The sequence below is a fragment of the Cytophagales bacterium genome (assembly GCA_033344775.1).
GTDB lineage: Bacteria > Bacteroidota > Bacteroidia > Cytophagales > Cyclobacteriaceae > JAWPMT01.
On record JAWPMT010000001.1, the window covers coordinates 346,029 to 807,401 of the forward strand.

358 protein-coding genes and 2 tRNA genes (2 of these 360 running past the window's edge) are annotated in these 461,373 nt (G+C 43.1%); 153 read left to right on the plus strand and 207 right to left on the minus strand.

The annotated features are described in order from the left end of the window. A protein-coding gene (locus tag R8G66_01520) for a Maf family nucleotide pyrophosphatase (protein MDW3191002.1) crosses the window boundary here: on the plus strand, nucleotides 1–441 show its 3' portion. 135 nt of this gene lie to the left of the window's left edge; the window shows 441 of its 576 coding nt (coding positions 136–576); the start codon falls outside the window, past its left edge; its stop codon occupies nucleotides 439–441. Between the two features lie 134 nt (nucleotides 442–575). Here the strand turns inward: R8G66_01520 and R8G66_01525 are convergent, their stop codons facing one another. The 11 genes from R8G66_01525 to sdaAB all read right to left on the minus strand — a co-directional run bounded on the left by R8G66_01525 (nucleotide 576) and on the right by sdaAB (nucleotide 12,578). After that, the gene (locus R8G66_01525) at nucleotides 576–1,517 is read right to left on the minus strand and encodes a hypothetical protein (GenBank protein ID MDW3191003.1); all 942 of its coding nucleotides are present in this window, start codon (nucleotides 1,515–1,517) and stop codon (nucleotides 576–578) included. A gap of 121 nt (nucleotides 1,518–1,638) precedes the next feature. Continuing rightward, nucleotides 1,639–2,424 carry a DJ-1/PfpI family protein gene (locus tag R8G66_01530; GenBank protein MDW3191004.1) on the minus strand — a complete coding sequence of 262 codons (786 nt, stop codon included), beginning with the start codon at nucleotides 2,422–2,424 and terminating at the stop codon, nucleotides 1,639–1,641. 10 nt (nucleotides 2,425–2,434) lie between these two features. Further along, on the minus strand, nucleotides 2,435–3,469 hold the full coding sequence (locus tag R8G66_01535; GenBank protein ID MDW3191005.1) for an alpha/beta hydrolase: 1,035 nt from the start codon (nucleotides 3,467–3,469) through the stop codon (nucleotides 2,435–2,437). Between the two features lie 67 nt (nucleotides 3,470–3,536). Beyond that, complete coding sequence (locus R8G66_01540) at nucleotides 3,537–4,391, minus strand: helix-turn-helix transcriptional regulator (protein ID MDW3191006.1); 855 nt, start codon at nucleotides 4,389–4,391, stop codon at nucleotides 3,537–3,539. A 230-nt stretch (nucleotides 4,392–4,621) separates the two neighbouring features. After that, nucleotides 4,622–5,242, minus strand: coding sequence for a carbonic anhydrase (locus R8G66_01545; GenBank protein ID MDW3191007.1), 621 nt, complete (start codon nucleotides 5,240–5,242; stop codon nucleotides 4,622–4,624). Between the two features lie 104 nt (nucleotides 5,243–5,346). Continuing rightward, nucleotides 5,347–6,222 (minus strand): RNA polymerase sigma factor, encoded by an 876-nt coding sequence (locus R8G66_01550; GenBank protein ID MDW3191008.1) that lies wholly within the window; start codon nucleotides 6,220–6,222, stop codon nucleotides 5,347–5,349. Then, nucleotides 6,219–6,950, minus strand: coding sequence for a hypothetical protein (locus R8G66_01555; GenBank protein MDW3191009.1), 732 nt, complete (start codon nucleotides 6,948–6,950; stop codon nucleotides 6,219–6,221). Before R8G66_01555 ends, R8G66_01550 begins: the two co-directional genes overlap by 4 nt. Nucleotides 6,951–7,126: 176 nt before the next feature. Further along, on the minus strand, nucleotides 7,127–8,752 hold the full coding sequence (locus R8G66_01560; protein MDW3191010.1) for a hypothetical protein: 1,626 nt from the start codon (nucleotides 8,750–8,752) through the stop codon (nucleotides 7,127–7,129). A 244-nt stretch (nucleotides 8,753–8,996) separates the two neighbouring features. Beyond that, nucleotides 8,997–10,367, minus strand: a complete 1,371-nt coding sequence (locus tag R8G66_01565; GenBank protein MDW3191011.1) for an efflux RND transporter periplasmic adaptor subunit — start codon at nucleotides 10,365–10,367, stop codon at nucleotides 8,997–8,999. Next, a complete protein-coding gene (locus R8G66_01570) occupies nucleotides 10,367–11,800 on the minus strand; it encodes a TolC family protein (protein ID MDW3191012.1) in 1,434 nt (477 codons plus the stop codon). The genes R8G66_01565 and R8G66_01570 overlap by 1 nt, the downstream gene beginning before the upstream one ends. 103 nt (nucleotides 11,801–11,903) lie before the next feature. Then, nucleotides 11,904–12,578, minus strand: coding sequence for an L-serine ammonia-lyase, iron-sulfur-dependent subunit beta (sdaAB, locus tag R8G66_01575; protein MDW3191013.1), 675 nt, complete (start codon nucleotides 12,576–12,578; stop codon nucleotides 11,904–11,906). A gap of 288 nt (nucleotides 12,579–12,866) precedes the next feature. Between sdaAB and R8G66_01580 the strand changes: the two genes are divergently transcribed. Continuing rightward, nucleotides 12,867–13,304 carry a hypothetical protein gene (locus tag R8G66_01580; GenBank protein MDW3191014.1) on the plus strand — a complete coding sequence of 146 codons (438 nt, stop codon included), beginning with the start codon at nucleotides 12,867–12,869 and terminating at the stop codon, nucleotides 13,302–13,304. Nucleotides 13,305–13,323: 19 nt separating this feature from the next. Here the strand turns inward: R8G66_01580 and R8G66_01585 are convergent, their stop codons facing one another. After that, a complete protein-coding gene (locus R8G66_01585; GenBank protein MDW3191015.1) occupies nucleotides 13,324–14,115 on the minus strand; it encodes a thymidylate synthase in 792 nt (263 codons plus the stop codon). A 594-nt stretch (nucleotides 14,116–14,709) separates the two neighbouring features. On the opposite strand from R8G66_01585, the gene R8G66_01590 reads away from it, so the two are divergent. From R8G66_01590 to R8G66_01600, 3 genes are all read left to right on the plus strand, one after another. Next, nucleotides 14,710–22,017 (plus strand): family 16 glycosylhydrolase, encoded by a 7,308-nt coding sequence (locus R8G66_01590; GenBank protein MDW3191016.1) that lies wholly within the window; start codon nucleotides 14,710–14,712, stop codon nucleotides 22,015–22,017. A 734-nt stretch (nucleotides 22,018–22,751) separates the two neighbouring features. Next, the gene (locus tag R8G66_01595; protein MDW3191017.1) at nucleotides 22,752–23,087 is read left to right on the plus strand and encodes a PadR family transcriptional regulator; all 336 of its coding nucleotides are present in this window, start codon (nucleotides 22,752–22,754) and stop codon (nucleotides 23,085–23,087) included. Nucleotides 23,088–23,302: 215 nt separating this feature from the next. Next, the gene (locus R8G66_01600) at nucleotides 23,303–25,702 is read left to right on the plus strand and encodes an FtsX-like permease family protein (protein MDW3191018.1); all 2,400 of its coding nucleotides are present in this window, start codon (nucleotides 23,303–23,305) and stop codon (nucleotides 25,700–25,702) included. Nucleotides 25,703–25,711: 9 nt separating this feature from the next. Here the strand turns inward: R8G66_01600 and R8G66_01605 are convergent, their stop codons facing one another. After that, complete coding sequence (locus tag R8G66_01605; protein MDW3191019.1) at nucleotides 25,712–26,464, minus strand: hypothetical protein; 753 nt, start codon at nucleotides 26,462–26,464, stop codon at nucleotides 25,712–25,714. 43 nt (nucleotides 26,465–26,507) lie between these two features. Between R8G66_01605 and R8G66_01610 the strand changes: the two genes are divergently transcribed. Both R8G66_01610 and R8G66_01615 read left to right on the plus strand, forming a co-directional pair. Then, on the plus strand, nucleotides 26,508–27,098 hold the full coding sequence (locus R8G66_01610; GenBank protein MDW3191020.1) for a Crp/Fnr family transcriptional regulator: 591 nt from the start codon (nucleotides 26,508–26,510) through the stop codon (nucleotides 27,096–27,098). A gap of 60 nt (nucleotides 27,099–27,158) precedes the next feature. Beyond that, nucleotides 27,159–27,482 carry a DUF2834 domain-containing protein gene (locus R8G66_01615; protein MDW3191021.1) on the plus strand — a complete coding sequence of 108 codons (324 nt, stop codon included), beginning with the start codon at nucleotides 27,159–27,161 and terminating at the stop codon, nucleotides 27,480–27,482. Between the two features lie 32 nt (nucleotides 27,483–27,514). Here the strand turns inward: R8G66_01615 and R8G66_01620 are convergent, their stop codons facing one another. Together R8G66_01620 and R8G66_01625 are read right to left on the minus strand one after the other, a co-directional pair. Further along, complete coding sequence (locus R8G66_01620) at nucleotides 27,515–30,103, minus strand: FtsX-like permease family protein (protein MDW3191022.1); 2,589 nt, start codon at nucleotides 30,101–30,103, stop codon at nucleotides 27,515–27,517. Beyond that, the gene (locus R8G66_01625; GenBank protein ID MDW3191023.1) at nucleotides 30,100–30,432 is read right to left on the minus strand and encodes a PadR family transcriptional regulator; all 333 of its coding nucleotides are present in this window, start codon (nucleotides 30,430–30,432) and stop codon (nucleotides 30,100–30,102) included. Before R8G66_01625 ends, R8G66_01620 begins: the two co-directional genes overlap by 4 nt. 188 nt (nucleotides 30,433–30,620) lie before the next feature. Between R8G66_01625 and R8G66_01630 the strand changes: the two genes are divergently transcribed. After that, entirely contained in the window at nucleotides 30,621–31,181 is a 561-nt protein-coding gene (locus tag R8G66_01630) for a hypothetical protein (GenBank protein ID MDW3191024.1), read from the plus strand. Between the two features lie 265 nt (nucleotides 31,182–31,446). Here R8G66_01630 and R8G66_01635 read toward each other — a convergent pair whose 3' ends face one another. Next, on the minus strand, nucleotides 31,447–31,806 hold the full coding sequence (locus R8G66_01635) for a DoxX family protein (protein ID MDW3191025.1): 360 nt from the start codon (nucleotides 31,804–31,806) through the stop codon (nucleotides 31,447–31,449). 120 nt (nucleotides 31,807–31,926) lie between these two features. On the opposite strand from R8G66_01635, the gene R8G66_01640 reads away from it, so the two are divergent. The 3 genes from R8G66_01640 (at nucleotide 31,927) to R8G66_01650 (ending at nucleotide 38,044) form a co-directional block, all read left to right on the plus strand. After that, entirely contained in the window at nucleotides 31,927–33,030 is a 1,104-nt protein-coding gene (locus tag R8G66_01640; GenBank protein MDW3191026.1) for an AraC family transcriptional regulator, read from the plus strand. A 22-nt stretch (nucleotides 33,031–33,052) separates the two neighbouring features. Continuing rightward, the gene (locus R8G66_01645; protein MDW3191027.1) at nucleotides 33,053–34,099 is read left to right on the plus strand and encodes a S8 family serine peptidase; all 1,047 of its coding nucleotides are present in this window, start codon (nucleotides 33,053–33,055) and stop codon (nucleotides 34,097–34,099) included. 75 nt (nucleotides 34,100–34,174) lie between these two features. Then, nucleotides 34,175–38,044 (plus strand): hypothetical protein, encoded by a 3,870-nt coding sequence (locus tag R8G66_01650; protein MDW3191028.1) that lies wholly within the window; start codon nucleotides 34,175–34,177, stop codon nucleotides 38,042–38,044. A 75-nt stretch (nucleotides 38,045–38,119) separates the two neighbouring features. Here R8G66_01650 and R8G66_01655 read toward each other — a convergent pair whose 3' ends face one another. Next, nucleotides 38,120–39,772: a M1 family aminopeptidase gene (locus R8G66_01655; protein ID MDW3191029.1), complete on the minus strand. Its 1,653-nt coding sequence runs from the start codon at nucleotides 39,770–39,772 to the stop codon at nucleotides 38,120–38,122. A gap of 68 nt (nucleotides 39,773–39,840) precedes the next feature. Here R8G66_01655 and R8G66_01660 point away from each other — a divergent pair, with 68 nt between their 5' ends. After that, entirely contained in the window at nucleotides 39,841–41,154 is a 1,314-nt protein-coding gene (locus tag R8G66_01660; protein MDW3191030.1) for a DUF885 domain-containing protein, read from the plus strand. 122 nt (nucleotides 41,155–41,276) lie between these two features. On the opposite strand, the gene R8G66_01665 is transcribed toward R8G66_01660, so the two are convergent. Continuing rightward, nucleotides 41,277–41,822 carry a DUF4377 domain-containing protein gene (locus R8G66_01665; protein MDW3191031.1) on the minus strand — a complete coding sequence of 182 codons (546 nt, stop codon included), beginning with the start codon at nucleotides 41,820–41,822 and terminating at the stop codon, nucleotides 41,277–41,279. A 287-nt stretch (nucleotides 41,823–42,109) separates the two neighbouring features. Further along, the gene (locus tag R8G66_01670) at nucleotides 42,110–44,371 is read right to left on the minus strand and encodes a DUF5916 domain-containing protein (GenBank protein MDW3191032.1); all 2,262 of its coding nucleotides are present in this window, start codon (nucleotides 44,369–44,371) and stop codon (nucleotides 42,110–42,112) included. Between the two features lie 133 nt (nucleotides 44,372–44,504). On the opposite strand from R8G66_01670, the gene R8G66_01675 reads away from it, so the two are divergent. Then, nucleotides 44,505–44,666: a hypothetical protein gene (locus R8G66_01675; protein ID MDW3191033.1), complete on the plus strand. Its 162-nt coding sequence runs from the start codon at nucleotides 44,505–44,507 to the stop codon at nucleotides 44,664–44,666. A gap of 26 nt (nucleotides 44,667–44,692) precedes the next feature. Here the strand turns inward: R8G66_01675 and R8G66_01680 are convergent, their stop codons facing one another. The 5 genes from R8G66_01680 to R8G66_01700 form a co-directional block, all read right to left on the minus strand. After that, on the minus strand, nucleotides 44,693–45,715 hold the full coding sequence (locus R8G66_01680) for an aldo/keto reductase (GenBank protein ID MDW3191034.1): 1,023 nt from the start codon (nucleotides 45,713–45,715) through the stop codon (nucleotides 44,693–44,695). 54 nt (nucleotides 45,716–45,769) lie between these two features. Beyond that, complete coding sequence (locus tag R8G66_01685; GenBank protein ID MDW3191035.1) at nucleotides 45,770–47,473, minus strand: DUF885 family protein; 1,704 nt, start codon at nucleotides 47,471–47,473, stop codon at nucleotides 45,770–45,772. A 105-nt stretch (nucleotides 47,474–47,578) separates the two neighbouring features. Then, nucleotides 47,579–47,923, minus strand: a complete 345-nt coding sequence (locus R8G66_01690; protein ID MDW3191036.1) for a YegP family protein — start codon at nucleotides 47,921–47,923, stop codon at nucleotides 47,579–47,581. Between the two features lie 92 nt (nucleotides 47,924–48,015). Then, on the minus strand, nucleotides 48,016–50,607 hold the full coding sequence (locus R8G66_01695) for an FtsX-like permease family protein (GenBank protein MDW3191037.1): 2,592 nt from the start codon (nucleotides 50,605–50,607) through the stop codon (nucleotides 48,016–48,018). A 2-nt stretch (nucleotides 50,608–50,609) separates the two neighbouring features. Beyond that, entirely contained in the window at nucleotides 50,610–50,930 is a 321-nt protein-coding gene (locus tag R8G66_01700; GenBank protein MDW3191038.1) for a helix-turn-helix transcriptional regulator, read from the minus strand. A gap of 285 nt (nucleotides 50,931–51,215) precedes the next feature. On the opposite strand from R8G66_01700, the gene R8G66_01705 reads away from it, so the two are divergent. The 3 genes from R8G66_01705 (at nucleotide 51,216) to R8G66_01715 (ending at nucleotide 53,819) form a co-directional block, all read left to right on the plus strand. After that, entirely contained in the window at nucleotides 51,216–53,210 is a 1,995-nt protein-coding gene (locus tag R8G66_01705; protein MDW3191039.1) for a tetratricopeptide repeat protein, read from the plus strand. Nucleotides 53,211–53,291: 81 nt separating this feature from the next. Continuing rightward, nucleotides 53,292–53,564 (plus strand): hypothetical protein, encoded by a 273-nt coding sequence (locus tag R8G66_01710; protein ID MDW3191040.1) that lies wholly within the window; start codon nucleotides 53,292–53,294, stop codon nucleotides 53,562–53,564. A gap of 39 nt (nucleotides 53,565–53,603) precedes the next feature. Next, nucleotides 53,604–53,819, plus strand: a complete 216-nt coding sequence (locus R8G66_01715; GenBank protein ID MDW3191041.1) for a hypothetical protein — start codon at nucleotides 53,604–53,606, stop codon at nucleotides 53,817–53,819. A 23-nt stretch (nucleotides 53,820–53,842) separates the two neighbouring features. On the opposite strand, the gene R8G66_01720 is transcribed toward R8G66_01715, so the two are convergent. The 3 genes from R8G66_01720 to R8G66_01730 all read right to left on the minus strand — a co-directional run bounded on the left by R8G66_01720 (nucleotide 53,843) and on the right by R8G66_01730 (nucleotide 57,674). Continuing rightward, nucleotides 53,843–55,513 carry a serine hydrolase domain-containing protein gene (locus R8G66_01720; GenBank protein MDW3191042.1) on the minus strand — a complete coding sequence of 557 codons (1,671 nt, stop codon included), beginning with the start codon at nucleotides 55,511–55,513 and terminating at the stop codon, nucleotides 53,843–53,845. A 152-nt stretch (nucleotides 55,514–55,665) separates the two neighbouring features. Further along, on the minus strand, nucleotides 55,666–56,661 hold the full coding sequence (locus R8G66_01725; protein ID MDW3191043.1) for a nucleoside hydrolase: 996 nt from the start codon (nucleotides 56,659–56,661) through the stop codon (nucleotides 55,666–55,668). Then, a complete protein-coding gene (locus R8G66_01730; GenBank protein MDW3191044.1) occupies nucleotides 56,658–57,674 on the minus strand; it encodes a LacI family DNA-binding transcriptional regulator in 1,017 nt (338 codons plus the stop codon). The genes R8G66_01725 and R8G66_01730 overlap by 4 nt, the downstream gene beginning before the upstream one ends. Nucleotides 57,675–57,756: 82 nt before the next feature. Between R8G66_01730 and rbsK the strand changes: the two genes are divergently transcribed. Next, complete coding sequence (gene rbsK, locus R8G66_01735) at nucleotides 57,757–58,680, plus strand: ribokinase (GenBank protein ID MDW3191045.1); 924 nt, start codon at nucleotides 57,757–57,759, stop codon at nucleotides 58,678–58,680. Between the two features lie 4 nt (nucleotides 58,681–58,684). Beyond that, a complete protein-coding gene (locus R8G66_01740) occupies nucleotides 58,685–59,689 on the plus strand; it encodes a multidrug DMT transporter permease (protein ID MDW3191046.1) in 1,005 nt (334 codons plus the stop codon). Between the two features lie 50 nt (nucleotides 59,690–59,739). Here R8G66_01740 and R8G66_01745 read toward each other — a convergent pair whose 3' ends face one another. From R8G66_01745 to R8G66_01780, 8 genes are all read right to left on the minus strand, one after another. Continuing rightward, the gene (locus tag R8G66_01745) at nucleotides 59,740–60,393 is read right to left on the minus strand and encodes a hypothetical protein (protein MDW3191047.1); all 654 of its coding nucleotides are present in this window, start codon (nucleotides 60,391–60,393) and stop codon (nucleotides 59,740–59,742) included. 104 nt (nucleotides 60,394–60,497) lie between these two features. Then, nucleotides 60,498–62,645 carry a hypothetical protein gene (locus R8G66_01750; protein MDW3191048.1) on the minus strand — a complete coding sequence of 716 codons (2,148 nt, stop codon included), beginning with the start codon at nucleotides 62,643–62,645 and terminating at the stop codon, nucleotides 60,498–60,500. Continuing rightward, nucleotides 62,642–63,712, minus strand: a complete 1,071-nt coding sequence (locus tag R8G66_01755) for a S8/S53 family peptidase (GenBank protein MDW3191049.1) — start codon at nucleotides 63,710–63,712, stop codon at nucleotides 62,642–62,644. The genes R8G66_01750 and R8G66_01755 overlap by 4 nt, the downstream gene beginning before the upstream one ends. Next, nucleotides 63,709–64,785: a hypothetical protein gene (locus R8G66_01760; protein ID MDW3191050.1), complete on the minus strand. Its 1,077-nt coding sequence runs from the start codon at nucleotides 64,783–64,785 to the stop codon at nucleotides 63,709–63,711. Before R8G66_01760 ends, R8G66_01755 begins: the two co-directional genes overlap by 4 nt. A gap of 190 nt (nucleotides 64,786–64,975) precedes the next feature. Then, nucleotides 64,976–65,641: a response regulator transcription factor gene (locus R8G66_01765; GenBank protein ID MDW3191051.1), complete on the minus strand. Its 666-nt coding sequence runs from the start codon at nucleotides 65,639–65,641 to the stop codon at nucleotides 64,976–64,978. 1 nt (nucleotide 65,642) lies between these two features. Continuing rightward, nucleotides 65,643–67,538 (minus strand): sensor histidine kinase, encoded by a 1,896-nt coding sequence (locus tag R8G66_01770; GenBank protein MDW3191052.1) that lies wholly within the window; start codon nucleotides 67,536–67,538, stop codon nucleotides 65,643–65,645. Beyond that, nucleotides 67,535–68,170, minus strand: coding sequence for a hypothetical protein (locus tag R8G66_01775; GenBank protein ID MDW3191053.1), 636 nt, complete (start codon nucleotides 68,168–68,170; stop codon nucleotides 67,535–67,537). The genes R8G66_01770 and R8G66_01775 overlap by 4 nt, the downstream gene beginning before the upstream one ends. 32 nt (nucleotides 68,171–68,202) lie before the next feature. Beyond that, nucleotides 68,203–69,678, minus strand: a complete 1,476-nt coding sequence (locus R8G66_01780) for a S8 family serine peptidase (GenBank protein ID MDW3191054.1) — start codon at nucleotides 69,676–69,678, stop codon at nucleotides 68,203–68,205. Nucleotides 69,679–70,121: 443 nt separating this feature from the next. Between R8G66_01780 and R8G66_01785 the strand changes: the two genes are divergently transcribed. From R8G66_01785 to R8G66_01805, 5 genes are all read left to right on the plus strand, one after another. Then, complete coding sequence (locus R8G66_01785; protein MDW3191055.1) at nucleotides 70,122–70,526, plus strand: nucleoside deaminase; 405 nt, start codon at nucleotides 70,122–70,124, stop codon at nucleotides 70,524–70,526. A gap of 246 nt (nucleotides 70,527–70,772) precedes the next feature. Continuing rightward, nucleotides 70,773–71,243, plus strand: a complete 471-nt coding sequence (locus R8G66_01790; GenBank protein ID MDW3191056.1) for a hypothetical protein — start codon at nucleotides 70,773–70,775, stop codon at nucleotides 71,241–71,243. A 91-nt stretch (nucleotides 71,244–71,334) separates the two neighbouring features. Continuing rightward, nucleotides 71,335–73,116 carry an ATP-binding protein gene (locus tag R8G66_01795; GenBank protein MDW3191057.1) on the plus strand — a complete coding sequence of 594 codons (1,782 nt, stop codon included), beginning with the start codon at nucleotides 71,335–71,337 and terminating at the stop codon, nucleotides 73,114–73,116. After that, nucleotides 73,113–73,745 carry a response regulator transcription factor gene (locus tag R8G66_01800; protein MDW3191058.1) on the plus strand — a complete coding sequence of 211 codons (633 nt, stop codon included), beginning with the start codon at nucleotides 73,113–73,115 and terminating at the stop codon, nucleotides 73,743–73,745. The genes R8G66_01795 and R8G66_01800 overlap by 4 nt, the downstream gene beginning before the upstream one ends. A 331-nt stretch (nucleotides 73,746–74,076) precedes the next feature. After that, nucleotides 74,077–75,111 (plus strand): LLM class flavin-dependent oxidoreductase, encoded by a 1,035-nt coding sequence (locus tag R8G66_01805; GenBank protein ID MDW3191059.1) that lies wholly within the window; start codon nucleotides 74,077–74,079, stop codon nucleotides 75,109–75,111. Nucleotides 75,112–75,273: 162 nt separating this feature from the next. Here the strand turns inward: R8G66_01805 and R8G66_01810 are convergent, their stop codons facing one another. After that, entirely contained in the window at nucleotides 75,274–75,801 is a 528-nt protein-coding gene (locus R8G66_01810; protein ID MDW3191060.1) for a CIA30 family protein, read from the minus strand. Nucleotides 75,802–75,912: 111 nt separating this feature from the next. On the opposite strand from R8G66_01810, the gene R8G66_01815 reads away from it, so the two are divergent. Then, a complete protein-coding gene (locus R8G66_01815; GenBank protein MDW3191061.1) occupies nucleotides 75,913–76,293 on the plus strand; it encodes a DUF2237 domain-containing protein in 381 nt (126 codons plus the stop codon). 53 nt (nucleotides 76,294–76,346) lie between these two features. On the opposite strand, the gene R8G66_01820 is transcribed toward R8G66_01815, so the two are convergent. The 4 genes from R8G66_01820 to R8G66_01835 form a co-directional block, all read right to left on the minus strand. After that, nucleotides 76,347–77,183, minus strand: a complete 837-nt coding sequence (locus R8G66_01820) for a DUF4249 family protein (protein MDW3191062.1) — start codon at nucleotides 77,181–77,183, stop codon at nucleotides 76,347–76,349. A gap of 5 nt (nucleotides 77,184–77,188) precedes the next feature. Continuing rightward, nucleotides 77,189–79,570, minus strand: coding sequence for a TonB-dependent receptor (locus R8G66_01825; protein ID MDW3191063.1), 2,382 nt, complete (start codon nucleotides 79,568–79,570; stop codon nucleotides 77,189–77,191). A gap of 130 nt (nucleotides 79,571–79,700) precedes the next feature. After that, nucleotides 79,701–80,078, minus strand: coding sequence for a hypothetical protein (locus R8G66_01830; protein ID MDW3191064.1), 378 nt, complete (start codon nucleotides 80,076–80,078; stop codon nucleotides 79,701–79,703). Further along, nucleotides 80,075–80,281: a hypothetical protein gene (locus R8G66_01835; GenBank protein ID MDW3191065.1), complete on the minus strand. Its 207-nt coding sequence runs from the start codon at nucleotides 80,279–80,281 to the stop codon at nucleotides 80,075–80,077. Before R8G66_01835 ends, R8G66_01830 begins: the two co-directional genes overlap by 4 nt. 41 nt (nucleotides 80,282–80,322) lie before the next feature. On the opposite strand from R8G66_01835, the gene R8G66_01840 reads away from it, so the two are divergent. The 3 genes from R8G66_01840 to R8G66_01850 all read left to right on the plus strand — a co-directional run bounded on the left by R8G66_01840 (nucleotide 80,323) and on the right by R8G66_01850 (nucleotide 82,411). Beyond that, on the plus strand, nucleotides 80,323–81,585 hold the full coding sequence (locus R8G66_01840) for an NAD(P)/FAD-dependent oxidoreductase (GenBank protein MDW3191066.1): 1,263 nt from the start codon (nucleotides 80,323–80,325) through the stop codon (nucleotides 81,583–81,585). Nucleotides 81,586–81,704: 119 nt separating this feature from the next. Beyond that, a complete protein-coding gene (locus R8G66_01845) occupies nucleotides 81,705–81,893 on the plus strand; it encodes a hypothetical protein (GenBank protein MDW3191067.1) in 189 nt (62 codons plus the stop codon). Nucleotides 81,894–81,895: 2 nt separating this feature from the next. Continuing rightward, nucleotides 81,896–82,411, plus strand: a complete 516-nt coding sequence (locus tag R8G66_01850; GenBank protein ID MDW3191068.1) for a hypothetical protein — start codon at nucleotides 81,896–81,898, stop codon at nucleotides 82,409–82,411. 98 nt (nucleotides 82,412–82,509) lie between these two features. Here the strand turns inward: R8G66_01850 and R8G66_01855 are convergent, their stop codons facing one another. Beyond that, a complete protein-coding gene (locus tag R8G66_01855; GenBank protein MDW3191069.1) occupies nucleotides 82,510–83,142 on the minus strand; it encodes a hypothetical protein in 633 nt (210 codons plus the stop codon). 64 nt (nucleotides 83,143–83,206) lie between these two features. Then, entirely contained in the window at nucleotides 83,207–83,770 is a 564-nt protein-coding gene (locus tag R8G66_01860) for a Crp/Fnr family transcriptional regulator (protein MDW3191070.1), read from the minus strand. A 144-nt stretch (nucleotides 83,771–83,914) separates the two neighbouring features. On the opposite strand from R8G66_01860, the gene R8G66_01865 reads away from it, so the two are divergent. The 4 genes from R8G66_01865 (at nucleotide 83,915) to R8G66_01880 (ending at nucleotide 89,545) form a co-directional block, all read left to right on the plus strand. Beyond that, nucleotides 83,915–85,924: a tetratricopeptide repeat protein gene (locus tag R8G66_01865; GenBank protein MDW3191071.1), complete on the plus strand. Its 2,010-nt coding sequence runs from the start codon at nucleotides 83,915–83,917 to the stop codon at nucleotides 85,922–85,924. 2 nt (nucleotides 85,925–85,926) lie between these two features. Further along, nucleotides 85,927–86,319: a response regulator gene (locus R8G66_01870; protein MDW3191072.1), complete on the plus strand. Its 393-nt coding sequence runs from the start codon at nucleotides 85,927–85,929 to the stop codon at nucleotides 86,317–86,319. Nucleotides 86,320–86,592: 273 nt separating this feature from the next. Then, on the plus strand, nucleotides 86,593–86,931 hold the full coding sequence (locus R8G66_01875) for a helix-turn-helix transcriptional regulator (GenBank protein ID MDW3191073.1): 339 nt from the start codon (nucleotides 86,593–86,595) through the stop codon (nucleotides 86,929–86,931). Beyond that, on the plus strand, nucleotides 86,924–89,545 hold the full coding sequence (locus R8G66_01880) for an ABC transporter permease (protein MDW3191074.1): 2,622 nt from the start codon (nucleotides 86,924–86,926) through the stop codon (nucleotides 89,543–89,545). Before R8G66_01875 ends, R8G66_01880 begins: the two co-directional genes overlap by 8 nt. A gap of 16 nt (nucleotides 89,546–89,561) precedes the next feature. On the opposite strand, the gene R8G66_01885 is transcribed toward R8G66_01880, so the two are convergent. The 4 genes from R8G66_01885 to R8G66_01900 all read right to left on the minus strand — a co-directional run bounded on the left by R8G66_01885 (nucleotide 89,562) and on the right by R8G66_01900 (nucleotide 104,700). Continuing rightward, a complete protein-coding gene (locus tag R8G66_01885; GenBank protein ID MDW3191075.1) occupies nucleotides 89,562–90,833 on the minus strand; it encodes a bile acid:sodium symporter family protein in 1,272 nt (423 codons plus the stop codon). Between the two features lie 175 nt (nucleotides 90,834–91,008). Further along, complete coding sequence (locus tag R8G66_01890) at nucleotides 91,009–102,282, minus strand: T9SS type A sorting domain-containing protein (GenBank protein MDW3191076.1); 11,274 nt, start codon at nucleotides 102,280–102,282, stop codon at nucleotides 91,009–91,011. A 119-nt stretch (nucleotides 102,283–102,401) separates the two neighbouring features. Then, nucleotides 102,402–103,676 carry a hypothetical protein gene (locus R8G66_01895; GenBank protein ID MDW3191077.1) on the minus strand — a complete coding sequence of 425 codons (1,275 nt, stop codon included), beginning with the start codon at nucleotides 103,674–103,676 and terminating at the stop codon, nucleotides 102,402–102,404. A gap of 121 nt (nucleotides 103,677–103,797) precedes the next feature. Then, the gene (locus R8G66_01900) at nucleotides 103,798–104,700 is read right to left on the minus strand and encodes a histone deacetylase (GenBank protein ID MDW3191078.1); all 903 of its coding nucleotides are present in this window, start codon (nucleotides 104,698–104,700) and stop codon (nucleotides 103,798–103,800) included. A gap of 124 nt (nucleotides 104,701–104,824) precedes the next feature. On the opposite strand from R8G66_01900, the gene R8G66_01905 reads away from it, so the two are divergent. Further along, nucleotides 104,825–105,721 carry a cation diffusion facilitator family transporter gene (locus R8G66_01905; GenBank protein MDW3191079.1) on the plus strand — a complete coding sequence of 299 codons (897 nt, stop codon included), beginning with the start codon at nucleotides 104,825–104,827 and terminating at the stop codon, nucleotides 105,719–105,721. Between the two features lie 144 nt (nucleotides 105,722–105,865). On the opposite strand, the gene R8G66_01910 is transcribed toward R8G66_01905, so the two are convergent. Further along, nucleotides 105,866–107,188, minus strand: a complete 1,323-nt coding sequence (locus R8G66_01910; GenBank protein ID MDW3191080.1) for a hypothetical protein — start codon at nucleotides 107,186–107,188, stop codon at nucleotides 105,866–105,868. Nucleotides 107,189–107,321: 133 nt separating this feature from the next. Then, entirely contained in the window at nucleotides 107,322–108,515 is a 1,194-nt protein-coding gene (locus tag R8G66_01915) for a hypothetical protein (GenBank protein MDW3191081.1), read from the minus strand. Nucleotides 108,516–108,715: 200 nt separating this feature from the next. On the opposite strand from R8G66_01915, the gene R8G66_01920 reads away from it, so the two are divergent. The 11 genes from R8G66_01920 to R8G66_01970 all read left to right on the plus strand — a co-directional run bounded on the left by R8G66_01920 (nucleotide 108,716) and on the right by R8G66_01970 (nucleotide 125,947). Then, complete coding sequence (locus R8G66_01920; protein MDW3191082.1) at nucleotides 108,716–109,207, plus strand: hypothetical protein; 492 nt, start codon at nucleotides 108,716–108,718, stop codon at nucleotides 109,205–109,207. Between the two features lie 136 nt (nucleotides 109,208–109,343). Beyond that, complete coding sequence (locus R8G66_01925; protein ID MDW3191083.1) at nucleotides 109,344–110,261, plus strand: zinc metalloprotease HtpX; 918 nt, start codon at nucleotides 109,344–109,346, stop codon at nucleotides 110,259–110,261. A 116-nt stretch (nucleotides 110,262–110,377) separates the two neighbouring features. Beyond that, nucleotides 110,378–110,752, plus strand: coding sequence for a hypothetical protein (locus R8G66_01930; GenBank protein MDW3191084.1), 375 nt, complete (start codon nucleotides 110,378–110,380; stop codon nucleotides 110,750–110,752). A 141-nt stretch (nucleotides 110,753–110,893) separates the two neighbouring features. Then, nucleotides 110,894–116,404 carry an MG2 domain-containing protein gene (locus R8G66_01935; protein MDW3191085.1) on the plus strand — a complete coding sequence of 1,837 codons (5,511 nt, stop codon included), beginning with the start codon at nucleotides 110,894–110,896 and terminating at the stop codon, nucleotides 116,402–116,404. 177 nt (nucleotides 116,405–116,581) lie between these two features. Next, nucleotides 116,582–118,894 (plus strand): penicillin-binding protein 1C, encoded by a 2,313-nt coding sequence (pbpC, locus tag R8G66_01940; GenBank protein ID MDW3191086.1) that lies wholly within the window; start codon nucleotides 116,582–116,584, stop codon nucleotides 118,892–118,894. A 126-nt stretch (nucleotides 118,895–119,020) separates the two neighbouring features. Further along, nucleotides 119,021–120,235, plus strand: coding sequence for a membrane dipeptidase (locus R8G66_01945; GenBank protein MDW3191087.1), 1,215 nt, complete (start codon nucleotides 119,021–119,023; stop codon nucleotides 120,233–120,235). Beyond that, the gene (locus R8G66_01950) at nucleotides 120,235–120,861 is read left to right on the plus strand and encodes a hypothetical protein (protein MDW3191088.1); all 627 of its coding nucleotides are present in this window, start codon (nucleotides 120,235–120,237) and stop codon (nucleotides 120,859–120,861) included. Before R8G66_01945 ends, R8G66_01950 begins: the two co-directional genes overlap by 1 nt. A 9-nt stretch (nucleotides 120,862–120,870) precedes the next feature. Continuing rightward, a complete protein-coding gene (locus R8G66_01955) occupies nucleotides 120,871–122,376 on the plus strand; it encodes a sodium/solute symporter (protein ID MDW3191089.1) in 1,506 nt (501 codons plus the stop codon). Continuing rightward, nucleotides 122,373–124,223: a prolyl oligopeptidase family serine peptidase gene (locus tag R8G66_01960; protein ID MDW3191090.1), complete on the plus strand. Its 1,851-nt coding sequence runs from the start codon at nucleotides 122,373–122,375 to the stop codon at nucleotides 124,221–124,223. The genes R8G66_01955 and R8G66_01960 overlap by 4 nt, the downstream gene beginning before the upstream one ends. 250 nt (nucleotides 124,224–124,473) lie before the next feature. Continuing rightward, entirely contained in the window at nucleotides 124,474–125,376 is a 903-nt protein-coding gene (locus R8G66_01965; GenBank protein MDW3191091.1) for a hypothetical protein, read from the plus strand. Nucleotides 125,377–125,686: 310 nt separating this feature from the next. Continuing rightward, nucleotides 125,687–125,947, plus strand: coding sequence for a hypothetical protein (locus tag R8G66_01970; GenBank protein MDW3191092.1), 261 nt, complete (start codon nucleotides 125,687–125,689; stop codon nucleotides 125,945–125,947). A gap of 37 nt (nucleotides 125,948–125,984) precedes the next feature. On the opposite strand, the gene R8G66_01975 is transcribed toward R8G66_01970, so the two are convergent. Together R8G66_01975 and R8G66_01980 are read right to left on the minus strand one after the other, a co-directional pair. After that, nucleotides 125,985–128,642 (minus strand): FtsX-like permease family protein, encoded by a 2,658-nt coding sequence (locus R8G66_01975; GenBank protein MDW3191093.1) that lies wholly within the window; start codon nucleotides 128,640–128,642, stop codon nucleotides 125,985–125,987. Further along, nucleotides 128,639–128,965, minus strand: coding sequence for a helix-turn-helix transcriptional regulator (locus tag R8G66_01980; protein MDW3191094.1), 327 nt, complete (start codon nucleotides 128,963–128,965; stop codon nucleotides 128,639–128,641). The genes R8G66_01975 and R8G66_01980 overlap by 4 nt, the downstream gene beginning before the upstream one ends. Before the next feature lie 238 nt (nucleotides 128,966–129,203). Between R8G66_01980 and R8G66_01985 the strand changes: the two genes are divergently transcribed. Both R8G66_01985 and greB read left to right on the plus strand, forming a co-directional pair. After that, complete coding sequence (locus tag R8G66_01985; GenBank protein MDW3191095.1) at nucleotides 129,204–130,424, plus strand: FAD-dependent oxidoreductase; 1,221 nt, start codon at nucleotides 129,204–129,206, stop codon at nucleotides 130,422–130,424. 189 nt (nucleotides 130,425–130,613) lie between these two features. Further along, complete coding sequence (gene greB / locus R8G66_01990) at nucleotides 130,614–131,093, plus strand: transcription elongation factor GreB (GenBank protein MDW3191096.1); 480 nt, start codon at nucleotides 130,614–130,616, stop codon at nucleotides 131,091–131,093. A gap of 92 nt (nucleotides 131,094–131,185) precedes the next feature. On the opposite strand, the gene R8G66_01995 is transcribed toward greB, so the two are convergent. The 6 genes from R8G66_01995 to R8G66_02020 all read right to left on the minus strand — a co-directional run bounded on the left by R8G66_01995 (nucleotide 131,186) and on the right by R8G66_02020 (nucleotide 139,470). After that, a complete protein-coding gene (locus R8G66_01995; GenBank protein MDW3191097.1) occupies nucleotides 131,186–131,791 on the minus strand; it encodes an OsmC family protein in 606 nt (201 codons plus the stop codon). A 119-nt stretch (nucleotides 131,792–131,910) separates the two neighbouring features. Next, nucleotides 131,911–134,661 carry a TonB-dependent receptor gene (locus tag R8G66_02000; GenBank protein MDW3191098.1) on the minus strand — a complete coding sequence of 917 codons (2,751 nt, stop codon included), beginning with the start codon at nucleotides 134,659–134,661 and terminating at the stop codon, nucleotides 131,911–131,913. Then, nucleotides 134,658–135,899, minus strand: a complete 1,242-nt coding sequence (locus R8G66_02005) for a caspase family protein (protein ID MDW3191099.1) — start codon at nucleotides 135,897–135,899, stop codon at nucleotides 134,658–134,660. The genes R8G66_02000 and R8G66_02005 overlap by 4 nt, the downstream gene beginning before the upstream one ends. A gap of 346 nt (nucleotides 135,900–136,245) precedes the next feature. Next, nucleotides 136,246–137,343 (minus strand): DUF2911 domain-containing protein, encoded by a 1,098-nt coding sequence (locus tag R8G66_02010; GenBank protein ID MDW3191100.1) that lies wholly within the window; start codon nucleotides 137,341–137,343, stop codon nucleotides 136,246–136,248. A gap of 371 nt (nucleotides 137,344–137,714) precedes the next feature. Next, the gene (locus tag R8G66_02015; GenBank protein ID MDW3191101.1) at nucleotides 137,715–138,233 is read right to left on the minus strand and encodes a hypothetical protein; all 519 of its coding nucleotides are present in this window, start codon (nucleotides 138,231–138,233) and stop codon (nucleotides 137,715–137,717) included. 10 nt (nucleotides 138,234–138,243) lie between these two features. Further along, nucleotides 138,244–139,470: a hypothetical protein gene (locus tag R8G66_02020; GenBank protein MDW3191102.1), complete on the minus strand. Its 1,227-nt coding sequence runs from the start codon at nucleotides 139,468–139,470 to the stop codon at nucleotides 138,244–138,246. Between the two features lie 109 nt (nucleotides 139,471–139,579). Here R8G66_02020 and R8G66_02025 point away from each other — a divergent pair, with 109 nt between their 5' ends. Beyond that, nucleotides 139,580–140,686, plus strand: a complete 1,107-nt coding sequence (locus R8G66_02025) for a hypothetical protein (GenBank protein MDW3191103.1) — start codon at nucleotides 139,580–139,582, stop codon at nucleotides 140,684–140,686. 175 nt (nucleotides 140,687–140,861) lie between these two features. Here the strand turns inward: R8G66_02025 and R8G66_02030 are convergent, their stop codons facing one another. After that, complete coding sequence (locus R8G66_02030) at nucleotides 140,862–141,179, minus strand: hypothetical protein (protein ID MDW3191104.1); 318 nt, start codon at nucleotides 141,177–141,179, stop codon at nucleotides 140,862–140,864. A 250-nt stretch (nucleotides 141,180–141,429) separates the two neighbouring features. Further along, nucleotides 141,430–142,023 (minus strand): hypothetical protein, encoded by a 594-nt coding sequence (locus R8G66_02035; protein ID MDW3191105.1) that lies wholly within the window; start codon nucleotides 142,021–142,023, stop codon nucleotides 141,430–141,432. Nucleotides 142,024–142,880: 857 nt separating this feature from the next. Between R8G66_02035 and R8G66_02040 the strand changes: the two genes are divergently transcribed. After that, nucleotides 142,881–143,837, plus strand: a complete 957-nt coding sequence (locus tag R8G66_02040) for an arginase (protein MDW3191106.1) — start codon at nucleotides 142,881–142,883, stop codon at nucleotides 143,835–143,837. A gap of 154 nt (nucleotides 143,838–143,991) precedes the next feature. Continuing rightward, complete coding sequence (locus tag R8G66_02045; GenBank protein ID MDW3191107.1) at nucleotides 143,992–148,749, plus strand: ATP-binding cassette domain-containing protein; 4,758 nt, start codon at nucleotides 143,992–143,994, stop codon at nucleotides 148,747–148,749. Between the two features lie 258 nt (nucleotides 148,750–149,007). On the opposite strand, the gene R8G66_02050 is transcribed toward R8G66_02045, so the two are convergent. Then, a complete protein-coding gene (locus R8G66_02050) occupies nucleotides 149,008–149,718 on the minus strand; it encodes a DNA-binding domain-containing protein (protein MDW3191108.1) in 711 nt (236 codons plus the stop codon). Nucleotides 149,719–150,632: 914 nt separating this feature from the next. Between R8G66_02050 and R8G66_02055 the strand changes: the two genes are divergently transcribed. From R8G66_02055 to R8G66_02090, 8 genes are all read left to right on the plus strand, one after another. After that, nucleotides 150,633–154,520 (plus strand): tail fiber domain-containing protein, encoded by a 3,888-nt coding sequence (locus R8G66_02055; GenBank protein ID MDW3191109.1) that lies wholly within the window; start codon nucleotides 150,633–150,635, stop codon nucleotides 154,518–154,520. Nucleotides 154,521–155,113: 593 nt separating this feature from the next. Further along, complete coding sequence (locus R8G66_02060) at nucleotides 155,114–158,650, plus strand: tail fiber domain-containing protein (protein MDW3191110.1); 3,537 nt, start codon at nucleotides 155,114–155,116, stop codon at nucleotides 158,648–158,650. Between the two features lie 40 nt (nucleotides 158,651–158,690). After that, the gene (locus tag R8G66_02065; protein ID MDW3191111.1) at nucleotides 158,691–162,398 is read left to right on the plus strand and encodes a hypothetical protein; all 3,708 of its coding nucleotides are present in this window, start codon (nucleotides 158,691–158,693) and stop codon (nucleotides 162,396–162,398) included. Further along, complete coding sequence (locus tag R8G66_02070; GenBank protein MDW3191112.1) at nucleotides 162,395–164,035, plus strand: hypothetical protein; 1,641 nt, start codon at nucleotides 162,395–162,397, stop codon at nucleotides 164,033–164,035. The genes R8G66_02065 and R8G66_02070 overlap by 4 nt, the downstream gene beginning before the upstream one ends. Before the next feature lie 120 nt (nucleotides 164,036–164,155). Next, nucleotides 164,156–165,007, plus strand: coding sequence for a hypothetical protein (locus R8G66_02075; protein MDW3191113.1), 852 nt, complete (start codon nucleotides 164,156–164,158; stop codon nucleotides 165,005–165,007). A gap of 52 nt (nucleotides 165,008–165,059) precedes the next feature. Next, on the plus strand, nucleotides 165,060–169,154 hold the full coding sequence (locus R8G66_02080; protein ID MDW3191114.1) for a DUF6603 domain-containing protein: 4,095 nt from the start codon (nucleotides 165,060–165,062) through the stop codon (nucleotides 169,152–169,154). 2 nt (nucleotides 169,155–169,156) lie between these two features. Further along, a complete protein-coding gene (locus R8G66_02085) occupies nucleotides 169,157–171,316 on the plus strand; it encodes a hypothetical protein (GenBank protein ID MDW3191115.1) in 2,160 nt (719 codons plus the stop codon). 272 nt (nucleotides 171,317–171,588) lie between these two features. Continuing rightward, a complete protein-coding gene (locus tag R8G66_02090; GenBank protein ID MDW3191116.1) occupies nucleotides 171,589–172,266 on the plus strand; it encodes a hypothetical protein in 678 nt (225 codons plus the stop codon). A gap of 95 nt (nucleotides 172,267–172,361) precedes the next feature. Here the strand turns inward: R8G66_02090 and R8G66_02095 are convergent, their stop codons facing one another. The 18 genes from R8G66_02095 to R8G66_02180 all read right to left on the minus strand — a co-directional run bounded on the left by R8G66_02095 (nucleotide 172,362) and on the right by R8G66_02180 (nucleotide 199,107). Continuing rightward, on the minus strand, nucleotides 172,362–174,263 hold the full coding sequence (locus R8G66_02095) for a tetratricopeptide repeat protein (protein MDW3191117.1): 1,902 nt from the start codon (nucleotides 174,261–174,263) through the stop codon (nucleotides 172,362–172,364). Nucleotides 174,264–174,286: 23 nt separating this feature from the next. Beyond that, nucleotides 174,287–176,293: a TonB-dependent receptor gene (locus R8G66_02100; protein MDW3191118.1), complete on the minus strand. Its 2,007-nt coding sequence runs from the start codon at nucleotides 176,291–176,293 to the stop codon at nucleotides 174,287–174,289. A gap of 19 nt (nucleotides 176,294–176,312) precedes the next feature. Then, nucleotides 176,313–178,490: a methyl-accepting chemotaxis protein gene (locus R8G66_02105; GenBank protein ID MDW3191119.1), complete on the minus strand. Its 2,178-nt coding sequence runs from the start codon at nucleotides 178,488–178,490 to the stop codon at nucleotides 176,313–176,315. A gap of 28 nt (nucleotides 178,491–178,518) precedes the next feature. Beyond that, the gene (locus R8G66_02110; GenBank protein ID MDW3191120.1) at nucleotides 178,519–179,013 is read right to left on the minus strand and encodes a YfiR family protein; all 495 of its coding nucleotides are present in this window, start codon (nucleotides 179,011–179,013) and stop codon (nucleotides 178,519–178,521) included. A 405-nt stretch (nucleotides 179,014–179,418) separates the two neighbouring features. Continuing rightward, on the minus strand, nucleotides 179,419–180,297 hold the full coding sequence (locus R8G66_02115) for a response regulator (GenBank protein ID MDW3191121.1): 879 nt from the start codon (nucleotides 180,295–180,297) through the stop codon (nucleotides 179,419–179,421). Between the two features lie 108 nt (nucleotides 180,298–180,405). Further along, nucleotides 180,406–182,781 (minus strand): ATP-binding protein, encoded by a 2,376-nt coding sequence (locus R8G66_02120; GenBank protein ID MDW3191122.1) that lies wholly within the window; start codon nucleotides 182,779–182,781, stop codon nucleotides 180,406–180,408. A gap of 167 nt (nucleotides 182,782–182,948) precedes the next feature. Beyond that, the gene (locus R8G66_02125) at nucleotides 182,949–185,333 is read right to left on the minus strand and encodes an FtsX-like permease family protein (protein ID MDW3191123.1); all 2,385 of its coding nucleotides are present in this window, start codon (nucleotides 185,331–185,333) and stop codon (nucleotides 182,949–182,951) included. A 95-nt stretch (nucleotides 185,334–185,428) separates the two neighbouring features. Further along, nucleotides 185,429–188,530, minus strand: coding sequence for a hypothetical protein (locus R8G66_02130; GenBank protein MDW3191124.1), 3,102 nt, complete (start codon nucleotides 188,528–188,530; stop codon nucleotides 185,429–185,431). A 208-nt stretch (nucleotides 188,531–188,738) separates the two neighbouring features. After that, nucleotides 188,739–190,196, minus strand: a complete 1,458-nt coding sequence (locus R8G66_02135; GenBank protein ID MDW3191125.1) for an aldo/keto reductase — start codon at nucleotides 190,194–190,196, stop codon at nucleotides 188,739–188,741. Beyond that, on the minus strand, nucleotides 190,193–191,665 hold the full coding sequence (locus R8G66_02140) for an APC family permease (protein MDW3191126.1): 1,473 nt from the start codon (nucleotides 191,663–191,665) through the stop codon (nucleotides 190,193–190,195). The genes R8G66_02135 and R8G66_02140 overlap by 4 nt, the downstream gene beginning before the upstream one ends. Nucleotides 191,666–191,789: 124 nt before the next feature. After that, a complete protein-coding gene (locus R8G66_02145) occupies nucleotides 191,790–192,572 on the minus strand; it encodes an ABC transporter permease (GenBank protein ID MDW3191127.1) in 783 nt (260 codons plus the stop codon). After that, the gene (locus R8G66_02150) at nucleotides 192,569–193,267 is read right to left on the minus strand and encodes an ABC transporter ATP-binding protein (protein MDW3191128.1); all 699 of its coding nucleotides are present in this window, start codon (nucleotides 193,265–193,267) and stop codon (nucleotides 192,569–192,571) included. Before R8G66_02150 ends, R8G66_02145 begins: the two co-directional genes overlap by 4 nt. Next, on the minus strand, nucleotides 193,264–194,445 hold the full coding sequence (nosD, locus tag R8G66_02155) for a nitrous oxide reductase family maturation protein NosD (GenBank protein ID MDW3191129.1): 1,182 nt from the start codon (nucleotides 194,443–194,445) through the stop codon (nucleotides 193,264–193,266). Before nosD ends, R8G66_02150 begins: the two co-directional genes overlap by 4 nt. Before the next feature lie 44 nt (nucleotides 194,446–194,489). Beyond that, on the minus strand, nucleotides 194,490–195,527 hold the full coding sequence (locus tag R8G66_02160) for a nitrous oxide reductase accessory protein NosL (GenBank protein ID MDW3191130.1): 1,038 nt from the start codon (nucleotides 195,525–195,527) through the stop codon (nucleotides 194,490–194,492). A gap of 60 nt (nucleotides 195,528–195,587) precedes the next feature. Then, entirely contained in the window at nucleotides 195,588–197,549 is a 1,962-nt protein-coding gene (gene nosZ, locus R8G66_02165; GenBank protein ID MDW3191131.1) for a Sec-dependent nitrous-oxide reductase, read from the minus strand. Nucleotides 197,550–197,562: 13 nt separating this feature from the next. After that, nucleotides 197,563–198,102, minus strand: coding sequence for a fasciclin domain-containing protein (locus R8G66_02170; protein ID MDW3191132.1), 540 nt, complete (start codon nucleotides 198,100–198,102; stop codon nucleotides 197,563–197,565). 43 nt (nucleotides 198,103–198,145) lie between these two features. Further along, a complete protein-coding gene (locus R8G66_02175; protein MDW3191133.1) occupies nucleotides 198,146–198,613 on the minus strand; it encodes a cytochrome c in 468 nt (155 codons plus the stop codon). An 80-nt stretch (nucleotides 198,614–198,693) separates the two neighbouring features. Beyond that, nucleotides 198,694–199,107 carry an Rrf2 family transcriptional regulator gene (locus R8G66_02180; GenBank protein MDW3191134.1) on the minus strand — a complete coding sequence of 138 codons (414 nt, stop codon included), beginning with the start codon at nucleotides 199,105–199,107 and terminating at the stop codon, nucleotides 198,694–198,696. Between the two features lie 178 nt (nucleotides 199,108–199,285). On the opposite strand from R8G66_02180, the gene R8G66_02185 reads away from it, so the two are divergent. Both R8G66_02185 and R8G66_02190 read left to right on the plus strand, forming a co-directional pair. After that, nucleotides 199,286–199,618, plus strand: coding sequence for a helix-turn-helix transcriptional regulator (locus R8G66_02185; GenBank protein MDW3191135.1), 333 nt, complete (start codon nucleotides 199,286–199,288; stop codon nucleotides 199,616–199,618). A 4-nt stretch (nucleotides 199,619–199,622) separates the two neighbouring features. Next, the gene (locus tag R8G66_02190) at nucleotides 199,623–202,253 is read left to right on the plus strand and encodes an ABC transporter permease (GenBank protein MDW3191136.1); all 2,631 of its coding nucleotides are present in this window, start codon (nucleotides 199,623–199,625) and stop codon (nucleotides 202,251–202,253) included. A gap of 22 nt (nucleotides 202,254–202,275) precedes the next feature. Here the strand turns inward: R8G66_02190 and R8G66_02195 are convergent, their stop codons facing one another. Continuing rightward, nucleotides 202,276–202,686, minus strand: a complete 411-nt coding sequence (locus R8G66_02195; protein ID MDW3191137.1) for a cytochrome c — start codon at nucleotides 202,684–202,686, stop codon at nucleotides 202,276–202,278. 120 nt (nucleotides 202,687–202,806) lie between these two features. Between R8G66_02195 and R8G66_02200 the strand changes: the two genes are divergently transcribed. Next, entirely contained in the window at nucleotides 202,807–203,820 is a 1,014-nt protein-coding gene (locus R8G66_02200; protein MDW3191138.1) for a helix-turn-helix domain-containing protein, read from the plus strand. 30 nt (nucleotides 203,821–203,850) lie between these two features. Here the strand turns inward: R8G66_02200 and R8G66_02205 are convergent, their stop codons facing one another. The 3 genes from R8G66_02205 to R8G66_02215 form a co-directional block, all read right to left on the minus strand. Next, nucleotides 203,851–204,573, minus strand: coding sequence for a hypothetical protein (locus R8G66_02205; protein ID MDW3191139.1), 723 nt, complete (start codon nucleotides 204,571–204,573; stop codon nucleotides 203,851–203,853). 101 nt (nucleotides 204,574–204,674) lie between these two features. Beyond that, nucleotides 204,675–205,037 carry a response regulator gene (locus tag R8G66_02210; protein ID MDW3191140.1) on the minus strand — a complete coding sequence of 121 codons (363 nt, stop codon included), beginning with the start codon at nucleotides 205,035–205,037 and terminating at the stop codon, nucleotides 204,675–204,677. Then, nucleotides 205,034–206,290, minus strand: coding sequence for an ATP-binding protein (locus tag R8G66_02215; GenBank protein ID MDW3191141.1), 1,257 nt, complete (start codon nucleotides 206,288–206,290; stop codon nucleotides 205,034–205,036). Before R8G66_02215 ends, R8G66_02210 begins: the two co-directional genes overlap by 4 nt. A 268-nt stretch (nucleotides 206,291–206,558) precedes the next feature. Here R8G66_02215 and R8G66_02220 point away from each other — a divergent pair, with 268 nt between their 5' ends. Then, complete coding sequence (locus R8G66_02220; protein ID MDW3191142.1) at nucleotides 206,559–207,320, plus strand: hypothetical protein; 762 nt, start codon at nucleotides 206,559–206,561, stop codon at nucleotides 207,318–207,320. Nucleotides 207,321–207,547: 227 nt separating this feature from the next. Here the strand turns inward: R8G66_02220 and R8G66_02225 are convergent, their stop codons facing one another. From R8G66_02225 to R8G66_02235, 3 genes are all read right to left on the minus strand, one after another. Next, on the minus strand, nucleotides 207,548–210,124 hold the full coding sequence (locus R8G66_02225; protein MDW3191143.1) for an FtsX-like permease family protein: 2,577 nt from the start codon (nucleotides 210,122–210,124) through the stop codon (nucleotides 207,548–207,550). Between the two features lie 3 nt (nucleotides 210,125–210,127). Further along, a complete protein-coding gene (locus tag R8G66_02230) occupies nucleotides 210,128–210,463 on the minus strand; it encodes a helix-turn-helix transcriptional regulator (protein ID MDW3191144.1) in 336 nt (111 codons plus the stop codon). Nucleotides 210,464–210,775: 312 nt separating this feature from the next. Then, the gene (locus R8G66_02235; GenBank protein MDW3191145.1) at nucleotides 210,776–211,249 is read right to left on the minus strand and encodes a hypothetical protein; all 474 of its coding nucleotides are present in this window, start codon (nucleotides 211,247–211,249) and stop codon (nucleotides 210,776–210,778) included. Nucleotides 211,250–211,510: 261 nt separating this feature from the next. On the opposite strand from R8G66_02235, the gene R8G66_02240 reads away from it, so the two are divergent. Further along, nucleotides 211,511–211,906 carry a cupin domain-containing protein gene (locus R8G66_02240; GenBank protein MDW3191146.1) on the plus strand — a complete coding sequence of 132 codons (396 nt, stop codon included), beginning with the start codon at nucleotides 211,511–211,513 and terminating at the stop codon, nucleotides 211,904–211,906. A 9-nt stretch (nucleotides 211,907–211,915) separates the two neighbouring features. Here the strand turns inward: R8G66_02240 and R8G66_02245 are convergent, their stop codons facing one another. Further along, nucleotides 211,916–214,408, minus strand: a complete 2,493-nt coding sequence (locus R8G66_02245; protein MDW3191147.1) for a response regulator — start codon at nucleotides 214,406–214,408, stop codon at nucleotides 211,916–211,918. A gap of 82 nt (nucleotides 214,409–214,490) precedes the next feature. Then, on the minus strand, nucleotides 214,491–217,253 hold the full coding sequence (locus tag R8G66_02250; GenBank protein ID MDW3191148.1) for a phosphoenolpyruvate carboxylase: 2,763 nt from the start codon (nucleotides 217,251–217,253) through the stop codon (nucleotides 214,491–214,493). Between the two features lie 353 nt (nucleotides 217,254–217,606). Between R8G66_02250 and R8G66_02255 the strand changes: the two genes are divergently transcribed. Further along, nucleotides 217,607–218,431 carry a prohibitin family protein gene (locus R8G66_02255; protein MDW3191149.1) on the plus strand — a complete coding sequence of 275 codons (825 nt, stop codon included), beginning with the start codon at nucleotides 217,607–217,609 and terminating at the stop codon, nucleotides 218,429–218,431. Between the two features lie 63 nt (nucleotides 218,432–218,494). Then, nucleotides 218,495–219,781, plus strand: a complete 1,287-nt coding sequence (locus R8G66_02260) for a citrate synthase (protein MDW3191150.1) — start codon at nucleotides 218,495–218,497, stop codon at nucleotides 219,779–219,781. A gap of 222 nt (nucleotides 219,782–220,003) precedes the next feature. Here the strand turns inward: R8G66_02260 and R8G66_02265 are convergent, their stop codons facing one another. The 5 genes from R8G66_02265 to R8G66_02285 form a co-directional block, all read right to left on the minus strand. Further along, nucleotides 220,004–220,129, minus strand: coding sequence for a hypothetical protein (locus R8G66_02265; GenBank protein MDW3191151.1), 126 nt, complete (start codon nucleotides 220,127–220,129; stop codon nucleotides 220,004–220,006). 293 nt (nucleotides 220,130–220,422) lie between these two features. Continuing rightward, the gene (locus tag R8G66_02270; GenBank protein MDW3191152.1) at nucleotides 220,423–223,635 is read right to left on the minus strand and encodes a glycosyl hydrolase; all 3,213 of its coding nucleotides are present in this window, start codon (nucleotides 223,633–223,635) and stop codon (nucleotides 220,423–220,425) included. Between the two features lie 123 nt (nucleotides 223,636–223,758). Next, a complete protein-coding gene (locus R8G66_02275; protein ID MDW3191153.1) occupies nucleotides 223,759–224,034 on the minus strand; it encodes a hypothetical protein in 276 nt (91 codons plus the stop codon). Between the two features lie 18 nt (nucleotides 224,035–224,052). Continuing rightward, on the minus strand, nucleotides 224,053–224,193 hold the full coding sequence (locus R8G66_02280; protein ID MDW3191154.1) for a hypothetical protein: 141 nt from the start codon (nucleotides 224,191–224,193) through the stop codon (nucleotides 224,053–224,055). A 394-nt stretch (nucleotides 224,194–224,587) separates the two neighbouring features. Further along, nucleotides 224,588–225,106, minus strand: coding sequence for a hypothetical protein (locus tag R8G66_02285; GenBank protein MDW3191155.1), 519 nt, complete (start codon nucleotides 225,104–225,106; stop codon nucleotides 224,588–224,590). Nucleotides 225,107–225,267: 161 nt separating this feature from the next. On the opposite strand from R8G66_02285, the gene smc reads away from it, so the two are divergent. Further along, nucleotides 225,268–228,801 carry a chromosome segregation protein SMC gene (smc, locus tag R8G66_02290; GenBank protein ID MDW3191156.1) on the plus strand — a complete coding sequence of 1,178 codons (3,534 nt, stop codon included), beginning with the start codon at nucleotides 225,268–225,270 and terminating at the stop codon, nucleotides 228,799–228,801. A 313-nt stretch (nucleotides 228,802–229,114) separates the two neighbouring features. Beyond that, nucleotides 229,115–230,179, plus strand: a complete 1,065-nt coding sequence (locus R8G66_02295) for a hypothetical protein (GenBank protein ID MDW3191157.1) — start codon at nucleotides 229,115–229,117, stop codon at nucleotides 230,177–230,179. Here the strand turns inward: R8G66_02295 and R8G66_02300 are convergent. Further along, nucleotides 230,147–230,578, minus strand: a complete 432-nt coding sequence (locus tag R8G66_02300) for a hypothetical protein (GenBank protein MDW3191158.1) — start codon at nucleotides 230,576–230,578, stop codon at nucleotides 230,147–230,149. The genes R8G66_02295 and R8G66_02300 overlap by 33 nt on opposite strands. 537 nt (nucleotides 230,579–231,115) lie before the next feature. Between R8G66_02300 and R8G66_02305 the strand changes: the two genes are divergently transcribed. Beyond that, the gene (locus tag R8G66_02305; protein MDW3191159.1) at nucleotides 231,116–232,504 is read left to right on the plus strand and encodes a sodium-dependent transporter; all 1,389 of its coding nucleotides are present in this window, start codon (nucleotides 231,116–231,118) and stop codon (nucleotides 232,502–232,504) included. Between the two features lie 399 nt (nucleotides 232,505–232,903). Here the strand turns inward: R8G66_02305 and R8G66_02310 are convergent, their stop codons facing one another. The 13 genes from R8G66_02310 to R8G66_02370 form a co-directional block, all read right to left on the minus strand. Beyond that, entirely contained in the window at nucleotides 232,904–233,980 is a 1,077-nt protein-coding gene (locus R8G66_02310) for a glycosyl hydrolase family 17 protein (GenBank protein MDW3191160.1), read from the minus strand. A 38-nt stretch (nucleotides 233,981–234,018) separates the two neighbouring features. Then, on the minus strand, nucleotides 234,019–234,939 hold the full coding sequence (locus R8G66_02315) for a glycosyl hydrolase family 17 protein (GenBank protein MDW3191161.1): 921 nt from the start codon (nucleotides 234,937–234,939) through the stop codon (nucleotides 234,019–234,021). Between the two features lie 197 nt (nucleotides 234,940–235,136). After that, nucleotides 235,137–236,027, minus strand: a complete 891-nt coding sequence (locus R8G66_02320) for a glycosyl hydrolase family 17 protein (protein MDW3191162.1) — start codon at nucleotides 236,025–236,027, stop codon at nucleotides 235,137–235,139. Between the two features lie 159 nt (nucleotides 236,028–236,186). After that, a complete protein-coding gene (locus R8G66_02325; GenBank protein ID MDW3191163.1) occupies nucleotides 236,187–237,095 on the minus strand; it encodes a hypothetical protein in 909 nt (302 codons plus the stop codon). Nucleotides 237,096–237,353: 258 nt separating this feature from the next. Then, nucleotides 237,354–238,025, minus strand: a complete 672-nt coding sequence (locus R8G66_02330) for a M15 family metallopeptidase (GenBank protein ID MDW3191164.1) — start codon at nucleotides 238,023–238,025, stop codon at nucleotides 237,354–237,356. Then, the gene (locus R8G66_02335) at nucleotides 238,022–239,032 is read right to left on the minus strand and encodes a dipeptide epimerase (protein MDW3191165.1); all 1,011 of its coding nucleotides are present in this window, start codon (nucleotides 239,030–239,032) and stop codon (nucleotides 238,022–238,024) included. The genes R8G66_02330 and R8G66_02335 overlap by 4 nt, the downstream gene beginning before the upstream one ends. A gap of 2 nt (nucleotides 239,033–239,034) precedes the next feature. Beyond that, nucleotides 239,035–240,495, minus strand: a complete 1,461-nt coding sequence (locus R8G66_02340) for a M14 family metallopeptidase (protein ID MDW3191166.1) — start codon at nucleotides 240,493–240,495, stop codon at nucleotides 239,035–239,037. Continuing rightward, nucleotides 240,492–241,181 carry a peptidoglycan recognition family protein gene (locus R8G66_02345; GenBank protein MDW3191167.1) on the minus strand — a complete coding sequence of 230 codons (690 nt, stop codon included), beginning with the start codon at nucleotides 241,179–241,181 and terminating at the stop codon, nucleotides 240,492–240,494. Before R8G66_02345 ends, R8G66_02340 begins: the two co-directional genes overlap by 4 nt. After that, complete coding sequence (locus tag R8G66_02350; GenBank protein MDW3191168.1) at nucleotides 241,178–242,425, minus strand: FAD-dependent oxidoreductase; 1,248 nt, start codon at nucleotides 242,423–242,425, stop codon at nucleotides 241,178–241,180. Before R8G66_02350 ends, R8G66_02345 begins: the two co-directional genes overlap by 4 nt. A 112-nt stretch (nucleotides 242,426–242,537) precedes the next feature. Next, nucleotides 242,538–242,747, minus strand: coding sequence for a hypothetical protein (locus R8G66_02355; protein MDW3191169.1), 210 nt, complete (start codon nucleotides 242,745–242,747; stop codon nucleotides 242,538–242,540). A gap of 65 nt (nucleotides 242,748–242,812) precedes the next feature. Continuing rightward, on the minus strand, nucleotides 242,813–244,696 hold the full coding sequence (locus R8G66_02360; protein ID MDW3191170.1) for a hypothetical protein: 1,884 nt from the start codon (nucleotides 244,694–244,696) through the stop codon (nucleotides 242,813–242,815). 194 nt (nucleotides 244,697–244,890) lie between these two features. Next, nucleotides 244,891–247,488 (minus strand): response regulator, encoded by a 2,598-nt coding sequence (locus R8G66_02365; protein MDW3191171.1) that lies wholly within the window; start codon nucleotides 247,486–247,488, stop codon nucleotides 244,891–244,893. A gap of 142 nt (nucleotides 247,489–247,630) precedes the next feature. After that, entirely contained in the window at nucleotides 247,631–248,314 is a 684-nt protein-coding gene (locus tag R8G66_02370; GenBank protein ID MDW3191172.1) for a hypothetical protein, read from the minus strand. A gap of 331 nt (nucleotides 248,315–248,645) precedes the next feature. Between R8G66_02370 and R8G66_02375 the strand changes: the two genes are divergently transcribed. From R8G66_02375 to R8G66_02390, 4 genes are all read left to right on the plus strand, one after another. Continuing rightward, nucleotides 248,646–249,839, plus strand: coding sequence for a hypothetical protein (locus tag R8G66_02375; GenBank protein MDW3191173.1), 1,194 nt, complete (start codon nucleotides 248,646–248,648; stop codon nucleotides 249,837–249,839). Nucleotides 249,840–249,982: 143 nt separating this feature from the next. Continuing rightward, nucleotides 249,983–251,644: a hypothetical protein gene (locus R8G66_02380; protein MDW3191174.1), complete on the plus strand. Its 1,662-nt coding sequence runs from the start codon at nucleotides 249,983–249,985 to the stop codon at nucleotides 251,642–251,644. Nucleotides 251,645–251,883: 239 nt separating this feature from the next. Next, nucleotides 251,884–252,948, plus strand: a complete 1,065-nt coding sequence (locus R8G66_02385; protein ID MDW3191175.1) for a glycoside hydrolase — start codon at nucleotides 251,884–251,886, stop codon at nucleotides 252,946–252,948. Between the two features lie 62 nt (nucleotides 252,949–253,010). Next, nucleotides 253,011–254,297 (plus strand): hypothetical protein, encoded by a 1,287-nt coding sequence (locus R8G66_02390; protein MDW3191176.1) that lies wholly within the window; start codon nucleotides 253,011–253,013, stop codon nucleotides 254,295–254,297. 158 nt (nucleotides 254,298–254,455) lie between these two features. Here the strand turns inward: R8G66_02390 and R8G66_02395 are convergent, their stop codons facing one another. Both R8G66_02395 and R8G66_02400 read right to left on the minus strand, forming a co-directional pair. Beyond that, nucleotides 254,456–255,961 (minus strand): PorP/SprF family type IX secretion system membrane protein, encoded by a 1,506-nt coding sequence (locus tag R8G66_02395; GenBank protein ID MDW3191177.1) that lies wholly within the window; start codon nucleotides 255,959–255,961, stop codon nucleotides 254,456–254,458. Beyond that, on the minus strand, nucleotides 255,958–258,681 hold the full coding sequence (locus R8G66_02400; protein MDW3191178.1) for a gliding motility-associated C-terminal domain-containing protein: 2,724 nt from the start codon (nucleotides 258,679–258,681) through the stop codon (nucleotides 255,958–255,960). Before R8G66_02400 ends, R8G66_02395 begins: the two co-directional genes overlap by 4 nt. Nucleotides 258,682–258,890: 209 nt before the next feature. On the opposite strand from R8G66_02400, the gene R8G66_02405 reads away from it, so the two are divergent. Further along, nucleotides 258,891–259,739: an ion transporter gene (locus R8G66_02405; protein MDW3191179.1), complete on the plus strand. Its 849-nt coding sequence runs from the start codon at nucleotides 258,891–258,893 to the stop codon at nucleotides 259,737–259,739. 254 nt (nucleotides 259,740–259,993) lie between these two features. On the opposite strand, the gene R8G66_02410 is transcribed toward R8G66_02405, so the two are convergent. The 5 genes from R8G66_02410 to R8G66_02430 all read right to left on the minus strand — a co-directional run bounded on the left by R8G66_02410 (nucleotide 259,994) and on the right by R8G66_02430 (nucleotide 265,632). Beyond that, the gene (locus R8G66_02410; GenBank protein MDW3191180.1) at nucleotides 259,994–260,350 is read right to left on the minus strand and encodes a hypothetical protein; all 357 of its coding nucleotides are present in this window, start codon (nucleotides 260,348–260,350) and stop codon (nucleotides 259,994–259,996) included. Between the two features lie 413 nt (nucleotides 260,351–260,763). After that, a complete protein-coding gene (locus R8G66_02415) occupies nucleotides 260,764–261,942 on the minus strand; it encodes a leucine-rich repeat domain-containing protein (protein MDW3191181.1) in 1,179 nt (392 codons plus the stop codon). Nucleotides 261,943–262,009: 67 nt separating this feature from the next. Continuing rightward, on the minus strand, nucleotides 262,010–263,173 hold the full coding sequence (locus R8G66_02420) for a helix-turn-helix domain-containing protein (protein MDW3191182.1): 1,164 nt from the start codon (nucleotides 263,171–263,173) through the stop codon (nucleotides 262,010–262,012). A gap of 259 nt (nucleotides 263,174–263,432) precedes the next feature. Continuing rightward, nucleotides 263,433–264,779 (minus strand): OmpA family protein, encoded by a 1,347-nt coding sequence (locus R8G66_02425; GenBank protein ID MDW3191183.1) that lies wholly within the window; start codon nucleotides 264,777–264,779, stop codon nucleotides 263,433–263,435. Nucleotides 264,780–265,167: 388 nt separating this feature from the next. Then, nucleotides 265,168–265,632, minus strand: a complete 465-nt coding sequence (locus tag R8G66_02430) for an HAD family hydrolase (protein ID MDW3191184.1) — start codon at nucleotides 265,630–265,632, stop codon at nucleotides 265,168–265,170. Between the two features lie 162 nt (nucleotides 265,633–265,794). Here R8G66_02430 and rpsF point away from each other — a divergent pair, with 162 nt between their 5' ends. The 12 genes from rpsF to R8G66_02490 all read left to right on the plus strand — a co-directional run bounded on the left by rpsF (nucleotide 265,795) and on the right by R8G66_02490 (nucleotide 281,933). Beyond that, a complete protein-coding gene (gene rpsF, locus R8G66_02435; GenBank protein ID MDW3191185.1) occupies nucleotides 265,795–266,160 on the plus strand; it encodes a 30S ribosomal protein S6 in 366 nt (121 codons plus the stop codon). Then, the gene (gene rpsR, locus R8G66_02440) at nucleotides 266,157–266,408 is read left to right on the plus strand and encodes a 30S ribosomal protein S18 (protein ID MDW3191186.1); all 252 of its coding nucleotides are present in this window, start codon (nucleotides 266,157–266,159) and stop codon (nucleotides 266,406–266,408) included. Before rpsF ends, rpsR begins: the two co-directional genes overlap by 4 nt. 7 nt (nucleotides 266,409–266,415) lie before the next feature. After that, complete coding sequence (rplI, locus tag R8G66_02445) at nucleotides 266,416–266,859, plus strand: 50S ribosomal protein L9 (protein ID MDW3191187.1); 444 nt, start codon at nucleotides 266,416–266,418, stop codon at nucleotides 266,857–266,859. Nucleotides 266,860–267,281: 422 nt separating this feature from the next. Next, on the plus strand, nucleotides 267,282–268,283 hold the full coding sequence (locus tag R8G66_02450; protein MDW3191188.1) for a hypothetical protein: 1,002 nt from the start codon (nucleotides 267,282–267,284) through the stop codon (nucleotides 268,281–268,283). 20 nt (nucleotides 268,284–268,303) lie between these two features. After that, on the plus strand, nucleotides 268,304–268,960 hold the full coding sequence (locus R8G66_02455) for a hypothetical protein (protein ID MDW3191189.1): 657 nt from the start codon (nucleotides 268,304–268,306) through the stop codon (nucleotides 268,958–268,960). 29 nt (nucleotides 268,961–268,989) lie between these two features. Beyond that, complete coding sequence (locus R8G66_02460; protein MDW3191190.1) at nucleotides 268,990–270,546, plus strand: hypothetical protein; 1,557 nt, start codon at nucleotides 268,990–268,992, stop codon at nucleotides 270,544–270,546. 55 nt (nucleotides 270,547–270,601) lie between these two features. Further along, the gene (locus R8G66_02465) at nucleotides 270,602–272,698 is read left to right on the plus strand and encodes a cytochrome P450 (GenBank protein ID MDW3191191.1); all 2,097 of its coding nucleotides are present in this window, start codon (nucleotides 270,602–270,604) and stop codon (nucleotides 272,696–272,698) included. A gap of 203 nt (nucleotides 272,699–272,901) precedes the next feature. Beyond that, entirely contained in the window at nucleotides 272,902–273,471 is a 570-nt protein-coding gene (locus R8G66_02470; GenBank protein ID MDW3191192.1) for a hypothetical protein, read from the plus strand. A 320-nt stretch (nucleotides 273,472–273,791) separates the two neighbouring features. After that, nucleotides 273,792–274,136 carry a helix-turn-helix transcriptional regulator gene (locus tag R8G66_02475; protein MDW3191193.1) on the plus strand — a complete coding sequence of 115 codons (345 nt, stop codon included), beginning with the start codon at nucleotides 273,792–273,794 and terminating at the stop codon, nucleotides 274,134–274,136. 1 nt (nucleotide 274,137) lies between these two features. Then, the gene (locus R8G66_02480) at nucleotides 274,138–276,744 is read left to right on the plus strand and encodes an FtsX-like permease family protein (protein ID MDW3191194.1); all 2,607 of its coding nucleotides are present in this window, start codon (nucleotides 274,138–274,140) and stop codon (nucleotides 276,742–276,744) included. Further along, entirely contained in the window at nucleotides 276,737–279,337 is a 2,601-nt protein-coding gene (locus R8G66_02485; protein ID MDW3191195.1) for an FtsX-like permease family protein, read from the plus strand. The genes R8G66_02480 and R8G66_02485 overlap by 8 nt, the downstream gene beginning before the upstream one ends. Continuing rightward, nucleotides 279,330–281,933: an ABC transporter permease gene (locus R8G66_02490; protein ID MDW3191196.1), complete on the plus strand. Its 2,604-nt coding sequence runs from the start codon at nucleotides 279,330–279,332 to the stop codon at nucleotides 281,931–281,933. Before R8G66_02485 ends, R8G66_02490 begins: the two co-directional genes overlap by 8 nt. Before the next feature lie 254 nt (nucleotides 281,934–282,187). Here R8G66_02490 and R8G66_02495 read toward each other — a convergent pair whose 3' ends face one another. The 7 genes from R8G66_02495 to R8G66_02525 all read right to left on the minus strand — a co-directional run bounded on the left by R8G66_02495 (nucleotide 282,188) and on the right by R8G66_02525 (nucleotide 285,834). Continuing rightward, a complete protein-coding gene (locus R8G66_02495; protein ID MDW3191197.1) occupies nucleotides 282,188–282,820 on the minus strand; it encodes a peptidoglycan-binding domain-containing protein in 633 nt (210 codons plus the stop codon). Between the two features lie 2 nt (nucleotides 282,821–282,822). Beyond that, the gene (locus R8G66_02500) at nucleotides 282,823–283,635 is read right to left on the minus strand and encodes a hypothetical protein (protein ID MDW3191198.1); all 813 of its coding nucleotides are present in this window, start codon (nucleotides 283,633–283,635) and stop codon (nucleotides 282,823–282,825) included. A gap of 10 nt (nucleotides 283,636–283,645) precedes the next feature. Then, the gene (locus R8G66_02505; protein ID MDW3191199.1) at nucleotides 283,646–283,990 is read right to left on the minus strand and encodes a hypothetical protein; all 345 of its coding nucleotides are present in this window, start codon (nucleotides 283,988–283,990) and stop codon (nucleotides 283,646–283,648) included. Nucleotides 283,991–284,037: 47 nt separating this feature from the next. Continuing rightward, a complete protein-coding gene (locus R8G66_02510) occupies nucleotides 284,038–284,367 on the minus strand; it encodes a LytTR family DNA-binding domain-containing protein (protein MDW3191200.1) in 330 nt (109 codons plus the stop codon). Beyond that, entirely contained in the window at nucleotides 284,331–284,804 is a 474-nt protein-coding gene (locus tag R8G66_02515) for a hypothetical protein (protein MDW3191201.1), read from the minus strand. Before R8G66_02515 ends, R8G66_02510 begins: the two co-directional genes overlap by 37 nt. After that, nucleotides 284,801–285,283 (minus strand): Rab family GTPase, encoded by a 483-nt coding sequence (locus R8G66_02520; protein ID MDW3191202.1) that lies wholly within the window; start codon nucleotides 285,281–285,283, stop codon nucleotides 284,801–284,803. The genes R8G66_02515 and R8G66_02520 overlap by 4 nt, the downstream gene beginning before the upstream one ends. A 164-nt stretch (nucleotides 285,284–285,447) precedes the next feature. Continuing rightward, entirely contained in the window at nucleotides 285,448–285,834 is a 387-nt protein-coding gene (locus tag R8G66_02525; protein MDW3191203.1) for a DUF1987 domain-containing protein, read from the minus strand. A gap of 189 nt (nucleotides 285,835–286,023) precedes the next feature. On the opposite strand from R8G66_02525, the gene R8G66_02530 reads away from it, so the two are divergent. The 7 genes from R8G66_02530 (at nucleotide 286,024) to R8G66_02560 (ending at nucleotide 294,563) form a co-directional block, all read left to right on the plus strand. Continuing rightward, nucleotides 286,024–288,015 (plus strand): hypothetical protein, encoded by a 1,992-nt coding sequence (locus R8G66_02530; GenBank protein ID MDW3191204.1) that lies wholly within the window; start codon nucleotides 286,024–286,026, stop codon nucleotides 288,013–288,015. A 148-nt stretch (nucleotides 288,016–288,163) separates the two neighbouring features. After that, nucleotides 288,164–289,132 carry a GSCFA domain-containing protein gene (locus tag R8G66_02535; protein ID MDW3191205.1) on the plus strand — a complete coding sequence of 323 codons (969 nt, stop codon included), beginning with the start codon at nucleotides 288,164–288,166 and terminating at the stop codon, nucleotides 289,130–289,132. Between the two features lie 68 nt (nucleotides 289,133–289,200). After that, nucleotides 289,201–291,234 carry a thioredoxin domain-containing protein gene (locus R8G66_02540; GenBank protein MDW3191206.1) on the plus strand — a complete coding sequence of 678 codons (2,034 nt, stop codon included), beginning with the start codon at nucleotides 289,201–289,203 and terminating at the stop codon, nucleotides 291,232–291,234. After that, complete coding sequence (locus R8G66_02545; protein ID MDW3191207.1) at nucleotides 291,197–292,051, plus strand: hypothetical protein; 855 nt, start codon at nucleotides 291,197–291,199, stop codon at nucleotides 292,049–292,051. The genes R8G66_02540 and R8G66_02545 overlap by 38 nt, the downstream gene beginning before the upstream one ends. Continuing rightward, nucleotides 292,041–292,550 carry a DUF350 domain-containing protein gene (locus R8G66_02550; protein MDW3191208.1) on the plus strand — a complete coding sequence of 170 codons (510 nt, stop codon included), beginning with the start codon at nucleotides 292,041–292,043 and terminating at the stop codon, nucleotides 292,548–292,550. Before R8G66_02545 ends, R8G66_02550 begins: the two co-directional genes overlap by 11 nt. Before the next feature lie 373 nt (nucleotides 292,551–292,923). Further along, the gene (locus R8G66_02555) at nucleotides 292,924–293,742 is read left to right on the plus strand and encodes a type II CAAX endopeptidase family protein (protein ID MDW3191209.1); all 819 of its coding nucleotides are present in this window, start codon (nucleotides 292,924–292,926) and stop codon (nucleotides 293,740–293,742) included. Further along, entirely contained in the window at nucleotides 293,739–294,563 is an 825-nt protein-coding gene (locus R8G66_02560; protein MDW3191210.1) for a helix-turn-helix transcriptional regulator, read from the plus strand. Before R8G66_02555 ends, R8G66_02560 begins: the two co-directional genes overlap by 4 nt. A gap of 206 nt (nucleotides 294,564–294,769) precedes the next feature. Here the strand turns inward: R8G66_02560 and R8G66_02565 are convergent, their stop codons facing one another. Next, nucleotides 294,770–295,018, minus strand: coding sequence for a hypothetical protein (locus R8G66_02565; GenBank protein MDW3191211.1), 249 nt, complete (start codon nucleotides 295,016–295,018; stop codon nucleotides 294,770–294,772). A gap of 93 nt (nucleotides 295,019–295,111) precedes the next feature. On the opposite strand from R8G66_02565, the gene R8G66_02570 reads away from it, so the two are divergent. Then, a complete protein-coding gene (locus R8G66_02570) occupies nucleotides 295,112–295,255 on the plus strand; it encodes a hypothetical protein (GenBank protein ID MDW3191212.1) in 144 nt (47 codons plus the stop codon). A gap of 39 nt (nucleotides 295,256–295,294) precedes the next feature. On the opposite strand, the gene R8G66_02575 is transcribed toward R8G66_02570, so the two are convergent. After that, nucleotides 295,295–295,864 carry a hypothetical protein gene (locus R8G66_02575; protein MDW3191213.1) on the minus strand — a complete coding sequence of 190 codons (570 nt, stop codon included), beginning with the start codon at nucleotides 295,862–295,864 and terminating at the stop codon, nucleotides 295,295–295,297. A 736-nt stretch (nucleotides 295,865–296,600) separates the two neighbouring features. Between R8G66_02575 and R8G66_02580 the strand changes: the two genes are divergently transcribed. Then, a complete protein-coding gene (locus R8G66_02580) occupies nucleotides 296,601–297,683 on the plus strand; it encodes a T9SS type A sorting domain-containing protein (GenBank protein MDW3191214.1) in 1,083 nt (360 codons plus the stop codon). 16 nt (nucleotides 297,684–297,699) lie between these two features. Here R8G66_02580 and R8G66_02585 read toward each other — a convergent pair whose 3' ends face one another. After that, nucleotides 297,700–298,071, minus strand: coding sequence for a DUF1801 domain-containing protein (locus tag R8G66_02585; GenBank protein MDW3191215.1), 372 nt, complete (start codon nucleotides 298,069–298,071; stop codon nucleotides 297,700–297,702). Between the two features lie 234 nt (nucleotides 298,072–298,305). Here R8G66_02585 and R8G66_02590 point away from each other — a divergent pair, with 234 nt between their 5' ends. From R8G66_02590 to R8G66_02600, 3 genes are all read left to right on the plus strand, one after another. Continuing rightward, a complete protein-coding gene (locus R8G66_02590; protein MDW3191216.1) occupies nucleotides 298,306–300,510 on the plus strand; it encodes a DUF5916 domain-containing protein in 2,205 nt (734 codons plus the stop codon). Nucleotides 300,511–300,550: 40 nt separating this feature from the next. Beyond that, the gene (locus R8G66_02595; GenBank protein ID MDW3191217.1) at nucleotides 300,551–300,988 is read left to right on the plus strand and encodes a peptidylprolyl isomerase; all 438 of its coding nucleotides are present in this window, start codon (nucleotides 300,551–300,553) and stop codon (nucleotides 300,986–300,988) included. Nucleotides 300,989–301,304: 316 nt separating this feature from the next. Further along, entirely contained in the window at nucleotides 301,305–301,865 is a 561-nt protein-coding gene (locus R8G66_02600) for a DUF2911 domain-containing protein (GenBank protein ID MDW3191218.1), read from the plus strand. A 437-nt stretch (nucleotides 301,866–302,302) separates the two neighbouring features. On the opposite strand, the gene R8G66_02605 is transcribed toward R8G66_02600, so the two are convergent. The 3 genes from R8G66_02605 to R8G66_02615 form a co-directional block, all read right to left on the minus strand. Further along, nucleotides 302,303–302,779, minus strand: coding sequence for a DUF6495 family protein (locus R8G66_02605; protein MDW3191219.1), 477 nt, complete (start codon nucleotides 302,777–302,779; stop codon nucleotides 302,303–302,305). Between the two features lie 141 nt (nucleotides 302,780–302,920). After that, on the minus strand, nucleotides 302,921–303,688 hold the full coding sequence (locus tag R8G66_02610; GenBank protein MDW3191220.1) for an acyl-CoA desaturase: 768 nt from the start codon (nucleotides 303,686–303,688) through the stop codon (nucleotides 302,921–302,923). A 102-nt stretch (nucleotides 303,689–303,790) separates the two neighbouring features. Beyond that, a complete protein-coding gene (locus R8G66_02615; protein MDW3191221.1) occupies nucleotides 303,791–304,405 on the minus strand; it encodes a sigma-70 family RNA polymerase sigma factor in 615 nt (204 codons plus the stop codon). A gap of 111 nt (nucleotides 304,406–304,516) precedes the next feature. Between R8G66_02615 and R8G66_02620 the strand changes: the two genes are divergently transcribed. The 3 genes from R8G66_02620 to R8G66_02630 are packed head-to-tail and all read left to right on the plus strand — an operon-like array spanning nucleotide 304,517 to nucleotide 306,754. Beyond that, a complete protein-coding gene (locus R8G66_02620) occupies nucleotides 304,517–305,263 on the plus strand; it encodes a 5-oxoprolinase subunit PxpA (GenBank protein ID MDW3191222.1) in 747 nt (248 codons plus the stop codon). Then, the gene (locus tag R8G66_02625) at nucleotides 305,260–305,898 is read left to right on the plus strand and encodes an allophanate hydrolase subunit 1 (GenBank protein MDW3191223.1); all 639 of its coding nucleotides are present in this window, start codon (nucleotides 305,260–305,262) and stop codon (nucleotides 305,896–305,898) included. The genes R8G66_02620 and R8G66_02625 overlap by 4 nt, the downstream gene beginning before the upstream one ends. Continuing rightward, nucleotides 305,891–306,754 (plus strand): biotin-dependent carboxyltransferase family protein, encoded by an 864-nt coding sequence (locus R8G66_02630; protein MDW3191224.1) that lies wholly within the window; start codon nucleotides 305,891–305,893, stop codon nucleotides 306,752–306,754. The genes R8G66_02625 and R8G66_02630 overlap by 8 nt, the downstream gene beginning before the upstream one ends. Here the strand turns inward: R8G66_02630 and R8G66_02635 are convergent. From R8G66_02635 to R8G66_02645, 3 genes are all read right to left on the minus strand, one after another. Continuing rightward, nucleotides 306,751–307,758 carry an alpha/beta hydrolase gene (locus R8G66_02635; GenBank protein MDW3191225.1) on the minus strand — a complete coding sequence of 336 codons (1,008 nt, stop codon included), beginning with the start codon at nucleotides 307,756–307,758 and terminating at the stop codon, nucleotides 306,751–306,753. The two genes, R8G66_02630 and R8G66_02635, sit on opposite strands and share 4 nt — an antisense overlap. 67 nt (nucleotides 307,759–307,825) lie before the next feature. After that, nucleotides 307,826–308,236, minus strand: a complete 411-nt coding sequence (locus tag R8G66_02640) for a Rieske (2Fe-2S) protein (protein MDW3191226.1) — start codon at nucleotides 308,234–308,236, stop codon at nucleotides 307,826–307,828. Nucleotides 308,237–308,291: 55 nt separating this feature from the next. Continuing rightward, nucleotides 308,292–309,257, minus strand: a complete 966-nt coding sequence (locus R8G66_02645) for a hypothetical protein (protein MDW3191227.1) — start codon at nucleotides 309,255–309,257, stop codon at nucleotides 308,292–308,294. Between the two features lie 353 nt (nucleotides 309,258–309,610). On the opposite strand from R8G66_02645, the gene R8G66_02650 reads away from it, so the two are divergent. Next, nucleotides 309,611–310,393 carry a tRNA pseudouridine(38-40) synthase TruA gene (locus tag R8G66_02650; GenBank protein MDW3191228.1) on the plus strand — a complete coding sequence of 261 codons (783 nt, stop codon included), beginning with the start codon at nucleotides 309,611–309,613 and terminating at the stop codon, nucleotides 310,391–310,393. 58 nt (nucleotides 310,394–310,451) lie between these two features. On the opposite strand, the gene R8G66_02655 is transcribed toward R8G66_02650, so the two are convergent. The 5 genes from R8G66_02655 to R8G66_02675 all read right to left on the minus strand — a co-directional run bounded on the left by R8G66_02655 (nucleotide 310,452) and on the right by R8G66_02675 (nucleotide 318,924). Next, nucleotides 310,452–312,710 carry a hypothetical protein gene (locus R8G66_02655; protein MDW3191229.1) on the minus strand — a complete coding sequence of 753 codons (2,259 nt, stop codon included), beginning with the start codon at nucleotides 312,708–312,710 and terminating at the stop codon, nucleotides 310,452–310,454. A gap of 108 nt (nucleotides 312,711–312,818) precedes the next feature. Continuing rightward, nucleotides 312,819–313,622 (minus strand): DUF3667 domain-containing protein, encoded by an 804-nt coding sequence (locus R8G66_02660; protein MDW3191230.1) that lies wholly within the window; start codon nucleotides 313,620–313,622, stop codon nucleotides 312,819–312,821. Nucleotide 313,623: 1 nt separating this feature from the next. Further along, the gene (locus R8G66_02665) at nucleotides 313,624–315,882 is read right to left on the minus strand and encodes a prolyl oligopeptidase family serine peptidase (GenBank protein MDW3191231.1); all 2,259 of its coding nucleotides are present in this window, start codon (nucleotides 315,880–315,882) and stop codon (nucleotides 313,624–313,626) included. A gap of 106 nt (nucleotides 315,883–315,988) precedes the next feature. Continuing rightward, nucleotides 315,989–318,604, minus strand: a complete 2,616-nt coding sequence (locus R8G66_02670; GenBank protein ID MDW3191232.1) for an FtsX-like permease family protein — start codon at nucleotides 318,602–318,604, stop codon at nucleotides 315,989–315,991. Then, the gene (locus tag R8G66_02675; protein MDW3191233.1) at nucleotides 318,601–318,924 is read right to left on the minus strand and encodes a PadR family transcriptional regulator; all 324 of its coding nucleotides are present in this window, start codon (nucleotides 318,922–318,924) and stop codon (nucleotides 318,601–318,603) included. The genes R8G66_02670 and R8G66_02675 overlap by 4 nt, the downstream gene beginning before the upstream one ends. Nucleotides 318,925–319,083: 159 nt before the next feature. On the opposite strand from R8G66_02675, the gene R8G66_02680 reads away from it, so the two are divergent. Continuing rightward, the gene (locus R8G66_02680; protein MDW3191234.1) at nucleotides 319,084–319,467 is read left to right on the plus strand and encodes a DoxX family protein; all 384 of its coding nucleotides are present in this window, start codon (nucleotides 319,084–319,086) and stop codon (nucleotides 319,465–319,467) included. 143 nt (nucleotides 319,468–319,610) lie between these two features. On the opposite strand, the gene R8G66_02685 is transcribed toward R8G66_02680, so the two are convergent. Then, nucleotides 319,611–320,201, minus strand: a complete 591-nt coding sequence (locus tag R8G66_02685) for a pseudouridine synthase (protein MDW3191235.1) — start codon at nucleotides 320,199–320,201, stop codon at nucleotides 319,611–319,613. Between R8G66_02685 and R8G66_02690 the strand changes: the two genes are divergently transcribed. Further along, nucleotides 320,201–320,872, plus strand: coding sequence for a DUF4918 family protein (locus tag R8G66_02690; protein ID MDW3191236.1), 672 nt, complete (start codon nucleotides 320,201–320,203; stop codon nucleotides 320,870–320,872). The two genes, R8G66_02685 and R8G66_02690, sit on opposite strands and share 1 nt — an antisense overlap. A 74-nt stretch (nucleotides 320,873–320,946) precedes the next feature. Here R8G66_02690 and R8G66_02695 read toward each other — a convergent pair whose 3' ends face one another. The 5 genes from R8G66_02695 to R8G66_02715 all read right to left on the minus strand — a co-directional run bounded on the left by R8G66_02695 (nucleotide 320,947) and on the right by R8G66_02715 (nucleotide 324,173). Then, nucleotides 320,947–321,549, minus strand: a complete 603-nt coding sequence (locus tag R8G66_02695) for a methyltransferase domain-containing protein (GenBank protein MDW3191237.1) — start codon at nucleotides 321,547–321,549, stop codon at nucleotides 320,947–320,949. Between the two features lie 44 nt (nucleotides 321,550–321,593). After that, on the minus strand, nucleotides 321,594–321,884 hold the full coding sequence (locus tag R8G66_02700; protein ID MDW3191238.1) for a DUF1272 domain-containing protein: 291 nt from the start codon (nucleotides 321,882–321,884) through the stop codon (nucleotides 321,594–321,596). Between the two features lie 42 nt (nucleotides 321,885–321,926). Next, nucleotides 321,927–322,784 (minus strand): alpha/beta hydrolase, encoded by an 858-nt coding sequence (locus R8G66_02705; protein ID MDW3191239.1) that lies wholly within the window; start codon nucleotides 322,782–322,784, stop codon nucleotides 321,927–321,929. A 284-nt stretch (nucleotides 322,785–323,068) separates the two neighbouring features. Beyond that, nucleotides 323,069–323,806: an MBL fold metallo-hydrolase gene (locus R8G66_02710; protein ID MDW3191240.1), complete on the minus strand. Its 738-nt coding sequence runs from the start codon at nucleotides 323,804–323,806 to the stop codon at nucleotides 323,069–323,071. Nucleotides 323,807–323,810: 4 nt separating this feature from the next. Then, on the minus strand, nucleotides 323,811–324,173 hold the full coding sequence (locus tag R8G66_02715; protein ID MDW3191241.1) for an ArsC/Spx/MgsR family protein: 363 nt from the start codon (nucleotides 324,171–324,173) through the stop codon (nucleotides 323,811–323,813). Nucleotides 324,174–324,499: 326 nt separating this feature from the next. On the opposite strand from R8G66_02715, the gene R8G66_02720 reads away from it, so the two are divergent. The 8 genes from R8G66_02720 to R8G66_02755 all read left to right on the plus strand — a co-directional run bounded on the left by R8G66_02720 (nucleotide 324,500) and on the right by R8G66_02755 (nucleotide 335,259). Further along, nucleotides 324,500–325,159, plus strand: coding sequence for an alpha/beta family hydrolase (locus R8G66_02720; protein MDW3191242.1), 660 nt, complete (start codon nucleotides 324,500–324,502; stop codon nucleotides 325,157–325,159). Nucleotides 325,160–325,352: 193 nt separating this feature from the next. Beyond that, nucleotides 325,353–327,083: a gamma-glutamyltransferase gene (gene ggt, locus R8G66_02725; GenBank protein ID MDW3191243.1), complete on the plus strand. Its 1,731-nt coding sequence runs from the start codon at nucleotides 325,353–325,355 to the stop codon at nucleotides 327,081–327,083. Between the two features lie 246 nt (nucleotides 327,084–327,329). Beyond that, nucleotides 327,330–327,962, plus strand: a complete 633-nt coding sequence (locus tag R8G66_02730; GenBank protein MDW3191244.1) for a hypothetical protein — start codon at nucleotides 327,330–327,332, stop codon at nucleotides 327,960–327,962. A 98-nt stretch (nucleotides 327,963–328,060) separates the two neighbouring features. Then, nucleotides 328,061–329,410, plus strand: a complete 1,350-nt coding sequence (locus R8G66_02735) for a DUF4062 domain-containing protein (GenBank protein MDW3191245.1) — start codon at nucleotides 328,061–328,063, stop codon at nucleotides 329,408–329,410. Nucleotides 329,411–329,601: 191 nt separating this feature from the next. Next, nucleotides 329,602–332,259 carry a D-alanine--D-alanine ligase gene (locus tag R8G66_02740; protein ID MDW3191246.1) on the plus strand — a complete coding sequence of 886 codons (2,658 nt, stop codon included), beginning with the start codon at nucleotides 329,602–329,604 and terminating at the stop codon, nucleotides 332,257–332,259. Nucleotides 332,260–332,289: 30 nt separating this feature from the next. Further along, entirely contained in the window at nucleotides 332,290–333,135 is an 846-nt protein-coding gene (locus tag R8G66_02745; GenBank protein ID MDW3191247.1) for a PASTA domain-containing protein, read from the plus strand. Further along, nucleotides 333,128–334,969, plus strand: coding sequence for a T9SS type A sorting domain-containing protein (locus tag R8G66_02750; protein ID MDW3191248.1), 1,842 nt, complete (start codon nucleotides 333,128–333,130; stop codon nucleotides 334,967–334,969). Before R8G66_02745 ends, R8G66_02750 begins: the two co-directional genes overlap by 8 nt. Further along, nucleotides 334,969–335,259 carry a rhodanese-like domain-containing protein gene (locus R8G66_02755; GenBank protein MDW3191249.1) on the plus strand — a complete coding sequence of 97 codons (291 nt, stop codon included), beginning with the start codon at nucleotides 334,969–334,971 and terminating at the stop codon, nucleotides 335,257–335,259. The genes R8G66_02750 and R8G66_02755 overlap by 1 nt, the downstream gene beginning before the upstream one ends. On the opposite strand, the gene R8G66_02760 is transcribed toward R8G66_02755, so the two are convergent. From R8G66_02760 to R8G66_02770, 3 genes are all read right to left on the minus strand, one after another. Beyond that, nucleotides 335,256–336,476: a site-2 protease family protein gene (locus R8G66_02760; protein MDW3191250.1), complete on the minus strand. Its 1,221-nt coding sequence runs from the start codon at nucleotides 336,474–336,476 to the stop codon at nucleotides 335,256–335,258. The genes R8G66_02755 and R8G66_02760 overlap by 4 nt on opposite strands. Further along, complete coding sequence (locus R8G66_02765; GenBank protein ID MDW3191251.1) at nucleotides 336,463–337,101, minus strand: HAD family phosphatase; 639 nt, start codon at nucleotides 337,099–337,101, stop codon at nucleotides 336,463–336,465. The genes R8G66_02760 and R8G66_02765 overlap by 14 nt, the downstream gene beginning before the upstream one ends. Nucleotides 337,102–337,242: 141 nt before the next feature. Beyond that, a tRNA-Ser gene (locus R8G66_02770) sits at nucleotides 337,243–337,320 on the minus strand. Between the two features lie 99 nt (nucleotides 337,321–337,419). Here R8G66_02770 and R8G66_02775 point away from each other — a divergent pair. Further along, nucleotides 337,420–338,760, plus strand: a complete 1,341-nt coding sequence (locus R8G66_02775; protein MDW3191252.1) for a tyrosine-type recombinase/integrase — start codon at nucleotides 337,420–337,422, stop codon at nucleotides 338,758–338,760. 32 nt (nucleotides 338,761–338,792) lie between these two features. Here the strand turns inward: R8G66_02775 and R8G66_02780 are convergent, their stop codons facing one another. The 10 genes from R8G66_02780 to R8G66_02825 form a co-directional block, all read right to left on the minus strand. Beyond that, nucleotides 338,793–340,337 carry a TraM recognition domain-containing protein gene (locus R8G66_02780; protein MDW3191253.1) on the minus strand — a complete coding sequence of 515 codons (1,545 nt, stop codon included), beginning with the start codon at nucleotides 340,335–340,337 and terminating at the stop codon, nucleotides 338,793–338,795. Nucleotides 340,338–340,353: 16 nt separating this feature from the next. Further along, a complete protein-coding gene (locus R8G66_02785) occupies nucleotides 340,354–340,632 on the minus strand; it encodes a hypothetical protein (GenBank protein ID MDW3191254.1) in 279 nt (92 codons plus the stop codon). A gap of 2 nt (nucleotides 340,633–340,634) precedes the next feature. Beyond that, the gene (locus R8G66_02790) at nucleotides 340,635–340,904 is read right to left on the minus strand and encodes a helix-turn-helix domain-containing protein (GenBank protein MDW3191255.1); all 270 of its coding nucleotides are present in this window, start codon (nucleotides 340,902–340,904) and stop codon (nucleotides 340,635–340,637) included. A 24-nt stretch (nucleotides 340,905–340,928) separates the two neighbouring features. After that, the gene (locus tag R8G66_02795; GenBank protein MDW3191256.1) at nucleotides 340,929–341,414 is read right to left on the minus strand and encodes a hypothetical protein; all 486 of its coding nucleotides are present in this window, start codon (nucleotides 341,412–341,414) and stop codon (nucleotides 340,929–340,931) included. 10 nt (nucleotides 341,415–341,424) lie between these two features. Further along, a complete protein-coding gene (locus tag R8G66_02800; GenBank protein MDW3191257.1) occupies nucleotides 341,425–341,718 on the minus strand; it encodes a hypothetical protein in 294 nt (97 codons plus the stop codon). A gap of 49 nt (nucleotides 341,719–341,767) precedes the next feature. After that, nucleotides 341,768–344,575 carry a MobF family relaxase gene (gene mobF / locus R8G66_02805; GenBank protein MDW3191258.1) on the minus strand — a complete coding sequence of 936 codons (2,808 nt, stop codon included), beginning with the start codon at nucleotides 344,573–344,575 and terminating at the stop codon, nucleotides 341,768–341,770. Between the two features lie 91 nt (nucleotides 344,576–344,666). Continuing rightward, nucleotides 344,667–345,395 (minus strand): hypothetical protein, encoded by a 729-nt coding sequence (locus R8G66_02810; GenBank protein ID MDW3191259.1) that lies wholly within the window; start codon nucleotides 345,393–345,395, stop codon nucleotides 344,667–344,669. Nucleotides 345,396–345,406: 11 nt separating this feature from the next. Continuing rightward, nucleotides 345,407–346,135 carry a hypothetical protein gene (locus R8G66_02815; GenBank protein MDW3191260.1) on the minus strand — a complete coding sequence of 243 codons (729 nt, stop codon included), beginning with the start codon at nucleotides 346,133–346,135 and terminating at the stop codon, nucleotides 345,407–345,409. 28 nt (nucleotides 346,136–346,163) lie between these two features. After that, on the minus strand, nucleotides 346,164–346,916 hold the full coding sequence (locus R8G66_02820) for a hypothetical protein (protein ID MDW3191261.1): 753 nt from the start codon (nucleotides 346,914–346,916) through the stop codon (nucleotides 346,164–346,166). A gap of 14 nt (nucleotides 346,917–346,930) precedes the next feature. Beyond that, nucleotides 346,931–347,332 carry a hypothetical protein gene (locus tag R8G66_02825; protein ID MDW3191262.1) on the minus strand — a complete coding sequence of 134 codons (402 nt, stop codon included), beginning with the start codon at nucleotides 347,330–347,332 and terminating at the stop codon, nucleotides 346,931–346,933. 141 nt (nucleotides 347,333–347,473) lie between these two features. Here R8G66_02825 and R8G66_02830 point away from each other — a divergent pair, with 141 nt between their 5' ends. Next, complete coding sequence (locus tag R8G66_02830; GenBank protein MDW3191263.1) at nucleotides 347,474–348,397, plus strand: hypothetical protein; 924 nt, start codon at nucleotides 347,474–347,476, stop codon at nucleotides 348,395–348,397. A gap of 78 nt (nucleotides 348,398–348,475) precedes the next feature. Further along, nucleotides 348,476–349,402 carry a hypothetical protein gene (locus R8G66_02835; GenBank protein MDW3191264.1) on the plus strand — a complete coding sequence of 309 codons (927 nt, stop codon included), beginning with the start codon at nucleotides 348,476–348,478 and terminating at the stop codon, nucleotides 349,400–349,402. Here R8G66_02835 and R8G66_02840 read toward each other — a convergent pair. Beyond that, nucleotides 349,399–352,659, minus strand: a complete 3,261-nt coding sequence (locus R8G66_02840) for an ankyrin repeat domain-containing protein (GenBank protein ID MDW3191265.1) — start codon at nucleotides 352,657–352,659, stop codon at nucleotides 349,399–349,401. The two genes, R8G66_02835 and R8G66_02840, sit on opposite strands and share 4 nt — an antisense overlap. A 288-nt stretch (nucleotides 352,660–352,947) precedes the next feature. On the opposite strand from R8G66_02840, the gene R8G66_02845 reads away from it, so the two are divergent. Continuing rightward, on the plus strand, nucleotides 352,948–353,286 hold the full coding sequence (locus tag R8G66_02845) for a hypothetical protein (protein MDW3191266.1): 339 nt from the start codon (nucleotides 352,948–352,950) through the stop codon (nucleotides 353,284–353,286). Nucleotides 353,287–353,929: 643 nt separating this feature from the next. Beyond that, a complete protein-coding gene (locus R8G66_02850) occupies nucleotides 353,930–354,964 on the plus strand; it encodes a tyrosine-type recombinase/integrase (GenBank protein ID MDW3191267.1) in 1,035 nt (344 codons plus the stop codon). On the opposite strand, the gene R8G66_02855 is transcribed toward R8G66_02850, so the two are convergent. Continuing rightward, nucleotides 354,961–355,212, minus strand: a complete 252-nt coding sequence (locus R8G66_02855; GenBank protein ID MDW3191268.1) for a pyocin activator PrtN family protein — start codon at nucleotides 355,210–355,212, stop codon at nucleotides 354,961–354,963. The two genes, R8G66_02850 and R8G66_02855, sit on opposite strands and share 4 nt — an antisense overlap. Nucleotides 355,213–355,795: 583 nt before the next feature. On the opposite strand from R8G66_02855, the gene R8G66_02860 reads away from it, so the two are divergent. Further along, nucleotides 355,796–356,125, plus strand: a complete 330-nt coding sequence (locus tag R8G66_02860) for a helix-turn-helix transcriptional regulator (protein MDW3191269.1) — start codon at nucleotides 355,796–355,798, stop codon at nucleotides 356,123–356,125. A gap of 12 nt (nucleotides 356,126–356,137) precedes the next feature. Here the strand turns inward: R8G66_02860 and R8G66_02865 are convergent, their stop codons facing one another. From R8G66_02865 to R8G66_02885, 5 genes are all read right to left on the minus strand, one after another. Continuing rightward, on the minus strand, nucleotides 356,138–356,575 hold the full coding sequence (locus R8G66_02865) for a JAB domain-containing protein (protein MDW3191270.1): 438 nt from the start codon (nucleotides 356,573–356,575) through the stop codon (nucleotides 356,138–356,140). Further along, nucleotides 356,562–357,482: a zincin-like metallopeptidase domain-containing protein gene (locus R8G66_02870; GenBank protein ID MDW3191271.1), complete on the minus strand. Its 921-nt coding sequence runs from the start codon at nucleotides 357,480–357,482 to the stop codon at nucleotides 356,562–356,564. Before R8G66_02870 ends, R8G66_02865 begins: the two co-directional genes overlap by 14 nt. A 71-nt stretch (nucleotides 357,483–357,553) precedes the next feature. Beyond that, entirely contained in the window at nucleotides 357,554–357,967 is a 414-nt protein-coding gene (locus tag R8G66_02875) for a single-stranded DNA-binding protein (protein MDW3191272.1), read from the minus strand. 223 nt (nucleotides 357,968–358,190) lie between these two features. Beyond that, on the minus strand, nucleotides 358,191–358,538 hold the full coding sequence (locus R8G66_02880) for a hypothetical protein (GenBank protein MDW3191273.1): 348 nt from the start codon (nucleotides 358,536–358,538) through the stop codon (nucleotides 358,191–358,193). Between the two features lie 324 nt (nucleotides 358,539–358,862). After that, nucleotides 358,863–359,432 (minus strand): site-specific integrase, encoded by a 570-nt coding sequence (locus R8G66_02885; protein ID MDW3191274.1) that lies wholly within the window; start codon nucleotides 359,430–359,432, stop codon nucleotides 358,863–358,865. Between the two features lie 344 nt (nucleotides 359,433–359,776). Here R8G66_02885 and R8G66_02890 point away from each other — a divergent pair, with 344 nt between their 5' ends. From R8G66_02890 to R8G66_02915, 6 genes are all read left to right on the plus strand, one after another. Then, the gene (locus R8G66_02890; GenBank protein ID MDW3191275.1) at nucleotides 359,777–359,989 is read left to right on the plus strand and encodes a helix-turn-helix transcriptional regulator; all 213 of its coding nucleotides are present in this window, start codon (nucleotides 359,777–359,779) and stop codon (nucleotides 359,987–359,989) included. After that, nucleotides 359,989–362,313 carry an ATP-binding protein gene (locus R8G66_02895; GenBank protein ID MDW3191276.1) on the plus strand — a complete coding sequence of 775 codons (2,325 nt, stop codon included), beginning with the start codon at nucleotides 359,989–359,991 and terminating at the stop codon, nucleotides 362,311–362,313. Before R8G66_02890 ends, R8G66_02895 begins: the two co-directional genes overlap by 1 nt. After that, complete coding sequence (locus R8G66_02900) at nucleotides 362,306–363,412, plus strand: hypothetical protein (GenBank protein MDW3191277.1); 1,107 nt, start codon at nucleotides 362,306–362,308, stop codon at nucleotides 363,410–363,412. The genes R8G66_02895 and R8G66_02900 overlap by 8 nt, the downstream gene beginning before the upstream one ends. Then, a complete protein-coding gene (locus R8G66_02905; GenBank protein ID MDW3191278.1) occupies nucleotides 363,409–364,164 on the plus strand; it encodes a hypothetical protein in 756 nt (251 codons plus the stop codon). The genes R8G66_02900 and R8G66_02905 overlap by 4 nt, the downstream gene beginning before the upstream one ends. Next, nucleotides 364,161–366,086 carry an N-6 DNA methylase gene (locus tag R8G66_02910; protein MDW3191279.1) on the plus strand — a complete coding sequence of 642 codons (1,926 nt, stop codon included), beginning with the start codon at nucleotides 364,161–364,163 and terminating at the stop codon, nucleotides 366,084–366,086. Before R8G66_02905 ends, R8G66_02910 begins: the two co-directional genes overlap by 4 nt. A 352-nt stretch (nucleotides 366,087–366,438) precedes the next feature. After that, on the plus strand, nucleotides 366,439–366,816 hold the full coding sequence (locus tag R8G66_02915; GenBank protein MDW3191280.1) for a hypothetical protein: 378 nt from the start codon (nucleotides 366,439–366,441) through the stop codon (nucleotides 366,814–366,816). Between the two features lie 65 nt (nucleotides 366,817–366,881). On the opposite strand, the gene R8G66_02920 is transcribed toward R8G66_02915, so the two are convergent. The 9 genes from R8G66_02920 to R8G66_02960 form a co-directional block, all read right to left on the minus strand. Then, nucleotides 366,882–367,130, minus strand: a complete 249-nt coding sequence (locus R8G66_02920; GenBank protein MDW3191281.1) for a hypothetical protein — start codon at nucleotides 367,128–367,130, stop codon at nucleotides 366,882–366,884. A gap of 31 nt (nucleotides 367,131–367,161) precedes the next feature. After that, nucleotides 367,162–367,980 carry a hypothetical protein gene (locus R8G66_02925; GenBank protein MDW3191282.1) on the minus strand — a complete coding sequence of 273 codons (819 nt, stop codon included), beginning with the start codon at nucleotides 367,978–367,980 and terminating at the stop codon, nucleotides 367,162–367,164. 456 nt (nucleotides 367,981–368,436) lie between these two features. Then, on the minus strand, nucleotides 368,437–369,318 hold the full coding sequence (locus tag R8G66_02930; GenBank protein MDW3191283.1) for a DUF4238 domain-containing protein: 882 nt from the start codon (nucleotides 369,316–369,318) through the stop codon (nucleotides 368,437–368,439). Nucleotides 369,319–369,573: 255 nt separating this feature from the next. Continuing rightward, nucleotides 369,574–369,647, minus strand: a tRNA-Ile gene (locus R8G66_02935). A gap of 128 nt (nucleotides 369,648–369,775) precedes the next feature. Further along, a complete protein-coding gene (locus tag R8G66_02940; protein MDW3191284.1) occupies nucleotides 369,776–370,483 on the minus strand; it encodes a sulfotransferase family protein in 708 nt (235 codons plus the stop codon). A 60-nt stretch (nucleotides 370,484–370,543) separates the two neighbouring features. Continuing rightward, nucleotides 370,544–371,827, minus strand: coding sequence for an outer membrane protein transport protein (locus R8G66_02945; GenBank protein MDW3191285.1), 1,284 nt, complete (start codon nucleotides 371,825–371,827; stop codon nucleotides 370,544–370,546). A gap of 172 nt (nucleotides 371,828–371,999) precedes the next feature. After that, nucleotides 372,000–374,003, minus strand: coding sequence for a HAMP domain-containing sensor histidine kinase (locus tag R8G66_02950; protein ID MDW3191286.1), 2,004 nt, complete (start codon nucleotides 374,001–374,003; stop codon nucleotides 372,000–372,002). Beyond that, nucleotides 373,996–374,388, minus strand: a complete 393-nt coding sequence (locus R8G66_02955) for a response regulator (GenBank protein MDW3191287.1) — start codon at nucleotides 374,386–374,388, stop codon at nucleotides 373,996–373,998. The genes R8G66_02950 and R8G66_02955 overlap by 8 nt, the downstream gene beginning before the upstream one ends. Nucleotides 374,389–374,764: 376 nt before the next feature. After that, nucleotides 374,765–374,911 carry a hypothetical protein gene (locus R8G66_02960; protein ID MDW3191288.1) on the minus strand — a complete coding sequence of 49 codons (147 nt, stop codon included), beginning with the start codon at nucleotides 374,909–374,911 and terminating at the stop codon, nucleotides 374,765–374,767. 437 nt (nucleotides 374,912–375,348) lie between these two features. On the opposite strand from R8G66_02960, the gene R8G66_02965 reads away from it, so the two are divergent. The 23 genes from R8G66_02965 (at nucleotide 375,349) to R8G66_03075 (ending at nucleotide 412,081) form a co-directional block, all read left to right on the plus strand. Beyond that, on the plus strand, nucleotides 375,349–376,425 hold the full coding sequence (locus R8G66_02965) for a glycosyltransferase family 4 protein (protein MDW3191289.1): 1,077 nt from the start codon (nucleotides 375,349–375,351) through the stop codon (nucleotides 376,423–376,425). Further along, nucleotides 376,415–377,524, plus strand: coding sequence for a glycosyltransferase family 1 protein (locus R8G66_02970; GenBank protein ID MDW3191290.1), 1,110 nt, complete (start codon nucleotides 376,415–376,417; stop codon nucleotides 377,522–377,524). The genes R8G66_02965 and R8G66_02970 overlap by 11 nt, the downstream gene beginning before the upstream one ends. Further along, nucleotides 377,521–379,059 carry a lipid II flippase MurJ gene (locus R8G66_02975; protein MDW3191291.1) on the plus strand — a complete coding sequence of 513 codons (1,539 nt, stop codon included), beginning with the start codon at nucleotides 377,521–377,523 and terminating at the stop codon, nucleotides 379,057–379,059. The genes R8G66_02970 and R8G66_02975 overlap by 4 nt, the downstream gene beginning before the upstream one ends. A gap of 8 nt (nucleotides 379,060–379,067) precedes the next feature. After that, a complete protein-coding gene (locus R8G66_02980) occupies nucleotides 379,068–380,240 on the plus strand; it encodes a glycosyltransferase family 4 protein (protein ID MDW3191292.1) in 1,173 nt (390 codons plus the stop codon). Further along, entirely contained in the window at nucleotides 380,237–381,376 is a 1,140-nt protein-coding gene (locus R8G66_02985) for a glycosyltransferase (protein ID MDW3191293.1), read from the plus strand. The genes R8G66_02980 and R8G66_02985 overlap by 4 nt, the downstream gene beginning before the upstream one ends. A gap of 159 nt (nucleotides 381,377–381,535) precedes the next feature. Beyond that, entirely contained in the window at nucleotides 381,536–382,864 is a 1,329-nt protein-coding gene (locus R8G66_02990; protein MDW3191294.1) for a hypothetical protein, read from the plus strand. A gap of 22 nt (nucleotides 382,865–382,886) precedes the next feature. Beyond that, nucleotides 382,887–384,068, plus strand: a complete 1,182-nt coding sequence (locus R8G66_02995; GenBank protein MDW3191295.1) for a radical SAM protein — start codon at nucleotides 382,887–382,889, stop codon at nucleotides 384,066–384,068. Between the two features lie 26 nt (nucleotides 384,069–384,094). Further along, nucleotides 384,095–384,364, plus strand: a complete 270-nt coding sequence (locus R8G66_03000; protein MDW3191296.1) for a phosphopantetheine-binding protein — start codon at nucleotides 384,095–384,097, stop codon at nucleotides 384,362–384,364. Between the two features lie 29 nt (nucleotides 384,365–384,393). After that, the gene (locus tag R8G66_03005) at nucleotides 384,394–385,482 is read left to right on the plus strand and encodes a hypothetical protein (GenBank protein MDW3191297.1); all 1,089 of its coding nucleotides are present in this window, start codon (nucleotides 384,394–384,396) and stop codon (nucleotides 385,480–385,482) included. Then, complete coding sequence (locus tag R8G66_03010) at nucleotides 385,479–386,456, plus strand: Gfo/Idh/MocA family oxidoreductase (protein MDW3191298.1); 978 nt, start codon at nucleotides 385,479–385,481, stop codon at nucleotides 386,454–386,456. The genes R8G66_03005 and R8G66_03010 overlap by 4 nt, the downstream gene beginning before the upstream one ends. An 18-nt stretch (nucleotides 386,457–386,474) precedes the next feature. Further along, a complete protein-coding gene (locus R8G66_03015) occupies nucleotides 386,475–392,153 on the plus strand; it encodes an SDR family NAD(P)-dependent oxidoreductase (GenBank protein MDW3191299.1) in 5,679 nt (1,892 codons plus the stop codon). Nucleotides 392,154–392,168: 15 nt separating this feature from the next. Beyond that, entirely contained in the window at nucleotides 392,169–395,369 is a 3,201-nt protein-coding gene (locus tag R8G66_03020) for an amino acid adenylation domain-containing protein (protein ID MDW3191300.1), read from the plus strand. A 1-nt stretch (nucleotide 395,370) separates the two neighbouring features. Next, entirely contained in the window at nucleotides 395,371–400,545 is a 5,175-nt protein-coding gene (locus R8G66_03025; GenBank protein ID MDW3191301.1) for a beta-ketoacyl synthase N-terminal-like domain-containing protein, read from the plus strand. Further along, a complete protein-coding gene (locus tag R8G66_03030; protein MDW3191302.1) occupies nucleotides 400,542–401,447 on the plus strand; it encodes an alpha/beta fold hydrolase in 906 nt (301 codons plus the stop codon). Before R8G66_03025 ends, R8G66_03030 begins: the two co-directional genes overlap by 4 nt. Before the next feature lie 5 nt (nucleotides 401,448–401,452). Beyond that, the gene (locus R8G66_03035) at nucleotides 401,453–403,879 is read left to right on the plus strand and encodes an ABC transporter permease (GenBank protein ID MDW3191303.1); all 2,427 of its coding nucleotides are present in this window, start codon (nucleotides 401,453–401,455) and stop codon (nucleotides 403,877–403,879) included. Between the two features lie 99 nt (nucleotides 403,880–403,978). After that, complete coding sequence (locus R8G66_03040; protein MDW3191304.1) at nucleotides 403,979–404,785, plus strand: ABC transporter ATP-binding protein; 807 nt, start codon at nucleotides 403,979–403,981, stop codon at nucleotides 404,783–404,785. Then, nucleotides 404,769–405,581: an ABC transporter permease gene (locus tag R8G66_03045; GenBank protein ID MDW3191305.1), complete on the plus strand. Its 813-nt coding sequence runs from the start codon at nucleotides 404,769–404,771 to the stop codon at nucleotides 405,579–405,581. Before R8G66_03040 ends, R8G66_03045 begins: the two co-directional genes overlap by 17 nt. Nucleotides 405,582–405,821: 240 nt before the next feature. After that, nucleotides 405,822–406,304, plus strand: a complete 483-nt coding sequence (locus R8G66_03050; GenBank protein ID MDW3191306.1) for a DoxX family protein — start codon at nucleotides 405,822–405,824, stop codon at nucleotides 406,302–406,304. A gap of 103 nt (nucleotides 406,305–406,407) precedes the next feature. Continuing rightward, complete coding sequence (locus R8G66_03055; protein ID MDW3191307.1) at nucleotides 406,408–407,256, plus strand: hypothetical protein; 849 nt, start codon at nucleotides 406,408–406,410, stop codon at nucleotides 407,254–407,256. A 199-nt stretch (nucleotides 407,257–407,455) separates the two neighbouring features. Continuing rightward, nucleotides 407,456–409,120 (plus strand): alpha-amylase family glycosyl hydrolase, encoded by a 1,665-nt coding sequence (locus tag R8G66_03060; protein ID MDW3191308.1) that lies wholly within the window; start codon nucleotides 407,456–407,458, stop codon nucleotides 409,118–409,120. 261 nt (nucleotides 409,121–409,381) lie between these two features. Next, nucleotides 409,382–410,365: a HAMP domain-containing sensor histidine kinase gene (locus R8G66_03065; GenBank protein MDW3191309.1), complete on the plus strand. Its 984-nt coding sequence runs from the start codon at nucleotides 409,382–409,384 to the stop codon at nucleotides 410,363–410,365. 174 nt (nucleotides 410,366–410,539) lie between these two features. Further along, nucleotides 410,540–410,719 (plus strand): hypothetical protein, encoded by a 180-nt coding sequence (locus R8G66_03070; GenBank protein ID MDW3191310.1) that lies wholly within the window; start codon nucleotides 410,540–410,542, stop codon nucleotides 410,717–410,719. A gap of 39 nt (nucleotides 410,720–410,758) precedes the next feature. Then, entirely contained in the window at nucleotides 410,759–412,081 is a 1,323-nt protein-coding gene (locus tag R8G66_03075; GenBank protein MDW3191311.1) for a tetratricopeptide repeat protein, read from the plus strand. A 160-nt stretch (nucleotides 412,082–412,241) separates the two neighbouring features. On the opposite strand, the gene R8G66_03080 is transcribed toward R8G66_03075, so the two are convergent. The 8 genes from R8G66_03080 to R8G66_03115 form a co-directional block, all read right to left on the minus strand. Further along, nucleotides 412,242–412,742, minus strand: coding sequence for a helix-turn-helix transcriptional regulator (locus R8G66_03080; GenBank protein MDW3191312.1), 501 nt, complete (start codon nucleotides 412,740–412,742; stop codon nucleotides 412,242–412,244). A 361-nt stretch (nucleotides 412,743–413,103) separates the two neighbouring features. After that, nucleotides 413,104–416,517, minus strand: coding sequence for a M60 family peptidase N-terminal accessory domain-containing protein (locus tag R8G66_03085; GenBank protein MDW3191313.1), 3,414 nt, complete (start codon nucleotides 416,515–416,517; stop codon nucleotides 413,104–413,106). Between the two features lie 473 nt (nucleotides 416,518–416,990). Continuing rightward, a complete protein-coding gene (locus R8G66_03090) occupies nucleotides 416,991–417,872 on the minus strand; it encodes an SDR family oxidoreductase (GenBank protein MDW3191314.1) in 882 nt (293 codons plus the stop codon). A 118-nt stretch (nucleotides 417,873–417,990) separates the two neighbouring features. Then, on the minus strand, nucleotides 417,991–418,563 hold the full coding sequence (locus tag R8G66_03095) for a TetR family transcriptional regulator C-terminal domain-containing protein (protein ID MDW3191315.1): 573 nt from the start codon (nucleotides 418,561–418,563) through the stop codon (nucleotides 417,991–417,993). Between the two features lie 292 nt (nucleotides 418,564–418,855). Next, a complete protein-coding gene (locus tag R8G66_03100) occupies nucleotides 418,856–420,871 on the minus strand; it encodes a tetratricopeptide repeat protein (GenBank protein ID MDW3191316.1) in 2,016 nt (671 codons plus the stop codon). Between the two features lie 244 nt (nucleotides 420,872–421,115). Then, nucleotides 421,116–421,307: a hypothetical protein gene (locus tag R8G66_03105; protein ID MDW3191317.1), complete on the minus strand. Its 192-nt coding sequence runs from the start codon at nucleotides 421,305–421,307 to the stop codon at nucleotides 421,116–421,118. Nucleotides 421,308–421,503: 196 nt separating this feature from the next. Beyond that, nucleotides 421,504–424,131, minus strand: a complete 2,628-nt coding sequence (locus R8G66_03110; protein ID MDW3191318.1) for an ABC transporter permease — start codon at nucleotides 424,129–424,131, stop codon at nucleotides 421,504–421,506. Between the two features lie 3 nt (nucleotides 424,132–424,134). Continuing rightward, nucleotides 424,135–424,473 carry a PadR family transcriptional regulator gene (locus R8G66_03115; GenBank protein ID MDW3191319.1) on the minus strand — a complete coding sequence of 113 codons (339 nt, stop codon included), beginning with the start codon at nucleotides 424,471–424,473 and terminating at the stop codon, nucleotides 424,135–424,137. A 170-nt stretch (nucleotides 424,474–424,643) separates the two neighbouring features. On the opposite strand from R8G66_03115, the gene R8G66_03120 reads away from it, so the two are divergent. The 5 genes from R8G66_03120 (at nucleotide 424,644) to R8G66_03140 (ending at nucleotide 427,964) form a co-directional block, all read left to right on the plus strand. After that, nucleotides 424,644–425,261: a hypothetical protein gene (locus R8G66_03120; protein ID MDW3191320.1), complete on the plus strand. Its 618-nt coding sequence runs from the start codon at nucleotides 424,644–424,646 to the stop codon at nucleotides 425,259–425,261. Continuing rightward, a complete protein-coding gene (locus R8G66_03125) occupies nucleotides 425,258–425,548 on the plus strand; it encodes a transcriptional regulator (GenBank protein ID MDW3191321.1) in 291 nt (96 codons plus the stop codon). Before R8G66_03120 ends, R8G66_03125 begins: the two co-directional genes overlap by 4 nt. A gap of 64 nt (nucleotides 425,549–425,612) precedes the next feature. After that, nucleotides 425,613–426,119: a hypothetical protein gene (locus tag R8G66_03130; GenBank protein MDW3191322.1), complete on the plus strand. Its 507-nt coding sequence runs from the start codon at nucleotides 425,613–425,615 to the stop codon at nucleotides 426,117–426,119. Between the two features lie 41 nt (nucleotides 426,120–426,160). Beyond that, nucleotides 426,161–427,504, plus strand: coding sequence for a cell envelope integrity protein CreD (gene creD, locus R8G66_03135; protein ID MDW3191323.1), 1,344 nt, complete (start codon nucleotides 426,161–426,163; stop codon nucleotides 427,502–427,504). A gap of 22 nt (nucleotides 427,505–427,526) precedes the next feature. Further along, nucleotides 427,527–427,964, plus strand: a complete 438-nt coding sequence (locus tag R8G66_03140; GenBank protein ID MDW3191324.1) for a VanZ family protein — start codon at nucleotides 427,527–427,529, stop codon at nucleotides 427,962–427,964. Nucleotides 427,965–428,048: 84 nt separating this feature from the next. Here the strand turns inward: R8G66_03140 and R8G66_03145 are convergent, their stop codons facing one another. The 7 genes from R8G66_03145 to R8G66_03175 all read right to left on the minus strand — a co-directional run bounded on the left by R8G66_03145 (nucleotide 428,049) and on the right by R8G66_03175 (nucleotide 432,844). Then, the gene (locus R8G66_03145; GenBank protein MDW3191325.1) at nucleotides 428,049–428,354 is read right to left on the minus strand and encodes a hypothetical protein; all 306 of its coding nucleotides are present in this window, start codon (nucleotides 428,352–428,354) and stop codon (nucleotides 428,049–428,051) included. A gap of 42 nt (nucleotides 428,355–428,396) precedes the next feature. After that, complete coding sequence (locus R8G66_03150) at nucleotides 428,397–428,612, minus strand: hypothetical protein (protein MDW3191326.1); 216 nt, start codon at nucleotides 428,610–428,612, stop codon at nucleotides 428,397–428,399. Nucleotides 428,613–428,662: 50 nt separating this feature from the next. Further along, nucleotides 428,663–429,295: a copper homeostasis protein CutC gene (locus R8G66_03155; protein MDW3191327.1), complete on the minus strand. Its 633-nt coding sequence runs from the start codon at nucleotides 429,293–429,295 to the stop codon at nucleotides 428,663–428,665. Continuing rightward, nucleotides 429,295–430,257, minus strand: a complete 963-nt coding sequence (locus tag R8G66_03160) for a N(4)-(beta-N-acetylglucosaminyl)-L-asparaginase (protein MDW3191328.1) — start codon at nucleotides 430,255–430,257, stop codon at nucleotides 429,295–429,297. The genes R8G66_03155 and R8G66_03160 overlap by 1 nt, the downstream gene beginning before the upstream one ends. Nucleotides 430,258–430,294: 37 nt before the next feature. Beyond that, nucleotides 430,295–430,939, minus strand: coding sequence for a hypothetical protein (locus tag R8G66_03165; GenBank protein MDW3191329.1), 645 nt, complete (start codon nucleotides 430,937–430,939; stop codon nucleotides 430,295–430,297). Between the two features lie 94 nt (nucleotides 430,940–431,033). After that, nucleotides 431,034–431,813 carry a LytTR family DNA-binding domain-containing protein gene (locus R8G66_03170; protein ID MDW3191330.1) on the minus strand — a complete coding sequence of 260 codons (780 nt, stop codon included), beginning with the start codon at nucleotides 431,811–431,813 and terminating at the stop codon, nucleotides 431,034–431,036. Continuing rightward, on the minus strand, nucleotides 431,810–432,844 hold the full coding sequence (locus R8G66_03175) for a sensor histidine kinase (protein ID MDW3191331.1): 1,035 nt from the start codon (nucleotides 432,842–432,844) through the stop codon (nucleotides 431,810–431,812). The genes R8G66_03170 and R8G66_03175 overlap by 4 nt, the downstream gene beginning before the upstream one ends. A 261-nt stretch (nucleotides 432,845–433,105) precedes the next feature. On the opposite strand from R8G66_03175, the gene R8G66_03180 reads away from it, so the two are divergent. The 3 genes from R8G66_03180 (at nucleotide 433,106) to R8G66_03190 (ending at nucleotide 437,364) form a co-directional block, all read left to right on the plus strand. Then, on the plus strand, nucleotides 433,106–434,920 hold the full coding sequence (locus tag R8G66_03180; protein MDW3191332.1) for an acyl-CoA dehydrogenase family protein: 1,815 nt from the start codon (nucleotides 433,106–433,108) through the stop codon (nucleotides 434,918–434,920). 146 nt (nucleotides 434,921–435,066) lie between these two features. Further along, the gene (locus R8G66_03185) at nucleotides 435,067–436,266 is read left to right on the plus strand and encodes an Nramp family divalent metal transporter (GenBank protein ID MDW3191333.1); all 1,200 of its coding nucleotides are present in this window, start codon (nucleotides 435,067–435,069) and stop codon (nucleotides 436,264–436,266) included. A gap of 177 nt (nucleotides 436,267–436,443) precedes the next feature. Beyond that, nucleotides 436,444–437,364 (plus strand): CFI-box-CTERM domain-containing protein, encoded by a 921-nt coding sequence (locus tag R8G66_03190; protein ID MDW3191334.1) that lies wholly within the window; start codon nucleotides 436,444–436,446, stop codon nucleotides 437,362–437,364. Between the two features lie 298 nt (nucleotides 437,365–437,662). Here the strand turns inward: R8G66_03190 and R8G66_03195 are convergent, their stop codons facing one another. Continuing rightward, nucleotides 437,663–438,229 (minus strand): carbonic anhydrase, encoded by a 567-nt coding sequence (locus R8G66_03195; GenBank protein MDW3191335.1) that lies wholly within the window; start codon nucleotides 438,227–438,229, stop codon nucleotides 437,663–437,665. Nucleotides 438,230–438,313: 84 nt separating this feature from the next. On the opposite strand from R8G66_03195, the gene R8G66_03200 reads away from it, so the two are divergent. Continuing rightward, a complete protein-coding gene (locus R8G66_03200) occupies nucleotides 438,314–438,835 on the plus strand; it encodes a 3'-5' exonuclease (GenBank protein ID MDW3191336.1) in 522 nt (173 codons plus the stop codon). Here R8G66_03200 and R8G66_03205 read toward each other — a convergent pair whose 3' ends face one another. From R8G66_03205 to R8G66_03315, 23 genes are all read right to left on the minus strand, one after another. Beyond that, entirely contained in the window at nucleotides 438,836–439,456 is a 621-nt protein-coding gene (locus R8G66_03205; GenBank protein MDW3191337.1) for a DUF2306 domain-containing protein, read from the minus strand. Nucleotides 439,457–439,471: 15 nt separating this feature from the next. Beyond that, nucleotides 439,472–440,086, minus strand: coding sequence for a hypothetical protein (locus R8G66_03210; GenBank protein ID MDW3191338.1), 615 nt, complete (start codon nucleotides 440,084–440,086; stop codon nucleotides 439,472–439,474). A gap of 24 nt (nucleotides 440,087–440,110) precedes the next feature. Then, nucleotides 440,111–441,634: a HAMP domain-containing sensor histidine kinase gene (locus R8G66_03215; protein ID MDW3191339.1), complete on the minus strand. Its 1,524-nt coding sequence runs from the start codon at nucleotides 441,632–441,634 to the stop codon at nucleotides 440,111–440,113. A 10-nt stretch (nucleotides 441,635–441,644) separates the two neighbouring features. Next, nucleotides 441,645–442,769 (minus strand): hypothetical protein, encoded by a 1,125-nt coding sequence (locus R8G66_03220; GenBank protein ID MDW3191340.1) that lies wholly within the window; start codon nucleotides 442,767–442,769, stop codon nucleotides 441,645–441,647. 121 nt (nucleotides 442,770–442,890) lie between these two features. Continuing rightward, nucleotides 442,891–443,679 carry a SpoIIE family protein phosphatase gene (locus R8G66_03225; protein MDW3191341.1) on the minus strand — a complete coding sequence of 263 codons (789 nt, stop codon included), beginning with the start codon at nucleotides 443,677–443,679 and terminating at the stop codon, nucleotides 442,891–442,893. A gap of 40 nt (nucleotides 443,680–443,719) precedes the next feature. After that, complete coding sequence (locus R8G66_03230) at nucleotides 443,720–444,187, minus strand: chemotaxis protein CheX (GenBank protein ID MDW3191342.1); 468 nt, start codon at nucleotides 444,185–444,187, stop codon at nucleotides 443,720–443,722. Further along, nucleotides 444,184–444,546, minus strand: a complete 363-nt coding sequence (locus tag R8G66_03235; GenBank protein ID MDW3191343.1) for a response regulator — start codon at nucleotides 444,544–444,546, stop codon at nucleotides 444,184–444,186. Before R8G66_03235 ends, R8G66_03230 begins: the two co-directional genes overlap by 4 nt. Further along, nucleotides 444,543–447,158, minus strand: a complete 2,616-nt coding sequence (locus tag R8G66_03240) for a nitrate- and nitrite sensing domain-containing protein (protein ID MDW3191344.1) — start codon at nucleotides 447,156–447,158, stop codon at nucleotides 444,543–444,545. Before R8G66_03240 ends, R8G66_03235 begins: the two co-directional genes overlap by 4 nt. 42 nt (nucleotides 447,159–447,200) lie before the next feature. Beyond that, nucleotides 447,201–447,560, minus strand: a complete 360-nt coding sequence (locus R8G66_03245) for a response regulator (protein MDW3191345.1) — start codon at nucleotides 447,558–447,560, stop codon at nucleotides 447,201–447,203. Nucleotides 447,561–447,617: 57 nt separating this feature from the next. Continuing rightward, nucleotides 447,618–448,217, minus strand: a complete 600-nt coding sequence (locus tag R8G66_03250) for a hypothetical protein (protein ID MDW3191346.1) — start codon at nucleotides 448,215–448,217, stop codon at nucleotides 447,618–447,620. 202 nt (nucleotides 448,218–448,419) lie between these two features. Beyond that, the gene (locus R8G66_03255; GenBank protein ID MDW3191347.1) at nucleotides 448,420–448,776 is read right to left on the minus strand and encodes a response regulator; all 357 of its coding nucleotides are present in this window, start codon (nucleotides 448,774–448,776) and stop codon (nucleotides 448,420–448,422) included. Then, on the minus strand, nucleotides 448,773–449,588 hold the full coding sequence (locus tag R8G66_03260) for a protein-glutamate O-methyltransferase CheR (GenBank protein ID MDW3191348.1): 816 nt from the start codon (nucleotides 449,586–449,588) through the stop codon (nucleotides 448,773–448,775). The genes R8G66_03255 and R8G66_03260 overlap by 4 nt, the downstream gene beginning before the upstream one ends. A 16-nt stretch (nucleotides 449,589–449,604) precedes the next feature. Continuing rightward, entirely contained in the window at nucleotides 449,605–451,323 is a 1,719-nt protein-coding gene (locus R8G66_03265; protein ID MDW3191349.1) for a chemotaxis protein CheA, read from the minus strand. A gap of 6 nt (nucleotides 451,324–451,329) precedes the next feature. Next, nucleotides 451,330–452,367, minus strand: a complete 1,038-nt coding sequence (gene cheB / locus R8G66_03270) for a chemotaxis-specific protein-glutamate methyltransferase CheB (GenBank protein ID MDW3191350.1) — start codon at nucleotides 452,365–452,367, stop codon at nucleotides 451,330–451,332. Nucleotides 452,368–452,371: 4 nt separating this feature from the next. After that, nucleotides 452,372–453,157 (minus strand): chemotaxis protein CheW, encoded by a 786-nt coding sequence (locus R8G66_03275; GenBank protein ID MDW3191351.1) that lies wholly within the window; start codon nucleotides 453,155–453,157, stop codon nucleotides 452,372–452,374. Next, nucleotides 453,157–453,909, minus strand: coding sequence for a ParA family protein (locus R8G66_03280; protein MDW3191352.1), 753 nt, complete (start codon nucleotides 453,907–453,909; stop codon nucleotides 453,157–453,159). Before R8G66_03280 ends, R8G66_03275 begins: the two co-directional genes overlap by 1 nt. Continuing rightward, nucleotides 453,906–456,434, minus strand: a complete 2,529-nt coding sequence (locus R8G66_03285) for a methyl-accepting chemotaxis protein (protein MDW3191353.1) — start codon at nucleotides 456,432–456,434, stop codon at nucleotides 453,906–453,908. The genes R8G66_03280 and R8G66_03285 overlap by 4 nt, the downstream gene beginning before the upstream one ends. Before the next feature lie 53 nt (nucleotides 456,435–456,487). Next, nucleotides 456,488–457,090 carry a chemotaxis protein CheW gene (locus R8G66_03290; GenBank protein ID MDW3191354.1) on the minus strand — a complete coding sequence of 201 codons (603 nt, stop codon included), beginning with the start codon at nucleotides 457,088–457,090 and terminating at the stop codon, nucleotides 456,488–456,490. Nucleotides 457,091–457,248: 158 nt separating this feature from the next. After that, on the minus strand, nucleotides 457,249–458,010 hold the full coding sequence (locus tag R8G66_03295) for a DUF3667 domain-containing protein (GenBank protein MDW3191355.1): 762 nt from the start codon (nucleotides 458,008–458,010) through the stop codon (nucleotides 457,249–457,251). Continuing rightward, the gene (locus R8G66_03300) at nucleotides 458,007–458,816 is read right to left on the minus strand and encodes a hypothetical protein (GenBank protein ID MDW3191356.1); all 810 of its coding nucleotides are present in this window, start codon (nucleotides 458,814–458,816) and stop codon (nucleotides 458,007–458,009) included. Before R8G66_03300 ends, R8G66_03295 begins: the two co-directional genes overlap by 4 nt. Continuing rightward, nucleotides 458,813–459,850 carry a ferric reductase-like transmembrane domain-containing protein gene (locus R8G66_03305; GenBank protein ID MDW3191357.1) on the minus strand — a complete coding sequence of 346 codons (1,038 nt, stop codon included), beginning with the start codon at nucleotides 459,848–459,850 and terminating at the stop codon, nucleotides 458,813–458,815. The genes R8G66_03300 and R8G66_03305 overlap by 4 nt, the downstream gene beginning before the upstream one ends. A 130-nt stretch (nucleotides 459,851–459,980) precedes the next feature. Next, on the minus strand, nucleotides 459,981–460,187 hold the full coding sequence (locus R8G66_03310; GenBank protein ID MDW3191358.1) for a hypothetical protein: 207 nt from the start codon (nucleotides 460,185–460,187) through the stop codon (nucleotides 459,981–459,983). A gap of 2 nt (nucleotides 460,188–460,189) precedes the next feature. After that, nucleotides 460,190–461,373, minus strand: partial view of a glutamate synthase-related protein gene (locus R8G66_03315; GenBank protein MDW3191359.1) — the 3' portion only. 451 nt of this gene lie beyond the right edge of the window; the window shows 1,184 of its 1,635 coding nt (coding positions 452–1,635); its start codon lies off the right edge, out of view — the gene reads right to left on this strand; it ends in the stop codon at nucleotides 460,190–460,192.

A 461,373-nucleotide genomic window follows, 5' to 3' on the forward strand; every position in this document is an offset into this window, starting at 1 on the left:
GAAGTTGCTGAATTTCTGGCCAGGAAGAAAAACAAAGCCAATCGAGCAATAGCCTCAGAAAATGAAGTGGCCATCACTGCAGATACTGTCGTAATCCGAGGGCAAGACATCCTGAACAAACCTGCCGATGCACAAGAAGCCTATGACATGATCAAAAGCCTGTCAGGCAGATCACACGAAGTAGTCACAGGTGTTTGTATTTCAGATAGCGAGCAATCAAAAAGCTTCTCAGTGAAGACCGTCGTTCACTTTGCTGAATTGACCGACGATGAAATTCACCACTACATCAATGTTGCCAGGCCCTTCGACAAAGCCGGGGCATACGGTATTCAGGAATGGATAGGGATGATCGGTGTTACACGGATCGAAGGCTCCTACTCCAATGTGGTAGGGTTGCCTACAAGGGAAGTCTATGAAGGGTTGAGAGATTTTATGCCGTAAGCATTGGATGTAGGGAGAAGGTTATTCCAACCTTTGAATAAATATCAACAGGAGTTGATTCTTTGACTTCCTTCAAATATGCTATTTAAGAGACAACAAGGCTGTGATACCTCCCAAATACCATCACAAAAAGCTTATTCCCTTTGAAGGTCATTTATCCTATCGGTACGCACCCAATGAACTTCTCCATCAGTTACTCCATTCCAGCCACTTCCCGGTGGATCACTGTGTCTTTTAGTAAAGAAAAAATACTTACCATCTGGTGACAGATACGGGCAGAAATAGATCCAATCCTCCATAAGCGCTGTTCCCAGATCAAAATGAACCGGTATTTGCCAGGTGCCATTTTCCTTGAATGATACGGCGAAACCAGGTTCTTTCGTATAGGTGTTTGAAGTAATCAAGAGGCTTTCATCAGCTGATACATACGTGCCTCGCTCACTAATTTCAGTATTCACCTTAGGACCAATATTAACAGGAGTATCAAACTGTCCGTCACCCAAATATTGTGCTCGGTAAATATCTCGTTTTCCTAAACCACCAGGCCGATCTGAGGTAAAGTACAAACTTCCGTCTGCAACTACTACGGGGTAAGATTCTGCGAATTCATCGGTGGATACTGGATATCCTACCTTGGAGGCCAGCTGCCATGTTCCATTAACCTTCTGGCTTTTATAGATGTCTGGTTTCGCCCCTTTAAGTTGATCTTCAGGACTAATGCCAAGAAAGTACATGGTTTTGCCGTCAATCGTGATCGATGGATCAATGGCCACCGAATGAGCATCCTGATTGGCAAACATCTGAATGGGTAGTGCATCAGTCCATTTTCCAGCTGATAATTCCGAATGATGAATGATAAAGCTTCCATTAACAATTCTGGTGAAAAACAATTCCGTATAAGAATGGTTAAAAACTGAATTGATCTCAATGCTGTCCGTATTTACAAGAGACGGAGCGAACAATTCAGGTGTTACTCCCGGAAGATTTTGAACGGAATAGAGATTATTGGCACTATTCGGTTTACAGTTTTGTAAGACCATAACCAGCGCCAATTTGAAATAAAATATGCTTTTCATGATGACTGACTATATACGTTCAAATGGATTCCTGGTATGATAAAATGCTCAGAATGTTTGATCATAGGTAAGAAAGCTCAAGCGCATGATCATAAAGTCCACTTTGCCACTGATGCTTATTTCAATTTGTAGAAGCAGGCACATAGTTGTATTCCAGGTTCCTCGCCACAGCTTCCGCCCACCCCACCCCCAGGATTTTCGAGATCAGGTGCAGTGATGCATCAATACCAGCGGAAACACCCGCCGAAGTAATCACTTTCCCATTATCCACAAAGCGGACCTTATCCTGGACATTAATCGTGGGGTATTTGCTCTGCAACAGGTCCAAACCCGCACGATGAGTAGTAGCCTCCAGACCATTGAGCATGTCTGCTTCAGCCAGGATAAAGGCACCCGTACAAACAGAAAAGACATGATCCGCAGGTTCGGAGTTCTGCATGATCCAATATTGCGTTTGTTCATTGATCGTGTTCCACATGCCCCCTGGGATAATAATGATATCTGGTGCAGGCGCGTTTGATATTTCATACTGTGGGATGACGGTTAGGTTTGGCATAGTAATGACCGGTTCCAATGTCTCAGCAACCGTATACACATTGAAATTTTCACCAGCCGAAGTGAATACATCGTACGGTCCTGCATAGTCCAGCACCTGCGCATGATAATACAGCAGAATAGCGACGTTCATGGGCTCCTTCAGGTTCCTGAGTGCCTTAGAGGGTTCGGTAACCGCTTCCAGCTTCATGCCACAGCTGGGACACTTCCCTGGTTGATCAAAGTGTTCATGATCTGAATCACAGCCACAAGGTGCGCACTGGTACACGGTAACAATGGCTATCTGCGCTACACTTTGAAGTGGGATAGTCAAGCATATTGCCGAAAGGATGATAAATAGGAATTTTCTCATGCCTTTTGCCTTAATAGTTTTCTGCACCTGATGCTCCAGGCCTAGCTTGTCGATTGATAACTTCAACAATGATGTCAGCAAGTTGTTGGGGCTGTTCCGAGGTAGTCATATGTCCTCCAGGCACTTTTCGAACAGAAAGCCCTTGAGCCGCCAATCGCTTTTTCGCTGCATCAATCTGTTTGTATTCAAATGGGTCTTGCTCACTTCCGACCACATAAAATTTCACCGCAAGACTAAGTGCATGATAAAGACGAGCCAGGTCCCATCGCTTTGCATTTTGCTTATGTTCGTCCACAAATCTCGCTGCGTTGCTCATGAATACTGCCCCATTGCGGCGACTGATAGCATCAAATACCTCTCCCAATTCTGCCTGACTCACTCCATATTCAGGGGACCAGAGTCCCTTCATCATTAAATCGAATACCTTCCTGTTTTTTCCTGCCATTCTTGCCCCCATTTTTCCTATAGCAGTCTTTAGTAATGGGGTAGTCATTAATGGGTGTGAATGAGCATCTGCGAATAAGCCACCGTTGATCATTAAGACCCCAGATATTTTTGTTTTAAGCTGGTTATTCAGCACTGATCGTTCTTCTTGTCTGCACAATAGTTCCATGGCTACCAATGACGAATAATCAAAGGTCACCAGGAAGGTTTCTTTGATCTCATTCGCCTTCCATTGTGCCTCCACCAGGTCGGCCCGTTCATAAGTACTGTACGCATAGTCCTCTGGTTTGTCAGAATCGCCCTGCCCGATGTATTCCACGAACAGCTGCGGGTTGCTAATTCCGATTTCGTGCAACTCTTGGTCTACGCGAGACCAGCCAAAAGAACCATCGGGAAATCCAGGTAAGAAAGATATCCAGTTAGTCTCGTTGCTTTCCTTATTGTTTACCTTGCTGAATACGTGAACGTGACCCAATTGGCCATACGATGGCTTTGATGGCTCGATAAGCTCCTTGTCTTTCAATGAATAAATGTTGCGCGTCCCACTGGCAAACCATTCTGCTGCGGTCGCGAGTTTTCCATTTGAGAGTTTTGTTTTCATGTCAATTTCATTTTGATATTACAATGAAACGACCCCTGAGACGGCTAAACTTTTAGGATAAGCTCGATTAATTGCGGGATTGGCCCAATCGGTAAGATTTTGGAGAAACGTTGAACCTGGACTTGAACGAGTTGGAGAAATGTGCCAAATCATTGAATTGACAATCCAGGGCAATGTGACTGATTTGCTCAGTGGTTTTGGCCAGCAACTCAGCCGCATGATCCAGTCTTCTATTTTTGATGTAATTCGCCGGACTATCGTCGAACACGTTTCTGAATGTCCTTTTGAAGGATGCCAAACTATGATTGGTCAGCTCCGCCAGGTCGTTTACGGTGAGTGGGCTGAAAATGTGAGTTTCAATCACCTGTCGAAAGTCGAACTCCTTTGGGGAAAACAGATTACTCATGATCTGATGGACCTGCCCTGAAGCTTTTGATTTTAGCAGTAAAACGATAATCTCTCTGAATCTCAGCATCAATAACTCCTCATTGACCAACTCCCGGTGAGCAAAGAGGAATTGCATGTCTTCCATGAACCGGTGAATCAGCTCGTCGGCATGAATGAGGGTCATATTTTTATCGGAGCCAGTATTATCCTCGTTTTGAAGAAAGGACGGCAGTTCTTTTTCGTAGATTTTCTTCAGTACATCAGGATGAAAATGAACCGCAATAAGCCCACTGGTCCCGGATTTGGAATTGGGTTTCAGGTCATAGAAATAATTGCCGCACTTCATCAGCACACCTTCATTTTGAGCTACACTGAAGCGATCGTCTTCCGAATATGAATCGTTCACTCCTTCGAAAATGTGCAAGTAGCAAGCTTCATTTGGCAATGGATTGAAATGCTTAAACGGCGGGGTAACCACCGCCAGTTCGAAAGCTTTCTTACCGTATAATTCAAATACTTTATGTTCAATGACCATCCTTAAAGGGGATTATCTGGTAGACGCCCTATCGCACCTTAACCCAAATGATACAATTGGCATAATTACCCAACGAGAAGACGAAAGCGAGACTCTGTCTCGGTTTAACAAAAATGATCATTTCCAAACAAGCGCCATCCGGTCCAGGAATAAAATTGCGAGTCAGTAGATGTCCAGGTCGCAATTACAAAAGTAAAACGCACTTTCTGAGAAAGTTTTTTTCCGCTGATCTACAGCTCGTTCAGCATACCTGTTTCTACATCGTACAGTAAGCCGTATATTTCTAATTCCGGTGAAATCCTTTCTGAATTTTTCAACTTCGAAATGTCATCTTTCATCGCTGAGGTATGATCGTGAATGGCCAATGCGTCGAGTGTTTCTTTATCAATACCCAGTTGGGCACTCAGGCCTTCCTGAATCTTCGGGTTGGCAAGTTTTTCATACCCACAGTCTGTATGATGGATAATCATAAAAGACAATCCGTCGAATTGATCACCAGCGATTTTTGATGCCAATGTCCAAAGTATGGCCAGGTCGCGTTCGACTTCATCGGTCACCCTCGCCCCCGGATTTCTCATCACGATCGCATCTCCCAACTCCAAACCAAGGAAGTGCGCCGGGACTATTCTGGCATCGATACAGGTGAGTATCACCGTATTAAATTTTGGGTTCATTGGTATCCCCGCTTGATAAGTTCGTACATAGGTTTCATTTCGTTCTTTGAGAATTGCTAAATCATTCATGGTTCTATTTTTTTTGTTTTCATGGGTATGACTGTCCTGACCCCATGCAATAAATGCGTTTACACATATCAGGGCAATCATGACTCCTTTCAAGATGTGATTACTCATAAATCAATCTTTAATTGGTACACACAAACTAACGCTTCGCATTCGTGGCGTTTTTGAAGGATTGGCTCTTACTGTTGTGATTTTAGCTCGAGGGCGGTGTTCATCTATAGATCGAAAGAACGTTTGAACGAAGAGTTGTCCAGCACCCTTAATAGCTTGTCTTTCAAGACCACATTGTCATTATAGGGAGTGTCTTGAAAAAGATAAGCATATTGTTTGTCCAGCTGATTTTCCATACTTGTTTCTGTTTCAGGGACCTGCTGGCGAATTTTTTCTTTGAAGTCGCTATAAAATAGAAAATTGGACGGATTGACAATGCCCTGATCAATGAATGCCCTTGCTTTCTTATTACACCGACAAGGATTCTGTTGGTTGATCAGCCCACATTTCTCGCTCATGAATTGCAGGAGCTGGTGCCTGGCCCGACTAAGTTTCTGACGAAAGTTTTCCTTCGATATGGAAAGGATTTCCGCTGCAATCAGGTGATCCAGCTCGAAGATCTCTCCAAGAACGTAAATTAAGCGCTGTTCTCTAGAAAGGCACATGAGCATCCCCGCCGTGCAACTGTATTTGACTTCTTTTAGTATGACTTGTTTTTCCGGGTTAATTTGTGTTCCGGAGTAATCACTATCAGGCATTCTGTCCAATGCTTTCCCATACTCCTCAAATGTCCCGATCAGGGCTTCACAATGCTTTTTGTTCATGTTGAGAATGTGGTTGGTGACAATTTTATATAGCCAGGTCCTAAAGGCAGCGTCACCTCGAAACTTCGCCAGGTTGGTGATGAGTTTAATGATGATTTCCTGGGTGATGTCCTCGGCATCCGCCTTCTCCATCACCATCTTGAAGGCCACGTTGTAAATGAACTGATAGTGCTTATTGATCAGTTTCTCCAACGCCTTTTTGTCTCCGGAAAGTGCAGAAGACCTTAAAGCAAGGTCTTCTGCATCATCGTGATTTTTACCAAAAGGTGATTTCATTCCTCTATTTTCTTGAAAAATTCCATCACCACTTCTTTCTCCATGTCAAAATTTACCACAAAGTCTGCGAAAAGTTGATGCGACTCAATTTCTTTCTGAGCGACGCCACACGATTCGTAGTTCCCCCAATGGGCCAAATCAATGATCAACTCTGGTTCTTTGATCGATCTGACCGTATGGACGTTTTTGAAATCATCATAGTTAGTGCCAATGTGATCCATCAACAAGTCTCTGCTATGGACATAAGATTCAAACGAACCTGATTGGATATAGAAAGAGGCAAATTCTAAAATATCTCCCTCCATTAATTCGTGGTATCGATCCTCGGAAATTGATTGAACATGATCGAAAAATTTCATATCCTCAATGGAGCTCAGGAAGATGCTGACCTCTGGATCAGATTCAAAACGAATTTGCGCTTTCTTCGCCTGTTCAAGTGACTCCCAGCTCACTATATCAAGATAGTATCGGTCTTTTAAGATGGATTTGTACCTGGAGGATCTAAGGTACCCATCAAATGTCTTAAGATAATCGTGTGCTTCAGCACTCACCTCTTGAAAGTTTTCATGACTGTTGTCCTTCACCTGGTAAAGGGCAACCTCTAATACCGGATTTGATTCCATTCCTTTCTGATCTTCATTATTTCCCAAAAACCGCTCAGCATGATCTGCTGACCATGATACCTCTGCTATAAGCAGCAAGGCCATCATCATTGTGATTGTTTTCATGATTTATTTATTTGCCACGTTAGACCATTGAGAAGTACAGGTGTGACAAAACTTTTTCAGAAAGAGGAATTTTTCCTGGCAGTCTCAAATCATGAAATAATGTAAGGAAAGATCATCGTCTCAAATCCACCAAAAGCGAAGAGCTCATCCGGAGCAATCGGCTAACACCCAAATTGCTATTTTACAACTTTCGTTTCACTACTCAGAACATCTCCATAGGCATTTACTACCTGCCAATAGTACTTTCCGGGTGTTAATGAATAGGTTGTATTTATGCCCCAATGGTTGTATAAAGGGATTGCAGCATACTTTGCAGACTGCCATTCGTCAAGCACATAAAGCATCGTTAGCATGGTATCTCCTTCTCTAATAGGGGTCGGAATAGCGCTTGGTTGCACTTCTATGTCAATGGATTTTGCATCCGGCCATGAATAATTCGTTGGGGTGGGTACTCCCATGTAAAAATCTGTGGTGATCGATCTATGAGGCTTCATATTGGAACTCGCCGATAAAATGGGTTGAAGTGGCTCATGCAGTGTCAGGTAAAACTGATCAATTGTCACCGGATCAATTCCAAAGTTCTCCTTTAGTTGGGCTGCCATTCGGTTGCCGTTCTCATCAATATGGCCAAGTCCTGCATAGACCAAAATTTTTGCCTCCGAATCTTTGGCGATGGTCGCTTGATAAAGATTACTTGCCTGGCCAAATTCTCGCTCCTGCGATGGAAGGGATTCGTAAGCAATTAGGTCGAAGCCAAGTTCCGACGCTTTCCTTATGACATGTCCCAATGAAGGTTCTTTCACATAAAAGCCGGAAGAATCAACGGGATAACCTCTGTCATTGAGCAATGAGTCTTTTTGCCAAATGGCCTCCATGGCCAGGTATTTGAAACCTTGTTCTTTGAATAGAGGTAACCACCTCATCAAGCTCATTCGATGACTTCTGTCCCAATGTAGCTCATTTAGCATGACAACCTGTGCTGTGTCAGCGATGACGGTGAGTGCTCCCTCAAGTTGATCAGCTTCCCACGGATCTTGATAAAACAGGCTATCTAGATTTGACCTCCAATGCTGTTCATAGCTATTCTCTAAGCTGTCATACCAGGGGTGGTCAATCACTAAACTGGTTGCCGTTAAGATACTTTGCAAATACAGCTGTTGCTGTCTGTTTGTCTGGTAATTGTCAGCCCGTGATGATAGGGTCGTTATGACATCCAGGTATTTTCCCGCACTGGCTTCATTTAACTTCTCGAATAGTAGTGTAAATGGGCTTTCAGGTACGTGAGGTTCGTAGTTTTCGTCAGTTTCTATGCTTTTAATGATCCCTTCAAAGTCAGCAGACATATTACTGAGTTTACTACGATCCGTAAAACCAATCAGTAAATAATCATGCAGTGGCGTCATTTTCATCATGGCCAATGCTCCATTGGTTTCAAAGCGTTGAAGAAAATAGTCAGAGACTTGTTCCCAATGCTCGTCACTAGGATCAATAGTCTCCTTGGGCAATTGTAGCATCACAAACTGGTAGTAAGGAGCAAAATCCGTGTGACCGTGAAGGAGGTACCATGCGGGTTCAAGACCTTTAAAAGAATGATTCTTTAGGGACCTTACCCTTTTGACATACTGAGACAAACTATCCTGACGTAATTCACAATCCCCAGGGAAAACTGCCGAAATCTGCAATGAATCATTGAGGTAGTAAGAATTGAATTCGTGAATGCTTCGATTGGCATTGATAGAAGGATAAAACTTCATAGAACAACCCACAACAAACAACATGGATGTCAACAATAAATTCCTCATTTGGCAAACATAATTATAAACTAAGCTTTTAGTTATAAGTATTACCTATTCAGTTTCGAGAGTTTATGAAATTAATAGAAGAGCTGATCAAATGTTGATTTTGTTTGATTATGTGGATATCAAAACAAAATCATGTCGGATGTCTATATGAACAACGTCATACCACCTGATTTTATTGAGTAACCAGTACTAACAAAAAAAGGCCACCCTCGCGGGCAGCCTTCCTATATTCGATTGAGTTGATCTACTCTTCGGAATCTTCTTCTTCGTCATCGTCTTCACCGGCATCCTGATCTTCAACGGCTTCTCCGTCCTTCAATCGCTTGGATACGGCAAGGAATGGACCGGAAATGACCTGATCACCATCTGAAATCCCATCGATGATCTCTATGCGGTCAAAATCGCTGATCCCCGTAGTAACCAGGGTGCGCCTTGCCTCACCATCCCGGAAAACGAATACTACTTCCTCGGCTTCCTTATTGTCAGCCAGTGTAGTCTCATCATCCTCTTCTTCACCATCTTCTCCGTACTCATTATCCTCTCCGATCACTCGTGTAGTTACGGCAGACAAAGGCACAGTAAGGATATCTTTCTTGGTTGTCGTGATGATATCGACACTAGCCGTCATCCCAGGTCGAAAAGGGTATTTATTTCCTTCAGTAACCAAATCTGCATACGATGAATTTAAGATCTTCATCCGCACCTCAAACTCCGTCACAGCATCTGCTGAAACCTTGTCGTTGGCTGTGTTTGCAATCTGAGTGACTGTCCCTTTGAATTCCTTGTCCTGATAAGAATAAGAATCCACATCAATCACCGTCTCATTGCCGATAGCAAGTTTAATGATGTCATTTTCATTGACATCTACCCGAACTTCCATATTCGAGAGATCAGCAATTCTAAGGATCTCAGTTCCCTGGAACTGGGAAGTACCCAATACGGTCTCGCCCTTTTCTACATTCAGTTTTGACACGATACCGGTCATAGGAGCAGTTATAGAAGTCCTACGTAAGTTTTCCTGGGCTTCATCCAACGTTGCTCTTGAACTGGCTACGATAAAGCCAGCTGCTTCAACACTGGTTTTTGCAGATTCCAGGTCTTGTACCGCAATCTCATAGTTGGCTTCCGCCAATTGATAATCTGCTTCGGAAATCACTTTCTCTCCAAAGAGTTTCTTCTGACGGTTGAATTCCTGCTCCGATCTGCGTTGGCTCGCTTTTGCCCGGGCCAGACGTGCTTTTGAATCGGCCTGATTGGCCAACTGCTGGTTCAGGTTAGCTCGTGCTCTTTCAACACCTGCAATAAAGTTATCAGGATTGATCTTGAGCAAGTCCTGACCTTCTCTGACCGAGTCACCTTCCTCAACATACAATTCAATGATCTCACCTGAAACTTCCGGTGTTATATTTACTTCGATCACCGGCTGAACAGTGCCTGATGCACTGACTTTCTCAATGATGGTCGCTTTTTCTGCTACAGCGATCTCCACCTTGGTGGAAGGCTCACCTCCTACCCATCCCTGGTTCTTTCCTACGGCTGCAAAAACCAGGAGAAGGGCGACTACACCAAGAAGGATATAAATGATTCGGTTGCTAGATTTTTTCTTCTTTGCCATTACTCAAACGATAGAGGTTTACCCTGATACAGGTCTAATACTTTCTTTTTAAATACAAAATCATACTTGGCCCGGACTAAGTCACTTTTGGCCTGGAAAAGGTTGTTGCTCGCTACTTGATAATCAGTAAAATTCGCGGCGCCCAGATTATACTGATTTTCTATGGAGCGAAATGTTTCTTCCAGTGCTTCAACCTGTCTCAGAGAGGCAGTATAAGTTTTGGAAGCGGCTACCGCGTTGGTATAAATGGTCTCTACTTGCTGACGCAATACATTTCTTGCCTGCAAAGAACCGATCTCAGCCTGTTGCAACTGAACTTTCGCTCTTTGTATGCTGCTATGGGTATTCAAGCCATTGAATATTGGAATAGATATGCCCACGCCCAGATTCCAGCTCAGGTTATCGTCGAATTGTTCAGTGTAACCCACTTTTTCGAATGTTCCACCAGGGTTCAAAGGAAAAATGGCTTCTCCTGAAGCGGTAACAGCACTGGTCGGATTGTCACTTACGCTAAATGTACCATCAGAAACAAATCGTTGATCTCTGGCATCAGAATAGTTCGTGGAAAAACCACCTCCGACACTCACCGTTGGTACGATGCCGCCCTGGGCTACTTTCACACCTAGTTGTGCAGATTCAACCAAAAGATCAGCACTTTTGATTTCGGGCATGACCTGCTCGGCTACTCCATAAGCCGTTTCCGAAGACATGCTCAAGTCTGGGTTTTCGATCTGTTGAAACTCCGGGATCTCTAATTCAATTTCATCGGAAGTCGGAATCAGCATGGCTTGTTTGAGGTTCAACATGGAGATATCCAGGTTGTTCTGTGCATTGACAAGGGCTACCTCATTACTCGCTACCTGACTGGCTAATTCTAACTGATTAGTAATCGGCAAAGCCCCAGATTCTACCAAGATTCTCGTTCGATCCAATTGCGTTCGACTATTATCCAGTTGATACTGGGCATTGGCCAACAATTCTTCGTTTAGGATTACTCCAAGAAATAAGTTGGCAATATTGATGATCAGATCATTCTGAGCCCTTGATAAGTCAGATTCGGAGGCTTCAATATTCACTCGGTTTTGTTTGACTGTATTGAATTGTCTAAGTCCATTATAGACCACCATGTTCGAATTTCCATTCAGACCTGATGATGTAATTCTTTGCGAAATGAACTGGTTGGAAGTCGGATCAATGGAACGTCCCCAGTTGAATCCATAACTCCAGTTGAGATTCGCATTGGGAAGCCGTGAATATTGGGATTGTTTAAGATTGATTTCGTTACTGGTTAGGTCCAGGTTCGCCCTTTTGATGTCCAGGTTGTTTTCCATCGCAATTTCCAGACACTTTTGCACGGTAAGTGTGCGAGGTGACTGGGCGTAAATTGAAAAACACAGCAGTACAGCAAACGCGGTAGTAAAAATTCCCTTCATTTTGTGAGTTGAGTTTTCTGATTTGAGGTTGCTATATAGGCATACCCATTTTTTCAAAAAAGGTTTTGTTTTTTATAAACAAGGGCGTCCCATTTGCCGAAATTCAGGATAATTGATTGATATAGCGGGTGTTTTTCACCCAGTTCAGATGATCAATGTATTGAATGGAAATCTCTTTTGGAGCGGAATCCATCTCCAGAATGAGGCAAGCTAGGTCATTTTTTCCTTTTCTTGATACAGTCATCGTGGCAATATTACAATCATCATGAGACAAGATATCCGTAATGAACGCGATACTTCCCTTTTTATCATCGGCCTCTATCACCATGGTGTGCAGACTCGAAGTAAAATTAGCATCAAATCCATTTACTTCTCTGATTCGAATGACACCCCCGCCTCTACTTTCACCGAGTAAAGAACTTTTTCGATCATCCAATGACATTTCCAACTGCACCGAATTAGGGTGATAGGTAGCTGCATTACCAATGGACTTGAACTCGTAGAGAAGTCCATTTTCCTGGGCCATTGCCAATGAAGTTCTGATACGGTCGTCATCTGTGGCTAGTCCCATCAATCCCGCCAATATTGCGCGATCACTACCATGGCCTTCATAGGTCCTGGCAAATGAATTGAAAAAGGTAATTTTTACCTGATCCGGCATTCCCCCTAGAAGCTTATTGGCAACATTCCCAATCTTGACCACACCCGCAGTATGTGAACTGGAGGGGCCGATCATAATCGGGCCGATCATATCGAAAACACTACTTTTTTCTGCCATGGGATTGATAAGGGTTAATGCCATACAAAAATAGATTGCTTTGAAGAAACTACTCGTTTACTAACGAATTAAATAAGACAAAGAACGGACATGAAATTTGTCCGGCACATACATATTACGTTACCTATGTTATTATTTCAAATTTCTTACTGACAATCAGATCGTTAAAGGATTACTGTAAAATTTAGCCTTCAGTGGAGTTAATTTCCCGCTCGGCGGATTTTATACACTTTTGGCGCACGTTTAACATACATTCACGAATCGCCAAACTTAGTTGCTAAATATTACATGCTTACCCTACTTAACAAAAAAGAAATCTATCAGATTCCGGGGAAAATGGTAGGACACTATCATCCTGATATTCACACCATCGTCGATACCTGGACATCCTCCCTATTTGTTTCCTTAGACGATTGGAAAGCTACAGTTTTTGATATAGGCATTACTGACTTTGCTCCTAAAAACGGTGTAAAAAACTGGATCATCGATACCAGCCAGGCCAGAAGTGTCTTCCCTCCGGCCATTCAAGAATTTAGAGAGAGTACGGCTAAAGCCGAATTGGAAAAAAATGGAGTCAAGCGTCTATTCGTCGTGTTACCGTCAAAAGGTATCGGGAAATTTTCGGCCGCTAAAACGGCGGAATTGTACGACGGAGACCGGGGACTACACGGTTATGATGTTGAAACGATAGAACAAGCCTTTGACATTATCCGCAAAGACCTTTGATAGAATATTGATCTTATGACTATACCGCTACAGCAGCCTTGATATGCGGATGTGGATCATATCCCTCCAACGTGATGTCCTCATACTTAAAACCGAAGATGTCATTCACTTCTGGATTCAGCTTCAGTGTGGGTAAAGGTCGTGATGCTCTGGAGAGCTGAAGTTTTGCTTGATCGAAATGGTTGCTATATAAATGTGCGTCACCAAATGTATGCACAAAATCTCCTGGCTCCAGATCACATACCTGAGCAATCATCATGGTAAGCAAAGCGTATGAGGCGATATTGAAAGGTACACCTAGAAAAACATCCGCGCTACGTTGATACAACTGGCAGCTCAATTTACCCTCAGCTACATAGAATTGAAACATGGTATGGCAAGGAGGCAACGCCATCTCATCGACATTGGCAACATTCCATGCACTCACGATATGTCTTCTTGAATCCGGATTATTCCTGATCTGATTTACAAGATTGGTGATTTGATCAATATTCTCACCTGCAGCAGGCCAGCTACGCCATTGCACACCATATACTGGCCCAAGGTCTCCATTTTCATCTGCCCATTCATCCCATATGGAGACACCATTATCTTTCAGGTACTTGATATTTTGTTCACCTTTCAAAAACCAAAGCAACTCGTGGAAAATAGAACGTGTGTGTACCTTTTTCGTCGTGACCAATGGAAAGCCCTCTGATAGATCAAACCGCATTTGATAACCAAACACACTACGGGTTCCGGTTCCGGTGCGGTCACTTTTATCCACACCATTGTCCAAAATGTGTTGCATCAAATCAAGGTACTGCTTCATGGCTTGCTTAAAATTTACACTCGCGAATTTAACAAACTCGAAGATGAAAAATGTTCCCACAATTTCACTTCTCTATAATTCAATAATTGCCTCTACAAATTTCGCAAACTCCAAGAGCATGAACGACTTATCAAGGACCTATTCAAAATAAAATATTGCCCTCCATAAGCTGACAAATAATCACCGAATGAATTGCTCTATTCCAATAGAATTAAGAATTATAGACAAAACATGATTGGATAAACATTCAACAACCTAATCCTTCCGTCTAGTACAAAGCTGATAATTCCGTGAAGTAGTAAAGGTCAAGTCCATTGACAATGAGACGCTAGGTCAGTATTGAATTTCCAACATATATATACTTGATTATCAATTTTTTAAAGAATTCATGTTGTACCTCTGATGTATTGTCAATTTGACAAGGATGTAGTTTTGATGTAGACTGATAATTGGAAAGTATAATTCTATAATGGAATTTGAAAAATCAAATTGACGTAACGGAACCGTGTACCTGTAATAATTGAACCAGTATCGGCAAGTTGCTGCGTCATTTTGAGATACTTTCTAATTCTATTAACCAAATCAAACCAAAAAATGAAAGAAGTGAGATTGTGGCAGATTAAGCTGGTCCCCTGGATGGCCATGCTTTTTTTCTGCCTTGGAGTCCAGAAGACTTTTGGTCAGTGTGTTCCGGGGGAGACCGGAAATGTACCGGGAGCAGATTATGTTCTCGTGTGGGCAGATGAATTTGATGTAGACGGAGCTGTATGTACGGATAATTGGTTCCATCAAACACAGATCCCAACCCCTGGAGGGTGGTTCAATGGCGAGGAACAACACTATACCGACAGAACGGATAATTCATTTGTCGCGGGTGGATTCCTCAACATTGTAGCGAAAAGAGAAACGTTTGTGGATCAGGGGCTAAGCAGGGATTATACCTCTGCCCGGCTCAATTCCAAGTTTGCGTTCACTTATGGACGTGTAGACGTAAGGGCCAGATTTGATGGCGGTTCAGGTACCTGGCCAGCCATCTGGATGCTCGGAAGGAACGTCAATGAGCCAGGAGGATTCTGGCATGATCAGTTCGGAAATGTGACCTGGCCGGCATGTGGCGAGATTGATATCATGGAGCATTTTGGTAGTCAGGATGCCGTAATCCATGGTTCCATTCATACCCCTTCCAGTTCTGGAGCAACGGTGAATACAGGGACCGTTAGTAACCCGGACTATGCTTCTGCATTCCATGATTATACGATCATATGGGATCAGGATCAGATCCAGTTTTTGGTGGACGATGTACCTTATTATACTTATAGCCCTGCCACGCAGAATAGCGATACGTGGGTTTTTGATGAGCCACAATACCTTCTATTGAATTTTGCCATGGGTGGCATCGGTGGCAGTATTCCAGCTGGATTCAATGAAGCTTCCATGGTTGTTGATTACGTGCGGGTTTATCAAAAAGAGTTCATTCCTCCTGCTGAACCCGAGGTAGCTGCCGAAGCACCTATTCAACCTGATGCGAATGTCATTTCACTATTTAGTGACAGCTACACCGATGTAGCAGTTGACACCTGGAGAACTGATTGGTCCGATGCTTCATTTGAAGATGTCAACTTCGCTGGTACGGCCATGAAAAAATACTCCAACCTCAATTTCGTAGGAATTGAAACCGTGAGTAATCAAATTGACGCCAGTAACATGACGAATTTCCACTTTGATATGTGGACACCTGACGCAACACAATTCAGGGTAAAACTTGTGGATTTTGGTGCGGATGGAGCCTTTGGTGGTGGTGATGATACCGAACATGAGCTAACTTATGAATCACCTTCTATCGCGCAATGGAATAGCTATGACATTCCTCTATCAGATTTTACCGGATTGACCTCAACTGGGAATATTGCACAATTGATCTTTGCAGGTATGCCAGCCGGGGCAGCTACCGCATTCATCGATAACATTTATTACTATCGTGATGTAATTGAACCCGAAACTGCAGCTCCCACCCCTACTCAGGCAGCGGGTGATGTGATCTCAATGTTCAGCGATGCCTACACCGACGTTCCAGTCGACACATGGCGTACCGTTTGGTCAGATGCAATATTCGAAGATGTGACACTGGCAGGGAGTGCCGTTAAGAAATACACGAACTTGAGCTTCGTAGGCATTGAAACAGTAGCAAACCCAATCGACGCCTCGGCAATGGAAAATTTCCATTTTGATTTATGGACACCTGATGCAGAAACATTCCGTGTCAAATGGGTAGATTTTGGAACAGATGGTGCATTTGGCGGCGGTGATGATACCGAACATGAAATAGCCTATGAAAATCCAGATCTGGGTCAATGGGTAAGTTTCGACATACCTATGTCCGCATTTTCGGGATTAGGTGGCCGATCTGCTTTAGGGCAATTGATTCTGTCGGGTAATCCTGCCGGAGCATTCTCTGCATTCATCGACAATGTATATTTCTATTCAGGCAGTGTGGTCACTCCTGAGCCTGTGGTGGCAGCTCCTGCTCCTACGCAGGATGCGGCAGATGTGATTTCTATGTTCAGCGACAATTATACCGATGTACCAGTAGACACGTGGAGAACCGACTGGTCTTCTGCAGCATTGGAAGATGTGGTAATCGATGGCAGTGCCATGAAAAAGTATACCAATCTGAGCTTTGTTGGCATTGAAACCGTATCTAATCAGATCGATGCTTCAGGCATGAGTCATTTCCATTTCGATCTTTGGACGCCTGAAGCAGAGACATTCCGCGTCAAGTGGGTGGACTTTGGAGCGGATGGTTCCTTCGGTGGTGGAGACGATACTGAACATGAACTCACCTATGAGAACCCTGCGCAAAGTCAATGGGTAAGCTTTGAAATTCCTATGTCAGATTTTGTCAACCTTGGATCAACATCCAATTTGGCACAATTGATCTTTTCAGGTGCTCCTGCGGGATTATTTACGGCATTTGTTGATAATGTGTATTTCTATAATGAATCCACAGGTCCAGAAGATGCACCTACCGTAGCGGCAGCGGCACCAACCCAGGATGCGGCGAATGTGATCTCCTTGTTCAGTGATAGCTACACCGATGTTCCAGTTGATACCTGGAGAACCAGCTGGTCAGCGGCAGATTTTGAGGATGTGGTGATCGATGGCAGTGCCATGAAGAAATACACCAACCTCACTTTCGTGGGAATTGAAACGGTGACTAACCAGATCGATGCTTCTGGTATGACCAACTTCCGATTCGATCTGTGGACGCCCAATGCGACGCAATTCCGGGTGAAACTGGTAGACTTTGGTCCTGATGGTGCCTTCGGTACCGGTGATGAAACCGAGTATGAAATCACGTATGAGAGCCCTACTCAAGGTGAATGGATCAGCTTCGACATTCCTTTGACCGATTTTGCAGGATTGACCAATACGACCAATATCGCGCAGCTGATCTTTGCAGGCATGCCTGACGGAGCAGCTACTGCTTTCATTGATAATGTGTATTTCTACAATGGATCTACAGGTTCCGGTGATGCGCCTACTGTGGCGGCAGCGGCACCAACCCAGGATGCGGCGAATGTGATCTCCTTGTTCAGCGACAGCTACACCGACGTACCTGTTGACACCTGGAGAACCAGCTGGTCAGCAGCGGATTTCGAGGATGTGGTGATCGATGGCAGCGCCATGAAGAAGTATACCAACCTCACCTTCGTGGGAATTGAAACGGTGACTAACCAGATCGATGCTTCCGGCATGACCAACTTTCGATTCGATCTGTGGACGCCCAATGCGACGCAATTCCGAGTGAAACTGGTGGACTTTGGTCCTGATGGTGCCTTCGGTACCGGAGATGAAACCGAGCATGAAATCACGTATGAAAGCCCTGCGCAAGGCGAATGGATCAGCTACGACATTCCTTTGACCGATTTTGCAGGGTTGACCAATACGACCAATATCGCGCAGTTGATCTTCGCTGGTATGCCTGACGGAGCAGCTACTGCTTTCATTGATAATGTATATTTCTACAATGGATCTACTGGTTCCGGTGATGCACCTACTGTAGCGGCAGCGGCACCAACCCAGGATGCGGCAAATGTGATCTCCTTATTCAGTGATAGCTACACTGATGTTCCAGTTGATACCTGGAGAACCAGCTGGTCAGCGGCAGATTTTGAGGATGTGGTGATCGATGGCAGTGCCATGAAGAAATACACCAACCTCACCTTTGTGGGAATCGAAACGGTGACTAACCAGATCAACGCTTCTGGCATGACCAACTTCCGATTCGATCTGTGGACGCCTAATGCGACGCAATTCCGGGTGAAACTGGTAGACTTTGGTCCTGATGGTGCCTTCGGTACCGGTGATGAAACCGAGCATGAAATCACGTATGAAAGCCCTGCTCAAGGCGAATGGATCAGCTACGACATTCCTTTGACCGATTTTGCAGGGTTGACCAATACGACCAATATCGCGCAGTTGATCTTCGCAGGTATGCCTGACGGAGCAGCTACTGCATTTATTGATAACGTATATTTCTACAACGATGTAGTAGTTCCTTGTGAGTCAGGATTGACTGGTAATGTACCTGTAGGTGACAATTACGTACTGGTATGGGCAGATGAGTTCGATGCATCCGGGGCGGTATGTAATGAAAATTGGCATCACCAGACTCAAATCCCTACGCCAGGTGGCTGGTTCAATGGTGAAGAGCAGCATTACACCGATCGTCTGGACAACTCATTTGTGGAAGATGGACTACTGAACATTACGGCTAAAAGAGAGAACTTCACTGATCAGGGATTGACCAGAAGTTATACCTCTGCCCGATTGAACTCTAAGTTTGCTTTTACCTACGGACGAGTAGACGTAAGAGCAAAGCTTCCTGCTGGATCAGGTACATGGCCTGCCATCTGGATGTTAGGACGTGAAGTAAATGAGCCCGGAGGATTCTGGTTCGATGAATTTGGCACGACTAATTGGCCTGCGGTAGGGGAAATTGACATCATGGAGCACTTTGGTAACCAAAATGCTGTTATTCATGGAACCATCCATACCCCTGCAAGTTTTGGTGCACCTACGACCACTGGAACGATCAATAACCCTACGTTCGATACGGAGTTTCACGACTATTCAATCATTTGGGATGAAAATGAGATCGTGTTCCTGATGGATGATGTACCCTATTACGTCTACAACCCTGCTAATAAGTCCGATGAAAACTGGCCCTTCTACAAACCTCAGTACCTATTGCTGAATGTGGCCATGGGTGGATTTTCCGGAACCATTCCTCCCGAATGGCAGGAAGGGACCATGCAAATTGATTACGTGCGGGTGTATCAGAAGGAGTTTGTGCCACCCACAGAACCTACTGTGGCCGCGGATGCACCAACGGAGGATCCGGCCAATGTGATCTCCATGTTTAGTGACGAGTACACGGATGTGCCTGTCGATACCTGGAAAACCGTATGGTCTGACGCCACCTTCGAGGACGTGACCATTGCTGGTAGTGCGATGAAGAAGTACACCAACCTAAATTTCGTGGGTATTGAAACGGTGGCCAATCAAATTGATGCGTCTGATATGACCAACTTCCGATTTGACCTTTGGACACCAGATGCTTCCCAATTCAGAGTGAAACTGGTTGATTTCGGGCCAGATGGTGCATTCGGAACCGGTGACGAAACGGAGCATGAGATCACTTTTGACAATCCGTTTCCTGGTCAGTGGAATAGTTTTGACATTCCTTTATCTGATTTCACTAGCCTGATCAACACAACGAACATTGCTCAATTGATCTTTGCGGCCGCTCCTGCTGGAGCAGCTACGGCGTTCATTGACAATGTGTACTTCTACAAAAAACTTACTGCGCCGGAAACCGCGGCTCCGACCCCAACGCAGGATCAGGCAGACGTCATTTCTATGTTCAGTGATGAATACACAGATGTACCTGTAGACACCTGGAGAACGAGTTGGTCCGTGGCCGACTTTGAAGATGTGACCATCGATGGCAGTGCGATGAAGAAGTATTCGAACCTAAGCTTTGTGGGTATCGAAACAGTAGCTAACCAAATCGATGCATCCGGCATGGACAACTTCCATTTTGACTACTGGTCTCCGGATGGAGAAACCTTCCGTGTAAAGTGGGTTGATTTTGGACCAGATGGCGCATTTGGTGGTGATGATGATACCGAACATGAGATCGTTTACGAAAATCCTGATCAAGGTCGATGGGTGAGTTTCGATATTCCTATGTCTGCCTTTGCCGGGTTGACCAATCGCTCGAACCTGGCTCAGTTGATTTTCTCAGGAAATCCTGCGGGCGAGTTCACCACGTTCATCGATAATATCTATTTCTACACCGGACCTCTGGCGACTCCTGAGCCAGCAACGGCCGCTCCCGACCCTACAGAAGCACCCGCTCAGGTGATCTCCATGTTCAGTGATGTGTATGATGATGTTCCGGTAGATACCTGGAGAACAAGCTGGTCGGTGGCAACACTGGAAGATGTGCTGATTGATGGAAGTGCCATGAAGAAATACACGACACTGAGCTTTGTCGGAATCGAAACGGTCTCCAATCAGATCGATGCGTCCAACATGACGAATTTCCGATTTGACCTGTGGTCTCCGAATGCGACAGTATTCAGGGTGAAGCTGGTAGATTTCGGACCCGATGGAGCCTTCGGTGGTGGAGATGACAATGAGTATGAACTGGCGTTTGATAATCCTGAACAGAACGAATGGGTATCCTTCGATATTCCTCTGTCAGAATTTATTGGCCTGGCTTCCAGAGAGAACATTGCTCAGCTGATCTTCTCCGGAGGTCCTGCTGGATTCCTTACGGCCTTTATTGACAATGTTTACTTCTACGATGGCACTGCTGATGTAGAAGCTCCAAGTATACCTGCTAACCTGACCGCTGCCAATGTAACGGATACATCATTTGATGTAAACTGGGCTGCATCTACCGATAACGTTGGTGTGGTCGGGTACAATGTCTATTTGGATGGTGTCTTACAGGACAAAGTCGCCACCACTTCATTCACTTTTGATGGTTTGACTGCTTCCACCACGTATGAGGTGCAGGTTGAAGCCTATGATGCAGCAGGCAATACAGCGGCCAGTGATGTTCTTAGCACAACTACAGCAGCTCCTCCATGTTCCGATACGTTAGTGGATCTCGCAGATTTCGAAGTGAATGATGGGGTTTGGAGATGGAACCGAAGAAGTGCGAACCTGGTGCGAAGCAAGTACCTGGCCAATTCAGGCAAGTTCTCTGTGAAAGTGAAACGAAGAATTCGTACCACGAATCTGGACTTGTCCTCATTCGAAGACCTGAGCATTTCATTCAATTTCTTGTCCTTCGGTGTGAAAGATGATGGCGGACTAATTCTGGAAATGTCTACCGATGGTGGAAATACATTCGTAGAAGTGGACCGATGGACAGTGAATACGGATTTTGTCAATAAACAACGAGCATTCGTATCCGTAGACCTGAGTGGTCCATTTTCCTCTGCAACTCGATTCAGACTCAAAAAACGTCCAGTGAGAAGAGGCGGAAACATTTTCGTGGACGACATAGAGATCTCTGGATGTAGCACGGGTGGCAGCGTCAATGTACTTACCCGAGAGGCTTCAGATCGTGTCGAAGAGATCAAAACCTTCGACATCAGTCAACTGGAAGAGGTCAGCATCTACCCTAACCCGGTTCTTGAAACGCTGAATATCAGAGGCGTCCAGGAAAATAGTCAGCTTGAACTAATTAACCTTTCTGGGCAAGTGATCCTGAAAGCCACTGGCGTCAATCAACTGGATGTACGGGATGTACCTGATGGCATCTATTTGCTACGCGTAACGAATGATGAAGAGGTGATCACACTTCGAATCAATAAACAGTAAACTTTTAACTCTAACTCTCATATTAATGGAAAGGCCGCTCAATCCCGATGGCTATCGGGAGAGCGGCTTTTTTTGTTTTGAATAGGCTCAAGGATTAAAAAGAATTATGCTTCTGTTGCGTCATGCTTCGGGAATGACTTTCATGCCTTCCAACAGCTGACCATGTCGATGGAGCTACCCTCCATGCTAATATTTACATGCCCATGCCTATATCATGTATGGTCATGCCGAAGTTTATTCCGTCATGCAAATAATTTAAGTATCATGCCAAATTTTATACCACCATGCTAGCACCCGGCAGCTCCATGGCTCCCATGAGCACACAAAAGAGAAGCATGCAGGGTAAGGTAGCTACTATGAAGGGTAAAAGGGCTTCCATGACGTGGTTCATAGCCACCATGAAGGGTTAACGGACTCCCATGACGGGCAATTTGCTACCATGAGGGGTTAAAAAACTTCCATGACACGTTCACTTGCATCATGGCCGAGCCAGTATAAGCCACATGGCACCATAAAATTTGCTGTGAAATCTCTTTTTTGTTTCATGGGACTGTTGAGATCACCAGGGCATTATTGGGTGCAGAAATGAGCCATCTTATATAAGCTACTTATTCATCACTTCAATATCGCTTAGAGCTTATGGGTAGTTTTTTATGATCGATTCAATATAATACTTACAATTGTGAAACTTTTCCCGGGCACATCCAGTATTATACTTACAATTGTGAAAGTTTATGCAAAACCTGAAACTTGGAAACTTTGAAGAATTGGTACTCCTACTCGTAGGTGTACTCTATGATCAGGCCTATTCTGTATCCATCGTAGATGAGTACAAAAAGCAAACAGGCAAGAACATCAACATCAGTGCGATTCATACGGTCCTGTACCGACTAGAAGAGAAAGGCTACCTAGAATCCCGATTAGGTGAGCCAGGAAGTGGTCGCGGCGGTAAACGAAAAAGGTTGTTTTTCCTGACTGCTTTTGGCGTGAAGACACTGGACGATATTCAGGCATTGCGTGATCAGCTGCGCTATCAAATCCCTAAACCTGCCTTGCAGAACCTGTCATGAGTGCTCCAACCTATCGGGAACCCCCAAAGCTGGCTCTCCAGTTTTTCCGGTGGTACTGTCGGAAAGATCGGCTGGAGGAACTGGAAGGCGATCTCGAAGAAATGCATGAACGCCGACAACTGCGGAATTTCTCCAACATGAGACTTGGTCTGTCTTTTTGGTGGGACGTCATCCGGTGCTTTAAAAAATATTCGGTCAAAAAATCAAAAACTCAAATGAACACTTCACTCTATCGATCCTACGTCAAGGTGGCCTTGCGAAACACACGTAAGAACCTTGGTCCGGTACTGATCAACATCATTGGCCTTGGTCTTTCTCTGGGCTTTTGTTTCACCGTGTACATGTTACACGCCTACAACCTCGAATTCGATTTTTTCCATAAAAACTCAGCGGATGTTCATCGCATGCACAGCATCCGTTGGTATAATGAGCAACCGCTGCGATATGAATATGTGCCAATTCCATTCATCGATAAAGTGGAAGAAGAGATTCCAGGCGTAGAAGAAGTGACTTATTTTGATATTCATCAGGCAACCCTGAAGGTAGCGAATACCAATTATCAGTCAAGTGGGGAATACTTCTCACAAGCCGTTGCTTCTGCCCGATCAAACTTCCTGGACATGTTCGATCTTCCGCTTAAAAGTGGTAGCAACGAAAGCCTACAAGATGAATCTGCCGTATTCATCACAGAAGAAACAGCCGAACAACTTTTTGATGACCTCTCTCCCATTGGAGAAACCATTACGATTTTCATCGGTCAGGAAAAAGGAATTGATCTACAGGTAGCGGGTGTCTTTGAAAAGATTCCATTAAACACAAGCTTTCATTTTGATGTTTTGGTCAATCACGAAGCTGTTCTCAAAGTGTTAGAATCTTCCGCATCCAGCTGGAAACGGAGCGATAATGTGGCCCTCTTATTTAGAAGTAAGGTACCTGATCAGGTAGCAGTTGCTGTTCAGGAATTTTTACCCGAACAAAATGAAAAACAGGAGAATTGGAAAATTTCTGAGATCGAAGTTCATCCTTTAATTGATCCTTTGCTTACAGATGGATATGTCTACTCCTCTCCCACTAACAATCGGGTCCGGGCTTCAGCATTGATCATTTTTAGTATCATGGCGCTGCTGATCTTATTAATTACTTGTTTCAATCTCGCCAATACATCTATCGCATTGATGACCAAACGTGTTCGTGAGATAGGCATTCGTAAAACCCTTGGTACCACTAACTTCAAATTGTTTGAGCAATTCATGATGGAAATGCTTGTGATCACTTTTTTCGCCTTCATCATTGCTCTGCTCATGGCCAATCCTATCTCAGAACAACTCTTTGGATTGTTTGGGGTCTCCTTCCTATTGCAGGATGTCAGCATTTTGCGATTCATCCCATTTGTTTTGACATTCCTCCTGATCTGTACTTTTTTGGCAGGCATTCTTCCGGCCATGTATGCGTGGAAATTCTCTCCTTCTATCATTCTCAGTGGCAAACAATCTCTAAAAGGTGTGGGCTGGTTTCAAAAATCGTTGACCATCGGTCAGTATGTGGTTTCTATATGTTTACTTATATGTGCCTGGACTTTTGGCCAAAACAATAAATACCTCGGAGAGATCGATCTGGGCTACAATTACAATCAGGTGGCCATGCTTCCATTGGATTCACCTCAAGATTTCGAACAAGTGAGGAACGATCTCAATCAACTTGCTTCGACCACTCATGTGATCGGTACGCAACATCATCATGGCGCCGCAGGTGTCTTGAGCACCTTAGCTTCCGATACCGCAGATTTGGAGATTACTACATTCAAAATTGGCGAAGGCTATCTGGAAACGATGGAAATCAATGTGACTCAGGGCAGAAAATTCATTACAGGTTCTGAATCGGATCGGGAACGATCCATCATTGTCAGCGAAGAATTTGCCTTCCGTTACCTGGACCAAAGTAATCCGTTAGGTCAGCAAGTTGAATTTGATGGCGTCAAAAGAATCGTGGTTGGTGTGGCTTCGGATATCATACATGAAGTTTTTGCTGATTACAAAAGAAGACCAGTCGCTTATCTGGCGGCTGACCCTACGAATTACGGCATGCTGATACTAAAAACAACGGCCTCCGACACAGAAGCATTGGAGAATGAATTGAAGGCTTATTGGTCTGATAACTTTGATACCCCTTACCGGGGACAAGGTCAACGGATGATATCTTCCTTCTATGCAACCAGAGATGCACGAAACCTGAAGTTGATCTTCATGAGCATTGCCATTCTAGGATCTCTATTGAGTACCATTGGAATTTTCTCCCTGGCGGTGATGAACATTGCTAAACGAACGAAGGAGATCAGTATCCGACGTGTATTAGGGGCTACTTCTCGCCAGGTATTGGTCATTATTTACCGGTCTTTTGGTTGGATCATCGGCTTATCAATTGTTCTGGGGATCGTGAGTGGCGTATTCCTTAGTAAAGCGGTGCTGTCATCGATCTACAAGTTTTATCTGTCAGCACCTATTCTTGACTCGACAATGATTGGTTTATCCATTATGATCATAGCGATATTGTTCATCACCGCAGCTGCATTCAGCCGTATCATAGCCAATCCCAGCGAAGGATTGCGGACGGAGTGATCTCTGCTACTAAAGCTTTGCTGCAATGTTTTGTATGATCTGTATTACTTGATCCAACGAATCAAAAATGTAGTATTTACCCTGAAAACTGTGACGGTCGTAAGACTCGCCGGAAGCCAAGGCATCCAAATTAAATTGGACCTGGTTTTCCGGCTTATAGGCTTCAAATACTTCAGAAGAGGAATAAAAAGTAGCGCCAAAAGCTTTGATTCCATGGGCTTCCCTGATCAGTCCTAATTCAATAAACATACCACCGATAAAATCCAGTGCGGGTAACAGATCGGTGCGTTTGTTGTCGTATGCGCTGATATAAGTATGTGCCAGTAACTGGTACATATCGGAATATTCTTGCTGGATCAGAAATGGCGCATGGCCCATGATGTCATGCCATATGTCTGGCTCATCGCAGTATTCGAGTTCTTGTGGTGTTCTGACAAAACAGGTCAATGGCATCTTGTATTCAGCAATCATGCCATACCATTCTCTTTGTTCCAGAATGAGGTGATCATTCGTCTGAATGAAGGTATATCTTGTGTAATTTTTGAAAACCATGTTCAGGTCTTCGGCAAGAGGTCGTTTACTATGATCCAGTCCTAATTTTGATAACCCTGAGATCCATAAAGTCGAAATCGCATTGAGTGATTGAAGGTTTTGGAAGTGTCTCTCGAACAAAACTTTCCAATGATCATCATCTACACTCGGATCAAAGTGCCTTTTGGGTTTGATGATGTTGACATCTCTTAGGTTTCCTGTGATATCCATAAGTAATCAGGTCACTAAAGATACGGACACTTATCTTTAATTCATGAAAGATCAAGCATTCGAAAAGTTCATCCGCCGATTGTCTTCGTTCATGGTCATCACTCCCGAAGAAGTGCATATGCTGCGTGATTTGGTACCCATTCATACCTACCAAAAAGGTGATTTTTTGATCCGAGCAGGAGACATCTCCAAGTCATTTTTCTATAATGCCTCAGGTTTCGTTCGATTGTTCTACCTATTAAATGGAGAAGAAAAGACCGCCTATTTTTATGACGAAGGCTCATTCATCAGTGCATATTCTTCCTTCCTCAGACAAGAACCTTGTTCCTTCTTTCTGCAGGCGGCTGAAGAAACACAAGTTGCCACCATTTCCATAGAAGCTTCTGAAAGCATCCTGGCCTATTCTACGAAGTTTGAGAAGTTAGCCAGAATAGCAATGGAAGAAGAAATGATCAGCCTGCAGGAAATCATCGCTTCTTTGATCACCTTGAGTCCCGAGAAGCGATACCTTGAATTACTAAAAAGAAATCCAACCGTATTTCAGAAAGTACCTCAAACACAGATTGCTTCTTTTCTAGGCGTAAAACCGGAATCTCTGAGTCGCATCAAAAAGCGAAGTATGGAACGATCTTAACCAAAGTCAATAATTGCCTCCTCACCAGGAGTTCTCTTTGCTCGTAAAAGAAAACTTCTCATGAAAAAAACTTACTTGACCCTCTGCATCATCGGATTCATCCTACCCAACATTTGGGTAACTATCGAATCCTATGAAACCGGTAACATCTTGTTGTACATGGATCCTGTCGCCACCTTTCAGCGCATGTTTGCCAATCGTATATCAATGATTTTCGCCATCGATCTGTTCTTTGCAGTGGCGGTGTTTTTCATCTGGAGCTACCACGAAGCCAAACAAAGTCGTATGAAACATCTTTGGGTTGTATGGGTGTTCACGATGCTGCTAGGTTTAGCCGGAGGCTTTCCTTTGTTTCTTTATCTCCGGAAGCGTCAGCAGCAGTAATCTGGTTACTCTCAGTAACCAGATTACTGCTGCTACTCCTTTCGCAACGCCATCCCAGGATTCTTTCTTAGCAAGGGAATAGACTGTGCAAATACAACTGCCAAAATGGTCAGGCAAACCAGCACCGTAGGGACCATAAAAACCGAAAACTTCAGTCCCACCTGAAGGTCAAAATTCGCTAACCAGTATTGTGCAAACCAGATGCTCGCTGGTAGTGCCACGATCAATGCAATGATGGTCATTATGGCAAATTGCTTGCTGAGTATTCCCATTACATGGACAGGAGAAGCACCTAATACTTTTCGAATACTGACTTCTTTGATTCGTCTGCGAATCTCTACGGAAGCCACACCCAGCAGCCCAACACATGAAATGATCAGCGCCAATGAAGTGAGTATACCTACCAACCCTAGCATATGTTGTTCACCCTTGTACAATCGTGCTACCCGAGCCTCTAAAAATTCTGAGATGAAAAACGAGTTTGGCGACGTAGCCTTGACCAAAGATTCCAGTTCTTGCAAATTATTCGGCACATTACTTTGCTCTATACGAACCAACCATTGTGAGGCCCACTCCGGTCGATAAGCGAGCACGGTAGGTTCAATGGCATTTTTTAAAGAGTAGTGATGGAAATCATTGATCACTCCGACAATAGGGCCTTGTTCATCTCTCCACCGGGCGAATTTTCCGACCACTTCTCCACCCAGTGCCTGGGCCATGGATTCGTTTACAAGAAAGGCAATCCCTGTATCTAATTTTCTGAAATTCTCACCTTCAATTAATGCAATACCCATCGTAGCAAGAAAGGACTCATCAGTCCATATCATATTGATCGTTCCTTCAAGTTCAGCAGGCTCCTCCGCAAAATTAAAAGTCTCATAACTCAACTGCTCACCTACAAGGTTGGAAGTGCGACCTACTCCTTTCACGCCAGGGATGCTTGATATCTGATGCTTGATCTGTTGATGTTGATCATGAAAGCGTTCTCTCAAGTCACCATATGTTTTGATAGCCAGTACACTTTCCTTGTCGTAACCCAGGTCTTGCGCTTCTATAAAGCGTAATTGCTCCCAAATAACCACTCCACCGATGAAAACAAACAGTGACAAGGAAAATTGCAATACGATCAGCGCTTTTCGGAAATAAGAAATGGTTGATTGAGGTGACTCATTTCTGGTAACTGTCTGAAGTGGATCTTGTGCCGTGACCAACAGCGCAGGATACAACCCCGATAGAAATCCTATCAAGATTGCAACACCAAAAAGCATCAAAAGATAGGACGGAGCCAGAAATATTGCTACTGTTACTTGCATCCCCATCGCTTGATTATACCAGGGGAGCAAAGCGATGGCCAAGCCTATTGCTGCTCCAGCAGCAATTAAACTCGATAACATGGATTCGATCTGTAACTGCATGATCAGATTAGACCTTGCTGCACCTACCAGCTTCCGGACACCCAGCTCGCGTACCCGGCGCAAGCCAATGGCTGTAAATATGTTGACAAAGTTTACGGCCGCAATTAATAGGATAAATAATGCCAGTGAGCCAAAAATGATCACATACGTCATATCACTGTTCTCTCCCATTTCCTGAATGCGATGAGACTTCAAATGAATTTCTGTCAATGGCATTACTTCAAAGTAGTTGTTGCCATACTCATCCCAATACTCTTCAGGAATATAGAATTTCTGAAAATCCAGCATGGCAGACCTTAGCTCATCATATGTTACTTCCGGTCGTGTTTTCACATAGGTATACATCACCATCCAGCCTGGATTATTCACCCAATCCGGAGGAGTATTGGCATAAAAAGTATCCATGGACAAGAGCACATCAATTTTCAGATGGCTGGTGGCTGGCAAATCCTTGAAAACCGCTACCACTTCCAATTCCTGGCCGTCATTGATCTCAATAATTTGTCCTATTGCAGATTCATCACCAAACAACCGTTGCACGAGGGATTCACTCAGCACAGCTGTATTAGGACGAGTCAATGGCTTATCTGAGCCGATCGTCAACTGAACATCAAATATCGAAAATACCGTACTATCCGCCTGAAAAATATCCATTGCAGTGGTTTGCGCTTGTTTCGTAGATACGATAGACATGCCTGACGAATATCTGGCAAACCTGGCGATTGAATTCATTTGAGGAAAGAACTCACTCAACTTCTCGGCAAGGATGACCGAAGACTTAGCCCACTCCTGATGAGTGGAGATGCGATAGATCTGCTCGTGTTCTGAAATGTGTTTTTCATAACCCAATTCTCGATCAACATGGACCAAAATCAACAGACTCACTCCAAGTCCAAACGCCATACCAATGATGTTTCCGGCATGGAAAACCTTGAATCGTTGCAGATTTCTCAAACTAAGTTTCAGGTAGTGCGAAATGTTGTAAAAGGGATTCATGACATTTGAGTTTTGACCAAACCTGGAATTGTACATTCGTATGAAAAGCAGTGCGTTCCAGGCATAGCGCCACCTGGCTTTTCTCGGGCCAGATTCCTGCACCCATAGTTCAAAAAGTTCTTCGAGATCTCCAGCGATCTCATTGGCATAGATCGGGTTGCAATACCAAAGCAGCAGTCGATTGATCCATCTTGGTGTCTGAGGTCTCATAGACTATCCCAGCTGATTTTAGTGATATCTCCCCAGATATTGTTGCGAATATCCCGGGCGGTCAGGATCGCTTTCTTGCCTTCTGCCGTAAGGGCAAATAGCCGTTTGGTTCGTCCACCTCGATTTTCGGTGGCCCCTCCCATCCTGCTCTCCAGAAACCCCTTCTTCTCTAGTCGGATCAAGGTTGAGTGAATCGTGCTTATGGTAATGTTTCTTTGCGTTCGATTGAGTAGTTCAGCCTGAATGGTGACCCCATACGCATCGTCATCCAACACTCCTACACACAATAAACAAAGCTCTTCGAACTCACCGATTGAACTTCTTTCCATATTTCATCAGGTTTTGCCGATGTAATATTACGACGGTTTTTGAGATTAGTTCAGGTTTTGCCGATATAATCTAAACAATAGCCGTTTAAAACAGTGTGAATGATAAAATACCGACCTTTTGACCGAATCAATTACTTTAGAATATTGCTTTACAGATTCCTTTATTGGTGTGGAGATAAACTGATGATATGAGAAAAAAGGATCCTAATCCTGTTGAGATCGCAAGTGGTTATTACGAAGAAGGTGGTTTGTTTTTCACTGACCTTGATGTTACCATTTTCCTTGAAAAACATCAACAGTCTGATTATCAATACTTAACGCCTGACTTTGGTCATTTATTGATTTCGAGAGAAAGTCAATCTCAACGCAATGTGATCCTGGACGTCTCCCTGATTAAGAAGGAAGCAAATGATTATTCCAAAACAATAAGTCGGCACTATCCATTTAAATACATCGAATCCTCATATGAGGGAATTACCTCTGCCGCCAAATGGGATATACCAATAAGAATGCATCAAAATGGTGATGTGATTAAAATTATCAATCAGGATAGTTACTATCAATTCAACCTGAAAACTGGAGAAGTCATTGATCTTATCAAGTTACTGGGTTACAATGATGGTTGGGGTTTGACCCGAATTGACAAGAACTTAAATCTGATAGAAATTGAAAGTCGGAAGCAATCCAGCTTACCTAGAATATTGGAATTGATCAGGCATATCTCCATTCTAAAGATTCTTTTTGCCTGATCTCCTGCGGTGAATTGGTACGGTATGACCTAAAAGCACCTTACGACCTGCTACGTTTTCCAATTGATAAAAATGATCAACAATGGGAGGCATTCCCAATGTTGGAAGCGGAATCCTTATGGTCAATTGAACCTACGGATCAAGTGCATGTATTTAGGGTTGTTCTTTGTGATTTTCCATATTTCGCGATCGTACTTGACGTGAATACAGGGAAGCATATCTTTGAAGAAGAAGACCCCAAGTCGAAGCAATGAAGCACGCTTTCTCAGGTGACCGAGGCCTTCCTCAACCAGAACAACACCCCACATAATCCCGCAAGAATTCCAGTGACTACTACCCTGTCCCATTCCATGTGAATGGCATGTGTTAGTAATGCTCCGATCATGATCACCGCAAGGCCTAACGCAGCCTTTGAGGCCATTTTTGGAATAAACACGAATACTGCTCCTACCAACTCCAGCCCTCCAACCAATAAGTAGATATGATCCGGATATCCCCAGTCCCTAAACATGGTTGCCCAGGAATCCATCCGTGTGAATTTTGCCTGCCCAGCCAGTATAAACTCCAATCCAAGCACGACCTGAAGTATCCAGGCAAATACATTTTTAACTTTTCTTTTATCCATTTTGTCTAGTTTTAGAATAATGCCCTTTTTAGACCTTTATGGCCGATAGGCAAATGACAAGAAAGTCTGAAATGGTGTATGAAGTGGCGCACTTTATAAATTGACCCAACAAATTGAACCGTGAATCAGATTGGTTTTGATATCCCTTCCATTGCCTTGATCGTCTCAATCATTGGCTTGACCTGGTCAGCTTTTTTGGCCCTGCATCGCAAGGGTAATCGCGCTGCAAATCTATACCTGGCCATGTTGATCGGGGTGTTGACTGTTTTTGTGTTGCGGCGAGGCGCACAACTTGAGTCTGATGGGCTATTGCTGTACTTATATTTCCTTTCTCATGGCCTTAGTTTTATCATCGGGCCTTCCATTTATTTACACATATCCATCATAGTTGGTAACAAAACGAAGAAACCATACTTACATTTTATTCCCTTTCTGACCATGAGCCTGATGCTTACAACAGCCTATTTCTATCGGGATCAAATCACCACGATGCAAGACACCTTTTTGTTGAAATGTATCGCATTATCAGAAATTGGAATACAGGTGATCCATTTGATCGGTTATCTGCTCATGACGCGGAATTTGATCCGAAGTTTTGAATTGGCTAGTCAAAACCGACTATCAACAATACCATCCATTAATCTAAAGTGGTCGCGGGGCCTTTTGGTCATCACCTCCATTTTGGGTGGGTTGATCCTTTTGCTTTCACTACTCATCATCACAGGTGGCTATTACGCCATTAACAATACGGCTGATGGACTATTCCTGATCACCATCTTGTTCATCATCGCCAGTCTAATTTTCAAATCCTGGAATAACCCGGAGATCATTTATCATTCAAATGAGGGCCATCAAAAATACAATCAATCTCCGCTTACCAATCCGGAAATCACAACATTGCGCAACTCCCTGGAAGCGAGCATTCAGCAAGAAATTTATCTCAAATCTGATCTTACTTTACAGGAACTATCGACAGTCATCGATACCAAACCATACATGCTTTCTCAACTCTTGAATGAAAGCTATCAGCAGAACTTTTTCAACTTCATTAATGAGCACAGAATTAACTATGCAAAACATCAGATCCAGCAAGGTTTTTTGGAAAAACAAACAGTGGAGGCATTGGCTTATGCAGCTGGATTCAATAGTAAAAGTACATTTAACCGTGCTTTCCGAAAATGGGAAGGTCAGTCGCCTAAGGAATACCTAAGCACCCTAACCTGACATCCCTTTATCTTCGCCGAATATGTCCACCACCCTTAACATCGGCCTCATCGACACACCACTTTCCAGGACTCCCTCATCCTCTCATATCCATCGATGGCCGGGTGGTCCTGAGCTTACATCCTCAAATTACCTTGCTCACGCGGACATCAATGTGGGGCTTTTACTAGGCAGTGAATCTGTGGAAAGCACTCCGATCCTACCGGAATGCAATATCTACCTAGCCGAAGCAGTGCAAGACTCCAACCTGACCTTGCGGTTACTGGAAGGTTTGGAATGGATGATTGAACAACCCGTAAATGTGGTTGCGATGCCCTTTGGAGAACATCACGGGTCTCCATTTATGATCCCACTGATACAGCAGCTACTAGATAGGGACATATTACCTGTTGCCGCCATCGGTAACAAGGGTGCCGGGCAATTCAGTGCACCAGGTTGTTATCAAGGTGTATTATCGGTGGGTGGAACAGATGAATCCGGTGAAGTTGCACCCTATTCCGGAAGTCTGAATTTGCCAGATGGGAAGTGCCTAAAACCGGAAGTATTGATGAATGGGGCAGTAATAACCGACCATCGAACCATGCAGGGAACGTCATTTGCCACGACAAAATTGGCAGGACATTTAGCCATTTTACGCGATAAATATCCAAACGTCAACTACCAACATTTCATAAACCTTACTTACGTATCCTGCAATCCTGTTTCAGCTGAATTTAAGCACCGATGTGTACATGGTGTTTTGAATACGGAACGGCTCAAGGGTCCTCTGAAAAACGTAGAAACCCTTGCTCCTCAAACGCTAACTATTCCTGGGAAGTTTACAGATCCTTTCTTGCTCAGGCAAATGCAGCAATCCCCGCCAGACAAAATCCTGGATGCCATTGTTTGTCCAAAAAACTCAGATTTAGCGGCCTATCCGGACATTGAGGTAGTCAAATCTTTTGCAAACGACCAGATCCTGGTGATCAAGGCTTTAGTCAGCACGCTCCTCATGATGCACACGCAACCGGACATTCTAGTACTGCAATCGCAGGAAATACCCCCTATCTCCATACTGCAACTGCGGTAAATTCATTACGCTATTAGGTGAATTGGTTCTTCATTCCATAGCTTGGCAAAACACAACCAATTTTTGAGTAACAACATGATCTACATTTTTGCAAATTCGGTCAATGGACAAATGTCCATTTATCTCGACGAGAAGCTTCGCCCAATTCCGAACCCACAAGTTTTAAAGGATTTATTTCCAGATCCAGTCACATATATCTCCTATGACAATGATCAAATACTTGCAGGTCACATTGGTATTAATTTACCAACAACTTGTCGCCTCGTTCGGCCAGAAGGCCAAGCGCCAGTCTACCTTGTTGACCAAGATGGAAGCGGAACACTATCATTAAGGCACATCGTAGATCAGGACACTTTTAATGCCTATCAATTTGATTGGAATAAGATTCAAGATCTTCCAGCGTCTGATCCTACCTGGAACATCGCAAAAGGAGCAGACATCAGCAACCTGGGATCCGCTTCCAATACCTGGATGCATCGATTACAAGTGGATTTCAGTGCTGAAAATGGACCAGCAGTACGCATCCCACACCTCAATGTTATTCACCGATTGGGCAAAGACAATGACCTCTTCTGCATCTGGAAAAATGGTACGGGAACCCATAAGACGGAAGTACATCAACTTACGGCATCCAGCAATTACGCCAAAGCCGGGATTCAAGTCGGCACCGCTTTTGATGAAACCGACGAATGGTGGGATTTTGTGATCGCTCCTGATAACAATGACCTGGTTGGGATCGAGAAGCAAAATACCGGCTCCGGAAAGACGGAAATTCATATCCTAAGTGCCAAAAGTAACTACCAGACTTTCACGACTCACGCGGTTTCTGGTCTCGACTATACAGATCACAACTGGCAATTCGCAATGGCTCCTAACAGAGATTTAGTTGGTATCTTTCAAAAAGGTGGAAGTAACAAGACCGAAGTTCACATATTGAGTGCCGCAAGTGATTATAAAGATTTTACCCTTCATTCGGCTACAGAGTGGCCTGTTTCCGGAGCTGAATGTGATTTCAGCATAGATGGAGACCGCAATCTGGTGATCTGTAAGAAATGGGATACAGGAACCAATTCTACAGAAGTGCATATTCTCACCGCCTCCAGTAACTATAAGGATTATGAAATACAAACTGGAACGGCACTGCCGGAAACAGATTGTTCGAGAACATTTTTGGCTGCTTCCAACCTCGATGTTTATGCTGTGTTTTCACAAGCTACAGGAAGCAAGAAAACGGAAGTTCACATGTTGTCTACCAGTTCTCACTACCGAAATTTCGGACTGCATGCTGCTATCCCCTTCCTATATTCAGATACGGCCAACTTCCAGATGAAGCAGGGTGAGTTCGCCTTGTACGAGGGACCCAATTATACCGGAAGATGCTGGCATTTCAATGGTGATTGTACTTCCCTGGCAGGAATTGACCAAAGACCTGGAACGATCGGATCGATCAAGATCGGTGCCGGAACTGGGGTGCTGTTATACGAGGGAGAAAATTATGGGGGCCCTGTGCATGAAATCATCCAAAGTAATGCCAAGCTACTTGGCGATATAGGATCTTTCAAAATCTACGACAGTGAAAATCCAGCTAAGGCACAAATTGGGTCCAGTGTGCTGTTAACCGAAGATTACCGCAAAAATTCGCAGGGCCAAATGGAGAGCTATAAAGCTTATCAATCCATTATTAATGTATCCCCAGGCACAGAAACCCTGCAAGTTTGGGCAGAAAAACAAATAACCATCCACGTGGATGATCAGAATTACACCATCGATCAGGTGCAATCAGCTAGCTTAAAGGTGAGCACCATGCAGAATGTGGTAATATCGACAGAAGCCACAGCCATAGGCACCTCCGCACTGAGGGTAAGAACAGATCAGATGGCAGCTAATGACTATGTGCTCATTTTCCCAGACCGACAAGTACACCAAAAAGTAGCGGCCATGCCAGATGGAACGCTTCATACCAATCGAGACGCGCTGGGTATTCACCCAAATGTTTCTCAAGAGGATTGTGATCACGTTCAAAAGTCTGTCCAGAACATGGCCAGAGCCGTGAAGTATCCTGCTGTGGACAGCCTCGCGCCACCTTCCATTTCCCATGAGGACATGGATGATAAACACTGGAAAATAGATTTCACAGAAAATGGTCCCAAATACGAAGCCATATCGGCTCAGGAATCACAACAAATACTCAATGGAGCCAGTGTTTCTTCTGCCGGAGCATTGAGCTGGTGGAATCCATGGGATGACATAAAGGCAGCTTATCATGCCACCAAGACCGTGGTTGAAGATACAGGTCATGTTATTAAAGAAGGGGCAGATGATGTAGCCCATGGTGTAGAAGATGCGGGAAAGGATATAGTAAAAATCGGATCAGTTGTGGTCCATAGCATCGACCATGTGGTAAAAGATGCCGTCTCTGAAGCTAGTAAGGGTCTACACGCGATCGAAGGGCCTATTCAAGGGGCGGTGATGGCCATAGGTGGTGGCGTCATTGATCTGGGAAAAGACATTGAACACGGGGTAATCAATGCGGCAGATGCTGTTGCAGGAGGCATTGAATCCGCTGTGGCTATGACCATTCAGTTTGCGGACAAAGCCGTTTCGTTTGTAGTCAGCCATGTCGAGCAAGTCGGAAGAGTGATCGGTATGGTCCTGGAACAAATTGGAGCTGAGATCGTGAAGATCGTGGATTTCCTCGCTTCCTTGTTTGATTGGCAAGAAATTGAAAGGATCAAGAATTATATCACGGGGACCATCAACCAGACATTCAATTACGTAGATGGTATCATCCCCCAAATGGAGAGTGTTATCAATAATGGACTCAATACTGCTGAAAGTGATATTAACGGCATGATTGATGAAGCCCGACAATACTTTGGTGTAAAAAGCGACATGGGTTCAGGTGAATCCTTTGGCGATGAAGTCATCCATAAAATCACGTGGTTCTTATCCAAAATAATGGGTCATAATAATCCACTTCCATCCCTGAGTGGAAACCAATCGGATGGACCTGTTCAAAAATTTGTTGAGAAGATCACGGAATTGGGCGCCGATGATGTAGCAAAGACAATAGAAGAGTTTGGAAGCAAACTTGAAAGCATGATCACCGATCCTAAAAATGCACCAAAAGAATTGATTGGTTTCTTTTTGGATACCCTACAAAGAGTGGTTGATAGCGGCGTAGAAGCCCTTAAATACGGAGTGGATGACATTTTAAATGCCCTTAGTGATTTCTTCAAAGATGTCCTTCACACGCTCAATTCACCGATTACCATCCCATTTATTAGTGATATTCTGAAGTTTGTGGGTTTACCTTCGATTACTTTCATGGATGTCCTGGGGTACTTCATAGCAATTCCAATGGAGATCATTGAAAAAATACGAGGAACCAAATTCTTTACGACTGACGTAGCTTTATCATCAGGGGAAAAGTTAGGGTTCTCGATAGCCAATGGTATTATTTCCATACTTGGTGGAATTCTTGGCGCGACTCAGGTTGCACTTTCTCAGCCTGTACCCATTATCGGACATCTTCAATTAGGATGTGGTGTACTCTATCAAATTTTCAGATGGCCCGGTGGCTATCCTCAGAAAATTGAAAATCAACCAGAGGGACTTACACTGGTTTGGATGTATCAGTGGTGTGCACTGGTGATCTTTATCTTGTTATCCGACCCGGGCAGCAAAGCTGAAAAGGGGGTTGCGGTTATTACTTCAGAAAATATCAGACTTGGTTTACTAGGATACATCACATTTGGTACTACTGAAGAAAAAACAGATCTGCAGAAAGCCTCCACGATGATGGTTCCACTACCTGCTTTGTTAGGGGTACTAGGTAGGGAAATTAAATCGGAAGAAGTCAGATTAGGAATAGGCGTCCTCATATTACTAATCAGTACCGCCTACTCAGATCTCGTAATCGCCGAAGGAGCCGGAGGTAAGTAATAGAATCACTACAAGTAGACTAAGGAAGCACACCCGAGATGGGTGTGCTTTTGAATTTTCAACAATAAGTATTAGTCAAGAGGAAACGTCATTTGATAAAAGGAGCAGATCCTGATTGGGATCTATCTGGAACGATGCAATGGCCTTGTCAAATTTGAGTATATGGCTAGCTGTACCGAATTGTACCATTTCTCTAGTAGAGGTACCGTCTTCAAACTCGATCAGAACCTCTAGGTCTAGACAATAGGGCTCTCCTTTTTGTATTTGTCGTATTCGAATGGTTTTATCATCCAATTGACGGCTTTTCAATTCAGGCGCTCCCTCCCATAACAACCACTGCTCAAAGAACTGATCCAGCGAAACATCCGCATGTTGCTGGAAAACGGATTTCCAATCTACCAGGCCCACCATTTTATGGCCGAATTGCCTGACAATTGTCTGTAAGGATGCAAAAAATGCCGCATCCCCTATTTTCTTGCGAAGCATATGATAGACCCATGCTCCTTTCGAATCTGCCAGATAATTGCTGATGGAATTGCCAGATGGCTTATCTCCGATTGGATGGTCTCTCCCTTCTTTCACAAATCGGCGAAAGGCCTTTGCATCATGATTCCTGCTAAATCCCCCTGTTCCTGACAACATGAATTCCTTTGCTGTTGCCGCACCGTATACTTCCTCGATGGCCATGATGGCGGAATACTGCGCCAAAGATTCAGTGATCCACAAGCCACCCTGCGCCTCATAATCCGCTCCAACCAGAATGGCCCACCAGGCGTGAGCGGCTTCATGTGCCAGTACGGCCAGACTGTTGAGGGGATCGTCAAAGGCTTGAGATTTGAGCAAAATGTACCCCTGTTCTGAAGCTCCATAAAATCCTGGAACCGAATAAGGGATTTCTACAATACTATGAAAGTCATAAGGTGCAGGACCAAACCATTTTTCAAACCGTTCTACACTTTCCAGAAAGGTCCGAACCCTGGCCTGTTGCCCCTCTATATTCGAAGTACCACCTACTAACTTCAGGGACTGTTCAGCCACCTGATAGTCAACTTCCTTAAATGGTCCTGCTGTGAATGAAATGGCTAATTCGGGATTAATTTCCCAAATTTCACCAGATTGACTTTTTTTCATTCTCTCTCCTCCTGCGACCGCTGACCATCCGGCAGGTAGTACCAATTCTAAATCCGCATCAACCTTCATCGTTGACCAAAAGGCTTCTTTTTGTCCTCCAAAAGGCGTTGGATACCAGGCATTGATCCATGAAGCTACAATGGATTCCTTCCCCCAATAATACAATACGCTTCTCCTGTTCAGGATTTCAACGGGAATTCGGATGTTCATTACTTCGCCGCGACGATAGAGCCTGGACCGTTCTACTTTGGCAAACCGCATGTTGGGCAAATCACCATTTCTCAGATTGATTTCAACATCATGATCAGGGTATTCAAAATGACCAAATTTCGAAGATTCCTGAATCGAATTAAGGAACAGCAACGGACCATAAGAGCTAGATACACCATCGAGCTGTAGTTGCAGTTCAGCTGAAATCTTCGGCGCATCAGGTATCGAAGCGTCTACTTTCAAGTGTAGGGTATTCAATTTCCATCCTAATCCGTTTTCGGGTGTAGGTGCATCAGAAGCAGCCACAGAAATGCGTTTTTCCGGCAAATCAATGCCACACAAAACGATCAATACTAGAGAACTGACAGAGAATAGGAGCTTTTTCATGAAACTCATTTACGAATCACCCTTTTAGCTCGACGAGTTTATGTGGTGAGTTGCAAAAAATGCTGTGAATGGAGGATAGATACTCAACGGGGCAAGTTTTTGTAACATCTCGCGATGAGACAAGTATTAATAAGGAAGTGAAAAAGCCCTTAACCATCCTTATCTTCTTAATCCAGGTATTATCAGGTACAGCACAAACCATTGATGATCTTCGAGACCAATGGGAGGAATCCTGGCCGGAACTAAAGATCCCGACACTCCAGCTGGCTTATCAGAACTTTCTAAATCAGCACCTGGAAGCTAAGACGCTGAAAGAACAGAATACCTTTTTTCAGTCCATGGCCTCACAACTCGATAAGATCGATTTGAATGTTATTGGTCGCAAGGATCGACTGGACTGGAAAATCATGAATTATGAGACCTCACTTAACCTACAGCGATTGCAATTGATCAAAGCAACTCAGGGACATTTTCAGGAAGGGGGCGTGTTCCATGGCCCAAACGGCAAAAGGTGGTACACTTACCTGATCAAACACTGGACTTCAACGGACATCACCCCCGAAGAAGTAACAGCTTATGGCTGGTCAGAGGTCAAACGGGTCAAATCCGCCATGAAAAAACTACAAGCAGAAAACGACATCAACAGGGCGTACACAGATGAAGAGCAAGACGTGGAACAAGCTTTTTCTGATTATGAGCAATTTCTTGAAAAACAAGTTTGGTCTATCGTTCCTCACTGGTTCATGCCAGATCTTAAAATTCGCAGAGGTAGCAACGCCAACCTTAAGCAGGTTCCTGGCTACTATGGTGGCAACGTACTCTCTTACAACCTGTTTGATGACCCATTCGACTTATCACAGATCGATTGGCTGTATTTACACGAAGGCATTCCCGGACATCATTTTCAAATCAATAGCGAGAGCCGTGCAGATATTCCCGGGTACCGTTCCAGGATAAGCTACAGTGGCTATCGTGAAGGCTGGGCGGCTTATGTTGAGGAATTAGCTCAAGAGCAAGGATGGTATACCGGACCGGCTCAACGATTCAGTCAAATGGAATGGGACTTGATCCGCTCCACGAGGTTGATCCTGGACGTTGGGTTGAATTATGAAGGATGGACCGATGAAAAGGCTATGGAGGTCTGGCAATCAATCATCTCGGATGCAGATCACATAGGAAAAAGAGAAATTGCCAGAATGCGTCGCTGGCCTGCTCAAGTATTGACCTACAAAATTGGCACCAAAACCATATTAGACACCCGAGCAAAAGCCTTGGGAGGCGATAACTCTAATAAGGCATTAAGGGCCTTCCACAGTAAACTACTCTCGAAAGGAAGCATACCTATGGCCTTGGTTCCGCAGTTGTTTGGGCTACCCCGTTGATGTTGGTTCTTTGTCAATCAGAGTCACTTGAAAAGGACTCTGATGACGTTGAGGGCATTCGTCAATAGCAGCAAAGGGGTGTGAATGAATTTACCATTTTAGAGGTATTGTGTCTGGAATACTCAATCGACTTGCAATTCCAATAAAGCGATGGTTGATCCATCTACGTGTTTGAAAAGGCCCACAATTTCGTCTTTAATCATGAACGCACTCGAGATTTCTTCACACAATGAACCACACAATATATTGACATCATAGGAAAAAAAGTAGGTAGAATCACTGGTCATCTGCTGTAAATCAGTTACACCATTCAGGGTAGATTTCAACAGAATTTGGAAGGTCTCTTCTTCACCTACCTGGGTTTTGGAAACCACTTCTCTCAACTTATAATCAACCGAAGAGGCATCTTGTGGCGGGTTTTCAATAGGTCGTTTCTCAATCTTCAATTCATAGACATTGCCCCATTCGAAATCAAATCCGGAAATCTCTGAAGAAAAGTTCTGCCAATCATCTGTTCCAAAGTTTTCGGGATATTGAACTTGAAAGATCAGATGATTAGGTATCCCAAAGCCCATAGGCTTGAAGTGATTGACACGTATGTTCACTACTTCTACTTCTTCTTTACAAGATAAGAGCATCAATGCGAATAGTAGATAGAAATATTTCATATTCTGTTCAGGCGTTTTGTAAGTTTTATATTTAGTTCTTAAGGTTTCATACCAAACCGCTCATTAGTAGCAAAGAAAGTACAGAAGTTCTTTCTTGCATTATTCGTTCAAATACAAATAGCAGATTATGAGAGCCAAGAAGGCAATGGAACGATTGCCAGGTATTATGAAGATCTTCCGTTCAAGCCACGGCAGGAGCTTTTGCTTGATATTATGCCAGAAATCAAGTAGTTGGAATAAAAAATATGCCTCAAGCTTTTTGGGACGTCCTTCCCTTTTTAGAACAATCAAAGGTTGAACCAGTAGGTCGCCTTAAAGGTAATGGCCCTTGCTCTGGGTGCACCAAACCGGATAAAGCCATCGTCTTGGGTGGCAAAATAATTGTCCGTATAGACCAGGAACAAATCAGAAACGGGCGCAAAACGCCACTGCAACCTTGCGTTGATATTCAGATTTTCAATCTGGCTGTTGTACTGGAAGAAAGTCGTCAGGAACAGGCTTTTAGTCAAGGTCAAATCAATTCTGGGGCCGATCAACAAAAGCGTCACTGTATTATAAGGCTCTGGCAATACGATCCGATTGATGTTGAAATCGATGGTGGTAAATCCTTTAGGCTGGTATCGATAACCAATTGAACCGCCCAGGTTCCAGCGTTCGCCATTGAAATATTGACCTGATCGGGTTCTCAATTCATAGAAGAATTTCTTTCTGGCATCAGAGTTGAAGCTCGCTATGAATTGAAAATTGTAGTATTCCGTATCGGCATTCAATTCGACTCCTCCTGATTGTGATGGATCAAATTCATTGAACAGGTAGGTATATTGTCGTCTTAACCGCATGCTGTAACGAGCAGTATTGCGGAAACGAATATCATAGAGCAGGTTAACATCCCAGTCCAGAAACCCGTAAGTATCATTACCAATCATGTCAAAATCAAATCCAGGTCCATGACTTTGGACCAATCCTCCTTCCGGAAATATGCTATAGCGCGTGGTAGAAGCCAACTGACGAATATCAGTCCGTCGCACAAAGCCCGCCTCCGGATCATATCCCCCTCCTACCATCTGTGAAAACACATCCACAGACAGGGTGTAATTGCTATAATTCAAGCTTAGTCCTGTGGCATAGGCATCATCTAATCGCTCTTCGGAAATAGATTGATGATAGAAGACTTTACCATTCCATCGATTGTTGGCAGAAGCTAAAATGAAATCGGTACCGAAGACCCGATTATAGGTTGAAAAGGATTCATTGTCAAATTCTTCATCTGACTGGAAAGTCTCTTTGTTCACCACCAGAAAGTTGATACTCGAGCGTGCGAATACCTTCTGTTGCGCTGTAAGGACAGTAAAATTGTAAGAGGGTAATCCATTGGTTTCATCTTCCGCTGCCTGCATGGACAAGGCCCCGATACGCAGGTTCTTGTTGGCTTTTCCACTTAACCTGAATCCAATTGGAATTCGGTTCTGAATGTTTTGTCCTGTGGCAGTATCTCGGGCGACTCCTATTCTTCTGGTGAAAAAGGGACGTGTTCCACGGTTACCGAAGTTGGAAAAGAGGTCCGCATTTTCAAGAAAGAACTGCCTGCGTTCAGGAAAGAAGATCTCAAACCGATCCAGGTTCGTGACCTGCTGGTCTACTTCCACTTGTGAGAAATCAGGATTCACTGTTACATCCAGGTTGAGTCCGGGCGTAACGGCATATTTCAGGTCAAAGCCCGCCTGCAATCCCTGGTCGCTCCCCACATTCACTTTATCAGGATTATCAGGCTCCGCAAATACCCTACCTGCATTGGCAGCGATAAACGGTATAACAGACGCATTAAGTCCTGGCTTCTTCGTAGGTTTATCCCAATACATGGTCCTGTGAGTGGCCATGTTCACAATGGGGAAGTTCCTTTGGATCGGGCTCCACGTAGATCGCTCAGCATATTCGCTATCAACGCGATAAAAATTAATGTACCAGCTTTCCTGGTCTTTGCCATACCTCAGTGTGCTGAATGGAATGGCCATTTCTGCCAGCCAATAGCCATCGTACTGTTTGGCCTGTCCGTTCCATTTGTTGTCCCAGTCCAGGCTAAATGAACCTCTTCCACTTCCTCCATTCACGATCAAGCCTTCTCTTCTGACACCAAAAGGATTGATCCCAAACAAAATACCGTTAGTGTGATCTTTGAACGGATCAAAAATCACCGTAAAACTATCATTGGCTTCACCCCGAAAGTCTCTGCGTAAGGAAGGCGTTACATACGCTCTCTCTCCAGGCTTGTTCTCCATGATGCCCATCACATAGATGAAATTGTCATCGTAAAGGATCCGTGCTACGGTTTGCGCTTCAGCAAGTGACGAATCGAAAGGAAAATATTGTTGGAAATCAAAGGCAGAATCCGCTTCGAACCAGATGTCCTCAGCAATGCCGTCAATTTTGATGGGTTTATCCGTATATCGGATCTCGATCGATTGACCAAATGTTATTCCTGCACAACTAAGTAGTATGGCCGCAGTTGCCACAATCATTCTTAACATGGCTGCAAAGAAAAATGGTCTCACTGCAAACAACTTATTGTTTTACACCAGTGGACAACCATACATATAATATCGATTTCGGTATGTGATTTCCATGTACTTATCCTACGAATGACCCTTAATTAATTCAATGGCTTTAGTTCTGGAATAGAAAAAGATGCAATCAGTTAGGAAAAACCTGTACGCAGGACCATCCTCTGCAGCGGCCATTTCATATGAAGTACAAGGTTATCCGACGAAGATCATCGTAGGACGCGACAAGGAAATTCAAGATTTCGAATTTGATAAGGCCATGGAGCTAGTAGGGCTTCTGGAATAATATCACTACCAGCTAATTGGATTGGCTCAATCTTTGTTCAGATTGTATTTCATGATTGCGCCGTGTTTTCCGGTCTTATCACGTTCCAAAGCATAAAATGGCCCCTTCGGCCCTGCGCCTTTGCCAATGATTGCTTGAATGGTTGCCATATCTGACTCATTCAATTGAAATGTATCAAGTTGTTTTAATCGTTGTAAATGCCTGGCATTTCTTGCCCCTACAATTACTCCGGCAACATTTGGAAGTTGTAAAATGTATTGGCAGGCTACTTCGCCAATACCCACTTCATATTGATCCGCAACACGACGCAATACCTTGAGAAGTTCCTGAAACAGCTCCCAGCTTCCGAACTCTTCAATGATCAATCGGTACTTTGTTAACGAGCGGTTTTCCAGGGGTTTATTCGGTTCAGGTTGATCCAAATACGCATCAGACAAAAAACCGCCGGCGACAGTCCCATAACACAGATATGGGATAGAAAGAGTCTCTGACAGCAAAGGTTGATCATGCGCTACCCGTTGATCAAGTACCGAATATTGTACCTGGTTACTTAATAGCCTGATTCCAGCATCATTGAGTGCTGCGACATGTGCTGTATCGAAATTAGTGATCCCAAGGAATCGGATCTTGCCCGCGTCCTGCAATTCCAGTAGATGTAAGGCGGTTTCCACGTATCCGGGAAATTGATAGTCCCACCAGGCAAATTGCACCAGGTCCAGTCGCTCCACTCCTAGCCGTTGCAGTGACCGGTCGATAATCTTTTCTGTGTCTTCTTTCTTTAAAGAAGCCAGGGCGTCATAATCAGGGACATATTTGGTATGTACTTGTACCTCTACTCCGTTGTGAGATTTCAAAAACTGCCCAATCAGTTCCTCTACTCCTGTGTATATATCTGCACAATCGAACGTAGTGATTCCTGCCTCTACAAATGCACGCATGTCAGCCAAAGCATCACGATGAAGGATGTTTCCGTGTCCGCCAGCGAGGTGCCAGCCACCTTTGATCACGCGAGAGATGGAGTAGTCGGAAGTAAGTTGGTAGCGCTGCATGTTAAAGTATTGTAAACCGGTTAGTTGAGTAATCTCGTTAGTAGACTAATCAGATTATTGGTACTCGGCAAAAATACCCTCAAACTCATCGATGGGGATCGGGCCTGTCCGCATGATCGTATCCATGAATAGCGTTAGGTCAAATTGATCGCCCAATCGTTCTTTTTCTGATTTCATCAGCTCCGAAAATTGAGCACCTCCATAGAAATATGAGGTGAGTTGCATGGGAGAACGCATCAGTCGATACCAAAGACTTTTTGCAAACTGAGGCGCGACCAAAGCAGTTCCTGTAGAAAACTTCATGACTTGTTCTTGTGTCCACCCTTCTGTGTGTACCATGACTGAGGTGTAGGCACGATTGGCATTTTCGATCCGCTTCCTCAAATGCGCCAGCATCGTCATGTCATTGCCTGCGTCCCATCCTTCATCAAGTGCAACCCGTTCACAAAAGGTCGCCCACCCTTCAACATAGGGCCCATAAGGAAACAGCAAGCGATGAGGATGTGGCGTTTCGCGGCTGATTTTAAGCTGCATGTAGTGACCAGGAAACAACTCATGAATGACAATGATGCGATTGAAAGGCTTGTTAAAAGAAGACCAAAAATCTACTTGCTCCTGCGCAGGTAGCGTATCCGGGATTGAAGGTAAATACAATGTAGTCCAGGGGTTTGGATCAAATGGAGGCGCAGCACCGACCCAGCCAATTCTTGCGGCTGGCCCTGCACTCTCAGGAGCGGACCGAATACTGAGTGTCTGGTTTTCCGGCAAGGTGCCCAATCCTTTTTCTTCCACAAACTTGATGGCCTTATCCGTAAGTTCTTGCCAGAATTGCTCATAATCTCTACTGTTCAAAGGAATGTCCTGCTCCATGTCTTCCAGTGCTTTTTCCAGACGGCCTTCAAAAGTCTCCGGAAGTGGAGATTGTCTGTAAGCTTTCTGCAAATAGCGAGAAGCCACTTCATCCATCAGTTGACGTACCAATTGGATCTCTTCTAAAGCCATATCAGCAAGGCGTTCAGGGATAAGATCACTGTCCGTATACAAAGACAATCGGCGCGCATATTCTGTTTTGCCCAGGATATCACTTCGATCTGAAATGGAATTACTCAATGTCTTGCTCACATGATCAGACAATTCTTTGATCACCGTTTTGGCGGATTGAAGCCGAGCCTCAAATCCATCACATGCGTTGGACTTGATCTGTGCTTTCAGACCATCGAGTGTTTTCAATAATTCATCAAAAATCCGCTGACTGTTATCATGATCTTGTTGAGCAACCTGCTTAAGGTTCTGACTTGCCGCATTCGCTAATTGAAGAATGGATGTAAGTCGCTTACAGACCAGGCCTCCTTTCTCTGAGTTAGTGAGGTACGTTTGCTCTAAAACAGGTGGTAGTGTATTGGCTAACAGTCGCATGTACAAACCCAGATCATTTTCCTGGACTTTTAGCACCTGCCACTGATCGATCTCAGATTGGGCCTGCACCCGTAACAACCTCCCATCAATAGGACTAATTTCAGTCTCAGGGCTCTTTTTACTTACCAGCTCAAGGACCTTAACATTAAAATCAATCCACTGCTGGATCGCTTGACTAGACCGATCCTCATAACTGAATATAGCGGGCCGTATACCGGCCCTTACGGCTTTTGACGGATAGAACTTTTTCCATTCGTTCATGTATTGATCTTCAAGCGCCTGACCAGACACATCTGCCATAGTAACAATAAGGAGGAATATCGCACCTATCGTTCCTTTCATAAGATCGATTGATTTTTCGAGTTCGGAAGTTAGAGATTATCAAATAAAGAGCCGGATCATCAATGACTCATTTGACAATCCTCAAAGACTATTGCTTCAACAAGCCTAAGCTTTCTTCGTCTGATCTATAATCTCTGCATTGGTCGCATTGTCATGTACAGAATGGATTCCTTTGTCCCTGGCGGACGATGTGGTGTACATCTGACTGTTGCCAATGATCTGCTTATTGGCTGCATGCAACACAAAATAGTGCCGACCGTCTTTGGCTTTCTTTTTCTCAAAATTCGCTTCATCTTTTGAGTTCACAGCAACAGAACTGACTCCATTTTGACAACTTGCCTTGGCGGTGTAGCCCTGACTAGCCAGGATCACTTCGCCATTTCCGGCTTTCAAGTGGAAGAAAAAATGATCGTCTTTGCCTTTAAATATTTCGAATTTAGGTTTTCCCATAGTACTGAGGGTTTAGGTTCATACAATACCTCTCAAGATAGTCATTTAATCTTTGATGCTTGCGTACTTTGAATGAACGTACGATTAAGCATCTATTCAGCCCCCAGTACATCTGAAGGATTTGTTCGCGCCACTTGCAAGCTTTTGATACTGATCGATGTGATCGCGGGTAGCAATACTGCAAAGATGGCCAATATGAAAACCGTAAGATGGATGTCGGTCCGATAAGCAAAATTGGATAACCAATAGTCCAGCAAATAATAAGTAAAGGGGGCTGCAATCAAAAAAGACAACAGGATCAGCCAAACAAACTCCAAGGTCAAGAGCGACCATAATTGCGTGAAGGTAGCTCCCAATACCTTACGAACACCTATCTCCTTCTGACGGTTTTGCATGACATAAGTTGCCAGCCCAAATAAACCCAAGCAAGCAATCCCTAATGCGAGTATTGTAAAACTTATCAGCAACTTCATCGTTGTTTGTTCCTTGATGTACTTCGTTTGAAAATAATCACTCAGGAAATAGCTTTCCATGGTTCGGTCCGGGTGAATGGAATTCCAGACCTCTTCCAAATAAGCCATCGTCTCAGTCAAATCCTCTGTATCCAATCTAATGACGAGCTTCCCTTTATTGCTGTATCCATGGCGGTTACGGATCACCAGAGGCTCAATCGCACTATGCAGTGACGCAAAGTGGAAATCTTCTACAACTCCAATTACTTTAAAGTTGCTCATCAGTGAAGGTGAGTAATCGAATATGGTAGCTGTGTCCAAGGATGTTATTCCAAGAGCAGCGGCAGCCGTTTCATTGATGATCACTGCTTTTGTGGTGTCGGTAGCAAAGCTTCTGGAATAATCACGCCCCTTGGCCATTTTGATGCCTAGTGTATTGATGAAATCAAAATCCGTATTGAACACCTTCACCCTCACTTTGTCTTCTTCAGCACCTTGTGATGGACGTACATTTCCTACCCACATTCTGATCATCTCACCCGGCAGACTTGACATCAGAGACATGTTTTTTACATGTGGGTTATTGAGTGCCTTGTTTCGAAAAAACTCATAATGTGAACTGAACTGATCATCGTAATCCAGCGGAATTACAAGTGCTTGTTCCGGTTGAATCCCCAGGTCTTTGGACTGGAAGTAACTCAACTGTTGATAGACCACCATCGATCCCGCAACCAAAGAAATTGACATAGCGAATTGAAAGACAGAAAGTCCCTTTCTTAAGATTTGTTTTTCTCTTGAGCGTGTTTTCGCAAAAATGTCCTGTGGTCTGAATGCTGAGAGATAAAAAGCAGGGTATGTTCCGGATAACACACCCATCATTAGGACAAAAATTAAAAGAAATCCTATTGAGTTAAATGACCATAAATTGCTTATATACAACACTTTACCAACGATTACTTCAACATATGGCAGTATCAGATAGGTCAGTATGCCTGCAAAGAAAACGGCCATCAATGCCAACAATGTACTTTCGGTCAGAATCTGCTGAATAAGGGACCTTCGCTCGGCTCCAAGGACTTTCTTCAAACCGATTTCTTTCATCCGTTTGACACCATAAGCAGTAGACAAATTGACGAAATTGATACCTGCAATTAAAAGAATGAAGCACCCGACGCCCATGAATAATTGTACAGTCAGATGATTGCCAACGGGCTCGAACTCATACATCAAATTGGATTCAAGATAAATCGACGTAAGGGGTTGTAATAGTAATCTTGGTAGAGGTGTATCTTGTGCGTGTTGTTCAACAATTGTTGATAATTTCTGTTGCAAGCTTACAGGATTGGCTTTATCTGAAATTACCAGATAACTATAGGTCCAGAATTCCGCTCGTTGTTCGGGTGTCGTACCTGTTAAAAAAGAAGCTATCATATGGGCATGAAAATGAGAAGCGGTTGGCATATCTCGATAGACTGCCGTAATCGTATAATTGGTCTCGTCATTCCTATTCAATGTCTGACCAATGGCATCATCAATCGACCTGAAATACTTATTGGCTATCGATTCACTGATCATCGCAGTATGGGGTGATCCTATCGGATTTTGTGTATCGCCAGACAATATTTCGAAATCAAAAACTGATGTAAGTGATCCGTCTGCCCACATGAACCCTTCCTCATAATGCCCCTTCCTATTATAAGCGGACCTGATCAATGACCTGCTACCCCAGGTGGTCGTGATCCTGGTATATGCTTCTACCTCCGGAAATTGTTCTGAAATCCTTTCTGCCCATCCTCCATTGATGATGGCCCAGGGCAGCTTTTCATTGCGATCCGTCAAATCATAATTGAGGCGATAAATCCGATCTGCTTTATCATGATACTGGTCATAGCTCAACTCCGTCCGAACAAAGAGATAGATCATAAAAAATGCCACCAGCCCAATGGTCAGCCCCGACAAACTGATGACCGTATAGGAACGGTGTTTAGATAACATACGCCACGACATTTTCATGTTAGCATACCAAAGGGATATGCTGGGGTCCGGCTGGCTGTTCAGGATGAGCTTCAAACATGTGATCCACTCCCACAGGAAGAAAAGTATCGCCTGAAAAGCAGTGGATTCTTCTAATTTTCGCTGGTACAATTCTTCCAGATCTCCTTTAACATTCTCGCCAATCTCGGGAGAGATCCGGGAAATGATTCGGTAGCATATTTGTCTGATCTTTTCCATGGTCAACTGGTTTTGGTCATCAAAGCGAACATCTGATTCCTGATCTCATGTGCAGACTCCAGTGATGCTCTTCCTGCAGCTGTCAATCGGTAAAATCGTTTCTTTCGTCCCCCTCTTGATTGTGTGGCGCCTCCCTCCCAGGACTCCACCACGCCCTTCTTTTCCAATCTTTGCAAGGCAGTATGCAGCGCCCCTATGCTGGGTTTTTTGCCCGTTTGCGCTTCCATTTCATCTTTGATACTCACACCATACGATTCATCTCCCAGCACACCAATGGTTAACATGATCAGTTCTTCAAATTCTCCCAGGTAATTTTTGTGCATCTGTTCAGTTTTATTTCTTTCCTTAACGTAGAGGATATTTATTTGTTTCCTTATCGTAGTAGAAATTGTAATACTCAACTTTTATTTAGGTTAATTGATACTTGTTAATCCAATTTATGATCCAATTGAATAGCGCATATATCGGACGTTATGTGTCGCTCAATCACAAAACTCGATCTACTTAACCTTCCGCTATTTGCCTAATTACTCGGTCCAAACGGGTCGTTTTCAGAATAAAATATTCTTTACTATCTTTTTGTGCTCAACCTGCCAAGGAAAGCAAGTATGCGATACCTAATCCATGTGATGATCATACTTGGGGTGACCCATGGCTGTCTGGGCCAGTTGACAGACAGCCTCAGAACTGTTCTATCTCAAAAAGAAGGAGCTGATAGAATCCCGGTTCTACACGAACTGATCATCAGTGAATGGCTGAATTATCCTGAAAAAGCCATGGAATGCGGTGAAGAAGCCCTGGCCCTTTCCCGCCAATATGGAGACTCCATCAATATTTCAAAATCAATCCGACTTATGGCCGGGGTTTATTATTATCAAGGTGATTACGATCAATCTTTGATGTACAATGACCAGGCTCTGGCTATCGCTCAACATTTGGGAAACCTTTCGTTGCTCAACAATGGCTACAATAACGTGGGACTGCTATATCTGGAGGTAGGTAGCTACCAGGTAGCCATGGAATACCTACAGAAAAGCATCGACATTAAAGAAAAACTCGGGGAACTTTATGGATTGTCCACCACCCTGAACAACATCGGCAGAATCTTCGATCGGATCGGGGACTATGAAACAGCTCGGGATTATTTTGAAAAGGCGCTTGAGGCTTCCGCCAAAACAGGTGATCGTGTCGAGATCTACTCACTGAACAATATAGGGTTTACCCATCTCAAAGAAGGACAAAATAGTATAGCAATGACTTATTTCCGGCAAGCATTGCAACTAGGATATGATTATGGTAACATCTTCTGGGGCACTGCTTCCATGCGTGGCATGGCTGAAATATTTCTAATCCAAAATAAGCTGGATTCTGCATGGTATTATACGCAAGCTTCCATGGAAGGTGCCAAAAGTATTGCAGACAAGAAAGGCATTTTGGAAACGCACCAAACCATGGCCAGGTATTACCTCACCCAAAAAGCATTCGATCAGACGCTCAAGAATATTGATGAGGCACAAATAATAGCATTACAGCTAGGCGCAAGACAGCAAATGAGTGATAACTACAAACTGTACATTCGAGTCTATCAGGAGATGAATGATCCGAACCTCCTTTCCTTCTATCAATCAAAATACATTGCGATGACTGATTCGTTATTTCGTGATGCAACGGCAAGAAACCTCTCCCTCGTACCCGTTAAACTAAAAGAAGAAGCGGACCGAATCACAATGGCCGAACAAGAGGCAGAGATTCAGCGCCAAAGTGATACCCTGAGGTTTTACATCATCATATTACTGATCAGTGTTCCCGGTGTTCTCATACTGATCTACTTATTGAAAAAGAACAAGAAGGCACATGAAGAAGTATTGAGTACGCAGAAACTACTCATCACGTCAGAAAAAATGGCCTCACTGGGTGTGATGGCCGCGGGCATTGCTCATGAGATCAATAATCCACTCAACTACATCAAACAGGGGGCAGCCGCATTATCCTTCGATACAAAAAATGACGCGACCCCTCAAGCCCGTGAAAATGAAAGGTTGTTAGAAGCCATAGATGAAGGTGTCACTCGAGCAGCCAAGATTGTCATGAGCCTGGGACACTTTAGCAGACAGACCACCAACATGAATGAAGTCTGCGATGTGAAAGACATCATTGAAAATTGCTTGTTGATCCTTCAAAATCGACTGTACGGAAAAGTAACTGTGACGCAACAGTTCTCTACACAAAACCTGGTTCTTGGTAATGAGGGCCGATTGCATCAGGCCATGATGAACATCCTTTCCAATGCAGAACAGGCCATCAAAGATTCAGGATCAATCTCAATTTCATCAAGCGTCAAAGATCAAGAACTCATTATCTCTATTCAAGATGATGGTGAAGGAATCCCTGATGATCAACTCTCCAAAATCGGAGATCCATTTTTCACGACCAAATCTCCGGGCGAAGGAACAGGATTAGGGCTATTCATTACTTATTCTATCATTCAAGAACACAACGGACAGATGGATGTCCAGTCCAATAAAGGAAAAGGCACCACCTTTACGATCACACTACCCTTGCACCAAAAAGAGATGCAGGCAAAGAAGTCTCATAAATTGTAGAAGTCTATATTCCAATTTGAATTCAACTCAAATGGTACTGTCAGAAACAATGATTGCTATACACGTTTTATACTTGCATTCATGAAATGGCTATCACTCATCATCGCACTTGTTTTTCAGGCATTGTGCGTTGCCCAAAGCAAGCAAACGCAACAGTCAAATGTGATCACCTTTTCGGCTAAATACATGAATAAAGCCCTGGTCAATGGTGAAGTAAGTATTTATGAAATATCTACGCCAGATGATGATTTTTCAGTGATCAAAAAGTTCTCGTCCCAATCGTCTTTCCGTAAACCAAACGGTGAGGAAATACCCAATTATAGCTTCGATTTTGATGGGATGACTATTGAGTAATATAATTATGGAAGTGGACTAAACCTGATGGGTTTTAGCGTGAAACAAGGAAATTTTATCGAATTCCCAAATGGTAACATAATTCGCCCCGGTTATACCAAAATTTCAGATTTCTTGTCTGGGCGTGATGCTGCAGACTACACGGACGGTAAATATCGAATTCAAATCCCCGAAATCGAAACAGAATGGGGGTATGAAGGCTATATCAAAGTCGAAGACGGACTGATCACCGAGTTCTATTATAATTACTTCTAAGAAATCGACCTGAAGGCATGGCGTTACTCCACCTTCTCCATCCTCAAGTGCTTCACCCTACCGCTGTAGAATTTAGCTTTAGTTACAACCCCTGATTGATCTCTTTCAAATTCAGCAATGAATTCACCGGTACTCAACACATCTTGTTTGATCCGTGACACTTTGCCATACCCTCTTCTTTGATGATACCAGGTCAGCTCACCATCATTCCATTCGAATGTGTAATAAACATCCAATTCTGGACTGTAGTACTTTCCTGTATAGCTCTTCAGCTCTGACTCAGTGCTTTCTGTTGGCAAAAACCGATCAGAATAAACGAGGGAGCCGTCTTCATTTTGGAAGATCATTTTAGTCTTTTCTCCCTGTCCCTCGAATAGCACCCGGTAGTTTCCATTACCTGCATCTAACATCTTGAAGGTAGTTTTTCCTACAGGAACCAGCTTACTCTCACTGTTCTCGTTTCTCCAGTACCTAAGGGTATCATTTTTCACATAAATGCGACGCACATACTTATCCTGAGGGTTCCAGAAGTAATTTTCAAACTTTTTTAAGGCATTGGTCGACAGCTTGATAGTTTTAGCTTCCTCTTGCTGCAAATCATCTTTTTCCTCAGATGATTTTGTATCCACCACCACATCAAATACCTGAAATGTTCTTCCGCCGGGATTAGTCCGATTATAGTTGGTCAAAATCGTTATGACAAGCTCTTCTTCAGGTACGGCAACAAAATTGCTCCTAAAACCACCTATAGATCCGCTGTGTGCAACAACTTTTTTACCTTTCACATTGTTCACACTTACTCCAAAAGCATACTCATTGGGTGATCCGTCATTGAAAGGATCAGTTGTTTCCAGTCTTTGAAACAAGTCCTCCCATCCTGTTTTTGGGTTATAGAAGTTCTCTCCCCAAACCAAAAGATCTGTAACGGTCGCATGGACATTTCCAGAACCCACATACGCCCAATAATCAATGGACCGCTGAAAAACGCCTTGAGATCGTCCGTAATATGAAGTAGCATTCCCTGGCACAACGTTAGATGGGTCAGCTTCTACATAAGTATCCCGCATGCCTAAAGGAAGAAACACATTTTGCTTCATCCAATCTGGGAAGGATTCTCCCGTGATCTTCTCGATGATATAGGCCATGTAGATGTAGCCTGTGTTACAGTACATGTATTGGTCACCCGGCTCGAAGTTCAGGTCTTCTTGATTTTCCATCAACCGGTAAATGTCCTCATTGGTCCGTAAGTCATTTCCACGCCACCCTGCATAAAACAACAACTCATGAAAACTTCTGATCCCACTGGTATGATGTAACATATGCCGTATGGTGATCTTGTCCCCAATGTCACTAAGATTTGGTATGTACTTACTGATCTTATCATCAACTGATAACTTTCCTTCTCGCTCCAGCAATAAAATACCCATTGCAGTAAACTGCTTTGAAACGGAGGCGATGTTGAAAATGGTGGAAGGCTGATTCGGGATCAGATAATCTAAACTTGCCAATCCGTAAGCTTTCAGAAATACATTTTCTCCGCCTTTCCGGACGCCAACTACTCCTCCGGGGTGGTTAGGTTGATTCCATTCTTTAAATAAATCATCAACTGCTTTGAACTGGTTATCAGATAGTTGCGCTGTAGCTGTTGTGAGCAAAACAACCGCCCAAAAAGTCCAGATTAGTCTTTTGTTCATATCTATTTCAATTAGAATTTAGAAGTGCACACAAGCTTAAAACTTATTTTTAAGTTATACTACTTATTATTACGTTTATTAACTTAAATATTAGTTATATAGATACTTGACTCAAGTTCACATCATACTAAGGAAAGGTAGATTATTTAATATTAGAACTCCCCCATCATAAATGTCTCAATCACTTGTGCCATTTCCTCATTTGATTTCAACAACTTCAAGTAGCTCTGATCAGAATTGGCAGCCTTTTCCCAGGAATTACCTCCTACACTATCCGGCACACAAATTCCTCCTGTTTCTAATTCCCAGTACTCGCCTATTCCAACTCTAACAGCATACAATACAGCTGTCTGATCATAGGTAGAATTGTCATAGATCTTTCCTTGCCACTGGTCATTCAACCACGGACTGTGTTCACTGAAATGTAAAAATCCTTTGTACAAAGGATGATCAGCGGGCAATTCATTAAAAACCTCGCCTGATTTGATGTCTACTCCTACTTCATAGCCAGAAAAAACAATCGGTACTTCGATGTTCTCAACGACATATTTGGTGACACCAGGCATGGCCCCATCGAAATTCCATTCCTTTTGTCCGGAAGGAAATTGCCCTCCCATGATCACAAATTCTTTGACCTTATTCTTGATCAACTCCTTGCCAGTCATTGAAGAGTAGTCGTCGGGGCCCGAATCAATAAGGTTCATGATATTGGCCAACGGGCCCACGGTCACGATCACCAATTCCGAATCATTCGCTTCCGACAACAGTTTTCGATATAGTGCTGTACTTTCCGGGGCGGTTTCTTTGTCGACTTTATATGGGAAATTATCCGCAATCACTTTGCTGTGATTCCATGGAATATGTTCTCCCGCCACTTTTCTGGCTCCAACCAGAATATCGGGATTACCATAAAATCCATTGACTGCACTTACCGCAGGAACAGAATACGTCTCAGTGTTCCAACACATCACAGCCAACAGTTCACACTCACCCCGGTTATGGAAATGATTCAACATGGCTAATGCTCCAAGGTCATCAGCATCTCCTCCGAAATCTGTATCAAAGATAATTTTTGGGATTTCAGGAACAGCAGGTGATTGGGTACAGGAAAAAATGAGAAAGGATAAAAACAGAAAAAAATACTTCATGATAAGTGGGAATTAAGGTCTTTAACAGATTGACGTTCAATAATTTCAGGAACGATCTTTTGGCTAGCCACCTCCTTGCCATCCAGGCGGCAGAGCAACATTTCGACTGCTTTCTTAGCAATTTGAGCAATGGGTTGCTTGATCGTGCTCACAGGTGGAGAAGTCAATTCGAAATACGGCTGTTCGTCGAATGACAACAAGGAAATATCTTTAGGCACATGCAATCCATGCTGCGTCAATGCACGAATGGCACCAATGGCAATGAGGTTGTTCAAGGTGAATAATGCAGTCGGACGATCTGAATTGGTTAAGAGTTGCCGGGCACTCTCAAAACCATTTTGAGTCGTAAAGCCTTGCCCTACCACTTGAATCTCATCTACCAGGCCCGCCTGTTGCATGGCTTCCTGATAGCCTGCTATCCGGTCCATGTTCGAAATGGCTTCCGGTAAACCCTGGATGACAGTGATTTTCCGGTGACCTCTTTTAATCAGGTATTGCGTCGCTGCGTATGCACCTGCCATATTATCCGAAGAGACGTGACGGATGTTCAGGTCTTCAAAGTAGCGGTCCATGAAGATAATGGGACGATCCTCAAATAACTTGAAGTGTTCAGCCTGAATACCTACAGGCACAACAATTAAGCCATCGGTCTGGCGTCTCGCAATCAATCCCAGCGTCTTCTCTTCCAATAGCGTATCGTCATTGGTACTCGACAGTAGCATCAGTTTCCCAACGGCACGGAGTTCTTGCTCCACCGCATGCGCCAGGTTAGCGAAAAAGGGATTCGACAAATCCGGAACCAGCAAACCGATTGTATCCGTCTTTTGCTTTCGGAGGTTAACCGCCATCTGATTCGGAGCAAGCCCATACTGTTCGGCAGCCTCTTGTACCTTCTTCACTGTCTTTTTGCTGATCCGGTATTTCTCCGCATGGCCAGACATCACCCTTGAAACGGTGGTTCTGGAAACTCCGATCTTCTCTGCCAACTCCTTAAGGGAAATTCCTGGACTCATCTAATTGAATTCAAATTGAAGCGAATAAACATAATTTATTATATTGCGCAATCGAGTGTGCAAAGTAATGCAAATTTTTTGAATGATGAAAAACAGTAACAAGGTGATCGTCATGGGAAGCTCCAATACGGACATGGTCATCCAGTCCGGTCACCTTCCTAAACCCGGAGAAACCATTCTTGGTGGGCGATTTGAGATGGTGAATGGTGGCAAAGGAGCCAATCAAGCCGTAGCTGCAGCAAGACTTGGTGCATCAACTACTTTCATTGGGAAAATGGGTAATGATGTGTTTGCCCAACAGGCCCTAAAAGGATTGCAGGAAGATGGCATTGACACGGAATTTACGTCTATCAAAGAAGGCAGTGCATCCGGTATCGCGTTGATCATGGTGGATGAGGCGGGAGAAAATTGCATTTCCGTTGCTTCGGGAGCTAATGCTGAAATTTCAAAAGAAGATATTGATGAAGCTTCAGCGAGTTTTGAAACTGGCAACATCCTGCTCACACAACTGGAAGTACCTGTCGATATCGTTCACTTTACCATTCAAAAAGCAAAAAAGGCTGGAATGAGTAACATTCTAAATCCGGCACCAGCAGCTGCCTTACCTGATGAGATGCTTTCGCAGGTCGATATTATTACACCAAATCAGTCCGAAGCTGAATTGCTCACTGGTGTTAACGTCACCGATCTTCTTTCTGCTAAAAAGGCGGCATCCTTCTTACGAGACAAAGGCATAAATACCATTATTCTGACCATGGGAAAACAAGGTGCTTATGTGCTTGGTGAGGGCATGGATGAAATCATTCCTGCCCTTGATGTAGTAGCTAAAGACACGACAGCCGCCGGTGACACGTTTAATGGCGCACTGGCCTGCTCCCTTGCTGCAAACAATGATCTCCGTTCTGCGGTGGAATTTGCCACGAAAGCTGCCGCCATTTCTGTCACACGATTTGGTGCGCAACCCTCCTGCCCTTCGCTGGATGATGTTTTAACTTTTAACTCCTAACCTCATGTTTATTCCTGCTTCCTATTCCGTAGCTGTCCTATTATGTATCATCACCATGTTCTGTTGGGGTTCTTGGGCCAACACACAAAAGCTGGCATCTAAATCCTGGCCGTTCCCCTTGTTTTATTGGGATTATAGTCTAGGCATCATTTTATGTACGTTGATTTTTGGTTTTACCCTCGGTTCTACCGGTGAGGAAGGGAGAAGTTTTGTTAACGACCTGATGCAAGCAGACACAAGCGCATATGGATCAGCGCTACTTGGAGGAATCATTTTCAATCTCGCGAACCTATTGATTGTAGCTGCTATTGATATCACCGGAATGGCAGTAGCCTTCCCCATCGGCATTGGCATTGCCCTGGTAATGGGTGTCGTGGTGAACTACCTGGCCAATCCTGTCGGTGATCCTTTCTTGCTTTTCCTTGGTGTGGGCCTGGTTACCATCGCCATTATCATCGATGCGATCGCTTATAAAAATCAAAGTCAGGGAGACAGCTCAAAAAGCTCATCGAAAGGAATGGTTTACGCGGTTTTAGGCGGTGTATTGATGGCCTTCTTCTTTCGTCTGGTGGCGGCATCCATGTCTACCAACTTCGTAACTCCGGATGTAGGCCTATTCACCCCATACAGCGCCGTATTCGTCTTTGGGATTGGGATCTTCTTATCCAACTTCGTATGGAACTCCTACTTCATGTTCAAACCCGTAAGCGGTGAGCCCATGGCTTACAGTGACTATTTCAAACTGGGAAGTCTAAAGACACATATTGTCGGTTTATTAGGAGGCATCATTTGGTGCATTGGCATGAGTTTTAGCCTAATTGCCGCGGAAAAAGCAGGCTTTGCTATCTCTTATGGTCTAGGTCAAGGAGCTACAATGGTCGCTGCAACCTGGGGCGTCTTCATATGGAAAGAATTCGCTGGTGCTTCCAAAAAAACTAACCAGCTGATCGCCTTGATGTTTGTTTTCTTCATCGCCGGATTGGTGACGATCGTGATGGCGCGGGGGTGAAAATAAAAAAGGGAGCCGATGATATAAGTCTATCGGCTCCAATAACTAATTCATTTGGTGCAATAGTCGAGCGTAGTATTGACTGATTCCACTAAAAGTGGAGTAACACCATCGGAGATGAATACAAACTCACTAAACCCCACCTCTGAATCACCTGGTCCCCAATCATAGGTATAGCCGAGACCAGTGAAGGGCACGGGGAATTCAACCTCCCCGTTTATGTTCTGACGCCACTTATAGTAGAGACGAGCTTGAGAATCACTTCCAGTTTCTGCAGCACACGGAGGACATGTGGTGAACCCAACATCAGGATTCATACATGGCCTTCGTAAATGACTCAAAGGAACGTAGACCTCCACAAAATGGCTATAAATTTTCTTATAATTCAGACCTAATTTTTGCTTTAAGCGTAGCTCCATATCCTTCTCACTTTGGAAAAAAGTGGATGAACAAAAATCCTGCATTTGAGGTACGATGGTGAGCCAGATTGGAACGCTGAAAGGTAGCGTATACTGCTTATCAGACTTTTTTAAAGCGTCTTTCCAATTTTGGAGATAAGTATTATCTATCCAGGTAACTGCTTTCACATAGTTTACGCCATCAAAAGTATAAACTCTGTCCTTGCTGATGTCATGGAGAGGCAGGATCTCATCTTCTTCCGGGACAAGCGCATCATCGAGGGCTTTTGACAACAACCTCTCCAAATACTGATTCGATTGAGACACTTGACATGTAGCTTCCATATTTTCCACATCACAACAAGATGATACAGCTAATGAGACCATAATTACATAAAATACCCTGTACGTCATTTGGAATTATTTATGATGGTGAAAATCGGTATATCAAACGCCATGAATATATTGAGCCTCCAGTCGGGCTTGCCGATTATCGCATTAGCATCATTAATTTCAGTCAACCCTGGACCATATTGGAAGCCAGCACCTAAAGTAAGTGGCACATTCAAACCAAACCCATAGACAATATAAAGGCCTGGTGAAAATATTTGTCCTAACTCGACCTTATAGTCTGTTTCAGATTGGATCGTTTCTGTTTCAACCATGATGGTTTGCATGTTTTCATCAGTGGTTGTAGTCATCGTTGTGGTAGTATCTCGTCTGATCTCATAATCTACAATGGCTCCAAGATCAAAAAACGAAGCCATTACACCGACAGAACCATACTTTCCTGCCCCCCAATTTAACGAAACACCAATCGGCGCAATGACCCCAAGCTCATTGTTCCAGGCATTGGAAATGCTGCGATCATGATTCGAGTTGTAATAGAGGCCTAGATAAGATTGCAGTGAGATATTAAATACCGAATTCTTCTTGATGGAAGACCCTCCGGCTGGCAAAGCAGCGGCTCTTAAAATATTTTTCACGTCATTGGGACCTTCTGCCTCAGCAACAGAAGCCATGAAAGTAGCGTATTTCAAGAATTTTGAATTTGAAATACCCACCCGGTTCTGTTTGTACTGTTTGTTGACCTGGGATACGGAAATACCTAAATCTTTTAAATACTCTTTTCGGTAAGTCTTTTTAAGTCCTTTTTTAAAAGATAACGCTCCCTTGAATTTTACGTTTTTCTTTGCAAGAAAGGTCTTCATTTGTTCCTTACTGTCACTGTACTCCAGCGTTCCGGTTCCAAATATTGCTTTATAGACGATAACAAAATTCAATACCGCAGAACTGTAATTTTTTTCACTGACGTTTTTATAGATCTGATTTCCTTTTCTCATCAATTGGAGGTAATCCTTTGTGCTTGATAGTCCTGCCACTTGATGGGGGTTGCCTCCTAAGTTTGTTATTACGGAATTAATATCTAGTAACTGCTCTATCACATTGATATTGGCTTCAAAGAAGTTGTAATACTCCATGTATTCGACTTTTTCATTCTTCTGCTTCTTGTCCTTTATCTCTTGTTGTAAGGCAAGGATGCCGTCCCATTTTTGCTTAATACTTCTGAAGTAGCCCAAAAGAATCCTAAAATCATCTCCATTTTGTCTGGCCTTATCCAATATATCCTGAACTTTTTGTTTGTCACTAAAAGCCAACCCTTGAACACGCTCATAAATCAATCCCATAAAAATCTGACGTGTATCATTATCTGCAATAATATCCCGATTGATGTCCGCAACCGCTACCCAGCCCTCACCTTCGACATTACTTCTCACGCTTTCCGAAAGAATCGACATCAACTTGATAGATGTATAAAGATCGGTAGCTTTTCCTGATGAAGAGGGGTTATCAAAGGCTCCCAGATGTTTAATTACATCGGGAAAAGAAGCTCCATTCGCCAATTTACTCACGGAAGCCGCTGCGGCTAACCCAGCATAAGCTTGAGGAAAATTCTCTCCAAAACCTTTGTATTTTTCTAATTCAAATAATCCATCCATGTTCGTTACCAGGTTAGCAATGTCTTCCTTGAATGCTTCTTTGAAACTTTGGATCAATATGGCGTACTGGAAAGGTTCCGTGTTCGTAATGAAGTTCGTACTTAGAGGAAACAATGTCGCTGCTTCTTGATTCTTCTCCAGAAACTTCTTGAACTTATTGAAAAAGAGAATGTTGACTTCCTCATTGGCTCTTTCAATCAAGAACCTCGAAACACCTGTCGCCACATTGGTTACATTGATTCCTGATACCCGACCCGCCAGGCTTTCAATTCCTGAGGGACCAGCGACAGATGAAGTAGTAGAAGCAGATGTCCAATTTGACAAAAAACCTTTCAAAAACGGATTGTTTTGCTTTATTCGGGACTTGATTGTTTCCCCGTTTTCCGTGTCAATGTAATTGTTCAAAATTGCCGTAACGGTAGCATCATCTTCCGGCCACTTGTTACTAGTAAGCTGCGCTTTCAGGACTGTCGCATCGTAGTACGTGATCTGTGCCGATAGCTCTACAGTCATCAAAAAAGCCATTAGCACCAATAAAGGTTTAATTAAGTTTTTCATGCCGATCTAATTGAATATTCAAAATGGTTATAGTTAAAATCAAATGGTAACTCCTCGAACCTTTTCAGTTTCTGAAGCACTTCTTGTTTGGTCAAATTCACTGGACTTTTGGCCCGACTCATTTCTACAGAAAGGATCAATGCAATCAGCGCACTTACCAAAGCCGTAGAGGTGCTACAACCTGTCATTTGAGCAAAAAAAGGGTAGGGTCTACTGCTTTTGAGAAAGGTAGAATAATGGGGTACTAAGGGACAAATGATGTCAACGGGTTTCAGAGGCACCCAATTCAATAAGTTCCTTTGGAGGGCTCCTACCGAAATGGAGAGTTCATTCATATCTGCGGGCAATACCTCCATCTCCAATTCTTTATTATCGCCTGCAGAAGCCACAACGAATACACCCTGACCTCTCAAAATCTTCATCGTATCCAGGATCTCATCACGCACTGCTTCATGTGAGTCCCAGGTTTCCTTATCCAACCCCTGACTAATACTGATGACCTGGATATGGTCCGCCTTTTCAACGACCCAATTAAAAGCGTTTAGTAATGCCTTCATCATGTCCAACACGCTTGATTGACCCGACTTAATTTTGCCAATGGTAATTTTCGCTTCAGGAAACATTCCATTTATTCCGGAAGATTTGGCCTTAGCAGCAATCAATCCTGCCATATGCGTTCCATGGCCGCTTTCATCAGGTGTATAATCAGAACCATCCAGGAAATTGATTCTTTCAGTGATGTGATTCAGATCAATATGATTGGTAATTCCTGTATCTAATATCAGGATGCCGGGTAATTCAGGACCCATTGGAAAATTACGCTTGAAAGGCTCATAGTAGTCGATGAAAAACGAAGGTCTTTGTTCGATAGGCAAATCAATTCCTTCGCCCCAAACAAATGTTCCATTGGACAGTTCAAACCACAGATTTGAATGCTTGTATTCTTCCCCCCAGACTTCTTTAACAATCTCTACTACATCTCCAGGCTCATAATAAACCTGGGTTGTTGCAGACAGTTTAGGCTGCTGGATCCGTTCGTTCAGATAAGTATTGACTATGCCTTTCATCCGTTTCGTCTTCTGGCTGGGATCACGTCGTTTCCGGTACTGGATGAACGCGGTGAGGAAGGGCTGCTGGTATTACCGCTCCCCTGTTGGTTGGATATTGGCTGAGGTATTGAACTGCGCAATCTCACCAATTTATTGAGCAGGTCAAACCAAAATGGTGCACCAAGAGAGATGGCCAGAGCAGTCAAAAAATATCCTAATCCTCTATTTGCCTTTTTGATGTGGCACCATTTACAAAAACTGTCCATATCCTCCGGCCACCCACTGCCAAGCATTTTATGCGCATTATTAATATCAGATGTTAGACTATCCTGAGCTGCTACGTAAGCTTTGTTGATCGCCGCTGTATCGGTGGAACCCGTTGCTCTTTTCAAGGCCATGGCCACCAGTTGGTCTCTGGCATCCGTATCTTTTGCCAGTCGGTTAGCCAGTTCAATGGAATCGAGATTGGCCCAATACGCGATAAACATCCCAATAAACAAAAGCATAAGCTGAACTTTTCGTTTGTACCAGCCGGATGCACGGTTATTCATTTGTTCAAACCATTCTTCAATCAGGGACCTGAATTTAGTTATGTCTTTGGAGGCTTCATTCCAGAGCATCGTTAATTGTACATGCGTGTCCTTGGCTTCTTCTTTCAATTTCAACAAGGCTGCTTCAATTTTGTCCTGATCCTGACTGGCAACACCGGCCTCGGCTTTTCCTTGATTCTTGAGGGCTTCAGTAAGTGATCTTGAAAACACCTCTTTTGAGAGGTAAGAAGGTTTATTGAAAAGCCCTCCTTCACTTGAATACTTGATTTCGGGTAACTCGTAAAACGCCTTGAGCAAACTTTCTCTATTTCGATAAAATAATCGTCCGATTCCGTTCAAGGTAAGCAGCAATTTATTGAGTATCGCATAGGGGTTGTAATTCTGATCGGATAGCATTCTTGCGATGGTCCATTCCAGGTTTCTGGCCCTTAAACCAAATACACTCGCTATGAACTCAACGATCACAGTAGCTAACAGACTGTAGAGTAAGTAGAGGAAAACCAACCCGATAAATACATCTAGAATCACTAAAGCACTCATAATGAAATGTTTTAGTAAAGTGAATGAATCAAGCCAAGAGGTTCAATACCGATGATTAGGTATTTTCATAAATGGCGGTGCCCAGTTTTAATGAATGATGACGATATTTACTCAGAACAACACTACAGCGCAAAGCGTAGTAACAGTTTATTGTCTAAACTCTTCCAAAAAAAATTGACGCTGTTGGATGCTATAAATCAAATCCCTTGATGATGCCGGTCTGCAAGGCAAATTTCATGATTCCTGCGGCGTTTTTTACGCCTAATTTTCCAAGGATGTTTTTTCGATGGGTATCCACGGTGTAGACACTAATGAATAGTTTATCTGCGATTTCGGCAGTGGTCATTTCGTTAGCAATGAGAGTAACAATCTCTTTCTCCCTTTCGGATAACTCTACATCAATTGGATTATCGAAGACCTTATTTTTTTGATAACTCTTCATGATGGTTTTGGTGATTTCTTCTCCGTAGTAAGGGTCACCTCCTACCAGTGTTTCCAGGGCTTTGATCAATTCTTTTTTACCCGCATTCTTCAGGATGTATCCGTCGATGCCCACATCCACGAGGTTCTTTACGAATTCCTTGCGATTGTACATCGATAAGATCAGCACCTTGACCTCTGGGAATGTAGCTTTGATTTCACGTGTTACTTGAATACCATCTTTCTTGGGCATGTTGATGTCCAAGACCACTATATCCAACTCTGGCACTGCCTTAATTTTTCGCAATAATTCCTCTCCATCGTATGCTTCACCTATTACTTCAAAGCGGGAATCCTGGTCCAGAATAAGCTTCAATCCATCCAGTATGAGTTCATGGTCATCTGCGAGTATAATCTTAATCGTTTCATGCTCCATCTTACGTGATTTTCCATAGTTCAATAATCATTTGCACTCCTTTCATCGGAGCGGTTGTCAGGCTTGAGTGGCCTTCCAATTTACCAATCCGGTTCTTAATGTTTTTGAGTCCCATACCCTCCGCTGCAGTTTCAGGGTCAAAACCTTTTCCATTATCCTTATAGGTGATGATCAATCCTTTGTCTGTAGTCCGTTTTAATTCCAGGTCAACTTGTGTTGCTTTCGCATGTTTGAGGGTATTACTGATCAGTTCCTGCACAATCCTGTAAATATGGATTTCAGTCTCCGAGTCCAACCTTTCGTCGAATTGAATACTCCGCAGGTTTACTTTGAATTGATTGGAAGACTCCAGGGACTCTTTCAGGTCTTGTAAAGCGGCCATTAATCCAAAATTGGTTAAGACGCCCGACAACATGTTATGCGCTATCTCTCGTGTATCGTTTACGGCCTTATCGACAATACGATTGATTTTATCGTACCTCGTGTCGTTCTCAGAGAGCACCTCCATGTGCATTTTGACCGCAGACAAAGTGCTCCCTAATCGGTCGTGCAGATCTTCGGCGATCCTTTTCCGTTCCTGCTCCTGCCCTTCGATCATTGAGTTCAGAGCAATGAGTTCCTGCTCTTTCAACAAGTTCGTCACCTTCTCCGACTGGATGTTTTTGTCCTGGATAGCAAGGAGGCGTTTTCTTTTGCTGTCACGATAGACTAATGCACTGATGATAAGACCCAGGATAAGCGTAATACCCAATACGATGGCAATGGCTCGCGATTGTGCCTTGCCTTCTCTTTCCAGTAAGATTTGCTTTTCCTTCTCTTCAGTCTCAAATTTTGAAGTTAGTTCCGAGATCAGCAAAGAATTGTCTAGTGCATCAAGATTTTTTTTAAATGAATCAGCCTTACTCAGCACGTAAAATGCACTATCCTTTTTTCCTACACCAAATAAGTTTGGTGCGACGTACCGGTGAAGCCAGAACTCTGCACGGAGCTTGTCATTATAGTAACTAAACTCCTTCGCCTTATTCACATAATCAATCGCCCTACCATAGTTTCTGCGGACACGCTCTACTTCTGACAATTGAATGTAGGTTCGGAATTGAAAAAATCGGAGAAACGGCTCATCATTCATCCTGGTCAAAGCGAGATGGAATAGATTCTCGGCTTCACTAGTAAGCGAATCATTCCTTTCAACACGACCTTTGTGTCGTAGGTATACCCCACGTATGATATAATAATCTGTCCAGAAATGATGTTCAGGTTCAAAAGACACCATTAAATCAGCAAAAGCATCCACAAATGGATCTTCTATCTCTACCTCATGGTTTAGCTTCCTCATTCCATGTTTGAATTCAAACATCCTCAAATGAAACTCATCAGATTGATCAATTTCAAGACCTCTGTATATTTCTAAATAAAGCAGCAAATCATCATTGGTTTGGTTAAGCTCCCAACTACGAAGTTTTAGAATTGAGTAAATAGAGAATTTCTTCTCCTCTTCAGTTCCTATTTGTTTGGCAAGCAGGTAAGCATCAGTGAAGTATTCCATGGGATACTTAGAATACGGGTAGGAGTATAAAAAATGATACCCCAGAAGTATCTTGATTACGACATGAGCCTCACTGTTATGCGGAAAAGACAACTCAAGATTTCTGATTTTGATCGAATCTTGTTTCCAATCGTAATCTGGAATTTGCCCTGCCTCATAAATGGTCTTATAAAGCAAAGATATGGCGGTGTTCCAGTTAGTATCTGTGACTTCTTCTACTTCCTTTTTGGCAGCTTCAAATCTGAAGTTCTTTAAATGTTTGAAAAAAGCCTGCCTGTTTGGTTCCCATTGGCAGCAGCCATAGTAACCAGTTAAAAGTAAAAGAAGCCACAGTACTAATTTTTTATTCAAATAACCCTGTTTTTAGATTCCGGGCATAACGGCCCACTATCAAAATTAAAGGTCGATGCAGAAGGCATTTCAAGCTCAGGAATAGGTTTTCTCTTTTCGATGGTATCCTTGGTACCTTCCCTGTACCAAAACTCATCATCAAAAAGACCATTCTCCTCCGGAGTACCATCAGAATGAAGCCTTTCGATTGTCCTTTTAAAATAAATCAGGTCATCCGAGGCTATTTCCAGATTTAATGGCTCTCGATCAGGACCAGGCCAGGAAACCTCCGTTCTGGGATTCGACCGGTCTGAATGTTTAGATCCACCCATTCCGCGCATCACCAGGTTAAACGCTTTAACGGTTCCCTTTTTATCGGCATTTAGCCTTTCATCTAATTGTGCCAGGAACTCCGTAGGTATTAACACTTCAACAATACCAATATTGATCAACCCTTTGTAATTTATTACTTCAAAGTCTATCGATTGGATTATATACTTCTTTTTTTCTCCTTCGGAAGTAGGTGGTCGACTCTCAGTCCAATTGAACCTGGCATAAACCGCAAAAAAGGTTCCATAAAGCTGGCTGGTGTAAACTAACTGGAAACTTTCATTATCTTCCAGGTTGATGTAATGTCGGAATTTTTTATCCATGATTATGCAGTATTAAAGTTGTCAAATTAATTCTAGAAATTTCCATTATCCACAGCTTCAAAGGCTTCAAAAGCATCTACCAAACCCGCCCCGGAAGCCCCAGGCTTATTCCTTCTGTTAGCTTTGATTACCTTGCCCTTATTACTTCGAGAATTGGAATGTCCTATTCTCACTTTTCTGGCATTGGAAATCAGTAATCTTTTTAAATCGGCAGGTGTAAGATGGGGATTCTTTTCTTTCAGCAGGGCACAAACTCCAGCTACCTGTGCAGTAGCTGTCGATGATCCTCCTATTATAGCCCATGAATCATCTGCTTTAGTGCTATCTCGGTCCCTATCAAGTTTTTCCAATTGTTGTACCGGCAACATAATGTACCCCCCTTCAGTCCGTGGCTTATTGGCTCGATTACTATGCCTGTGCATTCCAGAAAGGCCACATAGATCCGGCACATGCCGATTTGGATATATCTTACTTTCGAATGCACTCGTATAATCCGAAGCTTCCATCAACCCTTTCTCGTCAACATAGACCCCTCCTACCGAAATGACTTCCGGCATCATGGCGGGAAATCCAACTTCTCCATTTCCTGCAGCGCAAACCACCGTGATCCCCAGAGCTATCGCACGCTTGATATGGGTTACCAGACCACCAAGACTACCAGGAAGATCATTTAGATGCTCCCGGTCATCATCACTTATATCCACCAGATCAGAAGACAAGCTTAAAGAGATGATATTAGGTAATGGATCAAGTTTTAATGCTTCCTTAAAAGCAGTTTCCAGGCTTGTATCCAGTAAATCATCATTCTCATTCACCAACTTCATTCCGGTTAACGCTACTCCTGGTGCTACCGCGAGTAACGTTGCCGCCATGGCCGTTCCATGTCCTTCAGGGTCATTCTCAATATCAGAAGCTAATGGGCCTAGTATTCTACGAACATCATAACCGTACTCTTGAAAATGATGATGATCAAAATGGAAACCACTATCGAGCATCAATACCCTCACCCCCTTACCTACAATACCTTTTTGATGAATTCGAGAGGCATTCACAGTGGCAGCAACGTCCCCTGGAACCCGAAGGTGATGATAATCGACTAGTGGAGGAAAAAACAAATGATTCTTTCTGGGGAATCGATTATTCTGATAATAGAACGGCCATTGTATATAGGCTTCGTCGATTATTTCTTTTAAGGGGTGGTCGTAGTTCCACCCACCCTTATCGTCCGGAAACCAAACTGAAGGTCGAGAAGCATACTTTGCATTGCGCATTTTTTTTTCACAAAGCACCGTTCCAAATAAACGTTCATAATCACTTTTATCTCCTACAATAGTCATAGACCAAGGGCATTCGGAAACCACTTCCAATTTGTGCTTTTTAAAAATGTCCTTCGCACGTTTTTTATCCTGTTTCTTTGCCTTGTATTTTTCAAAGTCCATCCCTTCTTTGAGATAGGCCTTGTCTTTGGTCAAGTTATTAAATGTTACGCATGCTTGAATCTGTGTCATATATGCTTAGGTTTTGGTTGTAATTAGTTATTTGGCGTTTTCATCACAGGCACCAAATATTCGATAACAATAATCGCAATTATCAAAATACTTTTAATACCTAACAATCGGTATTTTCGGTCTTGAGATGTCGGTATATTAAAATTCATCATCTTTAGATGGCTAATAGGTCTTTAAATTATCCTCTATCCATTTGTACAAGCCTCAGATGAATGGTCAATGCGAACAACTCTACAAGGAATCCTTCCAAACCAACTAGCCCCTATCTTAGTCATCCTAAGGCTTGAGCTGAATGAACTTCTTCCAAATTGCGATGATCCCCGGAAGTCTGCAAGTGTTTCTTCTTAGCATTTTACAGTGAAGTATGGAGGACATTGTGATTGTATCATACTGACCGCTAACATTCAGTATAGATTTGTACCTATCTGAATAACATATTAGCCATGACTCATCAATACTATCTCTCCCTCTGCGAGCAATTAGCAGCAATTGCCCAACAAAATGGCAACAGCCCGGTAGGTTGTGTCATTGTGATCAATGGCGAGATCGTGGCGGAGGGAATCGAATCAGCCACTTCCGATCAGAACATCACCCACCATGCAGAGATGAATGCCTTACAAGCTGCTCGCGAGCAATTGGGAAAAGACCTGAGTCAGGCAACCCTTTACTCAACCCATGAGCCTTGCGTGATGTGTGCGTACAGTATCCGATATCATGGGGTGCATACAGTGGTCTTTAAAAACAAAGTCACTCAACTAGGCAGCTATTCCTCTGCTTTCAATTTGCTTACCTCGGACGAGGTTCCTGATTCCTGGCCTGCCAAACCAGCAGTGATCCACATACCTTAAAATCAACAAGTCCTATTTTCCAATCATCTATTCAGGTTTACAACTGGATACATTATCTTTCACCCAATAAGTAACCAGCTGTAAGTAAGTGATCTAACTACCCTATATCGTCATTTAACCCTTATTTAAGGTAATGTCAGTAATACCACATCCGTGGTATGCATCCTGATCTTTAGGCTTAATACTTTTGGCCTGACATAAGTCAAATAACACAACCAATTTTTAATAAATTTAGCTGACAAAATCATGAGTACCTTTCCAATTACATTCACGATCAACACAGACACCATCATTACTGCCTACAATACGCACAACGGCAAAATTAAAGGTAATGAAAAGCCTTACGGCCAAGACAATAGAATGCCGATCACTCCATCGTATTATACCTCCGATCCAGTCCCAAGCGGATCTCCATTGGCCATCGATATCGACGCCCATACCTGCATTGAAATTTCTTTTGTCGATTCTGCTCAGAACCCTAACAATTCAATTTATTTCCAGAAATTTGAAGATGTCCAAGGAGACCTGATTTCGGACACTACGAACCCGAATCATGATGCTTCACTGGCCATGCCGGTGACCTTACCGGTAACAGGTACAGCCTACGAAACATTCGATATTCTATTTCAGATAGAGGTGCAAGATTCATCAAATGTAAGCGAAATCTATTATTGTGAATTGGATCCTAAATTGAAAGCAAATCAAGGCCATAATTAATAAATATCAAGTTAATTCAATCTGGGTGGTCAGTATCCTGATTTCCTACCTTGCATTAACCCCACAAATCAGTTGCTCCCAAGACAAGCAAGTGGCTGATAGTTTAAAATCGCTGTTGGAAAACCGGGATACCAATCACTTAACCATCGAACAAAAGATAGATGTGTTGAGTCAATTGGCAGCCCTGGTTACTGCACCAAATGAAATATTGGATTATGGCAATCAACTAAAATCGATTATTTCTAACGGTGATCAAACCCATTTGATATTGGCGCATCAATTTATCGGCGTAGCTCATCGAATGAAAGGTGATTTGAAGCGATCACTGGAGAATCTGATCCTCAGTACTGAGAAAGCCATTGAACAAAATGAATATCACTATCAAATTCAAGGATATCTGGAAATAGCCAATACCTATACAGCAAATCAGGACCATAATAATGCATTGAGTTATGAGCTAAAAGCCATTGAAATAGGCCGAATATATGGAGATAGTATTGATTTAGGTATAAACTTGCTTAATACAGGCTTTAGCTATTATTCCCTGGAAAAACATGATTCAGCGATTCTACTTTACAACGAAGCAGAGCCAATTTTTACACAAGCAGGATTGCCCATTGGCAATGCATATGTGACCGGAAATCGTGCGTTGGTTTATTGGAAGCAAGGAAAAACGAAGGAAGCCATTCAGGACTTATTTGAGGCCATTGCCTTGCTGGAACCGCTGGGAGACGATTACGCCATTTCCGATTATCACATCCAATTAGGTAAGATCTTCCATGAGCAAAACGAGGTTCAGAAGGCCATTGATCATACAGAAAATGGAATCAACCTTGCTAAGGAATTAGACCTGAAAGAAAGCATCAGTGACGGGGCCTTGCTGCTCAGTGAGCTCTATCAAGAACTAAAGCAATTTGAAAAAGCGCTGCAATATCACCAGGAGTACCTCTCCTGTCGCGACAGTGTCGAAAACACTGAACAGACTAAAACCATGGCTAACATGCGTACCGAATTTGAAGTAAACCTTCGAGAAAAGGAGATCAGCCTGTTGGAACAACAGCAGGAGTTACAATGGACTTACATCATCATAGCGATCATCATGTTCGTCGCGGCGTTCATTTTCCTGCTTTACTTTCGTCAGCGATACCACAATTCCCGGTTGTTGCGAGAAGCAGAACAAAAGCTACATGATGATGACATCTACAAGTTGTTGGCGTCGCGAGAGACACAAGCGTTGCAATCCATGGTCAATGGCCGGGATCAGGAACGGATTCGTATTTCGCAGGAATTGCACAATCATTTTGGGAGTCTGTTTGCCTCGATCAAAATGAACCTGAATGGCATCAAACATAAATCTCCAAGAGAAGAAACCATCGTCCAATTGGTGGATCAGGCCTGCACGGATATCAGAAGTTTGTCGCATTCATTGAACATGGGCATTAGCGAAGGATTTGGACTTATTCCTGCCCTCAAAGATCTGGTAGTTCACTTGAGTAATTCAGGAGAAATGCAAGTGGAGTTCTCCGAAGCCATGAACGGTGTTCAACTAGACAGTGAAGGTGAGATCTTTGTCTATCGCATCATTCAGGAACTGGTCGGAAATGCATTGAAACATGCGAAAGCTTCAGAACTGTCCATTTCGGTCACTCATTTCGACGAGGAACAGTTGGTCAACGTACTCGTAGAAGACAATGGTGACGGGTTTGATCCCTCAACATTGGACCCGAATAAAACCGGAATGGGTTTAAGGACCCTGGAAGAAATGGTAGAAAACTATCAAGGTGAGATCAGCATTGACAGTAACGCCTTGAGAGGCACCACGATCTCCGTAGACCTGCCTCTTGACTCATTAAGAAAATCAACCGAGCTATGATAAAAGTATTGATTGTCGATGATCACGACCTGTTTGCCGAAGGAGTGAAATTCATGTTTCAACCGGAAGATGAAATCCAGGTGGTGAAACATACCAAAAATGGAAATGAAGCCCCGCATATTCTCGAAAATCATGAGATTGATGTCATTTTAATGGACATTGACATGCCGATTTTGGATGGCATTGCGACGATGGAGTTACTGCATCAAAAGGGGTATGATCATCCGATCCTGATGCTCACCATGCACCAATCCATGAAACAAATCCGTAGTGCGCTGGAAAAAGGAGCACAGGGCTACATTTTGAAAGATGCTTCCAGAGAAGACCTGGTAGATGCGATCAATAAAACCCATCAACGACAGAGTTATTTCCATCCCAAGATCAACGAACAGATCTTTGATTATTTCCGAGGCAAACGAACTTCTTCCAACGAAATGGCACAGTTATCCAGTCGGGAAAAAGAACTCGTAAAATTGATTGCTGATGGCATGAACAGTAAAGCCATCGCCAATAGTCTCCACCTCAGTGAACATACCGTCCGAACGCACCGACGTAACATCATGCAGAAATTGAAGGTTAAAACGGCTGGCGAATTGATCCGAATCGCGTTAGAGAAAGGAATCATTTAGTATTCAATGCAAGTTCACTACGAAACATTAAAATATTTCAGAATCGTTTTTCGTTTTTTATCAAACAAATAATACAATTATGAAAAAGTTAACAGTGAAACAACAAGCATCAATTAAAGGTGGTCCAAAGCTAAGAGTAAGCCAAGGTTAATGAACTCTTAAACGAACTTTAGGGTGTTTAAAGTACCACCCAAACATTTTTACCTTCCCACTTTCAACCAAAAGCTCAGTAATTCCAGTTCTTTCTTATCGTGCTCTTGCAAAAACATTAGGGAACCAAATTCTTCTAAAATTGATTTACCCTAACTGAATATACACTTAGGAGGTAATCATGGAAATTGGAATAGACAGCTTTGCAGCTGCTACTCTCGACCCTGTAACAGGGAATTTTACCGATACGGTAAGGGATATTGACAACTTGTTGGCTCGAATCAAATACTCCGACGAAATGGGTTTGGATAGCTTTGCGATTGGCGAACACTATCGCAAAGACTTCCTCGATTCTGCGAATACGGTCATTTTAGGAGCGGCTGCGGCTCAGACCAATCGCATCAAGTTAGGTAGTGCAGTAACGGTGTTAAGTTCTGCAGACCCTGTTCGGGTATTCCAAAATTTTGCAACGCTGGACCTGATCTCTCAAGGACGTGCGGAAATCGTCGTGGGCCGTGGTTCATTCATCGACTCCTTTCCTTTGTTTGGGTTTGAGACGTTGGATTATTCTGATCTATTTGAGGAAAAGCTTGCGTTGTTGCTACAGATCAGGGACCAGGAATTTGTGACCTGGAATGGAAAATTCAGGGCGCCGCTGAACAATCAACCAGTTTATCCCAGGCCTTTGCAGGAGAAAATCCCGATCATTCGGGGAGTTGGTGGAACGCCTGCTTCGTTCATTAGAGCCGGAGAGATGGGGCTTCCATTGACCGTGGCCATCATCGGTGGAGACACGGAACGATTTAAGCCCCTCGTGGATTTGTATCGCGAGACGTATTTGGCCAATAATCACCCTGAGTCGGAGATGATCGTCAATCTGCATTCGTTGGGTTTTGTAGGAACTGACAAACAATCAGCCCTGGATACCTATTATCCCGGTTATGCGAAAATGTTCAACAAGATCGGCAAGGAACGTGGCTGGCCTCCGGTCACCCGAGTAGGTTTCGAGGCACAGGCAGGTGACGAAGGAGCCTTAGTCGTTGGTGATCCTGATTATGTGGCAGAAAAGATCGTGAGGCATTCCGAAGTATTGGGTGGCATCAAGCGATTCACTTTTCAGATGGACAATCCATTATTGACGCATGACCAGTACATGGGTGCGATCCAGTTGATTGGTCAGGAGGTGATTCCGAAGGTGAGGGAAATGGTTGGGTAAACTGAAAATTTTCGAGAACACACTCAAATTCTTGATATAATCTTTATCCCGGCGGACGTGCCGGGATCTTCCTTTCATGAAGACCTTGGACTTGGCGCGGCTGGCTAGGTGTCTCCGAATAAATCCGGGGAAATGAATGTTGCTATTTTTAGAAGCTCTTTCTTACCTAAACTCCACATAAGCCACTTCAAATTCGAAATCGCCAGCTTTCTTTTCATCGGTGATGAAACCCATTCGAATGATCTCCGATTGGTCTTGTCGCTGCAACAAGTTGCCCGTCGCATACCCCATGCGGTACTGACGAACTTCGGATAATACATACGTTTTCGTCACCCACGCTTCGCTTTTTGGCAACTTGACTTTGAAATTGGGATAATAAAAACGCCGATCCTCTTCCATTTGCAGGGCCATACTGATTCCTTTGCTTCGGTATCTGATGGTGATTTGTTTGTATTCGCTAAGATTGTAATCAGAAAATGGTGAACGCAATGAGGTGAATCCGCCATTGTTCTCGAGTGACATGCTTCCATAAAACAAAAGCCCTTCGTCAGTGAATTGCGCCTGTCCTTTCGAAAGGCCACCCATCACTCCATCATTGATGATGTACCATCCTTTGAGCTCACTTTCGTTGAAATCAATCTTGAATGTAGCACTATATACGACCAGAAAAGATAATATCAGATGGAACATGGATTCTTTTTTCAAAGGATAACCATTGAAACATCAAACGGTTTTCGTAATTTCAATTGTATCAAAACCCGTAGCCCTCAAAACAGGTTACACTAGACAAATTGAACCGATATGGACGATGCGAAAAATATATTCGGAGAATTGTTGATCACCTGCAGCACTGATCCCATGACTGGGTTTTTCAGGGATGGATGTTGCAATACAGATGCGGAAGACACTGGCACACATACGGTATGTGCAGTCATGACAGAGGAATTTCTGGCCTACACCAAATCACAAGGAAATGATCTCACCACTCCTATTCCCAGTTATCAGTTTCCTGGATTGAAACCCGGTGACAAATGGTGTTTATGTGTCAATCGATGGAAGGAAGCCATGCTTGCCGGGGTTGCTCCCATGATTTTCCCCGAAGCCACACATGAACGATCGCTGGATTATGTATCAATGGAAGATCTGATCAAGCATGCTTATGTAAAAGAAAACAAAGGGTAATTACTCCCATAATTACCCTAAGCACCGCCATAAACTGAACAACGGAACATCGCCTAGTTCCGCTGTACTATAAATTCCAAACTGTCCACTGCAAAAGCAGTGAATATACCCAACGCATTGGTCACGTTGGATGGAGGTTCATTGAGGTCTCTGGAGTCCTGTGTCGCACTATTGAAGAGATCCACATATTCCTGATTCACCGTGTATACTTTCGCCACATGTCTTCCGTAGGTTTCTAATGCAATTCCAATTATGTCGAATGAAGCGATCTCCGATGGTGCAGAAATGAATCTAAAAGATCCTAATAATTCCAGGCTCTCTTCTGGAATCTCCTGGGGCAAAATGGGGTCTAAATCCTCTTCGAGATGTTCAATCACGACAAAGTAAGAGCGACCTGGAACTGCTGTCCAGGTCAATGTAATCACTTCCTCATTGAACAGGTCCTGAATTTGCTGTCGCAATCCAAAGTTCAAGGCAAGTGTCGGAATGGTCAATGTATTCTTCGATAATATCAGCCCTGTAGGCGCTTCTGGAACAGTGGTACTGGCGGTGGCCTGGGCCCCATTAGCCTCTATGACAATGGAATAACCGTCATTGGTGTTGATATTGAAATCCTCACCATCCAGAAAATACTTTCCAGTAGCTTCATCATAAGTCAACAGCACATCATCCGTTTCCGAAATGAGACGAATAGATGCGTCATCAATGGGCAAATCAGGAATCTCCTCGTCATTCAGGTCTCCTGCAGCTTTGATTTTAATGTCATTCACTTGTTGATCCGCAGTAATAAAAGCTTCTACCACAAATGGATTGGAAGTGGGTTGCTCCAGTTCATCACATGCGGAAATACCTGCAAGGCAAATCAATAGGTATAAGGTCTTGATTCTCATAGGTATTAAAAATCGATGGAAAACAATAAGTTGGGTGTAAACCCTAAATAGGTGATCTGGTTGATCAATGGTGGCGACTGCCCGAAATCATACTCGGTGTACCAAATATTTCTACGCCCCAGCACATTGAACAACGACAATCCCAGGCTTGCATCGGATTTCCCAATGTCAAAACTGTAGTTTGCAGATAAGTCCAGTCTGATGTAAGCCGGATTGAAGGATGCATTTTTAGGACCAACACCAACGTATGGTAAGGTTCTGCCATCCAACAACTCGATTTCGTAACGATTGGCAGGTTCGGAAAACGGACGCCCGGAACCATAGATGAAATTGGAAGAAAGGTTCCAGTCATCAATTTCATAGGTCTGGACCAATTTGAACTCATGGGCCTGATAGTGCAAGGGTCGAAAAGAGAACCCGTCGTTCAGATCTGGGAAGTTGTTCCGAATATCACTCCAGGTATAGGAGATCCATCCGGTGTAAGCACCTTGTTTCTTCTGAAGCAATACCTCTACTCCGGTTGCGGTGCCATCTCCTGATCGAAAAAGCTCGTCTACGCTATCATCTAACCCCCTACGAAACTGTAAGGAAAATTCATTGATCCCCTGTAAGTCTTTGTGATACGATTCTACGTCGAAAAGCCAGCCATCCAGTTCATAGGCAGCACCCAATACATAATGCGTGGCCTTTCCTAACTCAATTAAGTCTCCATCCGCCAACAACCAGAACTCACGTGAGCCTTCGGAAATATTTTGATTCACGATTTGATTAGCAAACTGGTAATGGATTCCAAACGCCGACTTCAGTTTGATCCTGTTCGTGAGATCATAAGACAAATTCAACCTCGGTTCTATCAATAGGTCGTCCTCCAGTTCATAGTCCGATACCCGTATTCCCGCTGATAGTTTCAGTTTATCACCTATAGTCGTTTCATTAGAAAGGTAAACTGAACCATATATGGCCTCCTGATCTCTATTCAAAAGCGTTACGGTATCGTCCCGAATATTGTCGTATTCAATGCGATTATCTGTGACAGAAAATCCAAATTCGGTTTTTGATCTTAGGCTCATCTGCCATTCAAAATCCGCTTTGAAGCTCAAATCAATCACACTATTGTCTTCCAGGGTTTTACGGGTTCGGTCAATCACCACTGAATCTTCATTCATGACCAGCACATCCTCTAACCGATTATAATTGCTGAAATACTCCGATCCTGCAATCAGAAAATTAGAAAACAGCTTTGGATTCCATTGACGTGACCATTTGCTCGATATGCCCCGATTCCCCCAGTCTGTTTGCTCATTTAGGTCATAATTAAGTCGTAGCTGATCAGTCAGATTATCGGTCACATTCTGAGACTCATCCAGAAAATCCTTGCCACTATAGGTACTGATAGTGATCATGTCCTTATCAGATGGACGATAAGACAATTTGCTGTTCCAATCGAAAAAGTAGATATCGGGTTCCGTGGAGATGTTGGTTGCATTTTCCAACTGTGTGCCGCTGAAATCATTGTCCACACTCAAGTTCCCGATCAGGTCCTTGTATAATCCGCCTTTCAACACCTCTGAATAAGACCGTCTGCCAGCAACAAACAGGGAAATTTTCTTACTCAAAGGCATTTCATAGTAGCCGCCCAGGCTTAACAAACTGGCACTGATTCCACCCTGAATCTTCTCAAAGCTTCCCGTCTTGCCGGTCAATTCAACCACGCCACTGGTTCGCCCACCATACCTTGCAGGAAAAGCCCCACGGAACAACCGTACATCTTTGACCGCATTGGAATTAAAGGCGCTGAAAAAGCCGAAGAAGTGATCCACTTTGTAGACGGTCATGCCATCCAGAAGTGTCAGATTTTGATCAGGGGTTCCGCCTCGAATGAAAAGGCCTGAAGAACTTTCATTGGTACTGCTGATCCCTGGAAGCATTTGCAAGGACCGGAAAATATCCGGTTCTCCAACGCTGGGCAAAAGCTTCAATTGCTTTGTAGAAAGCTGTGTCATGCTGATGCCAGCACTGGCATCAAATATTTTATGAGAAGAGGCTGAGATCACTATACTCTCAAGGGTTTCGCTCATAGGGTCCATCTCGATGGTCAATTGCCGCTGCCCGCCGGACAGATCGACTTCTTTGGGCACAAAACCCACATAACTTACTTCAATAATGGTAGAAGCAGGATCAATTCCTACCAGGCTAAAATAACCCTCCAGGTTAGTCGTCACACCAGTGGCAGTCCCTTTGATGATGATACTCGCAAAAGGAAGCGGTTCGCCCGTACCGACTTCAACAACCTTGCCGGAAACAGTCGTTTGAGCATGACCGACAAAAGGAATGACGACTTGTAGAATTATGATGAGTCGAAGGTTATCGATAAGGCGATGCTTCATGGATCACTTGTTGTGAATAATATCCGACGAAGCAAATCGATTAGCCCCTCAATTGACAGGACAATCCTGTTGAAGCTGTATTATTCAAACTGGAACCGGCTAATTCCTGTGTCGAAATAATTATGTGGGATTACAAATAAAAGGTGAACTGAACGCCCATTGGGCTTATTGCTAATTCGTCCACGAACTTTAATAGTTGCTTTCCGTGATTGTTTTGGACCAGATAAAAACCAATATCAAATACGAATAAGAAAGCCCCTTGCAGGACCAATGACTGCCCGAAGCCCTTCAGGCGATTCTGATTCGTGTTTTTTGCACGTTGCTGCAAGTAAAGTCCACCCGCCATGTATGCCAGGTCCAGTCCGGCATTGAACAACAGGATCTTTTCCATGGAATGTTGGGCCTGTATCGTCTCACTGAGCATCAAGCCCGATGGATCAGTTGTCGCTGCGCTATAATACCCTATTCCTGCAAGTGTAAGGTTTACCGTATTCCAAAAGCCATTCATTTGATGAAAGTACTTCCTTGAGCCTGCTGCCCTGGAGGCAAGGATCGGACTGGAAGCCAAATTGGCCAGTCCCAGGTACCAAGAACGATCATCCCCTTTTTATTCAGATCCAACCGATTCGTATTGAAGGATTCCAGCGATTGCGACCAACAAGCAACACTGATCAAAAAGGCGATTTGGAAGAGTAATAATCGTTTATTCATCAATTCATTAAACACATCACGCACGAATTAGTTATCTCCATATGAGTTCAACGAAAGAACAAAAGATCTACATCATTGGAGCGGGCATTAGCGGGCTGATTGCTGCCCTGAATCTTGAAAAAGCTGGCTTTCACCCCATCATGTTAGAGAAAGATAAGGCCGTCGGCGGCAGGGTTCAAACTGATCAGGTTGATGGCTTTTTACTTGATCGAGGATTTCAAGTGCTTTTGGAAGCTTACCCTAAAGCCCAGGAATACCTCGATTACGATAATCTGGAATTGCAGCCCTTAAGTAGTGGCGCCGTACTATTTTCAAACGGTAAAGGTGAATATTTTGGAGATCCGTTACGTGAATCAAAATTCCTGTTTCCAACCATCACTTCTTCGGCTGGCTCTCTCTCCGACAAATGGAAAATCTTCCGACTGAACCGCAGCTTACAAGGAAAAGACCTGGATGCGGTTTTTGAGCATAGAGAACAAACGACCCTTGACTACTTGAAGGATTATGGTTTTTCTGATAAGATCATACATTCCTTTTTCCGGCCCTTCTTTAGTGGCATCTATCTTGAACCAAATCTGGATACTTCCAGCCGCATGTTCGAATATGTCTATAAATTATTTGGGAAAGGTCGGGCCATGATCCCAAAAGGTGGCATTGGCGCTATTAGTGACCAACTGAAATCGAAGTTGTTAAATACAGAGATCCGACTTTCTTGTACGGTCGACAAGGTGGAATCAGGAATGATCACGCTGAGCAATGGTGAACAATTGAAAAGTGACTTCACCATCATTGCCAGCAACCCTGGCACATTACTGGCAAACTATGCCAGTACGCTCCTCTGGAAATCGTGTGACAATCTATACTTCAAAACTCCAACCCGAACGATCAAAGATCCGGTCATTGGATTGAGTAAACATGAAGACAGCTTTGTCAACAACATCTTCTACCCAACCAGTGTAGCTACCACTGAAAAAGGGAATGAGGAATTGCTGTCGGTTACCGTCGTAAAAAAACATGAACTTAGTCCAGAGGCACTTATAGAACAAGTTACCCAGGAGTTGCAATCGATCTTCGGCATCTCCGGAATAGAATTTTTGAAACACTACCCCATCAGTATGGCACTCCCCAACTTACAGGATTTGCAATACAATCGGGAGAGTCGGGAAAGCCTGTTGACCGAACATATAGCCATCGCTGGCGATCATCAATTGAATGGCTCGTTGAATGCCGCCATGATCTCTGGTGAAAATGCGGCAACAGCGGCCTTGACTGCCATCAACAAGGAACTGATCCCTATGTCATGAAGAAACGCAGACTTGGATTTGTGTTGATTGTATTGATGTTTATCCTCTGGTTTGGAAATCCATCAGAACAGTAATATCTGGATTCGGTAGCGAACGATTTCGGAAAGGTCCATCACGGCATGGCTCTGAACGCCGCGCAACTGGCTACTATGGGAGAAAGTAACTACCATGAATTTCTGATTGCCAGCACAAACGAATATGCGTCTGGCAATATTCAGGTCGCTTACTTCGGGATCGCTTTTACCACCTTTTATCTGGGCAGTTCCAGAAAATCAATTTCATCAGCTAAACCCCTTAAATCTACTTAGACATGCTACAACCTTTACCACCAGGATATCAAAAACACATTCATTATTTTGAATTTGAAATAGCTGCCTCTGAAGCCGCTGTTTGGGAATGGTTGAATGACACAAGGACATTTACAGATACGCAGGTTTGGCCTTACAAAGTTGAGTTCTATAGCCCGGATGAAAACACTCCCAATGGATTTTACGAAGGTGTGCTAACCACCCATACGGGACCTTTCGTCAACTTCCCTGGGGAGCTGGTAAAGATCGATGAAAAATACCGTGATCTTCAGTACTACTACGGCAGCTATGCCATCCATCCGCATTGGGTCCGACCTTTCCGATTAGAATTCTGGACTTATTCAATAGAATCAGGTACCCAAATCAAATGTGCTTTGAGTAGTTATGTCAAACCCTGGATCTTCAAATTTTGGGCATGGTCACAACGACTGTTCTGGGGCCGCTTTCAGCGTTGGTCAACTCGTCAGATCTTGAAAATCGAAAAAGGTGCTAAGCGAAAGTTACAGTCTGCTTCGTAACTCCTGGCCTTTAAACAAGTCTGATGGTAGAATCGATTTTTGGTAATACCAAAATTACGTCCAGGAATGTATCAGGGACGTAATTTTGTAACACTTCGCTAGGCCTCCCTAAACATCAACCATCCCATGGTCATGGTCCAGGCAGTCGTTCCGAAAATGAAGATCCTGAATCCGGCTACATCAGTCAAAATAAATCCCGTGACCAGGGTCAACAATGCTGCAATTACCAGTCCAATGCCGAAATAACCTATCCAAACAGGGAATTGTCTGGTTTTTACCGTAGCGATTGACCAAAACAAAGTGGAGACACCCACCCCAGTCATAAATATGTAATCATTCGCCAGATTGAAAAAGTGATTGTAACGAAAGATGGGCTTCAATGAGGCAATCACTTCAGGGCTGGCATCTGCATATGAAGCTACGAATTGCATCAATACCAGACCATTCAACGCCGCGGCCATCATCACAGCGAACAATCCAAATAACATGAATGAAAATCCAATCCGGGATAAAAAAACCGACGCTTGTAAACGCACCATAATGCCCCAGTATCCGTAAGCAACAAAGGGAATAGAGAACAAAGCAATGGAATGAGCAATGATCCCCATATTGACAATCATCAGTAAATGATCAAAGTCTCCACCCACTGGATGTAAGACCATGGTCACAATCATAAGGAAAGATCCGATCAGCAGAGAAAGCCCGGCACTTTTTAAGTTATTATTATTCATGCGTTAATAATTTGAGTTTGAAGCAAACCTAGAGGGAGCCTCAGGTTTTCACACTTGATCCAAATCAAGAAATGTCAGAGATGCGTTTTCTTACTCTACTCAGCGTTTCTGGGGTCATACCAAGATAAGAGGCAATGTACTTGAGGGGAAAGGTTTGAAGCAACTGAGGTTGATTGTTCAGTAACTGAAGATACCGCTCATCTGGCCCCCGTTCTTTGCGAAAAGCATCATGTTCAGGATTGCCCAGGATCTTGCCCAATTGAAAAAAGACCGGTGATCGACCAATCAGATCATGCAGGTCATGGATGTTCAAAATGAGAGTTTCTGTATCCTCAAAAGCTGCAATCTTGTATTTTGAAGGGGCTCTGGCCGTAAAACTAGCCTGGTCCACCAGCCAACTTCCCCGGACATACAAACCAGTAGTTTGCTGATCCAATGCTGCATTGAAAAAATAGGAATAGACGCTTCCTGTTTCCAGAAACCAGAAACAACTGCAAACTTCTCCCTGGTCAAGCAACAGTGTACCCTTCTTATAGAACTTCGGTGACAGAGCATTGCGAACCGTATCTATCTCATCTTCGGTGAAGGAACCAATGGATCGAATCGATTGCAAAAAAATATCTATCATGAGAAACACCAAAATAGCGCATAAAAGACAAGTTTTTTGAAACTCAAACAAATCTGTTTTGGTTGAAACGGGGCTTTTAGCTGTTCACACAAGTTCATGGCAGGTGAAAGTCGTTAATTTTTTATATTTCAACATCTGTTGCAAATGCCTAGGATCGTTAAATTAATCTTGTTCATCATATTTTTTGCGTGTCAGTACTGGCCATCGCACGGTCAGTCTTTGGATAGCCTAAAAACGTTACTTACCCAAAGTAGTGGAACGGCAAGGATTGAATTATTACATACCTTATCCAGAAATCTCCGGTGGAGTCAGCCCGATGAGTCGCTGAAATATGCTACTGAAGCCCTGAAATTAGCGGAACTTCAGCAAAACACGCCCTTGCAAGCCACTTCCTACCGGTTAATTGGTGGCGCTCATTATTACCTAGGAAATTATGAAAGCTCGCTGCTGTACAGCGAAAGATCATTGAATATCGCCGAGTCCATTGGGGATACTTCCCTTATGATCACCAACCTCAACAGCCTCGGCATTGATAATTACGATCTTGGCAATTACGAGGCTTCGATGCAATACTTTTTGGAGGCTGTGGATTTGATGAATGCCAATGGTGGTAAACTTCGCCGGGCCATCGTTCTCAATAATATCGGGTTATTATTTGAGCAAGTTGGTGATGCTGAGCAAGCCCGTAGTTTCTCTCTGATGGGGCTTGGTGTTGCCAAAGAAAACAACAATACCAACGTACAGGTATATTCCTACAATGGGATAGGTATTTCTTACATGATGGAAGACAACTACACCCTGGCACTTCAATACCTGGATAGTGCACAAAAAATTGCTAAACAAGTCAACAACCGGATATGGGGGTCTGTCGCGCATAATTATTCAGGAGAAATTTACCGTCTGCTCAAACGATACGATTCCGCTGAATATCATTTTGGAACAGCACTTCGATTGAGTGAAAGCGTTGGTGATCAAAAGCGAATTGCTGATGTATATACGAATCAGGCCAGGTTGTGTCTGGTGCTTGGCAATCTGGAAAAGTGTTTGTTCTATCTGGACAAGAGTCAGGAGCTTGCTGCAACCTACAACTGGCGCAAACTCTACCTGGACAATCTGAAGCTCTATGCAGATGTCTACAGTACTTTTCATATGCATCACAAAGCCATAGAAAGTCAGGCAGCTTACGTGGAGTATCGTGATTCGATCTATAATGATATCATGAACAGAAATCTGGAATTGATCCCACTGAAACTATCTGAACAAAAGGACCGCATCCGCCTGTCGCAACAACAGGCCGCGCTGGACGCACAAAGGGTCGCTAATTTAGTGTATCTAGCCATTATTGTCATTGCCATCCCTATCGCCATCCTGTTGTTCTATTTGTTGCGTAAAAACAAGAAGCAGAACAAGGTCCTGGAGGCCAAAAACGAAGAAATCAGGCAGACACAGGACCTGTTGGTCAAATCCGAAAAAATGGCCTCATTAGGTGTTCTGGCCGCTGGAATCGGTCATGAGATCAACAATCCATTGAACTACATTGAAAATGGCGTTCTGAATATCTCTAATATCCTTAAGGAAGACTTTCCGGATAAGCATTCCCCCACTCTCGACAAATTCATTGATATCGTTAATGAAGGAGTCAACCGGGCTTCTACAATTGTGAATAGCCTTGCCAATTTCAGTCGTAGCGGTCAGGAAAACAATGAGTTTTGTGACCTGGAAGCTATTGCTGAAAACTGCCTCGTTATCCTGTCCAGCAAGACCAAAGGTATCCAGTTCAATAAGGTCTATTCCAATGAAAAGCTCCTGGTCAAAGGCAATGAATCGAAATTGCATCAGGTATGCATGAACCTGCTGGCTAATGCCATTCATGCAGTGTCAAAACAACCCAATCCTACCATTGCAATCAGAACGGAAAAGGTAGGAGATGAATTGGTTTTGACCATCAAAGACAATGGCTATGGCATTGATGAAGAAAATTTATCAAAAATCAGTGACCCTTTTTTCACAACAAAAAGCCCCGGAGAAGGCACAGGACTAGGATTATTCATTGCTCATAGTTTTATCGATGAACATAATGGCCGTTTAGAAGTTAAATCTATTATAGGAAATGGTGCGACCTTTTTGTTACACTTGCCTTTTAACCGACCATGACTATGAGTAAGGAAGAAGAAATAACCATCTTGTACGTGGATGATGAACAAATGAACTTGTTCATTTTTGAAGCGGCCTTCAAGAAAAAATACCAGGTATTGACGGCTGCCTCAGGCAAGGAAGGGCTGGATAAACTTCAGGAAGCTTACAACGACATCATTGTGGTGATCAGCGACATGAACATGCCTGAAATGAATGGTGTGAATTTTATCAAAGAGGCGCGCAAAAGTTACGACAAGGTTGGATACTTCATTCTTACTGGCTACGGGTTCAATCATGAAATAGAGCAAGCATTACAAGAGGAAGTGGTACATAAGTTTTTCACCAAGCCTTTCAAGCCCGAGCAAATCCAGGATGCCATTGACGAATTCAGAGACGTCAAGTTGAGGTCGTAGGCGCAATGCTCCGTTAATTTCAAATGCTCCGCTCACTTTTTTATTCGATTTTAGAAGATCGCACTGTAATACAAGTCCGCTAAAAGCTTCTGATTTTATACTATTTGCCCCCAGCCTCCTTCGAAATGCTCATAAGCTAAGTCATATTTAGCGAGAAATACCACCTTATTTCATCATAGGATGTAACCATTCCAAAACGCCGAAGTATTCCTACAAATAGGAAAATACCTAAATATTTCCTACTTTAGTTTTCCTACAAATAGGAATTTACTTATGAAGAAGTATCCACTTGGTGAATTTGAAGAGATCGTTTTACTGACAGTAGCGGTACTGGATCAGGACGCATATGGATTCAGTATCAAGGAAGAAATTTCTGAAAGACTGGGGCGTAAAGTCAGTATTGGGGCACTACAAACTGCCTTGATCCGTATGCAGGATAAAGGCTACCTGACCAGCCGCAAAGGAGAAGGAAGTACTGCTCGTGGTGGTCGTCCGAAGATGTATTTTCAAATTACCTCCCATGGCATGCGTGCATTGGATTACAACAAAAGTGTCCGATTAGACCTTTGGAACGCCATACCCAACAAAACCCAGTTACTCAATTATGATTAAACGATTAGCAGATCGATTGCTACAATGGTTTTGCAGAGAAGACCTCTATCTATTCATCCGAGGCGACCTGCAAGAAAACTACGATAAGCACATCAAACAGAATTCTTCGTTGAAAGCCGACTGGCTATTTCTAATGGAGGTCCTGTTGCTGTTTCGACCTGCCATCATACAACTACATTTAATCCCGGTCAAATACTCAAACCCAATATCTATGTTCAACAATTATCTAAAAATCACATTGCGCAACCTGCGACGACAACACACCTATGCATTGGTCAATATCATTGGTCTATCAGTGGGAATTGTCAGTCTTTTTTATATCTGGATCTTCATTGAAAATGAATTGGCTTATGATCAACACCATGAGGAAGTAGAACGCATTTTCAGGGTTTCTACTGAAGGAACAGTCAATGGTGAATGGATCACCATGGCAACCTCCCCTCCTGGTCTGGCGAAACGCCTGGCGGCAGATCTCCCTGAAGTGCAGGAAGCGACACGCGTAAGTGGATTTCTGGGGATCAAAAAAAATATACTTAAAGTTGACAACCGCACATTCATGGAGGAAGGCGGCTACTTTGCCGAGCATAATTTCTTTAAGGTACTCACCTATCAACTGCTTAACGGCGACCCTGAAACCGCGTTGAACGAACCACAAAGCATCGTACTCTCTCATTCCCTGGCCAAAAAATTATTCAATGCAACAGATGTACTTGGTCAAACCATTTCCATCACCAATGACTATGGACAACATGATTACAACATTACGGGCGTATTTGAAGACGAAGGTGTCCTGTCACACCTGAATCCAACATTCATCTGCTCCATGAACAGCGGAGCAATTGGCCAATTCGTGATGGGAAGTGATCAAATGGTCGGTAATAATTTTCTATTCACGTATATCAGAACCAATCAGGAGCTTGATCCAACCACCTTACAAGAGAAAATTGCGGATTTTCTGGCCAAATATGTACAAGATGCAAAACACACCCACAGCTTTCTTCCTGTACGGGATATCTATTTGCATGCAGAGGGACGTGGAGACGACAGCCTCGGTGGTGACATCCGCTATCTTTACATTTTAGCAACCATTGCCTTGCTCATCCTGATCATTGCTTGTGTCAATTTTGCTAACCTCGCAACAGCTCAAGCCACCAAAAGAGCTAAAGAAATAGGCGTTCGTAAAACATTTGGAGCCTACCGTCAAATGATCATTAGTCAGTTTCTGGCAGAAGCCATGGTCATGAGCCTTTTAGCTACTTTAGTTTCAGTACTGATTATCGCTTTAACTGCACCCGGATACACCCACCTTACCGGAAAGCCTGTTACCATGGAGGCCATCATTGTCCATGCACCTGTGTTGGTCATCATTACCTTAATCACTGCTTTATTGGCTGGAAGCTATCCAGCATTTTATTTGTCCAGGCTAAAATTACAATCCGCACTACGAAGTGGGTATCGTGGAAGCTCAGGGTCCTTCCTGATCCGCAAGGGCCTGGTGGTTTTTCAGTTCATCATCGGAATCTTGTTCATCATTGGTTCGTTCACCACACTTAGCCAATTGCAATTCATCAAATCACAACCACTGGGATTTCAAGTCGAAAACCAGCTCGTGATTCCATTGCAATCGCAAGAGGCCATCCAGGATCTGGAAAAAGTGAAACAAGCCTTCTCAAGCATTCCAGCTGTGATCAAGGTAGCAGGAACAAGTTATACTCCTGCTGAATTTGTCCTTAGCGATAATCACTACAGAACTACCCCGACACAAGAAGGTGAAGGCATCATCATCCGCCAAAACGATGTAGACTTTGGCCTGATTGAAACCCTGGGCATAGAGCTTATTGCAGGTCGCACTTTTAATCCCGACTTTGCTCAGAATGACTCATCAATCTTGCTGAATGAAACAGCGGTCCGATCTCTTGGACTCACGAACGATGAGGTACTGAACAGAGACATTTATACTTCCGAAGGAGAAGGCATCATTGGCTATCGGGTCATCGGCATTGTAAAAGATTTCCATGCCAATTCGTTACACAAAGCCATCGAACCTTACCTATTTGCTATGCGACCGGGTCGGGCGGCCAGCTCGCTGATCGTCACTACTGCCAATACAAATCCCGTTGAAGTAATCCAGTCACTTGAACGATCGTGGGAGCAACTATTTCCTCAAGTACCATTTGAATTCAGCTTTCTGGACGAACAATTACAATCCAAGTATTCAAGAGATGAAAAATTTGGTCAAATCATCATGATCTTTACCGTGATTGCCCTGGTCTTATGTTTTATGGGAATTTTCGCACTCACTTCATTTAGCATACAGCAAAATATGAAAGCAATCAGCATCAAAAAAGTGCTAGGAGCGCAAGTGGGGACACTATACATTCAGATGGTATCTCGTTTTCTTTTGCTGGTGATCCTGGCCTCCATTATTGCATTACCTATTGGACTCTTCGTAATGAATAAGTGGTTAGCCTTGTTCGCATACCGTATCGAAACAGACCTGGCTTCTGGCCTTGTCCCCGTGATGCTCATTGTGATCAGCACCCTACTAGTGATCAGTCGGAAATTGCTTAAGGTCGCAAAGGTCAATCCTGCTACGATTCTGAGGAGCGAGTAAAGTATTGTTCAAATGATTATTTGCCTGTTGAAGATGCAACAGGCTTTCCTCGCCACCAGGTAGCAAGTGAGGAGCCAGTGATGTTCATCAACGGACCAAATACCGAAGGAGCCAGTCCGATGGTGGCTACTTTTCCCATTTGCAAGGCAATACCAGAGGCCAGTCCTGAATTCTGCATCCCTACTTCAAAGGCGATGGTCCGACAGGAAGCTTCATCTACGCCTAAAAGTTTACAGATGCCATACCCAAGTCCGTAACCCATAAGGTTGTGGATCACACAGGCAAGGATCAACAATAAACCAATGTCAAGCAGGTTGTCCCTCCCGGCAGCAGTAATAACGGTAATGATCAGACCAATGGCAATCATAGACACTAAACTTAGGATTTTCTCCATCAAGTCCCGGTTTTGACCAAACAACTTCAAGAAAACCATACCGCTAATCACAGGGATCACAACGAACCAAACAATATCAATCAATGTGTTGGTCAGTAGAACAGCAAAAGCCATATCCTGAGTAAGCAAGGTGATAAGACTTTTCGTAAGAATGACCAATGAAAAAGCAACCATCTGCACAAGTCGACCTTTAGTTCCTGTTTCACTAAAGGCAAAGAGATTGAAAATTAGCCCGGCAATGATCGGCAGGATCACCATGTTCATGATTCCCAACATCATGTTCCAAAAATCAACAGGCACCAGTTCACCAGCAATCAAGTGCATCAAAAAGGGAGTAAGTAAAGGCGCCAATACGGTGGCTACGGCTGTAAGTGTCACACTCAAAGCCACATTTGCTTTTGACAAAAAGGACATCACATTGGATGCAAGACCACTGGGACTTGTTCCGACCAGCACAATACCTGCTGCAATTTCCGGAGGAAAACGGAAGAAGGAAATCAATAACAACGCCACCAGAGGCATGATGGTGAATTGACATAATACCCCTATCAATACCGCTTTTGGTGCCATGATCACCCCTCTAAAGTCCTTTAAGCTCATCTGCGATCCCATCCCAAACATGATGATCTGTAACAAAGGAATGATCAGCCCTTTCAATTCGAAAGACCCCACACGAATAAAGAATTGTGGGTAGAACATAGCCATGCTGACAGACGCCAGGATCAGCACGGTGTAAGTAAATCCTTTCGCAAAATCACTGACTCGAATGCCAATGGCTAGCATCACAAAACCAAGGATTACAGCAATTCCTGTGAGTCCCTCCCACTGGTCAAGAATTCCAATCAGAAGTAATACGGCTCCTAAGATCAATAATGATTTTTGTAGATTCTTCATGTACCCATTAGCTCGATGATGTATTCAGCCAATAGGCATAGGCCTCGTTTTGATCCCAAATTTTGAAAAATATCACCCTCCATTAACTTTTGGCTGAATCTTTTGATCAACTAAGTTATTAGCGTCATCGACTTGCCAGCTAATATAAGCTACTTCAAGGTAGCAGCTAAATTCCTCATCGGGTCATTACTGCTCGCTTCAGTATGATCAACTGATCCCTTTGACGGATACGGATCAAATACGTTCCAGTCTGGAGGTCACTTACGTCAATAAGCATTTGATTATTTGAAGAACTGACCTCATACCTTTCACTTGTCACCAGGCGACCGGCCAGATCTAATATCTCTATCGATACAGGTGTAGTAAAGTCATTTGTTTGAAGTTCTACCGTCATTTCCTGCTCGATCATGGGGTTAGGAAACAACTTCGCCTTGAATTGACTTCCGTTTGGAGCATACTCCACTACTATAATATCAGAATATTCAAAAGCACCATCAAAATCAACTTGTCGCAATCGATAATACTGTACCCCCGGAATCGGGAATCGATCCTCGTAATGATAGACGTGGACTTCATCTGTCGATCCATTTCCGCTCACTTCAGCCAACACTTCGTAATTAATTCCATCTAATGATCGCTGTACTTCAAAAAAGTCATTGTTCAGCTCTGAAGCAGTACTCCATTCTAATGAAACACTATTTTGTTCGATTCCTGCCTCAAAATACAGCATTTCAACAGGCAGCGGATTCGTATCGTCTTTTGATGTAGCCAATGTTACTGGAGAAAAGGAAGTCATCGGGGATGCTGCTGTGACCGTACCCGAGGAGAAAGCTGCATTTCCTAAATCTTCCCACACCGATCCATTATAATGCGCTACCAAAAGTCGGGATGGTGCATTTACGCCACTCGACCCATCATAAAAGAGTGTTGGAATGACGTTGGTTGAGCCATTATCTCTGGTCAGGTCCCAATGCTCCAACCCACTCACACGTACAATGTCACCTGCCTTGGTAGCCGTCGCCGATGCACTGGCAGCAAAGCTGTATTGACCCGTATATTGATCTGCAACATCTCCTGATTGAGGTTGAATTCCTAACCTCGCATAGCGACTTCCTTCCCCTATAGGAAAGACAAAATCATCATCACCTATTTTCGAAACGGCACCGGCAACAAAACTATTGCCATCATTGGAACCTCCGGTTGGGGTGGTTTCTGCAACACCATCATATCTAACCGTGGCATTATCATTAAAAGTCAAGGTACCCGTCCCAGGCACAACGATTCCGTCTTGAAAATCCAGGTGACCTGAAATACTAACGTTCGCATTTAGGGTAACATCAGCGGTACCTGCATCAGTGTTATTTACTTCCAAATTTGTAAATCCTGTAGCAGATGAACCACTTATGGTCTGAGCACTGGCACCATCAAGCGTTACTGTTGCTGGAGGTGTAAAAGTGCCATTATTGATCAAATTTCCTGAAAGACTCATGGAAGTCAGTCCAGATAAGTTCAGAGTACTTCCAACCGTGAAATCGCCATTAAGGTCCATTGTACTTATTCCGGTTACATCTATTGCAGCTCCAGATGCGACACTGAAATTACCAGGGATATTGAGATCGGGACCATCATATTCTCCACTGGTTACAACCAGGTTTGTGAATGTCACCGTCTGCGGATCGTTATCGAAAGTATTAGTACTGGCGCCTTTGTCAATTTCTAACGTCGCAACCGTAATCGCATCTGCTTGTGTCTCAGGATCTGTCGTGCTGGTAAAAACTACGGTACCAGAAGCTCCACTGAATGTTCCCTGATCCACATCCAATGCCCCGTCGACACGCAAAGTATTGGTTCCTAAGGTCAATGAAGTACCTGTAGCCAATGTAATTGCTCCGGAAGTCTGTGTACCTGAACCAATGGTAACGGCCGTAGAGGAAGTACTAATATTAACGGCCGCAAAGGTATTATCCCCATCAATCTGTTGCGCATCCGCTCCATTGAAAGTTACCGTTCCTGGGTTACTCAATAAGTTAGAGCTGGCCTGATTATCCCAGTTCCCTGTTACCGTAATTGTATTTGAATTAGCATCGAATGTTCCAGAAGAAGAATTGATCGATAAGTTCTCAATCACCAATGCTCCCGTCAAATCCTTCTCGCCAAAATTATCAAGCGTAAGGCTACCCGCCGAACCGAAGGTCAGGTTACCCGGAAGGTTGGCCGTTGCAGTATTGGAGAAAACAAACGTTCCATCCGCCACATTGAAGTTACCACCACTAGAGGTAAAGCTTCCTCTCAATTCAAGGCTTAGGTCACTGGGATTCTCTAAATCGGTGTTACCTAAAGTGAGGTTTCCAAAAATAATCAGCCCAATCCCCAAGGATTTGTCATGGGAATCCTGTGTAGTACCTCCAATGGTAAGGTTGTTGTATTCCGTGAAAACGGTAGGAAGATTATAAGCCGCATCGCCAAGGTAAGATACAGTCCCGCCATTTTGGCCAAAGAAAGTTGAACCTGAACCTGTATCTACATATCCTTCCAACCCACTGGCATCAATTTCCAGTGTTCCTGTTCCTGTGATTTCACCCAAAGAATGGCCTGATGTTCCGGCAATATCCAGCGTACCGGTCAATGTGATCGATTGTGCCGAATTGGTATTATTGTCCATGGTCATGGTATGACCAGATGAGATGGTTACTGCATTATCGGCACCAGGTACCGATCCTGCAGAAGTAGTGCCTCCATCATCCAGCGTCCAGTTGGTTCCATCATTCCAATCGCAACCTAAAGAACAATCTACTCCGCCTCCTGCACGTGTAAAATAACGTGGGAATAGCAGGTCATTGTTCCCAGCAATCCACTCAGTATTGATCGCCGCGCTGAAGTCTATGGTCCCATTCAGGGTAGCTGAAGCACCAAACTGGTTATTTCCGGCATTTACATTGGTTACAGATGCCACCGGCTGATTCCATCCATCGTCAACACTACGCTCACTGTAGGCCGCATTATAGTCACTTTCAGAACCTTGTACATCGCTATCATCATATTGAAAGACCAAATCAAACGTCACAGCACCACCAATCCCGGTGATGTCCAGGTCAAAATGCCTATTGAGTGTCGTAGCTGAAGAACTAATACTTTGATCGGTCGATACGCCATTTACTGACCTTACCGACAGAGTACCAGTAGAAGCAATTTGATCCGTCGTACCTCCTACTGTAACTGGGGTATACTTATCAACTCCTCCATCTCGCACACCAACAGGAAACACAAGGTCCCAATCTACGTCACTGTCATCCCCATTTTTCACTACTGCAGGAGCAGTTCCAGAGCCGTCCGTTCGGATCATTCGGGTCGCGCCAAAGTCACTGGAAGTTGTTCCTCCGGCATTTCCAGTAATAGTTGCTCCGTCGGAAATGGTCAAATCACCGGAAGAAAGAATAATATTTCCTTCATTCGCAAGTGACAAAGTACCATCAATCGTTACAGCGTTGTTAAAGGTGACGTCCACTCCACTTGCCTTAGCAATGGTCAAATTGTTAAAAGTAGTTGCACCTGTGATGGATTGGGCCGTAGTAGTATTGTCCAATGTCAGGGTATTATTGCCCGAGGTATAGGTTCCAGTGTTATTGAAATTCCCTGCGAGGGTTACTGTGCTTGGAACGGTAAAGGTTCCCGCATTCGAGAAGTCGCCATTGAAATCAATGGTCGTGCTACTGGTTAGAGAAGCTCCAGATGAAATAGTAGTAGTTCCCTCAACGGTTAAAGGTAGTGACGACATGCCCAGAGAGCCGTTGGTAATAGTCAAAGCCCCAGAAACTGTAAAATCAGTAACTCCGGAAGCTGTAATGGAACCACCTGACTTGTCAATAATCAGGTTGTTAAATGTTTCACTTTCTGAGCCATTACTAAAGGTGATGGATTGGGCATTAGCTCCTCCAAAAGTGAAGGTCCCCGTTCCCGGATCAAAATTGGTATTGTTCCTGGTATCCAAAGTCAGGTTTCCTTGCAACTCGACATTAAATGAAGAGGAAGCCAATTCGGTTCGCCTTCCAATATCCAAATCTCCTACGATGACAATATTACCGTCGAGTGTTTTCGAAGCAGGATCTCCTGAGGTTCGTGAAAGGTCGAGGTTGCCATAAGTAACCCCACCCAAAATGGTTTGATTTCCTCCGCTGTAGTCTACGGTTGAGGTAGCATCAAATGTATAGGAACTAAACCCTGAAGGAGCACTTCCGCTACTGCTAACGGTCAATGTAGTACTAGCCGCCATGGTAAAAGTTCCAGTTCCGGATAAGTTAAATCCACCAGTTGTTAATGATCCTGCCGTCATATTAAAGGCTCCAGTCAGACTTACATCATTCGGGAGCGTCAATCCACCGGAATTGGTAAGTGTCAGATTATGATAATTAGTATTGGTTGGCAAAGTATAGGCCATGGTACCACCATAGTCAAGGGTACCTCCTGAAATAAATGCGGAAGCCAAGGTGCCAAAAGTAGGTGTCGTTGCAGTAGTGTGATCAAATGCAAGTGTACCATTTCCTGAAATATCATTTAGGGTAGAAATATCATCAATCTGGCTGTTCAATGTTCCATTGATCTCCACCCCGGATGAAGCCAACCCTGTCGCAGTAGTAATAGTTACTGTATTTCCTGAACAAATGACCACAGGGTCACCTGAACCCGGCTCTATGCCAGTCACTTCATTCCTAACTCCTGCTGCACATTCATCATTGGTCCAGGGTGTAGTAGTGGTCGCGGTATTGTTCCAATCTCCGTCTCTGATGGTATAAAATACTGTAACCGGATTGAAAGCGGCATCTACACCGGCGGTGAAATCACCGGCTATGTTGTCCGATCCCGGATCAGTAAACGTAATTACCTGCCCAGACACATTCGTGGTAGAACCTTCAGTCCAATTGAAGGTTGGAGAACCAGCATTAAGCGCATCCAGGAAATTGGTATCATCTCCACCTTCTACCACATCGGTACTAGTGGAACCATAAGTATAGGTATGCGTAGCTGTCTGTGAACCGTTGAAGCTTGAAGCAGTAACTGACCAATAGAGATTTAACGCGTTTTCTGCATCTGAAACCTGAGGATGTTGTGTGGTAATTAAGGTCACATTGGCTGTAGATCCTGCACCTCCACCAGCAGTCAGGTTAATTTGCGCTGGCAAATAGTAGTCAGTAGCATTGATTGTCGCCCCAATAGGGAATATAAAACCTGAAGTACTCGCATCTGGATAGGTGTAAGTCAATCCTACACCGGCATCCGTCCCACTAACCCGAATCATGTTCGTATTGTCCGCGCCTCCTGGCACGCTGATTCCAGCAAATGGTGTTGTTTGATTTTGGATGGAAAGCCCGTTCTCACCAAGATCATAGATCACATTGTCAGAGATGGTCAATACCCCACTGGAAGATAATGTAGTCGTGCCACTGGTTTGTGTCACCCCGCTCGTATTGCTCAAAGTCAACGCATCGAAGGTTGGATCACCCGTGATCGTGGAACCTTGTAAGCCTATGGGAGTAGTCATGGTAATCAGATTTCCACCTTGATTCAGGGTTCCTTGGGTGTGCGTCCAATCACCGTAGATCGTTAATGCATCAGCTAAAATCAGTGATCCACTGGCTTTATTCACGGTAATATCTCCAAATATTTCACCGTTAGTCGTCAAGGTCTGATCTCCGGTTCCGTTGAAAGTTACGGTTCCACCATCGCCACCGTCGGCTACCTGGATGTTTCCGGAGGTGACCGTCAAATTTCCTCCTACAACTACATTAGCTTCATCATTATTACCCGCGGCTGTCTGATCTACCCTAAAGAAATCAAACCGTCCATTATCAGCGGTATCGTCGTTAAGGTTAATTGTCAGGTTATTAGACACTTGCAAGTCCAGCACCGTCGCATCACTAGAATCTGGAGCGCCATAATCCCCTTCATAATCTCCATCTCCTACTGAGAAATTGTAGAAGGCAATGGATGAATAAGCCGATATATCGTTAGAGGTATTTGTTGTGTTGGTAATACCAGAAGTACCTACATCATGGGCATCTTGCAATACTTTGACTGTACCACCAGTTACCGTAGCATTGGTCACGGCAGAAGTAATACTGATGGCTTTTCCATCACTTGTTTCAGAACGTACAATTTCCAAAATGGTATTGGTACCACTCATCGTGAATGAAGAAGCAGCATTATCTAAGACAAAATCTGCCTCAGATCGGTTTGCTACAGAAGTTACTGAACGGTTATTTGTACTGGTATTTCTCGCAATCGAGACAATTCCATCGTTAGTCAATGAAAAGGCCAAAGCTGTCGATCCATCAATGACATTTGGCCTAATAGCCCCACCGACATTCAAAACAGAACTACTCCCATCTACAGAGATAGAACCAGCAGTACCTTCATATCTTATAGAATTATCGGTTGCATTGTCAGTAACATCTCCTACGTTCAAGCTTCCACTACTGATGGTAATACCTCCACTAAGGATCAAGGTACCTGCGCCAGAAGTACTAAGACTAAAATCAGCAGAACTGTTATTTAAAGTGAGTGCAGATGTGGCTGGAATGGATACATCACCATTATTGCTCAGCACAACAGTCGAGGCAGAACTCACAACCAGGGTGCCATTTTGAAATTCTATAGAAGACTCAGCTACTTCACTTCCCTGATCAGTGATGCTTAATGTGGTTACATCTGCTGTCAACGTAGTTGCCTGTGAACTGCCTACGTTCACGATCAAACGATCAAAGTCTGCAGATCCTGCTCCCGTAATGGATGTATTAGAAGCACTATTGAAGGTGGTGGCCACCGTACTTCCCCCAGTATTCATATCAAAGGTTCCTGTACTCGTCAATGATCCACTAATGGTAAGATTATGACTGGCTGTTCCTGAATTTGCTACATTGAACGTACCAGCTACGGACAGGTCACCAGAAAAGGCAACTGTTCGATTATTGGTTGATCCAAAGCTTAGTACATCACCAGATGCTATTGTGACATTGCCGGTCACTGAGAGGTTACCATTGTTATCGTCACTGATATTGACTGTAGTTCCGAATCCTCCCGAAACATCAAAGGTGCCTGTTATGGTCAAATCTTCATTAGGTAATGTCTTCGTGTTTGCTGAAGCACTCGTGCTGGAAATTACCAGATTATTGTAACTACCACCAGCCGTAGGGATCAAATATCCTCCATTACCACTGTACTCCACCGTACCACCGGAAGCGCCCAGAAAGGAGGACCAGTCCGCGCCGTTTTCACTTGGAAAAGTAGGCGCATCCGTATCTCCGGAAACAATTCGTAAAGTTCCTGTACCCGAAACAGTCCCGAAGGAATGACCTGTCGTAGGTGTTCCTCCATTTTCCCCAATGATCATTACACCATCAGATTCAATAGTAATTGAGCCTGCACTTTGTCCATCTGCATCTATGGTCACATCATCACCTTTGATAATTACTGGTGAATTCGTTCCCGGCGTACGATTGATAGGTGTCGACCCTCCATCCGTATTGGTCCAATGTGCGCCATTGTTCCAATCATGATCCGAAACGCCTGAGATCAGATAGAATGTGGTAATTACACCAGCAAATTCGTCTTCTTCTCCAGCAGTAAAATGGCCATCGGTGAACTCCACTCCTTTTAAGGTGGCTTCATTACTGGCTGCGTTCACTCCGTCAGTGCCATCGGTTGTTTCATCAGAAGTGGTCCACTCAGGATTACTCACATCATATCTGGCAGAAATGTAGCTACTCTCCACACCTCTGATGTCACTATCATCATAGTTGTATGTAAAGTCTGCATTGGTGTCACTAAAATTCCCACCATCATTCACCAACCAATAGAAATCTATATCCAGGGTATTGCTTCCATCAAGTGTAAACTGTGATCCGCCGGTCACCGGTACTACGGTTAGTGCGCCAAAAGAACTTCCCGAATTCAACGCCATTTGAAAGGGCTTATAGGCGGTACCGATCCCGATCGGATAGGTTTTGGAATCTGTACTGGACGTAAATGTCTGGACCATTCCTCCTGAGGAAGAAGCCCCATCAAAGGCCACAAAAGTTGTTGAACCGCCTCCGGTAATGGTAGCTCCTGAAGCTAGTGTAAATGTTCCCGATCCTACATTAAGAATACCTTCTGTCAGGGTCAATGATCCGGTGATATTAAAACTCAGATCTCCAGAAGCTCCATTGGCATCGTTCATGATCAAATTTGAAAGTGTAGCGGTGCCAGTTGATGTGATCGAGTGGCTTGATGCACCACCTGTTAATGCAATGGATCCTGTACCTGTATAACTGCCATTTGCCACCAAATTACCTGCCACTGTATGAGCAAGACTTGCATCCGTTAGGATTCCGGAGTTGATTGAAAGATCGTCGATAGCCAGGGCAGTATTACTAATGGTCAGCGTTTGTCCCCCATCCATATCCACTGCTAAACTCTTGGTTCCCGAACCACTCCATTCCGTATCTATGCCAGGATCGGTAGAACGACTTGTTCCTGTGTACCTCACGGTATAAGTATTGGCTCCCTGTAACGTACCTGTAAGCGTTCCAGCTGATTTAGAAATGACCGAATTGGCATTCATGGTCAGATTTGTACCTGCAGCCAGAGTGCCATTGGTCAAAAAGACCGTGTCCTGAGTCGCCCCAGCTCCTGCCAAATTGACCGTGCCACTACCAGAAACAGTCAGACTTCCGAATGCAGCGTTAGTAGGTACATGTCCATTGGAAATGGTTGCGCTGCCATTGTAATCGACATATGATCCCGAGGCCATTGAATAGGTACCGAATGCATCCGATGTATGACCTGGAAAGTCTGTATCTAGTTTTAAGACGCCACCTGAACCAATGGTGAACGTCCCATCAGTGCCATCATCGTCAAAATTATTGGTACCCATATTCAGGATACCTTGTGTGATGGTAACATCTCCAACCACATAAGAATTGCCCGAATTGATAAAGTTAACTTCCCTGTTACCAGGATCGTTGATCACCCAATTCCCGTAGTTGGTATGTCCTGTATTAATGCTTAAATCAAACCCATCAGCACTTGATGAGGTGGATGTACCATCGCCAAAACCCCAGGTGACATTGGAAAAGTCAATGGCATCGCTACCTAGGCCGTCAAAACTGGCTGTAATTCTCTCGTTTTGGGTATTTCCTGGCTGACTAATGGCCAGTATTTCCCCTGTACCGGTTGATTTTGCAGGATCAATAAAGTTGATATTTACCGGCCCAGTTATATTTACAATTCCGGCTTCTAAATACAGTTGATTCTGATCGGGATCTTGATCAGTCGCAGCCTGAGCATCAAAATTGATGGTGGCATTTCCTCCAAGAATTAATCTCGAATTGTAATCTCTTTGCCTTAGTCGGCCATTTATATTTACGGTTCCTCCAGTGATCTCAAACTCATGATAAGCTGTCGTACTTCCATACGCCGGATTATCATCCTCATCACCCAAAGTAATAACCATGGCACCGTCACCAACACTAAGCGTACCACCCGTCACCTGAAAAATCGTTGGTGCATTAGGGTCTCTTTCTCCAATAAAATCTATGTCATTGACCCCACCGCTGTTTTCTAAACCAATGTTGGTAGTCCCACTAGACATATGAAATCCGGTTCCTTGTCTGATATCCAGCGCACCAGCGATATTTAATATACCCCCAGCTACAACCAAAAGAAAATCATCTGGATCTGTATCATTCGAGTCATCATTAAGCAATACACTTCCGATATTCCCACCACCAATATTCAATTCTCCATCTGTATTTACAGTAACCAGCGAATTGTCCCCTATGACAGACAGAAGATCTTCTTCAGTAGGTGAACCTTGAGCAACTATGCTGGTACCAATATTTAATACCGCAGTACTTGCACTTCCTGTTCCATCTCCTACAGTTAATGTGGAGGTTGTTTCTCGTAATTCTAGGAAGTTGGCAGTATTCTGACTTCCATCGGTAGCAGCAGTCACCAAATTGAAGGTTCCATCGAGGATATTGATGGCACCACCATCCTGCACGATAACCAGATCTGTATCAAGCTGGGTTTGCGCGCTTCCACCAATGTTAACTGTTCCTCCTTCAACACTTAGTGTTCCTGAAACATCAAGCATACTGGACATGTCATCGACATCCTCTGTCTCAATGTTTAAGGTTGCACCCGATTCAACAGTAAGTGTATTTCCTGCTAAAATATCAATACCACCATCCGCGGTAAAAGAAAAGGCAGTGGTAATGTTCCAATTACCAAAATCAATATCAAAATTGGTTCCAAAGTCAGCATTTGTTCCGACTGAGAATACTGCACCGCCGCTTAAAGTGGGCAAAACATCCAAATTCAGGTTTTCTCCATATTCAAGGGTTCCACCAGTCATGGTCAATACTCCATTTAGTAGTTCACTGTTGCCTTCTGCACCAAGATCCTGCGTTCCAACGTACATCGCTCCTGAAGAGATATTAAGGTCCATATATGACGTAGCGTTCTGAAAATCAATGTTATCAGCAATGTTCACTGTACCACCAGCGATATTGAAATCAAAGTCGGTGGACTGATTGGTAATTCTAACAGTCCCCGCTCCCGTAGTAGTGAGGTCACCAATATTTAACGTTCCACCATTGACATTGAGAACCACTCCAGTACCATCTACCTGAAAGACTCGTTGACCATCTGTGGAATTATTAACGTCCACGTTAACCGTTCCGTCGGTCAGTGTGAACGTGGTATTATTTCCTTCAAATTCAAAAGCATTTCCTCCATCTGTGGTGGATGAGCCAAAATTGACAATCCCGGAACTGGTGTTGACGGTCATGGCACCATCGTTCTGCAAATCAAATTGACTCTCTACATTGAAGGTTCCTGTACCTGTATAAGTAAGTGTAATTGCAGCATCACGTACTTCTGCGTTGGCATAGGTACTCGTACCCGATCCTGAGTAGGCGATGTTATTCGTTTCGAAATCTATGGCTGGAGCATAACCATTTGTCGTTACACCAAGCCCAATAGTGCCATCATTAGTGATGTCACCTCGGAAATTGATTACATGTGACCTGGACGCAGATAAGCCTGCGAGCGTCACTCCACTATCTCCTTCTCGATTGGCCATGCTGGCAGTGGACGCGACAGTTACGGCTCCGGTGACCGTCAAAGTAAAACCCGCATCGAGTTCGGCATCATCCGAATAGGGAAAGATCAAAGATCCCGTACCCTGAATGTCCAGAGAACTAATGGTGACTGAATTAGCATTCCCATGATCAGCATTAAAAATCACTTCAACACCTGTTGAAATAATCACATCACCAGCAGTAGGAACTGGATTTCCGCCCCAGGTGGCCGTATTGTTCCAATTGCCACTGACGGTTGCAGTGGTTTGTGCAAAAGAGGTAGTGGTCGCCAACATGGCGACAAGGATGATTAACTTGTCTAAAACTTTCAAAGCGCAGGGTCTTAAATGGGTGACTGTAATTTACATATCCCCTACGCCAAAGGCAAGATGTAGGTAAAAAAATTAATATTTTACCTCAATAATATACAATTCATTATCAGACTAATAATTTATCGGGACATTAGTTCAAAAAGATTCAAATCATTTTCATCGTAGGTTAAGTATCCCTGCCAGACATCTTCTACTTCATCATACAGAGCATGAAGAATTTCAAGTTTAGAAGTCGCTTTTTGCAGTGCCGGAAGGTCGCTTTTCAAAACGTCAATAATCCTTGAAAAATGCTGCTGCGCCAAGCCTCTTAAACGATAGACCAATTGCCTTTTTTCTTGTGCATCAAGGTAGAATAGTTCTTCATAGACTTTTAAACAACATCGATCAAAGAGTGCGTCTATCTCAGCTCTCAAACTCTGAACCTCAGGGATTAACATCCTAAAATTCAACCAGTTGAAATAGTCTTTGACTTCTTGATGGATGATTTTTTCGACATGAACTACTTCCTCGTTCCGCTTTCTTTTTGCAGCAGCGACTGTTTCATTGAGTGTATTGAGGTCAAATAGTTGGACGGTCGCACTTTTATTTATTATGGGATCAAAGTTCCGAGGCATACCCAGATCGATTAACAGTTGGATAGCTGTATTGGATAAATCTTGTTCCATCAACAGATACTGATCGGTCCAGGTCGCTCCAATCACGACTTCCACCTGATCGAAGTATTGACTTGCTTCCGTCAACGGAACGGCCTCCATGTTACTTTCTGTGCAAACGCCCTCCGCTCTGGTCAATTCTTTACTTACCACTAAGATTTGGTTCACGCGCAAACCTCTTAACATTTGCAAGATCAACCGGGACAATTCACCCGTACCAAAAATCATCACACGTAGTTCGTTTGTTTTGGGATAACGCGCCTGTATGCGATCACGAGTAATTGAAGTCAGAGAGGTTGCATATCTTCCGATCCCTGTCTCAGTTCTGGCTCGTTTTCCCACATGAATGGCACGCTTCACCAACTCATTCAACTCCGGACCCAATTGTTCAGATTTCGTAAACGCATTCCTCACCTGTCCAAGCACTTCGTGTTCTCCAATCGTTCTGGAATTTAGTCCACAAATTGTAGCATACCAGTGACTTACCGCCTGTTCTCCATTGAGCAGTAACAGGTGTTTTCTTTTTAATTCAGGAACCAGGTCTTTCAAAGATTGGATCAATGATTCCTCAACAATATTTAAGGTCAGAAAGGTGAATCGATGACAGGTCGCCATGACAAATATCTTCCCTATTGGTTTGAAGCAGTTGACCACTTCCTCCTTTTTTGAAGACAAGCATTCTCGAATACGAATTGGTGTTACTTCGTAATTCAGTTCTACTAAAACAACCTGGTTACTCATGCACGTCATAAGGATTTGATTTACGAAATCGATTCCTCAAAAATCCGTTGAGCCTATGTCATGTGAGATGCAGGTTGTCAATACTTAAACTGATTTTTGTCAGCTCTATCACTTCAATCATCTAAAAATACATCTGTACGGCCGCCCTGTATGTATTGGCATGAGCATCCAGAATCACTTTGATGTCTTTGGAATACCCACCCCCCATGGCAGCTACGACCGGCAAGCCGTATTCATACATTTTCTCAAAGACCATCAAATCACGCTCGGCACATCCTTCCGGCGACACCCCAAGTCGACCCAGTTTGTCCGATGCAAGGATATCTACACCTGATTGATAGAAAATGAAGTCTGGCTTCACACGATCAATCAAGTCACCTAGTGTTTGGCGCAATAAAGACAGATACTCATCATCTTTGATTCCATCATTCAGCGGAATGTCCAGATCAGAAAGTTCTTTTTTCAAGGGATAATTATGAGCCCCGTGCATACTAAAGGTAAAAACCCTGGGATCATCCTGGAAAATACGGGCCGTCCCGTTTCCCTGATGTACGTCCAGATCAACTACCAACACTTGCTTAGCAAGCTGATTATCAATTAGATGTCTTGCCGCAATCGCAATGTCGTTGAGCAGGCAAAAACCTTCGGCGCGATCCGCATACGCATGATGGGTACCTCCTGCGATGTTCATCGCCACCCCCCATTCCAGGGCATATTCCGCACATTGCAGGGTCCCTCCGTTAATGGTAATTTCGCGCTCCACCAGCTGTTGAGAGATCGGGAACCCACTTCTGCGCTCTTCTTGACGGGTCAGGTCAAGGGTCAGAAGTTTTCGCCAATAGGTATATTCATGTACCTTCAGGATTTCGAACTCCTCTAGCTTTCTTGGTGAAAAGAAAGCTGATTCATCAACAACACCCTCATGAACTAATTGCCTGGGAAGCAATTCATACTTTTCCATCGGAAAGCGATGGCCTTCGGGAAGTGGATGGTTATAAATGGGAGCCCAGGCGATTTTCAGCACGAGATAAGAACCCAAAGAGACGCTAGATGGTTTCATCAATTTCTCATGAATTATTTCAATCATCAAACATTTTCAGGTGTAAGTGCCGTGTCGGTGTTCACGTGGCTCCTATATTAGCGGGCGAATGGGACATGGACATCATCATCACCACCATCATCATGAGACCGGGAATCTGAAAGTTGCCTTCTTTCTAAACCTGGGTTTCACGATTATTGAGATCATTGGTGGTTTAATGACCAATAGTCTCGCCATTCTTTCCGATGCGCTGCACGATCTTGGCGACAGTCTAAGTCTGGGACTTTCGTGGTACTTTCAGGAGCTTTCGAACAAAGGCAGCACCAGGAAGTTTTCATATGGCTTCGCACGATTCTCCATCCTTGGGGCCATCATCAACTCGATCGTTTTGGTAGTCGGGTCCATCTTTATCCTTATCAAAGCCATCCCTGAGCTCTGGGGCCCTGAACCCGTCAATGCACAGGGAATGATGTTGCTTTCCATTCTTGGCATTCTTGTCAATGGAGCGGCTGTACTCCGGCTAAAAAACGGTGACTCCATGAATGAGCGGGTAGTTTCACTTCATCTACTGGAGGATGTACTAGGCTGGACAGCCGTATTGATTGGTAGCATTGTAATGATCTTCGTAGATGCCCTATGGATTGATCCGTTCTTATCGATCCTGATTTCTGCCTACATCCTTTTCAATGTTTACCGTAACCTGAAAGAGAGTTTGGTGATCGTCCTGCAGGGAGCTCCACAAGACATTTCTATTGAAAACATTCATAAACGACTCGGAGAAATCTCAGAAGTATGCGACGTTCATGATTGCCATGTATGGTCAATGGACGGAGAATACCATATTTTGACTGTGCACCTGCAAATTAAGGAGGACTATCGGCTTTCAGAATTGCAACCCCTCAAGAAACAGATCCAGGAAAAACTAGCCCATGAATCCATCGATCATGTCACCGTCGAGTTTGAGAATGAAGGGGAAGATTGCCTCAATAAGAATTGTACGGAGTAATTATTAGTCACTTAATGAATAATAGAAGGAGCTTTCTCATTGAGATTATCACTAAAGCCCAAATAAAACAATTATGCATCACTGTTCCTCGCGGATATGATACATAATCATTTTACGATTGGCTATGTATATATCATTTTCCAGTTAATCAATCTTTGCTTTCAAAGCTTCGATTTCATCCTGTTGTGATTGAATTCGCTTGTTCTGCTCGATGAGATGAAGTGTCAATTCCTCCACCTTCTGGAGTAGAAGGATATTCATCTTCTTGAGTTCCAGCCCTTCTTCTGCAATCTCAGTGGCGGATGGGATTTCAGGAAGGTGTTTATTGGCCTTTATGAATTTTTCTGTTTCTTCTAAAGATCGAAGGTCATAATCTTCCTCAAATACGAAATCTGGCACACTATTGGGGTCAATATCTTCCAGGATGATCTCTTCGGCATTGATTTTACCATCGACGGTTAATTTCTCAGTCGGAGAGGTGGATCCAATTCCCATATTTCCTTCCGCTGTAATTCTCACCTTTTCTGTCAACGAGGCGTTATTATTATTTTTTGTCCAGAAGGTAACGTAGCCAGTATACGTTCCTCCGGCTCTAGGCAAACCAATTCTTGCTACTTCGGTCGCATCTTGTTTTGCGCTGATTCTTCCAACATCTACATGACCAGCATCATTTCTAATACTTTTTAATGATATCACTCCAGGGGTGGTGATGGAATGAAATATTTCTAGTCTTTCTGATGGAGAGGTAGTTCCTATACCCATATTTCCATCTGCCGAAATCCTTACCTTTTCTGTTAATGAGGCATTATTATCATTTTTTGTCCAGAAAGTGAGGTAGCCAGTATTAGTACCAGCGGCTCTCGGCATTCCAATTCTTGCTACTTCGGTCGAATATTGCTTTGCGCTGATTCTTCCAACATCTACATGTCCGGCATCATTTCTAGTACTTTTTAAAGCAATTACTCCCGGAGTTGTGCTGGAATGAAATATTTCCAAGGTTTCCGTAGGAGAAGTAGTTCCTATACCTACATTTCCACTTTGCAATATTGAGAGCACTTCACCTCCTGAGTTCGCATAGAATCTTAATCTGTCGTCAGCCACCAGATTATCAATGATCCAACGTCTACTGGCATTTTCATAGAACTCCAGTCCGGAATTTAACGTACCATCAATTCTTAAATAGGAATTAGTTCCGCTGATGTGTAATTCTTGTTGTGGGTTTGTGGTTCCTATCCCAACGAAACCGTTATGATTTACAGTAAACTTCGTTAAGTCCCCGGGACCTTGAATTCGAAATCCAGATGAAGCTCCGAGACCACTTCCTCCATATCTAATTCTAGGAATATCATCCTTCCAACTAAGTGAAACACTTGCGTTATTATTGTTAGGGTTATACGAAATTGGATTTTGAGCGTAGGTCACTACTACGGAAATCCATGCCATTAGGGATAAAAGGATTTTTTTCATCTTTCTAAGTGTTTTGAAGTTCTGAAATTGATGTTAAAGAAAAATTAAAATGCGGATACACCCTCAATACCAGAACTACTGAAATTTCGAGTGGTATTCTATAAGCAAACAGCTTTATGATTGTATTGGTCTTTTAATTTTTAAGGGCAGAAATTTCTTTCTCCAATTCTGCGTTTTTTTCCTCCAATTGGTTCATTCGCTTATTCTGCTCAATAAGATGCAGGGTCAATTCCTCAACCTTCTGGAGCAGCAGGATATTCATTACTTTGATTTCTAGTCCTTCTTCCGCCATTTCAGCAGCAGAAGGGATTTCAGGCAGGTGCTGATTGGTCTGGATGAATTTTTCCGTTTCTTCCAATGATCGAAGGTCATAATCTTCCTCAAATACGAAATCCGCCCCACTTACATCTTCCAGAATTAATTCATCCGCATTGATGGTGCCTGCCACAGAGAGTTTTTGGGTTGGCTCGTACGTTCCAATCCCAACATTCCCATTCTGTTGTACCCATAGTGAATACTGACTATCGTCAGTGCCTAAGTAAAGCCCACCTTCATTTACTGTTCCATATCCTATATGTGCGTTTTTCAAGTTCCCGGTTCTATTAAAAGTTAGAATCTTCGTTTGATCACTTGCTAATGTCAATCGTGTTGGAATATTATCCGTTCCAATTCCAATATTTCCTGAGGAATTGATGACCATCCTCACATTATCAAAGTTGTTTGAGCCTTGATTAACATGAGATGATGCTGTTGCAAACCTGATTTCAGTTGCTGTGTTAAATTGATTTGTACCTCCTCCAATCCAAATCATATTTCCACTACCATCTGAATCAAAAACAAATCCAGCCATTGGTTCCTCCGAGTTGAAATAATGAGGTGCTCCAATCCTCCCAAATTTTCTTGTGGCATTAGTCCGAGAAGATGAACTTACATCAGATCCGATCAAGGCGCTTATCCCTGTGGATTGAATATGCAATTTAGCACTTGGGGTTGTTGTACCAATACCTACATTGCCTCCCATTATTGAAGTTTTCGTTGCTGCAGATAATTGTATTTCTCCACTAGTGCCTATGTATGTATTACCTCGTATATAGTTATTTCCGTTTGAATGTGGTAAATGAGTGTATCCATCACCAATTCCTGTGGATCCATTATTAGCCCCATCAAACCTTGTTGCTCCTCTAACATCCAGTTTACTACTCGGTGATATTGTGCCAATACCTACATTATCTGTAGTTGTTACTTTGCCGCTTTGAGGATTACTCCATTGACCATATGTTGTATAACTCAATAGAGCCAATGAAATCATTAAAATTAGCTTATTCATGCCGTTTTGAGTATGGTTTTGTAGTTAGCTTGTTTGACCGTAAAGTTATAGAAAAGTTGGAATTAGCATAAATCTATTCCTCCAGCAATCAGTAAAGTCTTAATGGCTTTACTTGAATTAAGTCATAACTTCGATATATGGAACTTGATGTATTCAGACATCCTTTCTATCCGCCTCACGTTTAATTCAAGAAAAAACACATGAAATCTCTGTTTGCCACTTTGTTTGTTTTTGTGAGCCTCACTCCTGCTGAATTGCCGGAACTCAACAAGAAAGTCATTGAATATGTGAACAAGAACATGCGACAAAAAGTCGGACGTGGTGAATGTTGGGACCTGGCAGCTGGCGCTTTGGCTTACTCCAATGCGTACTTTGACAGAAGTTCCAAAAAGACGGTGACGATTTATGGCAGAGAATTGAATCCCAAAAACGACGAGATCTTACCAGGGGACATGATTCAATTTAAAAATGTGCGAATGAAATGGCGAGAGGGTAATACCTATCACCAATCGTCCATGATAAAGCATACGGCGATTGTTTATGAGGTCAACGGGCCTGGTGATTACGAGATTGCACATCAAAATACGGGTGCCTGGGGAAAGAAAGTAGGCGTGAGTAATTTAAAACTATCAAGAATGACAAGTGGCCGAATTTGGGTCTATCGGCCGGTTGCTTCTAAAGCGGACATGTAGTGATTTCAGCATAAAAACCCAACAAATCCAGACAAAATGTCTCTTTTCCAGACTGTTTCTCCTTAAAATCTGACAAAATTTCCGAATACCAGCCATGGCATTTCTTTTGAGCTTCTTTCACAAAAAGGAGGATGCTATGAGTCGGTCAGAAGTTCGGTTTCAAAATTCAATTCAAAAGTATTTTCTACTAATTGGGGCATTTGTCTTAGCTGCTTTTATTGGAAGTCTATGGCTTGGATGGACACTTTCATTACTCCTGCTAGGTGTCGGAGCAATGATTACCTCCATCTCTTTGAACATGTCTCCTGAACGAATCCTTCGATGGCAAAAGGCACGTAAACTGGATCGGTATTATCAAGTGAAATTGTACCAGTTGGTAAATGCTCTGGCCCGCCGGGCCGGATTACAATATTCACCAGACATTTATTTGGTTCCCAATCAGGTTCCCAATGCTTTTGCTTTGGGATCGAAAGAGCGACCCGTGATTGGCATTACTTCGGGTTTAGTTAACGTGCTCAATGAAAGGGAATTAAGCGGTGTACTTGCCCACGAAATCAGTCATATCAAAAACAATGACCTTTTGATCAAGGGATTAGCCAGCAGTTTTGGGAATTTGACTAACACACTTTCATGGATCGGCCGGATCTTACTGCTGTTCACAATTCCAATGATGCTTCTAGGCATAGAAACTTTGTCTTTAGGTGCCATACTTTTACTGGTCTTCTCCCCTGCTTTGAACATTTTGTTACAATTGGGGCTTTCCCGAAGCATGGAATACCTGGCGGATCACGATGCGGCCATGATCACACAAGACCCCATGGGACTGGCATCTGCTTTGCACCAAATTGAAAATCTAAGCACGTCCTGGTGGACCAGGTTTTGGAAACCAGCCGTCACTCACTCTTCCGATGAATGGTTACGTTCACATCCTGACACACAAAAACGCATTTCAAAATTGCGGTCGTTAGCAGGAAAATCCAATCAGAAGCACGTTTCTCAACCCAGGATACATCGGAACTACTACTGGGGTAACGGTAATTACCTTATGCAATAGCATCATATGATTTTAAAGACTTGCAGGAAGAAGTATCGGGCCCACTGAAGGCTTTTTTAATCACAACCCGGTAGAGTAGAAAAAATTGAGTAGCTTCACACCAAATCAACGAAACAATGAAACAACGCTACTTTTTATTGATCGCAATATCAATTTTCTCCATCTCTCACCTTCATGCCCAATGTGAACTCACCTACGAACAAGGTTATTTAAAAGGTCATGATTTGGGAGTATCAGAAAACTATGAGCATGAAAATGCAGAATCCCTTAAAGTCCTGTTCAAAAAGCATGAAGCGTGTCCGGATTATGTTAAGGGATTACAAGAAGCTTATGAAGTTTACCGGTATTCAGGAATTTCCATCTGCGCAGTACTTCCTGTTCAGCCTTTACCGGGGAAAAGACAATTCTATCCAGAAAAACCGACGGTTTCGGCGCTTGTGATGAACCTGAAAGAACAGACTGGTCCTTTTATCTGGTGCATAAAAGCCTAAGCGATGGGCTAGCAAGACCCCCACTGGATCACAACGAGAATATCAAGACATTTTTCAAATTCAGCGTCATATTTTCATGTAGATTTTGCTATCTTGTGAACACTTAACAGCTCGTATCAACTTAACCGATTTTCGACCACCATGTCACGCATTTTTAAAGTATTGCCGTTCCTCCTGCTGATCGCATGTGGAGGAAGCAAAAACGACTCTGATGGCTTTTCAAGTCCAAAAAACCAATTCATCGACTATGTCAGTTCCTTCACTGGAAATGTGATTTCATCGCAAGGTGATATTCGGGTAAAGCTTACCGGAACAACTGCAGACTCCCTGATCGGAACAGAAGTTCCCGGATTCTTTTCCTTCTCCCCCTCCATTGATGGATCGGCAGTTTGGGGAGCCAACAACACCATCGTTTTCAAGCCAACGAATGCGCTACCCAATGGACAATCTTATGAAGTAACGGCGAAACTTGATAAGGTAATTCCCGACATTGATAAGGATAAACGTGAATTTAGGTTTGTGTTTCAAACACTCGTTCAGAATTACGAAACTTCGGTGTTCGGTCTGGTCCTGTACGATGCGAAAGACCTCACCCGTGTAAAAGTCGAGGGACAGATCCAAACAGCAGACTATGTCTCCTATGAAGCCGTACAGAAAATGCTTGGGGCCAATCAGGATGGAATTAGTAAGAACATCTCCTGGGAGAATACTGGAAAAGACAATACGTATGCTTTCATCATCGAAGATATCACCAAGTCAAAGAAAGAAAGCCAGGTCGAATTGCAATTCATTGGTGGAGCCATTGGGGTAGATAGAAACGAATCATTGAGCGTTGAAGTGCCTTCGCTAGACAACTATAAGGTCGTATCAAGTAAAGTAGTAGATGGCGCTGAAAAATACATTTCAGTACTGTTTTCTGATCCACTGGATTCCCGACAAAACTTACAGGGATTGATCAGTCTTGTTGGCGCGACCGGAAGTCCCCGATTGGTCATCAACCTGAACGAGTTGAAAATATACCCGAAGGGCAACATCGGTCAGCAATTGACCTTGACAATCAATGAATCGGTCAAAAACATCGGTGGCTATGAACTCAAAGAAGACTATCGAGCGACTCTTGTTTTTGCACAAGTCAAACCTGAAGTTCGGTTGGTAGATACCAGCTCCAAATCGATCCTTCCTAATAATGATAACCTCACCCTACCTTTCGAAGCGGTGGGATTGAATTCCGTAGAAGTATCAGTGATCAGGATTTTTGAAAGCAACATTCTGCAATACTTTCAGGTCAACCAGCTCAATGGTGATTATCAACTCAATCGGGTGGCCAAGCCCATCATCAGAAAAACCATTCCGCTCAATTCCTCCGGTGTGACCAACCTCAATACATGGAACAGATTTACACTGGACCTGGATCAGATCATCAATACGCAACCGGGAGAGATCTATCAGGTAAGAATTGGTTTCAAAAAGCATCATTCCCTGTATTTCTGTAGCTCGGAAGAAGGGGAAGCAGCAGAAAGTAGTACCATTAATGATTCGGAAGATGTCCCTGACTGGGATTATTATGATTCCTACTATGGTCGAAATTACTACTGGAGTGATCGTGATGATCCGTGTACAGATTCCTATTTCGGTAATTACCGGAGCGTTCAAAAAATACTTTTCGCATCAAATATTGGACTGATCGCCAAAAGAAGAGATGAGGGAAAATTACACGTATTTGCGAATGATTTGATCACTACTGCTGGTATTTCCGGTTCAGTCATTAAGGTCTACAATTATCAACAACAACTGATTGCAACTGCCCAAACCGATGGCGAAGGAGTAGCAATTATCGAAACCGACGAATCCCCCTATTTATTGGTTGCTGAAAACGACAATCAGAAAGGATACCTGAGATTGGATGATGGTTCTGCCCTGTCCCTTAGCAATTTTGATGTTTCGGGATCACGGATCCAAAACGGCCTGAAAGGTTTCATGTATGGAGAAAGAGGCGTCTGGCGACCTTCCGATACCATTCATCTGGGCTTTATTCTTGAAGATGTAGCAGCTACCTTGCCAGAAGATCATCCGGTCATTCTTGAGCTCAGTAATCCCAATGGTCAGCTTGTGCAACGCAAAGTCAGTAGCCAGTCCGTTAGCGGAATGTACCGATTCGATTTCGTGACGGATAAGGATGCGCCTACAGGAAATTGGCTGGCCAAAGCCAAAGTCGGGGGTGCTACTTTCAGTAAAACCGTAAAAGTGGAAACGATCAAGCCCAATCGGTTGAAGGTTGATCTTACCTTTGATAAAGAAGTTTTCACCGCTTCAGATAACAACCCTTCTGCTGATCTCAACGTGCGATGGCTGACAGGGGCAACTGCTCGCAACTTACAAGCAGAATATGAATTGAAGTTGGTACCAATCAAAACCAGGTTCAAGGATTTCCCGAATTTCAATTTCGATGATCAATCCAAAAACTTCTACAGTCAAAGAGAACTGGCATATGAAGGGAGAGTAGATCAAAACGGATATGCCCGGGTCGATTTTAATCTAGGATCAAACGACGAAGCTCCGGGAGCACTCCGGGCTAATTTCTATGGAAAAGTCTATGAAGAAGGCGGCGACTTCAGCGTGAGTAGTGCCAGTATCCCCTACTATCCTTATAATTCCTTTGTAGGGATCAAAGCTCCAGAAGGCGATCGCAGGAACTTCCTTTCGAGACAGGACAAACACACCATCGAGATTGCCACAGTAGACGCAAATGGAAATCCGGTGGACCGATCAGGCCTGGAAGTGACCATGTACAAAGTTGGCTGGCGTTGGTGGTGGGACCGGTCTTCGGATAATATCTCCAACTATCTCAGACGATCCAACCGTATCCAATTAACGAAGACCAGACTTGATACGAAAAATGGACGAGGCCAATGGATCCTGGATCCCGATGAACTGGATTGGGGTAGACACTACATGGTGGTACGTGATCCTAGATCGGGACACTCTGCGGGTCAGGTGATCTACATGAGTTGGTATGGCAATCGCGGTGATGGACTGGAAGGGGCCAGCATGCTAGATTTCGAAGTGGAAAAAGAAAACTACGAAGTAGGTGAAGATATTTCAATCTCCATTCCCACAACCTCCGGCACACGGACCCTGGTCAGTCTGGAAACAGGCAGTGAAGTACTGGAAACGTTCTGGGTAGAAGGTGAAGACGGCAACACAAATTTCTCTTTTGAAGCCACAGCGGAAATGTCTCCCAATGTGTATGCGCATCTGACAATGATCCAACCACATGGACAAACAGTCAATGACCTCCCCATTAGACTCTATGGTGTTCAATCTATCAAGGTCGTCGATCCGGCTACCGTGTTGGAACCTGTAGCCACGTTACCCTCGGAATTGCGGCCCGAACAAGCCTTTACCTTAGAAGTTTCGGAAGCATCCGGCAAGTCTATGGGCTATACCGTCGCCATCGTGGATGAAGGCCTTCTCGACATCACCAACTTTAAAACTCCCGATCCATGGAATACCTTTTATGCACGGGAGGCACTGGGCATCAAAACCTGGGACCTTTATGATCAGGTAATTGGAGCCGCTGCCGGAGAAATGCAGCACCTGCTGGCAGTCGGAGGAGATGGCTCTCTCGGCTCACAGGATCAAACTGAAGCCAATCGGTTCAAACCTGTAGTGAAAGTCCTGGGCCCATTCCAATTGGAAAGTGGAGCAACCAACAAGCATGAAATACAACTTCCTCAATACATCGGTAGTGTGAAAACGATGATCGTTGCTGCCGAGAATGGCGCTTACGGTAAAACTTCAGTCGCTACTCCCGTCCGACAACCATTAATGGTATTGGCGACTTTACCAAGGGTAGCCGGTCCTGCCGAAACCATGAAATTACCGGTGAATGTTTTTGCGCTGGCAGAGAATGTCAATGATGTCCAAATATCCGTTACCACCAAGGGAGCTTTGGAACTTGATGGAGGTAACAGCAAGCAAATTACCTTCCAGAAAGCTGGGGACCAGGTGGTCTATTTTGATCTGAAGGCTAAAGAGGCCATAGGACCTGGATACGTAACAGTAACCGCAAAATCTGAGGATGTTGAGGCTACGTATGACATAGAATTGCAAGTTCAACCCCGAAACCCTGAGGTAACACTCATTGACGATAAGACCATGAATGCCAGTGATGTATGGTCCTATTCGTATCAACCAGTAGGCTTGCTCGGAAACAATTCCATGGCCATTGAAATCAGTACGCTCCCACCGCTGAACCTGGAAAGTCGATTAAGTTATCTGATTCAATATCCACATGGTTGTGTGGAACAAACCACTTCATCGGTCTTTGCTCAATTATTCCTGAGTGATCTCACCGAATTATCAGAGGGAAGGAAAAAACGGATCCAGCGAAACGTTCAGGCTGCGATCAAGCGACTGAATTCCTTTCAAACTTCTTCAGGAGGATTTTCCTACTGGCCGGGAGACAACTATCCCAATGATTGGGGATCCAACTATGCTGGTCATTTCTTGCTAGAAGCCCGCAACCGGGGATATGCGGTTCCTGACGCCATGATTAGTGACTGGATCAAATACCAAACGAAACGTTCAGATTCGTGGGACAACAATAGTACGAATTACAACAATGATCTGACGCAGGCCTACCGATTGTATGGATTAGCGTTGGCGGAACAGCCCGCACTTGGCGCCATGAATCGCTTGAAAGCCAATAATTCAATGAAAGCTGCTGCGAAATGGCGACTGGCATTGGCCTATGCCGAAGCTGGCTTTGACAATCAAGCGAAAAATTTGGTGGAAGGGCTTTCTTCAGAAGTTCAGGATGATCGAAGTTACTACAGATATACCTTTGGGTCTGTCGTTCGGGATCAAGCCATGATCATGGAGACTTTACTAAAGATCGGCGAAGATCGAACGGCTTTCGAGATCTTAAGAAAAATTGCTGAAAAACTCGGTGAAAGCAACCGATGGTTGTCGACGCAAACAACTGCTTACGCTTTGATCGCGATTTCTAAATATGCTCAGGAATTTGGTTCGAACAACGAAACCGAAGCCACGGTGGAAGTCGCAGGTGAAACCACGAGACTTTCAGGTCAGGCGTTCATTCATCAGGTTTCCATCCCGGACCCGGAACAACCAGCCGGTATCAAAATACAAAATTCAGGTCAAGCACCCATTTTCGCCAGAGTAATCCGAACCGGTACCCCATTAGAAGGCAATGAACAAGCAGAGAGCAGAAACCTAAATATGTCGGTCAGCTATTATGACATGGATGGCAGGGCTTTAGATGTGTCCGAATTGAAGCAAGGCACAAATTTCAAAGCGCAGGTGACCGTCAGTAACCCCGGAAGAAAAGGGCTGTATGAAGAGCTGGCTTTGACGCAGATCTTTCCATCAGGATGGGAAATCATCAACACAAGATTAGATGGCTCAGCGGAGACCAACAAGTTGGTGGAGTACCTCGATATTCGAGACGATCGCGCGATGCATTACTTTGATCTACAACCCAATAAGCGGGGCACGTTCACCGTATTATTGAATGCGACCTATCAGGGGCGGTATTATCTACCTGGTATTACTGCAGAAGCGATGTATGATAATTCTGTATTCGCAAGTACTGAAGGGAAATGGGTAAATATTGTGGGGGAAGATTAACCTTCCCCTTTTACTAGCTCATCCAGTTTTGGCTGCACCTTGTTTTTGATCAGGTCAAACATGCGATCAAATTTATAATCCAATGAACCTGAATGACTTTTTTGACTCATGTCAATTGTCCTAATGCTAATATCATGGTACCGACAAAGGTCAATCCTGATTCAAATACCAATAATATTGGTCTGGCTATTAGTGATCGCATTTATTTTGATCCCCCTCCCGAACCCTGTTTTTGATGAACCTTATGCCACGGTCCTTCGTGCATCGGACGGTCAATTACTAGCTACGTCCATCGCACCGGATGAACAATGGCGGTTTGCTCCCACCGATTCCATTCCAGCAAAGTTCAAGAAAACTATATTGCTTTATGAAGATGAATATTTCTACCAACATCCGGGTGTAAATCCGGTTTCGATTGCACGTGCTATATCCCAAAACATAAAAGCCGGCAAAGTCATTAGCGGAGGCAGTACATTGACGATGCAGGTTATACGGATGGCACTTGGGAATCAACAGCGTACGTACCTCCAGAAAGTCAAAGAAATCCTGCTCTCTTTTAAGCTGGAACTGCTATACTCCAAATCGGAAATCCTAAAACTGTATGCAGATCATGCCCCTTTTGGAGCCAACATTGTAGGTCTAAATGCCGCGTCCTGGCGATACTACGGTCGGGACCCTGGTTCGCTCTCCTGGGCAGAAATGGCCACCCTGGCAGTATTGCCCAATGATCCTCGCAATATTTTCCCAGGCAAAAACAATGCGGCATTGATCGGAAAGCGTGATCGTCTGCTGCAAAAGCTACACGAACGTGGTTACCTGGATGTAGACGAGCTCTTTCTGTCCAAACATGAAACCTTACCTCAAAGTCTGAAACGTATCCCCTATCAGGCACCTCATCTGCTTCAACGCGTAGCTAAGGATGGATTGGCTGGACAAAATGTGGTGTCAACCCTGGATCATTCGCTTCAGTTGCACTCTGGAGAAATCCTGGACAGACATAGCCAAAAACTGGCTGGAAATGAAATCCATAATGCAGCTGTATTGATTTTGGATATCAATACAGGTCATGCCCTCGCATATCATGGCAATACGAACAATCCCGGCATCCATGGTCAACATGTGGATGTGATTACCGCACAGAGAAGCCCGGGAAGTCTATTAAAGCCTTTTTTATATGCCACCGCATTAGATGAAGGACTGATTTTGCCTCAACAACTTTTGCCCGATGTTCCCTTGTTCTACAAAGGGTTTGCTCCAAAGAATTTTGACAAAGCTTTTCGAGGAGCTGTACCGGCCAATGAAGCCTTAAGTTCCAGCCTCAATGTCCCATTTGTCCATCTTTTGATTGACTATGGCTATGAAAAATTTCACCAAAAGTTGAAGGAACTGGGATTTAAGAGCTTCCAACAACCTGCTTCCCATTATGGCCTTTCCATCATTCTCGGTGGTGCAGAAACATCTCTTTGGGAAATCAGTTCCGTCTATGCGGGTTTGGCCCGATCCCTGCACCGTTACAGTGACAGACCTTATCGTCAGGGATACAGTACGACAGATTATCACCCCAATGCTTATTTATCCAAAGTCAATGAACAACCAGAATCTTTATTGGCCGACGGCCCCATTCGGGTCGCATCTATTCAACATACCCTGGAAGCCATGCGACAACTTCGGCGACCTGAAAACCAACTGGGTTGGCAATATTTCGATCAGGCGACAGACATCTCCTGGAAAACGGGAACCAGTTACGGCTTCAGAGATGCCTGGGCCATTGGTTTCAATCAAAATCATTTAGTAGGTGTCTGGGTAGGCAATGCTGATGGAGAAGGCCGTCCAGGGCTTACAGGGGTTACCGCTGCGGCTCCTATACTGTTCGACCTTTTCGATATCCTGCCTGTTGAATCCTATGAAATTCCCCAATTTGGCCAACCCACACTTACTTGTTCTGAAAGTGGCATGATCGCCACTATACATTGCCCTAATACATCAGTTGTCATGCTGACGGAGAAAATGAAAGAAATGGCGGTGAGCGACATGTATCACAGACCCCTGCACCTGAACGATGAACTCACCTATCAAGTCAATAGCTCCTGCTATCCAGTGGACCAAATTGAAACCGTTCACCAATTCATTCTACCTCCTACTCAGGCATGGTATTACAAAAAATATCATCCAAAATATAAAGGAATACCTCCAATGGCACCAGACTGCACCGAAACTGGTGCAGACCTAAGTTTTGCCCTGATCTATCCACGTCAATTCACGAAAGTGTTTATCCCAAAAGAGCAAGATGGACAATTGGGACAAGCGATCTTTGAAGCGGCGCATCAGGATAAAAATGCGACCATCCATTGGCATATCGATGATCAATACCTGGGCTCCACGTCTTCTCAACACCAGATGGGCATCCAGGCAGAAGAAGGACCACATCTGTTGACATTAATTGATCAATCCGGAAGAGAAGTCAGACAAAGATTTGAAGTGATTAATTGAATTACGACCTGCTCAGACTGTCTCGAACCTGACGAACATCATAGGGTCATATGACCATCCATCCCAATGCAGATTCGATGCGATCATTTTTCTCATATATTAGGGAACCTAACCTTAACGATACCCATGAGCCTGACCAAAAACTACGCTGGATACGAATCTTTCCAATACCTAGAAAAGGATGTTGATTATCGCTATTTCGAGTTAGCCGATGAAATTGACCGGGTTCCTTCCAGTAAAGTAGAGTTGAATGCCTCTCAGGAAGAAACCGCAAAAAAAATTTTAAGTGAAAATGTGTTGATCAGTGTGCATGAGCACCTGGGTACTTTCCCTAAAGACATCATGCAGACCCCAGCTTATGTCAAAGAAGGCCGAATGGCTACTGCATTCAAAGGACTGGCTCACGGACATTGGGACTGTGTCTTTGATAACCTCATGGATGGTATCTGCCAAATCCATTCCAAAGGGGGCTGGAAATGGAGTGAAGTGATCCATGACCTGGGCATGCGCTTGTGTGATATTGCCCATCAGGATTTCGTCATTCACTGCAAAAACGTGGCAGACATTCACACTGCACATCAGGAAGGCAAAGTGGCCTGGGTTGCTGTGATGGAAGGTGCCATGATGATTGAAAATGAGCTGGATCGTCTGGATCTGCTTTATGGATTCGGATTGCGATCCATAGGGATTACCTACAGTGAATCCAACGCTTTGGGATCAGGACTGAAAGAGGAAAGAGATGGAGGCTTAACTTCTTTTGGCAAACGGGCCGTGGACCGGATGAATAAATTGGGATTTTTGATTGATTGTTCGCACACTGGAGATCAAACCGCGCTTGATACCATCAAACACAGTTCAAAACCGATCATTTTGAGTCATATTGGAGCTAAGGAACTTTGGAACACCAATCGATTAGCACCGGATGATGTACTCAAGGCATGCGCGGATAAAGGGGGTGTAATCGGCATTGAAGCCGCTCCGCATACTACCTTGACCCCAACGAAGAGAAAACACAACCTGGATGCGGTCATGGAACATTTCGAATACATCAAAGATCTGGTGGGAATCGATCATGTGACTTTGGGGCCTGATACTTTGTATGGTGATCATGTCGGTTTGCACAAAGCTTATACCGCTGCACTATCCTTGAAAGCCTCTAAAGGTCAGGGGAAACCCGGATTGGAATTTGAACCTGTCCCTTATGTTGATGGTCTTGAGAATCCAACAGAAGGTTCTTACAACCTGGTAAGATGGCTCGTCAAACACAACTACTCCGAGGAAGACATAGCCAAGGTCATGGGTAAAAACACGTTGAGATTGTTGGGAGAAGTTTGGTACTGATGCGAGCATTGGCCTTGATTCTTTTATTGCTAAACCACTCTATCTGGGCACAGATCAAGCTTGACGGGGTACGGGTATTCATCGAAGAGACTGAAACTTCCATAGAAGTGAAGGCTACTTACCTCACGTTGATTGATGATCAGGTAGACACACTTCAACTAAAAGCCCTGAACTTTAGTGGAAGTAGCATTCTGCAATTAAAAGTCAATTCCTTCATATCATCCATTGATTTTGGGTCGGATTTTAGTATCGTCACTATCCCCTTTTCCGGACAAAAACCGGAGACTATTACACTTAGCTATCAGGTAACACCCGGATACAAGGGAGAGCTTCCAATCTTTTTCAGTGACTGGCAAAGTTCATCCTCTGATCAGGATTTCTTCCAACTGCAAATGAAGGTGATGGAAGGGACCAGTTTGTTATTCCCTGCGGAAACACAAGCTGAGGATGTAGGTGAGTTCATGAACATTAAAGCCGAGCTTCCAGCGACTGTTTCAATGATCCGAATAGACGATTCGGGAACAGGTAATGCAAGGATCAAGCGTGTCGATCAAATGGTGATCGTGTTGTTTCTGATCATCGGCGTATTGATTTGGTTCAATCGTAAAAGACTGATCCATGGATAAATTCATTTTTTGGGGCCTCTTTCTGGTTCTGGGTCTGATCGTCGTAGCATATTTGATCTGGATGTTTTGGACGGAACGCAAATGAATTGGCAGTACATCATTTTCGCAGGTTATTTCCTGCTGATTTTCTTCATCGGGTGGATCAGTCTTAAGCTCACCAATTCCGAAAAAGATTATTGGATCGCCGGAAGCAAGCTCGGCTGGGGAGTCGGTGGTGCTACCATGGCAGCCACACATACCAGTGCCGGCACCTTCATTGGGACTGTCGGTGTGATCTATGCCGTTGGATGGTCTTTCACCTGGGTGTTACTGGTCATTCCCCTCGCCTATTGGTTCATGGTGGCTGTACTTGCTCCCAGATTCACAAGGGTCACTGAATTAACGTTACCTGCATTTTTACAAAGACGCTACCAAAGTAAAACTGCCCGTGGAACCGGTGCCGTTATCATTCTCCTCGCTACGGTCATCTACATTCAGGCGCAAATTGTGGCTGGAGGCCTGGTGGCCAATGTTGTTTTCGGACTATCTCCTACCACCGGTATGGTCATCTTCACCCTGATCTTGCTGGTTTATACCGTCGTTGGGGGCATGCTGGCCGTGGCTTACACCGACTTTCTACAAATGATCATCATGATCGTTGGGACCATCGTTGCTGTTCCTTTGGCGTTAGATCATTTCACAGGACTTTCCGACCTCATCCATAAAGTAACCCTGATCAAACCTCTGGCTTTTGATTGGGGTGGCTTTCCAACTGTGTTATTGATTACTTTGAGTCTTGCTTTTTTTCTGGGTTCCGTTGCAACACCGGAGAAAGTTGTTCGGCTATATGCCATGAAAGACATGCGTACCATCAGGAGAGCCATTCTGCTGACCATCATCGTGGTGACTGGCATCAATCTGCTGGTGTTTATCCTTGGCCTCACCGCAATGGTCTTGTTTCCCAACTTACCTACAGGTGACCTGGCCATGCCTATTGTAGCCAAGACTGTACTGCCCACTTTCGTAGGTACCCTTATGTTAGCAGCTGTGACTTCTGCCATGATGTCTACGGTAGATTCATTATTGTTGGTGGCAGGATCGGCCCTTTCCGAAGACATTTACCAAAATCTGATCCATCAAAAAGCCTCCGAAAGTCGACGATTGTTGGTGGCTCGAATCGGGATCGTCATCGTGGGAATACTCCCGCTTATCTCCATCCTGATGGGCTGGGCTGAGGGTGAATTGGTGCAATTCATTGTGATCCTATTCAGCGCTATCATGGGAGCTGGATTCTTTACACCAGTTGTCGGAGGTATACTATGGAGACGAGCCAATAAACAAGGGGCGATTGCTGCAATGATCGGAGGAGTTTTAGTCACGGCGCTCTGGAAGGCCTTCGGTGATCCACAGATCTATCCGGTACTTCCTGGGTTTGGGACCAGTATCCTGTTATTCATCCTGGTTAGTCGATTTACTCCACCTCCGGAACCTGAAGCCTGGAAACCTTATTTCTCGTCTAAATCTGTTAATAAATGAGCCATATATTCCGTGTCATACTATTCCTGGCAGCGATCAATGTTGCCGCACAAGAACAATTGCCCTTGACCTGGGGAAATATCTTTACCAAAAATCATGGCGCACTACAAGCAGTCCTTTCGCCGGATGGAAAATTCGCATTAGTCGTTGCCTCTACACCTGAAAACACCGGCATCTTCCTGATCAACATTGATAATCCTTCTACGCCCAGATTTTTAGTGACAGGCTCCTCTCCTTCCTGGTTTGCTAATGGTCAGCAATTCGTGTACAGTGCACAGGGAGATTTATGGAAATCGACACTTAATGGCAGCGACCCCATCCGACTGACAAGTGATCAACAAGACGAAAGAGATCCACGCCCTTCCCCTGACGGCAAATGGGTTGCCTTCTACAGTGGTAGGTCTGGTCATCAAGACTTGTGGATGGTTACTGCTGATGGCCGTGGCCAACCCATTCAATTGACACAAGCTTCTATGGCAGATGATGATATCCGATTTGCCCCGTCATGGTCACCAGATAGTAAGCAATTAGCCTACTATTCCTTCAAGAACGATTACTGGGAAGATGACATCTGGGTCATTGATGTGGAGACAAAAAATGAACGACAAGTATCGAGTACATTGATGGCCATGTCTACCCCGGTCTGGTCACCGGATGGAAAGACCTTAGCAGTAATGGCCAATGCTAAAGCGGAGTACTGGTACGAAGACTTATCTTACATCTATCTTATTGATGTGGAGAAGGGACAAGATCGTAAGCTAAACATGCAGATTCATGCCACCGACCTTCTCTTCAATCACACAGTTTTCTGGTCCGGCGATGGCAATGAGTTATTTTTTCCTTACCAGGAACGATCAGAGGTTGAGTTATGGCGAGTCTCATCTTCCGGAGGCATCGCCACAAGGGTTACCAACATGGGGGGTACCTTTTTCAACTATCATGCAACTGCCAATGCGGATGCCTTTGTTTTCGTCCGATCAACTTCGACGCGGGGACCTGAAGTGGATTACCTAAAATCCTCAGGAGGAGTCACCCAACAACTGACAGCATTTTCCACAGAATGGGAAGGACTAAAAGACCCGCCAGAAATCAGCTATCGCAGCTGGGATGGATTATACATTCAAGCTTTTATGTACCTGCCTCCGGATTTTGATCCTCAGAAAAAGTATCCAGCCCTGGTTCATGTGCACGGTGGTGGCACGAACACCTACTACAAGCGATTGAGCCTTACAGAACAATACCTGGCGCAACAAGGATACGTCGTACTGGCCGTTAACTATCGAGGTGGCTCTGGTTTTGGCAGGCCCTTCCAAAACCTCAGCATCAATGACTGGGGCAACGGACAGGCACTGGACGCAGCACAGGCAGCCGACTTTATCCGGGAACAATCCTGGTCGAATGGTCTGGTAGGAATTTACGGTTACAGCTATGGAGGAATTACATCTATGGCCGCCATCACACGAGCGCCGAAGCAATTTGACGCGGCAGTACCAATGGCCGGAATCTATAACTTCGGGGATGCCTATACCAATGCGGATCGGATTGGTAAAATCTTCATCAAAACAGGTCATGGCGGTTCTCCGGAAGAAAAACCTGACATCTATGCCATCAGCAATGCGCTTTCAAGGGTAAATAAAGTAGAAACGCCGCTGTTGCTCATGCATGGAGAAGCTGACGTAAGGGCACCTTTCCGCCAGTTTGAACTAGCCGTAGCGATCTTAAACAAGGAAGGAAAGGAATTTGAAAGTCATTCGTACCCCAATGAACCTCACGGATTCCTCAATCCCATAAATCGAGTTGACATGTACACCCGATTGCAAAAGTGGTTTGAGAAATACTTGAAATGATTTCCCTCCCTAAAGGATGCGGTACATGTAATGCGCAATGTCCGGGTCACGTAGACGAAACTTAACTTAATAACAATAGGGTGATGGGTAATTAGTGAAATTCTAGACATAACAATATGCAGAATCCTCATCAATTTGCCGATCATTAAAAATTTCGCAAAACAGTCCCTCTTGACACAAGATAACTTCTGTATTTGTTGGATTTTACCTAAGAATATTTTATATTCTGCAAAATCAAACCTATAATGTCATGCGTTTTTTATCTCTTCTGATTTTTCTAATGGTTTGTTTCTCTTGTGCGCAAACGAACAACCCTCAATTGCAAGAAACTTCCTCAGAACCAGTTTCATTGGTTGGCACCTGGGATCTGGTATCGTTTATTGCGCCTGATGATCCTACCAAACAGTGGCGAGATCATGGAGATTCGATCCTTTATCAGAAACACCTGACTCCTACTCATTTTACGTGGGTCATGTATGACTTAAAAAATGACCAGATGATTGGTATGGGTGGCGGCAACTACGTGCGCCGAGAAAATCAATACGTTGAAAACATTGACTTTTTCCATCCTCCTGCAAGCAGCGAATTGGGGCAATCCATTCCATTTGAAGTTAGGTTTGAAGATGGGAAATGGTATCACACCGGCTATGCCAAAGAAATGGAAATGGACTTTGATGAGGGTTTGATGGTCGTTGCGGATTCCACTAAAATAGAAGAAATATGGGTCCGAACGCAGGAACCCGTGGCCGAGAGTAATCAGCTAGTTGGCACATGGGACCTACACCAATATCGCTACGATGCCAACGAATCTTACTATGAATACCCAGCAATGATGGGGTATCTGAAACTGATCACTCCCACTCACTTCATTTGGGTAAAATATGACAAAGAGGGAGATCAAATTTATGGTTCAGGAAGTGGACCTTATCGTTTCGATGGCGATCGCAATTATGAAGAAGTGATCCAAATGATGCATCCTCCCGCTCACACCTTGCGAGGTACGACTGTCCAGTTCACCATTGACGTCAGTGATCATCGCTGGGACCTGTATGGCTATGGCCTACGACAACCGACCAACGATACGCTATTGATCGATGAAGTATGGGGACATCACGCGAATACCCTTGAAGAAGAAGTAGCGATTAATTTCTAGCGTTATTACAGTTGGATTAAACAAGTCTTAAGAAGGGTACAATTGTCTTTTTGAAGTTATTTTACCAGATGTCCTCGAACTTAGTGATGGTATTTGGCTTCCTCCATGCCGTCATTTTGAATGTTTTTAACTAAGTTACTTCATTGACTATATCATTGCCATGAGTCTGATTAAAAACATCATCAAGTTCTTCTCACCCAGAGCATTTAAAAATGATCCGTACTGATGGCTTACTAATCAAATAGGTCATATCGCAGGTTCTGCCTGGATCACCTATGCCGTTTTCCTTTCATTAAATAGTTTGACCAATTTGCCGGAAACATCCTGCAGATGGATTGCCATTGGCGGTATTGGGAGCTTATGGACTTTCTGGGAAATAAGACATCTGGTGCTTTCCGGAGACTGGAAAGACTTTTTTGAAGACCTGGCATTCGAACTGACAGGTGTAGCGATCGTTTACAACTATTTGACAGCAGGAATCATCATCAGTCCCATTCTTGTGTTGTCATTGCTTCTGATCAAGTACGGCAAACTGCTAAAAAATCCTGCGGAAGAACCTCTACCAGACTGAACTTCTCCCGGGATTATTAAATACATGACACCTGAACTTATTCCATCCTCAACCGATCTGCCGGATTGGTGGTCGCGCCTTTGAACGTGTGATAAGCAATGGTAATTCCTGTGATCAGGAATACAAACACTGAAACTTTCACAAAAACCCAGGGCGTGATCCCTACAGAAAAAGCGAAAGTCTCCAACCAGAGCTCGGCAACATAGTACGCCAATGGCACGGCAAATAATAAACTCACTGCTACTAGTCTAAAATAGTTGGTCGCCAGAATAGACAAGATGGTTTGTTGACTGGCTCCCAGCACTTTACGAATGTTGATCTCTTTTGAACGTCGTGTCACACTGTGGCTTACCAATCCAAGTAATCCAATTGCAGCGGCCAAAATCGCTATTGATGTATAGATGGAAAAAATCTTACTCAAGCGTTCCTCCGACTCATACATCTGAGCAAATTGCTGATCCACCAATTCGAATTCCAGGGGTCGAACAGGTTCCAGTTTTCGATAAGCTGTCTCCAAATGTGCAATGGTCTCGCGGTAGTCTCCTTTACCTAATCGAAGCAGGATGTAGCTAAAGTTATCGCGATCAATGTGAAGGACTGCTTTTTCAACGGGGTTATGTAAGCTATTGAAATTAAAGTCATCGACTACCCCAATGATCCGGCCACGTTTCACCGTGTCTTCTTCTCGCCACATCTTCCAGTTCATGGGTTCCCCTACGGCTGCCTCCGCATTGGCGAACCCAAAGTCTTTTACAGCTGTTTCATTGATGACAAAGGCGTCCTGCACATCACTTTCCAAATCCGGAGAAAAACCTCGCCCCGCAATCATGCGCATGCCCATCGTTTCAATGTAATTCGCATCTACAATGAACATCCGAGTATTGAATTCATTCGGCCCCACCTTTGGTAGCACCACACCATCTCCGGCCACCATGCTTCCGGGGATCCCATAACATAACGAGGCATGGGTGATATTCGAATGTTCCGAAAGCGTCGCTTTTGCAGCCTCCAGATCACTTCTCATGCTACGTGTAATGGGAATGTACAGGAGGTTTTCTTTCTCGAAACCCATGTCCGTGTTTCGCAAATAATCGTATTGATCCTGAATGATCAATGAAGTGATGATCAGAGCCGTGCAGAGCACATATTGCAAACCAACAAGCGAATTTTTCAAGGACAGCACTGCCCACCTACTCCGATTCCTGGTGAGTCGTACTTGCCCTCTCAAGGAATCCAGTGGTGATATTTTGGTAATCAATAACGCGGGATACCAACCCGAAACACCTCCTAGTAACATGATAAAACCAACGAAGAGCAATCCGCTTTCCAAGGAAACAATATCAAAGAGCTCGAAGGATTTATTTGTGAAATTGTTGAAATAAGGAAGCAACAAGGCCACAACGCCCAGACTCACCAAACCTGCGAGAGAACAATACATGATGGACTCCAGCACGTATTGCCCCATCAATTGCTTTCTTTTTGCGCCGACAAATTTTCGTACGCTGATGTCTTTGTTTCGATACAAAGCCTGGGCAGTGGTCAGGTTGATGTAATTGAAAGCCGCAACTAATAAGATGATGATCGCACTGATCAGTAAAAAGATCACTGCCTGATAGTCGGATACCTCGGCAATATCGAAATCAAAGCCTTTCGAATGTAAGTGGATATCCGCCAATGACTGAAAGGTCGGGCGATAAGTGAAGCCTACTTTCTCTGTGATTTCATTGGACTGACTTGCAATTCCTGCGCGGATACTTTCAAATAAAGGCTCCGGATCTACCCCTTTCTTCAATTGTACATAGGTGAAGAATTGTTGCCAACGCCAGCTTTTCATGCGATGATCAGGCACATATTTGGTCAACAATTGGAAGGAAAAGATGTAGTCTACTTTTAAGTGAGTTTGCCCGGGCCGATCCTCGAATACACCCACAATCTGCATACTCGACCTGGTCAACTTCACCGTTTGAAATTCGAAAGGTGCTTCTCCGAAGAACTTCTTATACAGTGTTTCTGAAACCAACATGGTATTCGGTTCATTCAATCGATCGAAATCACCTTCCACCAATTGATAATCCAGGATTTCCATGGCAGCAAGCTCTGCATAGACCCCTTGCTTCTCCGAGAACTTCTTGTCTCCAACCTGAAACAGGGTTCCTCCATAATCAAAAAAGACCCGTCCCATTTTCTCTACATCAGGATAATTCTCCGTGACAAAGGGTGTAAAGATGGGTGGCACCATGGCCACGCTTTTCTGAAATTCGCCCTCCAAACCATAGTTGCGGAGATACACCCGGTATTTGTCTTCATGACCCGGAATGAACTGATCGTAAGCCGCTTCATCATTGACATAGATCGCAATCAGGGTAACACTGGTGATGCCAAGCAATAGTCCGAAAAGATTAATTGAAGAAATAACGCTCTTGCGTCGGGCAAAGCGAAAGGACGCTTTGAGGTAATGTTTCAACAGATCCATTTGTGTACTTTTTGAGTTTTTGAATAATGGTCGGGAAACAGAGGACCGCAGTAAAGAGACCATGTCCATGAAATAATACCACCGCGCGAGAAAAGGACCTTTTTCTTCTACTCGTTCTTCAAACAGCTGATAGAGGTCTCCTTCGAGTCCCTCTTGATGCAATTCGTGACAGAACCAGGCAAAGAACTTTTCTAATATACGTGGAGGATCAACTGACTTCATGGTATATCAACACTTGGGATCATTCGGATCATCTCAGATCGCATGGCATGAATTTGTTTGAGCACATCGGTTGCATAAGTAGTGAGTGAATAAAATCGCTTCCTTCTACCTCGCCTGTCCTCAGTCGCTCCTTCCATAGAAGAAGTAAGGTAGCCTTTGCTTTCCAGTCGGGTCAACGCGCTGTGCAAAGCACCGATACTAGGGTTCCTTCCGGCTTTTTCTTTCAAATAAGCCCTGATGGAAATCCCATAAGCTTCTTCACCCAACACCCCGATCGTGAGCAAAACCAACTCTTCGAATTCTCCCAGATTAGTTCCCTTCATTGATCAATGTTTCCTGTTTGTATACAAATGTATCAATTTATATTTCCTGTTTGTAGAAAAACCATGTAATCCTATTTGTGTTTTATTACAAGTCACCTTTACAAACTGTACAGATTTTAGTAACAATTGTTACGTAACTCACTGACTATAAGAAACATCAACTCGATTCCTGACTCAAGTCACCTACCTGTCTTTGCTGGTCTCCTAGCTTAGTCCTTGAAATCAAACGACAGGAATCATGAAAAATATAGTCGTCCTCGGCAGCAATTTTGCAGGCTACACTACCGCTTTGCAATTGAGTAAAAAGCTCAGAAAGAAACGAGATCAATACCAGGTCTTCGTTGTTTCTCCAACCCATGAGTTCTTATATGTACCTTCTTTGATCTGGGTACCTTTCGGCCGGCGCAAGGTCAAAGATCTTCGCTTTGACATCCGCCCCATATTAGAAAAGAAAAAGATCCAATTTATCGAGCAGCGTGCCGAACGTGTAGAGCCGGATGCCAACCGTGTTTGTCTTCAGGATGGTACCCTGTTGGAATATGCCTATCTGGTAGTCGCTACAGGCGTTTCTATGAATTTTGACTTCCTTGACGGGTTGAGGCCGGAAGACAACAAGATCCAGAACATAGTTATTCCCAAATTGGCCATGAAGACGCAGGAAGCCTTTGAAGAACTAATCAAAGATCCTGGGCCTGTAATTGTAGGAGCCACACAAGGAGCAAGCTGTATGGGTGCCGCTTATGAATACCTATTCAATATGGACAAAGAATTGCGACGCCATAAAGTCCGTGATCGGGTAAAACTTTACTGGATCACCCCGGAACCTTACATCGGACATTTTGGAATTGATGGCATGCCTGGAGGGGAAAGTATGCTCAAAATGTTCATGAAGCTGTACAACATTGAATGGATCATAGATGCGAGCATTAACAAAATTGAGGAAAATAAGATCATTCTTAAGGATGGTACAGAACTCCCTTATAAAATGGCCATGCTTATGCCTCCATTTGAAGGTGCAGAAGTCATGAAAAATACCCCGGAACTGGTTGATGAAAAAGGATTTGTACAAACAAAGGCCTCTTACCAGCACATCAAATATGATAATGTATTCGCAGCTGGCCTGGCAGTGAAAGTCCCTGCTCCATTTGAAATCAAAAACACGCCATTTGGCGTACCAAAAACAGGATATCCCAGTGACGTAACCGGAAAGATCGTCGCGAATAACATCGTAAAATTGGTTGACGGAGATACAAAGTTGGAAGAAAAAGCCTGGGGCAAAATCCCAGCCATATGCATCATGGATGCAGGCCATAAGGAAGTTTACCTCCTAGCGAATCATTTGTTCAAACCAAGGCAGTTTGCCATTCTTATACCTAATGTACTCAATGATTTTGGTAAAGTGATGCTGGAGAAATACTTCCTCTGGAAAAACAGGCACGGGTATGCCTGGATGCCTTAATATAAGGATCATTCCTGTTGGATGTTGGTAGGACTCGTATTAAATACGGGTCCTTCTTCTTTACGATTGCTAAATATTTACACGCGCTAATCAGTTGGGCTAATAAGATGTACTCGTACATACAAATCGACTCAATCCTGCTCTCCTGTCCATCCAATGCATTTATTTTGCAGGCAATTAAGAAAGACGATGAGATCACAGTTGATTACACCGGAAGGGATGGAAGGTTTGAAAGAGGAGCTCGATCACCTATGGCGAGTGGAAAGACCAGACATTACCAATAAAGTGACCTGGGCTGCCAGTCTCGGGGATCGATCCGAAAATGCCGATTATCATTACAATAAAAGACGTCTTCGTGAAATCGACAAACGACTGCTTTACCTGCGTAAATGCATAGATAACTTTAAAGTAATTGATTATCACCCTCATATGGATGGGAAAGTGTCCTTTGGGGCCTGGGTGGAAATTGAGAACAAGGAAAAGGGCCTAAAGAAGCGCTTGCGAATTGTAGGGTACGAAGAATTGATTGGCAATCAAGATCACATCTCGATGGACTCTCCTATGGCCAAAGCGCTACTCGATAAAAAAGTGGGTGATCAAGCGATTGTGGAGACGAAGGTGGCCAACTTTGTGTGGCACATTCTTTCGATAGAATATGTAAAGAACTAAATGAGCTTGCCGAAGCCAATCCAGGATTCACAGTCCATTTACTAATCAAGTCGATTTCGACAGGCTCAATCTGACAGTTTCTACATTATTAATCAATCGTTATTTTCTGAGCTTCGATTAATCGCTTCTTTGCCATTGTAGACTAATCGGGTCGACCAGGGGATCGGGTTTCTAAGTGCATAATGCGCCATGCATCCGTTCTCCGCTTCATTGAGTAAGTCCTTGATATTTTCCTCAGGCTCGGGACTGTCAATGATCACATGCGTCTCTACCATGTCACATCCGCCATTGGTCATGTATCCGTGCTCACGCATGTGTCCAAGATTGGTTCTGAAGATGATGCGCTGTTCTAATTTCAGGCTATCTACCTGGATCTTACGGGCTGTAAGAATATCTGTCAAATGGGTCATGAGGCAAAATCCAATTCCTGCAGAAAAGAAGGCCAATGGTGGTGGTGCAGTATCTTCTCCTACCGGAGGTTGTTCATCACAATACAATTTAACCGGACTAAATCCAGGTATATTCACCGAAACCACACCCGTTTTACTTTGCTTCGTACCTGCTTCTGCACTAAGGTTTACTTCGAAACGATACGGCTCGGGGTGTTTGGCCTTTTGGAATTTCTTCGATTCATATTGGGTTTTTGCTGGTTGCTCTGAACTGAGTTCACCGACTCGATAAAACTTCTTTTCTGACATATCAATTTTTCTTCTCCGGCAAATGTATGATTACGATTGCATAATCATTGGACGAAAATGGACGAATAAGCACTTTCACCACTTGCACCTTCCTTTTTTTAAGCCAGGAGCAGCTACGCTCAAAAAGTGAAATTCAATCGGGTGTAGAAATATGCTCCCCGAAGATCAAATTGCCGAACATTAGGGCTATAGGTGAATACACCGTTTCGAATATTTTCGCTGTGCCTTAGCTTATCAGGATATTGATTAGTCACATTTAGGGCACCAATGGTCATATCCAGCTTGTTAAAAAAGCGATATTTCACGTCAAAATTAAATAGATCTTTAGCGGCAAATTGCTGATCCCTGGACTCCACCTGTCCTGAGTTTTCATTCAATTCCCAATTAAGAGGATTATTATCTCTGGGGTGCAAAAACTCTGTTTCTCCATACCGAACGTGGCCTATTGTGAAATTGATCTTGTTCAGTGTAACTGAAAAATTGTTAATCCATTGATATTGAGGAACAAACGACTCTATCTGAACGGCTTCTGCCCGGTAATTATCCTCTACTGTTTCGCCATCTAACCCCTCGACTCCCAATACTTCTGTTTCCATATAGCTCAAACTTGAATTAAAATGGATGGCTGTTCTAGGAAAGTTATATTGTGCTGCTAAAACCGCGTCAAATCCCCTGGTACGCGTATCAAAAAGGTTCGTAAACAACTCCACAAACTGAACATCATTTGCGATATAAAAGTCGATAACACCTTCTACCAGTTCTTCAAGGAAAGGATCTCCTTCACCAAGCTCTCTAAATGCCTGAATTGGAATTCTGGAGGTCAGTCCAATTCGATCTTTGATATCTGTTCGGTACGCATCAATGCTCAGGGAAATATTCCGATTGATATTGGAAGTAACTCCCACGCTAAAGCTTTCGGAGGTCTCGGGCTGGAGCACTGTTACAAACGGAAGAAAATTCCCTATAATAGGTGTTTGTGAATTGATCAATTGTACGTTTTGAATCGCTCCGTTGAGGGGTTGAGTCGACGTACGCTGATAATATAATTGGTGTAAGCTAGGAGCCTTAAAACCTGTATTGTAGGAACCCCTTACTGTCAGTTGATTCGCAAATTTGTATCTTGTGGCCACCTTGTGCGTTGTTTGTGCACCGAAATCAGAGTACTCCTCATACCGACCGGCTAGCGACAGCAGGAACTTATTTAACGAATAATCTAACTCGGCATAGAAAGATCCATTGGTCCGTATTTCTTCCAACGCATCGGATTCATTGACACCAAAGTAGCCTTGCATTCCCGTAGCAGCAGTTCCCCATTGCGTCGAATCTTCTATGAAGTTACCCATGGGGTCAATCAGGTTGCCATTTTGGTAGGATTCCAGCTCACCGTCAATCAAATCATACTGTTCCTGTCGGAATTCTCCACCAAATGCCAGATCTATTTCGCCAAGTCCTAGTTGAAACTCGCGGGAGGCATCAAAACCAAAAATATCATGACCATACTTATAAGCACCTGTGAAACTGGACAAAGGAGTTAAAATACTCAGAGAAGCATTATTGAAGTTCTCCACGGTCACATCGAATTTGGAACTTGCCGTAGAGAAGCTTACATCCAGGAACCACTCCCCGACATGACCATCAATTCCCATGTTCAGAGACCGATCTTCTAATTCAGAATTTATTCGTGGAGAGAATCCCCATTGGTGATACAACAGTACAATTTGATCGCTTTGTACGGGATAACGAAAAGCGCCGTTAATGGAGCCCAACCTGTAATTCACACCTCCAAAACCATAGAAGTCAAATTGATCAGTCAATTCCAGGCGGGCATTAACCAGAAATGACCCATTTTGAAAGCTACTGCTCCCCAATTCATATGCTGTATTATTTGGAAACGGGGATTCACTAAGGACACTATCTCTCAGATTGGGTAATCTCTCCAGTGTATCAGAGGTGAAAAGTCGACCACTGTAGGCCCCACCCCGATTGACCGCATCTTGTTTATTATAGGCTGCAGTTACATTCAAAAAGCCTTTGCGTTTGAGCGCCATGCCGTAGTTGAATTCGATGTTCTCAATCCCGCCATCTCCTTCCATGGATTCTCCAGCATAAGAAGAGATCACTGGTGTGGAGGGTTGGCGCTTGAGGATGATATTGATGACTCCACCTATCGCATCGGAACCGTATTGAGAGGAAGCCCCATCTCGCAATACTTCCACCCGATCAATGGCTGTGAGTGGAATCGTATTCAGGTCTGTACCTGCGGTTCCTCGCCCAAATACATCCTGAATGTTCAGAAAGGCACTTTTATGTCTCCTTTTCCCATTGACCAACACAAGGATCTGATCGGGGCCAAGCCCACGTAATGATATAGGATCTACCATATTGATCGGATCATCGATGGATTGCTTTACAGCGTAAAAACTTGGCAATAATTGATGCAGTGCCTGTGCCAACTCCACCTGACCTGTACTCAGCAATTGATGCCCGTATACCACATCAATGGGCACGGGTGATTCTAATTGATTCTGTGTCACTGCAGTCTTGGTCCCCGTGGCCACATCTGCATCCATTAATTCGCTTTCCATTTCTACGTCCAATTCCTTTTGATCAAGGTTCTGCAACTCAATGGTGATCACGGTTTCATTATAACCCGGGAGCTTCAGGTTCAGGTTGTGGAATCCCGTATCAATTTCAAAGGCATAGTAGCCATTATCATCCGTATAGGTTCCATAAGGCGAGTTTTCAATATTCACAGCGACATTCGCCAATGGTCCAAATCGATCATATACTTTCCCTGTAATGAACCCATACTGTGCCGTAGCTACCATTGGAAAACCTGCCAATACCCACAAAAGAATCTTCAATTTCATTTAGCGCCTTTTATTCGAACAATTATAGCCTCGGAGGCAACTCGATCACCATCATTGGTCGTCACTTGAAACCGGTAAACACCGGGAATATTTACCTCTAATTCGTACCCTTCGGCGACAACATTGGTCCCTTTGAGCCATTTAAAATCTCCTTTCACGTTCGATCTGCCGTGCAATAATCCCCGTTGATTGAAGGTGACAAATTGCCCTTCTTCAATGTAGGTATGTGGCTTAACAAAGGATTTGATGGTCACAATGATTGACTCAGATAAGATGATCTGTCCTTGTTGGCTGATCGCTTTCACCTGATAGCGGCCCTTCCGATTGACCTGGGTCACCGCACCATTGGTAAACTGCTTGCCTTCATAATACCAATTAAATGCTACTCCTTTCAAATTCGAAACGGCGTGTAATTCACCATTGCCTTCAAAGGTCACCGAATCTCCCTCCAGAATGCTAACCTGGATTGGGACTTCTGGTTTTGGACGTAGCGTGATTGGTTGTGTAAGCGAGGTTGATTCCCATGGCACTTGTCTCTCATTGGTTCGGCGAACAACGGAATTTCGAACATTGGCGAATACATCCTTAATTTCCACATCAAAAGCCCCCATATGAGTGAGCAAGGCATTGGTGTATTCTCCGTTTCTTCCGTTGCCATCATAAGCTACTTTTCCAGGTGCCGTCGCAAAGGAGATAATGGTGCCAGGTGGCGCATCCATTAATGCCAGTCCGTCATTCTTGTCTGAAGCACTAACCAACGTAAACGGATTGCTGCGACAGGCATCCAGAATGATGATATTGGCATCGGCCTCAGCTGCCTTGATGGAATAAATGATGGAGTTTGCACTCACGCAATTGCGTTTGATCTCTGAAATGGAAGTTGCAATCGCATCGATGGGCACGAAATAGTTCTTACCTCCAATTTCCAATCCATGCCCGGCGTAGTAAAATAAGACCACATCGTAATTCCTGATTTTTCGGTTGAATTCTTTGATGGCTTCCTGAAAGGATTCCTTACTCAGGTCCGTGTAGAGGTCCACATCGAAATCCATTTTCTCCAACAAGGCGCCCATATCATTGGCATCATTTGTTGAATTCCGCAAGGTTTCCAGATAGGCATAATCAGCGTTACCAACCACCAGTGCGTACTTGCTTTGTTGGGCAAGCAGAGTAATTGGCCCCCAGAGCATCCAAAAGCCAAGTAAACCGGTTTTGATCAAGTTTTGTCTGTTAGGCATTTCTCGCTTCAATCCTGATCCTGATATCCATTAATTTGAATCTAGGAGGAATTTTTCTTTCAGCTACAAATATGGATACAAGCTTTGGGATTAAACCCCTACTAGTTCAACGATTATCCCGATGATAGAAGAAACTACTTCTGCCTGAAGCGGCAAATTTCGTGGTTGGGATGACCAAATAAGGAGCTGAAGTTTCAGTTCTGAAATGTGTCTGAAGTTGCCCTGAAGAAAATAGAGACACTTCTGGTATTGAGCCAGAAGTATCCATTAGTATAATGATAAGTTTGATATGAAATTGAGATTCCTTTTTTAGGCACTCGCCTTGAAGGCTGACAGAGGCTATTTCTCAAGATCGCTCCAACACCAACTTATTTTGAAGGTATAAGTAGCGACAGTAATTCTCTCCAAGCGAACCTTTCGACAACTCATATGCTTGCTTGAAACTTTCAGTAGCTTCTTTCTGATTACCCTGATTCAAGTGATATTCTCCCAAGGCAAGGAAATTGGCTCGATTTTTTGGATCACGATTGATCTGTGCCTCCAAAATGGCCAAGGATTCTTTGGGTTTGCCTTGTACCAGTAACTTGTTTAGACCATAGTAGTAGGCATTAAATCCAGCCGCTTCGCTAAGTCCTTCTTCAAGTAGGGCCTTTCCCTCTTTCTTCTCCCCGATGGCCTGTAACCATTCTCCTTTCAGAACTTTGTAATTGAATGTATAGGCTCTTCGATAAGCTTCATTTTCATTATCATCAATTTTCGTTTTAGATGAATCGAGATAAACCAGTGCCTTATCATAGGCATCCTTGTCCCATTCTAACGTACGCAAGGCCAATTCCTGGTATTCAGAAGCCGTTTTATCCGTTTTACCTACGAGGTTTTTCATGATGTTCATAGTGGCATTGGTTTTTACTTGAAACATCACTGCAGTATTCTCCCACCGCAATTGTATGTCCACCGATTCAGATTCTGGATTAAGAAAATCATAGCTCAGCCATTCCTGAAAAGGCAGTTGTCGAGTCTCAACCGGGACGCGGATTACATCGTTGGCTTTGTCATAATTGAACGCTCCCCAGGACTTACCAGAAGAGAATATCAAGATCCATTGATCTTTTTCTACCAGTACCACAAATCCGTACGATCCTGCCGGTAAAGACTTACCATTGATCTGAACATCGTGACTGAACTCCATTGAGGTTCGCTCGTTGGACCCGGCGCGCCAGGGATATTCCTTGCCATCTACTACAAAATCAAAAGGTACAATACCCCCAAAGATTTTCCTGCCATTCACGGATGGGCTGTGATACTTGATGGTGATGTCGCATTTCCCGATGTTGGCGCTGCTTGTGCGAGATTGACTGACGCGTGTTTTTCCGCCAACATCCTGGCCTTGAACCAGAAATACGGCAATAAATAAGCAACTGAATATGGTAACGATCCTTTTCATAATGTTTGAGTTATTGACTTTGGTTTTTGACAAGGTTACGAGGCTGTACCTTGTTCGGACCTCTCAAAAGGATTCATTCCCATTCAAAGCGGTTCAGGACGTCAGAAGTTGAAAAATGCCTAGCTTCCGGACAAGGCATGGCTTCGACAGGGTCAGCATGAGATTTTCTAGAAATAATAATCAAACAAGTTTGTGGAGACACAAACTTGGGCGGAAAAAATATAAGGTACAGATCTTGCTAAGGATAATGTTCTGGCCTTGCTAAGCCATCGTTTGAGTCCTCTCAAATGACAATTTAGTAGGAGAGCGAAGGAAGTTTGTGGGGACTCAAACTTCGGTGGGGAGACATTTCTATAATGACGAAAGTCTGTTTATTCCCCTGCAGTCAGGAATGACTCTGGGATGGGAAATTTTTCACTTTCCATTTGCCAAAACATGGACATAATCCAGTAGCGCTCACCATCGTAGTAATAATTGTAGAGCGTAACTCCTCTTCCTTCAGCGGTCTTGTCTTCCATCCAGAATTTATACGTACTAATCACATTAACTAACGTACCATAAGTTGTTACCTCACTACTGATTTCTTCTTCATAAAAGCCTTTCTTATCCAGATAATCCAATTTTTCGAGGTAACCATCAAAATCAAATTCCATGAGGTTGGCCTTGTTTTCCGCAGTGGACCAATAGCTGTAGGTAAAGGCTGCATTTGGATGAAAGAGGTCGCGCAAACGATCAAAGTCACGTTTTTGACCGATGGGTCCGGAAATGATATCGTAATAGGCTTTGGTAATGTTCTCAACGGAGGTCACATCTTGTTCATATTGTGCTTGAGTGATGGTTGGTAGAAAGAATAAGGAAACCAAAAAGAAAGTGGTAATGAAAGTCTTCATATTGATGAGTTTAAAGTAAAGGAATCTTGGCATCCGTACTGTTCTGAAGTTCAAAGGAACTCACCTCTCCAATCCCTAAAAACTTAAACCGCACACCCACCAGTCTCCCCATGGTTTCTTGATAAGCGGCACTGTATACTTCCTCATCCTGAATACTGACAAATACTTCTTGTTCTCGAACTTTGATGGACAATTGCTTTGGCGTCGTGAAGTCTGCACTAAGCGCAGACAAGTCATTTTCTTTTCCTCTGAGATAAACATCATTGAGCATCAGGTTGAGATCAGAACTGCATCCGATTTTCGAAAAAGGAATGATCATGGCGCCATCAGTTCCAATGAAGTAAATCGCCATCCGTTGACAAACGGCCCAACGTTCGTCGAACACATTGACAATCGTAGCATTGAATGTAAAATTATCCCCGGAGACATTGCCCAGGTCATCAATCCAATGGAGTGAAGTAACCAAAGGCTCTTCTCTATTGGCTATCTCTTTGCGTGTTTCCTCGGGAATTGTCAATTGCGAGCCCGACTTTATCGGTTGAAAATATCCCGGCACCGGATCATATTCCAATTGTCCGAGCCAACCATTGCTCTTGAGGAACAAATCATGGGACTGAGCTTCCTGCCCTTCAACCATCAATTTGGCCTTGAAATATCCAGGGTGATAATAGATTCCGGTAGCTTGTGTTTGTCCTTGTGCCAGCGATACGGTTTTAGTCGGGTCCCAATATTGCTGAATGTGCAAACTGTCTGTTTTAATGTGGCCGGGGATATTAAAATCAAAAACGACAGAATTAGGGTATTCCCGACTCAAGACCCGACTGGAAAATTGAAACTCAGAAGAATTGATCTCCAGCGGTGGCCTCCGGTTACCAATCAGGGAGATCACAACAATCGCCAGCAAAAATCCGACCGTGACATACATCCCTTTTCCTGGTGCCTTGATCTTGAATTTTCGCACGGGTCTGGTCATCTTAAAGCTCCGCCAATTTTCCGACCCTACAAAGTTGGACAAGGCGTCGAGGGTAGTGGTACTTGGCATACCCGTATGACTTACTACACCAAAGAATCGTTTCAAAGTGGCCACACTCAACATGGTACCTGTTGCTTCGAAGACCTTCTCGGAAAGCTCTTCAAACATTTTACTGTGCCAGGAACTGACTTCTCCCCATTGCAGGGTTGTCTCCACCTGCAATTTCAAACGTTCAATATTGGGGTCTTGTGACTTATCAGACATAGGTCAAATGTCAGCAACAAAGTGCTTCGAAACAACTGTGAATCATAATGAACGACTTTGTCAGCGCAAGTTTTGCCCAACATGACAGGTTGCGCCGTAAGTATGCAACATGAAAAAGCTCATCATAATCACAACTCTGATCCTATGCCTCCAGGAAAGGAGCACCGGACAAATCATTCCTATTGATACCACTAACTGGCAGATCTTCGCAAGGTCCTATATCCTGGAAAACTTCAGAGGTCAGGATGCCATCTATTTACAAGGTGGCTCTATTGTCTTAAAAGACACAGAATTCCTGAATGGAATCATCGAATACGATATTTTCCTTAAAGAGGAGCAAGCTTTTCCCGGCATCTACTTCCGTTCGGATTTCGATAAAGGCACTGCCGAACACTTCTACATCCGTCCCCATCTATCGGGAAAACCTGACGGAAATCAAGCCATTCCCACCATTCAGAACATCACTGCATGGCAATTGTATTTTGGCCAGAGGTATTCTTTCCCTTATGAGTACAAATACGATGACTGGACCCATGTAAAGATCCTTGTCAATGGAGACAAAGCACAAGTCTTTCTCGACTATAGTGAAGCCCCACATTTATCCTGGGATCTTTTTTTACCTGCTAAAAAAGGCGGCATTTCTTTATCCGGTGGAAACCGATCAGGCATGCATATCGCTAATGTAAAGGTTTCACATGAAGCTCCTGAAATCAAAGATTTCGCTCCGATAAAACGCAAGCCCATCGAAGGTGTATTCCCCAATTGGGAGATTTCGGACATGTTTGAAGAGAAGCTATTGGAAGACCCCAACAAAGTGGACCAAGTCTTGAATGGCCGAAAATGGCAAGGAAAGATTGAAATTGATGAAGGTACTGCTGCGAATATATCCAGGATTCAAAACCTGAGAGACGGCACTCCGGGGAACACAGTCTTAGCCAGGGTAATCATCCAATCAGATCGAGACCAGATCAAGCTGTTGGAATTCGGATACAGTGACCGGGTGGTGGCCATCCTCAATGGAAAATCCATCTACCGCGGCAATAACGGCTATCGATCAAGAGATTATCGTTACCTCGGCACCATAGGATTGTTTGATGGTATCTATCTGGACTTGAAAAAAGGAAGAAATGAGTTGATCCTGGCCGTATCAGAAAACTTCGGCGGCTGGCTGGTCACTGGCCGCATTCAGGATATGCAAAGCATCACTATCAAATAGTAGCGGATAGTGATAGGTTGAAGCACGTTCCTTTCTACAGGGCGTGCTTTTTTTGTTTATAGTATCGTTACAAGCTCCCAAGTCTCAGAATTGGACTTATTTGAAGGATTAAGTCTACGCAACCCGGTCTTCGTGACCCGGTCCTTTAGAATTAATCCAGCATCAGTGCTTTTCTTCAATCCTGTAATAACCAGAAAATTGCCGCTTCTTGCTCTTCAAATAGTTTGGTTTTCTTATGTTGACGGGTAACCTGAAGGTAACCATTGTAAAATATGGTTTGCATTTTAGTCAAACCAACTACAGCAATTTTCTTCATATCTTTATCCAATTCCACGCCAGCTTGTTTTAAAGCCTTGATGATCTCAGGATTGGCTTTCACTCCCGTGAAATCAGTAAGAATTAATACATCTGTTCCTGCAGCTTTTTGAATATTATAACTAACGTTAAAAACACTCATAAGGTGCTCCCCTGTTAGCTCACTGTAATTCGCCACCAAAATCCTTTTACCCGCCTCTACGTGCCAGTTCACCCTCGATTGATAATCCATTCTTGTCTAAGCAAGTCACAAAATTAATCTCGCTATGACAAATAACGAATAAATAAATGGCGCGTTTTCCACCAGTCAAGCGTTGCTTCGTTTTTACTTTCAGGAAAATATGATTAGAATTTGTGATAACAACTAAAGCGGTGGCGGAAAAAAATTCTTTTTGGTGATACACTGAAATGGACAGCTACTAAGGCTATTACTTTGATATTGCTACATTATTCTCTTTCATCCATTCTTCCAGGCTAGCTCTGACTAATTGTTCAACTCCCAGGTTTTTGGCAATCTTCTGTTGTGCCTTGATGATCGCAGTATTGATGAAGGAGTGTTCGATTACTTCTCCTGGTTCTACTCCCAACTTATGTATCAGATTCGTCACCCTTTCTCCTCCAAATAGCTGGAAAAATGGACTGTCAATAGAAGCGTAGCAATTCAATTCCAGCCGTTTGTCCTGGGCTTTTTGAACAATAATTGAATCGCGCTCAGCCAGCGGGTAGATCTCAATTACAAATACTTCAGGTGTACCATAGATTTCATTCGACAGAAACTCTTCTGCATCTAAGACCAGAATACGTGCACCTGAATTCCTGTCTGTATTGAAATCCACTTTGGCGGCAGTCAGCAATTGCTCCATTTCAGAACGCGTGTTCTCAAAGTGATAGAGCAAAATGAACTTCTCATTGGAAGCTTCCAACATTTTGGTTGCTAAAAAACGATACTTCTCTACTTCTGAAACGAAGAACTTATAATTTGCCTGCGGCGATTTTGCAGACTTCTTGAATAATCCAAACATGGTAATGGCGGTTTTTTACAAGATAAGCAACAAACATGTCCGTGTCAATGAATCCTGAATCAGGTGGAATATGTACCGCTCTCAAATAAGCTGAACACATTTTAGATCTCTAAGCCAACAGATTGATCTATTCAGTTCTTCCTACTCTAATTGACGACAGGAATCTTGCAATAGATTCATTATGATTCCAATATTCAACGGTTATGGTGTATATCATTTGCTCGTTGGCATAAAACACATTTCACTATCGTGTCCGTCGGGTGGACAAGTCCCGGATATATATTTAACGGCATAAATACCATTCAGTAAAGTATCCGTTTTACTGCTTGTTGAACATTTTATGTTATGAAAAATTCCTGCGGCATACCGCTCCAAAGTTTCATTACCGATGAATCGCGGAGTTCGAATACTTACAATTCCAAAATTGCATCGAGTGATCTTATTCTGATATAATACGCTTTTCATCACCGATCCGTTTTTCAGGCTATCGATTCGGCTTACTGAAAGAGCCTTAGCCGGTATTGTCGCTGAAATTTCAAAAACAGGATCATGATAGTTCTTTATTCCATGGCCTGTTTCGCATGAAAGGGTACAACTAATGAAAAATAAGCCTAAAAAAGTTTTTATCAGTTTAACCTTTCCTTTCACCAGAAAACGTATAAAACATGGCAACTCTTGCGTACTCCGCCCAACCTTACCCATAGATACTAAACTACTTGTTCCGCGCCATACGACAAAGGTCTTTGTTTGGCTCCTACACACAACCACAAATAATATTTATCATACAATTACTTTTTCGCAATCACACCAAATAGACTAAAGAATTACTACTTTCGCGAGACCAAAAATGAGACTTTATGCACCCCATTAAAATCATAAAGAATCGTTCCGATATTGGTGCGGGAACCCGTGGTTCCGATATGGGAATAGATGCCATCGAAATTGCTGCGATCAATAGCGATAACGACTACTTCACACGCTTTCCTTTTGTAGATGTAGATACCCACAATGAAGCCATCTACAACAAAGTAAAGACCACCATTGCCAAAAGAATTGGTTTCGTTCGGGAACAGTGTGAACGCGTATCTAACGCACTTCAGGAAACGTTAGGTGAGCAGCATTTTCCGATCGTATTGTCCGGAGACCATAGCTCCGCGCTGGGTACCATGAGTGGCATCAAAGCGCATTTCAAGGACAAACGACTGGGTATTGTCTGGATCGATGCACATGCTGACATGCATTCACCTTACACCACCCCTTCAGGTAACGTTCATGGTATGCCGCTCGCTGCCGCACTAGGTGAAGATAACCTGAAGAATCAGATCAATGAAGTGACAGGTGTCGCCAAAGAAGAATGGGACAACATGAAGAACATCGGGGTACCGGGACCCAAATTCCTGCCACAGGATCTTGTTTTCTTTGGCGTGCGTGATACGGAACCACCAGAAGACGAAATCAGAATGAGCCTTGGCCTCCGTAAATACATGGTACATGAGGTACGGTTCCGTGGCCTGGACCATGTGATGGATGAAGTGATTGAAAAACTGTCCGATTGTGATGTGATCTACATTTCTTTTGATGTGGACAGCCTGGATTGCGATCTCATCTCCAAAGGAACTGGCACGCCGGTTTCCAAAGGATTTGACCCGGATGAAGTCGTACAGATTATCAACCGACTGATCAAAACCGATAAAGTGGCCTGTTTGGAAGTGACAGAAGTGAATCCCCTACTGGATGAAAAGGGTAACAAAATGGCGGAAACGGCTTTTGAAGTGTTGGATCAGGTAACCGATACGATTGAAGGAAGAGGTTAATCTAGCGTTTCGAGTGTACAACTCGGATTGACGGTTAATCTGCCCTGTACCAAGAGTTTACTCCCGTCAATAGCTTGCCGAAGCTTTCTGATATTCATTTAGGAAGCTTCGTAAGGACGGGAGATTTGAGTCATTTAGACTTAATTTTCACCAAATGAGCCGAACTGTAACCCCTGAGATCGTCATAGAAGGTGCGAAGACCAACAACCTTCAAAACATCTCATTGCGCATTCCGCATCATCAACTTATTGCGGTAACTGGGATATCAGGTTCAGGTAAATCCAGTCTGGTTTTTGACCTGATCGCCCAGGAAGCCCAACGTCGTTACTTTGAAACGCTCCCCAACTTTGCACGACAGTTTTCAGGTAAACTGAACAGACCGGAAGTAGACGTCATTGAAGGACTCTCTCCTGTCATCGCCATTGGCCAGCAAACCTCCGGTATGCACGCCCGCTCTACCGTGGGCACCCTCTCCGACTTGTATGATTTTTTGCGCTTGTTATTTGCCCGTACGGGTACAACAACGAGCGATATCCAACTTTCCCGTTCACTCTTTTCCTTCAATTCCATCGCAGGAAAATGCCATCAATGTCAGGGAATCGGCCAGGAAGAAGAAATTGATCTGAACCGATTGATTGCCGATCCGCCCAAAACCATTCGGGAAGGCGCCCTCGCCACTACGCTGCCTACAGGCTATATCATGTACTCCCAGGTGACCATTGATGTGCTCAACCAGGTATGCAAAGCAGAAGGTTTTCACGTTGATATTCCCTGGAATCAACTTACCAGCGAGCAACAAGCCATCATTTTGTATGGTAGTCAAAAGATCAAGGTACCTTTTGGTAAACACAGTCTGGAATCTCGGCTCAAATGGACCGGCATCAAAGCCAAACCTCGTGAAGAAGGCTTTTACAAAGGCATGATCCCCATCATGTCTGATATCCTTCGGCGAGATCGCAATGCCAATATCCTGAAATATGTCCATGCAATAACTTGTACTGCTTGTCAGGGTGCCCGGCTGAACCAGGATGCCTTGAGCGTGCTGGTGCATGGTCAATCCATTGCGAACATCAGTTCCTTCGAAGTTCAGGCTTTGGCCGATTGGATAAAGTCCAACAGGTGGTCATCCGTCGCTTCACCCATTACCCAACAGCTGCTACGGCGACTGGAGGTCCTTGCTAATCTGGGATTGGGACATTTGACACTAAACCGACCCGCCAACACCTTGCGCCCCGGAGAAATCCAGCGCATACGCATCGCCAATCAGATCCTCGCGCCACTGAGTAATGTCCTATACATTTTCGACGAACCTTCCGTAGGGCTGCATCATACCGAACAAGCGGTAATGATGCAATACTTCCGTGGATTGGTGAATCGTGGAAATACCGTCATGCTGGTGGAGCATCAACTCCCAACCATTCGCAGCGTTGACCACCTCATTGATATCGGGCCAGGCGCCGGAAGCAACGGGGGCACTGTATTATTCAACGGGACTTTACAGGAATTTCTTCAAAAAAAGCCCTTAACCCAGCATAACCCCACTCACCGTGCGTTGACGGAACCAGTATCACCAAGAAAATCCAAAGGCGGAAAACAACACGGTGTGCTGCGCCTGGCGGGATGTCACGGCCGCAACTTAAAGCACATTGATGTCTCCTTTCAGTTAGGGAAACTCAATATCATTAGCGGTAAATCCGGCACAGGAAAGTTCACTTTGGTAAAAGACACATTAGTTCGACTCATTCAACAAAAACTTGGCCTTCAGGAAACAGATGAGCCTGTCTCAGTGGAATCTGGAGAAAACCTGGACGCCATCCAACAACTGGTCTATGTGAGTCATACCCCCATCGGTAAGACACCACGCAGCAACCCGGCGACTTACCTGGGACTGGCAGACCATATCCGCGACTTGTTTGCGAGTCTACCGGAAGCAAAAGCCTCAGGATTCACCAAATCCCGGTTCTCTTTCAACAACAAAGGTGGACGATGTGAAACATGCCAGGGAGCAGGAAAAGTTCAAATCGGGATGCATTTCCTGGGGAAAGTTGATCTCACTTGTGGTACTTGTAACGGCAATCGGTTTAACGAATCCACGTTGAATATTCGGTACAAAGAAAAGTCCATCGCAGACTGTTATCGACTGTCTGTTGATCAGGCAATAGATTTTTTTGAAGGACAACCTAAGATTCTAAAAGGCCTACACATCCTTCAGGAAATTGGATTGGGCTATTTATCGCTCGGTCAGTCCTCCACTACCCTCTCAGGAGGTGAAGCACAACGCATCAAAATCGCCAACCAACTACAGAAAAAAGATACCGGGGATACACTATACGTACTCATCGAACCTGCCTTAGGGCTGCATCATCAGGACATTAGTTCGCTGATGCAGTTGTTTGATCGATTGAAAAGAAACGGAAACACCATTGTTTGCATTGAGCAGCAAGAAACCATCATCCAGTCGGCAGATTGGCACATTGAATTAGGTCCCGAGAGCGGCATGGCCGGTGGGCATATCCATCATATGGGACTACCACAACCCATGCAGGAGCATCAACCAGCACCCGCCTTAACCATCACTCCTGCTGCTAAGCATAAGATGATATCGTTGCAAGGCGTAAATACACATGGTCTGAAAAACCTGCAGGTTGACTTTCCAAAAAACCAATTGAGTGTGGTCACGGGCGTATCTGGGAGTGGCAAGTCTTCGTTGGTCTATGACACGTTGTATGCCGAAGCTAACGCCAGATTCACGGCCTCACTCTCCACTTATCATCGAAGTTTGCTACAACAAAACAATCCATCAATCATTCGGTCCTACGAAGGGTTAGGGCCAGCCATAGGCATTCGTCGCAAAAAAGGTACTCCGAACAAGCGGTCTACCGCAGGTACCTTATCTGGCGTATATGATGCTTTTCGCCTGCTCTACTCCAGGATCGCGCAACAAGCGGGTAAGTCCTTCACCGCACAACATTTTTCCTACAACCATCACCTTGGCGCATGCCCACACTGTGAGGGGATCGGTACACTAAGAAAATGCGACCCTGAAACGTTGATCACCGCCCCGGAAAAATCACTCCTTGCCGGAGCCCTGTCGTCCAACAAAGGCTTAACCTATTATGTCGATCCACATGGCCAGTTCATGGCTACCTTAAATACAGTAGCTCAACACCACCACTGGGACTTCAATCAGCCCTGGAACGAATTATCCGAGGAGATTCAATACGCTGTACTTTACGGCACTGGTGATCAATCTTGGGAGGTGACCTGGCATTTTAAAACCAAAACGAAGACGGGCAGACAAAACCTTACGGCCAAATGGCTGGGGTTGTGTACCTACGTCGAAGACGAGTATCAGCGCCGGTTACACAACAAAAACATCGAACACCTGGCCGTCCTGATGCATGATGTAACCTGCACAACTTGCCAGGGAAGCCGGTTAAAACCTGCCTTACTAGCCATTCAATTCTTGCAAAAAAACATCCATGAATTGACCCAGCTGACCATCAGCGACTGCTTAACTGCGTTGGATCAGCAACCTGATGACCCGGTCATTCAGCAAATAGCGGCAGTGGTTTTACCCGGTGTAAAGGCTACCCTAAAAACGATGCACGAGTTGGGTTTAGGGCATCTGCAGTTGAATCGAGCTATTCATACGCTTTCCGGTGGCGAATGGCAACGCGTGACACTATCCGGGCAGTTGTCGACGCACTTGTATGGGGTAACCTATGTGCTTGATGAACCCAGTATCGGTCTGGACGCGCAACAAGTCACAGTCCTGGTCAATGTCTTGCAGGAACTGATCCGCAATGGGAATACGGTAGTGGTCGTAGAACATGATCCTGACTTTATTCGATCCGCCGATTACGTGGTAGAAATGGGGCCTGGTGCGGGCAGTACGGGTGGAGAAATTGTTTTTCAAGGGCCCACCAAAAACATCCAACAGCATTTAGATTCGGCTACCTATAAGCTAGTCCACGCTTCAGCCATTGAACAGATTAAGCCAAATCAGCATGACACACAGACTTTTGGAATCAAAGGAGCGGCCAGCAATAACTTGAAGCACATCGATGTGACCTTCCAATCGGGACAAGTCACCACCATCACCGGCGTATCCGGCAGCGGTAAATCAAGCTTGATCAGGGAAGTCCTCTATCAATCATGGCTGAGGCAAGGCCCGATCAATTGCAAATCAGTTCATGGCCTTGGAGCATTTGAAGCTGTGGAATGGATCGATCAGGATCCTTTGACCCAAAGTAGGCTGAGTTCGCCTACTTTGTACCTGGGCTTACTGGATGCGCTTCAGGGCTTATTCTCGAAAACAGAGCAAGCCAAGCAGGGGAGCTTCAAAAAAGCCGATTTCTCATATCAAAGTAAGCGTGGGAAATGTCCAACCTGTTCGGGTCATGGAGCCGTGAAAACCAGCATGGACTTCATGAGCGATCTGTGGCTCACCTGCGATACTTGCCAGGGGCTGCGGTACCATCAGGATATCCTTGCCGTGACTTATCAGGAAAAAAATATCGGAGAAATCCTACAACTAACGATTCAGGAAGCGATTTCTATTTTCCAAGAAACCCTATCCGATCCCTTACAATTACTCATCGATTTAGGACTGGGACATTTGCAACTGGGTCAACCTTTTAACACCTTATCAGGCGGTGAAACACAGCGATTGAAACTAGCTAAGTCGCTGCTGAATAACCGAAAAGGATCTACCCTCTATATCTTTGACGAACCCAGCACCGGATTGCATTACCTCGACTTACGGAAATTGATCCAGGTCTTTCAATCCTTGATTGATCGGGGCGATACGTTGATTTTCATCGAACACAACCAAACCCTGATCCAGGCGGCTAATCAGGTGATCACCTTAGGACCGGGAAGTGGCGATAATGGTGGATGGTTGGTGTGATTGGGTGAATTCTATGTCCTCTAACAGTGGAACAGAAATGTACGATGTTCATGCAATATCAATTGGTACTACTCCAGCAAATAGAATAGTACTATTCCAGGATTAGAGAATGTATTGCTCAAGGTTTGATGAATGTACTATTCTAACAATGAAGAATGTACTACTCTAACGAATAGACTAGTAAAAAGACAAAAAGAAACCCGAAGCTTCCACTCCGGGTTTACCCATTTAAAATTCCAAAATGACTAATTGAGTTTCTTATGCCGCGTCGGCTGGCGCAAGCACTTCGATGGGCGATTTCAGTGTACTTACGCGAGGGTCATTGCTCTTATTATACCGGTTCCTGACCTGCAATTGGTAGAACCCTGCAGCCATTCCCTCCGGCACCCCAAAGATGATCTCAGAAGGGTTGTTTTTCACAATCGTTGTAATGTTGATCTCGGTTCCATCTTCTGCAATAAAGTACAATCCCTCATCTGCCGCTGCTTCATCAAATTTGAGTCGTCTTCCTGTTAACTGACCAATACTTCCGGCAGTGAGCACTTCATTGATGGTATCACTCCCGTGATCGATATATTTTGATAAAACCGGGTTAGAACGATCTGCCACGTCATTTACTTTCTCCACGGAGGTATCCCGAAAGGCTTTGGTGAACTGCGTGGTAGGGATCGTATCCACTTTGATTTGATGGCGATTGGGATCGAATGTATCTTCTTCGTTTTCGAAGGACCCTTTGATGTCGGGTCGGCGCTGTTCAAGGGAAGTGTTGACGTAATAGCCACGTTTGGCTAATTCTAAAATGCTGTTGTTCCAAAGCGTAACTACGGCACGGATATCAGATTCACTTTGTCCCGTACCTTTTTCCAGCATGTACTGGATAAGTTCTTCTTCACCATAGGTGCCTGTTGGGTTGATTTTTGCGTAGTATTTACCTTCTACCAATGGATTCTCAACAAGATAATATCTCATAGATGTTTGTTTATTTAGTTAAAAAAATAGAACGGAAATAAACTGAAGACGCGCCCTTAGTTATCTCTGATGTTTTGCTCTTAAATAGACGGAGCCTGCCTAGAAATAGTTACAGAAATGGAAAGGTTTTTTGTATTATTTTAAGAAGTTTTAACTTCAGTCATTCCTACACCCGTTTCACCCGGTCTGAGCCCGACCGCCGGATGATGGTTCACTTTTCATTTCTTCATTCTTTTTTTATCCGTCATTCCGGTTTTTGGAGTACAATGGAGAAATACCGCCAGGCGGCCCTGCGGAATCTAATACATTGGAGCAAGTACTAAAACATCTTGAGATTCCGGCACTTCCTTACAGTCCGGCCGGAATGACGCTTCATTTTTTGGTTCTGGTTATACTTTTTTGTCCGTCATCCCAGCGATTATTTGAAAATCGAAAAGTTTTGCATTCATAATACTAATCTGCCGGGATCTCATCAAAAGGAGCATCTTGAGATTCCACAGGGCAACCTGGTGATACATCAATCAACGAAGAACCAAAAACCATAAGTCTGCTATGAGCTCCGGCAGTAGGAATAATACATTCTCCCCCCTACCACAGTTGAAGTATTTAACCTGAGGGTACGGGGTAAGTGCATAACTCAGTTGGAAAATGGCAGAAAGATTGCCTAGTTTAGAAACTTCTGTATACAACCAATGACTTCCTGATCCTTGATCCTAAAGACATTACTACAACCAAAAACACATATCTATTAAGCATATGACAGCTTTTGCCCTTTTCAGGACGGTGATTTGGTGCATTCAAAGATCAATAACGTCTTGTGCATACTCCAATAATCCAGTCGAACCCTAGTAATCGCATTGAAAGATTCAGCTCAATACCTTTCTAATTCATTTCATTGAAACCATACCATCATCATGTCCATACCTAACAACCATTCCTTCTCCTCCGCTTTCCCTTTCGAGATCAAAATCGAAAACCAATTCATGGATGAAGGACATTCTACCCTTTACATCGTCAACAAGATAGATGAGGCAGCGACAGAACAACAACTCAAGTTATTGATCAATGTCGTGGCCCCAGGACAATATACCTTTAAAGCTATGGACTCGACAAAGTCACCTGGTCCAAATTATTACCATATGGCCTTGGCTTTTCGACCTGGGGTGTTATTGGATGCAGTAGCTCAATCCTTCCATCAGGTCCTTACCGTGGGCATAGACGAGGCCTTAGGAAAAGACAATACCTGCATTGTTCACGGACCGGTCTTGCGTTCCGACAAGGCAAAAGTTTGGTACGTTACCTTTAAGGAAGATGTAACTACGAACTGTGCTACTCAACCAAGTGTAGATTGGATCGCACAAAAAGAGGCAACAGACGGCCTTCAATTAACGCGGTTTACTATCAGTCCTGATGGTCATTGGTATGGTATTGACATCAATCATAAACTCTACGCAAAAACCCCTGGTGAGGCTACCTGGAAGTCATATTCCTGGTCAAGGCGAATAGAAAGCATGACCATGCTACCGAATAAACATGCGATTTATGTTGGTTTAGACAACACGCTTGTTTTGAGTGGTCTTGTAGTCGGTGAACAGAACATATGGCACCCATATCAACCATTGACCTATGTCAGGTCAATCGTCAGTACTTCGAAAAACAATCTTATTGGGATCAACCAGCAAGGGCATTTAGTTCATATTGAATTACCCTACGGGGTGCTCAAGGCCATCCCAAAGGTTTTAGATACCTCGCTTACCCTGATCAGTGTCGGCTTGTTTCCTGACGGAAGAATCCTGGGAGTTGATTCCCAGCATGATTTGCACGAATGGAATGAATCAATCAATCGTTGGTCACCTATTTTGAGTTCAACTAAACTCCTTGATGTAACCGTAGATGCCGACGGTAATGTCTTCGCAGTAGGTACCGACCATCAGATTTATAGGCAATCCTTGACTTACTCCCCTAAAAACGTACTCAATATCCCTCTTAAGGGTATTTCCGCAGCTGCAGGAACTGGCGCAAGATCCAGTCAAATCGAGTGTCAATTCGGGAAAGTACATATGAATGGAAATCCGCATGATTTCAAGTTCAAAGCCAATACACAAGTCAGCATTGTTAATCATCAGGGAAGTGGCTATGCGCCTCTGCATTTTGGGATATTAGGCAGCGATGTGATGGTCAAAGACAAACAGAACACGTTAAAGCCGTATTTCTTAACGCAAGAACGTGTTCCTATCACGCTAGGAAAAGAAACCACCATCACTTTCACCTTTCCTTATACAGACGGAAACAAATTTCCCGGTATCGGTAAAAGCGATCAAGTTGAGGGTATATCCGGAGTTGATGCTGACGAACATTTTACTGCAGAACCTAAAAAACAGGACACAACTCACCATACATGGAACTTCTCGTTCAAGGGGAACGATGATCTGATTGGCGCTCAGCTCTTTGAAGGGATTTTTGAATTTCGCAACATTCAAGTGTCCGATTATCGAGGACCTGTCATTGTCGAAGTTGTTGTCAAAAACCTCCCCGGTTATTGGGACAGTGTATTTCAAATTCCAGTGGTCATTGGGGACTCCTCATTAACTGATGCGCTCAACCTCGTCACCACTACCAAAGGAGGTAATTCTGAAAATATAGGATCCAAAATTAACTTCTTTAGTGGGGGAACACATGGAAAGGGTTTACCCAGTGTAGCGATTGAAGAGAATTGGGGGTTAGAATTATACGGGTCACTTCCGAATACAAAGAATCCAGTAGTCAAGCATGGGCAGGGGATCAGGGTCAGAAGAGCAAATCTCATCATTCCTGAGGGAAAGTTGGCTATTGGTACGAAAGAAAGTATTTCTGCAGCCCAAGGAAACACGCATATCTTCCCGGAGGGTTCCAACGCCACACTTTATGTTGAAGGTGACAGTCAATTACATGGTGATGTTTCATTAACTGGTAATCTGATTATTTCTCGAGACACATGGAATGGTGGCACAAAATTTGGATTGAATAGTACAACTCATCAAGGTGCAACGGATATCTACAACCTCTATATTCACCCGGATAAAAAAGATGAAAAAATTGAAACCCTGGCATTTCAATTTCACCAACGCACAAATGATCAGCCTGAAGCTTTCAAAGAATTACTTTCCATTTATCGCAGTGGCAATACAGCCATAAATGGAAAGCTCCTCTTAAAAGGTCCTGTTCAAAAAGAAGGTTCTGATAAAATCCATCAAGACGAGGAAGTCCAGATTTCACTGGAAGCAAAAGGAGAAAAAAAGGATAAAAGAATCATCAAATCCTTAATTATTCAGGGAAATACAAACTTAGTCGTTACTGGCGACACGAAATTGAATGGAACCACAGTCGATCATCTAAGGATTGAAGAAAAAAATACAGCGAACAAAAGAGCCCTTTCCATTGGAGGACACGGAACAGTCGAGGTAGATGCCCCAAAGGTACATGGAGGAAGGTTTAAGATAGATGAAGCCGGAACTGTCACCATTGGGAAAGGTAAGCTAAAAGCAATGAGTAGTGCCACTATACATGGCACTACTCAAGTTCATGGCACATTGTTCGTTGGTAATACAGATCAACATAATAAGTCACTCACTGTAGACAATAATGGCAATGTCCACACACTTAATTTTTTCTCGCACGGACCATCCACCTTTCATGGAGACGTGACCGTCAAAGATCTATTTAAAACCCAGAAAAACTGGAACATCTTTACGCCACACCCTGGATACCATGCCAGCCTTCCCACCGACGACAGGGGTATGGCCCTGGGTTGGAATCGGACAGGTGGTCATTCCGAAACCAACTTTTATAATCTGGGGCATATAGGCGAGAATTTAATTGCATTCCAATTTTTGCAAAAAACGGCGAGTCATCAACATGATCACGAAGCCCGAGAATTGATGACCATCAAGAATAATGGCTGGGTGGGAATTGGCACAAATGCGCCCGGAGTTCCACTTCACGTCAATGGCTCAGGTGCCAAGGCCAATTCAGGTGGTATGTACTTTGATTCAGGTACCACAGTAGTCGGATACCCATCTGATAAAATTGGTGTAACCATCCTCTCGCAAGGATCAATATTAGGAGCCAGGTTCATTGCAAATTCCTTTTGCGAGCATTCAGACGAACGAATTAAGGTCAATATTCATACCACAAATGTGCATTCGGATTTAGCGACGCTGCTAAAAATCAATGTGAAGGAATACAAGCATATCGATCACATCAAACAAGGTATTCGGGTAAAAAAAGGAGTCATCGCTCAGGAGCTTGAAAAATCCTTTCCTGAGGCGGTTACCCAAATGTCCGATTTCATCCCAGACATTTATCAGCTCTGTGATCAACTTACCTGGGACGAAGAGCAAAGGGTATTGACGTGCACACTGAAACAACCACATGAGCTCATAGTAGGCGACAAAATCAAACTGATCACCGAATCAGACCAGGAATTCTTTCAAGAAGTCACTGCGATTAATAACGAATGGAGCTTCAGCGTCAAGGACTGGGAAGAAAAAGTAGACAAGGTATTCGTCTACGGGAAAGAAGTGGACGACTTCCGCACGGTGGATTATAATCAAGTGTCCATGATGGGGATCAGTGCGATCCAGGCCTTACATCAACAAGTTGATACCCTGGAGCAAGAAAATAAAGACTTAAAAGCAGGGCAAGTGCATCTAGAGGAAACCTGTGAAAGCCTCAAAGAGGAAAACCAGGCACTAAGGAATCAACTTGAAAACGAAATACAAAACCTGCGTAAAGAGATAGCAGCAATGAAAGCGGGGGTGTGACTTGTTACGTCTTGTCATTCCCAGAATTAAGGGGCCAACATCTATTCCGTCATTCCCGGGATCACGGCAGGATCATGAATATCAGTACCATTATGTTGATCGTACGGGAATCTCAATAAAAGGAATACTTACTAAAAAATTTTGAGATTCCGGCACATCGATCTTGGATTGCAAAGAATCTAAATACCATTGCGATGGCCGGAATGACGATTTTGAATGAAATGACGGAAAAATATCATCTTTTACCCCACCCTACAGCAGTTGCAGTAGATCGCTGAACAGTTGCAGTATAAGTTACTCATTGATTTGAAAACCGACTAAATATTGTCTAGTTTAGAACAAGTAATAGCAATGAATTGACTTCCAGATTTCCGATCTCGAAGACATTACACACAACCAAAAATATAACCTTGCATATGACAGCTCCGGATCATTGGCTGACACAATATTCGTGTGTCCAGTTTAATTTCTTTCAGACGTTTTATGGCTCCTTTAAGGAATCAGACCAAGGTCATCAGACATGGCTTAGACACAAGCAATGGCTTCCACTTTTTTCCGATCAATCATCTCAAACTTCCTGAATCGATCCCCACATGTCCACACTTACAAATCATTCGTTTACATCCGCTTTTCCCTTCGAGATCAAAATCGAAAATCAATTCATGGATGAAGGGCATTCGACCCTTTATATCGTCAATAAAGTAGATTCGGCAGCAACTGCACAACACCTCAAATTGTTGATCAACACAGTGGCCTTTGGTCACCATACCTTGAAAGGATATGGTAAGGACATTAAACCTGGAGCCAATCACTACAACCTGGCATTGGCTTTTCGGCCTGGCACCTTATTAAAACCTGTAGCTGATACCTTTAAGGATACGCTCCAAAAGGCCATTAATGAGGCAATAACCAACAATACCTGTGAGGTGGCAGGCCCTGTGATTCAAAAAGACAAGTCACAGGTCTGGTATGTATGCTTCGAAAAGGATTTAGAGTCGCTTAAAGAACAGGACTTTAGCTTGTCGGTTTCACCGTTTCCAGTGAATGACTCGAGTATTTCATTTAGACAAATCTTCGGTGACATTGATGGCAACTACCACGGCCTGGACACAAATGGCAAGATCCACTGGTACGATCCCCGAAAAAATGGGTCATGGACGAGACATGACTGGTATGATGGAGGTGGTGAGGCCAAGAGCATGGTCTGCATGCCCAATGGCAAATATTTATACATAGGGGGACACAATCTCCTCAATAGGCCCAGGGATAAAGCCAATCATGAAAAATGGGACCCTTATTCCGATGATATTAAGGCCATTAGTATCGCAAGATATGGAGCCGATCACCTGATTGGTGTAGCCCCAAGTAACCACTTGATCAAGATAACATTGAATGATGACCAACCCATCATTAATACTTTAAGTACAAAGTTACAACTCTTAAGTGCGTGTGCTTTACCGAGTGGGCAGATCCTTGGGGTAAGCAAAGACCATCAATTGCACCTTTGGAATGAAGCCAAAGACAGCTGGAGTCCAGTAAATTCCTCAAATCAACAGGAATTCCTTTCGGTTTCTGTGGACTACAATAACCAGTTGCTTGCAGTAAGCATCGATCATCAGTTGTACCAACTCGGATATGCTGTGGTTGCGCAAAACCTGCTTACCGTTGACTTGAAGGGCGTCTCCGCTGCGCCGGGAAATGGCACCCGCGTAAGTCAGGTGGCCTGTCATTTTGGGAACGTGACAAATGGCACTGCATCACCTACCTTCCAATTCAAAAGCACCACCCAGCTCAATATCGTCAATCACCAGGGAACTGGTTATGCGCCATTGCATTTTGGCGTATTGGGCAGTGATACACTGGTTGTTCCAACCGGGTCGTATAACGCTGAAAATCAGTTGACTCTCTATTTCCGTACGCACGAAAACATTCCCATCACGCTAGGTGAAAAAACCTCATTTATTTTCATCTTGCCATTCCAAGGTTCTAATAAGTCGGACAAACCTGCTTTGGGAACTCAGGATGAAGTGGCAGCCTATTCTGTATCCAGTCGAGGAAAATTATTCAAACCAGTGGAGAATAAGCCTGATGAAACCAATAATACAATCTCCTTTCCTTTTATGACTAAAGTTTCTTCCAAGGATCAAAGAATCCAGGAAGGAACTTTTGATTTCAAGAATGTTCAAGTATCTGGCTACTCAGGCTGCGTAATGATACAAGTATCGGTCAAAAACCTTCCCGGCTATTGGGACAGTGTGTTCCAGATTCCTGTGGTGCTTGGAAATTCGGCGCTAAACGGTGAACTTCTGTTAGGCCATGCACTCAACAAGGGTGGGAACTCAGGTACGACTGGTTCAAGAATTAGCTTCCTCAGTACCGGAAGCAACCAAAAAAAGCCCTATCTCACCATTGAGGCCCATGAGGGCTTGAACCTATACGGCGATCATAATCGAAACTTACCCGTTAGAGTTAAAGGAACTGACTTATTGGTACCAGAGGGTAAGGTAAGCATAGGAACCGAAAATGGAACGGCGAATTTCAATGTCCAAGGTGACAGTCAACTCGAAGGGTCATTACATATCAATAATAAAGAAGGGAACGCGCTGGAAGTAACGGGAGATGCTAACATCTCAGCCAGTTTGAACATCGTGGAAAGCACAACTTCAAAGAACCTCACCGTCACTGAAACCACTACTTCAAAAAACCTGACGATCAACGAAGCTGCCAAGTCAAAAACATTGACGGTTTCTGAAAACACTTCACTAGATGGAGAAACAGAGGTACAAGGAGAAAAACTAGTGATCAAATCGAAAGAAATAGAATTTGACAAGGGCACTAACTTAAATTTAAACGGTGGTGTACACTTTAACCATGGGTTTCAAACACATCACCTTGCAACCTTCTTTAACAAAGTTGATTTCGAAAATGAGGTGAATTTAAAAGGTGCAGCAAATTTAAGTGGTACAACTAGTCTGAAGGGCACCACTAATCTGAATGGTACAACCAATTTGGATGGTACGACTAACCTGAAAGGGTCGGTCAAGATGCCCGATGGAGCCGATATTGGCGGCAACCTAAATGTAAACGGTCAGCTAAATTGTTCTGGATTTCTTGTTGGTCAAGCCGGTCACCATGGCACAAGAATTGCCTGGAATTTTGCCGGCGGACATGGAGCTACAGATTTCTGGAATCAGTATCACAATGGCGATCCAAATACTGCTGCCTTTCAATTCCATCAACCAGGGGCACCCAAAGAATTATTGACCATTACCAGAAATGGACGGCTTGGAATCGGCACGATTTGGCCCAAAGCCCCAATACATATTGCCGGAAAGACCAGTGATTATCCTAACATCGATCCTGGCGACCAACATGGTTATTTTGGCTACGCGGGACAGGAAGCGAATAAAGGAGCAACCACTCGCAATGATATCGCATTGTGGGTGAACGGAACTATCCTGATTTCCCATTCCAATGGCGCATCGGATCAAAGGATCAAACGAAACGTATTACCAAGTAACGGCGCACTGGATGTTAATCAACTTCTGCGACTGAAAGTCCGAAATTATGAATATGTAGATACCCTACAAAATGGTCATCGTGTGACCAAAGGACTCATTGCGCAGGAAGTTGAAGAGGTATTCCCGGAAGCCGTTTCTCAGCACACTGAATTTGTACCGGATATTTTCTCTGAATGCGCAACGTTTTCTATCGATGAAGAAAAAAATGAGTTGACCTGCCGCATGGACGAGCCTCATCATTTGGAAAAAGGCGATAAGGTCAAATTAGTCGACAATAAACACGTGGAGTATCAAAAGAAAGTACTTGTAGCTTTAGATGCATACACCATTGTGATCCAAGACTGGACGGAGCAAGCAGAGAAAATTTTTGTATATGGAAAGGAAGTAGATGACTTCCAGGCCATCGATTACAATCAAATCTCCATGATGGGCATCAGCGCGATCCAGTCTTTGCATGAGGAAGTGGATACGTTGAAAAAAGAAAACAAGGAGCTTAAGCAGGACTATGAAAGCTTGAAGGAAGAGAACGTTGCATTGAAAGAACAGCTTATGAATGAAATGCAAAGCCTGCGTGCAGAAATAGAGGCCCTGAAAACCACTACGGTATGATTGTTACAATGGAAAAACCCTTAACGCTATCCCTATTTCTATGACCACTCTGCCCATACCCGTGCGCATTCAGGGGCTCTTTCTGGAACATGACCAGCAGGTTTCTGCGCCTTCAGCAGATTTCTCTCAGCTGCCCTGGTTCGATGAGAAGCAAGGAACAGATGTCAATTTCACCACGCCTTTTATCAGCAAATACTGTCTGCGTCAGCCGTTTCAGGGCCCTGATAGCCTATTAGGAAAGGGCGTGCATCTGCATTTTGTCATTCCTCATTTCCTGGGTAGACGCGTTCCGGAAGGATTACCTGGTGCGCAGGAGATGCCTGCGGTACCCAATCGTTGGATCATTACCCGAAAAAATAAAGATGGGAACATGGAAAAACAGTGGTTCATCGAGAGTGACTACATTCATCATGAGAGCCACTCTCCTACGTACTATAGTTGCACCATTCCTTTTCATCAGGGCCGCCCCTATCGACATCTGGGTCGGGTAAGGGAATTTTCAGGCGTTCTACCACCAGAAGGTCAGGCTTCACAATATTTCAGAGGGTTGAACAATCATAAACCCATGACCGCTTTGGGCGCCGGAGACATCCACTTTGCCTCTTTCTATCCCAATTGTAATACCGCCTTCGGGCTGTTCGATCCTGAAGGGGAATTAGATGCGAAAACCACCTATACCGTCCAGGGTTGGCATTCGGTTTCCGATGACGACTTGATCTTTCAGTCCATCAAAACCTGGAATCAAAAAGAAGGCTACAACAATGTCGAACTTCAAAAAGACCTGAAAGCTTCCTTCGGACTGTTATATGATCCTGATGATAGCATTGGGAGTCCATTAACGCACATACCCTCCTCTGTTTTCTACGGGGCATTCCAATTTGATGGGAAACCCGCTGATCCTGATCATGAAAGCATCAAAGTTGCGGTGGGTTCCACCGGTACGGAAGCTTTGTCTGCGTTTGTAGCTTCTGAACTCGCAGGTGATCCATTTGCCAGTGAATTCGCCGGCAATAAACGTAACATTGAAAACATCCTCGAATCGGCATTGATGTTCCCTAAACTCGACGGGGAACAAGTGGATGTGGGACCCAAATTTGATGAGGCCAGGCATACCGCAGGATTTCGTCCTTCACATGGTGGACACCTATGGAAAATCCAGGCGCAGGCACCCAATAAAGCCCCAGATGCCAAAGAAGCATTGGATATTCCTTCCCTTCCAGCCGGTCTGGGTGAAAAACTGGATGCACTGAATCAGGCACAGGCCAAATACCATCATGAGCACCAGAAGATCGTTGCACAACAACGGCAATTATATGCCGACTGGATCAAATATATGGAGGCACGCTACCCTCCTGAAGCCAATAGCAGCAACGACATAGCCGATCAAATCATGTATTTCCTGTCGCAACATGGCATCTCACCTTTATTGGATCAGATGGCGCACACGGGGATCCTTTCCTATGATCAGGATAAACACTGGGAACCTGTCCTTAGTAAGTATGACCTAAAGCATATTTTACTGAATGACGGCATAAATCTTAATCCCGAATCAGATAAATCGCCAGAGGAACAATTAAATGACCGGTTCAGCGCCACTTCGAATCAGCTAGTACAAACAATATGGCAGCAATGGGAGACTAAATTATCTGGTGGGACCGTTCCTAAATTTGCCAGTAAGGTAGTAGAGGCATGGAATGACCTGACCCAGGCCATTGATAATGAAAATAACCAACGACATGCGCAATCTCCACAATTGTTCCTGAACAGGATCGATGGCCCGCGCTTCTGGGAACCCAAAGCCCCGGTGGTACTACTCTCTGGTTTGGAAGAAGGTGTTTCCAAAGTCAACTATTCCGTAGACCTACTTGAAGGTGATCGTAGCAACGAATCATTTATTGAAGAACTCTACAATAAGAACCTTCAGAAGTATAGCGAACAAATCTGGAGTCCATTCCTGATGGATTGGGAATTTGACCTGCATCAGACTACTGATTTACAAAAAGGGAGCTTCAGCGAAGATGCGATTCTGTCGAACTTTAAGCTGGATGGCACCAGCGCGGACTTCCTTCCCAACCAAACGACCAGCTTCCAACAAGTCCCTGGCGTCTTTTCCGGAACGGTCTTGATGAGTGCGCATACCCGAAGTACGTACTTATACGCCATCGAAGCTTTTTTTAGCAACTTCCTTAAAAAACATAACGTAGAGCTGTCCGAATCTTCATTAAAAAACTTCCTGATGGAAGTCAACTGGGAAACTGCCTGTACGAATATTTCAGCAACGGATATACTTCAATCGCCACACTCGCCCAATCCTTATCAGAAGTTACAGGAGGCTTATCGTAAAATCGAACCTCAACATTTCCTTTCACAGACGTTGGACGGTTTTTATGAATCTTGTGTTCAGTTGAGGAAGGTCACGCAATTCCCTATTGCCGAACCTATCGGCTTTGAATATGAACGTCAGTTTACCGAACTTGTCAAAGCAACGGTACAACTCGAACGGCACATGTCACCAGAAATCGCCTTTGATTTCAATCCGCTACCTAGTGGAAAATTTTACCTGAACCGATTGCAAGTGCTGGATAATTTTGGAATCAGTACCCCCATTCGCACCAACTATGACGTGCCTTTTGCAGAACCGCTTTGTACCGCTGCAAATGAAGCATTCCTCAAGCCACGCATCGCACAACCCGCTCGTTTGAGCTTACGATGGTTGTCTGCATCCGATTCGGTCACACCAACTAACGATGACCCAATCACCTCACCAGTTTGTGGATGGTTAGTCAACAACTACCTGGACAATTCACTGATGGTGTATGATGCTACGGGTAATGGTTTAGGATCATTGAATCAGGACATGGAATGGCAAGTGGTCCCGTGGAAGACAGCACCCTCATCAGAAACGGAAATTGCCAATATACACCTCCGTCAGGTAATCCAAAAGATCAAAGGCTTACCCAACTTCCTTTCAGATACGGAGAATGCTTTGCATCACATTTCACCCCACGAAGCCTTACAACATCCGTTGAGAAGCGACCTGATTGGCAAACCCATGGCGGTGGTCCGTGCAGCAGTTGGTCTGGAACTGCAGGGAATTCCCCACCTGGATCAAAGCTGGGCCTCTCTCTTACATGACCTCCAAAACTGTCATTTAAAGCCGGCCTGGGGACCGGAAGAGCGCAACAACCAAAACTGGACTACTGTAGCATTCCCTTGTCGCATCGGAGAACACATGCAGCTCAACGATGGCCTGATCGGATATTGGGTCGAAAATGAGCAAACTCCTTATGGAGATTTCATTGCTCCTCAAACCGAAAATCAATCGGGTTTAGATCAGGGGGTCAATGAATATACGCCTGGCATATTCCAGGGTCTTTCTTTAAAACTAAATGCTGAAAAGACCTATCTCTCCATGATCATGGACCCACATGGACTGATACACGCCACCACAGGTATACTGCCGACGAAAGCCCTGTCCATACCTCCGGAGCACTATCTTCCACAGCTTAAGAAACTGAAGGTCTGGTTCCGCAGTAGCCCGATCTTACAACCGCAGGCATTGAAACAAAAAGTACAACTGGACCTACCCAAAATTCCTGAATTGGAATGGCGTTGGTGGGACCCCAAAGACGGAACGTCTACCATCGAAAAATACAACCAGAACCCGGACGTAAAACTGGCTCTGAAAGAAGGTTGGTTGTTGCTCGAGGAACCTGTTGAAGACCAAAAATCCAACGAACCATCATGAATGGACTAAAAGCACTATATCGATTGCTGGAACTGGTTCCCGAACAGGCTGATGATATACTTATCCGGGCCCATGAATTAGAAGTGAAAATTCAAGCGTTTCGGGGCGAAGTAGCGACCCATGAAGAAACGGCGACCTCCTGGATCAGTAATGAGTTTGATCACGTACCTGATCAGATTGACGCGTTGATCACCTTTTTTCAAAATGGATTACAAACGAGTTCTTTCTTTGAAAAAATCAAGCATCAGGACCTCTCTCCCTTATTTACTTTGACCCAGACTACAGACGAATCAAACCAGGATTTGATCGCCTTGAAAATAAAGGAACTGAAAACTTTCCTTGAGCCGCTTGCCATCAAAGATGCAGACGAGGTTTTCAGCGCTATCAAGGAAATTCTTCATGAAATCAGGCACCCCTCAAACGACACGCCCACGGAGGCCTCCCTGAAACAGACTTACGATCATTTGAACAAGGACCTATTACAAAAAAAGGTCAATGTAGTTGTCGAAAAGCTAACTGGTATTCCTCTAACGAGTGAGGCAAATACCATTGGGGGAGCCCCTGAAAAAGTAATGGAAGCCATCGATGAGGCCATTCCTGAAGTGGAAGGTCAATTCAATTCCTTTGAACAAGAACAAGTGACCATTTCTAGTTCAGTGATCCTCGCCAAAACCCTGGAACCCATCTTTCTGAAAGTCATCTCTGCACTACCCTTGCAGGAGTTGGGCATTGATCCTCATGATCCTACATTCAAGACCCTCTGGTCAAGGTTTTTGACTGAAGTACATCAGATCGACAGTTCCTCTATCCCCAACACAATCAAAAGCGCACTTCAAACCCTGGCCAAGGTCTGCGAAGCTAACCTTTCTGCTGATCATGCACTCCATGACCTTTCGATAATGATTCAAAAGCTGCATCTGATCGTCAGCTATTTCATTGATAATGGCTTATTCGTTCCTTTAAAAGTAAAATGGTTATCTCAAGACGAATCCATTCCAGACCATCACGGACTCAATCAGGAAAGGCAAGCCATCAAGGCCGCCCAGGCCCAACAAAATGTACAGCAACCCCAAACACTTACCCATACAGGAGTTGACGCTACCACGCCTACCCCGGCTACAAGTGGTCAAACCACATCAGCCAAAACACCTGCAACAGTTGCCTTTGGTGGCTTACTCGGTAGCGACCATCAGAAACAAGCAGCAACCTTGTTGAATGGGGATGTTTTTGCCCAACCGATGGCCAAGATCAATGAGTGGATTAAACAATTGATTGATTCCGTCAAAGACCTGCCTCATGAAATGAAGGCCGCCTGGAATCAGAAAGAAATCAACAACCTGGACGACCTGATCCACTGGGTAATGAAGAAAATAAAAACACTCATCAACGAACTGATCGAAGGGCTCCAAAACCTGATACTTCAAGTGATAACTGCCTTGCGTGACGCCACAAACATGTTGCTTGGCCTGACCCTTAACATCAAGGTTCCCGGAAACTTCATGCAGCAATGGGCACCAGGACTGAGTGCACTGAATTCCGTCAATTTGTTTTGCCTAGTTCTGGCGGTCCCATGGGATGTATTGATGAAATTTAAGGATTTACAGGTCACAGACCTGGAATCCTGGATAAAGAATTAAACACAAAAATTAATCGTAAAAATAAATCGAAGAACATGTACTTGAATTCAATGAAACTCCAATTCAGATTGGGTTATAGTAGTTCTGGGATTGTCCTTCAGCATCGAAAAATATAAAATAATGGCAGGACCAAATACGGGAGGATCACAGCCTCCACAAACTCAACCCTCAGCTGGAGCTACCGGCACCCCGCAAAATCCAAATGAAAAATTGGGAATTGAATGGAAAGCAAGCGCCGCAGCTCAATTGGCTTCTATCATGGAACAAGCCTTTGACAATCAAGAGGCCCTAAAAGAAGAAAGTGCAGCGAGACAATCAAAAATACTTACGGTTTTAAAACCAGTTTCGTCAATTTTAGATATTACCTCTAATGCACTATCGGACGCCCAATCCATTGTTAGCAATAAACAATCCGTATGGAGTGGGGAGTCAGGCTACTTTAGTAGTGCATTTGATTTTGCAGAAACCATAATTAACAATTCGGAAAAGATAGTTTCGAATAATTCCGTTAGCATACCGAATGCAAAAACCGCCGCAAATAACGCCTGGAATATTGTCAACCTGATTTACAATAAAATAAAATCCATTAGATCCGAAGTTGCGATTCCCTCCAATGAAAGTGATTTTAATGAGATAGGTAAAAAATGGGAAAACGTCCCTCAAGCGCAAAAATCTGTCAGTGTTACCAAGCAATTCTGTAGTAGTCTCAAACTCAATTATCAAATGCAATACTTTGAATCATATGATCCAATTGACTACCAGAAACAGGCTTACAACCTGTCTATCGCTCAGACATTCTTTGGCCTAACAAAAGATGTCGTGGATTTTGCTACTGGAATTCTTTCTGCAGACGAAGGACAGAGTCCTCAAGCCATACTCACGGAGTTCTTAATGAACAGTGTCAAAACCGGAGAACCTAGTTATGAAGATTTGAAGAAAGCTGTTTGTGTACCTAACCCTGCTCAACCTTAATATCCACTAAAAAATATAGTTCATGTCACAATGAACTAACCAACAAAGCCAAATGAACACCTTCATTACAAAACTGGAAAACCAGACCGGACTGGATTTATCTGCTCTGCACCTAGGAGTTGGCAAGCAAGGAATGGCTTTTGCTGCAGATTTAGATGGGGAAGTCCCTTCGATAGCGGGCCTTTTATCTGCCTTGGGCCTAGAAGTTCCAAATGAAGGTAATGGGATAAAGCACTGTAGGGTACAGATTGCGCTTGGGTACGAAGCTCGCAGAGGAAGCACCGATTATCAGACGGTGGCAAAAGTCACGCTGATCGGTCCATTGCAATTGCGTGATTTGTTTGAAGGAATTGATATCCCTCCTGAAATCATCCCTGAAGTCGATAAAATCCAGTTGCGATTTGAAGCAGACAAGATCGGTAAGGGAACAACAGCAACTACATCGATTGAAATACAATTTGAACTTAGTTATACACTTTCTACAGGACAAGGACCTAACATTCTGTCAGGTGTTTATCAGCATTTCACTCAAGGAAGTAATGAAGTGAACGGTATCGCCGGAGGCATTCATTCGGCTGGCAATCCATTCGCTGGCCTGAATTTGGACATTGGCCACCTACTGGATGTTCATCTGACCCAACCCTTCTTTATCCACCTGAAAGACAATACTGATGACATCACACTCATCGGAACGTCGATTGATCTGTCGGCGGGACTACCGATTCCCCAGGATTCTCCTTTGCATGACTATTTGGCTAAAGGGACCGTGAACATCAAACATGGTCTGGCGATGTTCAGCAGTGCCGTACTTTCAAAATCGGCAGAAACCTGGGCAAACGAGTTGTTAAGGAATGTCGGGATTGCTCCACTCCCTTTGACTTCCTCGATAGGCACCTACACCAGTATTTCTAAAGGCCTCAATATTACTGGATATTCAGACTTTACGCATTCCTTGAGTATTGAAGATTGGATAGGCTCCTGGCTAAAGAATCACATTGCATCTGGTGTTATGGACGGGATTGATAAACTGTTTCCGTCTTTGTCTATTACAGAGTTATTCTTCGGGTATCATGAAGGCAGCAGCATTTCCATGGGTGCAAAAGCCATACTTACTTTGAAAAATGGCCAGTACACCAAGCTGCCATTAGAGTTTAGGGCCATTGAGGGTAAAACTGGCTGGACCATTGAAAGTAAGACAATGTTCGCCTCTCCTCTCCCGCTCAACGAACTTTTGAATGACTTACTGGGAAGCTTAGACCTGGGTTGCCCGTTCCACAGCATGGGGCTGGATGTAGTGAGCATGGATGTTACTTATGGCATCACGGATAAAACCATCGGATTTGGACTGGGCCTGGACAAAGCAGGCGCACCTGCTAAGTTGAACCAGGACAAAACAGATAGCTTTTTTGTTCAGGTTTATAAGTCAAGTACGTTACTTGAGCTACAGCTTAGGGACGGTATGAACCTCGGACAATTGCTGGGTTTTGTGGATCCTTTATTTGGATTAGAGGACATCACGCTCGAATCAGTGAAGTTCAAGATACCGCTTGCTGATGTTAAGAGTACGGAAACGAACTACAGTTTTAGCACCACCTTTAAACAAGGTGATGATACTTTTAACATAGCAGGTGCACTGGACAAACACACGACTGGCTCTTCCTCTACGAGTCTCATGGGTTTACGTATATCATCCCCGAGTGGTGCGGCATTAAGCCTAAATGGCCTGCCCTTGACACTGAGCATCAAAGAGTTCTTCCTCGCAAGTCTGGTTTCCGATAACGCCCCTGCTTCGATCCTTTTCCATGCAGACCTTAATCTCGGTTTAGATTTAGACCTCAGTACTTTACCCGTATTGGGAAAGTTTTTGTCAGAAGCCCAATTCAAATTTAACCAACTGAATTTTTCCTATGCTTCGGGGCAGACACAACCTACCGAACTACAGGCGATCAATATACTATTGCATTCATTTAACGGTGTGCCTTTTTATACGCCACAGCCTGCACTTAGAAGCCAACAAGCACCGACAATCAATTATCCAAAAGGATTCAGTCTTCAAGGTGCCTTAATTCTTGGAGAGAATGCGGAAAGCATTCCACTTCACACGCAATTCTCCGGAGGTCCGGGACAAAGTGGAAGTGCGTCGAAAGCTCCAGCCAAACCAAGTCACCTCGGAAAGCAATATGGCCCCATCATTCTGGACAGTGTCTCCCTGGCTTCTCGAGATGGTGGCGTTGGCCTGAAATTCACAGGCGGATTGATGATCGGGCCGGTCACATTCGAGTTGATCAATTTTGAGATCACCAGTCCATTGGATCATTTCGATCCGGATATCAGCATCGATGGGCTGGGACTTGATGTCAAAAAAGGTGCATTGAACCTGGAAGGGCTCATGTTGAAGGATCATTTCCAAATCCCCGACAAAAACGGAAAACCCGAAGAAGTGGATGGCTTCAGCGGAGAATTGGTTATCGACTACAAACAATATAGCCTTGCCGCTTTAGGCTCCTATGCCCAATTAAAAGACGGCACACCTTCTCTTTTTCTTTACGCTTTCCTGGGCACACCACTAGGGGGTCCACCAATCTTCTTCGTTACCGGGGTGGCAGCAGGTTTTGGTTACAACCGAACCTTGGAATTACCATCACCGACGGGCATCAGCACCTTCCCTTTGATCGAGCCCGTAATGGGTACCCCACCGGCGGGAAGTTTGGCAACGGAGTTTGATGCCATGAACATGGACTTCAAACCCAAAGAAGGCGCGTTCTGGGGAGCCATTGGTGTCCGGGGTGAAAGCTTCAAAATGGTGCAGAGTTTCATCCTGCTGGATGTACAATTCAACGATCACATTGAGGTAGACATCATCGGGATCTCTAACATGACTTTCCCTACGCCTAAAGAAGAAGGATCGCAAGGGAACAACAACACCCATCCTTTAGCAAAAATCATCATTGGGATCATCGCAAGATACCTTCCGGAAAAAGGCATTCTGACCATTAAAGGGGCCTTTCAACCCGGCACGTACGTACTGAACCCAAATGCGCATATTACAGGGAGTTTTGGGATGTTAAGCGTGTTTGCCACCCAAACAGATGGATTCTATAAAGACGCTAGAGAAGGAGAATTCGTCTTAAGTATTGGAGGATATCCGGCACACTTCCCTGTCAAGTCTTATTATCCGCAACCACAGCGCATACGTCTCAACTGGCAGGTCAACCCCATTCTTTCCGTAAAAGCCAGTGGCTATTTTGCCATTGTTCCTGATGCCATGTTGGCCGGGGGCGTATTTGAAGCATTGTATCGCATTGGCGGATTTTTATCCATCAGCGCCTCTTTCACCCTGGCAGCGGACTTCAAGATCTTCTGGAAGCCCTACCATTACACGGCACAGATCTCGCTTTCCATTGATGTACAAGCCTCCTTCAATATACCTTTGGTGTTCTTCACATTGCACTTTCCATTCAATATGGAGTTTGGTGCAAACCTCGACATCTGGGGGCCTCCTTTTGCGGGAAAAGGCCAGGTGTTCGTACATGCGGTGGTTACATTTACGGTTGATGTAAGTTTTGGAAATGCCTCACCCGCCTTACCCGCCATTGATTGGGAGGAGTTTCAGACTAGTTTTCTTCCAGAGCCACACAAAATGCTGACGGCTTCAGTCACCGACGGCCTGATATCCACAACGGATGATATGCATATTGTGAATCCAAAGGAAATCAGTATCGAATGTCATACGGGCTTCCCACTTACCTCCATTGCATATGGAAATACTTCAAATCCGTGCAAAAGCGATTTTGGCATTGCTCCCATGGGCTTACTATCTGATCTAAAGTCAGAACTTACCATAAGCATCAAACAAAATGGCGAAGATGTAACGAAAGACTTCTCTTATACAGAACTTTCCAGGGACTTACCTGCCGCTCTTTGGGAATTAGGCACAGGAGCCAATACACCTGAAAAAACCTATGGAAAGGGACTGGTTACGGATCTGGTCTGTGGAGTTAAGATCATCGCTACGGGACAGCCTTCCTCGAATAATACCAGTTCTATTGGTGGTATTCCACCGGATTTATTAGAACTGCCAGCAGCACGATCATTTGATGATTTTGACTATGCCAACTTCAGTAGTGGAATCATTAAAAGCCTTTAACCATGTCAACTACCCACACTAATCCATCAGCATCACAGGAAGTCACCTTCCATGATGAGCACCGGCCTTTCCTGGACGAAGGAACTTACCAGGTGACTTTCAACCAAAACATTATAGGTAAACAAGTCATATCGGAGAAAATCAACGACAAGGACAAAACGGTACCAGACGAAGAAAAAGGATTCAAACTGGACTTGAAGCCACAGGAGATTGACTTCAATGTCGCCGGGCCGCGGTTCCAAATGCCTCCATCCATCGTACATGCGGTTCATCCACCATCAGGAGGTCAGGGTAATTACCTGTCACACCTGCCCAAACTTACTTTCAAGCGCAGCACCTTACCCTGGGAAAGAAGTCCCCAGGCATCAGGCCACCCAGCTACCAATAGTGCTTCCTGGCTTTTTCTTTTACTGGTCGATGAAACTGAAAAGGACAAGGTCGAAGAGTTGAATGGCGTGAAACTAGCAGGAAGCGGAGTAGAGGCTACTTTAAAAATGGCTGATAATTCCGTAGTAGGTACCATTGCTGATCTAAAAGGTGATATCGATTTACATCCTGATCCATTCAATGCGCTCGCCGTTGATCAAACGTGGGCTAAACAACTGATTCCTGTTACTTTAGAAGAATTGCAATACCTCAGTTACGCCAGTACCAAACAAGGAGAACATGAACATGGCGTGATTCTTGGCAACAGACTACCGATACCAGGGAACAACAGCACCGTTTACCTAATCTCCCTTGAAAACAATTTTGAATCTGATTCCTTTCAGGGCAAGGTACTTAATGGGAAATACTTCTTCCCCTATTTCTACAAATGGTCCTTCCATACGAATGTTGATTATTTAGTAACTGAAGCCATCAGCACAGATCTGGCCAGGCAATTTCCTCAGGAGGAAAGTCTTACTCCGATCATCGATCAATTGTTTACCAGTTGGGAAGCTTTTGACAAGAATCCTCTCGCCGGCAACCTATCTAAGGATGCCACTGCTTGGGTCAAGCAAAAGGCAAAGTTACCAGGTGTTACTTTCCACGGACTACTTCACAACTTAACGGCAGGTTTTAAGGCATTCAATCTGGTCACTGAAGGTTCCGGCTTAACCTCAATAGGCACGATCCAGATGCCTTTTGAGAGCCTTGATAAGGATCCATCGGAGAAAGCTTATTATCATGGTCCTCTAGTGGCGGCCAAAGTAAATCTGCCCACTCAACTTGGCTTGCCCATGAAAGATGCCGGTGATTGGAACATGCAACTGAAAGCTACAAAACTGTACTTGACGAATTCCACTACCCAACAGATGGATGTCAGTTATGGTGCGGCCATGGAGCTGGGACGGTTGACAGCCTTAAACAACGTGGCTTTTGCTGAAGCTTTTATTTCGTGGAAAAAACAAGCAGCCGTGGCAGTTTATCAAGGTAGTCCCGCCGAATCCCATTTGAGCTTTTATCCCAATGCGCAATATAGTGCTGACATTCCTGATCATATTCGTCAGCAGTTTGAAGACTGGAAACACCTCAAAAGCATCCCCTACCAATACTTGATTCCTGACCCGGACTTACTCCCTTTAGAAAGCCTGAGATACTTTTATTTAGACACGAATTGGATCAATGCGTTTCTTTATGGCGCCTTCAGCATCGGACACACCATCCGTCCAAATTCATTGAAGCCCTTGCTCAACGAACTGATGATGGAAAACAGCACGAAATATCAGGGATTCCTTCTTAATTCTTTTGCGGTGAATGGCTGGCCAGATTTTGAGGTAAATGCTTCGCAAAATTCAGCTCCCGTCAGAGGCTTATACATCCCGAGAAAAAACCTTGCTAAGAATATGGTGCTACAGGTCTATGATCAGAATTTTGATCAGCTTGAATTCCAATTACATCATTCTAAAAATCACAGCGGATTTCTTAGTGACGAGGTGCAAGTACAAGGCAAGATGTCCTATCAGTTTTTGAAAACGATTGAGGTAGAAACTACTACCAAAGACAGCAAGGGGCAGTCTCCGAAGAAAATGGTTCAACAGCACAAAGTCGCAAACATCAATCATCAGAACCGGATCGAAAGCTTACAAGGACTGGCCGGCCAAATCAATGCCAGCAACGTATCAGAATTTGCCAAGCAAATGCTGGAAGGTACACCAAAAGTCTTATTTAGCATTAAGTAAGAAGTCCGAAATAGCACACCTGATTACTCTCATTTTAAAAGCCATCCATACTTACCCCGGCATCACATAACAAGTTTCGTGATTGACACAGATCAATTCTGTGTGCCAATTGAATCTCAATAATCACTTAAACTGAACAAGCCTTTCTTCTTCAGTAAGGCTCAATACAACTACCTAGCTCACCGTAACTGATATTCCGTACGGTTCGCGTGTTCCCAACTCCTACGTTTGAACCAATATTTAACATCACTGAAAATCAATCCTTTTCAATCATGAGATCACACCACTTTTTACAGTCTGTCACTACCCTTGGCTTAGCTACCGTATTAATGTTATTTACTTCCTGCAGCGATGATGAACCTACGGCCGAAGAATCCTTCCGCTTTGACATCAATGACTACAACATCGATGGTGGCCTTATTTTCGACTATGGGGCGGTGGATTATATCAATTACGAAAATCCCACCCATTACAATTATGATTTTGCAGTCTTCGATGGTTCCTACGATATGAGTGGAGATGCTTTTGAAGGGTCTTTCCTGATGATCGCTGAATTACTATCTCCAGGAACCACCGCTTTTCAAGCAGGCACTTTCAATTACGTGTTTCCCGATGATGTTGAGGAGGTATTTGGTGAATTCTACTTCAATTCAGCAGCCTTTGTTGTCGATGGAAATAACAATAATTCCATCCTGGAAACACCATCGGATGAAACTGAAGACATCATGTACCTGGCTACTTCCGGAACCATTGTTGCTAGTGACAATGGAAATGATAATTATACCTTGGATTTTAATCTGAGTTTGTCTCAGGTAGATTTAAGAACCGAAGAGCTCATCTCCGGAACTGAAATTGATGTTAACCTCTCTGTTTCAGTAGATTTCGAGATCATTGAGGTCTTTGCGGGTGGCAGACAGGTAAACAACAAATTACGTCTTAATAAGAGATAAATAATTTACTGAGGAGAAGGTTTCAGATATCTACACGCTTTTATAGCCATTTGATACCTTCTCCTTTCCAATCCAAAAATTAACAAGATGCTGCTTCAAGCAGATTTCCTTTCTTCGCTATTCAATACTTCATTGAGGTTCCTTACGATTTCATCTAATTCATGTGCAGAGATCGAGATCAACTCAGCGATCAATGTCCGTTCTTCAACTGAAATGTTCGGTTCATCCCAAAGATTGATCAGCCCCATCAAACGAGAAAGGGGTGCACGTACTACGTGAGAGTTTGAAAAAGCATATTTCTTCAGTTTATCATGCTGTTGTTCGATTTTTCGCGTTCGTTCCATCACGCGTCGTTCCAAAGACTGGTTGATTGACCTGATCCTCGCATTGATCACCTTGATCTCATCGGCTTGTGCCTGAATCATTTCATTCTTCTCTACCAATTCCCTGTTGGTTTCATCCGCCATAAGCTTTTGACTTTCAATCACTCTTTTTCTGAAAGTGGCTACTCTGAAACGATTGTAAAGAATGGTCAAAAAAATGATCAACAGTAACATACCTCCATAAAGTAAATAGGCCTGTTGTTGCTTTCTCCTGTTTTTCTGAACTTCATTGTCAACCAGGACTTGTTGAAGTCTGATCGTATCTGCATTTTTTATACTATCCGCCAGCGCCCGTTGCTCAAATTCATGCTGGAGGATCCTCCTTTGACTTTTGAGATTAGCAATGCTATCCCTACTTTTCATGAAAAGCTTGATCATTGTAAAAGCGAGTTGATATTGATTCGTCTGCTCATAATTAGTGTACAGTGCTTCAGAGGCGGTCATGATCTCTTTTTTCGCACCAATGGACTTTGCGATCCTCAAAGACTCCTTGTTATGCTCGATCGCCTTCTCATAGTTATTGGAAGCTGCGTACGCAGAACCCAGCCCCGACAAAGCCCTTGATAATCCCAGCTTGAAATCAACTTTTGTTAATAGTTCCAGACTTCTATTGAAGAAGCCAATGGCTCGCTCGTTTTGTTCCAATTGCAGGCAAACTTTTCCAATGCCATTGAACGTGTCTATCAGTCCTTTTCTATCCCCTATTTTCTCTCGAATCAATCGACTCCTTTCCAGATACAGTAAGGCTTGATCGTAATGCTTCTGGTAGTTGGCGATAATTAATCCCAGGTTGAGCAAAGAACTTGCTTGCCCCCTTTCATCATTGATTTCTTCCCTTACTTTGAGACTTTTTTGATAGTATCTGATGGCCTGCTCCGGATACCCTTGTCGGTTGTAGACATTACCAATATTATTGAGTGAACTACCCATGCCCATCTTATCGCCAAGCGACTCTTTTAGCTTCAAACTTCGGTCATAGAAATTGATGGCCTCAATACAATTGCCCTGAATATTGTAGATGTTCCCGAGGTTATTCAGTACTGAGGCTAACCTTCTATCGTCGCCGGTCTCCCGCGCTGCAGAAGCGCTCTGTTGATATTGATTCAAAGCCATATCATATTGACCCGACTTTACATAAACATTACCAATATTATTTAAGGTGGAAGCATACATGGGCCCATAGTCTCCAATACGCTCCCTTGTAGCAATAGACTGCTGATAATACTCCAGGGCAGTTTTGAATTTACTTTTCAATCTCTGGGCATTCCCCATCAAATGAAGCGCATTCGCTTTCGCTTTATCCAAACCCTTACTTTCTGCAAATTCCAGGTATTGCTCTGCAAAGACAAAAGCAGTATTCGGGTCTCGTCGCATCCATCCGTCCTGGATATATTGAAAAAATGCCTTTGATCTCACCGCATCTTGCGCATTCGTATTGTTCCAAATCGTCATTAAAGAGTCTAAGTCCATCTGGGCTTGAGCGCCAATACTCACAACCAATAAAAAACAGACGAGCCAGCCTCTCTTACTTGCTTTAAATCTTAGCGATGTATTGCCTTTAACGTCATACCTTTTAGCTATTACCCTGAAAAGACTGATAAGAATTTTTCTCATACAAAAAGTGATGATCCTGGAAACTAAAAAGTAATTGTAGCCCCTAGATAAACGGCTCTTCCGGGCTGCGTCCTGATGATATTCCGGTCAGTCCCAATCAGGAATGATGGATTATAGACCTTGGAGTCCCATAAATTATGTACTTCTGCAAACAATTGAAGGTTAGTAGTTCCACGCGTAATTTGGCTCAAATTAAAGCTGGTCTTCAATGTCGCTAAATGATAATCAGATAATAATCCAACATTAGGAATAGCTCCTTTTTCGATGGGTGAGGAATAATAGGCGTGGTGGAAAGCCAGGTTTACCCATTGATCAAAATTGTAGGATAAACCTAACTTAAACATATGCCTAGGGAGGCCATTCAAGTCTTGCTCTCCTTCTTGATTTTCAGATAACTGGTAGGTGTATGACCCTATCACAAACAAGTTCTTATTTGGAGTTAATTTCCATTCGGCTTCAATGCCCTGACTCTCCAACTCTCCAGCGTTGCTGTAAGCAGGGGCTCTTTTGATGAGATCCGTTTGTTTGCTCAAGAAATAGTTAACTGCCAGCGTACTTTTCTTAAGGTGGTAGAATATTTGGGCCTCAAATGTTGATATCACTTCAGGAGTCAATCTATTATTACCAAAAACAGGCCTGGGGTCCACGATCACGGGGCCGATTAACCCGTTTTCAGCGGCATTTGGTGACCTAAATGCTTGTCCGTAAAGTATTTTCCCTCCAAACCCTGAACGGTTATTGGCGATCAGGGCTAACCTTGGTGCAAAATTTAAATTGACATTGGGCACTTTGTTTAATTGACCACCCAATACTATTGTCAACCAGTCCGTAGTTTTTAGGTCTGCTTGTACATAACCCCGAAACCATTCTCGGTTGTAAGATTCAACAGAAATGTATCTCCTATTATCGTTTACTGTTATTTCCTCACTACCGGACAATAAGTTCACAGTTCCACCAAAAGTCAACTCTAGCTGATAAAATGGACGATAAAAGTTAGTAAACTCAAAAAGGTAATCGTCCGCATAAACTTCGTTCACCTCTCCCATGGTTACAGGATTATTCATCTCAAATTCGTCCCGTGTTGAATTGGAAGTAATATTGAGGCTGAGTGCATATTTATCCACCAATAAGGTATCCTGCCAACCCAGGTCAAACCAAAGCCTTTTGGCTCGGTAGGGAAACGCATCATTCTCATGCCATCCTACGACATTGGTCATTTCATTCGCACCAACAAAACCTTTTAGTGTAAAGTGCTTATAGGCCAGGTTAAGATTAGCACCAATCGCTTGTTCAGCTAAATCGACTGCTGCCTCTTTACGATTGGGAGCAATGTTCATGGAAAATACACTGTCCCGAAAATTCCATCCTTCTGTAGATCTGAAATTGATTCCTCCACTGATCCGAAGGTCTCCAAAAGTCTTACCTCCATTGGCCTCCGCTTTGATCGTACCAAAAGACCCTCCTTTTACTTGTGTGGCCAAATAATCAACATCCTTTTTGGTAATGATATTAACCACTCCTACATAAGCATTCGTCCCATGAATAACAGACCCTGGTCCTCTAATGATTTCGATCTGCTTGATTGATCCGAGAGGAAAGGCTGAAAGTAGTGCAGTGTTTAGCCCAGCCTTGTTACTATCGCGAAACGGACGCCCGTCGATCATGAACAACAAATGGGTATTCACCTCATCCGGCAGGTCACCTCTCAGTCCTACCGTACTCTTGCGGAATGACATGGATGAGAGGTTATAGATACTGGTTGCTCTTTCCAATACATCCAATAAATCATTACCTCCAAAGAGGGCAATTTCCTCTGCGGTAATGGTCGCTACGATAGAAGGAGCAGCAAAAACGGTCTCTTCTTTTTTCGATGCAGAAGTCACCGATATGTTGAGCAGTTCCTCCAGAGATAACATCGTCAGATCCTCTTGATCGTATGGCTTCACATCTTGTGCATTGGCGGTTTTCGAAAAGCAGATCAATCCCATCCAAACGAGACAGGCAATGATCAAGGTATTCATTTTATTCATGGCTTGACTTTTTTTATTGTTAGGCGATCAATTGAGTAGCCTGTGGACGTGTCCCAATTGAATGTTGAAGTTTGAATTGCCCAATGTTTGATTTGAGTTGGGCAGATATTTTATTTAGGCGCTTAGATTTCTCTATGTAACTGTTCATACCCGCTTCCAATTCGGAGGAAGAGGTTGCCACTTCTTCAGTTCCAGCGGCTGTCTGTTCGGCAATGACTACTATGGATTCTGTGATCGATACTACTTCGCCGATCTTCAATGACTGGTCTTTGCTCAACTTCAGAATGTCTTCAGAATAACCAAGGGTATTGGAGGATGATGTTGAAATCTCTTCAAAGACATCAAATGCCTGTTTGGCATCTCTTACACCCTTGTCTACTCCACCGATCATTTCATTCATCAACCGCATAGTGGTCGATGTATCCTGGTTCACCTCAGTAATTAATTGTTCGATTTCCTTTGCAGATGCTCGTGAACCTTCCGCAAGTTTTCTGATCTCTTCCGCCACCACAGAAAACCCTCTTCCCGCCTCTCCTGCCTGTGCAGCTTCAATTGCAGCATTCAAGGCCAAGAGATTTGTTTGAGATGCGATTTCAGTGATCACCTGAAGCACCTTCTCAATTTCATTAGAACGCCTTGAAAGCGTATTGAGCGCTTCATTCGTCGCATCAGAAACACTTCTAATATTATTGATGCTTGCCGCTATGTTTTCAATCATCTTCGAGCCCTTCGTGCTGTTAATTACACCTGTTTTCGCAGCTGAATAAATAGATTCGGACCGTTGCGCCATTTCATCCGAACTGCTCAAAATACTTTCTACTAAGCGTGAGGACTCGTCTACTTTGATCACCTGATTTTGGGCCCCTGTACTCATCTGAGCAATGGCTGTGGCAATTTCTGAGGTGTTAGTACTCATTTCTTCTCCAGATATGAGCATCTCGGTAGAGTTGTCTTCTACAGTCTGAATGGATCGATCAATCTCCTGTAATAATTGATTCAGACTTCCTAGGGCATCATTCAGACTGGAAGACAACTTGAGCACCTCTCCTTTTGCTTCTATCTCGTAAGTTCCCGTAAGGTCACCATCTGCCATAGCCGTCAGAATACTTTCAAGGGTTTTAAAGGGTAATGTGATGGACTCGAATAAGTTATTGATGGATAAACTTAATTCAGCCCATGCGCCGGACTTGTTATCCAGGGCTATTCTGCTTCCCAATTTACCTTCTTCTGCTACGACGGATACGATATCATTGGTCTCGTGAATGGTTTTATTGAGGTTGCTTTGCATCGCAAGTAAGGACTTACCTAATACATCCCCATCACTGAGTAAAACATGTTCGGCGCTTAGATTCCCTTTACCAATTTCTTGCGCAAAAAGGGAGGTACTTATTAATCCTGACTTGAGTTTCTGAACAGATTCCGTTATCTCCCCGATCTCATCTGATGACTGATGCAAGATATCTTCTGGTATAACTCCCTTGCTTAATTGTTGAACCGTAAGGTTTAGTTGCTGGATACGATCGACCATTGATCGTGTAATCAAAAAGGTACATCCACCTCCTAAAAGGAACGCTAAAATCGTCATAATGATGATCACCCTCTCTAATCGATCAAACGAGGAAAATTTAGCCGCAAGTTGATGATCAGCGTCTTGTTCCAGCACGGTGATTTCCTTTTGTAATTCCTCATTAATACGCTTCAAAGGCAATAAAATTTCGTTATCCAAAACAGGTATCAATTCAAACAACAACAGATCATCATTATAGTGCTCTTCCTTAACTAACGTGCCGGTTATGCGATACACAAAAGGGAGTACTTCATCATAGCTGTTAAAGTGATCTGATATCTCGTAAAGGTTTGAATCCGGCCAATTTTTTAATTGTTCAAATACATCATTTTTTGAAGCAGGATATATTTCCTTAATGATTTCTATCAGGGCTGATTTATCGTCCGGGTTAGGTAAATACATCCAGTTTACGGTGAGATCGTCGGTTTGATTGATCAAAGCCGAAAACTCCTTTAATTGCGATATAAGTGGATAGTAATGATTCGTAATGGTTTCGTCCACTTTCCTGCTGGCACGGAAGGTCAATAAACTTGAAACACCACTGAATGCAGATATCAACATTACAATACCACACGTTAAGGCTATTTTCCTGGCCACTGTTAATCGCCAGAAGGAATCGTTTGGATTCATATCAGACCTGGTTTTAGATTGGAATTAATTAATTGATTACAGCGCTAGCCAATGAGAACAGCTTATCATTCACGATTACAGCGCTTTCATAGATTGACCCTCTGTTCATCGAGAACTTGAGTTTATTTCCTTCGAGAGAAAATCCAATTTCTGCTCCCTTACTTACCAAATCCTCGTTTTCTACTACCAGGACTATTTTGGAGCTACCAATTTTATCTTGAAGTAGATTGAAATTTTTGGATTGTGATGCGGGCAGAAAAATCATCTGAAATTCATGGATTGGATCAGTCGAACGGACTTTTCGGACGGACACATTCGGATATTTACTCGTCAATTCCGACAGTTCATCAAAAGTCTTGGAGCTCCCGATCACGGCAATTTGAATTGCCTCTGTATCCCAATCCAGGTTACGTGAAAAATTCAAGAGATACAGGGCTTGAAATTTCGAAACTTGTGCTTTCAAAGTAGTTGGATTTATTGATAGCGAAAGGATAAAAAAAATGATGACCATCGTTCTTTTCATGGTACTGTTAATGGTTTATTCAATTGGCTTAAAACAAGGCCCTCCGACACATCGGAAAGCCCTCACTCCACTGGTCCCACCAAATATTTTTAGTATTGGCTGTTTGATCTCTTTTGTATGGCAACCTGGTTACCAATGACTTACGAGACAAATGTAGCATGCGGTATCATACAAAAAATGGCTTACCAATAGACTTCTTGTGGACATATTTTAGAGCAAAGAAAGAAATCGAATTTTCCGTTAAAAAAATTGAGAAAAACTGCTCGAATCATACCAATTATCTACCGTATTTCCGGATTGGCAGGAAGCTATAACATAAGAATTTAATGAAAGGTGGAATACAACTAATCGTCAACCAATGAGAAGGCAACAGACGTTGTTCAAGAAAGAATTATTCCATGCGACTTAGAAGCCGAATAAAAAATTCCGGATATCCTCTTTTGGTCCGAGGTTCAGTTTCTTTTTCAGTCGATTGATCGCTTTTCGGACTGCATCATCGGAAGAGGTGGTCATTTGACTGATTTCGTAGTTTCCCAAGCCCATTTTGATATAGGCGCAGAGCTTTCGTTCATTTAAACTAAGGCCCTCAAATTGTTTATCGAGCTTTTCGAAAAATCCTTGATGCATTTCCTCAAAATGCACTTTGAAAGTTTCCCAACTTTTACTCAAATCCAATTGTGATCGAATATCCTTTTCAATGGATTTGATTTCCGTTGCATGCACATGACTGGTGATGCGGTCCAACCGACTTACCTGGTTAAGTAAGGAGTTAAGTAAAGCATTTTTCTGATGATCAAGGATCGCCATACTGGTCAATTCCCGCTCTTTATGTTCCAGATTGCTTTGAATGTATGCCTTTTCCTTAACCAGCATCTGCTGTATGGTCTGATGCTGATTTCTAATTCTCAATGCCGATGAGACTCGTGCTTTAAATTCGATGGGGTTGAAAGGCTTTCTTAAAAAATCCACCGCACCGGCATCCAGGGCCTTTTGAAGATTTTCCGAAGAAGTCATGACCCCCGTGGCTACAATGATCGGAATAACGCTGGTTGCTTCCTGGGATTGTAATACCTTAATCGCTTCAATGCCATCCATTTTCGGCATTTGCCAATCCATTATAATAAGATCGGGAGTCTTTTTTAACGCTAAACTACAGGCTCTTTCTCCATCGGAAGCATAATGGAGGTGTTCCGTTATTCCTTCAAGATATGTAAGGATAATTTCAACATTCGTGTAATCATCGTCGGCAACTAATAGCCTTATATCTTTTAAAATGTCTTCCATCAGCAAAGGTTAATTTGTGCTCAACTAGTGAGTTGAAGAACAAAACTGGCTAATTTTCAATCCATTCCATGATCATTTGGGAATATGTCCACTAATCGTCTACAAAATTCATTCACGTGCTGTAATTATTACATCGAATTGCTCCTGATCACCACTGGCGATGGCCTGTTCAATGGCCTGTTTCCAATTATCTACGGCACGACTTCCGGTTATTTCACTCAAAATATCTTTGATCGCCCCAACTTCGTCCACTTCTTTAGTCTTCAACCTACTCCTATACGGATCAAGGAGTTTGATATCGGAAGCAGATAGAGCTACGGCTTGATCTTGCTGTTTGGGTAATGCTATCACGATAGAGGTTCCTTTTTCAGGCTGAGATATAGCCGAAATTGACCCTTCGTGTGCTTCTACTGCCATTTTACAAAAGGTAAGGCCTAATCCTGTTGACGAAGACTCTCCTGATTTTTTCATAGATGAGCCTTGCCAAAATTTATCGAAGATATGCGGTAAGTCCTCCTGTGAAATCCCCACACCTTCATCAATTACAGAGATGATGTATTGGTTTTCTTTGATCACTGAGTTGATCTCGATCTGACCACCATAATTTGAATATTTGATAGCATTGGTGATTAGATTGACCAGGACACGATCAAAAATATCCGGATCGCCCCAAATCATGTCATGCTGCAGATTTTCAGCAACCTTCAGGTCCTTTTGTACCAACAATAACCTGACTTGATCCTTTGACCGGAGTATCAGTTGTTCCAAAGAAAATTGACGCTTTTTAATTTTCATGCTGGCTTCCTCGAATTTTTGTACGTCTAGCATGTTTGTTACTAATCCGAGCATTTGCCTACCGGCATGGTTGACATGTTTCAATTCTCCAGAGCTCTGTACCGAGGAATATCCAATGATGGTATTTAACGTATTTTTCATGTCATGTGCTACCATCTGTGTCATTCCTTCCCTAAAACTGGTCAACTCCTCTAACTTTTCCTTCGATAATTTTAGCTGTTCCGCATTTTTTGAGATCTGGATATTCTTTTCTGCAATGAGCGCATTATCCTGCCTTTTCCGTCTCAAAGACAGGTACAACATCAAAGAGACAATGATAAGGACCACAGTTCCTGCGATCGTCCCAAATTGGATCCATTTCCCTCTTGATATCTCATTTTTCAATCGGAGTTCTTCCGCCATGGCATTTGCTCGAATCAACTCCTGTTCTTTTTTAATGGTATTTATTTGGTGCTGATTTTCAAGCCGATTGATCTCATTGATACGTTGCTGATTCAAGACACTATCTCTATAAGCTGCGCTAAGTTTCATGACTTCATAGGCTTTTTGAAACTGCCCTTGCCTTGAATAAATTTCATGTAGTAGGGAATAAGCCCCTGAGGCTTCCGTTTTAGACCCCAACTCTTTTGCCAGTCTCGCAGCCTCCAGGGTCATTTGAGTGGCCCTATTCAGATCTCCCATTTGTACCAGGCACATGGACAAATAAGTCAATTCCCTGGCGACATATTGTAGGTTGTTTGCAGACTTACGGAGGTCAATTCCTTTTTCGTAGTAGTATATAGCCGAGTCGCAGTTATTCTCTGCGCGAAAAGCTTCTGCCAAAAAAGCCGTCAAGCTGGCCTCGCCTCCTATATGTCTGATGTTGGAAAATTGGATTAAGCCAAGCCTTAGGTAGAACTTCGCACTGTCCAAATCACCTAATTCTAAAAAAGCCCTACCCAGCCCACCGTTACTGGAAGCGATTTTGATGATCTGGTCAGGTAATTCCAACCTTTTCAGAGACTCCTGAAATAGCGGCATAGATGCTTCATACTCTTCTAAAGAAAGTTTGACCATCCCTAGAATAAGATAAGCGGATGCACCGTCATTGTATGCCTTGAGAAAAGCGTCGTTTTCCAAAGCCGTCAGCAAATGCGAGGTAGCACTATCAAGCTCACCCATATTCCTAAAGACCTGGCCCAGGTTATTATGGATCTTGCCCATTCCAGCCTGGTCATTTAATCTCGATTTAATGGCTAACGCCTGATAATAAGTCTCCAATGCTTGTTTATAATGCCCGGACTCTTCATTTGTTATGCCAAGTCCAATATAAGACTCGGACTGCAAGTACTTGAAAGAGTTTGCTTCTGAGAGAGACAAACTCTTCCCAAAATACCAAATAGCACTGTCATAATGCCCCCAGGGGATATGAGCAAAGCCCAGGTTATTAAACGCTTCAGTCAATCCATAAGAATACTGGATTTTATTCGATAAGGCTAGCGCTTGATGTGCGTAAAAATAAGAACTATCAAAATCCAAATGATAGTATTCCCCGGAGAGTAGATTTAGCGTGCTTACCCTTAAAGTGTCCTCAGCAGAGTCTGAATTTAGTGCATGCTGTAAACTGTCAATACGTTCACGCTTTTGCGCATTACACATGCATATAGCAAATACGAATATGGTCCATACAAGTAGGAAGCGGATACTCATTGGTTGTGAAAGTTGAAATCTGCCTGGGTCAAATATCAATTGAATTTAACGAAGAAACGCCATCACACTCGTAAAAACTTAGTGTGCAAAACCCATCACGTTTCTTGTAAAAAACCCTTCAGGTACCAATCAGTAATTAGGAATTTTACGATGAGCTCATCTCCATTCTACTCCGACCGCAATGACTGTACCGGGTTCGCTAAGGCTGCCTTTACGGCGTGAAATCCAGTGGTCAGTAGCGTCAGCATCAAAGCTCCAAAGCCCGCTAAACCGAAAAACCACCAATGGATCGAGGTTCTGATCTCATAGCTATTGAGCCAGGTATCCAGCACCTGATAAGCGATGGGAATAGCCACAAAACTTGCGATGACCATTAATACGATAAACTCTTTGGAAAGTAAAGTCAGGATGTGAGTAACAGTCGCTCCTAGCACTTTACGAATACCAATCTCTTTGATACGTTGTTCGGCCAGGAAAGCCGCTAATCCGAAAAGCCCCAGGCAGCTGATAAATATGGCAACCACACTGAAAAAACTGGCTTGCTCACTGATACGTTGCTCGTTGAGAAACTTTCGCTCATAATCATCATCTGCGAAACTGTAGTCAAAAGGATCATTCGGTAATACCTTGTGAAAAGCCTCCTCCAAACCAACCAATGCCTCGCTCACACTAGAATTCGGGTTCAGGCGGATATAGAGGTACTGGATCCATGATTCATCGAAAAACATGATGGATTGATCGGTTTTTTCAAAAGGTGAATTCTTGATCATGTCCTCCACCACCCCGATGATGGTGTAGTTTTCAGCTTCCTTCCAGGACGGATTATAATTCACGACCATACCTATTGGGTCTTCCAATTGCATCAATTCCATTGCTGTTCGGTTGATGATGATCGCTTTATGGTCGTTTCCAAATTCTTCCGAAAAATCCCTTCCGAGAATGAATTTCATTCCAACAGCTCTGGCATAACCCGGTGAAATATTGATCGTATTAAAAGTTTTATCGAAGTTTTCATCCATCCCATCCCAAGTAAAGCCTCCATTCCAACCCAGATTGTTGACCACCGGATAATTGGAACTTCCAACAGCTTGGGCCAATCCTGTATTCAAGAGCTCCGCTTTTAGGACATCCATCTTTTTACTAAAATTTGGCGAAGCGCGTTCTAGGGAAATCATACCTTCTGGTGAATAGCCAACAGGTCTGTTTTTAGCCGTCTGTATTTGATTATTAACAGTGATTGTTCCTACGATCAAAGCAATAGAAATTGTGTATTGCACAACTACCAATACTTTTCTGGGAATGGATGCTCGGTTCCCTTCAGAAAACTTTCCTTTCAGGGCACGAACCGGCGAAAATGAAGACAAGTATAATGCAGGATAGGAACCAGCAGCAATCACGGTAATTAACAGAAAACCACCAGAAATTCCCCAGAAGCCAATCATCTGCCAGGGTTCCTGGATACTTTTCCCGGATAGCTCATTGAACCACGGAAGTAAGATCACATATGCTCCCAGCGCCAACAAATAACTCAACAAGGCATACAATGACGTTTCAATGTAGAACTGTGCAATCAATTCTCGACGGATCGAACCCAATGTTTTCCTGATCCCTGATTCTTTGGCTCGCTTTTCTGACCTGGCCGTACTGAGGTTAGTAAAATTGATACATGCCAAAATCAAAACAAAAACGCCAATGAGTCCATAGAGCCAAACAAATTTCATTTGCTGACTCATAACCGGCATAAAATCCTCAAATTCAGACCTTAAATGCCAGTCTTTCATCGGATGCAAAAACACCTGCCTACGTCGATCATTCTGGTTGTAATGAGGGGCCGTAAATTCATTCAAGGCAGATCCAATGTCAGCTAAATTTGCTTCTGGAGACATTTTTGCGTAAACCTTCACATTGAAATTGTCCCAGATATTCATGTTCTTGTCTCCCACAGTGAGTACCAACCGAGTCGTATAATTGGCATAAGAAAATCGGGAGTTATTCGGAATGTCCTTGTATACCCCTGTCACCAAAAGATCCGTTCTACCTGCCACCTTAACCGTCTTGTTCATGGGGTTCTCCGTCCCAAAAAGCCGTTTCGCAAAAGACTCGGACAACATGATCGAATACTTGTCAATCAACCCTTCCTGAGAGCCTGCAATCATGTCAAACCCTAACATGTTTGGTGCATTGGCTGTCACTAATAACCCCACTTCTCTCAGGCTTTTCTGACCGTAAGCAATGACCCGACGATTGGCACGACCTTCTGCCATAAACACCTCTTCTACCGCATCAGGAAAATTCTCCGTAAGCGTACTCCCAACTGCGGTCATCATGAAAGTATTGGTCACTTTTCGGTCACCAAACTGGCTGTGGGTCAGTAATTGAACCATCTGATCGTAGTTATCATGATATTGGTTGTAGGTCAACTCGTCATGGACCCAAAGACCGATGAATATGGCCACAACCATGCCCAGAGAAAGTCCTCCGATGTTGAGTAAGGCATACACTTTACTTCGGAGCATTTGACGGTAAATTACCTTGAAATGGTGTCGAATCATGGGAGGTTAGTTTGGTTTAAGAATAAGTTACCAACTAACCATTGACCTGATCATTTCACAATAGTTGCATTGGATACGCGAGATTCCTTATTTCATTATTCCCAAGAAATCCCTTTCTCTCGAACTTTGGCCACAAATGGCTGCCAGGTGTCCGTCAGGTATTGCTCAAACTGTTGCACAAAATCATTGACTAATTGCTCACACTCCCGAATGAGCCTTAGCTCCTGGTCTGAAATTTTGGAATGACTTGACACGAACTTCCACTGAGCATCTTTTAACTTGGAAAACGCAGTAACCTGAAAAGACTGCCAGGCACCAACTTGTTTATAAATCGGTTTTCCTCTGGCAACGGTTTTTAAGCGATTAACAGTGGCCACAACATCCGTAGCATCCTGGCGTAACGGCCCACCTGGTGGTGCATTCTCCCTATCCAGCATATCAGCCATGGATGCAGTTTGTCGATCCAATTCCTTAAATGTTTCCCATAATTTTTTTCTGAGGCCATCCAATTCTTTCTGAATTTGATATAGTTGTTCGTCTATCGTGGGATCAAAATCAAATCGGGGATCAGCAATGACTTCTACCAGAACGGAATCTACCTCTTTGCCATAGTTTATCACTATCTTATACTCTCCTGGAAGGACAGGTATTCCTCGGTTCGGAGGGTATCTGCTTTCTGGCAAAGCATACACACTTTCGTCTAATTGCCATTCCAGGTAATTGAGTCCTTCGATCGGTGGGTTGCCGGCTAAGCGTTGAATCAATCGGTTCTCAGTATCATATACAGTCCCAGCAACCAACCCTCCGGCCCTGGATTCCTTCACAAAATATGGAATCTGCATGGTCATGAACGAACGATTATCTCCTTCAAAGGTGGTATGGAAACCCGTCCAAATATTGCCTTGTGCATTGATGAAGATACCTTTCACCTGAACCACGGGATTGATTTTGGCTATTTCCAGGTTTTTCAGCATCGTTTCTGCCGCCACTTTTCGCATTGCATGTAGGTCATCGATGATCCATATAGCTCGACCGAAGGTGCCAATGATCAACGCTGATTCTCGCCGTTGAATTTTCAGGTCCATGGTAGAAACAGAAGGATAATCATTGCGGAATTTTTCCCAATTTTCTCCACCATCAAAACTGACCCATAAACCATTTTCTGTTCCCAGGAAAAGTAGGTTTGGCTCCAATGGATCCTGGATGAAACTGAGGGCATAGCCATACACAGGCTTGTATTCCTCTACCTGAGGTTGCCATGTTTGTCCAAAGTCTTCTGTTTTGAATAAGTAGGGTTTGTAATCTCCCTTCCGATAGTTATTGGCCACCACCCAGGCAGTACCTTCCTCATACTCCGAGGCATGGATGCGCGTCATCCAACTTCCTTTGGGCAACCCTTTGATATTTTTGGTGACTTCTTTCCATTGTCTGCCGCCATCCTTTGAGAGTTGTACCTTGCCATCATCAGTCCCAACCCACATCACATCCTTGTTAATGGAACTAGGTGCAATGGCCAATATACAATTGTAAAACTCAGCACCGGAAGCATCTAATGTCAATCCTCCATAATCTCGTAGCTGCTGCTTTGGGTTATTAGTGGTCAGGTCTGGTGAGATCACTTCCCAGGTCTTGCCCCGGTCCTTGCTTACATGAACAAATTGACTGCCATAATATACCGTACTTGCATCATGCGGATCTTGTGCAAAAGCCGCATTCCAATGGAAGCGTAAGCGAGGAAAGCCCTCAGGTGTAGGAGGTTTGATGCTGCTATAATACCCACCAGTCTTGTCATAACGATAGAGACTTCCGTTTTGAGAGGTGCCGTACCCAAAACGACTGTCTTCTGAATCTGGCGAAATATAGAAACCATCTCCTCCTACCAGGTATTGCCAATACAAGGTTCGGATACCTCCTCTTCGCCACACATAACCTGGCCCATACCAGTTGCCATTGTCTTGCAATCCACCGTAGACATGATATGGCATTTCTTCGTCTACATTGACCTGATACAGTTGCCCTACCGGAATGGATTCAGGGAAATACCAGCTTTTGCCTCGATCTCTTGTGATCCCTATCCCTCCATCACCGCCAATGATGTAGAATTCCGCATCGTCTGGTGACATCCAAAAGGCGTGAAAATCCGCATGTACTCCTTTCGTTTCATCGGCTGGGATCTGTGGCGTCGGATCAAAACTTTCGCCGCCATCATAACTTACTGACAAGGGCTGATAGATGTTGTAGAGCAGGTCCTGATTGTCCGAACTGACTGCCAATTCCTGAAAATAGAAGGGTCGGTTGTTGGTGTATTTTGGGTCTTTATTGATCAATTGCCAACTAAGACCACCATCTTCACTGCGATACAGCGCATTCTTTCTGGCTTCGACTTTCGCATAAATACGTTTAGGGTTACTTGGTGCAATTGCTAATCCTATTCTTCCCAATTCACCAGATGGCAAACCATTCTTTTCGTTTAATTGTGTCCAGTTGGCTCCGCCATCATAGGTCATGAATAACCCTGACCCCTTACCCCCGGACACAAAGCTGTAGGGTGTTCTTCGGTGATCATAAAGCGCTACCAGCATCTTATTGGGGTCTTTGGGATCCATTACCATGTCAGCCACGCCTGATTGATCATTGGTGTACAGGATCTTTTCCCAGGTTTCACCACCATCAGTGGTTTTGTACAATCCTCGATCAGGTCCTGGTGTAAATGGGTCACCCATGGCTCCTACGAATACTACATTGCCATTTCTGGGATGTACAATAATTCGGTGAATGGTTTTGGTTTTTTCCAATCCCATGTGATCCCACGACTCTCCTCCATCGGTGGTCTTGAAAATACCTAGTCCCAGGTTCATGGAATTGCGGGGATTTCCTTCCCCGGTACCTACCCATACCACGTTTGGATTATCTTGTTGAATGGCCAGTGCCCCAATGTTTTGAGTTACCTGTCTGTCAAAGACCGGGTCCCATCGGGTGCCTCCATTCCCAGATTTCCATACGCCACCACTTGCTGCACCAATGTACATGATCTTTTGATTCCCATTCACCACATCGATGGTGGTTATCCTTCCACTCATATTGGCAGGCCCAACACTTCTGACTTTCAGGTTCTTGAGCTGATCTAAGTAATTGGTTTGTGCAGATAGTGAGGCATGAAGAAATAGGAAAGAAAGGAATGTAAGTAGTAATTTCATATGCTAGCATGAATTGTAGCAAGTTGCCGCTTCGTGCTGCGGTCATTGCAAATCTATTCGTTATCCTCACATTCAGAATGCCCTTATCTTTAGATGTGGCAATCTGACAACTTGCATTTAGGTTCTTCTATATAAAAGATCGTTAACCGTCAAAAGATCGCTTCCCTTACGTAAACTTCAGGTCGCGATGACGAAAAAATAGCATTCATCATGTAACAATCGTCGCCTCCGCCTCAATTTCCACTCGATAGCCCTCACCTACGAGCCTGGCTTCTACCAGCGTATTGGCTGGCTGAATGTCTCTGAACCGCTCTCCATGTGCAAGAGAAACCGGTTCCCAATCGTTCACATCATTGAGGAAGATACGGGTACGATCCACATCTTCCAGCGTTCCTCCCAGGGACAAGATTGCTCCTTCGATCTTATCGATGATGAAATGGGTTTGTGCTTTCAAGTCATTTCCACCGATCATTCGATCACCATGAGTGGCCGTAGTTCCAGAAACTTTGATGGTGTTCCCTTTTCGAATGGCCCGTGAAAAACCCGCCACATCTTCCCAATAGGTACCACTTAAGGCCAATTGACTACCATTGCTTTTCGTCACGGTAGGATAAGGATCCGGAAACCCGTTCACATGATGACTCAAATCTCCAGATGCCGTCAGGAATGGAGGCTTCCGGTATTCATCTCCACAATCTCCTGGCACCGGCTGCAGTGTATCCAACACACCTTGAATAGCTTGCTTATCTTCTTGATCGAGGCTCAGCTCCATGAGTTGCTGATTTTCAGAAATATGCTCACTCTTTCCTAAACGAGCTCCTAAGATCACTCCGGCCACATGTGGTTGCTCCATAATAAACTTAGAAGCCACATTGGCAACTGAAACTCCATATCTCCTGGCCACACCATCCAACTTCGCCATCAGCAACTGGAAATCTTCCCAGCTTCCCACCTGATCAATAAAACGCTTGTATTTCATTTGAGACCAGGTAAAACTGTCATCCACATTGGGTTCCGGTTTATTCAACCAGCGATCACTCAAGAACCCTCCTGCCAATGTCCCGAAAGCCAATAACTTAACGCCATATGATTCACAAACTGCTTTCATTTCTCCGTTGGCTCTTTGATCGAGTAAAGAATAACATACCTGATTACTCACGAGATCAATCCCACTGGCCACTGCCATCCGCAAATGAGCTGCATCAAAATTGGTCACGCCCAGGTGCTTGATCAGTCCTTGTTTCTTTAGCTCCTGTAATTCGAACAAGGTATCGAGCCAACTGGGATCGGGATACAACCAGGCATGATATTGCAACAGGTCTAATTGTTCTGATTGCAGCCTGGATAACGCCTTATCAACAGCTTTCCGGATAGTTTCCTTACTTACCTTGCCTGGTTCAGGCACCCATTTGGTAAACAACTTTACAGCTTTAGGATCAGTCAGGCTTTTCCGAAAAGCACCGGAGATGACTTCAGCAGAGCCATAATGATCTGCCATATCAAACGTATCGAAACCCGCTTCGTGATAGGCATGCATGTATTTAGCAGTTGCTCCGGGATTGAGCGTATTGCCATCTCTTTCCAGGTCGGCTATCTGCCAAAGGCCTGTCAGTACCCGTGAAATTTTCAAGTCCGGTGCTAAATCGGTATGGGTGGTTGGGGTCATTCAGAAGGTAAATTTTTAAACAGGGTTTTGAGGTCTTTTCCGGCTTTCCTTAAGGCTTGTGTCTTTATGGAATAAATGATGGAACCGATCGACATGACGATCATCCAAACGGGAGTAGAACGAAAATACCAGGCGGTCACTTCAGCATTTAGGTCTTTTACCGTGTGCACCACCAGGAACAAGACCAGCAACACCACTCCTGATAAACCTATCAAGGTTCTTAATCCCAGGGAAGGAATCAACTTGATCTTTTCCGATAACGATGGGTTCACTTTATGGATGGTGATCAGTGTCAGGCACATCAACAAGAAATTGACCATCATGGAAGTAATCATGATATCGATCCCCAGAAAGAAATCACCTGCAAAATGACTACCAAATACCCCGATGGAAGCCATGATTCCACTAAGAAAGAGCGCACGATGAGGCGTCTTGTGCTTCTTATGAACAGCTGCAATTCCTGAAGGGAAAATACCATCATCGGACCAGGCAAAAACCAATCGGGAAACAGAGAGTAACATGGCTGGAAGATCGTTGATCAATGCAATGGCAGCACCCACCAATATGGCTACGGAAAGCCCTGCTGGCAATAAAGGAGCTATCAATCCAGGTGCACTTATATCTTTGATGAGTGCTTGTTCCTGCACGTACGACCATGGGACAGTGCGATAAACGCCAATGGTGTATAAAAAGTAGAATAGCCCTACCACACCTATGGCAAGTAAAATAGCGATTGGTAATGTTGTTGTTGGGCTTTTGGCCTCACCTCCTGCTTGAGCGATGGCATCAAAGCCGATGAAGCTTGAAAATAAGATAGCTGCAGCAGACAGAAATAGCTTTAAATCGAAAGGTGCTGGTCCGTGTTTTGTTAGCGATTCCTCTACAACCGATAAATAAGTTGACTGGTCAAAGCTGAAGCCTGTAACAATGACAATACCTCCTAACAAAAACATGATGAACATCAAAGGAACCACCGTTCGTTCATAGAACTTTCCCCCAAGAATGTTAATGTAAACGAACAACCAGATCAAGAACAGAGCAATTCCAATGCGAATCCAGGCGACTTCTAAAAGTGCTGCACCCTCATGCCATTCCAGGGCAACAAATACATCCCTCATAAACGGCACAATGATATAAGCAATCACACCAATGACGATGCTCAGTCCAAACCATTGTGAAAAACTGGCAATGAACCCCAAGTATGGGTTTAATCCACGACTCGCATATATGTAACTCCCGCCCGCCCGTGGCATCGCTGATGATAAGCTGCTGTAGGCTAGTGCGGCTAATAAGGCCGGAATCATGGCGAAAATGAAGGCAAAGATCACGTAGGGTCCGATTCCTGGCACACTACGGTGAATCATGAATGGTACCACATTGATCGATGCTCCTAACATGGAACAAATGCCTGTTGCAGTTAAGGAGAGTATTCCGATCCGGCGTACAAGACTATTTTTGGTTTTAGTCAACGATGAAGGCTTGATTCGTTTGGAAAGATATACCAAAATGATACAAGCACAATATTCCCCAATCAGGAATTCATTTCAGCCGAAAAAGAATTGAGTAGACCTTCAAAATAGAATATACGTACGATTAAAAATCTCTTTTCCTGACTTTATAAAGAATGCCTGCGATAGGCAGCAACGTCCAAATGAAATTCACCAATAGCGCACAGAAAATTCCCAATCCAGTTCCGAAAAACCTTTGAAAAATAGCTCCGGTGTACCCCATAAGCGCTGATATCTCTAATTTCAATAAAACTAAAATCCTTGAAAGGTCAATTGGATTAGTCATAGAGGCAATAAGAGCAAAAGATTCAATGGGATAATCGTTAAAATAAACCAGTAGCATCAGTAGTAGCGCATCGAAGATTAATGCAAAAAATAGCCAGATCAAGATGGCATAGCCAAACCCCTTGATCTTGTTGTGGTTGGACAGACCGATCCAAATGGCAAATCCACTAAAAATGAAGGTCAGAAAAGTCCCGGAAGTTACGAGCATGATAAAATCCATGATAATGCTTGAACCGAAAAGCCCATAAAAGACGAAAGGAATGCTTAGACCGATGATCAGACTTGCGGACAGGGATAACGTAACACCAAGGTACTGTCCCAGGAAAATCTTCGACCTTTTAATTGGTTGAGAAAGCAACAAGGCAGTAAACTCCTGGGCATTGTAGTAATACATGATTCCAAAGAGGGTGCCAATCAAAGGTGTTAAAATGATGATGACATTCATCAAGGTAATGATGGCATTGGACAGGTCGCTGTTTAGGAATAATAAAACACTGGATAGGATCAGATAGAACCCCAAATAGACGAAACTCCATCGACTTCTTAACAAGTCTAAAACCGTATATTTTAATAGCTTGATCATGACATAAGCATGGAAGCAATCGCTCGTTCCAACGATTGTTCACCTGTTTCTTCTTGAATCATATCTAAGGTTCCGCGGAACCGAACCCGACCCTCTAACAGGAAGATAATCTCCGCTTTCATTTCCTCAACTAAAGGCATGATGTGGGTAGTCATTAATATCACTTTGTTGCGCCTACGCTCCTGTTCGATAAGTTCCTTGAGCTTGATCAGGGCCACCGGATCTAAGCCTACAGTCGGTTCATCCAAAATACAGATCGGAGCATCATACATGAAAGCAAGCACAATGTTTACTTTTTGTCGGGTACCCCCTGATAAGTCTCCAAGCTTATGCTTTAAATATGTCTCCAATCCGAAGTAATTGATCAACTCATCTTTCCGCACCGCCTCCGGCCTAAGGTCTTCAACCATGGTCAAAAGTTCTGCTACCCTTAGGTTCTCTGGAAATTGAGTAGTCTGAGGTAAATAGATCAAATGCTGTCTGTACTTGTGTTCCTTACAGATAGACCGATGATCAATTTCAATCTTACCTCCTGTTGGAATGACTTGTCCTAAAATAGATTTTAGCAAGGTAGATTTACCAGAGCCATTAGGTCCGAGAATGGCGTAGATACCTCCTTTATTGATGGTGAAAGAAACATCCTCAAGCACCTGTAGCTTACCAAAAGTCTTATGTAAAGCGTTGATAGATATCATGGAAAAGGATTCATAGCGGGTGTTTCATCCATCAGGTTGTCTGGGGTAAACACAGGAGTTATACGTTCGGAGAAGTTGATCAAATCCACAAACAAACTTCTCATCATAACGATCGTTTCTGGAGTACGATTTACGATATAAGAAAACAATTTCACCGGGCGATGCGGTACATCTCCTACTCCATCACGATCTAAATCATAGCCTCCGTACTCACTCCAAAAATTACCATTGACCGTATTGTCATTTACCCTCGAGTTATAAGACACATCGAAGGAATTACTGATGAAATTATTGGCTGTAATCTCATTCTCATAGCACCCTCCTGAAACTCGAATTGCCCAACCATTCAGTTTGAAGGTATTACCAGCATATTTCAATCGAGTAGTCCCGTCAATGAAAACAGCTGTCGTATTTTGATAAAACAGATTGTCCTTAACTTCTGCATCATATATCTCCTTAAGCAATAAACCGTAAGAACTTGTCCCCCAATTTTCCAGGAACTCGTTGTTTCGCATTTCAATGAATTTAGAGAACATCACCGCAACTCCAGCTCCGTTATTTTTAAAGTGATTATTGTGGTAGCGATCATGGTTAGAGAACATAAAGTGTAAACCGTACCGAATATTCCCAACTGCTTTATTTTTATCAATGAGGCTATCATCCACAAATTCCAGGTAAATTCCATCTCGCATGCCCTGAATTTCATTCGCGTGAATGTTAAGATTGCTACAGTGCCATGCGTGTATTCCATTGCCTGCATCATCTTCTTGCTTCGATGTTCCAAAGACCTTCACATGCTGGACCCTACCATTACTTGATTTTTCAATCAGGATACCAAAAAAGGGATCGACGATTTCTATCTGGTCAATGTGGAAGTTTGAACTGTGACTGATGTAGATCGCGGCATAATCCCGGGTGTAACTTTTCCCCGCATTGATGAGCTTTAACCCCTTTAGACGAACATCATTGCACAAAATTCGAAGGATGTACCCCTCATTGTTACCATCTAATACAACGCCGGCCTCCCCTATAATGGTTAAGGGCTTTTTAAGTTCCAGATTGACACTTTTATAGGTTCCTGCCTTGATCTGAATGGTATCGGAGGCTTCCGCCAGTTCTACGGCCTTTTCCAAAGATGAAATACGGCTTGAATGGCTCAAATGGATGGTACCTGCCATTGCCTTCAGGGAAAAAAATATCAGAATTAGGTTGCAATAACGTTTCACTGTGTGACCAAATGTGAATTGTGATTCAATTCAAATTCCTCTTGTAGATGCGTCCAATCCAAGACACGTCCGGATTTTTCACTCTGCATTTTATCTCTGTACGGCAAACTTTGAAAGGCTGTAATGTTCATCCCCATGGGACTAGGAATCCCTTTACTGATCAAATAACCAGCACTTTTCGCATCGGTCATCTGACCAGGATTGCCATAATCAGACACCCATAGGTTTCTGACCCGACGACCTTCCCATGATTTGAGGTCATTCATCATGCATTCTACTGCATCGTACTTATAGTTTTTCCCCGTATCAGTGACTAGTTGTGCCGCATGGGAACGATCGACAATCGTCATTTTACAGAATGCACATGCATCTTGCCCGTAGTGAATGGGCTGTTTGTCTGAGCTACAAGACAGTAGCATGAAAAGCATTAACGAAACAGTCAAGGGTTTCAATAGTTCCTCTTTTTGGGACTTGAAGAAGGCCAACAGTGACAACAGCATACCTCCGAACATCAAATAGGCTCCAAATCGAGGCATGGAAATCGCTTTGAAATTCAGGATGTCCTTTGCGCCAATCAAGGGCGGTTGATAGGCCATTGGTTGTCCGTCTTTATCTGTAAACTTGATGGCTGCATTTTCCTTTAGGTTGTGACCATAGTCGTATTCCCATAAATAAAAATCATAGAAAGCCAATACTCCCAGAATCACCATCAAACCCAGCCAGACCAGGTACAATTTCCGATTACCTATCAAACCAAATACCATCCCCAACACCATCATGGACCCAGCAACAATCGGAAAAAACCGAAATTCCGGAATGGATTCAGGAATGTCCTTCATTCCGACATAATGATTCATGATGTTAATGTTCTGAATATCATTGGGATTCATATCTTCAAAACGGTTGATATGAATATCCATCCCAATTGGATCCGGATACTGTGGCGCTTCCAGGGTAATGTTCCATAGAGGCCATATGAATAGACCAGCCAGAAGCGATGCTCCGATCAACATCATCCACTTGGATGTTTTCATAATTGATGTTTTTTTGAGTTAAGCCGCCCCCTGTTGGAGGCGGCTATTAATTGATCTTGCTCATTCTCCATCGAGACTCCAGCTCAACGGAACATCCGAATCACGTGCCGAAACCCTCACATACCCCTGCATCTCTTGATGTAATGCGGAGCAGAAATCTGTACAATAGAACGGCCAAACTCCTTCCTTCTTAGGTTCCCAGATGAACGTTTCGGTTTGGCCTGGCATGATCAATAATTCAGCGGTGTTTGCCCCTATCATGCTGATACCATGAGGGACGTCATAGTCTTGTTCGAGATTGGTGACATGAAAAAACACCTTATCACCTACTTTGATCCCTTCAATATTATCAGGAGCAAAATGACTTCTAATGGTGGTCATATAGATGTGTACTTCTTGACCATCGCGTTCCACTCGGGCTTCACGTTCACTTCTTGCAACATAAGGATGGTTATTTTCCTCCAGCTCATAAAACTTTGTCTGATTAGGCTTGATCAAGTTAGCCGGAGCACCTGCGGCATAATGTGGTTCACCGATGGTGGGAAAATCCAGGATCAACTCCATTTTATCCCCTGAAATGTCATAGAGTTGAGCGGAATGGGCCAGTTCCGGCCCTGTCGGGAGATAGCGATCTTTAGTGATCTTGTTCATGGCGACCAGATACTTCCCAAATGGCTCTTGAGAGTTTCCCCCCGGAATCATGAGGTGTCCTACCGAATAGTAAGTGGCTTGTCGATCCAATACTTCCCACGTGCCAACCTTCCACTTGACCACTTCGGAACTGATGAAGAAGGTAGTATAGGCATTGCCTCGGCTATCAAATTCCGTATGTAGCGGCCCTAATCCAGCTTGCTGCACCACTCCTGCGACAACATCATCGTAATTGATAATGGGAATACCATATGCATCCCCGTCAAAGCGCTGGTTTTGTATCGCATCTAACATCTTGGTGAAGGAATGGGCAGTTAGCGACGCTGACAATTTTCCACTTCCAATGATGTATTCACCAGTCGGGTCAACGTCGCAACCATGAGGTGATTTCGGTGTAGGAAGAAAATAGACCAAGCCAGGATACTTTGACGGATCGAGTACCTTAACTTCCTTCTTCATAGTAGAGGTGGCCATATGGGTCGACTCGTCATAGACATTGTGAGCATAACTGCTCTCCATTACGTCATAATCACCATTCGCGATGAGTTCTTCCGCTTTTTTCCAGTTGATGGCTGCGATAAAATCTTTGTCGTTTTGTGAAGCATTGACTTCTAACAGGGTACTTGCTTCTTCCGTATTGTAGGTGGAGAAGAACATCCAGCCATGCGATTTCTTTCTGCCTGGATGTGCCAAATCGAAATTGAAACCAGGCATCATTACTTGAAAGGCCAAATCCATTCTGCCTGATTCTTGATCCACCTTCAAGAAAGACAATGCACCTTTGAAGTTGCCCTTATACTCATCGATCGGGATATCCCTTTGTGGAACCGGTACGGCAAAGCGGGTACCTGCTACTACATACTCGGTATTTTCAGTAACAAAGGACGAACTGTGATTTCCTGCACTATTGGGAATCTCCATGATTTCTTCCGTCTCAAAAGTGGAAAGACTCACCCTCGCGATCCGGGGCGTGTTATTGCCATTGATGAAACACCACCTTCCATCTACTTTTCCATTGGTTTGTGAAAGGTCCGGGTGATGAGCATCATCCCAGGGAACAGGACCAAAAGAAGTTTCAAGCAAGGGTTTTGTTTCCTCATTGAAACCATATCCCTTTTCTGCATCTACGGAAAATACTGGAACTACTCTGAACAATCGGCCGGAGGGAAGGCCATAAACCGAGAGCTGACCGCTGTATCCGCCTGATATAAAAGCATAAAATTCATCATGCTCTCCGGGGGGAACAAAAGACCGTTCTGCCATACTCGTCCCCAACGCACCAGAAGAACTTCCTCCATTGCCGCAGGAGGTGGCCAAAGCCAAAATGCTTATCAAGATGATAAACGTCGATATATATCTATTGATTTTCATAATTAAGACAGATTTATTGAGGTAAAATGACTTGATCCACTACGTTGATCACGCCGTTTGACGTTTGGATGGTAGCGAGCACCTTGGCCCCGCCTACTGTTATTTCATCTCCTGACACGACCACTTCCAAATAATCTCCAGTGGCCATGTATAACTTTCTACCACGTGCTGCTTCTTTGATCAAACTCTCCTGATCGTAAGACCCGGGAGCAGCATGCCGGGTAATGATCGAGGCCAAAGTGCTCTTGTTTTCTGGTTTTAACAGATCATCCAATGTTCCCGCAGGAAGCGCATCAAAAGCATCATTCGTAGGAGCGAAAACTGTTAATGGACCGGCGTTCACTAAAACATGTTCAATCTCCGCCGCTTTGACACCTGCGACCAGTGTCGTGTGCGCCTCCGACGACATGGCTACCTGTAGGATATTAGCATCGGATTCATCATCGGCAACAGAAGCCTGACCTCTGGGATGTGAAATCGGTGATTGCGCAGCTTCCGACGATTGCTCAGTTGAAGAACCACAAGACCATACGATCAGTATGCTTGTTATCATTAGCATAAACAGATTTAAGGGTTTCATATCATTATTTTTAGGTTCATAGTGTTCTAAAGTATTCGAGTACAGCACGGGCTTCCTCTTGGGTTAGGTTTTGATTGGCCATTGGAGATCCATTGAATTCGATCAACAATTGTTTAGCCATTGGGTCATTCTTGACCATCTCCTCAGGATTCAAGATCATGTTCATGATCCAGGCTGGTGTCCTGTTTTCCAGAATTCCTTTTGGTGGCGGGCCTATGAATCGCTTTGCTGGCTTATGACATGCACTGCACTTGCCTTCAAATACTGCCTGACCTTCTGCAGCCAGAACAGCATCAATTTCCATCGGCAACTCAAATGCTGCAACCGGACCCACGCCATGATTGGATTGCCATGCGACAAACGGATCCTCAGGCTTTGCCACGGATTGTTCCTTGATTTTATCAATGCGACTTTGCCCTCCTCCACATGCGTATATCAGGAGCACAATCAGGGATGTCCACAAATAGGTTTTCAGTTCATTCATAAGCGTCAATGATTGATTTTGAAATTGATTTTTCTATTAAGGATAAAAGGATCATTTTATCCTTTATTTGAACAAAATTTTTATTTATCAACTAATTTCTGACCCAGGGATTGATCCCTAACATCAATGGATAACAGCGTTTCATTTATCTGTCGCCTCACTAATGCAAACTTGTCGTGTACCGGGCATGGATTTTCACTCCCACATTCATCAAATCCAAGTACACACTTTTCCATGAGTTTATTGCCATCTATTGTTGCAACAATATCACGCAGTTTGACCTCTCTTTGGCTAAGTAAAAACCCACCTGAAGGACCTTTATACGATTCTAACAAACCACTCTTCACTAGCTGCTGCAATATTTTTGCCGTAAAAGCTTCTGGAGATCCAATGGCCTCCGTCACTTCTTTTAATCCCGTTTTTCTATTTTCCTGCTGATTAGAAGCGATGTAAATCATGATTTTAATCGCATACTCACAAGCTCTTGAAAACATATCCTCCCTCCTTATTGGCCATAAAGATAATCAAATAATTTAAATAAAAGAGTAAAAGGTCTTTTATTCTTAATTAAACTTATTCTTCCAACAAATGTCTTATTTCGTCATTAAAAATTCCATTTCCTTTGCAAACCGGAAATAAATAATTCATATTTGTTTTGCAAACCGGAATTATATGAAGGATACAAATCTTGGCGCTTTTGAAGAATTGGTACTGCTTGCCGTGGGCTCGCTTGGTGACAATGCTTATGGCGTAACCATTAAGGATGCATTAGTGGAACAAACAGGACGAGCCCCCAGTATTGGCTCCCTGCACTCTGCCCTTTATCGGCTGGAAGGAAAAGGCTACTTGACTTCAGAAGACGGTGGGGCTACAAACGAAAGAGGTGGCCGTAGAAAAAGGTATTTCCAACTGTCTTCCTCCGGGAAAAAAGCACTGGAAGCTGCTCATGAGCTAAGAACAGCTTTCTCCTCAAAAATCCCTGGCCTTAACCTTAAAAACAGCTAATTGAATGAAGTCTTCCAAAACAACTCCTCCTCTGTTGCTTGACTGGTTCATATCAGGCATATGCAAGCATGAGGTCTTCGAAATCGTGCAGGGTGATTTATATGAATTGTATGAAAGAAATCTGAAAAAACATGGAGCGCTTAAGGCAAGACTCCTCTACATAAGAGACGCCTTGACGATCCTGCGCCCTACGCTCTTAAAACAACTTGAAGGTAATTACCAACTCAATCCTTACGGCATGTTCAAGAATCATTTCAAAACTTCGTGCAGAAACCTCAAACGCAACCCCCTATTCACGATCATCAACGCGGTAGGCCTGGCCATCAGCATGTCGGTGGGGATCATGATAATCGTATTCTTATCCGAACTATACAGTGTTGATGACTTTCATGAGCAGAAAGACCAGATATATCGAGTAACCACTACCCAACCCGGCCTTATGGGAGATCAAATTGATCACCTGGCAACCGCCTCCTATTTTGTCGCGGATCAGGCCAAATCAGAAATTCCTGAAGTCGAAAAGGTTGCGGTGATGAGTTGGCGATTCAAAGCTGATGTAACTTTTTCCGATAAGCGCGTGGCGTTATCCGGTTTCTATGCGACTCCTTCTTTTTTAGACATACTTTCTTATCCTTTACAAATTGGACATCCGCAATCCGCGCTTGACCAACCTGAATCCGTCTTACTGACGGCCTCTGCAGCCAATAAGCTCTTTCCTGATACTGATCCTATAGGGCAATGGGTTGACCTGGCAGGTCTGGGAAATTTTAATAAAGGCCTGGTTACCGGAATTCTGAAAGACCCACCTGCCAATTCTTATCTGGATTTTGATATCGTGTTACCCATGCAATCCAATCCCATGATCAGCACGCAATTCAGGAGCAATCCAAATAACACCTTTGAAAATTATGTCTACTTATTATTGAATGATCACGCTGATGTGGAGGAAGTAGCAACAAAAATAGCTGCGCTACTGGCGGAACACCCGTATGATATGTCAAGGGTCAAACACACACTGGAACCCATGGGTAGTTTCATTACCGGCGCCAAGATGAATGCCAATGGGCCTACTTTTTCATCCCGTAACGTTGACATGATGGTAGGTTTAACTCTCATTGTCTTATTATCTGCCTGCTTTAATTACACCAACCTCTCACTCGGACGTTCCCTGAGACGACTAAAAGAGATCAGTATAAGAAAGGTGAACGGAGCAACCCGCTCCCAGCTCTTTACACAACTCATTGTAGAAGCTATTTTGGTTTCATTGCTGGCTTTGATACTGGGAATCGCACTTTTTCTCATTGCCAGGCCATTATTATTGTCCCAGGTGAATGACTTGTTACAGGATAGGTCTTTCTTCTTATTGAACCTATCCTGGATCAAGATCAGTTATTTCACCTTGTTCGCGTTGATCATTGGTCTCATAGCTGGGTTTTTCCCTTCCTGGATCCTATCCAGACTTAAGACAAGCCTGTTGCTCAATGATGCCGGAAAGATTAAACTGCTTCCAGGCATGAGTGCGCGAAAGGTATTGATCACCTTCCAATTTAGCCTATCCATCGGTTTGATCATGTGTGCTGTCATGGTGTATCAGCAATACAAGTTTGCCATCCATTATGATCTGGGATTCCAAACCGAAAACATCGTCAACGTAAATATCCACGGAGATTACATGGAGCTACTGGAACAAGACTACAAGTCTTTACCACAAGTGCTTAGCACTGCTCGATCACAAGCAGTATTAGGATTACGTGGTGGGCAATTTGGAAATGCTATCTCTGAGGACTTCCAGGATACGACCATGTATTCCTGCAATTACGTTGGCGGAAACTACTTTGACTTACATGAGTTTACGCCTGTTGAGGGCTCAGTTTTCTTCAAAACTGACAGTGCAAATTCAATCATCGTCAACCAGTCTTTCCTAAAGGCACTGAATCTTGATACTGCCGAAAATGCCATTGGAACCAAAGTAAGACTAAGAGACGACCAACAGACCATTGTTAGTATTCAAGGTGTAGTAAGTGATTTCATGGGTGTATCACTGGATTTCCAAATGCCAGCCCCATTTGTCTTTTTTCCAATGGCTTCCGGTCAAAAAGGCACGCTGGGACTAAAAATTGCGACGGACGACTTACTGGCCACCATGACATTACTTGAAAAATATTATCAAAAATATGACCTTGTACATCCGTTCAATGCACAGCTATACGATGACCAACTGGCGTCCAATTATCAGCAACTCCAATCGAGCTATACGCTCATCTCTCTGCTGGCATTCCTGGCGATTTCCATTTCTACATTAGGATTGATTGGCATTGCGATATATACCCTTGAAAGCCGATTGAAAGAAATAAGTATTCGAAAAGTACTGGGAGCCAATACCCAGAGCCTGATCCTACTACTTTCAAAAGGATTTCTAATCATGATCAGCCTTGCCACCATCCTGGCAGTTCCGGTGGCATTACATGTCGTGGATGAAATGTTATTGCAGTCCTTTTTTCACCGTATTGATATCGGTTTACTGGAAATTTCTTCAGGCTTTGTGATCGTATTGCTGATCGCTGCATTGGCGGTATGCACGCAGGTTCGACGAGTCTCTGTTCAAAAACCATCGGAGTTTCTCAGAGATGAATAACCATTTCCACCATAAACCAGGGTCACTTTCCAAAAGTGATGACATACCCCACAAGGGCATTGATCTGATCTTCATCTAAAATCTGACTAAAGTCAGGCATGATCACGTCTTCATAGCCAGAAACAATCTCAGCATCCGGATCAACAATGGACTCTCTGATGTACTCCTCCGTTTGCCTTGAGGAAACGCCATACAAGTTTGGGGCCAGGCTTTCTATTTCCGGTTCAATGGAATGGCAGCTAGCACAGCCCCTGGTTTCAAACAAGAGTTTGCCGTAGGCCAGGGTGTCTTGTTGGTCTACTTCGGTAAAGTGCTCCCTGACCTCTGCAACGGCCGTATATTCAAAAACGGTCAGTAAAACGATAGAGAGTAAGGCCAGGGAGATGGATATCATCAGAATGGAAAGTCGACGGATAATTTTCTTTTTGAGCATGACACAGATTTATTGAGTTTATTCCAAACGTAGCACCGAGAAAACTTCAGGGTATTCTGATTTGCAAATCAGAACACCTGACTTACGAATTTTGAACTACTTTGTCCTCAATTCTCGAGTATGTCAGAAGTTCTATCATTCAATGATTTGTGGCCGCTATTGATTGGAGCTGCAGCAGTTGTCCATTGCTGCTTTCTAGGAGTGGTCCTGCTAAAGCTTAGTAAAAAGAAGTCCAATCAACTACTTTCGGCGACTCTACTCTTGTTGGCGCTAAGAATGGTGGCCTGCCTCGCCGGATTGATCTATCCGACGATTGAATCCATAGGCATTTACCTTGGGGCCGTCGCTTTTGCTGCTACAGGACCATTAGTACACTTTTATTTAATTGCGCTATGGCATCCTTCGTTTATGTGGCATAAATCCCAACGATTACATTTTATACCTGCCCTACTGATTCTGCTGTCCACGCCATTTGTCAATGTTTATATCATTTTTAGCTTATACACCCTGGCTTTACTTAGCCTGACGATTTATGTAGTCGCAAACTTATTCCGATTGAAAAAGCATAAGGTCCAGTTGGCAACTGATCAGGACAGATGGAAGTGGACCCAACAATTTTTGATCGGAATGATGATTTTGCTCTTCTTGTTTCATGCACAATCTTTCTTCTTTGATGCTACGGTCTATCAAGGCATCATTGTGGGAGCAACTTTTGTTTTGTATGCTATAACGATTTTATCGATCAAACGGGTAAAGCTGTTTATGGCCGAACCGAAGAAACGCGATAAAAAATTGCAGCTCCTGGAACTAGGCCAACAGATTGAAATCCTAATTCGAAAGGAACATGTTTTCACCAATTCATCATTAACTGTAGCGACTATAGCCAAGGAACTCAATGTTCCTGCATATTTAGCTTCTCAAGCGATCAATACACATTTCGAAAGAAGTTTTCCTGAGATTCTCAATGACTTAAGAATCCATAAAGCAGAACAACTCCTTACTGATGCGAGTAAGAGCCACTATACCGTAGAAGCCATTGCCTACGAGAGTGGATTCAGCACTCTATCTGCCTTCTACACCACCTTTAAGAAAGTGAATGAGAAAACTCCTACGGAATATCGAAATGGAAAATGAACGCGGACTTAATTTTCTACATGGGTTGGTCTAGTCCGATTTACTGACTAATAGATTCAGCACCCGCTCATTACCCTCAACGATTTTCCCTTCAAAGTAGGCCATGTCCTGCATAGAAGAAATTACTGCTAATTGATTACCTCGATAAATGTAATTAATGGCATCTCCACTGGTCGCCTGATAGTTCTCAATCAATGTGTTTAAGCGACTTAGTTCTTCCACAAGTTCAAGATCCAGCTCTACCAAAACTCCTGTAACCTGGGCAATTTGAAAGGAATTCAGACTTATATCAGCCGAACGCAAATGAATGCTACCTACGCCAAGAACGAAAATTGTATCGTTTCGCGATTCAATCTCAAAAACACTTTCTCCCAGAATCAGTATTCGTTGGTCATCAGACCTTCTGACTTCTACACGTTCTTTGTAAGAATGACTGTTAAACAACAAGGCAGTTTTGATTTCTTGAGCCAGCGCCTGATCATCCTCGGTATCAATTTCCAAACTAGCTACCGGAATGGAGGCGATTCGATGATCCCCTTCTTCTATTTCTTTCAGAAGATTCAGTCGATAATTCAGCGACCATCGGACCAGAGAATCATTTCGTATAATTTCCTGGTGAATGTTTTCAACGACCCGGAATACCTTCTTTTTCGTCGCTTCGTTTTCACGCCACTGATTGAGAACCAATGCCAATAAGACAGCAAATACAATGGAAATGAATTCAATCAGGATTTTTGAAAAGTTGGCTTTCATGAGTTTTTGTCAATGTTGCGCCTACAACAAACATACCCAGAATTGACATTGGAGTTTTGTGAAAAATAAAGAAATGTCATTTCAGGAGGCCTGAAAATCAGTCATTTAAACTGTTCCTGCAAAACCCCACGGATCTCTTCGAAATCGAATGGTTTCTTAAAAACTCCGGTGATCTTTTTACTGGCCAGTGCCTCATCTATTTCCGCATGATAATTGTATCCGGTAAGCAAGAACTTTGGTTTTTCTTGCAGCAAATCCTCCACTTCATTGAGCATTTGCAATCCACTGACTTCTGGCATTTTTAAATCCGTGACCACCACATCGATCTCGTCCAATTGTTCTTTGATCACTTCAATGCCTTCAGCGGCAGAGCTGGCCGTGATCACATTAAAATCATTGCTGAATAACCGATTCAGGATAAAGAGGTTCATTTCCTCATCATCTACAAATAGCACTGTCTTCATGATTGCGTAAAATTAATCGTAAAACAGGTGCCTTCACCAGGTTTTGAATAGACATGTACACGACCACCATGATCTTGTATGATCCGATAAGAAATCGCCAGCCCAAGACCGGTGCCTTCGCCTACAGGTTTGGTCGTGAAAAAAGGATCACTGATTTTATCCAGGTACTCACGACGGATACCTACTCCATCATCTTTGATCAGCACATCCAGGCCATCGTTACTCACTTCGGTATGGAGTTCAATGGTCCCTTCTTCATCAATGGCTTCTTCGGCGTTGGAAATGAAATTGAGAAAAGCCTGATGCAACCGACCTTCGTTCCCAGTAATTATAGCAGGTTGATCATCATAACTTTTAACTAATGTACCCTTGTATTTAAGCTTATGCTGTAACATCACTACCGTATTGTCCAGAATAGCGTGAATATCACATGTCTCATTCATAGCGTCGGTCTGGCGACTGAAGTGACTCAGGCTATTAACAATAACTGAAGCCCGCGTCAAACCTTCTTTGATCACATTGAAGGAAGCATCCAGTTCCTTCTGATTTCCCTGCGCTGATTTTAAGTCTCGTTCAAGCAGCTCAATCCCTCCTCTTATAAAGTTCAATGGATTATTGATCTCATGTGCTACACCTGCTGATAGCATCCCCAACGAAGCCATTTTCTCTGAATGGATCAACTTTTGCGTCGTATCTTTTAATTGGCTCATGGAGGTGCCCAATTTTCGATTCTTATCCACAATTGCGGTTCTAAACAGGACGGTGAAGATGGACACAATGATGAACACTAAAATACCGCACAGCAAGGCGTGCACGTTATATGCTGACTCGGGTATTAACGATTCAGAATACCCTAAATTCGTGAGGGGCAAGAAAGCGATCAGGATCAAAAAACAAGCGCCCATAAAAATAAACCGATCAGATACCGGGCGATAGAAAAAAGCCAACAAGGGCGGAATGATTAATTCGAAAACTCCCGGAGATAAAATACCTCCGGAATACCAAATCTGATTAATAAAGGCTAGCGTAGCCGTGATGATCGAAAGCCTGAATAAAACGACCAGGTTATTGTAAAAGAAAGAAACTATTCCATAAACAACGAATAATACAAACGCCCCGAATGTGGGTAGATAGATTTCTTCAATCCCCAATTGATAATAATAACTCCCGAAGCCAATGGTGGTCGCGTAGGCAGCTATCATTAAAAACAGATAGAAGCTTTGCTGTCTTTTTAGATAATTTCTTTTGCTCAAAAACTACGTTTTAAAGAACTACAATGATACAACTATCTTATTGAGTAAGCACCATAATCCATGCTAGCCCAGCCTAAAAGGAACATGGTCCTTCCTAATAGGAAACTCATCAGGTATTTCAGGGATTCTCTATCTTTAACCTCACCATCAAACCTTCCATTTAACGTAATCAAACGATATGCAGGCTAAAGTTTCCTCAATTCAAAGGCTTTCTATATTGCTACTTGTATCCTCCCTCCTGACCTTATCTCATCAGACAAAAGCGCAAGTGAAATTTGAGGTAGGACGTGACCTGTTGATAGCGAATTATGATTGCAAAACGGATGTCGACGATTTGCATTCTGTGGCAGCATTTGCCACCCTCTTAAAAATGCCCCAATTCAAGAAGCTTAAGTATCACGCAGTGGCTGGCACCTATGGAACACAGGAAGGACTTTATGTTCCTCCCAATGATCTGTTTCAATTGGCTTTTGACAAAAATTGGTCGGATGCTCATGCCAATTTCCGGCAAGCTGTTTATAAGGTCAGAGATTTGGCCTTAAAAACTTTAAAAAAGAAGGGACACGTATGGTTTGCAGAAGGTGGACAGTCGGATTTTTCCGCCTCAGTAGTCGAGCATATTCAAAAAGAAATCACCGACTTTGAAATTCTGGCGCGCATTCACGTGGTGCAGCACAGTGACTGGAATGAAGAGGTAACGACTCCTGAGAACTTAAAATACGTCAAAAATAATATCCAATACCACAAGATCCCTGATGGAAATGCTGTAGGAAATGGAACTCCCGGATTCCGTTCGGAAGAGGCCGTGAACTGGCAATCATCAGTAAATGATGAAGAGCTGATTGAAATCTGGAACCTTGCTATTGAACTGGGCAGTCAGTACAATGGCAAGGAAGGACGCTATAACAATGAAGCTGTCGCAAAAGGAGGCCTGGATTTTTCAGACACCTGTGAAATCATGTTCATCCTGGGTTACAGTGATTTAAAAGATGCCTCCGCATTTTTCGAAAAATTCGGCACTGCGCCTTGATTCTTGATCTCCGATTGAATTAAATCGTCATTTACGATGTACCCCGAAATGCCATTTAGCTAAGGTCACTCCGCTTCCGCGTACGGCTGAGGGAGTCTTTGCTTAAATATGATATGTCTATTACTGACTCTCAAAGTTTCCATTAATGGAATGACTTCTGTGAATAGAAATTTCAACCTTAGCTTCATGGCGTTGAAGGGTACCTGACCAAGGGGATTTGCTTTAAATCACTCATCCCTCAGCGAATTCACCGGATCATCGGAAGCCGCCGAATAAGACCTGATACCAACACTCACGAAAGCCATAAAAATGGCAATCATTGCTGCAATCAGATAGATATCTATTCCAGGGCTCGTCCTGAATGCAAAATCTGCCAGAAACTGATTGGCTGAGTAATTGATGATTGGAACAGCAATTACCAGAGCAATGAATACCCACAGCAGAAAGCTTTTGGACAGGTGCATCGTGATTTGCTGAATCGTGGCTCCCATCACTTTCCGAATACCAATCTCTTTTCGTCTTCTGCGGATCAGGTAAGAAGCCAAAGCGAACAATCCCAGAGTTGCTAACACAATCGCAATTAAGGCGAATGCCGTAGCAATCGACCCTATTTTCTCTTGCTCCCGATACAGATCATCATAGGCCCCATCCAAAAAGTAATAATTCAATGCGATGAACGAACCACTGTTAGACCAGGCTTCTTTAAGATAGTCAACCGTTTGCTCGGCCTGCCCCGGTTCATATCGGACCAACAGATGCCACCCCGTTCCCTCTTTTCCCATGTTCCAGTGAATAATTGGCTCTATTTCATTCACTAAACCCTGATAGTGATAATCTTTGACCACCCCTACCACCTGATAGGTTTCACCATCTCCACTCGGTTTGATACGCTTGTTGTTCAGGTCCGACCAACCATAAACTTCGTATGCACTTTCGTTGATCAATACCGATGTTGAGTCACTGGCCATTTCCGAATTGAGGTTTCGACCGATCACGATTTCCATTCCCAGCGCTTCCACCGCTTCTGCCGTGGTTGGTGCCTGGCGCATGTGTATTTCGTTGTTGGCATCGGCTACATCCTGAAAGGAATTGTAATTTTCGTTGTAAGAACCCGGCGCCATTTGCATCTGGGCTGCCTGCTTTATAAAACTTTGATTGCGTGCTTCTTGTTGCAATCGCTTGATGGCCTGCTCACCTTTTTCCCAGGATGAAAACGAAGAATAATCCAGACTAACAACAATGATTTCATCCGTCTGAATATTGAGGTTTTGAGACTTCATGAATGCGATTTGCCGCCAGATCACGATAGTTCCCGCTATCAGAACAATAGAAGCTACATATTGAAGTATGATCAACACTTTTTGAACCAGCATCTTATTAGATCCTCTTTGTGAATCACCTTTCAAAGCATTGGAGACCTGACTTCCGATGAGATAGGCGGATGGATAAAGTGCAGTGATCATACCAAGAACAATGGCCAGGAGGATCAACACAGGAAACAATGACAATAATTCTGTCATAGAACTACTGATACCCAAATCAAAATACTGGTTCACAAGCGGAATCGAAAAATAAGAAAAAACAAAAGCTACCAGAATAGCCAGGCAACAGATCATAACTGATTCTATGGTGAATTGCCAGATCAGCTCCTTCCTTCTGGAACCCATTACCTTCCTTATGGCCACTTCTTTTACCCTATTCAGTGACTGTGCGGTTGACAAGTTGACAAAGTTGATGAATGCGATGAATGAAATCGCCAACGCAATGATCAACAGCAAGGTTCTGACACTCGCTTGTCCTGCAAATTCCGCATAAAAATCATTGAACGAGACTGGATAAAATACTGCTGGATTTCCTGCAGGCAGAAAATTGGCTACACTGACCTGGTTCAGCTTGTCTTGGATCATGGAAGGTGTTACTCCTTCCCGAAGTTCTACGAAAGCCGTCATGAACGTATTGTGCCAGTCACCTGCTTCATCAAGCCAGGCAGGCCGATGATGCTCCCAGGAAGTCAACACTTCAAACTCCAGACTTGAATTGGATGGAAAATCATTGACGACCGCCCCAACAATGTATTGGTTTTCACCATCAGCTGTCGTAAGCACCTGCCCCACTGCTTCTTCATAACCAAAAAACGACTGAGCTACAGTCATGGATATGACGATGTGATCTTTGGATTTTAAAGCCTCATGGAGATCACCCTCCAAAACCTGAAAAGTCAACATGTCGGCCAGGTCCGCATCCACATAAGTAAATCGATAATTGAGTTTCTTCTCTTCATGGGTAAGCCATTTACGATGTGGAGAAAAAAACCTGGAAGCACGTACAACTTCCGGAAGGTCTTCCTTCAATTTTTCGGCAGCAGGCGTTCGTGTTTGATAATAGCTCCCATAGGCTTCCGTGTTCTCTGCCAGAAAATAGAGGTTGTCCTTTTTGACATGGAAGGAATCAAATGAATTTTCGTAATCCACCACTCGGTAGAGTATAATAGATGCCGCTAATCCAAGTGACAACCCTAATAAGTTGATCAGGCTGTAGTTACGGTACTTTAGTAAATTCCGGTAACCGATTTTTAGGTGATTGTTAATCATGATGTAAGTTTTTGACCGTTGAAAAAAAGGCTTGAACAGATACGGTCGCAACAATTGAAAGCAGTCCCTATAAAAAAGCAATCTGGCCATGAAGACCGAGCGCGTTTCCAGGCGATCTTCATAGATCTCATGGAGATCACCGATCATGTGTTCAACCAGTTCTGGCACCCACACCCTGGACAGCCACTTTAATGGCCATTTCGGAGTATTCATTGCCTACTTATTGAGGTCCAATACAACTTGCGGAATGGCAGACCAAAGTTGTGACCTAACATCACGGATCTCTTCCAGCGTCTGCACACCAATGGGAGATATCTGATAATAGCGTTTCCGCTTCCCTCCTCTTTTTTGTGTGGGCTCACCCAATCTGGAATCAATGAAGCCTTTGTCTTCCAGTCGTTTGAAAGCAGTTTGTAAAGCTCCGATGCTGATCCCTCGATTCAATCGGGTTTCCATCTCATTTTTGATGGCTACTCCGTATGCATCTTCATGCAATGCTGCTATAGTCAGCAAAACCAATTCCTCAAATTCACCTAGTTGGGACTTCCTCATGTCACACGTTTTCGTATCTGACAAACGATTAATTTCTCAATAGTAGTTTTAATCCGATTAAATTCCTAATCGCAGTTAATATATTTAATTCCAATTTGCAGTTTTAATGCATGTCTAGCCAAAATGTTCTGTTCTTTTTCATTGATAGATCAGGAAAAGCACGCAAAAGAGATTCCTTGGTCAGGCAACTTGAAATTTTCTAGCTTCTTTCGGAGTTTTATGCCATAATATTCTAGGGTGACGTGCTTATTAGGGCATATTCTAAGCATTCGTTTTCCCTTGAATTAATAACCATTGCCAATACAATTACTACTAAATCCTTAGTTCCTCAATTTCTTCTTGATAGTCAAATTGCAGGTCTTCGTGTAAGCCACTGATGGCTTTTTCGAGTTTGATGAGCTGTCGGTTATAGAGGTTGGATAAGGCTGTACTTCTGGCAAAGGACACTCCAGTGTCTTTCAGGGTGCTGCAAAAATGAATAAGTAGTGCGATCTCCGTTTCTTTCTTCTTCGAGTATTTGATGAACTTTTGGGTGATCCTCAGGGTCTTCCGAATGGACTTTTTGGCGTAATAGAGATTGCTATGCAGGTCACTGAGCCCCTCCTCTATCTCTTCTTTGGCCATTGAGATATAGCCTTCCTCATAGTCTGCTTCAAACAACAGGTAATGCAGCAATTCTTTGTTTTCCAGTTTGTATTTGGCCATGCGCAGAATGATCTCATGAAGTTGCTCTTCCGGTAGTTGTTTGAGCTCTTTCTTAATTTCCGTGATCGTGGCTGCTTTCATGAGAGCAATATTAGCCGATTAATGGTATTGAGTAGAATATCTGTTGTTTTAGTAACCCGGATTTGAAACGGAAAAAGTTGACTGAAAACCAAGATAAAGAAGAGCATGTCACATTGAGCCTGCCTTGTTGGCAGACAGACTCGTCAAAATGTGTAATATTAGGATTTGAAAGGCCCGGGGACGCTCAGTTAAATAACATTCATGGGTCTTTTTTAGTCTACCGGAATTCTTCTGATCGAATACACAAACTATTCACTATCCATGAAATACCTAACCACTACCCTATTCTGCCTGATCTTGATGTCCTTATCTTTATCAGCACAACAATCCTCATCACCAACCATGAACAGCGCATTTTTTTCCATTGACCAATTGGAAAAGGAATTACAAGACTCTGGCAGACCCTGGTTGCCTTTCTTGCAGGGGGAAAATGTACTTGCTGGTTTATACTTCCTGAACGCAGGTAGCGAGGACAATCAACAACCTCATGAAACGGATGAAATCTATTACGTCCTCAGCGGAGCAGCCATGTTTGAGGTAGATGATGAAAAACGCCCTGTCAAAGCAGGCGACGTGTTATTCGTGAAAGCGGATATCAATCATCGGTTCTACGATATTGAGGAAGACTTGAAGCTTTTGGTATTTTTTGATCAGTAAGGAAAAACCTTATGCCCTGGCCTTTTCTTCCATCAATGCCTGATACTTCTGCAAGATGAAATATAGCTCGTCCGGCTTAAACGGTTTCGATACAAAATCATCCATGCCACTGGCAATGATCTTGTCGTGGACATTAGAGTAGATGTCCGCAGATAAGGCCACAATCGGAATGTCCTGATTGCTGTCTCTCTTTTCTCTGATGGTCCTGGTCACCTCGTACCCATCCATTTCAGGCATCTGAATGTCCAGCAAGATTAGGTTAAAGGTTTGTTGTTCGATAATCTCAAGCGCTTCTTTTCCACCTTCGACACTATGATAAGCCACTTGCCACTTCTGCAGGAACTGCTCAAGTACTACGCGATTCATCACATTGTCATCGACCACCAATACATGCAAGTCTTCCAATGGCAGGTATTCGATCTCTTCTTTGCTTCGTCGAGCAGCATCCTGGTCCTTGATCTTCTCAAAGTTCAGACAAAATGAGAATTTGGACCCTTTACCCAATTCACTCTCCACTCGAATGTTGCTATCTTGTAATTCTAGCAAGCGCTTGCTGATGGTCAAGCCTAATCCGGTTCCTCCGAATTTACGTGTAGTACTTGAGGTTGCCTGAGTGAAGGTCTCAAAAATGGCTTCCAGTTTATCCTGTGGAATCCCTACACCGGTATCGGAAACTTCAAAACACAATTCGATCGACTTTTCATTCTCGGATTCTGTGAAGATCCTAAGCACTACCTCACCTTCATTGGTAAACTTGATGGCGTTGCTAATCAGGTTGTTGAGTACCTGCGATAACCTTCCCGGATCTCCTTGCAAATAGCGATCTATGCCATTGGCAATATTGACTTGAAAGTCGATGGTTTTTTCCTGTGCCTTAGACTGAAACAGCACATTGATGTTATGGATCAGGTGAGGGAAATCGAATTCTGCATTTTCCAACTGAATCTTTCCTGATTCGATCTTATTCAGGTCCAGGATATCATTGATCAGTTGAACCAGGCTGTCTGCTGCGTATTTGAGGCTATTCAGATTTTCCAGCTGTCCTTTATTTTGGTTCTCTTCCAACAAAAGATGTGTGGTACCGATGATCGCATTCATCGGAGTACGTATCTCGTGGCTCATCACCGAAAGGAATTCTGACTTGGTTTTGGCCGCCTGTTCCGCTTCACCCTTGGCTTTTTCAAGTTGATCATTCTGGACTTTCAACTCTCTCGTTCGAGCCACAACCTCTTTTTCCAGCTCTTCTTTTTGCTGAGTTTCGAGTTCGGTGCGCTTTTTATACTCATCCAGTAATTGCCCCTGTGCTTCTCGTTTTTCGGCTTCAATCAGGCGCATTCGCTTTCCTAATCCAAGAGAGAAAAACAAGATCTCTGCCGTAAACCCTACTCGTGCAAAATTACCCCAGGTCTCACCCGAATCCCAGATAAATATATCGACCATCGCTCCTAATGCCATCACCACACTGCCTAATACCAGATAGTTGACCATCTTGTGCTTAGAAAATGTAATGGCAATGGTCGCGAGGAACAAGGCCACAATATCAATGAACACGACAATGCGCAACATGTCCATGATCAGCCTCATATCAAAAGTCGCCGTGTAGACACTGATAGAGACAAAGAAAAGGATGAGGTTTCCTATGGCCAGGTTTCTTAACACCTTATCCCAAAAGGGCACGGTTTTCGGTGTTTCCAGAAATTCCTTTAAAAACATGTAATAGCCAAGTGGCGCGAGGTAGAGCACATTGATGAAATAACTTGACAGCAATGGCTTTTCCGTAAGGATGAGCTCCCTTATCGTCCCTTCTACCATCAGATAAAAGATGGCGATAGACATTAAATACAGACTATATCCCAGTCCTGCCCGATCCCGGAAATACAGGAAGACCAACAGGTTATAGAGCACCATGATCCACAGGAACCCCTGAAACAGCATATTGAAGATGTACCGATCTGTATATTCTTCCAACATCCGGAAGGGACTCTTCAACTGAAACAACTCAAAATTGTGTTCGTGGATCTCCTGGGTGATCTTGAAATAGATATTTTTCTCTACACCATAAGGAAGTTGTATCGGGGCGTAGTAGGAACCTTTGGTCATCATTTTCTCCGATGAAGGCACCATGTATCCTGTTTGATTCCCCAGAATACCTAAACGCTGCCTAAAATCGTAGATCCTAACCCGATCATTACGATGAAAGAACAAGAGCCAGGTGAGCTTAGTGCTATCAAAATTGATGATGTTCATCTTGCCCCAATAGGCTGACTCCCGATTGAATTCTTTGTCGTATTCTGAAAGTGGGGCAAACTCCGTTTTGAAGATCACTTCCGTTAATTCGTAGGTATTAGAAGGGTCTTCCAGGATTTCAATGTGATCCATCAAATTGAAAAGGCCATCGTTATCCCTGCCGATTGCAAGGGCATCCTGAGCGTTCGCTTCATAACAAAGCAAACCCAATAAAAGGGCACAAAGGGTTAACCGGAAATCTATCAGAGCACTCAATTCAAATGGCAATACAGGCAAAAATTGAGATTTCTTATGCTCAATTCCAAACTTTAGGGCCGCTTTCGGGGGATTATCTGAATTATCCCGTATTTCTCATGGCTCCTGCCAGTGCGTTGATCGTCAACATCAAACTGGTTTGTGTGGCTGCAATATCAGAATTCGCCTCCTTTTTCATCGTTCGCCATTCCTCCAATAACCGCACTTGATTTTCATGCAATTTTTTCATCATTTCAGATCGCAGTTGATTAGAATAGTGGTGATTTTTCCTTCTCTCCACCAGCGGGCGTTCCAACAAATGATTCAAATGTCTTTTGGTCAGACTCAGTTCATCGAGGAACATCTTCAAGAATTTATCTTTAAGTGCTTCATCTTCTACAAGATTGGCGTAGCTGGCGATAACTTCTTCTTCCGTTGCCGCGAGACTGGTATCTACATTGGTGAGCACATACCGAATGAAAGGATCGGTACTTGTGGCTTTTTTAAATTGCTGATAATCTTCGGGTCGTGTATTCTCCAGAGACTCCAACGTACTACCAATACCATACCAGCTAGTCATATGGCAACGTGCCTGACTCCATGAAAAGACCCACGGAATAGCTCTTAAATCAGAAAGGCTCTGGGCACCGGTACGTTTCGCAGGCCTGGACCCGATTTTACTGTTTTCAATCGCATCAATTGGCGTTGCTTGTCGGAAATAAGGAATGAAGCCTTCCTCATTCATCAATTCCTGATAGCGTTTCTTGGTTTCCGTGGCCAGATGCTCCAATATTTCCTCTTGTGGATGTGGATCCCCTTCAGCGGCAGATTGCTCAATTGACTTACGCATGGTACTCGCAGCTAGCAATTCCAGATTGTATGCGGCATTTACCTTATTGGCATACTTCTGACTGATCGTTTCCCCTTGCTCCGTCAGGCGAATATCTCCGGTGAGTGATCCATGTGGTAACGCACCTATGAAATAATGGGTTGGCCCCGCTCCACGACTGATTGAACCGCCTTTGCCATGGAAAAACTGCAAATGAACGCCATGTTTTCTACCAATGGCACTAAGCCGAGTTTGTGCTTTGTACAATCCCCATTGACTGGCAATGATCCCTCCGTCTTTATTGCTATCACTGTACCCAACCATGACTTGTTGTTTGGGAATATCATTGGTGGTCTTAGCACGATAAGCAATGCTTCTTTGTGTGAAAGGATGACTTAAGAACTGATCCAGGATCTCCGGTCCATTTTCCAAATCTTCTATTGTCTCTAATAAAGGCACAACAGGTATCTTAGAAACCAAACCCTCCTCTGTCCTTTCTATCAGTCCGGCCTCACGCTGCAAGACATAAACAACTAGTAGATCGGACAGTGACCGGGTCATACTGACGATAAACGAACCAATCCCCGCTACACCAAATTTGGATACATGACCTTCAATCACTTTATGTACAGAAACGACTTTGCCAGCCTCTTCTGTTAATTGGACATTTCCTGGCAAAAAAGGCCGATTGGATTCCAATTCTTTGTTCAGGAAATCAATACGCTCCGTCTCAGACCAATTGGCAAAATCAGTAGATTTCATTTGACTTGCTTCCAGCAATTGTGAAATCGCTTTATCGTGAAAGTCACTATTTTGTCTGATGTCAAGCTTGGCCAGACAAAACCCGAAGATATCAAGCATTCTTCTGGCCACTGTTACATCGTCATAAGCGATGGTCTTCGCTCCATAGGCTACCAGGCTCTCCTGCAATAGTCGTAGATCTTTTTTCAACTCTGCAGAACGCATATAGCTACCTTTTAGGTCAGCCAATTCTGTCGCGTGGCCCCGTTTAGTATCTACCGGCAGTTTCGTGATCATTAGATTAATGTACTGTCGGAAAGCTTCACCCGTGTTCCGGTCCAGCGCTTCTTGTCCCCGCTCCCCCAGTTGTTCTACCATCTGCAGCGCACGATCTTTCAACGCCGGCAATGCCTTGTCCAGAGGCAAGCTAAAACTAAGTCTAGTGACAAGCTCAGAAAGCTTTCTTCGAATTACGACGAACGCATTAAGACGAAGCATCAGCAACGTATGCTGGGTAACTTCAGCGGTCACCAAAGGGTGCCCATCCCGGTCGCCTCCTACCCAGTTTCCAAAAGTGAACCCTGGTAATGCATTTTGATCGAGTAGTTCTTGCTTATCATAACCCAGATGCGACCAGGCTTGCAATAAGCGGCGATCCACCATAGGAATGACACTTGGAAAAACGTTCACCAGGTAATGCAAGACATTACGTAGTTCATCTTCTACCCGTGGTTTCTCAATATAGATCTCTCCAGTCTTCCAAATTCGATACAGGGTCAGTTTGATGTTGTGACGTATGTTTTCTATTTCATCCTCCGTATACATCTGATTTTCTTTCTTCACCAGCAGCAAATACAGTTCACGATAATGCTCAAGCACCGTGGACCGTTTGGCTTCTGTGGGGTGTGCCGTGAGTACCGGTTCAATGTTAGTGGCAATGATTTGTTGAATAATGGCTTCTTTGGAAGTACCCTCATCAATCAATCGACGGATGTTATCAGACCAGAGTCCTCGCACGTCGGCATGTGCGTTTTTACCTTCAATTTCTCGCCGGGATTGTACTGCTCCATTAATCTCAACGATGTTCACCAATTGAAAAACCAACGAATACAATTGGATCTGTCGGTCGGTCATCTCAGCGGCCCTAGTATCTTCCTCGTTGATCAAGGGTACTGCATTGGCCATTTCAAGTTCGCCATTGTCGGCCAGTACCTCCTTAAGCGCAATAAGTAAAAATTCCAGATCCTTGTAGGGCTTCCCTAATTGCTCCTGTAGTAATTTCAAGGTTGAATTCATGAGAGATTCGGATTATTCCATTTACAATATTCAGTACATCATCAGTAGCGGTAGGCTACGCTGATCATGGCAAACTAACCGTCTCACATTCCGAAAGAAACTGAGGTTTCTCACATTGGAACATGAGTTTAAAAGCCTGGCTTTTGGGAATGCTGCCTATCGGGGTGGTGGCAATTTTAATCACTTCTGGGGAACTAGAAAACAGTTCATTTTAAGACATTTCATGCAAACGATGATTTTTTCTGAAAAATTGTTGATCAAAATCGCATTAAAATTGGTTGTGTTAACAAAAGAGCTTTCGCAACGGGTCAGGTAAGCTATCTTTGCGGCCCTAAGTTTAAGCGCTAAGTAACATGAATAATCGAAAATTCCTTCCAGCTGTTATCATTGTTGCGATCTCGTTGATCGTAATTTTTTCCCTTTCCAACAGTATTTTTTATACCATTCAGGCAACAGAGAGAGCAGTAGTGTTTAAAAAATTCTCTGGTGGACTGGATAAGAGAAATATCATCTTGCCCGGATTTCATGTCAAGGCACCCTGGAACGATATCTATCGCTATGATGTAACGGAGAACCAGATAGAAGAAAAAATGGATGTTCTCGACAAGAGTGGCCTTAATATCTCTGTAGACATCACTGTACGCTTTCATCCGATGTATGACAGCATTGGAGAAATCCACGAGACATTTCAAAGAGAGTACGTCCGACGACTAGTTATTCCTGAAGTACGGTCTACAGTTCGCCAAGTAATGGGTCGTTATACGGCTGAAGAGATCTATTCTACTAAACGACCAGAAGTAGAAGCTGCCATCACCAAAGAAACCGAAGCCACCTTGGGCGCACCGGGTAACAATGTGGTCATGCGTGCTTTGTTGATCCGTTCCATCTCGTTGCCTGATCAAATCCGACAAGCCATCGAGAACAAACTAAAACAAGAGCAGGAGGCCCTCGCCTATCAATTCCGATTGGATAAAGAAAAAAGTGAAGCGGAAAGAAAACGAATCGCGGCAGAAGGAGAAGCCCGCGCCAACGAAATCATTAACAATAGCCTTACGGACAATCTGCTAAAAATGCGGGGAATTGAAGCTACTCGAGATCTGTCTAATTCACCTAATTCGAAAGTTGTCGTCATTGGTAGTGGAAAAGACGGTATGCCATTGATCCTCGGAGGAAACTAGTCCGCCTTGGTAGAAATGATTAATTTTAACCCATCAATCAATTTTAATAATTCTTGTATATAAATGTCTAAGACTGCTGAAATTAAGTTTGGAGATAATAGCTTCGAACTTCCTGTCATTGAAGGTACGGAACAGGAGCAAGCCATCGATATTAGTAAATTTCGAGGTACCTCGGGTTTGATCACCATCGATCCCGGATTTAAAAACACAGGTTCTACAACAAGTGCAATCACTTTTCTTGATGGTGAAAAAGGAATCCTAAGATATCGTGGATATCCCATCGAGCAATTAGCAGATCAATCGACATTTCTGGAAGTTTCTTACCTGTTGATCTATGGTGAGCTTCCCAGTGTAACACAATTGGAAGATTTTCAGCAGCAAATTACCAATCACACATTGGTCCATGAAGATTTCAAGAAGTTATTGGATGGATTCCCATCTACTTCTCACCCCATGGGTGTTTTGTCTTCTTTGGTTACGGCTTTGACTGCTTTCTATCCTCAGAGCCTTGATCCTACCCGATCTAGTGAAGAGGTGAATTTGAGCATCATTCGCATCATGGCGAAAATGCCAACGTTCGCAGCATGGTCTTACAAGAATCAAATGGGACATCCGGTGACTTATCCGGATAACAGCCTGGATTATTGCAGCAACTTCCTAAAAATGATGTTTGGACTTCCTTCGAACGATTACACCATTGATCCGGTAGTAGCGAAGGCATTGGACAAACTGTTGATTTTGCATGCGGACCATGAACAAAACTGTTCTGCTTCCACGGTAAGAATTGTTGGCTCTTCTCAGGCGAGCTTATATGCTTCACTTTCTGCAGGTATCAATGCCCTATGGGGACCACTTCATGGCGGTGCCAATCAGGCGGTAATTGAAATGTTGGAAGGCATCAAAGCAGATGGCGGAGACACAAAGAAGTGGATGGCCAAAGCCAAAGACAAAGACGATCCATTCCGATTGATGGGCTTTGGACACAGGGTCTATAAAAACTTCGATCCTAGAGCGAGGATCATCAAGAAAGCTGCTGATGAAGTATTGGATGCACTTGGTGTAACTGATCCTGTATTGGACATTGCTAAAGGTCTGGAAGAAGAAGCATTGAGGGATCAGTACTTCGTGGACAGAAAGCTTTATCCGAACGTAGACTTCTACTCTGGCATCATTTACAGGGCATTAGGTATCCCAACTGAGATGTTTACGGTTATGTTCGCTATTGGTCGTCTACCAGGTTGGATCGCACAATGGAAGGAAATGCGTGAAAACAAAGAGCCGATCGGAAGACCAAGACAGGTTTACACAGGCGCTAACGAGAGAGATTATGTTGATCTAAGCAATCGCTAAGATCTAATACATCATAATATGAGAAGGACGCTTGAAAAGGCGTCCTTTTTTTGTGAATGTACTTTTTCCATCCCTAAGACCCGGGAAAAGTGCATGCATCTGTGTCTTCATAGATAACGCGAAGTGCACAAAAAAGATCGATCTGTTTAAACAGGCTTAAAAAGATCTTTATTTTGGCCTAAGCTTCAAGATATTCAAGTGGATTAACCTTGAAGGAATTCTTTAATCCCAGTAGTTTCCTACTTCATTGACGTTGGATTCTTGTTTTGCTATTTCCATGTCGTTCATTTCGTCACTGCAAGCCACAACTCCTAGAATTATGATTGCCATCCATATTAATCGTTTCATACATAAAAGATATTGATCTTCAGACAAAACTCAATCATAGATCCCCTATTCGAAATGGATGAATGCTTCAAAGTCCTCCTGCCGGTCTTCGAAGATGGAGAACAAAAAAAACCGACCCAGGTGGACCGGCTTATTGGATTCTGATGTCTTTGACTTAAGCATTCGTCATTGCGAAGAATGAAGCAACCTATATTGTCAAACATACTTCGGATAACAATCAAGATTACTTCGTGGCCTCGTAATGACGTATCACTTCTCTTAAGTGAATGACATTATTTTAGACCTGCGAATAATCAATAACTCTCCACTGGTGGTGCTCCTGCGGCTTCCATGGATTCCGCAAGTTTGGGCATCACATTATTCACAATATCATCTAACTCCGCTCGAATGGAAGTCAGTTGCTTTTTTCCAATCTCCAGGCTGGATTTGTGCATCTCAGTGGGGCCATGGGTCGTGCTGGCACCTCTTGCCGCATAGAAAAAGCGATCTCTTGGTGTAGGCATAGATGTTTCCCCTGCTCCTATCACATTTTTCGCCTCATTACCATCGAGCTGAGAGTTGAGTTTTAATAAACGCATTCTGGCATCATAAAGCTCCTTCATCAGTCCGGTCACAGGCTTTTCTGCTCGGGACAATGCGGTTTTCATGGCCTTGACCTTGTCCATGGCATTGCCCATGTCCACCCCTACCTGACTCATCGCTCCTCGATAATCCTCCAATGAAGTGATAAAAGCTGCAATCTCTTCATGGCTAGCCGGAGGTAAAGCAGTCTCTTTCCATAGAGGCTTCACTTCAAACGATTGAGGAGCAGACAGCTCCGTCATGACCCCATCCACTACTTTATTGAGGGTCACTGAATAGCTTCCTGGAACTGCTGGGAAGCTCCTGTTTCGCCCCCTTCTTTCTAACTGAACGACACCTTTATTCATTGTGCTTAGGTCCCAACTCACGCGAGTAATTCCAGACTTATTCTTTCCTGTGATTCGATTGATCACTTTACCGCTACCATCTTTCACTACCAGCACGATCTGTGGTTTTTCCTGCCAGCCCTCTTGTTCTAAGGCATCCCAACCAGGGAAAGGCACATCACTCTTCGACTTGTTCAAGTCCTTCTCTCTCTTTTTACGTTCAGCACTTAGCGTGGTGATTTTATCCTTGAGGTAATAGGTGAAGGTGGCACCATAATCTGGGTTTTCAGCCGAATAGATGGCTCCTTGAGAACCAACGGCGGAAAATTGATCGTACCAATAGGCATCACGAACGGAAAACAACTTTGCTTCAGCATCAAGATCCGAAGCGTTCATCTCTCTTATTGGTGTGATGTCATCCAATACATAGAAGCTCCTTCCAAAAGACGCTCCTACCAGGTCATTTTCTCTACGCTGAATGGTCAGATCGCGGAATGAAATCGTAGGTACACCACTTTTTAGCTTGATCCATTTTGAACCGCCATCTTTGGTGAAAAAGATGCCAAATTCTGTCGCCACAAATAACAGGTCTCGGTCAACATGATCCTGTACTAATCTCCAGGTCAGATGCTTCTCAGGAAGATCACCACTCATCAACGTCCATGATTTACCCTTGTCGGTACTCTTAATCAGGTAAGGCTTAAAGTCTCCGTTCTTATGGTTGTCCAAAGCCGCATAAACGACATTCGCATCGAACAGATCGGCACGTACATCGTTCACGAATGGTCTGGCTGGGAGCCCTTTAACCCGACTCAATTCAAATTTGGACCAGTTCTGTCCCCCATCTTCGGTTACCTGAATGATCCCATCATCCGTACCAGCATAAATCAATCCTTGTTGCTGAGGTGATTCTGCCAACGACGTGATGGTGCTGTAGAAAGACATGGCGTACAGATCCCATGGATTCTCATAACTCTGCAAACGCCCCATGATAGGCAATGAGATGCGCTCTTCCTGACGTGTCAGGTCCCCAGAAATAGCCGTCCAGGCATCTCCCCTATTTTCAGACTTCCATACCCTGGAGGAAGCGTAGAAAATGGTGGCAGGATCATGTGGGCTGACCAGGATTGGGGCATCCCAGTTGTAACGTTCTTCTACCTCACCCTCTCCAGGCTGTGGTGCGATATATACCTGCTCTCTGGTGATCTGGTCGATACGGTGTAAGACACCATGTTGGCTCTGTGCATAAGTAATGTTCGGATTGCCCGGCTCGATCGCCGACTGATGGCCATCTCCGCCAAGTGTTTTCCACCAATCTGAGTTTCTGATACCCGTAGAATTAGGTGTACGGGATGGTCCACCATGTGATCCATTGTCCTGGGTACCTCCATAGATGTAGTAAAACGGCTCAGAATCGTCTACTGCCAGCTTATAGTATTGGGTGATCGGCATGTTATTGATGAAATTCCAGTTCTCGGCTAAATCATAAGATTGATATAATCCGCCATCTGTACCGAGCAGAATGTAATTGGGGTCACTGGTAAACGCAATCGCGTGGCTATCTGAATGAACACCCTGCCTTTTTAATCTCCGATATGACTTACCGTGATCATCGGTAACCAGCATGCTGTTGTTCGCCAGGTACAAACGACCTTCATGGTGTGGGGATGCATAAAGCTCCTGGTAGTAATGAGGTCCCGTACCTCCGGAAACTGCATCAGATTGCTTTTTCCAGGTTTTGCCTTTATTGGTAGACATGTAAATGCCACCTTCTCTCAAATCCTCTTCGATCGCGGCATAGATCACATCCGAATTGAATGGTGAAATGGCCAATCCCATTTTACCCAGATTTGAGCCCGGAATGCCAGAAGTCAATTTCTCCCAGGTCTCGCCACCGTCTGTACTTCGATGCAAGCCAGATCCAGGGCCTCCACCCATATATGCAGCTACGGTTCGGTGACGGTCCCAGGTCGCTGCATACAGCCAATCCGGATTATTAGGATCAATAACGATATCCGTAACCCCAGTCCATTCGCCTTCTCCCAGTGTTTTTTTCCAGTTGGCGCCACCATCAGTACTCTTATACAAACCACGTTCTCCACCACTGGACCAAAGTGGTCCCTGAGCGGCCACCCAAATCACATCAGGGTTTTCAGGATGTACAATGATCTTTGAAATGTGATTCGAATTGGCAAGGCCCAGGTTTTTCCAGGTCTTTCCATCGTCTTCACTTTTATAGATTCCGTCACCAAAACCAACATGTCGACCACCAACATTTTCGCCGGTACCGACCCAGATGGTGTGTGGATTGTTAGGATCAATGGTGATACACCCTATACTATAAACAGATTGGTCATCGAATATGGGATCCCAGGTCACGCCTCTGTTTTGAGTTTTCCAAACTCCTCCCGATCCTACAGCAACATACCAGACGCTTTCATTGGTCGGATGAATGGCGATATCAGAAATCCTTCCGGAAGTAAATGCAGGACCGACACTCCTAAATTCGAGTCCCGCAAACAGTTTTGCATCTAGTTCCTGGGCATATGACGCCACAGTGAATAATGCAAGTATTGTCAATAGTACAATTCTCTTCATTTCCTAAATTGGTTAGATGATTACCAATAAAGAACAAGAACACAGAGAATCAAAGAGCTAATTGATCAAGTGCTAATTTTTGTATGTAAGCTGCCTGGAAACGGGTTAAATAATTAACAAGCCTTAGGACTGATCAAAAGTCATAAAAGCTTCAATTTTATCATCTGAAATCCGCCAATGTTCTCCTTTTGCTTGATACAAAGTGATCAAAGCAAGTAATTCGAGCGGACTTTCGCCTCCGACATGGAGACTTTCATCCTCTGCACGCCAGGAATCACCCTGTTTCGAAATTGCAAATCCCATTTCTTTGATCAATTCAAAAACAGGTGGCTCTGTATTTCCGGCAGCCATTAAATGGTATTTATGATTGGTCTTTGGTTCTAACTTGTCCTGGGCCATCTTAGGTTGTTTTGAAGGTCATCTATTCACAATTAATTTTCTTGTTTGCTCCTGACCACCAGCCAGTACCTTTAAGACATAAAGGCCATTCTCCAGGTGATCCGGAATAACCATCTGCCAAACTCCATCGGCAAGAAACGTCACTTCTGTAATATTCACCTGCTGTCCAGAAATACGATTAAATGAAATTTCATCAATATCTTAATTCACATAATTAACGAAATAATTTAAATCAGTTGGATTGGGGCTTACAGACCACTCAAGAGGAATGACTTCACAAGGAATAGCAGGATCCTGAACTTCCAACTGCGTGATTACATAGGTACATTCCGCGGTAGATTGTACCCAGGAACTATCGCTTTGTGATGTAGTAATATTGGTTACTGTTTCACCGGAAGGGAATGAATAGACTTTTTCTCCCAGAGTTAGGCTGCAAGTTCAATCCCTGATAAAGGTTTTGGTGATCAGTGTTTTGTTCTATACGAATCAGGGTCATGCACGTCACATGAACATCTGTTCGATCAATAACCTCTACCCTAAAAAATAAATTGGATTAATATCGTCGATTCAGAATTTCTGATAAGATCACCGCTTTCTTAGCTTCGCTGGGAGATTTCAGCATGTTTCTGAGTTCGGAAGCAATTTCATTTTCTTCCTCCTGTCTTTCAAAGCGCTTCATTTTGAAATGCTCGTCACGCTCGTAAGAAATATGTGCTCCTTCTGCTTCCTGTATGGAGCGCTCATAAATGGCGCGGCTTTCATCGTCAGCAAAATGTCTTTTCTCTCCTTCCAGTCTGATTTCCTCTTGAAGCGTTGGTCTGGCTGGAGAACTGACTGGCTGGACAACAGGTTCTTCAGTTTGTCTTTCTTCTGTTTCTTGCCTCTCGTGTTCCTCGGTGAATTCTTTCAATAATTCCTCAAAGGATGCAGGGGCCTTCCTCCTGGGAGATTGCTCATCAGCCGTCTGAAGAGGTGATCGAGGCTTCTTTTCGGGCTCTTTCTTCTTCATAGCCCTGGAAATCAGATAAATAGCCGCGAAAGCCAGGTAAACCCATATTTTAAAATCTTCCATAGGAATCGTTTCGAATGTGGAAATTTAATCTAGTCACAGGTAAGTTAAAACTCAGGGAGGTAATTATTTTTGCTGGCTGTGAAATGAGGGACGGACGTATGAAGGCAACTGTTTAGTCGGATGCGGCATATTTCTCCGAACCTGATACCTATCCATACCCTATGCAATTAACTCGCCTGGAGATCAAAGGTTTCAAGAGCTTCGCTGACAAGGTCGTCATCAATTTTGATGAAGGGATCACCGGAATCGTGGGTCCCAATGGGTGTGGTAAATCCAATGTAGTAGATTCTATACGCTGGGTATTGGGTGAGCAAAAAAGCAGGGTGTTGCGATCCGACAAGATGGACAACATCATCTTCAATGGAACCCGTAACCGGAAACCTACGCAGCTTGCAGAAGTTTCCTTGACTTTCAACAATACCAAAAACCTGATCCCTACGGAGTATTCTCAAGTGACCATTACCCGTAGGTATTATCGATCTGGTGAAAGTGAATATCTCCTCAATAACGTAGCCTGCCGCCTTAAAGACATCACCAACCTCTTTTTAGATACAGGAATTGCCTCCAATAGCTATGCCATCATCGAGTTAAAAATGGTAGATGACCTGCTCAACGATAAGGACAATTCCAGACGTGCCTTATTTGAAGAAGCAGCGGGAATTTCCAAATTCAAGATCAGGAAGAAGGAAACACTGAAAAAACTCAGCGATACGGACGATGACCTGGCCCGTGTGGAAGACTTGCTCTTTGAGATCGAGAAAAACCTGAAATCACTGGAGCGTCAGGCCCGGCAAGCGAAGAAATACTACGAGATCAAGGAAGAATATAAGATCACAAGTATTGCCCTTGCACATATCACCATCAAGTCGCTCAATGAGATCCATGACAACATCAATGAGCAGTTGACCAATGAGAATGACAAGAAAATCTCATTGAACAAGCAGCTTTCAGAGAAAGAAGCGTTGATCCAGCAATTCAAAACGGAATTAGTAAGTAAAGAGAAACTCCTGGCCTCTCGTCAGAAAACATTGAACGAGCATGTTCACAAGATCCGTCAGTATGAGAGCGATAAGAAGATCCGAAATGAGCGGCAGAGGTTTCTACAGGATAAGGTTGAGAACCTGAAAGAACAGATCTCACAGGACAAACAGAGCAGCGAGCGTGCCTCCTTCTCAATCATTTCTCTGGAAAATGAAAAGGAGACGGCTGAAGCAATCCTGGCCGACATCACTGAAAAACTGGAAGCGCTTAAAACGGAATACGAGGGACAGAAAGTGAGGACTCAGGAAATCCAGCAAATGGTGAATGAGTCCAATCAGATGTACAACTCTCGAAGAGAACAGGTATTTCAGCAAAGCAAAGAAATTGAGATCAAGGAGATCCAGCTCAGCACCTTGAAGCAGGAATTAGAGAAAACAAGCGAAGATTCCTCCGAACAATCTGCTTCTCTACAAGAATTTGAAAGCAAGCTTGCCGAAATTGATGGAGAGCGGCAACAGGCACAGGAACGTTTCGAGTCTTTGAAACAAAAGGAAGAAAATCTTGCGGAGAACCTGCAACTGAAACGAACCCAACTTTCGGAGTTCAAGGATGAAGAGGCAAAAATCAACCGAAAACTCGATGCTGCTCAAAATGAGTACGCACTGACCAAATCGCTGGTAGAAAACCTGGAAGGTTTCCCGGAAGCCATTAAGTTTTTAAAGAAAAAGAAGGAATACAAAGCCACTCCTCTCCTTTCGGATATTCTGACTACTGGAGAAGAGTACCGTATTTGTATTGAGAACTTTTTGGAGCCCTTCATGAACCACTTCATTGTGAATACCCACGATGAAGCGGAACAAGCAATCGAATTGCTAGCAGAAAGTACTCGAGGCAAAGCAAATTTCTTCGTGTTGGATGAGCTTCAGAAACGCGATTGGGAACCGCAAACCAATATAGAAGGTGCTACTCCAGCTACAGCTATTGTAGAATACGAAGACCAGTATAAAAACCTGATCCATTACCTGCTTCATCATGCGTATGTATATGAAGAAGGTGTGGAAATCAAAAAAGAGTGGGAGCACCTTACCTTCATTGCAAAATCAGGTCAAATCACCCGCGGGGAATACCACATGTCCGGTGGATCTGTCGGCTTGTTCGAAGGAAAAAGAATTGGACGTGCGAAAAACCTGGAAAAGCTCAATGAGACGATCAAAGAGCTGACCAAAAAACAAGGCCAGGTACACACCAAAGTTATCAGTGAAGAAATGCATGTGGAAGACCTTTCCGGTGCTTCACAAGGTGATGAACTGGAGCAGGTCCGGACGGAAATGACGCAATTGAATGAGTCTTACATTTCCTTGAAAACAAGACAAGAGCAATTTGTTTCCATGCTTTCTTCCAATTCTTTGAAAAGAGAAGACCTGGAACACCAAATACAGGAGTTGGAAGGCTCGCTGATTGAACTGCGTCCTTCTCGTGATCTTTTGGAGGAACAGCTTGAGGAACTAGAGTTCCAATCAGGTAATCAGAAACAAGAATTCGAAGCGGCCAATGAGTTGCTCTCACATAAATCGGCAGCTTTCAACGAAGAGAATGTCCTCTTCCACCGACAACAAAACAAGGTAGATTCGGTCAATCAGGAAATTTCCTTCAAAGGGGAAGCCTTGAACAGCAGTCAGGATCGCATCATGCGCAATCAGGAAGAGCTGGAAATGGCCGAGCAGGACCTTTCGGAACTGATCAAGCGGACGGCTGTCAATGATGATGACCTGATCTCCATGTATGAGGAGAAAGAGACCATTGAAGGTGGCGTTAATGAAGCAGAAAAATCCTACTACCAGCTTCGGGGCAACATCGATACGGAAGAAAAGCATGTTCGTGAAGTCCAGCGTCAGCGCGAAACCGTGGATCAGGTGCTGATGCAGTGGCAGAACAAAATGAACGAAACCAAACTGCAATTGCATTCTGCCAAGGATCGATTGTCCGTGGAGTTCAACATCAATTTTGATGACCTGGAAGGTGATATTCCTGAAGGGTTTGAAAATGAAACGGAAGCCAACCTCAAACTCACCACTGAAAAGCTGAAGAATCGCCTGGACAACATGGGGCCGATCAACCCGATGGCTATGGAGGCCTATGAAGAAATCAAGGAACGCTATGATTTCATCACCACGCAGAAAGAAGACTTGTTGAAAGCCAAGGAATCACTATTGAATACCATTGGCGAAATAGATCAGGTGGCGAAAGAAACATTCACCGCAGCTTTTGAAGAGATCAAGGCGAATTTCATCAACGTATTCCGTACCTTGTTTACTGAAGAGGACGATTGTGATTTGAGATTGGCCGATCCCGACAATCCTCTGGAAAGTTCCATCGAGATCATGGCCAAGCCAAAAGGCAAACGCCCGCTGACCATCAACCAATTGTCTGGAGGAGAGAAGACTTTAACAGCCACTTCACTTCTGTTCGCGATCTACCTGATCAAACCTGCTCCTTTCTGTATTTTCGATGAGGTGGATGCTCCGCTGGACGATGCGAACATCGATAAATTCAACAACATCATCCGCAAGTTCTCCAATGAATCGCAATTCATCATCGTTACGCACAACAAGCGTACGATGGCGAGTACAGACGTGATCTACGGTGTAACTATGACAGAGGCAGAACAAGGGGTTTCTAAAGTTGTTCCAGTGGATCTACGTCAGCTGAACTAGAAACCGTCTAAAACCTTAATTCCTGGTCTCCAAAAAGAGAAATTTAGAAGCACATTATGCGACTTTACTCCTGGTTATACTTCGGCAAGATTAATAATCAATCGGATAACTCCGACCCTAAATGGAGCCAAATTGATTTTGACCGACCCCTTTAGGGAATTGAAGCGACCCTCGCCGGGGGTACAGGAGGAATCTTGTCAAAGTATAATTATCAGTTCCACCCTTACAATTACCTGAATTTTCTCGCTTCTTTGTTTCGGTATTCCGGCTATATTTGCTTTGTTTTTTGTTCCTATTTTGGCATTGAAAGAGCATGCGTCTTAGCCTCCTAGCCCGAAAGCTTTCTGTAAAACCTTCTGTAATCATCAATGAACTTCTCGTCGAAGGAGAAAAACCTCTTCATGGCAACTCGAAATTGTCAGAAGAACAAATCGACGAGATCATCAAGCTCTTTGGCCCACTGCCTGAAGAGGTTGAAGAACCGGAACCAGTTGAAGCCATCGCAGAAAAAGATGCTGTAGAAAAAGCATCACCTTCCGAACCCATAGAAGCCGTTGAAACCGTAGTAACTGAATCAGCTACTGATGTTTCTGAAGAGATCACTCAAACAGAAAATGAGCCTTTAGCCATAGAAGAATCACAAGATGCGGTTCTGGAAACAGCTGAAAATGAGGAAGAAATTGCTATCTCAGTGGAAGTGGCGGAAGCGGAAGAGGAGCCAACAATCATCGATCAGGCTGAAGAGCACCAAGAATCGGAGGAAGTTACCGAACAGGAAGAAGCGGTTGAAGAAGCAAACGAAGTTGAGGAAATGGTAAGCCTTGAGACTTCCGACAATGGGCATACCGAAGGATTAGTTGACGTTGATAATGAAGCTTCTGAGAAAACTGAAAAACGGGAAGTATTGGTTTCGGATCTTCTGGAAGACCCGGATGAGGAACTATTAGAAAACACGGACGTTCTGATCAAGGCACCCAAAGTCCACTTACCAGGATTGACCGTAAAAGGGAAAATCGATCTCCCAGAGCCTAAACCCAAGCAAGAAAAAGAAGCAACTGAAAAAGATGAAGATACCGAAGGAGATTTCCGTGGCAGACGCGGCCGTCATCGAGGTAAAAGAAGAAAGCAGACCAATCCTGTAGCTGCTGCCAGAATTCGTGAAGAACGAAAGGCAGAACGGCAAAAAAAAGCCCAACAGCTACAAGAAAAAGACCGAAAACGCAAGCATTATCAACAGAACATCCAGTCAAAGGCGGCTCCCCCTCCCAAGAAAAAACCAACAAAGAAAGTTCCAGGACATGAGCAAGTAAAGCCTACCCAAGGAGCACCTACCAAAATGAACGCCCTACAGCGATTCTGGAAATGGATGAATACCTGATAGGTATTGTTCTCTTAGTTTAAGCTGATCTAAATAATCTGTTCTCAATTCATGGGCCCATTCATGTGCCTCTTTCTCCCATGGGCGATCTGCATATGGAATTCGATCTACATCATAGCTTTCCCCAAGCCAGGTAACATCCTGGCCTTTATCTTCCAATGAACCATGAATGTATTGCGCTGCATGCACCATTTCATGCGCCAGGGTCATGGATTGTTCTGATGGTGTAAGTCTACGATTGATCCAAATCATGATCTGATGAGGTGCCTTTTCAAATCCTGTATACTGATATTGCATAAGCCCTTTTTTCAGACCTGGAAACCGCAATGAATACCTTACCTGAATTGTAGCAGCCTGATTAATCCCAAGAGCTCTAGCATAGAACATGAGTTCGTTCATTATTTTTTTCGGCATTTGCTCAGCTATCCTGATCACGGGAACGCAGTGTCTGTTTTTAGCTTGAAGCTTGAATGTAATAGTGAGAATGGCAATAAATAACACCCAACATTTGAAAGAAATGCGCATAACACCTGAGTTTAGGTTCAACATCAGTGATCATAAGGTGACCACAACTTACTTCTACACTTTTTGGAGAGGCTGTTGATTTGGGCAGTTACGAGATCGAACTCGAGCCGTGGTAGTTTATTCGGATTATCCAATTCACAAGTTTCAACAAGTATGGCGAATTGTATGAAGGCCTAATATTATTGGTGTGATCAAAATGCAAACCAAATCCATACTTAAAAACCAGACAGCATCTTATAACTGCTCGATTGAGCACTATAAACAGAATGAATTAATCAAGCATGATCTACATAAAATAAACCTCAGGTCAGTAGTGATTTTCGGTTATATTTGACGCTTTTAATGTTAAAAGAATATGAAGCTGCGGGTTTATCGACACTCGCTCTTCAAGCAGTAACCTAAAAATCAATCATGCAGAATAGAGGAGCTTTTTCAAGCCGTATCGGATTTATTTTGGCCGCCGCAGGATCGGCAGTCGGATTGGGAAATATTTGGAGATTTCCATTCGAAGCGGAAGCTGGAGGAGGAGCTGCTTTTGTGATCATGTATCTGGTATTCTGCTTTATCCTGTGTTATCCGGTAATGGTGACCGAGATCGCCATTGGTCGTAAAACCAACAAGAATGCGGCCGGAGCTTTCACTGCCTTAGGATTCAAAAGATGGTCCATCGTCGGAACTTTAGGCATCATCGCCGGCGTAATCATTCTCTCCTACTACAATGTTGTGGCTGGTTGGGCGTTTGGATACTTCATAGAAATGGTTCAGGGGAACTTTGAAGTGGGTCAAAACTTTGGTGGTTATGTATCCAATGCAGGTAAAGTGCTGATCTATGCCGTGATTTTCATGCTAGCTACAGCCTATATTATATCTCGAGGTGTTTCGAGTGGAATTGAAAAAGCTGCGAAAATCTTAATGCCCACGTTGATTATCATGATCCTGAGTTTGGTGATCTATGCATTTACCCTACCCAATGCCATGGCGGGTGTAAAAGTGTACCTTGTACCTGATTTCTCGGAAATGAACTTACGAGTAATTGGTGGTGCACTACGTCAGGCGTTCTTCTCACTTTCATTAGGTATGGGAGCTTTGATCACCTATGGAAGTTACCTTTCCAAAAAAGAAAATATCATTTCATCAGCCGTTGCTATCACCTTCTTTGATGTAGGAATCGCATTTATCGCAGGATTGATGATGTTCCCATTGGTGGCTTACAGTTCCGGAGGCGATATGAGCAATGTCAGCGGCGGTGCTGGTTTGATCTTCGCTACTTTACCTGGTGTCTTCCAGTCCCTTGGACCTGTATTAGGTATTGTCGTTGGTTCTTTCTTCTTCCTCCTACTTTCATTCGCAGCGCTTACTTCTACTGTTTCTTTATTAGAAGTTCCTGTTTCTTATGTAGTGGACGAATGGAAGATGGATCGTAAAAAGGCGGTTTGGATCACAGCAATCATCATATTTGTGGTAGGACTCCCTTCATTAGTGGCCAATGGATACAGTGATTTCTTTACCGGGTTCATTACCTATTTCGGTGCCGAGTCTCCTACAGATTTCATGACTTTCCTCGGACACATTGCAGATATTTTCCTATTGCTGGGCGGTAGTCTGATCGTGGGCTTTGCTGCGTATGTTTGGAAGAAAGAGAACTTACACGAAGAACTATCTCAAGGTTATGAAGGATACAAAGGAAGTTTTGTTCAAAAGGCATTGAACTTCACCATTGCCTACTTCACTCCATTTGTACTTTTTGCAATGTTTATCCTGGTGGTGCTCAGCAACTTCTTCGGACTGGATACGATCTAAGACATTAATTCCTCAGAGTCCTCTCCGTGTGACTCTAAGGAGATTCAAACTTTTCTGGGTCACATTGCGGATATCTTCCTTTTGTTAGGTGGTAGTATGATTGTAGGGCCGCCTATGTCTGGAAGAAGGAGAACCTACTCGAAGAACTATCTCAGAGTTATGAAGGTTACAAAGGAAGCTTCGTTCAAAAGGCACTGAACTTCACCATTGCTTACTGCACTCTTTTCGTTCTGTTTGCGATGTTCATCTCGGTGGTGCTTGGCAACTTTTTGGACTGGACACGATCTAAGACATTAATTCCTCAGAGTCCTCTACGAGCGACTCTGAGGAGCATTTCTCCAATGTCATGCTGAGGTTCTCGAAACAGACATTTAGGTGATTCAAGAAGACAGTTATGCACTAACCTCCAGCTCCACTCATCAACAGCTCGCTCACCACTTTCTTCGGTTTACGATCTACGGTGTACAGCCCCCAATGCTTTTCTGCGCCCATCATGTTATCCGGGTTACCTTTCCAATCTTCATCAAAGGCTTCAAAGAAGAAGGTGGTGATATTATTGTCTGCGGACCATTGCATCAGGTCACGGTAGTATTCGAGTTGTTTTTCTTCACTGGCGCGTTCACCGAACTCAGAAGCTATGGATGCCCAACCTGCTTCTGTGATCACAATCTTGGCATTGGGAATGGAATCTCTCACGCGCTGCACATTGGCAATGGAATACGACATCCCTTCATCAATGTCCTTGCCTTCCCAAACCGGGTAAACATGAAGCGACATAAAATCCACCACTTTGGCCAATTCCGCACCACTATTGGCCCACCATTCATAGTTATCAGCCACGGTCACGGGTTGTTCAATCGCCGCCTGTACACGCTGCACATAGGCTATGATGGAATCCACGTCCACTTTGTGGTCATTCCATTCGACCAATGCTTCATTACCAACGTTAACGGCCGCGATGATCTCCGGATATTTATTGGCCAGCATGATCCCTCTTTCCAATTCCTGACCATTGCGAATTTTGTTGGCATTCAATGTCTCCTGTGGTATCGGCTCAGTCAACCAGGCACAAGTTTCATGTGCACTCAATTCGGCCTTCAGCCATACCCCTTGCAGTACCTTGATATCCAGATTATTCTCTTTGATGACGCTTAGGACATCCTGTGAGTTTTCTCCACAATCGTACATGCGGATCAGCTTGAAACCTAACCCTGAAAGCATCTGCAAATCTTCAAGAATCTCCGCTTTAGATGGATTTACTGCACCATCGCCACGATCCGGATGCTGACCACTCCTAAATCCGGAATAGCAAATGGCATTAGAAACACCAGCAAGTAAATCAGCTGAAGATTGTTGAATAGTATTGGTAGCTTTCTTTTCTTCCATTGGAGCTTCTTTCTCAGCAGAGGTAGAGGATTGCGTGCAGGCTGCCAGCACTAGCAACGCCAATAAGGTCAAGCTGGATAAATGTTTCATGGTGGTTAGGTTTTATTCTTAACAGTAAGTTGGAAAGATTATACCAGTTCCGAAAATACGCCATCCATCACTTTCTTAGGCGTTCGGTCGATGTAAAAGAGTCCCCAATGTTTTTCAGGTTCATTAGGTTCTGGTGAACCTTTCCAATTCTCATCAAAAGCTTCAAAAACGTAACATACTACCTGATTTTCATCACACCATTCCATCAAATCCTGATAGTACATATCCTGAAACTCCTCGCTTACATTCTCCGGATCGATCCCTCGCCCATTGGAATTTGTAGCCCATCCCGCTTCTGTGATCACAATTTGCTTATGTGGGTATTTTTCAGCCACCACCTTATAGTTATCCTCGGTATAGTGAATTGCTTCATGGATATTTTTGTACTCCCAAACCGGATACGTATGAATTGAGATAAAATCCACGACTTCTGCCAATGGTTCCAACTTAGTGAGCCAGGGCACATAGTTTTCGCAAAAGGTCACAGGTTGTTTGGTCTCAGCTTTGACCATCTTCACATAATTGACCACACTTTCGACGGGCACCATATGATCTGTCCAGTCTACTGTTGCTTCATTACCAACGGACAAGGAATTAATGATCTCCGGATATTCATTGGCCAACCGAATCAGTTTTTTGATTCTTCGTACATTGAATTGCTTATTGGAGATAAGCGTATCTTCGGAATGCACGCCGCCCCACGGGCAATTAAAATTATTCACCTCAGCACCAATGTAAGCACCTAGCTGAATCTTCAAGTCCAACCCTTCTTTCTGAATGATCTCCAGAGCCATTTCCGCCTGGCGATCGGTATCGTAAAGTCGGACATATTTCCAATGTTTTTCAAGGATCAAAAGGTCCTCTTTTATTTCTTCATAGGTTGGAAATATTCCAGCATCGGGGCTTTGGCCATCTCGGAATCCCGAGTAACAAATGGCCTTCTCGTAGGGTAAAATCATTTCAGGTGTCAAATGTCTTGATTAATTAACCATAATCCCTGCTTCACAGTTTAAGTCATCTACTAAACCCGGAAGCATTCAAAGGCAGACGTTGCTCATCTATCGCATGGGAAAAGGGGTTGTATCATCATTTAGGTTAAACTTAGGAGAATACCTGGTATCAAATACTTAACACCAGGTAGCCCTCCATTTGGTGGTTAATGAACAAATTTCTTTTGCTCCTCTTTGTCCCAGATGCCCCAATAGGCACCCACATCTCCTTCATCACCAATCTTCCAACTTTCGTCAAATGATGAGAAATAAAAGATCTCAATATCATCTTCTTTCGACCAGGCCTGGGTTTGGATGAAGTATTTGATCGCATTCTCGAAAGAAGGCTGAGAACCATAGAATGGCTCACCGACGTTAGGCCATCCGGTTTCCGTAATGATCACTTTTTTACCATTCCCAGCAGCCATTGCACGATTGTACATATCCTTCATATATAGCAATGAATACTCTAATGCACAACCTTCCCAGAATGGATAGCAATTTGCGAGGATTACGTCACAAGCTTCGGTAATTCTTGGCCGATTACTAAACTCGTAGTAAGCATCTACATACCCTACCTGAACGTCTGGTAAAGCTGCTTTCACGGTATTGATGTGATCAATCAACTCATCTTCCGTCAAATCTTTACGGTACATCACTTCATTACCAACGGCAACAATGTCCGCATGACCAGCCTTGGCTACTTCGATGACTCCTTCAATCTCATCCGCATTGATGCTATGGTCCTTTCCTAACCATGCGCCAACCAGCGTTTTCATCCCTAGCTCTTTCGCGATTTTAGGGATCAATTCATTTCCTTCCGTGCATGAAAATGATCGAACCCATTCGGTATGTGGTTTGATGATTTCCAAACGTCTTCTCACCTGTTCTTCACTAAGCTGGTCACCGGGCTCCTGCCCTTCCATGTAAGGGCTAAAGCACAGACCATGCATTCCTTCATCCAGATGCTCATTAAATAAATCAATAAGATCCTTGTTCGACTTTTTCGAAAGATCTAATCCGGCCAGGGGCCTCGCAAATTTACTCTTTGGGGGCATTTTTCTTTTTCAGTTTGATGCGGCAAAGTATGAAAGGATATTTTGCTTTCACACCAAAAAAATAGTTCAAAAAACTACTACATCAGCATAATCGTCCTCAAAAGGCGTTTTGTAGTACCAGTTGTAGTAATAAAGATGTAGTATGAGAAAGTGTTAATTTCAGTTATTATCCCTGGGAGGCTGGATTTTGTTACGTCTGATAGAGCCCGGTTGTTGGTTGTCGAAGTAAACGACGTAGTTTCCCGGACGGATAAAACGGATGTCTATTTCTGTTCCGGTACCTGATAAGATCATGGCTCCCTTCGCATCGAATACCTCGTAATACGCAGAGCGCGAAAGAAATACCCTGTTATTAGTTACTGCAGGCTCAAAAATAACGGGATCAAGGTAATGTTGGTATTCAATTTCTTCTGAATACAAATAGCGGTTACCACTTCCAAAATCGTATTTGATCCGATATTTGTTAGGACCTACTTCATACATAGGATAGTGTACATAGGAAGCTAGTTCGAATTTTCCTTCGGAATCTACCTCTGCTTCATCTACCCAAATTCCATTTTGTAATTTCTCCACCAGATAAGTTCCAATTTCACGCTCACCTTCGGTTGTCCAGTAAATACCAGAATCCGCTGCGTAGACACCAAGGAACTTATACCTGGAGTGAAACAAAACCGCCAAAGGATTAACAATCTCCGAGGTACAAACACTATCTCGATGCACTACACGAATAGATACCGGGGTGAACAAATCAGTTCCTTCAAAAGTGACCCTTAAAGCACTGAGTCGATAATTAAGATCCAGTCGCTGATCGTTTAAGAAGACATCTGAAACACAGAATTCCCGCGTATCCTTATTGTAGGGGTTTTTGATGTAGATCGATTCACCCTGAAAGACACCAGCAAGCGTCTTTTCGTTATTACCCGCAGCCGATTGTCCACAGACACTCCAGGAGATCGAAAAAAAGATGAGAATAGGCAGTATTTTTCGCAAGGTGACCAAAAGTGTTCCCTTTTGTTGAGCTAAAGTTAACTGGTTAGCTATACCTATACAAACGATAAGAACAGGCATAATCGCATACTTTACGTAAAAATCTTCTAAATGGTGGCCTGGTTGATCTATTCAGATCTTATAATTCCACTTCCTGAGTAACTTTTAAGTGAAGGCCACTCCCGTGGGAGTCTATATTCATTAACAAATTAGCTATTTCAATTTTCAAAGATTCCCCTGGGAATGACTATTTGAATTGTATGATTAGCCTTCACTTAGAAGTATTGAGTACCCATTAAGTAGAATTGACCAATTCAAAAGTATCACTAATCGGAATAATCATTTTACCTCGAAATTGAAGTATTGATCTTTGAAGGGCTCGTTGTTCAAGGTATAGTGCCACCATTCCTTGGAATATGGACGAAAGCCAGCATTTTGCATCAGTTGTTTTAATAAACTTCGATTAGCCAGTTGTTCGGGTGTAACGATAGGCGAATTATGGAACGATTTATCAGAAAAAAGGTCAAAACGACTTCCCATATCGACAACTTCACCCGTCTCCAGATAGTACAATGTCAGATCGACCGTACTTCCTCGGGAATGACCCGATCTCGATGCTATGAATCCTTCCTGAAACAACCTTGATTTTTTGATCTCAGGATAGAATTCGCTCTTTTTCAATGTGTCTGATGGATTTTTGGACCATTCCACAAAATGGTCTACTGCCTGTTGAGGTCTGTAGGAATCCAAAATCAGGATACCCATACCGAGCTTCCAGGCACGCCGATGGGCCATGTGCAGTGCCTTAGCTGCTCTTTTGGTAAGGTATGCTTTATTGGCTTTGTATCCGCGGACCTTTTTACCTAAGAAATTGTTAGTGGAAAAATACCTTAACTCTACGCGTATCATGGAATCAATGTCCTGCACGTTCACAAAACCATCCGGAACCTGTGCAAACAGTACATAGCCCGGCAATAAGACGACAATCGAAAGAATCAATAATCTTTTCATCCAATGAAAGTTACACCTGTTCCGGGAGTTGTTGGCATGTGCAGTTGATCATCCTTGATCCAAGGTCCCTTTCCAGGATCATTTTCAATCAGCAAAAAACCATCCATATCTACGTAATCCAGCTGTGGCAATAGCTGACCGATGGCGGAGATCCCAACGGAAGATTCCGTCATGCATCCTACCATCACCTTCAGCCCTAATGTTTTGGCTTGTCGGATCATCCTTAGTGCTGGTGTCAATCCACCGCATTTCATCAGCTTAATATTGACACCATGAAAGTATCCTGCACAGCTATTTACGTCCGATTCGGCAATGCAACTTTCATCAGCAATCAAGGGCAAGGGTGATTGCTTAAATAGCATTTTCATTCCTTCCCAATCTCCTGCACGTAAGGGTTGCTCAATGAACTCCACTCCCATTTCCTTCAAGGCGGCAGCATTGGCCAATGTTTCTTCTGCCGTCCATCCACAATTGGCATCTACCCTAAATTGCGCTCTGGTTTTAGCGCGCAAGGACTTCATGATCTCAAGGTCTTCCCTGGTTCCGAGTTTCACTTTGTAAAGTGGCCAGGGGAATTCCAGCATTTTCTCCACCATCTTCTCTACGGAATCAATTCCAATGGTGTAGTTAGTATTCGGTCCTTTGCCGGAAAAGGCCCAAAGTGAAGTGAGTGATTTACCTTGTTTCCTGGCGTACAGGTCGTGAATCGCTACATCCACCGCACATAAAGCAAAACTGCTTGCTTGAAAAGCATCCTTGAGTTTCATCCAAAACTCTGAGGGTTTCGAGTAGTCATAGGATTCTATCAGGGCTCGATTTTCTTCTAATGCCTTAATAATAGCGGTCCTGGGTCGGTCATAATAATTACTGGCAGTGGCCTCACCATATCCGGCAATTTCATTATCTCGTAACTCGACAATTACCGTTTCTTGTACTTCTCTCACATCATGAGCGATCCGAAACGTATGCTTAAGTTTCAAATCTCTTTCGTGAATGATGAGCTGCATGATTAACGAAAAATCAAGGCATTCCAAACTGGAATTTCATCTCCTGCGAGATCTACCAAAAAACCATTGATCACGGCATATTTCAGTACTCCTTCTTCTTCCAAAAAGAAGGTTGGTTGTGCATTACGATCTATGGTGAAATCGGGCATATACCCCTCACTCACCAGATGCATGGGATACCTGGAATGTCTGATTCCTTTTTCCAGATCGCTTACTTGAAGGTAGGCATATCCCTGTTTCAACAGATCCATGAATGCCAAATTTTTAAGAGAAGTCATCGTTTGTACTTTCTCATAAACTTGAGGAGCAACAATGCGCAAGTTATTTCCGTCCAGCGTTTCATAACCATAGAAAGTAGACAAGTCTCCGATATCGGAAATCTGTGATAAATAGTGAAAATTCTCGTGTTTGGCATCATCAATTTCCCAACTGTGAATGCCAAGGTCCAATTTGTACCAGTCACCCAACAGGTTGTAGTTTACTCCGATCAATTTCAGGTCGAACAGCTTACGATCGTTATTGGGAATGGCCTCATACCTTGCTATATCCACATCCTTGAAACTACCATCAGCAACCGTAAAAATGGCCGTTAGAATTGACAGGTAGTTAAGCTTTCGGATAAATTGCTTCTCACGGTCATCCTGATATCCGCCGGATTCAATCAATATGGCACTGGTCCCCCATTTCTGAATGTTGTCACCAAACGCCCTTGGCTCAAAATCATCATTATAGCGCCCTACCTGTCCTGGTGCATACTTTTGGATAATGTCATTCATTAACACAATGATCTTCATCGCATTGCCACGCACCTCGTTGATGGACTTCTCGTAATTATAAGCTGGCGCTAAATAAGAAATGGTTGCTGGCTTTGATGTAAGCTCTGCGTTATAGTATCGGCTTTGATCATGTAGATTGAAACCTACATCAGCATTCAGACTATCTCTTACATATTTAAGAATTTGACCTTCAGGAGTTTGCAATCGCAGTGCATCCCGGTTAATATCAATACCCAACGCATTGTATCTGCGATAGATTTCCGCACCATCAGGATTGAGTAGTGGTACAAAATGCAACGTCACGCGCTTCAGCAACTCTTCCTTCTCTTGAGTAAACTGATCACTGTTCAGAAAATTCAGGATATCAAAGATGGATTGGGTGGCGGTGGGTTCATTGCCGTGCATTTGAGACCACAGTAGTATGGACGTACTTCCCTCTCCTACGCTGATGAGCTTGATACTTCGGCCTTCGATTGATTTACCTAACTCCCTGACCGTATATCCTGGTAGTTTTTCAACCTTGTCAATCAGAGGCATGATGTCTGCATGTTTGAACCTGCGCTTGTTCAGCGTACGCTCACGAAAGTCATCATAAGTGTCATTCAGTTTGTCCAGCAATTGGTAGTCCTGTGCCTGCATGGCAAACACGAGGCAGGTCAACACAATGGTCTTAATAAACTTCATCATGGTTCGTTTCTTTTTAGCGCCTCAGGCGTAGGTAAATCACTTAAAGGCAAGTCATCCGTTGCTTCTCTTAACGCCCGCATAAACTTCATCCCTGGATCGGTTTTCTTGGTTCTGTAATTATCGTCCTTTTCCAGCCAAAGCGGATGATCCTCGAATCGTGTATACTCCAAATGCCCGATAAGGAATTCGATATCGTACTTTTCTGAAAGGTATCTAACAAGCCTGGTATTGGCTTTCAACTGCGCCTCAGTTAGTTGGTTATCTTCATTAGGTCCAACATTTTCAATTCCTATGGCACAATGATTCAGGCCAATGACATGTCTTGCCATGTAGTTTTCAGGCATCAATCGATAAATGGTTCCGTCTGTATCTACGAGAAAGTGAGAAGACACATTCACGGCACTCGCATTGGCTATTTCGGGTCGCCAATTTGGAAGCTGCGCCTTTTCAAATGCGGCATAAGACTTTTCCATGGTAGGGATCACCGTCCAGTGTACTACCACTATTCTTGGGATGATCGTTGGTTCTTCCTGAATCAATCCATAATGATCCTCCAAGTACTCCAGGGTAAGGGCCTTGCGTTCCTCATCGAAAATAATGGGCTTATCAATAATCTTGATGGACTTACAGGAAACCATAAATACTAGTCCCGCAATAACCCAAAAATGTCTTTTTATGTACTTCATGATCTGTAATGATAAAGTAAAGGATCGATGTGTGGTTTCTGTCCTGTCATGAGTTCTGAAACCAGTTTACCTGTACCTGTGGCCATGCTTAACCCCAACATGTTATGTCCCACCGCTACAAATAAGTTTTTATGTTTTGGCGAACGATCGATGATCGGCACGCCATCGTAGGTCATTGGGCGCCATCCGTACCATTCTTCTTCTATATCGTCTGAATAAGGTTCTATAAGGTACTCTGTTGCGGCTCTTTTTAGTGCCTCCAGACGGGTTTTGTTCAGCGATTCGTCATAACCAGCAAACTCCATTGTACTTCCTAGACGATAACTACCATTCCATGGAGTAGCAACCACCTTGCGTTCCATCATGTTGATGGGGATCTTAGGTGAGATAGCCGGCGACTTCATCGTAATGCTGTAGCCCTTTCCCGGTACAATTGGAATATTGAGATGGTGGGCCTTTTTGAGTAATGGTGACCAGGCTCCGGTAGCCAACAAAAATTCCTTGGCTTCAAAATCTCCGTGGGTTTTCGTTTTTACCGCTTCTAAGGCGCCATTGGCCGTTTTCATATCGGTAACTTCTGCCCCATTGATATGTTCACACCCATTTTCCTTCAACCAGGATTTCAAGTGTCTGACCAAATCATCTGGTTTCAGCCAGGCATCAATGTCATAGAACCAGGAACCATAGATATTGTCTTTTAGTGCTGGTTCCAATTCCAGTAGCTCTGGTGCCATAATCGCCTTTGCCTCTACTCCAAATGGGCGGGTGTAATCATTGACCTGATTGTAATGATCAAACTCCTTTTGGGTATTACAAACAAAATGGATTCCATTGGCAGACCAGTGACAATCCCAACCTTCTTCTTCAAGCACATCAGTAAACAAATTTCTGGAACTCGTCACTAAATCATAGATCGCCTTACTATGCCTCGCTATACTTTTGGCAGAAGCATGCTTGATGAACTTCATGGACCATTTAATAAAGCGTTGATCGAATTGAGGTTTGATCTTAAAAGGTGCATCCTTTTTGAACAGCCATCCTACCGATTTAATGATCAGGTCATAGTCATTCAAAGGCATGATATGACTTGGGCTGATCAATCCGCAATTACCATGTGAACTTGCTTGTTGAGCAGGGCCTTTATCCAAAATAAGTACTTGCTTACCCGCTTTGACAAGATAATAGGCGCTGAAAAGGCCAATAACCCCTCCTCCAATGATGACCGTATCGTATCGTTTGCTCATTTGTTTTCGAGAACAATGACTGAAAGGGCCGAAAATAAACAAAAAAAGCCCCTCAACAATGAAGTCAAGAGGCCATTCTTAAGTACCAGCTATGGTATCTTCCTTGCTTGTGTTACAAGCCGAATCTTTGTGTATACTGGGTATGCCCTACGGCGGCGGATTCATCTCCGTAGACGATCACGAAATTCGATCCATCGAGGAAAGTAATTTTAGAAGTTGTGGTTAGTGTAGGAGTCACTCCAGGCAATACCAACTCATCGTCTAGTGGATTACCTGCTAAGTCATAAATCCGAAGCGAAATATCCTCCGAATTGAATGCCATTTTTGATATATCGGTTTGTTTGATTATACAAAGGGCACTCTGCGTGAGCACCCTTTTTATATAAATTAATAAGTGAATTTCTGTGCAAACTGCTCGTAACCTGCTGGCAAGTTATCATACAGCACCACGAAATTGTTGTTGTCAATGAAAGTGACTTTGGTATTGGTCGCTTGATTTACGACTTGAGCGGCGATGATCTCATCATCAGCTGGAGCTCCGGTTAGGTCGTAAATTCGGATCACATGATCCACCATATTGGGAGAACCATTTCCACCTGCATAAGATACGATCACGGTACCATTATCACTAACCGTCACATCGGAAGCCAACGTACGTGCCTGACCTACAATTACTTCGGAAAACAAGGCATTACCCCCCATACTGAAACCTGCCATTCGCACGACATTGTCTTCAGCTCGCAACCATGTAATCACATATTCTCCATTTTCATTGAGGTCCACCATGGAATAGTGGTTGATACCCGCCTGGGTTGGGGTGATTTGGTACGTTGTATTAATCGTTAGGTCGGCATTGAATTCGTGAACTTCCAGATTATTGTAATTGGAAGTAGGTCGGGTAACAAAAACAAACTGTCCATCACTCTTCATCGCAGCTTCCATACCTCTTCGGCGTGTTCCTGCATTGTCAAACTGATTGACATCAACACCTGGTTGAACAAGTCCTCCAACAAGATTACCCGCCGCATCAATTTTCTGCATGCTCAACGTATTGGACTCAGCCCACAGCACCAAATAGCCCGTGCCATCAGAAATGGCCATCATATTTCTGGCCGTATTTGCACCTGATCGAATCACTTGATCTGCTACCTTCACCGTGCCATCTGCATTGTAGATGACTGCATGCAAGTTGGTGCCCACAATTCTCGAAGTGATGAATTCGCCATTGTCCAAAACCGCTAATCCAGTAGAGAATTCAGTCACGTGACCTGTTGAAAAAGAGCCTACAACTGTATTGCTGGCATCATAGACGAAACCTTCGGTTCCTCCACCCCATTTATTGGCACTTAAAATGAATCCACCGGAAGGTGTTGCGGCGATCTCAGCTCCCTGATAGTTATCTCCAGTAAAGGCAGCAACAGATGCACCATTAGGTACGGCTGCCGGAGGGAATAAATTAACAATCAAAGGATCGGTAAAGAACGCTTTCATCTCAGCTTGTGTGAAATCAGCTGTATAGCTGTTATACCCGGCCTTATCCACTTGTACCGTATAGTTGCTGTATCCATCAGTCAACTTCACCTGGACGATCCCTGAAGCAATAGCCTTGTTGTACAACTCTGTGGTTTCCGCAGTAGCAGTAACGGTCAAGGTTGCATCTGTAGACTCAAAAGCACCGGTGGTTGCATTTTGCACGAATACCGATAGCAGCATGTCGTAGGTGGCAACAAACTCGAAATTAGAATCGGTGTATCCAAAATCGGCTGGTGTCAATTGCTCCGTAGAGATTACTTGTGGCGCAAGCGAAGTAGACGCATTGGCACTTACCACCAAATCAATCGGTAACGGATCGGCGACCAGGTAATCCAGGTCACTGCCCTCTTGAGGTGTGGCAAAGATCGTGGCATCTTCATCGTCCAGTACCAGATACTCCGTCAACTTGTAGCTACCGACCTGAAGAATCAATGGCTCCGTGACGTAACTACCATTGAATTCGAAAAGGGTCAGTTCTTCTAAGGCATAAACCGGATTACCCAAATTGTCTTCAATGGAGATGACTACTTTAGAAGGGATATCTGCCTCGGTTCTTCCGGCAGATTTTCCCGAGCTTCCTTTTCTTCCTCCATCTGGATTGTCAATTACCTCGAAGGTAAATTCCACCCGTCCTTCCGCAGGAGCAGGCTGTTCATTATCACGATTGTTACATGATTGGACCATCACTGCGAATACTATAAAAGCAGCAATGATCATTTTGAAACGGTGTTTGATCATTTGTGTGTGTTTGAATAAATCAATGATCCAAATGTGGGTACACCGCCCATTTCTTAGCCTATCCGAAAAGAGTAGTTAACAGGCCATAACCTACCTATCACCTATCCTTTAGGGGTAGTTTTCTGTAAAAAGTCTAAAATTTCTTGATTTAATACAATAAATGATCCGTCAAAAGCAAACAGTAGATGAATTTCTCAGGTGAGTGCTTCTTCGATTTTCGCCCCGATTTCCGACCGATTTTTGATCTCTAGCTTGCTGAAAATATTGCGGATATGGAACTTGACTGTGTTCACAGAAACAAACAATGCCTCTGAAATCTCCACATTACTGTATCGCTTGGAAAGTAACCAAAGTACATCGGCCTCTCTGTCAGAAAGCAGAAACTTCGTCTTGAAATCCTCTTTCACTTTCTCCTCATTGGTCGTGATGTTCACGGTAGGATCCAACAAGTTGAGGTCATAGATCAGTTTAATTCGGTTTTCGAGGATATTTCTTACTCTGGCAATCAACTCAGCATGGTTAAAAGGCTTAGTGATGTAGTCATCAATCCCGAGTGTTAAGGCATTCAGTTTTCCTTCTTCATCATTGCGGGCAGTTAGCATAATGACAGAGGTAAAACGCAAAGCAGGTCGTTGTTTGACTTCTTCCAGCAATTCCAGGCCATCCATTTCAGGCATCATGATATCTGAAATGATCAGGTCTACAGGATTCTTGGTCAATTTCCTGGAGGCGATCCGTCCATTTTCAGCCTCGATGACGGTAAAGTAAGGACTCAGTAACTCCCTGATAAAAGAACGCATTTGCGTGTGATCTTCCACCAACATCAGTTTGGGTTTATCCAGATCAAACTTTCGTGCATAGTCACCTACGGTTTCTTCCATTTCCTTGATTACGCGCTTGATGTTTTCCTCCGGTTTTGGTAAGACTTGTATATCCGGCTGATCCTTCGCAATCTCGATGGGCATGGTCACACGGAACGTTGAGCCTACCATTAGCTCACTATCCACCTCAATAGTACCTCTATGAAGATCCACTAACTCCTTTACGAGCGCCAGGCCAATTCCCGTTCCACCTTCGGCTTTCTTACCTTGTGAAGACTGAAAATATCGATCAAAGACGAGAGGAATATCAAGTTTGCTGATACCAACGCCTGTATCAGTTACACGAATCATCAAATTGTTTTCACTAAATTCTACCTCCAGATCAACCCTTCCTCCTTCTCTGGTATATTTCAATGCATTGGAAAGCAGGTTCTGGATCACTTTTCCAAACATTTTATCATCCAGCATCAAACTGAGGTTGCGGTCGGGCTTATAATCAAGGGTAAGGGCAATGTCCTTAATCAATGCCTGATCTTTAAATGAATAAAGCCATGCTTCCAGGTTTTCATACAAATTGGTAGGAACCGGGTGCATTTGCATCTTTCCAGCTTCCAGCTTCGTCAGGTCCAGGATTTCTTCGATAAGGGATTGGAGATGGGCCGTATTACTTTTCACGGTGGAGAGGGTTTCCCGAACTTTTGTATTCAAATGCACATCACCGTGATCGAGTAAGGTTTCTACCGGTGCTTTGATCAGGGTTAAAGGTGTTTTTAGTTCATGGGAAATATTGGCAAAAAAACGAGACTTGATGCTGTTCAGCTGGCGTAGTTCCTGATTAGATTTATTAACCTTACGACGACTGTAAAAAATTATCCCGACTACCCCCATCAATAATAAGGACAAAATCACCAATCCAATTAATTGTGCTCTTTGCGCATTCTTCTCTGCCGCCAACAAGGAATTTTGCAATTCCACTTTGTCCAGGTCATGTCCCACCCGAATCTCAGCCAGTTCTGTCACATAATTTTCACTCAGGATTTGACTACCCAATACCGTAAAACTCGTGTAAAAAGCCAGGGCTTCCTCGAATTGCCCCAACAGACGATAGCAAAAGTGGATATTGTGGGTTGCGTTTTTCGCAAACCCTTTGATACCCGTTTCTACCGACTTATTTAAGCCTTTGACAAACCAGGTGATTGCCGTCTTTTTATCTCCAGGCACAGCAAAGCAATAATATCCTATGTTATTGTAGATCATGGCTGCCATGTATGGATCGTTGTATTTTTCAGCCAATTCCACCGCCTGCAAAAACATCGGAAAAGCTTCTTTAGCTGGTACATAATGGGCTTTCATATTTAACAGGTTTGTCAACACCCTGGCCTCCAGGCTATCCGTTTTTGCCTTCTCCACGTTAATTAATGCCAATCCCTGATCAGCTAGTTTAACTCGGGCCTCAGGATCTTCTTCCATATAGGCCTGTGCTAAAAACGCTTTGGCCTGATGTCGAGGATTCAAACTTTCTTGATAAATATTGATAACGGTCTGCAGGTGATCATTTAGAGAAAGGTCCGAAACGCCAAATCGAATCAGGTGTGCTACCATAAAACTGGCTTCCGCCAGATCTTCTGAATTCTCAAATTTTTCGGCGATATAAAGCGCCTTTGTAAAATATTTGAATGACTCATTCCCTCTCTCCGACCATAAGTTCAACACCCCCAATCGCATGCATATTCGATAGTCAGATTGCTCATCATTCCCACTCAACTCTTCTTTCTTTTTCCTGATCATCAAATCGAATTCAGGATTAAATAAATACCCAGAAAGCCAGGCCATTACATCCTGTGAAGAAGGGTTTGATGCAATGTATCGGATAAGTGAATCTGATTTTTGAGAGAGACCGTTGGGCAGGTCCAGGGCAAATCCATGGAATGAACTCCAAAGAATGGATATTGCCAAAATAGTGCGTCTCATGATATCTGGTCTAAGCTAGTTACGGAATTCCGAAATTTGAATTACGTAAATTTATTCACCTTATCAAAGGAATAAACCAAATACCATATGACAAACGATCATGATCATCATTTTGGAGACAATCATGATCGCTTTGTTTAGTTTAACCAGCTTTTCTGGATAAGAAATATTGCAGGCCAATCCTGAAGGTATTTAAGTTTAAGGAAACACCGTAGTTATTGGACTCATTCTTTGGATCCCCCTGCTGGCCAAGATCGGTTTGAAGTGTGCTCTGTCTAAACTGGTAAAACAATTGGCCGACAGAAGTCTGAATTGCCCATTTATCTGAAATAAAGTAGGTCAATCCCGGAGAAACGGTCAGACTGGCATTGAATATATTTGATTCAATATCCTGGCCATCGTTATCATTCTTTTCTTTGCCAAAACCAATAGCAGCATCTACAGTGGTGGTTAGGTAAAGTTTATCTGTCAATTGACTGAATTTCCTGTAATATGGATTGATCGCAAACAAATTATTACGAGTGATGAATGTACTGGTCCGTGTACCGTTCGTAAAGCTGAAGCTCTTGTTGGTATTGCTCTGATAGACCAACCCAACTCCAAATAAGGAATTATTCGTCGTAAACCAGCCAACCCGTGGAGCGATGAATATAAAATTGCCACGGTTTTCAAATTCACCTATTCCTCCAAACGTTCGGAAGTCTTCCGTGCGGGAATTCCCCGAAATATTAAAACTACCTTCAAGGAGTGAGTTGCTTTTCTCAAGTTGTGCATGACTAAAATAAAAGGAAAATACAGTGAGCATGGAAATGAGTAATTGTTTCATTTGTTCGGTCATTTAATGGTTTTGTTCGGAGTTGTACACCACGGAAATTGATATTTGCTATATTTTTTTAACATATCAACCTCTCGTCTTTTGATAAAACCCCTATTAATGGTATTGATTACCATTTTGGAGTGATTTTCACTCTGTTCATGTATACCAATTGCAACTTAGGTGCCAATATGATTTTAGCGCTATGTTAGGACCTTATTTACATGCCATTTTCTTGTAACACTAAATCCGTTTTAGCCATCCTGCATCCCGATTCAGTAACAAAAGCCAACAACTCACTGACAAAGCATTAATAAAATTAGATTACGATCTATATTTAAGGATGGCTTCAACAATTGCATTAGAACAACCACTTGCTCATGAAAGCACGCTTCGCCAACCAGCGATCGCTTTCGAACGAACACCTACTTATGTTTATGCGTCAGTTTTTGCTTCACTGAGCATCATTATTGGACTAATCTGGGACATATCCTGGCATACCAGCATCGGTAGAGACGGCTTACTTTCTCCCCCTCATCTGGCCATTTACCTGGGGGCGGTCATTGCAGGTGTATTCTCCGGATTCAAAGTATTGAAAATCTCTTTCTGGGGCACTGGTGAAGAAAAAAGTGCATCGGTCAGGTTCTGGGGCATCTTTTATGGTTCGCTTGGAACCATGTTTTGCATCTGGGGGGCTTTTGCCATGCTTACTTCCGCTCCCTTCGACGATTGGTGGCACAATACTTATGGACTAGATGTTCAGATCCTGTCTCCTCCCCATACTGTTTTAGCATTGGGCATTATGTCCATTCAATTAGGTGCAGTAGTCAGCACGCTTTCACAGCAAAATTCTCTGGTAGGTGCATCCAAAGTTCAAAAGTTGTTGTTCATCATTGCATCTGGGTTATTGTTAGTTACACTGTTCACGCTGAGTTCAGAATATCTGGGCCGCCACGACATGCACCATAGCCTATTTTATCAAGTAGCCGCAGGTGTCTTTCCTGTTTATTTAGTAGCCGTAGCCCGGGCTTCCAAACTGAAGTGGGCAGCCACCTGGACCGCAATTGTTTATTCCCTGATGCTTGGAAGCATGGTTTGGATCCTGCCACTATTTCCGGCAGAGCCACTACTGGGTCCAATCCGCAATCATATTTCTACTTATCAGGCATTTGAATTTCCCCTGCTATTGATCGCACCTTGCTTATTCATCGATCTGGTCCTGAACAAATTTGGTCACATCAATAAGTGGGCTCTAGCTGCGATGTTGTCTGTTACTTTCACTTTATTACTCTTGGCTGTGCAATGGCCTTTCGGCACCTTTCTCATGTCAGAAGGTGCCAGAAACTGGTTCTTTGGAACAGAATCCTGGTATTTCGGGAGCAGTCCCGATTGGCAGTATCGTTTTGATTTCATGCCCTGGCGCCTACATTCAGGCCTGGACCTGGTCAAGGGAATCGCCATTGCGTGTGTCGTAGGCTTGTTCTCAGCCCGAGTCGGATTGGTTTGGGGTAAATGGATGACTAAGGTGCAGCGATAGGGATTTATTAATTATCGCACCTGAATCAGGTCTACTACTTTTAGAAAGGGTGACTACCGTGATGTTTTATCATGAAGTGGCCATCCGATAAAAACATTTAAAACTCATTGGAAAATACTTCCTGCGTCTCAAAGTCAATTATAGTGAGCAACATTATATCGTATAAAAAGTCCTTTCTGCTGTTTCTGTCGATCTTATTTCTAGGTCTTCCAATCACGCAAAGTCATGTAGGAAGCCCTGGAGTAGTCTTTGAAGGAACTGCAGGACCTTATTCTATCCTGGTCAGCGTGAACCCTCCTGACGTAATTCCTGGCATTGCCGAAATCTCTATCTACGCATCCGATCCTGATATCACCAATATCCAGGTCAAACCTATCTATTGGGGTGTAGGTGATGAAGGCTCTCCCAAATCTGATCCCATGAATCCGGTTCCGGGAGTACCTGGACAATTTGAGGGCATCGTTTGGTTCATGAGTAGTGGCACAGCCAGTATCGCTGTGTACGTAGATGGCGAGAAAGGAAGCGGAGAAGCCGTAGTTCCGATCATGGCCTCAGCTACCGCACAGAAAGAAATGGATGCCAGCCTCGGATGGACATTAGCTGGGTTAGGAATTTTCCTGGTAATCTTAATGGTCACCATCATAAGTTCGTCTGTAGGATTGGGGATTGTTGAACCCGGCCAGGAAGGTGAAAACCTGAAAAGAAAGAAATTGATCGGAGGCATCGTGGCTACAGCATTTATGGTCCTGATCTTGTATGGAGGTAAGAGCTGGTGGGACAGTGAAAGTGCTTCCTATAAAAGATGGATGTATCGACCTCCGCTGGCCAACACGTGGATAGAGCAAGAAAATGGTAGCAGGATCATGACATTTCAGGTCGACAGCTTATCGATCAAAAACCGGAACCGACTACCAATGAAATATATGGTACCGGATCATGGCAAACTGATGCACATGTTCATCATCAAAGAAGGCACGCTCGATGTATTTGCACACTTGCATCCTAAGCGAGTAGATCCATTGACCTTCAAGGTCGAATTACCAGAAGTTCCTGAAGGAAGATATTATGTCTTTGGGGATATCGTTCGAAGAAATGGCTACACAGAAACGATTTCTGACACGCTGGATATTCCTGCCTTGATTGCCGAGGAACCGATCACACAGGACAGCACCTGGTATGATCCAGATGATACTTATATTGTGTCTACTGCTGTAGATCAGGAAGCGGATGACAACCTTCCTTCAGACATATTGATTTGCGGTAAGCCCGGTGTGGAAACACCTCTGCTAGATGGTTCAACAGCCGTTTTCGAATATCAGCCGAATCAGTCGTTTATTGCTGGGAAAGTGTATCCGCTCACTTTCGCCATCAATGATCCGGAAGGCAATCCGGCAGAATTGGAACCATACATGGGTATGATGGGGCACGCCGTGGTTTTCCGTAAAGAAGGTGGTGTTTATGTGCATTTGCACCCGGTAGGCAATTATTCGATGGCCTCCCAGCAGATCATCGAAGACCGCATTGCCGAAGACACGCCCAATCCAGTGATCGGACAAGAAGCAGATGTCTTTTATGACAGTGTTAATCAAGTGGTTACACAGTTAGCACTGCTTAGCGAAGCAGAACGCACGGATATCCTGATGCAAGGCATGGAGCACACGGGTCTAGGAGAACATGAAGAACATGGTGCTACCGTTACTTTCCCCTATGCATTTCCACAGGAAGGCGATTATCGGATCTGGATTCAAATGAAAAGAAATGGTAAAGTCCTGAACAGCAGCTTCGATGCGAAGGTGGTGTTGTAAGTAATTGGTTGAAACTAAACACGCTTTCGAATTTTAAAACAGAAGCTTTAACGCGTTCGGAAACGCGACAATTCAGGTGTCCTCGTTAGTAAAACGAGGACAAGCAGAAGTCCGTTTTCATGGGATTGTTTGCGAATTCCCATTCATAAACGGTCATTGATCGAAAACAAGCCTCAGGTCAAATAGATATATGCTATCTCGCATCACATTGAAAACGATGTATGGAGAAGCATTCGAAAATGTCAGAATCTGAAAACTATCTATTCGTACGACAATTATTTCTACCTCTAGTAATGGCGGCGATGGTCCTGTTGACGAATTGTTCTTCGGGAGATGAGCCTATTATTGAAAAAGCAGATATCCCGGATCTTCCAACAACTCCTTATGGAATAGCAAGTGCAGACATCCTTTTTCAAGGACAACCCATTTCCTTCAAGGGCGTCAATGCTTTGCAAACTTTTGGCCTGGACGATTCTGACCTGATGGATCAATGGAACATCGAGATCGTAAGAGAATTCATCGGAAATCTTCGAGAACAGCCCATCGAAGGTGGAGCGATCCAGGCTTCCGATGGTGCCTGGTATCATCCGTTACAGCAAATCGTGGATCAACATCGAGCCAATGGTAGGGTGACTATTCTTTGTCCATTTGGCTGGGTCGATGAAAATGGAAATCAACAAAAGTTTACAGGTCTTAATCCACGACAACAAGGATTCTATGAAGCTTATTCTACACGTATGAAAGCTATTGCTGAACACTTTGCCGGTCAACACGACGTTTGGCTGGAGGTTTGGAATGAGCCGTATCACTGGAATAATGAAAATGGCTATACTCATGGGCGATGGTTGGCGGACATGGAAGACATGATCGATAACCTGAGATCTGTAGAAGGATTCACCAATATCATTGTGGTACCAGGAAATGAACAAGGGCAATCAGAAGACGCCTTGATTGAAGAAGCCACTAATTTGAAGGCAGGTCGTTATAATTTGTTATTCGATCTACATGCCTACGAAAAGTGGCTGATCAACTCAGATGTTACAAGCATCGGTAATCGGCTTGATGCGATACAAGCCGCTTCTATCCCCATTATTTTCGGAGAAATTGGTGTAGTGAATGTTGGCGACTTAATGGAAGTAGGTGCATTCCTGGAAGTCGCTGATAAAAAGGACATCTCGGTTATGGCTTGGTTATGGAACCGAAATTCTATAGATCGAAATTCACTTTTATCTGACGATGGCCTTCCTAACAACAACAATAATCTCAACTGGGGATTAACTTATCAGGAATATCTTAGGAATTAAGTCAAAGGGGAACGGATCAGAATAACCATCATAAAACTAATCCGTAGTTTGTTTCATTGATAATGACCCAAAAGATCCCTGTCAAATTGTGTAGCTACTCTCGCTACAAAACATTGATCGACCAACACTGTGAGGATGGTCTGCCAAGAGCTTCCATCTCTTTTGAAGAGGATCTGATCAATTTCCTGAAAGAACTACCGACGCATGAGGTTTCAGGGACTACTTCCATCAAATCTTTTGCTATGGACGTATGGCAGGAGACAGAGTTCATGACTCATTCGCATACATCAATGACCTTCAAAAAACCTGACGATGAGCGAATAGAAAGGAGTTTGTTCTGTTTTCAATATGACAAAAATGCATTACCTGTTGCTACCAAACTGGAAGAATTGTACCATGACAGTTGTCAAGTATTGGTGTTGGTCTACCAGCAAAGAGTACGACATGTCATCCATAGAGATACCGAATTGATAGATGCGGCCTATTGGGAAAGAAGGTGGAAGAATAAACAGAAGGTTACAACATTTTCTGATTTTGTCTGTGAATCATTATCCAATGCATCTAGCAACTTTAAAGCCGTTTTGATCGATAAAGTGGAGAGTGAACAAGTGCTCAACAGACCATTTAGGGGCCTATACACGCAGTATGTGAAAGCTGCAAAGAAATACACAGAGGGCCTTCTTGAAGTATCTTTCCTGGAAAAGAGCAATGAAGGATTGAATAAGGAACATCTGGATTATTGGGAATCTAAGCTCCGCCAAGACAGATTGCTTGCAAGTCAATTTATCGGAGATACGAGTAGCATGCCATACAGCCGTAAAGAACTCAAGCAAATCATTCCACGGAGTATTTCATTAGGAAAGCTTCCATTCTGGTTACTCTACCGAAACCTTGATGAAGGACACATCATCGTCACGATGCCTGAGGGTAAGGGAAGTGCTGTATTTTTAGATGTATTGATAAGGACTTTTTTGTCCGTACAGGGAAAGATCAGGAGTGAAACTTATGAATTGAAAAAGACAATCGAAGCGCGATTACAAGAAAATGTCGTCGCCTCTCCTGCCCCTCCTTCTCCATCCTCCTATCAATCGAAACCAGGTTCCAGAGCAAGGTATCAGGAAGCGATGGCTCGGGCGCAGCAACAAAAAGAGCATGGAGTCAGTAGTCCTAAAATAACCAATAAAACAACACTTCCAAAAGGTAAAATCCGTCAAGAAGACCTCCCTGCTCAAATAGATTTCTTATTTCAATTTGAAGGGGCCAGGATTTTGAGTTTTGATCATTTTAAACAAAAATTCCTGGAGTATTATCCTCGTCTTTTAGATAGAAGAGGTCCGAGACTGGTTTAAAGAAGTTTAGCATGGTCATCTAAGCTTGGAAGTAATACCTTCTAAGACATTTAAAACAGAAGTTTGAACGCGTTCGGAAACGCGACAATTCAAGTGTCCTCGTTAATAAAACGAGGACAAGCGAAAGATCTGGCAGCAATTCAAATGCTACCAAACGTCTATTGGCTTTCCGGATGTTCAAACACAATCTCTACCCGCCTGTTTTCAGCGCGATTTTCATCTGTGTCATTTGGCACCAATGGTTCTTCTTCTCCTTTGCCCAGGAACTCCATGCGATCGGGATCAGCTCCTAATTCGAATAGGATATCATAGATGGCCTGAGCTCTCAAAACGGATAGGCGTTGATTGAATCGTGTTGGACCTACATCATCCGTGTGGCCAACAATCTCGATGGTCAATTCAGAATCTTCCTCCATACGATCCATCACCTGATCAAAAACGTATTCATCTTCGATAATGGGCTCTGTATCCCCAAACTCAAACCCAAAATGAATAATAAGGACATCCCTTGGTTCTTCATCGGCAATGGAATCGGTTTCCACCACTTGAACAGAATCCATCGGCACCACCGGCTCTTCCCTCCTTCTGGCAATCGATAACTCGTCTTCATCTTCATTGGGATTGGTCCGGCGGACCGGACGAGTAAACCTACGACTCGTGGGTTGATTCTTTTTACGTTTTTTCTTCTTGGATTTGGCTTTAACTGGCTGCCGTACTTTCAACCCTACTTCAAATGCTCCCTGATGTGCTGCGTTGGCCAGCAAGGGTACATCATAGCTTAATCCTAGTGAAAACACCTGATTATCCCATTGAAATCCTACCATCGCTCCTTCTTCCATTAGGTATTTCAGGAAGATATTCAGGCTTTGACCCCTCAAACGATTATCGTATTTCCGTAAGTCAATCCAGGTCACCAGGCCAGCATTCAGGCTGGTATTGCTTTGAACCTGCCATATCAACGCTTCGAGATAAACACGCGAGTACTTTCGCTGCATGATCTGCTGTCCGATTTCCCCGGTGATATTGATGGGCAATGGGTCCTGCTGTTGAATAAAATCCTCTCTAGGCCGATTCAAATGAAATAACGCTGCCCCAAAATAAGTTTTGGGCATCGTTCTTTTGTCTACTTCCATGTATTTAACACCTCCACCAAAAGACAGATAATTGGTATTAAAATCCTGAAAACCTTCTCCCTGCGCCATACCCGGATCAAAACCTATGCCCGGCAAGAATTGACTCCCGGTCGTCAACTCGCTAACATCAATTTGTCTTGAGAAATAATGCGCACTTGCTCCCAGAGCCAGTCGTTTGTATTTGCTCAAGTGAATATGATATCCATATTGAACCCCAAGCTGATTGGTCTGAAAGATACCTCCTGTTCCTTCCCGATCACTGGCAGCTTCTACTCCAACGGCAGACCAGGTTCCTTTTCGACGTAAAAACGGATATGATGCCTGTATATAGGCAGAATTGATTTGAACGCCAGGTTGACTTTGCTGCGATCTATAAAGTGCTCCCAAACTGGCATAATTGGTCAACCCCAAATTAGCGGGGTTGACTCTAGGTTCCGCAAATCGGTAGAGCGAGTACTGGGTGTACTGCGCCTGTACAGACCACATCGTAATTAAACAGGCTAAGGTGATTAAGGTCCTTCGCTTGCTCATCGAACCAGATGTATAATGCCCGAATTGGACTGTGACTGATTGAACCGGATGGGCCTACCATCTTCATAAGTGCCTTCCACCGTCCAGAAATAAGCTCCAGAGGGTTGTGGCGCTCCGTTTTCATCCCCATCCCAACCACTCCTGATCAATTCATCGGCGCTCGTGGAAGAGTACACCGTGGAGCCTTCTTTGTTGACAATGCGGAATAAAACGCTCCGGACCTGCAGCAAGTCATAAATCAACAGACGATCATTATTTCCATCTCTATTGGGGGTAAACAGATCAGGAATGTGGGCCGTAGTTTCCACCCAAACTCGAATTTGCTGTATTGTCTGACAGCCAAACTCATCCGTGATCGTTACTGAATACAAGGTATTTTCAAGCGGACCTGCGATAACGGAACCGCTAAAAGGATCATCTATGCCATCCTGTGGAGACCATTCATAATCGTATTCTCCTTGTGCGTTAAAGATGATTGGTACATCATTTCCACGGACAATTCTAAAAACCGTGTCGACGGAGTATTCAGGAATTTGAGTGAATACATTGATGGTCCCTGTTTCTCGTACGCCTGAAGTGGCCACTAAGGTGATCTCGAGTTGATCATCTTCTTCCGTTGCGTAATCAATGGCCTCACCAGTACCTAACGCTCCTTGCAGATTGGAATTCCAAATGATCGAATCCCAACAAAGGGAGGAACTGACTAATTCCCCATAAAGGAGAGTTTGAAGTTGACCCTTACAAACATTCAGCGTCTCTTGAAATTCTGTTTCATCATCTATAACAAAGCTCGAGACATTGTTATCATAGTTGAGTTCCGAAAATCCCGTCTCAGGAAAAATGGTCTCGGTACTGAGCTTGTTCAAATCTCCCGGAGGGAACAACAGGGGCACGGTACCTACAGCATTGAGTGCTAAAAAAATTTCATCGAGGCCCGTCAGGTCGCGATCCAGTACATAGGATATCTCTACTTCATCATCACGGCCAAAAACCACCCGATTCAATGGACCACCACCAAGATAATTAGCAGACGGGTCAGTGACCGGATTGGCGTCAAATATGGCAATCGGCACAATAGCATTTGTCGTGTCATAACCCTCATTGAATACGGTGAAATCAATTGCCCACGATTCTGAATCAATGCAATGAACATCCGAAATCACGGAAAAAATGTCCATGGTCGGATCGTCAACTTGTAGTATAAAAGGTCCCCTTACATCCTGGCAGCCTCCTTCTGAAGCGGTCAAGGTAATGCTGTATCGGCCAGGTTCTCTGAAGTAGTAAGTGAGGTTCTCCTCTGAAAGGGTATCATTGGGCAAATTCGTGCCCGAAGGATCGTTGTTTTCATGTGTAATGAGCCATTCGAAATCAGTGGCCCCGTCCGATCTGTTCAGGAAAAATACAGAATCGGTGAACAATGCATGGGGTTGTTTGGATGCAATGATCCTTTTGTCCGGAGAAAACCGGGCTACCACTCCGCACGTTACCCTGATATTCACCGATGTAGTGGCAACACAAGTTTCATCCGCTACATCCCAGGCACGCAAAAACAACGTGTAATATCCCTCGGTTGCAATGGTAGTAGATATATCTGCCGTGGTGCCAATAAGGTCTCCGGTAACATCTCCGGTCCAGGTACCTATCGATGGTGCCAGATACCATTCATAATTCGTGACTGTACCAGTGGCAACACCGGAAAAATTGAGGGTAGATCCCACCACCGGGTATTCTTCTTCTATTTCAATCTGAACCGATCGATCATCACAAGTGGATGTACATGGACTTTCAGCTCTCAACTCATAAGGCAATGTGGGATAGCCTGACTCTATCGTGAATTGCATCCGTTCTGCCTGCCCCAGGCTAAAGTCCAAGCTGCATCCCGCATTCCCATAATCCATGAAATTGGTTCCCATGTCCAGGGTATCTGAGAAAAAAGTATTGTTGCTGAAATTGGACAGGGTATCTGTATTACAGGAATTGTCTTCGCAAGAATCGAAAACACTCATATCCGGAGGCGTGTCACATACCAGATCACCATCTGCCAAACAGTCATCATTTTTACAATCCCTGCCTTGCCAGGTATGCAGTAAACCAAAATAATGACCGATCTCGTGAGCAATCAGGGAAACATCCAGGCTTGTGATAACGATCCCATCACCCGACGCGTAGCCGCCAATACCTAATCGTGTCCACCAGGACGATCCTTTGTAATCCGCCAATGCTTCTCCTGATATTTCATCTACAACCCAAACGTTCAGATATCTCCCCGCATCCCATTTGATGGTATTGACCAAATCCTGGTGCTCCAGGTCGATATCGACGATCTTAAATGCGGAATTAATGAAGTTTACTCCGTAAGTAAGCCCTCCATCCGGGGACTCACAAGCCAGTTCAAAGCGAAGCTGGGTGTCAGCTCCCCAGTCGTTGTTGAATTGTCCGGCATTGGCAAAAGCAAGATTCAATCCACTAACGGCCTGCTCAACGGCCCCCTGTCCTACGCCGGAGCTTAATACATGAAAAACCAGAGGAATGGAATAATCCGTCAACGCTTGTCTGGAAGCAACATGCTTGTGCTGACGCCAGGCCCTTAGTTCTCGGGCCAGCACCTTACGCTCCTGTTCACTCAAGGGCTCCTCCTCCAGGCAATGGATGGCCTGCGCCTGCATCCATAGCGGAAACAGCGTCATGGCAAAAATTATGACAATACAGATCTTATTCATAAGCGGCGGCAAGTTGTTTCCTGTTCAAAAAACACCTCTATAAGTACTTTAGTCATATACTATGCACAAAATACAATTAAGTAACATATTTCCCCACTAATTCCTTTTCCATAAGGGACTTTTATACTTCCAATAATTTATTTAAAGCAAACTTTATGGGTCCTGGCATGGTTTCTGTGAATACGCGGTTTAAAACTCGTCTGGAAAGCATGCAAAAAAGTCACGATTCGCGCCTAAGTAGATCTGTGCAATTCATAGAACACCCGAACGTCCAAAACTTCATCGTTTGGCTCATCATTCTCAATTCTATTCTGATCGGACTGGAAACTATTCCTTCAGTAATGGACCGATTTGGATATTGGATAGATCTTTTCGATTCGATTATTCTCGTCTTGTTTGTGGTTGAAATTGCTTTGAAAATCCTTTTGTACCGCACCAAATTCGTAAAGGATCCCTGGAATTTGTTTGATTTCTTCATTGTGGCCATGTCCATTGCTCCGGCTGCCGGGTCATTCTCCATCTTCAGGACTTTGCGAATCGTAAGAACCCTCCGATTACTCAAGAGCCTACCTCGATTGCGGTTGATCATTGAATCGCTGTTACAATCTGTGCCTAGCATCAGTTGGATTGTGGTCTTGTTGGCGATTGTCTACTACATCTTTGCTGTGATTGGGGTAAACATGTTCGGAGGGGGATATCCCGAATATTTTGGAGATTTGGGCACTGCTGTCTTCACGCTTTTCCAGATTATGACCCTCGAAAGCTGGTCCTCCGCTATCGCTCGTCCCATCATGGATGGTGTACCTTTTTCGGCCATCTATTTCGTAGTATTCATATTGATTGCCACGTACACAACCCTCAATATCTTCATCGCAATTGTGGTGAATACCATGAATGAGGTCTCTCTAAAAGATCTACAGGAAGAAGAAGAGCACATCAAGGACTTTGTGGCTGAGGAAAATGCCAGACTTCATGACAAGCTGGATGAGCTTACCAAAACGGTGAATGAGCTAAAATCAGAAATAGACCGGGAAAAGGAAATTTCGGCTTTGGTGTGACACCAACTTAGGATGTGGGATTTCAGGAGAGTGATTGGGTTTTTTAGAGCTTAGTGATGATTTATGATCCTGCATTTGATGCTTCTTAGAACGTTTAATGATTAGATGTAAATGGTTATTCATCAATGTACTCATTCTTTTTCCATTGATGAAAAGTGGCCAAAAATCTAGCGGTTCCCCGCCGGGACCGACCATAGCGGAAGCTTCTTTAATATTCTCTGGGAGTATGGTATCGCAAAAATGATCGAGACAATCTACTCCTCCTTCGCTGGAACAAACACAGGATCTAAATTCAATAGATAAAACTCATTGAATGGATCTACCGGCGCAACGGGCATTTCAGGGATTAATTCCGGCTTTTTGATCAACAGGCTTCCTGTGGTGTAACGCTGATCAACATTAGGGGCTTGCAGAATGGTATAGAAATCATCTGAAAGCTTAATCTCAGGTTGTTTCAATTGCAATACGGATTGATCACCTAATTGTAAATACCTCGAAGACAGTAAATCTGTACTATCCGGGATAATGGACTTGAGTGATTGGATGTGTGGCGATTGAGCAGAGGATACGATGGAAACTAAAAGAAACATGGAGAAGAAAATGCCTTTCATGCTTTGTTGTGTTTATTTCAGATGTAAAATAAAACGAATCTTCTCAAAATTCGGTTGATGCCCCTGATTTTAACGTTTCATCAGGCTGGACCAAAAAAAGGGAAACTGCCATTTGACAGTTTCCACACACATTTTACACCTAACTAAAACTTACTGCTATTCAGCATTATAGTTGAGGCAATGATATCTTGATATCCTACGAGGCGTCAGGCTATTGGATAGACAGGCAAAAACACTCGATGAGCTTTCTAAATGTTCGGATGGACCAATCAGGAAACCATTATAAACTTCAGAGACCCCAGTTACACAGCCTACTCCACCACTCTTCATACCCCCTTATTGGTCATATGCTAATTGCCAAAGTGACGTTAATCAGCAGGTTGACGCTCCGCATCGAGCAGGTCTAACTTAGACTATTCGATTTTACTTGGGAATTGACTAAATATTGAGGTATTAACCATATCCATGACTGATATAGTAGTTCCACTTTGTTGTAGCTTTTGACAAACTAATTTGTTGGAATCTTTAAAACCATGATCAATCTTATACTCGGACTGAAAAGTAAGATCAGACAGAATTTTTCGATTGTTTAAGGGCCATAAGTTTATACCTTGATGACTTAAGTGAATCCAAAGCAGGTTTTCCAGGATTGACAAGGATGTAATTGATTTGATCTCATTCCCGGAAAGGAAGAGTTTTCTTAATCGTGAAAGATTCGCAATTGGAGCAATATCCCTTATTCGGTTATCTCTAAGATCCAGCCATTCTACTCCGTTCATCTCTTTCAAAAAATCCAGATTTGAAATTTCATTACCTCTAAGAACCAGGACTCCTACGTTCTTTAATTCGGCAATCGAGCTAAAATCACGCACCTGTGTTTTCATCAGATTTAGCTGAACCAACTCATGCAAACCGGACAAGACTTGAATGTTCTCAACCGGATTATTTCCAAGAATCAAGACATGAATATTCTTCATGTTTTTTAGCATCCCTATATCGGAAACGTTGTTTTCAGGAATCCATATACCGTAGATATCTGTTAATGCTGCCAAAGGGTTCAAATCCTCCAGCTTGTTAAATGCCATGTTAAAATGGGTGAGTTGCTTCCAATTACTTGTTACAGATATATCAGAGATCTGGTTGAAATTAAAGGAAATGCCTTCAAGGTTTATCAACTTGTTTAAAGGTGTAATATCAGTAATCTTATTACGGTCCATCATGAGCTTTTTCAGCAGGATAAGCTCAGACAATGGTGCAACATCTTCGATCATGTTTCCACTTAAGCTAAGATTTTCTAGCTTGGTTAAACTGGAAAGAGGTGAAAGATCTTCAATCATGTTATTGTTGAGATATAGCTCTCTTAAGTTAGCAGCGTACTCCAGACCATCAAGGTGCTTAACCTCCCTATTGATTGCAACGAGCCTGGTGAGTTCTAACATATCACCTTTTGTAATGTCGCCGGTCGGCCAATCCATATAAGACCGAATGGCATATTCCAATTGACTGTCCTTGAATACAACCTGTTGATCGTTTTGGGCATAAAGCCGCCAAATCCCAAAAACTGTAAATAGTAGCGTGATCGTCTTTTTCATAATTGCTAATTACTTCTGAATTCATGTCCCCATAAAATCCCATGAGTTCACAATTATGATTTGACACCTATTTCCCTGAACTGTTGATCTTATTGATTGATTTGTAGTATTCGGAAGGGGTTTTCCCTTCACTCTTTTTGAAGGATCTGATAAATGTTGATTTAGAATTGAATCCATGGTCCATGGCAACTCCAACCAACGTTTTGTAATTCAGTTCCCCATCTACGAGAGATGCTTTCACTGAAGCAACTCGATAAGCATTCACAAAATCATTGAAATTCATTTGAGCCTTTTCGTTGATGACTCGTGAGAGTATAGAGGTATTGGATTCAACCGCCTTCGCTACCTGATGTAGCGAAAGACCAGGATCTTTATAGAGCTTCGATTCTTCAAATAAATAGTTGACCTTTTGAAATATAAGATCCATGGTCTCCGAGTCTGGGCCTGTCTTGACCTTTTCGACGGTTGAGTGAGAGAGCCCCTTGATCTCATAGATTGACAGACGGACGGAGCTCATTAGCCCTGAAATACCCAAGTAATAGGAAATAAGGCCGAAAATGAGATAATACCACCATTTGATGCCCCAGTCTCCCATCTCAGGGAAAATAACCACAAATAATCCTCTAAAAGTGATGATCAGAACCAAGGATACTAGAAAGTTTTTGAGCCAGCGAAGCCTTATGGCGTCAGCAAAGCTGACCGTTTGATAGATGCTCTGTCTAAAATTCGAATACTTCGCGATAGAAAGAATGGCATAAATGATCATGGAAACGAGGCCAGTGATTTGATACCATGGCTCAAAGTCCTTATCTGTTCCGTCTCTATAGAAGTAATACTCATCAAGGATAATCAAATCTGTAATTATCACACAGATCGAATAAAGCAAGTAAAGTCCTGCGGGAATAAAATGTATCCATATCCTTTCCCCTAGCTTAATCCGATCACCGGTAAGTTTTCTCGTAAAAAAGTACATGACAGGACCAAACAAAAAGTATTGATGGAATGGAATAAACAAGAGAAACTCACGATATCCCGGTTCAGCGTACCAACCAGCTTTTCCTAGCATCCATGGTGTCATATATAGGGCACAGAGCAAAATGAGCAAGCCTAACCAACGATCTGAAGCAATGCCCTCTTTGATTCCTTTTCTGATAAGAATGATTGAAAAAATCAATTCATTGAGAACGAAAAACAGTAGCGTCAGACTTTGGTAATCAGAATGAAATATCAATAGACAACAATTAAGATTTGATCGATTGAAAGAAGTTTTGATCAACTAAAATGAATTAACTCCGTGAAGAAGCAAAAAAACAAAAGTTTCAAATTATGATATGGAACCTGAAACCTTATTCCCAATTGAGACCTACTATTGTGAATAGCAATTTAGAACCAAAAAGACACATCACTAAGGGGCATAAAAAAACCGCCCGGGGAGGACGGTTTAATACATACAACCAAAACTTAGTTTTTACAACTAATCTCTTCTCTAATCAATAAACGATCTCAAATTCCACTCTTCTGTTCTTGGCCCTGCCCTCTCTCGTATCATTGCTGGCAATCGGATTCTCAATACCAAAACCTTTGGCCTCTAAGCGATTCGCAGCAATGCCTTTATCAATGAGATATTGCTCTACTGCATGAGCCCTGTCATCTGATAACTTCAGGTTACTATCAGCGTTTCCACTGCTATCGGTGTATCCCGAAATTTTCAATCGGTATCCTGGATGCAGGTTCAATACTTCTACTACTTTATCCAAAACAAGTAAAGAGCTATTTAGGATAACGGATCTACCAGACTGGAACTTCACGCCTTCCAATGCTAAAGCCAATACTTCTTTGGTCTGTTCATCAGCCTCAGGACAGCCGTGTAAGGAAACTTCACCTGCTTCATTTGGACAATGGTCGTCTCCATCTACGACACCATCACTATCTGCATCAGGACAGCCTTTTGTCGCAATAGTTCCAGCTTCATTTGGACATTTGTCCACCGAATCGATAATACCATCATTATCCGCATCCGGGCAACCATTGACAGATCCTGCTACTTGAGGACATGCATCATCTCCATCAATGACTCCATCACCATCTGAATCCGGGCAACCACCCAACGCGCTGGCACCAGCAACATTCGGACATTTGTCATCTGCGTCTGCGACTCCATCACCATCCACATCAGGACAGCCATCTGTTCCTCTTGATCCTGCCACATTTGGACATAAGTCCTCGTTGTTAGGTACGCCATCACCATCATTATCTTGTACCTGTGCGACAACTGGGGCACTACTGGAAGCCTTCCCGAAAGTGTAAACGATACCCAGTGAATTCTGTAAAAACTGATACCCGTTGGCATCAACAAACTTATACACGCTCGACAGGTTCAAATCCAGCTGATCAGATACCATATAACGTACACCACCTCCGAATGGAACAGTTAAAAAACTCTTATCGTTCTGACCAGCAGATCCGATACCCAACGTCAAAAATGGCTGCCATTTAGCATCTACTGGAAGTATATATCCATTATTGAAGTTGTATTCCAGTGATAGATCAGCTTCCCAAAATTCATCTCTGACATTCATTGGTTTGCCATCGGTCAGGTTGACTTTGTTCCAGCCCACATGTCCCACCACTGCCAAAGATGGAATGATCGTATATCCAAATCCTCCTTGATATCCTTGGGAGCTTTTTCCTAACTTAAAAATCTCGGTTCCAAAAGCACCATCGTACATATTGGCGGAAACATTGAAGGTCCCAAACCAGGGATTTTCGACTTTTTGTGCTACCGTTGTTGCTGTTATCAGAAACATCGTAAAAGCGACGAGTATAGATTTTTTCATTCTTGATTGATTTTGTCTAATTAAATTCAGTGGCAAGCTTAGATTTACTACCAGTCAGTTGTTTGTATTCTCGCTCAACGTACCCAATTGCTCGATTGAACTGTACCTTCTCACGATTTAAAAATTGTTTGTTAAGTTGAATTTTATCAAGAGGTCGCCTCGATGCTTAAAAGTTTGAATCAAAACTTTCAGGCATAAAAAAACCGCCCGGGGAGGGCGGTTTAGAACACACAACTAAAATTCAGCTCCTCAACTGAATGCGCTCACTGCTTCTGTTAAAATCTCAAACTCGAAGCAAGGTTAGCACACCCTCCTATCTATCATCGGCTATTCTCGTCGAACGATCTATGCTACTCGACAGAAGTGCTGAAAATCTCGATACGAATTATTATTGATCGGAAAGCTGAAAAGACCTTATTTGGAATAAAACAGTGGAAACCCACTCCAAATCCTGCTTATCTACGATGATCGTATTAAAACCAAAGCGCTCTCCTTCTATACCCACTCCCGGAGAATCATCAACATGGAGATCAATCTCAAAGGCAGGTGGATACTTAGAAGCCGAATTCTGGAGGTTACTTAATGTTTGACGATTTAGGTTTTCATTGATGATAAAGGATATGGACAAACCATACATCAAGAATTGTAGCCATATTTGAAATCTGGACCGATATGAAGTGGTGTAAATTCCGACTTCATGACCTTCGGACTTCAACTGTTTAATCAATCTAACACTCCCTCCTCTTATAGGCTCTACTTTTAACAGCAACAGCCAGAGATTTCTTTTCATCGTAGGAAAATTCGCCCCTTCAGATGGAATCAGTGTATCATCCAGGTCAAATGATATTTTCATAAGCCATAAACGAACGCTTCTTTGCCTTTGGTATAACCAAAAAACGACATGGAAACTGATAAGTACGCTCATTTCGTAGTTTTTATTGAAAGCAATCGTCGTAATTATTGTTTTATCGATTACTTTTGCGCTTCTATTTTTCGAAATAGGCCTAATTGAATAATTATGACCAATAATTACGAGACAGTATTCATTTTAAATCCCGTTTTATCTGAAGCTCAGATGAAGGATACTGTTGAAAAATTCAAAGGAATTCTCGAGACAAGTGGCGCGAAAATCGTCAACAGCGAGAATTGGGGCTTGAAAAAGCTGGCTTACAATATCCAGCACAAGACCACTGGTTTTTACCACCTCATTGAATTTGATGCAGAACCAACAGTTGTAGCTTCCCTTGAAACGGAGTATCGTCGCGACGAAGCGATCATGAGATTCCTGACTACCGCGCTTGATAAGCATGCAGTAGTGTACAATGAGAGACGCAGAAAAGGTGCATTTAGAAAAGACAAAAAAGAGGAGGCTAAATCATGACATTACAAAACGAACCCATTAACAGGGAACAGAAGCGTAAGAAGTATTGCCGATTCAAGAAGAATGGCATCAAATACATCGACTACAAAGACGCTGACTTTTTGCTGAAGTTTGTGAATGAGCAAGGAAAGATTCTTCCTCGTCGTATCACAGGTACCAGCCTGAAGTATCAGAGAAAAGTAGCTCAAGCAGTAAAAAGAGCACGTCACCTGGCGTTGCTTCCTTATGTTACAGACTCTCTAAAGTAAGCACGACATGGACATTATTTTGAGAGAAGATATCAAAGGGCTTGGATACAAAAATGACATTGTTTCTGTGAAGCCCGGTTACGGTAGAAACTACCTGATCCCTCAGGGCATGGCGATCATCGCCAGCACTTCTAACCGTAAAATGATCGAGGAAAACATCCGACAAGCGGCACACAAAGCTGAGAAAGCATTGAAAGATGCTCAGGAAATCGCTGACAAAATGGGTGATTTGGTATTGGAGATCAAAACAAAAGCTGGAGACAGTGGAAAGATCTTTGGTGCAATCACTGCATTGCAGGTTTCTGATGGCCTTTCTGCTAAAGGCTTTTCTGTAGATCGTAAGAAAATTTCATTTGCAGCTCCTATCAAGGAGGTTGGTGAGCACAAAGCGACCCTTGACCTTCACAAAGAGGTGCATAAAGAGATCACATTGAATGTAGTCGCTGAGTAATCAGACCAACTACTAAAAGATTGAAGACCCTGGGCCAAAAGCCCGGGGTTTTTTCGTTTGTAAACAGCTGAAAAAAGAGTCATCCCTCCTATTATTAGAACATCTCTGGAAAATCCGATAACAATAAGCACCAAGCGGATATCCTTTGCTCAACATCACTGTCTTGGCCAACTATGAAAATACGGCCAATAGAAAAAGATCCTGAGAAATTTTGACTCCCATCACTTTTTTTCAGATATTTAGTAAAGCTTGATGCTATGTACATATTGCCGTCATTTGAAATTACTTTCAATGCGGTGTGCATAATTCATTTTATTGTAATTAGATTACAATAAGGCACTTTTTAAACTACAACCTAACTTAGATACATCAGCTATTCAATCCAATGATTGACAAGTAGCGCCTTAAACCAACCACTCACCATGTCAAATATTGCTGGCAAGGCATATGCCATGAACCTCATCACGCCGATTTATGTGAAAACGAGTTGGCTCCTTTTATTCTTTTTTCCAGGGATCCTCCTTTCTGCCAAGGCATTGGGATACTTCACCGGCTTGTCCATTTCGTTGATCTCTTTTTGGCCCCTGGGGATATTGTTTTTATTAGTTGGATTGGCCTGTTTAGGACTAGGTCTGACTAGATGGATAGGCATTACCACCTCACTGAGTCCTTTGATTTTGCTGACGACAAGTGTGGTGTCCTTTTTGTTACTATTCGTCACACAAGTAAACCTGGGAACAGTAATCCTGTATGGCGTTTTTGGAATATTGTTACTGGTGGTCGGTTTCATTCTACTGAAAAATGGCGTTACCTGGTTAAATCGATTTATTTTCTGGCTGGCAGGCTTAAAAGCCTTTCAGGCGCGCTCCTTTTCAGGACTTGAAACGCTCTCACTCATACATTATGCCCGGTGGGTAATTCTTCGGGATTTTGAATTCCCCAAGTTAAGTGCCGATCAACCCAAAGAAGAATTGAAGTATGGTTATATGCTGTTTTTCAGCAACTTCAACGGTAGCTGGACGCAATACGTCGATTCATTTTCCGTAGCGATAGCCGGAGGATTAAATTTACTATGGAATAAAAATGTCGGTTGGAAAGACGCTAATGTTGAAACGCCTTTCAATGGTTACGTGATCAGCAATCAGATCGATACAGAGTATTATTACAATGCTTATCCCCTTGCCTCATCGAATGATGTAAAATCTGCTAAAAAGGTGATGGCAGATGTCATTAGCCTATCTGAAAATCATATCTCTGGCACTGCCGATGAATTTAAGGCCGCCTTTGATCAGGTCATACTAAATCGTCAGAGTGATCTGAGTAAGATGGAACCTACACCAATTGTGAGCCTCGCTCATGAGGCCATCGAAAAACGCAGAAGTATTGAAGAACATCAGATGCTTCAAAAACAAGTCAATTCCTAATTCCCTTAAACAGACTAGCAATGCCTAATCAATCAGGAAATGCGTACGGTTTAACCGTATTAAGTCCATTAAAAGAAATCGACGGTTCGGGACAAGCGGTGATCCCTAAATTGAGAAACCTGATTCAAAGTTTTAATGAGCTTGATACCACACCCATGGCTAAGGTCCCCAATACCTACTTGTCAAGACTCTGGATATTAGAAGATGTTTTCTTTGAAAATTATCCCCATGAACTCGAACACCTCAAGTCGAAATACCTGGTATTTACTTCCAATTTTCATGGGGAATTAGATACCTACCTCGAGGGTATGTTTAATGCGATCCCTACAGAAGTTCAATCCATCTGGCAGGACTGTTACGGTTTTGATGATAAGGCTTTATCTCCTGAGGGGTTTAAATCCTACATCAAAAAATGCCAGGTTGAAACTACGTTTTACTTTAATGGATCTACTGATGACTCCCTTCAGGATCAGCTTAAATCCTTGTACATCAAGCAGGAATTTTCGCGATTTGTTTTCGATAATGCGCACAAGTCTTCCGAAGAGTTACTCACTGCTTTTAAAGCGTTTATAGCAGAGACGCAACCTACTGCGGATTTTCCAAGATGGAAACCCGGTGAGTCCGATTTATCGGACATCATAGATCGAGGAAACAACGATCACTTATCAACCAATTGAAATACAGGCCTTCTCTAAAAGAAATATAAATGGATAATGTTATTGATTACTATGATGTTCAAGGGAACATCATGATTAACTACGCCGAGTTTGGTTATATCAAATCGAGATATGTTTTTATTAAGATTACCATAGGAGAAGATGGAAGAAAATTTATCAAAGAAATTGCTCCTCTGATCACTTCCTCCGCGTTGATGCAAAACGGAACCATTTCACTGCCGGAGGTAACGACCAATGTCTCTTTCACTTACAATGGATTAAAGATACTTGGAGTTCCCATTCTCAGCTTACATGCTTTCCCCGATGAGTATGTGATGGGCATCAGAAACCGGACCAGTATTCTCGGGGACAATAGTGCAAGTGGACCGGAACACTGGGACGATGTATACAGGGACGACATACACATGTTCATGTCTATGGACGCAAAGGATGATGAGTCGCTCGTCAAACGTTATGAATCCATCGCGTCGATTGTAGATCAAATCGATGGGGTTGAATTGATTCAAGGCTGTAATAATGGCAGAAAAGAACTTGATAAATTTCAGGAAGCCTCAGTACTATATGACGAGAATGGTTTTCCTACCGCCAAAGAACACTTTGGATATACTGATGGTATCAGCAATCCATTCTTCAAAGGAATGACCCCAGAAATGGGTGAAGTCATTGGGGGCGGAAAAAAACTCAATTATAACAATCCCATGGTTGAAGAGAATTGGGGACCCATTGAGACGGGAGAGTTTATTTTGGGGTATCGAGATGAAGCCAATGAATATCCAGCAGCACCTATACCAAAATTGCTATCTAAGAATGGGTCGTTCATGGTATTCAACAAGTTCCACGAGAACGTGGGCAAATTCAATGAGTACCTGGATACCGCATCTGAAAAATATAACATCGACAAGGAAGAGCTTGCGGCGAAGTTTGTAGGTAGGTGGCGAAATGGAGCACCTATGACCACTTTTCCCACGCAAAAAGCAGCTGATGAAATTGCTGATGAGCGACAAAAAGCCATATTCGCCTTGAATACGGCGAAAACTCCTGAAGAATTAGCAAAGGCACATGAGAAATTCAAAGAAGTGAACCGACATTTCATTGGGTTCGATTTCTTCGATGATATTCCTGGTAGCAGGTGCCCGGTAGGTTCACACATTCGTAGAGCCAATCCACGAGGAGCCCTGGAGTTCAACTCCAAAGATGCTTTCAGTACTCCGGCTGCATTAGACAACAGGAGACGCATGATCCGAAGAGGACTCCCTTATGGCATCGCTACAATGGAGAGCAACGAGGGTGAGCACGGAACCATCATCATGACCATCGTAGCTAATATCAAACGTCAGTTTGAATTCGTTGTTCAACAATGGCTCAATTATGGAAATGACTTTAAATTGGCCAATGACAAAGATCCGATTACGGGAAATCAAGATGAGGATGGAGGTCGTCTGATCATTGAAGGGGACGAAAAGCAATTACCTAAATACCTGGCAGGTATCCCTAGGTTCATTGAGACACGAGGAGGTGTCTACTTATTCATTCCAAGTCTCACAGCAATAAAATACATCAGCGAAGGGATTGTTGACCCTACTTAAGTAAGTCACAACCCTTTATTAGATCAGCAACCAACATACATAGACATCCATTAGCATGGCAGCAAGCAACTCCGTACTGGGAGATATTAAATTCAGAAAAGACTTTAAGTATTCCCGAAAGGTCCCCACATACGTCAGCAACAGTGTGAGTTGTGTGGACGAAATAGCCCGATGGGTACTAGACCTCCAGGGCATATTGTATAAAGATGAACCACATGCTCCGGGACTTTATGTACCTGTGGTGAACAAACTCAGTGGAGGAACTGGCATTTGGAACAACCCTGTTCTGGTTACTACTGATGCCCTCGTTTATACCGTGCCGAGTATTGTTCAGCTCATAGAAGAACGATCGGCACCAGAAAACAAAATCATCCCGGATGACCCAGACGAGAGAAAGGAGGTCCTGGAATTATACGAGAAGATATACAGTAACCTGACGGGCCCTTTGTCAAAACTCGTCTATACCTATCTGCTTCCTCATAGGAAGTACGCCGTTCCCCTGTTTACCAGAAGGGTACCCTGGAAAGAAAGGGTCATTTTCAAGCTGGGATATCCTATCTTGAGGAATGCCTTGAGTAAGGGGCTCGGGCTTGCCGATGGAACTGTCGAGGAACGATTGAAAGCTGTTGATGAGGTATTCGACTTTGTAGATGACTTACTACAGGATGGCAGAAAATACCTGGCTGGGAATCGATTGAGCCTCGCAGACATCACTTTTGCTTCTGTTGCAGGTCCATTGATCTTGCCAGATCAATATGGAGCGGTAATTACCGACATCAACGAAATACCCGATGAACTTAGACAAATTGTTTATCGTTTGCGGGCGACTAAGGCGGGTCAATTTGTGTTAAGGTTATATCAGGAAGACAAACCCATACTTCGAGACCAAAGCGAGATCCCAAAAGAGCCTTCCGCCCTGTCTCGCATGAATCAAAAAATTGGTCGGGTCATATTCGGGAAAAAATTCAAACCCAACATGTTCTTCTTTTTGCAAAAGAGGTTTCCTGTAGTACGCTTGCCGTTCACAAAATTAGTACTGGTAAATAAGCATGAGTCGGTAGTCAATGTGCTGGACCGGGACCTGGATTTCACCATTGAAGAGATCAATTCCAAGAAGATGTCTAAGCTTAATGATGCTTTTTTCTTGGGTATGGACCGCAATAATCCTCAGTTCGGCCGGGAGCGTGACATGGCCAGAAGTATCATTAAACGAGAGGACATTTCGTCCATTCAGGGTTTCGTTAAAGAAAAAGCTGAGATCATGACCCAGTCCGCTTCGATGTACGGGAAACTAGATGTGGTCAATACGCTGGTAAGAGAAGTTCAAACACAATTGATCCGACATTACTTTGGCGTCCACGCATCAAATGATGTCAAAATGAAAGCATGGTTGAGAGCAATCTTTTGGGACCTCTTCCTCAACTTGGGGGACGATGAAGCCATACACCAAAAAGCACTTGTGGCAGCCAATGAAATGAAGGTTTGCATTGAACATTTGATTGACAAACGAAAATGTGAATTAAAAGAAAATGGAAGGCTTTCTGATAATTTGCTGAATCGTATGATCCAATTGCAGGGACAGAAAGGCTTTGAATGGCTGGATGATGATACCATACGAAGAAATATCTCAGGGATCATTACAGGGGCATTAGAAACGACCAACAAGTCGGTGGTCCTGGTACTGGATGAGCTTTTCAATCGTCCCGACACACTCCAGCAGGCCGTTGCTATCGCGGCAAAAGGAGATATAAAAGAAATGTACGGATACGTATCAGAGGCTTTACGATTCAATCCACATCAGCCATTGGTGATGCGCTTCAGTGAGGAAAAACAAACAGTTCATGTGAGTAATAAATCGTACACCATTCCGGCAAAAAGCAAAATCTTTGCTTTGACTGCTGCGGCTATGTTTGATCAGGAACAATTCCCTGAACCCAAGAAATTTGATCCCAACAGAAGCGCTAGTTACATGAATTATGGTTTTGCACTACATGAATGTTATGGTAAATATGTTAATGCAGTCACCATTCCAACCTTTGTGGCAGCGGTGCTCACACTACCAAATGTTCGTCGAGCTTCAGGCATAGCTGGAGCTGGAACAGGACTTATGGAAGGACCTTTCCCCAATAATTTTGTGGTAGATTTCGGATAGTATCTAAGACCTAATTTTCACGCCAGGACTATTCGACTATTCATTAACCAACCCCTTTGGAGTTATCTCCATCGGAAATTGAGCCCTCGCCTTTGATATATTATTGCAGGTGATCACACCTGCAAAGGCTTTTTGAGTTTTGGTTAGGTGTTAGGCCGTCTTTTTCGCTTTATATTTGGAAAATAGCATTCGAAACAAGAAAAATGAGCACTAAACAACTCCGGAATATTTCATTTGCAATTACCTTCCTATGTACCTTATTTTTTGTTTCATGTACGGACGAGGAAGAATTACCATCATTGATTGGTAGATGGGAAGTCAATACAATCAGCGCCGATGCTGAATTTGATGAAGATGTATTTCTTAACTTTTTAGAAGGACAAGGATTCGCTCAGATGATGTCAAATGAGTTATTGGAGGAATATAAAGCAGGTTTAGTTGAGGTTGAGGATCTAAATGAAGTAATCACCACCTATGAATTTAGAAATGACGGAACCTATATGATCAGAACGGAATTCATAAACGGAGATTTTCCTGATCAGGAAGAAAGTGGCACTTACCTACTCAATGATAAAAGCAATGAACTGACTTTCATCCCGATGGTTAGTTCCGGAATTGAAAGTTCATTTACCTTTATGATAGATTCGTTTTCTGAGACCGATCTGGTCTTAAGTGGCAGTTCTGAGGAAGTGACCAATTACGGTCTGAATGGAGGAGGCATTCAGATCGCATTTACAGTTAACTATTCCATTGCAATGACTCGGCTTCAGTGATCTTTATCTTCCTCTCTCAAAGGGTTTAGACCTGACTTCAATTTAAAGCTCACTTTAACTCGATATGAATCAATTCGTGATCATTCCTCTCTAATGGCCAGGCAAAGCAACCTGAAGGTCATACGTCTAACCCTCTCATACTTCCATTAAATTCCGGCAGCAGTATTCTGATTTTCAATAAGTTGTAATTAGAAGCGATATACCCCTGCCCCTTTTCAAAACAATTCCTGCAGAAAAATAATTATACTGCAAATAGGAATTTATAACCAAAATTACCTTTCTTCGTAAATACTACGAATAGGAATTAATTATTCTGGATTATGAAAAAGTTTCAACTTGGTGAGTTTGAGGAGATCGTGATGCTGACCGTCGCCATCCTGTATGATGATGCCTATGGGGTATCCATTAAGAAGGAAATCGAAACACGGTTGAACCGAAGTGTGAGCGTCGGGGCATTGCAATCTGCGTTGCGAAGACTGGAGGATAAAAACTACCTCGCCTCCCAAGACAAAGATGCTACTCAGGAAAGAGCCGGACGGCCCAAACGCTATTTCAAAATCACTTCTCTGGGTAAAGAGGCCATGGAACACACCAGGGAAACCCGCAATAACCTTTGGGAAGCCATCCCCTCCATTTCTCTGGACGTGAAGTTTAGCGACCTCTAAGATGTCTCAACCACCCAAGTTCTTCCGCAACTTCTTCCGATGGTTCTGTCATCCCCGACTGTACAAACCCATTGAAGGTGACCTCATGGAATTGTACTACGAGCGCGTGGACGAATCGGGCAAAAGGAAAGCAGACCTGCTGTTCATCAAAGATGTGCTGGCACTCTTCAGAAAAGACATCATCAGACCCGCCAACGTAACTCACCGAATTAATCAATATGGCATGATCAAAAACTACACAAAAACAACCTGGCGAAACCTCAAGCGACAAAAGGTTTACGCGGCCATCAACATCGGAGGACTTTCCTTGAGTATTGCCTGTGTTTTGCTCATTGTTTCATTCATCAGCTATGAGTATTCGTATGATCGATTTTTAGAAAATCACGACGAGATTTATCGTGTCTACGATTCCCAATCAGGCAATGATTTCCTGGGGAAGAACAAATATGCAGTTACACCAATCCAGTTAGCAAGCGCCTTGAGAGAAGAATATCCCGAAGTACAAGATGCTACTGTGTTTGACTGGTACAATGCGCTAATTGGTCCGAATAAAGAGCAGTTGTATTACCAGGCAGGAATCTTTGCGGATGCGCAATTTTTTGATGTTTTTCCTTACGAGTTTGTTGCAGGAAATCCTGAAACAGCAATGGATGATCGGTACAGTGTAATTCTGACCGAATCTTTAGCAGCAAAAATTTTTGATCATGAGGATGCCATGGGAAAAAGCATAACCCATCGAGAGCAAACTTATCAAATCACTGGCATCATCAAAGATCCTCCGAAAAACGCGACATTGCCACTGGATTTCGTCATGAATGTAGCCAGCTTCCAATGGTATCATGACTATATGAATCGGGAGAAATGGCGAAGCAATGGCTACCACACTTTCTTTACGCTGAATCAATCAAGTGATTTAAAGATGCTTGAGTCCAAAATGCCTCAATTGCTGGAGAAATACTGGATCAACCTTGAATTGTATCCACAACATTATCAATTCGAATCACTGAGTTCCATTCATTTACAGTCCTCTCTAAACTTCGATTTTGGAGGGAAAGGGAGCAAAAAGCAGATCATGATTTTTGCGACGATCGCTGTGCTGATCATGCTTCTGGCATTGGTCAATTATACGAATCTGGCGGTGGCTCGATCCATGAATCGCTCGAAAGAAGTCGGGCTTAGAAAAACCATTGGTGCTAACCGATCACAATTAATGGTCCAGTTTCTCTTTGAATCCATCTTCCTGACGTTTATCGCCACCTTAATTGCTATTTTAATCACCTGGGCAGTACTTCCTCTTTTCGGAAAAATGCTGGAAAGGGAGTTGTCACTTAGTCTGGATATGCTGGCGGTCTCCTCTCCCTATTTGTTACTACAGGTCATTTTACTGGGCCTCCTCGCTGGGTATTATCCTGCTTTCCTGATTGCCCGATTACAGCCGATCAACGCACTAAAAGGTAAAACAAACCGACTCGGTAAACGCACCTTACAGAAGGCGCTGATCGTGGGTCAATACACAGTCTCGATCGCAATGATTATATGCGCTCTGGCAGCTCAACGACAATTTTACTTCATCCAAAATAAAGATTTGGGCTTTCAGAAAGAGCATATACTGACTGTACGGAATAGAAGTCGCGAAGTGTCTGAGAAATTTGATGTGCTTCGAAATGAATGGTTAAGTCATCCAAACATTCTAGCGGTAACTGGCTCGCAAAACTTACCCATCGATCTTAGACAAGGCACGATTGTCAATGATGGTGAAGGAACTGATCCTATCGACAACCTCCATATCTATCAAATGCGCGCGGGATACGACTTCCTGGATCTGTATGATATCGATCTGATTGCCGGAAGAAAATTCACTCGGGACATCAACGACTCACTCAACCTGATCATCATCAATGAGGCTACTTTAAAAGTGATGGGTTGGACACCTGAAGAAGCCATTGGTAAACGTTTTTCAGATGACGCGCAAATGAATTATCGAGAAGTCATCGGAGTGGTCAAGGATTTTCACATGCACTCCATGCACATGAAGATTGAACCCATGTTCATCGAACGCCGCAACCCACGTTCTTTTCGTTACCTGTCTTTCAAAATCAACCCTCAAAACTTTCAGGAGACGCTGGCCTTTTTGGATAAGAGCATGGCCTCATACACCTCCTACCCTTTTGATGCACAATTGCTTACGGATAAATACAACGCGTTATATAAGGACGACCTGAATGAAAGTAGGCTATTTAACTTCTTTACCTTACTAGCGGTACTGATTGCCTCGTTGGGCCTGTTCGGCCTGGCGACTTACACCATACATCTACGAGTCAAAGAAGTAGGTATCCGCAAAGTACTGGGAGCGACGGTCTCGCAAATTATTTCTTTGGTCTCTAAGGATTTTCTGACTCTTGTAGTTATTGGGTTCATCGTCGCTATTCCTGCTGCATGGTTCGCCGTTGAACAATGGTTAGAAGCATTTTCCTATCGCATCTCAATTTCAGGGTGGGTGTTTGCATCGGCCGGATGCCTTGCATTGATCATCGCCTTCCTGACCATTAGCTCACAATCTCTCAAGGTCGCCCTTTCCAACCCAGCTAAAATCCTCAAGGATGAATGATCAACCTCCAAAACTCTTCCGCAACTTCTTCCGATGGTTCTGTCATCCGAGGCTGTTTCAACCCATCGAAGGAGACCTCATGGAATTGTACCATGAACGCATCGAAACTTTGGGAAAAGGAAAAGCGGATCTCCTATTTATCAAAGATGTATTGGTCCTCTTCAGAAAAGACATCATTAAGCCTGCTGATGGCACCTACAGACTAAATTTCTACGGTATGCTCAAACACAATCTATTGATCTCCATTCGAAGCTTTCGGAAATTCAAAAGCACCTTTCTCATCAACCTGCTGGGACTTGCCACCGGATTAGCCAGCGCGCTGCTCATCTTTCTTTGGGTCACCGATGAACTGAATACCGATAAGTTCTCCGAGCAAGACAGTGACCGACACGTTCAGGTCATTTACTCATATCCTACTTCAGGTACCTACCATACCAATGCCAATGGGTCGGGGCCTAATCCTTTGTATGCTGCGCTCGTGGAACATCTACCTGAAGTGGAGTATGCCGTACCCGTCACCGCTCATGTTCGAAAAAGTGTATTCAGCGCTGGTGATAATAACATGCGGGCGAGCTATCGCTACATCGGAGAAGGCTATTTTAACATCTTCCCAGGTGAGTTTATACATGGGGACAAAAGCCAGGCACTCAGTGACAAAAGTCATGTGATCATTTCGGATCAGGTGGCGATCAATTTGTTTGGATCGTCGGATCGTGCCATGGGAAAAACCATCGAACTAAAGGATGAATATGAGGGTGGTTCTTTTCAAGTAAACGGCATTTTCAAACCCAATTCTCTGGCTTCTGAAAAAGTAGATATTCTCTTGAGTTATGAGGTATTTGCTACACCGGAAATGATGGAATGGTACAATGGCGGCACACAAGCCAACCTTGTGTTGCATGCAGGTACAGACCTGGCCCAATTCAATGGAAAGCTCCGTGATTTCCTGAAAAAAGTCTGGGAGAACTCCAATTTCATCCTGTATGCACAGCCTTACTCGGAAAAGTACCTATATGGCCAATATGAAAACGGATTACCCACTGAAGGGCGGATCGTTTATGTCAGGTTGTTTTCAATCATTGCGTTGTTTGTGTTGACCATCGCCTGCATCAACTACATGAACTTCTCGACAGCCAAAGCCTCAAGACGGATCAAAGAAATTGGGGTCAAGAAAGCCATTGGTGCAGGTCGAAGATCGCTCATCTTTCAATACTTCAGCGAATCACTTTTCATGGCATTTTTGGCTTTGATCATGGCCCTTGTAATTGTGATCCTTTTGCTCCCACAATTCAACGAAATCACGGGTAAACAACTATCACTCAGCTTTGCTCCCAATGCGATCTGGTCCATCCTGGCCATTACGACAGCTACAGGACTCATTTCGGGTATCTATCCCGCACTCCACCTTTCTGGATTTACACCGGTCACTGCATTGAAAGGAAAACTCAATGGGTATGCTGGCGGCTTGTTGCTAAGAAAAGGGTTGGTCATTGTCCAGTTCATGATCTCAGTGACCATGATCATCTCTGTCATTGTCATCTACAATCAGGTGAATTTCATCCAGACGACTAATCTTGGTTATAACAAAGACCACATCATTACCTTCCCAAAAGAGGGTCGATTGGCCGAAGACAGTCAGGCATTCTTTGATGAAATCAGAAGCATTTCTGGAGTATTGATTGCCTCGCAAATGGATGGTGAACTTCCAGGCAGGCTTGCTTACACACACGGATACAAGTGGGAAGGCATGAGTGAGGCCGATAGGAAATTACGCTTTTACCAGATACGTGGCGGGTATGACCTGATCAAACTGTTGGACATTGGCCTGCTGGATGGTAGAGATTTTTCGCAGAAATTTCCTTCTGATGTGGATGCTTACATCTTGAATGAAACGGCCATAAAAATGACAGGATTAGAAGCTCCACTTGACCAACAAATTGGCAACCTTAATCCCAACGTTAACCCCAAACAGATCATTGGTGTGGTGAAGGATTTCCATTTCCAGTCGATGCAGGAAGAAATCAAGCCGTTCATCTTCTCACTCAAGCAAAATGCGGAGAAATTCATCGTCAAGATGCAGGCAGGAACGGAACAGGAAACCATCGCGCGTATTGAGCAGGTGTACAATGAATTCAATGCAGGTTATCCTTTTGAATACAAATTCCTGGATGACAACTACCAGGCACTTTATGCCTCGGAAGCACGGATTACGGCACTTTCCAAGTACTTTGCAGCCATTGCTATTGTCATTTCCTGCCTCGGGTTATTGGCCTTGACTTCCTTCAGCACACAGCAGAGACACAAAGAAATCGCCATCAGGAAGGTACTAGGCTCCTCAAATCTGGGCATTATCAAGTTGCTTTCCAGTGACTTCACCATACTCGTGATAGTTGGGGTCATGATGGCTGTACCCATTGCCTATTACCTCATGCGAAACTGGCTGGACGCCTTTGTCTATCGGATTGAGTTGTCGCCTGTTTACTTCCTCTTTGGAGGATTCCTGGTGCTCCTATTGGCACTATTGACAATCACTACACAAACCGCAAATTCAGCGAAAGTTAACGTAACCGAAAGCCTTCGTACAGATGGATAAACATCCGCCAAAATTCTTTCGCAGTTTCTTTCGATGGTTTTGCCACCCTCGATTACACCAACCTATCGAAGGTGACCTCATGGAGCTGTACTACGAACGTCTGGATGAACTGGGCAAACGAAAGGCAGACCTACTCTTTATCAAAGATGTATTGATCCTATTTAGAAAAGACATTATCCGTCCCGCGGGCGGAACATATCGATTAAACTTCTACGGCATGTTAAAACACAACTTATTGATTACACTTCGCAGCTTCAAAAGGTACCAAAGTACGTTTTGGATCAACCTAATCGGACTTACCGTTGGATTAGCGGCCTCCACGCTCATTTTCCTTTGGGTCAATGATGAGATCAGTAAAGATCAGTTTCATGCGAAAGGAGATCAGATCTATCAAGTGCTGCGCACTAAAAGAACGACAGACCGCCCAACTCGAACACACGATTCCAATAGTGAACTCCTGATACCGGAAATGAAGTCCGAATTGGCTGAAGTAGAAATGGCTGTTCCAATCATGCGTGAATTTCCATATGCGATTTTGTCCATCGATGATAAGACACTGAAGTCCTCGGGCCTTTTCGTTGGCAATGACTTCTTCAACCTATTTTCATTTAACCTGACTAACGGTAATCCTAATGAAGTCCTGACTTCTCCGAGCTCAATTGTTATCTCCAAATCACTTTCCGAAAAGATGTTCGGAGATGAAAACACTATTGGGAAAACGATCCACCTGTTGGACAATACCGATGGAGAAGTATTGTATGAAGCAGATTACCAAATCTCAGGCATATTCGACGACTCACAACTCAACACGTCCGAGGATTTTGAATTCGTACTGCCATATCAAGTTTTCGAGGCGGACAGAGTAGCCTCCTGGGGCAGCAACAGTTCCAGGGTCTTCATTCAATTGAATGAACAAACCAATCTGTCGGAGTTCGAAGCAAAACTGGATGCCTTTTATCAGCGAAAGATGTCTCAGATCTACGTCAGAGAAGGCAATGTCATCAACATGCACCTCCAACCCTATCTTACTCGTCATCTCTACAATCGATACGAAAATGGGGTACTGACAGGAGGTCGCATTTCTTATGTTTATCTCTTTTCTGGGGTGGGATTGCTGATCCTACTGGTCGCTTGCATTAATTTCATCAACCTCTCTACAGCCCTGGCAACCAGAAGGTTAAAAGAAGTGGGTGTTAAAAAAGTATTCGGAACATCCAAGGGTTTCATTATCAGTCAACACCTGATGGAATCATTCGTTCTGGTATTGATCTCCACTTTATTAGCCTTGATATTACTGAGTACGATCTTACCGGGTTTCAGTGCGATTACTAACAAGACTTTGACGTTACAATTCAGCCTTGAAACCTTGATCGGATTAGGCGCAATCATCATTATCACAGCATTGTTAGCAGGCACTTATCCTGCCCTGTTCCTGTCTGGCCTAAGGCCTTTAGATGCTTTGAGCGCGAAATTGAAGACTTCTACCAAAGGACAATGGCTGCGAAAAGGACTGACCATTTTCCAATTCTCACTTTCAATTGTGCTGATTATCTCGGTAATGACCGTATCTCAGCAAGTGGATTATGTACGATCCAAAAACCTGGGTTATGACCGTGAAAACGTGATCACATTTGCTAGAGACGGGCAATTGGTCAACAACATGGAGCCATTTATGAATCGGCTTGCCACCATTCCTGGAGTCGTTCATTCCACCCGTTTAGAGGGTAGCATTTCTCAATTCAATAATTCCGGTGGCGGTTATGGTGGAGATGGAAGACCCTACATCGATTTTACGTTTGCCTACGTCGGATACGATTTTGTGGAGACAATTGGACTAGAATTAAAAGAGGGGCGTTCTTTTTCCAGGGAATTCACCAATGAACATAAGAAGATCATTCTGAATGAAACGGCCATTGCCGCCATGGGACTGGCAGATCCCATTGGTAAGGTGGTGAATATTCGTGGTAATAGAGAGATAATAGGAATCTTGAAAGATTATCATTATCAATCCCTTCACGAAGCGATTAAACCTATGTTTTTGATCTTTGAGCCCGCTGATGCTACCACGATTGCAGTAAAACTGCAGGCGGGCAGAGAAATGGAAACCATCGAAGAATTGGGAGAAGTGTATCAGGAATATAACGCCGGACTTCCCTTCCAGTTTAAATTCCTGGACGAAGAATACGAAGCACTTTATCAATCAGAACTTCAGGTAGCCAGCCTTTCGACTTATTTCGCTTCCATAGCGATCATCATCTCCTGCCTTGGACTATTTGGTCTAACGACCTTCATGACACAACGCAGAATCAAAGAGATTGGCATTCGAAAAGTGCTGGGTTCAAGTAGGATCAGAATTGTCCGATTGCTCGGCGGAAATGTGATGAAAATGCTCGTAGCTGCAATTATCATTTCCACTCCTGTGGCATTCTACTTGTTGGGAAGCTGGTTGGAAAACTTCGCCTATCACATTGATCTTAGTCCCTGGTTATTTGTACTGGGAGGTTTTACAACAGTACTCATCGCTTGTTTTACGGTAGGCTTTGAGACCTGGAAAGCGGCTTCAGTGAATCCAGTAGAGTGTATCAAGGATGAGTGAAGTTTAACACGTCATGTTCTCATAGCTATCATGATTGGAATTTTGAATTCCTGAAAGGTCATCAGTAGCTTTATTTCATCACAGCAAAAGCGTTTAGACGTATAACTGCATTATACTTAATGCACGGAATCTCAACTTTAGATAGTATTACTAAGCTTAAGATTCACTTGCCATGCGCCCGGCACTGCACTTCGTTTCGGCCGGAATGACGTCCTATTGAGGAATGATAGAGAAAAAGATAATTAGCGATCCACCTACTTCAAGAACAACAACTCAAATGTTTCTTCATTGATCAAACCTTCTGGATAAATACCCTGATCTGTTTGAAAGGAAATGATTGCATTTTGAGTATCGTCACCAAAAAGCCCATCGAGTTCATGCTCATAGCCCTTTTTGATCAATTGTTTTTGTACCATCCACACGTATCTGGATTGGCCCCCTACCTGAATGCCTTGAATACCTTCCTGATCCTTCAGTAGGTCTAAATTCGCTACTTCAAAACCGGACTCGGCGATGCGTACCTCTTGATTGGTGTGGCCTGTGGCCTTCAGTGTATTAGAAAAAATCAGTTTACGCTCTAGCAACTGAACCCTGGCTGTCAATTCATTCCAATAACTGGCGGCATTGACATCTGCCTGGTTTCCTTCGTCTGGAAAACGAACGTCCAGGCCTTCATTGCGCCACTTTAAACGAGCAAAAGCGCCGATCTCAACGGCCTTGGCGAAGTACTCGTCTACTAATTCCTGATTGTAATAATTGACATCTACTTCATCCGAAATCGCATATTCATATGCAACCGGAGGATTGAATCGGCGAAAATTCTGAAACTGAAAAAAGGCAATCAGTGGCAGCGTCACAATAATTACGATGAATACTAACTTCTTCATGGCTATAGTTTATCGAAGTATTGACTAATCTTTTGAGAGAGTTCTTTGGTCTGCAGGTCAGAGGACTTAAGCATGATTTCTTTCACGAACTGGAGCATCCGATCATTTAGCCGGCTTTTGAAGGCGGTATCCACTACCCCAGCCATGACCACTGCGATGTAGAACTTGCCAAAACTCTGAACATAGATCTTATGCAAGTCATATGAGATCATTTCCAGGGACTGCTTTTCGGTTTCCATGGCATCTTCCACAAATGACTTGATTGCCGTGAGCATTCCCGCCATCATGTCCTGATCAAAGGCACTGTCTCGGGAATAACTGGCCATCACTACGCCACTCTCCTCCTCGATTAGGAAGATCTCCATGATCTTTGGCTCATTAGTGGTCTTCAACAAGAGTTCTGCAAAAGAAACACCCGTCACCGCGGCCTTGATGCGCAACCACAACAAATCAAAAGACAAGGCATCCTGAAATTGTTGATCTATTTTCTCCGATAGGGCCTGGATTTCCTGTTGGATGTACTTTTTGATCATTTGCCCTACGATTGGAAAAAGGGCTTGAACCACATCATCCCTGGACTCTTTGATCTGTACTTTTAATGTAGAGGTGATCGTTGGACCCAGTTTTTCGGGCATGACCTCCACAATTCTGGACATGATCTGATTAAATTCCGATTCCGGCAATTCCCGGTTGGCTAGTTTATGCTCAATCTCCTCATGCGTAGCCTTCAACTGATTGCTCAGCTGCTGATACTTCTCATTCTCTTCTTTGAAAAGTAGTTCTTTGAGGGCCGTTATACCTTGAGGATCTTGCAAGTCCGTTCAGTTATGCTTCCAGTTTTTTGGCGATTGAAACCAGGTAATCTGCCAATTTCTTCTTGTCCACTTTGGTTTCCTGCAGCTTATCCAACCGATTGTTGATCTTCTCTGCGGTTTTATCGATATGCGCCATCATTTTCTCTTCCAGCGCATCAACCTTAGCATTTATTCGGTTTTCGAGATCAGCAGAATTTTGATCTAATTCAGATCGCTGCTTATCAAGCAACTCACGCGTCTCTTTGATATCTCCCCGGTATTCCTGAACGTTCTGTCCAAAAAGTAATTCCCTTACGGCTTCCAGTCGGTTATCCGGCTGCTGCGCATTATCCTGTACTTCTTCTTTGTCGCTCATATGTGTTGGTCTCTTATAAATCTAATGTGTGCTCAAATTTAGTCAGGTCACAATTGACCCATCTTCTCTACCAGATCTGTTTTATAATTTTTTCCAATAGGTAAGGTCTTATCACCAATCAATACACTCAATTGCTCTATGTTCACCACCTTATCAAGGCGAATGATAAATGATCGATGAATACGGAAGAATTGATTCTTAGGCATAGAGGCCTCCATGTTCTTCATCGTGTTGTAAGTCACGTAGATTTTGTCACTGGTATGTACTTTGATATAATCTCCGTAAGCTTCAAGATACAGAATATCCCGCAAGTCAACATTCACCAATAAGTTATCCGCTTTTACGAGAATGAACTGCGAAGACTGATCATCCTGCAATTCGTTGAGAGCTGTTCAAGCGTCTCTTTCTCTTGTTGGATTTTTGTGGTTTCTCTTTGTGCCTTTTTGGCTTGAATTTCAGCTACGTTTCGTTCTTGTTGCAACTCAAAAATACGATCGTATTGCGCGCCAAAATCATAGATAATAAACGCATATTGATCACTACCTTCTTCAACGGGCTTGATGATCATATCATAATGAGAAGTCTTGCCAAAAAGGTCAGTATTGATACATTCGAAGGTCAGTGGGTCATTTATACTCAAATCAACTATCAGTTCCTCCATGCCACTTAAGAAGCTATCCTGAAAAAGATTGAATGAGGAATTGGTTACCTTGACAATGGAGTCATCAGATTCCAGGATCTTTCCCATCCGGTCAAAAATGATGACCTGTGAAAACTTTTCGAAAGGACTGAATTTGATTTCTTTGAGGTTCATAGCATATTCTTTGCCAATTCGATAAAGGAAGCTTCTACATTATCTCCGCTTTTTGCGCTGGTCAATCTAAAAGGAACATTGATTTTGGTTTTTAGGGTCTCCGCCAGTTTTTCATCGATCAAGTCGGCTTTGTTGGCTAAGACTACAAAAGGTGTATCTCTCATGGACTTGTTGATCTCAAACAGATCATTCTCGATGTTTTGGTAGGTTTCCTCCCGTGTGGCATCAAATACATATAAGATACCATGCGCGCCCATGAAATACTTCTTGGGTACTTTGATCATATTCGATTCTCCCGCAATATCCCAGAGCATCATTTTAACAGAAGTCCCATCTATATCAACAGTCTTCTTATCAATCTTCACACCAATGGTGGTCAGGTACTGATCGGAAAACTTCTGGAAAACGAATTGCTTGACAAGGGAAGACTTGCCTACTCCAAAATGTCCGGTGAGGATTACTTTCTTTACTATTTCCATTATATACAAAGCATCTGACACTTTCACCGATAGCCCGGTGGAATGCAGTTCTTAAAAATTGAGGTTGACAGCATGTGCTTATCGAAAGTAATATTTTTCTTAGAAATGATCGTGATATCGAGCATAAAGTCATGATTTTCAGACTATACAAACGATTGAGTTGATCAGGCACTTAAGCGGGGACAATACTCCACAAAGGAAAAAGGCATGTCCAACAAATCGCTGTAGTCCTCTCCTACCTCCAACATATCTTCATCCTCAGGTAGATAATACCAATGAATATAAATCTCAGTCCCTTTAATAGCGAGGGCTTTGATGGCCTTGAACAAATCATACAGACATTTCGAGGAACTGGTATTGAAGTATTCTAACTTGACACGAACTTCGAATTTTCTGGCGGTGACTTCATCCTGGAGTACGGATTTGATCGGATGATAAAAATCAATTGAATTTTCAGGTGAGGATCTTCCAACCATTTTGAGGATTCCTTTGGTTGGGTCCAACAATACTCCTGGAGTAGTTCGTGTGCGCTTGATCTTGATCATTTTCATTTGTTCGAGATTTGACACCAAAACAAATAGCATAAGATTTGGTAAGAGTCACTTCTATACGAAAGCGGCAAAATACTCGGTAATCCTACCAATTTTCCGGTCGGGATATTCAACAAGTGCACATTCATCATTGACACGCATAGGTAGAAATTCCTATCTTGAATAACTGTTCCTAACCAGCCTGAAAAAATGGATAAACGCCACTATCATCTAGAACCTCAATTTGATACTGTAACGCAAGGTCGTGAAGCATTTAGAAAAAGCATTCTCGCTTCCAAATTCCCTCCTTCTTCGGCCCCAGATGTAGACATCAATACCTGGGACGTGCTCATCTATCTGGACTCACTCACTACAGGTGAGCTAGACGAGACCCATGCTAGAATTCTATATTCTGCCGTAGAGAAACTGGTAAAATATGAAAAAACCTTCAACATGTCCATCATTCTTAGGGTGCTATTTCAATTTCCCGATAGGATTAAGAGCGACCTCACGGAAGCATGCAAACAAATGATCCTCAATTGGTCTTTCTGGCCTGATGAGATCATCAAAAACCAGAATTATGGCCGTGACATGTCCACTGAAAATCATTACATGCTCTATGCCAGTAATGGATTGTTAGCTGCCCAGCTTTTCAAGGAAGAGGAGTTTACGGTTACCTACAAAAAGAAAAAGAAGACTAAAACCATCAAGCAAAAAGGAAAGGAAAGGCTTGCTCCCTACACCGGCCGTCTGGAGAAATGGTTGGACTTGCGGTATCAGACGGGATTTAGTGAATACCTGAGCAATGGTTATTACGCTGTGGATGTCATGGGACTGGTCAATGTGTATGATTTTATCGAAGATGAAAGGATCAAACAAAAAACGGCCATGGTTCTGGATGTACTGTTCATGGATATGGCCATGAATCATTGGTACGGAGGCCTGGGAACCACCACAGGCCGGGTATATTTTGATTCGAAACGGACTTTTCACAATCACCGAACACTAACCATTTTCTATCAATGGTTGGGCTATGGATCTGAAAGCAATGCACTGGACCGGAACCGTGGCGGTGTATTCTTCAATCTAACGAACTACACACCGCCGAATGTGTTAAGAAACATCGCTCTGCAAATGTCCGAAGCCAGTGAAATTCAGCAAAAGCAAAGTTGGCACGTGGAGGATGCGAAGAAATATGGTATCAATCCCAAATCTTTAGAGGATGGCCTGCACTTGCTTACGCTAGATGCACAAACGCATCCCAGGGTCATCAAGTTATTCATTAAAATGATGAGCGCCTTCGATTGGTGGAATAATGGTGTTTATAAAGACTTGAAAGGTGCGAAAGGTTTACTTCAACTTTTGAAAGGTATACGATTGGTAGGTATGGTTGCCAGGATCATGATCAAGGACCTGACACGATATTATCGCCCTACAGTTAACACATACAACTACCGAACGGCCGCATACTCACTTTCAACTACACAGGACTATCGCAAGGGGTATGGGGGATTTCAGCAGCAAAGCTGGCAGGCCAACCTGGGTCCCTCAGCACTAGTATTTACGACCAATCCCGCGAAGCTCAAAAAAGCCAGTCCTCCTGACCTTTGGACTGGAGGTGGTGTACTTCCAAGATGTGCCCAGCACAAAAATGTGTGTGTTGCTTACTATAAGATTGAAAAATGGCCGGCTCTGATTGTCAAGAAAAAAATCGAAATGACCCACGCATGGTTTCCCAAAGCGGAATTTGACAAGGTCTTCGAAAAGGATCATTGGCTATTCGGCAAAAAGGGAAATGGCTACCTGGCACTTTGGAGCCAACAACCTTATCAGTGGCAACAAGAGGGCGATTACAAAGACCAGGAAGTCATAGCCGCTGGTAAAGAGAACACCTGGATCTGCGAACTTGGTGATCAAGAAAGCTGGGGTTCTTTCGATGATTTTGTGGCTGCTATATCGAATGCGAAAGTTGCTAAACGTGGCGATAGCGTAGAATATCTATCCCCTTCTATTGGTAAAGTGGTTTTCGGTTGGAATGGAGACTTTGAAGTAAAAGGCCAGCGCGTCGACCTTCATCCGCCTTACCGATATGACAATCCCTGGATTCGGGTGCTGGACCTTACCAAAGGATTCAAATTGGCTTTGGGTGGGTCAGAATTAGTGCATGATTGGAAAACATTGAAAAGGGAGGTTGTGGAGTAACCCTTCAAGCGCCTCAAAGTTCCCCTTACTCTAGCTTGCGTCTGAGCCTCCTCAAACGCAATCACAATGCAAGTTTGTTGGGACACAAACTTGGGCAATTAAATGTAGAACAATCCCTTAACTTGCACTTGCAATCAATTTAGGCTGCATGTTCAAACTCAACTTTGACATTCCACCACTTTCTAAGAAGATTGACCTGAAGGACTCTATCCTGATGTTGGGTTCTTGCTTTGTGGATTCAATCGGAGCATATTTACACGATCACAAGTTTGAAGTTTCTGTAAATCCATTGGGCACTTTATTCAACCCTATTTCGATCTTCAATTCCTTGAACATCACCTTGGGTAAACAATCTATGCAGCCTATCCAACAACGAAATGATCTCTTCTTCTCTTGGGATACACATTCCCGTTGGTCCGCAAAAAGCAAAGGTGATTTACAAAGCGCGTTAGCTTCGGAATTCAAAGTCATTGCATCGCATATCAAAAAAGCGCAATGGATCATGATTACGCTGGGCACCGCACATGTTTATGAATGGAACGCTTCCGGTCAAATCGTCGCTAATTGCCACAAATTTCCACAACAGGATTTCAGTAAACGACTCTTGTCTGCAGAAGAGATTTCGCAAGCATTTCATGAGACGCAAGCACAAGTAAAAGCCATCAATCCAGAGGTACAATGGCTATTAACCGTAAGTCCTGTCCGACACATCAAAGATGGACTGATCGAGAACAATCGGAGTAAATCCATATTGATCCAATCGATATCAGCAATGGTTCATGAATTTGATCACTGCCATTATTTTCCGGCTTACGAAATCATGATGGATGAATTGCGGGATTATCGATTTTACAAAGAGGACATGATCCACCCCAACGACCAGGCCATTCGCTACATCTGGGAAGCTTTTCAGGAGGCCAGCCTCAATGAAAGAACAAAGGTTTTTTGTGACCGCTGGAGCAAATTGCTGTCCGCTTTAAGACACAGACCAATACATTCAGGCAGTACAGACCATCAATTATTTCTGAATGCAACCCGAAGGAAACTCAAGGAGTTGGAAAATATGGTCGATATTACAGCCGAGTTGGAAATAATAGACGCACAGATTCAAGCATGATGAGGAACATTTCCTTTTTAGCCATCCTTTTACTGATAACTTGTTGTAACGGACAAAGCGACCGAAACATGAACGGAATCCCTGAAGGAAAAAACAGACTATACAACGCGACCAGCCCCTATTTGCTGCAACATGCGGATAATCCGGTAGACTGGTATCCCTGGGGTGAGGAAGCGCTGCAAAGAGCTAAAACAGAAGACAAACCGATCCTTCTTAGCATCGGCTATTCCTCCTGTCACTGGTGTCACGTGATGGCTCATGAGTCGTTTGAAGATACGGCGGTAGCCAGGGTCATGAATGAAAATTTCATTAACATCAAACTGGATCGCGAAGAGCGTCCGGACATTGATCAGATTTACATGGATGCTGTACAAGCCATGGGCCAAAATGGAGGTTGGCCCTTGAATGTATTCATTACACCAGATCAAAAGCCCTTTTTCGGTGGTACTTATTTCCCAACAGACCGGTGGATGGATATTCTGGAGGCTGTAACCAAAGCTTTCACTGAAAACCGAGATAAATTGAATCAGTCGGCTGAAGAGCTGGCAAACATTATAAGCGCCAGCGAAACAGATAAATATGAACTAGTTGAAGACGAAAACGCCATATCGAGAGATGACATTGATAATGGTTATCTAAGGCTCGCTGCCAACTTCGATCCGCGTTGGGGTGGCATGAAAAAGGAACCCAAGTTCCCCATGCCTTCACTGTGGCAATGGTTATTGAGCTATGGCCAACTTTCCGAAAACTCGGAAGCTACTGAACACCTTTTGTTCACCCTGGATAAGATCGCAGCTGGTGGCATTTACGACCAGATTGGTGGTGGATTTGCGAGATATTCTGTGGATGATGAATGGCATGTCCCCCACTTCGAAAAGATGCTCTACGATAATGGACAATTACTTTCACTATACGCTAATGCCTATAAAATTGAAGCCCGTTCGCAGTATCTGGAAGTGATGGAAGAAACCATGGGTTGGCTGGAACGTGAAATGCTGGACAAATCCGGAGGTTTCTACGCAGCTCTGGATGCTGATAGTGATGGCGAAGAAGGCAAATTCTACGTTTGGTCCATGGAAGAAATCGAGGAGATTGCAGGAGACCAGGCGGAATTGATCAAAGCCTATTATGATGTGCAACCTAAAGGCAACTGGGAACATACCAATGTGCTTCGAAGATTAAATTCAAACGAAGAGATCATCGCTCAATTCAACATTGACCAGGCACAGTTGAAATCAGTGCTTGATAAATTCAAAGCGGATGCATTAAAAGAACGCGCTAAAAGAATACGACCTGGTCTCGATAGTAAGCTAATCTCCGGATGGAACGCCTTGACTTTATCAGGTTTGACGGAAGTCTACATCGCTACAGGATCACCTAAAGCCCAAACACTGGCTCAAAACCTGGCTCAATTCATGATGAATGAATTGATTGTGGATGGTAAGTTATTGCACACCAGCAATCAACAAATTCAAGGCTTTCTGGAAGACTATGCCGCACTGATCCAAAGTTTCATCCGATACTATGAAGGTTTTCAGGATGAAAAATTCCTACAGATGGCGAAACAGTTGACGGATAAAGTGATTGAAGAATTCTACGATGAAGAAGAAGGTCTTTTTTATTACACCTCCAGCTCTGCCGAAAGCCTGATCGCTCGAAAAAAAGATGTCTTCGACAATGTAATCCCAAGCTCTAACTCAATTATGAGTGAAAACCTCTACAAATTATCCGTGATCTTCGACGATGAAAAACTGAGAGACATTCATCAAAATGTTACGAACAAAGTAAAAGGGCTTATCAAAACGGAATTGGAGTATACCAGTAATTGGGCCCTGACATCCACGGCTAAGCTGAGCAAACAACTTGAAATAGTAGTGATCGGTGCAGATCATCAAGCTTATGCGATGGAGTTACAAAAGACATTTCGACCCAATCAGGTGACGATGGCTGCCAATGAAGCGACCGAACTTCCGTTGATGGAATATAAGACCACCAGAGAAGGAGAAACGACCATTTACGTTTGCTCGGAAAAGGTTTGCCGACGCCCTGTAACCTCCATTGAAGATGCAGAGAGAGAAATCGCAACGCTCCTTAATCGCTAGATTATTCAGGTTTATCTGGCGGCTGATCAAGACCATCATTTATACCTTTTTCTTTTTTGTGGCTTTGTTCATCATTATTGTGATTTATCAGACTTCACAGGCTACTGATGAACCCTTTTATGATGCCAGTGCACAAATAGCAGGGACTGAAGATTACCTACATGCACGTTGCTGGAGAGGCCTTCAAAACAGCAATAAGTACTGCATGAAATATGAGTCAACAGCAGCATTGAATGTGGCATTTTCGGAACGAAGAAATCAACTGGAAGTTCCACGCGAGTACTGGTCCACGGATAATGGCTATTGGGGCTACATCTATCAGGAGTTGCTTCGACAAAACAATGAAGCGGTGGACTACATTGCAGACTCCCTGATCAACCTCGCACAAGATAAGGAACTCCATCGATCGGCCATGGCAGACCTGATCGTTACTTTCGTACAAGACATTCCCTATGTGTTGATCAACAACAAACCTTGTGAAGCAGATTATCAAGGGCCTTGTCGCTCCGATGAATTATATGGCATTCTTTCACCTTATGAGTTTCTGTATTCACTGGAAGGAGATTGTGACACACGAAGTGTATTGCTTTATGCCTTGCTAAAACGTGCAGGCTTCCACCCCATCATCATGGTAAGTGAAGAATATGCCCATGCCATGATCGCGTTGGATGTTGCCGCTACTGGTGACTACATTGAATACAAGCGTCAGAAATTCTATTTTTGGGAAACCACTTCTCACGGATGGAAGCCTGGCATGTTGCCACCTGATAGCAACAACAAAGATTACTGGAAAATCGCCCTAGCCCATGAACTTTAACACTGCATTAATCGGCCTGATCGAGATCGTCTCCGCGATAAGTATTGGCGTGTTTATTCTTCTCTTGACTTACAAGATTCTAAAATGGATTGGCCGAAGGTATTATGACATTCAACATAAAAACCTGGCATATAGCATCTTCATGGCGGCGATGATGTTTTCCGTAGGCTATATGGTCAGCGGAGTAATTGCGCCATTGATCTCGAGCTTCCGACTGCTCAATATTGACAATGCCTTTTTACTTACCGTGACTTTCATTGGCAGAGGTGCACTATATGTAGGTATTTCTTATGTATCAGCATTGTTGATAGGCTTACTCAGCACCACCCTTTACACCCGCATGACGCCTATTGATGAGTTCGCCGAGATCAAGAATAATAATGTGGGTGTTGCATTGATCGTGGCAAGTATCATCATTACCCTTACCCTGCTTTCTAAAGATGGCGTGGCTTTGATTCTGGAATCGATTACACCGTATCCTGATTTACCTCCGAGGTAAGAGACTATTGAATCAAAATTCATAATTCCTATCTTACATGAAAAATCCAATGATTATGAAAAAGAAACTCACAAAGATCAACTTGAAGCAAATGCAAACTATCAAAGCTGGTGCTGAACCGGGATTGATGGTGAAGTGGAGATATTAATTTACCCACTGTAAAAAAACCAATTGGTCGCAATTTCATTGCGACCAACACCTTGAGTTGTACTTCCCAGAACACCTATTTTTCAAAGTCCGATTGAAAGATCAATCGCTTTAAAATACCCCTCCATTCCCCATATTCCTACATTTTCATAAGTGTCGCCTGAGTGTCCGGTGCATTTTCAATCATTTATTCGTTGGCTAATCTACCCTTGCCAGAAAAAAGAAAATGACACTAAAATTCAAATCAAGTATCTCCGCTTTGTTCGTACCGCTGGCTTATATGACTGTCCTGGTTACTTTATCTGCGTTTCCATTAGGGTTCTCCATATTTGAAGGTCGAGTTGCATATTCTTTCCTCGGAGTGGCAATTGCCTTTGGTATTATATTGATAGTGATCAAACGGGAGAAAGCGACATTTCGCAATTATGAACTCTATCTCGACAAAGGCACTTACGGTCGGTTCATACAGGGTTTCCTATGGTCCATACTTTTAGGTGGAGGAATGATTCTGATCCACATGTATTACAGTGGTCTTCAATTCACGGTCAATAGCGATCATTGGCAAATGTTTATATTGATGTCGCTGACCCTGATTCCTTACGCATTTATTGAAGAACTGATCTTCAGATCTGTCTTATTGACCAGACTGAACAAAACTTATAACATCTGGGTAGCACAGATCGTGATTGCCATCCTGTTCGCACTCTACCACGTTGTTGGGGTTCAAGGTCAGTCATTAGCTTCCGCATTCATGGGGCCTGGTATTTGGTCTTTCATTTTTGTAGCGCTGGCACTGAAATCCAATGGCATTTCAATGCCTACTGGCTTTCACTATGGCCTGAATCTGGTACTAGCCACGATTGGAGACAAGAGTTGGATCCCAGGATTATTGACGGTAGATTTTATAGCCCCTCCGACAACTTCCGAGCTACAGGCACATGAAACATTTGGATTAATATTACATTTATTGTTATTGGTCATCGGTATCGCTGCCACCGTCTACCTGCAAAAGCAAATGTCTTCCAACAAAAATCAACCTTCATGATCCAACAGCCGGCATTAGGAAAACGAATATTGGAATTGAGAAAAGCTGTAGACATTACCCAGGAAGAATTGAAAGACAAATGCCATGTGAGTGTAAGAACGATTCAGCGCATTGAATCGGGTATAGTGACACCACGTCTGTCCACCATCAGGATATTGATTGAAGCATTAGGAGAAAACCCGGAGGACTGGCAATCCTCCGGTACCTCCAATACAACTTTGGGTTTCATTAAAGGCATGCTGCTTATCAATACCTCTGAAGATCACCTTAAACAATCATTTCAGTCTGCATGGATCTTTGGTATTGTGTATTTGTTGCTGTTTTTGGTCAGTGTCGGAGCCAATGCACTACCCGAAGAACATCTACTGCATGCTCCAATGACCCTCTTACCGGTCTATGTTCTGATGATTATCGCCTTTGCTGGGTTCATGCGGGGCTATGTCGTCCTGGCAAAATTATTTGAGATTCAGCTATTGAAAACAGGCAGTTACCTCTACGTGTTTTTTGTGGCGCTCGCTTTGTTGGCCGATATGTTGGAAATATCTTTTTCAAGCCTTGAAGAATCCTCTGGTTTATTCTCCTTTTTCACCCTGATGCTGATCGGTACGGCTTCTGTCATCTTCGGCATGGGGTTACTCCGACTACAAGATGGCATGGGGCGTCTGGCCAAGGTGTCGGGAAGGCTGGAAATTGCATTCGGTCTCTCCTACTTAAGTATCATTCTTTCCTTTGTGGGATTGGTTTTACTCGGCCCGGTGCTTGTGCTAGAGATCGTGTTGTTAGCCAAAGCTGATCAGCAGGTGAGGAAGGGGCAGTTGTAGTCTTTTTTAATGGCGTCATCCCATGTTCAAATTCGTCTTTCCGGCGAACATAAAGGCGCTTTCTTTTAGGTTCTACATCTAATATTGATCTGCCGGAATCTCATAGATTTTAGTAGTTGCTCCATTTATGAGATTCCGGTGCATCAACCTTGCAGTGCTTTTCAGATCAGATTCGTTACTATGATGACCGGAATGACGGATAAAAATCAATGTTCCAACTCTACCCTCGACTCGGAATACAGATCATAAGCAGCCAGCACTTCTTCGGATTGCGGACTAACATACATATTCAGATCTGCTCTTTCGAAGAGGTATACCGGCCGAAAATCCTCTGTGTATTCATCCCAGATGACGAGCATGTACTGATAACCCAACTTATGGTCACGGCCATTTTCAAGCCAGGTCTCAAATAATGATTCGTCCAGTGAACGTTGGGAAGTTGAGGATTCAAACATGTATCAAATGACTAATTCGAGTACCGTCTTTTTTACAATTCGGCAATGTGTGCAAAAATCAATGGTTATATTGAATAACCAAATATTCAGCCCATGATCCAGCTCATTTTCTCCACCATTCTTTTACTCTCCGCCAACTTCGCCACATTAGATGCCCATCCAGATACTGATCAGGACACCAAAATCCTAAAGCGACTGGATGATGGACAGCCTCTGGTCGAGCCACCAGGAAACTAGTAAGGCCCTTTGTGAACTGCTAAAAAACCTTAAATTTTATCACTTATCCTGCTGCGTGGTATCTGCGTGATCTAGCTGTGATTCAAAGGCCAACATGCGGTTCATGTATTTGGCTACCTCCTGATCCATTTTCCACCGAACCATACCCCACTGGACCTCATTGAGATTAGCTTCAGCACTACTGATGGCTACGCCATTACCTTTCTCCTCGATCATTCGTCCATAGCGCGCACTTCGCTCGTATTTCTTGAAATTGAATTCTGAGAAAGTACATGTAATGGAGGAGCCATTATCCCGGAGATGAATTTTGTATCTGATCTTAGCGAAAGGTCGGTTTCCAACGGCAGCGCGTTGAAATACCCGGAAAGACATGTCTAAAGACGCTTCGTCCCCCTGCATTTTCATCTTGTTCTTCTTGGGCTGAATGGCCTCGGCAATAGACGCCAGAGATCCTGAATAGGTATTGAGCTTAATGGAAAATTCTCCATCAGGGTGATCCAGAATAGACTGTACGTGTGGGAAATGCTGTGCATAGGCAGCTGGTACGACCATAAGCAATACAAGCACCATGTACAGCCTCAAGGTAGGGGTGATTTGAGGTGACATCATTGGGTATTTTTGGGGTAACCTCAATTTCGGATAATTTGTTTTTAAAACAAAACAAATCCTTACAAGGGTTCTCTTAGCATGGCGAATGGAGTTGAAAAGGGCACACAGGACCCAAGTCTAGACGTAAAACATCTCTTTTATCATTCTTCGATAGGCCTTGCACACATTTCGAATAGCTCACAAAATGCTATTCACTCTGACATTCGGGCATTTTTAAATATTTCCAGCTGGTCGAAAAAAGTCTTAAGCTTCTCCGAAAAGAGCTCTTTAGTCATGCAAAGCACTGCAATGTCCTCAGATTGATCATTTTGACTGAAAATTTGTTTGCTAGTCGCCTTTATCTCAGCTATGAGTACATTAGGAAGCGATATCATTGGATCAACCATGAAGTTCAAGTAGAATAAAATTTTACGATTGTAGATATACTCAACAGTCCATTGTTCATCGATCCACCATTCTGACCGGTTAACGATCGAAGTAACTTACCACTTCTTAAGCGTAAGGCCTGATTCAATGTGATCCTTAAAACTCCTGTTTTTCATTAAACTCCATATAAGATTGTACTTCCATAAGCCCCATATCAGGTTTGTAAAATATTGCCTTATTGCTGTTTTTCAAGTGACTTACTACTGATTTCGAAAAGCATCAATTACTGGTTTGGTGAACAAAATCAGCGAAATGATGTAACTTCCCATCGCTTAATTTCTTGCTACGTACCCACCAACACAACACAGGTATGACAACCCTGAAACAACTCACCATTCTATTGGGCTTAATTCCTTTTACTTTCAATGCAATTGCTCAAAGTGGCTATGATGATTGCTCAGATGCGGTTAACAACCTCATTATCCAAGGGCAATCCTATAGTTGGGATACAGGTGCCGCAACGGGAGAAGACATCTCCGGAGGTGGATCCGGGTATTTCGAATGCGGTGAAGGAGATAACCCTGAAAACTCCGTTTATTTCTATTTTCAGACCAATTCCACAGGTGGAGACATTACCCTCAATATTACCAATGCTAATATTCCCGGCAGTTGTATCCTTGGTACTAATCCAACCGATGGCTTCACGGTTTCCGTCTTTGAGGATGCAACTCCCTGTGATAATAACGCCGACGCTGCTACCGATTGCCAAAGTTTTGATAATTGCGATGGCCAGCCCATCAATTGGTTCAATACTTATAATGGTTTAGCTGCTAACACCACCTACATAATTCAAATTGATGGTGGACTGGGCGCCACAGGAGGAACTGCCACAGGCAACCTTTCTGTGACAGGGAACATAACGCTACCGGTAACCTGGTCTGGCTTTGATCTGACCAATCTGAAAAATGAAGGTGTTCAAATCTCATGGCAAACTGCCACCGAAAGCAACAATGATTTTTTCACTGTGGAACGGTCTCTCGATGGTATTGAATGGGAACAACTTTTTTTCGTAGATGGTGCGAATAACAGTATCACTTCAAAAAACTATTCCATTATTGATCATTCACCAATCATGGGGTGGTCGTATTACCGCATCAAGCAGACAGATTTTGATGGCCAATTTGAATATACAGGTATCAAAAGCAACCTGATGGAAGAACAAATAGCATTGAACTTCTACCCCAACCCTACCAAAGACTATTTAACCATCACAGGCAAAACTTCAGAAATATCGGATGTTGCTATTTATAATTCCGTAGGTCAAAACATCATGAATAGCATCCCAGTTAGAAAACACGACAGCAAACAAGTGGAGCTCAACCTGATTGCTCTTCGTGTTGGTAATTACTACCTAAAAACAAAAGAATCAGGACATATCATTAGAAAAAGGTAATAAGACAGGCACCAACTCAGCATCCTATGTCTTTCCCTGCTTTGCGTTTTTCCAACGCCACTTGGATGAAGGTCCTTAGCTTTTCCACTTCGTTGGTTTTCCTGATACGTATGCACCCTTTGCCCATATTGAATCCTTGCAAGCTCTCTCCCGAAGCATCAACCTTCTTCGTGTCACCTACATAAAAGCTGACGTAATTGGCTTGTGCATTGAGATTAAATACAGTCCCTCTTTCATCCGCGAAACTGAGCATCTTGTATTCAATCCCAGGTTGCAGTTGGGGACCTTCTTCTTCCAATAGTTTCCAGACCTGGATCACTTTTTCCTTTCTCCAGTCCTCCTCTAATATATCGAGGTACTCTTGTGGGGTGTTGACTTGGTATTGCATGCTCCAATATAATTCTAATTAGCCATGAAACCGGGTTCAAATATCAATTCATATTTATAATCATGGATATGCAATTTACCGATGAATGAGATTCCCAACGCCGATTTTGGTTATGTGAAGAAAACTTGGAATTACTTCAGCTGGGAATGACGGTCAAAGACACCTCCCAAAAACACAATCAACCAATAAAAACATTTCGATAGAGACGACTTCAATAAATTCTAACTTCGCGGTGTGAAGGCACTTTTTACTACGATTGTTTGTATTGCATTTCTATTTCAGGGAAAGGCACAGGAAGGCTATTCTATCAACAGAGCAGCAGGCACGATCACCATTGATGGCGTACTGGATGATGCCGGCTGGACCAACGTTACAAAAGCCAGTAACTTCACCCAGTATTTTCCTTACGATTCCATACCGGCAGAAAGTGCAACGGAATTCATGATCACATACGATGATCAATTCCTGTATTTCGCGGCAAAAATGTACAATCTAAAGGAAGATAGGGATTATGTAGTCAGTTCACTACGACGAGATTACCGGGGCAACCTGGACGGAATAACTCTGGTCTTGGATCCTTTTCAGGACAATACCAACGCCTTTCAATTTGGCATTAATCCATACGGCGTTCAGCGGGAAGGTTTGATCTCGAACGGTGGTCAACGTGGAAATGATCTTTCGCTTTCCTGGGACAACAAATGGTATGCGGAGGCGCGACAAGAAAAAGGTTACTGGACCGCTGAAGCGGCCATCCCGTTCAAAACCCTGCGTTTCAAAGAAGGCCTGGACAAATGGAACATCAACGTCTATCGGATAGATACCCAAAATGGGGAGCGATCTACCTGGGCACCTATTCCCCGAAACTTCATACTCCTGTCATTGGCATTTATGAAGGAATTGCAATGGGATGAACCACTCAAAAAACCCGGCGCCAATGTTTCAATCATCCCTTATCTAGCAGGAGGTGGCACCCAGGATTTTGATGCCGATGACAACACAATCAATGGTAATAGCGCCATTGGTGGCGATGCTAAAGTTGCCCTCGGCCCTGGTCTGAATCTGGACCTCACCGTAAACCCAGATTTCTCCCAGGTAGAATTAGATGAACAGGTGACGAATCTGGACCGATTCGAATTGTTTTTCCCGGAAAGAAGACAGTTCTTCCTCGAAAATGCCGACCTCTTTCAGGACTTTGGTCACCCCTTCCTTGCCCGCCCCTTTTTCTCAAGAAGGATTGGCATTGCCAGGGATACGGCCACGGGTGTCAACCTGCAAAACAAGATCCACTATGGTGCAAGACTCAGTGGCAAACTAGACAACAATACCCGAATTGGTTTACTGAACATGCAGGCGGCCAAGGATGAGAGTATCGGATTACCAGCGCTGAATTACACCGTGGGTGTCGTACAACGAAAAATATTTGCCCGATCTAACATAGGCGCCATTTTCGTCAATAAAGAAAGCTTTCAAAACAATAGCGAACTGGATACGGCCAATCGCTACAATCGCGTCGTTGGTGTAGACTATAACATCTTGTCCGCAGATGGCAAATGGAATGGAAAGATGTTCTTCCATAAGTCATTCGATAATGACAAAGAGGATGACAGCTTTTCACAAACGTCGTGGATCAGCTATCAGTCGCGCAACTGGAATTTCTCCTGGGCTCATGTTTATGTGGGAGAAAACTACAATGCCGAAGCTGGATTTGTTCCTCGAACAGGGTTATTCCGAATCAATCCAGACCTGGGATACAGCATCTTTCCTTCTTCCGGGCTGTTCACCAGCCATCGATTTACGGCACAGACGGAATTCTTTTGGAATAAGGAGCGTGTAACGGATAGGTTATTTGGAATTGACTATGAGGCCAACTTACTCAATACCAGTCGCTTCCAGGCTGGCTTTTCTCGGACTTACACCTACCTACAAAACTCGTTCGATCCAACCAGAACCGATGGCCAAGAATTAGCTGAAGGCACCTTTTATACGTATGACGTGTTCTCCTTCAATTTCAGATCAGATGCCCGAAAACTATTTTCCTACACCCTTCAGGGCCAACTGGGCCAATACTTCAACGGTTCACGGTACAACCTTCGCACCACCATCAACTATCGTTTCCAGCCTTATGTGGCCATTCGGTTGAATATTGATTACAACCGCATCGAGCTACCTGATCCTTACAACGATGCAGACTTATTCCTCATCGGCCCACGATTCGATGTGACGCTGACCAAAAAGATCTTTTTCACCAATTTCATTCAGTACAACAGTCAACTGGATAATGTCAACATCAATGCCCGATTCCAATATCGATACGCCCCCGTATCGGATCTTTTTATTGTCTACACCGACAATTACAACACCGATCCGCTGAACGAAAATGGCTGGTCACCTGTTAATCGCGCATTGATCCTGAAACTTACTTATTGGTTCAACCCATAGTTTGCAGGAAAAAAATTAATATCGCGTATAATTTTAGCATATGAAAACGGCAGAAATACAAACTGGAAAAGGAACAATGAAGATTGAATTCTTCGAGAAAGATGCTCCAAACACAGTACAAAACTTTATTGACCTTGCTGAGAAAGGCTTTTATGATGGATTGACGTTTCACCGAGTGATCCCCGATTTCGTAATTCAGGGTGGTTGCCCTAGCGGAACAGGAACCGGAGGCCCTGGTTACTCAATCGATTGTGAGCTAGATGGTGACAACCAGTATCATGATCGTGGAGTACTTTCTATGGCACACGCAGGAAGAAACACGGGTGGATCCCAGTTCTTCATCTGCCACAGCAGACAAAATACAGCACACCTGGACCGAAATCACACCGTATTTGGTAAAGTAGTAGAAGGCCTTGATGTCATTGATCAAATCCGCCAGGGTGATACCATGAACAAAGTGGTTATCTCCGAAGGATAAAAATTCGAATATTATATTGAGCTTGTCTTGTTTCGGCAGACAAGCAATTAGCAGGATTAAGTCAAACGACTTAATCCTTTTTTATTTATTCAAGTCTCAGGCTTGAAAGCATCAGAAAGTTTCAGTTTCAAACGGAAACCAGAAACAGGGTATTATCATTTGCTTTTTGCAGACATTCTTCCAAATACCACTAAAATCCAGCTTTCATGTAAAGTCGAATCGGCTTTCTTCTATTAACTTACAGGTATTCAACCTTAGAAAATCTCTGGAATTAATTTGGTTTCATATTGGTTCAACAGAGGAATACGAGTTATAGATGTTAAGAAAAATACTGATCGGATTTGGGGTTGTGATCCTCGCATTTGGCATTTATGTTGTGTATTTGTCACTGACAACCAAAAGCCACAGTCCAGCGGAACAAGCCATTTTCAAGTCTGAAGCCCTGGATCTCACCGTTCGTTATTGCCGTCCTTATATGAAGGACAGGAAAGTGTTTGGTACCTCCTCTGAAGACGTCATTGTACCTTATGGCGAAAAGTGGCGTGCGGGAGCAAATGAAGCCACAGAGATCAAACTGAATAAAGACTTGATTGTTGGTGATCAACTATTGCCGTCTGGCACTTATTCTGTTTATTGTATTCCTGAAAAAGAATTTTGGACGGTTGTGTTCAATTCACGAACCAATTACTGGGGAGCAAGTTTTCTAGGAGATCCTTTCAAGGAGGAATATGACGTGTTGCGTGCACGGGCAGAAGTGTCAGACTTATCTGCGGATGTCGAACAATTCGGCATTGCACTTCAGCAAAGTGGAGAGAGAACCGTAGATATGACCTTTGCTTGGGAAAAGACACAGGCCTCTCTCACCTTCACCTACTAAGCATTGCTTGAGAGCAATCTTATAGCTGGAGGAATTACACAGCTGGAAATTAGAAGAGGACCATAAGTCCCCTTCTATTAAGAGTGTTTTTAGGCAGCGGTGTGATTCTTAAGGTAATTTTCACACTGCTCTTTCGAGCCCGTGTATAGAATATTACTCTTGTCTTTGATTACTACGAATGAATCCCAAGTTTTATCAAACTTGATCTTCATCTTTTCTTTGTTAGAATTAAAAATGTTAAACATAAAAGGCTAGTCAGGAATTTCATTGAGTGCAAGTTGTCTCAAAGGCACTTCACAATCCTGCCAAAACACTTCACATTCCTACCAAAATAACGTTAAAACGTATGATTTGATCGATAAATGAAACTTTTTAAGGCGCTTAACCCGGAGTTATTTAGTGAAATTTGACACCAAATGCACACCAGTTGCACCCTATTAGTTTACTAAAAGAAGGCAAAATTTCTTGTAGAGATCTCCATTTGTGCGCTGACATCCCTGTTGCATCATCTCAAAAACTTCCAATTCCCGGACTTTCGAATATGGCTTTCGAGAATCATAAACAGAAAGCGCCGCGCTGTTTTGGAAAATCTCTTGCAAGGGCATTTTCATGAAATCAAAAGCGGTGCCTGGCTTCGCTTCTACACCCACCAATACAATTTCATTTTGCTGACAATGAAACGTCTTGATTCCCGAAGGTTCCCAATATTCCAGAAATTGCGTCTTGCGCATGATCCCTTCAAATACCACATCACTAAAAAGTACCATCATTTGCTCCGCCTCGGCCTTTTGTTTTTCTTTCATTTCCTGCCAGTCTGGTGCTGTGATCCCATTGACGACCAAAAAGTCAACAAATTCTTTTTCCAGGGCCTGCAATTCTTCTGAGGTAAGTACGCGGTATTTGGGTGATTTCAAGGGAATATTTTTGGGATGCAAATATGGGATGAATTGGTAAGTAAGATGAGAAGGAAACAAAAAAAAGGCACTCCAATCGGAATGCCTCTGTTTTTATATTCTGCGTCTTGACAAACGCTATTTATCTAATATCTACATGGCTTAAGCAGCTTGCTTAATTTCTTCTGTAGGGACATTCTTTTCTTTCAACTTGATCACACCGATCTTGTCCAATAACAAAATCATGATATAAGTAGGGTCAATCTCATGCCAACGGATGCCGCCAAAGTTGGGTCTTGAACCGAATTTGTGGTGATTGTTGTGATAGCTCTCTCCCATCATCAGGAAATCCACTGGCAAGAAGTTTCTTGAAGTATCACCTACTTCATAGTTTCTGTACCCGTATTTGTGCGCAAACCAGTTGATAATTGCCCCGTGAATTGGACTAAGTGCAAACTGCGCAGGCAACAAAAACCACAACCATAATTGATCTGCAAACAAATAATATACACCTACATAAACAGCACCCCAAAATACTCTCGAAGGCCATGAACGAGCAAATTTGTCGAAAGGAGTCCATTCAGGAACGCCATCTGTAAAACGCTTGTCCACTTCAACTTTCTTGTTTGCGATAGCCGAATAAGTAGTTTTTGTCTTCCACATCATTTTCCAGATGCTCTCATCGTATTTAGGAGAATGAGGATCTTGTGGTGTATCGGCATACGCGTGGTGCATACGGTGCATGACCCCATAGCCATAAGCGCTCAGGTAATTAGATCCCTGAAAGATCCATGTTAAAACGAAAAAGACCTTCTCCATAAATGGACTCATCGTAAAAGCTCCATGAGAAGCATATCGATGTAGGAAAAAGGTCTGAAAGAATAAACTCAAATACCAGTGTGCGATAAAAAAGGTAAGAATAACTTCCATTCGGTCGGTTTACTTGTTTATAATATCAAACTCAAAGCCAACGCATCATGCGTTTATATGATCAGGACAATCGACTTTCTGAATTGTGACAGAAATTTGAAATTATTTTTTTCTTTTTTCAAGCAAATCCGATTTCAACTCGCTGATCAGGTCCGATAACTGCCCCAAATTACAGGCTTCCTGAAAGGGTTTGGGCAATTTGACGGACAGAGAAAGGTCCAGATTGATTTTGGGCATTTCCGCATTGAGCTTCAATTTAGCCCTACTAAATATTTGTCGACAATTGTCCTTGCTCTTCCCAACGATATCCTGCAGGTCATCATATTCAAGGTTGAACAATTCTCGCAAGACATAGATAGCTTTCTCTGCTGGCTCGAGCTTTCTAGCCATTACTCGCCAGGCTGCAGCGAGTTGCCCTTCTTTCTCATGACTCAACAGTTCTTGTTCATCAATGACCCCTTCCGCTTCCATTTCCAGATCTTCCAATCCGTTTTCAGTCAACCGTTTGCCTGAACCCTGAAGGAAATTCAGGCAGTTGTTGGTCAACATCCTTACTAGAAAAGCTTTGGTATTTCTGATCTTGGATGTATCGATAGTGAGCCATTTGAGGAATGTATCATGCACTAAATCCTCCGCATCCGCTATAGAACCTAGCATGCGATAGGCAATAGCATATAGAGTCGGCTGATATTGCGCTATGATCTGTGCTTCGCTCACGTGACAAATATACTTCCTGATTAAACGTTTTCAAATATAACCTGCCTGACACACCTTTGGTTTTGTCTGAAATAGACGACATTTAAGCCAGATTAACCATGTGCTATCATCATGATCAAATCTCTTGACATCAATGCCGATGTAGGTGAGAGTTATGGAAACTTCAAAATTGGACAGGACGAGGTATTGATGCCCTACCTGACCAGTTGCAACATCGCCTGCGGATTCCATGGCGGCGATCCGGTGACCATCCATAAAACTATCTTCATGGCACTCGAAAACGACGTAGCGATTGGAGCACACCCCTCCTATCCAGACCTCCAGGGTTTTGGTAGACGAAGAATGTTCCTACCAAGAGAAGAACTGAAACATTTGATCGAATATCAGGTCTATGCCTTGAAAGGGATGGTTGAAGCACAAGGAGGAAAACTACATCATGTAAAACCTCACGGAGCCCTTAACAATCACATGATGGATGATCTTACTTTGCTGGAAGCTGTGCTCGAAACTGTCCATGACATTGACCCAAAATTACCGGTATATGTACCTTTCCTTCCTGCTATAAGAAAAGAAGGTGCCAATATCCGATTCGAATTGTTTGCGGACCGCTCCTATGAGGAAGACCTCAGACTTACGCCACGCAACATCGACGGCAGTCTACTAAAGACTAAAGAGGATTTTGAACCACATCTCCGATCACTTATGGAGGCAATGGCCATTACACGCGGTGGTCAACAATTGCCTGTAGAAATAGACACGATATGCATTCACGGAGATAATCCCGGCGCGCTTGAGATCGCCCAATACTTGCATGAATTGACCAATGAGATGGGTATCAATCTCAAAAGTGTTCGATGAACATTTCGCAGCTAAATGAAAAAGTCGCAATTGCGGAATTCTATCCTGAAATCAGTGAAGTTACACTCAGGAAAGTTCAGCTGTTGAAGTCTACTTTGACGAATCATGCTTTTCAAGGATTAGAGGAGGTATGGAGCAGTTATCACAGTGTAGCCATTTCCTATGACCCTAAACGGATTTCGTTTCGTGAAGTCAGACAAAATATCCTTGATCTTCCAATAGCGAGACCTGAACAAACCTTGTATGATGAGGCCTCCATCATCAAAATTCCCATAACCTATCATCACGACACACATGACATGCAGGCACTTTCCACATCGCTTGGGTTATCCACTCAGGAAATCGCAACCATGCATAAGGCCCCTAACTACCAGGTAGCAATGCTCGGTTTTCAACCAGGCTTCCCCTTTTTGATTGGACTTCCTAAAAAACTGCATCACCCACGGAAGAAAACGCCGAGTTTGAAAGTACCCAAAGGATCAGTGGCTATTGGAGGAGCACAAACTGGTATTTACCCCTCTGAAAGCCCCGGAGGATGGTATGTGATCGGAAACACCACACTCGATTTATTCACTAAACCTGATCAATTCTTATTGAAACCCGGGGATCAGGTAGCGTTTGTAACAGATGAGTGAGTTGTTATGCACAGTTAAGTCAGGGGGCTTATTCACCACCATTCAGGACTTAGGCAGGCCTGGTTTCCGCCAGTTTGGCGTACCCGTATCAGGCGCACTTGATCAGGAAAGCGCCGCATTGGCCAATACGTTGGTTGGAAATCCGATAGAATATCCACTACTAGAAATCACACAAACCGGGCCCTATCTGGAATTTGAAAAGTATGGAGCGTTAGCCATCGCTGGGGCTAACCTTAGCCCCAGACTCAATGGAATCGACATACCTAATCATGAGACCGTCTTCTTTGCCAAAGGTGATGTACTCTCTTTCGGTCAGCCCAAAACGGGAATCCGGGCTTACCTTGCGTTTTCCGGTGAATTACAGGTAGAAAGGCTGTTTGGAAGTGTTTCTACTCATACTGGTAATCAGTGGGGAGGCCTGAATGGACAAACGCTCCAAAAGGGAGATCAATTACGAATTGTGCCGCCTTCACAACATATTCAACACCAAAAAATCAGACATCAGATCCGTACAACCAATACCATCAGAGTAACAAAATCCATGGAATTTGAGGCATTGGAAAATTCAGATCAGGAACGGTTGTTTTCACAGGACTGGATCGTGGCTTCGGAAAGTAATCGCATGGGTATTCGTCTCTCGGGAGCATCACTCATAAGTAAGCTACCGGAGATGATCTCCAGTCCGACAGACACGGGAATTATCCAGCTTCCTCCAAGTGGATTACCGATTGTTTTGATGAATGACAGTGCAGCTATAGGTGGTTATCCGAGGATCTGTGCGGTTTTACGCGAAGACTTGCCTATCATCTCACAAAAGCCCCCCGGAGCTACGATCCGGTTGAAATTGATTACTTAATATTCTTCAAGTGGTGGAATCTTAAGAATATCCTCCAAAAAATACTCCGTGATGTTCCTGACAGATTGCAAGTCTTTGCTTTGGAGGTCAGATGCCAGGACATGATTATCAACATCAGAAAACGGACTTTCAAGCTTGAAATCTTCAGGGGTTTGTGTCATTTGCTGAAAGGCCATCATGGCCTGTACTGAGACCACATCGTCTTTTTCATCCTCGTTTTTATAGTAGTAGCCCAACAGGTACGGCGTTTTAATTTTCTCGAAAGTCTCTGGTTTCATGGTCTGGTCCAGCAAAGCCTGCAATGCCAGTAATCCCTGTGTATGGTAACGGAGGTTCCAATATCGCTCAATCGGCGTACCTACTCCTTCTTCAATCACTCGGTAATCCCCAATGACTTTCCCCAATATTTGCTCTCCCCACGGTCCTGTGATCAAAGCAGCAGTAGGATCAGCAATTTCAATGTTAGGAGAAAAAAGAATTTGCGCATCTACCAGATCGGGGTTATACGCTGATAAATAAATGGACAAGGTACCTCCTGTAGAACAAGACATGAGGATCACTTTCTTACCTAATAACTGACCGACAGCCAGGGCCTCCTTTGCACTTTCCACCAAAGAGGAAGGTGTAAGGTCTTTGAATGCGTCTATATCCTCCAGCCCATGTTGCGATAGTCTCGGCAAATAGATATTGAACCCAAATTTCTGGGCCATTTCGATATGTACTGGATTGGATTCCATGGGACTCGCGGAAAAACCATGTAAATAGACAATCGCATAATCCGTTTGTCGAGCGGAATCAGCCCAAACAATGCGAGACTGATTGTCCGGTTTGATGCCAGCAACCAGCCTTTCGGTGGATTCAATATACGCGTCCAATTCTTCCAGTGGGATATCAACCAACTCAACTCGGGGATCGATTTCTGGGAAAGAAACGCTGGGGCCCATAAAGTAGACGCCTGACAACAGGCCAAAGACCACAACAATACCCAGCAAAAGTTTTTTCATAGCTCGGAGGAAATTCCCGTGAAAATAGGCAAATAAGCGTGTACCTTATAAGATGAACAGGTGTTTTTTATGAGATTGTCAGAATATTTCCTTCTCTTGCTACCTGAAACTCGGCGAGGTTTTTAATGGCAGGACCAGACACCACTGCTCCTGTATAATCAAATTGTGACGTGTGACAGGTGCAAGTAAACACCCCTCTCCCGAATACCCAATCTCTGGCACATTGCTCATGGGTACAAACGCTGGTAAATGCCCGTATCTCCCCTTCCCAGTTAACAATCAGCACATTTTCATCCGGGTGCAAGACCCAGTTTTGGCTCAGTATCTCATCGAATGGACTAACAGACATGTCCAATATCAAAGGCTGTGACAAGTCTGGCTGAATATCCTCTTCACCACAACTTTCGAGAGATATCCCGAGGGCAGTAAGCGCCGTAGCGGCTCCGGCTTGTTTGATAAAAGTCTTTCGGTTCATCATCAATTATGTGCCTATACAGCAAATCAGAAAATTTAGTTCGCTTAAGAAGTCGCCATCATTCCTCAAGAAGTTCCTCAAACTCTTCCTGATCCACCACCCGGATGGCGCAATTCACATGATAGAAACTACCTCTTTCCAGGTCCATCAATCCCTCTTGATTATTCAGGGCATTGATGTTGCAATTCATAGGTTCAATTGCAATGCTCTTCCGCTCGGATGGTGTGAATACCTGAAGAAACAAACATTCTTTGGATGCTTCCATGGCCACTCCTACCTTTTCCTCAGGGCAATAGAGGATCGAATTGTCCTGCATGATGAGCTTAAAACAGTCGTCAAATTCCACATCTCCGATATCATTAGGTTCCTCATAGTCCATAAAATCCTTCACCTCACCTGTAGGTAGGTTTTCACCATTGAGTACCACCTGGCTCACGAATGGTAATTTCATTTTTAAAGAACTAAGCGGCTTTTGATTAATCGTCAGATAAGGATGCCAACCAAAGCCAATCGGCATGTGTCCGTTGCCACGGTTTTCCATATCAAACTTCACATCAAGTCGATCCTCAGCATAGGTGTAAGTGATGACCAAACCAAAAGCAAAGGGATAGTAGTTTCGGTCACCAGAATAATAGTAGGCAACTTTCGCGGTTCCTCCATCATCATTTGCTTCCATTTCCAACACCTTGAAGGCCTCTTTACCAACAAAACCGTGTATTGAATTTCCCTGGAATTTCTCTTCTACTGGAAAGGTGTATTCCCTTCCTTCGTAACGATAAGTTCCGTTTTCCAAACGGTTGGGATAGGGAAATAAAACAGCACTCTTGAAAGCAGGGTCCGATTCCACCTGATCGTAAGTTTCATGTCCATCAATGGTTTCCAGCCAGGAATCACCCACCTGAAACAGCAACTTGTTAAGCATTGCACCATTTTCTGGCAAAACCTCCATCACAATCGTATCTCCTTTCTTGAGATGAATGGCTTTGATGTTATCTATTTCAGTTTCTTCGATCGTGTAGGCCATGACGCCAAATGTGGTGGTTTGGGTGAAGATATAAAATCAGAATGATTTAGCGTAGAAACTCTTCTGAAGTATGTAAATAAACTGATGATTGCATAACCAAATTGTGAAACTCGAATAGCATTCTGATTTGACGTGTGGGCTTATGAGATAAATCCCCTGGTCCTCGACCACCCCCTACGCGGGTCGTCCTTTGAAAAGGGGGACTTTTGCATCTTCATAGAATGACTCTGATGAAGTAGGAAAAATTCTCAGCTAATCAGAGTCACTGAATAATACTCTGATTTAATTGAGGTTGGAAAATTCCCAACCCCATAGCAGGCACATAAAGAGCAGAATTCCCTTAATTTCACCGCATGCCTGAATGGACCTTCTTTTATCTGGTACGCATTGAATTTCTAGGTTTCCGCTACCATGGCTGGCAAAAGCAGGAAGGCCTGAAGACAATTCACCAAATGGTGGACAAAACACTGAAATTCGTGCTAGGAACTACACCTTTTAGAAGTCTGGGATGCGGCAGAACTGATGCAAAAGTCTCAGCGGAGGATTACGCCTTTGAGCTTTTTACCACACAGTCTCTGATACCCGAGCAACTGGTCCATCGGCTAAATGCCAATCTACCTGCAGACATACGTGCACGTTCTGCAAAAGAAGTGGACGCCCAATTCAACATCATTCAGAGTGCAAAGACCAAAACGTATCATTATCACTTCTGTTTCGGTGAGAAGCCACATCCATTTTCGGCACCACTGGTACAACACTTCGGCAAGAAACTCGACATAGATTCCATGATCCTTGCCGCGAAGCAATTGGAAGGAGAACATGATTTTACCACCTTTACCAGCAAACCAGGTGAAGAAACACAACTCAAACGCTTGTTGAAAAAGGCAATCATTGTAGAAAATGAAACAGGTGACCCTTATATGCCTGTGGCCAATCATTACATTTTCCAGGCCACTGCACCGGGGTTTCTACGTTACCAGGTTCGACTGATGATGGGTGCTTTGATTGAAATTGGCCGGGGACTACTCACCATTGAGGAACTTAAAGCTTTGTTATCCGGTGAAAAAACAGGACAAATCAAAACAGTAGCTCCAGGATCGGGTTTGAGGTTGCATCGGGTGGGGTTTGGAGAGTAATTCTGAGCTTGCTTCGATAAATCCCCCGCCCTTTGAAGAGGAGGATTTCTGTCAGTCCTTACCTCCTCACCACCACCTTAAACTGCTGTCTTACTTTTCTTTGAGATAGATCTACGAGATACATACCAGGTTGTAAACCGGCCATTTCCAGGGTCAGCTCCGCTCCTTCCATGCAATGCTGGGCGACTGCTCTTCCCATGGGGTCGTAGACACGAACATAGGTCCCCTCAGGAGCCCGAACCTGGCAATTACCCTGAGTAACGGATGGGAATACACTAACTGATTTTTTTGAGAAAAAAGGCAGCATTAAGACTTTAGAATATTCGGTATGCCCATCAAAATCAATGATCTTCAATCGATAGTATAAGTGGTTGGAGCTTTCAATCCTGAAATTGTAATCAAGTACATCCTCCGAATTGATCGCCATTTTTTCACCCACTTTCTCAAAGATCAGACCATCAACGGAAGCTTCAATTTCAATCAGGCTCACGTTGTGAGCATTTTGCGTTCGCCAGGTGAGCCAGTGATTTCCGAGGATCGTAGTTACATCGAAGGACAGCAGATCCAACGGCAATACGGTACTGGCATAATCAATGATGGCGTCTCTTACCAAATTATAATTGGATTCAATTTCCCGCAATTCACCTCTTTGTTCCACATGCATAAACCGGTCTGTGGTGTTATCCGCTATCTGGTTTGAGCTACATATATTTCCCTGATGTGCGTTAAGAAAGCGACCAAATGTGTTCGTATACCCGGTCAATTTAGTTGTGTATGGATCAGAATGTACTCCTACGGCATTGAAGCTCGAATTATTGTCAATGTAATCGACAAAATAAACAACTCGGTCCGAATGAGCCGGTGTTTGATCTGTGCCATTGGACACAATCACATCCGGATCACCACCCACATGGGCAAAACCGTGTAGCTGGACAAAGTGGCTAAAAATATTATTGTCAGCGATCTCCTCAGAGGCATAATGAAAAGGCATTTCTGACGAATGAGCTGCATCCGATTCTCGAAAGTCGGTACTTCCGGAGCATACTGAAGTTGAACCGTGACATCCACTCGCGATGGATGAAGAACATCGGTAATTGCCAGCTATCTGAATGCCTGCAAGATCCAGTTCTTGATACAAGTATCCCCCTTGTCTACCGGTGAAACTATCATTAACCGGATGCGGCACTGACAATTGCTCATTGGCATAGCTCGGACTGGCATTAAAAATATACGTACCCCAATGATGCGGATTATCCACCTCGCCATCATGTCTGAGTACATAATGTATCTTATTACTATTGGTCTGATCGGTAAAAGTGACCAACTCATACCCTACGTTAGCCGCATCAGTTCTCGCCTGGGTAAGGTCAGCCGCAAGCACACTTTGGACCATACTTCGAAAAGTGGCCTCCTCTGATTTCAGAGGTACATCTTCTATCGTAGTTGGTGGATCGTAGGTCTCTACGTCTGATTCATCAGGAATTCTTAAATCAATGGGGCCTGCGATGTAATGATAGATCGGCGCATTGCTTTGAAAACTAAGCGTCGTTAAGGCAGCGGCAGAAAAATCCACATCTAGGTCGTCAACCGCCAGTCCAAAATCAAGCTTCGAGCTATTTTCCTTGTACCATCGGAAAAGCAAGTATTCCCCATCAGCCAACGTCACATTGAATGAAAAAGTAATTTGCACGCGGTTCTCACTGTCGTTGCCAACCAGGGGTAGTCCTGTTACTCCGTCCATGTTCAATCCAGTGGTATCAAATCTGGGAGATGTAAAAAAGAGCTCAGGCACATAAGTATATCCGCTCGTACGCTCAGGTATGGCGATTGTAGGATCTGAATTGGCTACCAGATAAGAAAAACCTAGCACTTGTGGACGTTGGCCGTTACTGATGCGCCATTGTTCACCAGTATAACTGACGGTTACAGAATTGATTGTCTGACCACTATTGTTCTGATATTTTACGCCAAAAGTGATGTCACCCGAAGCGTCACGAGGAATTACGCCTAGAGCTAAGTCAGGAATCAATCTATCCCCGTAACTGTACAATCCTCTCTCCGAAGAACCTCCAGTATGTCGGTTACCACCATATCGAATATTAAGGGTCTCACTTTCTTCATTTTCTGCGAACCAGTTTGGAAGTGTAGAATCATCTATCCATTCTTCCTCTTGAAGGGATCCATCCTGAGGTAAAGCATTGAAATCCTCGGAATATGTTGTAGCGAGATTCGTAATAGACACTTGTCCATGGGACAAATGCGTCATCAGACCAGTGAACCATAGTACTGGCAAAATTTTGGCGTAGCGGCGAAACATGTAGGCGATGTGTGTTGATTGTTAGCCTTTACGTACATCGCCCTGCTTCGTTTGTTAATGATAACCTAAACAAGCACATAGGCAGGAATGTGAAGTGTTTTGACGGTCTTAGAGCACTCCTGTAAGACCTAAAACAATCCCAATCACGATACTTACAATCATGATCGCTAGGAAAAACCCAATAAGTACTCCTATGAAGAGTAATAGCTTCACCAGGCTCTTGCCAAAAGATAGTTGGTACCATTTGCCGTAAGCATAAGTATAATAACCCATCACGAAAACCATACTGATCATGTACAAACTCGGATCAATCAGCAGACTAAGCAGAAAAAAGACCAACGTGAATAGAAACGTCACTCCCTGCATGTAGGCATTGGCCACTAAATGTTCACCAAAATTGTATGGCTTTCGGTAGACTATGAAGCTCATGAGCCCGTAGATCGGCAGCAACAAAAAGGAAAAGAAATTGAAGTACCGCAAGATAGTTCGTTGAATTTCCTCGGCATTTTCAAGCTGTTGTTCAACAGCATCTACGTTCATCTGCTCATCAGGTTCAATGGCCTGATCGATGACTTCAAATTGACTTTCATTGATGCCCTGTGAAATGGCAATGTAATCCTCTGTGAACTGCTGAAAAGCAAATAATGCCAATGCTGCACCGATAGTGAAAAATGCAAATGGTGGAAAATACCGTTTTCGCACACCATTCATATAATCAGTCAACACAAGTTGAGGACTCACAAACATGGCTTTCAGTGTTCGCAAATAGGTGTTATCCAAGCCTATGACATTCCGAAACATATCGGTAAGCATGGCCTTGAACGTGATGCGCTTAGTCACTACTTTAGCTCCACATTCGTGACAAAAATGTGCTCCTTCAGTCAGCGGTGTTCCGCAATTTTTACAATTCATTTCAATTCCAGTCAAAATCCCAAACAGGTTCTTCTCCCAGGAGATGTTCTACAAAGTAATTCCATCGGGATTTAAGAAAATAATACCTCACTTTTCCACGATAGCCGTGCTTTTGACTTGGAAAGATCAACATATCAAAACGTTTATCTGCCTGCACCAGGGCCTCGGCCAATTTGAAGGATGCTGAAGGGTTCACATTGTCATCAATCCCTCCATGAGTAATCAATAACTTACCCTTTAGGTTTTCGGCCATCGTAACATTAGACTGCAAATGATAGGCTGAATCCACTGGCCAACCCATGTACATTTCAGGCCACCAGGCTTTTTCCATGCGATGATCGTGATCTGCTGAACTGGATACGGCTACATGATAGGTTTCGGGGAATGCCAATAAGGCGTGCGCAGCATCATACCCACCTGCGGAGTGGCCATAAATCCCGACATGTTCGGTATCGACCCAAGAAAAACGCTCCCCCAATTGACGAATGGCATGCGCATGATCCGTAAGTCCGCCGCCAAGATTTTTGTAACTGAAATCATGAAATGCCTTGGAACGGCCAGCCGAACCTCGCCCATCAACACGCATGACGATAAAGCCTAATTCTGCTAAGGCTTGATTCCCGAATGCATTAGGAAAATTACTAGGAAACATGTTGGTATGTGGACCGGTGTAGCTATTGTCAATGATGGGGTACTTTTTGTTCGGATCAAAATCTGTAGGTTTCCACAACGCTCCATAGATCTTCGTCTCTCCATCTCCTGCAATCGCCTCGAATACTTCTGGCGCCTGCCATTCCGGAATGGCTTTGACGTCCGCCTGAGACAATTCCAACACTTCTTTCCCAGTATTGGCATCACGCAACACCGTTCGGGTTGGAATCGAAACGGTAGACACATTATCCAGTATATACCTTGAGTCAGGCGAAATAGCCACCTGATGATGTAACTCACCTGATGTCAACGCCTTGAATCCTTTTCCATTGAAATTCACCTGATACAGGTGATAGGTATAGGGATTAATCTCTTTATCCTTGCCCGAAGCTCGGAAATAGATCACCTCATTCGCTTCATCTATTTTTTCGATATTTTGGACATAATAGTCGCCTTTCGTCATAGCCCTCACTTCACCCGTTCGAAGGTTGAGTCTATAGAGTTGTCGCCAGCCGGTTTTCTCTGATAAAAAGAAAACCATCTCCTGATCCTTTACCAGCCAGTATCGGAAGTTATCAATATTCGTTTTGCTGGTTTCGCGGTAAAGTAAGTCTCTCTGACCAGATTCCAGATTAAAGCGGTAAATGGAGTACTCCTGATAACCACGGGTATGATTAAAAATCAAGACCTCATTGGGATTGTTGGTCCAACTTACCCTCATGCTGTTAATGTGCGTTGGCCTCGGCAATCCAGTAGCAACACGTTTTCCGGTAGCTACATGAAAGAAAGTAGGCTCCTGGTAGATCATAGTAGAATCTCCGGGTGATCCCCGGTAATAAGAAAGCAACCTCGGACGGAACAAGGAATCTACGCTCCAATCTAGCAGGTACATCTTCTGAGCCACACTAAAGTCTAGCAACTCTGCATGGATCCATTGTTCACCCGGGGACCAATCCACATAGAAGTTTTCGGGGCGGTCTGAGTTTTCACCTTCTATGATATCTGCCCAGCCGTACCAGGTGGCATATTCATAGCCCTTTTTCCCGTCTTTGCTTAATTGAATCTCCTGGCCGGTCGAATCCTTGACAAACAAGTTGTAGTCTCTACGGAAAGCGGTCCAGGTTCCTTTAGGTGAACGGACCTCTCCTTCTATATCAGTTCGCTCCTCTTCCTTTGGTAGCACTTCAAGACCATAGTTCCCCTCCTTGAATTGATAGGCGACACCATCTACTTCTATCTTTAGGGAATCCGTACCAATGCGATCTACTGCATATATGGGTAGCTGACTGGACTTCAGCGTATCACCCGTTACTTTCGTCAATGCTTCTGCCAATTGCACATGGTCAAACAAAGGTCGTTTTTGGAGTTTATCCCAGGTTACCTGCCAGAATTGTTTACCCTCAGCAGATTGTGTGGTGTACCAAAAACCCGTGGAATCCGAATACCAATTGGGGTCAATCCACAAATTGTAGACCTTCTTATTGACCAAATTTTCCCACATATACGAAACGGCACGGTCATAGCGCTCGGACAAGTCATTGTTCTGACTCAATGACAACATGGGAAGGCATAGTACAAATGCTAGAATCGTGATTTTAATTGCTTTCATCGGCGGCTCGGTGATCGAAGTAGCTATTCCAATTCTTAAGTATGGAATAGCCGCTTCCCAGACTAAGTGCTAAAGCTAATTCATAATCACTTATATGCAAGCCCGTCTACTCGTCTCTCAAATGCTTTATTGGATTGGCAAGTGCTGCTTTTACTGTATTCAATCCGATCGTCATTGCAGCCGTTGCAACCACTAGCACCAACGCCAACATCACAAAACCTGGTTCCGGTGCTAATTGATAAGAAAATTGCACCAGCCATTCATTGATAAAATACAATGCCACCGGCAATCCCAGTACTAATCCAAAGAGGATCAAAAAGATGAATTTTCCTGAAACGAGTGTGGTCACTTGAATGACTGAAGAACCGAGCACTTTCCGAATGCTGATCTCCTTGCTTCGCTCTTCCGTAGCAAATAATACGACGCCATAGAGCCCAAGGCAGGACACAACAATACTGAGAAAAGTAAAGATGGTAAACAAGGTCAGGAAACGACGATCATTCTGATAGAGGTTGGCATAGTTCTCATCCACAAAATGATAATCAAATAGTTCGTTGCTGGAGAATTCATCCCATACCGCCTCCAGCTCGCCCATCGTCTCTGGCAGCTGATTTCCGGCAAGCCGAAGGATGATATTGTCAGGGCTTTCACGAAATCCAGGCGTACCGTAAACAAATACGATCGGTTCTACCTGATTCTTCAATGACTTGTAGTGATAGTCCTTTGCAACTCCGATCACACTTCTCGGATGGTTCATCAGTGTAATTTGATCACCAATGACGGACTGTTTTTCCAATAATCGAGCCGCAGCTTCATTTAATATAACCGGTCCTGAAAGCGATGCATCTGTCGTTGCTGTGAAATTCTGACCTTCCAATAGAGGAATTCCCAGCGTCTCAAAGAACAGCTCATCGACGGCAATGAGGTAGACAAAATGATGTTCATCTTCCGACGTTCCCCAATACATTTCGGCCCCATTATTCATATCACTGGGCAAGGATTCACCTGAAGCCGTCACCTGAACTACTCCTGGTTTTTCTTTCATGACTTGCTTGATGACATCTATCTTTTCTTGCAGTGCTTTGTCCTCGACCTTTACACTCACCAGCATGTCCTTGTTAAATCCCAGGTCTTTTTCGGACATGAACCGGACCTGACGGAAGATCAATACAGAGCTTACAACTAAAAATACCGTGATTGCAAACTGAAAGGTGACCAGGCTTTTTTGCAATAGTCTTCTGCTTCTTGCCGTGCCCTGCTTATCCACTAATCCCTTGGTTCGGATCGTCCCAGCCAACCAGGCTGGATAAATACCAGACAATAACATGACACCTAAGATCACCAAACTAATTTGAGCAATGGCGCTCCAATTGATCAAAATGGATAAAGGCATTTCTTTACCGATCAAATCGCTGAAAACCGGCCACAGCGACCAGGTAAGCCCTATGGCTAACAAGAAACTGAAAAAGACAGTCAATGTTGATTCAGTGAAGAATTGACTGACGATCTGACCTCCTCTCGCTCCCATAACTCGTCGAATTCCAACTTCCTTTCGTCGACGAGACATACGCGCACTCACCAAATTGAGGTAATTGATGCTGGCGATCAACAAGATGAATACACCAACAACACTCAGGATCATGACTTGTCGAATGCTGCCATCTGTCAGGGAAGCATGAACACCTTCTGAATACAAATGCACTTCTGAAAGCGGTTGAAACTCAAAGGACATCTGCTCAGCCATTTTCTCACCGAGCTCACGTTCCACAATCATAGGGACTGCCGCTTCAATTCGTTTCAGGGTGCTTTTATCCGGAATATGAACATATACATGCAACCAGGACAACCACCATTGTTCTTTAAAGCGACTGTAAAGTTCATCGACGCTACTCATGGAAGCGAGCAGTTGAAAAGGCAGATCACTACTAGCCGGTAGGTCTTCGATGACTCCATCGATACGCATTTGCATGTCTACATTGCCATCATAGATTTTGATCGGCAAAGACTGGCCTACCGGATTCACACCTTTCCCAAAATACTTCTCTGCAATACCTTGAGTAAGTACAACCGTGTTTTTCTGTTGCAGGGCTGCTTTCGGATTACCATATATAAATGGGAGGTCGAAGAGTTGCAAAACAGAAGCATCGCTCCAGTAGAAATCTGCTTCATAGAAACGTTGGTCATCCAACTTCACAAAAACAGGATCCTGACCAAAGGTTGAAAACTCCATCGCACCTTCAAAGTCTTGAAGAAAAGCCTGAGATACAGGACTTGGCTGTGGCCGTTCTCGTTTTCCATCCGTGAGACTCTTCCTAAGCAGCCGATAGATCTCATCCTGCTTAGGATGGAAATCATCATAACTGTATTCGTACCGAATAAACGCATAGATAAAAAGGAAGGAAATCATACTCAGGGTTAGCCCAAGTACGTTGATGGCGGTAAAAAATCGGTTTTGTAAAAGTGACCGAACGCCGATTTTGAGGTTGTTGTTGACCATGGTGTTATCAATTAAGTGAACCAGTAAGTTTTTGACCTTTTTTAATTGGTGAAGGCGAAGCGCCCGGAAGGCATTCCATAAGTAAACCCGTTTAAGTCTGGCCGGTGAGTAGGTTTCTTGTTTCCAGTAAAACCATTCGTGCAAATCTCCCAGCACTTCATCCGCAAATCGGTCCCGAAGAAAGAATTCCAGTACCGTATCGATCCATTTTGGGGGTTGCATCATGCGTCGTACCCTGGCATCAGTTTCCAAAGTCTGTCCCGAATGTCACGGGCACTTTCCAATGCCTCCTTGCCCTCAGTCGTCATTTTATACATCCGTTTACTTCGGCCTCCTCTAGATTTGCTCGAACCTCCAACATACGAGGTAACAAAACCTTTCTCTTCCAGTCGATACAAAGCCGTATGTACGGTACTGACCGTAACTTGTCTTCCTGTGTGCGTTTCGATCTCTTTGAGGATCGAAATGCCGTATGCCTCTCCTAGTTGAATGCCAACCATAAGCAGGACCATTTCTTCAAATTCTCCGAGGTGTGTTCCTTTCATCTGACCTATTAGATACGTAAATGCCAAACAAATATTATTATTATATTCGTAAATGCCAATCTAATGTTCACAAAACCACTGAAATTATTTCAATTTCACGATTTCAAGTCTTTGATTATCTTCGACACTTACTCTTACACTTTTTAGCTAAAACCTACTATGAAAGAATCCATTGGCATTCTAGTTGCCCGTATCGGATTTGGAGGAATGATGTTGACACATGGCTGGCCCAAGTTGGAACGAGTCATTTCATCGGGAAAACTCCAATTCGGTGACCCCATTGGGCTTGGGCCAGAGATCTCTTTGATCCTCACCATTTTCGCGGAATTTGTTTGTTCCATTTTGATCATCCTGGGTCTCAAAACCAAGCTGGCAGCCATCCCTCCTGCTTTTACCATGCTTGTAGCAGCCTTTGTGGTTCACCTGGATGATCCCTTTAGCAAGAAGGAATTTGCATTGCTTTACTTCTTCGGTTTTTTCATTCTGATATTCGTCGGAAGTGGACAGTATTCGATGGATAATTATCTAGGGAGAAGACGTTGAGTTAAGGTTGTAGTTGGTATTGAGCAGCTTCCCTTACGATTAACAATGTCCAATTGAATATTTTTCAATCCCTGCCTCGTCGGCAAGGCGGGCAGGGAATTACGCTCGATGTGGTTTAACACCACTGAAAGGACTGGTAACTATCATTCCAACCCCAATTTCTTATATAACACATTTCGAGAGATCATTCTCAAATCTCCCGGTTCCATTGGAAAGAGGTTGAGTGATTCAATACCAACACGCAACAAACGCAAAGTCGGGTGGCCTACTTTAGCTGTCATCTTACGCACCTGGCGATTCTTCCCTTCTGTAAGGCTGATCGACATCCAGGAAGTTTCTGGATGTTTTATTCTGTTTACGGGTGGTTCTCTCTCAGGAATTGTTGGACCGATGATTTCAACTTCTGCGGGTAGGGTATGATGTTTTTTACCATTCACATTGATGTCCACCCCTACTCTGAGTTGTTCTAATTCATCTTTCGTTGGCTTGCCCTCTACTTCCACCCAATAAGTGCGTTTATGCCCATGCTTCGGATCTAACAGGCGATGATTCAATGATTTATCGTTGGTGAGAATCAGTAACCCTTCGCTATCCAGGTCTAACCGACCAACTGGATAAACCCCTTTGGGCAACTTAAAAACCGATCCCAGACCCGAGTTTCCGTCTTCATCCGAAAACTGACTTAAGACCTTGTAGGGTTTGTAAATGAGGAAATAATGTAATTTGCGCGCCAATGGAAAAGAAGCTATTCGCCGAAGCGATCATGCAATATTACCGGCAATTGCAGGCCCCGACAAATCTTCCGGTTGATGTGGAGGTGATGAACCCTTATCTTAATGATGCAACCGTAGCCATTGCCGAGAAATTCTATCAAAAATATTATTCAGATAATCATCCCAGGGTCATGCTTTTCGGGATCAATCCCGGGCGGTTTGGAGCAGGTTTAACAGGCGTTCCATTTAACGATCCAGCTAGACTGGAGGAAGTCTGTGGCATCCCGAATGACTTTGACAAGAAACCTGAGCTTTCCTCCAGATTCATCAACGAAATGGTTATTGCTTACGGGGGGCCAGAGAAATTCTATGCGAAATATTTCATTTCAGGGGTTTCACCTCTAGGTTATTTACGAGAAGGCATCAACCTGAACTACTACGACATTAAAGGGTTTAAACCCATGTTTGAAGACTATGTGGTGGCGCAAATCAAAGAACAACTGAAATTTGGGATTGATCAATCCGTGGCCTACAGCATTGGTAAAGGGCAGAACATCAAGTACCTGAATTACATCAATGACAAGTATAGATTCTTCGAGAAAATGCTTCCACTCCCTCACCCACGCTGGGTCATGCAATATCGTCTGAAAAGGAAAGATGAGTTTATTCAAGAGTATCTGGATGTACTTTAATTTTCTACGATTACCTTTCCACCCGGACGCTAACCCGAGTCTTTCTCTGAAGGGAATGCATTCTTTAAAAAGGACTAAATCCCCCGCTCAAAAATCCCAAATAGTTCATTGCCCATACGTGGAGGAATGGAATTATAACAGTCTTCAAATACACGTTCGTCAAAATAAGGAGTGAGGTAAGATTTGTATTCCTCTTTTGATCCACCAAACGGTCTTCTGGACTCCATTGTGAGTGGATGTTTGAACCAAAGTCCAACCAATTTACCACTGGGATTTAGGAGCTGATGCATTTTTTCGGCGTAAGCGCGTCTATTATCTCCCGTGGGTTCTAAAGAGCAAAAGAAAGTTTGTTCCAGAACAAGATCGAATTGACCTACTAATTCAAAGAAATCCTTGTGCAGTAATTGCCTGGCCGGAAAATCAGGGACCCTTTGCTGAAACTGATCCAATGGAAGTTTTGAAATATCTAAAACATAAACATTTGTAAACCCTTGCTGATGCATGTACTCCGCTTCGTAGGCATTGCCCGCACCCGGGACCAGGATTTTAAGTTGTTTATCTTCCAGTTGATCGATATAGGTCTTTAAGGGTGTTGACGGACTACCAAGGTCCCAACCGGTATTTTGTTCAACATATCGCTTCGTCCAGTACGCTTCCTGATTTTCTGTTTCGGTCATGTGACCATAAACAGTAAACCAGGGCAATTCGTTTGCTTATTGGATCATCTTTCATGTGCTGGAACATCCCTGTTTTTTGTTTTGAGCGCTTGGAATCGACCCATATCCACTGGTTTATGCGTAATCTTCGTTGTGGCCGGATATTTTTCCATTAATGCTGCAGGTCGGATAGGTCTTGGAACAAACCCACCACCGCAATTGGGGCAAACATTCTCCAGAGAATTCTCCACACAATCTTTGCAAAACGTACATTCAAAAGTACAGATCATGGCCTCCGTACTATCCGGAGGGAGTGGCTTATTACAGTTTTCGCAGGTAGGTCGGAGTTCAAGCATAATTTAATCGGGATCTATGTTATTCATATTTCTGTATCTCATCTATACCGCTACAAACTCTTCATAAGCCTTCAATACCCCTTCAGCATCTTCAACCTGCGGATAATGACCAATATTCTCCAACAACCAAATATTCTCGGTAGAGACTAATTCTTTGTAATGATCCACCATGTGCCCACCGGAAATGGGATCTACCGGGCCATTGATGATCCCTATTTTGCCTTTGTATTGCTGTAGTGCCCCTACCCACCTTTCTCGGTTGTCTGCACGTTCTTGCATGTACCAAATGAGTTTATGAGCCAGGCGATGACCATTGTTATATGCAAGCAACTCCCAGTATTCGTGTAGTTCTTCCTTAGTGAGTTGGGTATTGGGTCCAAAAATCCGACTGAAGCTTTTATCCAACTTTTTCTCGTTCATCATCTTGCTGAGCAGAAACCCAATGGGACTCATCAGTAGTTTTTGGATCAGTAATGGCTTATGCACTTCCGGAAATATCCCCCCATTCAAAAGACAGACACTCAACGTCTTCCAATCCGCTCCATCCAGTTCACGGGCCATGATTTCTTGAGTAACCGTATCTCCGTAATCGTGAGCGAGTATATGAAATTTATTGATGCCCAATTTATCGATTAAATCCAGGTGAATATCGGCCTGAGCCCTAATGGAGTAGTCAAAATCAATAGGTTTCGCCGATCGGCCAAACCCGATCATGTCCGGTGCTATCAGATTGTATTGTTCGGATAATTGATCCCAGATCTTCCACCAGTCGAAGGAGCAAGAGGGAAATCCATGGATCAATACCAACCAGGGTTTGTCACTTTTAGATTGCTTGTAAATGATATCTTGGCCTTTCCATGAAAAGGTGGCGGCATCTTGGTACCAGGTTTCGGGGCTCATGTAGGAAAGATAAGGAGTACTGTTTAATTCAAAGGAGTTGCATGGTGTTAAAAACTCGAAGCTTTATGAATCCTGGATAGGGAAACGAAGACTAGTAAAGATTTCGAATTTAACGTGAAAGGGGACTCAAACGTTGGCAAGTGAATAGAACCGATGATCATGTCTAGCAGATCCCTTACGATCAATGAAAAAATAAACAGCGAAAGGAACAGCTATGCTCCCAAGCCTTGTCCGGCTAGGCAGGCGGGGGATGACACTCTAGAACATCAAACCGGGCTACCCCATCACCACAGATCAATCACCTGACCGTCCTGAAGTTTTTCAAATTCAAGACCTGTCGCTGCTAACATCTCTGGTCCCATATGACTCAATAGTAACCTGTTGGTTGATAACAACTCCTTTTTACTCAAAAGGGTTTGATAGCTCAAATGACCTGGAGATTCTTGGTCCAGGTTGTTGCACTCACAAATCATGATTTCAGATCTTTCGGCCAGTAATGGAAGATTATCACTCCATTCCGTGTCACCGGAAAAGCTAAGAATGTTCTCATTCCAGCGTAATCGCACTCCATGTGGATTGGAAGGCGGAGAATGCTTCATAGGAAAAGCACTGACCTCAATTCCTTGCAGGTATTCATTCCAATCTTCCTCATACTCCTTAAATGCAAACGGCAGTTCATCCAGTAAGGCACCGGTACCCGGGTACATCGCCTCTTGTAATAGGTAAACCTTTTCTTTCACTCCTTTAGGGCCAACAATGAGCAATGGTTTTTCTCTGGCCTGCTCCACTTTGGCCGAAATCACGAAAAAAGGCAACCCGCCGTAATGGTCACCGTGAAAATGCGTCAGCACGACCATGTCCAGGTCCTTGGCTTGCCTGTTTAGTTGTTTGTAGCGTACAAATGCTGTGGCACCACAATCCAATAGAATGCGTTGCCCCGCTGCCTCGATGAAAAAAGAAGTACAGTATTTCCCTCCCGAAGCAAACGCATCACCGGCACCTAAAACGGTCAGCTTTCCCATCAGATCAGGATAAGGCGTCTTCCAGTTCAGCTACTACCATCGCGGAATTGCCTACGAAAATTTCACCTTCTACCAGGAACACTGGTCGCTTCAGGAAAGTGTATTCTTCCGTGATCAAAGAACGATAGTCGTCTTCCGTTAATTCACTATCTGCCAAACCCATGGATTTATATTTCATGGCTCTTCTGGAAAAAAGCGACTCATAAGATCCAGAAAGCGCCTTCATTTCATCCACTTGTTCACCCGTGATGGGTTTTTCTTTGATGTCCTGGATCTCAAAACCTGCGAGCTTCTCTCCTAGCTGATTCATGATTTTTTTACAAGTGCTGCAACTGGACAAATAATAAAGTTTCTTCTGATTGGACATGCTTAATAATTTACTTCAAAGCTAGTGGCATCTGGTCAATTGTTATCCCAATTAAATGTAATTTAGGATACTACGGAATGGTTTTTTGTAGCCTTAACCCCCCCGCCCATGCTTCGTCCGGCAGGCGGGCTTTCAGGCACCGCCTTTTTGAAAGGGGGATTGGAATATTTCATAGTTAAGTTGAAAAATCCACTCCAATTCAATGCCCGAATTAAGAAACCAATTCATTCGGTTAAAAAGAAAACTCAACAGGTATTTGTCCGATCTGTTTTTCCTTTTCATCAGTATTCATGAAAATTGCGGCGAGATCCTAAAAAGCTACCATCATGACCATGTTCATCAATGAAGACATTGGCTCCGTTAATGCCCTGATCGATGAAAGTATCGACCCGAAATACCTTGTCATCCTATCGCATGGTGCAGGCGCAGGCATGCAACATGTTTTCATGGAAAGCCTGGCCAAAGGACTGGCCTCAAAAAATGCGCATGTGATGCGTTTCAACTTTCCCTATATGGATGCTGGAAAGAAATTACCAGGCTCTCCTAAAGTATCTCAACAATCCATTCTCGCTGCACTGGAAGACATCAATAAGAAATACTGGGACCTTCCAATATTCCTTGCCGGAAAGTCTTATGGTGGAAGAATGTCCTCCCATGTAGTGGCAGATGGTTCCGCTCCTCAAGTCAAAGGCCTGATTTATTATGGTTTCCCACTTCATGCACCTGGTAAGGACGGAACTAAGCGTGCAGATCATCTGCAGCAAGTCGACATCCCTCAGTTGTTCATTCAGGGTACCAACGATAAACTGGCCAACTTTGATCTGATCAAAAAAGTGGTGAAAGCACAGTCACAAGCAGAGCTCTACTCAATTGATCATGCCGACCACAGTTTCCGGGTAGCCAAAAAACTACAAAAGCCTGGCCATGACATCATGAAGGTATTGGTGAATAAGACCAATGATTGGGTCTTGTCTATGATTAAGTAGTACGATTAAAATCACTACGCCACTTTTGGTGAATTACTTCTCAAATGATGTCTCTGAAGAACGAGAGGTTGGGTTGAAATTATATTGCTAAATCTTTTTCGTCGAAGAGATTCGTAAATAGTCTTAAGGTTTAATCCGATATATTGGCGGGTCTTCAAATCCGCCAATCTAAGATTACTAAAAGCTTCCGCTGATGAAAAGACTTTTCGTAGGAATTCTCCTACTGCTGATTACTGTTGCATTAATAGCTCTTGTTGCCGGGATAAGTTTCCGGTCGGCACTTGGACCTGCGCATGAGCATTATCCGGAGCGGGCAGTATATGCACCCCATGCTTCAGTCGCCACCAGTCAACCATTGGCCAGTCAGGCTGGATTAGCGGTGTTGCAGCATGGAGGTAATGCCATTGATGCCGCTATTACGGCAGCCGCGGTTCTAAGCGTGGTAGAACCCCATATGAGTGGATTAGGCGGAGATTTATTTGCCATCTTATGGTCTGCCGAAGAACAGCAACTCGTAGGGATCAACGCAAGTGGCCGGTCAGGGACTTTAATGACACGTGAGGCTTTGTCAAAAAATGGAAGGATTCCGGGAGATGGACCAAAGACCATCACCATACCTGGCGCCCTCTCCGGATGGTCAGCGTTACTCGAAAGATATGGCACCATCACCTTAAAGGAAGCTTTGGAGCCAGCTATAGCAATTGCGAGAGAGGGATTTCCAATTTCAGATGTCACTGCCGCCGAATGGAAAGTATTCGAAAGCATTTTAAAAAGTGATTCAGGAGCAATCCATACATTCCTCAACAATGATAGCCAGCTACCTGAACCCGGAGATTGGTTTTCGAATCCCGATTACGCCACTACTTTACAGCAGATTGCAACGTATGGACCTCAATGGCTTTACGGAGGAGAACTGGGCAATAATATTGCGCATCACGTGAAGAAACTTGGAGGATTCCTTACGCCTTTGGACTTTGCCGAACATCAAGCAGTTTGGGAGAAACCTATTGCGACTTCATTCAATGGGTACAATATATGGCAAATGCCTCCAAATGGGCAAGGTCTGGCGGTTTTGGAAATGTTCAAACTTCTGGAAGATTTTGATCTGGAATCAATGGAACACAATTCCGCAGCATATCTACATTACTTAATTGAGGCAAAAAAACTTGCTTTCGCTGACCTTGAACAAGTAGTTGGAGATCCTTCAAATATGATGGTTAGTCCTATGCAATTATTGTCAGATGAATATATAGCGAATCGACGTTCTTATATTGATGCAAATCAGGCAATGGCTGTTCAAGAACCTGACCCCTCACTCACACATAGTGAGACCACCTATTTGGCAGCGGTTGATGAAAATGGAAACATGGTGTCATTAATAAGCAGTCTTGCAGGAGGATTTGGTTCGGGTGTTGTAGTTCCCGGAACTGGTTTTGCACTACAAAACAGAGGCGTAGGGTTTACTTATGAACCAAACAGGGTCAATACTGTAGCTCCAAAGACGCTCCCCTTCCATACGATCATCCCCGGTTTTGTCACAAAAACCATCAGTGACGGGAAAGATGAGCCCTGGCTTGCTTACGGCATAGTTGGTGGCCCCCAACAACCACAAGCACAAGTACAGGTACTCTTAAACATGATGTTATTCGACATGAATGTACAGGAAGCACTCGATGCTCCTCGTTTTCGGCATTGGGAAGACAATCGGGTAAGTTTCGAATCAAGTATACCCGCTTCTGTGATAAAATCTCTTAGAAAGATGGGGCATGCACCTCAAAATCCAATTATGGAAACTGCGCAAACCATCTTCTTAGGATCCAATGGCGGACTCACTTTTGGTTGTGGTCAGGTGATCATGAAAAACAAGAAAGGTTACATAGCAGGTTCAGACACTCGAAGAGATGGAATTGCCGCAGCTTATTGAACCTTACCTATTCTTCTAAAGGTGACTTAAGCACCACTCAGCCATCAGAAAGTCTCGCTTAAGCATTTCCGTAATTTCTGGGCTTTCCGGGTCTTGGCTACACCATTTATATGGAACAGGAATAAACACCTTGATGACAAAACTGAAGTTCTCGAAATATTCAAATTGTATAAACAAACCAGAAAGAGAAATACTAGATAACTGGGTGTGATATCAATCTTCACGGTAAATTGGAAGCACAAAATCATGAAAACCTTCAAAATCCACTGGTTGATCCTTTGCTCACTGATCCTGATAAGCGGCATTTGGTTGTTACTTTGGTATCGTTGTGCTTACCCCCAGGAAGTCACAAATCTCATCAATATGAGTCTGGCCGTGATTGCAACTTTCTCGTCGTTTGTAGCGATCATGATTGCGGACCAGCGATTACCCAAAATTCGAACGCAATTAGGCGTTTGGTCTCCTAGCAATGATTCCATTGAAGATGAGGATGGCGAGAAACAGGTGGTTGTATTCAAACTTACCAATGAATCGAAGCAGGTCATCGATGATCTGGTCATATTGATGAATATACCAAGCGAGTTGAACCTTCATTTTGGCGGGACGCACAAAACCTCAACGGCAGATTTTCACGAACAGGCCGCCACTAAAATCCTGAGATTCAAACAATTCGAATACCTGGATTCGGAAGGAGAACATGCCAATCTCGAAATAAGACTAGGGCTACAATTGGACAACTGGTCAGGCTCACGTGTGATCTATCTTTCAGTACTGGGTCATAAAATGGGGTCTCAACGCTTTAAGATTTCAAAATCAGCGATAGAAGGCATCAAAAAGGCGAATTCCGCCAAGCCTTATTATTTCAGGGCGATTAAATAAGAATAAAAAAGTCAATGCCATTTGGGTGTCTGAATTGCCTTTATAACAGCAACATTACATTTTTTAGGTTTGCTTTATATCAACATCTTTACATCTAAATGAAGACAAGATCATACCAGTTTGGGAATTCTGTTTTGACCCTGAGATTCGGAGACATTACGGAATCAAAGGATGAAGTTATTGTGAGTTCCGATGATCAATACCTCACTATGGGTGGAGGAGTATCCGCAGCTATTCTTCAAAAAGCCGGAAATGAAATAGCGATTGATGCCTCACAAAAAGTTCCGGTCTCCCTGGCTGATGTAGTTGTAACCAATGCAGGTAGATTATCTGCCAATTATCTTTTCCATGCCGTCACTATTGGACGAAATGAGGAGCAACTTTCACAAAAAGATATCATTGAAATTCTTACTAAGAAATGTCTCAGTCTACTAGAAAACCTAAACCTTAAATCAATTTCTTTTCCGACCATTGGTGCTGGTGTTGCTCGTTTCAGTTACGATGATGTTGCCATTGTGATGTCTAAAGTGATTTCTAATTACTTATTGAAAAGCTCCAGAAACACGCATGTGACCATCTACCTATACGATCGATTTGGAAACAATGACCCTATTGATTACATCAATTTTTTCGAAGCATTTGCCGGTAAGGTTCCTGAAGCCAGAAATTATCCTGAGGTACCTACACCTACTGAAAATGAGGTCAAAAAGACAAAAAGTGATAGCCGTGAGCTTTTAGAAGAGACAGAGGAAGAAATCAATTCAAAAAGGATATTGAGATTACGGTCAAACCTGTCCCGATTAGAAAATCAGAGAACCAAAATCGAGGAAGAATACATCGATGCGATCACTGATTCGAATATCAACTCCGAGGAAATCAAACAAAAGTTAACTGAAAACGAGGAGTTTAGATTGAAATTACTTCAGGAGCTCAAAGAGTTATCCAAAAACCTTAATAGTGCGAGCACTTTGAACAAGGAAAGCTCATCTGTATTCCTCAGCTCAACCTATCAGGACTTGCGTGAGCACCGTGAGTTAATCATGCAGCAAATTGCAAGGACAGCATTCAAGTTTGTGGGAATGGAACACTTTGGAGCGGATCCCACACAGATACCAGCCTATAAAATCAGGGAAGAAGTCAAGAAATGTCAATTGTACATCGGCGTTTTTGGCATGAGGTATGGCTTTATTGATCAAGCGACAGGGATGTCTATGACGGAAATCGAATATCGTGAAGCCATCGCTGCGAAAATTCCTGTATTGATTTATGTGATCAGTCCTGATGCCATTGTGAAAGTATCTGAAATTGAAACATCACCCGAAGGGAAAGAAAAATTAGATAAGCTCAAGAAAGAATTGAGTGTGAGTCACACTTACCACCAGTTCTCCGATAAGGAGGACTTAGCTCGACAAATTTTTGAGGATGTCAAAAAAGTCAAAATTCCTTAGCTGAATAGTATAGTCGTGCAAATAGGAAGTGTTTTCAGGTCATTCTAGCGTTATTGATTATATCAGTTACCCATAATTACTAATCAGGGATTTGAGATGATCCAGACAATTAGAAGAAATCCCTTGTATATGCGAACCTAAAACCTTCCAAAACCCCCAATCCTCCTATCTTCGCAAGAAATTTTTAATCCATGCGGATAGGGATACTTTTTGGCGGACAATCGAGAGAACGGGAGATATCATTTGCCGGTGGCCGGACGGTCTACGACAACCTCAATAAAGCACTTTTTGAGCCGGTACCGATCTTTATCGACAGCCTCGGGAATTTTATCCTGCTGAACTGGGAATACATCTATAAAGGAACCATTCGTGACTTCTATCCGACCAGTGAGGTACTCCCTGAAACGCCTCACTACTTCCAGCTGTATGTAGAATCGCTCCGAGAGTCCCCCGAGTTGGTCGAAAAAGCCATCAAAAAAGTAGGTCGAAAAATATCCATAGAGGAGTTCCCGGAGCTGATCGATTTTGCGTTCCTCACTTTACATGGCCCTTATGGGGAAGATGGGAACATCCAGGGTTTACTTGAATGGTTCAGAATCCCATATAGTGGCGCCAGTATCTTGCCTTGTAGCATTGGTATTGACAAAGAAGTACAAAAGAAAGTCTACCAACAGAACAACATCGTTGTTCCGGATCATAACATAGTCTTGCGTAAGACCTGGCTGGAGCAATCAGCTTCAGAATTGAACCGCATCGAAGGTGAATTGTCATTTCCTTTGGTAGTCAAATCGCCGCATCAGGGCTCCTCTATCGGCATCTCAATCGTGCATGATCGCGAGGAATTAGAAAATGGAATTAACAAGGGGTTTTTCCGACATGAAATCATCATTGAAGAATGGAAAGCCCTGACGGATGATGAAAAGTATCAGTTCCTAATTTCCTTTACTGACATCCGGGAAGGACTCGGGTTTCCGGTATACTTTGGTAAAGACAAAATCTTCCATCCTCAAGAACTTTGGAACAGACTCGATAATGCTACTGAGGAGCGCGTGATCTTACTTTGCGAAGATGCCGAATCCTCGGTGGTAGTGGAGCAATTCATCGAAGGAAAAGAGTTTTCCTGTATCGTGATCGAGGATGAGAACGGTATTCCACTTGCCTTACCTCCTACCGAGATCATCAAAGGCAAGGAGCTTTTCGATTATAGGACCAAATACCTGCCGGGATTAAGTCACAAAGAAACGCCGATGCGGTTGCCGGATGCAGAGATCGACAACATCCAAAAGGCGTGTGAAAGCCTTTTTAGCATCATTCACAGTGATGTATACGCCCGAATTGACGGCTTCTATACAGCGGATGGAACGATTTACCTGAATGATCCGAATACAACCTCTGGCATGCTTCCCTCCTCGTTCTTTTTCCATCAAACGGCCGAGATTGGGTTGAACCCCTCTGAGATAATTACCTACATCATCCGAACTTCGCTGAACGTCCGCAGCCGAAGCGGCAAAAGCTATCACCACATTCAGCAGCTCATCGAAGAACTGGACACCAAGATCTCCTCCAACCAAAGGGAGAACGACGAAAAGCGTAAAGTCGCGGTTTTGATGGGTGGGTTTTCAGCAGAACGTCACATCTCGATTGAAAGTGGCCGGAACATCTATGAGAAACTGGCTTCTTCCAGCAAATATCTCCCAATTCCTGTCTTTCTCACAGGCAGTCTGGAGCAACACGAGATGTATCGCATTCCCATCAATGTATTGATGAAAGACAATGCGGATGACATCCGGGATAAGGTAAAGCAACCTGGTCGTAAACTGGAGTTGAGCGATGCAGCAAAAGCCTTAAGAGATAAATATGCCAAATCCACTTTCAGCGAAGTGCAACAAATTGGCTATGAGGACCTGAAGGAACTCGTAGATTTCGTATTCATCGGATTACACGGTCGTCCGGGTGAAGATGGTGCGGTTCAGCAACAACTTGAAAAAGTCGGTTTACCCTACAATGGTTCCGGTATTCAGAGTTCTCAAACGACCATCAACAAATTCGAAACCAATCAAATCCTTCGGGAGAATGGCTTTTTGGTCGCAGACCATGTCATGGCCTCAAAAAAGCAATTTCAAGCAAATAAAGAATCGTTCTATCAGGAGATTGAACAACAATTCCCCTATCCCTTTATTGCCAAACCCGCGGACGATGGTTGTAGCGCGGCCGTGAAGAAGATCAAGACGCGAGAAGAGCTTGCTGCTTTCAGTGAAATGATGTACCGCCCGGATTGGGAGTTTCCTGAGGGCCCCGCAAAAACCCTTGGCCTCAAATTCAATGAGGAATTTCCTCAAAAGCCTGCTTATCTGATCGAGGACCTGATCGCCGAAGATGGTGCCGCGCGCTTTTTAGAAATCACCGGGGGCATGATCACTCGCTACAATGATCAGAATGAACGATACTATGAGGTCTTTGAACCTTCTGAAGCATTGGCCAGCGGTGAGATTTTATCCATTGAGGAAAAATTCCTCGCGGGTGAAGGACAAAACATCACCCCGGCAAGATTCAGCTCCGATGCTACGGATAATCAAGCCATATCTGATAAGGTAAAGCAAGAATTGCAACGAGTAGCAGCATTACTGAACGTGGAAGGATACTGTCGAATTGATGCCTTCGTTAGGATTTTTGAGTCGGGAAAAGTAGAAACCATAATCATTGAAATCAATTCCCTTCCAGGGATGACTCCTGCCACGGCGATCTTTCATCAGGCAGCTATTGCCAACATGAAACCTTACGAGTTCATCGACCAGATCATCGATTATGGATTCAAACGCCAGTCAAAACAAACTACAGTTCCATTATAATTAATTAGGTTTACCCAACCGAAAGCTGAAATGAAAATAACCTCCAGTTCCTGGTTCAGAATATTACTCCACTTGAGTATTGTCGTTGTATTGGGGATACTCATAACCCTGACCTTCTTCCATCTTTATCTACCTGCCAAAACCAATCACGGGGAGACCATCACCGTGCCCAACGTTGTTGGCATTCATTACGATGACCTGGAAGAATACCTAATCAAAAGAAACCTAAGGTTCGAGATCACAGAAGACTCCAGTTATTCAGCAGATTATGAGGCGCTAGCTGTGCTAAGGCAGGTTCCTTTGCCTAATTCCAAAGTAAAAGAAGGTCGCAAAATTTACCTGACGCTAAACACCAATACCCCTCCCAAAGTACGCATGCCTGATTTGGTAGATACTTCCATCAAAAACGCACAAATCGTACTTAGATCATTTGATCTGAGGTTTGGTAAGGTGGAATACGTGGAAGATGAGATCTTCGGGACCGTATTGAAACAAAAGATCGATGGCCGTGAGATCCTAGCCAATGAAATGGTGGAAAAAGGATCAGTCATAGACATTGTATCTGGTAACGGCCTTGGGATCATTAACCTGCTTTCACCCAACCTGACCGAGCTTGATGAAATTGATGCGCAAATCGCCATCGTAGGTTCTGGGCTAGAAGTTGGCAAAGTCAGATACGATAAGGATGGAACCTACGTTATCATTGAAACCAATGATGATGGCGAGGAGGAAGAAATTACCAAACAAGTTGCTCCGGGCGCCGTTTTCAGACAATGGCCTAAACCTGGAACAGAAATGAGATTAAAACAAGCGATTGACATTTGGATCTACCGACCTGACTCCATCAATTCACGTCCATCCCTGCTCGATGAATAGAATTGCGATTACCCTGTTTTTTATTGTCTGTGGCTTCCAGACCTTGGGACAGCTGGTGGTTAGGCCCATTAATCGATCAAATAAAACCCAGGCATCAACTGCTGCCCGGCAAAATGCCCTGTCGTTGCCTTTTTGGGATGATTTCTCATTCTCCGGGCCTGCACCCGACACCACGCTATGGCAAACCGGGGTGGATGTATTTGTCAACAATAGTTTAGGAATAAATCCTCCCTCCATCAACGTAGCCACTTTCGATGGTGCTCGTGCCACTGGTACCCCACACAATGCTTCCAGTGAAGAGCCGGGAGCGGCTGACAGCTTGGTTTCCTGCCCAATCGATCTTTCATTGGTCGTTCCCAGTAAACGATCAACTGTATTCTTATCATTCCAATATCAAATTCAAGGAGCAGGTGAAAGACCGGAAGAAGGAGATAGCATCACATTATTTTTACTAGACTCATCTAATTTATGGCATGAGGTCTGGACTGTAAGTGGAGGTGAAGTATTCAATTCAACAAATTTCGCACCCGAAAGTTTGCAAATAACAGACTTCCAAAGAGACACAATCTATTTCTTTCACGATCAGTTTCAATTCAAATTCGTATCATATACTTCCAGAAGAGGCATTTTCGACACTTGGCATATAGATTACGTTTATATGAATCAGGACAGGGCAGAATTGGTCAATGAACGCATCTTTGACCGAGCCGCTGCTTCCATTCCGGGACCGCTTTTCGGACCGTACTACCATATGCCCATGTCCCAATACATGGATAGTTCGTTGTTTACCCAACAAGAAGTCGTTCTGAACAATCTTGATATTGGGGCACCTCACCCCTTCTCCTATACCCAAACACTGATCAACACATTGGCCGATACTTCATTGCGATCAGATAACTTTAGTAATCAATTGCTATTCAGTGGAGCAAGTGACACATTTCCCGGTATTGGTAACATTTCTCCCAATCTTTTGTTTGCGGACTCTTTATATGTGACTTCCGAATTCACCTTCTTTACGGGAGACCGTAACTTATTTGAAGAGATTGGTCCTTCCGGAGATACCCTGTTTTTGGATGTCGACCTGAAAGTGAATGATACGGTTCGTTCCTTTCATATGCTGCATGAGACCTTAGCTTATGACGATGGAACCGCAGAATTTGCTGCGGGCATCAACCTGGACGGAGGCGAAGTGGCGGTACGTTATGCTTTGTTCACCCCAGACACATTGACCCACTTGCAAGTGTATTTTCCTCCCTTCTCGACCAGTACCGGCCAGGCCATCACGCTGAAGGTATGGTCACGCCTGAATGAAACAAGTCTTAGAGCTCAACAGCAATTCACCATAGAAGCTGGAGACATGAGGAATGCATTCGCTGAAATTCAACTCAATGTGCCCATCATTGTTTCAGATACGTTTTTCATTGGATATGAGCAATTTACTGATGACTATATTGGTATAGGCCTGGACAGAAGTAATCCACAAGCTTCCGATGATCTTTTCTTTAATGTTTCGCAGGAGTGGCAACAAAATCAGGAAATCGTTGGCGCATTGATGATCCGCCCGATCTTTCAAAATACCAGTGACCTGGTGCTGAATACACCAATAGAGAAAGAGGAAGCGCCTATTGTCCTCTATCCTAATCCAGCAAAATATGAATTGCGTAGCAGTGTTCCTTTTGAACACCTCCAACTATTCAATTTGAGTGGAAAACTCATTTTTTCATCGAGTTACCAGCCAGTCATCAACATTCAAGAAATTCCCAACGGCATCTATCTTGTGAAGACTCACAGGAAAGGTGCTGTTGAAACAACCAAACTAATCATTCAGAAATAATGGACATTCAAGCCCAAGAATTAAAAGAAAGACTCGAAAAAGGAGAAGCCATCAACCTGATCGATGTGCGTGAGGAATGGGAGTACGAGGAGAGGAACATCAACGCTAAAAACATCCCTTTAGGTACCTTACCTAACCGCCTCGATGAAATTGGTGCTGGTAAAGACGATGAAATTATCGTGCATTGCAAGTCTGGGGGAAGAAGTGGACAAGCACAAAAATTCCTCATTTCGAAAGGATATACTAACGTCCGAAATCTCCTCGGCGGTATTGATGGTTATCCAGCTTAAGCGATAATCAGCGGAGACGGACTGAACGACAAGACAAAGATGATCAAGGCCAGGACTGCCACGGCGATCCTGCCTTTGGTCAAAGGCCTGTTATCCGCTACCGGAGGGTGATATACCCCCAGAAACCGTCCGATAATCAGGGCGAATAACATCCACCCCAGGTATCCCTCTAATTGAAAGAACGTTGTAAGAACGTACTGTACAGCAAGGATTATAGTTGCCATCATCAAGCGGTTCTTTCTCGATTCAATCATGCTGGTGAAACACAAATACAAATAGTATACGTACAGCATCAGTTTGATGACAAAATCAAACGGCGCCCCTCCTGCTGTCCCCTGCATACTTTCCGGAGTGATGATACCAAGTCCCGAGTAGAATACAAATGCAGTGAACAGTACCTGTGAAATCTGCCTACTCCGCCGCTCTCCAAAGACACTGAAGACGACATGTCCCCCATCTAATTGTCCGATGGGTAATAAATTTATCGCTGTAAAAATCAGTGACAGGAAACCCGCCAATAACAACGGATAATGTAACATCTCATTGGGGTGTGGTATCAGCGACTTATCCTCTACCACGTATTCCTCCATCAGGTAAAACAAAAGATTGGGTCCTAATACGATGGAAATTCCTATATCCGTAGACTTAACAACCGAGTCAGGAACGGCAGCATAGTTGATCCGATCGGGATTGACAAAGTCTTTCTTATAAAGGACTGTATCTATTTCATAAAGTATAGAGTAGTCTTCTCCAAAAGATTCGTACTCCGGATGAATTTCGAACACATATTCCTGTGGATCTGGTAAATGCGTAAAGCCATACCATATCAGTCCAAATGCCACGACAAATCCAGCAATAGGTCCGGCCACTCCTACGTCAAAATATTTGGTTCTGCTTTCTATGGCTTCTTTGATTCGGATGTAGGCACCCATTGTCCCGATAGCCGGAATGATACCCAGAAACCAAAAAGGCAAATAAGTAGGCAGGGTTACTTTGATGTTGTGATACTTCGCCGTGAAATAATGACCAAACTCGTGACATGTAAGAATGAACAAGAACGGGACAGAATACTGCAACCCATCCCAAAATTGACCCCAACTCAGGTCGCCAAAAATCAGCAAATGACCATAAATCCACTCAGCACCCGCTGCGGTAGTGGTTAAAAAGGTCACCACCAGTAAGACCAGTTGTCGAATCTGTCGTTTATTTTCTGCCATCTTGTAATATCTCGAATATTTGATCCGGGTATCTTACCTGAACTGCCGTGATACCTGTTGCCCTGGCTCCTTCTACATTATCAAGTCGATCATCCAGAAACAACGTTCTTTCCGGCTGGAGTTGATGCATATCAATCACATGCCTATAGATCTCCTCGTCCGGTTTTCTCATCCCAAGTATATGTGAGTAATGTGCATGATGAACAAAATCTGATAATTTTCTTCCTCCTGAGCGCTCCCTGACGATCGCATCAAACTTTCGTTCATGGATCGGATTCGTATTGCTCAAAATCATCACTTGATAATTGGATTTGAGCTGTTCCATAAGGTTAACCCGATCCATGGAAATATGGTGCAGCATCAGGTTCCAAATCTCATCAAACTGCTCCTCTGTGAAAGAAACGGAAAGAATCTCCATTACCCCCTTTCTGAATTCAGACTCGCTGATTTTCCCAGTTTCATACCGCTGCATGATAGGAGAAGAAAACACTAAATCTTTATAGTCCAGCGCTTTGCGAGAAGCAGCAAAAAGTCGATCCTCCACGGCCTGTGGGCCCAGATCAATGATCACCTCTCCCAAGTCGAAAATGACCGTATCGTAGTTTGCTGGGGTAAATTCCTTCATCAGACGGCAAACCTACTTTACTTGTTGGCTTAATAAAAGAATGAAGGGATGGATTACCAATTGATCTAGTTAAATAACGGACCTAATCCCTACATACAAAAAAAGCACCTAACATAATTGCTAAGTGCTTGATCTTAAAAGTGGGCCCACCAGGGCTCGAACCTGGGACTTACTGATTATGAGTCAGTCCTATCAGGTATCATTTGGCTTAAAATATCCTTATTTGGCTCTCAATCAACTTTTATTTCTTACTATTGAACCAATATTCAACGTTCAAAACCAAAAAAGCACGCCGAAAGCACGCCGGAGAAAAAGTAAATGGCAAAAGTCAAAATAGCTCTTGATCGTCGAGAAGGTCATAAACACAATGATGGAAGATGCCCAGTCGTCTTGCGCATCAGCCATAAAAGCAAGACGAGGGATATCCCTTTTGATATATATGTGCTTGAAAATGATTTTGATTCTGAGACATACGACTTAAAAGGAATCCAAAATGCGGTTCGACAGACCAAGCGGGTCAAGAAAAAAATATTCGAAGTTGATCTGTGGGTCGATGAAAACAAGGCAGTAGTCAAGCTTTGGGACATAGCCAAGTTAAAAGATCAAATTGAAAGGAAGTTTTTCAATAAGCAAAGCGAGCTCACATTATTTTCTCATGCCTGCGATTTGTTCGCTAGGTTCTATACGAAGGAGAAATTCTCTACAATTTCATCATACGAAGATGCTTTGAAGATCTTTGCAAAATTCAACATGGCCAGAAATGGTAAGAGTGATCGAGTCATCATAAAATCTCTTTTCGAAATTGATGGTGATGGAAGGTTTACTCTGAAATCTGAATATGAAGAATTTGATTTGCCAATAAAAGCTATCAATAAGGAATTGGCTAAGAATTTCGAGGCTTATTTAAGTGCCCGGCTTAAATCAAGAAATTCAGTAGCGATTCACTTGCGGAGTATACAAGCCATCATTGGGGACGCTGAGGATTCATTTGATGAGCTTAAAGATCACAAACCTTTTAGAGGCATCAAGAAAAGCAGTCGGGCTAATAACCAGGTTGTATTGACCTATGATGAAATAAACCAAATCAGAAGCCTCAGAGAAGAATTCAAACTTGCTTGTGATCCTAAGTTTGATGTAATCAATTATTTCCTGTTCATGTTTAATAATATGGGTATGAACTTCAATGATTTAGTTCGGGCCAAAGTATCCAACTACGACGGGGAGCGGTTCAATTATCTGCGCAAGAAAACTGAAAATGAAACAGAAGGAGATTTCTTTTCAATTCTCCAAAACGAAGAAAATCTGGAGATCATCCAACATTACGTAAGAGGTAAATCAAAGGATGATTATTTGTTTCCGATACTAAAACCGGATATATCGAAAGAGCGAATTTTTCGTGTGAAGAACTACAAAGGAGATTGGTTTAACAAGCACTTTAATGGCATAGCTGAAAAGCTCTCCATTGATAAAAACATTACCACCTACACTGCAAGAGATACATGGGCCAATTTAGCTCTTGAAATGGGTGTTGATATTCGTAGTGTCCAGAAAGGACTTGGTCACACGACTGTTGAAACCACAGAAAAGCACTATGAGAAGAAGCAAAAACAGTTTTCACTTTTGGATGAAGTTAATTCATGGGTTACAGGCATGAAATAGACTAAAGCGTACCAGACGAATTCTTTGTCTCTCTATGAACGTTGATTAAAATTTACGAGAGCGTAGTTGCGCTTCTCCTTACCCCACAGTTTTCCCGCTTTGAATACCACTGATTCAATAATGTAATCATTGGTCTTCCTACCGGTCTTCAAAGTTGTGAAGTGATCAGGGCTTATGCGATGATGCATTTGTTGAGTCTTGGTCTTGCTGATATCCATTTCCTTACTGTAACTGACATTTTGAAACTCTGTGAGGTGTTTTCCGATCATGTTTGAAGCCCAAACATTGGTGTCATAATTATCATTACTTGCAAAAATCTTAAGGTTCAAATTGCCCAATAAGCTCTTGGCTTTTGCCTCTGGTTGGTCATTGCCCATCACATAATAAAGCGAGGTAATATTCTGAGTGATATAGACAGTCGCTACCCATGAGCTGCGCGCTGTTGCGGAGAATAAGCTATCGGTTTTGTGAGAACAAAACTGCTGGTATTCATCTACCCAGAACCCAACAGGCTTAGGGTCTTCTTCCTGGTCTATGGAGCGTCTTTCCATGGCTGCTTGAAAAGTGGTTTTGACAATAGAAGCGGCATATAAGCCAGCCAAACCATATTCTTTGAGAGCGTAATCCAGAATAACAATGGCCCCATTCTTATAGATATTCTCCGGCAATAAATTCTCGCTCAAACCGGAGGTGAATTGATTTTTAAGAATACCTCTATTTAAAAAGGGCTCCACAATTCCCATAAAACTCTCAATGATTATGCTAGATGCTTTTTCACCGATATGCGGAAACTCCTTGAGCCAGTAATTCAAACAGATATCCAACTCATCGGGATCAAATTCAGCTACGTGACCATTCATCAGCTTTAACAGCACTTGTAAGAAGTAATTGGAGTCAATCCAATCTTTCAGGTCTTCTTGCGCTCTTGATCTCAAATGTGGATCAATACTCTCATCTACTGCTTCTCTTTCCAGTCGTTGATAAAGCTCGGCCTCATCACCACGAAAGCAATCAGAAACTAAACGTCTCATATTGGTAATACTGACCTCTTCTTGCGCCATGCGAAGGGTCGTCACACATCGGCTGATCAAGCGGCGTAGCGATAGATCCCAGAAGCGCTCATCCTTTCCGCTGCTACCTCCTGAGACATAAACCTTATTCTGTTCATTTAGACCGATCAGAGCCTCTATGATGTTCATCACATCACCGCTTCCTTCACCCGCACGAGACATTTCATACTCCAGGAAGTTGAACTTTAAATTGCTTTCCTTATTGAATACCACCACATCACCTGTACGCTCGGGTGCGGCTTCTTCGATATACTGCATCCATCGTTTCCGCTCATCTTTCTTGGCGCATAAAATCATCATACCTAGTCCGGCTTTAAGCATAGCATGAGCGATAAAGCGCCCCGGGCCACTTGACTTGCCAGATCCTGTACTTCCTGTGATAAGTGTGCCTTGCGTAACATCAGCCCAGGTTATAGGTGTATTTGTACCTGGCATAGTATACAGCACTTGATCAAGGCGATCTTCATGGCTTGATTGAGCTTTCTTTTTGGATTTAAAAAGATTCATACTGCATTGATTTTATTCATCGATCTTTTGATTGATCACGGTCTTGTTTAAAACCTGCTTTGTAGCGCAAAAACCTTGCTCCGTATTTCTGTAGGAGTGCTCTACGCGAGTGATTTTTCGAGAGGTCTTGTTCTATGAGACGCTTGTTCAAGAAATCTTCAAAAGCTCTTCTTTCAATGGAAGAAACTTGATTTTGATCAATTAACATTTGCAAGTGTTGTGGGCTTTGCTGATATAAAATTTCAGCATCTCTCAAGGCCTTCTTGTACGTTTTTGAATGATATGAATTAGCCATCTTTAATATGTGTTTTTGACGTTACTAACTAAGAATTCCTCTATGGATTTTGGGTCATAGAGTATGACTTTTTTGCTTGGCTGGGTGTATCTGATCTTACCCTCATCTCTATAGCGTTGCAGAGTGGTCGTTGATTTTACACCAAGGGCTTGCATGGCTTGTTTTGGTGTGAGCCATTTTTGTGATTGCTTTTTATGCTTATCCTCGATGCGACTTACCACACGCTCGATGAGCTCATAAAAGGCTTCTTCTTCGATCAATATGACTTTCATATCACTCAATGCTTTCAATTCAACTTATCGGTGGCGATCCATTCCAGATCGTCTTTGAAACTCCTTGTTCTTTTCTTTCGAAGGCGAGGGCTTAACGCCGTATTTCTTAAAATTTTGAGAGAGATTTCTGAGATTCTCTTTTGACGCAGACGCATTGTCGCTCTCATTAAAATCTCTGCTCAGGTTCTTATGTCTGCGATAAATCGGTTTGGCTTCTTCAATGATGCTATCCCGAAATTTCTGATCTTGATATTCACGGTCTTGATTGATCCGATCATAGCTCGTATGGGGCAATCCAGAGCGAATGCCTTTGGCGTAATAGAGATCAGATTGTGATCTCTTATTCTGCGTATCTAAATCCTGGTTCAGATAGCGTTGCTTAATTTTTTGTATATCAAAAAATTGTCGCTCATCACCCTTGCTGTATAAATCAAGCTTTTGCTTAAGCTCATGATTACTCAGGTCTTTGGGCGTGATTTGACCGGCTTTATATTTCCTCGAATCCTCCATCGTTCATGGTTTAAATACTCTCTGTTGCGGCATTGCCTTCTACTAAAATCTCTTCAATGAAGGTGGAAGAAGACCCGTCATCTTTACCGCTATGACTTGCTCGAACCCACAGCAATTCTTCACGAGAAAAGGATTTGCGAATTGCATCCAGCCCACGTCCCTTTATTGTTATCAGAAGCTCGTAAGCCTTGAGGTAGAGCAGGCTATTATCCTCTTGAATACAAACAGGTAAAATAGAATAGCTAAACCCATAGCGCTTACCAGAGCTTTGAATAATCTCGAAACGTTTAACCACCTCATTCACGGCGACCGCGTAACATTGAGAGGGTTGGCTATTTTCGGATTCTGATCCTCTACCTGTCCCTTGCGACTTGCGTTGCTCTGGAAATATCCCTCTGAGCTTGTTTTTGTCTTTGTGTTGATATGGCATGTTCAATGTCTTTATTCATGTATTTGTGATGGTCTCTGCGCTTTTGTTCTTCTAAGCGCCGGTAGTGCTCAGCAGCGACACTATGAGCTGATCTTTGATCACCTGATCTGTAAATGGCACGTTGAAGTTCCTTTTTACTATCAGTGAAGATTTGTAAGCGGGATCGACCTCGTGAAACAGCCACGTAAAATGAGCGATCTGTCAAAGCACTCAGTGAGGCATCACTAAGGCTGAGATAGACATCCTGGCTGGTCTTTCCCTGAGCCGCGTAGGTCGTTGATGCGATATTGTGATCTATATGGTAGCTGTCTTTGGCTAGGGTTTTACCATTCTGAAGTAGAATGTTCCCGCCCTTGTCAAAGCCGCTCACAACTTGAGGTGTACCGTTATTGAGCTTCGTATCTTGTTCAGATTTCAGATTAACAGTGGGTTTGATATGATCACCCACCATCAAGGAAAGCTCGGACTTTTGATGAAGTGTGAAGTAGTGCGCTTGGTCGAGATTTAGAGTTAATTCCTGCTTGCTCTTGAACTCCTCAACAGTAATAGCACCATTCTTATCTTTTGATTTGACCTCATAGTGAGACCCGGCCTTAAAGCCTGACCCTTTTCCAGATGGTGCTTTCTGGTTCTTCCAAAACCGGATCACCCGTCCTTCTTGGTACTGATGAGGATCCTTCTTCTGACTCTCAGTCAAATTCAAATTCTTGAGCGTTGGAAAGCATCTTTCCTCACCCTTCAAATGACCCTGGGCTTTGAGCTTATCGCGTACAATCTCAGTGATTTCATCCTTTTCATGGTTTGTCGTTGTGACAATCAAAGCCTTGCGTTTAGCAAGCAGGGACTTTAGATAAGCATCGCTGAGCTGTTCTAGTCTTTCATTACGATCAGGCACTTCATTGATGGCATTCAGCTTTTGATCAATGATCTTAAATCCTGCTGCCATGTTCTTCCTCGCAATAAAATCAACAGCCTTACGATAATCAGAATCGAGCTGGCGCATATTCTCACTAATATGAAAGGTTTTGATTTGAGAACGTTGTAAGAGCTTCAGCGCATCTCCATGTTCTCCTGGATTGAGATGCTGGCGAACATTTCCTGTCAAAAGAACCCGCGCTTCCTGATCACGTGCCACGTTAAAAATCTCATTCGCAGTAGGTACCCCTAGAAAGGAAGCTTCATCTACGACTATCACATTTCCATGTGCTTGGGTCTGGCTTTCCGGATTCATCAAGAAAGAGGCAATGGTCATAGCATCGGCAAAACCTTCTTTGCGAAGCACTTCAACGGATTGGGAACTTTGACTTAAGGGGATCACCTTTTTATTAACAGCCTTAAGTCCATCAGCATACTCCATTAGAGTGGTTGTCTTGCCGCTACCTGCCATGCCCTCCCAGGCCATAATCGCGTCTTTGCTTTGCAGCGCACCCAAAACCGCTTTAGTCTGACCGTCGTTGAGAAATTCTCGCTGAATCTGATGATCAGGATTGAGCGCTCTCATTTTGCCTTTGCCCGAAATAGCTGAATGATGCATTTCATCCTCACTTCTCACAACATCTTTTGTCGTAAGGATTGAGATACCTTTTTCTTCACCCCAAAGGACATCTTTTCGGCTTTCAAGCTCTTTTTGAAAATCACTTGGATCATGACCGCTTCCGTAAGAAAGACTCATAGCATGTCCTAATATTCTGTGAGTCTCTGCCGTAGAATTGCGCTCCAAAAAATGCTCAAGACTTCTATCAATGCTTTCAGAAAGTGATACAGTTTTTTCAACCGTTCCTTTCAAATCTTTAACATTTTTCAGGGACTCAAATTCTTCTTTGGAGAGCTGCGACTTCCACAATGGGTAATGCTCACTTTCAGGAATAGCCTTGTTCTTTGAAACACGGGATCGAGCACCTAATTGAGACTTCTCCCGATCAGCGGTTATGCCTTTGTCCTTGGCGATTTCGTTAATGATCTTGCTGCGATCTGAAAAGCGCTCATTCAAATGAGACACTCCCATAATCTCCCAAGCATCTTCTGTTCTCTCAATTTTATAACCCAATGCCATAAGGCGATTACACATCTTGGTATGCAAATAAGATTGCAGGAATTGAGCTGATTTGAAGATATGAAAAGGATCAATCGCCAAAATCTTATTACGAGAAGGACTTTGACTAGCTGAGAACAAGACGTTATGATAATGCTCCAAAGGCTGTCCAGCCCAGAGCGTCTCATTCCCTCTTTTATACTCGACAGGTCGCCCAACCCGATGGTGAAACTCTGCCCAACACGCATTGCCCGTTTCTTCAAACGATCTATTCTTCTGGGTATTTGCCTGAGTAAATACCAACTGTTCAGCCTCGAGCATCATTTCTCTATTAGATGACTTAAAAACTTCATCCAAATCAGGATCATCACTCAATGCGCATAAAATACTGAAGGATTTCGGGGGTAGGGTGGTTAAATCCCACCCCACACGCCGATCAGGTGAATCCAATGCCGTTAATCTATCCTTGGTGCCTGGCCTTTTGTTGCTAGCGAGTAAATCATAGTTCTCGGCTGTTACCTCACTTAGCCCTATTATCTGAGCCAGTTTACCCTGATAGACGGCTTCCACTCGTTCCATGTAATACTCACCCTGTCTTGATAGCGAAGATCGGTGATAGGAGGACGCAGCTTTAGCGTTCGCTATTTGTGTTATTCTTAACATAGCGCTTCGGTTTTCTCGGAGTTTTAAGATTGACATTTGATGCTCGAACGCAGATAGAGTTCTAGCAGCTATTCAATTATTTATATCTCATTTTTCCTCGCCTTACAAGGAATATTATCCTATAACCTTAAGCTTTGAGCACTGATTTGGTGTGCTCGTCATACGCTTTATCCAATATCTGCTGAGAGGCTTCAGCTAAGGCTATAATGATCATATAACTTCCAAAATAGCCGTCATGCAAATAGTACCAGGCGCTGACTCCCACACAGATATAGATGAGCGGCTCTACGATCCCACAGATAAAGAACTCATTCACGCTCATGAATTTTGATAGAGCAAGCCCAATCCAGCTTTGACCTCTCCGGCTCATACTGCCATCAGAGCCTTTACCCATCCAGATCATAACGATATGAATCAAACAACATAGGCTAAACAAGACTATATAACCCGCGAGCAATTGGGATTCTACGTTCACTGCGAGAAACTGGTAAATCTCTGGCCATGATTTACCAAACAACATGAAAGGTATAATCAGGGCAGAAAACGGCTTAAATACCCAATGTATCTGCATACTATTGTACCCGACAGCAAAGCCCCAAGCGTAAGCAAAAGCCGTGATACCGAGTGTTTGTGAGCCCGGCTTAAATCGAGCTACACACCACATCTGCATTGCTGAAACAGCCTTATTGAAGCGCAACACCAACCAGACTAGCCAAGTGATGAATTCATCCCAAGTCTTTTGAAAAAGCATCTTCGAAAATCCAGATGAATAACCCCCCCAGACAATTGCATGATCAGAGATTTTGACCGTTTTGCGATGACTGGAGGACTTAGAATTCGCTTCGTCAGTGATCATGACTGGAGCATTTAAAATGAGGCCTGTACAACCACGTCCGCATTCTTCGACCCTAGAAACTTCTTCCAGAAGCGGCATGAGTATAGTATCAGGTCGTTATTTTGCCCTGGAGCAACAATTATAATTTTCACATTGCTCAAATCTGGTAATCTCGCGTCAGCTTCCAAGCTTTGGACAATATCCTCATAGGAATCGTTGACGATATCAGAAGGATTATCCACAAATTGGGCCATAGATACCACACTAGATACTTCTACTGCATCAGAAAATGTAATGACGGTTGTTGACAGACTCAAATCAACTAGGCTCAAGCTATGCGCAAGTGTACGGTAGAAGTTCGTTTGACGCTCATCACAGTCTTTAGCAGCTAACCATAAAAAGTCACTCTTGGCCTTCGAAACAAACGCACCTATAGCAGCGCGTCGTTTTGAGGAAGACCCGAACCAAGGATCGTGCTCGGAAAGTTCAGCCACACGAACTTCTGGAATTGGATTCTCCCCGATAGTGGTCGTGTACAAATTCACGCCCTTGTTTGAGTGCTGAACATCAAGCTCAACTAGGAGATCCTTCAAGGTTTCAACCCCTTGAAAGGATTTCACATCAGTCAAGCTTTCGCTTACATCATGTGGTACAATTATGTTCTCAATTTGAGCATATATCTCATCTATTGTTAGATAGGTGATGAGCCATAGTATGAGACCGACCTTGCAGCCCCATACTTTAAACTTTGTCAATTTCATTTGATACTTATTTTAAGTGTAAGAATGATTAATTCTGATCGCCATATAGAGCATCGATGTAGGCATCAACACGCAGTTTTGCTAGTTCCAGCTTTCGAAGGTCAAAGGCTCTTCGTCCACGAAGTTTTTTCAGCTCTTTGCTGAGCTTCCACACCTTAGACTCAAGGTCGTCTTGATAGGCACGTACCTTGTTTTCTGCTATGATTTGAGGTCTCCCCTTAAGTCGATTGTAAACACCTTCCAAAATGAAGAGTCTGAAGCGAAACAGGCGACCTAGTTCTGCCATCAGCAATCGGTAAATCGCAGGGCTTTGAACAGTCTTGTCAGTGTAAAGGAGGAAGTGAACAAGAACTGATACCGCGTAAAGAATAACGACAAGAGCCAAGACCAATACATGTTGGTTAGAATCTGCTGCTGTCGGTCCTCCTAGGAGGTCATTAAAGGGATCGCTTGTCTTTCTTTGCTCAACCTCCTTATAGGCATAGAAAATGATCGTGAAAAAACCTATAGCCAACACAGATGCAATTACAGCTATAGCATAGCGCCCTTGATCCAATAACTTCGCAGTGAGAGTGGACAGAGTCGAAATGATAACGGACATAGCCAAAGCGAGACCCGTTCCCAGAACCAGACCCATGTCAAATAGATCGACATAAAGGGTTTGATTCATTGCAAACTCAATCGCCATTCCAGCCAGCAAGACAATTCCCGCGAAGAATGGAGATATGATGAAATTGAGCACCAGATTTTTTAGGTGCCGATTACTGATTTTTGATACCATAATTAAGTATTTATTTAAGCGTTGTATGAATTGTGTTCTTTGGTTTGGCCTTTCATGCGCTGCACCGCTGCAGCGAGCTTGTCAATGAGGCGATAGAGTTTTTCTGAAATTGCCTTCTTTTCTGATTCGATATAAGCAGAACGGTTTTCATCTATGTGTTTCAACCTGCGCTCTGAATCAAAATGGTCATCAGCCATATCTTCGATACTCTCATCGTATGCGCCGTGTACGCCAAGCTCGTGTTGATCAAATATGAATGATGCAAATTGTCTTGCTTCCTCATAGTTTCCACCTTCAGCCTTCAATGCCTTAACCTCCTTCATTGTTCTTCTCACCAGCTTTTCTACACTAATAGAGCCATATGAAGGCGTCGTAGAGTTTCTGAAGTGAAAGACATTGGCGAATAAATTCCTCATAATGTTTCTGTTTATTTTTGTTAAAAGTCTAAGGTTTATCATTCCGCGATTGGGTAAGTGCAATGGTAGAGAAGCGGCTTTTTACAAAGTGTTTTCGAAATGCATTTGAATAGCCTTTAATAAGTCATCAAATAGATCGAAATGAGGAAAGAGCAGAGATTGTACGGAAATGACATCCGAATCTTAAAAGAATTATTTGATTTAGCTCTTCAAGAGTATGGTATATCAGATAAGGGTATTCTTGAAGTTTCGTCGGAGGTGAAAAGTAAACTACGTGATTCAATCAATGACTACGCTGTATTGAATAAAAAAAAAGCCGAAGAATTTGATGTTGAGTTGCAGGTCAGCGTTAATCGCACCTATGCTATTTATATAAGTAAAATCCAAGCAGCTATAAAAAGAGCAGGTGGAATAGATAAACTCGAAACTTTGGTCAAAGAATCGGATGATGGTGTCGCTTATTCATATCCAATAATCAATACATTAACTGCATTTGCCACTCAGGGTAAATTTTTTGAGTGGGAGGATTATCGTTCTAAAAAAATAGAAGAGCGTTTAAATTTCACCCAAATTGAAGAAATCCAATTAAAAAAGACAGAAGAAAAATCATCGGTTATCTCCACGAATTCAAAACATGAACAAACAAATGAAGAGAAAGAAACTAAGGATGAAAAACCAAAACCGAGACGACTAAAATTACATGTCATACTACCTGCCATTGTAATATTTATGAATCTAATATCTTACCTTGTTGATGGCGTTGATTTCATAAACTGGATTGAAGGTCTCCTACAGTCCGATAAAGTAAAAAATGAATGGCTAAAGGGAGAGGTCAAATCTAACGGAATTTTAATTACGGACGCAACAGCCAAGCTGGGACACTTAAGTGCTACAACGGATTCATTGGGTAAATTTGAATTTCGAGTTCCTAATCCGAAGAAAGATTCCTTTTATCTTTTAGAAGTCCGTAAAACCGGTTTTAAGGCATACTCTTTTTCATACATGCTCGATGATGACTTTATTAATACCATTCAGATTGAGCCTATAGATTCAATATCGAAATAGGTTTTCATATAGCGCTTCCTAACCATTTGTTAATTAGAATGATATATAATTCTTAGACAACAGCTTTTGGAGTGTTTGGTGGAATATAAGAGTGATTTATCAAAAGAATTGAGAGAAATCTTCAAGGAAGAACAAGATGGGATCGCTAAATCTGAGCTAATCAAGATTGATTTTAGCCTGTTATGCAACAAAATCTATTCTTTCGAGGATACTGATGTACTTTTTCTAGGAGATTCGGATCATAACAATGGTGAATTAAAGAGTCTGCTTCATGATTCCAATTTGATGCAATCACTGAAAGGTCTAGGATTAGAAGTTATCATGATTGAACATCACAGTGATTATGTAGAAACACTCAAGATAGATTTAGAAGAAGTGTTTAATCGCTTTAGTCAAGCCGAGTTAGAGTATGTTCTTTCGAAAGATGGTTTGCGAACAAGTGAACGGCTATGGTTGTTGGCCAAGAAATGTTTTGATTTAGATATTAAACTTTTCGGTGTTGATCAACAAAAAGAAACAACAAAAACATCTTTCATGGAATCCATTAATGATCGCTCTATTGACGAAATTTTAGAACATTTTAAGCATCGACTAAGCTTGGATTCGTTGGTCAATGAGAAAGTTGTTAATCACTTTCTTGAACATGGAAAGGGTCTGTTAATTTACGGGGAAGGTCATGGTTATGACCCCGGTGACGGCTTACTGGATGATCCAAGAATAAATATGATAAAAGTTTCTGTTTATTCCGACTTAAATTCATACAAGAAACAAAAAGCAGAGTTTGATGTCATAAAGGAAACGTACTATCCAAATGGAGCTGAAAGCAATAATTATGATTTCCCTCACTTCAGTTATCTAGTTGATGAAGGATCAGTGTTAGCTGAATCAGATGAAAGTGCTTTGATGTTATCAAAAATCATAGATTCAGTCTCTTTGCAAGAGAATCAGAAAAAACGAACAGAGTCAATTCTGCATCATACTGATTCAACCTTTAAAAAGAACTAGTCAGTGGAAAGGAGCCTGATCAACGTTTGATCTTTGATTAATTCTGCCCATTTCAGAGGAGTCATTCCTTTCGAGTTTTGAATATTCTTATTTGCACCGCTCTCTATCAATAATTTCACAGCTTTTGAATTGCGTTTAAAAGCAGCGACCATTAAAGGTGTATTTCCATTTTTATCTGTAATATCAATATCGGCCCCATTTTCCAGCAATAAAGGAATTATCTCAATCCCATTTGGGAGCATATTTGCAAGTCCTAATGGAGTGCCATTTTCATCACTTTGAATATTTATGTCAGCCCCTTTGTTTATGAGCCATTTGATCGCATTTCCATCAATTAATAAGACAGCGAGATGCAAACTGGAATAACCAAAGTCTTTGTCAATCGCATTAAGTGATACTCCAGATTTTAAAAAAATCTCTGCGGCATCTAAATTCCCAGTTGCAAGAGCAACATCCAAATAATTCATGCCATTATCGATTTTGAATCCAACATCAAAACCCTCTTGGTTCGTTAACTTTTGAAGTAGTTGATTCATATTGTTGCTGATTGCTGTAATTATGAATCTTGGGAAGTCTTCTTCATTCAACCTCAACCCTTTATCTAAAAGGTAGATGGATGATTCCTCTGCTGAATTAGCAATATGGAAATAAAAAACACTTTCTCCCTTAAGTGAAAGTGCATCAATATTAGCGCCATGCTCTACCAAGAATCTGGTGACTTCAAAAGATTTACTTTTACTTTGGCCAGCTAACATCAAAGGAGTGACATCAAAATCTTGAACAACCTCAGAGTTAACTTCTTCGCCCGGTAGGGAAGGTTTTTTAACATCATAAATAACCTCACCAGTAGCATTTGGGTCCAAACCTAACGTAATTAGTCTGCTAACAATGTCAATATTTCCAGATGCTGATGCTAAGTGCAATAATGTTTGCCCCTCTGATGTTCTAAAATCCGTTCTCGATGAATTATTAATTAAAATTTGGAATACTGGATAAGAGCCATTTACGCAAGCTAACTGAATGGGTTTCCAGTCATCTCCAAAGTTGACATCGGCCCCTTCTGATATCGCTTTTTCAACAAGATCCGGGAGATTTAATTCACATGCTGTCACTAAACTCTCATTAATGCTTAAGGGATGCTTGTAAGCCTTGTCAAACTGATTTTGATGGTCTTTGAATGTCTGCACGACGTACATTTCCCCACCAAGTTCTTGAAATCTAATGATATCATTTTGAACTTTGTTTAAAATATTCTGGCTTTCAATAATTATATCTTTTGAAGGAAAGACTTCATTAATAAATTTATTTGCCAACAAAAGGCCATTGTAACAATTGAGTTTAAACCTTAGGTAACTTAATTCATGATATAAGTTAAAACTCTCTAGCACTTTGAGGTTTGTAAGAAGGACCTTTTTAGAAACCGTTGGTCGAGTAACTACATATTTCGTCCAAGATAAAGTCTCTAAGGCCAGATGAAGACGTCTAGCATTTTTATAGGATTGTTTTTCTAAGGCGATTGCATTTAAATCCGATATTATCTTTTCAAAAACTTCGTTCTCCTCTAGTTCCAGCATAATCTTATCAGTATTCTTCAAGATCGAAGACAGAAGGATAGCCCGATTGAGTCTGACATCTATGGATGTATTGTTTTGAATTGAATCGTATTGTGAGAGTGATTTTGAATAATAGAATGTAGCAGTTTTGAAGTCACCAGCATCCAAGCTTAGTATAGCTCCAATGGAATAGATTTTCGGATAAAGCAAGTCTACATATCTATCGTTCACCAGACTGGGGTTTTCTAAAAGTTGAATAACATTATTCCACTGAGTTAGTGCTTGATCATAGTTTTCATTTGTACCGGTCAATATTATTTGAGTAAGCATGAAATTGATTTTAGCCTCGATCCACTCAGGGTCATCAATAATTGCATTTTCTAGTAATTCATGAATTTCCAATATTATGCTCTTATAGCTAGCGTCTCCAGATTTAAGTTGTGTGATTTTAGACTGTGCGTTTAAGGCTTCTATTAGCGTTAAATTATACTCATCGGGAGCGCTATCATAGAGAAAGCGAGCTACTTCTACCGCGTAACTCACGAGGGAAACACTTTTATCACCCAAACCATTCTCATAACATAAAAGTGAGTACTCTGCATGAAGTCTTGCTGAATAGTTCAAGAGATCATAATCTTTACTTTCTCTGACAAGATTTTTTAATTGAGATGAAGCTTCTTCATACAAAATGAACGCAATATTTGGTTCATTTAGGTCATTAAAAGAAGAAGCCAACGCCATTGTGAAAAGTGCTATGTACTCTCTAACTGAGGCATCAACTTTAACCATATTGACCTTGAGTAATGAATTCAATGCTGTATTGATCGAAATGGATGCTGAGTCGATAGAAATGTTTGTTAGATAATGGTCTGTAATACTAGCATACTTTAAAAATGTCTTGATATCACTTTCTTCGGATAGAGACTCCAGTGTTTTCAACCCTGATTGTTTATCACCTGATAAATTTTGAGCAATACCTAAAGCCATTCTTAGCTTCCAATTTACAGGATCATAAGATAGAGCAACTTCATATTCGATTTTTGCTTTTATAAAGTCATGATCTAGCATATAACTGTCAGCCAGCACTGCATGGGCCAAGGAAATTTCTTTGTAATTGCGATTTTCACCAATCTTAGTACCACTATTTTTATCAATTTCCTTGTTTATATATTCAGCTAGCTCTTTATAATTCTTATTCAGGCGCAAAGCTTCAAGTTCCGCTTTAGTCTCTTGGTTCTCAATGTATTCATCAAACCTTCTGCTCGTTTCTACTACAATTGATTGATATTTTGATAAGCTGTCACGTACCTGTTTAATTCCTGAATGCAGTGATTTGATCTCATCATGCAAAGCATTGAGGTGGATTTCCTTGTCTTTTACAGTGAATTTAATAATCAGGGTAGGATCACCTACTAAATCAATTTTTGTTTGATTTGAGGCTTGGCCTACAAGTGTTTGATTTTGTTTCAACCCGAACTCTATATAGATGGATTTGAATCTGTAGAGCTCCGGGAAATCAAAGTGAAAATATCCATTTTCATCTGTTTCGGTAGTTTTTGCTAACCCTTTAACAAATACTCCAGCCTGAGGTCTTAATTCTTGATCGTGAAGTTGTCCTTTAAAAATAACTTGAGCTGAAGAACTATTACACAGACACAATATGAACGCTAGGATAGAAAGTCGTAAATACTTGTTTCGAAACATAATATCGCAATATGTGAAAAGTCTAATTAACTCCGTAGCGTCGGATCTTTAAATTGCCGAGTGTCAGCACTTCTTAAGGGGAGTTAATGTTTGAGTCCGTTTCGATACCAATGCCTATTCTATTTGCCTTTATTAGCATTAGAATGGAATTTGGAAGTTTCATGAAAACAAATCAAAAAAACGAAACCGGTTGTTTGTGAGTAATCTCATCAAGTTTTTCCTAGCTTTAAAGTAGAGTTATGTGAACGAAATACGATTTATGAACTCTTTGAATTAATAAAAACGAATATGACACTAGAAACGATAAGGGAAAAAGTTGCTGAGCAGCTTCAATATCACTCGTCTTGGCTTGACAAACTCAATGAAACAGAGCCAGGTAATTACGGAGTAAATGATAGTGAAGTGGAACTCAGTTCAGATGATGTTTTTGTTAATATTCCACAACGAACTTTTGAGTTTAAAAATGCACAATTCAATTTCGATGTAGAACTAGTATCCTCAAAAGATGGCTATTCTCACAAAAGCTCGAAAGTTGCAAATGGTAGAGGAACATTTGTTTTTATTGAGCAAAATGGTATTAAAATTGAAGACGTTGAAATTGATGTCGATCTAGACTTAATGGCATAATATGTAATTAAAATTATGATGTTATGGCATTAGTCAAATTCAATTATAATACTCATATATTCTGACCCTGAATTCAATTTCACAACTATCTCAGATAAAAGAAATTCCTGTCCATTGTAAAATTAGAGCGATGCAATCTGAGTTGAAGAGTTATATAGAATCGACCATCGAATAAGCAACTTTATTCAGCCATTTCAGTTTGGTTTCAAGCTTATGACCCCGACCATATTTGGGTTCACTCATTTTAGCCCCATGAGATCATCGATAATCTCCTCAATTACTCAGCCAACTCCATTTTAGACTGGACAACTTTTAGGGAAGCCGACATACCACTAAATGTCCTTCCTTTCTAGATCAATTTGCCAACATATTGCCATCAAGAATTTAAGAATTGTTTTATTTCAACAGCTTATTGTTAATACTTGTCCAATCCATCATAGGTGCAATGCTGATTTGTGAAAGCGGCTTTTTTTCTTGTTTCACTTTGATTTTCAAGGGTTTCATAGGGTTATAGCCTTCTGCTTTTTTTAGTTGTTTTTACTCATTTTAGGTTATTTCATTGATTTTTTGCCAACAATATGCCAACATTTCCTTGGGCGAAACTCATCGGAATAGGAAATTGAGCATGGCTAACTATAACATAATGGCACGTAAGGGAAAGTTTCTGTGTCAGGTACGTTGGACATCAAATGATAGTGATAAGCGGAGATCAAAAAATAAGACCTTTAAAAATAAATCTGCTGCAAAGGCATGGGGAAAACTGAAAGTTAAAGAGCTTGAAGTCAAAATTTCAAAGGGTGAAGAAACCCTAAGCCTTGATAACTCTATCAAGACACTTGGAGACTTAATTGAAGCTTATCTAGATGATTCATATGTACAAGCAGGTAGATCAAAACGGATGTCTCTTAAAGCTGTAACAAAATGTGATATTGCTAATAAGGATGTTCAAAAACTGCATCCCAAACATTTTGTAGACTACGCAAAAGAGCGAAAAGCCGCGGGTGCGAGTCCTGCAACTGTTGCAGCTGATATAAGCCACATTAGAGCTGTATTAAAAACAGCACGTGCATTATTTGATGTTAATGCCAATGAAAACCCTATCGTTCAAGCCCTTCCCACACTTCACACTTTGAAACTTATTGGTAAGTCAAATATTAGAACACGCAGACCAACAGAGGAAGAGGTTGATAAGTTGCTAATAGCCCTTAAGGAAAAAGAGAAAAATAGAAGCACAGTTATTCCATATTCTGACTTGTTCGAATTTTCAATTCTTTCATGTATGCGTGTAGGTGAAATATGTGAAATATTATGGGAAGACCTAAATGAAGATGAAGAATGGGTTTGGGTAAGAGACAGAAAAGATCCACGGAAGAAAGATGGCAATCACATGAAGGTTCCGCTCTTAGGCGGAGCGTTTGAAATTGTAATGAGTCAACCTAGAGACAAGCCTAGAATATTTCCATTCAATTCACGATCAGTTACAACCGGATATCGGAATACAAGGAACAAGCTTAGAATAGAAGATTTGAGGTATCATGATTTAAGACGAGAAGGTGCTAGCAGGTTATTTGAGCAAGGTTACCCGATAGAAAAGGTTGCACAGGTTACAGGTCATAAGGACTTGAATACTCTATGGCAGATTTACACAAACCTATATCCAGATAAGAAGAGATTCTAAGTGCCCACCCATTGATCTTTAGCCTCTTCGTGCTGGCGTTCAATATAACTAGCCAGGTCTTGTGTGTGAACCATCCATGGGGCTTTTTGAGATGGAGACAGCCGAAAGGCAGGAATGGGTAATGTACCAGCTTTGGCTTTATTTTTTGCGGTGCCTTCACTACATCCAAAATACTCTGTACATACTTTTTTCAATGGGATCGTTGGAGATTGAAATTTCATCAAAAGCATCATTTCTGTCTTGTTCATTTCTAGCCTTTCAATTCTATATAGGACTTTAGTCCTAATTGAGAATTGTGTCAAGATTTGTTCTCTATTTGTTTGGCCAAGTGAGGTTCACTTTGCGCTTTTGACACGGGCATCAATTCAGGGGATTTGATCTCCCCTGACGTGATGTCTGATAGAAAAAAGGCGATTTTAAAACTCTCTCTTATTAGGATTAATTCGATGGATCAAATGACCCTTTATTGCACCGAAGCAACACCTGATGTCCATTGATACACGAAGCCTTATACATGTGTTTTATCATAGACACTGTACCAATAAAGTTGTACGCTTGTAGGTATGGTGATATGCCTGATTACAAAGCCTACTAGGAGATATCTATCAAATAGAATTCTATTTTGATGAGAAAGGTAAAAGTCAACCGAGAGACTACCTGAAGAATAGGTACGCGAGTGACGTTAAGAAACTTGCTCACCTTTTTCAATTGATGGGCGATGTTGGGACGATTAGGAACATAGAGGAGTTCAGAAATGAGGGTGATAAAATTCATGCCTTCAAGCCAAAGGGCGCTTAAAAACAAGCGCTCGTTGCAAGAAAGGAACATACTATGAAGACAAAGGATAAAAAGAGATTCGGATCGGCTTTCGATAAGTTATTGAAAGATCCAGAATTCAAGAAAGATTATAACAAGGAATTCCAAGAGTTGGCTTTATCTGAACTGCTCCATGCCTTCATGGAAAATGATGGTAAGAGTGTAAGGAAACTTGCTGAACTAGCTGATATATCGCCCACGACTATTCAGAATATCAAATCCGGGAAAAGTGATGATATGAAGCTGAGTAACTTTTTGAATATCATTAAAGCGTGTGGCTTTGAAATGAGGATCGTAAAAGAAGGAACGTCCAAAGGAGAATCGCATTTGGGTACGGCTGGATAGTTCGTCTATCCTCTATAAGTCGTAAATGATTGAGTGAAACCCATCTCTAGTGATTACAAGATGATCTTCGACTTCAATTTTCATGATTTTACCTGCTGCCACAAAATTCCTTGTTAGAGATATATCTCTATGACTTGGTTTAAGATTCCCGGATGGGTGATTATGAGCTAGAATAAGGCTATTGGCTCGGCGTTTTAGTGCCATAGCAAAGACTATTCTGAGATCAACCACAGTTCCATTAAATCCACCCTTGGAGATAGAAGCTAAGGACATCACTCTTAGCTGACGATCTAAGAACATTGCCTTACATTCTTCAAGTAGATCAATTTGGTCAAAATCCCAAGATTGCAAAAAGACTTTATACGCATCTTGAGCACCCGTGATCTTTGGTCGATCACTGGCCTTAAGTTTGTTGCGGTAGGTCAGTTTTACTTCTTCAATTAAGCTCATTTGACACCTCACATTGCAAGTCATCTAGATATTGTGATGCTCGAGCTGCATGCGCTGAAGCTTTGAATATGAAAGTCTTGTCATCTTTTAGAGCTGATAGCCAACTCTTGATGTAAAGCGCATGATCTTTTGGTTGGCTTTGTTTGATGTTGAGCCGGGCACAAAGAAAGGCACACCCCAGCTCGGCAATGAGTTCTTCAAAAGCATAATCCTTCTTTTCTACCTTTCCCGTTATTCCAGCACGGTTAAGTCGTTTGCTAGACCCTGTCCAATGTGTTAATTCATGAAGCAGGGTGGCATAATAATTTTCAGTGGCTGTAGCGTTTTTGGTATCAATGAACAGCTTGGATTCTGGCATATTGATATAATCACCAATTGGTGAGTAAAAGGCTTCTTGAGATTCACTTCGAATATCAGCGCCGCTATTCTGGCAGAATTCATCTATAAGCTTATCTCGCTCTACTTGATCGATTTCTGGTATTGTTGGCCCTTGTTCTTCAAATCCTTCGACTTGGGAAGCATTAAAAACAACATACTGTCGAAGCATTGGAATCTTAATTTCTTGGCTTTCACCTTCACTATGACTGGAGTCTTCTTTGATTAATGTTTTATAAAAGATGATACGCGAGCCTTTTTCACCTTTTTTCACATGTGCTCCAATCTGTTGCCATTGCTTAAAGCTGGCCCATTTATTTGATGGCAAGCTTTTGGATTTCTGGTTAAACCACAGAGCAAGAATATTAACCCCTTGATAAGATTTTTTTGTAATAGGGTTTTCAGGAATTCCAAGTGCGGCAAGATTAGCAAAAGGTGGCTCGTAGTCCTTTAGATCAACTTGATCTAAAAGGTTGATGATATTGTTTGTGATGTCTTGTTGAATATCTGTTTTGGCCTTTTCATGAGGCATTGGTATTACTCCTTAATTGAGAAAAGTCGGGAGGAAGTACAAACCTCCTCCCGTAAGTTTAAGGGTGAGATTTATGACGGTTGCACTGAGCCTGTTTGTTCTGGTATCTCAGTTTGCGAGTTGTCTTTTTTCGCTACTTTATAGGCGAAAGTTGTGACTGCATTTTGCTTGTAGCCTTCAGGGGTATCGAAGCTTTTAGAGTTGTCTTCACCTTTGATATAGACCCATTCTCCTTTTTTAAGGCTCTGAGCCTCTTCAAAGGCATCGGTGAGATTACTTGAAACAAGCACATTGAAGTAATTGGTCACCGCTTTGATCTCCTGGTTTTGATCAAGATATTGTTTGTTCGAAGCAATTCTAAATTTGATGAATCTACCCTCGGCAATTGTTTCAGCATCTTTTACGAGTCGTCCAGATTTCATAGAAATATTAGTATCGCTATAGAGCGCGTCTTGTGTTTGGTTTTGTGGTGATTGGTCTGACATGTTTTTCTCCTTTATGTCTGTTTAATCCCTTTGGTAAAAGGGGTTATGGGGTTGGCCATAACCCTTGCCACGTGGTCGAACGGGGGGTGAGCAAATGGCAAGGCCGAAAAAACAACAAGGGGGATCACCCGCTTTGCACAACTGAAGTGAAAACGTAAGGCGGAAAAGTGGGGAAGTGTTTTTTTGCTGTTAAGACTGCCTTGCCATGCGCGAGGGGGAACGCCTAAAGGACGCTCTTGGCTTTAGCTACCCGTTCTGCTCTTGATATGTCCATAGCTTTGGCTGCCATAGAAATCATATCAGCCATTGTTGGCATCCTACCATCTAGAATGAATGATAGAAGAGCATCTGAATAATATTCCAATGCATTTCTCCAGTCGATAAAATGTTCACCTGAAAGCTCTTCTAAACTATCAAAGACACGACCGGCATCGGCACTGACATCACAGATCATATCTTCCATCGACATATCCTTTGATGATGGAATTTCATTGTCATTCGCATGATTCAATGAATATAGTCTCCCTGCGATACGGGCAACGATCTCGCCATAATAAAGTGTATTACTCATCCTTTTTCCTTCCACACATGAGTTAATTAACAAATTGAGACATAAGAATATATTCCTAAATCTCAGACACAATCAAGGGTTGTAACAGCACTGAATTATCGAGTCAAGTAAAAAGATTCACCTTTTGTTCTTTTAATCTGGTAAAAGAAAAATAGATCTGGCTCAGAAGATACTGCTACCATTCCATTATTGGATTGGAATATTTGGAACTGGCTATTTGGCAATTTGTAATTTAAAAAATTTGATGCCCGAGTAATGGTTCTGATTTTTCCCGGAGATAAATAAATCAATGTGAAGAAGGCTGAAGTCCCATCGATTCAAGTTTCACCAAATTAGCTTTGCTATTTCGCGTTCTTCTTTCCCGATAATGTTTAAGTATATTTCGGTGGTTTCTAATTTGGCATGACCTAGCCATTTTTTGACAAGGGTTAAAGGGACTATTGAAACTGCATGAACAGCAAAACCATGACGTAATCCTTTAGCACTACTACATACTCCTTGTATATCGGCTTCTTTCATGGTTCTCTTGATTTGCCTTGAGGCTGTGCGGAGGGAAAATGGCCATAAACACGATCCCGAACTGAGTTGTTTTTGTTCAATGTATGTCATCAAATCATTCAAAAGAAAATCGGGTAAAGGGATTTCGCGGTAAACCCCTTTCTGACGTTTTTTAAGGCTTTCAATAATTACTGCCTGGTTAGAGAAATCAATGCTGCGAACCATAAGGTTATGGATTTCAGCGATGCGTGCACCAGTATAACACAGTAGTTGACAAAAGAGCTTAGTTTCCATTTGTTGTTTTTGAGTGACTTCCAGAAACCTAAGCCTTTCTGTTTGATTCAGATATTTGCGCTGTCCATTCTGACTATGTAAGGATGTTGAGTTCTTGTGCATTAGACCTTCTTTCGAAATATAACTGTCCGAGTATTAGGTATTCTCGGACAAAAAATCAAGAAAAAATGACGTAACTGAATTGTTGAGAAAGCATTACTTGGCTTTCCAGGCTTTGTAGACAATTGACAAACGTCACCCATGAAAATAGAGCATGAATAAACCAATGGGATGCTCTAGTAGAACTCGAAGTCTCAAGGTCTTATCAATACATTAAAAGCCAAAGAAATAGGTGAATTTCAGATTTCGAGGAGATCTGACTTTAATATCAAGAGTTTCAAATTAAATATTTAGATTCTCTGGATAATGCTATCGGGTTTCATACTTTTATCTTTTGCGGAACTGCAATGATTATATTAGGAGAACTATTAATTAAAAAGTCTGTGAATAAGGCAGAGGTTAGTCGTAGAACAGGGATCAACCCATCGCGACTTAGTGAATTATCACTTCAAGCTTCTACTAAGCTTAGGGCTGATGAACTCTATTTGATTGCCTTGGCTATTGATTTAGGGCCAAGTGAAATTCTCACTGAAATCTGTGGTCATTTAAAATTAGCCTAATGACAGATATTCAGGCCCAAATAGAGGAACTAAAAGGAAAGCTTAATGAGGAGCTTCAGAAGGATAATTCTGACAATAGCATCGTTTTATCGCTTTCTCATGAAATTGCAAAATTGGACAGTGAAAATGTCAGGTTTTCAGTAGATGCAGGCATTATAAATAGGCTTGGTCTTGAGCTTGTTGGGAGACATGAAACAGCAGTATCAGAACTTGTCAAAAATGCCTATGATGCTGATGCTCTTGAAGTAAAGTTGATTTTTGAAAATGCCTGGGAAGTTGGAGGAACGTTAACCATTGAAGATGATGGTGTCGGCATGACAAGAGAACAACTTATTAATGGTTTTATGAGACTTTCATCAGCTGATAAAATACATAATCCAATTTCTGCAAAGTATGCAAGGTATAGAGCTGGGAAAAAAGGTATTGGGAGATTCTCAACACAGAGGTTAGGAACGAAACTGACTGTGATTTCTCAGACATCAGATTCGGATAATGCAATCCGCATCACAATTGCATGGAATGAATTTGAAAGTGACAAAGACCTACTTTTAATTTCGAACCAAATTGAAGCCATACCAAAATCGAAAGATGAAGGCACTACTCTATTAATTGAAGGGTTGAGAGATGCTTGGACGGATGCCATGATCAAGAGGGCTTATCGTTATACTTCCGACTTACTTCAACCCTTTCCTTTGTCTGAAAATCGCAAAAAATCTGAGTCAGAGAGAGTTGATCCTGGGTTTAAAAGTAAATATTTCCGAAAGTATGAGGGAGATCATCTAGAACCTATCATTGATGATAATGAAGCGTTCTTTCAGCATGCACTTGCAGAAATTGAGGGATTTGTTCTAGACGATGGACAAGGGTGCTGGAGTTTAAAGAGCGATAAATTGAACTTCCCAGAGGACGTCTTTTTTATTGGTAAAGAAAGAAATAATGACAGATCAAAATTTTCTTACATCCGAGATGTTCATTTCAAGTGCTACTATTTCATTTATGAACAAAATCTTCTTTCTAAACAGACACTAAGCTTTATTAGGTCAGTGGCAAATGATTCAGGTGGTATCCGTTTGTACAGAAATGGATTCAGAGTTCTCCCTTATGGCGAAAAAGGAAATGACTGGATTGGTTTAGATGAGTCTGCAAGAAGAAGAAGTATTACCGCGACACACCAAAATATTAGCTTTTTTGGATTTGCCGAAATCACTGATCAAAGTGGTGAATTTTTTCAAGAAACATCTAGTAGAGAAGGACTAATTGAATCTGAAGCTTTTACTGAACTGTCAGATTTTATTTATAGATCAATTATAAGCGCAGTTTTAAAGGTGGCTGAGCTTAGAAAAAGAAAAGGGACTGCCGGCCAAAAAGACTGGGAAAAAAGAGAAAAGAAACCTGCTGAACAGGAGGTTGATGAAGCAATATTTGAATTAGAAACATTAATTGAGAATGAAGACCCTGACAGTGACGATAAGGGCTCAACAAGCTCATCTGATTCAAAAAGCCAATTCAAAGAAAAAATTCACAAGCTAAAGGCGGGTAGAGAAAAGGAAAAAGAGGAAAAGAAAGAATTGATTGAGGAAATCAATATGCTTCGTATCCTGGCGGGATTAGGTTTGGTGATAGGCGAGTTCGTTCATGAAATTGATCGATTCTTACCAGCATTTGATACAGATATTAGATTTTTGAAAAGAGCTGTTTCTGATTTATCGGAAGCACTAGCTAGAACAGAAAGGCTTGACGAAAATCTAAAAAGCTTTTCCACTTATACGGCATATTTTTATGAAGCCATTTCAAGAAATGTATTACGAGATTTAGACCCTATAGAATTAAGAGATGTCGTATATGATTTTGAAGAGGTTATTCAGGAGGATATTAAAGCCTCCAATTACATTTTTCACAAGCCAATATTTGAGGATTACGATTTATGGACAGTCCCGATGCACAAATCTGAGTGGGCATCAATTCTTTTCAACTTCTACATAAATTCTAAAAAAGCAATAAAGCGAGCCGAAAGCAAAGGTGAAATCCAAATAAAATGTGGACGTGAGGAAGGATACGTGTTTCTCGAATTTTCCGATGACGGTGACGGAATACCAATAGAAAATAGAGATAAAGTATTCAATGCTTTTTTCACGACAACCTCAGCAGCAAGTAGAAACGAACCAGAAGGCGAGTCTCTCAGAGGAATTGGATTAGGTTTAAAAATTGTCAAGGATATAGCTGAGAGCTATGGAGGTGATATTTTGGTAACAAATCCAGAAGAAGGATTCAGTACAACAATGAGAATTGAGATACCTCAAAAAAAGGAATTATTAGATGAATAAGGCAAGCTATATATACATAGATGACTTTGCGGACAAAAGTGTAATGGCCATAAAAGATGGTCTTAAGGATACGGAAATAATAAACGTTGACTTCTTTCAGGTTTCTGAATTCAAAAACATGATTTCCGAATTTGAAGGTCAGTTGAAAAAATATGACGGAATTATACTTGACTTGAGATTGGATGGTAACTCTGAAATTGACGTAAAGTTTACCGCTTCAGGTCTTGCTCAGGAGTTACGGAACCGAAGTGCTGCACATGAAGGGATTAAAGATGTACCAATCATTTTATGTTCAACAGATAAAAAAATACGCGAATATTATAATAGAGATCATACAAGTCACGATCTTTTCGATTACCGCTTTGTCAAAGATGTAAGTCCGAATTGGGAGAAAATCGCTTTGAAACTTCAATCCATTGCTAATGGGTATGAGGAATTAAAAGAAGTAAAAGGAAATTTGAATAAAATTCTTGGGAGAGATATAAAGCCAGTGGACTCTCGTATAATGGGAAAATTCATTGATACCGAATCTGTGTTTCCTATTCACGAATATTCTCAACACTTTTTGAAAGAAGTTATTAGAAAATCTGGTCCACTAATACCAGAAAAACTCTTTGCGGCTCGATTAGGCATTGACATTGCGAAATCTAGTGATTGGTCAAACCTTCTTAGGAAATTCTTTTTAGATGCAAAATATAATGGCATTTTTTCTGATTCATGGGAAAGATGGTGGATGGATTTGATTCAAGAAAAATTCAAATCTCTCACAGGAAAAAGGTTGGCCTCTTTAAATGCTGAACAAAGAGTAAAATTAATCAAGGACGCGACCAACTTAAACGAAATAGTTACTGCAAAACCCATTGAGAAAGCTGTAAGTACAAATTACTGGACTCTTTGTGAATTTTTTAAGAAACCTCTTGATCCATTAGAAGGGTTTAAAATTCACTACACAAAGGAACCTAAGCCGTGGCAAGATCAAATGTATTTGTCATTTGAAGCTGCTTCCGAAAGACGAGGAATTAAAGAAGGCCTAAAGGTTAATTCTGAGGAAGTGGAAAGACTTGAATTAGCAAAACAAGCGTATCGTCACAACAAATGAATGTTCCTAGCAACATAATGAAAATTAGGCTTGAAAGAGCAAATGAATTAACAAGGTATGCTCAATTGATCGAGAAGTTTGATATTGCAGATACTTTTCCACTGCATCAAGCTGCAAAGAAGCTTAAAGATAAAGCAAAGGCATTCCATAAGCCCAAGACGACTGATTACTCCTGTTGGGGATACTCAATTGAAGACCTGATACTCTATTTACCAGTTACCGGCCGCCATATATATCCCAATACAATTTCATCTCTGGAAATATCAATTGATACGAGTATTTTGTGTGACCATCAAATTTGGGGATCCTACAATGACCCCTTCATTCAGATGAATTTTCGAACTAGAATTCGTGGGATTGATTCGTCTGGCACGTATTCTTTTGGTTTTCACATTGATAAGCATGATAATAGTGTAGATACTGATGAGATACATCCAATTTATCACATCCAGTATTTACCAAGAACCGAATCTTCTATTGCAACGGGTCAAGTCCTCTCAATGGATACACCCAGAATGATGCATTTACCGGTAGATATAATACTTGGTACAGACATTGTTTTGGCGAATTTCGCACCCGAAGTATGGAACAAAATGAGGAATGAAAATGAGTATCATTCCATTTTCAAACTATACCAAGAAAGCTTTTGGCGTCCATATATTCATACGTTTGCGTCAAATTGGATGTTCGATCCTAGTGATCTTTCCTGGAATGGCAAACATGATATTTGTCCAAACCTTTCTGGCAGATGAAAAGAGAATTCTTTTCATATCTCAAGTCATATTCCGTCGATCCGAAAAAGGTTGACAGGATAATCGTCTCGAATTTCCTTTATTCAAATAATGTCGAAAGGTGTAATAATAAACTCATCGATAAACTCAGAATAAAGAAAGATGATTTGGATTATGAGGAATTTGAAAAGATTACCAAATCGCATTCTATAGTCAGCATCGAAGACTTAATTGAAGCTTTTGAATTTGTTGTTTCGCCAGAAGAAAAGATCGTTACAGGTGCTGTTTATACTCCGAGCTATATCAGAGAATATATTGTTAATCAAACAATTCACGGAGATAGTGTAATCGCCTCCTCATTTCGAGTGTGTGATCCTGCATGTGGATGTTCCGGGTTTCTATATACTGTTGCCAAACGAATTAAGCAGATCAGTGGGAGAAGTTATTATTCAATTTTTAAAGAAAATCTATTTGGCTTAGATATAAAGAACTTCTCAGTTCAACGATCCGAACTCCTACTCACGCTAGCTGCCATTATTGATGGCGAAGATGAAGAATCCTTCGCTTTTAACATTCATCTCGGAAACGCACTGAGTTTCAAATGGAATAATCACATTGATGAATTCACCGGATTCGATTCCATAGTTGGAAATCCACCATATGTTTGCTCCAGGAATATTGATGAAGAATCAAAAGATTTAGTTCTCAATTGGTCAGTAAGTAAATCTGGACATCCTGATTTGTATATACCATTTTTTGAACTTGGAATCGCTATTTTGAAACCTAGCGCTACACTTGGGTATATTACTATGAACACCTTTTTCAAAAGTGTAAATGGTCGTGCATTAAGGGAGTACTTTCAGAATCAAAAACTAAATATGGACATATTGGATTTTGGATCATTTCAAGTCTTTGAATCAAAATCAACATACACTTGCATATGTCTCATCAATAATTCTCATTCTGACGTCTTAAACTATGTGAAGCTATCAAACATTGATCATTTACTATCTGATGGAATGTTCTTTGATTCAATAAATTACGAGAGTCTTGATACTGAAAAAGGCTGGAATTTACAGGAGAGAGATATTTTGAATAAAATAGAATCCGTAGGGACTCCTCTAGGTAAGAAATTTACTTCCAGAAATGGAATTGCGACACTCAAAAATGATGTCTACATCTTCGAACCAGTTGAGGAGAACGGCCATTTATTTAATATGCAAAATGGCAAACATTATCCAATTGAGCGAGAAGCTTGTGTTGATGTAATTAATCCAAACAAGCTTACCAAGCTAGATTCAATAGATAGCCTTCGAAAGAAAATAATTTTCCCATACGAATTTGAAAAAGGGCAACCAACTATCATCCCTGAGGAAAAATTTAGAACGAAATTTCCAAATACTTATAACTATTTACTTTCAAAAAAAGAGCTACTTGCAAAACGAGACAAGGGAAAAGGTCGAGATTATGAATTCTGGTATGCATATGGAAGAAATCAATCTTTAGAAAGATACCCGTTCAAACTTTTCTTTCCTCATATTTCACCTTCAATACCGAACTATGTAATAAACGACGAGTCATCCTTACTTTTCGTCAATGGACTAGCCATAGTTGGAGAAAATAAACGCGAATTAGAATACTTAAGCAAAATCATGTCTTCTCGACTGTTTTGGTTTTACATAGTAAATTCCAGTAAACCATATGGTTCGGGCTATTACTCACTAAGTAGTAATTACATCAAAAATTTTGGAATATTTGACTTTTCAGACGAGCAAATCGAACAGCTAATTGAACTAAGAGGTAAGAAAGAAATCGATGACTATTTAGAACAACTGTATGGAGTTACTCTGAATCTGCCTGAACGGAATTTAAAGTCTCAGTCAATCACAATATCTGATCTGAATGACAGTACTCAAATAAGGCCAGTCAAAGAGTGTATCTGAGTATTAAGTGGCGAAAAAAAGCTATTTGCTTTTGTTCAATATTGCCACTTCAGGAATACATATTTAATCCCTATTTCACAAAAATTCAATCGAGTACAAGCAAACATGATTATAGCTCGGTGTGATGCATAATTGTTCTCGTGTCATTACTGCCTTTAAGGAAATTCTATTTTCGACACTAAGTAATCTTTCATTAAACGGTAAATGAACTTGCTTCTTAAATGGCTATTTAGGAATGACTATGCCATATGAGCCAGTAAAAGTTCATTTTGGCATACTATACCTAATTTTCGGACACAATAGGACGAAAACAGCAGTTTTCCTTTAGTCCATTTCAAAAACCGAAAATCACATGCGATACCTATTTGCTCTCATATTGAGTGTTTTATTCTCATTGTACCCAGGATGCGCACAAAAACATGAAAAAGAAGAAACCATTTTCAGACAAGCCGGAAATTATTCTTCCAAACATGAAATAGTAACTATAGCAGTTTTGAGAGGCACTCATCAGCGAGAATTATATGACAAAATCATAGGGATATTAAGTGATAAACTGGATTCAATGAATGTGCCACATAAGTTTTTTCAAGAGTATCATAGCAAGCCGGGAACAGGTTTCGACTACTTCATAAACAATGATATGAATGGGTCCTTTGATGCTTACGAGTTTCTAGCCTTGCTTCCAAGGATACAAAGACGATTTAAACAGGAGTATTCTGATAAAGACTAATAAGTCTTAAGTCTATTTTGTTTAAGGCTGTTAGTACAAATTCGTGCTTTAGATTCAATCAAGAACTAGATATATGGCTGTAAAAAGATTGCAGCAACGAGTGCTACAATCATCGTAATCATCAAACCTACCATCCACCGGACAGTATTATCTAGCTTATCATTGGCCAATGCCTGCTGTTGAGACAAATATTGTGTTTGTTCATGAAAGGCTTTTTCAATTCGTCTTTCTGTGTCCATTAATTGCTCCATTACCCAAGGCTCTGCCGCAACATTGACAGACATTTTTGGATTTATATTGTTATCACTATTCATGTATTAACAATATCATCAATCAATACAATTTTCAATTAAGTCCAGGGAAACCGCTAACATTTACCTTGGTTTCTACATGCTGTTCGACTTTAGTCGAATAGATACTATCATCAGCCAATTTTTTTGCTTCCTGATCCTGGGTTTCTGTTGCACTGGCATGAAGTGTTTTAGTTCCTGTTTCTCTACCAAGCTGATGAATTGCTGCGACTTTTTGATCGTTATTTAATTCAGAATTATTGTTGATGACCTCAAGTTCAGTCTTGGCATTTAAGACACGTTGCTCTCTTTGACGTTTTTGGCTATGTATGTTTTCCAATCCTGCAAATTGCCTATCTAATACCTCGTTGCCCTCAAGCGTTTCCTTGCGCACTTGCTCAAGTAACAGTAATAATTCTGCATCTGAGGAATTTTCTGAAATTCCTGTTTCAAAGTGATCCTCCATAATCCTGTGAGCTTCAGGCCTGTCTAATTTTCCACCATCCTCAAACCCAAGAAGAACATTATCAATATCGTTGAGCCTTTCAATATTCAAATCCCACTGATCCCGGTTCGCCTGCATTTTTGTTTCTAATTCCTGGATTTGAATGCTTAATTCGGTAAGCTCTTTATCAAAACGCTCTATCAGGCGGTTGTAGGCTTCATTGACCAAATCGTTAACCACACGCATAAACTCATCTTTTAAACGTTGTTTGTGTTTGGCTTTTTCACTGGTAGGATGCGTTTCTGATTGATCATTATAACGAACTGGGCCGCCGACATCAGGCAGCTCGCCACGTATCCCATGATTATATAGATGCTTCTCTTTTTCTAGTGCTTTTTGATGTACGTCTTCGACGGCTGTATCTGTCATTTCCCACCTTCATATACCTCACCATTTTACCCTGGTAGGAGTTAATTTTTTGATAAGAAGAGGTAAAAAATTCTGTGGTTTTTCAAATCTGATAAATAATTGAATAGCTGAAAGACTCTCTTTGAAATACCTATAGGACATCCATATCCCTAAATTCAAATTCACAGGGCTGCATTTGATTCCGATAAGCCGCTAAGGAGCTAAGCACAAAGAACAAGGCCCAAAAGAAACGGAATAAACAAGCGAAAGGAAAAGCGGGGGCTTTATGCCGTCCCTTTGGGCTATGTTCGGTGCGGGCTATCTTTGGCTTTCGGAAGGAGAAATGAAGCCTTAATCCAAGAGTCGATTATTAGGAACACTGTTACCAAGTGGGATCGAGCGTTAGGGATAGAGCCAGCTACCATGTAGCGGTGATAGCCCGACCCGCAGGGTAACGCCCAAAACACGCATTTTGCATTAAATTGAGAATAGAGTTTGTTTATACTTTTCTAATAAGTTTCTTTCCTTTAAATCTTTCCAAGTCTTGACATTACTTTCCAAGTTTTCTCTATCAAAAGAGACCGTATAACGAACCGATTGATCTATAGCCAAGGCATTATATAGGCGGACTATTTTGGGCGAAAGTTTCAGGTAACTTCTATTATATCCCGAATAGACAAAGACCATTTGAGATGAAACGGGGAAGATGTACTTCAGCTCATCCAACTCTTTAAACTGTTCCGCACGCCTTTCATAAACAGTTGGATTGTCGGTAAGGATGAATATCGGATCATCACAGGTGAAAACTTTGTAATGAGGTTCCTTTTCTAGGTTTTTACTCGCTTGCGAAAGGGTAAGTTTAGAAAAGGCAGTCTTTTGATGTTTGCCAAGTGCTTTCAACAGACCGGAATCCTCAATACCTTCATTGATTACATCACTTAACCTTTTAGCGGCTGGATCTTGTGCTGGAATCCTCCAGAAGAGATTCATAACAAATAAATGGAGCCCATAGAGAGGACCATTAGGGATTTCTTCATTCCCTTCGGTATATGACTTCAATTCCCGAAAGAACTTGCTGTAATACGTGTCGAGTTTATTGTAGGTATAATCTTCAATTACAGAAGAGGTACCTGTATCAAATACCATCGTATTACGATGTTTTTCAAAGAAAATGCTCTTAGGAGGAACAGGTTTATTCCTGATTTTCCCTTGCCCACCATCTTCAAGTTTGTCGTAAACAAATACTTTGTTATCTGCATTCGTAAAGCCTTCGATAAGAAACTTAGGGATGTAATGATGACGCCACGAAGCATCAGTCTGCGCGTTCTTCGAACGTTTATTTACTTTTCCCAAACTCATCTATTGACTTTATAAACATAAATTGGGATGCGACCCCAAACTCGTCAAAAACGAGTATAAATTTAATGTTTGAAGTAGGTTATTAACTAGGTTTTTGATTTCTAATACATGCTTATCATCTCAAGAAAAATCTTGACAGATTTAGGCATTTATTCCTATAGTGTAAGGATGCTTAGAAATAAAAAATGCACGCCGAAAACACGCCGAAGGCAAAAAGAAAAGGAGCTACAAAATCGTAACTCCTTGATTATGAAGTGGGCCCACCAGGGCTCGAACCTGGGACTTACTGATTATGAGTCAGTTACTCTAACCAACTGAGTTATAGGCCCTGAAAACTTGCTTGTTTTCAATAGGAGCGCAATGTTAGTGCTTAATGTGAATATTTCCTAGTTGATTGAATGCATTAATAATTGCTATCAAAAAGCAAACACTTCTCTACGCAGAAATTTAATAGCAATCACACATAAGCCAGCAACTTTTCATAATATGAAAGCGATTCTTCATAAAGTCCATGAAATTGCGCAGGCAGGTTACGCTCCTTGACCTGTTGTTTAGCAAATCCCGTAGACCCGTGCACATTATTGTACCAGTATTTCGCCCAGACGCCATCTTCTTCTAATTGATGAGGCTCCCATTTAAGCATGGTTGGCTGAAATTCTATTTCGAGCTTCGAACATAATTTCCTCAACTGTCCTTCCGGATCACCCAATGTTTGATTTGATTCAATCACAACAGGAGCATGCGCTCCATACTTCACCACATGCTCCAATAGTTCAAACTCTTCTTTGAGTCCAATATCTGGTAATGTCGGTTCTTCAATGATCTTGATGTAGGAGGTAATAATGTGCTTTGGGTCTCTGATCAGAAACATGTTTTTCATGCCATTGAGATAGCTCCAATCCAAACCCACATGATGATGTGCCATGTTCTTAATGAATACGACCTCATGTTTTTCATGTAATTCATGAATTTGTTCTACTATTATCCTGGGATCACCCTCCATTTTGGCAATGATCTCTTCCCGACCAGGGTGATCCATGCCGGTTTCCAGTAGGTAATAGGCATAGAATGGTTCATCGACGACTTTGACCTGGGAATGTTGTGCAAAAGAGTACATCAGAGCGGTCGAAATATTCCGTGGACCTGATATCACATTGATTATCATGCTGCGAAGAAACGTAAACCGAACTTCCTGACAAAACCAGATGGAATTATGATCCAATATCTAAAGAAACATAGTGAGATCTATTGATAACACTTGAGTTGCCAGTGATGACCTGACCAAAGAAGGTATGGACTGACCACCTTCTGGCGAAGGAGTAATAATCGGCCCTTCAACGGTTCCTTTAAATCCGTGATGGTATCCAATGCTAATTTCTAAAAAGTCGTTCACGGTATAGGTCGAGCCCAAACTAGCTGCATGCTGTACCAATGCAGGAGCCGCAGTACTAAAAAAGGAAAGCTCTTCGTCAACTGGATTGGTATTATAAGAATACCCGCCCCGAATGATAAAAGGTTCGGAAAGGAAGTATTCTACCCCAAATCCAAGAAAGTAGGCGTCATCCCATCCAAAACCTTTTACTGCCAGATCCGATCCAAACCCCCTACCACCTAATCCTGGTGTTGAAGAGAAATTGATCATTCTGGCTTCCACCGCAAGCACTAAGTCCTTCAATCCTTTGTAAGCTCCTCCGACAGATATGATCATCGGATAATCAAGTGGGGTCCTTGCCAGGTTGCCCAATCCATCTCGAGTACTATACTCAAAATCCTCAAAGTATTGACGGCTTTTGTAAGTCAACCCAAGACTCAAGTCTTCATTATTGTCATAGAACAATCCAGCATGGAATCCATAGCCCATTGACGTGGTTTTATCGTCGGATGGATAAACTACCTGACCATTTACAATCATTGGCACTGCAGTACTGATTGGGGCCAGCTCCAGTGAAGCCCAATTAAATGTGGGAGTAAAACCAATGGAAAGCTTATCGTTGATCTCGTATGCGGTGGTCAGTGAAATTTGAAAGAGCCGATATTGTGATTTTACATCGCCGAACAAAAGAGAAACAGGACTGGATTCGGAAGATTGATAGTCCACGCCAAAACCTCCAATCCCGGCTGCAGTCAAACCGAAACTCCAGCGGGAATCAGGATTGTAGATATACGAAAGGGTCGGAAGGAAAGTCGGCTTGGAATCATCCTCCAAATTTCCAGCGAGGATTGAGCCCAATGGAAGTCGCGAATCCAGGAGTGACAGATCTAATTCAGCATAATTTCTTGGACTTAATGTGATTAATGAAGTACTAATTTCTAACGAAGAAGGTAATTTGGAAATCGCTGCGGGACTCCAGGTAAGTGCTGTACTTGGATTCGTAGCATATCCTGTCCCTACTCCAGCCATGCCAAAGCTCCTGGCTCCTGATCCATTTAGCACGTGACCGGTTTGACCGTAGGTCGGCTGAGTAAAAAGATAAAAGATGATGAAAAATGACAGATAATTTAACTTCATTTTGGTATATAGATTTTCGATCGTTACAGTTGGTTGGATAAAGTTTTCTCGTCGTTTTGCTAACCGCTCATTTTTGATTTGCAGATAAAATAGAAGGCCTTGCAACCACAATGGTCCTTAGCTTTAGTCTTGCCAGAAGTCCCACCATTCCAGCTATTGAACTCATCTTGCCTCAATTATGACTAAGGTTGTATTGCGATCCAGTAAATTCAACATCGGGCTGCTTGTAACTGTGGATAGGAATACTAAAAGTGAAGGTAGAGCCTGATCCCACCTCGGACGAAATGAGAAATTCGCCTTTGTTCTTTTTAACAAAATCAACGCAAAGTTGAACACCTAACCCCGTGCCCATTTCCTTATCTGTTCCAGGCTTTGTGAAGTGAGTATTTGGGTCAAGAAGACTCTCTACCTCCTCCTCGCTCATCCCTACGCCCTGATCAATAATTGAAACAAATAAATAACCTTCTTTTCCTTCGAATTCAATAGAGATCGCACCACCAGGGTTACTAAATTTTATGGCATTAGCGAGCAGGTTTCTGATTACGAATTCAATCGTGCTCATATCAGCGTAAACTTTTGAATACGTATTTTCTTTCACCTGAATTTTCAGGTTTTTCCTTTTTAAATCCTCTCCGAATAGATCCACGCATCTTCTTGATACTTCTTTCAAGTCAAAGCATTCGATTCTCAGGGTCAGAATACCCATTTGAGATCTCGCCCAACTCAACAAATTATCGATGAGTAGTTCGACATTCTTTAGAGAGGTCTCAAGCCTGCCCAGAATTCCTTTCATTTTCTCATGATCCAGATCTATTGAATCGTCATTCAGGATCCGAATGAAACCTGTAACCGTTCCGATGGGCGACCTGAGGTCATGGGAAATGATTGAAAATAGCTTGTCTTTGATAAGAGAAGACTGTTTCTGCTTTTCTTCGGACCTCTTTAATTGATTATTCAAAAGTTTAAGTTCATTGTTTTGACTGGACAGTTTCTTGTTGTTGGACTCCAACTCCCTTCTGAGGGCATTTTCTTTCAAAAAGTATTGATATCTAAATCTTGATAACCAGATACCTGCAAATGCGATGGAAAAAAGCAAGAAAGCGCCATCTTCTACAAATAGCCCGAGAGATAATCGTCCTGAATTGAAAGCAAAAAACACATAAGAAACCAGCGCAATGGTGCCAAGTGCCAGCGAATGGCCCCAATGCCAAAGTAGAAAAAAGGACGAAATGATAAATACCGCTGAGTAGTTGATATTGTACATCAACACATGATCGACCGGTACCATAGAAGAAACATATGAAAGGAAGATCACAAGCGGTACCAGGCATAAATAAGCAAGCGCATTCCCAGAAAGTTTACCTGTAAAATTCGAATAGAGTGCTACGATAAAATACAAGATCAATCCAATTCGGATTGAAAATAATTGTCTCCATTCATTATTATCAAAGAAGAAAGCATCAGGAAATATGGGAACCAGTATGATGGTTATCCAGATCATCCTGCGATGAAGCCTCAATGATTCCCGGGAAAGGGATAGGATATCGAAAGAGGTGATTTCTAAAGGAAATCTGGCATCCGCCTGACTTTGTTTAGCAGAATCCACAGGGACATCCTTCCTAAATTTCACATCCATGAGGATGATCCCCGAACAGTAAGACATAAAAGTAACCGCAAACACCAAAACCAGCGTTTCGTGCCAATCCAGCGGATACCATTTCAACAAGTTTATTAGTTCCGCATCACATATGAATAAGACGATAAATTCAAAAAATACCAGGGCAATCCATAAAGCACTGTTCCGGTTTACCTCGTAATCAGAAAAGATCAACGAAAAAAATGGAGAACACATCAACCAATACAGAGCTGGGGATGATATACCTCCGCTAAAGATCACTTCTACCAAAAACATGATATTGGCATACATGGCCAATAGATTGACTGACCCCAGCAACGAATGTCTGCGTTTTAGATGAAAAGCAACATGAACGGTTCCAAGTGCTCCAAAAAATCCCATAGCACTTGCTATTTTGAAGTCAATCAGAAAAAAAGAAAGACTCGTTACCAAAAGGAAAAGAAGAGACAGCACCAGTGTATGGATGAGCACCTTCCTTTTATGCCAGTCTTCAAACTCAGGGCTAAAGGATTGACCAAAAAATTGATAGACTTTATTCATATTCAATCTGATTGACAATCATCCTTTGCACGATCTCTTTCGTTAGCGGCTTCGTAAAAACATCAACAACATACTTTCTTCTTTTCATTAATTCATCTTCCAATAAGCACGACGACAGAATGAATATTGATGGAATTTTTTTCAATGAGGGAGCGACTAATTCAAATTGATCCAAAAATTCTTTCCCGCCCATAACTGGCATATTAATGTCCAACAGTACGATATCTGGCATTTCCAATCCATCGGTTGATCGTTCTTCAAAAGTTCGGATGGCCTCCAGTCCATTGTAAAATGATTCCGCCTCAAAACCGTGTACCAACTGCTTGAAATGTAGCCGGTAGAGCGAATGGATTAAATCATCGTCATCAATAATGTATAGTTTCATTTTCGGTAGCGTTAGTCAGGTTATATTTCTGTTCTCACAAGCGTAGATCAACACCTTTTCTCCCACTTGCTGGATCATTTTACTGGCCTCTGTCTACATCCATTTACGAGGTAATTGCCTGTCTCAGATTGTTGTCGCTCAAAAAAGAAATAGCTGATTTATCCGTTGACGATCAAAAAATTAGCTGCTAAAATCCTATTTAAAAGACGGATTACGTTTTGTAAGATCATTGAAATATCCGTTTGAGTATTTCCAACCCATCAATACTTAGTCTACACCAGAGCATGAATGTGAGTTGTCCCATCCATTTTGAAAGATTTGAAGGCAGCACTTTCTAAATAATGATTTATTCCAAGTTTAAGAAAGCAATTCTGTTTCAAGAGCACTGATTATTTCCCATCTTTCGGGAGGTAACCTCAAACTCTTCTTTGAGTCCAATATCTGGCAATATCGGCTCTTCAATGATCTTGATGTAGGATGTAATAATGTGCTGTGGGTCCCTGATCAGAAACATGCTTTTCATGTCATTGAGATAGCTCCAATCCAATCCACATAATGATGTGCCATGTTCTTAATGAAAAACAAAATCAAACTGAAGGGGTGGTTTTCTCGTTGAACCAGAAAAAAAACGTTAATAGTAAGGGTTTAGTCTTATTATTTTTTTATATAACTGCTAGTGTTAATTAACATTTATCATTACATTTACTTGAAATGACGTTAATCCACCGCTTAGGATAGCGCATACATCGCCGACATCTAACACCAAAAAGGACCATGTGAATCCGCTCGGCGGAGCCATGCATTTTTTCCCCCAATTCTTACTTTTTTAACCCATCAGTAAACCTTATGATAAGTCAGTTGCAATAGACAGAAATTACACATCCTGATCATCAATCTATTTCCGTCCTGCACCTTATTCTGACCCAAGATCATTTGCCTTTGAATAGAAAATATTTGTTTGTGAGTACCGCCCCATTTGATGGTGGCGCTGAAAAAAGCTTGTTCACTTACCTATCTGGGTCAAGTGCAGTCAGCCATGTACTTATTGTTCATACAAATACGAGATTAAGTCCTGAAATTCAAAAGGTTAACGAGGTTTACCGCCTTCCATTTGCGTGGTTTGTTAAAACCTACAATCCCCTACTCCTATTACAATTTGTGGCCAATTGGATCTATTGTTCCATCCACATCTTTCTCATTGCCAAAAAACACGGTGTAAGCATTGTATTCGCCAACACATTTAAAACTTACTTATTTACCCTATTGACCAAAGTACTGATCCGACTAAAACTGATCGTGTGTTTACGGGATAATTTAAGTGCAGTCTGGCAAAAAAAGATGCTATTTATATCCGATCAGATCATCACAATTTCCGGTCACATTCAAGATCAGCTTGATCATAAGGAGTCAGCGCAAGTAATTCACCCATGCGTGAAGCAAACAAACATTTCCCCAATAAAGGACCCTTTTGCAAAAAAACAGCCTGGGCAATTGATCATTGCTACGATAGGGCAACTTGCTCCCTGGAAAGGTCAGTTAGCCTTTTTAAAGTTGGCGGAAACATTCAAATCCAATGACCAAATCAAATTCCTGATCATTGGTGATGATCAATCGAACGCTAATCAATCTTACCGTAATCAGGTTATCCAACAGGCCGAATCCCTGAAAAACGTCCAATTTCTTGGTCATGTGGAACAAGTCGGTCTCCTTCTCAAAAAGATCGATGTGCTAGTCCATCTGGCCCAGGACGAACCTTTTGGCCGGGTGATCGTGGAAGCCATGCATGCCAGAAAAGCAGTGATCGCACTAAGATCCGGGGGCATACCTGAAATCATTGAACAAGGAAAAAGTGGCCTATTAGTTGATCAGGAATTGGCACTTTTCCAATCTCGAAAAGCTATTCTTGAGCTTTATGAGTCACCGGCAAAAAGACTGATCATGGGCCGTGAAGCCCACAAACGTGCGCAACGATTCACCGATATGGACTTCCATATTCATCAAGTCAATCAACTTCTAAAATCCGTCCATGCGCGCTAAAAAGGTATTGATTAATGCGATGCATTTAAGGGGCAATTTCAGTGGTGTACATCGGTACACAGAACATTTGCTTCGTCATATGGAGAATTCGGACTTGCAAATCGACTCCTTACAGCCCATCGATCGAACGACCACAAGCAACCTATTCCCGAAAACATTGCCGAGGTTGAATCGTGTTTGGTATGAGCAGATCAGGATGAACCGTGACTTCAGGTCTGGTGAGTATGGTCTCTACCATGCTACAAACTACATACTACCATTGTTTTGGCAGGGACCTTCCGTTTTGACGGTTCACGATACCATAGCACTGGATTTTCCTGAACTCTGTAAGGACGAAACCGCCTTATATTATGGGCTTATGCTCAGGCACTCCATAGAGAAAAGCAACCGCGTATTAGCTGTTTCAGAGCAAGTTAGGCAAGACATCATGAGACACGCCCATATTCCTAAGGAGCGAATTATGGTGACTCAATTAGGGGTGGATCCTGCGTTTAAACGCCGACCATTTCAAGAAGACCTTGCAAGAGTACGCAAGAAGTATGATCTACCAACTAGTTATTTCCTGTTCGTGGGTAATCTGGAACCGAAAAAGAACTTATCTCGGTTGATTGAAGCATTTCATCACCTGTTACCACAATTAGATGAAAGCTTTCAACTCGTCATGGCTGGCCAAAAAGGTTGGAAGTATATGGATATCTTCAAAACGATCGAACGATTGAAAATTCAATCCCGAGTCCGATTATTGGACTATGTCCCTCAAAAAGACCTTCCAGCGCTCTACCACCAAGCTTCAGTTTTCGCCTTTCCTTCTTTGTATGAGGGCTTTGGCTTGCCTGCCATTGAGGCCATGGCTTGTGGTACACCTGTTTTAATATCAGATCGAGGCGCATTACCGGAAGTTACGGGTGGATTTGCCCGACAGGTAAATCCGCTTGACGTGCATGAAATATCAATAGGTCTTTTTGAACAATTGACGCAATCCAAACAAGAAAGGCTCATTGATGCTCAGGAATGGGTAAAGCAATATCAATGGGCAAAAACAGCTGAAAAGACCCTGACAGTCTATAATGAAGTGTTGGAAAACGCTGTTTTCGCATGATAGAGAAGATTCGACAATTACTTAAAAGAAAGATCATCGCATCCACTGCCGGTCTTCTGCTCATTACCTTGGGCATCAAGTTGCTTGGGTATGGAGAAAAATTACTATTGGCTTATCTGTGGGGAACTTCCGCCATGGTTGACGTCTACACTGTCGTGATCACCCTGGTATTAAGCCTTTATATTCTATTCAGAGAAATTGTAGAACCAGGCTTTCTCAATGTATTCCTTGAACTTAAAACCAAAGGAAAACATCGACAAGCATGGGAACTCTTCACCTTTATCGGACTTCTGATCATCACGATATCCATTGCCATCAGTGCCTTTATCATGGTATTTGATCAGGCTACAATCAGGTTCCTTGCTCCGGGATTTGATGATGAAAAAGTGACCATGGCCGCCAGTTTACTTAAAGTAGCGATTCCGGCTACGGTCTTCCTCAACTTGTCTGTTCTCACGAATATCGCTTTGAATGGATTGAAGAGATTTGTCACTCCTGCGTCTGGTGAATTCATCTTCAAGGGAGCCATTATTCTTGCTTTGTTAATATCTTTCAAATTCCTGGGCATTATAGGTATTGGCATTGGCATGCTCCTGGGAGCTATTGGTAAACTTGTTCTGCACCTTAAGATCATCTTCAAAGAAATGCGGCCTAAGCATTTCGGGTGGAAAACGAAACATGCCGGATCGATGTGGCTACTCACCTGGCCCCTGGTCATTGGTGTTTTGTTCTCACAAGCAAGCGGGATCATCGACAATGTATTTGCTTCAAAACTGATGGAAGGAACCATCTCTGCGCTAAGTTTTGCCAAGAAGATCATAGAGATGCCGGTTCTTCTCTTCCCCTACATTCTGAGCATCGTTGTATTCCCCTATTTCGCTGAAATGTCTAAAAAGGGAGAATTGGAGAAACAACGCGAATTATTGATCGGAAGTATCAAATGGATCATCATTGTTTTTATCCCATTGAGCTTCTTCTTCGTCATCAATAACGAATCCGTCATTCGGTTGATTTTCGAGCGAGGTGCATTCGATAGCAGTTCTACCCAATTGACCTCTAAACCCATGGCCATCTATGCCATTGGGCTGATCTTCCTGGCGATTGAGACCATCCTGGTTATCTTTTACTACGGCAACGCAGACATGAAAACTCCCATTGTCACTGGTATTGCTTGTGTCTTATTGAACATTACCCTGACCATTGTCTTGATCGGACCTTTGGGATACATCGCGATTCCTCTGGCATTCATCATACAGAAAACCGTCAAAAACATCACCCTTTTGTTGATCCTGCAATGGAAAGGGGTCATTGCTTTGCATCAACTGAAAAATACGTTTGTGAAATCCATGATCGCCAGTGCCGTAGCAGGCATTGTAATGATCGGCATGCAACAATATCAATGGCATGTAATTACCGGACATGGATTCTTTGCTCAGGCCATCAACTTAGGGTCAGTATTCTTATCAGCATGCATCATTTACTATGGTGTTCTTAAATTGACCCATTTGCGATTCCCTGTCGTATCTTATTCCTGAGGTAATTCATGATCCTCTTTGTTCTTGAAAAATTCCCTTCGAAATCAGAACATTTCATTGCGAATGAAATAGCTGGATTGTATGACTTGGGAGTTGATCTGGCAATCATCGCGATGCGAAAAGAAACTTCAAATAAGTCCCTGACACAATTGCCAGTAACCTATGTCAACTTTTGGGTTCTTCTGCTCTACATGGTAAAGCTCTCTTTTAGCCGGAATAGGATAATTGAAAAAGGAAATTCAAAAGGCCTCAAGCCTTTTCTAAGCCAGCTGAAAGTCGAAGCAATCAGCAAAATAGCTCAGAAGAAATTCCAGGATCAAAACATTGCCCATATCCATGCACATTTCGCATTTCTTCCAACGGAGGTGGCACAGTATTTATCGAAAAGCATGGGTATACCTTTTAGTTTCACCGCACATGCGCAGGACTTGTACACCAACGACTCCCAAAAGCTTCAATTGTATCTGACTCGGGCAAAATTCGTATTTACCTGCACTCAATTTGGTCGAGCTTTTCTAAAAAAAATCGCACCTCATAGTGAGCATATCCATTGCATCTATCATGGAATTTCACTTGAAAAATGGCCTTTTCAGAAAATAAAGAAGCAAAATCAGGAGGTAATTAAACTTTTATATGTTGGACGCCTGGTTGAGAAAAAAGGAATCTCTCTACTCCTCGAATCAATCAAAAAGTTGACCCAATCAGGAAAATCAATCCAATGTACGGTTGTAGGCTCCGGTCCACTTGAACAAGAATTAAAAGCTCAATCACGGAAATTGGCCATTTCAGAACACCTTCATTTCGCTGGCTACACACCTCACCATGAGTTACTCAATTACTATCAGTCACATGATCTATTGGTCTGTCCTTCGGTAAAAGCCCACAACAAAGACATGGACGGTATCCCAAATGTAATTCTGGAAGCCATGGCAGTTGGACTACCCGTAATAGCAAGCGATATTTCAGGGATTCCAGAAATCATTGCACACCGGGAAACCGGAATGCTATTCAGCAGTGGAGATGTCAACGGAATAGTACAACATGTAGCGACACTTTCCTCTGATCAGATGCTCTACATGAAGTTAAGAAATGCTGCAAGACTACAACTGGAAGAAAAGTTTGATTTGAGACAGAGCAATCATCAAATCAAAACCATCCTTCATTCGACCATGGCATCATGAAAACACGAATACTCATCGGACTGGAAGCAACCGAAGGAGGTTCATTGAAACATGTCGTCTATCTGGCAAGTAACCTGGATAAGAATCAGTTTGAATTGACTGTCATACTGTCCAATTCCCGAGGAAATAACCTTACTGGAGAAATCAAAAAATTAAGAGACCAGGGTGTTCATGTGCACTTGATCCATATGTCCAAGCAGATCAAACCCTGGAAAGACCTAAAAGCGATTCGTGACGTATACTACCACATCAAAGCGCACAAGTACGATGTGGTGCATGCTCATAGCTCTAAAGCAGGAGCCGTTTTCAGGATCGCGGCCTGGTTGGCAAAAAGCCCTAAGATCCTTTACACGCCACACTGCTTTTATTTCCAGTCTTCAAGTCGGGTGAGAAAGCTATTTATTCTCATTGAAAGGTGCCTGGCAAGGATCACTCACAAGATCATTGTCTCCTACAACGAACGAAGCTGGGCATTGAAAGAAAAGACCTGTCCACCACAAAAGCTGATCAACATCAACAATTCGATCAACTTCGACGATTACAAGTTCCTGGTTGATGTCCAAAAATCCAAAACAAAGTGGGGCCTGAATAATCGATACGTAGTGGGTGCGGTAGGACGACTCGCCACTCAAAAAAACTGGGAAATGCTCATTGAAGCCTCACAACATGTGATTAAAATCCGTCCTGAGGTAGTTTTTATCATTGCAGGTGATGGCGAACTCAGGGATCAGCTTTTTTTAAAAATCGTGGAGCTCAACCTGTGTGAACACTTCAAGCTACTGGGTCATGTAGAAAGAATTGAAGAAGTCTATGCTGTCTGCAACCTGATTGTTAGCACCTCCCTATGGGAAGGCCTTCCTTATAGTTACCTGGAGGCCATGCATTTTGCCAAACCCATTGTTGCCACGGATCTAGGTCATGAAGATCTCTTCATTGACGGTGACACGGCCCTATTGGTCGAACAGCAATCTGCCAAGATGCTTAGTACAAAGATCACCAGGTTAATCGATGACAAAGCTCTTGCTACAAAAATCGGAAGAGGAGCCAAACACAAAATCTCCTCAAATCAATACTCATTTGAACATTTCATCACCCAACACGAGATGTGTTATTTGTCAGGCGATGAATCAGGTTAAGGATTACCTGGGCCATTATCAGGTAATGTAAAACATTGATCATTTGATGCAAGGTTCCATCTCATCAAAAACTAGGTTTGGAAATATTCTACTCTTCATTATCAGAAGCCTTGCTCAAATGGTTGATTTAATCAACGTTCGGCAAAAAACTTTTTGCCTTTGAATCTTACCCACCTACATCTCGGCACCTTCAATGCGGAATATTTTTGGAAACCTCCAAATATGGCTGGCTTCCCTTCCATCATTGATCCACAAAGCAGAAACCTCATTTATGCCATGGACGACCTGCTGGCCTTGAGTGCTTCGAATCAGGATTATTTGCTGACCAGGTTTGGGTTCGAGGAGACCCACAAATCTTATCTCGAACAACTGGGCATTACATTTCATTCGAACATACAACCGGTCATCACCCCCTCCATCAATGGACACAAAGGATTCCAATGCATATCCGAGGCGTTGACATTGAATTTGAATCTCGTTCCTAAGGAAATTGACCGAATTCACCCCTACTCCATCACTCAGAGTATCGGAACACTCAGCCAAAAACTGGATGCTGACTCTCATCTACCGGATCATGATTTAGTGGCTAAAGTCAACAGTAAAGCTTATTCTACCATGCTATCAAAATCGCTCCTGCCAAACTATGAAGGTCAGGTGATCCGATCCAGCAAGGACCTGGAAGTAGAAGGCAATAAATTACTCAAGAACCATAATCGGCTGGTTTTAAAGGAATCTTATGGTGTCGCAGGTAATGGCAATCTTATCCTTGATTCTGAAAAGACGCTGAACCAGATCGGCCGTCAGTTTAACAAACAAGAGAATAAGGGTCGACGGGTCGAGCTGATCATCGAGCCATTCATGGACAAAATCATTGATTTCTCATCCCACTGGCACATTGATGAAGACGGCACTCGAAATTTTCTAGGATTTCAGGAAATGATCAATGAAGGTTTCGCTTTTAGTCAGATCAGGCCGCTAGCATCGAAATGGGAATCATTGATCCAGCAATCTGACTATCTATCGATCATCAATGATGCGCTGCTTACACTATATCATGAAGGCTACTATGGACCAGTATGCATTGATTCCATGATCCTCAAGGACCATAAAATCGCGCCAATTATTGAAATCAACGCCCGACAGTCCATGGGCTTATTGAGTCATCAACTCAATGAACGATTCAAAGACAAAGGTGGCAATGGAACGTTATTCTATCTAAGTCTCATGGTCCCGTCTGGGCAACAAGACCTATATAACACCATACATGAATTATTAAAAGAGCTCAGCCTCGCTTTCTCTCTGGAATCCCCAAAAGGATTCATGGTCCTATCGGCAAATACCCTGCGAGCCAACGCAAAACTGGATACTGAAAAGCCCTATCGTGCCCGGCTCTATCTCTGGCACCACGACCCAAAAGAAAACACACTTAATACAGACATTTCCCGGTTAATCACTGCCTTGCAGACCAACGGGATCCATGTCCAATAATGCTTGATCAAACATAAATTCTATGATTATCACAGAACCAAGAACCAACGTGAAGTTCGACGTAGAATCGTACGGGAGAGTCAGACGGAACATCAAATTCCGTGCTAAGGCCAAGCGGGGAAGGAAAACAGACCCTCGATTTTCGCTGGACTTACCTGACGATATTGGTATGCAAATAAACCGGGCTTGTAACCTGAGGTGCAAAACCTGTTTCCTATGGAATGACCAGGGAAGGTACAAAGACCTGCCACGCGACCTTTCACAAGTAGAGTTAGAACCAGAATACTTTGAAAAGATCTTGATTGAAACTGATCCGGCACATTCCAACATTTTCATGTGGGGTACGGAGCCGCTATACCATTCCGCGTGGGATGAGTATTCACGACTACTACAAGAGCATCCCCGATGGACAGTCGTTTGTACTAATGGATTGTTGATCGAAAAGCAAATGGAAACTTTGCTGCCCATCTCCGAAAATCTGGTATTGGACATCAGTGTGGATGGTTTAGCCGAAGAACACAACAAGATCAGAGGAAAGAAAACCTTTGAGCGAACCATGAGAAACATTGAGTTGCTCCGCGATCTGCAAGATGCCGGAGAATACAAAGGACTTGTTTCCATGCATTGCGTACTGAGTGATGAATTGATCCCTCGCATGAAGGAATTTGCTGAAATGGCCGAAGACCTGCGGATCAATACCCTATACTTCGGCATTCCCTGGTACATTTCTCCCCAAACAGCCAATGAAATGGATGAATTCTTTGCAGAAAAGCTACCATTCATCGATTTGAAGTACGAAGGCACCAAGCCAAGCTGGCACCAATATACCTGGCACCTGAGTCCTGAGAGCATTCCTGCTTTACAAGAAGGATTTCAAAAACTGTGTGAGAAAACCTGGGACATTCGCATTCGTCTGCAGCCAAGCGTACAGCCACATGAGTTAGAAGATTATGTACTAGGTGGAAAAATGCCTGCACAGAACAAAACTCAATGTTTAGGTACCTCTACTCGTCTGGACGTATTGGCCAGTGGTGACATCACCGTATGTCAGAGTTTTCCTGAATTCAGGGCCGGCAACATCAAGGAACAGGGATTGGTCGAAATCTGGAAAGGTGAAAAATACAATCAGGTAAGAGAAGTCATCAATCAGGGACTCACTCCGATCTGTTCCAAGTGTATCATCCTGTACCTCAACGGGGTATAAAAAATCATTACTGAAATCATAGAAACATGGAAGCTGTAAAAAGTAAAGCAATCGAGGAAGTACGCGCTACCCTCGCTAACATATTGGTGGAACTGAAATTCGAAGTGACCACCGAAACACTGACTGATGACCTGAGTCTTATTCATGATATTGGTCTGGACTCCTTACAAATGATCAACTTCTTCCTAAAACTGGAAGATGAATTCGATCTGGAAGTGGATTTCGATGACATTGATTATGACAAAATGAGCTCGGTCAGCGAATTGATCAATTACTTGCTGGAATCAGTAGCATAAATCGCTTTTGTACGGAAAAACAGGTTAATATGGAACACTATTGTCTGCTCTCTTCAGGTGTTACCCTGGGCACGTATGTACCAGCTGTTATGTTGGAAAAACAAATGACCTCAAAAGGATTAAAAGTTGATACGTACGTGCTTGAGACCTATTTTCAACAAGGAGCACAGGGAAAACTCATCGAGTTGAAAAAGCAAATCCATCAAAGTTTCGCATTTGCTAAAATGGCACAAAAAGTGTCTTCTGACATCAAAAGCAGCTACGATGAGACCAAGCTTCAACAACTCTTCGAGACGTGGCAAGCTTTCGACACCATTCATCTGATTGTATTTTCCGGTTTCTGGATATCAATCATTGATGAGTTTGTTGGGGCCTATTCCCATCAGGTAGAAATTGATGTTCAGGTCATTCACATGGATGCCAGCTATTCCGCTTCCTGGAAGCTCCATAAGCAACTCAGTCCTGACTATCAACACAATTGGTTGTTCAACCTGGAAGCAATGGAGGTCACGCACTCCATTGGAATTCCTCAAGAGATCATCCCTTTTACAGAAAGGAAATCAGAAGTGCTTATACATGGTGGGGGCTGGGGTATTGGTACTTACCAAAATACCTTACAATCTTCCATTGCGGATCACTATCATCTAAACATGGTTGCTTACGAACCGTCAGACATGCTTTCCAATGTATCCATCAGCTATTTTCAACAGCAACCTGGGTGGAATGCGTGGAATAGAGATGAGCATGGTAACCATACCTTCCCTCCTATGATCGTGAAATCACCAGGCAGCGAACCAACTGTGGAATACGAATTCAATGGCTGTTCGCCTATCTATCGCATTGTTCAACTCTCACAAGCGATCATCAGCAAACCAGGTGGAGCTACGATCATGGATTCATTACATTCAGCCACACCCTTGATCTATCTGGAAAACTATGGCAAATACGAAACCGACAATGCAGAATTATGGCGTTCTCTCGGGCTGGGCATGTCTTTTCCTGAATGGAAGGCTTCTGGATTTGACCCAGGATTGCTCGAGCAAATGCACCACAACTTAACGGAGGTGAAGTCCAACACGCAAGAAGTAATCGACTTGTTGACACAGGTAGTCATATGATCAATTTTGGGATTTTAGGCACCTCGGACCTCACCAGAAGGTCTTTGATCGGTGCATCAGAAGAAGTACCGGAAGTCAATGTATTGGCTATCGCTTCACGTGACCTCAATCGGGCAGCTGCTTATGCTGAATCTCAAGACATCCCTGAATGTTTCGGAGACTATGACCAAATCATTAAACACCCGGATATCCAGGCAGTTTATGTCCCTTTGGTTCCATCATTACATGCAGAATGGGTGATCAAAGCCATCCAGGCCGAAAAGCATGTGCTTGTGGAGAAACCCATTTGCTTATCTTCGGTTGAAACGGCACAAATCCAGGCGGCACTGAATGAGCATTCAGTCGTAGTGATGGAAGCAATGATGAGTCAATTTCATTCGTGGCAAACGGACCTGATGGAAATACTGAACAAGAAGCCGTACGGTGAATTGCTTTCATTAGAAACGACCTCACAATACATTTTACCGGAAGAGGATCACACTTATCGAACCCATAAAAGCCTGGGCGGTGGTGTATTTCGAGAGGAAGGCAATGTCTGGCTTCAATTAGTGCAGCTATGCTTTGGCCTGGATTTCTCTAATCAACAAGTGGAGGCAGATTTCAAAGCGGGTGTGGATATGAATTTTCGGTGCGAGCTTGAATTCGAAAACGGTCGATACGCCAGGATAACCTGTGCCTATGACCAACCTTACAAGGCGATACATAAGCTTCAGTTTGAAGACACCACCATCACTGTTCAGAACTTCTGGAGACCCACTTTCGGTGCGAATAAAGTGCGACTCAACTTTACTTCCAAAGAGGTAAGCAGGAAGCACATCTATGCCCCGGAAAACTATTACGTCAATCAATTGAGGCACTTCGTACTGTTGTTGAAGAGAAAAGAACAAGAAAATCAGGACTTAGAAGCAGCCTTTCAGAGGGTAAAGATTACAGAAGCACTCTATGATTCAGTGGTCACTGAACCGACACACTGATATTTTCAATACTAATCCATGGAGCAAAAACAAATTGCAATAGTTGGCATTTCACTCAGGTTTCCGGGCGCCAATACGGTAGTCCAATTCTGGCGCAACCTGATGTCTGGTAAGGAGAGCGTTGAACGATACGATGAAGCCCAATTAAAAGACTTTGGGATTCACCCACGAGGCTATGAAAGTGAGCAATTTGTGAGAGCTTCAGCCCGACTGAAAGACATTGATCAATTCGATCACAATTTTTTCAACTACTCCCCAAAAGACGCGGCATTGCTTGATCCACAACAGCGGCTGTTACTGGAATGTGGTTATGAAGCATTGGAAGATGCTGGATTGCCTGTTGGCACTAAAAGTCATGAAGTTGGCGTATTTGCCGGGGCCTATGTCTCTAATTACCTTATTCGAAACCTGGGCCCGATGGTTTCTGAAAGATCAAAAGCCGAAGACAATGTCCCCTATCTCTACCAGTGTGAGACGGATCACCTGGCCACTAACCTGGCCTACCGTCTGAACCTTACGGGACCAAGTATCTCTGTACAATCCTGGTGCACCACTGCTTTTTCGGCGCTGTATTTTGCCAGCCGGGCAATCCAGCATGGCGACTGTAAAACGGCCATGGTCGGCGCGGCAAATGTGATCGTTCCTCAGGAAGGATATTTTGCTCCGGAAGGTGGCTTATGGTCCATTACAGGAAAAACCCGATCTTTTGACAAAAGTGGAGATGGGTGTGTTTCGGGAAGTGGAGTGGCGGTGGTCGTTTTGAAAGAGCTCGAAGAAGCCATCAAGGATCGAAATCAGATTTATGCACTGTTGAAAGGTGTGACGGTCAACAATGACGGAAAATCCAGTGCCAAACTTGGCTATCACGGAGCTACGGTTGAAGGACAATACCTGGCCATTACTAAAACCTTGTCACAATCAGGAGTCGGCACAGAAAAAATCACCTACCTGGAGGCCAACGGACTGGCTACTCCATTAGCTGACCGTATGGAACTCAAGGCTTTATCTAAAGTTTTTGAAAATACCAATGAACAAAATCAACCGTGGCTGGGGTCCATCAAACCGAACATAGGGCATTTATTAAGTGCTTCCGGAATGGCCGCATTGATCAAGTCTTGCTTGATTTGTAAGAACCGCAAAATTCCACCACTGATCAATCATGAAAAATTCACCAAAGTGAATCAACGCATGGTGGATCCTAATTTCAACATCAATCATGAAGCCATCGATTTATCAACTCGCGTTGACCCGATTATCTGTGGCATGAACAGTTTTGGGATCGGAGGTTCAAATGCCTACGCCATTGTCGAAGAAGCTCCAGTGTATACCAACGATTCTGTGCAAAAGGCTTCGCCTGTTCAGTTGATCACCTGGTCAGGAAAAACAGAACAAGCGCTGCAACAATTTGAACAAGACCTCAACCAATTATGGGAACAAAATCATGAGCTATCAGCCTCGGATTTGAGCTTCAGTTTGAATACTGGAAAGTCGCAACAAGCGTCCCGCCAATCGGCAATGATTCAAAGTGGCAATGACAGACAAATCGATAAATCTCCCTTTTCAAAAGCCAGGACGGACAAAACTGAAGCTGTCTGGATCTTCACTGGATATGGAGATACCTATGATCTCAAAAAGTTCGTCAACCTTTATCAATATGAGCCAGTCTTCAAGGAAGTCCTTGACCATTTCTTTCAGTATGCGCTGGAAAAGCACGATCAGGATTTTCAAACATTCTTCTTTGATGCTAATGTAAAAGACGATCTGGACACTGAGTTCAAAAGCAACATCCTGACCATCATATTGAATTACGCTTATGGCAGACTGCTACTGCATTGGGGCATCAAACCTTCAAAAATTGTAGGGATCAGTAATGGAGAGTACACAGCAGCTTGCCTGGCTGGTGTTTTTACTTTCGAAGAAATGATCGATGTAGTGATCCGACAAAGTGATGTCATCGCTACCCTCCCTCCTGGCAAAATGGTGACGGTCATTGCAGAGAAAGCAAGGATCCAGCCGCTAATTGCACAACATGAACTGGACCATAGTGGCAATTACTTATCCAATGCGCAGGTTGTTGCCGGATCGATTGAAAAGTGTGAAGCATTTTGTGACAGCCTTAAAGCAGAAGGCATTGACTACCTTCCGGTAGAGGCTTCATTTGCCTTTCACTCAATGGAAGTTGATCCAATCTTGTCAGAAGTCGAGGCGCTGTATCAGGACATTGATTTTAAAGCACCTGTTATTCCTTTGATTTCTACGGTAACCGGACAGGAAGTGACTGACGAGATCATGCAGCCAGCCTATTGGTCATGTAAGATGCGGGCGCCTGTACTTTTTGCAGAGGCAATTTCAAAGGTCGACCCTGAGAAAGCTGTATTTGTGGAATGTGGTCCCGGTGACAAGTATTCACCTGTATTGAAGTATCTATTCGATGAATCGGCCATTGACAGTTATCCAGTGATCTCTTCACAATCTGAAGATGCCTATCAAAGCTTACTCATCCTTCTGGGGAACCTATGGCAACATGGCATTGACATAGCATGGTCTCAATATCACGCCTTGAAACCGGGAAGGAAAATTGCATTGCCTCACTACCCTTTCGAACGACAAAGCTTCTGGTTGGATTACTCCAAAGAGGCCTCCGATATACGATCATCACCTGAGCAAATAGCATCATCAGATAAAGAAGCTTTTGAAAACTGGTTTTATTCCCCTTCGTGGAAGCCACTGATAAATCCAGCTAAAGCTCCTTCAAATACACTTGCAACAACTCAGACCTGGTTGATCTTCACCAATGGAGAAGCCTACACGGAATCCTTGATCACATCGCTACATCAGCAAGGCCAGACAGTGATTTCTGTGAGTATAGGAGATTCATTTGAAGGTAAAGACAATCATTTAACCGTCAATCCGAATGGATTAGAACCGGTCTTTAAGCTGTTAAAGGAAAAAGGAATTGCACCCGACCGTGTCTTATACTTCTGGTGTTTTGGAAACGAAAAGTTTCATTCGAGCCGGACACTGGCTTACTCGGCCATCATTGATCTGGTAAATGCGGTCAATCAATTGAAATCTGGTAAATCGTGGAATTTACTGATCGGTACCTCTCAATTGTTCCGGGTTCACAGAAAAGATATGGTCCTGCATGAAAAGTCACTCCTGCTTGGCCCTGCACGAACAATTCCCAATGAATTTTCGAATGTCAGCTGTCAATTGATCGACCTGGATGAAGGGCCACCCTTTGATGAATTAGTAGCGCTCACATCAGCAGCTCATTCACCTGTTTTAGCACAACGGCATGGAACGTTGTTTGAAGAATATTTAGCTCCGATTCCACATTCAAGTGATACCTCGATTAGCTCATTTGACACATCAGGCACTTATATCCTGACCGGAGGTATGGGTGGATTGGGTCATGCAATCAGCACCTATTTATTAGAGCAATACCCGGGCATAGCTTTAGTACTTGTGGGTAGAACTTCGGTAGCATTGATCACTGAAAACGAAAAATATCAGCAACTACAATCTCTGGCAGCCCAAAAAGGAGGAACACTGGTCTATCATTCGCTTCATCTTGCAGATCAGGCTCAAGTCAATACATGGGCTAGTATGATAAATGCTGAGTACCAAAACATTCGAGGCATCCTTCATTTGGCCGGTATACAAGGAGGCGGTATGATCAGCTTTAATGACCGCAAGGGCGAAGAAGCGGCTTTTGAGGCTAAGGTTGACGGAACAGCATACCTGATTGAAGCCTTCATGAATTACAAATTGGACTTCTTTATGATGTCCTCTTCAAGCACTGCTTTGTTTGGCTTCTTCGGACTAACGGATTACGCCTCGGCCAATAGCTCCCTGGACCAATTGGCTCAATCGCTTGGCAACGAGCAAACGAAATATGTGTCAATCAATTGGGACATGTGGGCAATTGAGGGCATGGGGGCAGGAACCGGACTAGGCGAAGCAATAGAGGCTTTACGTTCAAAGAACAAAACCTTTGCCATTGATACTGATCAGGGTATAAAAGCGCTCGAGCTAGTCTTACAATGGGACCTACCCCAGGTGGCAGTACTCACTCGAAAACCGGAGGTCATTGCCAATGACAGCAACTTGAAACAGGAAAATATCCATGAGGTCACTTCAAAGGAAGAAGGTACAGAATGGACAAACGATGAAAACCTGGAAACCGCTATAGTACGGGTTTGGGAACGAATTTTCGAAAGGTCCAATCTCTCCACACAAGACAATTTTTTCCAATTAGGTGGTCATTCCCTATCGGGGGTCATGTTCATCAATAAAATGAAAAGCAGGTTCCCGAGCCTGGAGCTGAGTTTAAATGAGATTTTCGACTATCCGACACCTGAGAAGATCGCCGCATTGATAAGAGAACGAGCACAATCCACCTCACTGGCCAATCCGTTGAAAGTTGACCTGTGGGAACTTAATACACTAAAACGCACCAAGGTCTTAACTGCACATTTGACACAAGAAATCAGTCAGCTGCTGCAACGTAATATTTCAGAACAGGAGGACATACCATCGGCACAATTAGCCGAGGTTTCGAACCACTTATACTTCCATTTCAAAAAGGAATTAGAACTGCCCCTATATGCTTATGAAGTCTCGAAAAGGCCTCAGATCAAACAATTGGCAGCTTATATCGCACATGAATTTGAATTATTCCATGGATTAAAGCCTGTCGTAGCGAGCAATGGTCACTCAGTGGAAGTGGCAGCAGGGCCAAAAACATGGAAGCCAACCAAAGCCAACCCGATTCCGGGCACCGTCTTTATTTGTTCTGCTCCAAGGGCCGGATCTACCCTACTCCGATTGATGCTATCAGGGCACTCGGAACTATTCGCACCACCGGAATTATGGTTGCTTGGTCAGCAAACCATGAAAGCATGGGCCAATAAAGTTCCGGGACATGTTATTCAGCACGGAGGCGTTGGCGGTATCCTAAAATCATTAGGAGGCATGAAAGAGTCTGATGCCCAGCGTCAGGTTCAAGCCTACGTTGATCAAAATGCCAGTTGTTTTGAAGTCTACGAGCATTTACGTGGGCTAGCTGGCAAAAAGATTTTCATTGATAAAACACCGAATTACTACAAAGATCCCCATGTTTTTGATCGTATGGAGGATGGTTTTTCAGGAGCCAAATACATCCATTTGATCCGTCATCCTTATTCGACCATGGATTCGATCCTTAAGAATCGCATTTATACACTGTATGAAGCGTACCGAAATCAACCGATCAAAGCGGCGGAACATATTTGGAACTCCCATAACCAGCACATTCGCCATTTCATGGAACACATCGATCCAACCCGATCATTGGACGTACACTTCGAAGAATTGGTAACACAGCCAAAAGAAGTGATGCAGCGCATTTGCAAATTCCTAGGCGTGAAATTTGAGGAACGGATGATACATCCCTACACAACTGGCAATATGATCGCCGGAGATGGCGATCCCAACATATTGAATCACGAGGATATCGATCCTACGCTGGCCGAGGTATGGAAAAACATTGATTTTCAGCCTGATTTGAATGCGGCTAGTACGGAATTGGCTAACTACTACCAATATGAATTGATTCCTTCAGCCTCTATAAACGAAGAGCAACCTATCAGGAGTAATCTGGTTGCTTCTCTCGATGAAGAAGATCTGGACGATCTATTGAATCAACTGGCTTAGACCTAAACTGCTCTTATGCAAGCAAACCAGACAATTGTAAACAAGCAAGATCAACTGGCTGCCTTGTTCCAAAAAAAGGGATTGGAGATACGGCCCATTAGTCATATCCAGTCCAATATTTGGTTTCAAAGCCAACTCAACCCCGACCTGAACATTGCCTACAACCTCCGAAGAGGCTTCCTGATCAAAGGACCTCTGGATGTAGAAAAGTTTCGTTCCTCTCTGCAACACATGATCATTCAGCACGAGGCATTGAGGACCATTTTCATGGAAGTCGGTGGTTCTCCTGTCAAGCTGGTTCGAGTAGCAGCTCCGACTATTGAATTGATCTTAGAGCAAATTCCCGAAGCAGAAGAACTGACCAATTTCTTACAACAAACAGCAGATATTCCCTTCGAGTTAGGCCAGGAAAACCTTTTCCGGTTCAGAATGTTTCAGTTAGCTAAAGGTCAATATGCCTTTCTGATGGTTGTGCACCACATCATCTGTGATGGGTACGCCATAGATCTGATGTTGAAGGAAATCAGTCTTGGTTATGAATCATGGACCAGTGAGAACAGCAGAATGGCTCTTCCTGAGCAAAAGGCTCAATCAGCCGCACCCTCTGTAGAATCTCTTCACTACTGGAAAGAACGTTTACAACACTTCCCAAAGCTTCATAACCTGCCAACTGACTTTACTCGCCCAGCGTCGCTGAGCTATCTGGGAGAAAAAATTACCCGGACATTTGACCAAAAGCTGACAGATCTCATCAATACCTATGTGAGGCAAAACAATACCACCCCTTTCATCGCATTGCTGTCCGTCTGGTCATTGCTCATGTCCAAAATGAGTGGCGATAAAAAGTTAGTGATCGGTTTTCCGCTAAGTACACGTGACGAAGACACCACGGACAACATCGATCTATTGGTTGAATCCATGCCCCTGGGCATTGAGATCAATGAGCAGCATACCTTTAACGAACATGTAGCCTCCGTAAGACAGCAATTCTTTCAGGCTTATTCGCATCGCAACGTTTCCTCCTCTGAGCTTTCCGAACAATTGGATCTGGAGCGCAACCTGTCCTATCATCCATTGTATCAACTAGCTTTTACGTTCCTGGAGAATAAGCAGCAACTACGGCTTCGTGATACACAAACTAACGAGCTTGCCGTTTCGAAATCCCGGATCAAAATGGACCTGGAATTCCACATTGAACTAGACCCACATAAAAACTATCAATGCAACGTCCATTATAATATTGGACTGTTCAAATCATCCACCATTGATCAATACATCAATCGGTTTCTGGCACTGGCCGAGACTTGTTTCAGACGTTCCAATCAACTACAAAGGGAGCTTCCATTGGTAAGTGAAGCGGAAGCCAAAAAATTGAGGCAATTCTCTACTGGAAAGTCACTAGCTACTCCTAATCAGTGTGTACATCAGGTTTTTGAGCAACACGCGCTGCAATCGCCAGATGACATAGCCTTGATTTATAGGGATCAGGAGATGACCTTCGTCGAACTGAACCGAATGGCTAACCAGTTGGCGTATTGTCTGCTGGATAAAGCATCGAATGAAACATTCATTGGCCTCTTCCTGGCTCCAGGACTGGAAATGATCGTTGGCATGCTGGGTGTGATGAAAGCGGGTAAAGCTTATGTACCCATTGACCCTGCCTATCCGGAAAAAAGAATTCAGTTTATCCTGGATGACAGTGGTGTCACCACACTGTTCACCAATGTAAATGAAGGCAAGATAAAATCAAGTCAATGCCTGATGCTCGCAGACTGTAGCACTTACCCGGATCACAATCCGAAGCTTGATGGCGCTCCAGAGGATCTGATCTACATGATCTATACCTCTGGTACAACCGGACTACCTAAAGGCGTACCCATTCCTCATCAGGGAATGATCAACTATACCTGGTCAAAAATAGACCGGCATAAAATTGTTCCTAAGGAATCTTCGCTTCAATTGATGAGTCTTTCTTTTGATGCGTTTGGTAGTGAAGCCTTTCCTACCTTGTTGACGGGAGGTTCACTCGTGCTCATCGATAAACTATCGGACATGAACCTTGCTGATCTTGGAAAGATCATTGCCAAACATCGTATTTCCAGGCTATCGGCGGTACCTTCTACACTGAAACTTATGCTAGATCACCTGGAATCCTATGACCTTTCTTCGGTGCGTACCATTATTCTTGGAGGTGAGAAACCGGATCAGGAGTTGTTTGAAAAAATCAAGGGACTGAAGTCAGACATTTCATTATTCAATGAATACGGGCCTACCGAAAATAGCATTGCGAGCACGAGCGGACCACTTGATCCGACAGCCACAGCAAACATCGGCGTTCCTGTGGCCAATGGAATAGCGACCCTTCTTGACGATAATGGTCTTTTGGTCCCTACAGGTATTTCTGGGGAGCTCTGCGTCGGTGGCCCAGGACTAACCTCTGGTTATTTTGGATATCCTGAGCTGACTGAGGCTAAATTCTTCACCAGTTCACTTTTCTCCGGCAAAACACTTTACCGAACAGGTGATCGGGCTAGATGGGACGATCAGGGCAATATCCATTTCATCGGAAGAACCGACGATCAGGTAAAAGTCAATGGGGTGCGAATTGAATTGGAGGAGATCCGTCAATCGCTACTGGATTTTTCTGAGATCAAGGATTGTGTTGTTGTTCCTCAAAAAGCCACTTTGGTGGCCATCGTACAACCTGAAGCAAGTATTTCGTCACTGAATATTGAAGCACTCTCGATTTACTTAGGAGAACATTTACCCCACTATATGATCCCCACTTCCTTTCGGAAGATTGATCAATTTCCCGTCACTACACACGGAAAAATTGACCTGCAGTACTTGCTCAAACACAGTTTACCTATCACTCCAATCGAGGAAACCATTAAGGGTCCCATCGATCAAGAAATGGTCAACATTTTAAAAAATGCATGGAGCAAAATATTAAGCGTGGATCAGGCCCTCATCGATCCGAGCAGCAACTTCTTCGATATGGGAGGGCACTCCTTGTTGCTTGGCAAGCTGACGTCAGCCATCAACAAAGAAACGGACCTGACCATAGATAAAACGGATTTCTTCAAATACCCTTCCATAAATGCGATGATCCGGGCAAAAAGCAATAATGGGCAAGTGAAATCAGAAGACGCTGGACCCAGCCGTGCAGAAATCCGAAAAAACCAACGCAATAAACGCCTGAAAAGACAGCAATAAGATGACAATAACAGGAATGGAAATAGCCGTAATCGGCATGGCTTGCCGATTCCCAAAGTCGAGGAATATCCAGGAGTTTTGGGAGCATATACGTGCCGGTGACGAGCTAGTGACCCAATTCTCTGATGAAGACTTGAAAACCTTCGGCGTTGACCCAAAAATAAAAGCCGATCCCGGTTACGTAGCTGCAGAAGCCATAGTCGATGAGCCGGGCCATTTCGATGCTGCTTTCTTTGGCATTCCGGATAGTGATGCGATGATGATGGACCCACAGCAACGATTGATGCTTGAAGTATCCTGGAACGCCATGGAAGATGGTGGTTATGTACCTAAGGATGCCGCTCAAAATTGTGGCGTATTCGTTAGTGGTGGAAACAATAAATACCATCTGGAAAACATCCTGACTAACCCGGAAAAGATGGATGAAATCGGAGACTTCCAGGTTGAAATTGGTAACAGTGTAAACTTCCTGGCCACCCGCATTTCTTACTTGTTCAATCTTACAGGGCCAGCTTCCGTGGTGCAAACTGCATGCTCCAGCTCGCTGGTGGCCATACATTACGCCTGCCAGGCCCTGCTCAATGGGGAATGCGATTTGGCATTGGGCGGAGGATCGAAAGTGGCCATACCTCAGCAATATGGACATGTCTATACCGAAGGGGGAGTAAAATCAAAAGAGGGGCATTGCCGGGTATTCGATCAGGAAGCCTCAGGATTTGTCAATGGAAACGGCTGCGGCATGGTCCTCCTGAAACGACTGGAAGATGCATTGGAAGACGGAGATCAGATCTATGGTATGGTTAAGGGTTCTGCCTTGAACAATGATGGCTCAGAGAAAATCGGTTATACGGCCCCTAGTATTCTGGGGCAACAGCAGGTCATCCGAGAAGCCCTGGACATGGCCGAAGTAACGCCTGAAAGCATCTCATACATCGAAGCACATGGAACAGGAACCAAACTCGGTGATCCGATCGAGATTGATGGGCTCAAGCATGTATTTCAATCCGATCAACCACATTGTGCATTAGGTTCGGTCAAAGCCAACATGGGTCACCTGGATGCTGCTGCCGGAGTGGCAGGATTTATCAAAGCGATTTTGACCTTACATCACCGGGAGATTTGCCCTCAGATCAATTTCAATGTACTGAACCCTGCGATACAACTGGACGGCTCACCTTTCTACATCGCAACGGCTGCGCAATCCCGGAAAAAACAACAACATCCGTTCAGAGCAGGTGTCAGCTCATTCGGCATCGGTGGTACCAATGCACATGTGGTACTGGAAGAAGCACCCAGACCAGTAGGAGCACCTATTACAACTCCTGAAGGTTATTCGCTGATCACCTTTAGTGGGAAAACAGAAGCCGCAACAACATTCTATGCCGAAAAACTGGCCAGTTTCCTTACTCCTGAAACCAATCTTAGCGACCTGTCCTCGAGCCTCTGGCATCAAAAGGCTCATTTCCAATACCGAACTGCTGTGGTTGCCAAAACCTTCGAGGCACTTAATCAAGCACTGAAAGATACAGAGGCATCAGTTCGTGCCTACGATCGCCCCAAAATCTATTTCCTATTTCCTGGTCAAGGTTCGCAGTACACCCACATGACGCGGGAGCTTTATGATCAAAACCTAGTTTATCGAACCCATTTAGACATTTGTCTGAAAATCCTGCACAATCTTTCCGGTACTGACTTTAAGGAGATACTGTTCTCAACCCAGGAAGAAGATGAGCGAATCCACGAGACACAATATGCACAACCCCTGGTTTTTGCAGTAGAGTATGCCCTGGCAAAAGTATTCGCTGATATGGGAGTAGTACCTGATGCCATGATCGGTCATAGTCTTGGGGAATTTACCGCGGCATGTCTCTCAGAAACACTTTCCCTGGAAGCATCTCTGGAATTGGTCCTGATCCGGTCGCGGCTGATGCAAAGCATGCCAAGAGGATCAATGGTTTCTGTATCACTCAATGGCGAAAGAAAGTTCCTTGAAGCACTCCCCGAAAGCTTGCAAATCGCGGCGATCAACAGTGAGTCGAATTACGTCATTTCCGGTGACACGCCCGCCGTAGCCTTACTCGAAGAACAATTGGCCGAAAAGTCGATCAAACACCGGCGCCTTAAAACCTCACATGCTTATCATTCACCTATGATGGCGGGTATGTTGGATGCGTTTGAATCTGCCATAAAGAAGTTTGATTATCAACCACCGAAAATTCCCTTCGTTTCTAACCTGACCGGAGAGTGGGTATCTTCATCGGATATCTCTGCCGACTACTGGAAACGTCATGTTAAACATCCTGTACGCTTTCTAGACGGTATTCGTTTATTGGATCAGGAAGAAGCTGTGTTCATCGAAGTGGGCCCCGGAAGTGCCCTCTCCTATCTCTCCAATCAAACACTTCCTGATAAGTCCATTGTCAATCTTATTCCTCCTAATGCAAAATCACCAGAACCCTTGCAGCAATTGTATGAAGGATTAGGGAAAATATGGGAATTAGGTGTTCCAATAGATTTGACAAGAACCATGCATTCGGATTCCCGCCGGATCAGGATTCCGGGTTATGCTTTCGATCACAAAAAACATTGGTTGGAACCGGGAACCCACAGTAAACCCTTTACAGGGGAATCTACGGATGAGCTCACCTACATCCCCTACTGGAAGCGCATACATTTCAGTCCGGATCAAAAACTGAAGGAAAAAAACCTACTCGTCATCGGTGATAATATCCCTGAGAGACTCATTAAAGCACTTAGAGAAAACTGTAAGCACTTGACCCTAGTAAAGTCCGGAAAGCGTTTCAGAGTCAAAAAAGATGCTTATTCCCTTGACTTTGATAAAGCGGTTCAATGTGAACAATTGCTGACTGCTCTAAAGGAGAAAAACCTACTACCCCAACATATCATTCACGGTTTAAGTATCACCAAGGGTGATCCCCGGATCACTGTCGAAAATGCCGGGATAATGCTGAACCAGTGGTACTATTCGTTATTGAATCTGCTGCGGGCACTGGGTCCGTATTCGCATCAGGGCATATCTGTTGATGTGCTGACCAATGGTGTTTTCTCTGTCCTCGGCAACGAACAGGTCACTCCTTTGAAAGCCACGCTAGCAGGCCCGGTCAAAGTGGCGCCGTTCGAATACGAAGGCCTTCGCTCCCGTCTGATCGAATGCAGTTTTGATGATTGGAAGAGATATCAACCTTTAGGAATGCAAAATCTGGTTGATTACCTCCAAAGCGACCACCAGCCAGGCATGAAAATGGTAGCGTTAAGGGGCAATACCTTCTGGGAACAAGCTTATCAGTCGGAAAAAATTCAACCAAAGCAAGACCCCTTCCGGCAAAAAGGTGTCTATCTCATTACCGGAGGTTTTGGCGGAATGGGAAGCACAATCGCCAAATTTCTAGCCGAAAATTATCAGGCCAAAGTTGCGTTATTCTCTTCCAGTTCTATTCCTCCCAGAGAACAATGGGACTTGCCTTTGAATGAAAAGGACCAACAAAAAGTATCTGTACTCCGAAGCATTGACGAGCTTGGAGGAGAGGTAATGTCTTTTGCCGTCAATATTGCCGATCACTCTTCTATGAAAGAAGCCTTTGCGGATATCTGCAGTTCATGGGGTGACATTCATGGCATTATTCACACCGCGGGAAAGGCAGATTACGGAGGTATACTTTCCAATAGGACCAATGGCAGTATTCATGAGATCCTTGAATCTAAAGTACATGGTCATTTAGTACTTAAATCACTCTCATCGCATTTAGCATTAGATTTCTTCATCAATTTCTCCTCCATAGGCAACCAGATATACGGAAAGAAATTTGGTCAAATAGGCTATAATTCTGCGAATGAATACCTCGATGCTTGTGCAACTATCAATGGCCCGGAACAAACACTCAACTGGTGTGACTGGCTGGATGTAGGCATGACTTTCGAAGCAGTAAAAAAGAAAAATGACCTGAAAGATGCCCGAGCCATTAATGCGAAAGTAATAGATGGAATCAGCCCGGAGCAAGGCGCCGCCTTGTTCAAAGAAGTGCTCTCCGGACAATTCTCGCAAACGCTCATTAGTCCCATGGACTTCCTTGGATTCATCGCAGCAAGTAATACCCAAGAAGTCAACGAAAGCGCAGCAGAAACGCATGAGTCTACTGGATATTCCCAAGTCGAACTCATTGAAAAATTGACCGGACTTTATGAGAGTTTTTTCGGAATCGAGCAACTTGACACGGAGATGGATTTCAACGATTTGGGAGGTGACTCTTTGAAGGCAGTTGTCCTTTTGGCTCGGATCAAGAAAAAATTAAAAGTCCAACTGACCTTGTCTGACTTTTATGAGCAATCCTCGGTGACAAATCTGTCGGCTTTCCTGGCAACTGAAAAATCCGAAGCCGCCATACCCATCAAAGCCGAACGATTCCTGATCTCATCTGATGCCAATCAACTTTTCGGGACCCACTATTCCACTACTTCAAAGCAGCTTACCCCTGTCATTATCTGCCCACCCGTATTTCAGGAAGAAATCGTTGCCACCCGGGCGATGGACACCCTGAGTGAACAATTGGCCATGCTCCATTATCCAGTGGTACGATTCGATTTTTCGGGCATGGGTAATTCCGAAGGAGAAGCACTTAAGCTCACCCTTACTCAATGGCAACAAAACCTGCTAGACGTCATCAAAGAAACCATAGCCCGGTATTCGTCTGATAAAGTGCATTTGATTGGGTTACGCATGGGGGCTTCATTGATGAATAACATGAAAGAAGAACTCGCACCTTTTGTTGACCAACAATGCTATTGGCATCCCATCATCAAAGGCCAGGAATATCTAAAATCACTTAATAAGTACCAGCAAATTTTCATGAAAGGATCCTTCGCTGATCCGTCCGGAAATGACCCGAAAGGATCAATATTGGAGTACAACAGCTATCAGATTTCAGCTGATCTTAAGCAAAGCATTAACGATTTTAAATTTCAATTATCAGGCCATCCTGGTAAAAAAGAGACCATTATCGTCACCCCACATAATAGATCACTTCAAGTAGAAAAGGTTGTCAATTTTATCGTTTCGGAAAGTCTGCCTTTCTGGAATAAACTAGCAACTGAAAAGGGCTATGTTCCCGAAAAAGACATAGAAGCGATCATACAATGGTCTAAAAATCTTATCTCATGAACAGCTTGCAATTAATCAAATTTCCCTCCGGTACCGAATGTTTGGTGAACGGATCAGAGTGGATCGAGAAGCGTCAATTTGGGGTAGTCTTCCTGAATGCAGGTATCGTGAATATGGTAGGACCTAACCGCATTTACACCAAACTTGCCGAAAGACTCAAGCACGAAGGTTTTCCGTCTTTCAGGTTTGATTTTTCAGGGGTAGGCAATGGGATTCAGGAAAGCAATGAGTTCACTTTTGAGGATTACCAAATCAATGAAACCACTTTTGTTTTAGAGGAGATCAAGCAGCAATTCGGAATCAAGCAATTCATCCTGTTAGGCTTATGTTCAGGTGGAGATGTGGCTTTTCGCATGGCCAGGAGTGAACACCCAATGCTATTGGGTACCATTTTGATCAATGCCTTTCTCCTTCCTCGTGAAGAGATCAAGTTGGTCCATGATGATGCGAAAAACAGGTTGGAAAAAAGGCTCCATCAACAAAACATCTTCAGTTTAAAAAAATGGGTCGGTCTCTTCCGTAAGGGCCCAAAACATCTGATCCACATCCTGAAAAAATTCACTGATTCAAGCAGCATAATAAGCCATCCATCACACACCACATCCTCACGAGACGATTCCACTTTAGTAGGGATGGATTCCCATCCCATGCTGCTCGTATATTCCGAAGGAAGTGTCAGCTATGAGGTATTTAAGAAAAAATTTTCTAAACAGTATAAAAAAATGGTGGCACACGGGGCAAATAACCTGAATTTGATGTATTTTGCTCATACTGATCACAACTTCGCTACCGTAATCAGTCAGCTGAAATTATTTGATGCTGTTGTTAATTGGCTGAAAGAGATCAAGCTAGTCTCACATTCATCCAGCGAAAAACCTGCTATTGAGAACCTATATCATTAAGAACCATGAAGCTATTATTCAGAAGAATAGGAAGACATTGGATCAATATCTCACTTAATTTTGGTAGCCTCCTGCTTGGACTGGTTTCCTTTTTGCTGATCCTCAATTACGTCATTTTCGAATACTCATACGATACCTTCCACGAAGGCTCAGACCGTATTTACCGGATGTATGTTACGGCCATGAGAGGTGATGAAGCCCTTGAAAGCATGGCGGTATTGAGCGCCCCGATCGCTCCTGAAATTCAAAAAGCTTTTCCTGAGGTGGAAGCCTCCGTTCGCATACGGACTCCAGGTAACAACGCAGGTTACAATGTAGTTACGTTTCACAACAAATCTTTTGTGGAGCGTACTGTCGCGTTTGTTGATCCATCCTTCTTTGATGTCTTTAACTTTCCTATCGTACAGGGCGATGACAAACAGCCCCTGGATGAGCCGAACTCAATCGTCATCTCTGAAGCTTACGCTAAAAAATATTTTGAGAATAAAAACCCGATTGGTCGTGTACTGAAGTTCAAAAACCTAAACTCCGAATACTTATGCAAGGTAACCGCTGTAAGTAAGGTCCCCGAGAACTCGCACCTCAACTTTGACATGTTCATTAATCTGAACACCTATTTCTCAGCATACGATCAGGAGAAAGGACGAACGGACTGGGCTGTCCACGGCTTCTATAGCTACATGAGACTGAGAGAGGGGACAGAACCGAGGGAATTTGAAAAACGATACAAGGAACATTTGGATGAGATCAATGCTTTTGCCAAAAGTATTCCTGAGCTTGATTTTTATTATTTGATGCAACCACTCGATAAAGTTCATTTCGAAACTGCACATCTCAATTATAGCCTGGAAGGTCGAAAGGTCAGTAAGGCGGCAGTAGATTCTTTATTGATGCTTAGCCTGTTGACCATTATCATTTCGTGGTTCAATTTCACCAACCTTTCGATGCATCGCTACACCCTGGGCACGAGGGATATAGCAATTCGAAAAATCATGGGTTCTAGTAAAATAAGTGCGGTAAAAAGTTACTTCTACGAATCACTCCTGGTCAGCTTTGCGGCCACTGTAGCTGCGATTTTAGTCACACAAATGATCCTTCCTTCTTTTAATGAGCTGGTTGGGTTGGACCTCTCCTACTACATCTTCAATTATCCGATCATCTGGATCTCTATGATCCTGTTTCTGCTCTCCAGTGCCATGATATCCTCAGGGGTACCAGGCATCGTGATGGCAAAAATCAATCCGATCAATACCATTCGATCAAAAAATGTATTTGTTTCCAACAAATTCACCCGAAGATTGAAAGGTGTCTTGATCGTTTCACAACTAGTTGCAATTCTGGCGCTTTCGCTAGGGTCTTACACTGTGTACCAGCAAATCAGCTACATGTTGAACATGGAGGTAGGTGCTGACATTGAAAACACCATCATTCTAAGGGAACCGATTGAGGACCGAACCGGTGACACACATGTTCAGCGATTGATCACTTTGAAGGAGCGGCTGGAAAGATCTCCTCAGGTGGAAAGTGTCTGTATTTCCAGTGACGTCCCAACCATTGACCTGACCTGGAATGAATTATACAGTTCCGATCATACGGAGACAGATATGTCCATCGGTTCATCGTGGATCGATCCGGATTTTGTAGGTGCTTACAACATTAACATTCTTGCCGGACGCAGTTTCGAGAAAGACCGTTTATCCGATAGCACCAGTGTGGTCATGAACCAGAGCGCTATGTATCTCCTTGGATTCAAGGACCCGGAAGAAGCTCTCAATTCCAATATCACGCGTTATGGACAACAATTGAAAGTCGTGGGAATCATGGATGACTACCACACCACCCCCATGCGAAAAGCACAAACCCCAGTGATCTACAATTACATCAATAGCGGTAAATACCAATATGTATCTGTGAAATACAATTCAAACTCTTTGCGGGCGATAGATACGGTCACTGAAAGTTGGGAAAGTGTCTACACAACCCGTGAAGGAATGGAGTTTTTCTTCCTCAATGAGCATTTCGGCATGCAATATGATTCTGAAAAATACTTTGCGAAGGTCATGTTGGTGTTGGCACTGATCTCCATCATTCTAGGTGTATTCGGTATATATGGCATTCTGCACAATGATATTGCCGCCAGAACGAAGGAGATCGCGATGCGAAAAGTGTTGGGCTCTACAAACCTCAATGTCATTTTCGTACTCTCTAAGGAAATTCTTCAATTTGTATTGATTGCTACTGTATTAGGTTGGGTTTTGATCTACTACATCATACGTCAGTGGCTGGAGAACTATGCCTATAGCATAGACATGCCAGTACTATCCTTTTTCCTTGGGGGGCTATTGATCCTGCTGATCGCAGTGCTTTCCATCTTATCCAATGTATTTTCTGTTGTAGGGAAAAAGCCTATTCAAGCGTTGAAAGCTGAATAGACACCACATCCACGAAATAATACATATTCAAGATTTTTAATGATCCTGGTCAATTGGCCGGGATCATACCTTTCTCCGCTTTAACCGTCAAGCCTAGTTATGATCATTGATGTCAGGGACGTAGTGATGAACTACCCCATACCAAAAAGTTATAAAGATTGGCTTATCAGGCCTTTTGCGCCCAGAAAGAAAGTTACCGCATTGCACCCATGTTCGCTTACCATTGAACGGGGAGATAAAATTGCGTTCCTAGGAGCGAACGGAGCAGGAAAAACAACACTCTTAAAGCTCATTGGTGGACTCTTGTATCCGACATCAGGTGAAATTCTGGTCAACCATTATCAGACTCAAAAGCAAAACATGCAGGCCCGTCAAACCATCGGATTCGTGTTGAATGAAGAGCGTAGTTTTTATTGGCGACTGACAGGCAGGCAGAACCTTGAGTTTTTCGGAAAACTGGACAATCTAAAGGGTGAAGCGCTTCACCAAAAAATCGATGAATTGCTCGATCTGGTCCAGTTAACCGCTCATGCCGAAAAAGATTTTGCTGGCTACTCTTCGGGTATGAAACAGCGACTTGCGATCGCACGGGGGCTGCTTGCAGATCCTGAAGTACTGATCCTGGATGAGCCCACCCGCACACTCGATCCTATCGGAAAGGAAGAAGTCATCGCCCTGATCAAAATGAAGATCCATCAACAATTGGATCGAACCCTACTGATCGCAACACACGATCTTGAAGAGGCCCAGGCTATGTGTAATAAGATCATCATCATGAAGGCGGGCAAAATATTGCATTATGGCACGACCGACGCCATTCTAGCACAATATGGCAGCTTACAGGATTACTACTTTGAAATGATCATGGGACAACCTACACCTCGTTATCATGAACTTCTGGCATAAGGCAAAGGCTTTCATCATCAAAGACTTCATCATTGAGACGAGCTACAAAGTGAGTTTCGTGATCCAAATGTTTGGATCCATTTTACCGCTGGTCTCCTTCTTCTTTGTTGGGAAACTGGTCGAGGAAGGATCGTCAGAAACGCTGGCCAAATATGGAGGAGAATACTTTCCATTCGCGCTGATTGGTATCGCTTTCACCAGATATTTCCAATTAGCAGTAACCACATTTTCCGACAGCATGCGTCGTGCTCAGATGGCTGGCTGCCTTGAATCAATCCTCAGTTCTCAGACCAATCCTAAGGCAATTGTTCTCAACTCTGCACTGTACAGCTTTCTGTCTGCCGCAGTTCAACTGATACTGATCTTTGTTGTAGGAAGCCTATTTCTTGGATTCAGTTTTGAAAACATCAATGTATTCGCCACTTTGGTCACCTTCATCGTTTCCGTTTTGGCTTTCATCAGCTTTGGCATGTTCGCAGCTGCAGGGACAATTATCTTCAAGAAAGGCGAGCCGTTTGGTTTTGTATTCAGCCATTTAAGTGCCATCCTTGGAGGTGCCTATTTCCCCATCACCCTGATGCCCAATTGGCTTGAAACCATATCATATGTTTTCCCGATCTACTATGCCTTAGATGCACTGCGACTGACCATACTGCAAGGGTATTCTTTGACCATGATCGCCCAGGATCTATATATTATCTGTGGCATGACGCTTATCTTTTTCCCATTGAGTCTCTACTTTTTTGAGTGGGCCGTTGAAAAAGGAAAACGAGAGGGAACATTGATCCAATACTAATTTCCATCAAGCAATAACAAACTAATACAACAACTTTTCTCCCTCAAAATCCCCTCTATTGCTTCAAAATTCCACACATCCAGGAGGTAACCCCTCCTAACCCACTCTTTTTCGATAAAGTACAAAAACTGTCCTTAGATTTACACTCATGTCTTGTTGAGGACTTGCTGGGAAACAGATTGATGGTAACTTTCGGTTACTTGTTTGTATTTGTATTCCACCGCTAAAAAATCCTCAAACATGAATCCATTTAAAGGCCAAAGTTTTAAACGTCGAGACCTGTCACATTGGATACCTCGACTTATTGTGGCCATTATCATCGCGCAAACACTTCCTGCCAAATTCTTAGCCGTTCCTGAAAGTGTCTGGATCTTCGATCAACTTAATATGGAGCCTGGTGGCAGGATCATCATCGCGATCTTTGAATTGATCGCCGTTGTGGCCCTGGTTTCCAGACATTACATTATTGGTGCCATCATATCACTTAGCATCATCAGTGCTGCCAATTTCTATCACTTCACCGTTCTGGGACTTGAAGTTAATAATGATGGAGGTCTACTATTCATTTTCAGCATCATCGTTGTGATGTGCTCTCTTTGGGTTGTGATGTACTGGAACTTATTCCACAACTCCCGCAAAGCAAGACTGAATCGATTGGAAAAAGAGAATATTTATGTAGACCATCACCTCATCGAGGAAGATGCAGACCTTCAAGGGAAGTAGTCATTACAAATGGTCGTGTTCACGCTAAACCTCATTATTGTATGAGTTGGTGCTGAACCAATGATGGACTTATTCATTTAAACGAATAAGTCATTTTTTTTAAATGAAAAATCTACTATTCGTCCTTTCACTGTTTTGTTTCATCCAATCCTCAGCCCAGGGACCCTGGGCACCGGGAAAAGGTCATGGATACACACAACTGCTCTTCAATCTCATCCCGCCTTACTCCCAGGTTTATGATGGCGGCAGCACCACCAGGGAAGTAGATCGGGAGATATTTGACTTTACGGTGGCAGCTTATGGAGAATTCGGTATCTCTTCGCGATTAACCGTTGGAGCAACTTTGCCATTCATATTGGTTTCCACCGGCGGCACAACAGATCCGATGAATACAACCCCAAACCTTCCTTCCGATAATTTGGCTGCTCCTGGTAACATCAGCCTGTTCAGTAAATACACCATTTTGGACCAATCGGTGAAAGTGGCATTGATCGGACAAGCAGACCTTCCTACCAGTGATCGTGATGCCGAAACAGGACTTTCAACAGGTGTCAATGCAACTACCCTCCAACCCAAACTATCCATTGGTGGTGGACAAAAAAGTTGGTTCGCTTATGGTTTCTTTGGATATGGCTATCGCGCCAATGATCATCATGATTTTCTAAGTTTTGGTATTGAAGGAGGCTTGAAAGCCAGTGAAGATTTCACCGTAATCCTGAACATCAACCGTTGGCACAACCTCGACAATGGTGACCCTAATGTCGACGCTCCCAATATCATTGAAACAGGTCTTTATACCAGTTTTCAAGAGTACAACGCTTTCCTTCTCAAAATCTTTGCTGAAGATTTATTTTCCAAAGGGTTTGGCGGGTTTGCTTCCCTTGGCGGAGGCTCAGGGACATCTGTAGCAGCCTCCCCTGCCATCAGTTTGGGGCTTTTCTATAAGTGGTAGTTTGCTGCTGCTCCTGGTCGAGCTTTAATAGAACAATCAGCACAGGTATCCTATCGGATTTGAAAGGCTGATTAGGCATTTCAAAAAATTATTCAGCACCGCAATCGTTTCCATTTTTCAGGTTCGGGATCAATTCAATTCCGAACAACTTTCCGAAGCAATTTTTTATTAGTTTAGGCGTCATCATTAATTCTTAATCATGAAGTTTAAGCTCCTAGCCCTCACCTTGTTACTGACTGCTTACGCATGTAATACACCGAAAACTCAAGTGGAAGAAAAACCTGCGGAAGCAGCTCAAGCTGCCGAAGCAAATTTCATGTGGGAAAATGCCAACATGTATTTTCTGTTGACGGATCGGTTCAAAAATGGTGATCCCTCCAATGACAATTCATTTGGCCGACAACCAGATGGTGCACCATTGCGGAGCTTTATGGGCGGAGATATCCGTGGAGTGATCCAGAAACTGGACGAAGGTTATTTTCAGGAGCTTGGTGTCAATGCCATTTGGATGACACCTGTTTTTCAACAAGTCAAATCATCCGTAGACGAAGGTTATGGTAGTCAATACGCCTTCCATGGTTATTGGATCTCCGACTGGACCACACTGGATCCAAATTTTGGAACAATAGAAGACTTAAAAGAACTGATCAAGAAAGCCCACAACCAGGGCATCCGGATCGTATTTGATGTAGTGATCAACCATACCGGGCCTGTTACAGAGATGGACCCTAAATACGAAGAATCCTGGGTACGCACCTCTCCACAATGCACCTACAGTAGCTACGCCTCAACCGTGACTTGTACTTTAGTGGAAAACCTACCTGATGTTAGAACTGAATCAGATGAAGCCGTCGAGCTACCCCGGTACTTAGTAGACAAGTGGAAAGCAGAAGGCCGCTATGAGCAGGAAGTGGCCGAACTAGATGCGTTTTTTGAAGCTACCGGCCATCCAAGAGCTCCCCGCTTCTACATCATGAAATGGATCACCGATTATATCAAAGAATTGGGCATAGACGGATTGCGCGTTGATACGGTAAAACATGTGGAAGAAACCGTCTGGAAAGAACTCTATCAATTGGCACTACAGGCATTAAAGGATTGGAAAACAGCTAACCCGGCTGAGAAACTAGATGATCTGGACCTATACTATCTAGGTGAAGTTTACAATTACTCGATCTACAACAAGGAGTTCACCATGGATGGTGGTGTTGAAAAAATCGACTACTACGCCCAGGGTTTCAACAGCTTGATCAACTTTGCCTTCAAAGGGGAAGTCGTCAAAAAACCTGAAGAAGTATTCTCCACTTATTCCAATATTCTGAACAGTCCTGAGTGGGAAGGACTAACTACTCTGCATTACATTGCCTCTCATGATGATGGCGCCATTCTGGATCGTTCAAGAGAGCAGATCAAAGACTTTGCTACGATGCTGATGCTCGTACCCGGAGGTGCTCAAATCTATTATGGAGATGAATTAGGCAGAAAACTGGAATATGAAGGTGCATCCGGAGATGCGACCTTGAGAACGCCAATGCCCTGGGAAGAACTTGAGACCAATGAAACCATGCAAGCTACATTAGCACACTGGCAAAAGCTCGGGAAATTCAGAAGAGACCACCCTTCTATCGGCGCTGGGGTTCATGAAATGATTCAAGCAGCTCCTTATACTTTCAAAAGAACTTTATCTGATGAAGTTACTGATCAGGTAGTTGTGGTAATGGACCCCACTTCTGAAGTAAATGTCGCAAATACCTTTCCAGAAGGACAGGAAGTAAAAGACCATTACAGTGGAGCAATTGGAATTGTAAAAGATGGAAAAGTTACCTTCAATCAGGATAGTCCCATCAGGCTAGTAGCGCTATAAAATCAAGAAAAACGCTTTTAGGAAAAGATCCTTAAAACCCGACAAAGTGATTCGCTAGAGTGAGCTAAAATAATTAGCTGTCTTAAGAAAAAGATTCTTGGATATTTGAAATTAGATTTTTATAAAAATCTAATAATCAAACACTTACATCATTTTGGGTATAGTATTTATTCCATTTAAGAAAAATTGTAATGTCTAATTAACTTATTAAGGTAAGAACCTAAGTGAGAATGGACATTAACAACTTAAAAGCTAATGGATATGGAAACAATACTATTGAATTTGATTTTCTTAGTGGCACTCGGTGTGTTGGTCAATTATGGATACTCGATCCTCGTGTCCCAAAGTAATCTTTTAAAAGCCGAAGGCTTCAACGATTATTACTCTATATTATTGCAATCACCTCTTCTTCTTAAGCTCAATCCTTTCTTCGGTTTGAAACGAAGAATGCTGGAATTGACTAAAGAACGAGACAAACTGAGTCATGTAATACAGCAAGTATTATCTCGTCAGAACAAATCACAAGAGCAGATCAAAACTGCATATATGGCCAAAATCAATGAAGGAATGGCCCATGAGTTAAATAATTCTCTGAACATCGTTAATGGAGCGATAAAACCAATCTGTCAAGATTTTGAAGCATTAAAATCTCATATCAAAGTTGAAGGAGAAACTGGTGCACAGCTCATGGCTGAAGTGGAACTGTTACTCAAGGCCCTTGCTCAGAGTGCCGAAAGGGCCTGTGATTCAGCATCAAATTTTCTGGATATGCTACCTGATCAGATTGAAAGTTTCGATGAAGAGCAGCAGTTGGATGTAGTGGTAAAACGAATGATCAATTGGTACAAGATCTTATACCCCGAGATCACATTTAACTTTCAAATTGAAATGGATCTCCAGCTAAACTCGGAAGCCTCCGATCTCTTAATGGCCATCAATTGCTTACTCATCAATGCCATCGAGGCAAGTGTTCAAAGACCGAACGCTAAAATTGATATCGGAATCCTGGGAAACAAAGGCCAATTAGTTGTAGTTGTTATGGATAATGGCAAGGGAATTCCCAATGAAATCAAGGGAAGAATCTTTGAACCATTTTTCACAACGAAGGATAGCATTCAAATCGCAGGACTTGGGCTTTTCAATATTTATGAACTGATTACAAAAAAAGATGGATCCATCAGGGTGAAGGACAATCCGAACGGCGAAGGCGGAACCATATTTAGCGTGAATCTACCGGTTGACTAAATCATTGGCAATAAGAAAAGGAATCATTAAAACATCAAGAAGAATAATCTTATTACAAATAGGAAAATTCATCTTCCTTTTCACCGGAAAAAGCCTCAAAACGAAGAATTTTAATAATACAGAGAAGATTTCAAGAACATTTTTATATTGCCTTCGGACTATCACGATTGATATATGATGAGACGAGTGAAGTACACGCTATTTACCTACGTACTTTTTGGAGTCTGTTTGTTTGCTTTTTCCTCATGTGAAGAAGATTCGGAGATTTTGGATAATCTGGAAATTAAGAAGGAAACAGATGACGACAAATCGACGGTAGAACAGCCAGCTATTAATAGCCCAGGTGGTAACTGATATTTTTAATATTGAATTAATCAATTCAACCACAAAAAAATGAACCGTAAGAGACAAAATTGGAAAAAGATCATTCCTACATTTATTATAGGATGTTGCTTATTGGCTGCATGTGAAATGCAAGCTGATCAAGAAATACTTGCCACCTCTGAATCCGAATCTTTGGAAGTGGCGTTGCAAGAGACGCGGGAGTTCATGTATGATGATCCAATTCGAGGAATCTCCAGTCTGGATGAAATCATCGATCAAGCTAAATCGCAAAACTCAGCACTAATAACTGGTAAGGCTCTATGGTACCAGGCATATCTACAACATCAATTGATGGATGATGTATCTAAAGCATATTTTGCGTATAAGGAATCACTGAAATATCTGGATCAAACTACAGATGCAATCACCAAAGCAAAAGTCAGGAACAACCTGGCTGTCTTGAACGAATATTATGGTCAATATGATTTCGCGATTAGCATCTATCAAAGTATTCTTGAAGATCGAGACAAACTTGCGGAAGAGCAGCTTTCTAACGTCTATTATAACCTTGGCAGAAATTACAAACTGAAAGGAGATGAAGAATCGTTCTTCAAAGCGGAAGATGCTTTTACACAATCACTGGAATTGGCTCAAAGCATTGATCACCATAGAAACATTGCCCGTGCGAATAATCAGGTTGGTATGATGTATAAGGATCTTGCTGATTATGACATGTCCAGAATCGCTTACAGGAATACTATTCGAGATTATCAAAACGATTCCAAAAGTGATGGTGTATTAGATTTTGTAGGACAGGCCTATCATGGAATGGGAGTCACCTACATGGAGCAAGAACGATTTGACGAAGCTAACGAAGCCTTTAGAGAAGCGTTAAAATATAAAACTGATAGTGAATCTATTTTTATCACCAAATATGATCTTGGAAGTGTGCTTTTTGAACTTGGCCAACCTATGGAAGCTATCGCTACCTGGAAAGATGCCCTGAAAGAAAAACACAATAAAAATGAGCGAATCCAGGTAGAAATTTATGCTAAACTCACTTCTGCACTTGCTGCACACAATGAATATGCAGACGCTTTAATGTATGCACAAATTTATAATGAGCATATCAGTAACATTCTTTCCGAAGGTGAAAAATATCAAGCTGAAAACAATCGAGTGATCTTTGCAGATATCATCCGCGAGTACGACGAATTCAATCAAGTCATTCCTTTTTACAAGGAACCGTGGGCCATTGTGCTCATGTTTATTTTCATCGCTTTAGCGGTGTACACAGGCAGTCGTGCCTATTATCAATCTAAATTATCCACGAAGGTGTCTGATACAAGATCTGAAATCCAGATCGAATTTCAGAACATCAAACTAGATTAAGTGACCTGTGTTCTAAGGACTAAGGTCGCTTGATCTTTGTTTTCTCTTGTTAGGATAAAATCAATCTTTAAATAACACATTGAAAAACGTAAAAGGATCCTCATGGATCCTTTTTGTTTGTAGTATTCTTTCATTCCAATCTTGCCACCGACAAGGAGAACTACTTCTCTCCTATCTTACCGCTAATGATATCGGAAAGGGTATCCTGCATAATATAGAAGTCCTTCAGTTTCTGGTTGTAAGCCAGAAATATCGCTTTTAAGTCCCCAAATAAGCGGCGACGGTCAATTTCATTGGTATCTTCCTCTTCTATTCTGCGCAGTTTATCACTGAAAAACGTAGCAATCCGGTCAATGTCATTGCGGGTGATCTCAAAGTTTTGAGTGGACTCATTTACCAGATTCTCCAGCTTAGCTTCTGTGTTGTGCTCAATTTTAAACTCTTCATAATTACTCTCGGTCATCTCTTTGGTGATGAACAAGTGAAGGTTGATCTTGAAGGCCTGAGCTACACTTCTCAAAACATCCGGTTTAGGGATTACATTGTTTTCGTATTTATTAATATTATGGCTTGGAACCCCAATAATTTCCCCAAACTCGCTCTGACTTTTGATGTTCTCAACCCTCCGTAAAGTCTTAATATTTTTATTAATCAGATCCACTCTTTCCGCCTTTACTTAATATTAATACATCTAAGAATATTTTTCTCAAAATTCTTCAAGCCTTATTTTTTATATCGTTGATTTACAGGGTTTTATGAAAAAAAATTAAATCAAGAAAATTTATCTTTCCAATAAAAGAATACGTGCTTAATTACAGAAGGTTTATAGCTAGATACTTCATTTCATTAAGAACCAGTTACTCATTAAGAGTCAGCTTATTCAACCAAACACTGAGCTATGAAAAGTGCATCCCAGAGGGATGCACTTTTATTTTGTACCTATCAAATGTTAGACTTGCACGCCAGATGTGGCCTCTAAAACTACAAGACTCGCGGGACGATGAGAACTGAAGGATATTTCATTAACGCTTATGGATCTTCAATGTGTTGATTTGTGTATCAGTTTTGACTTGTAATAGATAGGTCCCTGAGGTAAGGTCATTCAAGTTGATCCCTGTATATACATCTGCTGGAAGAAATTTCTTTATCAACTTTCCATCCAAAGAAGTGAGGTCTATTGATCTCACCTGATTAAGGTCCTGTTCTTTAAGGTATAAAACATTACCTGCCGGGTTTGGATAAACTAATGTACCAGACTGATATATTTGGGTGTTCAAAACGAGGAATACCTCAAGAGGCGCTTCAAAAATGTCACTCTCATCAATTCCATCATTGACAGTAACAGAAACTAAAAGTTCCCCTACAAAACCTTCTGCTGGCATGATGGTATGGTCATCAACAGAATAATTTTCACCGGCACTAACTGTCAGTGTAAAATCTCCCGGAAAATCATGATCATCATCTTCAACTATAAAATCCGTAAGACTCAAGGTCCATGGGGTATCCTGCGGAATTAAAATGGGTGCTGATAGACCCGTAATTACTGGTATAATATTAAGTTTCTGTATTTCTACATTAACCGTATATACTTCACTCTCTTCAATACCGTCACTGACAGTAACAGGTACATTTAAGGTTCCTGAAAAGTCTAATTCAGGAGTAATCGTGTATCCATCAAGGGTATAATGTTCTCCCTCATGGACAGACAAAATAAAATCATCCGGGTAAGTATGGTCAGTATCCTCCACTTCCAAATCTGCAAGCGACAAGGTAAATGAGGTATTCTCAGAAATGACAATCGGTTGGACCAAACCAATGATCACGGGTTCCTGGTTCAAATCTGCGGCTGTGAGGTTATAATACTTATCAATGATAGTATCAATTCGCCCAATGATCTTGGCAGCGTGCACCTCATCGTATATAATGCGGATCGAATCCCATCGAGGAACATGGTAATTTGGATCCATGTGTTCGACCATCGAATGGTAGATGTGTTGAATGGCTTCATTATCAGCGGGAACAGTAGCTCGATAGTGCAACAGGCGTTCTTTTACAATTTCAGATGTAGGCAAAGACTGCAATTCACTCACAAGGATGTCTGAAGGCAGGATTCCATGAAATTCAAAATGAGGCGCCATATTGACACCAAGCACTTCAGAAGCGGCAGCGATGAACTGATCATCTTCTAAACTGTAAGGACTCCAATCAGGGTTGGCGATTTGATAATCATAGAAATATTGATTGATCTCGCCATAAGCCTCCCATCCAAACATTTTGGCAATGTCTACTAGTTTTACCAGGCCCCGACTTTGATAAAGTAACTGGTCCCATGGGCCATCGATCTCATAACCAATTCGGTTACCTTCATAGAAGTTCGGAGTTACGATCCAATCAAGCGTCGCTTCTTCCAAAGTCAATCTTTGATTCTGAGAATAGACAAAAGCCGAATCGATCGACTCACCCATGGCGATACTATAAGCAGCAGTCGCCGGAATGTGAACATTGGTCTCTTGTTCAAAAGGCAGGGTTGGCATGTTATGTAAATGTCCATATTCATGGAAAATGATGTAATTAAATCGTGCTAAGCCTTTGTACCATTCCCGGCCTTGTCCGACCACCACAGGTTCATCCCATTGGTATTCATAAGGAAATGCTACCGTCTCCAAGGACATGGGGTAAGCGGCCGGTGCGGCCGTAAACTTTGCATGGCTATTTCTGTCTACCATCAGGTATTCACCTCTAAACCGCTCTAATGGTCTTCCCAGTGCAATATTTACGGCATCAAACATATCATCCCAAACGGACAAGACGGAATCTGGAGATACCACATTCTTCACCATGCCATGAGGAATAGTGCACATGAATTTAGAGGATTCTATGTCTGCCCAGGGCACGTGGGCATTGGCTACCTCTGATTGAAATTCTTCTAGCGATGTTGAAAACCCTTCTTTCGTAGAATAGTATGGCGCTTTGATTGCTCCATCTACCTCAAAGGTTAGCGGTCCCAATTGTTTGCCATCAGGGACAGTAAGGTATATTCCTCCACCAAATGGATTCGCCACAGTTATGGTTTTGCTTTCAATTGCATACTGAGTGGATATTCTTGGATATCGAGTAAATTCATTCCAGGTTTCTTGCACGTTTTTTCGGTGCGCTCCGACAAATAATGTCATATCTTGTCTAATCGCCGCATCGGGTACTGTGATTGTGACCAGTTCACCAGGAGCTACATAATACCCGCTGGGGCGAATGACTTCTTCCTGGTCATTGAGATGGAACCCTGGATCCGTTTGATAATCACCATCGATCGTAAAAGTGGCATCGGAGATGCGAGGAGCAGCGTTACTTACCGTACCGGGAAACAACTCATGATCTTTGAAGGTCAATCCTTCCATTTCTACCACGGTTGAGCCCCCATACTGATTATCTAAAATCCATTGCTGCATCTGGTATTGGATAGCCTCCATGGCGTGAAAGCCATCAGGAGACTCCTTAAATGGCTGATCAAAGATGGGTCCGTAAACAACTGAATAAGCTTCCATGTAAGTATGAATACTTGCTTTATTGGGCTGATACGATGTTTGGTCCCAATTAGCGACAAAAACGCCGTGTAAAGAATCTATGGTCTCATTTGGTAATGTAGTCGTTCCTTGCAAATGATCCGTTAATAGCCCGATCACTGTACCCACTTGATCCGGATCGCCGGATAAGACCGGACTGGCAATTACCAAATAATCTACCTGAAGGTCGAGGCTCGGAGGTGGTTCGAAAAGATTAATATGGTTGTTGATGTCAGACCCTACCGCCATCTGTTGTGAGATGGTTCGCTTGAATCCATCATAATCCAGGCGATCGTCAAAATAGGAAGTAGAAACCGAATTATTGACGATGTACTGTATGTATGGTGTAGCGGCATCAAAGAATATTCGAACAATCAGTTCGTACCAAATTCCTGAATCTATTTCACTTACAAAATCAAGCTTGCCTTCTGATTGGTATATCGGGGGTCCGTAATTGATACCATCTCCGTAAGTAGTGATGATCCTGAGCTGACCTTCCCATTGCCGTGCGGTAATATCGAAACCTCCTAAACGCTGATCGTAATCCTCTTTACTCGACAAAATGACTCGAGCATCTTCATCTGCTGTTGATTGCCAATCCCCCTCTACTTTGAAACGTACCCTGATCTCCAGAGAAGCGGACGTATCAATCGCAGCACTCAATGCGTTGGGCAACAGCAGATAGTCATAACTGCCCATCGTCACATATTCACCGCTTTCTATCATTGGGTTACCTTGCTCAACAGCATGATAGCTTCCGAATTGATCCTGAAAGTCATTATTAAACTCATATCGAGCTAATTGACCGTGGGATGGCCAGAAGACAATTGCCATTAATGAAAAGAAAACAAGTCGTGGAATGATGTAAGCATTCATAGAGGATCATTAAAATAAGGGGTCTATACAATCACTTAATATTTAATAAAAGCAAGTATGAATTGTACTATTTAAAGTTAAATTGACTTCATTATCATTTCCAAAGTACCTCCGGGACAAAGGGGAGACATTCATTCAAATTCGCTGAGAAATAAAAAAAGGTACGCTATAGCAGACGCACCTTTTTCAAATTAACCAAATTCAATCATAACTAATGCTTGTCAAGCATCTATTGATTGTTTCAAATGCTTATTCATCATTCACTATGAATTTTGACTTATTGAAAAAAATTGATTGATGATTTAGAAAACCATCTCTTCCTTTTACCTCGTTTTTTCTATATCAAAAATTGGCCAATCGTGAGTTTCATTTCCACTGGTATCGAGTCGTTGGTTAAAATGCAGTGTTATTCCTCAGGAAGGTTCAGCTAATCAGCCCTTATAACCCTTCTTACCATGCTACCCATTTGCTGATTATTGCGCTACTTCAAGTAAATGACCCATTTGAAGACTGTCTTTGATCAATGACTCTTGAATGGGATGCACTTTTTCATTATAATCCCTCACTCCATAGTCTATGCCTGAAACCACTCGCTCCGGTCTTTCTCCCTTATCAGCGGCGATAACGGACAGAATATCATCTGCTACCATTTGAGGATCAGGTGCTTGATCTGTTTCGAAAAACCCTTCGAAATTCTTCAACATAGCACCTGGTACTCCCTTGAAGTCTCCATATCCTTCTAGCGTGGCTACATCTGCCTCTTGTGGGCCACTGTACAATAAGCCCGTTCCAAATGGACCAGGCTCGTTCACAGATACTTCTATTCCAAATGGAGCCACTTCATATCTTAGCGACTGTGAATAGGCTTCAACTGCATACTTACTGGCACAATAGATCCCGAAATAAGGAAATGACAACCGTCCTGCAAGAGAAGATACATTGATGATCAATCCGTTTTTTTGGCCACGCATGTGAGGCAATACCGCCTTTATCGTTCGAATGATACCAAAGAAATTCACATCAAATTGGTCTTTTGCCTGCTCCAAGGAATAAGCTTCTGTTATGCCTACGAACATTACTCCAGCATTATTGACCAACACATCAATTTTTCCATCGGCTTCTACAATTTGCTTAATGGATTGCTCTACAGATTGTTCTTGAGTAACATCTAGTTCTACAACTTCTATTTTAAGTCTTTCATCATTGGCTATTTCTAGCAGCTCATCCTTGCTTTTTTTGTTCTTACCATCCATATTCCTCATGGTTGCCCAAACTTTATAACCTTGCCGGGCAAGGGTTAGAGCTGTCAATTTGCCAAAACCATTGCTACTTCCTGTTATTACTACGTTTTTCATGTATTAATTAATTGATTGTTATTTAATTTTTAAACAAGTCATCTACACAATTCAGAAAAAATCTAAAAAATCCCGCATGCATATTAGACCGGTCGTCTAGTTTCAATTCAAAAATTTTTTACAGCAATTTTTCTATAAATTGAATGAACAAGTTCATAGGTTGATCATCTCTAGTTGATTTCATACGTACCAGAGCTCCTTCCCAACTATTTAAGATGAAAGCTGCGTATTCCTTAGCAGAATACTCGGTTTTTATATCACCTTGTTCCTGTCCTTCTACAATTGTCTGTTCAAATACCAACTCCATTGCATTGAATCCATTACTAATGGTTTCTGCAAAAACGTCTTTGTATCCTCCTAATTCCAGACTACTATTTCCAAGTAGACATCCTTTCCCGTATTCTTGATCCTGATAAATTTTCATGACCGCCTGGAAAAGGTTAAATATTCTCCTTTTGGGAGTGACATCTCTATTATCCAAAAATGTTTTTAAAAAGTCCACATTTTGCCTAGTAAAAAATTCAATCACCTTGAGCCCAAAATCTTCTTTACTTTTGAAATAGTAGTAAAACGATCCCTTCGGTATGTTGGCGGTCTCGAGAATTTTCGTAAGACCGACACCATTGTAGCCGCTTTCAAAAATCAATTCCGCTCCTACCGATAATATGTTATCTACTGTTTCTTCTCTCATTTGATTATTAGACCAGTCGTCTAGTGCACGGCAAATCAAAACAAAAGTTGTTCATAAGCCAATTTTTTTTCCAATTTTCATGTATTTGGAATCCTAACTCCTTTGTTTTGATCATAATAAGGCAACGTGGTTGAGTTGATTCAATTCTACCGATGTAAAAAAAGTGTGGCTATTAGATCGCCCCTGATTTCAGAAACTCATAAGTAAATACATCTCCCACCATATGACTTTATTCTTATCTCTGCTCTTAAACTGATACTCCAAATTAATTTTAAAAGAGAAAACCCGGCTCTCACCGGGTCATACTTCCGCCAAAAAAAGTTGTTGTGGCTAAGCTTTTATCGGATATGCATTTTATGTTCAGTAATCTGTCCTGAATCCGGACTTCCTTCAGCTCCATTTTGGTCTCTTCAAACTTTTGTATGTCCAACATGTTATGGACCATCTGTAACATCATTTTCCCGGACTGAGCGATCTCTTGCAGGTCCTCATTCTTTCTGAAGTTGTTTGCCATGGAAATGATCACATTTAATGGGTTTTTCATGTCGTGCGCAATCATCTGGGTAAGGCTGTTCCTAAATTGTGTTAGCTCCTGAACTTGCCTATTCTTCTCTTCAAGGTCTTTTGATTTCAGGTTCAAGACATGGGCATAATTCTTTTCTCTTCGATAGACCCAATAAATGATGAAGCAAAGCACAATGAATACCCCTAAAGCAATCAGACTGTAGTTACGAAACTTTTCTTGTTTGGTGAGTGTCGCCTCCATGGCTGTCTTTTCTATCAGTCGATCTTGTTCAACCCGTAATCGCTCTTGTTCGAAAGCTTGTTCCAAATTGATTCGAGTTACTGTTTTAACAGCCTCTTCGTTCAGGATGGAATCATTCATGACCTTAAACTCTTTTTGATAACGATAGGCCATAGCGAACTCCCCTACTTCCGCGTATGCGATCGACAAGACTTCAGATGCTTGTTTGACCAATTCAATGTTCTTAAGCGTAGTGGCCAATCGATAAGCCACTTCACCTTGTTGAACCCCTTGTTTCCAAGCCACCATCTTGATGTGCGTTTTTGCACGTCCCAGAGCAATTCGGGCTTTAAGTATCATATTGTCCAACTTCTGACTGATTGCATCTGCTTTATCATACCAGGCCAGCGCTTTATCGAATGAGCCAAGTCCTATACTTACATCACCCATCAAATATTGGAAGGTTGCAATTTGAAAGTCATTGTTGATCTCTGTAGCAAGATCAATGCCCTGATCTATGTAATGGATCGCCTGATCATATTCATTAAGCTCAAGGTGTATGGATGCGATTACGTTTAAAGAAAGTAGGATACCATTATTAACCCCGATCTCCCTTCTGAGAGCCAATACCCTGGCCGCCAAAGTTTTGGCTTCTTCTAAATCGCGCAAATCCCGATAAACCGTCGAAAGGTTTCCATAAACATTTGCGATACTCTTTGGTAATTCACCCTCTTCAAAAATCGTCAAAGCCTTATAGTAAGCATGGATACCCGATTCATATTCTTTTATTCGGACATAAAGTCCACCAATATTCATCCAAGTATTCCCTCGGCCTTCAACACTTTTGGTTTCTGCGTATAATTCCAGTGCATTTTGATAGCCTTCGAAAGCTTCTTCTAACTGTCCTTGATTTTTGTAGGCATTCGCGAGGTTATTGTAGGTATTTGCCGCACCCTCTACATTTCCTAATTTAAGATGATTCTCAAGTGCCAAATGATAATATACCTTGGCAGAATCCATGATTCCTTCGAGTTCAAAGGAGATTCCAAGGTTTGTATAAATGTGAGGTAGTTTCACACTGTCCTTTAGCTGCAAAGCAAAACCAAGTGCTTTATTGTAATATTTTTGGGCAGCCCCCTGATCACCTAAAACTTTGGATTGAATGATCCCGATGTTATTGATGGTACCAATGGCACCTTGTAAATCACCTAAGTACTCCCGAAGCTTAAGATCGATTTCATAGCATTCCAGGGCATTTTGATAGGCTTGCCCTCTGTGAAAAATAATCCCTCGTCGAAACCAGGCAACCGATAATCCCTTTTGATAAGAAAGCTGTTCTGCCAATTCTATTGCCTCGGCGCTCTTTTCTAATGCCAGGTCCTTTCTCTTATCAATAAAGTAAGCGGCTATCAGCTGAACCAATACATTCACACGATTGGTATCGGGTTCACTGATTTGTAGTTCGGTTTCAAGGCTATCAATATTGTACCGCTGACTGTAACCTTGAGGTATCACGGATATCAGCAACATCAGCATCAATAAAACCCTTACCTTATCTTTCATAACTCCCTCTTTTGCATCCATAGCAACCAATTGACTTTCAGTAATTTAGATACACACTTACCATAAGATAATTGAAAGCAACTCTAACTTATATCAGTACCAGGCCACGTTGTAGGTGAAAAATATACTCGGATTATTACAGAATAAATGTACTGGACTTAGGTGATTTGTATACCTCTCCGTCTACTTACATTAAGGATAAGTATACCAAATGAATACCGAAGCGCAATTGTAAAGGTTGCGTCTATTCAACAAAGAGGTTCTTCATCAACCACAGTTCCATCGTATCATGAGGGGTCATCCTAAAAACATCAATATCTCCATCTCCTTCCCAATCACCCACAAACAAATTATAGGAGCCATCCAGGTTGATCGTATCTGCCTGCCAGGAAGAAGTAACCTGGGTTAAAACCATCACCGGAAATGTTGTGGGCACTTCGGCATTATTTTCCTTCGCAATATCAATGGCCCTGATTCGGTTTACCCCTGTAATGATCTCGAATTGACCATCCCGATCAAGGTCCTCAACCGTATGAAAAAGAAAATGTCTTTGTCCGCTGAAACAGATTTGAGGGACTTTATCACCACGGATTAATGTACCCCAAGCTGGATCAATAACTGGCCAATCAAAATTATTCCGCCCTCAATCCATCCACCGGATTAGAGATCAGCAATCGCTTTAACTCAATGCCGATGATCAACATCATGACCATGCATAAAACCGTACCACTGTAGAACATGAATTGATAAGACAAGGGCATGTGATATTCGTAGAACAGCTCAAAGATCATTTTTACCATGTAATAACTCGCTGGTGCGGCCAACCCCACCGTTATTATGAAAGTCCATAAATATTGGAAAGTCAATATTCCAGCAATGTTTTCCATCCTGGCTCCCAGCACTTTCCGAATGCTGAATTCTCTTGATCGACCAGCCACATTGAGCGCCAGTAAGCCATACAATCCAAGTCCTGCAATCAAGGTGACGATGGTGGCCAGAGCCGTCCAAAAGTTACTACCATCCTCCATGCTCTGATCAAAATTACCCCATACATCTTCCTGATAGCCTCCAAGAAATGGAATCTCAGGATGCATGGAAGCCCATACCGTCATCAATTCGGCATATACTTCCTTTTGTCGAGATGATTTGGTTCTTAAGGCGAGGTATCGCAGTTGTTCATCTCTGGCGAGCGTAAACATGGTTGGTGGTACTTTTAAATAGAAACTATTGGCATGAAAGTCCTTCACCAAACCTATGATCTGAAAGTTCGAACTATCTACTTTGATGCTTTGACCCACAGGATCGTTAATGCCCAACCGACTGGCCATGGTTTCATTAATAACCACAGACCGATGGTCGCTTTCCCTGTTCAGTTCCAGGGTTCTACCGCTAAGCACCTCAACTTGTACGGTTTTGAAATACTCAGGAGTGACCGCAAAGTTGGTTACTTCAAAAGGAAGAGCTTCATGAAACACCTCCAACACCTCACTGGACTGTCCTAAATGATGTTTCCCTCCTGCAGAGAGCAGGACATCCGGATTTTGCTCCATGGCATGTCGCAGCTGCTCAAAAGAGGATTGATCAGGCACACGTACATAGAGCACCTCTTCTTCTTCATAACCCCAGTCACGTTGCTGCTGATACTGCGAATTTTGGGTGAACAGCACCGCCAGTGAGATCAGCAAACACGAAATAAATAGTTGAAATCCGACAAAAAACCTGGTCAGAAGACGTTGCTGACCTATTTTCCCTGCTCCTTTAAAAAGGTTAGCCACTTGAATTTTAGAAACATAAAATGCTGGATATACACCGGAAATAAGTGTCGTGAAGAATAACACCGATGGCAAAAAGATCAGCAAATCAGGATCTTTCCAGGTAAAATCCATTTGGAATGACATGGTATTTTCAAGCCAGGGAACGAATAACTGGCTTCCCAATATGACTCCAATAATCGTTGCTATGGACATCAATATGAGGTTTTCGGCGAGGAATTGAAGTAACACATCACTTCTCCTCGCACCGATGACTTTCCTGAGCCCTATTTCCTTCAACCGCTTGACAGCAGAAACTATCGCAATATTGATATAATTCGAAGCGGCGAGTACCAACACCATTAAACCTATGATCAAAAAAGAAATCGTCGAATAGTAGAGTTCACTAAACCCTCTCCCACTGATGTCTCCTTTTATGTCATCCGCTCTGCGATACAACTCCGTTAGTGGCACCAATTCAAAAGCTTCAATTTGCCATTGATCGTCTGCCAGATTATGGACTTCCTGTTGCTCCGCAAGCTTTGCCTCAATCAACTCCTTGTTTTGATCACTTCTTACCCTGACGAAAGTAGCAGTAATTCGTTGTTGCCAATTGGAAAGGCGAACACTAGGATCACTGAAAGAAAGTACATCAAATTGGATCAGGAAATCAAATTGAAAGGAATTTGCCGCTGGAAAACGTTGTGCCACACCCGTCACATGAAAGGTGCGTTTCATGTCTTTATCAAAGATCAACAGTAAGCTTTTGCCAATTGGGTTCTCATCGCCGAAATACTTCTCAGACATGGCTTCACTGATCACAATTGAAGTAGGCTCGTCTAAGAGTGACCCACTTCCCCATTTCATGGGAAAGGTGAAAAATTTCAGGAAGTTCGGATCGACCATTCGGACTTTCTGATGAAAAACCATGGCCTCTTGTTTGACTACCGCATGTCGGTTTTGAATACGACAAACCTCCATATCAGGAATTTGGCTTTCACGCAACAACCCTCCGGTGGGCGCCGGTGCTTGTCCATATTGTCTCAGTTCTCCATCTCTATTGGCCCAAAAAGTGGTCAGGAAAACCTCATTCTTGTGTTCATGAAACTGGTCAATGTTCCGCACATATCGATTGAACGCATACCCTAGCACACAAATACCGATGGCCGCGGACAACCCCAATACATTCACCAATGAACTCAATGGATTCCTGGCCAGGCTTCGCACGGAGGTCTTGTAATAATTCTTCAGAATGGCCCTTGAAATAAAACTTCGCAAGGACCATGGTCGCAATTGCACGGATCTCTCCTCTTTCCCAACCGGAGCTACCGCTCCAAAGGACCTGGTTGCCTCCTCAAAAGCAGCTTTTTCATCGTATCCTTCTGTTAACAAGTCATCGATGTGATCACGGATGTGTTGTTCCATTTCCTGATGCGCACCCTCATCAAAAGCTGAGTGTTTTCTAAAGCGGCGAAGCCATGCTTCTATCGATTTTTCAAGATCAAACATAGGTCAGGCATTTTTTGGTGAGACATTCCATAATTGATCCAGCACAGAAGTGACTTGATGCCACTGCTCCTTTTCGGAAACCAACTCAGCTTTTCCCAACTCGGTTATTTCATAGTACTTCCTGGGTCTTGCACCTCCATCCATGGTCCATTTCGACTGAATCAACCCGTCCTTCTCCAGCCGGTGTAGGACAGGGTATAACATGCCATCTGCATATTGAAGGTTGCCATTTGACAATTCCTTGATCTTCTTGATGATCAGGTATCCATAACTATTGCCTTGCCTTAATATGGCAAGGATGATGGGTTTGGTGGTTGCTGCGGTGAGTGTTTTTGAGATCATGACTTATACTAAAAAATTCAATATACATAGAATTACAAAGTATCACGAAATATTTAGTATAAAGTTACGTAAAGCATAAGATTATATATGAATTTCGAGAAAAATCAACTGTAATGGCAACATTGAAATCAAACTTCCGTACCTTTACTTTGAAATACAAAGTACTTTAAATGGAGAAACAGAAGTATATCAGCGACCTGGAAGACATTCGCAACATCATGGACCGCTCCTCCAGGTTCATTTCTCTCAGCGGCTTATCTGGTGTGATTGCAGGCATACTGGCACTGATCGGAGCTGCACTGGCCTATTACACGGTATTTGTGGACCATAATTATTACAGTTACAGGATAGCAATCCTTGACCTAAACACTACGATTACACTTATTTCCATTGCTTCTGCCGTACTTATTCTTTCGATCTCATTCGGTATTTACCTTTCCTGGCGAAAGGCCAAAAAAAATAATCAAGGGATCTGGGACAATCAATCGAAACGACTGATCATCAACTTAATGATCCCATTGGCAACCGGGGGATTATTGTGCCTCATTCTCATCAGTAAAGGGTTCATTGGTCTGGTAGCTCCCCTTACCTTGGTTTTCTATGGGCTGGCACTGATCAACGCAAGCAAATACACCTTGACGGAAGTCCGTAGCCTTGGCATTGTAGAAGTAACTTTGGGGCTGATGGCCTGCCAATGGGAAGGTTTTGGGCTGATCTTCTGGTGCATCGGATTTGGTGCATTACACATCATTTACGGCATCATTATGCATGTAAAATACGACACGTGAAAGACATCTTAAAAGACCTTAACAAAGCATTTGAAAACAAGATACGACTGGGTATCATGTCCGCACTGGTCGTGAATGACTGGATGGACTTTAATGCCCTGAAGCAGTTGCTGGAAGTAACAGATGGCAACCTGGCTTCTCACTTAAAATCACTGGAAAAGAGTGAATATATCAAAATGAAAAAAGAATTTATCGGACGTAAACCCAACACCAAATACGCAGCAACTACGGCTGGGCAGGAAGCCTTTGTAAAGCACATCAAGGCCATTGAGCAGTTACTCAAATAAAAAAAATTTAACCATTCACTTTGAAAAACAAAGTACTTTTAATTAGCAATAATTATATCAATTCATGCTTCAATCATTTTCAACAAACATCTCACAAACTTCAACTCCGAGGAGACTGCTTGGTCTAATCCTTATTTCATTAGTCTTCTGCATCAGTTCACACGCCCAATTCCAGGACAAGCACAACTACGTGCTCGGCGGGTCGTTGGTCGCCTCCAATAATCTCGGTTTCTTAGATGTGAGATTTGGCAAAACCATCAAACAAGGCAATGTTCTGGGTGTATCAGTTAATGCCAGCCAGGATGCAATCACAGGAATTTCAGGATGGTATCGGTTAACCAGGGAGCTTAAAACAATCTCCTTCCCTATTTTCTACAAGATGGACATTGAAGCAGGGTATTTCGACGAAGATGCCATTGCTGTTTCTGTCAATCCAGGATTAACCATTCCTGTCACCAAATCTGCCTATCTGGACCTGTCATTTGCACTGCTACGGCTGCAATACAGGGATGAGCTAGAAAGCTTTGTATCCGTGAATCGCATTGGACTTGGGCTTGTCCTGGGCATCTGAAAATAACTCTTGTTAAACCTTAATGCTTCAATCTTTCAATTATGAACAATCAAAACATGATCACACAGGCTTTTTCAAAGGTCACCCATTCCGTATCCGCGAAATTGGCGACCATCGCATTTCTCGTTTTACTGCTATTGATACCCGGAAGTATGATCCAGTCACTCATTCGCGAACGAGAATACATGAATGAAACTGCTTCTGAAGAGGTAAGGTCGCTCTGGGCCAACGAGCAGACGGTTAATGGCCCCATTCTTTCCGTGCCGCTCACTTACGAATACAAAGACAGCCAGGGCAATATCAATCAATTCTCTGAATACTGGCATTTACTGCCCGAAAAGCTAAAAGTGAACGGAACAGTCGACCCACAATCCTTGCGCCGCGGCATTTATGAAATCGTAGTTTATGAATCTGATTTACAGGTAGAAGGACAGTTTCAATTAGGTACTGAACCTACAGACAAAGACCTCACTGAAATACAATGGGAAGATGCCATGCTGACTCTGGGCATTTCCGATCTACGAGGGGTTAAGGATGAATTGCAAGTATCTATCAATGGTGAGGTCTATGCATGTGAACCAGGTAGCCTTATCCCGGAGTTGGCACCTTCAGGAGTAACCATACCCTTCCCTATTGAAACCACCACCGATCTGATGGATTTCCGATTCAAACTGTCACTTCAGGGAAGCAAAAACCTTTCCTTTACTCCGATAGGCAACACAACAGAGGTGCAGCTCAGTTCTTCCTGGACCAGTCCAAGTTTCAATGGCAACTTCCTCCCCGATTCCAGGGAATTGTCCACCGATGGATTCTCCGCCAACTGGAAGGTACTTCAACTGAATAGAAATTTCCCAAGTCAATGGATTGGAACGAAACATCATCTGGCTGTGCAACGGACTGCTTTCGGACTGGATCTCATCTTACCGCTGGATGATTACCAGAAATCGATGCGGTCTGCCAAATACGCAGCGATGACGATCGCACTCACGTTTCTGATCTTTTTCCTGATTGAAATTTTGAATAAAACCCGAATCCATCCTTTTCAATACACCCTGGTCGGGCTGGCCTTGTGTCTATTCTACGTATTACTGGTTTCTATTTCCGAACATACATCATTCAATCTGGCTTATGGATTAAGTACATTGGCCATTACTGCGATGGTTACTTTATATGCCATGAGCATCTTCAAAAAATTGAAAACTGTTATCCTTTTGAGCGTTGTACTCATAGCGGTTTACGGGTTTGTTTTCGTGACTTTACAAATGACAGATTTTGCTTTGGTGTTAGGTAGTATCGGTCTGACGATCACACTGGCTGCCACCATGTATTATACACGAAACATCAATTGGTATGCCACCAAAGAAAATGTGGCAGAATTATCTTAAAAGCTCCCAAAACAATAGACTTATGAAATACTTGCGATTCAATATTGATTGGAACAAGCAGCACCGGTTTACGACCGCTCAATTGATCTGCGCTGGCTATCTCATGTTTTTGTGCATGGTCATCGCATTAAAAAACATGAATATGGGAAATTCCGTATTTGGCCTGCTCCACGGCATCCCACATATCGATAAAGCCGGGCATTTCTTCCTCTATGGTTTGCTGACTTATCTGTTGAGTTTTGCCCTGAAACACAGGTCGTTCCAACTAATGACCATTCGTATTCCGTTAGCACCGGTTATTATGCTCATCGCGACCTTTATGGAGGAATGTTCACAAATCTCACAAGAATTCAGAACGTTTAGCCTACTTGACATGTTAGCTAATGCAATGGGTATTGTGTGTTTCAGTATCCTGGCTATTCCATTTACCCGAAAAAGACATCAAAAAGTTGATTTGTGAAGTTGGTTGAGGTGAAAAGGGGTTGACCAATTGGTTGGCCCCTTGTTTTTTTCAATCAAAAGATAACTAGATCAACAATACTCCCTATCGATTTATCAACCAACCTGGTTCCGCGGCAATAGTGGACATCATGATGATCACCTGAACAATGAAGAGAATCATCATGCTTAGATGTACTATGTGTTTGTTGGATCGGAGCGCTATCACCAGTGGAATAACCGCCAAAAGAGCTGGTAAATGGCTTATTTTGAACGGATTAAGTCCCATCAAGAAATATCCGGATACTTGAATGTTAAGTAACAACAACAGCATCAACAGGTAAAACTTATTCTTGTTCTTATAAAAATACTCTTCCCACGACTCGATGGACTCTGCATCTCTAGGGACCAAAAAGGTGGTGATGAAATAATATAATGTAGGCTCAAAAACCGCTTAGAAGAATTTCCATGCCGTCCATTCGATGGTGTGATAAGACCAGGAAGACCAATACGCAAAAATGGTAAGTAAGAATACCGTAATCACTGAAAGCACATGCACCGAATAACGACTCTTCTTTTTCAAAATGGCAGAAAAACCACCGGCCAAATGTAGCAATGACGCGGTGTAAAAGAGCGTCAATGCAATTGCCAGGTACTCGTGAAGATCCATGTCAGGTTTTCAGTTATGGGTTTTGGTTGCTCAAAGGCAAAAACAGCAATCTATATAAGGTTCCCTACAATCAACTTCCCATGATAGGCCTTTGCCCCAATTTCCTGATGCAATTGCTCGACATTCTGATCCGTTACCTTCCCACAAACCACCAATTCTCGTTCACCAAAACAATGAATTAAATCCTGCAACTCAGGAACATGATCACTCGCTTTTCCGCCACCTGTTCCGGAAACCAGTATCGCAGAGATGTCTGTCTCCTTATTCAATAAATCAACCGATCTGGCAATATCGGAAGTTGATTCTATTGCGCGATGAAAAACAGTCTTTAGAGAGCCTGCAGCTTCCACCAATTGATTGGTCAGTGCCAGGTCCACTTCATTTTCATGATTCAACGTACCGAATACCACTCCTTCGACTCCAAGCGTCCTACAAAACCTGATGGTCTCCAGCATTTGTTTTATTTCTTCACTGGAATAGTGGAAATCACCTCCTCGCAAACGCACCATGACCCTGATCGGGATCGTCAACTGGCTAACCGCCTGTACAATCGTTTCTTTATTCGGAGTAAGTCCATCCAGGTCCAGTCGGGCACAGAGTTCGATACGATCCGCACCCAATAGTTGGGCTTTCAGCGCCTGATCGAACCCTTCGACACAGGCTTCTCGAATGAACTCCTTCATTAATACCTCGAAACTGCGTCAATCAATGCATCCTGGGAATCTGATTTTACAGCGTAGTTAAATCCACCATGTAAGCTATATGCACCGATTTCTCCTGCTTTATTGATCGCAATAAAACCAACCTGCAGGTCTTTGACTGACTTTTCTTTTTTAGAAATACGATCTACAATTTCTTCACAAGCCTCTTGTGGTGACATACCATGCCGCATGGCTTCTACCACCATCGCACATCCCGCCGAACGGATCACTACCTCTCCTAAACCCGTCGCAGTGGCTGCTCCGATTTCATTATCAACGAATAAACCGGCAGCAATTAATGGGCTATCTCCTACCCGACCATGCATTTTATAAGCAGCTCCACTGGTAGTACAGGCACCAGCCAAATTGCCGTTGGCGTCCCGGGTCAATAAACCAATGGTATCGTGATTTTCTATGTTGATGACGGGTTTGTATTCGGAAGTCTTCAGCCAATTCTCATAATCCCTTTTGGAAGCGTCGGTAAGCAGGTCTTTTTCTTCAAAGCCATTCTCAAGTGCAAATTGCTTGGCTCCGGCTCCCACTAACATGACATGAGGTGTTTTTTCCATCACCATTCTGGCCACAGAAATGGGATTTTCTATGTCTTGTAAAAAAGCCACCGAACCACACAATCCCGTCTGTCCATCCATGATGCATGCATCCAAGGTCACTTTACCTTCCCGGTCCGGGAACCCCCCAATACCCACGGTTCTTACATTAGGGTCAGACTCCACGACTCGAACACCCTTCTCTGCAGCGGTCAGAGCATCCCCTCCTTTTGAAAGCAACTTCCATGCTTCCTCATTGGCTTGCTGTCCATGCTCCCAGGTGGATATCACCAGTGCTCCTTCGTCAACTTCCGGCGCACAAGCATTTAATGTACTTCCCGCAACGCTCCCGAGACCTAATCCCAGCGATGCTTTGAACAGTGTTCTTCTTTTCATTTAGTGTTAGTTTGGGGTAATATTAATCCTTTAAGCCCTACCAATCGCTACACTTCAACCCTAGAAAACTCATGGCCAGCCAGGCGTAATTCTCCGGACTTCTTTTTGCCACATGGTTCGGATTGGAGATCGCTGCACGTTTTGCCGTTCTGCACCCATGGATATGCCGATGAAAAGGCATCCCTGCCTCATGTCCTATTTCGTGAATGATGACTTTATCCTGAAGATGTGTCCGATAAATAAAAAAATCCTCACACAAGGTGATGCGTACTTTTCCATAAGGTATGGTCCATGCTGATATCCAACCACGGCACCTTCCACGGTTCTGTTTGGTTACATGCAGAGTCACTTTTTTTGACATCCGCTTCCGAATCCTCAATATCCTCCGGCGGGCCATTTTCATTTTATCAGCAGACCCAAGCCACGTGACAAAATGCTCATCTTCCTCCCATTTTTGCTTTCTCAAATTATCTCGATTCGACCAATTTTCAGGTGTCACATACCAAATCGACTCCATGGCCTCATACATAAGCCCTACAGCTTCTTGTGCTGTCTGAAAGGCCATTACCACTGCTACCGAATCATTGTAGGAGTACTTCCCATTGATCTTCAGTCGATCAATCGTTTGCCCGGAAGAGGCATATTCCAGAAAAGATAGCCCAATAAGTATCCAGATTCTCATGAACCTTAAAGATATCATGGGTCTGTGAACCTCAATTACTTTTTTTGATGAGCAGTACTGCTAAAATCAAGGGATTCGTTCCAAAAAAGTAGTGTTACTGATCCAGCCATTGCTTGAACTCCTGTACACGCTCTCTCGCCACAATAATATTTTCGTCATCATAGTGTTTAACCACCAACTTTAATCTCGAATTGGAGAAAGACAACATGTCATCAATGGCGTCCAGGCAAATGATGAATTTTCGGGAAATCCTGAAAAATTGTTTTGGGTCCACCAACTCTACCAGGCGATCTAAAGGAAAATCTATGATAAAGTTTCTGCCTTCTTTGGTTAATATGAAAGTGGTCTTGTCCTGGCTATAAAAAAGGTTGATCTCTTCGATCGCGATGGTCTTGATGTGGTCTCCGATCTTGACCACAAATCGCTTCTTGAACTCAACTTCTTGTTTGGTCTCTACCCCGCCACTGAGCGTCTTCAATATCTTTTTAAGGTCACTTTGGTAATCCTGCTGAGAAGTGGCCACAACCTGACTTTCAAATTTGGCAATCGCATCTTCCAATTCTCCGGGATCGATTGGCTTCAATAAATAGTCCACCCCATTGGTCTTGAATGCTTTGATCGCATACTGATCATAGGCAGTAGTAAAGATTACAGGTTTCTTCAGCGGGATCTGATCGAAGATCTCAAAAGACAAACCATCCGCAAGCTGAATGTCCATGAAGATCAGGTCGAACTTTAACACGGGCAATGAAATGGTTGCACCCTCTACAGAATCGAGGGACATAACAAATTCATAATTGGGCCGGATCTCGGTCACCAGCTTCTTCAATCGGTTGGCGGCGATCTGTTCGTCTTCGATGATGATGTATCTCATGGTTTCAAATTTAAGACAGGTAACAAGACTTTGAACACTCCTTCCTTATCAGAAATATCCACAGGAACATTCGATAAATAGGCATATCTCGCCTTCAGGTTTTCCAAACCCGTACCGGTCGAATCTTTAGTTTTTTTCAGGTTAATGACATTGCTGACTTCTATGTCTGCTCGTTTATAGGCTATTTTGATCTCAAGTGGCTTGGCCGAAGAAACCACATTGTGTTTGATGGCATTTTCTACCAATACCTGGATTGCCAGAGGCGGAACAAACCCCGCAGACTGCTCTCCTTCTATGCTCAATTGTAGGTTATCACCAAAACGAATTTTTTGTAGATAGATATAGGACTCGACAAAGGCCATCTCATCCTTTACCGGCACCACCTCCTGATCTTTCTTGTCCAACACATATCGATAGACTTCAGAAAGTTTACGAATGAATTGAACTGCTGCTTTTTGATCATCGTAGACCAACGAACTCAAAGCATTGAGGCTATTGAACAAAAAATGAGGATTCACTTGATTTTTCAGGCTCTCATATTGGGAAGCCACCTGCTCTGTTTTCATTCGTTCAATATCAATCGCAGCCTGCTTCCAATTCATCAGAAACCCTCTTCCATGCATAATGATATTGATACCATAGGTGACCCATAAAACGTTGCTCACCCAAGAAAAGGAATACCTGGCGAAGATATCAGGGAGTGGGGTCCTATAAATAGCATACTGGAAAATGAAATGGTTGATAAAAGTAGCCGCGGTTACTAAAAGCGTCACTCCTATGGCTGTTGCAATTAATCTTCTCAATGGAAACCGAAGCCAGTCCACCCAACGATCGAGCAAGCTCACCAGATATACACTACCCTTCCATAGCAAAAGCCAGGAAAAACCTGAATAACTCCCTTGAATCAGGGCATTGTCCCAGGGACTCCAACACTGACAAAAAACAAAAACCTCCAGGCAAAATCCCAGAAGAAAAATCAGCAAAGATTCGATGATGTCTTTTCGAAGTTGGGCTTTGTTGGGCTTACTCATATTCGTCGGTCAATTTAAGGTTGTTCACTGGAATTCACAGCAATATGTTGACACTACCTTTTTAAGGTCGAAAAATCTACACCCAGCCGTCGATTGAACTCGATGAATTGCATAAAAAAGTGAACCAAAGAAAGAAAATTCAATAAATAGTATGCATGCATAACAAATATTGCTTTATATTTGAAAATAGTATGCATGCAGAGCATTTAATGCGTTATAGCAGCACAGGTACCCAATTAGAGATTTAGAAAAAAAGATACAATGGAAGCAATTGCAGCGAAAGAAGCCCTGAAAGGAGGAGAATTCCTCGTCAAAGAAACAGAAGCAGAAGACATCTTCATCCCTGAAGAATTTACCGAAGAACAAAAAATGATGGCAGCTGCCACCATGGATTTTGTCAACATGGAAATCAACCCTCATGTTGAAGTAATGGACGACCAGAACGCCAATCCCGATTTCATGCCAAAGGTGATGGAAAAAGCCGGGGAACTTGGTTTGCTGGGCATCAACATTCCTGAACAATACGGTGGGCTGGGAATGAGCTTCAACACAGGGATGCTTATTGCAGACGTAATTGCTCCCTCTGGAAGTTTTTCAACGGCATATGGCGCACATACAGGAATTGGCACACTTCCTATCCTTTATTATGGTAATGAAGAGCAGAAACAAAAATACCTTCCCCTTCTTGCTTCAGGTGAATGGAAAGCTTCTTACTGCCTGACTGAGCCTGATTCAGGTTCTGATGCAAACAGTGGAAAAACGAAAGCTGTGCTTACCGAAGATGGCAAACACTATCTGATCACTGGTCAGAAAATGTGGATCACCAATGCTGGCTTTGCCGATCTATTCATTGTATTCGCCAAAATTGAGGATGATAAAAACCTCACTGCATTCATCGTTGAGAAAACTTATGGTGGCATCACCATGAACGATGAAGAGCGCAAATTGGGAATCAAAGGTTCCTCTACACGTCAGGTATTCTTCAACGATTGTAAAGTACCAGTAGAGAACATGCTTTCTGAGCGTCAAAATGGATTCAAAATTGCAGTAAACATCCTGAACATCGGACGGATCAAATTGGGATGTGGAGTGATTGGTGCTTGTAAAGATGTGGCTAACCTGTCTACCAACTACGCCAATGAAAGAAAGCAGTTTGGTGTATCCATCTCTAGCTTCGGTGCAGTGAAACAGAAATTGGCAGAAATGGCTGCTCGTACTTACGCGGTAGAATCTACGTCTTACCGAGCGGGTCAAAATGTAGAAGATAAAATTGATGCACTAATCGCTGAAGGCATGACCCCCGAGCAAGCCAAACTTAAAGGTGTAGAACAGTTTGCGATTGAGTGTGCGATTATCAAAGTTCATGGATCAGAAGAGCTGGCATGGATGGTAGATGAAGGTGTCCAGGTATATGGTGGCATGGGATTCTCTGAAGAGGCTCCTATGGCGAGAGCGTTCAGAGATGCACGTATCGCGCGCATCTATGAAGGAACCAACGAGATTAACCGCATGCTTTTGGTAGGCATGATCCTGAAAAGAGCGATGAAAGGTGAATTAGACCTGTTAGAGCCTGCAATGGCTGTAGGTAAAGAATTGACCTCCGTTCCTTCTTTCGAAACACCAGACTACTCTACTCCTCTGGCCGAGGAAATGGCGGTAGTAAAATCCCTAAAGAAAGCGGTCTTGATGGTGGCAGGAAAAGCAGCTCAGACTTTCGGACCTAAATTGAACGATGAACAAGAGATCTTGTTGAACATCGCTGATATGGTGATAGAAGTTTATGCGGCAGAATCTACCATTCTTAGAACCCAAAAATTAATTTCTAAAACCGGAGAGGGCGCTAACGAGTTATACACTGACATGGCGCGCCTGTACCTGGATCGAGCTGTACGCAATATCAAGAATGCAGGCGATGAAGCAGTTGCTTGTTTCACGACTAGCGATGAGCTTAAAGTAATGTTGATGGGCATGAAGCGCTTCACGAAAGCTGCACCTGTCAACACCAGAGACTTGCGTCAGCGCATTGCGGATGTGATGATCGAGAAAAACGGATTCCCATACGCATTGTACAATTAAACCAATGTGTCTATAAGAATAAGCCTGCCAGCAATGGTGGGCTTTTTTTGTATGTAGGAGTCAATAGGCAGCCATACAACATCCAGACCGTACGCAAATCAAACAACTTGCCCTTCCACCTACCAGAATTGGTTTAACTTCCCGGCATGATCGCTTTGAAGAAATACTTCGGCCCAAGCACGTTGGTTGCTGCCGCTTTTATTGGACCAGGCACATTGACTACCTGCACAATCGTCGGGGTTCAGTCTTCCTACAGTCTGCTTTGGGCCATGTTGTTTTCGATCATCGCTACCATTGTATTGCAAGAAATGTCGGCAAGGTTGGGTTTCATTACCCAAAATGGACTTGGTGAAGCGTTCAATGCACAGTTTCAAAAAGGATTTGCCCGAATTCTGGTCTTTTTTCTGGTTATCGGAGCGATCCTGATTGGAAATGCGGCCTATGAAGCGGGAAATATCTCCGGAGGTATTCTGGGATTGGAATTGTTGATTGGCGATTATACAGCCTGGCCGATAGTCATTGGTGGCATTTGTTTTGCACTCTTGTTTTTTGGAAAATACAAATGGATTGAAAACATCCTGATCATCATGGTCTTGTTCATGAGTGTGTGTTTTCTGATCACCGCCATACTGGTTAAGCCAGACGTCATCGCTATACTATCGGGATTTATTCCAAGCAATTTGGGAGATACGGATTTCTTTTTAGTGGCCGCTGTGATTGGCACGACGGTTGTGCCATACAACCTCTTTTTACACGCTTCAACAATCTCAAAGAAATGGAAACCCGGAGATTCACTGAAGGATCTGAGAATTGAAAATGGCGTGAGTGTTGCGCTAGGTGGATTGATCTCGATACTCATTATCATTACAGCAGCAAGCTCTGGCAATGCAGTCGGTTCAGTGACCGGAGCCAAAGATCTTGCCATCCAGCTGGAACCGCTTTTTGGTGAAAGTGCCAGATGGTTCATGGGACTTGGCCTCATGGCCGCCGGCATCAGCTCAGCGCTAACTGCTCCCCTGGCGGCCGCTTACGCGGCAAAAGGTCTTTTCGGATGGAAAGATGAAAAACAGTGGTCTTTTCGACTGATCTGGATGTCTATCTTGCTATGTGGAGTACTCGTGGCATTGACCAATTTACCTCGCGTCGCTGTGATCCAATTTGCGCAAATCACGAACGCGCTGCTACTCCCCTTTACAGCTGTTTATTTGCTTTATTCCTGCAATTCAAAATCCTTACTAGGCAAAAATACCAACGGATGGCTCATCAATGTATTAGGGGTCTTTGTCGTACTGATCACCTTGATCTTGTCTCTGCGGTCTTTGAATGGGGTATTTGGATTTATGTAGTTGGTCACCACATAGATTCAATTATCACATTCATTAGGCAAATCATCATACCCCCGAAAGAATATCCTTACACACAGACTTAATAATTCGAATAAATCTTGTTAACTGATTTGATTTGAAATAATGATTTATTAGGTTCACCTTCACAACTATTTAAAACAACAATTATTTCTTATTATGAAAACAACACAAATCGGGGGATTAGTATCCCTGAACTATTTTCAAAACCATTACAAAAGTTTCAAAACAAAATTTCAGTTACCCAGTGAGGTAAGCATTGATCGTCAGGCATTGGAACGTACCTTGAATGCTTCGGATTTAGTCAAAGGTATTCGATTTACTTTTGGTCTTGATGACCCACAAAACATCAATAGCCTTCGTGTAATTCTGGTACCTTGTTCAAGTCGATATGAAGATGATCCGAGAAATCATCCAATAATATCTTCCCACAGCTATTTGGATCACCGGTCTGAATCACACAATATTTATGACGTCTGTCGAATGATTTCCAACTATGTCAGTTTGATCAACTCACAACGACCGGATTGGCCTTATAAAGAAGTTACTCGAGGCGCATTTTTTGGGAAAGATTCCATTGCTCAGTTTGTAAAATCGATAAATAACGAGGATGTGAGCTTGTATTTAGGCTTCAATGACGCGAATGGTTTTATTGTGCCTATTCTCGGGCCAACAGACGATCTTAACGGCCCTTTCATGAATATTGGTACTCCTTGTCCCGATGTGTGTCTAGATGAAGGCGAAACTACTGATAATCCCTGCCCGGTAAGCATCGCAGTAATCAGGTGTGCGGAGGAAAATCAACTGGATATACATCGACAGTTTCGAGATCAATATCTGCTAACAGCCGAAGATGGAGGAACGTACTACGAACTATATTACTTTATTTCTCCTATGATCGCTCATGTTTTGAGTGCGCAGGAGAATACTACCGAAAAGTTGGAATTCATCTATAATGAGAAGGTAGTTCCGTTTACTCAATTAGTTCAGAAACAGAAAAATGAAGAGGCTTTTGAATTTCTAAAAGAAACGCTGAGGAGTTGGGTGCTTCAATATGAATTCAATTCAGCACATAGATAAGATCATCGAATGGAATAGGAAGCTGTCTCGAGAGGGTCAGCTTCTTTTTTTCCGAGTCTGGAATATTGTTTTATCTATCTTATGAATCTGGTTACTCAGTCTTCTTAACCAATTGCATGGTTTCCTACACTACAGGAAACATGTAATAACATCATCGCCCTTATCTACTTATGCAAACAAGGGCGAGCTGTCAATAAGTCTATAAAAATTCGTTCTGATCAAGTATTAAAAAATGCCAATTGATGGCTCATCAACCCCACCACCAAAAATCCTGATCAGTAACATGTAAATAAAATCCTTAATCAAGGAAATCTACTACGCCACTGTCCAGGTTGTAGTAAGCTGATACAATCTTTAACCCTCCGTTTTCAACAGCACCACTGATGATGGCAGAACGTTTGACCATTTCCTCGGCATTGAGCCTGGCGTTGGTCTTAACAACTTCACTCACAGGTGCGTTCGGAGAAGCAGCTATCGCCGGGCCGATTTGCGAAAGTAAAATATTCAGATTGTAACCATTGTCACCACCCGCTAGAGCAGCACCTACAGCTCCACAAGCTTCGTGCCCCATCACTACGATCAACTTAGTTCCTAAATGTGCAACTGCATATTCAATACTCGCAATGGTGTCCGTATTGGCGACATTGCCAGCAACACGGCAAACGAAAAGGTCACTAACACCAGTATCAAAGGCCGCTTCCGGAATAACGCGGCTATCGGCACAGCTTAACACTATTGCCCAGGGTTCTTGTGAACTATTCCATTTGGTTCTGGCTGCCTGATCCTGATTGGGGTGGGTTAATGATCCTTCTGTGAATCGTTTATTGCCTTCTTTCAGTTTTTCTAATGCTTCACTCGCTTCCATGTATCTTATCTTCAGATTTTTGGTCTAAAATACTAAACCAAAACCTAACTTTAAGATTCAGGTAAAAATTTAAGCCAAGGACCATTGACGCTGGAATCATTTACTGCCATCGATTTTGAAACCGCCTTACCGGACCCCAACAGCATCTGCCAGGTTGGGATGGTTCGGTTCGTGGATGGCGAAATTGTCGAAAAAATCAATCAATTGATCCAACCTCCCAAAAACAGGTATTATCACAAAAACATTGAAATTCACCACATCCGACCTGAGGACACCAAGCATGCTCCTACCTTCGATCTGTACTGGCCTGACATCAAACATTTGATCCAAGGACAGGTAGTCGTAGCACATAATTCGAGTTTTGATGTCAATTGTCTAAGAAGTACGCTGGCGCATTATGGCCTGGAACAGCCAGAATTTGAAGAGAGGTGCACCCGGACCATCTACCGGCGAGGATTGGCTTATTTAAGTAAAAAATACAAAATCGAGCTCAAGCACCATGATGCTTACAGCGATGCGCATGCCTGTGCTCAGCTTTACTTAAAACATCTTCAGCGCCAACGTTTACCGAAGACCGGGAACTTATTCCCCGGGTATTTGGGCTAATTAAGCGGAGGCTAATTCCTTACTTCTTTGTTGCTTTCTGATCACCAGCTCAGCAAAAATAAGATTGGGAACCCAACACAACCAGGCAATGATGACATAACCGGTTAGGAATGGTATCCCGACGATCATAAAGGCTGGAAGCCAAAGTCGTAAGGTAACTGCCGCAAAACACAGGGCATAGCTCCTGATCATCCAATGTTGATGGCCCTGAATATCTCCCTGCCTCACACGTTTCCAGGCCATGAAAGAAGTAAACAACCAGCCCAGGGCCAAACATGCGAATCCTATTTTTGCAATGATCCCACCCGTGGCATCCAATGAAATGTATAATCCGGCAAGTCCGCTTACTGTTACTGAAAGCAGGTATACTTTCCCCAGCACCCGATGCAAAGCCATTTTTTTTAACCTTAGCCTGGAACTAAACTGTGGCCAGCCTACCAGCAGCGCCATGCCTCCGGGAATGATGTGCAGATAAAACCCGTACATCCAAAAGCTTTCCAACAAGTCCGCACTTTTGGTGTTAAGTAGTCCTCCTTGCATATCCAAAATCAAATAGATGCCCGGATAAAGGCCGATACTAATTGCAAACAGTCCAAAAAAGATCCACGATAACTTTGACATAAAAAAATGAATCGTTTAGTCTCCAGTTACGATGTTCAGCCTTAGTTTTTGGAGAAAGGAATCATCCAACATCCACAAGAAGAATGGTGAAATATTCACAACCACACCTGTGAGTTCTGATTTAACGTAAAAAGCTGTTTTGGTATTAAAGTTCTCATTCAGTAAAAACTCATTCACTTCATCCCCTTGTAAGATCATTACTTCCGGAACTTCACTTAGCAACTGAACGCCAAGGAATTCTGATATCTCACCGATGGATAAAGCAGCGATCATGTTTTCGATCTCTGACATAAAACCATGCTTCATGAGCTTGTTTTCTGAGACGGTCCCGGAGACACGCATCCCTTCTGGCACACAGACCTGGTTGATCAGGTCCACTTCATGCGCGTTGATGACGAAATAAAAGGCACCTCCTACCTCTCCCTTGAGCTGAACCTTCACCAGATGCACTTTGAATCTACCGAGCTCATCGAAACCTGAGATCGAACGAAGGCGTCCTAATCCAAAATCCAAAAGATTACTCTTGATCCGGATCTTGAGCATTTTTTCCATGGCATCGGCAGATTTCATCAAGGCACTTTCGACAAGTTCCTCCAATAGTTCTGCTTCTTCCTGGTTGAGTGCCCTCATAACTGATACTGAGGTAACGTAAGGCTAGCTTGCTCGGTTAAGAATAAGCGTGAATTTTGCACCTTTTTTGGGCAGGCTTTCCATTTTCAGATCGCCTTTGTGCAAATCCAATACAGTCTTAACAATATACATGCCCAAACCACTACCGTCCACATGATTGTGGATCCTGTAAAATGGCTTGGCAATATCATCTCGGTATTTAATTGCATCAAAACCTAAACCCGTGTCTTTGATGGTCAAAACAACCTTTCCATTCTCCATTGAAGTTTTCAGATGGATATGTAATGGCTTATCAGGGTTTCGATAGGTCAATGCATTCGAGAGCAAGTGATGCATCACGCACTTTAGGTGAAACTTAGGATATTCAATCTCCTTACATGCACTAAAATCTTTTCGGATCACTGCTTTTGTAGCTTTGATCTCATCCTTCATTTCCGATCCTACTTCGGATAGCATTCTATCAAAACTCAGACGCTCCGGCTTAGCAGATAGCTTATCTCGCAACTTATTGACTTCATTTAGCGCGTCAACGGTTTCTCCCAATTGCTTCGTAGATCTCTTGGCATTATTGACGATCACTTCATAGTCGCTGGGCCGGATATCCGTTTTGCTAAGCATTTCCAACAAGGAAGTGATGTTTTCGATCGGAGCCTTAAGGTCGTTAGCCGCACTGTAGGAGAAATGAATGAACTGGTCAATTTCTTGTTGCGACTGCTGCACATCGGCGGCCATCTTATTGAAGGCATCGACAATGTCTTCGGTAATCGCGGAATTTCTTAGTTTCAAGCGCGTGTCCAGATCACCCGCTCCTAATCGCTCAGCACCATTCCGAATATCTTCCAGGGGTCTCCAAATGGTGTAACTGAAGGTAAACACGGCAATCAAGGACAGGATGACGAAAAGCAATGTTAACGTCACAATCCATTTCATGGAAAGCACTTCTTCCTCTTCCACAATGTTGACCAGCGCTTCGGTGAACATCTCGTGTCGCATCAGCACGCCTTCGATCTGCTTGTTAAACTGATCTTCCTCCTTCTCTACTTTTTCCACAATGAGCAAAGCACCGTCCAGGTCACCTTCTTCCAGCATCGTCAACACTTCAATGGCATGCTCTTCGTATCGGGTATGATCACTCTCCAATTTTTGAAGTGACAGCAATAATCCACGAAGCTTCACCAATTGGGTTTCTTGTTCCGTCCGCTCCATGGCTTTCTTCACTTGCAATTCTGCATCCAGAAGGTCCTGATCTACGCGATGAGCCAGGTCAATGAATGAACTATCAGCTTCTGCAAAGTTGACCAGTGCCAACTCATTTCGATCGGTTTCCTCGGCATATCGTATGGCCTTCTCAAAACTGATGGATTGCTCCAGTTGATTGGTCTCAATCAGCGTAAGCAGCTCAATCAACGGCAGATCGATATTTGCGACATCATCCACGTCTCGGTGAGTGGATGCTACTCTCAGAAGCGTCACTGCAGACAAGATCAGCAACAAGGTGATGATGAAGCTACTTCTCTTTAAAATGACGTCCCTTACTCTGTTTCTCATACGTGTTTCCTTATACACCAGAACCAAGCTGGTCAAATTCGATTTTAGCGCTCATAACTCTCACTGCCTCATCCAAATTCATCGTTTGTATCTTGAGCCTAAACAACAATTCTTCGTAGTTTTCCCGGTCATCCCAGCTGATCTTGATCAGGTCTAGCAATCCCAAAATATTTGCTATCGGACTTCTCAGGTTATGAGAAGCATAAAATGCATGATCATTAAGCTTTCGCTCCAGCTCATCCTTCTCTCGCTGGATCCTTTTTTCTTTCTTGGAATCTGTGACCACCACCACGCGGGCCTCCCGGTCCTTGTAAGTTACCCTTGAACTGGAAAGTTTGGCAATGAATGCCAGGCCATCTTTGCGTTGTTGGATCAACTCTACTTGTCTCCAGACTCCTACATTTTTCTTACCCAGCAAAGACTCCAGCTGATCTTTCTGACTTGGATGAACCAGCTGCATAAGTTTGACTCTTCGGAAGGAAGCTAAATCCGGATAGTCATACAACTCAAGGGCTTTCTTATTTCCATCCAACAATTCCAATGTATCTGTATCGAATACCCAGAATGGCACAGGTGCTTCAAAAAACAAGGTATCCCTACTCGCTCGGCGCTCGCGCTGAAGGGCCAGGCTTGTCTGGTACGCCTGCTGCAAGACACTGGCAGCAGCTCCTAACTCGATTTCATCCTCAGCATTCCATTCACGAGTCTCTGAAACCTGCTCGAAAGAAAGCAATCCCAACAACTTCCCATCAAACCGAACCTGTTGCGTAAGCATTGATTTCATCGGAAACATGGTCGAACAACTTCTTTTTATCTCCGAAAAGTCAATCGAATCATCTATGCCGGAATGTTTACTTACATAAGTATTTTTTAATGCCTCATAAAGACCGGGGGCATTGTCTTCAGAAATGACTTCCTTCGGAGAAAAAGCATCTTGCTTCCGCTTATGGACTCCCGCAACATTAAAAGTTCGATTGATCGGATGATGCATCCAAAACGTCACGCGATCTACTGCCTTAGACACAGCTATCTCACCCAGTAGTTCTTTAAGGAAATCCTTGAACCTACCGGCTTGTAGATGCGAAGACTTAGCAAGCCTCGGTGAACATGGCGATATCGATCTGGTATCTGGCATCTGGCGATTCTTTCACGTTACGACACTTTAGGTTAGCAAAAAATGCAAGCTTCTATTGGTCGTTGGTACTCTTGGTCGAAAGTGAAATAGCGAATTCTGATTCTTAGGGGAAAAGATAAAACTAAAATTCGAAACTTAGGATTAGAATGTCATCATTCTGGTCTTTTAAGCCTGACCATTTCATCAGATCTGACCAAATCTTACCTTTTCTCTTTTCTGCTGGGTACTTTAAGCTGTTTCGAAGAATGATCTTGAAATTCTCAACACCTAATCTTTTCAGCGATGAACCACCAATCAGATCAGTAACACCATCCGTGGCCAGGAAGTAACGACATTTATCTTTTCCGCTTATGGTCTTGGAGTTATATTCTCGTGAATTATTATCCAATTGGCCAATTTTACGATTCTCACCCTTCATTACTTCAATCTTACCATCGTGTTCACGAAGTAAGTCCATGCCCGCTCCTGAAAACTCAAGTATCCCCTCTTTCATGTCAAGTTTTACGATACCGAGATCGGCTCCTGTACTCAACTGAATATTTGTTTTGTCTTTGAAACGCCCCTGAATCTCTCGATGAATGAATTGAAGAATGGCCCCCGGGAATTCAATTTTATAATCAACTACCAGTTTTTTGAGTGCATTGGCATAGATGCGAGTCATCATGCTGGCCAGGTGACCTTCCCCCATGCAATCAAATACAGCCAGAAAAAGCAGATCCTCTTTCTGATATAGCCAAAAACCATCTCCACCGACATTTTCTTTCGGTTTGTTGATCACAAAAGTACCAGGCAAGAGATCGTGCATGTCCTCTTCGTCTGGCATCAGCGAGTAATAGTTTTTACGCGCCTGATCTATATCATTGATGTTTATTGGCCAGGGGTTTTCCTCGGCATTCTTATTCTTATCCAAATGGCTGGTACGATAGCTAGCGGTGAAATTACAACTTAAATTACTGCAAACCAATCACCACGAAAGCCTCATGGCCTTTCCATGTGATAGGTATTACGTATATCGATACGCCTTGCACCATTTTTAGTTCTCCGGGCATTCCTTCAAAAACGACAGGAACCGAAATCATAAAGTTAGTTCCCAAATTAGCCCTTATATTTCCAGCGACGACATTGGAAATCTCTCCAGCCATGTCCAGTATATCCGCTTTTGAAGGCTCATCTATTCCAATAAATATATTGATGAGGTCCTCAAACATTTCGCGATTTGCAGAGATGTAAACAAATCCCTTCTTGCTGCCGGAGATGCCGATCATTCCAGTAAAATCCTTGAGGATCAGTTCATCCGTATCCTTCAGATAGGGTACTTCGATCTTTGAGTCAACCTCAGTGAGATGCTTAAAGTAATTGCTCACCGAATTGATGAACAAATTACAAGTTGCTTCAAACTCTTCCTTATTGGTGGTCATCTCCGTTTCAATAATTTATCAAAAGCCCTCGCAAGGTCATTGGCATTAACAGGTTTGTACAGGAAGCCTCTTGCTCCTTTATCCAGGGCCGTAAGGCCTGTCAGTTTATCGGAAAGTGCGGTAATGATCATCACTTTCGCTTCCGGGTGGATCTCCATAATATTTTCCAAACAAGTGATCCCGTCCATCTCTGGCATGGTGATATCCAGCGTAATCACGTCTGGTTTTTCACGCTCTACCAATTCAATGGCTTCTGCTCCATTGGCTGCCATCCCGATGATCTCCAGATCATATTCAGCCAAATTTTTTTCGATGGTTCGCCTCATTACTGAGGAATCATCAACGATCAATAACCTCATGATGTAATTTCAGCTTCTTCTTCACTATCCTGAAAGACCGGCGGCAGTTTGATCTGCATGTCGAAATAACCATCTCCGGTAACAGAGAAACTTCCATGATTTTCGTCGACAATCGTTTTGATCAAATTCATTCCCTGTCCTCTTCCACTGTTCTGATCTGCTTTTTCTGACGTAGAAAAACCATTTTCAAAGATCAGCTCTTCCGTTTCCTGTTTTGAAAGCTTTTTCGACTGAAACTCAGTCACCAGGTTCCGATCAATTGCTTTCTTACGGATCTTTTCATGATTGAGGCCTTCGCCATCATCGTAATAATGGATCAGGTATTCCCCACTTGATGGCTCCTGGTCCAACTCAATCGTGATGTGCCCTTTCTTGGTCTTACCTTTCTCTTTACGCACCGAACCTTCTTCAATACCGTGGACTATGGTATTCCTTATCAGCTGGATCATGATGTCCTTGAACGGATTGATGTACTCTTCAGGAATTACAACGTTCGTATCATTCAAGAATTTGAAGCCCATGGTCTTTTTCAATTCCTTACTGATGTTCTCCACTCCTTTTTCCAAAGTATTGATCACCATGATATTGGAAACGACCTGTCCTTCTGAAGGTAGTTTGCGATAGATATTGGCTACTTTCCGAAGCATCTCACTCATATCGACCATCATGCGATCAGCCTCATCGATTTCATATAAGATGCTAAGAAAATCTTTACCACGCACATTCCGTTCCTTCAATTTTCCGATGGAATCTTCAATGGAATGGAATTTAGCAGACATCAGTTCCAACCCAATAACAGAAGCATTACCCTTGAGGTTATGAATGGTCTCAAATGTGTAATCAAGCAGATCACGATAGTTTTCGCCATCGTTTTTCTCATACCGCTCTGAGATCATATTCAAAGTCTTCTTCGAATTGAACAGGAAGCCACGCATGACCGATGGATCGATCTTCAGAATACTCAATACCTGCTCGGTTTCTTGCTTCTTCTTGGCCTCTGCTTCTTCCAGGTGTTGCTGCAATAAGATGGATTTGGTTTCATCAGAAACGGTCACCATGATGTTTTTAATCACTCCCTTGCGCTCAATCCTGGTAAAGGATACCCTGATGTATTTGGTACTGACCACACCTTCTTTATCGGTGAAGATCTTGACGCGTTCCACAGGATTCAACTGGTTCACGACCTCCTCATCCATGTCTGGATTGAACAAGTGTCGCATGAACATTTCCAGTGCTTCGAGCTCACGAGGTATGATCAAAGGCCGCATGAAGCTTGAAAAGTTCTCTCCTGCAATCTTATTGGTGTCGAAAATGGATTCCATCGCTTTGGAATACAAACGACTGATCTTGAATTGCTTATCAAGCAAGAAAATTCCTTGCTGTACATTTTCAAATACAACCTGGGATTGCTTGTAAATATTCTCGTAGAGATAACGGGCTTTGTCTCGTTCCTTTTTCAGCGCAATGTGAGATTTACGAATCTCTTCAACCATCGAGTTGAACGTACGTGCGTATTGTCCAATCTCATCTTTGGTATCAATCTTGACTTTTTTGGTGAAATCGCCTGCAGAGATCTTACGCGTAAAACGCTCAAGGAGACTTACATTATCCAGCAGATTCGATACTACAGTGGTCATCAACCAGAAGGCAATCACACCAATCGCAACATCAACGATTAGGAAGGTCCAAAAAGTCTTGAAGACATCATCCGCTATGGCATTGGTCGTACTGTAGATGGTATCAGACATGTAATCCTCTACTTTCTTCAAGGCATTGATCTTAGTGGTACTGACTTCATACCAATAGGAAGGATCGGTATTAAGGTCCTGATTTGAAAACAGCACTTGTCTCAATCGGGCTACTTCATCAATGTGAGGCCCTTGCACCACAATGGCGTGTTGCTCTTTGGATTCGAGGCTAGCGATCGTCAGAAACGCGTCCAAATATGAATTTTGCTGTGATACCAACGTCGTGAAACGATTGTACATTTCAAAATCCATGACCTTGTGCGAAAATGCCTGCGTACCTACGGCTCTTTCTATACTGGCATACTCCTTCGACTTCAGGTAGTTGATCATCGCATGGACTTGTTGCGCAATTTCTTTGTCCCTCGTCTCATTGATCAAATCACTCACTGTATTCAAGGCCGTCGTATTGATCACTGAGAAGTACTCAATAGACTGATCTGAACTCACTTTCAGGTTATCAACCTGATCACGAATCTCATTGATGCGATCGAAGTGACTTCTCAATCGTTCCAGATCATCTCCATGAATATTGAGCAGGTCTTTGAATTCAGGTTTGATAAGTTCGCTATAAAATTGCTGGATCGTGCTGTCTGTTTTGTGGCGTTGCTCACTGAGGACCGCCGCAAAATCTCCTCCTTCATTAGCAATATATCCGGAAGAGATACTTCGTTCTCGTTGCAATTCATGTACAACATGGTTGACCTCAACACCCAAAAGAATGGCACGGTTGAGTCTCACTGCATCGTTATAATCGAGATAACTGTGTCGAATCTGTAAATAATCGAAACAGATAATCGTAATGATCAGTGGTACGATGACCACTGCAAATTTCTTACGAATTGATAAATTATATAGGTAGCGCATGAACAGGTAAAAATGTTCCTTTAATGCCCGGAATGCAAATTCCTAGAGCACTCTATCAACTACAGCCAACAAATCTTCTGAAGTGAAAGGCTTAACAATGTAGTCTTCCGCACCAAGTTCCTTTCCTTTATTGACTACCGTTTGCTGCCCAACGGCGGAGACCATGACCACTTTGGATTCCAGGCCTTCTTCCTTAAGCACCTTCAATATTTCAAAACCCATCATATCCGGCAAAATATTGTCGAGTGTGATTAGGTCTGGTTGCAATTCCATTGCCAGGTCGATCGCTGTTTCTCCGTTGGCTGCTTCTCCAACGATTTCAAAGCCTTTTTCTTCTAAGGCAGTTTTGATTAACGATCTCATGTAGATTGAGTCATCTACGATTAATACTTTTTTTGCCATGGCGATTTATTCCTTCGTCTTAGTCTGATTAGTAGTGTGTCTTTACAAAAATAGAATTCAAAGTTTCTGCTTGATTCGATCAACCAGATCATTTTGGAAAATCCAGATAAAATCCGGAGAAATGTTCAATTCAGCACCGTGAAACAAGGCTTTGAAATGAACCATAGAATCAAACTCAGTAGCTTCATTGGCTAAATACTGGTTTACTTCATCCGCTTTCATGATCTGCAATGAAGGGACATGTCCAAAAATATCAACACCGAGGAAATTCGCAAATTCAGTAATGACTGCTGCTGCCACCATGTTGTCAATTTCCGTCAGGAATCCTGTTTTCATCATCTGATTCTGCGCACTGTCAGATTCTAACACCACCGGAGGGAGGCAAGCTGCACATACTCTGGCCACATCCTCTTCCGAAAAGATCAAATGACTTGTACCCCTTAGATCACCTATTAATTCGGTCTTGATGACCTGTACGGCTTGATCTGATTCATAGTCAATCACTGGGCTGTCGCCCACCTTTTCACCATAGGATACTTTCTTCAGCGTGATAGGGCTTTGCAGAATCATTTCCATCGAGGCCTTCGCCATGGATAGTCCATCAAAAATTAATTTGGTGGCAACTTCCATTTCATCTGCTTCAAAACTTTTTAGCATTTCTTAGATTTTCAGGTTAGTCCGGATTCCCGGAAGCAAGGTTCTTAACATTTTATTAGCTGGATAATTTTATTGTGAGATAAGCAATTTCTTCTAATTTATATTAATCATTCAATTCTTCTACCTGATTTGGGATTTTGGTGATCTGAATGACCATTTTTAATGTATCACCTGGTCAATCACCTCTCTCAATCGGGCCTATCTATGCTTTTAATTCACCAATGGCATTCCCCAGATCTTCTTCCGTGATCGGCTTGGTCAGGTACTTATCCACATTAAGCTCCCTTGCTTCTTCTATCATCGAAGGCTTGGCCATGGAAGTGATCATAATTACTTTCATGTGCGGGTAATGCTTTTTCACGACTTTGAGAACATCCAATCCAGTCATATCTGGCAATACCATATCCAGCGTCAGAATCTTTGGTTCTAATTGTTCGATCATTTCCAAAGCTTCCTCTCCATTTGAAGCCAATCCACATACCTCCAGTCCCATGCCTACCACAACCCTCTGGATGGTGGACCGAATAAAAGAAGAATCATCTACAATCAACACACTCATGGCGACAAGGGTTTTTGGTAGACTCTGGTTTGCAAGTCTTTTACTTTGAAAAGGGTCTTTCCATAGTCCGGCATAATATCATAATAACCAATAATAAGATACCCTCCCGGCTTCAATGCCTGATAAAGCAGATTCAGCACTTTGGTTTTGAGCTTGTCATCAAAGTAGATCATGACATTGCGACAAAAAATGATCTCAAATCGCTCATGCATCGGGTCGGTCACGAGGTTATGCCTTTCGAATCGTACATTCTCCTTGTAGCGAGGCTTGATGGTTGCATGGCTTTTTTCGAATTGAAAATAGTCCTGCATCCGGCTGTATGGGAAATATTTGATCAGTGGTGTAAGGTATTGGTTCATCAATTGTCGGGGGTATTCCCCTTTCCTTGCTTTGACCAATGCCCTGGAACTCAAGTCCGTCGCCAGCACATTTGTTCGATGCAGCAATCCTTTTTCTTCGAGCACGATGGACATGGTGTACACTTCTTCCCCTGTCGAGCATCCTGCATGCCATACATTGAGGCCACCTGTCGCCCGGTACTGATCCAGGATATCATCCCTCAATTTGACCCAAACTGCCGGATTTCGAAAGAGTTCGGTCAGGTTGACCAGCAGGTCATCGATTGCGTTGGCGAAGAAGGCTTGATCTTTCAACACCCTGCTCCACAATTCGATCAGTGATTCCATGTGATGCTTGGACATCAAACGAACGATCCCTCGCTTCAACGAACCCTTTTCATAATTCGTGAAATCCAGGCCATATCGATTTTTGATGGCCACCATCAACGCATTTAGCTCTTCTTCGCTGATCATTTATGCTTTATAGCCCTCACTGATTGATGCTTGATTTAAATAAAATTTCAGTCATTGCCGCAATATCAATTACCGGACATACCTGACCATTTCCAAGAATGGTCGTACCACTCAACAATTTGGTTTTGTCCAGTGGTTTTGCCAAAGGTTTTTCGATGATCTCCTTCTGATAAAGTAACCGGTCTACAACGATTCCTGTCAGTTTTCCTGCAAAAGAAACCACGATCATGTCAAACTGCTGATCATCAGCAGTTTCCTTAAAGGAATGATGAAGCACCCCTCCATCCGTCACATCACTAAGCTTTGTCAAGCCTATCAGGTCTTTCAAAAACAAGATAGGAATGGTCTCTTCCTGATACTTGGTCATCAATGTATTACCCAGCTTATGAATATCCCCTTTCTTCAGCGAAAGCACCGCTTCCGTGTAGGATAAGGCAATGGCATACGTCTGTTCCGACAACTCAAACAATAGTGCGCCTTTCAAGGCTAATGAGGACGGGAGCAATAACTTTATGGTAGTCCCCTTGTTGATCTCGGTATCAATGATCACCTGGCCACCTACGGATTCTACCGCTTTCTTCACCACGTCCATTCCGACACCTCTTCCTGAGATCTCTGTTACTTTGGCAGCATTGGAAAAACCAGGCTGAAAGATTTGCCGAATTACATCATCCTCTGAAAGCGCATTTGCTGTTTGCTCGTTCATCAGTTTCTTTTCAACAAGCTTCTTCCGTATGGCAGCTTCATCGATCCCTTGTCCATCATCAATGATGGTAATTTGAACGTAATCCTTTTCGTAACTCGCATCCAGGGTGATGGTTCCTGTCTTTGGTTTTCCCAGCTCCTTTCGCTGCTTGGGCATTTCCACCCCATGGCTCACCGCATTTCGTACCAGATGAATGAGCGAATCTCCCATGGCCTTTAGTACATTCCGGTCAATCTCGATGTGCGTACCCTTCAATTCCAACGACACGTCTTTGCCTTCTATTACGGCGGCATCCCTAACAATCCGGTGAAATTTATTAAACAAGAATCCCATCTGCACCATCCGTGCATTCATGACCGCATACTGCAAATTGGATGAGATGCGTTGCAAGCCTTCGAACTGCGAGCGCCGGTCCAGCGACCGGTTTTCAGCTATCAATCGATCTTTCTCAATGATGAGCTGTCCTACAAGTGTCATCAATTCATCCATTTTCCGCACAGGAATCTGGATGACATCTGCGAATGTGATCTCATCAGTATCAGCCTCTTCTACCGCTTCCTCTTCCTGCACAACCGGAGTGGTAGGCTCAGGAGCCGTTTCAGGCTCAACTTCGGGTGTTTCTTCTGCCTCGGGCGCCTGGTCTTCTTTTCGGTTCTTGAGCAGCACTTCGAGTTTCGTCCGAATACCGAGATAGCTGACCTTTCCACCGGTTTCCAGGGCTTTGATCAATTCTCCAAGTTTGTCCGCTGCACGGAACAAGCTGGCGAACAGGTCACTGTCCAGTTCGATCCGATTCTCTTTGATCTCTCCCATCAGATCTTCCATGACATGGGTCAGGTTAGCAATGGCTTCATAACCCATGCCCATTGCATTGCCTTTGAGGGTATGCACGATCCTGAAAATCGAGTTGACGGCCTGTTTATCCGAATGCTTCTTTTCGAGAACAATGAAGTGTTTGTTGAGTTCTTCAAAATTCTGAAGGGCATCTGCCAGAAACAGGGCTTTATATTCTTCTTCTTTTGATTTCAATTGCCTCTAGGTTACACTTATAAGATATGTTCCAATTTCTTTGATATCTAGCACCTGATCTACCTTCCCCGCTTCTATGGCTGCCTTAGGCATACCAAAGATCACCGATGAGGCTTCGTCCTGTGCCACCGTTAATCCCCCTGATTCGCCAATGGCCTTCATGCCTTTGGCGCCATCTTTACCCATGCCCGTCAAGAGAACACCCAGGCTTGCATCTTTGTATACAGCAGCTGCTGACAACATGATCGCATTGATCGAGGGATTATTATACTCTTTGAATGTCTTCTCACTGGCGACTAATTGCACCTTACCACTCTTGCCCCGACGCTTAAGTTCCAGGTTAGCATCTCCGGGGCAAATGATCACATTGCCTTTACGAGGCTCCATGCCTGGTGTTCCCAGCATTACATTCAATGGGGTGCGTGAATTGATACGTCGAACAAACGGGTCGATAAAGTTTGGCGGCATGTGCTGACAGATTACGATAGGTACATCTATCTCATCTTGCAAACTGATAATGATCTGTTCCACTGCAGAAGGACCACCTGTAGATGCTCCAATGATCAATATCTCAAATCGATCCGATGATTTCTTTTTCTTCTTCGGAGCCGTATTTTGGACCTGCTGATTGTTCTTGACAATTTGTGGCCTGGCTTTATTAATGCCTTTTAAACGACTTATAAGCTCTTGATCCATTGTCCGGATCTTGGAACCTCCCCTGACCGGTTTGTTCATGTAATCAACTGCACCAAGTCGAAGCGCATCAAATATGGGCTCCAAATTAGTGTTGCCAACAGAACTAAGGATCATAATTGGCGTTGGACATTGCTCCATGATGTGCTTGATGGCATAGAGGCCATTATACTCACCCATTTCCATGTCCATGACAATCACATCGGGTCGATGCTTCTTGGTCATCTTAACGGCCTCCAGGCCGTCTTTGGCAGTACCGATCACGTCCAAACCCGGATCAGAAGACAATACATCTGAAAGTAACAACCTCATGAAGGCTGAATCATCCACAATTAAGGTCTGTAGCTTCATTCGGTCATGCACTGTTCTTGGCTGGAAGGACCCGGACCTTGTTCCCTTCTATCAATTCTTCTATGTCCAGCATAAAGATCATTCCTTGTTCTGTTCTCACCAGTCCCTTGATGTACGTATCATCTCTGGTGAAATCTGCCAGAATTCCCGAAGAACTCTCCATGGCCGCACCTGGCACAATGACTGTATCCGGAACATCGGACAATAAAACACCTAGCTTGTTAGAACCATGCTCAACCACCAGGGTGTATTCACGTGAATTGGTGGATTCCGATCCTGAGAAAAATTTATGTGCCAAATCGATGGTTACGATCACAAATCCTCTGATGTTCACCAGGCCCGGAACGAAATCAGGCACATGAGGCAAAGAAGAAATCGCAGGTGTTTTCACGACTTCTCGAGACTTTCCGATCTCAACAGCGTACCGCTGTTCATTGAACTTAAAGACGATCAGTTGAAGTCGTTGATCTTTTCTTGCTTCTATTTCCTCATCATACCGCTGTTGTAACGCTTGTCTTCGGGCATGTTCTTCCTGACTGATCTCCGTCGAAATCAAAGGTTTTTTAATGGAAGCGGCTGTTACCTCCACCTGTTTCTTAGGTTTCGTTGCTGACTTAGTGGCCGGTTTTGCCATTGCGGCAGGTTTGGCTTTTTTAGTAGCTGTCGTCTGTTTCTTGCTCGTCGCTTTTTTAGCCGCAGCGGATTTCTTTTTCACCTCCTTCTTAGGCTTGCCTTCCGCCTGTTGCTCAGGTAAGACTTTCTTTTTACGCAAATTGTTCCCTAAAGCCATCAGGTCGTCGGATATAATTTGATAAATGCTTTCGCAAAACTTTTATAATCATTCGCACTGTTACTCTGTGGTGCGTAATTCACCACACTTTGTCCGAAAGATGGTGCCTCAGAGGCTTTCACATTCGACCGGATCATGGTTTCAAAAACCCGAAATTCGAAATGCTCCTGGATGTGGTCATGCACTTCCTGCGTGAGTTTCCTGCGTCTGTCCACCATCACTGGGAGGATTCCTGCTACCTCCAGGTCACTATTGACGGAAGATCGTATTTTCTCAATCGTGTCGGAAACCAGGTCTAATCCCTGGAGACTCAACACCTCCATTTGCATGGGAATGACAATTAATTGACTGGCCGTCAAGGCATTTACCGTAAGTACCGAAAGCGAAGGAGGGCAATCGATCAGAATGTAGTCGTAAGATATCTCTAGGTCCTTGAGTATATTTTTCAGGAAATACTCCCGATCACTGGCATCAGCAAGTGACAATTCCGTATCTGCTAATCCAATATCACAAGGTGCTACAGATAATCGCTCTGTTTCATGTAAGATGGACGATAAGTCCGTCTTTCCCTCAAAAACATCGGATAATGATTGCTCAAAATCAACGATACCCAACGAATAAGACAAACTACCCTGCGGGTCTAAATCAATCAGAAGGACGCGTTTTTTGCGTGCCGCCAACGCCGCTCCCAAATTAATGGTCGTGGTAGTCTTTCCGGTCCCTCCTTTTTGATTGATTACACCTATGATCATTCTTCAACTACTTCATTCGAATTCTCATCCGGAGCTGAATCCAACTCTCGCGTACTTAAGTTAAACTTACTCACTGCTTCTTTCAATCCCGTGGCGATTTCTGAAAGTTGCTGTGATTTTTCTTTGTAGTTGGTCATACCACTGGACAATTCAAACGCAGAACTCGCTACTTCTTCCGTACCTGCAGCCGTCTGTTCGGCAATCACCACCACAGATTCAGTAAGCCCTACTACATTTTTAATGTCCTGGATCTGGTCACCGGTAGCCGTTACAATGCTTTCAGATAGCTCTCTGGTTTGGGAAGTTGAGGCTGCAATCTCCTTGAACGCATCCGATGCGCCCTCAGAAGCTTCTCCCCCGACTCTTACGCTCTCATTCATTACCTCCAGCACTCTGGCGGCATCAGTCGTATCCTGCTGCACGTCATTTACCAATCGTTCAATCTCTTTTGCCGAAGTTCGTGAATCTTCCGCCAGCTTACGTATCTCCTCGGCTACTACGGCAAATCCACGACCTGCATCACCAGCCTGTGCAGCCTCTATCGCTGCATTCAAGGCCAATAGGTTGGTTTGAGACGCGATATCGGAGATCACACCAAGTACACGTGAAATTTCTTTTGATCGCTCTGCCAGTACTTTAAATGACTTGGTTGTATCTTCTGAAAATGCAGCGATATCTCGCATGCTGTAATTCACCTTTTTGATTCGCTGAAGTCCAACATCACTACGTTCCTCACCAGTTTGTGCAGCATTGTAGATGGATTTCGCCTGCTCCTCCATGTCGGAGGAAGATTTCATAATTTTCTCTACCAAACCGGAGGATTCATCCACCTGTTTCACCTGATTCTGCGCACCGGTACTCATTTGGCCGATGGCTGTAGCAATCTCCCCCGTGTTGATGCTCATTTCTTCACTTGCGGTCAGCATTTCTACGGATGAGTCTTTGATCCCTTCCGCGTTTTCTGAAATGACTTCTATCAGATTGTTCAGATTCTCTAAGCCCTGGTTCAGGTTATTGGAAAGCTTGGCAATATCTCCTTTGGTTTCATCTGTAATTCGCAAGGAAAGGTCTCCTTGAGCCATTTTATTAGCAATCTGACTGATTGAATTGAAAGGAAGGTACACTGAAAGCAACAGGTTGTTCATGAGGTGAGCGATTTCCTCCCAAACACCATCTTTGTTCTTAATATCAATTCTTGCAGATAGATCTCCTTCCTCTCCTGCTTTCTTCACGACTGACTTTATGTCTTCAATGGACCTGGATAAGTTCTTACGCATGTCGAGCAGACTGGCGCCTAATTCATCGTTTGGACCTGCTTCCACGAATTCTACTTCCAACTTACCTGACCCAATGCTTTGGGCAAATTCCGATTTTTTGCGCAATTCCTCCATCAACAAGTTGACGGACCGGGATATTTGGCCCAATTCATCATCTCCTTTAACAACAACTCGACGGTTGGCAGTTATTTCTCCTCGAGCGAGATCTCGGAGCAAGTCGCTCACTCGTTCCAGCGAAATGCCGATATTTTTGGCAAAACGAAATACAATGATTCCTAACAGAATCAATCCGACAAACCCGGCAATCAAAGTATAACGGAGACTTTTATTGAATGCCTTATTGATCTCTGCCACAGGAACAACTGTACCGATGGCCCAAAAATCATTGGAACGACCAATCGGAATTTTAGCAAAACTCAAATAAACCTGTTCTCCGGTTTCAGGGTCCAAGGTTTCATATCCTGCAACTCCATTCCTGTTCACTTCACTTCTAATGTCAAGGATATCAAAGTCTTTCATCATCGGAATGACATCCACATATTTATTGACATAGTCAAGATCATTATGTGCCACAACATATCCGTTCCCAGAAAGAATAAATGCTTCAGAATTTTCAAATAACGGAAATTCAGTCATGTCCTCATATTCCTGCAATGACAAATCTGACCCGGTTAATCCAACAAATTCATCGTTTACCAGAATAGGAATACACGGAGAAGTCGCAATAAGCGAATCTCCCTGCGAAGCAAAATAACTTCGATATTTATAAGGCTTTGAAATTCCCTCTCGCCTACTTTCTTTGTATTCCAGATAGACTCCTCCTTCCCGATCTCCTTCGAGATCAAGTCTTTCGATTTTTGCTTTGACGGAATCATTTTCAACAAAATAAGAAAAACGCTCTCTTCCGTAAGGTTTATCCCAATTATCATCAATGGCCTGTAGCTCCCAGCTTATCCAAACTGCCTCATATTTAGGGTTATCTCTCAGAACACTAACCAGCAATTCCTCCTGCATTCTCTCTCTGGTAGCTTGATCATATTTTAGGTAGTTCCCCAAAATAGACCCCATGGTCCTGGCCGTAACCAGGTCTTCCAAAAGCCTGCCTTTAACTTCATTAGCTTTCTCTTCAATCGCTGCGTCTGCCAGTTTTTTTCCCTCAGAGAGTCCGTTTTTTCTCAGTTCAATACTGAAATAAGTGATTGTGATCGCATAGGTAAAAAGCGCCATTCCCAAAATGAGAAAGAGCATTTTTTGCCTAATGGTCCATTTACTGAAATTCATAAATAATTACGATGCGGTTACTAAAGATTACCTTCGTTTTCCTCCATCTCACTGACCTTAGTCAACTCAATCAGATTCACAAGTGTAATCAATCTATTTTCCTGGTTAATGATGCCTTCAATGTAAGGCTGTTCTTGTTGAGAGCGTGTCATGGCAGCAGATGAGCGTTCAATTTCTGATTCAAATACCTGCCTTGCGGCGGGTACCTGATAGATATTGAGGGCTACTTTGATCTCTTCATGGTCCAATACGAGTGCGTATGGCTGGTTTGCTTGTTCGCTCTGGGGCTCATGAAGTCCCAATCTTACTCCAAGGTCCAAAATTGCATGGACATTACCACGAACATTGGCTACGCCCAATACGTAATCCGGTGATTGTGGGATCGGTGTGATCGGTGGCATTTCTACCACTTCTTTCACCAAACTGATGTCTACTGCAAATTCCTCATCTTCTATCCCAAAAACGACGATCTGATGACGTTCACCCTTGTCTTCCTCCTCAGTTGCTTCTACAAGGAAACTAGAGACATATTGCTCCTCTTCCTGTGCTAGAGGGATGGACAGGTTTTCGGTTTTCGATGCGGGATTTTGTTTTTCCCCTTTCAGATTAGATCCTAATGCCAAGGTATTTCTCTCAGGTCTTCTTAATGCGTGTATTGATCGTATTAATCAATACACGGCAAATTATGTTGTTTTGGGTGAACCAGAAAAATAAAGTGCACGATTCCGTAAACTTTGGGTTGATTAGGTATTATCAAATCAGTTTCAATCCGAATAGCCGTTCAATGCCCCAGCGAAACACTATGTCCAAAGAGGGAATAAATGCCGTATGTCAGTGTAAACTGGACCAGATAGGAATAAACGAAACTCAACAGGATCAGGATAAAACCCAGGAATGACCACATGTTGAAAAACCGCATGACCACATAGAAATAATAAAGGGTAGTAAAAACGGTGTAACCCTGCAAAATCAGGTCTTTGATGCCAGGAAGAAATTGCAGCAAAGGAAAAATGACAATCAAAGTCCAAAGCTGCTGCGAAGTGATGTACGCTTGTAATGTAAGGTTCTCCGCATAGTTGTACCCACGTGGTTTAAAAAATAAGAAAGTGAACGTGGCAAAGACTGGGATCGCAAATAGATTGACAATGGTCAGGTTATCATTGACATAGACAAAAAAATCTGGCTCAACGAAATTCAGGATTGGCACAGAGATGTCCTCGATATCCAGGTGAAAGATTTTGTAGCGTTGTGCGATTATTGTGGCAATCGTGCCTCCCAGCACCAGGTACCTGAATGCGGGGTAAAGCAACTTACGTTCACCATGCACATACTTTCGAATGACTTCTCCTGGCTGGGTAAACAACCACGAAAACGTCCAGAAGAGGCCATGGTTTTCAATGTGAAATGGGGACAGAAAAAATTCAACGATGATTTCTTTGATATGCAAACGTCCGACTGAGGTCTTCTGCCCACAATTCCAGCAGAATTTACCTGTAGCTTCTTCGCCGCAGTTCTTGCATTTGATCGTTGTTGGTTCACTCATTCCCTGCACATCGCAATGGTGGATGGTGTGTGCACCTGCACCTGAGATAAAGCTTTGTTTTTGATCGATAGTACCTTCCAGTCATCATAAGCCGTCACATCACCGGAAATCGTGATGGGCAGACCTACGAAAGGCAAAATATCCTGATAGATATCTTCCATACTCGTGTCTTCCAACATATAATAGTCTACAAATTCACCATTTTCCCTGATGGCCAGAACCGGGACAATTCCTCCTGAAATACAGCGTCGGGCACAACTACGGTGTACGGCTTTTGTTCCTGGATTCATGACTCCAAAGAAACATTTCGGATCAACTATTTCGCCACTTAGGGTCACACTTCCATTTTGGCTGATTTTCCTATTTCGTAATGCTGTAGCTTCAAAATCAATCAAACTGTTCTCGCCTTCTGTCAATTCCATCCATCGTTTATCCTGATATTCAAAATAAGTCCCGCGAATGGTCACCTTATAGTTGGAAATATTTCCTGATAATTTTGATTGGAAGGGTTCCAATACCGGGCCTGCACCGAATTTCCCGAATCCTACTAATGGTATGGTTTTGATTTTCCCATCCTCCTCTGTCAGTAAGGCTGGCGCGGGTACCATGACCAAATGGCCACTGACCTCAGTCAGGTTTCCAAAGTCGAAATAACTATCGACAAAACCTTTTTCAGCTCTGCTAAAAAAACCAGCAAATGCAATTGCAGACATGGAGACTACCGCAAAAAAGATCAAGGCTGCTTTTTGGAACCCTTTTGGCGCCTCGTCCTGCCATCCAATATAAAACTCGTCTTGTTCTTTCATGAATTTATAATTAAAGGTGGCACTGCTGTTCCAGGTTCGTTAGGCTTCGGATCAATGAAAACTTGTTTTCCTTCCAGCTTGAGGTGGTAGGTCTCTACTTTTTCAGTAAAAGGTGGTGGTGACTGACCATTACCCGGCAAATACTGATAGCCATGCCATGGACAGGTGATGCAACCATCGATGATCTTCCCTTCTCCAATAGGACCGCCCTGATGGCGACAAACATTATTTACAGCAGAAAGCTGATCTTCATACTTAAAGATGGCCACTCTCTCACCAAAGACTGTAACTATTTTAGCCCGATCGTCCTGAATATCATCCACCTCACAGGCGTACACAAAATCCACTTTTTGACCGGAAGATATCGGATTGTCTGTAGGTCTTTCTTTGAAGCCCGCCCATATATGCAGCACCGTCACGATACCAAACGCTCCTATCAAAACGTTGAAAATCGCTGGATTCGTTTCATTCTGTAATCCCCCAAGTACGACATGCATGATCAGCAAGCCATAGGCTACGTAGACCAACATGTGCAGGGATTTCCACACTTTAGGCCCCAGGTTCTTTAACCAGAAATCATGGCTACTGGTGGCCATCAAAGCAAGGACGGTCAAGCCGATGAATCCTAAAACCTGAAACGGGAAAGTAACCAGGTTGCCATAATCCAGGTTGGAGATAAAAACAGAACGGATCGGATTGGTATCGCTCAGCGAATGAAAATTCATGATGCTGAAAATACCATGGATAGCACCCATGACGAACATCGTCACTCCCAGGTGTCTGCGATTGTAGAGAACGATCAGAAAATTCCGGTTGATCCGGGAAAGCGGGCCAATGACCAGTACCACATGTAATAAGAAGATGGCCAGCCAGCCAAATGCACGAATAAAGATGGTCTCGAAAGTGGCAGTGGGATGCTTCACCACGTGCCATCCAAAGAATAGGATCAGAAAAGTGAATACGACCATCGCCAGCGCCAGGTCATACCGCTTCTTCTGCTTGTTCCAAAGTACCGAAGTATATGATACGCTCATTGAGTATTGGATAGATTAGGTCGATCTCCTGCGAAAAAAGGTCTGTTGTTTGTGGCATATGCGAGCCAAAAGATCATCGCCAGCAATAGTACAAGCCACATGGCCAAATGGCGTTTTCTCAAATTTCTAGTCATGAGGATTTTAAAGATTTTGCCAATAAAACGGACCAAAACAGGACCACTCCCGGGAAGATGATCAGCTTAAAATGCCAGGGTGTGTCCTGCGTACCTTCATCGATTTTGGCGGCACCTTTCATATAGAAATACACCGAAAACAACAATCCCAAAATGACATACACCAATGCCGAGATCAACAGGATATCAATTAATAGCGCCATGATCAGGGATTTACGCCTGCATAAGGAATACCTGTCAGGTGATGCATATCACGGTCAAAAGTGGTCAGGTCTTCCAATGAAAAATCGTTCAGGTCGCTGTGTCCACATGCACGTGCCACTACTTTCATCAAGTCAGTAGAGGCTTCAAAGAAGTTTTTGAGTCGCTCAGCAGATTTTTGCACCATCATACGAGCTCGAAGGTTTTCTTTCTGCGTAGCAATTCCCACCGGGCAGTTATTGGTATGACAAGCACGCATACCCAGACATCCGATAGCCTGCAAAGCAGAATTAGAAACAGCGATCGCATCTGCACCTAATGCCAATGCCTTGACAAAATCTTCAGGTACTCTCAAACCTCCGGTGATCACCAGGCTGACATCTGATGCACCTACTTTATCCAAATACCTTCTTGCTCTCGCAAGTGCCGGAATCGTAGGAACGTTAATGTTATCTCGCAAGACTGTTGGGGCAGCACCTGTACCACCTCCACGGCCATCCAGAATGATGTAATCCATACCTGCTCTCAGCGCAAAGTCAATGTCTTCTTCTATCCGACTGGCTGCTATTTTGAAACCAACAGGAATGCCGCCAGATTCATCTCGTACTGTATCGGCAAAAGCCCCGAATTCAGATGCGGTCCTCAAATCGGTGAAAGTCGCCGGGCTTATGGCCGTTTCCCCTTCGTTCAATCCACGGACTTCCGCGATCTCTCCGATCACTTTGGAACCTGGCAAATGACCTCCGGTACCCGTCTTGGCTCCTTGTCCTCCTTTGAAATGAAAGGCCTGTGCTTTTTTTACTTTGTCCCAGGAAAAACCAAATTTGGCAGACGCCAACTCATAGAGGTATCGACTGTTGCTGGCCTGTTCGTCAGGCAACATACCTCCTTCTCCACTGCAAATACCCGTCCCAGCCATTTCTGCTCCCTTGGACAAAGCCAATTTTGCTTCACGAGACAATGCCCCGAAAGACATGTCGGAAACGAACATAGGAATATCCAGTTTCAATGGTTTTTTCGCCTTAGGTCCAATCACAACACCTGTGGCTACCTCATCTTCATCTAGTAAAGGCTTTCGGCTGAGCTGTGCTGGTAACATTTGAATGGAATCCCATTTAGGCAACAAGTCACGCTCGACACCCATTGCCGTACTTACCCCATGATGACCTACTCTAGAAAGACCATCCC

What these genes read in the sequence shown, in the direction of transcription:
- R8G66_02760 (MDW3191250.1), bottom strand. Translation starts at nt 336,476, where the DNA reads ATGGCAGAAAATAAACGACAGATTCGACAACTGGTCTTACTGGTGGTG.
- R8G66_02650 (MDW3191228.1), top strand. Translation starts at nt 309,611, where the DNA reads ATGCCTGAATGGACCTTCTTTTATCTGGTACGCATTGAATTTCTAGGT.
- R8G66_02980 (MDW3191292.1), top strand. Translation starts at nt 379,068, where the DNA reads ATGATCCTCTTTGTTCTTGAAAAATTCCCTTCGAAATCAGAACATTTC.
- R8G66_01580 (MDW3191014.1), top strand. Translation starts at nt 12,867, where the DNA reads ATGCTTACCCTACTTAACAAAAAAGAAATCTATCAGATTCCGGGGAAA.
- R8G66_02465 (MDW3191191.1), top strand. Translation starts at nt 270,602, where the DNA reads ATGGCAGCAAGCAACTCCGTACTGGGAGATATTAAATTCAGAAAAGAC.
- R8G66_01755 (MDW3191049.1), bottom strand. Translation starts at nt 63,712, where the DNA reads ATGAAAGGCATAGTCAATACTTATCTGAACGAACGGATCCAGCAGCCT.
- greB (MDW3191096.1), top strand. Translation starts at nt 130,614, where the DNA reads ATGAGATCACAGTTGATTACACCGGAAGGGATGGAAGGTTTGAAAGAG.
- R8G66_02470 (MDW3191192.1), top strand. Translation starts at nt 272,902, where the DNA reads ATGAGCACTAAACAACTCCGGAATATTTCATTTGCAATTACCTTCCTA.
- R8G66_03045 (MDW3191305.1), top strand. Translation starts at nt 404,769, where the DNA reads ATGAACTTCTGGCATAAGGCAAAGGCTTTCATCATCAAAGACTTCATC.
- R8G66_01765 (MDW3191051.1), bottom strand. Translation starts at nt 65,641, where the DNA reads ATGGAGCATGAAACGATTAAGATTATACTCGCAGATGACCATGAACTC.
- R8G66_03140 (MDW3191324.1), top strand. Translation starts at nt 427,527, where the DNA reads ATGAAATACTTGCGATTCAATATTGATTGGAACAAGCAGCACCGGTTT.
- R8G66_02525 (MDW3191203.1), bottom strand. Translation starts at nt 285,834, where the DNA reads ATGAAAATGATCAAGATCAAGCGCACACGAACTACTCCAGGAGTATTG.
- R8G66_02145 (MDW3191127.1), bottom strand. Translation starts at nt 192,572, where the DNA reads ATGATCAAGCTATTAAAATATACGGTTTTAGACTTGTTAAGAAGTCGA.
- R8G66_01550 (MDW3191008.1), bottom strand. Translation starts at nt 6,222, where the DNA reads ATGAAATCACCTTTTGGTAAAAATCACGATGATGCAGAAGACCTTGCT.
- R8G66_02225 (MDW3191143.1), bottom strand. Translation starts at nt 210,124, where the DNA reads ATGAATACTCCGAAATGGCCATTAAAGTGGCTGTCCAGGGTGTGGGTG.
- R8G66_03030 (MDW3191302.1), top strand. Translation starts at nt 400,542, where the DNA reads ATGAACAGCTTGCAATTAATCAAATTTCCCTCCGGTACCGAATGTTTG.
- mobF (MDW3191258.1), bottom strand. Translation starts at nt 344,575, where the DNA reads ATGTCAATCTTAAAACTCCGAGAAAACCGAAGCGCTATGTTAAGAATA.
- R8G66_02295 (MDW3191157.1), top strand. Translation starts at nt 229,115, where the DNA reads ATGCGTCTTAGCCTCCTAGCCCGAAAGCTTTCTGTAAAACCTTCTGTA.
- R8G66_02730 (MDW3191244.1), top strand. Translation starts at nt 327,330, where the DNA reads ATGAAAACCTTCAAAATCCACTGGTTGATCCTTTGCTCACTGATCCTG.
- R8G66_01590 (MDW3191016.1), top strand. Translation starts at nt 14,710, where the DNA reads ATGAAAGAAGTGAGATTGTGGCAGATTAAGCTGGTCCCCTGGATGGCC.
- R8G66_02645 (MDW3191227.1), bottom strand. Translation starts at nt 309,257, where the DNA reads ATGGCCTACACGATCGAAGAAACTGAAATAGATAACATCAAAGCCATT.
- R8G66_02490 (MDW3191196.1), top strand. Translation starts at nt 279,330, where the DNA reads ATGGATAAACATCCGCCAAAATTCTTTCGCAGTTTCTTTCGATGGTTT.
- R8G66_01820 (MDW3191062.1), bottom strand. Translation starts at nt 77,183, where the DNA reads ATGAGAATCAAGACCTTATACCTATTGATTTGCCTTGCAGGTATTTCC.
- R8G66_02450 (MDW3191188.1), top strand. Translation starts at nt 267,282, where the DNA reads ATGTCAAATATTGCTGGCAAGGCATATGCCATGAACCTCATCACGCCG.
- R8G66_01930 (MDW3191084.1), top strand. Translation starts at nt 110,378, where the DNA reads ATGAAACAACGCTACTTTTTATTGATCGCAATATCAATTTTCTCCATC.
- R8G66_02360 (MDW3191170.1), bottom strand. Translation starts at nt 244,696, where the DNA reads ATGATCAAACACCGTTTCAAAATGATCATTGCTGCTTTTATAGTATTC.
- R8G66_01560 (MDW3191010.1), bottom strand. Translation starts at nt 8,752, where the DNA reads ATGAGGAATTTATTGTTGACATCCATGTTGTTTGTTGTGGGTTGTTCT.
- R8G66_02780 (MDW3191253.1), bottom strand. Translation starts at nt 340,337, where the DNA reads ATGAATCTTTTTAAATCCAAAAAGAAAGCTCAATCAAGCCATGAAGAT.
- R8G66_03280 (MDW3191352.1), bottom strand. Translation starts at nt 453,909, where the DNA reads ATGATCATAGGTGTAATCAATCAAAAAGGAGGGACCGGAAAGACTACC.
- R8G66_02975 (MDW3191291.1), top strand. Translation starts at nt 377,521, where the DNA reads ATGATAGAGAAGATTCGACAATTACTTAAAAGAAAGATCATCGCATCC.
- R8G66_02900 (MDW3191277.1), top strand. Translation starts at nt 362,306, where the DNA reads ATGAATAAGGCAAGCTATATATACATAGATGACTTTGCGGACAAAAGT.
- R8G66_02520 (MDW3191202.1), bottom strand. Translation starts at nt 285,283, where the DNA reads ATGGAAATAGTAAAGAAAGTAATCCTCACCGGACATTTTGGAGTAGGC.
- R8G66_02125 (MDW3191123.1), bottom strand. Translation starts at nt 185,333, where the DNA reads ATGATTCGACACCATTTCAAGGTAATTTACCGTCAAATGCTCCGAAGT.
- R8G66_02695 (MDW3191237.1), bottom strand. Translation starts at nt 321,549, where the DNA reads ATGACCGAAACAGAAAATCAGGAAGCGTACTGGACGAAGCGATATGTT.
- R8G66_01830 (MDW3191064.1), bottom strand. Translation starts at nt 80,078, where the DNA reads ATGAATGGCTTTTGGAATACGGTAAACCTTACACTTGCAGGAATAGGG.
- R8G66_02040 (MDW3191106.1), top strand. Translation starts at nt 142,881, where the DNA reads ATGCACCCCATTAAAATCATAAAGAATCGTTCCGATATTGGTGCGGGA.
- R8G66_02395 (MDW3191177.1), bottom strand. Translation starts at nt 255,961, where the DNA reads ATGAGCAAGCGAAGGACCTTAATCACCTTAGCCTGTTTAATTACGATG.
- R8G66_02080 (MDW3191114.1), top strand. Translation starts at nt 165,060, where the DNA reads ATGAACACCTTCATTACAAAACTGGAAAACCAGACCGGACTGGATTTA.
- R8G66_02910 (MDW3191279.1), top strand. Translation starts at nt 364,161, where the DNA reads ATGAAAAGAGAATTCTTTTCATATCTCAAGTCATATTCCGTCGATCCG.
- R8G66_02195 (MDW3191137.1), bottom strand. Translation starts at nt 202,686, where the DNA reads ATGCTCAAAAAGAAAATTATCCGTCGACTTTCCATTCTGATGATATCC.
- R8G66_02515 (MDW3191201.1), bottom strand. Translation starts at nt 284,804, where the DNA reads ATGAACCTCAAAGAAATCAAATTCAGTCCTTTCGAAAAGTTTTCACAG.
- R8G66_02485 (MDW3191195.1), top strand. Translation starts at nt 276,737, where the DNA reads ATGAATGATCAACCTCCAAAACTCTTCCGCAACTTCTTCCGATGGTTC.
- R8G66_02690 (MDW3191236.1), top strand. Translation starts at nt 320,201, where the DNA reads ATGGAAAAGAAGCTATTCGCCGAAGCGATCATGCAATATTACCGGCAA.
- R8G66_02995 (MDW3191295.1), top strand. Translation starts at nt 382,887, where the DNA reads ATGATTATCACAGAACCAAGAACCAACGTGAAGTTCGACGTAGAATCG.
- R8G66_03235 (MDW3191343.1), bottom strand. Translation starts at nt 444,546, where the DNA reads ATGAGGTTATTGATCGTTGATGATTCCTCAGTAATGAGGCGAACCATC.
- R8G66_03060 (MDW3191308.1), top strand. Translation starts at nt 407,456, where the DNA reads ATGAAGTTTAAGCTCCTAGCCCTCACCTTGTTACTGACTGCTTACGCA.
- R8G66_02365 (MDW3191171.1), bottom strand. Translation starts at nt 247,488, where the DNA reads ATGAGACGCACTATTTTGGCAATATCCATTCTTTGGAGTTCATTCCAT.
- R8G66_03150 (MDW3191326.1), bottom strand. Translation starts at nt 428,612, where the DNA reads ATGGATCTTCACGAGTACCTGGCAATTGCATTGACGCTCTTTTACACC.
- R8G66_02460 (MDW3191190.1), top strand. Translation starts at nt 268,990, where the DNA reads ATGGATAATGTTATTGATTACTATGATGTTCAAGGGAACATCATGATT.
- R8G66_02115 (MDW3191121.1), bottom strand. Translation starts at nt 180,297, where the DNA reads ATGGAAGACATTTTAAAAGATATAAGGCTATTAGTTGCCGACGATGAT.
- R8G66_02550 (MDW3191208.1), top strand. Translation starts at nt 292,041, where the DNA reads ATGAACTTTAACACTGCATTAATCGGCCTGATCGAGATCGTCTCCGCG.
- R8G66_01760 (MDW3191050.1), bottom strand. Translation starts at nt 64,785, where the DNA reads ATGAGTGCTTTAGTGATTCTAGATGTATTTATCGGGTTGGTTTTCCTC.
- R8G66_02070 (MDW3191112.1), top strand. Translation starts at nt 162,395, where the DNA reads ATGAATGGACTAAAAGCACTATATCGATTGCTGGAACTGGTTCCCGAA.
- R8G66_02915 (MDW3191280.1), top strand. Translation starts at nt 366,439, where the DNA reads ATGCGATACCTATTTGCTCTCATATTGAGTGTTTTATTCTCATTGTAC.
- R8G66_01690 (MDW3191036.1), bottom strand. Translation starts at nt 47,923, where the DNA reads ATGGGAAAACCTAAATTCGAAATATTTAAAGGCAAAGACGATCATTTT.
- R8G66_02640 (MDW3191226.1), bottom strand. Translation starts at nt 308,236, where the DNA reads ATGATGAACCGAAAGACTTTTATCAAACAAGCCGGAGCCGCTACGGCG.
- R8G66_02370 (MDW3191172.1), bottom strand. Translation starts at nt 248,314, where the DNA reads ATGAAACAATTACTCATTTCCATGCTCACTGTATTTTCCTTTTATTTT.
- R8G66_02660 (MDW3191230.1), bottom strand. Translation starts at nt 313,622, where the DNA reads ATGAATTGTAAAAATTGCGGAACACCGCTGACTGAAGGAGCACATTTT.
- R8G66_03220 (MDW3191340.1), bottom strand. Translation starts at nt 442,769, where the DNA reads ATGCCAGATACCAGATCGATATCGCCATGTTCACCGAGGCTTGCTAAG.
- R8G66_02755 (MDW3191249.1), top strand. Translation starts at nt 334,969, where the DNA reads ATGGACATTCAAGCCCAAGAATTAAAAGAAAGACTCGAAAAAGGAGAA.
- R8G66_02320 (MDW3191162.1), bottom strand. Translation starts at nt 236,027, where the DNA reads ATGCCCCCAAAGAGTAAATTTGCGAGGCCCCTGGCCGGATTAGATCTT.
- R8G66_03160 (MDW3191328.1), bottom strand. Translation starts at nt 430,257, where the DNA reads ATGAAAAGAAGAACACTGTTCAAAGCATCGCTGGGATTAGGTCTCGGG.
- R8G66_02250 (MDW3191148.1), bottom strand. Translation starts at nt 217,253, where the DNA reads ATGAATTCAACCTTGAAATTACTACAGGAGCAATTAGGGAAGCCCTAC.
- R8G66_02100 (MDW3191118.1), bottom strand. Translation starts at nt 176,293, where the DNA reads ATGAATAAAATGAATACCTTGATCATTGCCTGTCTCGTTTGGATGGGA.
- R8G66_01535 (MDW3191005.1), bottom strand. Translation starts at nt 3,469, where the DNA reads ATGAAAACAAAACTCTCAAATGGAAAACTCGCGACCGCAGCAGAATGG.
- R8G66_02545 (MDW3191207.1), top strand. Translation starts at nt 291,197, where the DNA reads ATGCAGAGAGAGAAATCGCAACGCTCCTTAATCGCTAGATTATTCAGG.
- R8G66_02240 (MDW3191146.1), top strand. Translation starts at nt 211,511, where the DNA reads ATGAAATACCTAACCACTACCCTATTCTGCCTGATCTTGATGTCCTTA.
- R8G66_03100 (MDW3191316.1), bottom strand. Translation starts at nt 420,871, where the DNA reads ATGAAAGATAAGGTAAGGGTTTTATTGATGCTGATGTTGCTGATATCC.
- R8G66_01895 (MDW3191077.1), bottom strand. Translation starts at nt 103,676, where the DNA reads ATGAGTAACCAGGTTGTTTTAGTAGAACTGAATTACGAAGTAACACCA.
- R8G66_03240 (MDW3191344.1), bottom strand. Translation starts at nt 447,158, where the DNA reads ATGCGCTACCTATATAATTTATCAATTCGTAAGAAATTTGCAGTGGTC.
- R8G66_02175 (MDW3191133.1), bottom strand. Translation starts at nt 198,613, where the DNA reads ATGAATGAACTGAAAACCTATTTGTGGACATCCCTGATTGTGCTCCTG.
- R8G66_02705 (MDW3191239.1), bottom strand. Translation starts at nt 322,784, where the DNA reads ATGAGCCCCGAAACCTGGTACCAAGATGCCGCCACCTTTTCATGGAAA.
- R8G66_02945 (MDW3191285.1), bottom strand. Translation starts at nt 371,827, where the DNA reads ATGAAGTTAAATTATCTGTCATTTTTCATCATCTTTTATCTTTTTACT.
- R8G66_01950 (MDW3191088.1), top strand. Translation starts at nt 120,235, where the DNA reads ATGCGAGCATTGGCCTTGATTCTTTTATTGCTAAACCACTCTATCTGG.
- R8G66_02055 (MDW3191109.1), top strand. Translation starts at nt 150,633, where the DNA reads ATGTCCATACCTAACAACCATTCCTTCTCCTCCGCTTTCCCTTTCGAG.
- R8G66_03205 (MDW3191337.1), bottom strand. Translation starts at nt 439,456, where the DNA reads ATGTCAAAGTTATCGTGGATCTTTTTTGGACTGTTTGCAATTAGTATC.
- R8G66_02895 (MDW3191276.1), top strand. Translation starts at nt 359,989, where the DNA reads ATGACAGATATTCAGGCCCAAATAGAGGAACTAAAAGGAAAGCTTAAT.
- R8G66_01855 (MDW3191069.1), bottom strand. Translation starts at nt 83,142, where the DNA reads ATGAATAATAATAACTTAAAAAGTGCCGGGCTTTCTCTGCTGATCGGA.
- R8G66_01815 (MDW3191061.1), top strand. Translation starts at nt 75,913, where the DNA reads ATGGACGATGCGAAAAATATATTCGGAGAATTGTTGATCACCTGCAGC.
- R8G66_03110 (MDW3191318.1), bottom strand. Translation starts at nt 424,131, where the DNA reads ATGTTTGATCTTGAAAAATCGATAGAAGCATGGCTTCGCCGCTTTAGA.
- R8G66_02020 (MDW3191102.1), bottom strand. Translation starts at nt 139,470, where the DNA reads ATGTCTGATAAGTCACAAGACCCCAATATTGAACGTTTGAAATTGCAG.
- R8G66_02675 (MDW3191233.1), bottom strand. Translation starts at nt 318,924, where the DNA reads ATGAAAGGAACACACCTCGGAGAATTTGAAGAAATGGTCCTGCTTATG.
- R8G66_02825 (MDW3191262.1), bottom strand. Translation starts at nt 347,332, where the DNA reads ATGAGGAATTTATTCGCCAATGTCTTTCACTTCAGAAACTCTACGACG.
- R8G66_03175 (MDW3191331.1), bottom strand. Translation starts at nt 432,844, where the DNA reads ATGAGTAAGCCCAACAAAGCCCAACTTCGAAAAGACATCATCGAATCT.
- R8G66_02060 (MDW3191110.1), top strand. Translation starts at nt 155,114, where the DNA reads ATGTCCACACTTACAAATCATTCGTTTACATCCGCTTTTCCCTTCGAG.
- R8G66_01960 (MDW3191090.1), top strand. Translation starts at nt 122,373, where the DNA reads ATGAGCCATATATTCCGTGTCATACTATTCCTGGCAGCGATCAATGTT.
- R8G66_01825 (MDW3191063.1), bottom strand. Translation starts at nt 79,570, where the DNA reads ATGAAGCATCGCCTTATCGATAACCTTCGACTCATCATAATTCTACAA.
- R8G66_01980 (MDW3191094.1), bottom strand. Translation starts at nt 128,965, where the DNA reads ATGAAGGGAACTAATCTGGGAGAATTCGAAGAGTTGGTTTTGCTCACG.
- R8G66_02325 (MDW3191163.1), bottom strand. Translation starts at nt 237,095, where the DNA reads ATGCCTGTTCTTATCGTTTGTATAGGTATAGCTAACCAGTTAACTTTA.
- R8G66_02555 (MDW3191209.1), top strand. Translation starts at nt 292,924, where the DNA reads ATGACACTAAAATTCAAATCAAGTATCTCCGCTTTGTTCGTACCGCTG.
- R8G66_01635 (MDW3191025.1), bottom strand. Translation starts at nt 31,806, where the DNA reads ATGGATAAAAGAAAAGTTAAAAATGTATTTGCCTGGATACTTCAGGTC.
- R8G66_01645 (MDW3191027.1), top strand. Translation starts at nt 33,053, where the DNA reads ATGTCCACCACCCTTAACATCGGCCTCATCGACACACCACTTTCCAGG.
- R8G66_02025 (MDW3191103.1), top strand. Translation starts at nt 139,580, where the DNA reads ATGAAAAAGCTCATCATAATCACAACTCTGATCCTATGCCTCCAGGAA.
- rplI (MDW3191187.1), top strand. Translation starts at nt 266,416, where the DNA reads ATGGACATTATTTTGAGAGAAGATATCAAAGGGCTTGGATACAAAAAT.
- R8G66_01555 (MDW3191009.1), bottom strand. Translation starts at nt 6,950, where the DNA reads ATGAAAACAATCACAATGATGATGGCCTTGCTGCTTATAGCAGAGGTA.
- R8G66_03015 (MDW3191299.1), top strand. Translation starts at nt 386,475, where the DNA reads ATGGAGCAAAAACAAATTGCAATAGTTGGCATTTCACTCAGGTTTCCG.
- R8G66_01995 (MDW3191097.1), bottom strand. Translation starts at nt 131,791, where the DNA reads ATGTCAGAAAAGAAGTTTTATCGAGTCGGTGAACTCAGTTCAGAGCAA.
- R8G66_02985 (MDW3191293.1), top strand. Translation starts at nt 380,237, where the DNA reads ATGAAAACACGAATACTCATCGGACTGGAAGCAACCGAAGGAGGTTCA.
- R8G66_03020 (MDW3191300.1), top strand. Translation starts at nt 392,169, where the DNA reads ATGCAAGCAAACCAGACAATTGTAAACAAGCAAGATCAACTGGCTGCC.
- R8G66_01750 (MDW3191048.1), bottom strand. Translation starts at nt 62,645, where the DNA reads ATGAAAAACTTAATTAAACCTTTATTGGTGCTAATGGCTTTTTTGATG.
- R8G66_03040 (MDW3191304.1), top strand. Translation starts at nt 403,979, where the DNA reads ATGATCATTGATGTCAGGGACGTAGTGATGAACTACCCCATACCAAAA.
- R8G66_02255 (MDW3191149.1), top strand. Translation starts at nt 217,607, where the DNA reads ATGAATAATCGAAAATTCCTTCCAGCTGTTATCATTGTTGCGATCTCG.
- R8G66_02315 (MDW3191161.1), bottom strand. Translation starts at nt 234,939, where the DNA reads ATGATTTTACCCTACGAGAAGGCCATTTGTTACTCGGGATTCCGAGAT.
- R8G66_02405 (MDW3191179.1), top strand. Translation starts at nt 258,891, where the DNA reads ATGCAAAAAAGTCACGATTCGCGCCTAAGTAGATCTGTGCAATTCATA.
- R8G66_01860 (MDW3191070.1), bottom strand. Translation starts at nt 83,770, where the DNA reads ATGATAGATATTTTTTTGCAATCGATTCGATCCATTGGTTCCTTCACC.
- R8G66_02735 (MDW3191245.1), top strand. Translation starts at nt 328,061, where the DNA reads ATGAAGACAAGATCATACCAGTTTGGGAATTCTGTTTTGACCCTGAGA.
- R8G66_01905 (MDW3191079.1), top strand. Translation starts at nt 104,825, where the DNA reads ATGGGACATGGACATCATCATCACCACCATCATCATGAGACCGGGAAT.
- R8G66_01660 (MDW3191030.1), top strand. Translation starts at nt 39,841, where the DNA reads ATGGAGGATAGATACTCAACGGGGCAAGTTTTTGTAACATCTCGCGAT.
- R8G66_02425 (MDW3191183.1), bottom strand. Translation starts at nt 264,779, where the DNA reads ATGAAAAAATCTATACTCGTCGCTTTTACGATGTTTCTGATAACAGCA.
- R8G66_02400 (MDW3191178.1), bottom strand. Translation starts at nt 258,681, where the DNA reads ATGAATAAGATCTGTATTGTCATAATTTTTGCCATGACGCTGTTTCCG.
- R8G66_02230 (MDW3191144.1), bottom strand. Translation starts at nt 210,463, where the DNA reads ATGAGGAAGTCCCAACTAGGTGAATTTGAGGAATTGGTTTTGCTGACT.
- R8G66_02855 (MDW3191268.1), bottom strand. Translation starts at nt 355,212, where the DNA reads ATGAACAAGACAGAAATGATGCTTTTGATGAAATTTCAATCTCCAACG.
- R8G66_02495 (MDW3191197.1), bottom strand. Translation starts at nt 282,820, where the DNA reads ATGAAGAAGTTAGTATTCATCGTAATTATTGTGACGCTGCCACTGATT.
- R8G66_02045 (MDW3191107.1), top strand. Translation starts at nt 143,992, where the DNA reads ATGAGCCGAACTGTAACCCCTGAGATCGTCATAGAAGGTGCGAAGACC.
- R8G66_02715 (MDW3191241.1), bottom strand. Translation starts at nt 324,173, where the DNA reads ATGTCCAATCAGAAGAAACTTTATTATTTGTCCAGTTGCAGCACTTGT.
- R8G66_02090 (MDW3191116.1), top strand. Translation starts at nt 171,589, where the DNA reads ATGAGATCACACCACTTTTTACAGTCTGTCACTACCCTTGGCTTAGCT.
- R8G66_01845 (MDW3191067.1), top strand. Translation starts at nt 81,705, where the DNA reads ATGGCTCTGAACGCCGCGCAACTGGCTACTATGGGAGAAAGTAACTAC.
- R8G66_02330 (MDW3191164.1), bottom strand. Translation starts at nt 238,025, where the DNA reads ATGAAAAGATTATTGATTCTTTCGATTGTCGTCTTATTGCCGGGCTAT.
- R8G66_02345 (MDW3191167.1), bottom strand. Translation starts at nt 241,181, where the DNA reads ATGAAGTACATAAAAAGACATTTTTGGGTTATTGCGGGACTAGTATTT.
- creD (MDW3191323.1), top strand. Translation starts at nt 426,161, where the DNA reads ATGAACAATCAAAACATGATCACACAGGCTTTTTCAAAGGTCACCCAT.
- R8G66_01700 (MDW3191038.1), bottom strand. Translation starts at nt 50,930, where the DNA reads ATGCACAAAAATTACCTGGGAGAATTTGAAGAACTGATCATGTTAACC.
- R8G66_02875 (MDW3191272.1), bottom strand. Translation starts at nt 357,967, where the DNA reads ATGTCAGACCAATCACCACAAAACCAAACACAAGACGCGCTCTATAGC.
- R8G66_02455 (MDW3191189.1), top strand. Translation starts at nt 268,304, where the DNA reads ATGCCTAATCAATCAGGAAATGCGTACGGTTTAACCGTATTAAGTCCA.
- R8G66_02575 (MDW3191213.1), bottom strand. Translation starts at nt 295,864, where the DNA reads ATGATGTCACCTCAAATCACCCCTACCTTGAGGCTGTACATGGTGCTT.
- R8G66_03255 (MDW3191347.1), bottom strand. Translation starts at nt 448,776, where the DNA reads ATGAGTGTGTTGATTGTAGATGATTCTTCTTTTATTCGGTCCACCATC.
- R8G66_01925 (MDW3191083.1), top strand. Translation starts at nt 109,344, where the DNA reads ATGAGTCGGTCAGAAGTTCGGTTTCAAAATTCAATTCAAAAGTATTTT.
- R8G66_02190 (MDW3191136.1), top strand. Translation starts at nt 199,623, where the DNA reads ATGAAGTCTTCCAAAACAACTCCTCCTCTGTTGCTTGACTGGTTCATA.
- R8G66_02350 (MDW3191168.1), bottom strand. Translation starts at nt 242,425, where the DNA reads ATGAGCAAACGATACGATACGGTCATCATTGGAGGAGGGGTTATTGGC.
- R8G66_03005 (MDW3191297.1), top strand. Translation starts at nt 384,394, where the DNA reads ATGGAACACTATTGTCTGCTCTCTTCAGGTGTTACCCTGGGCACGTAT.
- R8G66_02925 (MDW3191282.1), bottom strand. Translation starts at nt 367,980, where the DNA reads ATGACAGATACAGCCGTCGAAGACGTACATCAAAAAGCACTAGAAAAA.
- R8G66_01600 (MDW3191018.1), top strand. Translation starts at nt 23,303, where the DNA reads ATGAACACTTCACTCTATCGATCCTACGTCAAGGTGGCCTTGCGAAAC.
- R8G66_01875 (MDW3191073.1), top strand. Translation starts at nt 86,593, where the DNA reads ATGAAGAAGTATCCACTTGGTGAATTTGAAGAGATCGTTTTACTGACA.
- R8G66_02840 (MDW3191265.1), bottom strand. Translation starts at nt 352,659, where the DNA reads ATGTTTCGAAACAAGTATTTACGACTTTCTATCCTAGCGTTCATATTG.
- R8G66_01965 (MDW3191091.1), top strand. Translation starts at nt 124,474, where the DNA reads ATGCGTTTTTTATCTCTTCTGATTTTTCTAATGGTTTGTTTCTCTTGT.
- R8G66_02300 (MDW3191158.1), bottom strand. Translation starts at nt 230,578, where the DNA reads ATGAACGAACTCATGTTCTATGCTAGAGCTCTTGGGATTAATCAGGCT.
- R8G66_03090 (MDW3191314.1), bottom strand. Translation starts at nt 417,872, where the DNA reads ATGAAAAACGTAGTAATAACAGGAAGTAGCAATGGTTTTGGCAAATTG.
- R8G66_02050 (MDW3191108.1), bottom strand. Translation starts at nt 149,718, where the DNA reads ATGAGATATTATCTTGTTGAGAATCCATTGGTAGAAGGTAAATACTAC.
- R8G66_01805 (MDW3191059.1), top strand. Translation starts at nt 74,077, where the DNA reads ATGGAAATTGGAATAGACAGCTTTGCAGCTGCTACTCTCGACCCTGTA.
- R8G66_03075 (MDW3191311.1), top strand. Translation starts at nt 410,759, where the DNA reads ATGAACCGTAAGAGACAAAATTGGAAAAAGATCATTCCTACATTTATT.
- R8G66_02860 (MDW3191269.1), top strand. Translation starts at nt 355,796, where the DNA reads ATGAAGACAAAGGATAAAAAGAGATTCGGATCGGCTTTCGATAAGTTA.
- R8G66_02865 (MDW3191270.1), bottom strand. Translation starts at nt 356,575, where the DNA reads ATGAGCTTAATTGAAGAAGTAAAACTGACCTACCGCAACAAACTTAAG.
- R8G66_03055 (MDW3191307.1), top strand. Translation starts at nt 406,408, where the DNA reads ATGAAAAATCTACTATTCGTCCTTTCACTGTTTTGTTTCATCCAATCC.
- R8G66_02680 (MDW3191234.1), top strand. Translation starts at nt 319,084, where the DNA reads ATGAAAGAATCCATTGGCATTCTAGTTGCCCGTATCGGATTTGGAGGA.
- R8G66_02265 (MDW3191151.1), bottom strand. Translation starts at nt 220,129, where the DNA reads ATGAAACGATTAATATGGATGGCAATCATAATTCTAGGAGTTGTGGCT.
- R8G66_02815 (MDW3191260.1), bottom strand. Translation starts at nt 346,135, where the DNA reads ATGAAATTGACAAAGTTTAAAGTATGGGGCTGCAAGGTCGGTCTCATA.
- R8G66_02540 (MDW3191206.1), top strand. Translation starts at nt 289,201, where the DNA reads ATGAACGGAATCCCTGAAGGAAAAAACAGACTATACAACGCGACCAGC.
- R8G66_02535 (MDW3191205.1), top strand. Translation starts at nt 288,164, where the DNA reads ATGTTCAAACTCAACTTTGACATTCCACCACTTTCTAAGAAGATTGAC.
- R8G66_01630 (MDW3191024.1), top strand. Translation starts at nt 30,621, where the DNA reads ATGAGAAAAAAGGATCCTAATCCTGTTGAGATCGCAAGTGGTTATTAC.
- nosD (MDW3191129.1), bottom strand. Translation starts at nt 194,445, where the DNA reads ATGGCAGGTACCATCCATTTGAGCCATTCAAGCCGTATTTCATCTTTG.
- R8G66_02160 (MDW3191130.1), bottom strand. Translation starts at nt 195,527, where the DNA reads ATGAAAACATCCAAGTGGATGATGTTGATCGGAGCATCGCTTCTGGCT.
- R8G66_02005 (MDW3191099.1), bottom strand. Translation starts at nt 135,899, where the DNA reads ATGCCTAACAGACAAAACTTGATCAAAACCGGTTTACTTGGCTTTTGG.
- R8G66_03215 (MDW3191339.1), bottom strand. Translation starts at nt 441,634, where the DNA reads ATGAGAAACAGAGTAAGGGACGTCATTTTAAAGAGAAGTAGCTTCATC.
- R8G66_02415 (MDW3191181.1), bottom strand. Translation starts at nt 261,942, where the DNA reads ATGAAAAAGACGATCACGCTACTATTTACAGTTTTTGGGATTTGGCGG.
- R8G66_02710 (MDW3191240.1), bottom strand. Translation starts at nt 323,806, where the DNA reads ATGGGAAAGCTGACCGTTTTAGGTGCCGGTGATGCGTTTGCTTCGGGA.
- R8G66_02955 (MDW3191287.1), bottom strand. Translation starts at nt 374,388, where the DNA reads ATGAAACTATACATTATTGATGACGATGATTTAATCCATTCGCTCTAC.
- R8G66_02845 (MDW3191266.1), top strand. Translation starts at nt 352,948, where the DNA reads ATGACACTAGAAACGATAAGGGAAAAAGTTGCTGAGCAGCTTCAATAT.
- R8G66_01985 (MDW3191095.1), top strand. Translation starts at nt 129,204, where the DNA reads ATGAAAAATATAGTCGTCCTCGGCAGCAATTTTGCAGGCTACACTACC.
- R8G66_02065 (MDW3191111.1), top strand. Translation starts at nt 158,691, where the DNA reads ATGACCACTCTGCCCATACCCGTGCGCATTCAGGGGCTCTTTCTGGAA.
- R8G66_02335 (MDW3191165.1), bottom strand. Translation starts at nt 239,032, where the DNA reads ATGCAGCTCATCATTCACGAAAGAGATTTGAAACTTAAGCATACGTTT.
- R8G66_02720 (MDW3191242.1), top strand. Translation starts at nt 324,500, where the DNA reads ATGACCATGTTCATCAATGAAGACATTGGCTCCGTTAATGCCCTGATC.
- R8G66_02580 (MDW3191214.1), top strand. Translation starts at nt 296,601, where the DNA reads ATGACAACCCTGAAACAACTCACCATTCTATTGGGCTTAATTCCTTTT.
- R8G66_02105 (MDW3191119.1), bottom strand. Translation starts at nt 178,490, where the DNA reads ATGAATCCAAACGATTCCTTCTGGCGATTAACAGTGGCCAGGAAAATA.
- R8G66_01595 (MDW3191017.1), top strand. Translation starts at nt 22,752, where the DNA reads ATGCAAAACCTGAAACTTGGAAACTTTGAAGAATTGGTACTCCTACTC.
- R8G66_03130 (MDW3191322.1), top strand. Translation starts at nt 425,613, where the DNA reads ATGCTTCAATCATTTTCAACAAACATCTCACAAACTTCAACTCCGAGG.
- R8G66_02920 (MDW3191281.1), bottom strand. Translation starts at nt 367,130, where the DNA reads ATGAATAGTGATAACAATATAAATCCAAAAATGTCTGTCAATGTTGCG.
- R8G66_02620 (MDW3191222.1), top strand. Translation starts at nt 304,517, where the DNA reads ATGATCAAATCTCTTGACATCAATGCCGATGTAGGTGAGAGTTATGGA.
- R8G66_02665 (MDW3191231.1), bottom strand. Translation starts at nt 315,882, where the DNA reads ATGAAAGCAATTAAAATCACGATTCTAGCATTTGTACTATGCCTTCCC.
- R8G66_03070 (MDW3191310.1), top strand. Translation starts at nt 410,540, where the DNA reads ATGATGAGACGAGTGAAGTACACGCTATTTACCTACGTACTTTTTGGA.
- R8G66_01695 (MDW3191037.1), bottom strand. Translation starts at nt 50,607, where the DNA reads ATGGAAAAGATCAGACAAATATGCTACCGAATCATTTCCCGGATCTCT.
- R8G66_03260 (MDW3191348.1), bottom strand. Translation starts at nt 449,588, where the DNA reads ATGATCAGCGAAGAAGAGCTAAATGCGTTGATGGTGGCCATCAAAAAT.
- R8G66_03095 (MDW3191315.1), bottom strand. Translation starts at nt 418,563, where the DNA reads ATGAGAGAAGAAACAGTAGATAACATATTATCGGTAGGAGCGGAATTG.
- R8G66_03195 (MDW3191335.1), bottom strand. Translation starts at nt 438,229, where the DNA reads ATGGAAGCGAGTGAAGCATTAGAAAAACTGAAAGAAGGCAATAAACGA.
- R8G66_01865 (MDW3191071.1), top strand. Translation starts at nt 83,915, where the DNA reads ATGCCTAGGATCGTTAAATTAATCTTGTTCATCATATTTTTTGCGTGT.
- smc (MDW3191156.1), top strand. Translation starts at nt 225,268, where the DNA reads ATGCAATTAACTCGCCTGGAGATCAAAGGTTTCAAGAGCTTCGCTGAC.
- R8G66_02635 (MDW3191225.1), bottom strand. Translation starts at nt 307,758, where the DNA reads ATGAAAAAACTTTTGCTGGGTATTGTTGTGGTCTTTGGCCTGTTGTCA.
- R8G66_02075 (MDW3191113.1), top strand. Translation starts at nt 164,156, where the DNA reads ATGGCAGGACCAAATACGGGAGGATCACAGCCTCCACAAACTCAACCC.
- R8G66_02475 (MDW3191193.1), top strand. Translation starts at nt 273,792, where the DNA reads ATGAAAAAGTTTCAACTTGGTGAGTTTGAGGAGATCGTGATGCTGACC.
- R8G66_02505 (MDW3191199.1), bottom strand. Translation starts at nt 283,990, where the DNA reads ATGAGCGACAAAGAAGAAGTACAGGATAATGCGCAGCAGCCGGATAAC.
- R8G66_01740 (MDW3191046.1), top strand. Translation starts at nt 58,685, where the DNA reads ATGTTTATTCCTGCTTCCTATTCCGTAGCTGTCCTATTATGTATCATC.
- R8G66_03025 (MDW3191301.1), top strand. Translation starts at nt 395,371, where the DNA reads ATGACAATAACAGGAATGGAAATAGCCGTAATCGGCATGGCTTGCCGA.
- R8G66_02305 (MDW3191159.1), top strand. Translation starts at nt 231,116, where the DNA reads ATGCAGAATAGAGGAGCTTTTTCAAGCCGTATCGGATTTATTTTGGCC.
- R8G66_02015 (MDW3191101.1), bottom strand. Translation starts at nt 138,233, where the DNA reads ATGAAGACTTTCATTACCACTTTCTTTTTGGTTTCCTTATTCTTTCTA.
- R8G66_02930 (MDW3191283.1), bottom strand. Translation starts at nt 369,318, where the DNA reads ATGAGTTTGGGAAAAGTAAATAAACGTTCGAAGAACGCGCAGACTGAT.
- R8G66_02095 (MDW3191117.1), bottom strand. Translation starts at nt 174,263, where the DNA reads ATGAGAAAAATTCTTATCAGTCTTTTCAGGGTAATAGCTAAAAGGTAT.
- R8G66_02745 (MDW3191247.1), top strand. Translation starts at nt 332,290, where the DNA reads ATGAAAATAACCTCCAGTTCCTGGTTCAGAATATTACTCCACTTGAGT.
- R8G66_01540 (MDW3191006.1), bottom strand. Translation starts at nt 4,391, where the DNA reads ATGGTCATTGAACATAAAGTATTTGAATTATACGGTAAGAAAGCTTTC.
- R8G66_02235 (MDW3191145.1), bottom strand. Translation starts at nt 211,249, where the DNA reads ATGAAAGCAGCCACGATCACGGAAATTAAGAAAGAGCTCAAACAACTA.
- R8G66_03275 (MDW3191351.1), bottom strand. Translation starts at nt 453,157, where the DNA reads ATGGCTTTAGGGAACAATTTGCGTAAAAAGAAAGTCTTACCTGAGCAA.
- R8G66_03085 (MDW3191313.1), bottom strand. Translation starts at nt 416,517, where the DNA reads ATGAATGCTTACATCATTCCACGACTTGTTTTCTTTTCATTAATGGCA.
- R8G66_02610 (MDW3191220.1), bottom strand. Translation starts at nt 303,688, where the DNA reads ATGGAAGTTATTCTTACCTTTTTTATCGCACACTGGTATTTGAGTTTA.
- R8G66_01915 (MDW3191081.1), bottom strand. Translation starts at nt 108,515, where the DNA reads ATGAATAAGCTAATTTTAATGATTTCATTGGCTCTATTGAGTTATACA.
- R8G66_03250 (MDW3191346.1), bottom strand. Translation starts at nt 448,217, where the DNA reads ATGCTAAAAAGTTTTGAAGCAGATGAAATGGAAGTTGCCACCAAATTA.
- R8G66_01835 (MDW3191065.1), bottom strand. Translation starts at nt 80,281, where the DNA reads ATGAATAAACGATTATTACTCTTCCAAATCGCCTTTTTGATCAGTGTT.
- R8G66_01910 (MDW3191080.1), bottom strand. Translation starts at nt 107,188, where the DNA reads ATGAAAAAAATCCTTTTATCCCTAATGGCATGGATTTCCGTAGTAGTG.
- R8G66_01605 (MDW3191019.1), bottom strand. Translation starts at nt 26,464, where the DNA reads ATGGATATCACAGGAAACCTAAGAGATGTCAACATCATCAAACCCAAA.
- R8G66_01685 (MDW3191035.1), bottom strand. Translation starts at nt 47,473, where the DNA reads ATGAAAGGAACGATAGGTGCGATATTCCTCCTTATTGTTACTATGGCA.
- R8G66_01725 (MDW3191043.1), bottom strand. Translation starts at nt 56,661, where the DNA reads ATGAAGTATTTTTTTCTGTTTTTATCCTTTCTCATTTTTTCCTGTACC.
- R8G66_01810 (MDW3191060.1), bottom strand. Translation starts at nt 75,801, where the DNA reads ATGTTCCATCTGATATTATCTTTTCTGGTCGTATATAGTGCTACATTC.
- R8G66_03295 (MDW3191355.1), bottom strand. Translation starts at nt 458,010, where the DNA reads ATGAGTGAACCAACAACGATCAAATGCAAGAACTGCGGCGAAGAAGCT.
- ggt (MDW3191243.1), top strand. Translation starts at nt 325,353, where the DNA reads ATGAAAAGACTTTTCGTAGGAATTCTCCTACTGCTGATTACTGTTGCA.
- R8G66_02135 (MDW3191125.1), bottom strand. Translation starts at nt 190,196, where the DNA reads ATGACCCCAACCACCCATACCGATTTAGCACCGGACTTGAAAATTTCA.
- R8G66_02340 (MDW3191166.1), bottom strand. Translation starts at nt 240,495, where the DNA reads ATGATGAAGTTTATTAAGACCATTGTGTTGACCTGCCTCGTGTTTGCC.
- R8G66_01545 (MDW3191007.1), bottom strand. Translation starts at nt 5,242, where the DNA reads ATGAGTAATCACATCTTGAAAGGAGTCATGATTGCCCTGATATGTGTA.
- R8G66_02270 (MDW3191152.1), bottom strand. Translation starts at nt 223,635, where the DNA reads ATGAAGAGAATTGTACTATTGACAATACTTGCATTATTCACTGTGGCG.
- R8G66_02170 (MDW3191132.1), bottom strand. Translation starts at nt 198,102, where the DNA reads ATGATAACAAGCATACTGATCGTATGGTCTTGTGGTTCTTCAACTGAG.
- R8G66_01525 (MDW3191003.1), bottom strand. Translation starts at nt 1,517, where the DNA reads ATGAAAAGCATATTTTATTTCAAATTGGCGCTGGTTATGGTCTTACAA.
- R8G66_03050 (MDW3191306.1), top strand. Translation starts at nt 405,822, where the DNA reads ATGAATCCATTTAAAGGCCAAAGTTTTAAACGTCGAGACCTGTCACAT.
- R8G66_03190 (MDW3191334.1), top strand. Translation starts at nt 436,444, where the DNA reads ATGAAAACAACACAAATCGGGGGATTAGTATCCCTGAACTATTTTCAA.
- R8G66_02560 (MDW3191210.1), top strand. Translation starts at nt 293,739, where the DNA reads ATGATCCAACAGCCGGCATTAGGAAAACGAATATTGGAATTGAGAAAA.
- R8G66_02630 (MDW3191224.1), top strand. Translation starts at nt 305,891, where the DNA reads ATGAGTGAGTTGTTATGCACAGTTAAGTCAGGGGGCTTATTCACCACC.
- R8G66_02390 (MDW3191176.1), top strand. Translation starts at nt 253,011, where the DNA reads ATGACCCAAAAGATCCCTGTCAAATTGTGTAGCTACTCTCGCTACAAA.
- R8G66_01655 (MDW3191029.1), bottom strand. Translation starts at nt 39,772, where the DNA reads ATGAAAAAGCTCCTATTCTCTGTCAGTTCTCTAGTATTGATCGTTTTG.
- sdaAB (MDW3191013.1), bottom strand. Translation starts at nt 12,578, where the DNA reads ATGGCAGAAAAAAGTAGTGTTTTCGATATGATCGGCCCGATTATGATC.
- R8G66_01615 (MDW3191021.1), top strand. Translation starts at nt 27,159, where the DNA reads ATGAAAAAAACTTACTTGACCCTCTGCATCATCGGATTCATCCTACCC.
- R8G66_02200 (MDW3191138.1), top strand. Translation starts at nt 202,807, where the DNA reads ATGTCAGAAGTTCTATCATTCAATGATTTGTGGCCGCTATTGATTGGA.
- R8G66_02570 (MDW3191212.1), top strand. Translation starts at nt 295,112, where the DNA reads ATGATCCAGCTCATTTTCTCCACCATTCTTTTACTCTCCGCCAACTTC.
- R8G66_02035 (MDW3191105.1), bottom strand. Translation starts at nt 142,023, where the DNA reads ATGTTTGGATTATTCAAGAAGTCTGCAAAATCGCCGCAGGCAAATTAT.
- R8G66_02790 (MDW3191255.1), bottom strand. Translation starts at nt 340,904, where the DNA reads ATGAAAGTCATATTGATCGAAGAAGAAGCCTTTTATGAGCTCATCGAG.
- R8G66_02950 (MDW3191286.1), bottom strand. Translation starts at nt 374,003, where the DNA reads ATGAATAAAGTCTATCAATTTTTTGGTCAATCCTTTAGCCCTGAGTTT.
- rpsR (MDW3191186.1), top strand. Translation starts at nt 266,157, where the DNA reads ATGACATTACAAAACGAACCCATTAACAGGGAACAGAAGCGTAAGAAG.
- R8G66_02205 (MDW3191139.1), bottom strand. Translation starts at nt 204,573, where the DNA reads ATGAAAGCCAACTTTTCAAAAATCCTGATTGAATTCATTTCCATTGTA.
- R8G66_02375 (MDW3191173.1), top strand. Translation starts at nt 248,646, where the DNA reads ATGGCTTCAACAATTGCATTAGAACAACCACTTGCTCATGAAAGCACG.
- R8G66_03310 (MDW3191358.1), bottom strand. Translation starts at nt 460,187, where the DNA reads ATGGCGCTATTAATTGATATCCTGTTGATCTCGGCATTGGTGTATGTC.
- R8G66_02940 (MDW3191284.1), bottom strand. Translation starts at nt 370,483, where the DNA reads ATGATAATCAATGTGATATCAGGTCCACGGAATATTTCGACCGCTCTG.
- R8G66_01780 (MDW3191054.1), bottom strand. Translation starts at nt 69,678, where the DNA reads ATGACACAGATTCAAGCATGCGTAACATTTAATAACTTGACCAAAGAC.
- R8G66_02180 (MDW3191134.1), bottom strand. Translation starts at nt 199,107, where the DNA reads ATGTTTTCAAGAGCTTGTGAGTATGCGATTAAAATCATGATTTACATC.
- R8G66_03115 (MDW3191319.1), bottom strand. Translation starts at nt 424,473, where the DNA reads ATGATCTCAAAAACACTCACCGCAGCAACCACCAAACCCATCATCCTT.
- R8G66_02430 (MDW3191184.1), bottom strand. Translation starts at nt 265,632, where the DNA reads ATGAAAATATCATTTGACCTGGATGATACACTGATTCCATCTGAAGGG.
- cheB (MDW3191350.1), bottom strand. Translation starts at nt 452,367, where the DNA reads ATGAAGCTACAGACCTTAATTGTGGATGATTCAGCCTTCATGAGGTTG.
- R8G66_02595 (MDW3191217.1), top strand. Translation starts at nt 300,551, where the DNA reads ATGAAAACGGCAGAAATACAAACTGGAAAAGGAACAATGAAGATTGAA.
- R8G66_03010 (MDW3191298.1), top strand. Translation starts at nt 385,479, where the DNA reads ATGATCAATTTTGGGATTTTAGGCACCTCGGACCTCACCAGAAGGTCT.
- R8G66_02820 (MDW3191261.1), bottom strand. Translation starts at nt 346,916, where the DNA reads ATGGTATCAAAAATCAGTAATCGGCACCTAAAAAATCTGGTGCTCAAT.
- R8G66_02750 (MDW3191248.1), top strand. Translation starts at nt 333,128, where the DNA reads ATGAATAGAATTGCGATTACCCTGTTTTTTATTGTCTGTGGCTTCCAG.
- R8G66_02285 (MDW3191155.1), bottom strand. Translation starts at nt 225,106, where the DNA reads ATGGAAGATTTTAAAATATGGGTTTACCTGGCTTTCGCGGCTATTTAT.
- R8G66_02670 (MDW3191232.1), bottom strand. Translation starts at nt 318,604, where the DNA reads ATGATGCAACCCCCAAAATGGATCGATACGGTACTGGAATTCTTTCTT.
- R8G66_02960 (MDW3191288.1), bottom strand. Translation starts at nt 374,911, where the DNA reads ATGAAAAGCATGTTTCTGATCAGGGACCCACAGCACATTATTACATCC.
- R8G66_02355 (MDW3191169.1), bottom strand. Translation starts at nt 242,747, where the DNA reads ATGGCATTCAATTCGGAGGATATTTCGCTTCGGATTTATGACTTAGCA.
- R8G66_03285 (MDW3191353.1), bottom strand. Translation starts at nt 456,434, where the DNA reads ATGCTCTTTCTCATTTTGGGAATGGCGCTTTTTACCTATGCGATCACA.
- R8G66_03000 (MDW3191296.1), top strand. Translation starts at nt 384,095, where the DNA reads ATGGAAGCTGTAAAAAGTAAAGCAATCGAGGAAGTACGCGCTACCCTC.
- R8G66_02765 (MDW3191251.1), bottom strand. Translation starts at nt 337,101, where the DNA reads ATGAAGGAATTTACCCCAGCAAACTACGATACGGTCATTTTCGACTTG.
- R8G66_01720 (MDW3191042.1), bottom strand. Translation starts at nt 55,513, where the DNA reads ATGAACAAAAGACTAATCTGGACTTTTTGGGCGGTTGTTTTGCTCACA.
- R8G66_01625 (MDW3191023.1), bottom strand. Translation starts at nt 30,432, where the DNA reads ATGGAAAGAAGTTCAATCGGTGAGTTCGAAGAGCTTTGTTTATTGTGT.
- R8G66_01650 (MDW3191028.1), top strand. Translation starts at nt 34,175, where the DNA reads ATGATCTACATTTTTGCAAATTCGGTCAATGGACAAATGTCCATTTAT.
- nosZ (MDW3191131.1), bottom strand. Translation starts at nt 197,549, where the DNA reads ATGAAAATCAATAGATATATATCGACGTTTATCATCTTGATAAGCATT.
- R8G66_02585 (MDW3191215.1), bottom strand. Translation starts at nt 298,071, where the DNA reads ATGCAATACCAAGTCAACACCCCACAAGAGTACCTCGATATATTAGAG.
- R8G66_02795 (MDW3191256.1), bottom strand. Translation starts at nt 341,414, where the DNA reads ATGGAGGATTCGAGGAAATATAAAGCCGGTCAAATCACGCCCAAAGAC.
- R8G66_03165 (MDW3191329.1), bottom strand. Translation starts at nt 430,939, where the DNA reads ATGAGAATCTGGATACTTATTGGGCTATCTTTTCTGGAATATGCCTCT.
- R8G66_02700 (MDW3191238.1), bottom strand. Translation starts at nt 321,884, where the DNA reads ATGCTTGAACTCCGACCTACCTGCGAAAACTGTAATAAGCCACTCCCT.
- R8G66_01935 (MDW3191085.1), top strand. Translation starts at nt 110,894, where the DNA reads ATGTCACGCATTTTTAAAGTATTGCCGTTCCTCCTGCTGATCGCATGT.
- R8G66_03180 (MDW3191332.1), top strand. Translation starts at nt 433,106, where the DNA reads ATGGAAGCAATTGCAGCGAAAGAAGCCCTGAAAGGAGGAGAATTCCTC.
- R8G66_02410 (MDW3191180.1), bottom strand. Translation starts at nt 260,350, where the DNA reads ATGAAAGGCATTTTCTTCTCCATGTTTCTTTTAGTTTCCATCGTATCC.
- R8G66_02000 (MDW3191098.1), bottom strand. Translation starts at nt 134,661, where the DNA reads ATGAAATTGAAGATTCTTTTGTGGGTATTGGCAGGTTTTCCAATGGTA.
- R8G66_03035 (MDW3191303.1), top strand. Translation starts at nt 401,453, where the DNA reads ATGAAGCTATTATTCAGAAGAATAGGAAGACATTGGATCAATATCTCA.
- R8G66_02600 (MDW3191218.1), top strand. Translation starts at nt 301,305, where the DNA reads ATGTTAAGAAAAATACTGATCGGATTTGGGGTTGTGATCCTCGCATTT.
- R8G66_01610 (MDW3191020.1), top strand. Translation starts at nt 26,508, where the DNA reads ATGAAAGATCAAGCATTCGAAAAGTTCATCCGCCGATTGTCTTCGTTC.
- R8G66_03170 (MDW3191330.1), bottom strand. Translation starts at nt 431,813, where the DNA reads ATGAGATACATCATCATCGAAGACGAACAGATCGCCGCCAACCGATTG.
- R8G66_03065 (MDW3191309.1), top strand. Translation starts at nt 409,382, where the DNA reads ATGGAAACAATACTATTGAATTTGATTTTCTTAGTGGCACTCGGTGTG.
- R8G66_03245 (MDW3191345.1), bottom strand. Translation starts at nt 447,560, where the DNA reads ATGGCAAAAAAAGTATTAATCGTAGATGACTCAATCTACATGAGATCG.
- R8G66_02655 (MDW3191229.1), bottom strand. Translation starts at nt 312,710, where the DNA reads ATGTTTCGCCGCTACGCCAAAATTTTGCCAGTACTATGGTTCACTGGT.
- R8G66_02185 (MDW3191135.1), top strand. Translation starts at nt 199,286, where the DNA reads ATGAAGGATACAAATCTTGGCGCTTTTGAAGAATTGGTACTGCTTGCC.
- R8G66_02905 (MDW3191278.1), top strand. Translation starts at nt 363,409, where the DNA reads ATGAATGTTCCTAGCAACATAATGAAAATTAGGCTTGAAAGAGCAAAT.
- R8G66_02890 (MDW3191275.1), top strand. Translation starts at nt 359,777, where the DNA reads ATGATTATATTAGGAGAACTATTAATTAAAAAGTCTGTGAATAAGGCA.
- R8G66_02530 (MDW3191204.1), top strand. Translation starts at nt 286,024, where the DNA reads ATGGATAAACGCCACTATCATCTAGAACCTCAATTTGATACTGTAACG.
- R8G66_01850 (MDW3191068.1), top strand. Translation starts at nt 81,896, where the DNA reads ATGCTACAACCTTTACCACCAGGATATCAAAAACACATTCATTATTTT.
- R8G66_01840 (MDW3191066.1), top strand. Translation starts at nt 80,323, where the DNA reads ATGAGTTCAACGAAAGAACAAAAGATCTACATCATTGGAGCGGGCATT.
- R8G66_03210 (MDW3191338.1), bottom strand. Translation starts at nt 440,086, where the DNA reads ATGAGGGCACTCAACCAGGAAGAAGCAGAACTATTGGAGGAACTTGTC.
- R8G66_03300 (MDW3191356.1), bottom strand. Translation starts at nt 458,816, where the DNA reads ATGAAAGAACAAGACGAGTTTTATATTGGATGGCAGGACGAGGCGCCA.
- R8G66_01785 (MDW3191055.1), top strand. Translation starts at nt 70,122, where the DNA reads ATGACTCATCAATACTATCTCTCCCTCTGCGAGCAATTAGCAGCAATT.
- R8G66_02785 (MDW3191254.1), bottom strand. Translation starts at nt 340,632, where the DNA reads ATGGCTAATTCATATCATTCAAAAACGTACAAGAAGGCCTTGAGAGAT.
- R8G66_03305 (MDW3191357.1), bottom strand. Translation starts at nt 459,850, where the DNA reads ATGAGCGTATCATATACTTCGGTACTTTGGAACAAGCAGAAGAAGCGG.
- R8G66_02385 (MDW3191175.1), top strand. Translation starts at nt 251,884, where the DNA reads ATGTCAGAATCTGAAAACTATCTATTCGTACGACAATTATTTCTACCT.
- rbsK (MDW3191045.1), top strand. Translation starts at nt 57,757, where the DNA reads ATGATGAAAAACAGTAACAAGGTGATCGTCATGGGAAGCTCCAATACG.
- R8G66_03185 (MDW3191333.1), top strand. Translation starts at nt 435,067, where the DNA reads ATGATCGCTTTGAAGAAATACTTCGGCCCAAGCACGTTGGTTGCTGCC.
- R8G66_01880 (MDW3191074.1), top strand. Translation starts at nt 86,924, where the DNA reads ATGATTAAACGATTAGCAGATCGATTGCTACAATGGTTTTGCAGAGAA.
- R8G66_02010 (MDW3191100.1), bottom strand. Translation starts at nt 137,343, where the DNA reads ATGAAAAGGATCGTTACCATATTCAGTTGCTTATTTATTGCCGTATTT.
- R8G66_02120 (MDW3191122.1), bottom strand. Translation starts at nt 182,781, where the DNA reads ATGAGTATCCGCTTCCTACTTGTATGGACCATATTCGTATTTGCTATA.
- R8G66_02275 (MDW3191153.1), bottom strand. Translation starts at nt 224,034, where the DNA reads ATGGCCCAGGACAAGTTAGAACCAAAGACCAATCATAAATACCATTTA.
- R8G66_01570 (MDW3191012.1), bottom strand. Translation starts at nt 11,800, where the DNA reads ATGAAGGGAATTTTTACTACCGCGTTTGCTGTACTGCTGTGTTTTTCA.
- R8G66_02565 (MDW3191211.1), bottom strand. Translation starts at nt 295,018, where the DNA reads ATGTTTGAATCCTCAACTTCCCAACGTTCACTGGACGAATCATTATTT.
- R8G66_01975 (MDW3191093.1), bottom strand. Translation starts at nt 128,642, where the DNA reads ATGAAGTCAGTTGATCCTCCACGTATATTAGAAAAGTTCTTTGCCTGG.
- R8G66_01565 (MDW3191011.1), bottom strand. Translation starts at nt 10,367, where the DNA reads ATGGCAAAGAAGAAAAAATCTAGCAACCGAATCATTTATATCCTTCTT.
- R8G66_01885 (MDW3191075.1), bottom strand. Translation starts at nt 90,833, where the DNA reads ATGAAGAATCTACAAAAATCATTATTGATCTTAGGAGCCGTATTACTT.
- R8G66_02810 (MDW3191259.1), bottom strand. Translation starts at nt 345,395, where the DNA reads ATGATCACTGACGAAGCGAATTCTAAGTCCTCCAGTCATCGCAAAACG.
- R8G66_01775 (MDW3191053.1), bottom strand. Translation starts at nt 68,170, where the DNA reads ATGGATAAAAAATTCCGACATTACATCAACCTGGAAGATAATGAAAGT.
- R8G66_01675 (MDW3191033.1), top strand. Translation starts at nt 44,505, where the DNA reads ATGCAATCAGTTAGGAAAAACCTGTACGCAGGACCATCCTCTGCAGCG.
- R8G66_01945 (MDW3191087.1), top strand. Translation starts at nt 119,021, where the DNA reads ATGAGCCTGACCAAAAACTACGCTGGATACGAATCTTTCCAATACCTA.
- R8G66_01665 (MDW3191031.1), bottom strand. Translation starts at nt 41,822, where the DNA reads ATGAAATATTTCTATCTACTATTCGCATTGATGCTCTTATCTTGTAAA.
- R8G66_01680 (MDW3191034.1), bottom strand. Translation starts at nt 45,715, where the DNA reads ATGCAGCGCTACCAACTTACTTCCGACTACTCCATCTCTCGCGTGATC.
- R8G66_01790 (MDW3191056.1), top strand. Translation starts at nt 70,773, where the DNA reads ATGAGTACCTTTCCAATTACATTCACGATCAACACAGACACCATCATT.
- R8G66_01800 (MDW3191058.1), top strand. Translation starts at nt 73,113, where the DNA reads ATGATAAAAGTATTGATTGTCGATGATCACGACCTGTTTGCCGAAGGA.
- R8G66_02110 (MDW3191120.1), bottom strand. Translation starts at nt 179,013, where the DNA reads ATGAAAAGAACGATGGTCATCATTTTTTTTATCCTTTCGCTATCAATA.
- R8G66_01620 (MDW3191022.1), bottom strand. Translation starts at nt 30,103, where the DNA reads ATGAGACCTCAGACACCAAGATGGATCAATCGACTGCTGCTTTGGTAT.
- R8G66_02210 (MDW3191140.1), bottom strand. Translation starts at nt 205,037, where the DNA reads ATGAAGACAGTGCTATTTGTAGATGATGAGGAAATGAACCTCTTTATC.
- R8G66_01730 (MDW3191044.1), bottom strand. Translation starts at nt 57,674, where the DNA reads ATGAGTCCAGGAATTTCCCTTAAGGAGTTGGCAGAGAAGATCGGAGTT.
- R8G66_02850 (MDW3191267.1), top strand. Translation starts at nt 353,930, where the DNA reads ATGGCACGTAAGGGAAAGTTTCTGTGTCAGGTACGTTGGACATCAAAT.
- R8G66_02970 (MDW3191290.1), top strand. Translation starts at nt 376,415, where the DNA reads ATGCGCGCTAAAAAGGTATTGATTAATGCGATGCATTTAAGGGGCAAT.
- R8G66_02480 (MDW3191194.1), top strand. Translation starts at nt 274,138, where the DNA reads ATGTCTCAACCACCCAAGTTCTTCCGCAACTTCTTCCGATGGTTCTGT.
- R8G66_02625 (MDW3191223.1), top strand. Translation starts at nt 305,260, where the DNA reads ATGAACATTTCGCAGCTAAATGAAAAAGTCGCAATTGCGGAATTCTAT.
- R8G66_02310 (MDW3191160.1), bottom strand. Translation starts at nt 233,980, where the DNA reads ATGAAACATTTATCCAGCTTGACCTTATTGGCGTTGCTAGTGCTGGCA.
- R8G66_02150 (MDW3191128.1), bottom strand. Translation starts at nt 193,267, where the DNA reads ATGATATCTATCAACGCTTTACATAAGACTTTTGGTAAGCTACAGGTG.
- R8G66_01530 (MDW3191004.1), bottom strand. Translation starts at nt 2,424, where the DNA reads ATGAGAAAATTCCTATTTATCATCCTTTCGGCAATATGCTTGACTATC.
- R8G66_02085 (MDW3191115.1), top strand. Translation starts at nt 169,157, where the DNA reads ATGTCAACTACCCACACTAATCCATCAGCATCACAGGAAGTCACCTTC.
- R8G66_01710 (MDW3191040.1), top strand. Translation starts at nt 53,292, where the DNA reads ATGAAATGGCTATCACTCATCATCGCACTTGTTTTTCAGGCATTGTGC.
- R8G66_02885 (MDW3191274.1), bottom strand. Translation starts at nt 359,432, where the DNA reads ATGCACAAGAACTCAACATCCTTACATAGTCAGAATGGACAGCGCAAA.
- R8G66_02130 (MDW3191124.1), bottom strand. Translation starts at nt 188,530, where the DNA reads ATGAAATTACTACTTACATTCCTTTCTTTCCTATTTCTTCATGCCTCA.
- R8G66_03155 (MDW3191327.1), bottom strand. Translation starts at nt 429,295, where the DNA reads ATGAAGGAGTTCATTCGAGAAGCCTGTGTCGAAGGGTTCGATCAGGCG.
- R8G66_01870 (MDW3191072.1), top strand. Translation starts at nt 85,927, where the DNA reads ATGAGTAAGGAAGAAGAAATAACCATCTTGTACGTGGATGATGAACAA.
- R8G66_02870 (MDW3191271.1), bottom strand. Translation starts at nt 357,482, where the DNA reads ATGCCTCATGAAAAGGCCAAAACAGATATTCAACAAGACATCACAAAC.
- R8G66_02260 (MDW3191150.1), top strand. Translation starts at nt 218,495, where the DNA reads ATGTCTAAGACTGCTGAAATTAAGTTTGGAGATAATAGCTTCGAACTT.
- R8G66_01920 (MDW3191082.1), top strand. Translation starts at nt 108,716, where the DNA reads ATGAAATCTCTGTTTGCCACTTTGTTTGTTTTTGTGAGCCTCACTCCT.
- R8G66_03120 (MDW3191320.1), top strand. Translation starts at nt 424,644, where the DNA reads ATGGAGAAACAGAAGTATATCAGCGACCTGGAAGACATTCGCAACATC.
- R8G66_02775 (MDW3191252.1), top strand. Translation starts at nt 337,420, where the DNA reads ATGGCAAAAGTCAAAATAGCTCTTGATCGTCGAGAAGGTCATAAACAC.
- R8G66_01585 (MDW3191015.1), bottom strand. Translation starts at nt 14,115, where the DNA reads ATGAAGCAGTACCTTGATTTGATGCAACACATTTTGGACAATGGTGTG.
- R8G66_02740 (MDW3191246.1), top strand. Translation starts at nt 329,602, where the DNA reads ATGCGGATAGGGATACTTTTTGGCGGACAATCGAGAGAACGGGAGATA.
- R8G66_02830 (MDW3191263.1), top strand. Translation starts at nt 347,474, where the DNA reads ATGAGGAAAGAGCAGAGATTGTACGGAAATGACATCCGAATCTTAAAA.
- R8G66_02880 (MDW3191273.1), bottom strand. Translation starts at nt 358,538, where the DNA reads ATGAGTAATACACTTTATTATGGCGAGATCGTTGCCCGTATCGCAGGG.
- R8G66_03230 (MDW3191342.1), bottom strand. Translation starts at nt 444,187, where the DNA reads ATGACCACCAATAAGGAAGAGTTTGAAGCAACTTGTAATTTGTTCATC.
- R8G66_01705 (MDW3191039.1), top strand. Translation starts at nt 51,216, where the DNA reads ATGCGATACCTAATCCATGTGATGATCATACTTGGGGTGACCCATGGC.